The organism is Providencia sp. PROV003, from assembly GCF_045040775.1.
Classification (GTDB): domain Bacteria; phylum Pseudomonadota; class Gammaproteobacteria; order Enterobacterales; family Enterobacteriaceae; genus Providencia; species Providencia huashanensis.
In genome coordinates this window covers 692057-1153429 of the sequence record NZ_CP096369.1, presented here as the reverse complement: position 1 = coordinate 1153429, position 461373 = coordinate 692057, and the positions used below count along the sequence as shown (strand labels likewise).

Genomic DNA, 461373 nt, shown 5'->3' with positions numbered 1-461373 from the left:
GTGTTCAACAAAGCTGTGAGCGTTGTTAGCTACCGTCAGTTTGAATAACGCAACTGCGCTATTCTTATCCCCCAGACTTAGGTAATGCTTACCTAAATAGAAGTTAGTTTCACTGAGATGCTCAGCGAGCGAAGTGTTATCCGTAGACGTTTCTTTCAAACGCTCCATCAATGTTGTTTCATTGATATTGCCAAGATAGAATTCTACGATATTCCAGCCCCATTGCCCTTTCTCCGCTTGGTTGTAACGAGCAGCAAGATTATCTTGTGCCGTACGCGGGTCTATGTCTTTTTCTACAAGATAAAGCCATAAAACACGAAAAGGATCATTTGGATCTATCTGATAATACGCCAGCAGATCATCCTGCGCTAGTTTGTACCGTTCACCGTAATATAAAGCGATGCCACGATTCATCCGCGCGAAATTGTAAGTTGGATCAAGCTCTAAAACAGAATCAAACGCTTCATAGGCAGCATCATAGTTCCCTGCCTGCGTAAAATATATCCCTAAAAAATTAAAAACTTCAGGAATATCAGGACGTATGGCTAACGCAGTTGAAAAATCATTACGCGCCAGCGCCCTTAAACCTAGACTATCATACAACACACCGCGCTCATATAAAAGCTGTGCGTATTCGTCATCGGTTAAAGACCGGCTCGCAAGGATTTGTTCCATACGAGCCAATATCACTTCTTGTTGCAATGAAGGTTGAAGTGGAACGGCAAAAACCTCGTTCTTTCGCCAATCTTTGCTGCTACATCCAATAATAACAAAAAAGATAAGCGCCAAGAGCACACGCGGTAACGTGCGATAATCTCTTACCCGAAGACAGATACTGTTCAACATACTCCGCCCTTACATTACCACGCATTTACAACAAATTATGGTTTCAGCAAATTTAGGCTGATAGCGCTCTAAACAAATAGAGCGCAGCTAGGTCAACTTATTCTGCTGAGTCCTGAGGTTGCGAACTTGGTTCCTCAGTTGCTACCGCTTCTTTCATGCTAAGGCGGATACGGCCTTGACGGTCGATTTCTAATACCTTAACTGGGACTTCTTGACCCATTTGCAGATAATCAGTCACTTTCTCAACACGCTTATCTGCGATTTGAGAAATGTGTACTAGACCTTCTTTACCGCCACCAATAGCAACGAATGCACCAAAGTCAACGATACGAGTCACTTTACCTGGGTAAATACGACCAACTTCAACTTCAGCAGTAATATCTTCAATACGGCGAATGGCTTCTTTCGCCTTAATACCATCAGTTGCAGCAATTTTCACTGTACCATCATCTTCGATTTCAATCGTAGTGCCTGTTTCTTCCGTTAATGCACGGATGACAGAACCACCTTTACCGATGACATCTTTAATTTTGTCTGGATTGATACGAATCGTATAGATACGTGGTGCAAATTCAGAGATTTCTTCGCGAGGACCATTAATAGCTTGTTCCATCGTCCCCAAGATGTGCAAACGTGCGCCTTTCGCTTGGTTCAGAGCAACCTGCATAATTTCGCTGGTAATCCCTTCGATTTTGATATCCATTTGCAGTGCACTGATACCATCACGGCTACCGGCAACTTTAAAGTCCATATCACCTAAGTGGTCTTCATCACCTAAAATGTCAGATAGGACAACAAAATCGTCACCTTCTTTCACCAGCCCCATTGCAATACCAGCAACAGCAGCTTTAATTGGCACACCTGCATCCATTAATGCGAGTGAAGCGCCACAGACAGAAGCCATAGATGATGAACCGTTAGATTCAGTAATTTCAGATACAACACGGACAGTATATGGGAAATCTGCGTGATCTGGCATTACAGCTAACACACCACGTTTCGCTAAACGACCATGACCAATTTCACGACGTTTCGGTGAACCTACCATACCAGTTTCACCAACAGAGTATGGAGGGAAGTTATAATGGAATAAGAAACGGTCAGTGTATTCGCCCATTAACTGGTCGATAACCTGTGCATCACGCTCTGTACCTAAAGTTGCAGTTACCAGTGCCTGAGTTTCACCACGTGTGAACAATGCAGACCCATGAGTACGTGGCAGAACACCGGTACGCACATCAAGTGCACGAACCATGTCTTTTTCACGACCGTCAATACGAGGTTCACCACGGATAACACGGCTACGTACAACTTGTTTTTCTAAGTTACCTAAAATATCAGCAACTTCAGAAACATCAACGTTTTCATCTTCAGCGACTAATGTAGCAATGACTTCATCTTTGATTAAATCAACTTGCGCGTAACGTTCTTGTTTCTCAGTAATGCGGTAAGCATCACCCATACGGCTTTCTGCTAATGCCGCAATGCGGTCATTTAATGCTTGGTTAACTGGCTCTGGCTGCCAATCCCATTTTTCTTTACCTGCTTCTTTGACCAACTCATTGATGTTTTGAATAACAATTTGTTGTTGGTCGTGGCCAAATACGACCGCACCTAACATTTGTTCTTCGCTTAACAAGTCAGCTTCAGATTCAACCATTAAGACCGCGTTATTGGTACCTGCAACCACTAAATCTAAACGGCTGTTTTTCAGCTCATCAGCTGTTGGGTTAAGAACATATTGGTCATTGATAAAACCAACACGAGCAGCACCGATTGGGCCATTAAATGGCGTGCCAGACAGCGCAAGAGCTGCAGATGCACCGATCATCGCAACGATGTCAGGGTTAACTTGTGGGTTAACAGACACAACTGTAGCAATGATTTGAATTTCGTTTAAAAAACCTTCTGGGAACAGAGGGCGCAGTGGACGGTCAATTAAGCGTGCGATTAACGTTTCGCCTTCACCAGGACGACCTTCACGACGGAAGAAACTCCCTGGGATACGGCCTGCTGCGTATGTACGTTCTTGATAGTTAACAGTTAAAGGGAAGAAATCTTGACCTTCTTTAACTTTCTTCTGAGCAACCGCAGTAACAAATACCGCAGTGTCATCCATGTTAACCATAACAGCGGCTGTCGCTTGACGCGCCATCATTCCCGTTTCAATCGTAACGGTATGTTGACCATATTGGAATTTACGAACAATAGGATTTAACACAATATTACCCTTTTTGTAAGGCTATCTGAGCATCTCGGATAGCATTGACTTATTCTTCCTACAGCCTCGCGACTAATGAGAAGATTGATATTCAAGTCATCAATGTTCTCATTAGCCGCGCGAATCGGATGTAGCGAAGAGGCATTATTAAAACAACTAATTACAAACCATAGCTTAACATTTAAGTTAAGAACAATTCGAGTATTACTTCAACTTTCAAAATAACTTTTAGAAGAAAAGGGGCCTGTGGCCCCTTTTCTCTGAAACTGACTCTACTCGTCATACTTCAAGTTGCAACGTTGTTGACTACACTCACTCGTACTAGTCACATACTGATGTACATTCCTAGCCACTCACTCATTGGTCGCCTAGCCGCAACTGGAATTATCTAGAGTAAGATTAGCGGCGCAGACCTAAACGCTCAATCAGAGCAGTGTAGCGTGCGATATCTTTACCTTTCAAGTAAGCTTGTAAGCGACGGCGTTGTGCAACCATACGCAACAGACCACGACGGCTGTGGTGATCTTTTTTGTGCTCTGCAAAGTGGCTTTGCAGATGGTTGATTTGTGCAGTCAGCAGAGCGATTTGTACTTCGCTTGAACCAGTGTCATTTTCACCGCGGCCGAACTCAGCAACGATTTTAGCTTTCGCTTCATTACTTAGAGACATAATAAACTCCAAAATGATTAATGTAAGTGATGAGAGCCAATCTCTAATTTAGCATCTCAAGATTAAGCGCCGCTATTCTACGCTGCTTATAACAGCAAAGCAATAAGCGCCACTATGCGGATTGTTCATTTTCCACAACCAAACGCTTTGGTGCCACACGGCCATCTTCGCTAATCAGAGCAATACCGATAAAACGCTGCTCTTCACCGCAAGTCACTCGGACCATGTCCCCTTCAATGAGACCTTCAACATTCGCCCTAACAGGTTGACCCTGTTTAAAGTAAGCCGCTGTTTCTTCAGTTATATTGATAGCTGGAAAATGAACAACTGCGGTATCCATTGGCAATAACAAGCTATCCAGTAATGATTCAAAAGAACCTTCTCCTGCATCTACTTGTGCCCGCAAAGCGGCTAATTGCTCTAATGTTACCATGCGCTCATATGGGTAATTAGCGACTTGAATACGCCGTAGATAAATCACATGAGCGCCACAGCCTAACATTTCGCCTAAATCATCAACAATAGTACGAATATAAGTCCCTTTCGAGCAATGAATTTCCAGTTCTAACTCATTATTTTCTAAACGAATAAACTGTAGTTCATACACAGTAATTGGACGAGCTTCACGCTCAACCGTAATCCCTTTACGTGCATATTCATACAATGGACGACCTTGGTGTTTTAATGCGGAATACATCGAAGGTACTTGCAGTGTATCGCCTCGGAAAAACGCTAAGGCGTCATCTAACTGTTGCGGCGTAAACTCAACGTTACGCTCGCTGATGATTTCGCCATGAGAATCCGATGTATCAGTACGTTGACCTAAACGAGCTACTACACGATAACGCTTATCTGAATCGAGTAAAAATTGGGAAAACTTCGTTGCTTCACCAAGGCAAACGGGCAACATACCTGTTGCTAACGGATCAAGCGCCCCTGTATGCCCAGCTTTATTAGCATTAAAAAAGCGCCGCACTTTTTGCAGCGCATCATTAGAAGAAATATCCGTAGGTTTATCCAGCAGCACTACACCGTCGATATCACGGCCGCTACGACGACGCCCCATTATTTTTCCTCTTTATCATCTGCATCAGCACGACGTTTTTCATCATCGCGAATGACATTCGAAACGAGGTTAGACATACGCATACCATCAACCAAAGAACTATCATAAGAGAATGTCAGTTCAGGAATAACACGTAAGCGCATGGCTTTACCTAATAAAGAACGAATAAAACCTGAAGCTTCATTCAGCGCTTTAATGCCTTCTTTTACCATATCAGACTCATGTTCTTCATGAGAGATATTTAAAAACGTAACGAATACTTTACCGTATGCCAAGTCCCTAGACAGTTCAACACCAGAAACCGTTGCCATACCAATGCGAGGATCCTTCACTTCACGTTGCAAAATGATTGCAATTTCTTTTTGCATTTCTTGTGCAACGCGCTGAGAACGACTGAATTCTCTTGCCATTGTTCTATCTCCTGACAAATTGGGGGGCTAAGCCCCCCAATGGAAAATAAAGTATGAAGATATTTACCCGATTCGCTTTATAACAAAGTGATATTACGGGTATCTATAAAATTAACCGTCGATCGAACGCTTAACTTCAATAACTTCGAAGACTTCAATCATATCGCCGACACGAACATCGTTGTAGTTCTTAACACCGATACCACATTCCATGCCGTTACGAACTTCAGCAACATCATCTTTAAAGCGACGCAGAGACTCTAACTCACCTTCGTAGATAACCACGTTGTCACGCAGTACACGAATTGGGTTATTACGCTTGATGGTACCTTCTGTAACCATACAACCTGCAACAGCACCAAATTTCGGTGATTTAAATACATCGCGGACTTCTGCAAGACCAATGATTTGTTGTTTGTATTCAGGTGCCAACATACCGCTCATTGCTTGTTTGATTTCATCAATCAAGCTATAGATAACGGAATAGTAACGTAAATCAACGCTTTCACTTTCAATGACACGACGCGCAGATGCATCTGCACGGACGTTAAAGCCAAGAATGATAGCATTTGATGCCGCTGCCAATGTTGCATCTGTCTCAGTGATACCACCAACGCCAGAACCGATGATTTTAATTTTAACTTCATCAGTTGACAGTTTCATCAGAGAGTCAGTGATCGCTTCACAAGTACCTTGAACGTCAGTTTTCAGCACGATATTCAGTTCAGAAACTTTACCTTCTTCCATGTTCGCAAACATATTTTCCAGTTTAGATTTCTGCTGGCGCGCTAATTTAACATCGCGGAATTTACCTTGACGATATAGAGCAACTTCACGGGCTTTTTTCTCATCACGAACTACTGTCGCTTCATCACCAGCAGATGGGACGCTTGATAGCCCCAAAATTTCAACTGGCATAGAAGGGCCTGCAGATTGAACTTCTTTACCTAATTCGTTACGCATTGCACGAATACGGCCATATTCAAACCCACATAAGACGATATCGCCTTTGTTCAGTGTACCTTCTTGAACTAAGATAGTTGCCACTGGGCCACGACCTTTGTCTAAGTAGGATTCAACAACAACACCGCTTGCCATTCCTGCATAAACTGCTTTCAGTTCTAAAACCTCAGCTTGCAGTAAGATAGCATCCAGTAGGTCATCAATACCTGTACCTTTCTTAGCTGATACGCTAATGAACTGAGTATCACCACCCCAATCTTCGGAAATAACACCGTATTGAGATAACTCATTTCTGACGCGGTCTGGATCAGCTTCTGGCTTATCGATTTTGTTGACTGCAACCACAATTGGTACACCCGCTGCTTTCGCATGCTGAATAGCTTCAATTGTTTGTGGCATAACACCATCATCGGCAGCAACAACAAGGATAACGATATCCGTTGCTTGTGCTCCACGAGCACGCATAGAGGTAAACGCGGCGTGACCTGGGGTATCTAAGAAGGTAATCATACCTTTATCGGTCTGTACGTGGTACGCACCGATATGCTGAGTAATACCACCGGCTTCACCTGATGCCACTTTCGTTGAACGAATGTAGTCAAGTAAAGACGTTTTACCATGGTCAACGTGACCCATAATAGTAACAACTGGTGCGCGTGGTTCTTGTAATGCAGAGCCTGTATCACGGTCATTCATTACCGCTTCTTCTAGCTCATTTTCACGACGCAGAATAACTTTGTGACCCATTTCTTCTGCAACAAGCTGTGCAGTTTCTTGGTCAATCACTTGGTTGATAGTCGCCATAGCGCCCATCTTCATCATTGTTTTGATGACTTGAGAGCCTTTAACCGCCATTTTATTAGCAAGTTCGCCTACAGTGATCGTTTCACCAATGATAACATCGCGGTTTACCGCAGCAGCTGGCTTAGTAAAGCTTTGCTGTAAGGAACTGCCTTTACGTTGTTTACCTTTAGTACGACCTGAACGACCTGCTGCACGCTCTTCTTCGCGATCAGCTTTCTCTGAAAGCTTGTTACCTTTTTTCTGGCGAGGTGCTTTAGCGGTACGGTTACGAGAACGACGGCCTTCTTCTTTCGCATCATTTTCATCTTCAGCGGCACGAGCGTGCGTAGAAGTGGTTGTATGATAATCGCTGTCTTCTTCAGTTTTAGTTTCAGCCGTCCATTTTTCGCCATTTTCTTCAGCCATTTTACGGGCTTCTTCAGCAACACGACGCGCTTCTGCTTCAACTTTACGTTGAGTTTCTTCTTCAGCTTTGCGTTTTAGCTCTGCAGCTTCAGCTTCACGGCGTTGTTTGTCGGCATTAGTTTCAGACGATTTGCCTGCTTTTTGATGATTTTCGCTTGGTTTCACTTTTTCTCTTTCCGCTGCTTCGCGCGTAGCTTTATCTGCTGCTTCACGTTTTGCTTTATCTTCGGCATCACGTTTTGCGTTTGCTTCTGCTTCGCGTTTTGCAGCTTCTTCTGCTAATCGCTTAGCTTGTGCTTCACGTTGTGCCAGTTCTTCAGCTTCGCGCTGTGCCTGCTCTTCCGCTTCACGCTGTGCCTGCTCTTCCGCTTTCGCTTCTTCAGCGTCACGGTTCACATAAGTGCGTTTTTTGCGGACTTCAACATTTACCGATTTGCTTTTGCCACCGGTGACCGGAACACTCAACGTACTACGAGTTTTACGTTGTAGTGTTAACTTACTTGGCTGACCCGCCGCCCCGCCTTGTTCGCGGTTTAGGTGGTTCAGTAAAGCTTCTTTTTCTGACTGGCTAACAGAGTCATTCTCACTTTTTTTGATCCCTGCTTCAGCAAATTGCTGTACCAGGCGATCAACTGTGATTTGAATTTCCGTTGCCAATGTTTTTACAGTTTCTGTCATGCCGTTCCTTCCTGCTACAGTGTTTACGCATCGTTACCGAACCAGCAAATATTACGTGCGGCCATGATGAGCGTACCTGCTTTCTCATCATCCAGACCTTCAATATCAATCAGGTCGTCGATGCCCTGCTCAGCAAGATCTTCCAGTGTACAGATTCCACGAGTAGCCAAGTTATAGGCAAGAGTACGATCCATACCGTCAAGATTCAACAAATCTTCTGCTGGCTGATTATCACCTAGGCTCTCTTTTTGAGCCAACTCAATTGTGGTGAGGGCAGCTTTCGCTCTTTCACGTAGAACTTCAACGGTATCTTCATCAAGACCGTCAATTTCCAGAAGTTCATTAATAGGCACGTAAGCCAGTTCTTCTAACGTAGAGAAGCCTTCTTCAACAAGTGCAGTGGCGAACTCTTCATCAATATCAAGATGCTTGGTGAATGTATCAATAGAAGCATGTGCTTCTGCCTGATGTTTTGCATTTAGCTCTTCTGCGGTCATGACATTCAGTTCCCATTTGTCATCACCACGGTGTTTTTTCAGCAACTGAGCAGCTAGACGAACGTTTTGACCGTTACGCCCTATTGCTTGTGCCAAGTTACTGCTTTCTACGGCAACATCCATCGTGCATTTGTCTTCATCGACGACGATAGATGCAACATCAGCCGGAGCCATTGCATTAATAACGAACTGAGCTGGGTTATCATCCCATAACACAATATCGATTCTCTCGCCGCCTAACTCACTAGAAACGGCTTGAACTCGCGCACCACGCATACCAACACAAGCACCAACTGGGTCGATACGTTTATCGTTAGTTTTTACAGCGATTTTTGCACGAGAACCTGGATCACGCGCAGCGGCTTTAATTTCAATAATTTCTTCGCCAATTTCAGGCACTTCAATGCGGAATAATTCAACCAACATTTCCGGGCGAGAACGCGTAACAAAAAGTTGTGCGCCGCGAGCTTCAGGACGGACATCATACAGGACTCCGCGTATGCGGTCACCTGGGCGGAAGTTTTCACGTGGCAACATATCTTCACGCAGAATAACCGCTTCAGCGTTATTACCTAAGTCTAACGTGATGTTTTCACGGTTAACTTTCTTCACTTGAGCAGTGATAATTTCGCCTTGTTGCTCACGGAATTGGTCAACAACCATAGCACGTTCAGCTTCACGAACTTTCTGAACAATAACTTGTTTTGCAGTTTGTGTTGTAATGCGGTCAAACACAACAGATTCGATCTGGTCTTCAACATACTCACCTAGTTGCAGTGCAGGGTCTTCGTATTGCGCTGCTTCTAATGTGATTTCGCGAGTTGGCATTGTCACTTCATCGACAATTAACCAACGACGGAACGTATCAAAATCACCGGATTTACGGTCAATCTCAACACGAACATCGATTTCTTGCTCATATTTCTTTTTGGTTGCCGTCGCTAATGCCGTTTCCAGAGCCTCGAAGATTTTTTCACGAGGGAGGGATTTTTCGTTAGAAACCGCTTCTACAACAGCCAGAATTTCTTTATTCATCCTAGTTGCCTCATTGAACTTTATTAAAAGTGGGGTACCAAGTTAGCTTTCTGGATGTTGCCGAGGGCGAACACCTCATCCTTACCATCTACAGTAACCGTAATCATTTCACCGTCTACGGCTTTGATAATTCCTTGCCATTTACGGCGGTTCTGCATTGCTATACGCAAAGTTAACGCCACCTCTTCACCAACAAAACGCTCGTAATGAGCGACTGTGAATAATGGGCGCTCAAGCCCAGGTGACGATATTTCAAGGTTATAAATAACAGAAATTGGATCTTCGACATCCAATACTGCACTAACCTGATGGCTGACATCAGCACAATCGTCAACAGTGATGCCTTCTTCACTATCAATGAAGACACGCAGTGTCGATGTGCGACCACGGACAAACTCTAAGCCAACAAATTCAAAGCCTAGCGCCTCCACAGGTGCTGAAATCATCTCTGTTAATTGCTGTTCTAATGTGGACAAGCCCACCCCCAGACATAAAAAAAGGGCTATAAAAGCCCAGTTAATTCGATTGTCAAATAACAAAAAACCCCGAAATTCGGGGCTTTATGCAACTGGACCCTGTAGTGCACGGGTTCACCATATTCTTATTATACCTGCAAAGTCTAGAGAAATCGATGAGAAATTTTGGGAGCTATTAGATAACTACACTTGATTGCTACATCTGACAACAACTCTGACTACGATACTGACAAGGTATGTTGAATAAGAAATGGTTGCGGGAGCCGGATTTGAACCGACGACCTTCGGGTTATGAGCCCGACGAGCTACCAAGCTGCTCCATCCCGCGTTCGAAAACGTGACATATTCTACACTGATAACTCGTAAACTACAAGCTATCAAAATAATGGTGCCGAGGACGGGACTTGAACCCGTACGCCCGTTTTGTAGGCACTACCACCTCAAGGTAGCGTGTATACCAATTTCACCACCTCGGCACTGAGGCGAGGTTATCAATTTAAAATCAATAACCTCAAATTTTTAACTTCTTGCTCATTTCTGAGCTTACTACTTAATGATGACAATAACTGCCTTCATTCGGAATCTTTAACACTTAACGAGGAATATCGCTCGTTGGTGTAGCTGGTGCTGCCGGCACGTCTGTTGGTTGCTCGACTTTCGCAGGTTCACTAATGTTTTCCCACTTACTACCACTACCAGTTCCATACTTATTTGCAGTCATATTGCCAAGTATTAAACTGATGATGAAAAACACAGCAGCCAAGATTCCAGTCATACGAGTCATGAAGTTACCTGAACCCGATGAGCCAAACAGTGTTGCAGAAGCACCCGCACCGAATGATGCACCCATGTCAGCACCTTTACCTTGCTGTAACATAATCAGAGCAATAAGCCCGATAGCTGCTAGCAGGAAAATAATTAAAAGAGCTATGTACATTTGAGTTACCTATTCAGTTACGGTGCATAGCCTAATGCTATGACCTTTATCACTGCACACCCGCCCAATTCCCCGCAAAAGGACACTCTTACAGGATTGAGCAGGTGCGAATACTACCCAAAGCTGAGCCGACAAGCAAGTCTATTTTAAACTCTATCGATTATTTGCGGAAAAAAACAACAAATATTCGAAATATTGCTCAGCTTTATTTATTACAATCAACCTGCGGCTTTAACTGCATCCGCAATACGATTCGCCATTGCAGTTACATCCGCTTCATTTTCGCCTTCAACCATGACACGAATTAACGGCTCTGTACCCGATTTTCTGAGTAACACGCGGCCTTTACCTGCCAGTTGCTTTTCAACTTCTTCATTAGCAGCAATAACCCCCTCATTTTGTAGAGGGTCGTGTGTGCCTTTGAACCGAACATTAACCAGCACTTGAGGTAATAATTTCATACCACTACATAAGTCATGCAAACTCATATGGTTACGTACCATAGCGCTCAAAACTTGTAGGCCAGCAACAATACCGTCACCCGTGGTGGTTTTATCCAGTAAAATTACATGGCCTGAGTTTTCCGCGCCCATGCGCCAGCCTTTTTCCTGTAATTTTTCGAGCACATAGCGGTCACCCACTTTAGCTCGTTCAAATGGAATGCCTAACTGTTTCAGGGCTATTTCTAAGCCCATATTGCTCATTAATGTACCGATTACCCCGCCTTTTAATTGACCTTGGCGTAGAGCTTCTCTAGCGACAATAAATAAGATTTGGTCGCCATCCACTTTTTCGCCCATATGGTCAACCATGATAATACGGTCACCATCACCATCAAACGCTAGGCCGACGTCTGCTTTTTCTTCTAATACTTTTTGTTGTAGTTGTCGAACATCAGTAGCGCCGCATTCTTCATTGATGTTGATCCCATTCGGGTCACAACCAATAGTAATGACTTCCGCACCTAACTCACGAAATACATTGGGGGCAATGTGATAAGTCGCACCATTAGCACAGTCAATAACGATTTTTAGGCTGGATAAGCTTTGCTCATTTGGGAACGTCCCTTTACAGAACTCAATATAACGCCCAGCAGCGTCTACAATCCGATTAGCGCGACCCAATTCTGCTGATTCGACACAAGTGATCGGTTTTTCCATTTCAGCTTCAATGGCTTCTTCGACTTCATCAGGTAACTTAGTCCCATCAATTGAAAAGAATTTGATGCCATTATCATAATAAGGGTTATGGGAAGCGGAAATAACGATCCCCGCTTCAGCGCGGAAAGTACGTGTTAAATAAGCCACCGCTGGCGTCGGCATTGGCCCTGTAAAAGATGCTGATAGCCCAGCGGCCGCTAGCCCAGCTTCTAGAGAAGACTCCAGCATATAACCAGAAATACGCGTATCCTTACCGATAATAATTTTACGTGAGCCATGACGCGCAAGGACTTTCCCTGCTGCCCAACCTAATTTTAAAACGAAGTCAGGAGTAATTGGGCTATCACCCACTTTGCCACGGATACCATCGGTACCAAAATATTTACGCTCACTCATACGCTTACTTTTCCTTTTCTGACAGAGTCATCTGTACCACTTGCATCGCTTGCACTGTTTCTTTGACATCATGAACTCGAATGATGTGCGCTCCTTGCATTGCAGCAATAACTGCGCAAGTAAGGCTGCCTGCGAGACGCTCTTGAGGTGGAACATTCAATAATTGCCCAATCATAGATTTACGTGACATACCTGCCAATAGCGGTAGTCCGAAATTATGAAATTGTTCTAAGTTTGCCAATAATTGATAATTATGCGACAAGTTTTTACCAAACCCAAAGCCTGGATCAAGGATAATTTGCTGCCTATCGATTCCAGCATTCACACAACGTGCAATTTCGGCCTCTAGATAGTCTTTAACTTCGCGCACAACATTCTCATAATTTGGGGCGGCTTGCATTGTTCGTGGCTGGCCTTGCATGTGCATAATACACACAGGTAACCCAGTTTGAGCAGCAACATCTAATGCTTCCGGCTCATGAAGTGAGCGAATATCATTAATCATATGCATCCCTGCCTTTGCCGCTTCAGACATCACTTGCGCTTTCGAAGTGTCAACAGAAATCCACACATCAAAACGTTGGGCAATAGCCTCTACTACAGGGATCACCCTATCGAGTTCTTCGCTAACAGAAACTTCAGCTGCCCCAGGACGAGTTGACTCACCACCAATATCGATAATGGTTGCCCCTTCTTGCACCATCCTAGCTACATGCTCTAATGCATCATGATAACGATTATGAGTGCCACCATCTGAGAACGAATCAGGAGTAACATTCAGAATCCCCATCACTTGCGGTGTGGATAAATCAAGGACACTGCCTCTCGCTTTGATTTGCATTGTTATTTTCCTTAACGAAAAAAACCCCAGCGAACTGGGGCTCTCGATTACCTTACTTTTCCGATAACTTATTGTGGCTTGTTATCGTTATTGTCTGATGGGTTTGATTCATCAGTATTGTTGCTTGGCTCTTCAGCATTATTTTTTGGTTCTTCAGTTTGAGGTTTATCAGCAACTTTATCGCCATTTGACGCACCTTTGCCAAATGTTCCAGTCACGTTACTGACTTTTTTGTCCTCATCCCAACCTGCTGGTTCACGTACTGGACGACGATTCATTAAATCATCAATCATTGGCATATCGATAGTTTCGTATTTCAACAATGCGTCTTTCGTTGCATGCAGAATATCAATATTGTCTTCCAATGTTTTATAAGCCAATTGGTAGCAGTGGTCTAAGATTTTCTTAATTTCTTCATCAACAATACGCGCTGTTTCATCAGAAATACCTGAACCATTACCCGCAGAACGACCTAAAAATGCAGGGCCTTCTTCTTTTGAGTATTGCATTGGACCTAAACGGTCTGAGAAGCCCCACTGAGTCACCATGTTACGCGCTGTATTCGTTGCAAACTGAATATCAGAAGAGGCACCCGTGGTGACTTTATCTCGCCCGTAAATCAGTTCTTCTGCGATACGACCCGCATATGCTGTCGCAATCATCCCTTCCAGTTTTAAGCGGCTACGGCTAACTTCATCACCTTCTGGTAAGAAGAATGCCACACCCAGCGCTTGACCACGAGGAACGATTGTGACTTTGTGAACAGGGTCATGCTCTGGCATTAAATGACCGATAATCATATGGCCACCTTCATGGTAAGCCGTTGATTCTTTTTGTTCTTCAGTCATCATCAGAGAACGACGCTCAGCACCCATCCAAATTTTATCACGAGCTTTTTCAAATTCGACCATAGAAACGACACGCATATTTGCGCGAGCTGCGAACAATGCCGCCTCGTTCACTAGGTTGGCTAATTCTGCTCCAGAAAAACCAGGGGTTGCACGAGCAAGGATGAAAGTATCAACACTTGGGTCGATAGGAACACGACGCATATGCACTCTCAGAATTTGCTCACGGCCACGAACATCTGGCAAGCCAACAACAACCTGACGGTCAAAACGACCTGGACGTAATAACGCTGGGTCAAGTACGTCTGCACGGTTAGTTGCGGCAATAACAATAATACCTTCGTTACCTTCGAAACCATCCATTTCAACTAGCATCTGGTTCAGGGTTTGTTCACGTTCATCGTGACCACCACCTAAACCTGCACCACGTTGGCGACCGACAGCATCGATTTCATCAATAAAGATGATACAAGGCGCAGCTTTTTTCGCTTGTTCGAACATATCACGAACACGAGAAGCACCAACCCCCACAAACATTTCCACGAAGTCTGAACCGGAAATAGTAAAGAATGGGACTTTTGCTTCACCCGCAATAGCCTTTGCAAGTAGTGTTTTACCTGTACCAGGAGGCCCTACCATCAGGACGCCTTTAGGAATTTTACCGCCAAGTTTCTGGAAGCGAGCAGGTTCACGTAAAAACTCTACGATTTCACCGACTTCTTCTTTCGCTTCATCACACCCTGCAACGTCTGCAAATGTTGTTTTTATCTGATCTTCCGTCAACATGCGGGCTTTACTTTTGCCGAATGACATTGCCCCCTTGCCGCCGCCACCTTGCATCTGGCGCATAAAGAAAATCCAGACACCAATCAACAGAAGCATTGGGAACCAGGAAATGAAAATAGATGTCAGTAAGCTAGGTTCTTCTGGTGGTTCACCAACGACAGTCACATGCTTATTCAGCATGGTGTCTAACAGCTTCTCATCCTGCATAGGAAGATAAGTTGTATAGCGGCTATTATCAGCCTTTCTGACGTTCAGTTCACGACCTGTGATACGAACTTCACGTACCTGATCCTGGGCTAACTCATTGATAAACGTAGAATAATCAACTCTGCGACTATTCGAATCGCTTGGGCCAAAACTCTGGAACAAGGACATCAGAACAACTGCGATGACTAACCAGAGAATCAGGTTTTTCGCCATGTCACTCAAGGGATTAACCTCATATTACAACTGTGTTAACAAATAACGCTCAGGGTACTATAGTTTTAGCCCTGTCGCTACAATGTATACTTCACGTGACCGTGCCCGCGAAGATTCAGGTTTACGAACTTTTACTTTCGTAAACAGGGAGCGGATATCCCTAAGGTAATCGTCAAAGCCTTCTCCCTGAAACACTTTAACAATGAAACTCCCCCCAGGCGCCAATACAGCACGGCACATATCCAATGCTAATTCAACCAGATACATAGAGCGAGGAATATCGACCGCAGGTGTCCCACTCATATTTGGGGCCATATCTGACATGACCACCTGTACTTTTTTGTCGCCTACTCGTTCTAGCAAAGCGGCGAGCACTGCCTCGTCACGAAAATCCCCTTGAAGGAAATCAACGCCAACGATTGGGTCCATCGGTAATAAGTCACAAGCAATAACACGCCCATTATGACCTATTTGGCTGACAACATATTGTGACCAACCACCAGGGGCTGCTCCTAAATCAACAACGGTCATACCTGGTTTAAATATTTTATCACCTTGCTGGATTTCCTCCAGTTTAAACCATGCACGTGAGCGTAGCCCTTTTTTTTGTGCTTGCTGAACATATTTATCACTAAAATGTTCTTGCAACCAGCGACTTGAGCTTGCCGAACGTTTTTTATTGGCCATTGTGTCTTCCAACTATACTAAAAGATCTACACCTATGTTGCTGCTTCTTTACCATCGAACAGATATAATTGATGGTGATAGATATCAGATGGCGGTAGAATAAGCCATTTTCAATACTAACCAAGCAAAAAATCGATGAATCTTAATAAAAAACAAATTCAGCACCTAAAAAGTCTCGCTCATCACTTAAACCCTGTCGTTATGATTGGCAACAACGGTTTAACCGAAGGTGTCTTAGCTGAGATTGAACTCTCACTAGCGCATCATGAGCTTATCAAAGTCAAAATCGCAGGCGAAGACCGTGATACTAAAAATTTGATCGCTGATGCGATTGTTCGCGAAACTGGTGCAGTAAATGTACAAATCATTGGTAAAATTCTTGTTATTTACCGCCCTTCGGCGGATCGCAAAATCATTTTACCTAAATAATAACCCATCATTTATATAAAAATGCCATTGAAAGCATGTTTTATATGTTGAAAAAGGCCGCCTGCGGCCTTTTTCTTTAAATCCGGGGAAATAATATAACCAATTCAGTAAAATAGGAATCAGATATACTCAACTTTAAGAATTTCGAACTCTACATCCCCACCTGGGGTTTTGATTGAGACGACATCGTCAACCTCTTTACCGACTAAACCACGTGCTATTGGTGAATTGACTGAAATCAGATTAACTTTAATATCAGCCTCATCATCACCAACAATACGATACGTTAGCTCTTCGTCGGTATCAACATTTAATACTGTCACTGTTGCGCCAAAGATCACTCGACCGTTATTAACCATTTTGGTTACATCAATCACTTGTGCGTGAGAAAGTTTACCTTCGATTTCTTGGATACGGCCTTCACAGAAGCCCTGCTGCTCACGAGCCGCATGATATTCTGCATTTTCTTTTAAATCACCGTGCTCCCGCGCATCAGCAATTGCGGCGATAATTTCTGGGCGGCGAACAGATTTCAGGAACTCCAGTTCCTCTCTTAGTTTGTCCGCACCAAGTACTGTCATCGGGATCTGTTTCATTAATAAATACCTCGGTTCAATCCTATCTAAAAATAAGTATCTTCCTGATTTTGTAACAACAGCACACCGAACACCTCTGTATAACAGGGGGGTGTTCTAGGTAAAAAAAACTCAATCAGACTTATGTACTCATTTATCTTATCATAATGTACGCTATTTTAACTGAGACTTAATAGCGGGTCACCGTTTACTTTATTAGGCATTACACTTTAGTATGTGCTGTATGTCCACCCTAATGCGTGAAATATATGTCATTATTAACTTTAACCAGAAAATGGATAATCACTTTAGGGATCACCCTAGCCAGTAGCCAAGCTTTGGCGATCCCAATTGATGAATACAAGCAGTATCTACCTGACGGCACTAACCTTGCTCTGGTCGCGCAAACGGTGGGAAGTAATACCCCATTAATTGATTATAACGCCCAGCAAATGGCTCTTCCAGCGAGCACCCAAAAAGTGGTGACGGCACTTGCAGCATTGTTGCAATTGGGGCCAGATTACCGTTTTGTTACCAATTTTGAAACGAGTGCAAAACTGAGCAACAATACACTGACAGGTGACTTAGTCATCCGCTTCAGTGGTGACCCAACGTTAACTCGCCAGCAAATTCGGAACATGGCAAATGCGTTAAAACAGCTAGGGATCGAAAAAATTGATGGGGATTTGATCGTCGATATTTCCGCATTTACCAGCCACGATAAAGCACCTGGCTGGGTATGGAATGATATGACCCAATGCTTCAGTGCGCCACCTGCCGCCGCTATTATCGACCGCAATTGTTTTTCTGTATCCCTATACCCTGCTGAAAAAGCAGGTGATTTTGCCTTTATCAAAACAGCTAGTTTTTATCCTGTTAACATGTTCAGTGAAGTCAAAACATTGGCAAAAGGCTCTCCCGAAGCCCGTTATTGCGAACTTGACGTCGTACCCGGTGAGTTAAATCGCTATACTTTAACAGGTTGCCTTACTCAACGTAGTGACCCCTTACCTCTCGCTTTTGCGGTGCAAAATGGAGCTAGCTACTCAGGGGCAATTGTCAAAAATGAGCTCACTACCGCAGGCATCGAATTAGTCGGTCATATAAAAAAACGGACTCAGCCAACAGCTCAATCACAAGTGTTAGTCAAAACAGAATCTAAGCCCTTACATGACTTATTGAAAGTAATGTTAAAGAAATCCGATAACATGATTGCCGACACTGTTTTTCGTACCATTGGTCGCGAATATTATGGTGTTCCAGGAACATGGCGCTCAGGGTCTGATGCCGTAAGGCAAGTTTTGAAACAAAAAGCGGGGATCGATCTTGGCAATACTGTCATGGTCGATGGCTCAGGGTTATCACGCCATAATTTAATCACCCCGGCAACGATGATGGAAGTTTTGCAGTTTGTCGCTAAAAACGATCAACAGCTCGATTTTATCTCTATGCTCCCCTTAGCAGGTCATGATGGGACATTACGCTATCGTGGTGGTTTTGATGAGGCGGGCGTTAATGGGAAAGTGTCTGCCAAAACAGGTGCATTACAGGGGGTTTATAACCTAGCCGGCTTTATTACAACAGCCAGTGGGCAACGCGTAGCATTTGTACAGTTTATTTCTGCTTATGCCGTACCACAGAGCCAACAACGCAGTCGTCGTGTACCGTTAGTGCGCTTCGAAAGCCGTTTGTATAAAGATCTGTACCAGAAAAATTGATCAATCAAAATTTGGTAATTAAAAAAGGCGCCTTTGCGCCTTTTTTATGTCTCAACGATAACTATTTCTGGTAAATGATTTCGACGCCTTCGTCGTCATCTTCATCCCAATCGTCATCCCAGTCATCATCAATATCTTCAGCGCCAGAAAGCTGTTCTTTGTGATAATCATCCCACATGAACTCGACTTTTTCTGGTTGCGGAGCATCTTCAGTGGTTGCCATATCGCGTGGCTGAGTATTCATAAATTCCATGATGTCCCAACAAAGTGCTTTTACACCTTCATGGTTAACTGCTGATATCATGTAATATTTATCTTCCCAACCCATTGCTTTAGCAATTTCTGCTGCGCGTTGTACGGATTCTTCTTCACCTAAGATATCGATCTTATTAAAGACTAACCAGCGAGGCTTCGCAGCCAGTTTTTCACTGTATTTTTCTAGTTCACTGATGATGATCTTGGCATTTTCGACAGGATCTGATTCATCAATAGGACAGATGTCGATCAAGTGTAATAAAACACGACAACGTTCTAAGTGTTTCAGGAATTGGATCCCAAGACCTGCTCCTTCTGCAGCGCCTTCGATCAACCCAGGAATATCCGCGACCACAAAACTTTGTTCGTTATCCATACGCACCACACCTAGGCTTGGCACTAAAGTTGTGAATGGATAATCAGCTACTTTTGGCTTAGCGGCTGATACAGAACGTATAAATGTTGATTTACCTGCGTTTGGCATACCCAACATGCCTACGTCAGCTAATAGCATCAGTTCTAACAGTATTTCGCGAGTTTCGCCCTTCGTCCCCATAGTACGTTGACGTGGAGCTCGATTTACTGAAGATTTAAAACGTGTATTCCCAAGGCCATGAAAGCCGCCTTTAGCAACCATATGGCGCTGTTCATGGCGGGTCATGTCACAAAGGATTTCATTAGTGCCTAAGTCGCGTACACGCGTTCCTACAGGGACTTTAACTGTGATATCTTGACCACGCTTACCGGTACACTCACGACTTTGACCATTTTGCCCACGTTCTGCACGAAATGATTTTTCAAAGCGATAGTCGATCAGGGTGTTGAGGTTTTCATCTGCTTGCAAGTAAACATCACCACCATCACCACCATCACCTCCGTCAGGTCCCCCTTTCGGAATGTATTTTTCACGGCGGAAGCTGACACAACCATTGCCACCATCTCCTGCCACGACTAATATTTTGGCTTCATCTACAAATTTCATAATTCTCTCTCCGTTTCTGAGCCATATAACGCTGGATGGCTGTTTTACTCAGAGATGGCGTATTTTTTAATACGAGTGCACTTCATTAGAAACAAAATGCCTGAATATAAAAAGCCCCGCAAAAGTTTTTTGCAGGGCTTTAATTCTGAATTAAAGATCAGAAAACTTATTCAGCTTCGATGCTGATAAATTTACGATTGTTTGGACCTTTAACTTCAAATTTAACTTTACCATCCGCTAATGCGAATAGAGTGTGGTCACGGCCACAACCTACGTTGTTACCTGCGTGGAACTTAGTACCACGTTGACGAACGATGATGCTACCTGCTAATACAGCTTCACCACCAAAACGTTTAACACCTAAACGTTTTGCTTCTGAGTCACGACCGTTACGAGTCGAACCACCAGCCTTTTTGTGTGCCATTAATCTGCTCTCCTAAATCTTAAGCGATGACAGTGATCTTAACATCAGTGAACCACTGACGATGACCCTGTTGTTTACGGCTATGTTTACGACGACGGAACTTGACGATTTTTACTTTTTCGCCACGGCCGTGTGCAACAACTTCCGCTTTCACTTTAACGCCTTCAACGACAGGAGCGCCGATTTGGATCTCATCGCCATTAGCAACCATCAGAACTTGATCAAATTCAACAGTTTCACCTGTTGCGATGTCCAGCTTTTCTAGGCGGACAGTTTGACCTTCGCTAACTCGGTGTTGTTTACCACCACTTTGGAAAACCGCGTACATATTAACTCCGCTTTCCGCGTACCCGTTAAATATCTCAATTCCAGAGCACGCTATAAAATATTCACAATAGGGCGCGAATTCTACGCAAAAAAGCATCAGAACACAAGCCTATAATGCGGTTAGATGACAAAAAATACGACTTTTTTCTCAATAACCGTTTTTGAGCATTGATTTCACGCTTATTGCTTCAATTGTTACTTATTTAAACATTTTTTGCATCACACCTGATAATCTTATTATTAATAATGTTATGCTAATACCATAACTGTTATATCGGTCTCCCAATTTTTTATTCAGGGAATGAACCAAAAACTAATAATATGAATAAATTACGATGAATTTAGAATCTATTATTGAACTAACAACTGAAGATATGTCTGCGGTAAACGAGGCTATTCTCAGTCAATTGAATTCAGATGTTGCGCTAATTAACCAACTTGGTTATTACATTGTCAGTGGTGGTGGCAAAAGGATCCGGCCAATGATCGCTGTGCTTGCAGGGCGAGCACTCGGCTATTCTGGTCATAAGCATACCCAAGTCGCAGCCTTGATCGAGTTCATTCATACCGCAACGTTATTGCATGATGATGTTGTCGATGAATCCGATATGCGTCGTGGAAAACAAACCGCTAATGCCGTTTTTGGTAATGCGGCAAGTGTTCTTGTCGGTGATTTTATTTACACTCGATCCTTCCAGATGATGACAGATCTTGATTCAATGCGGGTGTTAAAGCTGATGTCTGAAGCGACTAATGTGATCGCCGAAGGGGAAGTATTACAGTTGATGAACTGTAACGATCCCAATATTACTGAAGAAAACTACATGCAAGTGATCTACAGTAAAACGGCGCGTTTATTTGAAGCTGCAGCTCATGCTTCTGCTATTTTAGCCAATGCGACGCCAGAGCAAGAAAAAGCCTTGCAAGATTATGGTCGTTATATTGGTACGGCATTTCAACTCATTGATGATCTTTTGGATTACGATGCAGATAATGCGCAATTAGGTAAAAATACAGGTGACGATCTTGATGAGGGTAAACCAACGCTCCCTCTTCTTCACGCCATGCAACATGGTAATGAAGAAGAATCTGCTTTGATCCGCCAAGCGATCGAGCAAGGCAATGGACGCCACTTATTAGATACCGTCCTCGCAACGATGAAACGTTGTGGCTCCCTTGAGTATACCTATGCCCGCGCACAAGAAGAGGCACAAAAAGCCATTGATATGCTAGATGTTATTGATGATTCTATCTATAAAGAAGCATTAATTGGCCTAGCGCACATTGCCATACAACGCCATTCCTAAGATTCACTCATGCGATGCGAGAAAGAGGAGTTATTTTTCCTCTTTCTCTTCTTCACCAATTTGAGCAAGAAGTGATGATAAGCCGTAACGCAAGATATGTTTGACAATTTTATTGCGTTCAGCCTCCGTCAATTGGTAATAGGCTTCTGACCAAATTTGCAGTGCATCTATTCTTTGGCTTTGGTAAGTCACCGATGGCTCACATAAACTGAGTTGCCCTTGAATTTCATCAGGTAAGCTCTCTACATAATATTCAACAGCCTTACCTTGAACGCCCCGTTTGCGACGATGCTTCCAGCCTTCTCGTCTTGCCATTAGGTTTACCCCCTGAGGCGATGTAGGGAGACCTTCTAGCCCTGCTAATTCTTTTGCAGTGAACCACAATTTTTTCATATTTTCACTTTCACGCTTATATTATGAAACCTGCTGTTGCAGCTTTACCAAATCGTCAACTGTTAAAAAAATTTTAGACTCAATATAATATTATTTTTATATACTAATTATTTGCATCTTAAGTATTTGTAAACTATTTATTATTAATTAAATCGATTAGTGCTAAAGCCCCTTCACGCATAATGAATGTCAAAATAATGTCACGCTCCTCGTTAGAAAGCTGGTTATATGCCTCCTGCCAAATAAACGAATTATCATTTCGTTTGACTTGATAAGGTGCAGAAGTTTCATTCACAAACTGGCTTTCAAAAATATCGATAGGCAAAGAACTAATATGATATTCCAACGCTTTTCCTTGAATCCCCCGCCTTTTACGGCTGACCCAATTTTCTCGCCTTGCCATCGCATTTATGCCTTGAGTCGTCATGGGAAGCCCTTGCAACCCGACCAACTCCTTTGCAGTTAGCCATTCCTTGTACATGCTGACCCTCCTAGTCATGATGACAATTTATTTCTAGTTGCTGAAAACTATCTATATTTTCTTAAAAACATTAACTCATTCATTTTATTTATAACTGCAAATAATAATATACAAATAATATTTGTTATTAGTATTCTAATTTCTTTTAATAACAGATAATTAAATGATTTACTCGCTAATAATTTAACTAATTTTATTGAGTAATTTATATATATTACTAATACAAGTAACGGATAACATTAAATACGCCATTTCCACTACTAACTCGAAAGAGTTAGTTTTAATTTCAAAGTTTTATCCTAATTCACAATTATTAACACTGACTTTCTATTTAGTTTCACAAAAACCCCGACAGTTTCATAAAATGAAGTTTTTAGAAAAAACTGGAAATTATTTTGGGAAATTTCTGTTATTTTATTTCCAATAACAGGGAGTTTGTACTGAATGTATCACAGTTTCCCGTTACTCGTACCATTAACTCTACATTATTCTGAGCGAAAAAAGGACTAAAAAATGATTTTACGGAAGTCGGACTGGCATCCAGCAGACATCATCGCCGCTTTACGTAAGCGTGGAACAACTCTGGCCGCTATTTCTAGAGAGGCAGGTCTTAGCTCTTCTACGTTAGCGAATGCACTATCACGCCCTTGGCCTAAAGGGGAATGGATCATTGCCAATTTTTTAGGTATCCATCCTTCTGAAATTTGGCCTAGTCGGTATTATGACCCTATCTCGGGGAACTTATTAGAAAGGAAAGTCAGAGATAAAACACAAGTAGAAAGCTAAAAAAATAATGAATATAAAGCCATTGTTATGAGTTATTATCGGTGGCTTTATATTCTTATACTAACTGATTAATACTAATTGATTAAGTTGAGACAATTTTTATCTAAACCCAAAAACCTTATTGATGGGGCGTTATATTAAGTCATCTATATTTCTTCACTCGATTTGCAATCTCAATATTTCCCCTACAGCCCATTAACTAACAATAAGATGCCCCATATCATTAAGCAGCCAAAAACCACTTGCTTACATCATCGATTATAAATGAGTAAAACAATTAGCCCCTATACAATATTGGCTGGCGTCTATTTTGCATCCATTACTATGGGAAATAAGTACTCATAGATCTTCATTGGAGTCAGTACATGAGGTGAAGAATACCGTGGCGTGGCGTGACAAAAAATAAAAAGGTTGAGTTCTATAGACTTGAACTCAACCTTTTTTTAGTTAGAAAAAATTAATTGGCATTAGCCGTTAATAAATTTTTCGCCTAACTCAATGTCTGCTTTTAATACACTTAACATTTCTTTTAGCGCATTTTCTTCAAACGCACTTAATTTACCCACTGGTAAGTGTTTTTCGATACCATTTTTACCTAAAACAACTGGTTGTGCGAAGAAGCGTGCGTGCTCACCATCACCTTCGGTGTAAACACATTCAACAATATTGCTTTCGCCTTGTAGGCCGCGAATTAAAGATAAGCCTAAGCGTGCTGCTGCTTGGCCCATAGACAGAGTCGCTGACCCGCCACCGGCTTTAGCTTCAACAACTTCTGTACCTGCATTTTGGATACGCTTAGTCAGAGCTGCAACTTCTTCGTCAGTGAAGCTAACACCTTCAATTTGTGATAATAAAGGAAGAATTGTCACTCCTGAGTGACCGCCGATTACAGGAACTTCGATGTCATTGACATTTTTGCCTTTTAATTCAGCAACAAAAGTATTAGAACGAATAATATCCAGTGTTGTCACACCGAATAAACGATTCTTGTCGTAAACACCTGCTTTTTTCAGTACTTCTGCTGCAATTGCAACTGTAGTATTCACAGGGTTAGTAATAATACCAATTAACGCTTTCGGGCAAGTTTCAGCGATTTGTTGGACCAGATTACGAACAATACCCGCGTTAATATTAAACAGGTCAGAGCGATCCATGCCTGGTTTACGCGCAACACCCGCTGAAATAAGAACAATATCAGCACCTTTTAGCGCCGGTTTTGCATCTTCACCAGCAAAACCTGTTACTTTAACATCAGTAGGGATGTGGCTTAAGTCAGCAGCAACACCTGGCGTTACTGGTGCGATGTCGTAGAGGGAGAGTTCTGAACCTGCTGGGAGCTGGTTTTTGAGAAGAAGGGCTAGAGCCTGACCGATACCACCTGCTGCACCTAGGACTGCAACTTTCATTCTGAAACTCCTTAATTTGTACTTTAAAAAGATATCACTTTATTTGTTATACACTTAACACATTACGTATAAAAAACAATTTGTTAACAGATAGAGAGAGAGTTTAACGCTAGAGAACTTGTCTACTAATTGCCAGTATTCTAAACAAATTCCTTATCTGTTAATGAGATAACGGGCACTTTTTTAACAAATAGTTTTTCTTACTATTGATTTTCGCACAATAAGTTGTTTTTACTGTTTATTATTCAAACAAAATCATTTTTATTAACAATAATTTTACAATATTTATTGCGTAAGTTCATTAGCCTATTATGCTGACGCTTAACTATGGGCAAACAAGATAAATTAATGTTTATCATTAACCTCTCCATGGCTCTTTAACTCAAGGGCACATTGAATACTGTTTATAAAATCATCATAACGCAATTTTGTTGCATAAAAATGCACTTTTACGGATAATACAACTCAGTTTAATGCCGAAGAATGGGTTAATTATGCGCACTCCGTCTAAACAAGAAGACTTGGTTAAGGCTTTTAAAGCCCTATTGAAAGAAGAGAAATTCAGCTCACAAGCTGAAATTGTCACAGCTCTCCAAGAAGAAGGCTTCGAAAACATCAATCAATCAAAAATTTCCAGAATGCTGACAAAATTTGGTGCGGTTCGCACCCGTAATGCAAAAATGGAAATGGTGTATTGCCTACCGACAGAGCCCGGTGTTCCTACTGCTACCAGCCCTCTCAAAAATTTGGTGTTGGATATTGACTATAACCCTTCAGTTGTCGTCATTAGAACTAGCCCAGGTGCCGCACAACTTATTGCACGTTTACTAGACTCTTTGGGGAAAGCGGAGGGGATTTTAGGCAGTATCGCGGGAGATGACACGATTTTCTCTACGCCTGCAAATAACTTCACAACGCAAGAACTGTATGAAGCTATCTTAGCGTTGTTTGAACAAGAATTATAATTTTATCGATATTCATTGATATGAAGAGGGAAGTCTTATTTCCCTCTGTTTTTTCTGCCCCCTAACTGCTTTGGGACTTCGCTGTGTTATTCGACATTTTCCGTAACCTCGTACATTATGGTTTCCATTTTTTGATGCCAATTCTATTTGCTTATTTATTTTGGCGAAAAAATTGGAAGATCGCAGCGTTAATCATGATAGCGACTATGGCTATCGATTTAGACCACCTATTAGCAGATCCAATTTTCGACCCTGAGCGTTGCGGTATTGGCTTTCATCCTCTTCATTCCCTTTGGGCTGCTATTGCTTATGTGGTGTTATTATTTATGCCTTCATGGAAGCTCAAGGCTGTCGCTGTAGGTTGCTTATTCCATCTTTTTACAGATTCATTAGATTGTTATATGGGCAGTCTCAAAAAAGAAATGAATGCCCCAATCACGTTGAGCTTAGCTGTCACACAATGCCCTATTTCTGTGCCTTCCTTGAGTGTTAATTAAGCTTTCATTTATACCATAGATATAATTCCAAAGAACGATAGTCATCCATAGCAACAATATTTAATGTTAATGAAACAATTTATCAACAATTGAGGCCGTGGAATGATCAAAAAAACACTATTAGCCGTTGCATTAAGCAGTGCAATATCAAACTTTGCTTACAGCGCCCCCCTTGAAAAACCTAATATTTTAATCATTATCGCCGACGATATGGGGTATTCCGATATCAGTCCTTTTGGCGGTGAGATCCCGACACCTAATTTACAAACAATGGCAGAACAAGGTGTCAGAATGAGCCAGTATTACACCTCACCAATGTCTGCACCTGCACGTTCCATGCTACTCACTGGCGCCACCAATCAGCAAGCTGGTATCGGTGGAATGTGGTGGTACGAAAATACAGTCGGTGAACCAGGCTATGAATTACGGCTAACTGATCGCGTTGTTACCATGGCCGAGCGTTTCCAAGATGCTGGCTATAACACACTGATGTCAGGGAAATGGCACTTAGGCTACAGTTCTGGCTCCAAGCCAACCGATAGGGGTTTTAACCAAGCTTTTGCCTTTATGGGAGGTGGCACTAGCCATTTTGATGATGCAGTTCCTCTTGGTACCGTTGAAAGTTTCCATACCTATTACACGTTAAATGGTAAGAAAACCGCTTTACCTGCGAATTTTTACTCCAGCGAAGCTTATGCACAACAACTTGAAAAATGGATCAAAGAAACACCCAGTGAACAGCCCATTTTTGCTTATTTAGCCTTCACGGCTCCCCATGACCCCCTACAAGCACCAGATGACTGGACCCAGCGTTTTGACGGTCAATATGATGAAGGCTATGGGAAAATTTACCGGCAGAGAATCAACCGATTAAAAAAAATCGGGATTATTACAGATAAAACGCCGATGCCTCACCTTGATTTAGATAAAGAATGGGAACAACTCACCCCCGAAGAAAAACGCTATACCGCTAAAACCATGCAAGTCTACGCCGCCATGATAGCTAATATGGATGAGCAAATTGGCAATGTATTCCAGACGCTAAAAGAAACTGGGCGAGATAAAAACACCATCATTATTTTTGCCACTGATAATGGAGCTAACCCTGCTCAAGGCTTTTATTACGAGGGCGACCCTGCATTTTGGACGCAATTTGATAATAGCTACGAAAACTTAGGCCGTAAAAATTCATTTATTTCAGCAGGCCCTCATTGGGCTAATGTTAGCAATGCTCCGTATGCCAATTACCATAAAACTACTAGCGCACAGGGTGGCATTAATACCAATTTCATTATCAAAGGCCTTGGTATCCATAAAGCGGGTAGTATTGATAATACCCCTATGGCCGTTTATGACATCGCGCCAACCTTATATGAATTTGCCAATATTGACCCCAATAAAAAAATTAAAAATATCAACCCAGTCCCCATTAGAGGAGTTAGCTTTAAACAACATTTTACCCAAGATATCCCCGTTAAAACCCGCTATTCATTTGCCATGGAATTACATAATCAGGCAGCCTTGGTTGAAGGTGATTGGAAACTACGCCGCCTTGTTCCAAACTCGGCAAAAGCAGAAATGGCGCCATGGGAGCTGTTTAATTTAAAAAATGATCCGCTAGAAACGCAAAACGTTGCAACACAACATCCGAAGATCCTTGAGAAACTTCGTCAGCAATATGAACAATTTGCTAAAACTGGCATGGTGATTGAAGCCAAAGGAGAAGCCATTGATTATATTGGTTATGATGAAAAAACAGGTAACTATATTGGTATCGACCCCAAAACGCATAAACGTATTATTCCCTCAGTGAATCAATCAGGGGAATAATATGAAAATCGCCTTTTATGATAGCCTTTCTTCGTTTTCACCGCCCACAAGGGCGGTTGTCCCTTTTCATATTTTGCTTAAACCTGTTGGGGCGGGTTGTAACCTGAAATGTGATTATTGTTATTATCCAGAAGACCAATTACCTAGACCTAAACCCATGATAAAAGAGATGTTAGAACCTTTTATCCGTAATTATATTGCTTCTCAACCAACCTACAGCAAAGAAATTAATTTTGTGTGGCAAGGTGGAGAGCCCCTACTTGCTGGGTTAGATTTTTATAAAAAAGCCATTGATTTGCAGCAAAAATATGCACCAAAGCATGTGAAAATCTCTAATAGTCTACAAACCAATGGTACCTTGCTCACCCCTGCATGGTGCCGCTTTTTAAAGCAGCATAATTTTATTATTGGTGTGAGTTTAGATGGACCAAAAGAAATACATGACCGCTATCGTTTAGACAAAAAAGGCCAGCAAGGTAGTTACAACGCCGTCCTAAAGGGCATAAGGCTTCTACAAGAGTTTGATATTGAATTCAACATCTTGACGGTTGTACATGATGCCGTAGCCAATCAAGCACAAACCATCTATGAGCACTTTATTCAGCTTGGTGTAAAATTTATTCAATTCCAACCATTAATGACCGAAGGTAGTGCGCTTGAACATCAATTTACATTGACGGCTCCTAATTGGGGAAAATTTTTAACTGATATCTATTTACACTGGAAATCTCAACGCCACGTTGGCAATGTACATGTGATGAACATTGAGCACGTTTACAGCCAGTATTTTACCCATGTTAGCCAGACTTGTGTCCACTCAGAACGCTGTGGTACTAACTTGGTCATGGAAGCTCAAGGGCAAATATTTGCCTGCGACCACCAAATAAATAGTAGCCATCACATTGGGAACATCTTAGAACAAACACCTTTGAGTGAACTCGTCCTCAATTCTATAGAGCTACCTTTTGGGCAAAATAAAAGCACCCGCAGAGAATGCCAATCTTGTACGGTAAAAGCGGTTTGCCAAGGCGGATGCCCAGCGCATATCAATTCGATGGGGAAAAACAAGTTATGTGAAGGCTATTTTCAGTTTTTTAATACTGTTATGGCACCGCTAAGGAAATATGAACGTAGTATGCGCGGCGTTCAACAATGGCGGCAAGAAATAGGGTTTTAACGAAGGTTAGTATTAACCAAAAGCCCCTATCTCACAAACTATGATAGGGGGCTTATTTACAGATAAATACGGTTTAAACCATTACTCATCTAATTCTATTTCGGCTTTAGCCTTTAAACCCGCAAGCAATTTGCCATGAATGCCACCAAACCCGCCATTGCTCATCACGAGAATATAGTCGCCAGGTTGAGCCGTCTCAATGACCATATTTGTCAAAGCGTCAATATCAGCGCTCCAACGAGCAGGTTGCACGCATTTCTCTGCAATATCCGTTACCATCCACGGAATATTAGCAGGTTGGAATAAAAAGACTTCATCTGCACGGCCTAAGGCTGGCGCAATATCATTTTTGTTAATCCCCATTTTCATGGTGTTCGAACGAGGTTCGAGTACGGCGATAATGCGTGAAGTCCCCCCCACTTTGCTACGTAATGCTTCTAATGTTGCCAAGATAGCGGTTGGGTGATGAGCAAAATCATCATAAACACTCACACCATTCTCAACACCACGCAGCTCTAACCGCCGACGTGCATTGATAAACTTATCCAAAGCAAGGCAAGCTTCCTTGGCGGGGACGCCGACATGATGTGCTGCGGCTATCGCCATCAATGCATTTTGAATATTGTGATTGCCCACTTGTGACCAAGTGACTTCACCCACTTTCTCTTGTTGATAGTAAACCTCGAAATGGCTACCATCATGATTCAATTTTACTGCCTGCCACTCACCATGCTCACCACCAACAAGCTCCTGTTCACTCCAACAGCCCATACCAATGACTTGTTTTAAGTGATTGTCATTATCTGGTGTGAAAATTTTGCCGCTGGCTGGAACGATACGAACCAGATGGTGGAATTGCTTTTGTATCGCCTCAAGGCTTTCGAAAATATCCGCATGGTCAAATTCAAGGTTATTCAGGACTAACGTTCTCGGGCTGTAATGAACAAATTTAGAACGCTTATCAAAAAATGCACAATCATATTCATCTGCCTCAATAACAAAATATGGGCTTTCCCCTATTTTTGCCGACACATCAAAGTTACCGGGGACACCACCAATTAGGAAACCAGGCTTATAACCACAATCTTCTAACACCCACGCTAACATACCCGCGGTAGTGGTTTTTCCATGCGTCCCTGCCACAGCGAGCACCCAGCGTTCTGGTAATACATGGTCATGTAGCCACTGAGGACCTGAAGTGTAAGGTAAGCCTCTTTCTAATACAGCTTCAACACAAGGGTTACCACGCGTCATGGCGTTACCAATAACCACCATATCCGGTACTGGGTCGAGTTGTGAAGGGTCATAACCTTGAATGAGTTCAATGCCTTGATTTTCAAGCAAAGTGCTCATTGGTGGATACACATTTGCATCAGAGCCCGTGACTTTATGGCCTAGAGAACGAGCCAATATTGCTAAGCTACCCATAAAGGTACCGCATATACCTAAAATATGTATGTGCATTCTTTTTCATCCAATTAGCATGAGGTTTGTCACTATTCTACCCATCAATAGCAGGTTTATAAATGCATTAACCTATTAATCTTTTTTTTATTTAGTTAAACTCTCTGCGCGCGAGGGTACAATACCCCGCAAAACCTTTGTCAATTTTATTCAGGACCTTCGTCATGAAAACATTAGGCGAATTCATCGTCGAAAAGCAACAAGATTTTCCTCATGCAACAGGTGAGCTGACATCATTACTATCAGCAATCAAACTGGGCGCTAAAATTATCCATCGTGATATTAACAAGGCTGGGTTGGTAGATATTCTTGGCACCAATGGTGTTTCGAATATTCAAGGCGAAGTCCAGATGAAGCTAGACCTGTATGCAAACGAAAAACTGAAAGCGGCTTTAAAAGCCCGCGGAGAAGTTGCCGGTATCGCCTCTGAAGAAGAAGACGAAATTGTCATTTTCGAAGGAGATCGTGCTGAAAACGCAAAGTATGTCGTTTTAATGGACCCATTAGATGGTTCTTCAAATATCGATGTAAACGTTTCCGTTGGGACAATTTTCTCAATTTATCACCGTATTACACCAATTGGGCAACCAGTTACTGAAGCGGATTTTCTACAGCCAGGTCATCGCCAAGTTGCTGCCGGTTATGTTGTTTACGGTTCTTCTACTATGTTGGTATACACCACTGGCGTTGGCGTCCATGCATTTACCTACGACCCTTCTTTAGGTGTTTTCTGCCTTTCTCATGAGAAAGTCATGTTCCCATCAGAAGGTAAAATGTACTCTATCAACGAAGGTAACTACATCAAGTTCCCAATGGGTGTTAAAAAGTACATTAAATACTGCCAAGAAGAAGATAAAGCGACAAACCGTCCTTATACCACCCGCTATATTGGCTCTTTAGTCGCAGACTTCCACCGTAACTTGCTTAAAGGGGGGATTTATATTTACCCAAGTACAGCAAGCCATCCAAATGGTAAACTGCGTCTTCTGTATGAGTGCAACCCTATTGCATTCTTAGCTGAACAAGCCGGCGGTAAAGCAAGCGATGGCGCTAACCGCATCCTGGATATTATCCCTAGTGAATTACACCAACGTGCTCCTTTCTTCGTAGGAACAGAGTCAATGGTGGAGAAAGCAGAATCATTCATGCGTGAGTTCCCTGACACCGAATAATTCATATAACTAGCTAATAGGCGGGGCTTCCCGCCTTTTTTGCCCCTTTTTTTCTCCAACTAGTGAGTTTTCCCCCCTTTTACGGCTATAATGTCCCCACGTTATCTACCCTGAGATTTAACTTGCATGGAAATAAGTCATTAATACCGTTTCCACCAGCAGCTTAAAAGTCAGTAGGTAAATTCATTATTCACACAAAGGATACACTTAAATGGGCCTGAACAATGTACCGGCAGGTAAAGATCTGCCAGAAGATATCTACGTTATCATCGAAATTCCAGCTAACGCAGACCCTATCAAATATGAAGTTGATAAAGAATCTGGCGCGCTGTTTGTAGACCGTTTTATGTCAACAGCAATGTTCTATCCATGCAACTACGGTTACATCAACAATACTCTGTCTTTAGATGGCGACCCAGTTGATGTGTTAGTCCCTACTCCATACCCATTACAGCCGGGTTCAGTTATTCGTTGTCGCCCAGTTGGGGTTTTAAAAATGACTGACGAATCAGGTGAAGACGCTAAATTAGTTGCTGTTCCACACACTAAATTAAGCAAAGAATACGACCACATTAAAGATGTGAACGATATCCCTGAACTACTGAAAGCACAAATTACCCATTTCTTTGAACACTACAAAGATTTAGAAAAAGGTAAATGGGTTAAAGTTGACGGTTGGGATAACGTAGAAGCCGCTAAAGCAGAAATTATTTCTTCTTTCGAACGCGCTGCAAAAAAATAATTTTCCCTTAAGGGTCATTGTTAAAAGCTCTGGTAAATACCAGAGCTTTTTTATTTTATTAACAAACTACAAAGCCTAAATGGCTAAACGTTTATTCTTCTTCATTACGTTTAAGCCAGTCACCACTTTTTATGCGGCGCAGACCATCAACAGAATGTTTATATAGATAAATCCAAGCATTGCCATATGGCGTCGAAATTAGCTCCCTCGCATAATCTTGGGAGTTTTTCTTTAGCTCATCTAGCTCTGTTAAGATAGATGGGTTAATGCGATATACCTCGCACTCTATCACCCCATCCCCCTTAACCACCGCAGGATAAAACCCAAGATCATACAGTTCATAGCCTTCTAGCTTATGCTCCCCTAACAGTTGAGCATAAGTCATCCAGTGATGATTACCTTGCTTTTGCCTTAAGCTGCCATAAACAATTACACGCATAATCTAAAACTCAAATTGGTAAAGGAGATCCAAGGCCTGGTTAACACCAGACACCGCTTCTAAATACAGTTTTGGCATCAATCGATAACGTAACGTTAACGTCGCCAATGAGTCAAAGATACCAACACCATACTTCACTTGTAAATCATTAGTGATCTTACCACTCACCACAACTTGGGAGCTATCCCCCACACCTTGGGTATCAACAGCCAAATCAGATACCCCAAATGTTTCACCAATCTTGCCAACTAATTGCCCACTTTGTGCAACACCAAGGCCAATAAGCATTGATGTCATTTGTGAACCATTTGCATCACCACTATCTAACCCTTCCCCTCTTAACAGATAAGAGAGTGCTTCTTGTTGCGTTTTGGCAGGTTCAGAGAATATTTCTACCTTCGGCTTATCTGCAAGCCCTGTTACCTTAACACCCGCAATAACATCATCAGCGGTGTTATCTGGGTTACGGATAGCTTCTAAATTTAAGAATGGCTGATCGGCAGGGCCAGAGAACTGTATTTGGCCTTTGCGGACGATTAAGTCTTGCCCATAAGCGCGGAAACGCCCTGCAGGAATATCAACTTGACCATTCAAACTGAGGCCATGCTTATTTTGAATAACTTTCAACAAGCCAGTCAAACGAGCTTTCAAACCAAACGCATCTAACCGAACATCATTACCAATTTTAATATCTAGATTGGTTTGAATTGGGATTGATGGCGCTTTTTCTTCTATTGGTTTTAAATCACTATCTAGCATAACCACATCAGATGATGCGCTAACCGCAGATTCAGGTAATTCCTGAACAGTAATTCTTGCCCAAGGGATTGTCACAGAACCATTCAAGGTTAATAAGGATGGCGATGCATCAAACACAATATCCGGCTGTACATCAATCTTAATCATTGGTGGCAGAGAAACCCGTAAGTTATTACCACGCGCCATTATTTTAGCTCGCCACGCATCAATGTTACGCCAATCAGCATCACCATCGATATTCAAATAACCTTCCGGTGTATTGATTTGCCCATTCATCACAGAGCTAGTGCCATTAAAATTAATACCTAAATGACCACTTTTAATATCAAATGGGATCATCGCTGAGCGAACTTCTAAGCTAGAAAGCGATAAATTACCATTTAATAATGGGTTATTTGCTGAGCCCCCTAGCCGTAAATTGGCACTCAAGCGGCCATTAGCCACTTCTTTTTGACCAAGCAGCGGTTTAATTAAATCTAAAGTAATCGAATTGATTTCTACATTACCCGCTAACAGACGGCGTTTTTCAATATCTGAAATTTGAATATTGCCGCGCATCTGGCCGTTATTCTGCAAACCAAACAACCAATTAACGTCTGCCTTACCATTTTTGAGCCCTGCACTTAACGTTAAGGTATCAAATGCGATAGGTAAGCGCGTCCCTTCAACAAACTGTGTTGCTTTAACGTCATTGCCACGTAAATCTAACTTCACTTGCGGCATACTGCCATCGTCTTTCCAAATAGCGTTTGCTTTGCCACTAAAGACACCACTAACACGTGTATCTTTAGGCATAAACGGTTTAATCATTGCTAAGTCAAAGCGTTCTAATACAATGTCAGCACTGCCGCTTTTACCTGCTTTAATTGGTTTTGGCACACATAAACGCGCATCTGGATTTACCCAGCAATGACGACCAATTGTCACTTCTTGCGTTTGATTAGCGTAATTAAGTGACATGGCTTGATTCAAGCGCCACTCACCGACAACAGTATCAAATAACGTATTGGTCAGGTTACCTTTCCACACTTCTGTTTGGCGGTCAAAGCTCCCTGCGAGTGATAACTGCCCTGAGACAGGTTCACCTTTAACATTCAGCTTCAGTGTATGCTGCTTTTCACTACCTTTCGCGTCAAGATTCAGGTTACTAATGACCATATCACCTTGCTTTAATTGGCGTAAGACAACGGATAAATCGCCTTTTATCTGCTCACCAGTAGCAACATTACCCTTAATAACCACGTTATCAATAGCGAGATCATTTTGCCATTTCACACCGCGAGCGGTTAAGTCAATTAACGCTTCTGGCGTTTGCAAATTACCCCGTAATTTCACATCACCAACAATCACCCCCCCTAAACCGGGTAGTAGACCATTGAGCCCAGGTGCGTTAATTTTTGCATCAAGATTCCATTTATCAGCAAGCGTCCCTTTTACATCAATATTATTTTTGCCTAGTGCTAAATTAAAATTAGGGATGTCCCACTGACCGGCTGCATTGCCTTTTGCCTGCCCACGCGCTTTCAGTAAGTTATTTTTTACATTACCATCCAGCATAATTTCAGGGACTTGCAATTGCCAGCTCCCACCGTATAGGCTACCGCGCGTAACAATTTTACCATCGACCTTCGCTGGCCACTCGGGATATTGTTTAGCGGTATTGATACCTGACAAGGTTAGCACCGCATTCCAACTGATTGCTTTACTCCAGTCAGCCACCCCTGTGATGTCCGCATTCCCTTGTAAAGCGGATAAGCGTAAACGCGTAAGGTTAATTTGCTCTTCATTACCTTTGGCGTCTAAGAGTAAGGTTGATGGAGGAAGATCTTGCCCAGTAATAGCAGAACGCAAAGACATATCATAAGCGGATGGGCGGCCATTTAAACGTAGGCGTGTGCCATCTAACTGGTACTGTGCATCACCGACTAAAGGCCATGTCAGCTTATCGCTTTTTAGTGTTAATAAAATTGGCAAATCCGCTTGTGATAAGTCAGTTTCTGCATCTAACGTCGCATTAATTGGGCCTTGCAGATTCAATGCCAATTTTAGTTCATCAATTAAGCCGCCCTTTAAAGACAAATCTATTTTTTGCCCATCTAAATCCTCTAAACGGCTCTCTCCCAATATTGATAAAGATACTGGCCACTTATCTTTCAACATTGCTGTTCCAGATAAAGCCACATTACCTTGTGGCGCATCAACTTTTAACTGTTTAACCAGTACCTGCTGCCCCTCATTAGACAAGCTAAGATGTAATTGGTTAATCTTAACGTCAGCCCCACCAGTTAATTGAAAGTTCGATGCATTAATCCCCTCAACATTTAAATTAACAGGTAAAATTATTTCAGGTAATTCAGCCAGTAGCGGTTTTGAGAACAATTCTTTTAGTTCATCTGCTAACGATTTTTGCTCGTTAATCGGCACAGGGTCGGGTTGTTTGTCTTCCGTCGCCTGATCTTGTTGCGTTTCAGGTAAATGAATTGCCAAGTCAATAATATCTGTCGGAATAATTGTGATAGCTTTATCTTCCCACGTTACCCCTGTGGTAAATTTAGCTAAATCAATATCCATACCATCAACATTGACGTGAGTTGAAACTAACGAAAGCTGGTTTAAACGAATGGTTAGCGGTGCTTTGAGTTCAGTTAGTGGCTCTGAAGCAGGTGCTTCTTCTGATGGCGGTAACTGCGCCGTATCAACATTTACCATTACATTATCAGTGCTAAGGTTATCAATACATAATTCACGGCTTTTCAGGCAGCCTAGGCGTAATGCTAAATGTAATTCCCCTGCATTAACATCAATGCCTGGCATTTGATACTTCACGCCAGTCAACGTTAAATTACTGATATCACCATCTATTTTATCAATCGTTAATTCAGGAACAAAGCGAGTCGCTGAATTTAAAGCAAAATGAAGACCGGATTGGGTGCCAATTACCCAACTTAATGCCGCAATAATAAGAACTAGAATTAATAAAATGGAAAGACTTATCCATTTTAGCCATTTCAACCACCTCATAATTCAGTCCCCAAACCGATATAAAATTGTATTTTGTCGTTATTTGAATCACCGATTGGTGTTGCAAGGTCAAATTTAATCGGTCCTACTGGAGAAACCCAGCGAACACCTATACCTGCGCCAGTTTTAAAATCACTCTTTTTAATATCATTTACTGCTTCGCCGCTATCAATAAAAGTGGCGCCCCACCAATTACCCGTGAAATTATATTGATATTCAACAGAGCCAACAGCCAGCTTAGATGCCCCTGTCAGTTTACCTTTACTGTCTTCTGGGGAGATTTTTTGATATCCATATCCACGCACACTACCATCACCACCAGCGAAGAAACGCAAGTCTGGCGGGACTTTGTCAAAATCATTGGTTTCAATCCAACCTATATTACCTCGCACCACAAAACGGTGCCCCTCCCATGGGGTTCTTATCCATACATTTTTAGCTTGCAATACAGCAAAGTCGATATCTGAACCCCAAATTTTATTCGAATAATCAATTGAATAACGTTGGCTATCCCCCCAACTTGGCATCACACCACCACGTTGACGAATGCGACTAACATAAGCCCCTGGATACAATAGCATTGTCGTATTAGTGACATCAGCTTGGGTAAAGTTACTCAGCATCCAACGCATATTCACGCCATATTGCCAACCGGAAGAGTAGTCCCAGTTACGAGATACATTTAAAGTCGTAGTATTTGATTGTGTATCATTTAAATCGGTGCGTTTAAAACCGCCTTGAACGGCATAGTATTGCTCTAAAGGATTGGCTTTTAATGGAATTTTATAACTAGCGTCAATCAATTGCTCTGGTTGAGAAAGGCTGATACTTGATGTAAAACTTTGCCCCCTTGAATTGACCCAAGGTTTATTCCATGTCGCTTTAACGCGCGGGCCGACATCAGTTGCATAACCGCCACCAAGTTCAATAAAGTTTTTGGCGCGGGGGACCATCACACCCTCCATAGGTAACACATCGGAATCCGCCTCACGCGCTTTTGCGATGTCCGGAGTGACAATCGCAGAAGAGAACCAGCCAGTTTCTGCTAACCGACGGTTAAACTCAGCGAGTTGTTCGGAGGTGTAATATTCCCCTTTTTTAAACGGAGCGAGATTATTCAAATAATCTTCACGAATTTGCGACCCTTGATAAGAAATGGCGCCAAAGCGATAACGCTCCCCACTATTAAAATCAAAATCCCAATAAGCAGCATGGTGGTCAAGAGAAATACCTAATTGGCTTTTCTCCATCATTGCATCAAAATAACCTTTACGAATAGCTAGGCTGCTAAAACGACCTTTGAAATCTTCATATTCACCATCATTTTGGATAATACCCAGTTTTGGTGTGTATTTTTTAACCATCTTTTCATAGTCAGGGTCGGTTTTTGCACCACCTTGTAATTCAACTGTCACCCCTCTCAATAAAATGGGTTCTCCAGGAGTTACTTTAGCAGTCAATACAGAACGAGCAGGCGGGGTTTTTTCTTCATAACTAAACTCAACGGAAGGTTGATAATAACCTAAAGGCTTTAAACCTTCTTGAATTGCTTTCTCAACACGGGCTCGAAAACGACCATTGGGTACAACTTCATCTTGAGATATATTAGAAAGTTGTACTCGCACGTTTTGATTAAGTTGGCCTTCAAGCCCTTCAATATTAAGGCGAAGGTTCGCTGCGTGTGCCACTGGTAGTGCCGCAGTTAGGCAGAGAAAACAAGCTAGTGGGTATTTCGACACGCCTACTCCTAAGGTGGTTATTCGATTGACTAAATACTTCATATCAATTTATTTTGAGTAAAATTAGCCGGATACACAAGTTTTTATCCCTATTTTTAGTTTTTTTGTGCGGTCAATATACATAGGAATCATTATGCCATTTAATAAATTTCACTCTGCAAATATTGCACAACCTCTGCCCGGCAGAGCAACCGCTATAACTTACTCACCATATCATGCGGTTAACCATCATTCGATTGAGATTATTCCTAAGAATATGGAAATCGCTTATTTTGCTATGGGGTGCTTCTGGGGTGTAGAGCGTCTATTTTGGCAGCAATCTGGCGTTTATTCCACTTCAGCAGGATATTGTGGTGGGTTAACACCAAACCCAACCTATGAGGAAGTGTGTTCAGGGTTAACAGGGCATGCGGAAGCCGTCCGGGTCGTTTTTGACCCACAAACGATCGATTACACCCAATTATTAACCTTATTTTGGGAAAATCACGACCCTGCTCAGGGGATGCGCCAAGGTGGCGATATTGGCAGCCAATACCGCTCGGCCATCTATACGGTTTCCGATGAACAAGACCAGCAAGCAATGAAGACCTTGCAAGCATACCAAGCAGCAATGAAAGCACAAAATGATGTACGTCAGGTTACAACTGAGATTACGCCATTGGAAACCTTCTATTTCGCAGAGGATTACCACCAGCAGTATTTATACAAAAACCCAAATGGTTATTGTGGCTTAGGGGGTATTGGTGTTTGCTTACCCCCCTCATTAAATAATTAAAACATAAATTATTAGTTTTTAATTTGTTTTTCATTCTAGATAAATCATGTTGTAGATAGATAATAAATTACCTGAGCATAATCGAGTACACGGCTCAGGCAATAAAGTAAACACCGCCCTACAACATGATTTATGATGAATATCTAGCCAGATAAATATACCCGATGCTATACTCATCGAACATATCAATTATTTTGCGCATAGTGCGCTACTGTATATTTACTTATTGAATATATTTTCTACCCGAGATGATACCTACTGAGATCATTAAAAATGAATCAATCTTAGTGTTGAAGGGTGTCAGGAAAACCTATGATTAACAGCTTATTGATCGTTCTTTTATTATGTGCAATTAGCGCATTCTTTTCTTTGTCTGAAATTTCATTGGCGGCTTCCCGCCGTATTAAACTTAAGCTAATGGCAGACGAAGGGAATATTAACGCGGCCCGAGTACTCAAATTACAAGAAATGCCTGGTATGTTTTTTACCGTCGTGCAAATTGGCTTAAATGCCGTTGCCATTCTTGCAGGTATTGTGGGCGAGTCAGCTTTTTCACCTGCATTGTATGATGTATTTATTCAGTTTTTATCCCCTAACTGGGCACAACAAATCGCTTCAATCATTTCTTTTACCATTGTGACTAGTTTATTTATTTTAGTGGCGGATTTAACACCAAAACGTATTGGCATGGTGAAACCCGAAGCAATCGCCATCCGTATTGTCAATCCAATGCGCTTTTGTTTGGTGGTTCTCAGCCCTTTTGTCTGGTTCTTTAATGGCCTTGCCAACCTCATCTTCAAGCTATTCAAGTTACCTATATCGCGCAATGAAGATATCACCTCTGATGATATCTTTGCCGTCGTTGAAGCAGGCGCGGTCGCTGGGGTATTACGTAAGCAAGAACATGAATTAATTGAGAATGTTTTTGAGCTTGAATCTCGTACTGTGCCATCAGCGATGACACCACGTGAAAGTATTATCTATTTTGATAAAGACGAGTCAGAAGAAAGTATTAAACATAAAATCTCAACTCAACCACATTCTAAATTCCTCGTTTGTGCTGGGGGTATTGACCATGTCATTGGTTACGTTGATTCCAAAGAGCTACTTAATCGCGTATTGAATGGGCAAAGTCTAAGTTTAAAAGACGGTGTACATATTCGTAATACGCTAATGATACCGGATACCCTTTCCCTGTCAGATACACTAGAAGCATTTAAAACGAATGCTGTCGATTTCGCCGTTATTCTTAATGAATATGCGCTTGTTATGGGTATCATTACTATCAACGATGTGATGATTACTTTAATGGGCGATTTAGTTGGCTCAGGGCAAGAAGAACAAATTGTGGTACGTGATGAGAACTCTTGGTTAGTTGAAGGGGGAACCCCTATTGAAGATGTCATGCGCATTTTAGATATCGATGATTTCCCTGACTTTAGTAACTATGAAACCATCGCAGGCTTTATGATGTACCGGTTAAGAAGGATGCCAAAGCGTACAGATTACGTTAAATATGCGGGTTATAAGTTTGAAGTTGTCGATATTGATAACTACAAAATCGACCAACTACTGGTAACTCGCCTCACGGCAATACCAGCACCAGTAATTGTACAACCGGGAAAAAACACGACTGAAACGGCTGATGCAAAACGACAAACCAAAGATACTGAACACTAATATTTAGTTGCAAAGCCGTTTCATTTCAATGCGCCACCTTGAGTGGCGCTATTGTTAACCAAACCTAAGTTTGATTAACGCTACCCTAACTCCGCCTGTAATAATAATACCTGTTTGTTAACCTCACTCATCACATTGTAATGGCGCTTATCACTGACTTTAGGTGGTAAAATTTTCCCATAATTAAACTCAAATGCCCCAAAATCCTTAATATAGAGCCTGCCACGGAATAACGTTTTGACGTAAAGAGCAATCTTAAATGGGTTATAACGGTTAAAAATTTTCATTAGAACTTAGCCTCCCCTTTGTTCTTACGATATTCAATAACTCATACCGTACAATAATCATAGACCAGAAATTTCCATTTTGGTTCTAAAATTGCAGTTTTATTCAATTTGCTGACATAACATGACAGTGTCAAATAACTGTTAAATCCTTACAAACCTTGTCTTTATTCTGAATTTTAAAAAAATGTTAAATTCTCTTTTGAAACTCATCCGATGAGCTATGCTATAAGTATCAATTATAGAATTGGTACTTAGGTTCACCTCTCTAACAAGGCTAAAGCAAAATTTAAGGGGTATATATGATTAAAAATCTTTTAGTGTCGATTTTTTTACTCGGAATATCAACCGCCGCCACTGCTGCTAATATTCAATTAAACCAAACAGTTCCTGCCGTTTCTCTATCTGACAAGGGGGAGCTCATTATAAACGATGAAGGGAAACTGGATAATCAGCCATGGAAAAGCCAGCAATTAATTGGCAAGGTACGCACTATCCAACATATTGCGGGCCGCTCTTCAGCGAAAGAACTTAATGCACCGTTAATAGAGGCTATCAAACAAGCCAAACTCCCTCACGATGCCTATCAAACCACGACTATCGTGAATGCGGATGATGCTATTTTCGGTACAGGTGTATTTGTTAAAAATAGTGTTGAAGACAGTAAAAAAGAGTTTCCTTACTCTCAATTTATTGTTGATAGTGACGGTGTCGTCAAAAATGCATGGGGGTTAAAACCTGAAAGCTCCGCAATTATCGTATTGAATAACCAAGGGAAAGTATTATTTTTCAAAGATGGTGAATTAAACCCTCAAGAAATTGAAAAAGTGATGAGTTTACTTGTTTCCAGCTTAAATCAGTAACATGACATACATCTTATGTAGTGTCCCTTAAGTGCACACTACATAAGCCCATTACCAATCATAAAACAGCGAACACAAAAATAGTCAGTTATTCTAAAATTCCTCAATATGCCATATGCATAATTATAACTATTTCATTAATAACTACTCATTATTATATGGTTTATTGATAGTTTTATTAACCAACACATATTGCTTTAAAAACTTCCCAATAAAAACAATTTATAACCAAGGTGGTTGTGTTCTTTGCATTACCCCATTCTACCTAATTAATATTAACGCGTTATATCTTAGCGACGCTGTAACTCACATAAATTTAATAAACCAACCAATATACTTTAACGCAAAAACCGCCTTTATCACTGTTAGCAAAAATAACCTGTAAGTTATGCAATTGAGCAATTCGCTTAACAATAGATAGCCCTAAACCACTCCCTGTTTTTTCTTGCCCCGCAGGCCGATAAAAACGTTCTCCCAAGCGTTGTAAAACTTCTGGGGTCACCCCATCACCATCGTCTTCAATTTCAAGGTGGTCTGCGTACAACGTTAGCGTTACTCGCCCTTTCGCTTTGCCATAGCGTATTGCATTATGAAGTAGGTTTCTGAGCAGTACACTCAATAACAGTGCTTGGCCTTTTAATGTCGGCGGTTCGCCTTTAATCATGCTGATCACCGTGGTTCCTTGAGCCTGCGCCTCCGGCTGAATATCATTGATTGCAGTTTCAATCAGAGATAACCAAGATAATTCAGTAATATCTTCAAGTTGGGATATCGATTCTAACCTCGATAATGTGAGCAATTGGTCAACAAGACGAGATGCACGGTCAATCCCTTCGGATAAGTTTGCTACTGCATGGTGACGAATATCAGTGTCATTCCCTGCAATTTGTACCACCTCCGCTTGCACTTTTAAGGCTGCGAGAGGACTACGCAGCTCGTGGGCAGCATCAGATGTAAACTGCCTTTCACGCGCAAACATATTATTGATTCGCTCAAACAAACCATTCATTGAGTCTATGATTGGCTTTGCTTCGGTTGGAATACGTGATACTTCAATAGGTGTTAATTCATCAGGCTGACGATAGCGTAATTGGTTTGCAACTTCTTTTAAAGGCCGCAAAGCACGGGTTAAAAGCCATAGAAATACGACTAGCATCAACGGCAATGCCACCAACCAAGGCATAAATTGCGCCACCATGATATCCGTTGCCATTTCTTGCCGATATTCCCACTCTTGGCCAACCACGATAACATATTGCCCATCTTGAGATTTTAACCAAACAAAGCGCCACGAGTCATCGCTTCCTGTAACTCTCCCATCAGAAAAGCCTTCCCTTGCAAAGTTAAATACAATCTTTTTCCCATTATCACCATCATTTAAAACCATCTGCCCCTTAAGCGTAAAAATAGCAAAAGCTAATGCATCATCATCTTGATCGCCTCGATTTTTCCGTAATAATTTTTTTGTTTTCTTTAATGAAGGTTTAGACAATTCAAGATCTGAAGGCAATACAGACAAACGTTTAGCAAATGCCATTTGTTGTGTATCAAATAGCTCATTAATGGTTTTATACGTTTGATACCAAGCTAGTGAACTCGCGATACCCCATGTCACCAATGCTAATAACAGCAACATTAAGGTAAGTTTTAGCCGAAGACTAAATGTTTTCATTATTCATCATCACCTAATCGATAACCGACACCATGAACAGTACGAATAAACGTATTACCTAACTTGCGTCTTAAATGGTGAATATGTACCTCAACTGAATTACTCGATACTTCCTCTTCCCAGTTATACAGTTTCTCTTCTATTAAGCCTCGCGATAGAATTTTATTTGGGTTATGCATAAATAGAGATAATAATGCCAATTCTTTCCCTTTAAGTTGAACAGGCTCCCCTTTAACAGTTACCGTCATCCCAGACGGGTCCATTTCCACATCTCCATGAGTCAATTTAGGTGTTAACTGACCACTTCGCCTGCGGATCAATGCCTGCAAACGAGCCATAACTTCCATTAAGGCAAAAGGTTTGCACAGATAATCATCCGCTCCACGTTGTAAGCCTTGTACCCGCTGCTCCAGAGCATCTCTGGCTGTCAAAATTAATACCGGTTCATCACGCCCCTGTTTGCGCCAATGTGCCAAAATGTCCATGCCATCAATATTGGGTAATGAGAGGTCAAGTACCACGGCATCATAGGGAGCATCAAAAAGAGCAAGTTGCCCCAGTTTTCCATCCATAAACCAATCAACAGAAAAACCCAGTTGAGTTAACCCTACTTTTAACCCATCACCAATTAGCCTGTCATCTTCGATTAATAGAATACGCATAACCCCTCCGTATCAGAATATTATTATATTTATCCCATCAGTAATGAAATGACTAGCTATTATTTATTAAATTAAAAATATAATGCATCAATTAAGTTTCTTAAGATCCTGTTAAGATTTACCTGCTTTAATAACTTCCATATAAACAAGTTTACGTCTTATTTGGAGAAACTGATCATGAAAAAATTACCTTTAATTACATTAATTGCCGCTCTTGCAACAGCCCCTGTTTTTGCTGCAAATGGCGGTTTTGACGGTCCGGGTGCTGTCACTAATAATACAACGCAAACCAATCAAAATGGGGGCTTTATTGGCCCTAATAGCGGAGAAACAACCGTCGCAAAAGCACTAGAGATGTCTGATGATAGCTGGGTTATTTTACGTGGTAATATCGTTAAACAACTTGACTATAAACATTATGAATTTACTGATGGCACAGGCACCATCAACCTTGAAATCAGTGAAAAACGTTGGAATGGTGTTAATGTCACACCAAAAGATAAAGTCGAAATCCGCGGTAAAATCGATAAAGATTGGAATTCAAGGGAAGTTGAAGTTAAACAAATTCAGATCATTAAATAACCCATCATATCCCTTCGTTAGCATACTTCAGGGTTGTACCTGAAGTATGCTATTACTTCATCGCCAAAATCCTATTTTATACCAATATTAACAATGCTAGATTAGACATAAATATAATTGTTATTTTGGATCATCCAATGTCACTGAAACACCCCCAACTACGTAATATCAAAGAAAAACTGCTTTCCGATAATTGGTATATCTTAAAAAAATACACCTATGAATTACAAAGAAGAGATGGAAACTGGCAACAACAAGAGCGTGAAGTCTATGATAGAGGCAATGGCGCGGTCATTCTGCTCTATAATAAAATAAAAAACAGCATTATCTTGATACGCCAATTCCGTATGCCTATGTACGTAAATGGTTACCAGCATTTCCTGATTGAAGCTGCCGCAGGCTTGCTTGACGATGCTTCACCGGAAACCCGTATCATTGCCGAAGCAGAGGAAGAAACTGGCTTTAAAGTCGACAAAATAGAAAAAGTCTTCGAAGCATTTATGAGCCCCGGTTCCGTTACCGAGAAGCTATATTTCTATATTGCTGAGTACAACGACAATAACCGCAGCAATGCAGGTGGCGGGTTAGCTGAAGAAGGTGAAGATATTGAAGTCTTAGAATGGCCATTTCCTAAAGCGTTAGAAGCTATCAAAACTGGCGAAATTGTTGATGGTAAGACTATTATGTTAATACAATACCTAGCATTGAATTCAATTCTAAAATATTAATTTTTATAAAGTGCTAAAAGCCTTTATTACTATAGCTATAAGATAAAACGAGTAAAACTTCCAGGGATTAACAAACCGTGGTCACGATAAGCCAAATTAAAATAATTCATTAATGCTTTTTTGAACCCCGTTTCTGTCGAGTATGAAAAAACACCATTATTAGAATCAAACAACTCAAATTGTTGGTTAGATATACGTTGAACCATAATTATGTGCCCTTCAGAAAGAATTGAACCATCTGACTTTCTTATATACGCCCTTATTAGTGCAGTATCACCCGGGTTTAGCTCCATCACATCATCCTCTAATTTTTTGACTAAATCATGGTGCTCTCCCCTATATCTTACAGTCGGTTCTCTATGATATTTCTGGGTTTTAAATAAAGAAGGCTGAGTTTGTTTTCTCTCTATACTATCAAATACCTTCCCTGAGAAAGAAGCAGGCTTTTTTAAATCCTCTTTTAAGCTAGCAACAACAGAAAATAAGTGTTTTTGTGGGTCAACGCTTTCTTCTAACCGTTGCAAGATCTCTAAAGATAACCCATGACATAAGCCATCAGGGTGTTTTTTCTTTAATAGGTTAGGGAAACTAAATTGATCTAATTTAGCATATCGAAATGCGGTTGTTGCTAAATCGTCTCCTCCTCGATTTACCCTAAACTTTGAATATTTAGCTAATGGATTGAATAATCTTTCTGCCGCAATACCTTCTAATGTATTAATTAAATCTAACCATTTGCCGATAACCTGCACCATCAACCTTGGTGCTTTAGCAAGATTAAGTGATAAATATATTTTTCCAACCATCAAATTTTTCTTTGCCTGCTCTATATCGGCACCACGATCTGAGTTTTCAATTAGCTGCATATCTAAATATATGTTTGCTAATTTTAAAGAAATGCCCGCCATAAATTCAGCGGATATAATCCAAGGTGATGATACCCCTGTAGTTGTTAACATCATGATAACTTCAGCAGACTCAATCAACATTTTCTTGACGTCATTACTTAATTTTGCTGTTTTTTCATATGATGTATAAATAACACCGTTTAGATCAGAAAAATTTTTTTCAACTCCACTTTTTAGTAGCAATCGATAAGGGTCAATCTCAGGCTCAGTTTTAAACTGAATATTGGGGCTTCTTTCAATAAAGGTTAACCTATGCTGCCACTTCTGATTTAGTCGGTTATCTATATGTTTAATATTTTCTAAATTATTTTTGCTAAACCCCTCTTGGTCAATTTTAGTTAAATGCTTATGAATAAATTTAGCTAACTTCTTATTTTCGTGGAATGTACTAGAAATAATAAGGTCATTATCTGGAAGTGAAAAAATTAGGTTATGATGTTCACTTCCAAGAGAAAGTAAACCAGGAACAACTTTACCCTCAAATAAAACGACACTAGGCTTGATTAATCCACTAATAAACCCTTCAATAATATGTTGATAGATCTTAGGTTCTTTTGATAATTGTTGAGATGATTTTGATAAAACATGAAAAATTTTACCATGTACACTGAATTTAAAATCATCAATAAAATCAATGTCATCTATTTTTTTAAATGCAGAATTCTCAATTTCTGACATAACTGAGTCCGCAATATTTAATCGGCTTTTTTTATCATTTAATAATTTGAGTAATGTTTCATTCTTCGCATCATTATTTTTACTATTTATTTTTAAAATACTTTGAGAGCCTCCCACATGAATAAAAATAGAACGATCTGCTTCCCCCAATAGAACCTTCCTTAAGCTAAATTCTTTTATTGTATTAGAAAACGAAATACTTCCTTTAAAGTTAGCTCCCTGATAAAAATGAACCTGCCAAACTTTATCGAGATCAGTACAATCAATATTTATGCCATTAACTAATAAACCAGATAATATTAGCTTATCTAACTCTTCTTTAGCATTCTTAACATTATTTTCTAGCTCCAATTCATTTACCTGCGTTACTTTTAATTCAGCAGCTATTCTTTCCATTTGAGTCTCTAGACTAAGTTGCGATTTTAAATCATTTTGAGACATCTCAATACTTGCCGCTGCTTCCATAGAATTAATTTTAGCAGTGAGCAATTTATATTCTTTTCTTGCATTAGCTAGCTTTACTTCTGTGCTATATTTTTCAGAGCTAATATACCTAAAGGCAATTGGGTTACTATTTTTAGGCAATGATTCCAAATGCTGGCTATATTCCTTACATTCTAAATCAATTTTATTTTTTTCTGCATACAAGTAATCTATTTTTTTATAGAAACCCACCCAAGCTGTAGAAAAATTGGGGTTATCAGGGTGAAGTAATAAATTAAGCACAGACAAATTTTCAGTTTCTTTGGTTAACCTTGCTTCCTCCCTAGCGATATGCTGCTTTAATTTTTTTATTTTACCTTCATTGTTTACTAACCTACTATTTTCTCGACCTAAATAGTTTATTGGCTGTCCAAATAATGCTTTAAACCTATGGCTAAAAGCTTTAGCCTCTGCTTCTTTTAACATATTTTTAGACTTATTTATTATTTTTATTCTACGTGACTTGTCCTTTTCAAATCTATTTTTTAATAAGTTAAAATCTAATGGCCAGCCTTTAGCCTCTAACTTAAAAACCAATGAGCCAATATAACTTTTTTTACCTATAAAACCAGTTTCTGTTTCCCTTAAGTGATCTAGGTATGCATTTGTTTTCATATCAAATTTTAGGTTAAGTGATTCGAAAACACTTCGTCTTTTCCTATGAAAATGAATAGTATCATTATAATTTCTTTCACCCCTTTCCATCCCCATCAAATTTGTTGTATTCTCCTCATGACCACTACGATGAATGGCATTATTTTTTTGCAGATCCAATAATAATAAGCTACCAACTATTAACCCCTTGTTACCTTTCAACGATAATTTATGATTAATATTAGGCTGAGTTTGAATTGGAGGTTGAGTTACCTCAATAGCTTCGCGATGGATATGTTTCCCAATATCTAAAATTTCTTTTAATGCCTTATTAGCATCAACCTTCTCGGCTTTTTTTACTATTCTCCCATTTAAGTTTATTCTGTTAGGAAAATGTGTAGTATTAGTTATATTTTTAATTATTAAAGGAAAAGATGAAATTGCATTAGTTATCTTATCAAAAATACTAGTTTCATTACTTCGCAATGAGGGTTTATATGATATTTTATCCATTATCTAACTTTTAAAAATCAGTTAACATTTGGTTTTTACAATACATTATGGATATAAAAATTCTTATATAAAACATCAAAAATATTATATTTTGTATAATCAAACTACAACCCAACCATAGAAAAACCTAAAGTAAATATACTTAAAAATATTTTCTAAGCATAGAAAATCTATCCAAGATATATTTAACGCCATCCTAAAAAGACAATCAAATTAAGATTTAAAAATTAAATTTATTTAATATTAATGGTAAAAAACCAAGTTTCACTGTTGTTATTAAGCTATATTTAGATAATCAGATAATATTTTTGACCTGAAGCCTAAAACACTTTAAATTTAAAACTATATCAAAATTAAATATTATCTTTTTAAGAGCTTTGCTTGTTATATCTAATGAATATCGAATAGTTGTGATACATTTCTGTACGTCATTAAGGAGCTAAACAAAATGATACGCTGTGTTCGTATGTGGACGGGAGAAGATGGAAATTCTCTATTTGAAGAAGGAACTCTAGAGCTTGGTCGTGTTCCTAATGCAGATGGTGATAACCAAACTCTTCCTATAGCTGTTAGTGAACTTTCTTTTCGTGAAACCGTTTCAGGCGGATCTTTCGATTGGCATAAGGACCCCGTTCCTCGTTATGTCATCACTCTTACCGGTACTTTAGAGTTTGAAACTAAAGATGGCTCTAAGTTTGTCATTAACCCAGGTGATATTCTGTTAGCGCAAGATAATACTGGGACGGGTCATAAGTGGCGGCTTATTGGTGATGAACCATGGCGTCGTGCTTATGTTGTCTATCAAGAAGATACTCAGCTTTGCTTCACCCCGACTAAAAATTAGAGGTCATAATGGATAAACCTATTGTAGAGAATGTCGATATAGCCCTCATCGGCGCTGGTATTATGAGCGCAACCCTCGCTACATTTCTCAAAGAGTTAGAGCCTTCGTTAACAATTTCTATTTTTGAAAGATTAAACGATTGTGCTCAGGAAAGCTCTCATCCTTGGAATAACGCAGGAACCGGCCATGCGGCAAACTGCGAAATGAACTATACGCCACCTAACCCTGATGGCACTGTAGATATAAGTAAAGCACTTGAGGTTAACACCGAATTCGATTTATCGCGCCAACTATGGTCATACCTTGTCACAAAAGGCAAAATAAAAAACCCTCGCGATTTTATTCACCCTTGCCCACATATGAGTTTCGTTTGGGGTGAAGACAATGTGAAATTTTTACAGCAACGCTTTCGCCAGATGTCCGCTCACCATTGCTACCATAATATGGAGTACAGTGATGACCCCAAGCAGATCGATGACTGGGCTCCATTATTAATGGAAGGGCGTGAAGGCGATGAAAAAATTGCGGTCACTCGTGTCGCGACAGGAGCCGATGTCGATTACGGCGCTCTCACCCACCTATTAATTGCACAACTTAGCGAACAAACAGGTTTTTCTCTTCACTATAAGCATGAAGTCATTGATGTTAAACAAACAAAAGATGGCCGCTGGAATGTAGAAGTAAAAAATTTAATTACTCATGAAAAACAAGTTACTTCGGCAAAATTTGTTTTTGTAGGAGCCGGTGGGCGTGCTATTGAATTATTACAGAAATCAGGCATCCCCGAAGGTAAAGGGTTTGGTGGTTTCCCTGTCAGTGGTATCTGGCTACGTTGTGATAACGAACAAATTGCAGGGCGCCATCATGCTAAAGTTTATGGGAAAGCGGATAAAGGCTCGCCACCAATGTCAGTACCTCATTTGGATACCCGTATAATTGGGGGTAAACGTTCATTATTATTCGGGCCCTATGCAGGCTTTTCTAGTAAGTTTTTAAAACATGGTTCTTATCTCGATTTATTTGAATCGGTTCATCTCAATAATATCGAACCCATGTTAGCGGTCGCCAAAGATAACTGGTCACTTGCTGAATATTTGGTGGGGCAAGTGCTACAAACTTCTGCTCACCAGTTTGCCATGTTGCAAAAATTCTACCCTGATGCTCAACATGAAGATTGGAAAGAAGTCGTTGCAGGGCAACGAGTGCAAATTATAAAACCAGATCACGATAAGAAAGGGGTTTTAGAATTCGGTACTGAACTAATTACCAGTGCAGATAAATCCTTCTCTGTATTAATGGGGGCTTCTCCGGGGGCGTCAACGGCTGCTTTTATTGCGATAAACGTACTAAAAACCTGTTTCGATGAGCAACTTAAAGCAGAGGGATGGGAAACACGCTTAAAACAAATTATTCCAACTTATGGGGTTGATTTAAAACAAGATGCAAAAGCCTGTTTAGATATCCGGGCAGCAACGGCTAAAGTACTGCAATTAGACAACTAGCACTCCGAATAGTTGGCACTTGAATGTTTAAGCGCCAACTATTGGTTTTAATTATCTAGAATAAAATAACACGAAAACCTGGGTTTAAAAATGATTCCCTTGGCGTGTAATCCAGTACTTTCCCATGCCAATCAACCACTTTCGCACCCGCACCAATAGCCACAGCATGACCTGCCGCAGTATCCCAAATATTGGTTGGCCCAAAGCGTGGATAAAGCTGCGCCTTGCCTTCTGCAACTAAACAAAACTTTAATGAGGAACCAATTTCCACCGTAGTGTGTTCGCCCATTTGGGTTAAATAATCCATCAGTTCGCTATCTTGATGGGAACGGCTGATCACAATGACAGGGGGTTTCATATCCTGAACATGAATACGCTGTTTATGACCACCTTCTTCTTTCCATGCTTGGCTCCCCTCTGCGTAATATAACAGCCCTTTCGCGGGGGCATACACAACCCCCATCACAGGCACTCCATTTTCAATCAATGCAATATTAACGGTAAAGTCCCCATTGCGATTGATAAATTCTTTTGTGCCATCAAGTGGGTCTATTAGCCAATAGCGTTGCCAATGTTGACGAACTGACCAGTCAACAAGGTCTTCTTCCGAAAGTTGTGGAATATCTGGAGCAATACGAGTGAGCCCTGCTGCAATGACTTTATGAGCTGCAATATCCGCTTCTGTTACAGGGGAATTATCACTTTTATGTTCAACCTGCAAAGGCTCTTGTGCATTGTAGGTTTCCATAATGGCATAGCCTGCTTCTTGAGCTAGTTCACAAATTTGTTGTAGCATTTTAATCACCTCTCAATCACCCTTTACAGCAAGATTAGCAAGCGTGAAAAGTTTACGCTATAAAAAAAGCCTCACCGTTGAACCAACAATGAGGCATTTATCTAAAAATTAAGCAAATTTACTTAAATTATAAGATTTCCAATAATTCTACTTCAAACACTAATGTGCTAAATGGAGGGATAGAAGCACCCGCACCGCGCTCACCATATGCTAATTGATGAGGGATATACAACTCCCATTTAGACCCTACAGGCATCAGTGTTAATGCCTCAATCCACCCAGGGATCACGCCACTCACTGGGAATTCTGCTGGCTGACCACGTTGAACTGAACTATCAAATACTGAGCCATCAATTAAACGACCCGTATAGTGAACACGAACACGGTCTGTGCGTGAAGGAATAGCACCATCACCTTGGTTAATTACTGAGAATTGCAAACCAGATTCAGTGGTTGAAACACCCTCACGTTTTTGGTTCTCATCAAGGAACTGTTGGCCTTCTTCTGCTAATGCAGCCTGACGTGCAACACGAACAGCATCGGCGCGTTCATGAACTTCACGCAGTGCTTTATGTAGTGTTTCAACAGGCACTGATGGCATATTGCCTTCTAAAGCATCAACAAGCCCTGCCAAAATCGCATTTGGCACTAAACCTTCTAAGCCTGACTCTAATAATTGCTGCCCAACTTGTAGACCAATGCCATAACTCGCTTGTGCTTCTACTGAATCGAAATTTTGGTTTGCCATGAAAACACCCATATGGTTTTGAGAAAAAAGCAAGGATAGCAGCCTGACACTTATGGGTAAACCCAAACAATCGATCTAAATAATAAAAGCAGCTGATTAGCGATAAATTAACTCAGTGTTCTCTGAAAAATCGAGTCAGGCCCTTAAAATACAATAAAATGGTGTTAATATCGTGGAAATATGAACAAATTTACTCATTGCCTCATCAAGGAGGAGTGATGTTTAAACTTTCAAAATTTCACCGCTATGGTATTGCTACTTTAGTTCTCATTGTCGTGGTAGCCCTACTTTGGCCCGCGGAAGATAAACCGTTAAACACAACTGCACAGAATCAACCTATTGTGGTCCCACCGCCAACCACACCTGATATTACACCTGACCCAGTCATCCCCTCTCCAACCCAAGAACCTGAAACCCAAGGAGAAAGCGCACCACAATCGTTACCCTCAGAGCCCGAAATAGTGCCTGAACCCATTGACCCTGCACCGGTTGATCCACCAACGGCAACCACGCAACCGCCAAGTGAAGAACCTAATACGGTGAGCCCATCAGCCAATAAATGGCAGAATTATCGCGTACAAAAAGGCAAAACACTCGCCCAACTATTTCGTGATAATAACCTGCAAGCCAATGATGCCTTTACCATGGCTCGCGTTGAAGGCGCAGAAAAGCCATTAAGTAATTTGCGCCAAGGGCAAAAAATTCGTTTGAAAGCAAATGCAAAAGGCGAAGTCCAACTATTGGAAATTACCGCATCTGATGGGAAAACTTATAGCTTTGCTAGGTTAAGTGACGGTGGCTATTACCGTACGCCATAGTAAATAACGATGGGCAGCTTAATTCACTGTCATTAAGCTGCCCGATAAGCGACATCCAACCACTATTTCCCTCTAACCTACCTGCTTTTGCTGTATAATTAAAGTTCTTTCAACCTAAAATATACACATTAACAAATTATTATGCTAAAAAATAAATGGGTTAAACTTTTTTTGGGGCTTTTTTTCCTATTGTTAGCCATCATTATTGGTTATATTTCTTGGATTAAACTCAATGCTAATGCACTCTGGAATATCATTAATAGCCAATGCATTCCCCAACAACAAACTCACTCAATCACTCCCCCTTGCCTAAAAGTCGATACGGAAAATCAGTATGTGTTATTTAAAGACAAAAAAGGGCCATTACATAACTTAGTTATCCCTACCAGTAAGGTTAAAGGGATTGAAGCAAAACAATTAATAACGGCAAATGTGCCTAACTATTTCGCTTTAGCTTGGCAAGAACGGGCCAGTTTATTACAACAATCAAAAAAAGAGATCCCTGATGATTTATTAGCTATTGCCGTTAATTCGCAATATGGGCGTTCACAAGACCAATTACATATTCACCTTGCCTGTTTAAAACAAGAAGTCCACCAGAAACTAAACCAATTTTCGTCAACGATAACAACAGACTGGGCTTTTCTACCAACTGAGCTCGTTGGCCATCATTACTTAGCAAAAAAACTTCAATCTGAATTTAACGATGCAAAAAATCCATTCAATCAACTGTATGATTATGTTGTGAAACATCACGACGAGATGGGAAATTATGGTTTAGCAATGGTACAGCTGAAAGATGGCTCAAAGGTGTTGCTAGCAAATCGGTTGGATATCACGGAGTTGAATTTAGGTTCAGCGGGGGAAATACTCGACTACCAATGTTTAGCAAATCAATAAAGTTTAGCGTTTAAATACATTAAAGCTAATTCCAATGAATTACTTAGAATATAGGTTATAGGGAAATAGATCCCCTAGAAAGCAAAAAACACCGGGCTATGCCGGTGTTTTTTATTGCACCACTGATAAATCAACGGTGCATACCATCATTTTTGATTACTCAGCAACGATGATAACGTTCAGCTCTGCGAAAACATCGCTGTGTAACTGGAAGTGAACTTCGTGGTCACCAGTAGTACGCAGAACGCCGTTTGGTAGGCGAACTTCGCTTTTCGCGATTGCAACGCCAGCTGCAGTAACTGCATCAGCGATATCACGAGTACCGATTGAACCGAACAGTTTACCTTCGTCACCAGCTTTAGAAGCTAAAGTTACAGAACCCAGCGCAGTAACTGCTGCTGCACGAGCCTGTGCTGCTGCTAGAACGTCAGCTAATTTAGCTTCCAGTTCAGCGCGGCGAGCTTCGAAGAATTCGATGTTTTTCTTAGTTGCAGGAACAGCTTTGCCCTGTGGAACTAAGAAGTTACGAGCATAGCCCGATTTAACGTTAACCTGATCACCTAGGCTACCTAGGTTAGCTACTTTATCAAGCAGAATAACTTGCATTACCTTATCCTCTTAAGTCGTTAATGGACTGTACCAATTACTGATGACGATCAGTATATGGTAACAGAGACAGGTAGCGAGCGCGCTTGATAGCACGAGCGAGCTGACGCTGATATTTTGCACGAGTACCGGTAATACGGCTTGGTACAATTTTACCACTTTCAGTGATGTAGTTTTTCAGCGTTGCGATATCTTTATAGTCGATCTCTTGAACGCCTTCCGCTGTGAAACGGCAGAACTTGCGACGACGGAAATAACGTGCCATATGGCTAGTCTCCAGAATCTATCAAATCAATCTGCTCGGCATGGAGGACTATCTTGCTAATTCCATTGCGCCCTTGATGAGTGCTAATGAAACCGCTTACTGTAATCCAACTGCCGACCGTTATACTGTGAGTATGGGCTTGTAAGGTTTGTCCGCTGGCGATAATGGGCATTCTGCACCATGCTTGCCTTGACAACCCCGCTTCCTGTTGCTTCGAACGATGTTCTAAAACAAACTGGCAGTGAGGAATGCCTGACGGACTCACTTTTCGAATCAATGCTTTACAGACTATGCCTGTGAGCACTAAACGATTGGTGGTCACCTGCGCAATTACTCTTCAGAATCCCCAGCTTCTTCAGCTTCTTCTTCCTGATATTCATCAGATAGGTCACGGCCACGACGTTCGTCTTTAGCTTTAACCATTGGAGAAGCTTCTGTTACTGCGTGTTTTAAGCGCATAACCATGCTGCGGATAACGGCATCGTTGAAGCGGAAGTTAGTTTCCAGCTCATCAATCGCTTCCTGTGGAGCTTCTACGTTCAGAAGAACATAGTGAGCTTTGTGCAGTTTGTTGATTGGGTAAGCCAGTTGACGACGGCCCCAGTCTTCCAGACGGTGGATCTGACCTTGTGCGTTAGTGATAACAGCACTGTAACGCTCGATCATGCCCGGAACCTGTTCGCTTTGGTCAGGATGGACCATAAAAACGATTTCGTAATGACGCATTAGTAGTTGCTCCTTACGGATTATTAGCCTCCTGTCTGGGTTAACCGCGGCCCGCGGAGGCAAGGAACTTATTGAGTGCGGCTAAAAAATTGACGCGTAACTATACCCATCCCTGAGATAAAACTCAAGTGATGGATGCAGTTATTACCATAATATTTATTTGCTAACACCCGCCAGACGTTGGCGAACGGCTTCAAACAAGCAAACCCCTGTTGCAACGGAGACATTCAGTGACGAAACTGAACCTGCCATCGGGATACTGATTAGCTCATCACAATGTTCCCGAGTTAAACGGCGCATACCTTCGCCCTCTGCTCCCATCACTAGAGCGATAGCCCCCGTTAGCTTGCTTTGATACAAGTTATGGTCAGCTTCTCCCGCTGTCCCCACAATCCAAACATTGTACTCTTGTAACAAGCGCAAGGTTCTTGCCAAATTTGTAACTCGGATAAGCGGTACATTTTCAGCCGCTCCACAAGCAACTTTTTTGGCTATTGCATTCAATTGAGCTGACTTATCTTTCGGAACAATAACTGCATGAACACCAGCCGCATCCGCACTACGCAAACAAGCGCCTAAGTTATGAGGGTCTGTCACGCCATCGAGTACCAATAAGAATGGCGACTCAGTATTGTCGAGTAAGTCAGGCAAGTCACCTTCTTGATACTGCTTACCCGGCAACACTTTCGCAATAATACCTTGGTGAACCGCCCCTTCAGTTTGCCCATCCATCCACTGACGATTGGCAACTTGGACGACAACACCTAAGGCTTCGATTTCACGCACGAGTGGCATTAATCGACGGTCTTCGCGGCCTTTCAGAATATACACTTCTTTAATGCGTTGCGGTGAACGCTCAAGTAAGGCTTTCACAGAGTGAATGCCATAAATCATTTCGCTCATAAATTTCTTATGTATTGATAAAAATGTAAAAGTGGCGCGTTTACGCCACTTTCGTTAATTAACAAAGTATTACAGCTAAGAAAAACCTATCCATCTTGTTTTGGTATTTTCTTTGCAACACGTTTTGCTTTTAATTTAGCCGTAATTTTCTTGGTTTTATCGGAAGGTTTTTTACTCTTTCCTTTACCTTTCACATCTGGCTTAGCATCACCTTTTTTGGCTTTTTTCTCAGAACGACGGAATGCAGAATCAGGCTCGAAGTTTTTCTCTTTGCTTGCATCCCCTTTTTTACGGGTTGAACGCGTCGCATTTTTGACATCTTTCTTCATTCTGTCCCGAGTCGTTTTACCAGGGTTTTTAGCCTTGCGAGTTGTTGAAATCAAAGCAAAATCAATTGTACGCTCATCCATGTGCACGGCTTCAACACGGATTTCCACTTCATCACCAAGACGATAGGTCGTACCCGATGACTCACCAATTAAACGTTGACCAATAGCATCGTAACGATAGTAATCGTTATCCAAGGTAGAAATATGCACTAAGCCATCAATAAATAAATCATTCAGACGAACAAAGAAACCAAAACCGGTCACGCTGGTAATTAACCCTGTGAAAACTTGACCAACTTGATCCTGCATAAAGTCACATTTCAGCCAGTCTGCGACGTCACGAGTTGCTTCATCAGCACGGCGCTCAGTCATTGAACAATGCTCACCTAATTGTAGCATACTGTCCATATCAGAATGCCAGCCACCCGTTTCAGTCCAACGCTTATCCGAATGACCGTGCTCTTTAGCCAGCAAATACTTGATACCACGGTGTAATGTTAAATCCGGGTATCGGCGTATTGGCGACGTAAAGTGGGCGTACGATTTTAAACCTAAACCAAAGTGACCGCGATTTTCTGGGTCATAAATAGCTTGTTTCATTGAACGCAGGATCATAGTTTGCAGCAATTCATGATCAGGGCGCTCTGCCACTTCATTCATGACCTGAGCATAGTCTTTTGGCTCAGGTTTCATTCCGCCGGGTAAAGTTAAACCTAATTCACTGAAAACAGAGCGTAAATTCATCACGCTCTCTTCTTTCGGGCGATCATGCACGCGATATAACGCGGGCTCTTCGTTTTTCTCAACAAACCGAGCTGCCGCAATATTAGCTAAAATCATGCACTCTTCAATCAATTTGTGTGCATCATTACGCTCAACCGGCTCGATACTTTCAATGCGGCGTTCAGCATTAAAAATAAATTTCGCTTCTTCAGATTCAAAAGAAATCGCACCACGCTCAATACGTGCGGAATCTAATGCTTTATATAGTTGGTGCAAATGCTCAATATGTGGCACAAGTGCTTTATAGTGTTCACGTAGCTCTTCATCACCTTCTAAGATTTTCCATACTTTTGTATAAGTTAACCTTGCATGAGAGCTCATAACAGCTTCATAAAATTTGTATGAAGACAGTTTTCCTGATGCAGACACCGTCATTTCGCACACCATACACAAGCGGTCAACACCTGGGTTTAATGAGCACAGACCATTTGATAGCACCTCAGGCAGCATAGGGACTACTTGAGATGGGAAGTATACCGAATTACCGCGGCTACGCGCTTCGGTGTCTAGAGCTGTCTGCGGACGAACATAGTAACTAACATCCGCAATTGCGACCCATAAGCGCCAACCTCCGCCTTTCTTCGGTGCACAATAAACGGCATCATCAAAGTCGCGGGCATCTTCACCATCAATTGTCACTAAAGGCAAGTCGCGTAAATCAACGCGCCCTTTTTTGGCTGACTCAGGGACATGTTCACTGAGGTCAGCAACTTGTTTTTCAACTTGAGGTGGCCAAGAATGTGGAATTTCATGGGTGCGTAATGCGATTTCAACCGCCATTCCGGTTCCCATCGTTTCACCCAGTACTTCAATAATATTACCGACAGCTTGAGAACGGCGTTGTGGACGAGTGACTAACTCAACAACTACAACATTCCCCATACGAGCGCCATTAATTTTGTCTTTAGGGACCAAAATATCAAAGCTAAGGCGGCTATCATCAGGTACAACAAACCCCATGCCTGACTCAATAAAATAACGGCCAACAATTTGGTTATTACGGGGTTCTAACACGCGGACAACACGGACTTCCGTGCGCCCTTTGCGATCTTGCCCATAAGGTTGAGCCAAAATGATATCGCCATGCAAGGCGCGTTTCATTTCATCTTGAGACAAATAATAGTCTTCTTTTTTACCATCAACGCGTAAGAAGCCATAACCATCACGGTGGCCGATTACCTTTCCTTTTAATAAATCTAGGCGTTCTGGCAACGCATAGCACTGGCGGCGTGTAAAGACCAGTTGACCATCACGCTCCATCGCCCTTAACCGGCGACGTAAAGCTTCTAGTTCATCTTCAGTTGATAAGTTCAATAATTGTGCGATTTCTTCGCGTTTGGCAGGAGCTGTACGTTTAGAGATAAGGTCAAGAATATATTCTCGACTTGGAATTGGTGACTCGTATTTTTCTGCTTCTCTTTCCTGAAAAGGATCTTGTGACATCGTTACCTCCGTTGTCATCAGAATTCATAACTACTGCGAATATTAATCAAGCAGTAATTGATAGAGCGGGCTGTTATCTTTTACCATGTCCGCCAGCGTATATTGATCAAGTTCTTGTAAAAACTGCTGTATTGCTTGGTGTAATACACCTTTCAAACGACACGCAGGTGTTATGTGGCAAAATTCACCACTACAATTAACAAGTGTTAGGGGCTCTAATGCCCTAACCACATCCCCTATACGAATAGATTCAGCTGGTTGCCCAAGTGTAATCCCGCCATTTTTACCTCGGGTGGCTTTTATATAACCTAGGTGACTGAGTTGATTAATAATTTTCACCATATGGTTACGAGATACACCATAAACTTCGGTGACCTCTGTAATACTGGTCATCTTCCCCTCACCGAGAGAAGCCAGATAAATCAGAGCTCGTAATCCATAGTCTGTAAAACTCGTTAGTTGCACAATCACCTCAAAATTTTGGCTTTAACGCATTTGGCCACAAAGCGATTAGTCTAAAAAAGCTTTTGGCCTAAAAAATGTGACTTACCTTAAAATGCATATTTTCTATTTTACTCCCAGAAACGTTACTTTCTGCATAAAATAGAGCACGTAAGTAAATTATATAGACTTAAATACAGTTTAGCGTATTACCCAAATCAAATATGCACTTAATTGCACAAAATACATACAGAAGATTCAATTTTATCAATCATTATGCGGATATTATGTGAAATTTGGAATGCTTTATCAAAGAAGATACATCACAAGGCAGGAAATGTGGATAAGGCAGTAAAAAAACAGCGCCTGTATTAGGCGCTGTCAGTGTTATTACTCAACGTCAAATGGGTCACGTAAGATCATTGTTTCTGAACGATCTGGACCGGTTGAAATAATATCAACTGGAATACCGGTTAAGTCTTCAACACGTTTAATGTAATTCAAAGCAGCTTGTGGCAGTAATTCTCTTTGTTTCACACCAAAAGTTGTTTCTTTCCAACCCGGCATTGATTCATAAACTGGCTCTAAACCATCCCACTCGTCTGCCGCCAAAGGCGTAGTTTCAAGTATTTGGCCATCTGGACGACGGTAACCGACACAAAGTTTAACTTCTTCTAAACCGTCTAACACGTCCAGTTTAGTCATACAGAAGCCTGACAATGAGTTGATCTGTACCGCACGGTTAATAGCAACGATATCTAACCAACCTGTACGACGTTTACGACCTGTAGTCGCACCAAATTCTTGGCCTTTCTCACGCAGGAAGTCACCCACTTCATCAAATAGTTCAGTTGGGAATGGACCAGCACCAACACGTGTAGAGTAAGCTTTAATGATACCCAGTACGTAGTTAACATAGCGCGGACCTAAGCCTGAACCTGTCGCAACACCACCAGCCGTTGTATTTGAAGACGTCACATAAGGGTAAGTACCGTGGTCGATATCCAGTAATGTACCTTGCGCACCTTCAAACATCACTAATTCATTCTTCTGATTGGCTTTATAGAGCAGATCAGAAACATCAATTACCATGCCAGTCAAGATGTCAGCAACAGCCATAATATCATCTAACGTTTTCTGGTAATCAACAGCAGGTTCTTTATAGTAATGAACCAGTTGGAAATTATGATATTCAACGATTTCTTTTAATTTTTCTGCAAACGTTGCTTTATCAAACAAATCACCAACACGTAAACCGCGACGTGCAACTTTATCTTCATAAGCAGGACCAATACCACGACCCGTTGTACCGATCGCTTTAGAACCGCGTGCTTTTTCGCGCGCATTATCTAATGCAATATGATAAGGCAGGATCAGTGGGCAGGCTTCAGAAAGACGTAAGCGTTCTCGAACAGGAACACCGCGGTCTTCCAATTCTTTCATTTCTTTCATTAATGCATCTGGCGCTAGAACTACACCATTAGCAATAATACTGATGACATTTTCACGAAGAATACCGGATGGAATTAAGTGGAGAACGGTTTTTTCACCGTTTACAACAAGAGTATGGCCAGCATTATGGCCGCCCTGATAGCGAACTACATATTTAGCACGCTCTGTCAGCAAGTCAACGATCTTGCCCTTCCCTTCGTCACCCCATTGGGTGCCCAGTACGACAACGTTCTTACCCATTTTGAAATACACTCGGTTGCTTAAAAATGAATTCTACCATCAAAAATGAACTGTTCCAGTGATATTTTGGCATTACAAAAATTTTTTTCTGGAAAGCAAGTAAAATGGTATTTTTATTTCTGCCGTAAACTCAAAGTGAATATCATCAGTTGAGCAGCTTAAATTTTCCCTGAAAAATCCTACACTTAAAACGACAGGCGAAAAAAAGCCCACCGAAGCGGGCTTTTCTTTAATAGCTTAACAGTTATTTTGCTAGGTTGCACGCAACTTAGCTTATTTATTAATCTGTCGCGCGAAGCTTAGTAGGTGCTTTCATAAAGCGGAAGAAATCGGTATCAGGACTCATTACCATCACGTCTTCACCACTCTTGAAGCTTTGCTCATAAGCACGCAAGCTACGAATAAATGCATAGAACTCTGGGTCTTGGTTGAATGCATCAGCAAACAGTTTCGTTGCCATTGCATCGCCTTCACCTCGATAAGTCAGAGCAGTACGTTCAGCTTCTGCTAGGGTTTCAGTTACAGTTTTATCTGCAACTGCACGAATTTTAGTCGCTTCTTCCTGGCCTTGTGAACGATGCTGACGAGCTACCGCTTCACGCTCTGCACGCATACGAGCATAGATAGCTTCAGAAACTTCATTTGGCAGTTCAATACGTTTAATACGTACGTCAACGACTTCAATACCTAATGCAGCCATACTATTTGCATTAACAACCAGTGGCTTCAGGTTAGTTTCTTCTTCTACACGTTTTGCTGCATCAGCAATCGCTGCATCCGCATCTTTCGTTGCTTCGTCTGTAGCAGAACCTTTATTCAGTGCATCACGGACATCAATAGTTAAACGACCACGAGAGTCTGTAATGATATCTTTAACGCTTAAACGACCAAACTCAGAACGTAAACGGTCACTAAACTTACGTTTTAATAGTGTTTCTGCTTGATATGGGTTACCGCCACCCGTCGCTACATAGTAACGGCTGAAATCAGTAACGCGCCATTTCAGGTATGAATCCACCATTAAATCTTTGTTTTCACTCGTCAAATAACGGTCAGCTTGAATTTCCAGCGTCTGAATACGTGCGTCTAACATTTTAACCGTTTCAATAAATGGCACTTTAAAATGTAGACCCGGCTCATAAATGATCGGCTTGTTTTCAGAGTCACGCAGAACCTTACCAAAACGCAAAACAATACCGCGATCCGTTTGAGGCACAATAAAGATAGATGCGTATGCAACTGCCAAAATGGCAATAACGATAACAATTAGCGATTTACGCATGATTATTGTCTCCCTACTCTAACTGCATCACCACGGACAGCGTTATTTGGCTGCGTAGAAGTTGCGCCTGAAGATGACGAATTATTACTTGGTGTCGTCATTCTTGCTGATGGAGCCACTTTTGGTGCTTGTGCTGCATTACCATTACGCATAATTTGATCAAGCGGCAGAACTAGCATGCTGTTGCTCTTATCATTCGCGATGATTTTACGTGTATTGCTCAGAACTCGTTCCATCGTATCAATATAGAGACGCTCACGAGTTATCTCTGGCGCAGCACGATATTCAGGTAACATTTTGGCAAAGCTTGCCACCTCACCCTCTGCTTTGAAGACCACACTCGCTTTATAAGCTTCTGCTTCTTCAATCAGCTTTTGAGCATTACCTTTTGCCAATGGAAGAACTTCATTTCGATAAGCATGAGCTTCACGAATTGTTTTTTGTTCTTCTTCCCTTGCTGCAATTACGTCATCAAAGGCTGCTTTAACATCCTCTGGTGGACGCGCGGCTTGGAAGTTGACATCGAGTAATGTGATACCCATTTTGTATGGTGCGATTGTTGCTTCGAGCTCTTTTTGTGTGACATCACGGATAAAAGCACGATTCGTAGTCAGTACTTGCTCCATCGCAGACTGACCAATAACACCACGCACTGCGCTATCTAACGCCTGACGTAAACTGTTGTCTGGGTTCGTTACACTAAATAAATATTGTGCTGGGTCGGTAACACGATACTGAACGTTCATTTCAACGCGGATCACGTTTTCATCTGATGTTAACATCATGCCATTTGTAGCTTGTTCACGAACAGTTTCTACGTTAACAGGTATAACCCTATCAATAAACGTAGGTTTCCAGTTCAAACCAGGCCCAACAATGCCACTATATTCACCAAAACGTAAAACTACACCACGGTCACTTTCTTTAATGGTGTAGAAACCTGAGCCAGCCCATACAACAACGATGGCAGCAAGAGCTAACATACCTAAACGGCCACTAATTGGTGATGATTGTTTGTTATCACCATCACCGCCACCGCTGCCTTTATTTCCACCAAGCTTACTGCCTAGTTTACGAAAGAGATCGTCGAGATCATAAGCCCCACGTTTCCGACCACCTTTGTTCCCGCCAGAGTTGCCGCCTTTATTGCCGCTTCCCCACGGATCGCGGTCTTGTCCGTCATTACCGGGCTGATTCCACGCCATGTTTTAGCTCCATTCTTTATGATTGATTTTCAGGGCTAAGAGCGATAGGGCTCTTAATATCAATTCCATTGCCTAACTATACAATTATATAACGTAGTCAGGTAATTGCTGCTCTTGTTTGCATAGACGTCGCCAATCCACCATTGGCATACGCACCTCAAGGCCGATTGAGCCGTCCTCTTCCAACCACTCACGTTCGATAGATTGGAGTTGATAAAAACGGCTTCGCAAACGACCTTCATTAGGTGGTAAACGCAATTCAACATGTGCGATCTCACCTGAAAGACGTTCCGTCAATGCTTGTAACAGCAACGGGATACCATCACCCGTTTGTGCTGAGACCCAGACACGAACAGGTTTGTTATCCTCATCTCTGTCGATACGCGGGATAAAATCTTCCAGCATATCCACTTTGTTCATCACTAAAAGTACGGGTATTTCATCCGCTTCTATTTCTTCCAACACGCTTTCAACCGCATGGATATTTTCATCCAAACGATTATCTGCTGCATCGATAACGTGCAGCAATAACGTTGCTTCACGTGTTTCTTGCAGGGTTGCTTTAAATGCCGCAACCAAATCATGTGGTAAATGACGGATAAAACCCACAGTATCTGCAAGAACCACGGCGCCAACATCTTCTACATCAATACGGCGAAGCGTTGGGTCAAGTGTTGCAAATAGCTGATCAGCAGCATAAACATCCGCGGCCGTCATACGGTTAAACAGGCTGGATTTACCTGCGTTGGTATAACCCACAAGGGATATAGTTGGAATATCCGCCTTGCTTCTCGCTTGACGCCCTTGTTCACGCTGTTTTTCCACCCGGCTAAGACGAGATAAAATTTGTTTGATTTTGTCCCGTAATAACCGCCGGTCTGTCTCAAGTTGAGTTTCACCGGGACCACGTAAGCCAATCCCGCCTTTTTGTCGCTCAAGATGCGTCCATCCTCTCACTAAACGAGTCGATAAATGCCGTAATTGAGCCAATTCAACTTGAAGTTTACCTTCGTGCGTGCGTGCGCGTTGAGCAAAAATATCTAAAATTACCCCTGTACGGTCAACCACCTTACATTGGCAAATCCTTTCGAGATTACGTTCTTGAGCAGGGCTTAGAGTATGATTAAACAACACCACATCTGCACCACTTTCCTCAACGGCTTGGGCTATTTCTTCTGCTTTTCCTTCACCAACAAAAAACTTTGGATGAGGAGCTTTACGACTGCCCGTAACTATTTGTACTGGCTTTACCCCAGCAGATGTCACAAGTGACTCGAATTCTGCCAGATTATCAACGTCTTTTTCTTGAGAAAAAAAGACATGGACTAATACCGCTAGTTCACCGCCTTCATACCTATCAAACAAGGTGTAACCTCTTAGGCTAAACAATAATTGCAAAGGAAAAACATAGGTATAGTCTCCCTACCCATGCTTTCCTTGTCTTTTAGCGTACAAACTTACTCAGTTACTTCGCCATCTTGCGCTGCCGGAGCACCTGAATGGTAATTACCATTACCAGTACCAGTGCTGCCACCAGTACCGCTATGGTGGGAGACAGGGCGAGCAGGGACAACAGTAGAGATAGCGTGTTTATAAACCATCTGACTAACTGTGTTTTTTAATAAAATGACAAATTGGTCAAAAGATTCAATTTGCCCCTGCAATTTGATGCCATTAACGAGATAAATAGAGACCGGAACCCTTTCACGACGTAATGCGTTCAGGAACGGATCTTGCAAAGATTGCCCCTTAGCCATTCTATGTTTTCCTTATTTTGTTGTTTTTAAAAGAGAATCTTTAAGATTCCAAAATTAACTACTCAAAAATTGCGCTTAACGTTCTAATTGTACACAAACATCAGTCCTATGCACATACAACCTGCATAACTGTGTCAAGCGCTTGCTGAGGTTGTTCACTATCTAACCAGTGAATATTTTCCCAGCCTCTTAACCAGGTAATCTGGCGTTTTGCCAATTGGCGAGTTGCACAGACCCCCCGATAAATCATTTCATCATGGCTAATTTCGCCATCTAAGTATGACCACATTTGCCGGTACCCCACACAACGAATTGAAGGGAGATCGACATGTAAGTCACCTCGTTGATAAAGCGCTCGCACTTCATCTTCAAAGCCCGCGTTTATCATCTGATGAAAACGTTGTTCTATACGCTCATGTAAAATTTTACGATCTTGTGGCGCAATAGCAAACTGAAACACATTATAAGGCAATTCTTCACCGGCTGTTTGTGTCATTTCAGTCAAAGTTTGCCCCGAAATGAGATATACCTCTAAAGCACGGGATAATCTTTGTGGATCATTAGGGTGGATCCTTGCTGCCGCAACCGGGTCCACCTCAGCCAAACGACGGTGAATTTCATCCCACCCTTGTTTTTGTGCAATTTGTTCGATTTCTGAGCGGATAGCAGGATCTGCAGAAGGTAATGGTGAAAGCCCTTCCAACAATGCTTTGAAATACAGCATCGTACCGCCTACTAATAATGGGATTTTACCTTGTGCTGTAATTTCCCCCATTACATTTAATGCGTCACGGCGAAAGTCGGCAGCACTATACGGGAGAGCTGGATCGAGAATATCAATCAAACGGTGGGGAGCTTGGCTGAGTTCTTCTGCCGTTGGTTTTGCTGTACCAATATCCATTCCACGGTAAATTAATGCCGAATCGACACTAATTATTTCCACAGGCAGATGCTTGCGAAGTTCTATCGCTAAAGCGGTTTTACCTGAGGCCGTTGGACCCATTAAGAATATTGCATCAGGTTTTTTCTGAGTTACTAAATCACTCATTTGTTAGTGTAGCTACCACGGATTGTAAATTAATTAATTGTAATAATGTTGATGGAGGATTTCTCACCCACTGCGGACAAACCCGCTCAACATCAGCCAGCAACTGGACAGCCTGAGCTAAACTCCAGCTTTCATCTGGTTTCACCTGTGAAATCGCTTTAGCGAGCCATTGTGCGATATCTTCATCGGTTACGCTTTCTTTTGTCGATAAAAAACCGAGCAAGTCAGAAAAAAGCTGTGATAAATTTTGTGTTCTTAGTGGTAACGATACCGTATGAATTGTTACTTTTCCATGAAATATCGTGGCTTCGATACCAAATATTGTCAATTGTTCCTTGTACCGCTGTAAAACCTCTATTTCATCACTTTTAAGTGACAATTTTAGAGGGATTAACAATGGTTGAGGCTTTAAACCACCTTCCGCAGGTGACAATTGCGCAAGTTTCAATAAATAATTAGCTTCCGTTAAGGATAGCAGGATTAACCCTAATGAAGACTCAATTAATGCAAAGTTTTTTGCGTAAATTGTCAATACTTTGCCAAAAAGGTAGTCATCCGCATTTTTTGCTACAGATTGTGACGTAACTTGCGGGTTATCTATAGTTTGCCTTTCTGGAAATAGCGTTTTTTTATCTTCAGGGGCAACAGGGATCGACATTAAGCTTTGGTAAAGGCTACCTGCTTTTTTGTCGTAGGCCGGTGCGAGGTTTTTTGATTCTGTCTTTATGGCCCCTGAATATGTCGCTTTTGGCTGTGATAGCAAAGGCTCTGCAACTTGCTTTTCCCTGCTCTCCTTTTCGTACGACTCGTACGACGGTTTCAGTGGCTCCCGAGCGTCATGTTCAGTTTCAGCAAGCTTCGTTGAAGAAGATACAGAAGAAAAATAATTATCCCCTGCTGAGGTACGGTTTTCAAATTCTGCATTTGCAGGTTCAATACCAGGCAATTCACCAATTGATGCTGCTTCTAGTAGTACAGTACGAACAGCCTGATAAATAAAATCATGGACTAAGCGAGCCTGATGGAAACGCACTTCATGTTTTGCCGGATGCACATTAACATCAACCTGTTTCGGGTCAATGGTCAAATAAAGGACATAGGCAGGCTGCTGGTTTTCTTCTAAATGCCCTTCATAAGCTTGACGTATTGCATGATTAATCAGCCGGTCACGCATCATTCTACCGTTCACATAACAATATTGTGCTTCACTAACTGGCATATTCGATGGTGAAACCACCCAGCCTTTAATAGCAAGGTCACTATGTTCCCAAGATAAGCTCAATGCGCCTTGCATAAAAGCGGTACCACAGATGGTACCAAGCCGCCTTTCTTGTTGAGTTTCATCATGGGCAGCACGATATTGCTTCACCAATTTGCCATTGTGCGTCAGGTTAATAGCAACATCAGGGCGAGATAACGCAATACGACGAACAACTTCATCGATATGGCCAAATTCCGTTTTTTCTGTACGCATAAATTTGCGCCGTGCTGGCGTGTTATAGAATAAATCTAACACCTCAACGGTTGTGCCATTTGGGTGGGCCGCGGGCTTAACTAACACTTCCATATCCCGACCTTCAGCGTAAGACTGCCATGCTTCTGTTTGATCTGCTGGTTTTGATGTTAAGGTCAAACGTGAAACCGAGCTAATACTGGCAAGAGCCTCCCCTCTGAACCCCATACTCATAATCGCTTCAAGGTCATCTAACGTTGCGATTTTACTGGTTGCATGACGTGCTAAAGCGAGGATCAGCTCATCTTTGCTAATCCCACAGCCATTATCACGGATGCGGATCAGTTTCTCTCCCCCACGTTCAATATCGATATCAACCCGTGTAGCCCCAGCATCAAGGCTATTCTCAACAAGCTCTTTCACTACTGAGGCAGGCCTTTCAACCACTTCACCTGCGGCAATTTGGTTTGCGAGTTGAGGAGAGAGAATGTGTATTGCCATGACCCAAAACCCCTTAGCGTGGTGCCGCTTGTATTGGATTCGCAAGGAAATATTGGCGTAACCCTAAATGAATAGCTTCAGCAACTTTGTCTTGATATTCATTGGATTTCAACAATTGCTCTTCAGCTGTATTACTGATAAACCCTGTCTCAACTAAAATTGATGGAATGTCAGGAGAGCGAAGTACACCAAGGCTTGCATGTTCTGGTGTTTTTTTATGAATATTGCCAACTTTCCGTAGTTGTTCGATAACTTTAACCGCAACATCATAACCAACTCGTTGGGAATGACCAAATTGCAGGTCTAAAACCGCTTGGCTTAAGTAAGGATCAGCACCACTAAGCGCATCACCTGCCCCACCTAATAGTTCCGATTGTTTCTCACGTTGCTCTAACCAGCTACCTAATTCACTGTTTGCACGCCGGTTAGATAATACCCATACAGAAGCCCCACGAGCACGGCTATTCGGCGCAGAATCCGCATGTATAGACACTAACATGTTAGCGCTTTTTTTACGTGCAACCTCAGAGCGACCGCTGACTGAAATAAAGTAGTCGCCATCACGCGTCATTGCGGGCTTGAACATTGGGTCCGCCTCAAGGCGCTGATATAACTTGCGTGCAACACTGAGCGTAACATCTTTCTCTCTGTAACCATTTTTACCAATTGCCCCGGGGTCCTTTCCTCCGTGCCCTGCATCAATCGCAATTACAACTTGTTTAGAGCCTTTTGGCAGTTGCTTATTATTTACGGGAACAGGTGTTGCAACAGGGGCTGGCTTATTCATTTTTAATGGTTTATCCGACGCACTATTTGCCACTGGAGCCGCTGCACTACTCGTCCGATTTAGTGATGCTGAATTTGCTGAATTACCGGTATAAATGGTAAATATTAATTGGTATTGGCCAGAAACTTGCTTAAGTTGCACTTTAGTTTTTGCAGCCCGAGACAACTCCAAGACGACTCTTTTATGTTGATTATCTGACGGTTGGCTCGAGCGCACCAATTTAACTAAATCACCCGCGGGGACTTTAAGGGGGAGCCCAATGATCTCGCCCCGTTGTTTTAGATCAATAACAAGGCGCTCAGGTGAATGCAATGGAAAATACGAGTAATCAGGCTTACCATCGGTAAAGCTTAGGGTCACTTCTGCCTGTGATGGGCTATTACTGACTTGAATATTAGACAACGTCGCTGCCTGTGCTTTCGCAACAAACAACCACACTATCGATAACATAAACAGGAAGAAAACAGTAAAAAAACCCTTTTTTGTTATTTTATGTATTGATGCATTCAACATGAGCAATAGCTTCCTTAAAGTAGGGATAATGCTTCTAACAACGACTCCCCATTTGCAGACAAAGCAATAAAGTGAGCCTGACGCCCTTCACCTTGATAGGTTAGATGGAGCTCAAGATCCGCTTCAGGCAAAAAACCTTTACCTTGCTGCGGCCATTCAACCAAACAGATCGAATTTTCAGAAAAATAATCACGGATCCCCATGAATTCAAGTTCTTCGGGATCGGCTAAGCGATAAAGGTCAAAGTGAAAAACCTGACGACCCGCTAATTCATATGGCTCAACCAATGTATAAGTTGGGCTTTTTACATGACCTTGATGACCAAGAGCCTGCAAGAAACCACGGCTGAAGGTTGTTTTCCCTGCCCCAAGATCTCCAAACAAGTGGATCACGGTATTTTGCTGGCAAGCTTTAGCGATAGTGCAACCTAGCGCAACAGTTTGCTCTTCGTTGGCAAGTTGTATTGTACGTTCTTTCATATTGTTCTTTGATTACGTCATTAGTGAACTATCTAGCCTGTTTAGGCCTAAGATCTTTTGCATTATTGTTCATCGCGCAATAATGGATAACAGATATAACAATTAATATCATTATTACTGCTTATCTTAACCCAAGCCGGGCCATTTTTCTTAATTAACATGACTTGAATGATGAGATCAGAAATATCCTATAATAGTTCTAAATTATTGAGGCATTTTTTTCCTGTATTTTGATGAAAAACACAGGACATGATAGAGTGCCTGCCGTTTTAACCTTTACCATAATAGGATCTATGGCGACATACCTCGATCTCAATCTTCTGGCCCAGAATATCAAACAATGGGGCATTGAAGCGGGCTTCCAACAGGTGGGGATCTGCGATACAGATCTATCTGAAGAAGAACCCAAGCTGCAAGCATGGTTAGACAAACAATACCATGGAGAAATGGAATGGATGAACCGCCACGGTATGATGCGTGCTAGACCTCATGAATTACACCCCGGCACATTACGCGTCATCAGTGTACGCATGAACTACCTTCCAGCCAAAGCCGCATTTGCCAGTACACTGAATAACCCAGAGCTAGGCTATATTAGCCGTTATGCTCTTGGCCGTGACTATCATAAGCTATTGAAAAAACGTTTAAAAGTACTTTCTGACCGTATTTTAGCCTATTGTCGCGAATTTGATGGGATGATGCTAGCAAATGGTATCCATGTTGACGACCTTAACTTTAGGCCTTTTGTCGATTCAGCACCTATCTTAGAGCGTCCCCTTGCCGTTAAAGCAGGCTTAGGCTGGACAGGGAAACATTCTCTCGTATTAAATCGTGAGGCAGGGTCTTGGTTTTTTCTAGGCGAGTTATTGATTAACTTACCAGTGCCTATTGATCAACCTATCGAAGAGGGTTGCGGGCGCTGTGTGGCTTGTATGACGACCTGCCCCACTGGCGCGATTGTCGAACCTTATACCGTAGATGCAAGGCGTTGCATTTCTTACCTTACTATCGAGTTAGATAGCGCTATTCCTGAAGAATTTAGGCCATTAATGGGAAATCGCATCTATGGTTGTGATGACTGCCAATTGATTTGCCCATGGAACCGTTTTTCACAGCTTACCGATGAAGAAGATTTCAGCCCGAGACGAGCGTTGCACACCCCTGAACTTCTTGAGCTTTTTTCATGGACAGAAGATAAATTTTTAACGTTGACAGAAGGATCGGCGATCCGCAGAATTGGTTATATCAAATGGTTACGCAATATTAGCGTAGCATTAGGTAATGCCCCCTACCAAGATAACATTGTACTTGCCTTACAAAACCGTTTAGGGATCAACGGGATGCTGGATGAACACTTCCACTGGGCAATCCAACAGCAGCTCAATCGACGCAACGAAAATCAAGTAACAATTCAAACTTCACAACAAAAGCGTCTTGTACGCGCCATTACTAAAGGTTTGCCTAGAGACGCCTAAAAAAAGCGCGGCTATATATTCAAAAAAAAGAATTGTCAAACAGATGTGAATAAAATAAAAAAAGGCTTAGCTACCAATAGGTAAAGAATTTGCAAGTCGTGCTCAACACATTTTAGAAAAATATATCCCACCACTAAAAATCAATGGGTTACAAAAGAGTAATTAACAAGTCATATCTTGATAATGTAAACAAAAACAACCTATCATTCTGTGGATAACTCTGTGCAATAAGTTATTTCAAACGACAATAATCGTCCATTAAGATTGGCGAGGCTGTGGATAACTTTTCAATGAGGTAATAAGAGAAAAAAACTGATTTTACGTTGATTAATCGATATAAAGTGACTAAAAGACCAAGTTACCATGAAAAAAGAGTAAAACCCGGTAAAAAATAATTTTTTGTCTAATAAGCTAACCTAACCACTTTTAAATAAAACACCAAATAGAACACCCTATTAGCAAGGGGTGGCTATTCTATGGCGACCGGATGATGAATGCAAGTAAAAATCGGAATAAGATCTGGAAAAGATCGTTTAAGCCGCGTCGATCCTAGCTTGTAGAAATTATATGTACCAAAAAGCAGTCGATCGTCAGAATTTATAACGATACGTGATTTCACTTAGATTTAAGTGTGAGTAAATAATACGAAAGAGTAATAAGAGAAAATAATACGATAAGAAAATATTGGAGCGGGAAACGAGACTCGAACTCGCGACCCCGACCTTGGCAAGGTCGTGCTCTACCAACTGAGCTATTCCCGCATTTGGTGGGTATTGCTATCACTAAAACACTAAGAAAGTTTGGAGCGGGAAACGAGACTCGAACTCGCGACCCCGACCTTGGCAAGGTCGTGCTCTACCAACTGAGCTATTCCCGCATCACGAAAATAGTGCTTTAGCTAAAACACCAAGAAAATTTGGAGCGGGAAACGAGACTCGAACTCGCGACCCCGACCTTGGCAAGGTCGTGCTCTACCAACTGAGCTATTCCCGCATCACCATTTCTAGGTATTCCACGTGCCGACTTAACTACAAAAACTTCATCGGTACGGGGAGCGCATTATACGAAAAATTCAGATTCTAGCAAGCCCCTAGACCCAAATTTTTAATTTTTTTATTCGTTTGCCGACAAAATAGTCACAATGGTGATTTTATCAACAAACGTTGTAAAAATCTGATTTCAATACATTAACATTGGTAACTTACTCAACAATAATACTTATACCAGCCTATTGACCGCAGATTTATAAACCTTTTCATCCTTTAATAAATGTCTCTCGATAATAAGCTAGCTCAGCGACTGATTCACGAATATCATCAAGGGCTTGGTGAGTATTTTTCTTAGTGAAACCCGCTAAAATCTCAGGTTTCCAACGGCGAGCAAGCTCTTTTAGCGTACTAACGTCAAGGTAACGATAGTGAAAATAGCGTTCTAATTCAGGCATATAGTTGAACAGAAAACGCCTATCTTGCCCAACACTATTACCACAAATTGGGGATGCCCCCTGAGGAACCCATTTTTCTAAAAACTCAATAGTGGCTAACTCCGCTTCACGCTCACTCACTGTACTTTTACGTACGCGCTCAACTAACCCACTGTTGGTGTGAGTATTCACGTTCCATTCATCCATTAACGCAAGTTGCTCATCAGTCTGATGTACTGCAATTACGGGGCCTTCTGCTAAAATATTAAGATGACTATCTGTTACAATAGTGGCAATTTCAATAATGCGATCACGAACGGGGTCGAGACCAGTCATTTCTAAATCGATCCAAATTAAATTATTCTCATTCTTTTGCATGATATACCCTAACTGCATTCTATGAAGTTAAGGTATGATAGCACTGTTCATGCCTTAAGTGACAGGTATTGCCTTAGCAAGCTCTACTAACAACTTACTGTATAATTGATATTCTAAACGACTACCAATAGCGAAGAGAGGACAGGTGGCTAAACAGAAACTTTCCAAAGGCCAACAGCGCCGCGTTCAGGAAAATCATCAAAAAAGGCTTAAAAAGCAAAAAACAGTTGAGATTGATGATAGCCAATTAGGCGAAGCGCAAGAAGGCCTAGTCATCAGCCGGTTTGGGCAACATGCAGATATTGAGGCTCTCGACGGCACAATACAACGCTGCAACTTGCGTAGGACCATTTCATCTCTGGTGACTGGGGACAAAGTGGTATGGCGCCCTGCCTTAAACACACAAAGTGACATTAAAGTTAATGGTATCGTTGAAGCTGTGCATGACCGCCACTCAGTATTAACTCGTCCAGATTATTATGATGGTTTAAAGCCAATCGCTGCAAATATTGACCAAATCGTGGTGGTTTCAGCGATTTTACCTGAACTGTCTCTCAATATTATCGATCGCTATCTTGTGGCTTGTGAAACCATCGGAATTCAACCCATTATCGTGTTAAACAAAGTCGATTTACTCGATACAGAGAATCGCGAATGGGTAAGCGATTTAATGACTATTTATCGTGATATTGGCTACCAAGTTCTCGAGGTCTCTAGCCATACTAATGAAGGAATGGAAGCACTTACTAACATACTAGCAGGTAAAATGTCGGTATTTGTAGGGCAATCCGGTGTCGGTAAATCTAGTTTACTAAATACGTTACTTCCGCATAATGAAGAGGCGATTCTCGTTAATGACGTTTCAGACAACTCTGGGTTAGGCCAGCACACAACGACAACAGCGCGTTTGTATCATTTTCCGCTAGGTGGTGATGTGATTGACTCCCCCGGAGTTCGTGAATTTGGTTTGTGGCATTTAACCACGGAACAAGTGACGAAAGGATTTGTCGAATTTAAAGAATACCTTGGTGGTTGTAAATTCCGTGATTGCAAACATTTGGATGATCCTGGTTGCTTGCTGCGTGAAGCCGTAGATACAGGGAAAATTGCCGAATCACGCTTTGAAAACTACCATCGCATCTTAGAGAGTATGGAACAGGTCAAACCCCGCGGTAACTTTACAGCGAAAGACAAGTGAAGTTAGTGAGCGCTTACAATCTTGTTGTTTACGGCTCTAAATAGTTCTAAGTAGTGTTCGGCAGTAAAATTGGGTAACCCCAAAGACATGTATTTCCCTGTCACTTAGGTACCCCCTACTACCGTTTGAAATATGGCGAGTAAACTGTGTACAATAGCCGCCCTTTTGCTAACATACCTTTAAAAACCAGAGGTTAACGTGCTAGATAAATTTAAAATTCGCTTGCAATATATGCTTCCAAAACAATGCCTTACTGAATTCGCAGGCTGGTTTGCGAGCCGAAATGCAGGGTTTCTGACACAATGGGCAATTAAGCTGTTTGTAAAAGCCTATAAAGTGGATATGAATGAAGCCCAAAAAAGTGAATTGACCGCTTATTCTACCTTTAATGAGTTTTTTATCCGTCTGCTAAAAGAAGATGCACGCCCAATCGTTGAAAAAGATAATCAACTTGCCCAGCCCGCAGACGGTGCGGTGAGTCAACTTGGTTCAATTAATGATGGCATTATTTTTCAAGCAAAAGGCCACAATTACACCGTTGAAGCATTACTCGCTGGGCAATATCAATTAGCTGAGCATTTCCGCGGTGGCCAATTTATTACGACTTATCTATCGCCAAGTGATTACCATCGTGTCCACATGCCATGTGATGGTTTGCTCAAAGAAATGATTTATGTCCCTGGTGACCTATTTTCTGTGAACCCACTGACGGCACAAAACGTCCCGAATCTGTTTGCGCGTAATGAGCGCTTGATTTGCGTTTTTGACACTCCAGTTGGTTTAATGGTGCAAATTCTTGTTGGTGCAACCATCGTAGGTAGTATAGATACAGTCTGGAGCGGCTGTGTGAATGCGACTCGTGAAGGTGTAATCAAGCGTTGGGTTTACCCTGAATTAGGTTCTGAAGGTGCTATTTTCCTGAGAAAAGGCGAAGAAATGGGGCTTTTTAAACTTGGTTCAACGGTGGTTAACTTATTTGAAGCCAATAAAATCAGTTTTAACCCATCGCTGATCCCTGGTTATGCTACACGTATGGGTGAATTACTCGCTGAAACTGTAGCAGATCAACCAGCAGAAGAACCAACTGAAGTTAAGTAAATCACTCATTCCTTAAAGGAGCTCCTTACTGTGCGTTTGATTATCAGTTTTTTTGTTAGTCTGTTAATCGTTTTTTCTTCCGTTGCGGCGCCTACGGCGGCGCAGGATGAAGCACAGATTAAGCAGGAGCTCAAACAACTTGATTCGAGTAAAAACCCCAAAGATGCAGAAATAGCTCAAGCGTTACAAGGCGCACTCAATTGGATAAACGAAACTCGTGATTCTGAAGCTAAAGCAAAATCTTATCAAAAAGCTATTGATGATTTCCCTAATATTATTAAGGAGCTAAGACAAAAGCTACTTAACGAAAGTGATCAACCTGCCCCTATCCCAGTTGGGATTAGTTTAGGGGAATTAGACCAGCGTATTATTCAACTCAGTAGCCAATTACTGGACCAAAGCCGTCTAACCCAACAGGAGCAAGATAAAGGCCGAGAGATCAGTGAGTCATTAAATGTACTGCCACAACAACTTTCTGAAGCAAGGCGTATACTCACTGAAGCAACATCACGCTTTCAATCCCTTAGTACTCCATCAACGCCTTTGGCTGAAGCCCAGTATACCTTAGCTCAAGCGGAAGTAAGTGCTCGCAAATCAGCCGTTAATGAATTAGAAATGGCGCAGTTGTCCGCCAATAATCGCCAAGAAATTTCACGTATTACTTTAGAGTTATATAAAAAACGTTATCAACGCATGGAGCTTGAGCTTCAAAAATTACGTGACTTTCAAAATACTCAACGCCAACAAAAAGCCATTTTAGCTTTAGAACATACAGAAATGTTGGCTGAACAAGGTGAATTAACGCCCTTTTTGAAAGAACAGCTTGATGTCAACCGTAAAATGTCACAAGAATTAACGGCTCAAGCTCAACGTATGAGTGCGATTACCACCAGCCAATCGGAAATCTCTACCAGTATTCGCGATGCTCGCCAAGCATTAACAACCATTCGCGAGCAAGCTCAATGGATCAGTAGTTCGAGTACTCTAGGGGAAGCATTGAGGACACAGCTTTCTCGTTTGCCAGATATCCCTAAAAGCCAGCAACTTGACCGTGAAATGGCTGATTTACGAGTCCAACGCTTAAATTACGAAGATAGCCTTGATAGACTAACTAAAATTGATACCCGCGAACAAGAAACGGCTAATGAGCTAAATGCAGCCCAAATTCAGGTTTATCAATCTTTAATCAAAACACGTCGGGAGCTATTAACCTCGTTGATTTCAGGCCTTGACGCTGAAATGTTAGAACTGACAAAGTTAAATGTTGCGACAGGGCAATTAACAGATGCATTAAAAGAAGTAAAAGATGCGTCTAACCGCTACCTATTTTGGGTAGCTGATGTCCCGCCAATTAGCATCAGTTATCCCGTATTGCTAGTCACAGATATTACCCAGTTACTGTCACTTGATACCTTGTCCCAGCTTGCTGGCGCACTCAGTGTTATGGTGACAACCCAAGATACTTTTTTATATCTTTTAGGTTCAATAGCACTGGTCATTTTTAGCATCAGTACTCGCAAACATTACCAAGCATTCCTTGATCGCTCCAGTTTACGTATCGGTAAAGTGACGCAAGACCGCTTCTATTTAACCATCCGTACTATTTTCTGGTCTATTATTGTGGCACTGCCATTACCAATGATGTGGTCCGCTATAGGTTATGGGTTACAAAGTGCATGGCAGTATCCGATGGCCGTTGCCATTGGTTTTGGCGTGAGTGCAACCACACCACTTTTATGGCTGTTTATGATCAGTGAGACCTTCTCTCGCCCAACGGGGTTATTTATTTCCCACTTTGGTTGGGACAAAGACGCTGTCAAACGAGCGATGCGTTATTACCGTATGGCTATTTTTGTTATCGTCCCTCTCGTTATGGCCATTATTACCTTTGAACATTATAGTGATAGGGAATTTGCGGCAAGTATTGGCCGTTTCTGCTTCATCTTTTTGTGTATCGCATTAAGCCTAATTACTAATAACCTACGTCGCTCACAAATTCCGCTGTATATAGATAGACATGGGTCTGGGGAAAATATTGTTAATAAAGCACTATGGTGGATGATATTACTCGCCCCCATCATTGCCGCATTTTTCTCTATTTTAGGCTATTTTTCAACATCACAAGCCCTACTCGCCCGCTTAGAAACCTCCGTGGCAATTTGGTTTGTGATCCTCATTATATATCACACCATTCGTCGATGGATGTCGATGCAACGCCGTAAGCTTGCGTTTGAGCGTGCTAAGCAGCGCCGTGCAGAGATTTTGGCACAACGAGCCAAAGGTGAAGATGACAACCAACAAGCAAGTGCCAGTAGCGAAGGGAATATTGATATCGAAGAACAGGTCATTGACCTTGATACTATCAGTACCCAATCTGTTGGGCTGGTACGCTCAATTTTAACCATGATAGCCTTGGTATCACTTATTTGGCTGTGGTCAGAATTACACACTGCATTTTCTTTCTTAGAAAATATTCGCTTATGGGATGTGACTTCCACAGTAAATGGTGTTGATACTATTCAGCCTATCACGATGGGTTCTATCTTTATTGCCATTTTAACGATTATTGTAACGGCTCAATTAGTTCGTAACCTTCCAGCTTTATTGGAACTTGCAGTATTACAGCATTTAGATTTAACGCCAGGTACTGGCTACGCTATCAGTACACTAACCAAGTATGGTATCACCCTTATTGGTACCATTGTCGGCTTCTCTATGTTAGGGATTGACTGGTCAAAACTTCAATGGTTAATCGCGGCAATGGGGGTTGGGCTTGGCTTCGGTTTACAAGAAATTTTTGCCAATATTATTTCTGGTTTGATGATTTTATTTGAAAAACCAATTCGTATCGGGGACACCGTGACTATTCGTAACTTAACGGGTAGCATCACCAAAATCAATACCCGGGCAACGACCCTAACAGATTGGGATAGAAAAGAAATTATTGTGCCGAACAAGGCTTTTATTACCGAGCAATTTATTAACTGGTCACTTTCTGACACTATCACCCGTATCGTTATGACCATCCCCGCACCATCAGATGCCAACAGTGAGTTAGTGACTAACACTATTTTACGTGCAGCGAATCGCTCTACGATGATCTTAGATAACCCAGCGCCAGAAGTGTATTTGGTTGATTTACAGCAAGGGATTCAAATATTTGAGTTACGTGTCTATGCAGCTGAGATGGGGCACCGCTTACCGGCTCGTCATGAGATCCACCAAAATATTTTAGTTTCCTTTGCTGAACAAGGGATTACCTTACCATTCCCACCATTCCAAGCGAGGGTCGATGTGCGCGATAACTCACTGCAGAGTGCAACTAACAACCTCTCTGGGCGTAATCCTGCTCGTAAGTCTGGGGAGTTGTAAACCGATTATGTCGCTAGAGCCACAGCATCAAGATGAGCTAATTAAGCTGAGGATTGCCCAACTTGAACGAGTTGGGTCAATTTTATTCTTTTTGATCCCATTAATTATCTTATTAATCGTTGGTAAAAGTTTCGCATTTAATACACTCTACCTATGGCAAACTTATTGCTTAGTCTACATTGTGATATTTCGCATGATGACGGCGACGCTTTCTTCTAAAGAGGTACAGCTGAGTATCCGACGGGGGTGGGGTTATAACCGCTTTTATCGGTTGAGTTGGAGCTACCTGATATTGTCACTACTTATAATGGCAGGGGCCAGAATTATCTCCGGCCCATCAAACTAACAATCAACTGGCTTTTTTCCCGTAGGATTTAATATAACTTTCAGCCAGTTTCTGCGCTTGTTGTAAGTCTGCGCTCTCTAATTGCTCTTCAATTTTACTTTGCAAACGGCGGCTCTCCGCATTGCCACTATAAACTGCGGTAGATAACCATGCATAAGCTTGCTGTAAGTTTTTCTTAACACCACGCCCTTCTGAATACATCACCCCTAAACGGTCTTGGGATTTGGCATCTTTTTGTTTGGCGGCTTTTCTAAACCAAAAGACAGCTTTTTCATCATCTAAATCAACACCACTGCCAATCGAATACATCTGAGCAATATGGAATTGGGCAATAACATTACCGCCTTGAGCGGCTTTTCTAAACCAAAAAGCGGCCTTTTCTAAATTTTGCGGGACGCCCAAGCCTTGAGCATACATCATTGCCATATTGGTTTCAGCGCGGGTATCACCATTTTCCGCAGCTTGCTCATACCATAACATCGCTTTATCATAGTCACGACGAACACCAAAACCATTCACAAACATGGTGCCAAGCCTAAACTGTGCGTCAGAATTCCCTTGGTTCCCAGCCCGAACAAACCAATCCGCTGCGGCTTTCGAGTCTTGAGAAACCCCGTTACCTTTAAAATAACGTTCTCCAAGTTGGAATTGAGCTTCAGGGTCACCTTTTTGCGCTAATTGTTTAATCTGCTCTATCGTGGGTTCTTGCTCTGTGGTTGCAGCAGTAGGAGCTGCACTCGGTGTTGCAATTAATACTGAGCTATAAAAAACAGAACTCACCAACAATGCTAACGCAATTTTTTTCATCCTAAGAAACCCTCAACAGTGCTATATCCATTAATATCGACCCAAACACCTAGACCCCTAGTGTAAATTTTCTCTTTGTGAGAAAAAATAGGAAAAATGACCTAATTGACTTAAAAAGCACGTTTCGCCGAATTTCAGTCCCAACTGGCTAGCTTTCTAAATTAAGTATAAATAAGTTGGGTAAATACCATACTTACCCAACTTATTACTGAAGGGCTTACCTCAACACTATACGTTACTTAAGTATTTGTTTCTTAAATAACGAGCAACAGCATCATCACTATTTGAACCGATCACTTCCATCGTCGGTAACGCATCCTTCAGTAACTGGTGGGCATTTTGCATAATACAACCCTTTCCAGCCATGGTAAGCATCTCTTTGTCATTCATGCCATCACCAAATGCGATACAATCATTTGTAGCATAGCCATGTAACCCAGCAACTTGCTTCAAGGCCTCACCTTTAGAAACCGCCCCAGCCATAACTTCAAGACAGCTACGCAAAGAAAATGTGACATTCACTTTATCTTTCCAGCGATCCTGAATTCGCTGCTGCAAATCCACTAATAGATCATGATCTTCACTGGTGTAATAAACTTTGCAAACTTCTGAGGTTTTAAAGTTATGTCGATCAAACAGTTGATAATTAAACACCGATTCTTTGAAAAACTCTTTTTGCTCTGGGCTTTCTCGGTTAATAAACCAATCATCACCATGATAATAGTTAGTGACGAGCTCTGGGTTATCAAATTCCATTAGGCAAAGCTCATGGGCGATTTGGGCATCAACATTGTGCTCAAAAATCAAGTCACCCTGTGTGTTATGAATACGAGCACCATTTGAAGTGATCATATAAGCATCGATGCCTAAGCCATCGCGGATTTGTGCAACGTCCACGTGATGGCGCCCAGTAGCAAACACAAAATGAATATCTTGTGTTTCAACTAACTGTTTTAATGTGTCTTTGGTATAAGACGTTAAGTCATGATTGGGAGATAGTAATGTCCCATCTAAATCGGAGGCAACTACTGGATATTTCATATTCAAACCCTAACTAATACTGCTCAAAAAAATCACAGATAGCGTTGAGTGCCATAGCTCTTAACGCATCCACTTCAAATAGGATTTCATGGTGTGCCCCTTCAATGACGAGAGGTAATTTTTCTTCTCTTCCTATTTGCGCTTTTTGCCGACTTTGGCAAAAAGCTTGTAGCTCTTTATTGCTGACCACTTTTTCTTCGCTGGCTTCCAACACCATCAGTGGTACATCAATGTCCCCCGCTTTCGCAATTAGCTCATCGCCCATCGCAAAACTCTCACGCAACCAGTGGTATGTTGGCCCACCTAAACGTAATTCGGGGTAATCCGCATAGTAACGCAAATAACGCCGATAACGCTCTGAGCTGTGTGTTAATACATTGATTAAATAAGGTAAAGGCTGCCACTTACCTGTTGATGCCGCATAATCATTACGCACACTCTCACGCGATTCTGCCCTATCAACAATAAAACTCGCCATCCAACGAGGCATTGGCAGATTGATACCAATCATCGGTGCGCACAGAGTCGCAGCATCAAAGGTGAGGCTATCGCGCAATAAATACCCTGCAAGAATTGCGCTCCCCATAGAATGCGCCAATGCGTAACATTTTGGGTAATGGCGATACTTAACCTCTAATTCGATAAATTTTTCAAAATCATCAATATAGTCAGTGAACTTTTCAACATGCCCTTTTTGAGGGTCTGTCAGCATACGGCCTGAACGCCCTTGACCACGATGATCTATAATAAATACGTCATAGCCTAAATGATAAAAATCATATGCTACTTCAGGATACTTCACATAACTTTCACTTCGACCAGGTGAAATGACGACCGCTTTATGGTGGGTAGGATGAATAAACCGGACATAATGAATAGGGATATCATCAACACCAAGGAAATTAAATTCTTCACGGTGCTGCCAGAAATCTAAAAGGGGGCCATTGGTAAAGGCAGAAAATTGAGTTTCTCGATTCAGCCAGCTTTCTTTTAGGCTTTCAGGCGTCATCCGGTAGTTTCCTTATTTATTCATTCATAACCTTCAAGATGGTCTCGGATAAGCGTCATAAATGCATCCCCAAAACGTTCAAGCTTACGCTCACCAACGCCATTAATTAACAGTAACTCAACCGAAGAGGTTGGTGTATGTTCGGCCATTTCGATAAGTGTCGCATCATTAAATACCACAAATGGTGGGATATTTTCTTCATCTGCTATCGATTTACGTAATTTACGCAATTTCGCAAATAGCTTCTTATCATAATTACCATGATAAATTTTGTTTTGTTGATTACGGCTTTTTGCCACTAAAACACGAGGAACTGCGAGTTGTAATGCACTTTCACCTCGCAATATTGGCCTAGCGGCTTCGGTGAGTTGCAGTGCAGAAAAGTGTGTAATGTTCTGAGTGATCATGCCTAAATGTACCAATTGGCGGATCACACTAACCCAATGCTCATTACTGTGTTCTTTACCGATACCATAAACAGGCAGCTTGTCGTGCCCTAAATCCCGTATCCGTTGATTATTCGCACCACGCAACACCTCAACAATATAGCCGATACCAAAGCGTTGACCAACACGATAAATACAAGAAAGCGCTTTTTGTGCATCAATTAACCCATCATACTGTTTCGGTGGGTCTAAACAAATATCACAATTACCACAAGGCTGCTGTCGATTTTCGCCGAAGTAGTTCAGTAAGACTAAGCGACGACAGGTCTGAGCCTCCGCAAAAGCGGCTATCGCATTCAGTTTATGCCGCTCGATATCCTGCTGCATACCTGCGGGTTTTTCTTCAAGGCAACGACGCAGCCATGCCATATCTGCTGGGTCATAAAATAGAATTGCTTCGGCTTCAACGCCATCACGCCCCGCACGACCCGTTTCCTGATAATATGCTTCAATATTACGAGGAATATCAAAGTGAGCAACAAACCGTACATTGGATTTGTTGATGCCCATTCCAAAAGCCACTGTTGCAACCACAACTTGTAAGTTATCTTTTAAAAAGGCGTCTTGTACCCACTCTCGTTGTGAAGCCTCTAGCCCCGCATGGTAAGCTGCAACACTCAAGCCTCGTTTTTGCAGGCGCTCGGTGGTTTCCTCAACTTTATTACGGCTATTACAATAAACGATCCCCGCCTTCCCTTTTTGGCTTTTAATAAAAAACCAAAGTTGATCCAAAGGCTTATATTTCTCTACTAGGGTATAACGAATATTTGGTCTATCAAAACTGCTCACATGAACCAAAGGATCACGCAGCTCTAATAAGCGAATAATATCTGCTCGAGTTGTTTCATCTGCGGTGGCCGTTAATGCCATAACGGGGATATCAGGCAAAGATTGCCTTAACTGACCTAATGAACGATATTCAGGGCGAAAATCATGCCCCCATTGTGAAATGCAGTGCGCTTCATCAACCGCCAGCAAACTGATATTCCAATTCGATAATTGGCTCAGAAAATAATCAGTCAGTAACCGCTCAGGGGCAACATATAATAATTTAATGTCACCACGGCTACATAATTCCATGATTTGGCGCTGTTCTTGGGAGGTTTGCGATGAATTTAGACAAGCCGCACTGACACCGTGTAACCGCAATTGGTCTACTTGGTCTTTCATCAGTGAAATAAGAGGAGAGACCACCAAGGTAACCCCTTCTTTTACTAAAGCAGGCACTTGGTAACATAAGGACTTGCCGCCCCCTGTTGGCATTAACACTAAGCAATCACGATTATCAAGGATAGCCCCAATAACTGCATCTTGCCCAGAGCGAAATGACTGGTAACCAAATGTACTGTTAAGCACATTTTCAGCCAGCGAAAGTTGGTTAATGACACAAGCAGTTGACACAAACTTCCTCAATCTATAAAACAAGTCGCTGCCCAGTTGAGCAGCGAATTTGTTGATTCATCAAAAGATATTTAGCTCTAACTAACAAAATCAGGTTGAGCTAACCTTAGATTACAACATGTCGTTTAACATAACACCGATACCAAATCGAGTTTGGCGATAGTTGTAGTCTATCATTGACTCGCCATATCCGCTAAACAACTGAGTATAAATTCGCACATGTTTACTAATTGGATAGCTCCAACCTAATTCAGCACCGCCATAACCGGTGTTCCAGTTATAACGACCCGTGGTTGTAAACACACTGTCACCCAGCGCATAACCGACTTTCAGGCGGTAATATCCCATATATTTTGTGATATCTGAGTTATCATCGCTACCTTCGCTTTCATGAATACGGTACCAAGGTTTTAGGTCAACTTGCCAATTGCCATTTTGTGCCATCATCCTTGCATATACCCGATTCCAGCTACGTGAGGTTGGGTCGGAACGACCATTTGATTCATGGTTAAAACCAGTTTCAATTTCACGCAAAGTCCAGCCACCCAGTTGATAATCGGTTAGCCAGCCGACAAAAACCTGCGGCTCATAATTGGTTTCACGAAAAGGAGAAGATTCTTTTTTATTGCTCAGTTGCCACCAAGAACGTTGTGTATACGAGACCGCGAGAATGGAATCATCCCCTGCAATCCCCTCCCATAAAGGAAAGGCTAAACTTAATTGAAATTTAACTTCATCTTTTAATGCATCATCCCCCCAGTTGTAGCTCGAAATCGCATTTTTATTTATCGAGGAAGTATAGGTGTAAATGATGTAATTTGATTCATACGGATACAACACAAAAGGGTTATCATAATTTTGTAATAACCCTGAAATAATGCTCCCTCTGATTGGTGTGTTGCTCGTTATATCCTGATTTGACTGGGAATTAATTTCAGTCGCAGATAGAGAAGCAGACCAAAAACAGAGCACGGCACTCAATAACACTGCTAAAGCACGCATTAGTCATTCCTATTTTCAACATCGTCAAAAAAAAGTTTGTCCTATTTTACACATAAAACCCACAGACTGTTGAAAGATTATTCATACGTTTGTTAGAGACATAATTTATACATAATGTTAACTTATCATTTACATTTTATTCAAAGGATGAACATGATGAATGACCGTATCTATACCTTAGAAGAAGCCAGTGAGCTAATGAGCCATGCATTTATCTACAAAATGCCTTTTAACCAATTACTCGGCATTAAACTGGCCAATATGAATGATGATTTTGTTCAGCTAACAATTGAAAACCGCCAACAACTCATTGGCAACTTCACTCAAAATATTCTACATGGTGGTGTGATTGCCTCTATTTTAGATGTTGCTGGCGGAATGGTGTGTATTAACCGCATATTGCAGCGCATTGACCCGCTATCACATACAGAAATTGTGGATAAAATGTCGCGAATGGGCACAATTGATCTACGCGTGGATTATTTACGTCCTGGACGTGGTGAAGTATTTACCGCGAGTGCCAGTTTATTAAGAGACGGCAATAAAATAGCCGTCACCCGTTGTGAATTACATAATGAAAATAACCAACATATTGCGACCGCGACCGCTACTTATCTCGTTGGTTGAGTTAGTGTTGTAAATAATTAGTCACTTAGTAAACTATTAACTTGTAAAAAAACCTGAGCAATGTCACATTAGTGGCATCAAAAATCGAGCCGCACAAAAAACGGCTCGGTATCTCTGTATAAATTTCTTTTAGTTTTTAATTCAATTTCAGAGCCAACAATGAGCCAGCAAAATACTACCAAAGGCGTATTATGTGCCTTAGGCGCCTATTTTATTTGGGGTGTCGCACCTATTTATTTTAAAAGTATCCAAGAAGTGCCCGCAGAAGAAATCCTGACTCATCGTATTATCTGGTCATTTTTCTTTATGATTTTGTTATTAACCGTTTCACGACATTGGAATTATGTCCGTCAAGTACTCAAGCAACCCAAGAAAATATTACTTCTCGGCGTGACAGCGACAACAATTGCTTGCAACTGGTTAATTTATATTTGGTCTGTTAATAATGGTTATATGTTACAAGCAAGCTTAGGCTACTTTATCAACCCATTAGTTAACGTATTGTTTGGTATGTTATTTTTACAAGAGCGCTTCCGTCCTATGCAATGGTTTGCCGTCGCGCTTGCCTTAACTGGGGTATTAATCCAACTTTGGCAATTCGGTTCAGTCCCCGTTATCGGCTTAAGTCTAGCTGTAACATTTGCAACGTATGGTTTATTACGTAAAAAACTTGGCGTAGATGCTCAAACAGGGATGACATTCGAGACATTATGGCTACTACCTGTTGGCGTTATTTTCTTATTATTTTTTGCAGATAGCCCTACCAGTAACATGGCTGTCAATGATTGGCACTTGAATATTCTATTGATTGCCGCGGGTGTTATTACGACGGTGCCATTATTATTATTCACAGAGGCAGCAAACCATTTACGGTTATCCACCCTTGGGTTTTTCCAATATATGGGGCCAAGTATTATGTTCTTGCTGGCGGTCTTTGTGTATGGCGAAGTCATGACCACTGAATTATTAGTAACTTTTGGCTTTATCTGGATTGCATTAGTTTTGTTTACATTAGATGCTTTATATACTCAACAAAAGCTGAGGAAGAAATAAATTATCGCAATTTATATAAAGCTGCATAGTGGATAAACAGTGCCAATTTCAAACACCGACTTTGTTTTTAATATAAAAAGAAAGTCGGTGTTTCATTATATGGAACAAAAATAATTAATTTAATTAATGCAATGATGATAAAAAAGAATATTAATTTTTTATTATGAATAATACTTAGAGTTAATCAAAACCAGATAGATTAATTCTCACACTCCATAAAGAAATCAAAAATAATCATATAAATCAATTAATTACAACAATCTCATTTGGCTTGATTTTATTCTAAAAATAGCTATCATTTAACCTATCTTAAATTCTCATCAATTAACTGACTCTTCTATAAACAACTTATTGATATAAAAGTAATTCTATATTTTTTTCAATTAATGATTGCTTAATAGGAACTTGGTAATTATATTGTACGCCGCTTGTATTCACCCCAGCGGATGGTGATGGTCCGATTCATCACTGACGTTTCATTAAAGTGCGCACGATGACATTTAATTAAAATGTCCTGGTGCGAGGTTTTCTGAAATTGAATATGACGCGTAAGTATTAAATAAAAACAGTGTAGTACTATAGCCAATGTTATAAAGACCAAGCTATATGGCTGCATTTTAGGTTCACTCTCCCTGAGTATTCAGACAGAGTTAACGTTGTTAAGGGCTTTTGGGAAGGGCTTCAAAATGCAACAGAATACCGTTCAAATGAAACGCGTACTAACCACTCCTGCGTTAGTTTTTTTCGGGCTGGCCTATATGGTACCACTCGGAATTTTCACCACCTATGGGCAAGTTACTGTATTAAGTGAAGGGCATTTGCCTGTCGCTTATTTGATTACATTAGCCGCTGTCTTTTTTACTGCCATGAGCTATTGCAAAATGACTAGCGCACTTCCACTTTCTGGATCTGCCTACTCATATGTACAAAAAACTTTCGGCGGCACACTTGGCTTTTTAGTTGGTTGGGCACAATTGCTCGACTACCTATTCCTACCAATTATCAACTACATCGCGATTGGGATCTTCGTTCATGAAGCTTTCCCTGATATTCCAATGTATGTGATTATTTGTAGCACCATCACAATTGTTAGCATTATGAATATATTGGGGATCAAATTAGTTTCCTCAATGAATATGCTAATCATTTTAATGCAATTTGTGTTTATCGCTGTATTTTTATACCTAAGCTTTAAAACATCATTTGTATTAGATGCAGATGCCTTATTGGCGCCAATTACGGTTATGGCAGATCAAGCCTCTGGGCTGTTTGCAGGTGCCGCAGTGCTGTGCCTAGCCTTCCTTGGCTTTGATGCAATTTCAACCATGGCAGAAGAAACCAAAGATGCACGCAGCGCATTACCTAAAGCAATCCTATACACTGTGTTTATCGCTGGAACGCTATTTGTCGTTATCTCCTACGGCGCACACCTCGTTTATCCAATGTGGCAGGACTTTATTCCTAATACCGATGTTGCTAGCCTTGCTGTGATGAAACAAGTCGGTGGCGCAATGATGGCATCGAGCTTTATCACCGCCTATGTTATTGGTGTATTTGCCTCAGCGATGACCTCACAGGCCAGTATTGTGCGGATTTTCTATGCGATGGGCCGTGAGGGCGTACTGCCGCGTTCTTTATTTGCTTATTTACATCCAAAACTCAATACGCCTGTTTATTCCATTATTTTTGTGGCTATCGCTTCCCTGCTTTCGTTAGTTTTATCCCTAAGCATGGTTGCATCGATGATAAGCTTTGGTGCTTTGATTGCCTTCACTTTCGTGAATTTATCCGTAATCAAACATTTCTATATTGACCGAAAAGCGTCATTAGATAATACAAAAATTGTCACATGCCTGATAATGCCGTCCATTGGTGTTATCTTAACCTTATGGTTATGGACAAGCCTTGATAGCGAAGCCTTTAAAGTCGGTTTATGGTGGTTAGCTGCTGGTGCTGTTTATCTCACCCTGCTCACCCATGGCTTCACTCGTCGTCCTCCTGCAATTTCTGATGACGAAACTGAGATGATTATTAACTAATCATTTCATACTTTATAAATAATTACGGGGGAGCATTTGCCTTCCCCGTTGTTTTTTTAGCTTTGTTGCTTCTAAAGCACTACTGATACAGACGGTTTACTATGAATAATCCATTTGCTGATGTTATTTATTTTAACGGTTATATCTACACCGCAGATAACCAGAATCGCGTAGTTGATGCGATTGCGCTCCGTGACGGCTATATTCTCGCAACAGGCACCTCAGATGAACTTCATCAATATGTTGGTCCTGAAACAGAAAGTATCGATTTAGAAGGCAAAATGATGATGCCTGGCATTATTGATGGCCATATGCACCCATTTTGGGGTGGCATTCAATTGTTCGGCTGCCATTTGAACTATGAATCTTTGACTATCGATCAAATTTTAGAGCGCGTTCAAGACCATTTAGATAAAGACCCTCGTACCGGTGAAAATGATTGGCTAAAAGTAACCGCTTGGCTACGCCAAGGAATGCTCCCTGCAGGGGTTGATATGTACCGTGAAGACATGGATAAACTGAACACTCAGCGCCCTGTCGTCCTGTTTTCCAATGATTGCCATACATTGCTCGCCAATAGCCGTGCACTCGAACTCTTTGGCATTACCAAAGAAACCCCTGAGCCCCCTGATGGTAAAATTGGTAAATATGAAAATGGCGAGTTAAACGGTATTTTAGAAGATGCCCCTGCCATGCGTGCAGCCGACAGCATTCCTTCTATTCGCGATGACCAAGCTATTGAAGTTGCTGAATTAGTTCAAAAAGTATTGAATCAACAAGGCGTGACTATGGTCATGGATGCTCGGGTTTCTGAACAACAACTCGAAGCATTTTCACAATTACAACAACGCGGTGATTTAACGCTCCGTTTCCAAGCGGCTCGTGAAATTACCCCAGATGAAACTCCTGATGTGGCATCCGTTGCTAGCGCGGTGGATAAAGCCGTTGCATTTGCCAAAAAATGGCACCAAGCAGATTGGACACCGGCTCCAGGAATAGGATTGAATAATATTAAGATGTTTGTTGATGGCGTGATGCAGTTTCCAACCATGACCGCGTCATTATTACAACCATATCGTATTAATCAAGGTACTGATGATGCCCCTAATTGGGTCGAAACTAATAACTATGGCGACCTCTACTTCACTGCCGAAATCCTTGATGAACTGATGGAAAAAATAGCAGCGGCAGGTTATGACCCACACTTACACACTGTCGGCGAAGGTGCTGTGTCAATTGTATTAGATGCGATTGAAAAAATGCGAGCGGCACACCCCGAAAAAGATATTCGCCCAGGCTTAGCCCATAACGAACTAGTACATGCAGATGATTATGCACGCTTTGCCCGCTTGAAAACCATCGCTTGCCTATCTTTCCAATGGGCAGCACCAACACCTGAGCTCGCTGCTTTTGAAAAGAAAATGCTAGGTGATGAACGTTTTGAACAATTAGAACCTATCGCTAAATTTGTCGATGCAGGTGCTGTTGTTGCTTTTGGTAGTGACTGGCCAATTGATGATTTTGACGAATGGTATGACTTAAAAGTGGCAGCTACACGACGTGGGCGTGATATTAATGGTCAAAAAGCGCCAAGACTGGATAATGACCGCAACCTTACTGTTATCGAAGTTTTGCGCTCAGCAACTATTGATTCTGCTTATGCGCAACACCGAGAAGATGTACTTGGTTCACTCGAAGCAGGCAAATTTGCCGATATGATAGTGCTAGATCGCAATGTATTTGAAATCCCAGCCGATGATATTGAAAATGTAAAAGTATTGCGCACAATTATCGGTGGAAAAACCGTTCATATCGCTTAATTATACTTTTATATTATTTAAATGAATAAATACCCCAATACTAATAGTAGCGTTGGGGTATTTTAATTAGGTGCTTAAAACCACAAACCTAACTGTCTAGGTTTGGATCGAGCCTCGTTGGTTAATAATAACTAACGGGGCTTTTTCATTTCTGATCCAAAAAATAAGTTTGAACCAGAAAGGCTCAAGCACAGAATCACAGCGTAACAAACTTTTATATTCCTCACACCTGTTATTACGATAATAAAAAGTATATTTTAAAATTAATAATCATATAATATAACAATAAACAATCTCGTTATAAATTATCGAAAAATATTAACGAGAATATATTATTATAAGAAAATGACTAAAAATATTTCTTTGTAAAAATAGCGCTTGCAAAAGAAAAAAGTTATAGCTAGTATTCACAACGTTTTATATTCATCAACTAACTGCAAGGAGGTTTACAATGTCAAAAATTAATCAAACTCTTTGCGGGCACTGTCAAAAATAGCCATTCTTTAAAAAAAGATCCTATTCATATTGGCCCGCTAAATAACCTTATTTTTAATATTTAAATGAGTAAATAGCTTATGGGCAATACCCTTCATTTCGTTAGCGAACACGTTAGTTATATCGCAACGAAAAATACATGGATTGAAAGCAAAGCGATCCAACAATTACAAACAACGGCAAACTTACCAGATATGATATCTGTTGTTGGTATGCCTGATCTTCATCCAGGCCGAGGATATCCAATTGGTGCGGCATTTTTCTCTACTAAACGCTTCTATCCTGCATTAGTTGGTAATGATATCGGCTGCGGTATGAGCCTGTTTAAAACAGATATTAAACAATCAAAAGTTAACCTCGATAAATTAGAAAAACAGCTATCTCAGATGTCAGATCATGCCTCATTAGCATGGCTCGAAGAACATGTGCCAGACACAATGAGAACATGTGAATTTATGGCATCATTAGGCTCTATTGGTGGTGGGAATCATTTTGCAGAGTTCCAAACCATTGACCAAGTATTGCACCCTGAATTATTTGCTACGAGTGGGTTAAATAAGCAACAGCTACTGCTATTAGTTCATAGCGGCTCGCGTGGTTTAGGCCAATCAATTCTTCGACAACACGTTGAAAAATATAACCACAATGGGCTTCTATCAGGCACTCGTGATGCTGATAATTACCTTAAAGCTCATCAAGGTGCTTTACATTTTGCACAGGTAAATCGCCGTCTTATAGGGCTACGCATGCTGCAACAGGTTAAATCAACTGGTGAACTAAGCCTAGATGTTAACCATAATTTAGTCGAGGCATGTCAAATTAATGGCATAACTGGGTGGTTACATCGTAAAGGAGCAACCCCTTCAGACCGAGGGCTGGTAATTATTCCTGGTTCGCGTGGCGATTACAGTTATTTAGTCGCACCACAGGGAAATGACGCTTGCCTGAATTCCCTCGCTCACGGCGCTGGGCGCAAATGGATGCGAGGGGAGTGTAAAGGCCGCCTATCTCATCGCTACACACCTGTTCAATTATCTCGAACAGAACTAGGTAGTCGTGTCATTTGCGCCAATAAACAACTGATTTATGAAGAAGCCCCACAATCGTATAAATCAATTGATACTGTGATTGAAAGCATGGTGAATATTGGAGTAATCCAAGTGGTGGCTAGGCTTAAACCTATCATTACCTACAAAACCAGTGGGGAGTGTTAATCATGTTATTACAATTTTCCTCTGCACAAGGCCCTGAAGAATGCTGTATTGCGGTTGAAAAAGCACTAGCCTGTTTTCTACAAGAAGCGAATAAACACCAAGTTACAGTCAATTTGTTAGAGTCTGTCCCATCGAAACAAGGGTTAAAATCTGCATTAGTTTGCCTGGAAGGTGAAAATACAGAAACATTAGCCAATACTTGGTGTGGCACTGTTCAATGGCAATGTCAAAGCCCCATCAGGCCTCGCCATAAACGGAAAAATTGGTTTCTCAATGTCACGCGTTTTTCAGCGATCAAACCTATTGAAGAAAGTGAGATTGAGTTTGAATTTACTAAAGCCCAAGGCGCGGGTGGGCAGCATGTAAATAAAACGTCTTCTGCAGTTAGAGCAAAACACATTGCCACAGGTATTGCGGTTAAAGTCCAGTCTGAGCGTAGCCAACACGCAAATAAGAGACTCGCAAGGCAATTAATCCAGTGGAAACTCAGTGAGTATTACTCACAACAACTGAGCTCATTAGACAAACAGCGACATCATTCCCATTACCAAATAGAAAGGGGAAATGCTACGATCACTTTTGTTGGAATAGAGTTTAAGCGAACTAACTAACTAACTAATTGGGGCCCACTCTGAAAGGTGGACCCCCAACGTGACCTATTACATACGATATTGATGTGGAATAAAGATCTGGCAGCCGTGAATAGTAAAATCTGCTGACAGGTTGTTATCTAAAGAGTGACTTTCTACTGGCTTTAGTGCCGCCATGTGGTTCGATAATAAAGTTTCTTGTGTACCCTCTCTAAACCCTTCGATAACTGGTGCTAAATTCTGTGGCTCAAGTGCTTTACGATAGGCTTTAGCCTGCTCTTCTATAGTTTGCGGTGGGCTTTGGGGAAGAAACGCGCTACTTTGATTCGCTTTAATCAACGATGAAATCTGTACTTGCTCTTGGGGATTGTAGTCTTTCTTGATGAAATCAACATATTTAATGACTTCACTATTTATTTCTTTAAATAGATATTTCATTTCTATATTATTATTGAAGCTTGATAGAAAAGCATGTTGAATAAGCGGCGGTTTTGAGGCGTAAATTTTAGGTAGAGTGTATGTTATATCCGATATTTTACCTATCCCCTCCTGAAACTTATCAAGCGTACTTATTAGCTTTTTATCTACTGCAACATCATTATATTCACTTAATTCATGAATTAAATTTTTTACGTTATCAAGCGTTCCATAATTAGATTTCATAATAAAACTCCTTTTTAAAGTTAAGCTACTATTAACGTAGTAAAATAAAATATCGTTATTAACGTTAAAATACAAATTTATAGTTTGTATGTTTTAAAAGTTTATTGTTGAAATCTTGATAAGATAGCTTACTATCTAACAGTATCTAGAATATGAAAAAACTAATTAAGATACTGTTTCAGTTAAAAACCAACCGGCTATACTTTCACGTATCAATTTAGTTGGTAAAACCTCATGGGGAAACTCTTCTGACATAAAAAAGACCATACGCCCCGCAATCGGCTCTAATGTAAACAGTTGATTACCTGTTTGGTCGTAAACCACCAATTCACCACCATCACTAGGTTGCCATGATTCATTCATATATAAAACCGTCGTGACCTTACGCCGCCCAACACCCCTAGGGTTATCGACATGTCTCTTATAAAAACCACCCTGTGAATATCGGCAAAAATGCGTTTCAAAACCGCGTAAACCTAGGTAAAGTTGACGGTTGATTTCCTGTCTTATTTGTTCCATTTTCTCCATATAATCACAGATAGGAGCCCCCATTTCAGGTTCTAACCAAACTGTTTGGTCACCTCGAATTGCTTTATTCCCCTGTAACAAATTACGGTGACCAATACGTGCATCTTGCAGTGTTTCTGGAATGCAATCCTTGATAGCTTTTATATTAGGCGGGATCAAGAAACCGTCCCACACATACCAGCCCTGTGTAGAGAGTGAATCAATAAGTTTATTAATTGACATGATAAATACTAGAAAGGTTATTCGGTAAAACTTTATACGCTAAAAAAACAAAAAGATAAAATTAAAAGCTTAAATCTTATTGATTAAACTATCGAATCAATCTTTCTAACTAAAAACCCTTTATTTTTCATTATGTAAGTATTTTTAATCATTTGATTGAATAAGGTACCTATATAAATAAGTACCTTACACTAATAAATTATTTCGATTGATTTATTTTACAGATTAAAAATCAAACAATATTATCAGTGTGTTATTCCACACCATGCCGTCTTTCCAAAACAACTGTGTTTAGCAACAAAAACGAGAGGTTTATGTTGAGTTTCAACCAGTGCCTCTACAGATGAAGTCATTTCCTGAGACGGCTCTAGCGCCGCTGTCATTTCAATAAGTGCATCTGGTTTCGCTGTTCCAATAAGTGCATCTGGTTTCAGCAACGCCTCTAACCAATCACCCTTAATACCCGGATATTTCGTGCTAACTTCGCTCAGTTCAATCTGAAGAGAACTAAGTTCCTTCTCCACTAATTCACTATTCCTATTAACTACTGCAATAAAATCAAAAATCCGACTTTTTAACCCACCCACATTAACGAAGTTGACTGCCTTATATGTACTTGTTGGTTTGATAAATGTCTTTATATTTTTTTCTTTCCTGTTAAAAAACTCGCCTAGTGATTTAAGCTTGTCTCTCTGCTCTTTGTCTCTGACCTTTATTTTCTGTTTAACCTCATCCATAATTTTGTTCATTTTGACTCTATTAGGATGCTCAGACTGCTCTAATTGTATTTTTACTAATTCCATATTATTTGACATTTCATCTATACTGTTTTTATATCTCTTTAATAAGCCATTTATATCTTTAATTTTATTTTTTATATTTATCAATCTTTCATTTAGTGCAGAAATACGTTTACTATCCATATAATTAAGCTCCATTTATTACCATTACGTTAGCCATGAACTACAATTTAATATTAAAAGATAAAAATAAAAAAACAAATTAATAGATCATATAAAAAATCAAAACAAATAAACTAAATAGTTTTAGAGATACATAATATAATTATTATATTATATATAACACCACCTAGAACGGTGGTGTTATATTTGAAATTTATGGTAACTATAAATTCTCTAGCCGTGCATATGAAGCCACTAGCCATTTAATCCCTTGTCCTTGAAAGGCTATCTGTAAACGACAATGTTCACCGCTGCCTTCTAGGTTAATAATAGTCCCCTCACCAAATTTAGGGTGCATTACCCGCTGGCCTAGCGCATAACCTGAATCATTTTGACTGATTGGTGTACCAAGGCGTTGATGGCTAACCGGACGAGAAACTGTGGCTCTTAGGCGAACTTCTTCGACACATTCAGTCGGTAGCTCACCAATAAAGCGTGATGGACGGTGATAGACTTCTTTACCGTATAACCGACGACTTTCTGCATAAGTAATGGTAAGTTTTTCCATTGCTCGGGTAACCCCCACATAAGCGAGCCGACGCTCTTCTTCAAGACGCCCGCTTTCATCCATTGACATTTGGCTGGGAAACATCCCTTCTTCCATTCCGACAATGAATACAACTGGGAATTCCAAACCTTTGGCTGAATGCAAAGTCATCAATTGAACAGCATCTTGGTTGGCATCCGCTTGCCCTTCCCCTGATTCAAGAGCTGCATGTGATAGAAATGCCTGTAATGGCATTAAATCTTGGTCTTCTTCTTGGTAGCTAAAGTCACGCGTTGCATTCACCAACTCTTCCAAGTTTTCGATACGCGCTTGGGCTTTTTCGCCTTTTTCCTGCTCATACATTGCACGCAAACCAGAATCGTGAATAACCCTATCTGCTTGAACATGCAATGGCATATCTTGCGTTTCTTTCGCCAACGCTTCAACTAACTCTAAAAAACGCTCTATTGCTGCCGCAGCTCGCCCTCCAAGTACTTGCTCACGAAGTAAGTACTCACAACTTTCCCATAAAGTTAATTGTTGATCTCGTGCTGTTTGGCGAACGGTATCCAAAGTACGTTCACCTATTCCTCGTGTTGGCGTGTTGACCACGCGTTCAAACGAGGCATCATCATTACGATTTGCTATCAGTCTTAAATAAGAAAGTGCATCTTTGATTTCCTGACGTTCAAAGAACCGTTGGCCGCCATATATGCGATAAGGCATGTTAGTTTGAATTAACGCCTCTTCAAGTACACGCGATTGGGCATTACTACGATATAACATGGCACAATCTTTTAACGCCCCGCCATTTTCTTGCCATTGTTTAATACGCCCAACAATATAGCGGGCTTCATCTAATTCATTAAATGCACAGTAGAGTGAAATGGGTTCACCATCCCCTCCTTCTGTCCATAAATTCTTGCCTAGCCGATCACTGTTATTCGCAATTAAAGCATTCGCCGCTTTTAATATATTATTTGTCGAGCGATAGTTTTGCTCAAGACGAATTGTTTCTGCACCGGGGAAATCATTAAGAAACCGTTGGATATTCTCTACTTGGGCACCACGCCAGCCATAAATTGATTGATCGTCATCACCAACAATCATGACCTTGCCTGTTTCCCCTGCTAATACTCGAATCCATGCATATTGAATATTATTAGTATCTTGGAATTCATCCACTAAAATATTAGTAAAACGTTCACGGTAGTGTTGTAATACATGGGGTTTATTCAACCACAATTCATGAGCTCGAAGTAACAGCTCAGCGAAATCGACCAAACCTGCTCTATCACAAGCCTCTTGATACGCCTGATATACTTTCAACCACGTCGCTTCAACAGGGTTACCATAGCTTTCAATATGTTGGGGCCGTAAACCTTCATCTTTTTTGCCGTTGATGTACCACATACCTTGACGTGGGGGCCATTGTTTTTCATCTAAATTCATTGCTTTAAGCAAACGTCGAATTAAGCGATATTGGTCATCACTATCTAAGATTTGAAAATCCTGCGGTAAATTGGCATCCATATAATGTTGGCGCAACAAGCGGTGTGCTAAACCATGGAATGTGCCAATCCACATCCCACCTTCACTACTGCCAATCAACTGATTGATTCGATGACGCATTTCTGCCGCTGCTTTGTTAGTAAACGTCACTGCCATAATAGAAAATGGTGATGCATTTTCCACCGACATTAACCAGGCAATTCGGTGTACCAATACGCGAGTTTTACCACTGCCCGCCCCCGCGAGCACAAGTAAATTAGTACGCGGTGCGGCAACCGCTTCGCGTTGTTTGTCATTGAGACCTTCAAGCAGATAAGAGACGTCCATAATTACCATCAAAGCAAAGCAGTGGAAAATACCACTGTGAGGTTGTTAACAAAGGGGAATAAAAACGTAATTTCCCACTTTGTGTTATCAATCAAAAACCAATAAATTGATTTTCCTGATTTATTTTAAATGACCTATTCGACTTACTACCAACCTTAATAGGTTTGGTAGCAGCACGACAATAGCAAATACCACTGTGTTTTTATACAGAGAAATGATTATACCAATGATAAAAGAGAAGCCAACTGAGAAATTTCTACATGCGGCAATAAACGCACGTCTTTCTCCCCCATTAGGGTTTTTTGGTCAAGGTTAATCCAGCAGGCTTGCATACCACTATTGATTGCACCTTCAACATCTGTCAGTAGATTATCCCCAACATGAAGAATGAATTTCGGTTCAAGATCAAGGCGCTGTGCAGCTAAACGGTACATATCACAATAAGGTTTTGAACGGCCATCTGGCCCGGCTTTTAAAACAAACTGAAAGTATTGGCCTAACCCACACGCTTCAGGTTCTGCATTACCATTGGTTATCGCAACTAACGGTAATTTTTCAGCTAATTTGGCAAGTGTTGCGTGTGTAGATTCAGGGATATCTATTTTATTACGCCAGTAAGTGAAATGTGCCATGATGTCATCTGCCCCTTTTTGTGCATCTTCTCGCGAATAGCCATAATGGCAAAACATCATTTTTGAAGAAAGCCAGCGCCAACGGGAAATATCATGACAGATCTCAGGCTCTTGTTCTTCCACAAGGCGGCGAAAAGCATAGAGGTCATCATTGCTAAAATGATTGAATCGAGGGTCGTATTCACGAACAAAACGTAAGACTTCCTCTTCCGTTTTATCAATAACTGGGTGGTTATCATAAAGCGTGTCATCCAAATCAAACGTAATCGCCATAATTGGTGACAGTGGGCGGTAAAAATGCATTAAGGTTTCTCCCTCTTTGCCCTCGGATGAGCCACATCATAAACGTTGGCTAAGTGCTGAAAATCAAGGTGCGTATAAATTTGTGTTGTTGATAAGTTCGCATGACCAAGAAGTTCTTGCACCCCACGTAAATTACCACTTGATTCAAGGAGATGTGTCGCAAAGGAGTGGCGTAATTTATGAGGATTAATGTGACTATTAACCCCCTGTTTTATTCCCCATTGTTCAAAACGTTTTTGTACATTTCGATTCGAAATTCGTTTCCCACTTTGGGTTGAGATAAAAACAGCATCATCTTCTGGCTCATATAACTCACGCATTTCTAACCAACGATGTAGCCAGCTCACCGCTGTTTTTCCCATTGGAATTTTTCGCTCTTTACTTCCTTTTCCCATCACCCAAACTTCACCAGTGCTTAAATCGAGGTGACGAACATCAAGACCAACAAGTTCAGATAAACGCAATCCAGCACCATACATCACTTCCAGCATAGTACGGTCGCGCACAACTAGTGGATCACCGCTATCCATATTTAGCAGTTGGGAGACCTCATCTACATCCATATTCTTAGGAAGACGTTTTTTGGATTTGGGTGCTTGAATTGCTTTGGCTGGGTTTGCAGGCAACGCCTCTTGATGCACCATCCAATCCAAAAAACTTCTCAATGACGATAATCGTAAAGCCATACTTGCAGCCTGTAGGCCTGATTTGCGACTTTTAGCCGCGATATTCCGTACGATAGCTGTATCAACTTTTTGCCATTCAGTGATTTTCAATGAGGTTAGCATTTCAACAATAACACTCAATTGACGATGATAATTAGTAATAGTGACAGGGCTTAACCGACGTTCAACTCGCAGATAACGTAAGAAGGCCTCAACTTGCATCATCAGCCCTTTCGGCTGAGACTCTACAGGCGTTCTATCCATTGGCATAATAACCTCGGGAGAATTTGAGCCACTTTTTCCAACATAACCGTCCCCATACCATGTTGATAATGCTCGCGGTCGCGGCTAGTAAAAATAACCATGCCCGATTCACCATGATGACCAAATAATGAGATAGCCACAGAGCCGACATTGAGCGCATCTGGTAAAAGCAATTGGATTTCAGGGCCATTTAAACGACCAAGATAGTTACGTTTATCGCCAAATCGTTGAATTCTGATAGGCTCAAAAACACGACGCGAAATCACCAGTTGATGGGCATCTAAAGGGGCTGATAAATGCCAACTATCACTGAATAAACGAACCGATGCGCCTGATAAACCTAATTTTTTTGCCCAGCGATTTAAAGTAAGTAACATTTCTTGTAAGCTTTTGGCTGATGACATGTCTATCACCAGAACCAATAACTCATCAAAAAGCTCTATATTTTCATGCGCTTGCTCTACCATAAAACGGATATCTTGCTCAAGCTCTTTGATTTTCAAACGTTGGCGATTCATCACTAATTCAGGTAATGAGATAGCACCTTGTACAACATGTGGAACTTTCAACTGCTCCAATAATTGTGCATTACGAAGAAAAAAGTAAGGATTTTCCTTTAGATATTGCACCACATCGAATTCATCAAGTTGATGTTTTCTCTTCAGTGCTTTTTCGGTTTTATCCATATTCCCCTCTTCAACTCGGTAAAATTATCGCTGTGTGACTTTTATAGCTGGATGACCCCATCGTAGACATGAGTTGCTGGGCCTGTCATATACAACGGAGCCCCTGGACCTTCCCAAGTTATATTTAACGACCCGCCGGGTAAATCAACACGTACTCGTTTCGCCAATAACCCTTGAGTGATCCCAACAGCCACTGCGGCACATGCTCCACTACCACATGCTTGAGTTTCACCTGCACCACGCTCATAAACGCGCAAGCGAATATGCTCAGCATTAATAATTTCCATGAAACCAATATTAGCGCGTTCGGGAAAGCGCTCATGGCTCTCTAAAGCTGGTCCTAAAATTTCAACCTCTGCGGTATGAATACTTTCAACCTGAATGACGCAATGTGGGTTACCCATTGAAACAACCCCACATAACACTGTACGTTCTTGAGCTCGAATAATATAGGTTTTTTCTTCTTTAATAGCGCGAAATGGCACCCTTTGAGGCTCAAAATCAGGCTCTCCCATATTAACGCAGACATCATCATTTTCATTTATGGTTAATGTCATCCGGCCTGATTGGGTACTAACTTTAATTTTTTGCTTATTAGTCAGACCTTTAAGCCGAACAAAGCGCGCAAAACAACGCGCCCCATTACCACATTGTGACACCTCACTGCCATCCGCATTAAAAATGCGATAATGAAAGTCAAGGTCAGGGTCATAGGGGGCTTCAACTAATAATAGCTGATCAAAACCGACACCAGTATGCCTATCTGCCAGCCGGCAAATAAGTTCTGGCGAAAAATACACATTTTGTGTGACACCATCGACAACCATGAAGTCATTGCCTAAGCCATGCATTTTAGAGAATTGCATTTCACGCTCCATAGCGGCAACTTACTGGTTATGATTTGTTGTAGCAGGCTCTTCGGTTGAGCTGCTTGGCGCTGTTGGTTGCACATCAGGCGCCTGAGCAGGAGCAACAGTTTCTTCCGGCGGGAAATAAAGAGGGCCTTTCAAGCCACAACCAGATAAGGTAAATAACATAACAAGTGCACTAAGCCCAAATAAACTTTTTTTCATTCTTTTTCGCCTGTGATACTAACTTTTGACATCTGATATTTTACACAATAACAGGAGTGACCTAGCAAATCACGTCTGTTTATCAAGCATGCTTATATTATATACTCTAGGCTAAATTTAATCTGAAATTTTTAGTCAGCGCACTGAGATTGACCCCAATGCTTGATCCCTCCTATAATTTTAATTAACTAATTGTGAGCAAACAGGATTTTAACCGTGAATGACAGTGAATTTCACCAGCTAGCAGAAGCGCTACTGGGCTCTATTGAAGAGCATTTGGACAATTACGATGGTGATGCCGATATCGATTGTGAGATAAATGGCGGTGTTATGACTCTCAGTTTTGAAGATGGCAGCAAAATCATCATCAACAAACAAGAGGCATTTCACCAAATTTGGCTAGCGACCAAACAAGGCGGATACCATTATGATTACAAACAAGGGGAATGGGTCTGTGACCGTTCTGGCAATGAATTTAAAAACCAGTTAGCGGAAGCCATTGCTTTCCAAAGCCAACAGCCATTTTCGTTCTAGTTTTAAACAACTATCACTAAAAGTAATGCGCTTGTGGGTGCCCTGATTGGCTTAAATGCATATCATGCCCCACTTCGTCATCATCCTCTGATGTAAATGGCCACGTTGCGCCCGAAAAGGCAACCACTTGGTTTTTACCGTCATGATTAATAATTTGGTAAAATTGCGGTAAATTGAAGTTGATAAAATTAGCACCATAAGTAAAGCGGTCATGGGAGGAGGAGTAGAACTTACTGACATCACGCACCAAGTCTTCTTTGGAACCTTCACAGTGAGAGTAAATCTCCACACGGTTAGCTTCATCTAATACGTAAATATTAAAACCTGTGTTATCCGCCGTATTTTCGAAGAAAAACTGTACAATCCCTTCACTCGCATAACCATCAACAACAGCTGGCAAATGGTTATCACTTTTTGCCTGAAGTTTGACCGGCCAGCCATGTAACTTGTTATGGGAAATTGCGCCATAGAATTCAACCGCATTTTCTAGTTTTTGTACTGAGACATTCAGGCGTTCAAAAAACAGCCCCCAAGTCTGCCCTGCTATGCGGAGCGCTTTAAAGCGCCCAGGGTCATTACTATTACTTGATAAACGCAGTTCTACGCATTCCGATATCAATTGCTGTACACGAGTACGAATAAGCCCCCGTAAGTGCTCACTATAACAAAAGACCTCAACAGCTTCCGGTGGTGAAGCGTCTTGGTGCATTTTACCTAAAATCGTTTTTAACGCTTCTAGCATACACTGCTCACCGCTGAAATGGAGCGTCCTTACCTCATTCCATGAATTACGATACAACAAATCAATACTACCAATGAGACACTGCTGTGACTCGCCAAAGCTGAAAATATCTAATTTCCTAAAATCGACATGAACCACTTGCTCTGAATAAACTTGAGTCGGGTCTTTTTCTAGGTTAACGATTATTGCAAGGTGGCGAATTTCACAGGGGCTATATAGCGCTTTTGGTGTTGGAGCCGGCAACCTAATTGGGAAATGATTTGAGACGTCATGCATAAGTTCAAGCAGTTTTCTTTCGTCACACTGCGACTGCCCATTATGCATATAAACTTGTGTCGTTTCAGTTAGTAAGCCATTAAAATATGCCCAGGCCACTAATTTATTTAAGTAACGGTTATATTCCAGAGGCTGGTGCCCAATAATCGCATCAATATTCGGGGCTTGGTTGTACAAATACCAACCACTACGATTTGCACGCCCTGCTGGCACATAAATAAAAGTGAGGTGCTCTTCGCTTAAATCCGGTGAAATCTGAGGGTTAACTAACGTCACTTTACCCGGAAGCGCTTCAAAGGCTGCGTATAATTTACGAGTTAATACCCCAATATCTTGTGGGCTTGCACTAACGCTTAAATTATTTCGCCGCGCAAAGCGAATTAAATTACGATAACTTTGCATCATGGTGTCGAGTAGCTCATTATGCGCTTCACGGACACGCTCAATTTTCCATTGGCTGCGTGTATCTAGTACTGTTAAACGTTCTGCTCCCCAGCCCCATGATGCCACCAATTGGGATAAGACATCTCGACGCCAACCAGAAAAAGCATTGCTATCTTCTTCAGAAAGTTTTTCACACACTTTAAGGTAAAAACAACGACGTATAAGGTCAAGACGAGTTAAGTCGTTAATTTCAACAAGATACCTTGTGACGCGTTCAAGCATTAAACAGTAGGAATCCAAGCCATAACACACGATTTCACCGGCATGTAAATGGCGTTTAAACTCCATAGCCAGTAGTTTGCCATTAGGATAATCCCATGAATAAGACTCTAATAAGATACTTTTTAATACTGCTTTATAAGGGGAATCAACACTTTTATAAAGTTGCCACAAGCTTGCACCAAAGTATTCTGCGGCTGAAAGTTCACTCAATCCGCCTAAATCCAACCACTCATTTGGCGTTAATACACCTTGTGCATATAACCCCATAACATATTCATCATAATGTTGTTCTTCTTCAACAGGTACCATCGCCCACAATAAGCGTTTGCCGGCCATTCGAACCGCAGTACGATAAAACTCATCTAACAATAGAATATGTTGCGTTGAACCACAGTTTTCCCCGCCTATATGCCCACTCGCATGATGGCGAAAACGATTCTCATCGATTAGAAAAACGGTTACATCAATGCCTAAAGACGCTGCCCACTGTTCAATTAATGTGCATTTCTTTTGTAAAAAACGTTTTTCTTCGTGATCTAACCAAGAAGGGTGACAAACCCAAACATCGATATCTGAACAATGGCTTTGCCCTACAGAGGAGGTACTGCCCATTGAATAAATCCCAGTTATGGGTAATTCACCATTAGTGGGCTTTTCGATTGGTAGGAAGCGTTCAAATTGCCCCAACCACTTCATTTGTTCTGTATCTGGAGAGAAAAAGCAGACGCCATGGGGTACATTACCTTCAATAAAACCAGGCATCATTGGATGATGATAATGAAACAAGACAGGCAGCAGGTTATAAACCTTCGAAAAGGTTTCACTCATAGATGCTGTTGCGCGCTCTAACCGTAATTGGTTTATCGCATCAAGTCTTTGCTTTAAGGTTTCAATATAGAGATACAAGAGTTACGCCTGACTGAATGTAATACAAATCTGGGAATTTCCCAGCACCCAACAGATAGAGATAGATTTAAAAAAGTTTTCAAATGAATTGTCGGAAACGTGATCAATTTAACACCTTGCAGCAAAAGGGTAAAGTAGATCACATTATTTTACGTGCTTATTTTTGATACTAAATGCTTTTCAACATATTGTATAAAAAGGTTTTTATTTTTTAATGCATCAGAATATCCCTTGTTTTTCAATGGAATAATACTTTTGATGCAAATTGAACAACAAAACCACTATGTAAAATGCCATGTAAGCGTAATACATGCAGCATCTATGCTTGAACGCTTCAACATGAACAGATGAAACCTACAGGTAACCCAACAAAAAAAACAGCACGAAAAGCTAAAATAATTCTTTGGTTAGCACGCATCACCGGAAAATATTTATCAAGAGACCATCGAAAAGTAACATCACGATTTGTCAGTGTATGGGCCGAATTTCATGTTGAGTAAGTGAAGGTGGGTAAAGAATGTAGTGGAATGAACCAAACAACAGCAAACACTAAGATAGCCACGCAGCGGTGGCTTTGAGCTCAGCTGGAAAAAATATCCTTAACATGTTAAAACTAACGTCAATTGTATGGTTAATCTACGGCGTTCTTCGCTAGAGAAAACAGTAAAATGACATCAACAAATATTGTGCGCATTGCTACGCGCAAAAGCCCTTTGGCCTTATGGCAAGCGCATTTTGTCAAAGATAAGCTAGAGCAATTACATCCTAACTTGCAGGTTGAGCTGGTTCCGATGGTGACAAAAGGGGATATCATCCTTGACACTCCGCTCGCAAAGGTGGGGGGGAAAGGCTTGTTTGTCAAAGAACTTGAACTGGCTTTATTAGAAGGGCGTGCAGATATTGCCGTTCATTCAATGAAAGATGTTCCTGTTGAATTTCCTGAAGGCTTGGGCCTAGTCACTATTTGTGAACGCGAAGACCCTCGAGATGCCTTTGTTTCAAACCACTATGACAATCTTGATGCGTTGCCAAAAGGCAGCATCGTTGGGACATCTAGCTTACGTCGCCAATGCCAATTAAGAGAACTTCGTCCGGATTTAGTCATTCGGGATCTCCGCGGTAACGTAGGCACACGGTTATCTAAACTCGATAATGGTGAATATGACGCCATTATCTTAGCGGTAGCAGGGCTAAAACGTTTAGGGTTAGAAGCACGTATACGCACAGCTCTTGCACCGGAACAATGTCTCCCTGCTGTTGGTCAAGGGGCCGTTGGCATTGAGTGTCGATTAAACGATAGTGTTACACGAGAGCTGCTCGCTAAGCTTAATAATGATACGACTTCTATTTGTGTTCTTGCTGAACGCGCAATGAATATGCGTTTAGAAGGGGGCTGCCAAGTCCCTATTGGTAGTTATGCTATTTGGCAAGACGACAAAATATGGCTACGTGCTCTTGTTGGCGCACCTGATGGGAGTATTATTATTCGTGGAGAAAGGCTTGTCGCCCCAAATGAAGCAAGCCAAGCGGGTGTATCACTCGCGGAAGAACTCCTCGAACGCGGTGCAAGGGAAATTTTAGCCGAAGTTTATAACGGGAACCCACCTGCATGAGGGTTCTTGTTACACGCCCTGAACCCACAGGTTCGGAGCTAATAACGGCAATCACCGCTAAAGGGGGAGAAGCCTACTCTTCCCCTTTGATCAGTATTGGACCAGGCGCTGAATTAAACACGCTAGTTTCACGCCTTGATCACCTCAATACAAACGACTTAGTCTTTCTTTTATCTAAAAATGCAGTCGAGTACGCAAATTTAACACTTGAACAAATGGGACGTAACTGGTCAGATAAGCTATCTTACTATGGTATTGGTCGCTCTACCGCCCAGTTTTTCAAGAAAGTAACCGGGAAGCCAGCCCATTGGGCTGAACAAGGGGAAACCAGCGAAGTGCTACTCACGCTTCCTGATCTCCAGTTTCTCGAAGGGAAACACGCCCTTTTATTGCGTGGAAATGGTGGCCGAGAACTTCTTGCTTCAACATTAAGGGCTCGAGGTGCGCAAGTCGACTATTGTGAATGTTATGCAAGGCACCCAATCCCTTACGAAAAAAACGAATTTAATCGCAAATGGTTTCAAGTTGATATCACTGACATTGTGATAACCAGTGGCCAAATGTTAGCTTTACTAGAAGAATTAATCGCTGAAGAGTATCAAAATTGGTGGTTTACCCGCCGCTTACTCGTTGTCAGTGAACGGATTGCAGATCAAGCTCGCCAAGCTGGATGGCAGAGGGTCTGTGTAGCTAATAGTGCAGATAATAATGCTTTATTAGAAGCATTAATTTCAACCGACATGGGATGCTAATTTATGACGGAACACGATAAAACAACCGAGACGGTTACCCCAGAAACAGGTGCAAAACAACAGCACTCCGAAAAAAAAACCTCTTCGGAACAAAAACGTTCTGGTCTCATTGGCGGAGTAATTGCTATCGCTATTATCATCGCCATTGGTGGTGGTCTTTATTATTTCACTCAACAAAACAATGCAACTTTAGTAAATGAAAACAATGAACTAAAACAGCAATTGAGTGATTTAATCGAACAACAAAATTCAGATAGACAACGTTTAGATGCCCTAATTACCGCAAATACTGAGATGAAAAACCAATCTCGCGAGTATGAAGATAGGCTCAATCGTCGCATGCAAGAACTGCAAGCTCACGTGACTGCCCTTTCCAGTAGTGATGTTAAAAGCTGGCTGATTGCACAAGCTGACTTTATGGTAAAAATGGCAGGAAGAAAACTGTGGAACGACCACGACCCTGTCACAGCAGCTGTCCTATTAAAAAGTGCAGACTCTAGTTTGGCTGAAATGAACGACCCAAGTCTGCTCGATATTCGCAAGTCAATTAACAATGACATGGCAAAATTAGCCGCCATCAATCAAGTCGACTATGACGGTATTATCTTACGCCTAAACCAACTCAGTAACGACGTTGATAACTTACGTTTAGCCGACTTAAACAGTGGTGATGCTAAAAATGAAGATAATGCCGAAGTCAGTGATGACATTTCTGATTGGCAACAAAACTTATCTCGTAGTTGGAAAAGCTTCACTAACGATTTCATCACCGTCAGGGCTCGTGACGGTTCTGAAGCACCACTACTAGCCCCAAATCAAGACATTTACCTTCGTGAAAACATTCGTTCACAGTTGCTAATCGCAGCTCAAGCCGTTCCTCGCTTCCAAGAAGAAACATACAAACAGTCGCTTGAGCAGGCTTCAACATGGGTAAGAGCTTATTTTGATACTGAAGCGCCGGAAACGAAAGCGTTCTTATCAACCATTGACGAGCTAATTAATCAACCGATTGATGTTGAAATGCCTGACGCCTTAGAAAGCCAAGAAAAGCTAGAGAAAGTTATGCAAACGCGAGTGCGTAGCTTACTTGCTCAATCCTCTGACAATACTAAGGCAAATGATGGTGCTGTTGATGCAGCAGCAGATGCCGCAGTTCCCGCGACTGAGACACAAAAAGCAGAACCAGCAGATACACCACACCCTTTTGAGTCAACTGAGCCTGCTGGAAATAGGGGGTAACAATGATTAAGGTACTGTTCCTATTTATTGTTCTTATCGCAGGTGTCATCTTAGGGCCACTATTAGCCGGTCACCAAGGCTATGTTTTTATTCGCACCGATAACTACGACATTACAACCAGTGTAACGAGCCTGATATTGGGCTTTATTTTACTCCAATTCGTGTTGCTATTTCTTGGTTGGTGTTACCGCCGCTTTATGAGCACCACATCACGGACTAAAGGTTGGGTAAGTGGTCGTAAATATCATAAAGCACACACCCAAACGCAAAAAGCCCTACTCAAGTTAGCTGAAGGTGATTTTGAGCAGGTTGAAAAATTGATGAGCAAGCATGCTGATTTTTCCCAACAACCTGTAATCAACTATTTAATGGCAGCAGAGGCGGCGCAACAGCGCGGTGATGAATACCGTACCCACCAATACTTAGATAGGGCAGCAGAAGCCGCAGGTAATGATCAACTCCCTGTTGATATTAGTCGCGTTCGCATCCAATTAGCTGAAGGCGAAGTACACGCGGCTCGTAACGGCATTGATAAACTTCTCGATAAAGCACCGAGGCACCCAGAGGTTTTACGCCTAGCCGAACAAGCTTATTTACGTTCAGGGGCTTACCAAGCACTGATCGAATTATTACCTGTAATGGCCAAAGTACAATTACACACTGAAGACGAGTTAGACGCATTAAAACTGAAAGCTTACAAAGGGTTAATGAACCAATGTATGGCTGAAGGTGGGAGTGATGGCTTGAAGGCTTGGTGGAAAGCTCAGCCTCGTCGCGTCCGCCATGAAACTGCATTGCAGGCTTTTTTAGCAGAACACTTAATTGAATGTGGCGACATTAACAGTGCTGAAAAAATGATCATTGACGGCTTAAAGCAGCAATATGATGAGCGCTTGTTATTGTTAGTGCCGAAGCTTAATAGCGAACACCCTGAAATTATTGAAAAAACGCTTTTACATCTGCAAAAGCAAAATGGGGCAACGCCATTACTAAACAGTACATTGGGGGTTTTGTCACTGCAGCATGCTCAATGGGATAAAGCAGAAACTTATTTCAAAGCTGCCTTAGCTCAACGTTTTGATGTACAAGATGCATCATGGTTAGCTGATGCTTTCGACAAATTACATAAACCGAATGAAGCAGCAAAAATTCGCCAAGAGGCCTTAATACACTCATTGAACCAAGAGCGTTCATAAAAGGCTATATTAATTATAATAGCCCCCAAGAAGTTACCTTAGGGGCTATTTTATTTAGTATACAAACCTACCCGTTAGTTTATCGTTAAGTAAAATAACGGGCTAATTCATATTTGTTAGCCCCATATATCCAATTAGATAATAGGACGAAGAACGATAATACCCGTCTTGGAGGATATATATTCTAGGAAGTTTGTATCAACAACCTTCATATTCTTTGAAAGTGATGATGCATTTCGGTACAAAACCTGATTATCCTTTCTAATCACAATACCTGTGTGGGAAACATCTAACCCCTTAATTGGTGAATAAATACCAATATAATCGCCTGTTTTTAAGTTATTAAGAACCATTTCATTAATTGCATGAGTAGGAATATAGGTTACCTTTCTTGAGTGAATACCTAATCCTTTAATAAACTCACTACCATCTGCTTTTTGATTTAATTTTTTTTCAACTGTAACCGACTCAGAGCTAATTAATGCTGTCACATCTGTCGCATTTTGTGGTGATACCGCATACCAGTCAGTAAAAAAGTGTTTTCTTTTATAATAAGCAACATCACTGTCTTTATAACGCGTATTCACAAGGGCGCTTAAAAACGTATTCCTACTGTTTGATTTGCTTAGTGCCGCGACATAATCCAGATAAGTAAAACAGTCAACACCTTCTAAATTAACAACAAGTACTTCACTGACGTTTGGTCCACCAACTAATGTGTTGGCGACATACGGCATCCCCAGAAAAATACTAGAAACTTGATCAATAAGATTGCCATAGGGTAGACCTTGATTTGGTATTATTACTTTATGAATAATCTGATCCAATGCTAATTTAGAATCATCACTCATATCTAATAAATAATTTGGCTGGTTAGTTGATGAAAAAGAGACTGCACAAAAAGAAAGCAATGCAAAAAATAAAAATTTCATTTTAAATACCTTTCCTTGGGAAAATGAATCATCAGTTAAAGATGATTTATTTTTACTGACAAGGTAAAGTAAGAAATTGTTTATTTAAGGTTTAATTTAAATACTAATAATGTGTATTTTTAAGCGAAAAATAACAGCGTTTCACTTTAATTCAAACGAATGTTTTACACTGTCAAAAATAAAGAAACAAAATACAAATATCACGCTAGGTGACATAATCATAAAAAAATAAAACCACTTATGTGCCAAGGTATAAACAAATTTTGTGATTACTATGTCATAAAGGAAATACATAGTGTATAAAGCATAATATACATCTTGGCTTGAATGAATGTGGGATATCTATATGAATGTAATTAAAACTATTTGGCGTTGGGTTATTGCAAGTCCAAACCGTTTACAAATATTTTTTGATCTTCTTCTGCTAGTTTTATCGCCTTTTGTTTTTATCCTATTTATTGGCTTTAATACAGAAGACCTCAGTAAAGACATTTTTATTATTACGTTCATCATCCTCTGCTATACCTACATTACTCGCTGGTTCAGCAAATGGTTTAGTAAAGGCAAAAAATAGTCTCTTATCTTGTTTAACAGCCTCTTTCACGTTTTCAGTAAAGGGGCTAAGTCGCTTGTATTGCAGAAAAAAAAACACCTGCACAAGGCAGGTGTAAAATACAATCAGGTCTACAGACGGATGGTGCCTCACTCAACGTTTCGCCCGTTCGTTGATGGTAAGAGGATGAGCTCTTGATCATCTAAGTTGGACAATAGGCACCGATAATCGGCTTTGCGTCATCTCTGGGTTTATGAAGCTTTGCTGTCATAAGAAGTGAGATGAGCATCTACATCTATAATAATGCAGGATGCGTGCCAACTTTTATAAAAGCTATATTTTTGGGCCTATTTTTTTTATTTCTCTCTACCCCTCGGATTGACTCGCTATTTTTAATCATCAATCCAACCTAGCTAGATAATTTCTCTCTATGAGTGTCCCTTCTCATATTTCGTTACACCTGCTTGTCTCAATTTAGAGACATCATAAATTCATTATTTATTTTTTCTTATAAATCAATGATTAAAATGTCTCCTTTTGGAGACAAGTAAGTAGAGGGTTGTATCAAGATCACGACACTTATCTTCTTCTCAAGAAAAAACAATAAGTTAAATAGCAATTCTCACAGTTCCAAAATATTACCTGTTTTAAAAAAACTTATGTGAAAACACAATCAACAAAAGTGATCCAACTGAAGGGGAAAGAAAAGAAGTTTTGACAAAGAAGCCAATAAAAAGACCAGGCAATAAAAAGCAAAAACCCCGCTATTAAGCGGGGTTCTTTAAATTGGTCGGCGAGAGAGGATTCGAACCTCCGACCCACTGGTCCCAAACCAGTTGCGCTACCAAGCTGCGCTACTCGCCGAAATTTTTGTAGTACTGATTTTTATAGCATTAGTTATCTTTTTTCGTGGTGCGAAAGGGGGGACTTGAACCCCCACGTCCATAGGACACTAACACCTGAAGCTAGCGCGTCTACCAATTCCGCCACCCTCGCAATGTCACAAAAAAATGGGGTGGCTAATGGGACTCGAACCCACGACAACTGGAATCACAATCCAGGGCTCTACCAACTGAGCTATAGCCACCATAACTTCACTTTTTCAAAGCGTTGCTATTCTACTACATACAACGTCATTTTGCCAACCGTAGCGGCGTACTAAAAATGGTGCGCCCGACAGGATTCGAACCTGAGACCTCTGCCTCCGGAGGGCAGCGCTCTATCCAGCTGAGCTACGGGCGCTTAACGCCGTTGCGGGAGAGGATAGTACGGATTTATCCTCTCGCTGTCTAGTCCTTTTTGAAATAAAAATATCGATTGCTTGCCTTTTATCCATTTCGCTGAGAAAGAGAGCATATTCACCCCCTCAGACAACCAATTTCCGCTAAAAATACCCCAAAATACTTTAGCTAGGCCTGTTGATTTTCTCTATTCACCCAGCGAATTAAAAAATAAAGAACCGAAACCACCAATAAAAATATTGCCCCTACGATTAATGACAAGCGTGTATCTGGGTTAATCGCCATTCCAATCAACACACAAGCCAGAAAAAGTAATGTGGCATAATTCACCCATGGAAATAGTATCGACTTGAAAGTGTGCCCCTCAAGCTTTTCTTTATTTTGCTGGCGAAAGCGGATCTGGCTAGTAAGAAGCACTAACCATGGCACCATCCCCGGCAAAACACTAGCACTATATACATACACAAATACCTTCTCAGGGTTTGGAATAATATAGTTGAGACTAGAGCCTGCAACCAGACACAAGATAGTAAAGCCCACACAACGCCCAGGAACGCCATTTTTTGTGAGTTTTAAAAATGAACTTGGTAATTGTTTATTTTGTGCCAATGCGTATAGCATCCGCCCACCGCTATACATACCGCTATTGCAACCTGATAACGCAGCGGTCAACACCACAAAATTGATGACTGCTGCCGCAGAGACAATACCAACTTTTGCAAAGGTCAAAACAAATGGGCTTCCTTGTTGACCCACTTCAGTCCAAGGAAAAAGCGTAACAACGATAAAAATCGCCCCTACATAAAAAATCAAAATACGCCATAAGATATTATTAATGGCTTTTTTCAACGTGACTTTGGGGTTCTTCGCTTCCCCTGCTGTAATCCCTACTAATTCAACACCCTGATATGAAGCTACAACAATGCACAAAGCAAATAGAAAACCTTTCCAGCCGCCAGCAAAAAAGCCCCCATGCTCTGTTAAGTTCCCTAAACCGATAGGTTCAAAGTTATTACCAATACCAAAGAATATTAGCCCTAAACCAATCAAAATCATGACCACAATCGTGGTGACCTTGATCATAGCAAACCAAAACTCTAATTCCCCATACAAACGTACAGCCGCTAAGTTTGCTAAAGCAACTAATACCACTGCAATAATAGCAAAAACCCATTGTGGTACCTCAGGAAACCAGTATTCCGCATAAAAACCGATTGCGGTGATTTCTGAGATCCCAACGGCAACCCACATAAACCAATAACCCCAAGCAGTCAGGCATCCCCAAAATGGGCTAAGGTATTTATAACCAAAAGAAGCAAAAGACCCCGTGACAGGCTCAAGAAATAGCATCTCTCCCATCGAGCGCATGATGAAAAAAACAAAAATACCCGCGATGATATAGGCTAATAGAACAGAAGGCCCTGCCCATTTTAACGTGCTGGCTGAGCCCATAAACAGCCCAACACCAATGGTTCCACCAAGTGCAATAAGCTCGATATGGCGAGCTTCTAGCCCACGCTGAAGTCCCTGTTGTGGATTTTCCATAAATACCCCTGTCAAAAATTACCATGGTTAAATTACAGCGTTAATTAAAGCTTAGTAGTCATCACCACTGTAATCAGTCGAAAAATGTCAGTTAGGCAAATTTTAAAAACATATTGTGAGGAAAATTGAGCACAAACCGACGTTATTGCTTTAATTTTTGAGGGATTATAGAAATATTTGAAGAAAGAGACCAGCAATTACGCAAGTCTCTTTATTGGAAGAGTTACAACTTACCACCGTAATAGTAGCCTAAAAATTTCAGCAGCTTAAATTGACGAGTGATCCGTGATGGCTGAGATAACAAACGATATAACCATTCTAACCCTAAGTTTTGCCATACTTTAGGGGCGCGTTTGACATGACCAGTAAACACGTCATAAGTACCTCCCACGCCCATATACAAAGCTTCAGGATGTACCTGTCGGCAGTCACGCATGAAAATTTCTTGCTTTGGAGAGCCCATTGCAACAGTCACTATTTTCGCACCGCTCGCATGGATACGTTCAAACAACGCATCCCTTTCTTCTGCAGTAAAATAACCGTTTTGAGACCCGACAATATTCACGTTCCACTGAGCGCGAAGCTTACTTTCTGTCTGCTCTAAAATTTCAGGTTTCCCACCGACTAAAAAAACGGGAGTGCCTTCTTTTCCTGCTCTTTCCATCAGGCCTTCCCACAAATCGGCACCTGCAACACGAGAAACGTCCGCTTGTGGGTATTTACGGCGAATAGCACGTACGATACTAATACCATCAGCATACAAGTACTCTGCTTGGCCTAGTAAGGTATTTAACGCGGTATCTTTTTCAGCGATCATCACTTTTTCCGCATTAATCGCAACTAGCGTTCCCGTTTTGGTTTCTCCATCTGCAAACAAATAATCTAAAAAATGGGCCATATTTTTGAAGCCCCAAATATTATGACCACGAATGCAATATTGTGGAACGGATGAAGCCTGAGTTGATAACGGTTCCATGATACTCCTTTAGCGACTTTCACGCTGTTGGCTTCTCAAAAGAGAAGCTGTTTTTATGCGGATAAGCCCCGCAGTTTCAAATAGCCAATACAATAATTTTGCTAAAATCAGACAAAGTCCAAATATTAAGCAGAAGAAAACCACTCGTGAGACGAAAGAATCGACCCCTTCTCGCGCTAAAACAATAATGTTAAAGATGGCGCCGAAGCAAAAGGCCTGCATAATGGCGGCTTTATAACGGTTCGGTTCTTTTAGGCTCATGCCATAAATCCAGTCAAACCATTTTATAATTAAGCCAACGGCTATCGCGCCCAGCGGAATAAAAATCACACCGCCCATCACGACCAAAGAACCGATAAGCGTCGGTGAAATCGCCAGTCCTGAGTGATTATTTAGCACTTCCCACGTAAAATAATTAGCAGAGTTCAAAACGGTATCTGGCCGTTCTGGCCAAACCCAAGATGGGATAAAAACATAGAAGTCACGGATAATTGGCGCAAGGCCTTGGAAATCCATTTCATCATAATGGCTGAGTAGCAGAGCCAAGTTTTCCCACGGTGAGAAAGTATCTCGGGTCAAATATAAAAAAGTGTAATAAGCTTCTGCTCCGTTCACATCAAGGCCATAACGTTTAAGGGCAAGCCAGAACATACCAACAATACTAGCTACCCCTGCTGCAGCTAGCATCCACAAGGTGATCCAACCACGCACGATACCGATGAATAAAAACAAAGCAAAAGCGATGATAATATTCGCTCTTGTTCCACCCACGATAACATACGTTAAAAAGCCAAAGGCAACGGTACTCACAAGGAAGAATACCCAACGCTTTTGGGTTGGCCGTAAGAAATAAACGATCAACATCGCAGGAATAAAGAAATAGAAAAAGCGTTTTAGTGCGACACCGGACACTTGGCTAGAAAAGATTTGGCTATAAGATTTCAACTTAAACAATAAGAAACCATTTTGCATGAAGAAGATACCAACTGTTACTACAGCTATTAATATCAACAGCATACACGTTAGATTGGTTTCAACTTTGTTCATGCTAAACAGAGCACGCCCTGATACCTCTGTACGCTTCGAAATCCGCGTTTTATAGGCAACGTAATAGATTGCATAAAAGCTGGTCGCAGCTAACTGTGCATAAAGCAAATAATCCGCCGGTACCACTGCGACATCAAATTGGAATACCAAAGCGCAAGTTAGCGGAAAGCCAAAATAAAATGTTAATAAATACAACATTGAAAAGAAAATATTGAAATTAAAGCGAACACGCACAAACTCTTTATAAAGCAAAGTACCAATAAAAATAATTGATATCAGGTAGACAAATGCTAAGCCACCTAATTCTGCATGTGTCATGCTCGCTCCTCCGCGGCACTGAGAACATCTTTCCAACCCTCAGTGAAATTAGGAGCAAAGAATTCAATATGTTGTTTATCAAGTAAGCTCATTTGACGTTGAGCCTCATCCACCAGCGAGGTTGTCAGTTCATCACCATAGAAAAATACAGGTACATTCTGCGCAGTTAAATCCTGCCAAAATGTATTTTGCCTGCTTATCACAAATGGAACCCCAAACTGGATAAGTAAACAGACCGTCCCCACACCTTGTTGGCGATTAAAAATAAAATAGCCAAGGTCACAAGACTTCAGCAAATTAAGGTAATCATCAAATTCCATACGGTCTTTTAGAATTTGCACTTGCCCTGCGGTGAACTCACTGTTTGCTGCTTGTTCGACTTGCTGTATATAACCTTGGTTATTCGCTGGGTAGCCCATTGGGACAATAACGTTAACCTTATCGCCAAATTGCTGTTTAATCGCGCTCAGAGCCTCTACATGGCGATTAGAACGATCACCTGAGTTACCGAGTAAGATAGTTAATTGCTCACCTTCACGGGGCTTACGCTCAGTAATCGTCAATGCAGGGTCCATTCGAGTCGGAAAATACAAGACCGATGCAGGCACTTTCGGATTCGATTGATGGAAATAACACAAATCGCCACGTGTTGCCCCAACATGGCCGACTTTTTTCTGAGCCAAACGGCGCAGAATATAAAACAATTTAAACTTTAATGAGTTAGATTCCTCATAAAGATCAGCACCCCAAATATGCCACCAAAACTGATGGGATTTAATTTGGCCAAATAGCAATGCTAGCCAAATTGGTGCGTTAAATTGCCCATGGAAGAAAAACCGGGTCCGGCGCTCAGCTTTTGCCCGCTGGATCACGCAATTAGCAACCGACTTTTTACTACTAAAAACTTCTATTTCGAGCTGTGGATATGCGTCAGCAAGCTGCGCATCATCACTTACGACCATAAAATGCGGTTTTGTTGACGGTGCCATTTCTTGGCAAATTACGTTATTAAAAAACGTCAATACCGTCTGATTATGGTGTGGGAGGTTTGATCCCAGTACATGTATTAAGGTTGTCATGCTCGCCTACGGTAAATCAAAAATACGCAACAACAGAGAGTAAAATATACAATATAGGTGGCCATATATGCCTGCGTGGCCCCAACAGCGCCATGCTCTGGAATAAACCAATGTGCAAAAACCATCAATAGCACAAACTGGCTCACTTCAGTTAAAACATAAAAACGTAATGCGGCTTTGGCAATCACTAGATAGCCGAATACATAAGCCCCTACTTTCAGTACATCTCCAACTAACTGCCAAGCAAAAAGGTCTCTCATTCCTATAAATTTTTCAGAGAATAGCAACCAAATCGCAAAGTCACGCAATAACCAAACTGTGAAACTCACTACGGCCACTGCGGGTAAGACAAACTTCAATGCTTTGATGATCTCTGCTGAGATTTCACTTTTATGCTGCAAACGAGATAATGTTGGCAGCAAATAAACCGAAAATGTGGCGGTAATAAATTGCAAATAGGCATCAGAGATAGTAGTAACCCCTGTCCATAAGCCAACGTCATCCCAACTATAGGTTTGGGCCAGTAAATTTCGCATCATGATATAGGCAACTGGCAAAGTCACCGCAGTTAACATTGCCATGACGGTAAATTTACCCAAATTAGTCGCAATCGCTTTGTCCCATGCAGGTTTTAGCGATGACAACGCAAACTGTTTGCGTTTAATAACCATACCAGCCGCAGGTAATACGACCAATGCTGGCACCAATGCTAACCCTGCGAGTGCCCCTTCGTAGCCACCCACTAAATAGCATAAATAATAGGCAAAAACCCCAATTATGCTACCTAAAATAATCGCTAATGCATTAGCAGATGCGTCCCTATAGCCTTTTAGAATAGCCAAGAAATAATTTGAATAACCTATCCCCATTTGAATCAAGGCAACTACTTGAATAACAGAGCTATATTTCTCACTATCAAATAGCGCTACACTAATTGGCACACTGCAAAGTAAAAAAACAATCGCCAATAAGGTCGAAAAACCAAGGATAATCGTTGATGACGTCCCGAGTACTGCACGCAGTTTCTGTGGGTCTTGATGATGTTCCGCCACATATTTTGTGACACCATTAAAGATCCCTGCACCAGATAGTACCCCTAGTACCGTAATTAACTGACGGAAATTCCCCGCCAGCCCGACGCCACTAGGGCCAAACGAGACAGCAAATAATTTGACAATTAACAGGCCTACCCCAATTTTAATTAGGGTAGAGCCAGCAGTCCAAACCGATGCTTTAGCTAACGACATTAGGCAAAGAACGCTTTGATTCGCTCAATGACGACTTGTTGCTCGTCATCTGTCATATTGTAAAACATCGGTAAGCGTACTAAACGGTCACTTTCAGACGTTGTATATTGGTCTTCACCATGAAAACGACCAAACTCCAAGCCCGCAGGGCTCGTGTGCAATGCCACATAATGGAATACAGTCAAAATACCGTGAGATTTCATATAGTCATTAAACGCCGTACGCTCTTCCACATCCTTAAGCTTAATGTAGAACATATGGGCATTATGTTTCATACCTTCCGGTACTGTGGCTAAAACTAAACGCCCTGCTTCTGCCAGAGGTCGTAGCGCGTCGTAATAACGTTGCCAAAGCAGTAAACGGCGATCATTAATTTTGTCAGCTTCTTCTAATTGAGCCCACAAGTAAGCAGCTTGTAAGTCGGATAACAGATAGCTTGAGCCAATATCACGCCAAGTATATTTGTCGACTTGCCCACGGAAAAATTGGCTACGGTTGGTCCCTTTTTCACGGATCACTTCAGCACGATTGATTAAATCTTTATCATTTATCAATGTTGCCCCACCCTCACCACCCGAAGAGTAGTTTTTGGTTTCATGAAAACTATAGCAACCGATATGGCCAATGGTACCCAGCGCTTTACCTTTGTAGGTTGACATCACACCTTGTGCGGCATCTTCAATAACGAATAAATCATGCTTTTTGGCAATGTCCATGATGGTATCCATTTCACAGGCTACACCTGCGTAATGAACTGGCACGATTGCTCGCGTACGCTCTGTAATCGCCGCTTCAATTTTAGTTTCATCAATATTCATTGTGTCTGGACGGATATCAACAAAAACAATTTTTGCGCCGCGCAGCACAAATGCGTTTGATGTTGATACAAACGTAAAACTAGGCATGATCACTTCATCGCCCGGCTTAATATCGATTAGAATCGCCGCCATCTCTAATGAAGCAGTACAAGAGGGTGTTAATTGAACTTTCGGGCAGTCAAAACGTTTTTCCATCCACTCTTCACAACGTTTAGTAAAACCACCGTCACCACACAGTTTGCCACTTTCCATGGCTTGTTTCATATACTCTAATTCAGTACCTACAATTGGCGGTTTATTAAATGGAATCATGTTGTCCCCTGTATAACCAATATGCAGTGCTTGCAATGGCAGCACCACTACGTGAATAAAGATTTAATGCAGCAACATTACTGATTTGAGTGGCAACATTTAACTGTCTTTTTTGGTGTTGTACACACCAATCAAATGCGGCTGACATCAACTTACGACCCACTCCTTGCCCTGTCGCTTCTGGCACTTTCGCTAACAGCCCAATACGTGCTGTGTCTGCATCAAGATGGCGTAAACTCACAAACCCTAAAATTGTGCCAGATGCGTCTTTAACTAATAAACAAGTGTGATCAAACGTACCAAGTACTGATTTTTCTATCCATAAAGCATAAAACCGCCCGCTATCACCTTCATTATACCAAGGTGCTCGGAAGCGACTTTTGCTAAAGACAGAAGCAGCAGCTTGTTTCAGTGCAGGGATATCATCCACTTGCGCTGTAACAATATTATCTGCCGCTGTTAAACCTGCTTTAAGATAAGCATTTTCTGTGCCAATAGTGAGAGCAAAGTCAATTTCACCTTCAACAAAAGAAAACCCCATACTTGCTAAGTCATCGATTAGCCCCGTTTCAGACGCCGTGACTTTAGCCTGTACGATATCAAACTTATCCATTTGATAAGCAAGAATAATATTGGAGTTTTCCCCCGTGAAATTTAATTTTGCGGTCGAGCGTTGAAAAAAATCGCTCTCCCATTGCAAACTATCAATACTGGCGCGGACGGACACGTAATAAATCCTCTAAGTATTGCCCATAACCGGTTTTTTTCAGTTGCTCTGCTGAAGCCTGAACTTGCTCATCAGTAAGCCAGCCATTACGCCATGCTATTTCTTCTAAACAAGCAACTTTAAAACCTTGACGTTTTTCAACAGTTTGTACAAATGTGCCCGCTTCAATTAAGCTGTCATGCGTACCAGTATCTAACCAAGCAAAACCTCGTCCTAATAGCTCAACATTCAACTCACCGCGTTCTAAATACATTTGGTTAATTGAAGTGATTTCTAATTCACCACGCTCAGAAGGTTTTACTTGCTTAGCAAATTCAACGACTTGTTGGTCGTAGAAGTATAACCCTGTAACAGCCCAATTAGATTTTGGTTTTTTAGGTTTTTCTTCGATGGAGAGCACTTTAAAATCATCAGTAAACTCCACCACACCAAAACGTTCAGGGTCCATGACTTGGTAGCCAAATACGGTTGCCCCCTGCTGCCTTTGCGCGACTGTTTTTAATTTCGGGCTAAATGAATGACCAAAGAAAATATTGTCACCCAGCACTAAGCAACATGAATCCCCATTGATAAATTCTTCACCAATAATAAAGGCTTGTGCTAAACCATCCGGTGATGGCTGCTCCGCATAGCTCAACTCAATACCAAATTCATGTCCATCACCTAATAAGCGTTTGAACATGGGTAAATCGTCAGGTGTCGAGATAATTAAAATCTCACGGATCCCCGCTAGCATCAGTACTGATAGCGGGTAATAAATCATGGGCTTATCGTAGATAGGCAATAACTGTTTAGAAATGCCACGAGTGATTGGGTGCAATCGCGTCCCCGACCCTCCTGCTAATATAATACCTTTCATACTTTCACCTAATTGCCAAGACCTAAGCGCTCGCCGGCATAGGAACCATCTTGCACACGACGCCACCAGGTTTCGTTATTCAAATACCACTGCACGGTTTTGCGAATGCCAGACTCAAATGTTTCTTGGGGCTTCCACCCCAATTCACGCTCAATTTTTTCAGCATCAATCGCATAACGCATATCGTGGCCCGGCCTATCTTTCACATAGGTAATGAGATCACGGTAGTGAGCAACGCCTTGTGGTTTCTGTGGTTGTAGCTCTTCCAATAACTCACAAATCGCTTCTACCACTTCGATATTACGGCGCTCATTATGCCCGCCGATATTGTAAGTGGTGCCCGGTTCAGCTGTTGTTGCCACTAAATGCAATGCACGCGCATGGTCCTCAACAAATAACCAATCACGAATTTGCTCCCCCTTACCGTATACAGGTAATGGCTTGCCCGCTAATGCATTGAGAATAATTAATGGGATCAATTTCTCAGGGAAATGATATGGACCATAATTATTCGAGCAATTAGTGATCATGGTTGGTAAACCATAAGTCCTTTCCCATGCCCTTACCAAATGGTCACTCGATGCTTTAGACGCAGAATATGGGCTACTTGGTGCATAAGGTGTTGTTTCAGTGAAGAACCCTTCTGGGCCTTCTAAATCGCCATACACTTCATCAGTGGAAATATGATGAAAGCGGAATGCAGCTTTTTTTTCTTCATCCAATGCAGACCAGTAGGAACGCGCGGCTTCTAACAGTGTGTAAGTCCCTACTATATTGGTTTCAATAAATGCAGCAGGGCCATCAATGGAGCGATCAACATGGCTTTCAGCAGCCAGATGCATGACTACATCTGGTTGATATTGTTCAAATACTTTGTCTAGTGCCGTTCTATCACAAATGTTCACTTGCTCAAAAGCATAGCGGGGGTGACTGGCAACAGCCGCTAAGGACTCTAAATTGCCAGCATAAGTTAAACAATCAACCACGACCGCACTGTCGCCAGTGTTCTCAATGATGTGACGAACAACCGCAGAACCGATAAACCCTGCGCCCCCAGTAATTAATATGCGTTTCAACGCCACACTCCTTTTGTATCAACAACCCATTTTTGTGGAATAGCTGAACCTTGAATACCTTTAAACATATTGTGATCAACTAACATGAGGATCACATCCGCTTCATTAACGGCTTGTTCAATCGATACTAATTCAGAAATACCTTTTAAAGAGGTTGGTAATTCATGGATATGAGGCTCAACCGCATAGGTTTTACCCGGGTTCCAGTTCGCCACCATTTTAGTAATGTGCATCGCTGGGCTTTCACGTAAGTCATCAATATTCGGTTTAAAAGATAAACCGAAGCACGCAATCGTCACTTCGTTGGCTTTTTTACCCGTTTCCACTAAACAATCTGCAACCGCAGCTTTTACTTGATCAACTACCCAAATAGGCTTGCCATCATTGACCAAGCGCGCCGTATGAATTAAGCGGGATTGTTTTGGATTTTGCGATACGATAAACCATGGGTCAACTGCGATGCAGTGCCCTCCAACACCCGGTCCCGGCTGAAGAATATTAACGCGAGGGTGGCGATTAGCGAGGCTAATTAGTTCCCACACATTGATATCTTGTTCAGCACAAATCAATGATAATTCGTTTGCAAAAGCGATATTAACATCACGGAAGCTATTTTCCGTTAGTTTACACATTTCAGCTGTTCTGGAGTTGGTAATAACACATTCACCTTCAAGGAAAATGTTATACAACTCACTGGCTCGTAGGGAAGATTTTGGCGTCATTCCACCCACGACACGGTCGTTTTTAATCAATTCGACCATGACTTGCCCCGGTAATACACGCTCAGGGCAATATGCAACATCGATATCTGCCTCTTCACCAGCTTGATGAGGGAAAGTTAAATCAGGACGAGCCTCTGCCATCCATTGTGCCATTTGCTCAGTCGTTCCCACTGGGGATGTCGACTCAAGGATCACTAAATCGCCTTTTTTCAGCACTGGAGCGACCGACTCTGCCGCAGCCCTAACATAAGTGAGGTCAGGCTCATGCTCACCTTTAAAACGGTGTTGGCACAGCAATAAGATAAGCATCGGCAGGCTGTGGTGTAGTAAAGGCTTTCAGGTGACCTTCTTCAACGGCTTTTTTCACCACAACATCCAGCTCAGGTTCGACAATGTGGATTTTCCCCTGATTAATGGTGTCAACGGCGTGTTGATTAACATCTACACCAACCACTTGCTTTTTACGTGATGCAAAGGCTGCTGCTGTCGGTAAACCAATATAACCAAGGCCAATAACAGAAATAGTTTCAAAACTCATAATTTCACCTGATTACCTTTTAATGCTGCAAGAATACGCTGACATGCATGACCATCCCCATACGGGTTATGTGCGCGGCTCATTTCATGATATTCCGCGTCATCTGTCAGTAACCGATTAACTTCTTCCACAATTTTTTGTGTATCTGTCCCCACAAGGCGAACTGTACCTGCATCAACTGCTTCAGGGCGTTCTGTGGTGTCTCTCATAACCAAAACCGGCTTACCGAGAGAAGGAGCTTCCTCTTGAATACCGCCAGAATCCGTCAAAATCAAATAGGAATGATTCATCAAGTAAACGAACGGTAAATATTCTTGAGGGCTAATTAAAATAATATTATCAATGTCATGCAATATACGTTTAACTGGTTCACCCACATTAGGGTTCAAGTGAACTGGGTAAACAACTTGGACATCTGGGTGTGCTTGGGCAATCTCTGCTAATGCATGGCAAATACGTTCAAAACCACCACCAAAACTTTCGCGACGATGGCCTGTAACTAAAATCATTTTTTTGTTTGGGTCAATAAATGGATAATTAGCTGCCAATTTTTCCATCATATACTGGTCGCTCATCACTTTATCGCGCACCCACAATAGTGCATCAATAACCGTATTACCCGTGACAAAAATATGGCTATCAGGGATTGACTCTTTTAATAGATTTTGGCGCGAATTTTCAGTTGGAGCAAAATGATACATGGCCAAATGGCCTGCAATTTTACGGTTTGCTTCTTCAGGCCACGGTGAATAAAGATCACCAGTGCGTAACCCAGCTTCAACATGCCCGACTGGGATACGATGATAAAATGCGGCGAGGCTAGTCGCCATCGTTGTTGCTGTATCTCCATGAACCAAGACAACATCAGGTTGGAAATCAGCAAAGACAGCTTTTAACCCCTCGAGAATACGGCATGTAATATCGGTTAAATCTTGCCCAGGTTTCATAATATTGAGATCATAATCGGGAGTGATCTCAAACAGTTTCAGTACTTGATCTAGCATTTCACGATGCTGAGCGGTGACACATACTTTTGCTTCAAAAAATTCATCCGCAGCAAGTGCATGAACCAACGGTGCCATTTTAATAGCTTCAGGCCGTGTGCCGAATACAGTCAATACTTTCACAGTGACTCTCTTATATTTATCTTTCGCAGTGTGCTGCTTTTGTAATCTTAATGACTTCATAATGCCACTGATGAAAACATCAGTGGCATATCCCAAAATCAAGATGGGCGACGGCGAGCAAGTACCACTCCGGCACCAACTAACAACCCTATGGCTCCCCAAAGAACCATCATAAAGGCTCGACGAGGACTATCGCGTTTTACGGGGTCTTCAGGAGTCCGCAGGTAGCGATATGCTTGGAAATTATCTTGGAGAGTTGGTCCTACGCTCAATGTTGATAACATGGCAATATTTTGATCATAATCGGTATCATGATCAGGACCTGTAGCTTTCAATGTTTCAATTTGTGCCTGTAATAATGGGGCACCTAACATGAACATTTTAGAGTCAGGGAGTTCATCCACTGGTGTTGTACTTTGATTACGCACAATACCTTGTTTTTCCGCGACTTTAAGTGCTTGTTCTAAGACATTCAGACGTCTTTCATAAGCCGCGTTGGCAACCATATCTTCACGCTTAACTAAGGCTTTCATGGATTGCATTTTAGTTGCCCAAGTACCTTTAATTTCATCGTTCAGGTTCGTTGTTGCGCGTTGATTCGCAAACTGAGTGTACTGGCGCAATAATTGATTCGCATCTGCTGATGTTTCAGCCACTAACTTAATACTATCTGTTAGGTTTTTGATTTCATCGGCGGGAGTAAATTCAATATTATTGATGAGTTCATCCAATAATGCAGCATCCGCTTTTGGGTCATTTTCCAAGCGTTGCTTATAGTAATCAGTACTCAACCAAAATTGACGGCGTGTATCATAAGAACCAAGTTGTTTTGTAAACTCTTGGTACGCTTCTTTTGCGATCGTCGGTAATTGCCCTTCTTGCCCGGTATTATTTATACGGGAATCGAGGTTGCGCAGAAATTGCTGCTGAGAGTAATAGCTTCCCAGATTATTTACAGTTGGTAAATCCGTGATTGCGGTTGCGCTCCACTTGGGTTGCATAAAATAAGATGCTCCCAATGCAATTGCAGCAAAAATAACTGCAAATGCAATGATCCAAATTTTGCCTTGCCACAATGAGCGGCATAAACCACGGATATCCAATTCCGGCTCTATTGGTGTTTGATGCTGACTCGGTTGTGTTTCTGAGTTATTCACTGCACAGAACCTCTATTTTCGTTTTGTCGTTACCGTACTGCACCTCGACGGACTCTACGTCTAACTCGTTTAATAAAACGGGCGACTTTCCAAGCTCGTTTGATGCAATAACCATACATCATAAATACAAGCAAAAATAATGCCAACATTACCCACTCTGGTACAAATGTTAACCTTTCGCCAATAATTCCGATACATGCCAAGATAGCTGCAGATAAAGTAATCAATACAAATGCACCTTTTGGCGTGAAACCGGAACGCATAATCAAATGATGAATATGTTGGCGGTCTGGTGAGAATGGACTCATACCTTTACGAATTCGGCGATACATAATGGCAACCATATCCATTAATGGGATCGCAATAATCCATAAAGCTGTTACTGGGTTAATAGGGTGAACTTCTTCCTGAGTTGAAGCGACTAAGATCCAAATAATGGTGAAACCGATCAAAGTACTTCCTGCATCCCCCATAAATACTTTAAAACGACGCCCTAACACGCCTAAATTTAACAGAATATAAGGAAGGATAGCTGCAATAAAGGCAAAATACCAAAAGGCTAATGCAAAATTACCATTTTGATAAAGTAAAAAGCCGAGTGCCCCAAAGGAAACCGAAGATACCCCCCCAAGTAACCCATCAATACCATCAACCATGTTAAATGCATTGATTGCAGCCCATACGGCAAAGAGAGTGACAATATAACCAAATGGACCAAGAACGAGTTCCCATGGCCCAAATGCATGGCCTAATGATTCAAGTTTTAGCCCTGCTGCTGTCATCATAACAACCGCAACAATTGCTTGGATCCCTGCCCTTAATTTTACACTAATATCAAACCTATCATCTAGCGCACCGATAAAGACCAATAAACCTGCACAACTGATATACAGCCATTTATGGGGTATATACTCTTCAGTTATATAAAACGCAAAACAGATCCCAAAGAAAACGGAAATTCCCCCAACAAGAGGAACTAATCCTACGTGCTTTTTCCTGAAGTTAGGCTTATCAACTAACCCGATTTTTATCGCAACAACTCGGGCCAGAAAAATAAAGGCTAACGAAAACAAGAAAACGTAGAAGAGGTTGGTTACAAAGTGTATGGTGTCCACTGTTCGACTCTCTTAATCTTTATATTTAACTTTCAAAACTAAATTTTTTTTGGTGAATGCCGATAAGTAAGCAAGCGCCAATGCATTATCATCTTGGCAATAAAATCCGCTATAAGACGAATCTTCATTCGTACAAAGACTCCTATAACATTATCAATATACACACTACACGTGTGTTTTTAATTCGATAACGAAACATTTCCAAGTTTATACTTTATAGCTGCAATATGCATGCCATAAAATCAATACGCTAAAATAGAGTTAATCAATTGACCATTAAATAATCATTTAAAGATTAAATAATAAAACGCCCTAAATAAATTTAATTTCAATCACAAAAATATATAAAACCAATTAATTTCTTTAAATTCAATGAACTAAAAGAAACCCATTGTTTTGTATGTCTTTAATTATTGTAGCGTAGAGAATATACACTTGTTTAACTAATACAGCGTGTAAATAAAGAAATAAAACATAGGGTTAATTTATCTAAACTAACACCATACAACAATAAATATCATTTATAGCTTATTTTATAACTTCATTTTTTGTATTCAGCAAAGATATGGGTGCAAAAAAATAGGTGCCAATAATGGCACCTATTTATAAGATTTGAAAATCTTAGCTGCTATGCTCTTTTCATGAAGTCAAAAAACTCTTCATTTGTTTTAGTCATTGCGAGTTTACTAATGAGGAACTCCATCGCATCGATTTCACCCATAGGATGAATAATCTTACGTAAGATCCACATTTTTTGTAGCTCATCTTGCGACGTCAGCAACTCTTCTTTACGGGTACCAGAGCGGTTGTAATCGATAGCAGGGAATACACGTTTTTCTGCAATCTTACGAGAAAGATGCAATTCCATGTTACCTGTACCTTTAAACTCTTCATAGATAACTTCATCCATTTTAGAGCCGGTATCGACTAACGCAGTCGCAATGATTGTTAGGCTTCCACCTTCCTCAACGTTACGAGCAGCACCAAAAAAGCGTTTTGGGCGATGTAATGCGTTGGCATCAACCCCACCGGTTAATACTTTACCGGATGAAGGAACGACGGTGTTATATGCACGAGCAAGACGCGTAATGGAATCAAGTAAGATAATAACGTCTTTTTTATGTTCAACCAGACGTTTAGCTTTTTCAATCACCATTTCAGCAACTTGAACGTGACGTGCAGCTGGCTCATCAAAAGTCGAAGCAATAACTTCACCTTTAACTAAACGCTGCATCTCTGTCACTTCCTCTGGACGCTCATCAATAAGCAGTACCATCAGAACGCAATCAGGGTGGTTATGTGCAATGTTTGCTGCAATATTTTGCAGTAACATTGTTTTACCTGCTTTAGGTGGAGCCACGATCAAACCACGTTGCCCACGACCGATTGGTGCAGCTAAATCCAGTACACGCGCAGTTAAATCTTCCGTAGAACCGTTACCGCGTTCCATACGCAGACGACTATTGGCATGTAATGGTGTTAAGTTTTCAAAAAGGATTTTACTGCGGGCATTTTCAGGTTTGTCGAAGTTAACTTCGTTGACTTTCAGGAGGGCAAAATAGCGTTCACCTTCTTTAGGAGGACGAATTTTTCCTGAAATTGTGTCACCTGTACGTAGGTTAAAACGGCGGATTTGGCTAGGAGAAACGTAGATATCATCAGGACCTGCGAGGTAAGAACTATCAGCTGAACGGAGGAAACCAAATCCATCCTGCAATATTTCCAGTACGCCGTCGCCGAAAATATCTTCTCCACTTTTTGCATGCTGCTTCAAAATAGAGAAAATAATATCCTGCTTTCTCATACGGGCTAAGTTCTCTAGCCCCATGTTTTCGCCTAACGTAATCAATTCTGATACTGGCGTATTTTTTAATTCGGTAAGATTCATAATGGTGGGTTCTTTAACTCGGGGTAATTCTCGAACTATGAACGTAAATTGACGGCAACTTAATAACTAAGTGCCAGTTTAACTTTATACAGCCCTGTTGGTAACGGATTCATCATACGCTCACAACAATGCATAAAAATTTTTGCTAGTCATTACTAATGATTTTTCTAACATGTGACTACGATTCACCTGAAAGATGTTCGGTATATTATTAGAAACACACACAACATTAGCAATAGTTTTTTGTACATTTAGGACAACATCTATCCCAATATCGCAAATTTAACGCCAGAACCGCATTAAATAACACATTTGAACTGAACGTTAACTTTTCCCAGTTTGTTACTATCCCCTAAGATCTAATAACATTAGATTACATTACTGTAGCTTATGCACTATCTTTAACTAAGATGAAAAACACATTGGAATAAATGATATTGAATGCAGCAGTAGCTTGAACTCAACGTCTAAATTCTCAATTTTCATATTTAAAATCATTGTGTCATCAGTTTTTGATCATTAACAATCATTACGAAACAATTATCACAATACAGAACTAACAAACTAGATATATAAGATAAGAGCAATGGAATACAAAGTAATTCATATGGGTGCTATACGAGGAATAATGATAACTTATCATGCTTAAGTGAAGACGTCTAGCGGCTCTCTAGATAAAATAGATATACCGCTAAACGTTTTGGCTTGTATATAACGATAACTTACAGATTTCCGTCTAGAAATTCTTTCAGTTGCGTTTTTGATAATGCGCCCACTTTGGTTGCAGCAACTTCACCATTTTTGAATAAAAGAAGTGTCGGGATACCACGAATTCCATATTTTGGGGCGGTAGCCGGGTTTTCATCAATATTCAGTTTTGCGATGGTCAATTTGCCTGTATATTCATCAGCAATTTCATCAAGAATAGGCGCGATCATTTTACAAGGACCACACCATGCTGCCCAGAAATCGACGAGAACAGGTGAACTTGCGTTCAAAACTTCAGTTGCAAAACTTGCATCAGTTATATGTATAATTTTATCGCTCATGTTGTACTCCAAAAATTCATCTTTTGCAGACTTAGTGTAACATTATTGGCAGCAGTATGCTTTATTTCAAAAGATACACTTTCGTAAACCAACCGTTAACTGATATTCTAACATACTATGAGTAAAGCACACTTGACAGAAAAGAAGTTTTCCGACTTCGCATTGCACCCTAAAGTCATTGAAGCTCTTAATAAAAAAGGCTTCGATTATTGCACGCCAATTCAGGCGTCCACTTTGCCTTTTACTGTCGAAGGCAAAGACGTAGCGGGTCAAGCGCAAACTGGTACAGGTAAAACGTTAGCATTTTTAACGTCTACATTTCATTATTTATTAACTCATCCCGCTATTGAGGGGAAAAAAACTAACCAGCCTCGCGCGCTAATTATGGCACCAACTCGTGAACTGGCAGTACAGATATACTCAGATGCTAAAGAGCTTGCTGAATATACTGGCCTGAAAATGGGCCTAGCCTATGGTGGTGATGGTTATGATGAACAATTAAAAGTTCTACAAAATGGCGTCGATATTTTAATTGGCACAACGGGTCGTCTTATCGACTATGCCAAACAAAACTACGTCGATTTAAGCGCAATCCAAGTCATTGTTCTCGATGAAGCTGATCGCATGTATGACCTTGGGTTTATTAAAGATATTCGTTGGCTATTTCGCCGTATTCCGGCTGCAACAGAAAGGCTTAACCTGCTGTTCTCCGCAACACTATCTTACCGCGTCAAAGAATTAGCATTTGAACAAATGAATAACCCTGAATATGTTGAGGTAGAACCTTTGCAAAAAACAGGTCATCGTATCAAAGAAGAGTTATTTTACCCTTCTAATGAAGAAAAAATGCGTTTACTCCAAACCTTACTTGAAGAGGAATGGCCGGAACGTTGTATCATTTTCGCTAATACAAAGCATCGTTGTGATGATATTTGGGCTCATTTAGCTGCAGATGGTCACCGAGTGGGGCTACTTACTGGGGATGTCGCACAGAAAAAACGCCTACGTATTTTAGAGCAATTCACACAAGGTAGCCTTGATATTCTCGTCGCAACTGATGTGGCTGCTCGGGGTTTACATATTCCATCTGTAACTCATGTTTTTAACTATGATTTACCTGACGATTGTGAAGATTATGTTCACCGAATTGGTCGTACTGGCCGTGCTGGCGAAAGTGGTTGCTCAATCAGCCTCGCGTGTGAAGAATATGCACTCAACTTACCAGCTATCGAAGAGTATATTCAACACTCAATCCCTGTGAGTAAATATAATAGCGAAGCACTATTGGATGATTTACCGGCACCAAAACGCCGTCATCGTCCTCGCCCTGGGGGCCCTCGCCGCAATTCAAATTCGCCGCGTCGCCACAATGGCCCACGTAATAACCATAAACGTCCAGGCTGAGTAAAAACGATATGCTGAAATCTTCTTCTCTTTATGCTGCCATCGATTTGGGTTCAAACAGTTTTCATATGCTAGTAGTGCGCGAAACTGCTGGCAGCATTCAGGTTATTTCTAGGGTTAAACGCAAAGTTCGGCTTGCGGCTGGGTTAGATAAAAACAACCTTCTTTCTGAACAAGCGATGGAACGAGGCTGGCAGTGTCTGCGCCTATTTTCGGAACACCTACAAGATATTCCGAACACGCAAATTCGAGTCGTCGCCACAGCGACATTACGCTTAGCTAAAAATGCTGACCTATTTATCGAGAAAGCCAGTAATATCCTAGGAAACCCCGTTAAAGTTATTCAAGGAGAAGAAGAAGCTCGCCTAATTTACCAAGGTGTCGCACATACGACAGGCGGCCCTGATCAACGTTTAGTCGTTGATATTGGCGGGGGCAGCACTGAGCTAGTCACAGGGACTGGAGCTAAAGCGGAGCAACTTTATAGCCTTGAAATGGGCTGTGTTACTTGGCTTGAACGCTATTTTAGCGACCGAAGTTTAACAGAAGAAAATTTTTCTGCAGCCCAAACCGCTGCACAAGAAGTCATCGCCCCAATTGCTGACGCCTTAAAAACCCATGGATGGAAAATTTGTGTTGGAGCATCAGGAACAGTCCAAGCAATTCAAGAAATTATGATTGCTCAAGGCATGGATGAATTAATCACCCTCTCAAAGTTACAACAGCTTAAGCGTAAAGCAATTCAATGCCAAAAACTTGAAGAACTTGAAATTGAGGGTTTAACCTTTGAGCGAGCCCTTGTTTTTCCAAGTGGATTATCGATTCTAATCGCAATTTTCGAAGCTTTGGGGATTGATAACATGACACTAGCTGGGGGCGCTCTTCGAGAAGGGCTCGTCTACGGTATGTTGCAATTACCTATCGAGCAAGATATTCGAGCCCGTACTGTTCGTAATATTCAACGCCGCTTCCAAGTTGACATTGAGCAAGCGAGTCGAGTTCGTCAACTTGCGGAGTACTTTTTCCTACAAGTGGCAAAAAATTGGGGGTTAGATACTCGTTGTCGTGATTTATTATCAAGTGCTTGTGCTTTACACGAAATAGGCCTCAGCGTTGATTTCCGTAAAAGCCCTGAACACGCCAGCTATCTAATAACACACCTTGATTTGCCCGGTTTTACCCCTGCGCAAAAACGGTTACTCGCAGCACTATTAAGAAACCAACAAGGCCCTGTCGACTTAGCATCTTTGAGCCAACAAAATGCATTACCCATACAGCAGGCATACTATTTATGCCGTTTACTGCGGCTAGCCATTATTTTTTCTAGCCGTAGACGTGATGATACATTACCAGCTTTGAGACTCAATACGGATGCTAATGGGTTAACAATTATGCTGCCTTATCGTTGGTTAGCAGAGCACCCTTTGCGCGCAGAAAATTTACAGCAAGAAGTCCAATGGCAAGGTTATGTAAATTGGCTATTAGAGCTAGAAGAACGTAATAGTTCAAATTGAGAGTTCTTTCCACACTAGGGGAAACCTAGTGTGGAACCTAATTAATTGTTATTCTCTGTTTTCTTATTTAACCCTAAGCGCGCTTTAATATCTGCTAATGCCGATTGCCCTTTTTGCATACGCTCCTGCGCACTAACCACTTTGCGTTCCTGCTCCCACAATACATCATCCTGAGGTAACTCAAGTAAAAATCGGCTCAGTTCAGGGCGGATTAATTCGCCATATTGCCGACGCTCACGACAATGAGAAAAAAACAGCTCTTTTTGTGCTCGAGTGATCCCTACATAAGCCAAACGGCGCTCTTCATCAATATTATTTTCATCGATACTACTTTGATGTGGCAGTAACCCCTCTTCCATACCAACAAGAAAAACATATGGAAATTCAAGACCTTTAGATGCATGCAATGTCATAAGCTGAACTTGATCGGATTCTTCATCGTCTTCTCCACGCTCCATCATGTCACGTAGCGTAAAACGTGTTACCACTTGGCTCAAAGTCATTGGGTCATTAAGTTCATCGCCTTCAACCATTTCACTCATCCATGTGAACAATTGGTTGACGTTTTTCATTCGCATTTCAGCCGCTTTAGTACTCGTGGATGTTTCATATAACCAGCTTTCGTAATCCATTTCTCGCAATAAATCACGTACAGCAATCAAAGGCTCTCTTTGCGAAGTTTGTACAATTCCATCCATCCAATGTGTAAATCGTTGTAATGCTTCTAAGCCTTTACCTTTTAGTGTTTGCTCTAGCCCCAAATCAAAGCTAGCTTGATATAAGCTTTTACCTCGTTGGTTCGCCCATTCGCCTAGTTTTTGAATTGTCTTGGGGCCAATCTCCCGACGCGGTGTATTCACTATACGTAAAAATGCACTATCATCCTCAGGGTTAGTTAGTACTCGCAAATAAGCTAATAAGTCTTTGATTTCAGGGCGTGAAAAGAATGATGTCCCGCCGGAAATACGATATGGGATGCGGTTTTGCATCAACATTTTTTCGAAAATACGTGATTGGTGATTACCACGATACAAAATAGCGTAATCTTTATATTCTGTTTTATTGATAAAATGATGAGCAATCAGTTCCCCAATAACTTTTTCCGCTTCATGGTCTTCATTATTGGCAGTTAAGACTTTTAATGGTGCGCCATATCCTAATTCAGAGAATAACTTTTTCTCAAACACATGGGGGTTATTCGCAATTAAAATATTCGCAGCTTTCAAAATTCGCTCTGAAGAACGGTAATTTTGCTCAAGTTTAATGACATTCAACTTAGGGAAATCTTGGCTAAGTAAAACAAGGTTTTGTGGGCGAGCACCACGCCATGAGTAGATTGATTGGTCATCATCCCCCACAACGGTAAACCTTGCTCGTTTTCCTACGAGTAATTTAACAAGTTGATATTGACTCGTATTGGTATCTTGATACTCATCCACCAGCAAGTAACGGATTTTTTGCTGCCAGCGTTCACGCACTTCTTCATTATGATATAACAACAAAGTGGGTTTGCTGATAAGGTCATCAAAATCCAGCACATTACAGCTTTTTAAATGTAACTCATAGCGGCGATAACACTCGGCAAAATGATGCTCTTTCTCACTACGAGCCTGCCCCACCACCTTTTCTGGTGAAAGAAGATCATTTTTCCAATTAGAGATCGAAGAGATCAGCTGTTGTAAAAGATCCTTATCTTCTTCAAGCAAATCAAAAGTCAGCTCTTTAAGTAGTGCTAGCTGGTCTTGGTCATCAAACAATGAAAAATTGGCTTTAATACCCAATGCCTTATATTCACGTTTAATAATTTCTAGTCCTAATGTATGAAAGGTAGAAATGATCAAACCACGGGCTTCTTTTTTCCCTAATGTTTGAGCAACACGCTCTTTCATTTCGCGAGCCGCTTTATTGGTAAAAGTCACCGCTGCAATTTGCCGAGGTTGATAGCCACACTGGCGAATTAAATGCGCAATTTTATTCGTAATAACACGTGTTTTGCCTGATCCTGCCCCTGCCAATACAAGGCAAGGGCCATCGACAAATTCAACTGCCTGTTGCTGGCCTGGGTTTAATCGCATGGTTTTTCTACATCACCTAGTTATTCAAAATGGAACTCGCTACAGATTGTAGCAGAAACCCAACCAACTCTTGAGCAACGATCCCGTCTATTTATAAAAAACAAAAAAACCACACTATTCACTAGAACAATGTGGTTATATCAATAATGCATTTTTCTAAACTATTCGTGTTAGAGGAAGGCGGCAAAGGAGGTTAGCCCAAGGAGCATACATTAGTATGTGACTTGGGTAACCGAGTGCTGCCAACGCACCTATCACGCGAAGAGTGACGAAAAATTAGGTTATCCCAAGGAGCATATATTAAGTATGTGACTTGGGTAACCGAGTGAAGCCAACGCGCCTATCACGCGAAGAGTAACGAAAAATGAGTTAGCCGACCGCAATCTTCTTCATATCCGTCATATAACCACGTAATGTCTTACCGATTTTCTCAATAGGATGATTACGGATTGCTTCATTGATATCACGTAACTGCGCGTTATCAGTTCCATTATCAGCAACTGGTTTTGCTAAATCCCCTGCTTGCAATTTAGTCATAAAATCTTTTAGCATTGGAACAACCGCAAATGAGAATAAATAGTTACCGTACTCTGCAGTATCTGAAATAACAACGTTCATTTCATACAGACGCTTACGTGCGATAGTATTGGCAATCAACGGCAACTCATGCAGCGACTCATAATAGGCTGATTCTTCATAGATACCTGCTTCTAACATCGTATCAAATGCTAACTCAACGCCTGCTTTAACCATCGCGACTAACAGAACTCCATGGTCAAAATATTCTTGCTCAGCAATTTTACCTTCATACTCAGGGTAGTTTTCAAATGGTGTTTTGCCGGTCTCTTCACGCCATGTCAGCAAGTTTTTATCATCATTTGCCCAGTCTGCCATCATATCTGATGAGAATTTACCTGAAATAATGTCATCCATATGCTTTTGGAACAATGGCGCCATAATGGTTTTCAATTGCTCAGATAATGCATACGCACGTACTTTTGCTGGATTCGATAAACGGTCCATCATCAACGTGATACCACCTTGCTTCAGCGCTTCAGTGATAGTTTCCCAACCAAATTGAATCAATTTACCTGCATAACCCGGCTCTACGCCATCTGCAACCATTTTGTCATAACTTAATAACGCACCGGCTTGCAACATACCACACAGGATAGTTTGTTCGCCCATCAGGTCAGATTTAACTTCGGCAACAAATGAAGATTCCAGTACCCCTGCACGATGACCACCTGTTGCTGCCGCCCATGCTTTAGCAATGGCCATACCTTCACCTTTAGGGTCATTCTCTGGGTGAACAGCGATCAATGTCGGAACACCGAAACCACGCTTGTATTCTTCGCGAACTTCTGTACCTGGGCATTTTGGAGCAACCATCACAACAGTAATATCTTTACGGATCTCTTCACCTACTTCAACAATGTTAAAGCCGTGAGAGTAGCCCAGAGCCGCACCTTGTTTCATCATAGGCTGAACAGCACGAACAACAGTAGAGTGCTGTTTGTCTGGCGTTAAGTTAATAACTAAATCTGCTGTTGGGATAAGTTCTTCATAAGTCCCAACTTTAAAGCCGTTTTCCGTTGCTTTACGCCATGAAGCACGCTTTTCACTGATCGCTTCAGCGCGCAATGCATAAGCAATATCTAAACCAGAATCACGCATATTCAGGCCTTGGTTCAGACCTTGAGCACCACAACCGACGATGACGATTTTTTTACCTTTCAGATAACCTGCTTCGTCTGCAAATTCTTCGCGCTTCATAAAGCGACACTTGCCTAATTGAGCCAACTGCTCACGCAAATTCAATGTATTAAAATAATTCGCCATTGTCATACTCCATTGTTCTGTTGTGTTCGTTATGTCAGGCAATTATTTGCCTGTCGCTCATTTTGAGCGGTTATGGATTTACTATATGCGATGTTTTGCATTGCTTAAATTGATATATTAACAATACAATGTTGCGATATTTGCAACACCATTAATTACTTCATCGAGGGCAAAATGGATATCCGTGATTTAAAGCTATTTTTACATTTGGCGGAGAGCTTACATTTCGGGCGCACCTCTAAAGCGATGCATGTCAGCCCATCAACTCTCTCTAGGCAAATACAGCGCCTAGAAGAGCAGCTTGGCCATCCATTATTTGTAAGGGATAACCGTTCCGTAAAACTAACTCAGGCTGGTGAGCACCTGAAACAGTTTGCTCAACAAACATTATTGCAATACCAACAACTTCGACATGCCCTTAACCAACAAAGCCCCTCGCTGAGTGGAGAACTACGTCTATTTTGTTCTGTTACCGCGGCTTATAGCCACTTACCTCAAGTGCTCGATAAATTCCGAGCATTGCACCCTCTAGTGGAAATAAAACTCACAACAGGTGATGCCGCTGATGCAGTCGAAAAGGTCGAAACAAATGAAGCCGACCTTGGTATTGCAGGGAAACCAGAGCGCTTACCTGACAACGTCCGATTCACTAAAATTGGTGAAATCCCACTGGTATTGATTGCGCCATCACTGCCATGTGCCGTACGAACGATGGTAACCGAAGCCGAACCTGATTGGTCAACAGTACCGTTTATCTTGCCCGAGCATGGGCCATCTCGTAAACGTATTGAACTCTGGTTTCGTCGCCACAACATAAACAACCCAGTTATTTATGCAACTGTCTCTGGCCATGAAGCAATAGTGTCAATGGTGGCTCTCGGTTGTGGTATCGCCCTAATCCCCAGTGTGGTTGTCGACAACAGCCCTGAACCAGTCCGTAGCCGTATTTCACAGCTCGATAATATCTCGATGGTCGAACCATTCGAGCTCGGCGTCTGTTTATTAAGCAAACGCCTTAGCGAGCCATTGATTAAAGCCTTTTGGGAACTGCTCCCAGACCAATCAATCTAAAACTTTTTGGTTATCTTGTGGCGCTAGGAAAAAGCGGAAAGACGGATTTCCAGTTTCATCATGATATTCATAACCTAGCGCATCAAGGTGCCGGTCAAAGCGCACTTCTGGCCCAGAAAGTTCGAATGCGGCAAGTACACGCCCGTAGTCCGTACCATGGCTACGATAATGAAATAGCGTTATGTTCCAATATGTTCCGAGTGTTTCTAAGAACTTCAATAATGCCCCCGGAGACTCAGGGAACTCAAAACTGTATAAGCGTTCATCTAGTGGCTTAGAAGGACGACCACCAATCATGTAGCGTACGTGTAGTTTTGCCATTTCATCATCAGATAAGTCATCGACTTCATAACCATTATTTCTGAGTTCTTGGATAATCTCACCACGTTCCCCTTCACGGCCGCTTAAACGCACCCCAACGAAGATACAAGCACGTTCTGGGTCGGCATCCGTATAGCGATAATTAAACTCAGTAATTGACCGATGGCCGAGTAACTGACAAAAACGTAAAAAACTGCCTTTTTGCTCAGGGATAGTCACCGCTAACAAGGCTTCGCGTTGCTCACCAATTTCGCAGCGTTCAGAAACATAACGAAGGCCATGGAAATTCATATTCGCGCCAGAAAGAATATGCGCTAATCGCTCACCTTTGATATTGTGCTGCTGAACATACTTTTTCAACCCAGCTAAAGCCAATGCGCCTGAAGGCTCTGCGATTGCGCGGACATCTTCGAAAATATCTTTAAGGGCTGCGCAAATAGAATCACTATCAACAGTTATGACGTCATCAACATATTGTTGGCACAGCCTAAAAGTTTCATCACCAATACGCTTTACTGCAACTCCCTCAGCGAATAACCCAACGCGAGGTAAATCAACAGGATGACCAGCTTCCAATGCCGCTTTTAAGCAAGCAGCATCTTCCGATTCAACACCAATAATTTTAATTTCTGGCATCAACTGTTTGATTAAAACAGCAACACCAGCAATCAAACCACCACCACCGACAGGAATAAAAATACGGTCTAAGTGCGCGTCTTGTTGTAATAATTCCAGAGCAATGGTCGCTTGGCCTGCAATCACAGAAGGGTGGTCAAAAGGCGGGACGAAGGTATAACCCTCTTCTTGCGCCATCGCAATAGCTTTAGCTTTGGCTTCATCAAAATTAGCACCGTGCAAAATAGCCTCACCGCCAAAACTGCGCACTGCATCAACTTTGATATCTGCCGTTGCCACAGGCATAACAATTTTTGCTTTTACACCAACACGGTTTGCTGATAATGCAACACCTTGGGCGTGGTTTCCTGCTGAAGCAGTCACTACCCCTTTAGCTTTTTGTTCTTCTGTTAGGCTAGCGATCATGGCATACGCACCACGTAGCTTAAAGCTATGCACGGGTTGTCTATCTTCACGTTTCACTAAAATTGTATTACCTAAACGCGAAGATATTTTATCCATTTGCTGAAGAGGCGTAACTTGCGCAGCTTCATAAACCGGCGCACTTAGCGCCGCTTTTAAGTAATCCGCTCCAGTTGGAGTTGCGGGTAAGGGTTTTGCTGCAGCCACAATTAGCCTCCCAACTTCGACTTATCACGCACCGCACCTTTATCAGCACTGGTAGCGAGGGAAGCATAAGCACGTAACGCAAAAGAAACTTCACGCTGACGACCACGTGGAGTAAAGGCCTTATCACCACGAGCTAATTCAGCCTCACGACGTTGGTTCAATTCACTTTCGTTAACATCAAGCACCATTGTCCGGTTTGGAATATCAATATCAATAATATCGCCATCATGAACTAATGCTAATAGCCCGCCGCTTGCCGCTTCTGGTGAAATATGACCGATAGAGAGACCGGAGCTCCCCCCCGAAAAACGGCCATCCGTGATTAATGCACAGCTTTTGCCTAATCCCATTGATTTTAAGTAAGAGGTTGGATAAAGCATTTCTTGCATACCCGGACCACCTTTAGGCCCTTCATAGCGAATAACAACCACATCCCCTTCAACGACTTTACCACCCAGAATGGCTTCTACTGCGTCATCTTGGCTTTCAAATACTTTGGCTGGGCCACGGAATGTTAAGCTGCCTTCATCAACCCCTGCTGTTTTCACAATACAACCATCTTCGGCAATATTGCCGGACAAGACGGCTAAGCCACCATCTAAGCTATAGGCGTGTTCAATGCTACGGATACACCCATTTTCACGATCAGTATCCAATGACGGCCAGCGGCAGTTCTGTGAAAACGCTTTTGTCGTGCGGATACCGGCAGGGCCCGCGGAAAACATCGACTTCACACCTTCGTCTTTGGTTAACATCACATCATACTGCGCCAATGTCTCTTGGAAGGTTAACCCTAAAATATTCGTTACATTTTCTTGCAGCAAGCCTGCGCGGCTTAATTCACCTAAAATACCGATAACACCACCAGCACGGTGAACATCTTCCATATGATATTTTTGCGTACTTGGTGCAACCTTACACAAATGAGGAACTTGACGTGATAATCGGTCTATATCGTCCATGGTAAAGTCAATATCGGCTTCCTGTGCTGCTGCTAACAAATGAAGTACCGTATTCGTTGACCCTCCCATAGCAATATCAAGAGTCATCGCGTTTTCAAATGCAGATTTATTAGCGATATTGCGTGGTAACGCACTTTCATCGTCTTGTTCGTAGTAACGTTTAGTTAATTCGACAATACGCTTACCCGCATTAATAAAGAGTGTTTCGCGGTCTGCATGTGTCGCTAATAATGAACCATTACCCGGCTGAGAAAGCCCCAGCGCTTCCGTTAAACAGTTCATTGAGTTTGCTGTAAACATTCCTGAACATGAACCACAGGTTGGGCAAGCAGAGCGTTCGATTTGTTCACTATCTGCATCACTAACATTTGGGTTAGCACCTTGGATCATTGCATCGACTAGATCGAGCTTGATAATTTGGTCTGAAAGCTTGGTTTTTCCAGCTTCCATCGGCCCACCTGAAACGAAAATAACAGGAATATTTAGACGTAATGCCGCCATCAACATACCCGGAGTAATTTTGTCGCAGTTTGAAATACACACCATCGCGTCCGCACAGTGTGCATTCACCATATATTCAACTGAATCAGCAATTAATTCACGGGAAGGTAAGGAATACAACATTCCGCCATGCCCCATGGCAATCCCATCATCAACGGCAATCGTATTAAACTCTTTCGCAACGCCACCCGCATTTTCGATTTGCTCTGCAACTAGTTTGCCTAAGTCACGTAAATGCACATGGCCAGGAACAAACTGTGTGAATGAGTTAACAACTGCAATAATGGGTTTTCCAAAATCAGCATCGGTCATACCTGTCGCGCGCCATAATGCACGAGCGCCAGCCATATTACGACCATGAGTTGTTGTTGCTGAACGGTACTTAGGCATATCTTTAACTCCCGTGTTTAAAACAGGCGGGGAACGTCCGCCTGTAACATCTATTTCAATTTAGTTATTAAGGGTTTACTTGATCTAACCAGCCCCATTTGTCTTCAGTTGCTCCAGTGAACAGGCCAAAGAATGCTTGCTGAATTTTTTTCGTCACAGGGCCACAGCGGCCAATTCCTACTTGAATGCCATCAACACTACGAACAGGGGTGATTTCTGCTGCGGTTCCTGTCATAAAGACTTCATCTGCTAAATACAGTGATTCGCGAGACAGTGTCTGTTCACGTACTTCAATGCCCATATCTTTTGCTAGTGTTAGGATTGCATCACGCGTAATCCCCGGTAAAGCTGAAGAGGTAAATGGTGGGGTGTACAAGATACCGTCTTTCACTTCAAAAATATTTTCACCCGCACCTTCTGACAGATAGCCATGAACATCTAGTGCGATACCTTCTTGATAGCCATGGCGACGTGCTTCGCTACCAACCAACAAAGATGATAAATAGTTACCACCCGCTTTTGCACCTGTAGGAATAGTATTTGGTGCGACACGATTCCAAGAAGACACCATTGCATCAATACCTTGATCAAGTGCTTCTTCACCTAAATAGGCACCCCATGGGAAAGCAGCTAAAATAACATCGGTGTTGTAGCCTTCTGGTGGGTTTACACCCATGCCGACATCACCAATAAATACTAATGGACGAATATACGCACTGACTAAGTTATTTTTACGCAGCGTCTCACGACATGCTTCCATTAATTCTTCAACACTATAGCTGACAGGCATACGGTAAATTTTTGCTGAATCATGCAAACGTTGCATGTGTTCACGATGGCGAAAGACCACAGGACCTTTATGTGAATCATAGCAACGGACGCCTTCAAACACAGATGTACCATAGTGCAGAGCATGAGACATTACATGAACCTTTGCATCAGCCCATGGCGTCATTTCACCGTTAAACCAAATAAAGTCAGCTTTCTTAGTCATTTGTATATTCCTTACATTGCACTTTGTGTGCTTAATAGTCGTGATTCTTGTTGTAGTACTTCAACTTCCGTAATATCTGAGAGCTTAGTTAACTGAGCACAAAGTTGCGTTAACGGCCTCGGACTACTTACGGTCAGTTTAATGTTAACATTATCGCCATCTATTGACTGGCCCATATTCATGGCACTAATACGAAATCCGCGATGGCGGGTGACCCTTAATATACGCTCTAAAACCTCAGGACGGAAACGGGCCGATATTGAGAGTTGATGTTGTATCATAATGGTTTCTCCATCATTTTTTCATTACTAGCCCCAGGTGGAACCAATGGCCAGACATTTTCTAATTCATTAATGGACACTTGTAATAAATAAGCGCCCTCACTATTTAACAGCTCATCAAGGGCAGCATTCACTTCAGATTTGTCAGTAATACGTCGGCCTTTAATGCCAAATGCGCTAGCTAATGCGATAAAATCTGGGTTATCTGTCAAAATAGTTTCACTATAACGCTGCTCAAAAAACAGTTCTTGCCATTGGCGAACCATGCCTAAGCGTTGGTTATCAATTAACAGAATTTTTACGGGAAGCTGTTTACGTTTAATGGTTCCAAGTTCTTGGACATTCATCATAAAAGAACCATCACCAGATACACAGACAACAACATCTTCAGGTCTTGCAACTTGGGCTCCAATTGCCGCTGGGATACCAAACCCCATCGTGCCTAAGCCACTTGATGTTAAAAAATTCTCTGGGCCATCGACGGTGATATGTTGTGCAGACCACATTTGGTGTTGTCCGACATCCGTCGTAATCACCGTATTTGGCTTCATTTTATCTGATAGTTGTTTCAATAAGAGTGGCGCATAGATGAGCTCTCCAGGGTGATCATAACGCCAACCAAATTCTTTCTTCAGTTGCTGAACTTCCTGCTGCCAAGGAGCGATTGATTTTTTAAGTGCCAGTTCAGGTAATAAAGCCTTCGCATCACCATGTAATGCAACGTGAGTTTGCCTTAGCTTATCCAGCTCAACGTGGTCGATGTCAAGGTGAATGACTTTAGCATTCGGAGCAAAAGTATTTAATTTACCTGTGACTCGGTCATCAAAGCGAGCACCAACAGCTATCAGTAAATCACAGCGTTGTACGGAAATATTTGCTGCTTTAGTGCCATGCATACCCAACATCCCCAAATAATTTTCATCAGATGGGTGTGCAGCACCTAAGCCCTTCAATGTTGCAACAGAGGGAATACCTGTAAATTCAATAAATTTTCGTAATTCACTAACAGCTCCAGACATCCCAACACCGCCACCAATGTACAACATCGGTTTTTCGGATTGTTGTAATAATGCTCTTGCTTGCTGGATTTCAGATAATGGAGAGGTCGTCTCTTGTTCAACAGGCATTAGGAATGGAGATAGTTCAGCATGTTGTAGTTGAATATCTTTCGGAATATCAATCAGTACAGGTCCAGGACGTCCACTATTTGCGATTGCGAAAGCTTCAGCAAGGATGCGAGGTAAATCTTCTATCGCTTCAACTAAAAAGCTATGTTTAGTACAGGCCAAAGATAACCCTAAGACATCAATTTCCTGAAAAGCATCTGTTCCGATAAACTCAGAGGCAACTTGACCAGTGATAGCAACAACCGGAACCGAGTCTAACAAAGCATCCGCCAATCCTGTAATAACATTTGTTGCCCCAGGCCCTGATGTCGCGATACACACACCTGTTTTACCTGTTGAGCGCGCATAACCTATTGCTGCTATCACTGCGCCTTGTTCATGCCTACACAGCAGATGTTCCACACCACCGTCATATAACGCATCATAAACTGGCATAATTGCACCACCAGGATAGCCAAATACCGTATCAACACCTTGTGCTCGCAATGCTTGAACTAACCATTGTGCTCCGTTCATGCTTTATCTCCTGTCCGTCCACTTTTTATCTATTTGTATTTATTATGTTTTATCTATTTTATTTGCTTTAACAAACTTTAGTGTCAAAAAAAACCCCGCGCCTTTCGGTGCGGGGTTCTCGTGAGATCTGGCTGTTATTTTAGCCTTCGTCGTCCAAGTGCAGCCCCGCACGGTGGGATAATAATCACCACCACACGAATAATAATTAGGCTAACTGCTTGGATAAATGCGTTCATGAGTTTTAATTTTTCAACATTCTTAATTATCTTTATTAAAGAGGTATCATTTTAAAATCACTTTGACAACTTTTATTTAATTTATTTATTTTCAAAATATTTAACTACTTTAAAATCATAATGTTAAATAAAAATAAGAATAAAAAACCATTAAAAAGGTAATTTCACAGTAATTTTAAATGTAATTGATAGCACAATCAGCTACATCATCCAGACTCCACAAATAAAAGCAGGTAAAAATACACCTACCCATTGATTAGTTTTATTGATGCCTATCCAAGGTATCTCCATTCTTAATTCTTTATTAAATAACGGCAACCTTTGTTATACCAACATTTCGAGCCGTTTTCTAAAAAACTGAAACAGCTATGAAACTAAGTAATTAAATTATCGAACCGCTTCGCAAATACAACAAAACAGCTCTACAAATCAATTTATTCTCAACAGAATATTACTCTGTTAACTCAAATAATATTGGAGGGCTTATGACATTGGCGATTGTTTATACTAGAGCATCGATTGGCATGGAAGCTCCACTTGTCACTGTTGAAGCTCATATTAGTAATGGGCTTCCTGGCCTAACACTTGTTGGTCTCCCTGAAACCGCCGTCAAAGAAGCTAGGGATCGGGTAAGAAGTGCTTTACTAAATAGTGGGTTTGAATATCCCGCTAAAAAAATGACCGTAAATTTAGCGCCTGCAGATTTACCAAAAGAAAGTGGGCGCTACGACCTTGCAATTGCAATTGCTATTCTTGCATCATCTGGACAAATTCCTAATGAAACATTAAATCAACATGAGTTTTTAGGTGAACTGGCATTATCTGGTCTGATACGTTACGTCAACAGTGCCATTCCTGCAGCACAATCAGCATTAGAACAACGTCGAGTATTAATACTTTCAATTGAAAATCAGCACCAATTAAGCTTACTCGCTGACAATAGCGTCCATTTTGCAACATCTTTGTTAGAACTTTGCCACTTCTTACATGGTAAACAGGTCTTAGCCAGTAACCAACAAATCCACGAAGCCCCCTCATCGGCTCGATATGAAGGTGATATCAATGATATTATTGGGCAAGAACAAGGAAAACGTGCATTAGAAATTTGCGCCACAGGTGGTCATAATTTACTTCTACTAGGCCCCCCTGGTACAGGAAAAACAATGCTAGCCAGCAGGTTAATGACTTTATTGCCTCCATTAACGCCTCAGGAGGCACTAGAGGTCGCTTCATTATATAGCCTGACTGAAACCACTCGTGATAAAGTGAATTGGCCTATAAGGCCTTTTAGAACGCCTCATCACAGCACATCAATAGCTGCATTAATCGGCGGGGGTTCTCTTCCAAAACCTGGCGAAATCTCTCTTGCTCATAATGGCATTTTATTTTTAGATGAATTACCTGAATTCAGTCGTTCTGTCCTTGATTCATTAAGAGAACCTCTTGAGTCAAAAAGAGTGAGTATTTCTCGTGCAAAAGCAAAAGTTTGCTACCCTGCAAACTTTCAACTCATTGCTGCACTTAATCCAAGTCCAACAGGTCACTACCAAGGTGAAATGAGCCGCTCATCTCCCGCCCGCATATTGCGCTATCTTTCGCATATATCAGGCCCTTTTCTAGATAGATTTGATATTTCGATTGAAATACCATTATTACCTATCGGCTCATTAAGCAATCAAAATTATCAAGGTGAAACTAGTGAACAAGTCAGGCAAAGAGTGATCACGGCTAGAAATAGGCAACTTGAGCGTGCAGGAAAAATAAATAATTTACTCACGTCGAGAGAAACCACACAATTTTGCCCGCTAAAGGCTAAAGATGCGTTATTCTTAGAGCATGCGTTAAATAAGTTAGGGCTTTCTATTCGGGCTTGGCACAGGGTATTAAGGGTTTCTAGGACCATTGCCGATCTTAATGCATCTGAGCATATAGAACGGGCACATTTATTAGAAGCCCTTGGGTACAGGACAATGGATAAGTTATTGCTTCATTTGCAAAAACAAGTAAGCTGAGCGGGGTAGAGAAGAGAATATTAATTATCGGATAAAAATAAAGGGACCGAAGTCCCTCTTAACATACGATGACAATATTAATCATCTGTATCGGTGTAGTCTTCCGATGGGTCTATCTGAGGTTTGCCGCCTGATAAAGTATGGAAACGTTTTGGACGGTTAATACGACTAGAATATTTTGCCCAAACTTTTTCTTCAGGGGTAGCTGGTTCACGCTCGCCGCGACATACAGCAACGAAAAGTTTTTCTTCTTCTGTCTGTGCCGCACGTTTACCAGTATCTAGCTCATTAAAAGCTTGGCCTAGGCGTTCTAGTAACTGGGCTTCCTTGATGGTGAAATCACCATGACGAGAAAAGCCACGTGGGTAATTTTTGTTATCAAAAAAACGATTAGTCGTGATGAAGCTATCTGCCATCTGACACACTCCTAACTTATTACAGTCAAACTCTATATGGCGCGGAGTATTAGACAGCATAAGCAATCTGTAAAACAAAACATTTAAATCATCACGACAAAAAAAATTGGAGATGAGTGTGGACAGCGAGTTATTGAGAACTTTTTTAGAAGTTAGTAAAACTAGGCACTTCGGTAGAGCCGCAGAATCACTCTATTTGACACAATCAGCAGTCAGCTTTCGTATTCGACAATTAGAAACTCAACTCGGAACAAGTCTCTTTACCCGCCATAGAAATAATATCCGCTTAACCGCAGCAGGTGAAAGACTCGTTCCATATGCTGAATCATTGATGAATACATGGTTACAAGCCAAAAAAGAAATATCCCATGCATCACAACATACAGAGCTTTCAATTGGTGCAACAGCATCTCTTTGGGAAGGCTATTTAGTAGACTGGATAGAAGCTCTTTATAGTCAACACGATGAGTTACGGCTTGAAGCAAGGGTTTCTACACGTCAATCATTAGTCAAACAGCTTCATTCAAGAGAATTAGATTTATTAATTGCCACTGAACCGCCCAAAATGGATGAGTTCGAAAGTACCATTATTGGTACTATTGACTTACAACTGATGGCTTCACAAAAAAATGTTGCATTAACAAAATATAATTATATCAAGCTTGAGTGGGGGGCCGATTTTCAGCCTAAAAGTGAATCCATATTAACGCAAGATGATACGCCAGTAATGATAACCACCTCTGCTCATATTACCCGTCAATTACTTCCTGTATCGCTTTCAGCTGCATTTTTACCTGCACATTGGGTATATCAATACCCAGGCTTAAAAACTCTCTCAGAAACTTCAATAAGTAAACCTCTCTATGCTGTCTGGTTACAAAAAAATGACCAGCAAGCGCTTATTAATCAGTTGATTAAAACACCAATAAAAAACGCTCTATTGACCGAAGAAAACCCAAAAGACGAGTAAGTTTTACTCGTCTCTATACTATTGCTGAGCTGCCCGTATTTACTAATAACGCCTAGCGGGTATCAACTAAAGGGTTAATATGAATAAACGTTGCTTTAATCACTTCTAGTGAATAATACAAATTTATGTCAAAGCTCATCAATGAAAGTTAAGAATAATAGCGCTTGGTCATTAATGGCAAAAGCCAAAAGCAATGTAACCGTCCATTAGCATATGGTTTATAACGTTTTTTTAGTCTATTGATTACTAGTTATCTTAAAACAACAAAAAACCTCATGCATCCCTCTACTTTAGCTAACTTATCCGTCTTATAACTATGATTTTATTCAACTGAAACTTTAACCTTTATCTGTGAGCACAGTATAAAAATTTCAGAGTAAATAATTAGTTAAGCCACTAATAGATTAGCTAACTAAAACAGCAAAAGAGCACAATTATTAAACAATGATATAGGTAAGTAGATAATTTTTGCGTTTAAAAATTAAATAATAAAAATTAAATAAATAGGCAGAAGTATTGAGCTATTCATAGATTAGTAAGGGGATTATTAATATAAATGGAAAGGAGTTATTACGTGGCAACCGGATGGTATATAAAGAAAAACCCGATTAAGGTAATCGGGTTATCAATAGATACTTCTTTTATTATTACTTAATTGGTAACTGGCAGGGGCGGAGAGGCTCGAACTCCCAACACCCGGTTTTGGAGACCGGTGCTCTACCAATTGAACTACGCCCCTAAATTAAGTGGCGGAACGGACGGGACTCGAACCCGCGACCCCCTGCGTGACAGGCAGGTATTCTAACCAACTGAACTACCGCTCCACTTATTCTTTTCGCCTTTCGGCAATTTACTGCTTCTTATAAGCAATAAATTTTTAATTAATGTCTGGCAGTTCCCTACTCTCACATGGGGAGACCCCACACTACCATCGGCGCTACGGCGTTTCACTGCTGAGTTCGGCATGGGGTCAGGTGGGACCACCGCGCTATTGCCGCCAGACAAATTCGGTTTGTTCCCGTTTAGTACATTTCGTCACTAAACCAGAACTGTAATCTTGAACAAGCTGCTGTGTCCCTCGCCTCTCGGCTTCTCACGCTCATTGAATCAACCTCATCTCTCAATCTCTAAAACACCTTCGGTGTTGTCAGGTTAAGCCTCACGGTTCATTAGTATTGGTTAGCTCAACATATCGCTATGCTTACACACCCAACCTATCAACGTCTTAGTCTTAAACGTTCCTTTAGGACCCTTAAAGGGTCAGGGAAGACTCATCTCAAGGCAAGTTTCCCGCTTAGATGCTTTCAGCGGTTATCTCTTCCGCACTTAGCTACCGGGCAATGCCATTGGCATGACAACCCGAACACCAGTGGTGCGTCCACTCCGGTCCTCTCGTACTAGGAGCAGCCCCTTTCAATCTTCCAACGCCCACGGCAGATAGGGACCGAACTGTCTCACGACGTTCTAAACCCAGCTCGCGTACCACTTTAAACGGCGAACAGCCGTACCCTTGGGACCTACTTCAGCCCCAGGATGTGATGAGCCGACATCGAGGTGCCAAACACCGCCGTCGATATGAACTCTTGGGCGGTATCAGCCTGTTATCCCCGGAGTACCTTTTATCCGTTGAGCGATGGCCCTTCCATTCAGAACCACCGGATCACTAAGACCTACTTTCGTACCTGCTCGAGCCGTCACTCTCGCAGTCAAGCTGGCTTATGCCTTTGCACTAACCGCATGATGTCCGACCATGCTTAGCCAACCTTCGTGCTCCTCCGTTACTCTTTGGGAGGAGACCGCCCCAGTCAAACTACCCACCAGACACTGTCCGCACCCCGGATAACGGGGCAACGTTAGAACATCAAACATTAAAGGGTGGTATTTCAAGGTTGGCTCCATGCAGACTGGCGTCCACACTTCAAAGCCTCCCACCTATCCTACACATCAAGGCTCAATGTTCAGTGTCAAGCTATAGTAAAGGTTCACGGGGTCTTTCCGTCTTGCCGCGGGTACACTGCATCTTCACAGCGAGTTCAATTTCACTGAGTCTCGGGTGGAGACAGCCTGGCCATCATTACGCCATTCGTGCAGGTCGGAACTTACCCGACAAGGAATTTCGCTACCTTAGGACCGTTATAGTTACGGCCGCCGTTTACTGGGGCTTCGATCAAGAGCTTCTCCTTACGGATAACCCCATCAATTAACCTTCCAGCACCGGGCAGGCGTCACACCGTATACGTCCACTTTCGTGTTTGCACAGTGCTGTGTTTTTAATAAACAGTTGCAGCCAGCTGGTATCTGCGACTGGCTTCAGCTCCATGGGTAAACCACTTCACCTAGCGCCAGCGTGCCTTCTCCCGAAGTTACGGCACCATTTTGCCTAGTTCCTTCACCCGAGTTCTCTCAAGCGCCTGAGTATTCTCTACCTGACCACCTGTGTCGGTTTGGGGTACGATTAGTGATAATCTAGAGCTTAGAGGCTTTTCCTGGAAGCGGGGCATGAGCTACTTCGCCACCGTAGTGACTCGTCATCAGACCTCAGCATATAGTGAACCGGATTTGCCTAATTCACCTGCCTACATCCTTAAACCGGGACAACCGTCGCCCGGCCAGCCTAGCCTTCTCCGTCCCCCCATCGCAATTATCACCAGTACGGGAATATTAACCCGTTTCCCATCGACTACGCATTTCTGCCTCGCCTTAGGGGTCGACTCACCCTGCCCCGATTAACGTTGGACAGGAACCCTTGGTCTTCCGGCGTGCGGGTTTTTCACCCGCATTATCGTTACTTATGTCAGCATTCGCACTTCTGATACCTCCAGCATACCTCACAGTACACCTTCACAGGCTTACAGAACGCTCCCCTACCCAACAATATTTACATATCGCTGCCGCAGCTTCGGTGCATAGTTTAGCCCCGTTACATCTTCCGCGCAGGCCGACTCGACCAGTGAGCTATTACGCTTTCTTTAAATGATGGCTGCTTCTAAGCCAACATCCTGGCTGTCTGAGCCTTCCCACTTCGTTTCCCACTTAACTATGACTTTGGGACCTTAGCTGGCGGTCTGGGTTGTTTCCCTCTTCACGACGAACGTTAGCACCCGCCGTGTGTCTCCCGTGATAACATTCTTCGGTATTCGTAGTTTGCATCGAGTTGGTAAGTCGGGATGACCCCCTAGTCGAAACAGTGCTCTACCCCCGAAGATGAGTTCACGAGGCGCTACCTAAATAGCTTTCGGGGAGAACCAGCTATCTCCCGGTTTGATTGGCCTTTCACCCCCAGCCACAAGTCATCCGCTAATTTTTCAACATTAGTCGGTTCGGTCCTCCAGTTAGTGTTACCCAACCTTCAACCTGCCCATGGCTAGATCACCGGGTTTCGGGTCTATACCCTGCAACTCATTCGCCCAGTTAAGACTCGGTTTCCCTACGGCTCCCCTATACGGTTAACCTTGCTACAGAATATAAGTCGCTGACCCATTATACAAAAGGTACGCAGTCACCCTGATAAATCAAGGCTCCCACTGCTTGTACGTACACGGTTTCAGGTTCTATTTCACTCCCCTCGCCGGGGTTCTTTTCGCCTTTCCCTCACGGTACTGGTTCACTATCGGTCAATCAGGAGTATTTAGCCTTGGAGGATGGTCCCCCCATATTCAGACAGGATAACACGTGTCCCGCCCTACTCGTCGAGTTCACAACACTAATATCTTCAGATACGGGGCTATCACCCTTTACTGCCGGACTTTCCAGACCGTTCTCCTGATACTAATGCTGATTAAGACTCTGGGCTGCTCCCCGTTCGCTCGCCGCTACTAGGGGAATCTCGGTTGATTTCTTTTCCTCGGGGTACTGAGATGTTTCAGTTCCCCCGGTTCGCTTCGTTTGACTATGTATTCATCAAACGATAGTGCAACGAATTGCACTGGGTTTCCCCATTCGGAAATCGTCGGGTATAACGGTTCATATCACCTTACCGACGCTTATCGCAGATTAGCACGTCCTTCATCGCCTCTGATTGCCTAGGCATCCACCGTGTACGCTTAGTCGCTTAACCTCACAACCCGAAGGTGTCTTCTTATCAGACGACACTTAACGTCATGGCTGTGCGTGGTGAACTTCTTCGTTGGGTAGTGCTCGCAATGCTCACGTACTATTGTACGCTGCGCTTGCTGTGCGCTAGCCGCCTTGAATTTCACACTGCTCGCTCATGCCACTCGTTTGTGTGTTTGAAAAACACTTCAAGTTGAGATTTTTGAGAGACTCTCACATTGTTTAAGCGATAAACAATGTGCGTTGTTTTCAATTTTCAGCTTGTTCCAGATTGTTAAAGAGCATAATTGTTAAACCAACTACAACGTAATTGGCTTAATCATTATTGGGGACATCGTCTTTCACTCGATATCGGCGCAATTGGCGTCCCCTAGGGGATTCGAACCCCTGTTACCGCCGTGAAAGGGCGGTGTCCTAGGCCTCTAGACGAAGGGGACACGAAAATTCAATTGCAAAACACCGTTTTGCTATTTTCGTGTAAGTCTTATCCTTTCGAATAAGTCTCCCACGTAAAGCCATTGCTCTACTTTCTATCAGACAATCTGTGTGAGCACTTCACAAAAACACTTCAATGGTAAGGAGGTGATCCAACCGCAGGTTCCCCTACGGTTACCTTGTTACGACTTCACCCCAGTCATGAATCACAAAGTGGTAAGCGCCCTCCCGAAGGTTAAGCTACCTACTTCTTTTGCAACCCACTCCCATGGTGTGACGGGCGGTGTGTACAAGGCCCGGGAACGTATTCACCGTAGCATTCTGATCTACGATTACTAGCGATTCCGACTTCATGGAGTCGAGTTGCAGACTCCAATCCGGACTACGACGTACTTTATGAGTTCCGCTTGCTCTCGCGAGGTCGCTTCTCTTTGTATACGCCATTGTAGCACGTGTGTAGCCCTACTCGTAAGGGCCATGATGACTTGACGTCATCCCCACCTTCCTCCGGTTTATCACCGGCAGTCTCCTTTGAGTTCCCGACCGAATCGCTGGCAACAAAGGATAAGGGTTGCGCTCGTTGCGGGACTTAACCCAACATTTCACAACACGAGCTGACGACAGCCATGCAGCACCTGTCTCAGAGTTCCCGAAGGCACTAAAGCATCTCTGCTAAATTCTCTGGATGTCAAGAGTAGGTAAGGTTCTTCGCGTTGCATCGAATTAAACCACATGCTCCACCGCTTGTGCGGGCCCCCGTCAATTCATTTGAGTTTTAACCTTGCGGCCGTACTCCCCAGGCGGTCGATTTAACGCGTTAGCTCCGAAAGCCACTCCTCAAGGGAACAACCTTCAAATCGACATCGTTTACAGCGTGGACTACCAGGGTATCTAATCCTGTTTGCTCCCCACGCTTTCGCACCTGAGCGTCAGTCTTTGTCCAGGGGGCCGCCTTCGCCACCGGTATTCCTCCACATCTCTACGCATTTCACCGCTACACATGGAATTCTACCCCCCTCTACAAGACTCTAGCTGACCAGTCTTAGATGCCATTCCCAGGTTAAGCCCGGGGATTTCACATCTAACTTAATCAACCGCCTGCGTGCGCTTTACGCCCAGTAATTCCGATTAACGCTTGCACCCTCCGTATTACCGCGGCTGCTGGCACGGAGTTAGCCGGTGCTTCTTCTGTCGGTAACGTCAATCGTTGATGATATTAGCATCAACGCCTTCCTCCCGACTGAAAGTACTTTACAACCCTAAGGCCTTCTTCATACACGCGGCATGGCTGCATCAGGCTTGCGCCCATTGTGCAATATTCCCCACTGCTGCCTCCCGTAGGAGTCTGGGCCGTGTCTCAGTCCCAGTGTGGCTGATCATCCTCTCAGACCAGCTAGGGATCGTCGCCTAGGTGAGCCATTACCCCACCTACTAGCTAATCCCATATGGGTTCATCCGATAGCGCAAGGACCGAAGTTCCCCTGCTTTGCTCCTAAGAGATTATGCGGTATTAGCCACCGTTTCCAGTGGTTATCCCCCTCTATCGGGCAGATCCCCATACATTACTCACCCGTCCGCCGCTCGTCAGCGAGAAGCAAGCTTCCCCTGTTACCGCTCGACTTGCATGTGTTAGGCCTGCCGCCAGCGTTCAATCTGAGCCATGATCAAACTCTTCAATTAAAAAGCTTGATGCTCAAAGAATGTTTACTGTCGCCTGATTTCCGAAGAAACCAGATTACCTATTAGTTCATATATATGAATTAACGTGTTAGTCACTCTTCAAGACTTAAAATCAAATATTTTTTTGATAGTGTCCTGTGAGTGCCCACACAGATTGTCTGATAAATTGTTAAAGAGCGTTGCGACATTTCTTTTGGAAATTCGACTCAGTTTTTATTAACTTAGGTCGTTGTCGCGAGGTGACGTATATTACGTTTTTTATTTAGAAAGTCAAGCATTTATTTTCAACTTTTTCTTTCTCACCTCTGTTATCACAAGGCTTCGAGGTTTTCTTCGAGCCGGTTTATCGTGACAACGGATGCGCATTATAGGGAGGTATTAGAATTACACAACCTTTTTTTTAAAAAAAAATGCCGTTTGGGGATAAAATCATCACTCTGTGTTTTTTAGCTTCATTATGGTTATAAAAAAAGCTAATTTCTGCCTATAATCCTACTTTAATGAAACTTGTTAGGTACTCCCATTGTTGATGAACTAACTATTTTAGTTTCTAACCTTTATATTGATATTTTTAATGGTCATAGAAATGAACAAACTTTTACGCCCTTATCTAGGAATATCCCCTTCTGTCGAACCAAGTGTCTTTATTGACCCTTCCGCAGTTGTGATTGGAGATGTACGTTTAGCTAATGATGTTAGTATTTGGCCACTTTCAGTTTTACGTGGTGACGTAAATTATATATCTATCGGCGCAAGGACTAACATTCAGGATGGTTGTGTTTTGCATGTTACTCATAAATCAAGTAGCAATCCTACTGGTAACCCGCTAATCATTGGTGAAGATGTCACCGTAGGTCATAAAGTGATGCTACATGGGTGTACTATAGGAAATAGAGTGCTAGTTGGAATGGGCTCAATTATCATTGATGGGGCTATCATCGAAGATGATGTCGTTATTGGTGCTAACAGTTTAGTGACTCAAGGGAAAAGACTCGAATCTGGCTACTTATATACGGGAAGCCCAGCAAAAGCCATCCGAAAATTGACTGATGCTGAGTTAGGCCATTTGCGTTATTCAGCAAACAACTATGTCGAATGGAAAAACAACTATTTAGCCTCTGATAATACGTAAAGCCCATATGCGCCATCGTGGCCTTGTTCAATCAAGGCTTCAAACTCTTCTTCTATATCCCATCGATGCTGCTGAAATAACCTCAGAGGAGTTTCTTCTTTACCATAGCGTTGAAACAATAATGACTGAGGAACTGCACATTCAGCAAGCATTCCGCTAATCAATACAGGAAAACGTACTTGCTTGGATAATTCATCCCACTCTTCTCTATCAGGAAATTGAATTTGCTGGTTCACCCTTTCAACTCCTTATATAAAGCAGATAGAACTGGCGTAATTTCAGGGAGAACACCATGCCATAGCTTAAAAGAAAATGCAGCTTGCCCTACAAGCATACCAAGGCCATCCGCTATTTTTGTCACCTGATGTTCACATGCAAAAGATAAAAATGGCGTCAATGTAGATTGATAAAACATATCGTAACAAGCAACTTGTTTGGTAAATATCAGTGAGTTTATTGTCGGGATATCACCACTTACACCCGATGAAGTTGCATTAATAATTAGATCAAAATCAGGAGAGTTGATCTGTTCGATCTGCATCCCTTTTATGTTACCTAGTGAAGAAAACTCATTAACTAATGTTTCTACTTTGGCATACGTTCTATTCGTTAGAGTAATGTTACATCCATATTCCAAGAGGGGGAGTAGCGCTCCCCGAGTTGCCCCACCAGCTCCGATCATTAGTATCTTGCTATTCGGGTGAATAAATTCTAAGCGTTGGAGGTCTAACAATAGGCCCATGCCATCGGTATTATCACCAAGCAGGCGGTTATCATCTAACTTCATCACAGTATTAACTGCGCCACAGGCTTGGGCTCTTTCCGTTAACTCAGAAACAAGCTGATATGCCCTTTCTTTAAATGGCAAAGTAATGTTTGCACCTTTCCCCCCCTGAGAAAAAAATTCGGCTAAACTGAGCTCAAAGTTATCTACAGGCGCTAAAATTTTTTCGTATTCAAGTAGTATACCTGTTTGCTCCGCAAACATTTTATGTATAGATGGTGATTTACTGTGTTGAATCGGGTTACCAAAAACCGCAAACATTTCCATGAACATTACCCTTTACGATACAATTGACCCGTTTTAGCATCCCTAATTTCAGATGGGTTTTGGCGACCGCCAACCACCCCATCCAAAACAGGAATACTTTTGTTGAATTGAGCAATAACCTCATTTGTTGTTCTACATGGCTCTAGCCCACTTAAATTAGCGCTTGTAGACACCAACGGTTTACCATATTCACGACATAATTTTTTTACTAACTCGTGAGTAGTAACCCTCACCGCTAAAGTATCAAATCGGCCAGTTAACCACTTTGGTGTAGAGGCTTTCGCGGGGATCACCCAGGTTACAGGGCCCGGCCAAGTTGCGAACATCGCTTGCTTTTGTTCTTCCGTGAGTTGTTTATCATCAACATAGTCTTTTAATTGTTCGTAACTATCAGCAATCAGAATTAAACCTTTCTCCCAAGGGCGTTGCTTTAGTTCTAATAACTTGTTGACTGCATTTTCGTTATCAGGGTCGCAACCTAATCCAAAAACAGCTTCCGTTGGATAGGCAATAACTTCCCCTTTTTGTAATGAAACAATAATACTTTCAATTGCAGGTGTAGATTTATTTGGCATAATTTTAACTCGTTATTCTTCTTGTTGCTTACCGCAACGTTTACTGGCACAAAATAATCTTACTCCTTGTCCCCCCTTTTTTTCCATCAATAATGGATATTCACAATACAAACATTTACCAGTCACAGGTTTATTATTTAATATAAACTGACAGTTAGGGTAATTATCACAAGCATAAAAAGTCTTCCCAAAACGGGATTTTCTTTGCAATAAATTTCCTTTTTGGCATTGTGGGCATGGAATTTTAGTTTCATCCGGCTTATCAATTAGCTCAATATGTTCACACTCAGGGTAGTTACTACAACCTATGAACATGCCAAATCGGCCTTGTTTCAGCACTAAATCATGACCACATTTCGGACAAGATTGCCCGTCTAAAACTTTAATGATATGGCTTTCCACCATTGCCCTAAGTGGACGCATATAATTGCACTGAGGATAACTTGAGCAACCTAAAAAAGGGCCGTGTGTACTATTACGGATCACCAATATAGAGTTACATTCTGGGCAATATTCATTTTTTTCTGTATCAAAAGGCAGCTGTTTCGACATATCATTCTCTACTTTCTTTAGCCGATAAAGCTAAGTTAATCTAATATACCCACCAGCACTTGAGCAAATCACTCCATTAATTTCCATTTCAGTTAAAATAGAAATCACTTGAGTGATTGGGACTTGTGTTTGTTCTGCAATCACATCTACTGGTGTAGGTTTGTACCCCACCATACCTAAAATTTTATTTTCTACCACATTAAACTCAAGTGGGTTTTCATTTATAGGTAACTCCGTTTGAATCCAATTTAACCCATCAACTAAATGCTGCAAAACATCATTTGGTTCTATTAATAAATAAGCCCCCTGTTGTAATAACCAATGATTCCCTCCAAACGCAGGGTTACCTAATGGAGCAGGTAATGTAAAAAGATCACGATTTTGTTCAATTGCATATCGCGCTGTTATTAATGAACCACTTTTCATACCTGCCTCTATCACAACAACTGCTTTACTTAACCCGCTAATGATACGATTTCGCTGCGGAAACTGCTTGGGTAATGGGGGAGTGCTAGGCCAGTATTCGGAAATTAGTGCCCCATTCATTTTAATATGCTCAGCTAACCCATAATGTTGTTTTGGATAAATATTTTCTAGACCACTTCCCAGAACTGCGATGGTTTTACCATCATTGTCAAGCGCAGCTTTGTGGCTTATTCCATCAATACCGATTGCAAGCCCACTCGTGATAGTCACCCCATGCTGCACAAAGTCTTTAGTAAATATATTGGTCCATTTTCGACCATATTCGCTAGCTTGCCGGCTACCAATTAAAGCAACCTGTGGCGTTGCTAACAATTCACTTTGCCCCACCACAAAAAGTAATAGGGGAGGACGATAAATTTGCTTTAAGAGATGTGGGTAATTAGGGTCAAGATAAGTAATTAATTGATGATTTTGATTAGCGAGCCATTTTTGTACTTTTTCGATTCGATTCATTGGAACATGAAGAAATTGCAATTGCTGCATCTCATTCAGACCACAGTCTCGTAAGGCTTGATGACTAACCTTATCTAACAGTGTTAACTCATTAACTATTTTTACTGCACGCTGAGGTAATAGCTTTTTTACCTGTGACATTCTCAGCCAGATTTCTTGAGTATTCATTTTGTCATCCTGACTAAATTAGTAAATAGGTTCTTCAGTGAACAAATGATAACCAATACTGTCAATATGACGGAGAAATGTCTAGAATAGTCATTAATTCCCATTCACTTTTTGGAAACTGCTCGAAAAATTTATGTCAGTCTTAAACGTGTTACATTACCCAGACGAACGCTTACGCACAATTGCTAAGCCGGTCGAAAAAGTTGATGCCTCTATTCAGCGCATCATTGATGATATGTTCGATACCATGTATGAAGAAGAAGGTATTGGGCTCGCAGCAACACAAGTCGATATCCACCAGCGTATTATTGTTATTGATGTTTCTGAAACCCGTGATGAACGTCTAGTACTTATTAACCCTGAATTATTAGATAAATCAGGAGAAACTGGTATCGAAGAGGGTTGTCTTTCTATTCCTGAACAGCATGGGTTTGTGCCGCGAGCAGAGCAAGTAAAAGTTAAGGCTTTAGATTACAACGGAGAATCTTTTGAGCTTGAAGCGGATGGTTTATTAGCTATTTGTATCCAACATGAAATGGATCACCTTGTTGGTAAGCTGTTTGTTGATTATTTATCCCCTTTAAAACGTCAACGCATCCGCCAAAAAGTTGAAAAACTGGATAGACAAAGAGCAAAAGAGGCTAAAAAATAGCTAGTTTGGTAACTATAAACAGGGAAATTAACGTGTCAGAACCATTAAAAATTATCTTTGCGGGTACTCCGGATTTTGCTGCTAAACATTTAGCCGCGCTTTTAGAAACGAATCACCAAATTGTTGGTGTACTTACTCGCCACGATAAACCTGCGGGTAGAGGGAAAAAACTAACACCAAGTCCGGTTAAAGTTCTAGCTGAAGAGCACCAACTTCCTGTTTTTCAACCTGTATCGCTTCGAGATGCTGAAAATCAACAATGGATCAAAGAAAGAAATGCAGACCTAATGATCGTCGTTGCCTATGGGTTAATTCTGCCACAAGCTGTTTTAGATATTCCTCGTTTAGGCTGCCTAAATGTTCACGGCTCTTTACTACCTCGTTGGCGAGGAGCTGCTCCTATTCAACGTTCTATTTGGGCTGGCGATGCTGAAACGGGCGTCACTATTATGCAAATGGATGCAGGTTTAGACACAGGTGATATGCTTTATAAGGCAATTTGCCCGATTACCCCCCACGATACAAGTGCTACATTGTATGAAAAGCTAGCGATAACTGGTCCACAAGCATTGATCCATACCGTAGATATGTTGTCGTTAGGCCAATGTGTCCCAGAAAAGCAGGATGATTCGCTGGCTAATTATGCCGAAAAATTATCTAAGGAAGAAGCGCGTATTGATTGGCAACAAGATGCCAGCCACATCGAACGCTGTATCCGCGCATTTAACCCTTGGCCTATGAGTCATTTTACGGTTGAAGAGCAGCTAATCAAAGTATGGCAAGCTGAAGTAATCTCTGGGACTCACAATAAACAGCCAGGAACAATCATTAGCGCCGATAAAAAAGGGATAAGCATTGCCACGGGTAATGGCATACTGAATATCACTCAGTTACAACCACCAGGCAAAAAAGCAATGAGTGCGCAAGATATACTAAACTCCCGTCGTGAATGGTTTACTCCAGAGCAAATTCTAGATTAATAAATCTGTAAACTGCCTGATATCATCAGGCAGTTTTATTTTAGCAACTACAAAGTTCATCTTCTTTTATGAAAAATACATATAATTTGCGAAGTATCGCAGCAACAGCAATCAGTCAAGTTCTTGATAATGGACAATCCTTAAATACTGTGTTGCCCGATTTACAACGCAATATCAATGATAAAGATAAAGCACTATTACAAGAGATTTGTTTTGGTGTCTTACGTTACTTACCTAAACTAGAATGGTTCATTGGCCAGCTTATGGAAAAACCATTAACAGGTAAGCAAAGAGCGCTTCACTACCTCATCATGGTGGGTATTTATCAACTTCTTTATACTCGAATTCCGGCGCATGCCGCATTGGCGGAAACAGTCAATGGCGCTGTTGCCTTAAAACGCCCACAACTAAAAGGGCTGGTTAATGGGGTTTTGCGTTCATTCCAGCGCCAACAAACACAATTAGAAGAACGCATTGCTAACAACAATAGCCAGTATTTACATCCGAGTTGGTTATTGAAACGCATACAAAATGCCTATCCTGATGAATGGCAATCAATCACAGATGCAAATAACCAACGCCCACCTATGTGGTTAAGGGTCAACTCTCAGCACCATACCGCAACTCAATATCTTGATTTACTCAAACAGGCTGACATAGCTGCGGATGTACATGCCACGCATACCAGTGCTATTCGTTTGCATGAACCAACCGCAGTTTCTAAACTACCGGGCTTTGAAGAAGGTTGGTGTACAGTGCAAGATGTGTCCGCTCAAGGTTGTGCTGAACTATTACAACCCCAAGATGGTGAAAGCATCCTAGATTTATGTGCAGCACCTGGTGGGAAAACAACACATATTTTAGAGTTAGCGCCAAAAGCGAAAGTACTCGCGGTCGATATTGATGATGCTCGCCTTAAAAGGGTAAAAGAAAATCTAACACGGCTACAACAACATGCAACAGTTGTTCAAGGTGATGGTACTCAACCAGAAAAATGGGCGAAAGAACAGCAATTTGACCGCATTTTACTAGATGCACCTTGCTCTGCAACCGGTGTAATAAGGCGCCATCCTGATATTAAATGGCTACGCCGTGATACTGATATCAATGAACTTGCACAGCTACAGGCTCAAATACTTGAAGCTATTTGGCCTTATTTAAAACCAGGCGGGACTTTGCTATATGCGACTTGTTCAATTATGCCTGAAGAAAACAGCCAGCAAATAGAAAATTTCCTAACTAAGCATACTGATGCATGCCTAAATGATGGAACCAAATTAGGGTTACAAATATTGCCAACTACCGATGGTGGTGATGGCTTTTTTTATGCACGCTTAATAAAAAAAGTACAATAATAAGTCGTTAATTACCTGATATAGGAATATGCAATGAAGATCATTATTCTAGGCGCTGGGCAAGTTGGTGGGACTCTTGCTGAAAATTTAGTTGATGAGAACAATGATATTACAGTAGTTGATACAGACGGAGATCGCCTACGTCAGCTACAAGATCAGTTTGATCTGCGTGTCGTTAATGGCCATGGTTCTCATCCTAGAGTCCTTCGTGATGCTGGAGCCGAAGACGCAGACATGCTAGTTGCCGTCACTAACTCTGACGAAACAAATATGATTGCTTGCCAAATTGCATATAGCCTATTTAATACACCTAATAAAATTGCTCGTATTAGGGCAACCGAATATATTCGTGAAGCGGATAAGCTCTTTCTACCTGAACAGATCCCTATTGATTATTTGATATCGCCAGAGCAGTTAGTGATAGATTACATTTATAAATTAATCCAATATCCAGGTGCGCTCCAGGTCGTTAATTTTGCGGAAGGTAAAGTCAGCATTGTGGCAGTAAAAGCCTATTATGGGGGATCACTTGTAGGCAACGCCTTATCCAGTTTACGTGAACACATGCCTCATATCGATACTCGTGTCGTGGCAATATTTCGTCAAGACAGACCAATCCGCCCACAAGGCTCAACTATTATTGAAGCGGGTGATGAGGTATTTTTCGTCGCTTCAACACAACATATCAGAGCAGTCATGAGTGAACTACAAAGACTGGAAAAACCTTATAAACGTTTAATGATTGTTGGCGGTGGTAATGTTGGTGCAGGTTTAGCTAGAAGGCTTGAAAAAGACTACAGTGTAAAATTAATTGAGCGAAACCAACAACGTGCAACAGAACTTGCTGAGTTATTGCATGATACTATCGTTTTTTATGGTGATGCATCTGATCAAGAGTTACTAACGGAAGAACACATTGAACAGATGGATGTATTTATTGCTCTTACAAATGACGATGAAGCTAATATTATGTCTGCCATGCTAGCAAAAAAGATGGGCGCTAAAAAAGCAATGGTACTTATTCAACGCTCAGCTTATGTTGAACTTGTGCAAGGTGGGGTTATTGATATTGCAATTTCACCACAGCAAGCGACAATTTCAGCTTTATTAAGTCATGTGAGAAAAGCCGATATTGTGAATGTTTCATCATTAAGAAGAGGTGTTGCTGAAGCAATCGAAGCAATTGCACACGGCGATGAGAATACATCTAAAGTTGTTGGTAAAAAAATATCAGAGATTAAACTTCCGCCAGGTACAATTATTGGGGCAATAGTTCGCGAAGAAGAAGTAATTATTGCTAGCGATTACCATATTATTGAACAAGGCGACCATGTCATCATGTTTATTACAGATAAAAAACATGTCCCTGATGTTGAAAAACTATTCCAGCCAAGTCCATTCTTTTTATAAAAAATAAAAATGTATAAATATTTGTAGCTTATTAATTCTAGCGACTATAATTTATTAACCTAATACACATTTTGTTTCAATTAAGGTATTTATTAAGGGGTCGTCGAATGAGCTTTTTAAAAGATTTCCGTGAATTTGCCATGAAAGGCAATGTAGTAGATATGGCTGTCGGTATTATTATTGGTGCTGCTTTCGGTAAAATTGTATCTTCTCTAGTTGCTGATGTCATCATGCCTCCACTAGGTTTAATCATCGGAGGTGTTGATTTCAAATCATTTAGTATTGTTCTAAAAGAAGCGCAAGGTGACTTACCAGCCGTAGTACTTAATTATGGGATGTTTTTACAAACTGTATTTGACTTTATTATTGTCGCCTTTGCTATTTTTATGGCAATTAAAGCAATGAATAAAGTTCGCCGTGCAAAAGAAGCTGCTCCAGCTGAGCCTGCACCACCATCAACTGAAGAAGTCTTATTATCAGAAATTCGTGATTTATTAAAAGAACAGAATAAAAAATAACTAAAAGGCCAGTGGTAATAAGTAAATAAACCTATTACCACTGGCCTCCCAGTTACCTGCCTTATTATTTTTCCCTTTTCTTGTATAACTTCCTTTACCTTTTTTATTTTTCTCAACTCTTTGACGAAATAATGGGTCATGAAGTAATGCTACAATTGCATTATCTTTAATCTCACCACGCTTATGTTGATATTTACTCATGATATACCTTCATATAATTAGTGGGTTTTATATCCTTAATAAACTTTAGAAGCACCTTTTTCTAAAATCTCCATAATTGAACAATAGGTTGTTGCATGTTCCTCACCACAACATGCTGAGCTAAGCATCTTCAGTGAATCGCGCATAATAATAAGCTCTTGTATTTTTTTTTCAACTTCTAGTAACCTAACATCAACAATTTGCTTGGATTCTTGGCATGTATGATGTTCCGGATCAACTCTTATTGAAAGTAACTCTGCAATAGCATCCAAAGTAAACCCTAACTGTTTTGCATAGCGAATAAAGCGTAATCGCTGCAAATCCTGTTCTGTAAATAGTCGATAGCCACCTTCAGTTCTTATTTTATGTCCCATCAAACCTTGTTTCTCATAAAAACGGATGGTGTCTGGAGTGACATCAGCTAATTTAGCTATTTCGCCAATCTTATACATACTCATGAACGCTTACCTATAAATAAGGGTTAACAACAAAAAATTCAAGAGCACAAAATCTGCTTTGGAAAAGTAAGAATAGCAGGTACAAAAAAACCGGGCAATATACCCGGTTTTCTTGAAAGCGACGACAGATTACTCTGCTGCTGCTTCTTGAGACTCAACAGCACGGTCAACAAGCTCGATGTAAGCCATCGGAGCATTGTCACCTGTGCGGTAGCCACACTTAAGAATACGAGTGTAACCACCTGCACGAGCTGCGAAACGAGGTCCCAGTTCATTAAATAATTTTGCAACGATCTCGTTATCACGAGTACGTGCGAATGCCAGACGACGATTAGCTACGCTGTCGGTCTTGGCAAGAGTAATCAGCGGCTCAACGACGCGACGCAGTTCTTTCGCTTTAGGCAGAGTCGTCTTGATGATCTCATGACGAACTAAAGAACCAGCCATGTTACGGAACATAGCTTGGCGGTGGCTGCTGTTGCGGTTCAATTGACGACCACTCTTACGATGGCGCATGACCTTATCCTTCTCAGTAAAACCTTAACCTGTGATCTTAATCATCAGCAATACTTGCTGGTGGCCAATTTTCTAAGCGCATGCCCAGAGAAAGACCACGAGATGCCAAGACGTCCTTAATTTCAGTAAGAGATTTCTTACCGAGGTTAGGCGTTTTAAGCAACTCAACTTCTGTACGCTGTACCAGATCACCGATGTAGTGGATAGCTTCTGCTTTGAGGCAGTTAGCAGAGCGGACAGTCAATTCCAGATCGTCAACTGGGCGCAGTAAGATAGGATCGAATTCTGGCTTCTCTTCTTTAACTTCCGGTTGACGTACATCACGTAAATCAACGAATGCTTCAAGTTGTTCAGCTAGAATGGTCGCTGCACGGCGAATCGCCTCTTCAGGATCGATTGTACCGTTAGTTTCCATTTCAATAACTAACTTATCCAAGTCCGTACGTTGCTCAACACGAGCTGCTTCAACATTATAGGCAATACGCTCTACTGGGCTGTAGCAAGCATCGACTAACAAACGACCGATTGGGCGCTCATCTTCTTCCGAATGAACTCGGGCAGAAGCCGGCACATAACCACGACCACGCTGTACTTTAATTCGCATATTAATAGATGCGCTTTCGTCAGTCAGGTGGCAGATGATGTGCTGTGGCTTGACGATTTCGACATCACCATCATGGATGATGTCGGCTGCAGTCACAGGGCCAATGCCAGATTTATTCAAGGTTAAAATAACTTCATCTTTCCCCTGAACTTTTACCGCCAGCCCTTTCAGGTTGAGGAGAATCTCCAGGATATCTTCCTGTACACCTTCTTTGGTGCTGTACTCATGCAGTACACCATCAATCTCAACCTCTGTCACCGCACAACCCGGCATAGACGAAAGCAGAATACGGCGCAGTGCGTTACCAAGAGTATGGCCAAAGCCACGCTCTAAAGGCTCAAGGGTCACCTTAGCGTGCGTCGAACTCACTTGCTCGATATCTACCAGGCGCGGTTTTAGAAACTCTGTCACAGAACCCTGCATTGTGTCCTCTCTTTGGTGCTAAGCTTTACTTGGAGTAAAGCTCGACGATCAGGTGTTCGTTAATGTCCGCAGACAAGTCAGTACGTTCAGGAATACGTTTGAACACACCTTCCATTTTAGCAGCATCAACTTCCAGCCAAGTTGGCTTCTCACGCTGTTCAGCCAGCTCTAAAGCAGCCTTAATACGAGACTGTTTTTTAGCTTTCTCACGAACGCTGATAACGTCATTCGGGGAAACCTGATAAGAAGCGATATTAACTACGCGACCATTTACCATGATAGCCTTATGGCTAACCATTTGACGTGCTTCTGCGCGAGTTGCGCCAAAGCCCATACGGTAAACTACGTTATCAAGACGGCCTTCCAGCAAAGTCAGCAGGTTTTCACCTGTGTTGCCTTTCAGACGTGTTGCTTCTTTATAATAGTTACGGAATTGACGCTCCAGAACACCGTAGATACGACGAACTTTTTGTTTTTCACGTAACTGAACACCATAGTCAGACAGACGCGGTTTACGCGCTCCGTGCTGGCCTGGTGCCTGTTCTAATTTACACTTGGTGTCAATCGCGCGAACACCAGACTTCAGAAAGAGGTCTGTTCCTTCGCGACGGCTCAGCTTGAGCTTAGGACCCAAATATCTAGCCATTTTCTTTCTCCAACAGTCCTAAAAAACGATACGTATTAAACGCGACGTTTTTTCGGTGGGCGACAACCGTTATGAGGGATAGGAGTCACATCAGTAATATTAGTGATGCGAAAACCTGCGGCGTTCAGAGCACGAATTGTTGATTCGCGACCCGGACCCGGTCCCTTAACCATAACTTCCAAGTTTTTAATTCCGTATTCTTTCACAGCTTCTGCGCAACGCTCTGCTGCAACCTGAGCTGCAAACGGAGTGGATTTGCGAGAACCACGGAAACCGGAACCACCGGCAGTTGCCCAACCTAATGCGTTACCTTGACGATCAGTAATAGTAACGATTGTGTTGTTGAAAGAAGCATGGATATGAGCCACACCGTCTGAGACTTGTTTTCTTACACGCTTACGTGCACGAATTGGTGCCTTTGCCATTATTCAGTACCCCGACTTATTTCTTGATCGGCTTACGCGGACCCTTGCGGGTACGAGCGTTAGTCTTAGTACGCTGTCCGCGCACAGGAAGACCACGACGATGACGTAAACCACGGTAACAACCAAGGTCCATTAGACGCTTGATGCTCAGGGTAATTTCACGACGTAGGTCACCTTCTACAACATACTTGGCAACTTCGTCACGCAGCTTGTCGATTTGTTCTTCAGACAGTTCACTGATCTTAACATTTTCAGCAATACCAGTTGCTTCACAGATAGCCTGTGAACGTGTTTTGCCGATTCCGAAAATCGATGTTAAAGCGATTACGGTATGTTTATGATCAGGAATGTTAATGCCTGCTATACGGGCCACTATGCACTCCTAAGTTAAAATATACATTACTGTGCTGAAAAGCCCGTTTTCAGGATACTCAAACAATAATGTATCTTAGATAAAAAAGATTGGCTGGCTAATTTAGCCAGCTCAACCCAACTTTGCAAGAAAAAAATGCTTTTTCTTAGCCTTGACGTTGTTTATGTCTTGGCTCAACACTGCAAATTACACGAACGCTACCATTGCGACGGATAACTTTGCAGTTACGGCATAATTTCTTGACGGAAGCACGAACTTTCATTTTTACTCTCCGTAACTTCTAAGCAAACCATAATCACACAGAGTGATTATTTACCTTTCAGGTTTGCTTTCTTCAATGCAGACTCATACTGACTTGACATCATCAGAGTTTGCACTTGAGCCATAAAGTCCATGATAACAACAACCACGATTAAGAGGGAAGTACCACCAAAGTAAAAAGGTACTTTCATTGCGTCACGCATGAACTCCGGGATTAGGCAGATGAAGGTAATATATAATGCGCCAACTAATGTCAAGCGAGTCATTACCTTATCAATGTACTTGGCCGTTTGCTCTCCCGGACGAATTCCTGGTACAAATGCACCGGACTTCTTCAGGTTATCTGCTGTTTCTCTTGGGTTGAAAACCAACGCCGTATAGAAGAAACAGAAGAAGATGATCGCAGATGCATAAAGCAACACATATAACGGTTGACCAGGCTGCAAATACATAGAAATAGTCGTCAGCCAGTCCCAGCCAGTTCCATCACCAAACCAAGAAGCTATTGTACCCGGGAATAGTATGATACTGGAAGCAAAAATTGCAGGAATTACACCCGCCATATTCACTTTTAACGGTAAATGTGTACTTTGTGCTGCATAAACACGGCGCCCCTGCTGACGTTTAGCGTAATTAACGACAATACGACGTTGACCACGTTCCATAAACACAACAAAGAAAGTAACCGCGAATACTAATACTGCAACCAACAGCAACAGGAGGAAGTGCAGGTCGCCTTGCCGAGCTTGCTCGATGGTATGGCCAATAGCCGGCGGTAACCCCGCAACAATACCAGCGAAGATAATGATAGAGATACCGTTACCAATACCTCTTTCAGTTATCTGTTCACCTAACCACATTAAGAACATTGTCCCTGTGACTAAGCTAACAACAGCCGTAAAGTAGAATGGAAGACCCGGATCAATAACCAATCCTTGCATCCCTGGCATATTCGGTAGACCCATTGCAATACCAATAGATTGGAATATTGCTAATACCAGAGTACCCCAACGAGTATATTGGCTTATCTTCCGACGACCTGCTTCTCCTTCCTTCTTAATCTCTGCTAATCGTGGATTAACCACAGATAATAATTGGATGATGATCGACGCCGAGATATACGGCATGATCCCCAAAGCAAAGATAGAAGCACGGCTAAGAGCACCACCAGAGAACATGTTAAACATTTCAATGATGGTGCCTTGTTGCTGTTCGAGCAATTTGGCAAGCACAGTGGCATCAATACCAGGGATTGGAATAAAAGAACCAATTCGGAATACAATTAGCGCACCAATTACAAACAAAAGTCTGCGTTTAAGTTCGCCAGTTCCACCCTTGGCACTTTGAAAATCTAATCCTGGTTGTTTAGCCATCTGTCACTTATTCCTCAATTTTACCGCCGGCAGCTTCGATTGCAGCGCGAGCACCTTTAGTAACACGAAGGCCACGTACAGTAACTGCACGGTTCACTTCGCCAGACAGAATAACTTTCGCATATTCAATCTGGATGCCAACAACGTTCGCGGCTTTCAGTGCGTTCAGATCAATAACATCGCCTTCAACAGCAGCAAAATCAGACAGACGAATCTCTGCAGTGATCATTGCTTTACGTGAAGTGAAGCCGAATTTCGGCAGACGACGATATAAAGGCATCTGGCCGCCTTCGAAACCACGACGTACGCCACCGCCAGAACGAGATTTCTGACCTTTGTGACCACGGCCGCCGGTTTTACCCAGACCAGAACCGATACCACGACCTACGCGTTTAGGCGCGTGCTTGGCACCTTCAGCCGGAGACAGAGTATTTAAACGCATCTCTTACTCCTCAACTTTAACCATGTAGGAAACCAAGTTGACCATACCACGTACAGCAGGAGTATCCTCGCGCTCTACTGTATGACCAATGCGACGCAGACCTAAACCGACCAGTGTTGCCTTATGCTTAGGCAGACGACCGATTGAACTGCGAACTTGTGTAATTTTAATAGTCTTAGCCATGGCCGATTACCCCAGAATTTCTTCGACGGATTTTCCACGCTTAGCTGCGACCATTTCTGGAGACTTCATGCTGTCTAAAGCATCCAGTGTTGCACGAACCACGTTGATTGGGTTTGTGGAACCGTAGGTTTTAGCCAGTACGTTGCGAACTCCAGCTACTTCTAAAACAGCACGCATTGCACCGCCGGCAATGATACCGGTACCTTCGTGAGCAGGTTGCATAAACACACGAGAACCAGTGTGTGTACCTTTCACAGGGTGGAACAATGTGCCGTTGTTTAGAGCAACGGTTTTCATACTGCGACGGGCTTTTTCCATCGCTTTCTGGATTGCTGCCGGAACTTCGCGCGCTTTGCCGTAGCCAAAACCAACGCGACCGTTACCATCACCAACTACAGTTAGTGCGGTAAAGCTGAAAATACGGCCACCTTTAACGGTTTTTGCTACGCGGTTTACCGCGATCAGCTTTTCCTGCAGTTCGCCAGCTTGTTTCTCGATGTGAGCCATCTTACACCTCTACCTTAGAACTGAAGGCCAGCTTCACGGGCAGCATCTGCCAGTGCCTGGACTCTACCATGATATTGGAAACCAGAACGGTCAAAAGCAACAACTTTGATGCCTTTTTCCAGTGCGCGTTCTGCAACTAATTTACCAACAATTGCTGCTGCGTCTTTGTTTCCAGTAAACTTAACTTGTTCATTGATAGCTTTTTCTGTAGTAGAAGCTGCAACCAATGTTTCAGAACCGTTCGGTGCGATAACCTGCGCATAAATATGGCGTGGAGTACGATGTACCACCAGGCGAGTCGCACCCAACTCTTGGATCTTACGGCGTGCGCGGGTCGCACGACGGATACGAGCTGCTTTCTTATCCATAGTGTTACCTTACTTCTTCTTAGCCTCTTTGGTACGCACGATTTCATCGGCGTAACGAACACCTTTACCTTTATAAGGTTCAGGACGACGGTAAGCACGCAGTTCTGCTGCAACTTGGCCAATCACTTGCTTATCCGCACCTTTCAGTACGATTTCAGTTTGTGTTGGACATTCAGCAGTAATGCCTGCTGGCAGTGCGTGTTCAACCGGATGCGAGAAACCTAAAGACAAGCTTACAGCATTGCCTTTGATTGCTGCACGGTAACCAACACCGACCAGTTGAAGCTTTTTAGTGAAGCCATCGGTAACACCAACAACCATTGCATTACACAGTGAACGAGTAGTACCCGCTTGTGCCCATGCATCCGCGAAACCTTCGCGTGGTGCGAAAGTCAGCTGATTGTCTTCGTTTTTAACTTCAACTGCATTATGGATAGTACGACTAAGCTCGCCGTTTTTACCCTTAATCGAAATAACCTGACCGTTGAGTTTTACCTCTACGCCGGCAGGAATGACGACGGGTGCTTTTGCCACACGAGACATTCTTTCCTCCCGAATTAAGCTACGTAGCAGAGAATCTCGCCACCAAGACCAGCTTGGCGAGCTGCACGATCAGTCATGACACCTTTAGAGGTAGAAATAACAGCGATACCTAACCCAGCCATAACTTGTGGTAGCTCATCTTTTTTCTTATAGATGCGCAGGCTTGGGCGGCTTACACGCTGAATGCTTTCTACGACAGCCTTACCTTGGAAATAACGTAAAGTCAGTTCCAATTCTGGCTTGATGTCGCCTTCAATTTTAAAATCTTCGATATAACCTTCTTCCTTCAGCACTTTGGCAATTGCCACTTTCAGCTTGGAGGAAGGCATGGTGACCGCAACTTTGTTCGCGGCCTGACCGTTACGGATACGGGTCAGCATATCCGCGATGGGATCTTGCATGCTCATCTGTCTTTACTCCCGTGATTCAAATGGAATTACCAACTTGCCTTTTTAAGGCCCGGGATTTCACCGCGCATTGCGGCTTCACGGACTTTAATACGGCTCAGACCAAACTTCCGCAGGAAACCATGCGGACGCCCTGTTTGACGGCAGCGGTTACGCTGACGAGAAGGACTTGAATCACGTGGCAGTGTTTGCAGCTTGAGAACAGCGTCCCAGCGATCTTCATCGGATGCTTTAACATCAGAGATGATAGCTTTCAATTCTACGCGTTTTGCGAAGAACTTCTCAGCTAATTTAGCACGTTTAACATCACGCGCTTTCATAGATTTCTTAGCCATGAGTACCCTGCCTTACTTGCGGAACGGGAAGTTGAACGCTGCTAACAGTGCGCGACCTTCGTCATCTGATTTCGCAGTAGTGGTGATAGTAATATCTAAACCACGTACGCGATCCACTTTATCGTAATCGATTTCAGGGAAGATGATTTGTTCACGAACACCCATGCTGTAGTTACCGCGACCATCGAAAGACTTAGCGGGCAAGCCACGGAAGTCACGAATACGTGGTACAGCAATAGAAATCAGACGCTCAAGGAACTCCCACATGCGTTCGCCACGCAGGGTTACTTTACAGCCGATTGGATAGCCCTGACGGATTTTGAAGCCTGCAACAGATTTGCGTGCTTTGGTGATCAAAGGTTTTTGACCTGAGATCGCTGTTAAATCAGCTGCTGCGTTATCCAGCAGTTTTTTATCAGCAATCGCTTCACCAACACCCATATTCAGGGTGATCTTCTCGACCCGAGGGACTTGCATGACAGAAGTGTAGTTAAACTCAGTCATGAGTTTATTAACTACTTCGTCTTTATAGTAATCATGCAGTTTCGCCATCGTATACTCCAAAAATTACTTGATAGTTTCACTGTTAGATTTGAAGAAACGGACTTTTTTGCCGTCTTCGAATCTAAAGCCTACACGGTCAGCCTTACCGGTTGCCGCGTTAAAGATTGCAACGTTAGAAACTTGAATAGCCGCTTCTTTTTCAACGATGCCACCTGGTTGGTTCAGAGCCGGTACAGGCTTCTGATGTTTTTTAACCAGATTGATACCTTCAACGATAACTTTACCAGAAGAAATAACCTGCTTTACTTTACCGCGCTTACCTTTGTCTTTCCCAGTTAGCACGATAACTTCGTCATCACGACGGATTTTCGCTGCCATAGTTCGCTCCTTAGAGTACTTCAGGTGCCAGAGAGATAATTTTCATAAACTTCTCGTTACGAAGTTCACGAGTTACCGGCCCAAAAATACGCGTACCGATTACTTGCTCGCTGTTGTTATTTAATAACACACAAGCATTACCATCGAAGCGAATGACAGAACCGTCAGGGCGACGTACACCCTTCTTGGTGCGCACCACTACCGCTTTCAGGACATCACCCTTTTTAACTTTACCGCGTGGAATTGCTTCTTTAACGGTAATTTTAATGATGTCGCCGACATGTGCATAGCGACGGTGCGAGCCACCTAGAACCTTGATACACATTACGCGACGTGCACCGGAGTTGTCGGCCACGTTCAGCATAGTCTGTTCTTGGATCATTTTAGTGCTCCGCTAAATGTCAACTACTACTGAGCCACCTCATTATGAAGAGGCCGTTCAAATATACCCATACTACGAGGGCGCGGCATTATAACACCACATCATCGAGTTGGACAGAAAAAAATAAACGGCTCAATCAAATAAGAGCCGTTTATTCATCAGAAAAGTCTATTCTATTACAGAACAGCTTTTTCTACAACGCGAACTAAGGCCCAAGACTTAGTCTTAGACAGTGGACGAGTTTCGCGGATTTCTACCACGTCACCGATTCCACATTCATTGTTCTCGTCATGTACGTGCAATTTAGTCGTACGACGGATGAATTTACCATACAGAGGGTGTTTCACCATACGCTCGATAGCAACAACAATAGATTTCTCCATTTTATCGCTAACTACACGACCTTGCAGAGTACGGATTTTATCGCTCATTACGCACCTGCCTTCTCAGTCAGTAAAGTCTTCACACGTGCGATATCACGACGCACTTGTTTCAACAGATGAGACTGTTGTAGCTGACCACTTGCAGCCTGCATACGTAAATTAAATTGTTCACGTAACAAGTTCAAAAGTTCAGCATTCAGCTCTTCAACGCTTTTTTCGCGCAGCTCTTGTGCTTTCATTACATCACCGTCTTAGTTACAAAGGTGGTTTTGATAGGCAGTTTCGCTGCTGCCAGAGAGAATGCCTCACGAGCCAGCTCTTCAGGCACACCGTCCATTTCGTATAAAACTTTACCAGGCTGGATTAAGGCAACCCAATATTCTACGTTACCTTTACCTTTACCCATACGAACTTCGAGTGGTTTCTCAGTGATTGGTTTGTCTGGGAACACACGGATCCAGATTTTACCTTGACGCTTAATAGCACGGGTCATAGCACGACGTGCCGCTTCGATCTGACGTGCAGTCAGACGACCACGGCCAACAGCTTTAAGACCGAAAGTGCCGAAGCTAACATCCGTACCTTGCGCTAGACCACGGTTGCGGCCTTTGTGCACCTTACGGAATTTTGTACGCTTTGGTTGTAACATCAGCGACTCTCCTTACTTGCGGCCTTTACGCTGCTGCTTTTTAGGTTGAGCAGCTGGTTTCTCAGCTTGTTCAACAGCAGCCATACCACCCAGAATCTCACCTTTGAAGATCCATACCTTAACGCCGAGAACACCGTAAGTGGTGTGCGCTTCTGAAGTGTTGTAATCGATATCAGCACGTAATGTGTGCAGTGGCACACGGCCTTCACGATACCACTCGGTACGAGCGATTTCAGCACCGCCTAAACGGCCACTGACTTCAACTTTAATACCTTTAGCGCCCAGACGCATTGCGTTCTGTACTGCACGCTTCATAGCACGACGGAACATAACACGACGTTCCAGCTGTGAAGAAATGCTGTCAGCAACTAATTTTGCGTCCAGTTCTGGTTTACGAACTTCGGCGATATTGATTTGCGCAGGAACACCAGCGATATCCGCTACTGTTTTACGCAGTTTTTCAACGTCTTCACCTTTCTTACCGATAACGATACCTGGGCGAGCAGTGTGAATAGTCACACGGATGCTTTTCGCAGGACGTTCGATAACGATGCGAGAGATTGACGCTTTTGCCAATTCTTTATTTAAGTACTGGCGTACTTTAAAATCGCTGTCTAGGTTGTCAGCGAATTCATTGGTATTCGCATACCAAGTAGAGTTCCAAGGTTTGACAATACCCAGGCGAATACCATTAGGATGTACTTTCTGACCCATTGCTAGTCTCCAGAGTCTCAGCGATCGGACACAACCACTGTAATGTGGCTGGTGCGCTTAAGAATACGATCTGCACGGCCTTTCGCACGCGGCATGATGCGTTTCATAGTTGGACCTTCGTCTACGAATATTTTCGCAACTTTCAGGTCATCAATGTCAGCGCCATCGTTTTGCTCTGCGTTAGCAATTGCAGATTCAAGTACTTTCTTCACTAAACCAGCAGCTTTCTTGTTGGTGTAGGTCAGAATTTCCAGAGCTTGCGACACTTTCTTACCGCGAATCAGGTCGGCAACTAAGCGAACCTTCTGGGCAGAAGAACGAGCGTGGCGATGCATAGCTAAAGTTTCCATCTCTTCCTCCTATCCTTAACGTTTCTTAGCTTTCTTATCTGCCGCGTGGCCGCGATAAGTGCGAGTCGGTGCGAATTCACCCAGTTTGTGACCAACCATTTCGTCGGTTACGAAAACTGGAACATGCTGACGACCATTATGGACAGCGATGGTCAATCCGATCATATTAGGAAAGATCGTTGAACGACGGGACCAAGTCTTGAGAGGCTTCTTGTCTCCGCTTTCCACCGCTTTCTCTACCTTCTTCAGCAAGTGCAGGTCAATAAAAGGACCTTTCTTGAGAGAACGTGGCATGGCTTATCCTCTAATTATTTTTTAGAACGATGACGTACGATGAATTGATCAGTACGCTTGTTGCTACGAGTTTTCTTACCTTTGGTTTGAACGCCCCAAGGTGTTACAGGGTGTTTACCAAAGTTACGGCCTTCACCACCACCATGTGGATGGTCTACTGGGTTCATCGCAGTACCGCGAACGGTAGGACGAATACCACGCCAGCGACTAGCACCAGCTTTACCGAGAACACGTAACATATGTTCAGCGTTACCAACTTCACCTAAGGTTGCACGGCAATCAGCTAAAACTTTACGCATTTCACCAGAACGCAGACGTAAGGTGACATAAGCACCATCACGAGCAACGATTTGAGCGTAAGTACCTGCTGAACGCGCTAACTGTCCACCTTTACCTGGTTTCAGTTCGATATTATGAACTGTAGAACCAACAGGGATGTTGCGCATAGGCAGTGCGTTACCAGCTTTGATTGCTGAATCAACACCAGATTGAATCTGGTCGCCAGCTTTCAGGCCTTTTGGTGCAAGAATATAACGACGTTCACCGTCTTTATATAGTACCAGTGCAATGTTCGCAGAACGATTTGGATCATATTCCAAACGCTCAACAACCGCAGGGATACCGTCTTTGTTGCGTTTAAAATCAACTAAACGATAATGCTGCTTATGGCCACCACCGATATGACGGGTAGTGATACGGCCATTGTTGTTACGACCACCGGATTTGCTGTTTTTTTCTAACAGCGGAGCATAAGGTTTTCCCTTATGCAGCTCAGGGTTAACCACTTTAACAACGTGGCGACGGCCCGGAGACGTAGGTTTACATTTAACAACTGCCATTGTTCTTTACTCCTCCGACTTACTCTGCGCCGCTAACGAAGTCCAGATTCTGGCCTTCTTTCAGCGTAACGTAAGCTTTTTTCCAGTCACTGCGGCGACCGGAACGCTGACCGTGGCGTTTAGTTTTGCCTTTAACCAGCAAAGTGTTAACACCTTCAACTTCGACTTCAAACAGTTTCTGTACAGCAGCTTTGATTTCTGCTTTAGTCGCGTCTTTCGCAACTTTGAGAACGATGGTATTGCTTTTTTCCATCGCTGTAGAAGCTTTTTCAGATACATGCGGCGCGCGCAGTACTTTTAGCAGACGTTCTTCACGGATCATGCCAGCATCTCCTCAACTTGCTTCACAGCATCAGCAGTCATAACCACTTTGTCGAAGGCGATCAGGCTTACTGGGTCGATACCAGCTGCATCACGAACGTCAACCTTGTACAGGTTGCGCGCTGCTAAAAACAGATTTTCATCTAATTCAGCAGTGATGATCAGCACATCTTCCAGAGCCATATCTTTCAGTTTCTGTGCCAGCAGCTTAGTTTTAGGCGCTTCTACAGAGAACTTCTCGACAACGATCAGACGATCTTGACGTACCAATTCAGACAGGATGCTTTTTAAAGCACCACGGTACATCTTCTTATTAACTTTTTGACTGTGGTCCTGTGGTTTAGCTGCAAAGCTAACACCACCAGAGCGCCAAATCGGGCTCTTTACTGAACCAGCACGTGCACGACCAGTGCCTTTTTGACGCCATGGTTTTTTACCTGAACCAGAAACTTCAGCACGAGTTTTCTGAGCACGAGTACCTTGACGAGCACCAGCTGCATATGCAACAACTACTTGGTGAACAAGCGCTTCATTGAAATCACGCCCGAAGGTAGTTTCGGAAACAGTCAGCGCGCTTTGCGCGTCTTTCATTACCAATTCCATTCCTATCTCCTCGACGTTAAGCCTTGACAGCCGGTTTTACGATCAGGTTGCTACCAGTTGCTCCTGGAACAGCACCTTTGACCAGCAGCAGGTTGCGCTCAGCGTCAACACGTACTACATCTAAGCTTTGAACAGTTACACGTTCATTACCTAGTTGGCCTGCCATTTTCTTGCCTTTAAACACTTTGCCCGGAGTCTGGTTCTGACCGATAGAACCCGGAACACGGTGAGACAAGGAGTTACCGTGAGTAGCATCTTGAGTACGGAAATTCCAGCGCTTAACTGTGCCGGCAAAACCTTTACCTTTAGATGTACCAGTAACGTCGACTTTTTTAACGTCAGCGAAAATTTCAACGCTAATGCTTTGACCTGCTGCAAACTCAGTACCTTCTTCAGTACGGAATTCACGCAGAATACGGCCAGCTTCAACGCCAGCTTTAGCGAAATGACCTGCTTCAGGTTTAGTTACACGGTTAGCTTTTTTGCTACCAGTAGTAACCTGAATTGCATTATAACCGTCAGTTTCTGCAGTTTTAACCTGAGTAACACGGTTATTTTCAATTTCGATAACAGTTACAGGGATAGAAACACCATCTTCAGTGAAGATACGCGTCATTCCCACTTTCTTACCGACTAAACCAATCATTGTTTCAACCTCTCAATCGTTCGACGACCTGATTAACCCAGGCTGATCTGCACGTCAACGCCGGCAGCCAGGTCCAGACGCATCAGAGCATCAACGGTCTTTTCGGTTGGCTCAACGATGTCAACCAGACGCTTGTGAGTGCGAATTTCGTACTGATCACGCGCATCTTTGTTAACGTGCGGAGAGATCAGAACGGTAAAACGCTCTTTACGTGTCGGCAGCGGGATAGGACCACGTACTTGCGCACCAGTGCGCTTAGCAGTCTCTACGATTTCCGCAGTTGATTGATCGATTAAACGATGATCAAAAGCTTTCAGGCGGATACGGATTCTTTGGTTCTGCATGAGACCAGAGCTCCAACTATTTATAAACGTAAAATGATTACTCCTCGTACCCATTTCGATTGATGGGAGAGTGTAATCGTTCTTGATGTAACTCCCAAATCGGGAGTATTGTCTAAATGAGTAACAAATCGTTAACTCAATACTGAGATTTCAGTCCTAAAATATAGGGCTTACTCATCAGTAAGCCCGCGCATTATACGTAAATTATCGCTAAACGCAAGCAATCGGGGAAAATATGTGCGAATTTTTTTAAGGTGGTCACTGAGCGCTGGTATTAAAAAAGCCCTCAATGTTGAAAACTCAATTATTGAGGGCTTTTATTAACTATAATTTTTTAGTTAAACAATGTTATTGAGCATTACTCTTCTTTGATTTGTGCTTGAAGGTAGTTCTGTAGTCCTATACGAGTGATCAACTCAAGTTGCGTTTCAATCCAATCAATATGGTTTTCTTCGTCTGCTAAAATTTCAATCATTAAATCTCGACTGACGTAATCATGAACAGAGTCCGCATATTTGATAGCTTCTTTTAGATTTTTTGCACCGTCTATCTCAAGTTGTAGGTCTGATTTCAGCATCTCTTCAACATCTTCACCAATATTTAACTTGCCAAGATCTTGTAAATTAGGGATACCTTCGAGGAAAAGAATACGCTCGATGTATTTATCGGCATGTTTCATTTCATCAATTGATTCATGGTATTCCATCTCATTGAGACGAGTTAGCCCCCAATTTTTGAACATACGGGCATGTAAAAAATATTGGTTAATCGCAACTAGTTCATTGCCCAATAATTTATTTAAATGGGCTATCATTTTTTTATCGCCTTTCATGTGTACCCTCCATCGCTTCCAGTATTTTAAGTGTAGTACTGAAATAGATAGCTGGGTAATATTTATACGACGATTTAAATGAAAAGTTAGTAATTTAATTCTTACGAGTGACTAGATTACAACCTAAGCAACTTCGACAGCGCAGATTTCTTCAAGTAAAACCTGTTCTTCATGCAAGATTACCTTCGTCTGCCTAATACATTTTCCGCATTCGAGGCCTACAGGTAAAATTTGGCGTAACCCTTTAAGGGAGGTGACCTGATATTTTCTTACTACATTTCTGATCTGTTTATCAGTAATTGCTTCACAGAGGCATACGTACATGATGCTTAACCTGTATAAATCACATACGAATATTTTAAATGAAAATGATTTGTATTTCAATTATCATTGCTGATTATTTACACAATATACTTTAGTGCCGTATTTAGAATTGACTTGTGGGGTCACTAGGCATTTCTTTCAGCCTAACGAGTGCTAAAACTAAAAAGGCACCTGAACGGTGCCTTTTCATTAAAACCTTTAGTGGTTAGGTATTATGCAATGATTTTTGCAACAACACCCGCACCTACAGTACGGCCACCTTCACGGATTGCGAAACGTAAACCGTCGTCCATCGCGATTGGGTGGATCAGGGTAACGATCATGTTGATGTTATCACCTGGCATTACCATTTCTACGCCTTCTGGCAGTTCGATAGTACCTGTTACGTCAGTTGTACGGAAGTAGAACTGTGGACGGTAACCTTTGAAGAATGGAGTATGACGACCACCTTCATCTTTGCTCAGAATATAAACTTCTGATTCGAACTGAGTATGTGGCTTGATTGAACCTGGTTTAGCCAATACTTGACCACGTTGAATTTCTTCACGTTTTGTACCACGTAACAGAACACCAACGTTCTCACCTGCACGACCTTCGTCAAGCAGTTTACGGAACATTTCAACACCAGTACAGGTAGTTTTTACAGTGTCTTGGATACCAACGATTTCAACTTCTTCACCAACTTTGATGATACCACGCTCAACACGGCCTGTTACTACTGTACCACGACCTGAGATTGAGAATACGTCTTCGATTGGCAGCAGGAATGGCTTGTCAATTGCACGCTCTGGCTCTGGAATGTAAGAATCCAAGTGCTCTGCTAATTCAACAATTTTCGCTTCCCACTCTGGGTTGCCTTCCAGCGCTTTCAGAGCTGAACCACGAACAACTGGAGTGTCGTCGCCTGGGAAATCGTATTGAGACAGAAGTTCACGAACTTCCATTTCAACTAATTCTAACAGTTCTTCGTCGTCTACCATGTCACATTTGTTCAGGAAAACGATGATGTATGGAACACCAACCTGACGACCTAACAGGATGTGCTCACGAGTTTGTGGCATTGGGCCATCTGTCGCAGCAACAACCAGAATTGCACCGTCCATCTGAGCAGCACCAGTGATCATGTTTTTAACATAGTCGGCGTGTCCTGGGCAGTCTACGTGTGCGTAGTGGCGAGTTGGAGTATCGTACTCTACGTGAGAAGTAGAGATGGTGATACCACGCGCTTTTTCTTCTGGTGCGTTATCGATTTGATCGAATGCACGCGCTGCGCCGCCGTAAGTTTTAGCCAGAACAGTAGTGATAGCTGCTGTCAGAGTAGTTTTACCGTGGTCAACGTGGCCGATAGTACCAACGTTAACGTGCGGTTTTGAACGTTCAAATTTTTCTTTAGACATTAGATTGTCCCTCTAAGACACGGAATCGGTGGTTAAACCACATCAACCAAGCAAGAATTTCGCTTGTTATTTCAGGAGACAAAACAGGGAGATAATTGAGAACATAAGGGAAGTGGTGCTGATAGGCAGATTCGAACTGCCGACCTCACCCTTACCAAGGGTGCGCTCTACCAACTGAGCTATATCAGCACATCTTGGAGCGGGCAGCGGGAATCGAACCCGCATCATCAGCTTGGAAGGCTGAGGTAATAGCCATTATACGATGCCCGCAATGAACTCGGCTACCTGAGTTATCAGCTGTTAAACTGTTCCTCAAAATTTTCTTTGGAAAAAAAACTTCTTGGAGATGGTGGTGGGAGAAGGATTCGAACCTTCGAAGTCTGTGACGGCAGATTTACAGTCTGCTCCCTTTGGCCGCTTGGGTATCCCACCTATCCAAATTTTTAATGGTGCCGGCACCAAGAGTCGAACTCGGGACCTACTGATTACAAGTCAGTTGCTCTACCAACTGAGCTATGCCGGCATCAAGTGCTGCGCATTCTAGGAAGAGTGAGCGCATGTTGCAACAAAAAAATTAAGTTTTTTGTTCATTTGCTTATATTTTGTTCGCTTTTTGCATTTTTGCTGTTTTTTTAGCTCTTTTAAGATTAAAACATCAACAGCAGGCATTAACTATAATCCATTATTATTTGTTCAGCAAAGGGGGAAAAAAACTTAAAAAGTTTCAAAGGGCTATTTTTTATTCAAAATCACAGTTTTATCCCAGCAAATAGCAGATCGTTTTTTAATCATTCAGTATCATTTTTTCTGCACACTTCAAAAAAAACTCATAAAAAATACAAAAAAACCTACGCCTCACCTTTATCACTCGCTATGATGCTAGCAAATTTTATGGATACGGGTGTTTAGGCAACCTGTCCAACCTGCATAAAATAGGCAGATGTTGGTTTATGAAAAAGAATGAAAATTTTATTACTACGCCATACTTAGAGTTTGATAGAGAACACTGGGCAACTTTACGTGATTCAGTTCCTTTGACACTGACATCAAGCGAGCTTTTTGAATTAAAGGGGATTAATGAAGAGCTCTCTATGGAAGATGTTATCGAAATTTATCTACCTTTATCGCGTCTATTGAATTTTTATATCAGTTCAAATTTACGACGCCAAGCAGTTTTAGAGCAGTTTCTAGGAACAAACGGAGCAAAAGTTCCATACATTATTGGTATTGCTGGCAGTGTTGCCGTAGGTAAGAGTACAACGGCTCGTCTATTGCAAGCATTGCTGACGCGCTGGCCAGAACACCGTAAGGTTGATTTGATCACCACTGATGGTTTTCTACACCCTAACCAAGTTTTGAAAGATAGAAATATCATGAAGAAAAAAGGGTTTCCTCAGTCTTATGATATGCGAAAACTGGTTAACTTTGTGTCGCAAATAAAATCAGGTGCGCGCAATGTTAAGGCACCTGTGTACTCCCATCTGACTTATGATATCGTTCCTGATCAAGAACAACTAATTGACCAACCCGATATTTTAATTCTTGAAGGGTTAAATGTTTTACAAAGTGATATGGATTATCCACAAGATCCACACCACGTATTTGTCTCCGATTTTGTTGATTTTTCAATCTATGTTGATGCAGCACCGGAGCTATTAAAACAATGGTATATCGGTAGGTTCTTGAAATTTAGACAAGGTGCATTCTCTGATCCAGATTCTTATTTCCATAGCTACTCTAAATTAACAGAAGATGAAGCTATTAATATTGCTGGGTCAATTTGGGATGAAATTAATGGGTTAAATCTTAAAGAAAATATTTTACCCACCAAAGAAAGAGCAAGCCTAATAATGACTAAGGGCGAAAACCATTCTATTCAAAATGTCCGCCTAAGAAAATAGTTAATAATATATTGGCCGGTTTGTTACCGGCCAATATATTACTCATTGGGCCTCAATGATATTTCACCACCAATATAAGGAATGATTTCACCATTATTTTTTTGTAATAATAATGCGCCTTGCTCATTAATCCCACGTTCAACACCCGTAATTATATCATTACCAATCAGTAACTTAACGTCCCTATTCAAAAAATTATCTAATTTAAACCACCTATCTAAAAATGGTTTTAACCCTTCGTTTTCAAATATAACCAAAGACTCTCTTAATGCCTTAATTATATTTACAGATAATTCATTACGCTCTATATCTTCAACTTCATCTCTTAATGAAGACCATTCTTGTGTTATTGTATTTGAACTTTCAATATTGTTTTTATTCATACCAATATTAATTCCAATACCAATAATAATATGAGCAGCATCCCCTGTTTTACCTGTTAATTCAACTAAAATCCCAGCCAGTTTTTTATCATTCATGTACAGATCATTAGGCCACTTCACTTTTACTTTTTCTTGGCTAATTTTATTTAATGTTTCTGCAATTACGATACCCACAACTAGGCTTAGCCCTATTGCCGCAGCAGGACCTTGGTCCAACTTCCAATACATTGATAAATAAAGGTTACAGCCAAATGGCGATACCCATTGCCGCCCTCTTCTACCGCGCCCAGCACTTTGATACTCCGCTAAGCAAGTATCTCCCGATTTTAGGCTTGGAATGCGCTCTAACATATATTGGTTTGTTGAATTAATAACAGGCTCAACAATAATGTTAACATCACTAATTTGCTGCTTAATGACTGCTCGGTTTAATAAATTAATTTGGTGAGGTAGTTTATAACCTTTTCCTGTAACAGTTTCGATGTTTAAGCCCCAAGAGCGCAACGTTTTAATATGCTTATTGATAGCAGCCCTCGTCATTCCAAGTTTATCACCGAGTTGTTCACCAGAGTGTATTTGAGCATCTGCTAAGATATCTATCAGCTGTAAGGGGATTGATGCCTCTTTCATTGAATATAATCCATTGCGTTAACCTCGCCATGACGACCAATAAATCGAACTTCCGGTTCTAAGATAATACCAAAACGCTTAGCAACACTTTGACTCACGTATTTTGCGAGGTTAACAACATCCATCCCGGTGGCTTGATGTTTATTAATTAAAACAAGTGCCTGCTGAGTATGAACTGCTGCTCCTCCTATCTCATGCCCTTTTAAGCCACACTGGTCAATAAGCCAGCCAGCTGCCAATTTTACACTACCATCATCTTGAATATATTGAGGACAACTTGGGTTTTGTTGCTTAATTTTTGCAGCTTGTTCAGCAGAAACAACAGGGTTTTTAAAGAAACTACCTGCATTGCCGGTAATTTTAGGGTCAGGTAATTTATTTCTACGAGTTTGGCACACGGCATCAAAGACTTGCTTAGGTGTTACCGTTTCGGGGTTAAACTGTGCCAAGTCACCGTAAGTCAACTTAGGTTCCCACATTTTCGCGAATTTCAGCCCAATACTGACAATAGCATAGCCATATTGATACTTATGTTTAAAGATACTATCACGGTAGCCAAATTGGCACTCACTGGCTGTAATGCGCGTTTCTTGATTTGTCTCAAGCGATAAGATATCTACGTAATCACAAATATCTTTTAACTCAACGCCATAAGCACCGATGTTTTGTATTGGGGCGGAACCTGCACACCCAGGAATTAAAGCAAGGTTCTCTGCACCGTAAACCCCTTTTTGCAACAATGTTTCCAATAGCTGATGCCAATTTTCACCCGCTTGGACATGTACGTGCCAATAATCGCCACACTCTGCGATCTCAATGCCTTTTAATTGATTAATAATGACAATACCGTCAAAATTCTCTACAAATAAGACATTGCTCCCCCCTCCAAGTAATAGTACAGGCAAATTATCACTTTTCGCTTTGAGCCATTGCTGATGGAGCGATTGTTTATTTTCTACTATAAAAACGGATAATGCTTTTGCATCAATACCAAAGCTATTGTATGGCTTGAGTTTAGAAGTTGGATTCATTACTACCTTCAGGGAAAATATAACGATAATAAAGTAAGTCTATCAGTCAGACTTAATCGTGGGTAGCTAGAATAATAAAATAAGATAATTTGAGATATTTTATATAGAGGCCGCTATTTTTTAGCAAAATTTAAATAGCAAAAAGCCACCCAATGGGTGGCTTCTTTATATTTAAAACCTAGCAGTTCCCTACTCTCACATGGGGAGACCCCACACTACCATCGGCGCTACGGCGTTTCACTACTGAGTTCGGCATGGGGTCAGGTGGGACCACCGCGCTATTGCCGCTAGGTAAATTCTTTTTAAATGCCGATTATATGGTGCTGATACCCAGATTCGAACTGGGGACCTCACCCTTACCAAGGGTGTGCTCTACCAACTGAGCCATATCAGCAATATGGTGCGGTCAGTCAGTACTGACACAACCTTAAATTTAGTGTCTGGCAGTTCCCTACTCTCACATGGGGAGACCCCACACTACCATCGGCGCTACGGCGTTTCACTGCTGAGTTCGGCATGGGGTCAGGTGGGACCACCGCGCTATTGCCGCCAGACAAATTCGGTTTGTTCCCGTTTAGTACATTTCGTCACTAAACCAGAACTGTAATCTTGAACAAGCTGCTGTGTCCCTCGCCTCTCGGCTTCTCACGCTCATTGAATCAACCTCATCTCTCAATCTCTAAAACACCTTCGGTGTTGTCAGGTTAAGCCTCACGGTTCATTAGTATTGGTTAGCTCAACATATCGCTATGCTTACACACCCAACCTATCAACGTCTTAGTCTTAAACGTTCCTTTAGGACCCTTAAAGGGTCAGGGAAGACTCATCTCAAGGCAAGTTTCCCGCTTAGATGCTTTCAGCGGTTATCTCTTCCGCACTTAGCTACCGGGCAATGCCATTGGCATGACAACCCGAACACCAGTGGTGCGTCCACTCCGGTCCTCTCGTACTAGGAGCAGCCCCTTTCAATCTTCCAACGCCCACGGCAGATAGGGACCGAACTGTCTCACGACGTTCTAAACCCAGCTCGCGTACCACTTTAAACGGCGAACAGCCGTACCCTTGGGACCTACTTCAGCCCCAGGATGTGATGAGCCGACATCGAGGTGCCAAACACCGCCGTCGATATGAACTCTTGGGCGGTATCAGCCTGTTATCCCCGGAGTACCTTTTATCCGTTGAGCGATGGCCCTTCCATTCAGAACCACCGGATCACTAAGACCTACTTTCGTACCTGCTCGAGCCGTCACTCTCGCAGTCAAGCTGGCTTATGCCTTTGCACTAACCGCATGATGTCCGACCATGCTTAGCCAACCTTCGTGCTCCTCCGTTACTCTTTGGGAGGAGACCGCCCCAGTCAAACTACCCACCAGACACTGTCCGCACCCCGGATAACGGGGCAACGTTAGAACATCAAACATTAAAGGGTGGTATTTCAAGGTTGGCTCCATGCAGACTGGCGTCCACACTTCAAAGCCTCCCACCTATCCTACACATCAAGGCTCAATGTTCAGTGTCAAGCTATAGTAAAGGTTCACGGGGTCTTTCCGTCTTGCCGCGGGTACACTGCATCTTCACAGCGAGTTCAATTTCACTGAGTCTCGGGTGGAGACAGCCTGGCCATCATTACGCCATTCGTGCAGGTCGGAACTTACCCGACAAGGAATTTCGCTACCTTAGGACCGTTATAGTTACGGCCGCCGTTTACTGGGGCTTCGATCAAGAGCTTCTCCTTACGGATAACCCCATCAATTAACCTTCCAGCACCGGGCAGGCGTCACACCGTATACGTCCACTTTCGTGTTTGCACAGTGCTGTGTTTTTAATAAACAGTTGCAGCCAGCTGGTATCTGCGACTGGCTTCAGCTCCATGGGTAAACCACTTCACCTAGCGCCAGCGTGCCTTCTCCCGAAGTTACGGCACCATTTTGCCTAGTTCCTTCACCCGAGTTCTCTCAAGCGCCTGAGTATTCTCTACCTGACCACCTGTGTCGGTTTGGGGTACGATTAGTGATAATCTAGAGCTTAGAGGCTTTTCCTGGAAGCGGGGCATGAGCTACTTCGCCACCGTAGTGACTCGTCATCAGACCTCAGCATATAGTGAACCGGATTTGCCTAATTCACCTGCCTACATCCTTAAACCGGGACAACCGTCGCCCGGCCAGCCTAGCCTTCTCCGTCCCCCCATCGCAATTATCACCAGTACGGGAATATTAACCCGTTTCCCATCGACTACGCATTTCTGCCTCGCCTTAGGGGTCGACTCACCCTGCCCCGATTAACGTTGGACAGGAACCCTTGGTCTTCCGGCGTGCGGGTTTTTCACCCGCATTATCGTTACTTATGTCAGCATTCGCACTTCTGATACCTCCAGCATACCTCACAGTACACCTTCACAGGCTTACAGAACGCTCCCCTACCCAACAATATTTACATATCGCTGCCGCAGCTTCGGTGCATAGTTTAGCCCCGTTACATCTTCCGCGCAGGCCGACTCGACCAGTGAGCTATTACGCTTTCTTTAAATGATGGCTGCTTCTAAGCCAACATCCTGGCTGTCTGAGCCTTCCCACTTCGTTTCCCACTTAACTATGACTTTGGGACCTTAGCTGGCGGTCTGGGTTGTTTCCCTCTTCACGACGAACGTTAGCACCCGCCGTGTGTCTCCCGTGATAACATTCTTCGGTATTCGTAGTTTGCATCGAGTTGGTAAGTCGGGATGACCCCCTAGTCGAAACAGTGCTCTACCCCCGAAGATGAGTTCACGAGGCGCTACCTAAATAGCTTTCGGGGAGAACCAGCTATCTCCCGGTTTGATTGGCCTTTCACCCCCAGCCACAAGTCATCCGCTAATTTTTCAACATTAGTCGGTTCGGTCCTCCAGTTAGTGTTACCCAACCTTCAACCTGCCCATGGCTAGATCACCGGGTTTCGGGTCTATACCCTGCAACTCATTCGCCCAGTTAAGACTCGGTTTCCCTACGGCTCCCCTATTCGGTTAACCTTGCTACAGAATATAAGTCGCTGACCCATTATACAAAAGGTACGCAGTCACCCTGATAAATCAAGGCTCCCACTGCTTGTACGTACACGGTTTCAGGTTCTATTTCACTCCCCTCGCCGGGGTTCTTTTCGCCTTTCCCTCACGGTACTGGTTCACTATCGGTCAATCAGGAGTATTTAGCCTTGGAGGATGGTCCCCCCATATTCAGACAGGATAACACGTGTCCCGCCCTACTCGTCGAGTTCACAACACTAATATCTTCAGATACGGGGCTATCACCCTTTACTGCCGGACTTTCCAGACCGTTCTCCTGATACTAATGCTGATTAAGACTCTGGGCTGCTCCCCGTTCGCTCGCCGCTACTAGGGGAATCTCGGTTGATTTCTTTTCCTCGGGGTACTGAGATGTTTCAGTTCCCCCGGTTCGCTTCGTTTGACTATGTATTCATCAAACGATAGTGCAACGAATTGCACTGGGTTTCCCCATTCGGAAATCGTCGGGTATAACGGTTCATATCACCTTACCGACGCTTATCGCAGATTAGCACGTCCTTCATCGCCTCTGATTGCCTAGGCATCCACCGTGTACGCTTAGTCGCTTAACCTCACAACCCGAAGGTGTCTTCTTATCAGACGACACTTAACGTCATGGCTGTGCGTGGTGAACTTCTTCGTTGGGTAGTGCTCGCAATGCTCACGTACTATTGTACGCTGCGCTTGCTGTGCGCTAGCCGCCTTGAATTTCACACTGCTCGCTCATGCCACTCGTTTGTGTGTTTGAAAAACACTTCAAGTTGAGATTTTTGAGAGACTCTCACATTGTTTAAGCGATAAACAATGTGCGTTGTTTTCAATTTTCAGCTTGTTCCAGATTGTTAAAGAGCATAATTGTTAAACCAACTACAACGTAATTGGCTTAATCATTATTGGGGACATCGTCTTTCACTCGATATCGGCGCAATTGGCGTCCCCTAGGGGATTCGAACCCCTGTTACCGCCGTGAAAGGGCGGTGTCCTAGGCCTCTAGACGAAGGGGACACGAAAATTCAATTGCAAAACACCGTTTTGCTATTTTCGTGTAAGTCTTATCCTTTCGAATAAGTCTCCCACGTAAAGCCATTGCTCTACTTTCTATCAGACAATCTGTGTGAGCACTTCACAAAAACACTTCAATGGTAAGGAGGTGATCCAACCGCAGGTTCCCCTACGGTTACCTTGTTACGACTTCACCCCAGTCATGAATCACAAAGTGGTAAGCGCCCTCCCGAAGGTTAAGCTACCTACTTCTTTTGCAACCCACTCCCATGGTGTGACGGGCGGTGTGTACAAGGCCCGGGAACGTATTCACCGTAGCATTCTGATCTACGATTACTAGCGATTCCGACTTCATGGAGTCGAGTTGCAGACTCCAATCCGGACTACGACGTACTTTATGAGTTCCGCTTGCTCTCGCGAGGTCGCTTCTCTTTGTATACGCCATTGTAGCACGTGTGTAGCCCTACTCGTAAGGGCCATGATGACTTGACGTCATCCCCACCTTCCTCCGGTTTATCACCGGCAGTCTCCTTTGAGTTCCCGACCGAATCGCTGGCAACAAAGGATAAGGGTTGCGCTCGTTGCGGGACTTAACCCAACATTTCACAACACGAGCTGACGACAGCCATGCAGCACCTGTCTCAGAGTTCCCGAAGGCACTAAAGCATCTCTGCTAAATTCTCTGGATGTCAAGAGTAGGTAAGGTTCTTCGCGTTGCATCGAATTAAACCACATGCTCCACCGCTTGTGCGGGCCCCCGTCAATTCATTTGAGTTTTAACCTTGCGGCCGTACTCCCCAGGCGGTCGATTTAACGCGTTAGCTCCGAAAGCCACTCCTCAAGGGAACAACCTTCAAATCGACATCGTTTACAGCGTGGACTACCAGGGTATCTAATCCTGTTTGCTCCCCACGCTTTCGCACCTGAGCGTCAGTCTTTGTCCAGGGGGCCGCCTTCGCCACCGGTATTCCTCCACATCTCTACGCATTTCACCGCTACACATGGAATTCTACCCCCCTCTACAAGACTCTAGCTGACCAGTCTTAGATGCCATTCCCAGGTTAAGCCCGGGGATTTCACATCTAACTTAATCAACCGCCTGCGTGCGCTTTACGCCCAGTAATTCCGATTAACGCTTGCACCCTCCGTATTACCGCGGCTGCTGGCACGGAGTTAGCCGGTGCTTCTTCTGTCGGTAACGTCAATCGTTGATGATATTAGCATCAACGCCTTCCTCCCGACTGAAAGTACTTTACAACCCTAAGGCCTTCTTCATACACGCGGCATGGCTGCATCAGGCTTGCGCCCATTGTGCAATATTCCCCACTGCTGCCTCCCGTAGGAGTCTGGGCCGTGTCTCAGTCCCAGTGTGGCTGATCATCCTCTCAGACCAGCTAGGGATCGTCGCCTAGGTGAGCCATTACCTCACCTACTAGCTAATCCCATATGGGTTCATCCGATAGCGCAAGGACCGAAGTTCCCCTGCTTTGCTCCTAAGAGATTATGCGGTATTAGCCACCGTTTCCAGTGGTTATCCCCCTCTATCGGGCAGATCCCCATACATTACTCACCCGTCCGCCGCTCGTCAGCGAGAAGCAAGCTTCCCCTGTTACCGCTCGACTTGCATGTGTTAGGCCTGCCGCCAGCGTTCAATCTGAGCCATGATCAAACTCTTCAATTAAAAGTAGCTTGATGCTCAAAGAATGTCTTACTGACCGTAACGTTCTTTTGTTCGGCTAACGTTGTCGGCTTCACATCGCTTCCCCTCGCCGTACCTAAGTACTGTCTCGGGTTATCTCTGCTTGCCTTCGCGTTATCCTTCCAAAATAAGCGTTACTACCTTATTTCATATATATGAATTAACGTGTTAGTCACTCTTCAAGACTTAAAATCAAATATTTTTTTGATAGTGTCCTGTGAGTGCCCACACAGATTGTCTGATAAATTGTTAAAGAGCGTTGCGACATTTCTTTTGGAAATTTGACTCAGTTTTTATTAACTTAGGTCGTTGTCGCGAGGTGGCGTATATTACGCTTTCCTCTGTGAGAGTCAAGCATTTTTTTGCTTTTTCTTTTCAGAATCTCTCGCTGCCGTTTCAGTGTTCATCGCGCTTTGCGTTGTCTTGTTCCCGGTCAGTGGTGGCGCATTATAGGGAGTCAGAAAAATCTGGCAACCCTTTTTTTGCATTTTTTTTTCGTTCGCTCAGCTTTCCATCAAATTTAACTTAAATAGCTAGTTTTTGCAGCGTTTTGAACCCTTCAAGCTCAAGAATAGGCTGTAAGTCTTTTACGTTGGCATCCATTAATAAACAATATGCGAAATCATCTTCATCAGAATTCATCGTCTCAGCTTGGTTGTTAATTAGCCAAGCCGTTCTTCTTGCTATTGCAGAACCTGAATCAATAAACCTTGTGCCATCGGGAAGTACCTTTTCTAGTTCCTCTATTAATAGAGGGAAATGAGTACAGCCCAAAATAACGGTGTCTGGGGGTTCTGGCATTCTGAGCCATGGCCTGACAGTTTGAGCAACTTCGTCTAATGGTAATGTTTCCCCATGCAGCTTTCTTTCTGCTAGTTGGACCAATTCCGCAGACCCTAAGGAAATCACTTTGCAGTCTGTTGCGAAACGATCGATCAGCTCTTTAGTGTATTCACGGTTTACGGTGCCTTTCGTTGCCAATAAACCAACCACACCATTACGTGTTAGTTTGGTAGCAGGCTTAATTGCGGGAACCACGCCTACAACAGGAAAGGAGAAATGGGCCCTTAAATTAGGAAGGCTGACTGTACTTGCCGTATTACAAGCAATAATTGCGATCGTTAAAGGATGCTTTGCAGCTATCGAATTTACGATTTGATAGACCCTATCAATAATAAACTCTTCACTTTTTTCACCATAAGGGAAGGCTTCATTATCGAATGCATATATATAGTGGGCATGCGGGATCATTTTTTTGACTTCACGATAGACAGATAACCCGCCCACTCCAGAGTCAAACACTAGAATGGTCGGGCGAACAGATAGGGTGTTATCAGAAGTTGTAGCTTCCAGTGAGGAAATATTCTCTTCCAGCGGTGCGATAACCATACGCGGTCTCATAGTCTTTATCGAACATATTAGCTATTTTACCACGAATTGTGAGATGTGAAGTGATTGGATATGCAGCAGTGATATCCCAAAGGCTAACACCACCCTGTTTTAATCTTTTATAATCCTTAGTACTCAAATCATATTGACTGAAATCTTTATCATATCTAGAACCAATATATTGATATGTAAGTCCCCAATCTACATTGGCAACATTCCAATCTAATTGATACTTGATTTGCTGTTTAGCCCGTCTCTCCAGAATCTTATCCGTCTTTTTGTTACGTGGATCAATATATTGATAGGTTACTTGGTGATGAAGAACACCTGTTTCGAACTCACCAACCCATTCAATACCTTTAATTTCAGCCTCACCAATATTCTCGTAAGAGCTAATTGGATTACCTGCTTTATATGCAATCAGGTTATCAATATCATTATGGTATGCATTGACCTGCCAAAAGAGTGGTCCTGTCGTTCCTTCAACCCCTATCTCCCACTGCTTACTTTCTTCAGGTTTTAAGTTCGGATTACCTAGCGTTGTTCCGTATGCCGATGAAGAATACGCATATAATTGGGTTAGATTAGGTGCTTTATAGGCAGTTGCATATGAACCAATAAGTTTATAACCCTCATAAAACTCCCAACTAAGACCCGATTGCCATGTTGTGTGCCAATTAAATTCAGAGTGATGGTCAGAACGTATAGCGGCTTCTGCTGTTACAGAATCAATAATCGCATATTGCCCTGTGAGGTATATCCCGGTGTTATTTAACGTCTGTTTTTCACTGATCATCGCATAACTGCTAGGCTCAATACTTTGACGTTGATAATCAACCCCCGCACTAATATTACCTTTATCTAATAGGTAACTATTACCCCATTGAATATTGTACTGTTTGGACTCATCAAGATTTGCAGATTCACTATATTGTCCTTTTCTAGGATCAAAGTTGTAATCTTTTGAATAACCATAACTCCCCATCAATGATGACGAATATTTACCCTGATGATATTTCAAACCGGTTTCATAAGTACGGCTATAAAGCTTGCGGGTATCCACACTTAATCCTGCATACTCGGATACGTCATAATTTGTACGGTTGTCATAACCATACGCTCTTGCATACGCTAATATTTCTGAAGAAAATTGATGTTCAATGCCTAACCATAATGACTTACTCAGGAAGCCATCTTTATCATATTGTCTTGGGCTAACATCTTTTGGCGCTAAATCAAACCCTTTGGTATGAGTATAAGCTCCGGCAGCTGTTACGGTTGTATTTTCACCAATCTTTTGCTGAGTCGAACCGTTATAGTTTTGGTAACTGTGTGAGCCAATACCTGCATTTAAAGTTGTGCCATCGTTATCACGGCGAGTAATAATATTCACTACACCACCAACAGCATCAGAACCATAAACCGCTGAGCGTGCTCCGCGTATATATTCAATGCGCTGTACCAGAGAAATTGGAATTTGGCTCATATCAGATGAGCCTGAAATACCCGCTTGATTCAAACGAACACCATCAATTAAGACCAAAACATGGCGAGATTCAGTTCCACGAATAAATAGTGAGCTTTGTTGACCCATTCCCCCACTTTGCGCAATATCCACACCTGGCAAACGTCTTAATACATCAATCACGGTATTAGATTGCCAATGGTCAATATCTTCACGGGTCACGACCGTGACAGGAGCTAATATAGAAGAGATTGGTTGCTCAAAACGGTTTGCTGACACAACTAGCTGATCAGATTGACTATTTCCACTTGCCAAAGAAGGAATACTACATAGCACTGCCAGAGCAGCGGCCGATAACGGCAGCAACTTTTTATTATTCATTATGATTACACTCGGAAAATCAATTAAATTAAGATTCCGCGAGGTTGAATATAAGATCCGCGCGAATATTCAACGAAGCGATTAGATGTGTGGCAGGTATCGGACTTTTACCGTTGCGCGTCAGTTTTGGATTCCAACCAAATTCCCTGCTCACTCAAGGCATTATCCTAAGAGGAATAACAATCAGTGTCTACGGATGAATAATGAAAACTGGACATCTTCGCTGCTTGCCCTACAATTTCGCCCCTGATACGAATTTTTTACTGTTTTATGGGGCCAAACATGCCAAACACGTTGCATACAGAAGACTACGAACTGCAACTCGCAGAGAAAACTGACCGCTTAAAAGCTATGATGGCTCCTTTTAATGCTCCCGAACCTGAAATTTTTTCATCACCGACGTCCCATTACCGGATGCGTGCAGAATTTAGAATTTGGCACGAAGGCGATGACCTGTTTCATATTATGTTTGATAAAGAGACGAAAGAACGCATTCGTATCGAACAATTTCCGGTCGCAAGTCAGCTAATTAATGACATGATGGCAACGCTGTTACCATTAATTCAGCCCAATGAGTTGCTACGCCACAAGTTATTCCAAATCGATTATTTATCCACACTGAGTAATAAGCTGATTGTTTCACTGCTATATCATAAAAAATTAGGTGAAGAGTGGGTCATTGAAGCTAAGGCGTTAAAAGAAACGCTGACTAAAAAAGGATTTGATGTACAGCTTATCGGTAGAGCATCAAAGACAAAAATCATGTTAGATAATGATTATGTTGATGAAGTTTTACCTGTAAATGGTAAAAATATGGTTTATCGCCAAGTAGAAAATAGCTTCACTCAACCGAATGCACAGGTCAATATAAAAATGTTGGAATGGGCTATTGGTGCAACAAAAAATTCAACAGGTGATTTATTAGAGCTTTATTGTGGTAATGGGAACTTTTCATTGGCTTTAGCGCAAAATTTTAAACAGGTATTAGCGACTGAAATTGCCAAACCGTCGGTTGCTGCTGCTCAATATAATATAGAAGCAAATAATATTGAAAATGTGCAGATTATCCGAATGTCCGCTGAAGATTTTACTCAAGCAATGCAAGGTGTGCGTGAATTTAAACGCCTTGAAGGAATTTCACTTGCAGATTATCAATGCAATACCATTTTTGTTGACCCGCCACGTAGTGGGTTAGATAAAGAAACTGTAAAACTAGTTCAAGGTTATGACCACATTGTCTATATCTCATGTAACCCTGAAACCTTATGCGATAATCTCAATGAACTGACCCAAACCCATAAAATTGAAAAACTAGCGTTATTTGACCAATTCCCCTATACCCACCATATGGAAAGCGGTGTGTTATTAACCCGCCGTTAGAAAATAGCAGCGACAAAAAACGCCGTATAATACGGCGTTTTTTAGTTTATTAATTCACTTTAATTTTCAATTTCTTGTTCTAACGCTAATTCTTGTTGTTCTTTTTTACGAGCTTTCCAACTGACATACATCCATAAAGCTAAAATCACAATGATAGTCGAGGGAATAAAATTTGAGCCAACCTCTGGATTTTGAACACGTAAAATCGCGGCATAGCCAAATATCCCAACAAAGAAACTACCAGCAACAAATTTTGGTAACCCCATCGGCATAGCTTGGTGTAAATAACGTTGGTGCAAACAATAAACAGCGAGTACTAATGTTAAAATGGGAAAGAAAGAAAAATCGACTAATGAGTTAAACAACGTAGAGAAAGTCCCATGAGTCGCAAGCCCAATTACAAGTGCCAGCAGTAATGTACTTCTTTCGTAACTTTTTTGATCCGTCATTGATTCTCCTTATTATTTGGTTAGGTCTGGGTCAGTTTGATTCTGTCGTTCTTGTTCACGGCGGTACCAATAGTAGGCGCCTTTAGCGATCATTCTTAGTTGCAATACCAACCGTTCTTCAAGCTTTCTTCGTTTTTCTTCATCTATATCAAGCGCTTCAGCACCAGCACTGAATACAATTGTCACCATTGCTTCTGATTGCATCTCAGTAAAATGACGCGGCATATGGCTTTCTAATTCAAGGTAATCCGCTAATTCAGCAATAAAATGTTGAATTTCCCTTGCCACTGCAGCACGAAACTCAGCCGAGGTACCGGAACGCTCTCGCAATAATAACCGAAAGGCGTTTGGGTTATTACCAATAAACTCCATAAAAGTTGAGACTGATGTGCGGATCACACTCCCACCTTTCGCAATACGCTGCCGTGCTTGACGCATCAGCTGGCGCAACATCAGACCGCTCTCATCTACCATTGTCAGACCAAGTTCATCAACGTCTTTGAAATGGCGATAAAATGAAGTTGGCGCAATACCCGCTTCCCGAGCGACTTCCCGTAAACTAAGGCTAGTAAAGCTCCGTTCAGCACTTAATTGGCTAAAAGCAGCTTCGACGAGTGAACGACGTGTTTTTTCTTTTTGTTTTGCCCTAACGCCAATAGTGTTGCTCACGGTGATCCTAATTTCTATGTCATTAAACGTTAATAATTACATCAAAGATGTAAATAAGGAGTGCTATTCACCCCCTAGCATACCTGAAATTTCTTCATCTGGTTGAGAGAAAAATCGACTCTTTATTACAATTTAGCCATTTTCAGAATTTCGCTTACTATCTTTGCTGTTTTCTTATATAGAAACCATCATCTTCACCACTACACCCTACCCGAACAAGAAAAAATAGTTTTACCAAAAATGCACTCGATATTGTTCCCCCAGAATTTCTAATTTATCGCAAAACGGCAAACGAATGGGTTTAAATAAACAGACATAAATCCGTGTTTTGAATATGCAAAAGAAGGCGATGGAAAAAGAGAAATTAGGTTAAGGAAGCAACTGATGTTACTATAATGTAGTCACTTCGTATTAAAAACAGGTCTTACCTTATGCAACTTACCCATTTTGATGCAATAGTCATTGGTTCCGGCCCTGGTGGTGAAGGCGCTGCCATGGGACTGGTAAAACAAGGAAAAAACGTTGCTGTTATTGAACGTTATAATAATGTCGGCGGAGGCTGTACCCACTGGGGAACCATTCCCTCAAAAGCCCTCCGCCATGCAGTTAGCCGTATTATCGAATTCAACCAGAACCCCCTTTATAGTGATAATTCCCGTAACTTAAGCTCCTCTTTTTCTGAAATCCTCAGGCATGCCGAAACAGTTATTAGCCAACAAACGCGTATGCGACAAGGGTTTTATGAGCGTAATGGTTGCCAAATGTTTTCTGGTGAAGCAACTTTTATTGATGAGCAACATGTGAGTGTCCGCTATGCAGATGGAAGCTGCGATGTTTTAAGTGCAGATAAAATTGTGATAGCAACAGGGTCTCGCCCATACTGCCCTTCTGACGTAGATTTTAACCATTCCCGAATTTATAACAGCGATACCATTCTCAACCTAACCCATGAACCTCGCCATGTCATTATTTATGGTGCGGGGGTTATCGGCTGCGAATACGCATCTATTTTCCGTGGATTGGGAGTCAAAGTTGATTTAATTAACACTCGCGATCACCTACTGGCTTTTCTTGACCAAGAAATGTCTGATGCCTTGTCGTATCATTTTTGGAATAGTGGCATTGTGATCCGCCATAATGAAGAATATGAAAAGATAGAGGGTTTAGATGACGGGGTCATTGTTCACCTTAAATCAGGTAAAAAAGTCAAAGCTGACTGTTTACTGTACGCGAACGGAAGAACAGGTAACACTGACGGTTTAGGTCTCGCCAATGTAGGAATCGAAGCGGATGGCCGTGGTTTAGTTAAAGTCAACAAAGCCTACCGAACAACGAATGAACACATTTATGCTGTTGGTGATGTGATTGGCTACCCAAGTCTAGCGTCTGCTGCCTATGACCAAGGGCGAATTGCAGCTCGTGCAATCGGCGGTAGTTTAGGTAATGCACATTTAGTTGAGGATATTCCAACGGGGATTTATACCATTCCTGAAATTAGTTCTGTTGGTAAAACAGAACAAGAGCTGACGGCAATGAAAGTACCTTACGAAGTTGGCCGAGCGCAATTTAAACATTTAGCTCGAGCTCAAATTGCTGGGATGAATGTCGGCAGTTTAAAAATACTATTTCATAGAGAAACGCTACAAATATTAGGTATTCACTGTTTCGGTGAAAGGGCGGCTGAGATTATTCATATCGGCCAAGCTATTATGGAACAAAAAGGTGAAGGTAATACCATTGAATATTTCGTTAATACCACATTCAATTACCCTACTATGGCAGAAGCTTTCCGTGTCGCTGCATTAAATGGCTTAAACCGCTTATTTTAGTGATGTGCAATTATGGTTGCCTGTTTTTCTGGCAACCATCATATCTTTTTGAGATGTAAACAATTAGCGAGCTTTATTCCTAAACTCGATTCTTATAATAGTGATCCATCGAGTTATAAATAGTTTCTGCTAATTGCTCATAGCGACCTCTTAATGGAGACCCCGGACGATAAACTAAAACAATCGTACGTTTCGGTTCTGGCTCAATACAATTCAAATAGCAAACGCCATCACGGCAAACTTCATTTGGTACCGCTAAATCAGGTAATAGTGTAATCCCACTTCCTGCCGCGACCATGTTGCGTAACGTTTCTAAACTAGTCGCCCTAAAATGCGTATCCTCTTTAGCGCCCGCTTGGAAACAAAAGCCCATAGCTTGGTCACGCAAACAATGGCCATCTTCTAGCATTAATAGCTTTTCACCTGATAATTCACCCATTTCAATGGTGTCACGCCCATGCCATGGATGGCTTTCATAGATAGCTAATTTCATGGGTTCTTCAAATAAAGGGACAACAATAAAAGGATCTGTTTCTTTCACTTCCGCTAAAATTGCACAGTCTAATTTACCACTATCTAACTGAGCCAGTAATTGCTGAGTTTGTGCTTCATGTAAGTAAATTTCTAATTTAGGGTGTGCTTGGTGCAATTGAGGAATGATATGTGGTAATAAGTACGGTGCCACTGTAGGTATCAAACCGATATGCAATGGGCCAGACATACTCTCGCCTTGCAACGCGGCCATTTCTTGCAGTACTTTTATTTCTCGCAAAATAGTTCGAGCCTGTTCAACGAGTAATAAACCTTGTTGAGTAAAAAGAACTTTACGACTAGTTCTTTCTAGTAGCATAACACCAAGCTCTTCTTCTAGCTTACGAATTTGTCCACTCAATGTTGGTTGGCTAACATGACAAGAATCCGCGGCACGTCTAAAGTGTTTATGTTCAGCTAGTGCAACAAGGTACTCCAAATCTCGAATATTCATATTCCTATTTCCTTTCGTGAATTCTTTGCCAAACCAAAGATAGATAATACCAATCACTATATCGATATTAGTTTGTTATATCTATTGATATATTAAAAAACACCGTGTTTCATCCCATTTCAGCATAAATAACCCACTCATTGAAATAAATAGTAACATTTAGAAATAAAATGACTCAATTCTGTTCCCTCCATTTTTCACAAAAAAAAATAGGAATCAAACAATTATAAATTGTATTTATGACATCAAATTAAAGTAAACCTTTCTTCAATTTTATATGAGTACATAAACAAACCTCCCCCAAATAATAGTTTATATCCAGTCTAGTCGCTTCTAAAAAGCTTTCATCCGTGATAATGACACGAGGAGCTAAAATACTATGGATGCTACTATTACCACACTTTATCCCCTCACAAGTTAAAAATACCTCATTAAATAATTAAAGAATGTCGCCATACTGTCGATACCCTATACCGCATGTTAATGATAACAAAACTGAGTATTGAAGAGAGCTGAAACGGCCAAGTAAGCAAATGAAGCTGCTGAAAACAAATAACAACAAAAGGCGTAATAGAGATCAGCAATGTAATTTAGTAAAGAGCCCCCCCATTTAGCCTTCTCTTTTTGTAAGTACAAAAAAGAATTGCGCCTTAACATGAGCAACAACTAATAGGGCAAGCAAGCAAAAATAAAGACGTCAAACATCAATTTGGGGAGTTCCAATATAATTGGATGTAATATTGAAACATTTATATTAATCACAATGTAGTTTTAAGCGAAATAACTCGAAAAACAAGGTAGCTTTACTCTCCAAAAGTTTAAAAATGGGCTTGGTTAGCCTTTTTTTAGAAACATTTTGTTATATTTGTTTTCATTTATTATTAATCTTTGTAAGTTTCTGTTTGAAAGTTAATTCAAAATCTCAATGTAACCTGACTACTTTATATATAAATAGAGCTCTACTCGCTGTCACTATCAAAAAAACCACAGCAGATTAAACCATCAAAAAGAGAGATAAAACCACAAACTCAGAACATTAAAAACCCAAAAAGGCAAATTAATAGATGATGATAAAAATTCCACTATAGAACATTAAACTGAATAGATTCTATACATCCCCTATTTCTATTATATTTTCACACATTTGAATTTTCACATTTACACCTTTAACGCGTTTTTCGTTTTATAATTCTTCCATAGCAAGACATGAGCAAATTAAAATCAACCAAACTATATAGACTTTAAATTAGGAGTTAATATCATGACTATTAAAAATATCTCTTCAGTATTAGCGTTAACTTTAGTCGCTACTTCATTATTCACAGCAAATGTATAAACTAAAGAGAATCAAACAACAATTAATTTTAAAGCTGCTATTTTTGCTTCACCCTGTACTTATGACATCAATAATAAAACAAATTTAAATTATTTTAATAATGAAAAAATAAAACAGAAACAAGCAAAATTAATTTCTCTAAAGAGCAAAAATCCACAGAGTAGAAAAAATTAGATAATAACCATAGCACTTACCAATTTAAATGGACTAATGAAGATAAAGGCCATGCACTATTATCAGTACAACATGCATAATCATTAAACGACTTTTTTATTAAATAACCAAGATAATATAACAAACTGATTTTAAACAAAATTAAATTATAGGATTCTATTATGAAAAATTCAATGGCGAAAAAAGTATTTCATTGTTCAATAACAGCTTTATTATTAATGACAGCCTCTAGTATATTTAGTGCTTATGCCGCTCAGAATCAAGATTCTGGCACCATTAATTTCTATGGCGCAATTGTCCATCCGAATTGTACAAATGATATCAGTGAGACACAGATTAAATTACATTGTATGAATAATAATACAGAATTAACCACCGAGAGTATTGAGCTAAATAATATTACTCAAAAAAGTGGCTGGAAGGTTATTAATGATGGCAGAAATGAATATTCATACAATTGGGTTAACGAAGAGAAACAACTAGGCATGCTAACCGTTAAATATATTTAATAGAACTGTGTTATGGGAATTGGGGTAGTCATGCTACCCCCCATTTTCTGGTGACAATGACCGATTAAAGCCCCAACCTTGTTTTTGCCTCCACAATCGCACTCGCCACCTGCTTCTGAGATACCCCACCTTTTGCTAACCGCTTATCTAAGCATGATTGCAGCGATAAAATTTCATACACATCCAATTGAATAGTATCACTGAATTTTTGCAGATCACTTAATGCCATTTCTTCCAATGCTTTACCTTGAGCAATAGCAGTAACAACCGCTTCACCCACAATATGGTGCGCTTCACGGAATGGAACGCCTTTCGCTACTAAATAATCCGCCAGCTCAGTCGCATTTGCATAGCCTTGTTTTGCTGCATCTTCACAACGTGGGCGACGAATTTGAATACCATCAAGGACTAACACTGCCATATGCATACAATCTAACCATGTGTCTAATGCATCAAATAAGCCTTCTTTATCCTCTTGCATGTCTTTGTTATAAGCAAGCGGTAACCCTTTTAACGTCATCATCATACCCGTTAATGCGCCTTGAACTCGCCCACATTTACCGCGGATCAATTCGAGTGCATCTGGGTTTTTCTTTTGTGGCATTAATGAAGAGCCCGAGGTTACTTTGTCAGATAACTCAACGAAGCCTGCCTCACCACTATTGAAGAAAATTAAATCTTCAGCAAAACGCGATAAATGCACCATGCCAATGCTGGCATCAGATAATAATTCGAGTACGTGATCTCTGTCTGAAACGGTGTCTAAACTATTGCGTGTCGCAGATGCGAAACCAAGCCAAGAGGCAAGTTGCTCTCGGTCAATATCATACGCTGTCCCCGCCAATGCACCACACCCTAATGGGCTAACGTCTAGACGCTTTAGTGTGTCTTTTAAGCGGCTTTCATCACGCGCTAACATTTCACTATAAGCTAAACACCAGTGGGCAAATGTCACGGGCTGAGCGCGTTGTAAATGAGTATAGCCTGGCATCACTGCGTCTTGGTTATTTTCGGCTGTGATGACTAATGCTTTTTGTAGCTCAGTGACCGCTTCTAATAATAATGCGACTTGGTCTTTACACCATAATTTTAAATCTGTCGCCACTTGGTCATTACGACTACGACCTGTGTGTAATTTTTTACCTAAATCACCAACTTTATCAATCAGTTTACCTTCAACCCAGCTGTGAATATCTTCTGCATCACTTTGCAGTATAATTTCAGGGTTATCTTGCACTTCTTTTAACAATGCATTTAGCGCTTGTTCTAAAGATTGTTGTTCGCTCTCAGTCAGTACACCAACGGTGACTAATGATTTTGACCATGCGACTGAGCCAATAATATCTTGTTGCGCCAAGCGATAATCAAAACGCAGTGAATCATTAAACTGTTTAAACCGTTGATCCGCTTGCTGGCTAAAACGCCCACCCCATAGTGCCATAACTAATCCCTACCTGATTGATAAAATAAGTTTTGCTCCCGACAGCATTAAACGCTGCCGGGGATCTAGCCTGTTATATTCCCAATAATTCGAGGTGCAGCTAAGCGACAAGTCAATGTGTACAATCAACGCCAGTGCAACTTGAAGTATGACGAGTATAGGTTACTTAGCTTTATTCTGTTCTTTCAACGCACGGATACGTGAAGACAGGGAATAAAGACGGATAAACCCGCCTGCGTGGCTATGGTCATATACCTCATCTTCACCAAATGTGGCGAATTCTTCAGAATATAGGCTCTTGTCCGCTTTCTTCTGAATTGCCGTGACTTGCCCTTTATATAATTTCAGAACAACTTCACCGGTGACATCTTGTGCTAATGATTCTGCCGCAGCTTGTAGCGAATGGCGTAATGGCGCAAACCAACGCCCATCATAAACCACATAAGACATTTCTAAGCCTAATTGCTCACGCCATTTGTAGCTATCGCGGTCCAGAACTAATTGCTCAACACCACGCAGAGCCGCCATCATAATGGTGCCCCCTGGGGTTTCATAGCAACCGCGAGATTTCATGCCGACTAAACGGTTTTCAACGATATCGATACGGCCAACACCGTGTTTTGCCCCTAGCGTATTCAGTGTTTCTAGGCAACCTAGTGCAGATAATGTTTTACCATTAACTGAAACTACCTCGCCGTGTTTCACGCCCACGGTCACCAGTTCAGCTTCATCTGGCGCATCTTGTGGGTCAACTGTCCATACCCAGCAGTCTTGGTTTGCTGCATTCCATGTGCTTTCTAATACACCACCTTCTGTAGAGATATGCCACGCATTTTCATCACGGCTATAAATTTTTTCAAGGCTAGCAGTCGTTGGGATATTGCGCTCTTTTAAATAATCGAGCAGCGCCTCACGTGAGCGAAGATCCCACTCACGCCATGGAGCAACCACCTGTAATTGCGGCGCAAGCGCAGTATAGGTGCTTTCGAAGCGTACTTGGTCATTCCCTTTACCTGTTGCGCCATGGGCAACCGCATCAGCCCCTACTTTTAAGGCAATTTCCACTTGGGCTTTTGCAATAATAGGACGAGCCATTGAGGTACCTAATAAATAACTACCTTCGTATAACGCACCTGTTTTAAGAACTGGGTAAATATATTCCTTAACGAATTCTTCGCGCAGGTCAACAACGTAACACTCAGATGCGCCTGATTGCAGAGCCTTTTTCTCAACACCGACTAAGTCTTCTCTGTCTTGCCCTACGTCAGCAACGAAAGCAACCACTTCGCAGTCATCATAGTTTTCTTTCAACCATGGAATAATTGCCGATGTATCGAGACCACCTGAGTATGCTAATACGATTTTTTTAATGCCCTTTTTCATAACGTACCTATTCCGCTCAATTAATATTTATTTCCATGGCTCATTTATGATGCCAAGATCCGAGTTCCGATAGCTGTCCCATTAAACAGCTCAGGAAGTTGTTCTGCATGACGCCAACTTGCGATATCAACCGAGCGCTGTAAGGCCGTTGCGGCATCAAGTGCAGCATTCACCTTAACAATCATTCCATCAGTGATGATGCCTTGCTCAATTAATTTTTGGGCTTTTTGTGTCGTCATTTCATCAATTTTCTGGCCTTTACCATCCAAAATACCGCTCACATCAGACAGTAAAACCAGATCTGCATTTAATGCTTGCGCGATAGCGGTGGCTGCTTGGTCAGCATTCACATTCATCAATTCACCCTCTGGGGTGATCCCTATCGAGCTAACAATTGGTAAATAACCTGAATTCAAAAGTAATTTCAATAAATTAGAGTTACCTGGCTTTGCGTTTCCAACATGCCCTAGCTCTTCATTTAATTGAGTCACTATGGCACTTTGACCGTCACCCAGCGACAAACCTACCGCAGGTAACTGATATTTTATCGCCCACGCTAGCAAGGTTTTATTAGCTGTTCCCGCTAAGGCACCCGTAATAATATCGATTTGGTCTGCAGGCGTGACACGCAACCCTTGTTTTTTCACGACAGGTAATTGTAGTTTTTGCATTAGTTCATCTACTAAGCACCCACCACCATGAACAATCACTAGCTCACGTTGATGTCGCTGGCGATAGCTTTGGATTGCCGTAAACAACTTTTCAAGTGCCTCGGTGCTATCAAGTAACACTCCGCCCAATTTAATCACTAAGGGTTGCATGGGTTTGATCCTTATTAAAATAATGACTGAGTTTCATTAAAACCAAAACGAATATTCATGCACTGAACGGCTTGTGCAGCAGCACCTTTAAGCAGGTTATCTTCTGTACCGACTAAAATCAGGTGTTCCCCTTTCAATACATAGCCGATATCACAAAATGGCGTACCAACAACTGATTTCAATGCTGGAACACCTTTTTCATACAAACGGACTAACGGTTTGCCTTGATATGCCTCTTTAAAAGTTTTACCAACCTGCTCTGCGGTCACACCGGCTTTTACTTTGCAGGTGATAGTCGCCAATATTCCTCGTGAAAAATTGCCCAGATGAGGAGTGAAAATGACATCCCGACCTAAATGAGTCGCAATTTCTGGCTGATGACGATGCGTAAAGATGCCATATGGCTGTAAGCTAACTTCACAAAAACTGTTGGTCATCGATGCCTTACGGCCCGCACCTGAAACACCGCTAGTTGCATTAATTACTGGCCACATTGCGTCATCCAGTAATTGCGCATCAATTAATGGCTTCAGCGCTAACTGAGACACCGTCGGATAACACCCCGGAACAGCAATTAACTGAGCTTGTCGAATTTTATCCGTCTGCCATTCAGCTAAACCGTAAACTGCTTGCATTAACCATTCGGTATTTGTATGTTCAAAGCCATAGTACTGCGTATAAAACGCAGGGTCTTGAACGCGATAAGCACCGGATAAGTCAAACACCACACAACCCGCCTCAAGAAATTGAGGCGCGATGTCATGGCTCACTTCATGTGCAGTAGCGAGAAAAACAACATCAATACCTTTCGCAGCCTCTGCAACATCAGTTAATGGCTGTACCGGAAGGTCAATAATACCCTTATACTGAGGATGCAAATCAGAAAAACGTTTATTTGCATCTGCGCTTTGCGCGGAAACCATTAATCCCTGAAGATTTATTTCAGGGTGACGCTGCAAATAAGCGGCTAATTCTGCTCCAGTATAGCCACTGGCCCCGATAATGAGTGTGTTCAACATATGCTTTCTACCTTGTACTCGTGACCCAAACAGTTTAATGTGTATTTTTATTCAAATAAAGTGCATGAATATTGATACTATTATGGATAAAGGCTGTCAACAGTGAATATTAAATTACCTGCATTTATTGAGATTTATCGTCAATTAATTGCCACTCCATCGATTAGTGCGACTGATTCTCATTTGGATCAAAGCAATAAAGCCCTTGTGGAACTTTTAGGTGGTTGGTTAGAAACTCTCGGTTTTTCGGTTAACATCCAACCTGTGCCGGAAACACGTGATAAATACAACTTACTCGCTTCTATCGGTGAGGGTAACGGTGGGCTCATGTTATGTGGCCATACCGACACAGTACCATTCGATGAGGGCCGTTGGAGTAAAAACCCATTCGAGCTGACTGAGCACGATGGTAAGTTATATGGGCTTGGTACCGCAGATATGAAAGGTTTTTTCGCCTTTATTGTTGATGCGTTAAGAGATATGGATTTAACAAAACTCCAACGCCCACTGCATATCTTAGCAACTGCTGATGAAGAAACGTCAATGGCAGGTGCACGTTATTTTGCGGCTAACACAGCACTACGCCCTGATTTTGCTATTATTGGTGAACCTACGTCTTTACAACCTATACGAGCACATAAAGGGCATATATCGAACGCCATTCGCATTACTGGGCAATCAGGGCATTCCAGTGACCCAGAGCGTGGTGTTAATGCGATTGAATTAATGCATGAATCGATTTCTCATTTGATGACGCTCAGAAATACATTGAAAGAGCGTTTTAATAACCCTGCTTTTGTTATTCCATACCCAACTATGAACTTTGGGCACATTCATGGAGGGGACGCGGCAAACCGTATCTGCGGCTGTTGTGAGTTGCATATGGATATTCGCCCACTACCAGGGCTGACATTGCAAGATCTGGATGAAATGTTAAATCATGCCCTTGAGCCTGTCAGCACCAAATGGCCAGGCCGTATAGCAATAGAATCAATGCATCCACCAATTCCTGGCTATGAATGCCCAACAGATCACAAAATGGTTGCTGTGATTGAACAGTTACTAGGGCAAAAAGCAGATACCGTAAATTACTGTACTGAAGCGCCATTCATTCAAGAACTGTGCCCGACCTTAGTACTTGGCCCAGGTTCGATTGAGCAAGCACACCAACCTGATGAGTTTATTGATATGCGTTTTATAGAACCGACTCGTCAGCTAATTAGCCAAATGATAGAACACTTCTGTTTTACTAAACAAAATCAATGATTGCCTTAAAAACGCATGGCTATATTTAGCGCCATGCGTTTTTATCATGAATTTTTTTCCTGTTACCTTTGAAAAAACCTCAGCGTCTATATTTAATTTAAGGGTTGACTATCGACCAATATCCGGTAATCTCTATTTAGCCGTCTAAACGTATAGACGCGTACATGGATGTGATTATTTATAAAGATCATAACTCACAAAGATAATAATGAGTCTGCAAATTGCGAGGTTACAGGGTATGAGTTTTTTTCACGCAAACCAGCGCGAAGCGCTAAATCAAAACTTAGCTGAATTAGATGGCCAAATTAATGTTTCATTTGAGTTTTTCCCACCTCGCAGTGAAGAGATGGAGCAAACACTTTGGAAATCTATCGATAGACTCAAAACCTTAAAACCTAAATTTGTATCAGTGACCTATGGTGCTAACTCAGGTGAACGCGATCGAACCCATAGCATTATTAAAGATATCAAAGATAAAACAGGTTTAATTGCAGCCCCTCATTTAACCTGTATCGATGCGAGCCGTGATGAATTAAAAGGCATTGCACGTGACTACTGGAATAATGGTATACGCCATATCGTAGCTCTACGTGGCGACCTACCCGATAACAGCAATAAACCCGATATGTATGCAACTGATTTGGTTGAACTATTAAAAGGTGAAGCCGACTTTGATATTTCAGTCGCTGCTTATCCAGAGGTTCACCCTGAAGCGAAAAGTGCCCAAGCAGATTTAATTAGCCTTAAAAAGAAAATTGATGCAGGTGCTAGCCGTGCAATCACCCAATTTTTCTTTGATGTTGAAAGCTACCTCCGTTTTCGCGATCGCTGCGTTGCAACAGGTATCGACGTTGAAATCGTCCCAGGTATTTTACCCGTTTCTAATTTCCGTCAGTTAGAGCGTTTTGCCAAATTAACCAATGTACGCATTCCCGCATGGATGAGCAAAATGTATGAAGGGTTAGACAACGACCCTGAAAGCCGTAACCTTGTTGGTGCCTCAATCGCCATGGATATGGTCAAAATTTTGAGCAGAGAAGGCGTGAAAGATTTCCATTTTTATACCCTTAACCGCTCTGAACTTACTTATGCAATCTGTCATACGTTAGGAGTTAGGCCTTAAAGGGCGAGTTTACAGCACATAAGTTCATTAAAGGGGCTAGTTGCCCCTCACCCTATAAATAGACTAAACCAAGGCTGGGTTAGGAACATTAACGTGAATGAATACGGGTTGTTGCTCATTCTCAAATTGTTCTATCGTAAATTTTTGATAATTTAAATTGTTATACCCTCTAAATAAGAGTATCCCCCGCTGCAAATCAGTCAATACTGTCCAAACTGAAAACTCGGTTAGGTAAAGCTTGAAGATATCATCTTCCCCTAATAATGGATCAACAGAGGCATTTTTAGGCCGGTCAAATTTATTCATGACGTGCCCTAATTCTACGAGCTGAACATTGGGGTCTGATACTTTATGATAGTAAGTTGAATAATAAACTGCCCGAACAAACCGCCCAACAGAGGTGTCAGCATTTGGCACTGCAGCAAGAGCGATACCACTATCAGGCTGGGAGAGTTTCATATTACCTAACGTGCTTGATGACACATCAACATTTGAGAGTTGGGTATAGTTATTAAGGTTAGTGAGATGCCAAGGAAATTCAGGGCCATTCGTCATACAGCGAGTTGGGTTGTCATAAACGTGCAAAACCCCCTTTGATACTTCAACCACGATACACGCCCCCGTTCTGTCATAAAAAGCATAATGAAAAGGGCTTGGCATATTACGCAGCAGTAATAATTTTTGTGACCAAAATGCCGTTTTAGGGATCGCTTTTTTCAACTCAGCGACTGTGGCGTATTGAGATAATGCCCACTCACCAATTGATGCAATCGGTACTGCTTTAGTATATTTTTTGGGGTTAAGGGGGGCTAATTCAGAATCTGTGATCATATTTAAACTAAAAGCTAACCCTCCGGAGTTAACGCCCTCAAGCACATCCCTTTCCCCTAAAATACTCACTGGTGCAGTAATTGCGATAAAAGGATACTTCACTTTATACTTTAGTCCTAAAGAGCCATCAGGGGCTTTACGCTGAAAAATATGGTTCTTCGGGTAATAAGTTAAAATTGACTCAGGTTCATCTGAAGAGAACTCTAATGTTCTACCGTGATAAACGTAATTATTTTTATCTGTGATTGCCAGAGATGTACAAGCAAACGCGCGAGGATTTGTGTTTTTTTCTAACATGTTAGCAGCCTTATCAAATAATATATTTGCCTATTACCATAATTACGATGAATAAAACCCATGATATTTAATAAATTAACCTGACTTATTTAAGGTATAATACATTCTGGCGTTTATATCCAACAAAATGAATATAAAAATAAAGCAGAAAGGGGGAATTTAGCGTTAAATCTTTTTTAGAGCATCACATTAAATTTAAATTTAATGAAAACTAAATTTGAATTATTCGTTAATAATCATCACAATTATGAAATATGTAATCCATTTAATATGTTATAAAAACCCAACACTAATTAGCATCATCAGATAACGACAAACTAACTCATAAAGAATAAATTTACAGAAGTTAACCCCAAAATTTTCACTCATGATGAGTTAAGCAGCTAAAATTTCAGAGTATACATGACTTAAAAAGACACCTAACCAATATTAAATATATTACTTCCCCCCATCTGCCATAGTTATAACCTTAATTTCATTCTAATTAAGATAATGGCTATTCAATTAATTTTTTTTAGTTTAAATCTTTGGATATTTAAAGAAGAGCGCGTATATTTAATATTGCTCTCAATATTAAATATCACATAATTACCACTTGGTTATTGAGGAAATTAAAATATGAGTAATCGTTCATTGAATCCAAAATATAATGGGATGGATGACGTTTATGCGTCATTAGAGTTATCAAAATCATTACCAAAAACTAAATTTCCATCAAAAGAACAAGAACCTCGCAATGTATTTAGTGCAGTGCGAGATGAATTAATGTTAGATGGTAATTCACGTCAAAATTTAGCAACATTCTGCCAAACTTGGGTAGATGATGAAATTCGTGACTTAATGGACTTATCTATCGATAAAAATATGATCGATAAAGATGAATATCCACAAACTGCCGAAATTGAAAACCGTTGTGTACATATGCTAGCGGATCTTTGGCATTCGCCAGATGCAGAAAATACCCTCGGCTGCTCGACCATCGGTTCTTCTGAAGCAGCAATGCTTGGAGGGCTAGCCTTAAAGTGGCAATGGCGTAAAAAACGTGCAGCAGCAGGAAAGCCAACAGACAAACCAAACATGATCTGTGGCCCTGTTCAAGTATGTTGGCATAAATTTGCCCGCTACTTTGATGTTGAACTCAGGGAGATCCCACTTGAAGGCGACCGCCTGATTATGAACCCTGAGGAAGTGCTTAAACGTGTAGATGAAAATACGATTGGTGTAGTACCAACGTTAGGCGTGACATTTACTTGCCAATATGAACCTGTTAAAGCAGTTCATGATGCATTAGATAAGTTACAAAAAGAAACGGGCTTAGATATTCCTATCCATGTCGATGGTGCAAGCGGTGGGTTCCTAGCACCATTTTGTGCGCCAGATTTAGAATGGGACTTCCGTTTACCTCGCGTAAAATCGATTAACTCTTCCGGACATAAATTTGGTTTAGCCCCATTAGGCGCAGGCTGGGTAGTCTGGCGTGAAGCGCAAGACTTACCTGAAGAATTAATTTTCAATGTAAACTATTTAGGTGGCAATATGCCAACCTTCGCGCTTAACTTCTCTCGCCCAGGTGGCCAAATTATCGCTCAGTACTATAACTTCCTGAGGCTCGGTCGTGAAGGCTATGCAAAAATTCATAATTCTTGCTACGCAACTGCGCAATTCCTAGCCCGCGAAATCGAAAAGTTAGGTCCATTTGAAATGATTTTCGATGGTGATAGCCAAAAAGGTATCCCAGCGTTGGCTTGGAAGTTGAAAAAAGGCGAGACCACCAGCAATTATTCCCTCTATGACATAGCAGATAAACTACGTAGTCGTGGATGGCAAGTCCCTGCATATTCAATGCCAGCAAACCGTGAAGACCTCGTTGTTCAACGTATCTTAGTTCGTCACGGAGTAAGTTTAGACTTAGCCGCATTGTTAATTGAAGATTTTAAACGCACGCTAGATTATTTCGAAAAACACCCAGTCAATAAACCGCTAACAGAAGATGAAGGCGGCGGTTTTAACCACAGTTAATTAGCTAGTCATTAGCTCTATTATTTATTAGCCAAAGAATGTCATGTTCTTTGGCTTCTATTGGGATCAGTCCTGTAAGACTGATTGTTTATAGACTTTAGGAGAACTCGTATGGCGACAACAACGACAGCTCCAGCCGCAAAACAGCTCACATTACTGGGTTTTTTTGCCATTACAGCCTCAATGGTAATGGCTGTATATGAATACCCAACGTTTGCAACATCTGGTTTTAGTTTAGTTTTTTTCCTATTGTTAGGCGGATTGTTATGGTTCATTCCTGTCGCATTATGTGCCGCAGAAATGGCGACAGTGGAAGGTTGGGAAGAAGGCGGTGTGTTCGCATGGGTTTCTAATACACTAGGTGAGCGCTGGGGATTTGCTGCAATTTCATTTGGTTACCTACAGATTGCTATTGGCTTTATCCCAATGCTGTACTTTGTGCTAGGGGCCCTATCTTATATTCTAAATTGGCCAGAATTGAATACGGACCCTATAACCAAAACTATCGGGGCATTAGTCATTTTATGGGTGCTAGCTTTCACTCAATTTGGCGGGACCAAATATACTGCGACCATCGCTAAAGTAGGTTTCTTTTTAGGTATTTTACTTCCTGCACTCATTTTAGTGTTTTTAGCCATTAGTTATTTATCCAGCGGTGCCCCTTTAGCCATTGAAATCAGTGAAAAAACCTTTATTCCTGATTTTACCCAAATAGGGACATTGGTCGTTTTTGTTGCGTTTATTTTGAGTTATATGGGAGTTGAGGCTTCCGCAACCCACGTTAACGAAATGAAAAACCCAGGTAGAGACTACCCAGCAGCCATGTTTTTACTGATGATAGCAGCCATTTGTTTAAGCTCTATTGGCGGGTTATCTGTTGCTGTTGCTATCCCAAATAGTGAAATTAACCTGTCTGCCGGTGTAGTTCAGACATTCAACGTACTTGTTACACACTTTAATTCTTCCCTTGAATGGGCAGTGCGAATTATTGCAGCTTTATTATTGCTTGGTGTCTTAGCGGAAATAGCCTCATGGATTGTAGGGCCTTCGCGAGGAATGTACGTTGCGGCACAGAAAGGAATTTTGCCGCAAAGTTTCGCCAAAGTGAATAAAAATGGCGTCCCAGTCACACTGGTTGTCTCTCAATTATTAATTACAACTGTCGCGATTATCGTCCTCACCAATACTGGCGGCGGCGGGAATATGTCATTCCTTATTGCATTGGCACTGACGGTCGTTATTTATCTCTGTAGCTACTTTATGTTATTCCTTGGTTATATGCATTTAGTCTGCAAGCAACCTGAGAAGAAACGAGCGTTTAATATCCCTGGTGGCAAAGGTGTTAAATTACTTGTTGCCTCCGCTGGGTTTATTATTTCTATCTTAGCGTTTATTGTTTCATTCTTCCCACCAAGCTCATTACCCGGCGGAGCAAGTGATAATACTTACGTCACGCTACTTGCCGTCAGCTTTATAATTATCTTCTTACTGCCATTTGTAATTTATGCATTCCATAGCAAGCAAGGTAAGAAAACCAATGTGGCGATGGTACATATCAAAACGCATAATGCACCAGTTAACCACTTCTTTATTCACCCTAGAGCGCGTTCTACCTATCATCTAGTGCATGATGATAAGCAAGATAGTGACTCCCCTAAGTAAGATGAAATAAAGATAAAAAAAAGCTGCCGAATGAATTGGCAGCTTTTTTCTTAAATACGGCTGTAATACCCCTAGCCCGTATTACGCATCCCAGCAGCAACCCCTGCAATAGTGACCATCAGCGCTTGTTCTACGCGTGGGTCTGGGTGTTCTTGTTGGCGAGACCGGTGTAATAGTTCGGCTTGTAAAACGTTTAACGGGTCAGTGTAGACATTACGTAGTGCAATAGATTCAGCAATCCACGGTAAATCCGCCATTAACGCTTCGTCTTTCGAAACCGCTAGCACACTTTTTATATCCTCCGACAGCTGATCACGTAGTTTTTGCCCCAACGGCCATAAACGTTCTTCCACTAAACGATGATCATAGTACTCCGCCAGCCATAGGTCTGCTTTCGCATAAACCATCTCTAACATAGCTATACGTGTATTAAAGAATGGCCATTGCTGCCACATTTCATCAAGAATGTTTTGTTTGCCTTCTTGTTCAATGACATGTTTCAGTGCTGCGCCCGCACCCAACCAAGCAGGAAGCATCAAGCGGTTTTGTGTCCATGCAAAAATCCAAGGAATAGCACGTAATGTTTCAACACCACCAGTAGGTCGACGTTTCGCTGGCCTTGACCCTAGTGGCAACTTGCCTAGTTCTAATTCAGGCGTAGCAGCACGAAAGTACGGAACAAAATCAGGCTGTTCACGTACATAGTCACGGTACATTGCACAAGAAACATCCGATAATGAATCCATCACCGATTTCCACTCGTTTTTCGGTTCTGGTGGCGGTAAGAGATTAGCTTCTAGGATTGCGCTTGTATACATTGCTAAACTACTGATAGTGACTTGTGGTAACCCGAATTTAAAGCGGATCATTTCCCCTTGTTCTGTAACACGCAAGCCACCTTTTAAACTCCCCGGAGGCTGAGACAGCAATGCAGAATGAGCCGGAGCCCCCCCACGACCGATAGTGCCACCACGTCCGTGGAACAGGGTCAGTGTCACGCCTTCTTTTTCACACAGTTTAATTAACGCATCTTGTGCCCTGTATTGTGCCCACGATGCTGCCATTACCCCTGCATCTTTAGCTGAATCTGAATACCCAATCATCACCATTTGGCGGTCATCGATCAGCTCGCGGTACCATTCAATACTGAGCAGTTTTTGCATTACGCTTTCGGCATTATTTAAGTCTTCTAAGGTCTCAAATAATGGTGCGACCGGTAAACGAACTGAAGCGCCAGTTTCATTAAGCAATAATTTAACTGCTAAAACATCTGAAGGTACTTTAGCCATTGAAATTACATAAGCCGCAATCGAATCATTCTTCGCATTCGCAATAACACGGCAGGTTTCAAATACCTCTTGTGTTTCTGGGCTAGGCTGCCAATCTTGTGGAATTAATGGGCGGCGTGATTGCAGCTCGGACAGTAAAAATTGCTGTTTTTCTTCTTCCGACCACTGTGAGTAATCCCCCAGCCCTAAATATTGTGTGAGTTCTGCAATAGCCTCTGTATGGCGAGTACTTTCTTGGCGGACATCAATACGTACCAACTGTAAGCCAAAACTACGAATACGACGTAAGGTATCCAGCAGTTGCCCATTGGCAATAATTTTCATATTGCAGGCAATTAACGATTGATAACAGGCATATAACGGGTCCCATAACTGGGCATTATCTGTCAATAAATCGGCGGGAGGCAAGGCTTGCTCACCTTTTACACGGCGCTCTAAATATTCTAATGTTGAGAATAATTGGCTACGCAAATTTTTAGCAATTTGGCGATACGGTTCATCCACATCATCGCCTCCAGCTAATGCACGTAACTCTGGGGTTGCCTCCGTCATGGACAGTTCAGAAACTAAAACCTGAATGTCTTTTAGGAATAAATCTGCTGCTTTCCAGCGACTTAGCAGTAAAACTTGACGAGTAACATCCGCCGTCACATTTGGGTTACCGTCACGGTCACCGCCCATCCATGACGTGAAACGGATTGGATTGGCTTCAACAGGTAAAACAGCGCCAATCGAGTCTTCGAGTTGTTCGTTAAATTCACGTAAAAATGCAGGAACCCCTTCCCACAGTGAATTTTCGACCACTGCGAAACCCCACTTCGCTTCATCAATTGGCGTTGGACGAATTTTACGAATTTCATCGGTATGCCATGATTGAGCGACTAATTGGCGTAGGCGCCGCATAATATTATTGCGCTCATAGTCCGCAATATCATCATGATCAAGCTGAGATAAACAGGTGTTTACTTCAACCAGTTTGTGGATCAACGTCCGACGTGCGATCTCAGTGGGGTGAGCGGTTAAAACTAATTCGATAGAAAGCTGTTCAACTGCTTTTTGAATGTCTGTATCAGTAAAGCTTTTTTCTTTTAAGCGGCCAAACAGATTTTTCAATGCGACGGGGTTACTTGCCGCTTCACCATGAGGTGAAATACTGTGGTATTGCTCAGCGACGTTTGTTAGGTTTAAGAATTGGTTAAATGCCCTTGCGACGGGTAGCAACTCATCATTAGAGAGGTTTTGTAATGTCATCAGCAGTTTTTGGCGCTGAACTTCATTACCTGCACGGGAAGATTTAGAAAGCTTACGAATGGACTCTACTTTATCGAGTATGTCTTCGCCTAAAGCTTCCTTGATGGTATCGCCGAGTAACTTACCTAGCATACTGACATTACTGCGCATTGCGGAATATTGCTGATTCATGAGACTCCTGACCTTGTGCTTCTGGCAGAATGCATCCCGCATGACTCACGGTTAACAGACTGCTACCTGTTTCCTGTAACAAAATTTCAGTCGGCTGCGTTAGAATTATCATTTTGTGATGCAGACCGCTAAATTTACCCTTCAATGTATATTCATATCAGAAAAAAATGACTTTGGGGGATTTTTCTGAAATTTAATTACAGATTCATTTTTATTAATTTTTCTTATTTAAGTATTGTTTCAGCGCAATATATCGTCGATTCAGCACTTTTAAGACATGAATAATGCTTAAGAATTAAATCATCAGAATAAAAAGACAGAAAAGAAGGCTGTAGATTAAAAATTTTCATGATGTATTGGTGCCAAATTTACATTTAAAGCACCAATACATTTAAACAATGATTACAACAATTGAGAAAGGCGGTTTAAATCAGATTGAATAGCCCCAGCAGTCACATCTCGCCCTGCCCCAGGACCTCTTATTACTAATGGGTTATCTCGATACCAGCGACTTTCTATCGCAAATACATTGTCACCCGGTAATAATGAAGCCAATGGGTGATTCGGTTGTACTGCCTCAACACCCACTTTAGCTTTACCTTTTACTGCATCAAACCGCGCAACATAACGAAGTACTAACCCCATTTCCTGTGCCGCTTCTAAGCGCTGTTGCATCTGTTCATTGATCACAGCACTATTTTCAAAAAACTCATCTAATGAGCCGGTTTGAGCTTGTTTAGGGACTAATGACTCAACACGTACGTCATTAGGTTCTATATCGTAACCAGCTTCACGGGCTAAAATAATTAACTTGCGCATCACATCTTGCCCAGAAAGGTCAATACGTGGATCAGGTTCTGTTAAACCTTGTTGCCACGCTTGCTCAACTAACTCACTGAACGGAACCGAGCCATCGAATTGCAAAAATAGCCATGATAATGTCCCTGAAAAAATACCGCTAATCGTCAGGATGGCATCACCACTTTCTTTTAAATCTCGCACCGTATAGTTAATCGGCAACCCAGCTCCAACTGTCGCATTATAAAGCCAGTGACGACCTGTTTTTGAAAATGCATCTCGAATTTGGCGATACTGAGCTGTTTGTGCGGCCCCTGCAATTTTGTTAGCACTAATAACATGAAAACCATAGCTGGCAAAATCAACATAGCTATCAGCCAAAGTTTCACTGGCGGTAACATCTAAGACAACTAAATCATCATAAGGGTGAGAACGCATCCATAAAAACAAGTTGTCATCTTCATGTTCCACCGCCTCGTCATCAAAAAATGCCAAAGCGCGACTAGGGTCGATCCCCTGATAATTTAATAAACTACGGCGGCTATCCACCACACCAGCCAACACGAAGTCAAAGTCACTACGAGCAGAAATATTAGGTTGCTCCGCTGCAAAAAGTTCCAACCAACGCGCGCCAATATTCCCTTTACCAAAGAGTACTAACCCTATACGTTTTTCCGCACGGAACAAGCTTTGGTGCATACCTTGGATTAAATGTTCAGTTTGGTTTGTACGCAATACGGCAACCAAGCTAATCGCATCTTCAGAATGCCAAATAAATTCAACAGGCTGCCCCTTCAACTCCTCATAAAAACGGTGGCTATGCAGGGGTTTTTTGCCAACACCCGCCCCCACTAAAGCAACCAAAGAAAAACCTTCACGCAGTGATAATGACCCCGGTAACCCGGCTTCCTCTAAGACATTCAACGCACTTTCAACAAGTTCTGAGGTGTAACATAATTGAAGCAATGCACGGTCATGGTGAATACCAAGAGCTAATGGACGTAATTGGACCCGTTTTAATAGTAAGTCCACATCCTTACAGATTTGTTTGAAATCCCGCCCTGCAGCAATACGTAGTTCAATTAAGCAAACATCATCGTGACTTGTGACAATTTTAGCCCCAGCTCCTGATGCTAATACACGCTCTATCTTGGTTGAGCCTTGCTCTGGTTGGTAACTACACCTTAATTGCAAATCAATGTTACTGACAGAAACGGGCTGCAAGGTACGAGTATGTAAAACTGGCGCCGCTAAACGCGCCAATTCGCTAGCTTCATCAAGACGTAATAAAGGCAATAAACACGCATCTTTAACCTTACGAGGGTCTGCACTGTACACCCCTGCAACATCACTCCAAATGGTGACTTTATCAACATCGGCGAGCGCACCAACCTGTGTGGCTGAATAGTCGCTACCATTGCGCCCGAGTAATACGGTTTCGCCTTGCTGGTTACGGGAGATAAAGCCAGTAACAACAATACGTCGATTAGGTAATTGAGTTAATTGTTGTTGTAATAAATACCGTGATTGTATTTCATCTACCTGAGGCTGTGCAGCGCGTTCAGCACGTAAAAATAAACGCGCGTCTAACCAAGAACTTGCCATATCAGCTTGAGATAATACTTCAGACATAAGGCGCGCAGACCAAATTTCACCATGACCGACGACTTCTGCGTAAGTGACATCACTATTCGGCTTATCCAGTAAAACACTGAGTCGTTCTAAATCCTGAATGAATAATTGGCTTAATTCTTTTGCTTTTGGTTCTGGCAAAAGAGATTCAATTAAATCCAGTTGATAGCGGCGTAATATTTGCTGAGCTTGATGAGCCGAAATACGGTCAATCTGACTTAATTTCAACCAATTGATTAGTTGATTGGTTGTACTACCCGCAGCGGAAACCACCATTAAATCACCGGGTTGGCTATAGTTAGCCATAATAGCCGCAACTCGTTGATAACACTTCGCGTCCGCTAAACTACTACCTCCAAACTTATGTAACTGGCGGTGGCAAGGTGCCACCTCAACCGCTGTTAGTACACTCATCAAAAAACTCCGCTAACGTTGTGCCGCAACCTGAAATGCTTGCTCTAAATCTGTAATTAAATCCTGAGGGTCTTCAATCCCGACCGAAATTCTCAGCAAGCTATCCGTAATACCGGCTTGTGCTCGAGCTTCAGCGGACATCCCCGCGTGGGTCATTGTTGCCGTATGAGAAATCAGGGTTTCTACACCACCTAATGATTCTGCCAATGTAAATAAAGACAAGGCGCTCAGAAAACGACGTAGTTGTAATTCATCACCAGCAAATTCAAAACTTAACATTGCCCCAAAACCTTTTTGCTGCTTAAGTGCAATTTGATGCCCTGGATGGTCTTCCAATTCAGGATAATACAATTTTTTCACTAAAGTCTGTGATTTAAGATACTTTACGATTTCTTGTGTATTTCTCTGCTGTTGTAAGATACGTGGCGATAAGGTTCGAATCCCTCGCAATAGTAAATAGCTATCAAAAGCCCCTCCAGTAACACCAATATTATTTGCCCACCACGCTAATTCTATTGCCCATTTTTCATCTTTGGCAATAACAACTCCAGCCACAATATCTGAGTGGCCATTAAGATATTTAGTGCATGAGTGGACAACGAAATCCGCCCCTAATGAAAGCGGTTGCTGTAAAATCGGGCTTAGAAATGTATTGTCAACAACGACTAATGCCCCTGCCTCATGAGCCAAATGAGCAATATGCTGTATATCAAAAATTCTTAATAGTGGGTTGCTCGGTGTTTCGATTAACACCAATTTAGGCTTTTTATCTAATGCCTTTTGCAATGCACTTTCGTCACTTTGGTCGACAAACTGTACTTGATAAGCCCCACGCTGGCTTTGGCTATTAAATAACCGGTAACTTCCCCCATAACAATCGTGGGGAGCTACAAGTAAATCACCCGGTTGTAAAAATACCGTACATAACAGATGAAGCGCAGACATACCGCTATTCGTCATTACAGCCCCACTTCCCCCTTCGAGCTGCGCTAATGTTTTTTGTACTATATCCCGCCCTGGGTTTCCTCGACGTGAATAATCATGAACTCGCGGCTGGTTAAAGTCAGTAAAATTATAGGTACTGGACAAATAAATGGGAGGCACAACGCAACCAAATTGTTGATCTTCATTTAATCCATTATGAATTGCGATAGTTGACGGTTTGTAGGCCATAAACGCTTCTCCTGATTTGTGATTGCTCAAATCATACCCATGAGATGTTTAGACGTCAACATATCTAGACGTCTAAACCTCTTTACGTTTATATCAAGTAATGGAATAATCAGCCTTAATGATTATGTGCTCATTGATAATCAATAGCACAAATAGACTTAGCTGGTTAATTTCACAGGAAAAATTGTGGTAAACTAGGACAAGTTTCTTCTTACTTATATGCAGACACGCCCTATTTGAAGCTTAGAATAAGTTTCTCTTAAAAAGAATATGCATATTATTTTTAATTATTACTGAAAATATCCAAGGTAACTCATGGCTGAATGGAATGGTGAATATGTCAGTCCGTATGCTGAACATGGCAAAAAGAGTGAGCAAGTAAAAAAAATTACAGTATCTATCCCGTTGAAGGTACTAAAAATTTTAACTGATGAGCGTACACGCCGCCAGATTAATAACTTACGTCACGCTACAAATAGTGAATTACTGTGCGAAGCATTTTTGCACGCATTCACGGGGCAACCGCTGCCGAATGACGAAGATTTACGCAAAGAACGTAATGACGAAATCCCTGAAGCGGCAAAAGAAATCATGCGTGAATTAGGTATCGACCCAGAAACGTGGGAGTACTAACTCAATTTTTGCCTCAGTAATGCAATACGTTTTTCACTACGTCGCAAACAGGTATTCCCTGCCAGTGGCGTAGCGCTCTTCTTATCTTATCTAAAGGTGATTACACTTAATCGCTCATCCCAAGCCACGCTAACATTTCTTTGGTCTCACACCTAACACCAAGATTTCTCTGAATTAGTTCACTTTCAGAATTGCCCGCAGGCTTATTTCCCCAACTTCTCTACACTTCATCACACCAATCTATAACCACACCCAATAATTAGAATTATTAAGGATAGTGTAATGAATAAATATAATCAGGTCTTAATCGGCTTACTCGGTGGAGCACTACTCATCACCGCAGGATGCACAAACCACTCAACTAGTTATACCAAAGAATATAAAGAAACTGCTAATAGCGATTTATCAGCGAAAAAATTAGGGACAAAATGGGGGGAAGATGTTAATTCTGCTGTACAAACGGTCAAAGCCTCACGTTTAACCAACACACCTTTTGACACCGCCATTATCTTTTACCGTGGTGAACGTGTCCCAAGCCATGTTCAAACCATCAATTATATTCCGTTGTCCCCCATAGAGATCAAAATCACTGATGGAAATGACCGTAAAATGCCAATTTACCGTAATAACCAAGGACAATATATTTTGCCCGCCCAAGAGGGACAGCGTTATCAATTGACTATCGCCAATACCGATAGAAATAGAACCTACGAAGTGGTCACAACCGTTGATAGTATTGACGTACTAAATGGCCGTGCAGGTTCATACCAAAATAATGGATATTTGATCCGTCCCAAACATGAGGTCACCATTGAAGGCTTCCGCAAGAATCAGGACCAAGTCGCCGCTTTTCGCTTCTCAGCACCAGAAGATTCTTATGTAAATCAAAATGTTCAAGGTGACGAACGGAATATTGGCGTAATTGGTTTTGCGATTTTTGAAGTTCGGGAAGAATTAGCCGACTGCGAAGCAAACCCTTTCCCCGCAGAGACACAATATGCTCCAGCCCCGTGTAAAAAACGCTAAATACGCTTAAAACGCACCCCATAAAGAGTGCGTTCTTAAATATTGGCCGCGTTTAAACAAAATAAAATACTAACAACCACCATAAACCCACCATGAAACCGTTAATTATCAACTATTAACAAAAAATAACGATAATCATATCGTTTTTCACCCAATTTTAACTTATCTTAAATCAAACGCTTAATTTGACTTATAATAAAACCTTATTTCCAATAAACTAACTAAACGGTATTTTTAATGAAAAAGATAATTGCAGTATCTCTTTTAAGCGTCGTTTCTAGCGTAGCGATGGCATCGAATAGTGGTTTTTATGTTTCTGGTAAAATGGGAACATCAATCTTAAAACTTTCCGACCAAAAATGGGAAAGTATTGATGACCTTGGTGAGTATGATCGTGCCAGTGGTGGAAGCAAAACCAAAGGCGTGTTCGGTGGCGGCCTTGCTGTTGGTTATGACTTATATGATATGACCTCTTTACCTCTTCGTACTGAGCTCGATATAACCCTTAGAGGGAAAGCATCTTCCAAATATAATCTAGCGAGTAGCTCTTGGGACAATGGCAATGGTTCTTTCTATTCAGATAGTGATGATGCAAAAAATGATATCACGCTAAATACTTTCATGGTCAATGCCTACTATGACTTCAAAAATGAAACTAATTTCACACCTTATGTATCTGTGGGCTTAGGGTTAGCGAGCATTAAGCATAAAGCACAGTATTCCTACTCTGAAACGAATTCCGGTGGTAGCGAATATAGTTCATCGTCTAAATCAAAAACTAATAGTAATTTTGCTTGGAGTTTAGGATTGGGTTCACAGTATGCAATCAATGACAATCTATCATTAGATTTAAGCTACCGCTTCTTAGATGCAGGTAAATCTGAGGTGAGCTCTTACACTGACGGTGCCAAAGATAAATCAAAAGTGAAAGTCAGAAGCAATGACATTATGCTTGGTGTGGTTTACCGCTTCTAACGGTTTATTCTACCCATAAAAAAAGGGAAAATATATTTTCCCTTTTTTTTGCATTTCACAAGTTCGATTATTTTTTAGAACCTGGGATGCTGAAACGTTGGTTAAAGCGATCAACACGACCACCAGTCGCAACATCACGCTGTTTACCAGTATAGAACGGGTGGCAATTACCACAAACGTCCAGGTTCAGCGAGTGACCAGCAGTTGAATTAATTTTCATAACATTACCGCAAGAACAAGTTGCAGTAACTTCTTCGTATTTAGGATGAATACCTTTTTTCATGGGAGAACCTCTATTAAGGCCGTGTCGCCATTCCAGCCCTAACGCCGGACACCACACGTCGTGTTGATTGAATTTAATATTATTGGCAAAAATAACTACCAAAGGCGGCGGATCATACAGAAATTCTGTTTATCACGCAATGAAAACCGAGTAAATTTTGTGTTACTCTAGTCCGCTCTTATTATTATCATCGCATAAAAAACAGACGGAAATCCAGCTATGATCGTCGTTCAGGTGGCATTACCTGTTCCTTTAAATCGCACATTTGATTATCGCCTCCCTGATAACATGGCGCTTCCCGTCATTGGGAGCCGTGTCATGGTGCCGTTTGGCAAGCGCCAAGCACTGGGGGTTGTGGTTAAACATAGCGATAAAAGTGAATTTGCTGAAGACAAGCTCAAAGCTATCGAACTGGTTCTTGACCAGCAAACTCTATTTCCTGACGATGTTTGGCAATTATTATTATGGTCTGCCCAATATTACCATTACCCAATTGGTGAGGTTCTTTTCCACGCCCTACCGACATTACTGCGCCAAGGTAAAGCCGCAGAATTCACCCCTATTTGGCAATGGCAAGTTACTGAGTTAGGCCTTGCGGTTGACCTTAATGAGCTAAAACGTTCACCTAAGCAGCAGCAAGCACTCGCCCTTTTACGTCGCCGGTCTGTGTATCGCCATCAGGTCAATGAACTTGAAATCAGCGAAAGTGCCTTACAAGCCTTAAAAAAGAAAAGCTATATAGAACTACACCCTGTTCAGCCTACTGCGGAAAAATGGCAACCTAACTTTACAATATGTGGCGAAAGGCTACGTCTTAACAGCGAACAGGCCACCGCGGTCGGAGCGATCCGTGCACAAGATGACGAGTTCTCACCATGGCTGCTTGCTGGGATCACAGGTTCCGGTAAAACAGAGGTCTATTTAAGCGTATTAGAAAATGTGCTTTCCCAAGGTAAACAGGCTTTAGTTCTCGTTCCCGAAATTGGCTTAACCCCACAAACCATTAGCCGTTTTCGTGAGCGTTTCAATGCCCCTGTAGATGTTCTACATTCGGGGTTAAATGACAGTGAACGTTTAGCCGTTTGGCTACGAGCTAAACAAGGGCAAAATGCAATTATTATTGGCACTCGTTCTGCCCTATTTACCCCATTTGCCCACTTAGGCATCATCATTATCGATGAAGAGCATGATAGCTCTTATAAGCAACAGGATGGCTGGCGTTACCATGCTCGAGACCTCGCGGTCTTTCGCGCCAAAAAAAATAATATTCCGATTGTGATGGGGACCGCAACACCGTCACTGGAAACCCTTTTTAATGTTCAACAAAATAAGTATCGTCAATTAAACCTCACTATTCGGGCTGGGAATGCTCACCCTGCAGTACAACATCTAATTGACTTAAAAGGCCAACCCTTAAAATATGGCCTATCACACTTGCTAATCCAACATATTAAAGAACATTTAGCGAAAAATAATCAGGTGATTTTATTTTTAAATCGTCGGGGCTATTCCCCGGCACTGATTTGCCATGAATGTGGCTGGATTGCCGAGTGCCAACGCTGTGATCATTACTACACCTTACATCAGAATTTTCACCAATTACGTTGTCATCACTGCGACAGCCAACGCCCGATCCCTCGCCAATGCCCACAATGTGGGTCAACCCACTTGGTGCCCGTAGGTATGGGAACAGAGCAACTTGAAGAGGGGATATCGGAGCTTTTCCCTGACACGCCAGTGACCCGTATTGACCGTGATACTACTAGTCGTAAAGGCGAACTTGAGCAACATTTAAACCAAGTTCACGAAGGTGGGGCAAGGGTCCTTATCGGCACGCAAATGTTAGCTAAGGGCCACCATTTTCCAGATGTTACCTTAGTCGCGCTATTAGACGTTGACGGCGCACTATTTTCGAGTGACTTTCGTGCAGCTGAGCGTTTTGCCCAATTATATGTACAAGTTTCAGGCCGTGCGGGTCGAGCTGGTAAGCAAGGGGACGTTTTTTTACAGACTCACCACCCAGAGCACCCTCTGCTACTCAATTTACTTGAAAACGGCTATGACGCTTTCACAAAAGAGGCAATGGAAGAGCGCCGTATCGCCATGTTACCACCTTACACTAACCATATTTTGATCCGCTCCGAAGATCACAATAACCAAGATTCACGCCTTTTTTTGCAAAATGTACGGCAATATATCGCAGAGCACCCGCAAAGTGACGCTAAACTGTGGATTTTAGGGCCATCGCCGTCGATTCAAGCCAAACGAGGTGGACGATTCCGCTGGCAATTATTGCTCCAACACCCTTCACGGTTATATTTGCAGCAATTTATGGCAAAACTACTGCCTGAAATCCTTCAGCAGCCAGAAAGCCGTAAAGTAAAATGGAATGTGGACGTCGACCCGACTGATTGCTAACCTCATTCCTTAAATTAATAATTTGAATACCCATGAACAAAGTATCTCTAGATATCTCTGTGTTTCAACAGCCGATTTTTAGGAATTTCCTCTCAAATTTTTTTTAAATTTGCGAAGCAGCTCTAAAAAATGACGTAAGTCACACTTTTTATGCAAACTAGGTAACAGATATTATTGTGAAACCAATTAGAATAACTTCTAATCATAAATAATGACGTGCTTTCGCCATTCAAAAAAAAGCAAACGATTAAATCAATCTAAGGAAGGCGTTGTGGAAAGTAAAAAACACAATAATACGGCAACAATGAAAGACGTTGCCAGTGCTGCGGGCGTTTCGACAGCGACAGTCTCTAGAACCTTGATGAACCCAGAAAAGGTTTCTTTGCAGACAAGGCAAAAGGTCGAGCAAGCCGTGATGGATGTTGGCTATTACCCCCACAACCTTGCTAGAAGTTATAAGCGCAATGAATCAAAAACTATTCTTGTACTCGTTCCGAATATCCGTGACCCTTTCTTTAGCGACGTGGTTTGTGGTATCGAAGAAATTGCAGCACAAGAAGGCTATTTTGTGCTAATTGGTGATTGCAAACATCAACAAAAACAAGAAAATGCCTTTATTAACCTGATTATTACCAAACAAATCGATGGTATGGTACTACTCGGCTCTAATATCCCCTTTGATGTCTCCACTGAAGAACAAAAAAACCTACCGCCAATTGTTATGGCGAATGAGTTTGCCCCTGAATTAAAGCTCCCTACCGTTCATATTGATAACCTTACGGCAGCATTTAACGCGACCCATTACCTACAAAAGCAAGGCCACCGGCTGATTGCTTGTATCGCAGGTCCCTCTCATATGCCGTTGAGTGAGTATCGGTTAGAAGGTTATAAAAAGGCGATGTTGCGTACTGGCGAAAAGTTACGCGAAAACTATATTATTCGCGGCGATTTTACGCACGAAGGTGGCGCAGAAGCCATGAAAACGTTACTTTCACTTCCTGAACCCCCAACTGCCGTTTTTTGTCACAGTGATATCATGGCCATAGGGGCTATGTGGCAAGCGAAGAAAATGGGGTTACAACTCCCAGATGACCTTTCTTTCGTTGGTTTCGATAACTTAGAACAAGCAAAATACACTTTACCCGCATTAACGACTATCGACCAACCGCGTACTGAAATCGGCCATCATGCTATGCAACTGTTACTAGAACAGATCCACGGTAACAATGTCACCCCAGGGTCTCGTCTCCTAGATTCTGATTTAATCATTAGAGAGAGTACAAAAGCGCCTAAAAGCTAGGGGTTATTGAACTTTAATGGTACATTTTTATTCGTATTAAATGTATTTTGCTCAAGGCGAGCGATTCACCGTCTAGTCACAGTCACCTAGGCAAGAAGTGCTTAACACAGAGAAAAATTACATTTAATCGAACCCGAAGGTCTATTTTTCTGAATTATGTAGCTTACCGAGCATGGTTGTACTAAACCTAACCATGTAGCTGGTTTTAACACCAAAACGCGCTGTAAAAATCATCAGCAAAGATGAACAGCCCCTAGTCAAAGCCACTCAGGTTAAGTAACATGTTAAGCCAAATGACGACAACAATTAATAATTAGTGAATTAATAGCGTGGCACAAAAAGATTATGTAGCTCGAGGGCGCTCATCCGCTCGTAAAAAAGGCAAAGGTAAATCGAAAAAAGCACAGGGACTGCCAATGACTACTTTGGTCGTTGCTGTGGTGATTGTCGTGCTATTCGTTGGTGGCCTGTTTTATATCACCCAAAATAAAAAGGATACCCTACCACCACAATCTGTCGTACCAACTGCACCTACGGGCAGCACACTTCCGCCCAAACCTGAAGAGCGCTGGCGCTATATTAAAGAACTCGAGCGCCGCGGTGTTGATATACCAAGCTCTCAGCAGCCTAATACCGGTACTAATATTCTGCGTCCATCAGATTTAACACCTGAACAACGTCAATTATTAGAGCAAATCGATTCTGACCGGCGCCAACCGGTAACTAACTTACAAGAAATCCCTGCTAACGGTAAACCAGTGCCGCGGTCTCAGGTCATTATCAATGAACCGGCTCAACCTATAGAGCCAGTTCAACGTAAGCCTGTTGTGAATAACGAACCGAAAGTAGAATCTCGACCAGCGGCACCGCCCTCATCGTCACAAAATGTACCGGATAAAAAACCAGCGAATAATCTGCAAAATATGTTAGTTCAATGCGGGTCATTCCGTACAGCAGAACAAGCAGAGTCGGTACAAGCAACACTCGCCTTTTCAGGTATTGAAAGCCGTATCTCTAGTGGCGGTGGCTGGCACCGTATCGTATTAGGCCCTTATTCCAAGTCAACCGCAGAGAAAATGCGTGACCGAGCAGCAGGTGTCGGTGTATCAGGTTGCATTCTTCGTGCTTCAGGGGGTTGAAAATCCTAACCTCCCACCCCATGTACTGTTTTAATGTACTCATGAGCGGTTGTTTTTATCTTCAACACAATTCAAGTGCTAGCTAATTAAACAGCTACCACTTGAATTTTATCTTTTGGAAATTAAAACCAGCTGCATTCTTTTTGTAATAAAACCAGGGGCTAACTCATGACAACAATCGTAAGTGTTCGCCGTAATGGCCAGGTCGTAATTGGTGGTGATGGACAGGCGACGATGGGTAATACCGTCATGAAAGGCAATGTCCGCAAAGTTCGCCGCTTATACAATGACAAAGTCATTGCCGGATTTGCCGGTGGCACCGCAGATGCATTCACACTTTTTGAACTGTTTGAGCGTAAACTCGAACTGCACCAAGGCCATTTAACTAAAGCGGCCGTTGAGCTTGCAAAAGATTGGCGTACAGACCGTATGCTACGCAAGCTAGAAGCGTTGCTCGCTGTCGCAGATGAACACACCTCGCTTATCATTACGGGTAATGGTGACGTGGTACAACCTGAAAATGACTTAATTGCCATAGGTTCCGGTGGTCCATACGCGCAATCAGCAGCACGTGCACTGTTAGAAAATACAGACTTGAGCGCAAAAGAAATTGCCGAAAAAGCACTCGCCATTGCTGGCGACATCTGTATTTACACCAACCACAATGTCAACTTTGAAGAAATTTCTTCAAAATCATAAGGATTGCTAGCATGTCCGAAATGACTCCACGCGAAATTGTCAGCGAACTCGACAATCATATTATTGGCCAAAACAAAGCCAAACGCTCTGTAGCAATTGCTCTGCGTAACCGCTGGCGCCGTATGCAGTTAAATGAAGTGTTACGCCATGAAGTTACCCCAAAAAATATTCTGATGATTGGCCCAACAGGGGTAGGTAAAACTGAAATTGCTCGCCGCTTAGCAAAATTAGCGAATGCACCGTTTATCAAAGTTGAAGCGACAAAATTTACAGAAGTCGGTTATGTGGGTAAAGAAGTTGACTCTATTATTCGTGATTTGACTGATTCTGCCGTCAAAATGGTGCGTTTACAATCTATCGAAAAAAACCGCTATCGTGCAGAAGAAATGGCCGAAGAGCGTATTTTAGATGTGTTGATCCCACCGGCAAAAAACAATTGGGGTCAATCTGAACCCACTGATGAACAATCACCTGCGCGTCAAACATTCCGTAAAAAATTACGTGAAGGCCAGTTAGACGATAAAGAAATTGAGATTGAAGTTGCGGCCACCCCAATGGGGGTTGAGATCATGGCACCTCCGGGCATGGAAGAAATGACTAACCAGTTACAATCCATGTTCCAAAATTTAGCGGGTCAAAAACAAAAGCCTCGTAAGATGAAAATCAAAGAGGCGTTTAAACTATTAGTGGAAGAAGAAGCCGCTAAATTAGTTAACCCAGAAGAGCTAAAAGAACAAGCTATTGAAGCCGTAGAGCAAAACGGTATCGTGTTTATCGATGAATTCGACAAAATCTGTAAACGTGGCGGTCAAAGCTCAGGTCCAGACGTATCCCGTGAAGGGGTTCAGCGTGACTTATTACCATTAATCGAAGGCTGTACCATTTCGACTAAGCACGGTATGGTAAAAACCGACCACATTCTCTTTATTGCATCAGGTGCATTCCAAGTATCTAGCCCATCAGATCTAATCCCTGAACTGCAAGGTCGTCTACCTATTCGCGTTGAACTGCAAGCACTGACCACTGAAGATTTTGTCCGCATTTTGACAGAACCAAATGCCTCCTTAACTGAGCAATATAAAGCGCTAATGGCAACTGAAGGCGTCAATATTGAATTTACAGCAGACGGTATCCGTAAAATTGCAGAATCAGCATGGCAAGTGAATGAGTCAACTGAAAACATTGGTGCTCGTCGTCTGCACACGGTACTTGAACGTTTAATGGAAGATATTTCTTTCGATGCAAGCGACCGTAATGGCCAAACAATCCAAATCGATGCTGAGTACGTCAAACAACACTTAGACGAACTGGTTGCTGACGAAGACCTGAGTAGATTTATTTTATAATCTTATTAATTATCAGGTTTTCATGTATCCTTAATATACATCGACTAAAGTGCAGCTTTTATCGCTGCACTTTTTTCTATGAAATATTAATCCTACTGCTTTGAAATTCAACAATATTTATCATTGCGATAGGCTAGTTAAATTTTTAAGAACACGACTTTAAATAATTCAGATTGTAGAAAACCAAAATAACATCAGCCCGATGTGACTAAAGTAGCTGGAATATAGCAAGTAACCTATACGAGTATGTGACTAGAGCAATAAAGTACAGCCAAGATCACTACAATTTGAAATATGACAAGTATGAACCTGTGAAGTAATTAAATGAACTCACCAAATACAATAAGCCGTAAACAAGCTTGGATTGAAAGCCTACGCCCCAAAACCCTCCCTCTCGGGGTGATTGCGATTGTCACAGGCTCCGCTCTAACCTATTTAACAGGCAACTTTAAATGGCCTGTGGCGCTTTTAGCCCTTATTACCGCTGGACTATTACAGATTTTATCTAACCTTGCCAATGATTATGGTGATGCTGTAAAAGGTTCCGATACCGAAGAGCGTATTGGCCCACTACGTGGTATGCAAAAAGGCGTTATCACGCAAGCTGACATGAAAAAAGCGTTAAAAATCAATATTACGGCGGCCTGTATTTCTGGGTTACTGTTAATTATTGTCGCGTGTGAAAAACCCGAAGATGCTATCGGTTTCGTAGCCCTAGGGTTAATTGCCATTGTTGCGGCCATTACCTACACTGTTGGTAAAAAACCCTATGGCTATTTAGGGCTGGGGGATATATCGGTACTCATCTTCTTTGGCTGGCTAAGCGTGATTGGGACTTACTACTTACAGGCAAATAGTTTCAATATCATCACCCTGTTACCCGCCACAGCTTGCGGGTTGCTATCAGTTGCCGTATTAAACATTAATAATATGCGTGATATCGAAAATGATATCAAAGCAGGTAAAAATACATTAGCTGTGCGTTTAGGGCCGCAGGGTGCACGCATTTACCACGCAATTATTATTATCGTTGCCATTTTATGTTTAGTGTTTTTCAACCTGATTTACTTACAAGGTTGGAGTGGCTGGCTATTCTTACTTGCGGTGCCAGTATTGATGAACCATTTACGCCGTGTTCTTAGCGACCCCACACCAGAAGGTATGCGCCCTTTACTTGAAAATATGGTAAAAGCGGCACTGATCACCAACGTGTTATTCTCTATTGGCGTGGTGATGAGCAAGTAATCATCATTATTTGCCTATTTTTTGACTTTTCCCGCCTATTTTTAGGCGGGTAACTTTGCCAAGTACTGTTCAAAAGGGATATACTGGCTACCTCTTGCAGCAAAAAAAGACCTAAATCCTATGAATTATGATACTTCCGAACTCTGCGATATATACCAAGAAAGCGTTAATGTGGTAGAACCTCTTTTCTCCAACTTTGGTGGGCGTACTTCATTTGGCGGTCAAATCATTACAGTTAAGTGCTTTGAAGATAACGGCCTACTGTATGATTTGCTGGAAGAAGACGGTACCGGCCGTATTCTGCTAGTTGATGGCGGTGGCTCTGTCCGTAAAGCGCTTATTGACGCCAATGTAGCAAGGCTTGCTGTTGACAACCATTGGGAAGGCATCGTGATTTATGGCGCGGTTCGCCAAGTCGATGCACTAATGGAACTTGACCTTGGCATCCAAGCTATTGCCGCTATGCCAGCAGGTTGCCCTGATGAGGGCATTGGTGAAAGTGATGTCCGCGTCAATTTTGGTGGCGTCACCTTCTTCTCTGGTGATTATCTGTATGCGGATAATACCGGCATTATTCTTTCTGAAGAGCCATTAACCTCGTCTGAGAACGACGGTTTTATCGAAGATGACAATATCGACGCATAATCCGTTAAAAATTCTAAAAATAAGGGCTGCAAATTATTGCAGCCCTTATTTTTATACTCTACAACGCAAGGTATGACGAAAGTTTCTCTAAATAATTCGTGTTGTAGGCAGGCGGCAAAGTCGATAAGACTCTAAGAGCATACATAAATATGTGACTAGGGCGAAGAGACGAAGCCAACCCCCTACAACGCAAAGTATGACGAAAGTTTCTCTAAATAATTCGTGTTGTAGGCAGGCGGCAAAGTCGATAAGACCCTAGGAGCATACATAAGTATGTGACTAGGGCGAAGAAACGAAGCCAACACCCTACAACGCAAAGTATGACGAACGTTTCTCTAAATAATTCGTGTTGTAGGTAGGCGGCAAAGTCGATAAGACTCTAAGAGCATATATAAGTATGTGACTAGAGCAAAGAGACGAAGCCAACCCCCTACAACGCAAGGTATGACGAACGTTTCTCTAAATAATTCGTGTTGTAGGTAGGCGGCAAAGTCGATAAGACCCTAGGAGCATACATAAGTATGTGACTAGGGCGAAGAAACGAAGCCAACACCCTACAACGCAAAGTATGACGAAAGTTTCTCTAAATAATTCGTGTTGTAGGTAGGCGGCAAAGTCGATAAGACCCTAGGAGCATACATAAGTATGTGACTAGGGCGAAGAGACGAAGCCAACACCCCTACAACGCGAAGTATGACGAGAAATTACACTTCTTCCATCTTCCCTAACAAAGTACGCAACCTTTCCTGCCATGCTTGCTGCTCTTGTTTGAGTTGTTCATTTTCTCTCACTAAAGACTCAGTACCTGACTTTGTCGTTTCTAGTTCTTGGCTTAGTGCACCATTTTTATCTTTTAATTCATCAATTTCCATTTGTAACAACGTGATTGTATCAATCGCTTGTTGAACTTTGGACTCGAGTTTCTCAAATACTTCAAATGACATTTGTTAGGTCTCCCTTATCTGCTTTTACACGATTGTAAGTAGCATGATCCCCTGTGTCCAGTTCCTTCCATCTGAATACTAATAACCATTGATAAAAAATACTGGTCAGATCACACCATAAAGGTCGAACTCGTCACTATTTTTGGTTGTTTTCTTTCGCTTTAGTGATGTAACACACATTTTTCAATTTCGATATTTCTCGTTTATGTTCTTTAACGATAAATTTACAGCTAATGATTTTCGATTAGAAAGTCTTAACTAAAAAAACATTACAATAATTTTCATTTTCGTAGGATAGAAACATATGAGCCAAATGACGACTACATCACTCACTGGTCAGTGTATCTCAGAGTTTTTAGGCACTGCACTGCTAGTATTTTTCGGTTTAGGCTGTGTTGCCGCAGTTAGGATTGCAGGGGCGCAACTTGGTCTCTGGGAAATCAGTATTATCTGGGGCTTCGGTGTTGCCTTAGCCGTTTATCTTACAGCGGGAACCTCAGGTGCTCACTTAAACCCTGCGGTGACCCTTGCACTATGGCTATTCGCTTGTTTTGATAAGCGCAAAGTGATCCCTTATATCATCGCACAAATGCTAGGTGGCTTCTTTGCAGCGGCATTAGTCTACTCTATGTATTCCCCCGTTTTTTTCGATTACGACCAAGTTCACCATATTATTAGGGGTACACAAGAAAGCTTATTTACCGCAGGGGTATTCTCTACCTACCCTGCACCACAAATCAGCGTTCCTCATGCCTTCTTCATTGAAGTGGTTATTGCTGCCATCTTAGTGTGTTTAATTATGGCGCTAACTGATGATGGTAATGGCGTACCTCGTGGCCCACTTGCTCCACTATTAATTGGTATTTTAATCGCAGTTATCGGCGGTTCATTTGGTGCTCTAACAGGGTTCGCCCTCAACCCTGCTCGCGATTTTGGGCCGAAAGTTGTGGCTTATCTTGCAGGCTGGGGTGACATCGCGCTCACAGGTGGCCGTGATATACCGTATTTCCTTGTACCATTGACAGCACCTATTGTTGGTGGTCTGCTAGGGGCATTCGCCTATCGTAAACTTATTGGTCGCCACCTACCGTGCATGGTATGTGAAGAAGAGACCAAAACAGAAAAGTTATCCGTTAAAAACACCAAATCTTCGGAACAGGCTTAAATTATGACGACAGAAACCACTATTGCGAAAAAATATATTGTCGCACTTGACCAAGGCACAACCAGTTCACGAGCGGTTGTACTCGACCACGATGCAAATATTATTAGTATTTCACAACGTGAATTCACACAAATTTATCCTAAGCCAGGCTGGGTAGAACATGACCCTATGGAAATTTGGGCATCACAAAGTTCGACCTTAGTTGAAGTTCTTGCCAAAGCAGATATCCGAACTGATGAAGTCGCTGGAATTGGCATTACTAATCAACGAGAAACGACTATTGTATGGGAGAAAGCAACAGGTAAGCCTGTTTATAATGCGATTGTATGGCAATGCCGCCGCACAGCTGACTTTTGTACTCATCTCAAACAAAATGACCGTGATCTAGAAGAATATATTCGCCAAAACACAGGCCTTGTCGTTGACCCTTACTTTTCCGGCACAAAAGTTAAATGGATTTTAGACAACGTAGAAGGGGCTCGTGAGCGCGCAGAAAAAGGGGAATTACTGTTTGGAACCGTTGACACATGGCTAGTTTGGAAAATGACACAAGGCCGTGTCCACGTCACCGACTATACCAACGCATCCCGTACTATGATGTTTAATATCCGCAACCTAGAATGGGATGATAAAATTCTTAAAGCCCTAAATATTCCACGCGCCATGCTCCCAGAGGTTCGTCCATCATCAGAGGTTTATGGCCAAACCAATATTGGGGGGAAAGGTGGAACGCGTATCCCAATTTCAGGAATGGCGGGTGACCAACAGGCGGCGCTGTACGGCCAACTGTGCGTCAAGCCTGGCATGGCGAAAAATACCTATGGAACAGGCTGTTTCTTGCTGTTAAATACCGGAGAAACCGCGGTACGCTCTAATCACGGCTTACTAACGACCATAGGATGTGGTCCGAAAGGTGAAGTGAACTATGCACTTGAAGGTGCGGTTTTCGTCGGGGGCGCTTCCATTCAATGGCTACGCGACGAGCTAAAATTAATCGATGAAGCGACTGACTCCGAATATTTTGCCACTAAAGTGAAAGACAGTAATGGTGTCTATGTCGTTCCTGCTTTTACAGGGTTAGGAGCCCCTTATTGGGACCCTTATGCGCGAGGAGCAATTTTTGGCTTAACCCGTGGTGCTAACCGTAATCACATTATTCGCGCAACGCTAGAATCTATCGCCTACCAGACTCGTGACGTACTTGACGCAATGCAAGCAGACTCTGGCGAACGTTTAAAAGCACTACGTGTTGACGGTGGTGCTGTCGCCAATAACTTCCTAATGCAATTTCAAGCGGATATTCTCGGGACCCCTGTTGAACGCCCAGAGGTTCGTGAAAGTACAGCACTAGGTGCTGCTTATCTTGCAGGGTTAGCCGTTGGTTTCTGGAATGACCTTGATGAACTACAAAGTAAAGCGACTATTGAGCGTGTCTTTAAGCCTGGTATTGAAACGACAGAACGTAATTTCAAATATGAAGGGTGGAAAAAAGCAGTAGCACGAGCTCAAGAGTGGGAAGACCGTGGTTAATTATTGCCACTAACACTTTATTGTTTTTTAAGGCGGTGCTTCGGCACTGCCTTAAACGATTAACTGATATATTGTGTTTGGCAGTAAACTGAATAGTTTTTGAAAATAAACAAGGAAAATCAATTTATTGACTTTCGAATGGTGAGACAAGGCAGGGAAAACCAATTAGCTAATAAATAGAAAGCCAATAATCAGACTAATAATAAATTAGAAAGCCCATATGAGTTTATCTAAAATCACCTTGAACTACATGTATTATTACTTATTCTTTCAAGGAAAATGGGTATGGAACACCTCAAGAAACCTACAAATTATTTATATAAACTAACCACATCTACGCTTGTTTCAGAACAAATACAGCAAAAAAAACTACAGTTTGGCTATTATAAACAAAACAGCCGAGTAGCAATAATAAAAAACGATTCTGACTTAATTCGTGGATTAAAAGAAAACCCGCGCCAATCTACCACCAGCCAAGCTACTTTTACTTTTTTCAATTGGTTAATGAATTCGCCGCGTTTATCCGGTGGAAACAAGCCCAATTATGTACTGAGCACCGTTGAACAGTTTCAATTTTCAGGCTCTGAATTCCACCCCAGCCATAATTTATTTGTTGATAGTTCTAATTCACCAACTAAATGGCAAGAGGGGGATGCACGTGCCGCAGACCAAATCGCAGACCTCTTATTACCCAGTGGGCAATGGCACCGCCACTATGATACGGTCGTTGTTTCATCTAGCAGTAATGATAAACAAGTCGAGCTACTACGCCATTACCTCGAATTGACTGGCGGTAGCTTACTCATCATTGAAAATGACGATGTTCCCCCCTCTCCATCAATGCAAAAATTTATCAATGAGCTTTCATTAATTGATGTTAATGATAAAAACAGTGCAAAAACTGAAAAAGAAAATAATGCGCCACAAGGAATATTAGTTAGCACTTACCAAATTAAAGGTAAAAATGATATTGAAAAAAATACCCATATCATTTCCAATTTTTCGCAGCAGCACTCAGTGTTTACCAAACAGACTTACCGAACTGGTTGGAATTATAGCGGGGAAATAACGTTTACCGATTCAGGTGACTGGACCTTATACCTAGATACTTCATTATTACAGGAGTGCGCGACATTAAGCATAGGCCCAAGAGACATTCATATTATACCTTCGAATGAACATCAGGCTATCTCCCTTGGGCATATAGATAAAAATGGCACAATAAATTTTAGCATTAAGACAATTACAGAAACATCACCACCTAAATTTGACTTATTATATCGTTCAGGGCAATCACCAATAGAGCGTATTCCAGAAAGTGCCTTTAGCTATATCCAATCTAAGACTGACATAGCCAAAACAAACAAAAATACACCATCATTTAACCCACATGGCTTCCAACAAGTGGTTTCCTTACCTCATTCAGCGATCAACTCAATACTGTTAACAGATGAAACCCTTCAACAATCAGAATATTTTTCAATTGTCCTTAGCAGTGAACATCAAAATATAATTCTAAAATTAGATGACATCGCATTAATATCACGGTCTTCTTGGCCTGAATTAGCCCAAGAAATTGAAAATAAGATCAACCATCAACTGAGTCTATTATCCCACCCATTAGTAAAAGTCAGCTATAAAAATAACCAAATAATAATTGTTGGAGAAGGTATTTGCATTTCCCAATTTCAATTAAAAAGAAACGTGCCTGTTCCCTATGTTGATGTTCCCAATACCGTTTATAAAAAAATAGAAGATAATGCAATTATTCAATCCATTAGCATTGATAAAGACCAAATTAATAACTGGACACACCTTTCACTAAAACTCACGGATAAAGATAGCCATATTACTGAGATTTATCGTGAAGAGTTTAAACTGACAGAAACCCAATTCACCTCCCCTGAACAATTTGCACAATACCTGCAAGACTATATCCACCGGCACATTGATGATAGTGACATTCGTGTCAACTGGAATAAAAAGACATATCAGTTAAATATTACTGATTTACAAAACCGGAAGCTCGACCTCCTCCAATTTGGTTATCAAGAACAAATCCTCCCTATTGTTATTGTTGAAAACCCAACATCATCATTAGACCCTTTCATCGTAGGTGCCGTCACAGGCGATCTCCCTACAGATGAAAACATTGTGGAGTATCAGTTAATTGAAAAACCACAATTTGGCGACGTTTTGCTAGATGAGAGAACCGGGAAATGGCAATACCAGCCAGATAATCACTTTAATCACCACGGAGTAGAGCAATTTGATTTTGTTGCCGTAATGAAAAATGGGGATACCTCTGCCCCAATATCCGTTCAATTACAAATGGAAGCCCCTCCACTGGTTTCCATCCCTGGGAAAAAAACCTTTACCATCCAAGACCCTATCTATAATGAGCCCAGCCCCAAAAAACACCCTAACCCCCATGACATGCAAGTACATAATATTCAACTCGCACAGACTCACCTGCAGGCACCAGATACCCCCTATTTCTGTTTATCCGCCAACCGTTGGGCATTGGTTAAAGTCGATGTGACTAGTCAATCTTCCGCGAAATCACCTGATTTTGTCGCGATAGTCAGCACAAAGGAGGGAAAAGAACTAGGCCGAGTAAGGTTAGTGGGCCCCGAAAGGCTACCGCAAACGTTATTACCAATTCCCATAAAAATGAGTGTTCCTGCTAATGATTTGCATCATCAAAGCTATACCGCCCCATTAAAAAGCGAGTGGGTACAACCGGGGGTTAGAATTCGCATTTTAGCCGATAATACCCCGATTCTTATGCCTTATACCGAGGAAAATGGTAATTTCCAATTAAACGTAAAACCCAATCACTCAATAACCTCACATATCCATACTACTAGCCTTTATCAACAAGGGCATGGCACTTACACCTACTCCCCCCTAAGTTGGGGGATAGAAGCCGCCGCTAGGCTACCAATCAAACACTTTACTCTCTATAGTTACCCAGCTGTTTCGCAGTCCCCAGCACTAAACCCTTATATTAATGGCTACCTTACCACCCGTATTCTGTCAAACCCTAAATATGATAACCCCAAAGTAATTCCGCAATTTACCGCTTCACAGATTCATTGGGCATATATGAATAGCTTCAAATTAGCAAAATTAACCCCATTCAATTTTGAATTTCATTACTCCGCTATCGAGCCTTTAATACCTGATGGTGCTTTTTTCTGGTTGTTGGGGATAGCTTCACCCAATTATGGCGGGGGATTGGCAGATTCGGGGATTTTATGGCATGAAATATATGGCCATGGCTTAGGCTTACCACATACTAATAATAAAGAAGTATACCCATTTAAGGAGCATAGCAATGGGGTAAACATTGCCTATGACCAACAACAGCAACGATATATTACCTATAAACGGCTATCGGTTAACGGTGATGTTACTGAGGTCAAGCCAGCAATGTACCCCACCTCGTCTATGGAACTCTTAGCCAATAACGATGCTTTTCTTCCTCACTCTGATTATTTCGTAGCAAAAATCCAAGATTTTCTCATCCAAAAAGCTCATCAAAACAAGTACTCTAAACACTATATTCAGCGTGATACCCCAATATATTGGCTACATAGGCAATTTACGCGAATGACGGATGGTACCCTTCATCCTTATAGTCGGCTGAATATCATCAAAACGATCGCTAGCACCATAAATGCCCCTCATGATGAATTCATCACAAAATCTCTTGATGATGACTACCCGGACTATTCATTCAAAGTTACTTACGCAACACATCACGGCTTACTCTCTGAAACAAAAGATATTTTTATATTTGATAACCAATTGAACTTAAAAATTGCTGACAAGGGGGAATTGGTTAAACTGGAAGTTAAAGAAGCGGGCAACAAAGATGCAGCAAAAATCATTTTTCAATATAAAAACCCTGAATCACTGGCAAATCGTTTGTTTTCTAACAGTAATGGGCAAACGCTACCAGAAAAATTACAGCTAGATGATTATTGGCGTGGCACTAAGCTGTTTTGGTCTGCAACCGAACATGATTTGGTTAATGCTAAGACTGGTCAGGTAAATTTATCGCGTATTGATAAACATAGTAAACTACGCGCTAGCTGGGTCGAAAACGGCCAATTACACCAACAGGATTTTTCATTAAGTGACCCATTTGGTGAGGATGAAATACAACTGGCCATACACGAATTTAAGCCGATTAACCACCTTGATATTCAAGTAGATAAACGTTTTATTTCTAATCGCCAACTTAATGTCCCCTCAGAAAGAAACTTACTATCTGATGTACATATTCATCAACTGGTTAACATTAAACAACTTGGCCTAACTAATAGCGAACATACATATTGGGTAACACTACAGCTTTATAATGAGCAGGGTAGAATTGAAGAATATACACCAAAAGAACGCTGGTATCTTTCTGTAGACCAAGACATATTGACTCTCAACGGAACCATCGACAGTACCCCGGGCTTAGAATTAGTTGGAATCAAAGTGTATATCGACCAACACTTGCAGGATAACGTGGCACCTAGCTCAATTTGGCTCTACCAAAACAGCATAGACCAATTGGCAGAAAATACCGCGTTTGTAAATTATGACCGCCCAGTCGAATTTAACTCAATAGCAGAACAACCGGCGCTGCTATCAACAATTGATCAAAAGGATAACTTATCGCTTTTTCCTGAAGCAATACTGCCACAACCTACGCAGATTGTTCCGCCTTTAATCGCCTAATCACCCAATAAACCTAACGGCACTGCCGCCTAATATTGCAAATAAAGTGGGACAACCTATCGTTTCCCACTTTATTTTATCCATTAAACAGTTCGTTCTGTATGACCCATCCGTTTAGCTAATGGCAGCCAACACAATAAAACCAGTATGGATGTTAAAAACATTAAAAGCCCAAGGCTAAACTGCCCATCCTGTGGTAACAATGCAGAGATCCATGTTGCAACCCCTGAACCTACATTTTGCAATCCCCCTACCAGCGCTCCGGCAGCACCCGCTAAATAAGGGAATGGCTCCATTGCCCCCGTTGTTGCTAAAGGAAATAGCATCCCAGCACCAAAGAAAAAGACGGCGGCTGGCACCAACAATGTCCATGTATTCATAATACCAAACCAACTTGGTAGCCACATCATGATACCTGCCAGCAGGCAAATTAATACGGCGTGCCACATCAGGTGATAAAAGGTTTTTCCTTCACGCCCTGCATACCAAGCACCAAAAAAAGCGGCAGGGATCGGCAGAATAAATAAAATGCTCACGGTGATACTACTTAACCCCAAAACTCCCCCCATTAATACACCGCTACTCGACTCAAACACGGCTATCCCTGCTAACGCGCCTATCAGCATTGCTAAATACGATAAAAATGAGCCGTTTGATAATAGCGCTCGGTATGAATCAACCATTCTGTGTTTTTCAGGCGAAACTGGGCGGGTTTCAGGTAGCCAACGGTACATACTTAATAACACTGATGCACCTAAGATAAACAGGAAAATATAACAGGCATGCCACCCCCAAAAATGGGCTAATATACCACCAAACATGGGTGCCAATAATGGGCTAACTAATACCCCCATATTTAATAAACTATTTGCATAGCGCAACGCAGTGCCTTTATATAAATCACGCGGCATGGTCCTCGCCATCACACCAGCTACGCCAGTACCTAGCCCCTGTAAACCGCTGGCAACTGTTAATGTCGTCAAGGTTGGAGCAAAAATCGCCAAGATGGTGGAAAATAAGAAAATTGTCAAACCGAACAAAATAACAGGTCGGCGGCCAATTTGGTCGGACAACGGACCATACAATAACTGTGAAAAACCATAAGAAAATAAATAAGCGGCCATTACCTGCTGAACAGCCCCGGAAGGCTCATTAAAATACACCGCTATTTCAGCTATCACAGGGACATAAATAGTTTGTGTCATTTGGCCGACAGCCGCTAATGCAATTAACATTAATAACAGATTGAAATGTTCCAGCTTTCTCATTTTTCTCTCAAATATATCAAAACCCCGGATAGACAATCCGGACACACAATAACGCTGTATTATTTAAAAATAATACAGCGACTATTTAGACATTAAATTATCAATATTTAATTGTTGTTCTGCGCTTTAAACCTGCTTCAGGTAAATAACAAACAACAGATTTTGTCCTACTGTGATTAAGATAACAAAAATTACCCTTTATTCGTAGTAGCAGTACATTTTAGTTTATTTAACAATGGCAGTAATATTCGCCAACACTGTCAAGATAACTGTACATTGAAATTGAAAATAAGCCATATTTAAGAATAAATCACTGGGACACATTATCGATAAGCATAAATAGTGAACTGATTTAGTATTAAATCCTAATGATCCATTCCCTAGCTAATTCATGTAATCAATATGTCGTTTTAGTTAGTTTATTTTGAAATACTAAGAGGTGGAATTTATGGCAAATTGGGTAACTGGGAAAGTCATTGAAGCCAAATTTTGGACTGATGCATTATTTAGCCTTGTCATTGAGGCGCCAATTAAACCTTTTACAGCCGGACAATACGCTAAATTAGCACTGGAAATCGAGGGAGAAAGAGTTCAACGAGCCTATTCCTACGTTAACGCACCGAGCGATAACCGGCTTGAATTTTACTTTGTGATTGTTCCTGGAGGGAAATTAAGCCCACAACTTGCAAAATTAAAGCCTAACGATACCTTACAAATCACGGATGAAGCTGCCGGATTTTTTGTCTTGGATGAAATACCAGAATGCAAAAATTTATGGATGCTTTCAACCGGAACTGCCATCGGGCCGTTTTTATCCATCTTACAAGAAGGTAAAGACTTAGCGCGTTTTGATAATATCATCTTGCTACATGCAGTACGTTTTGCAAAAGATTTAAGCTATTTGCCTCTCATGAAAGCTTTAGAACAACAATTTCATGGGAAAGTTAAGGTTGTCACTGTCGTGAGCCGTGAACAGTGCTCAAACTCTCTCCATGGGCGTGTCCCCGCTCTCATTGAAAGCCATGCGCTAGAGAATGCAGTGGGTGTAACCCTTTCTCCTGATACCTGCCATGTCATGTTATGTGGTAACCCTGAGATGGTAAGAGATACGCGCGAAATGCTGAAAAATAGCCACGGGATGGTTAAGCACCTACGCCGAAAACCCGGCCATATTTCTAGTGAACAATACTGGTAAACAGGCCCAATAGACCCGCAACGTTAGCAATCATGTAAAAGTACTACCCTGAGAGATGCTCAGGGTAGTTTTGGCTCCATAGCCTCACGCTATAGATACTCAACGGGTTCTGTTTTCTCACCATACTGATTCGCACTTTCCATTCCCAAAAAAGCGCCGCAATCTAAAACCATGATCATGGTAATTAGCAAAGGTAAAAAACGGCCTATTCCCCATTGCCATATCGGCTCAAATTGGCTGACATCTATCGAAAACAGGGCAAATGCGAGTACGATTAACCCGAACCAGCCCCCTGACTTACCTCGGTCATGTAAACGCTTCACAAAAATCGCTGCTAGGGGATAAAGTAATACAATAAAGAAAACTAAAGAGAATATTTCAGGCAATAAAAATACATTTTGTAATAGTGCAACAGCCGTTATTAAAATAAAAGTGGCGGCAATACCTACCCAAAATGGCCGGCGACCGATACGACCTTTGAAGGAAAAAGCCCATTGTTGTAATGTCATTACCTATAATCCTGATACAATATGAAAACCCAAAGAATGAGTGTCAAAAAAATGCCCCAAACCTTATTTCGTTCTATATACGCCATCATAACCATTTTTGCGCTTAGTGTGCCACAATTGGTCTTGGCTCAGAAAGTGCCAACAATGCCAGATACCGACGTTGAAGTCGCCTATTTAGCTCCTGATGCCCCTTCTTTTGACCTCACCATTCCTAAATTGCGCAATCAATTTAACCAAACTTATAAAGATTTATATCTTCACGAATATAAAGTGATTGCCAGCCAAGACATTTCCGCACCTTATATTCGGGCAGCTTCTCGTATAAACCAATACATATACTCATCCGCGGTTTTAGAGCGTGGAAGCGAAAAAATTAAGAGCTTACAAATTACGCTACTCCCCGCAGAAAATAGCCAAGAAGCACAAGCAAACCAACAGTTAATGGAACGCTATACCATCGCAATTATCCACCAATTTGCCCCCGATGTCCCACTTGATAAAGCTCCTGAACTCACTGAGGCATTAAATAAAATTATGGCAGACAAAAACACAAACCGGGCTGAAGAAGCTCGCTTCGGGGTATTGAGGTATATTTTAGTAAAAAGTGACAATAATGTGCTTACTTTTGCTGTTGAACCGATTAAGCTAGAACAACAAACGCCCTAAACGGGTAGTGATCACGCTCTCAGAATAAGCATGATAAAAAGCAAAGCTATTATCATCTATTGTTCTTATAATACGAAAGGTGAATGGCGACAAAACTGTCACGTTGCGCGTACAACATCAGCGCGTAATGAATAACTTATTGATTAATCATTCAAACTCTCTGGTTGGAGGAAACAACATGCGACATCCATTGGTAATGGGTAACTGGAAACTAAACGGCAGCACCCATATGGTCAATGACCTGATCGCAGGTCTGCGTAATGAACTTAGCAGCGTTGATGGCTGCGATGTAGCAATTGCGCCACCAGCAATCTACCTGACTCAAGCTAAACATGCATTGGCAGGTAGCCGTATTGCATTAGGTGCACAGAACGTTGACGTTAACCTGTCTGGCGCATTCACAGGCGAAACATCTGCTGAAATGCTGAAAGATGTCGGTGCCAAGTACATTATTATTGGTCACTCAGAGCGCCGTACCTATCACAATGAAAGTGATGAATTTGTTGCTAAAAAATTCGCTGTATTAAAAGAACAAGGTTTAATCCCAGTTCTGTGCATTGGTGAAACAGAAGCAGAAAATGAAGCAGGTAAAACTGAAGAAGTCTGTGCTCGCCAAATCGATGCTGTACTGAATTCATTAGGCGCAGAAGCATTCGAAGGTGCAGTAATTGCTTATGAACCAATTTGGGCTATCGGTACTGGTAAATCCGCAACTCCAGCCCAAGCACAAGCAATTCATAAGTTTATCCGTACTCATATTGCGAAAAAAGATGCTGCAATTGCTGAGCAAGTGATCATCCAATACGGTGGTTCTGTGAATGCAAGTAATGCTGCTGAGTTATTTACTCAACCAGATATTGACGGCGCTTTAGTTGGTGGTGCATCACTAAAAGCTGACGCATTTGCAGTCATTGTAAAAGCAGCAGCTGAAGCGAAAAAAACTAAATAACCTTATTAGGTTATTCATGTTTATTCTTAACCGCCATTTATTGGCGGTTTTTTATTAGATAATAGTTATATTTAATGGAATATATTAAATACTTTCTAATACTTTTTATTCACATAATAAAATATAGCTTTAGATTTAAAATCTGAAGTTATTTAAATTTAAAATAATTAAAATTAATCTTCAAATTAATTAATAAACAAATGATTAAGAAAAACCAGAGAGCATAATTAAGACAACATTCAAATATAAAAAAAGTAAAAATAAAACCATTAAAATCAATTGGCTATATAGATTTACTCTTTTCCATTACAAATATCATTCCTCATAAATCAAATAATAACAGTAGACTAAAAATAAAATATAATTCAGATTTATCCAACTTAAAAAATCAACAATGATTATTCATCTCATCATAAAGGATAAATATGAAATATATAGTTAGTCTAATTTATAGCATCATAATTATATTCCCGACTATTTGCTTTTCTGAAAAAAACCAGGATGCTTGGCATATAAAAACCAATGTTTATCTAGAAATAGAAGAATATCGCGGTCAACGTGATGCATTCAACAATAAAGTCTACGACAAAATCAGCACTGTTGGGAAATTAAAGCTAACCAACCCCGCATCAGACTGGCATTTTGCTCTAGAACACAGGGAATCATTAAGAAACCATGGGCGTAATTTTAGCCCATCTCGGGACGCTTATATTCGCAACCGAACCCAATTTGATATCACAAAGAAATTGGTTAAATCAAAACAATCTGATCTCGACCTTAGCTTCCGCTATCGTAAAGAATCCAATGACTCTGCTCCAGGCACCAAAGCTCGCTCATCAAATCGCTTATATGCATTAACGCCATCAGGTAACTATTATTTTAACGATAATTTGTCATTTAATTTTTGGCTTTCTTATCTTTACTATAGTAACTATTTTAATTCTAATAGTTATGAAGCAGAAACAGAATATGGTATCACTTATCAACATTCCGATGCATTGAAAGCCAAACTAACCGTTTATATAGATAAACTATGGGATAACAGTTTCAGTGACCGGTTTATGCAGTCACAGCTTCGGGCATATTTTCCCATTACTCTTAATGACAATTGGCAGTTTACACCTTACTTTCGCTACTATTTAAGCGAACACACTTATGATGAAAACCATTACTTAACGCAAAAAGCTAAAAATGGTTTCCGAATTGGTGCTGATGTAGAATACCATGTTACTCCCTCATTAACTTTATGGGGAGGTGCCGCTTACGAACCCACTACATGGCAATATTCTAAAAAGAATGACATCACCTCTGGCGATAATAATAAACAAGTACTCTATCTTGGAAAAATTGGGGTAAAATATACTTGGTAACCCTTAATTCATAGGGCTTAGTTATTTTTTACAGAAAAATAAGCCACGTTGCTTTTATATGTGGCTTTAATATTTTTGCTCGCCATTTACTAATTTTATAAAATTAAATCAAATAAAAACCAAATTGCCCGATGAAACAATAAAGCATAAACAAGATACAAAGATATATATACTATTTAACCATATTTAAGGCTTAGGTCACACAACGAAATAATACCAAAATGAAATTATTCCAGGTAATAATAAACTATTCCGGGATAATTATTGTTTAATATCATACAAATGAATCTACTATATCTAAGTCACTATTTCCTCGCTATTCCCATTACCTTAAAATGAAGAATAGTATCAACTGTGATTTTTCTCACATCATAAATAAATTTTGGCACTTATTATTCCTCGAAAAATAACCTAGAGAAAATAATATGAAAAAGCTTACCTTACTGGCTGCATGCCTTTTCAGTACATGGTCAATCGCCGACCCAATGACACAAGCCCAGCTCAATGATTTATGGAAAAATAAACAAAAATCAGCTGAAGAAATCGTTAATAACATGTCTGAAGCAGAAAAAATCGGCCAGTTATTTATGTTGGATTTCAGATATTGGAATAACGATAGCAATGGTGACCCAGCCCCATTCCTTGCTATGAATGATGAAGTCTCTAAAGTGATCAACCAATACCATTTAGGGTCTGTTATTTTATTCCGTGAAAACTTAATAGATACACCACAAACCGTTGAACTTATTAATCAATTACAATCATCTCGTAGTAATTTACCCTTATTTATCGGTACCGACCAAGAAGGCGGATATGTAACACGCTTGAGAGTTGGGACTGAAATGCCGGGAAATATGGCCTTAGGCGCGACTCGTAACCCCGCACTTACTGAACTGACAGGGATGATCCACGGATATGAGTTATCTAGCCTTGGGTTTAACATCAACTTTGGCCCTGTCGTTGATATTAATAACAACCAAAATAACCCTGTGATTGGTGTCCGCTCATATTCTGATGATAAAAACCTAGTTGAAACATTGTCCACCAGCTATATAAAAGGGATACATAAATATAACCTACTGACTTCTATTAAACATTTCCCAGGACATGGTAATGTTTCCGCCGATTCCCACGTTGATTTACCTGTGGTGAATTCTGATACAAAAACGTGGCATTCTACTGAACTCGCCCCATTTAAATATGCTTTAGCACATGGCGCAGATGCGGTCATGACCGCTCATATTATTGTCCCTGCCCTTGATGACCATAAAATCACAACGTTGGCGGGGAAAAAAGTTGGCACCCCAGCAACCTTATCCAAACCTATTTTACACGGTATCTTACGCGATGAGCTAAAGTATGATGGGCTAATTATCACTGATGCAATGGACATGGGGGCAATAGCTGACAACTTTGACATTAATTGGGCCGTCGAAACATCACTGTTAGCGGGTTCCGATATTGTATTAATGCCAATAAAGATGTGGGATACAGAAGCAATTACACGCCTAGATAACATGTATCGTTACTTAGAAACACAAGCGGCGAAAAACCCTGAGTTAAAAAAACGTATTGATGAGTCGGCAAAACGAGTCGTCTTGAAAAAACTTCAACAAGAAATTACGGCGCAGCCTATTAACCTCACTGAGGCTAAACAAATTGTAGCGTCTAAAAGCCATAAAGACCTAGAAAATATGGTTTCTGAACAAGCAATTACATTAATTAAGAATGATAATATCTTGCCCTACCAGCTAAAACCTCAAAACCGTATCTTAGTTATTTCTGATGAAAAACCACGTAATGCGTTAATCCAGAAACAGTTAAGTGATATTGCGGAAGAAACAGACGTAATCATTAATAGCAGCGACAATGTAATAAAACTAAATGAAAATACGCTATCAAAAAGCGAGGCTAGAGATATCGTTAAAAAACAAGATTTAATTTTACTGACAACCTATAACCTGAAAGATACCCCAACAAATGCTCAGCTAATTATTGATGCTGCTAATAACGCAAATATACCGCTTGTTGTTATTTCTTCACGTAATCCATATGACATTGCCTATTTAAATGATGTTAAAGCTAACATTGCTATTTATGGGATCACTGGCTTCGATGTGACTAATAATAACCGCAATTCGTTGGAAACTAATATCCGTAGCGGGCTACGTACGCTGTTTGCTAACCGCGCTGCACAACCTCTAAACCCACCTCAAGGGTTGCTCCCCGTCAATATCAAAAACCCACAAGGGGACAAAATCCTATTCCCTTATGGTCATGGTGAAAACTACCACACCACATATTAATTCTTATTAACAAATTAGCCTTTATACCTCCACGGTATAAAGGCTAGATACTGACGTCCGTCATAACGGCACTAAAAATAAAAAACACATAAAAAAATAAAGGGTTAAAATGAAAACTTCACTGAATGGTTTATTTCTTACCGCACTATCTGGGCTAACAGCATCTGCTTTTGCGGCAGAGCCAGTAAACAATGATTATTGGCGAATATCTTCTAACGTATATATGGAACTCGAAAAATTTGAAGGCCACCATAATACTAATGATCGCAAAGTTTTTGATAAAACCAGCATGATAGGCCAGCTATTTTTAGTTAACCCAGAGTCAAAATGGAGCTTTTTCCTTGAGCACAAGGAATCATTACGTAGCTATAACCACGACTTTTCAACTTCAAAAGATTCGTTTATTCGTAACCGTACACAAATTGGTGCAACGCGAAAAATGTATTCAAGTGATATTGGGCAGTTCAACTTAAATGTAACTTACCGAAAAGAATCAAATGATTCTGCACCAGGTACACAAGCACGCCCATCGAATACCATGTTTTGGTTAATGCCTAGTGGAACCTATAATTTTAACGACAAATGGGCATTTAACTTCTGGGATGCGATATACCACTACGATAATTTCCATGCAGCGAATAGTTATGAGTGGGAGTCTGAACACGGTTTAGTCTATAAAATCAATGATTCTGCAACCGCAAAAGTCTATATGTATACCGACTGGACATGGGATAAAGACTTCAATAAGACGTGGGAACAAAACCAAATTCGCGGCTACTTCCCAATAACACTCAACCAAGATTGGAGCGTTATGCCTTATTTTCGCTATTATTTAAATGAACATAACTATGATAGTAACAAACGTACAACGCAAAAAGTGAAGGATGGCTATCGCGTCGGGACTCAAGTTTTCTATAACTTAACACCAAAACTCACTCTTTGGGGTGGCTTCGCCGTTGAGCCAAGCACTTGGGAAAACCCTAAAAATGCTGGGATCACCTCTGGAAGCAACAACCGCCAAACCTTCTATCTTGGCCAATTAGGTGTGAAATATCAGTGGCAATAAATTAACCTCATTCCTAGTCTGCCCCTCACAGGCTAGGAATGATATCCCACTGATTATTAGTTAGACTCAAAATAGTTCGCGCTAAGCTCCCCTAGATGCATACACCAGTGGTTAATCAACGTAGCCAACAGCACTACAGTGTGAAATATAAAACGTATTAACGCTGAATAATTTCATCAAACACCCCACCATTGGCAAAATGCGTGCTTTGTGCCGCCTGCCATCCGCCAAAGCTTTCATCGACGGTCAGCAATTTAAGCTCAGGAAACTGCTGACGATATTTTTTAGCAACTTCACTATTTCGTGGGCGATAATAGTTTTTCGCAGCGATTTCCTGCCCTTGTAAGGAATATAAATGGGCTAAATAAGCTTCAGCAACAACTCTGCGGTCTCGTTTATCAACGGTTTTATCCACCACAGCAACTGTTGGTTCAGCTAAAATAGAAATGCTGGGTGTCACTATTTCAAACTGGCCATTTTCCCCTAATTCATTGATAGCGAGTAACGCTTCATTTTCCCAAGCTATCAATACATCACCGATCCCACGCTCAACAAAGCTATTCGTTGCACCACGAGCGCCGGAGTCTAATACTTCAACATTTTGATAGAGCCGCTTTACAAATTGCTTTGCTTTTTCAGAGTCTTGTTGGTTTTTATCTAAGGCATAGCCCCATGCGGCTAAATAATTCCAACGAGCCCCCCCAGATGTTTTCGGGTTAGGCGTCACCACAGAAACATCCGGACGAATTAAATCATCCCAATCTTGGATATTTTTGGGGTTATCTTTGCGGACTAAAAAAACAATAGTCGATGTATAAGGAGCTGAGTTATCAGGAAGTTTTTTGGCCCAGTCTTTATCAATACGGCCACTTTGCGCGATAGCATCCACATCATAAGCTAATGCCAATGTCACCACATCTGCTTCTAAGCCATTCATCACCGATATCGCTTGCTTACCTGACCCACCATGAGATTGGCGAACAGTCACACTATCGCCGGTTTTATTTTTCCAATAATCGCTAAACTCCTGATTATATTGTTGATAAAACTCTCGGGTTGGATCATAAGATACATTCAACAACTGAATATTTTTCGCCCAAGTGCCTGTAGTTAATACTAATAGCAACGCTGCTGCCAATCGAGACTTTGTCACCTGCCATGAATGCGTCATCTTTTACCCCATCAAGTTTTAGATAAGGAAGAGGCTGACAGATAGAATCAATTACGAGAAATAATTAAAAAGAAAAACTTATGCGTATGGGGAATATGTAGAATAAAAAACAAGCGGGTCGCAACAAGACTACAAAACGAATATTAACTCAACAACCTAGCTGTCTAGGGCGTAAAATAGCATCAAACCTGCACAGTAGAAACCAACCATGCAGGAGAGATTTGCAATTACAGAGGGATTAATACAATTTTTTCGCTGTATCGAACCAGTCTTTCTTGAAGACCCTTTTCATATTCATTACAGCATCAATAATATCATGGTGTACTAATTTCTCATTTTGGATACCAACACAACGCCCGCCATAGCCTTCAAGCAGCAACTGTATTGAATAAGCCCCCATGCGAGAAGCTAAAATACGGTCATAAGCCACTGGGGAGCCACCGCGCTGAATATGGCCAAGAACCGTCGCACGTGTTTCGTGATGCGTCTCTTGTTCAATATATTTTGCTAATTCACCAACATCACAAACGTGCTCAGTGATAGCTACAATTGCATGGCGTTTGCCTTTTTCGATGCCGCGTTTAATCTCTGATAACAGCTCTTCACGGTCAAATGCCATTTCCTGTTCTGGTAATACCAAAAACTCACAACCGCCGGCAATGGCTGCGGATAGCGTTAAGTCACCACAATAGCGCCCCATCACTTCAACAATAGAAATACGTTTATGGGATGTTGAGGTATCACGTAGGCGGTCAATCGCTTCAACAACGGTTTCAAGCGCAGTAAAATAACCGATAGTGTAATCCGTACCCGCGACATCATTGTCGATTGTCCCCGGCAGGCCAATACATGGGAAACCAGCTTCTGTCAGTGACTTAGCCCCTAAATATGAACCATCACCACCGATAACCACTAATGCATCTATATGGTTTTTCTTCAGATTTTCAAACGCAACAGCGCGCACTTTTTCATCACGGAATTGTGGGAAACGTGCTGAACCTAAAAAAGTACCACCACGGTTAATCATATCCGACACACTGTATCGGTCTAATTGTTTCATTCGGTTTTCATACAACCCGAGGTACCCATCAAAGATACCCATGACCTCTAAGCCTTCGCCTAGCGCTGCGCGTACCACGCCGCGGATCGCTGCATTCATGCCCGGTGCGTCACCACCACTCGTTAAAACCCCAATTCTTTTAATCTGCTTGACCATGATGACCTCTGATTAATGAATATAAAATTGCAAATCTATAAACTCATTGAGTTACTTAATTTTTTCGTGCTAACTGCGTTTAACTACAAAGCTGAATTGATTCACCTAGCGAATAATACGGCAAATAGGTGATTATGCCTCTGCTTTCCATCAAGCTTTTATGCTTTATTGTGATCTAGTTTACATAATTCTAGCTGATGACCCCAATAGGTAAATATTTCAGCACTAAATAAATGTAATGCCCTAGACTAACCAGCTATAGCCCTAGATCGCATCTTAGTTTGAAATAAAAATTAAGTATTGATGATAACACTTAAATTCATCCTATGCTGTATCTGTCAAACAAAAGAAAAGCACCTTACGGTGCTTTTGAATAAACGAACAAAAACGAAAACGAAATACCTTTATGTATAGTAATATCGCGTTAAATGGAAAAAAATTGGAGCAGCAAAACACAGTGAGTCAATTCTATCTAACATCCCCCCATGCCCCTCAATAATAGCGCCGAAATCTTTAATTCCGCTATCCCGCTTAATCGCTGACATGCATAAACCACCAACAAACCCCATAATCGTGATCGCTAATGACATCAGCCCGGCAACCCACCAGCTAAAAGGTGTCACCCAATAAAGGGATATCCCGATCAACACAGAAGATAAAATGCCACCGACAAAGCCTTCTATCGTCTTATTTGGGCTAAGTTTTGGCACAATAGGGTGCTTACCCATCAGTTTGCCAAATACATATTGAAGCACGTCTGAAATCTGCGTCACGATGATCAAGAAAAGTAATAATTTTGCATTTTCCCCTTCATAACCTTCAATATTTAACATCAACAAAGCAGGAACATGGCTTAAACAGAAAACAGCGACTAGCATTCCCCATTGAATTTTAGCGGTACGTTCAAGAAAATGAAAAGTATCCCCAGCTAAGGCAATTCGGGTCGGTAAAAACAAAAAGACAAAAACAGGAATAAAAATCGAAAATAACCCATACCATTCAATACCAACAAGCAAGTATTGCAACGGAATGAACACGAAGAAGCACCAAAATAGGGCTTCATGGTCACTTCTACGTGTTGGCGTTAACGTAATAAACTCTCTTAGTGCGAAGAATGATATCAAGGCAAATAAGATCACCACACCAATATTACCTAACACAACGGCAAGCACACAGATAATGCACATAACCCACCATGCACGTATACGCGCATTTAAGTTATCAATGGTTGGGTTACTTTTCTCACCAGAATAGCGATAAGCTAAAATGCCGCCGATCACACTCGCAAACACTAATATACCAAATACACCAGATAATAATAAAACGAGCTCACTGTCCCAAATACTCATGGCATCAACTCCTCAAGTGCTGCTTTTGCGCGTTGCAAAAACACCGTTTTATTTTCATTTTCCATTAGAGGTGCCAATGGCTGACCCACCATTGCAGAACAAATTATTGGAACAACAAGTTTGGTGCCTTTAGGTAATACCCGATTTAAGTTTTCCAAATACACGGGAACCACTTCAACGTCAGGATATTTTTTCGCAAGGTGATAAAGGCCGCTTTTAAATTGGCTCAACGTTTCGCCATCACCCCTTGTCCCTTCAGGAAATAAAATCAAAGAATGCTTAGCATCCAATACCGACTCAAGCGGTTGCAAAATAGCATTTTGTGCAGGTTTGCCCCCTTTTCTTTCCACCAATACTGCACGAAATACTTTATTAACAAGATAGCGGCGAAAAGGTGTTTTATCCCAATAGTCCTTCGCCGCTACAGGGTGAACAAAATGGCGCATAAGAGGGGGTAAACCAGACCAAATAACTAGGCCATCAAGGTGGCTTGAGTGGTTTGCATAATAAATACGGGGGGTCATTGATGGCTGGCAGCCCACCCAACGAGTGCGAACGCCTGTTAATAAACGACAAGTTCCCGATAACAACATGCCCATTCCCTTCGCGAGAAGAGAAATTTTCTGCACTTTTTCCATCTTTTTTCCTTGCTAGCGTTTTATCACAAGTAAAACTGCAAAATTACGAAAAAAACTGAATATCGTTAATTGGTTAAGATAGAGAGTCAATAACAAGAGTACAACGGGGTAAGTTCTGATTTATATCATCAAATAATATAAGGACAGCGATACTAAGACAAACAGCAGGGAATAACAAAGGTGTAGCGGCATGTATTTACGCCGCTACACTGAGTAGACAAAATTAATAATTATTTTTTGTCGGCCGCAATACGGTCACGAATATTTTGCGCACGTTCGCTTGATGGTGGGTGAGAGTCAAACATACTTGTCTCTTGGCTACCCATTTTGGCTAGTTTTTCAAAACCAGTCACTAAACCTTCCGTCTTAATGCCACGTTTTTTCAGCAGGTCATAAGAGAAGTTATCTGCTTGGCTTTCTTGGTGTTGAGAGAACTGAGAATTAACCAGTTTTTCACCTAGAGCAGCCAATTGAGATGCACTTAATTGTTCTGCAACGCCACCCACTGATGCAGCTGCTGTACGTGCTGCTACGGCACCGTATGCAACTTGCATAGCTTTACGTGTATGACCTAATGCAACGTGGCCCATTTCATGGCCTAAAACGCCTTCGACTTCGTTATCATTCATAACATCCATCAAGCCGCTATATACACGGACACAGCCATTTGCCATCGCCCACGCATTCACATCGCTAGTCAGATAAACTTTATAATTTACTGGAGTACCGTCAACTTCATTACCTAGTGCTTTTGCGATTTTATCTAAACGTTTAGCGTATTTGCTAGAAGCGGGAGCAATTTTGTTTTGTGCATCCATCTCTTTACAAGATTGATCGCTTAGCTGTTTAACATCTGAATCACTCAATGTTGCTGCTTGGAATAACTGCATACCAGAGTTAGTCAGCATCCCTTGGTCTAAGTTTTTACAGCCCGTTAAGATGACAGCAGAAACAGCGACCGCCACAAGTGCCTTCATTTTCATAGAACATTTTTCCTTTAGAATATATAAGTATTATATTTTTTAGTAATGCTAAAGCCTATAAATTCTGCGGAAAATAACAATAGGAATAAAGCCATAATTATTCAATATATGAATTTGATAATGTTTTTATTAAAATTGCAAATTTGTCAGAACATTGTTCTGACAAATAACACTTTAAACATTTAATTCACAGAAAATATGCGAATATAGAGTCATCATAAATTGCAACTACCTAATAAATAACTCAATTATACAAAAATCACTTTCCTTATTTTGTTCAAGACTAAAATTCAAGACCCGCTCATTCCCTTTAACCAATAAGGTTTCAGATTGATTTAAATAAACGTTTTCTAAATTGATTTCCATATTTAAACTATGGCTATTATTAAATATTAAAATTTCGTTGGCATCACTATGCCAAGAATTAGCTGACGTTGAATTAACCCATTGTAACCGAGCGGCATATTTTTCAGGGTTATAAATCAAGTTAAAATCACGAATGGGGCCGTTAATTAGTTCGGCATGTACGTCACTTTCACCATAAAAAGCAAAGAATGATTTAGATTTTAGTGCAACTGGCGCATTATTATCGACATGTAAAATAAGCCCATCCCCCTCTAGTACACCAATGATACGCTGCCGCCCCATAAAATGAGAAAATGGCCCCGCCGTTTTTACATCAGCAATCGACACTCGCCAATCAAAGTCATCTAAACCCTCACCATGACTACGAGCCACTTCAAGGGTTGAACCTTGGCCATTTTTCCAAGGCATATTGCGATAATCTTGTGTTGTTAATATCTGAATCATAAGGTGAACCCTGCTTTTGATGGATACGTTATTTTATCATAGCGACCCTGATTGAATTGCTAACTATAGCTAACAACTATAAATCAAAAGCGAGTGTTGCGATAAAAAAAAAGCCCCTAACAGGGGCTATAAAAGACAGGGATGGTGTTCATTATTAAAGCGTAACTGATTGTTATATAATTATTTATGATTCACGCCGTCCATGTTACGTCCACATCGACCATTATTGACCACAAAATGTAAAGCCTCAGATATTTTTCTGGGGCTTTACATTATCTATTCATATGAGTTCAATAGAGAGTATTGCTTAAGGTAAACTTATAAAACTTCACATCAAAAATGGAACCCAACAATATGAATTTCACTCTAAAAATCGGATGTATATTACTACCCTTTATATCCATGCCTATTATGGCGGGTGAATGGTATGCCTCATACCATGAAGATGAAATGAGAGGTACAGCAAGAAAAATTCTTACACTTTCCTCCCAAAATAAGCATGAATTTAGTTTCCCGTATGCAGGTGGTACATCAATGACATTAGTCCTAAGGTCTGCAAAAACAACATTAAAAAAAGAACAAAAACCGAGTGACCTAAAAGTATCTGAAGCTATAGTTTATATCGATAAAGGTCAATTTATCTGTCAAGCTTATGACCAATGCTATGTATCCGTGAAATTCGATAATAACCCAGTGGAAAAATACAGCGTATTGAAACCACAAGATCACAGCTCTGATTCATTGCTTATTAAAAATAGTAAAAAGTTTATAGAACAAGTAACTGATAGCCAGAAAGTAATCATCGAAGCCAATTTTTACCATGAAAGTAATAAGCAGTTTAAGTTTGATTTAACTAATATGGATAAAGCTAAAGTGTCAGATTAAAATATGTAATGCCCCTCAAATTGAGGGGCATTACATTCATATCAGCAACGAAAGTTGATTCTCGCCATAATGGCTTTTCGGAAACGCATCACCTGGTAATTTAAAATCAGCCGGTAACGGTTGAGGATTGGGAATCGTTAAATATCGCTCGACACTTTGTAATGTCGTAAACGTACAACCACATAAAACATTTTGACACTGATGATAACTGCGTTTTGTTTCTTCGGTTACTGGTTCACTCGTGCGAGTGTAAGATGCGGCGCCGCATTTTGGACAATTAAACGCCATTGTAAAGCCTTGGTTCTTGGGTTTGCCTAACCTAATTATAACACGTTATATCAATTGGTTGAATTATCACCATCGACCATATTGTCATTATCAATTTTTAATTCTAACTCCAACTGCGTTTGAAACCCGTTATCACTGATTTGATGCACTACGCGAGAAATGATCCACCGGTGGCTATCAATAACCGTTTTAAAACCAACCACCGCCGCCGGCATTTCAGGGTATAAATCGGCTCGCCCTCTTGCTAGGGTAATGTTAAATTCTGCTGCTCCTCTTTGCAGCTTTAACCACTTCGCCGCTGCTGCGCGCTTTGCGGTTTCTTCGGTCTTATATGTCTGACGTAACACATAAACATTACCCTCAGCCCCTTCTAAATACTCGCCCTCTTTGCTGCTAGACTTCGCCTTTTTCTCTTTTTTCGGCGTGGTCGTTTTTTTCTTTTTTCGCTTAACGCTTGTTGCGGGCTTTTTACCAAAATTCAAATCTAACCAATTGGCTTTAACGCCAGTGTAGGCGTCACGGTCTGCGACTCTAAAGCTGTGCTTGTCACCCACATCACGTTTAATTACCACCTCGGGTATGGGCGTTCCGCTTTGTGTTAAACCACGATTGGGAATAATAAACAGTAAGTTACCGTTTTTAATCGTCGCAATGGCTCCGAGCATTTCAGCCATACGGGATAAGAAACTAATATCGCTCTCGTTTGTTTGATCTGCGTGGTCAATTTCAATATCAATTAACTGTTTACTGACTGCAGGGGTTAAATTGTAGCGCCCTGCTATCGCACTCACGACCTTACCGACCTTGATATCGTGCCAACTGTACTCACGCTTAACGTTAAACTCTTGGCGAAAATCGGCAGACCTGGCAGTAATGATCACTTGGTCAGGCGCCCCGCTATGGCTGATTTCATCAACGGTAAAAATACCTTTGTGTACTAGCGGCTCTCTCAGCCAGCCAATCGCCACACTCACTTCAACACCACGCGGTGGTAACTCTATTTTTCCGTCCGTATCGTCAATGGTAATTTCCAGAGTATCAGCTTCAAAGCCGCGATTATCGGTTATCGTCAATCCAATTAACCGATCATTCAAACTCAGAATTTGCTTACCCCCTATCGTGATATCAAACGCCGGTTGTTTTACGAGATCAGAATCAAAATATTGTTCAAACATAGCCCCTCCCTGTATGCCGACACTTTCCCACATCGCGCGCGCGAGTTGGTATAGCTTTTCCTTGTCGTGTTGATGCAACAAGTCAAACCGCATGATTTTACAGGTTTTTATTACGACAATATCTGGACTGATATTATTCTAGTGAGGTTCAATCATGACTTATCATCACGGCATGGAAGTCAACGAGACAACAAAACTCACCACATTAATTCGTGACTTAAACACCTCAACCATTGGTGTTGTCTGTACGGGTGATGATGCGGATGAAAGTTTGTTTCCTCTCGATACGCCCGTCTTAATTACACGTATTGATAACGTGTTAGGCAAAGCCGGCAAAACCGGCACATTGTATAAAACGCTCAAAGCTATTTCTGACCAGTGTAGCCCAAAAGTTGTTGTTATCCGCGTGGCTGACGCTGCCAATATTAAGCCCGATGAAGGCGAAACCAAAACGCAGGACCAACTTGTAATTGGTGGGAATGGTGCCGATGGTCGTTATACCGGTATGTATGCCTGGTTAACCGCTAAAGCAAAAGTGGATGAAAAGCCGCGCATTCTGATCGCACCTTGGCTAGACACTAAGCCAGTTGCACTTCAAATGGCGATTTTTGCAGAGAAACTCAAAGCATTTGCCTATGTATCATCAAATGGCTGCACCACTATTTCGGAAGCAAAAGAATATCGCAAAGACTTTAGTCAGCGTGAAGTCATGGTGATTTATCCTGATTGGATAGGGTACAACACTGAAACAGCTAAAAATGAAATTGTTGCCTCACCGGCTATTGCTGCTGGCTTACGTGCTCGTATTGATGATGAGCAAGGTTGGCATAAATCACTATCAAACGTGCCGGTTAATGGTGTACTGGGTATTTCTGCAGACGTGTACTGGTCATTACAAGACAAAGATACCGACTCAAACGACTTGAACGAAAAAGGCATCACAACCTTAATCAAACATCAAGGTTATCGTTTTTGGGGCAACCGTACTTGCGATGAAGAAACCTATGTATTTGAAGTGTATACCCGCACCGCTCAAATCTTATCTGAAATGATCGCAGAAGCTCACTTTTCCTATATTGATAAGCAGCTTACCCCATCATTAATAAAAGATGTGATTGACGGCATTCAAAAGAAAGGTGACGAGCTAGTTACACAAGGTCGTCTACTTGGCTTTAATTGCTGGTATGACCCATCAGCAAACCCAACCACACAATTACGTGATGGTCATGCCGTTATCAAATATAAATACACGCCAGTACCACCGCTTGAGCGTCTAAGTTTAGAGCAGACCTTCACCGACGAGTATTTTGCCGTATTCAACCAATTAGGCTCAGGAGCGTAACACATGGGAATGCCTAAAAAACTCTATATGTTTGACCTTTTTATTAACGGTCAAACCTACCTTGGACAAGTAGAAGAGGTAACGCCCCCAAAACTAACGTTAAAAACGGAAGACTACCAAGGTGGGGGAATGCTCGGCTCTGTCGCACCACAATTCGGCTTTGAGGCTGGCGCGTTAGATATGGATATCACAATGGGCGGTCTAAACATTGAACTTATCAAAGATTGGGGCGGCACAATTGACGGTACACAGTTCCGTTTCGCTGGCTCTTACTACGATGATTCAACGGGTGAAACCACTGCCTATGAACTTCAAACTCGCGGACGTTTTAACGAACTTGACCAGGGAACCGCTAAAGCCGGTGACAACACTCAGCATAAGTACACGTTAAAAAATACGTACTGCAAGATCACGGCAAACGGTGAAACGCTCATTGAAATTGATTTACTCAACATGAAATGGATTGTGGGTGGTGTAGACCGCCTTGCCGAGCACCGCGCCAATATTGGTCACTAATTTCTAATAGCGTCACAGCGTGGCGCTAATACCCTCTTTTGATGGAGAATAAATAATGTCTATTGTTAAATTTAATACCCCTGTAAAAATCCAAGGTGGTCGTGAAATTACAGAAGTCACAATCACAGATACGATGCGACAAGCTGGCGCATTACGCGGTTTAAAATTGTGGGAAGTGGCAACCGGTGATGTGAACTCGCTGATCACATTATTACCACGCGTTACGCAACCACGACTCACCGAACAAGATATTGCCTCAATGCCGATTGATTGTTTTGCTCAACTCGCTAATGAGGTCGCGACTTTTTTAGCGCCGAGTGCCCCACTCGAAGAGATGGACGCACAGGAAAACTAATCCCCGAAATACCCGCAATCGATATTGATGACATCATCGCAGATATTGCGATGGTGTTTCACTGGTCACCGGCTTCTTTTTCCGAAATGACAATTTCAGAATTGATAAAGTGGCATAGGCTCGCGGCGGCTCGCATAGGACAAAACGAATGACAGATCGTAATCTTAACATTCGGGTATCTCTCAGCGCCGTAAACCGCCTAACATCACCGGTTAGTGCTGCACAACGCAGCGCTGCCGGTTTTGCTTCTCAAATCAGGGCAACTCAAAACAGTATTCGAAACCTGGCAAGCCAAGCCGGCACATTTGACAGACTCTCACAGTCCGTCAAACGCAATAATACGGCTTATGAAGAAGCGAAAACGAAAGTTAAGGCACTACGTGATAGTTACCCCGCATTAAATCAACGTACTGAAGAACAAAAGCGCGCACTTGAACAAGCGAGGCTTGCCCGTGACCATCTTGGTCGTTCACTGGATAGTGAAAAACGAAAATTACAAGCGTCTGCAGCACAGCTATATCGACACGGTGTTTCTGTTCGCAACAGTGATAATGCTACCGCTCAAATTACCAGGCGCACCGAAGCATATAATCGGCAACTTGACATGCAGCGGCAGCGACTCGCCGCAGTGACCCGCGCACAAACTCAATACGAAAAAGCAAAAGAAACCCGTAATAAATTAGCAATGGGTGGTGCTGCCGCAGCTGCAGCCGGGGGGGGTGCTCTTTATGCTGCCTCTCGCATTATGACGCCTGGACTGGATTTTGATGAGGGCATGTCTGGCGTACAGGCATTAACTCGGCTAGATAAAAATGACCCACGTTTAAAAATTCTACGGGATCAAGCTCGCGAACTTGGCGCAAGTACCGCTTACACCGCCACGGATGCAGCATCCGGTCAAAAATTCTTAGCAATGGCAGGCTTTACCCCCGAAGCCATTAAAGCCGCGTTACCTGGCGTCTTAAACATGGGCTTAGCCGGTGATATGGATCTCGGCGAAGCCTCTGATATCGGCTCTAACGTCTTAACTCAATTTAAACTTGATGCAGACCAGATGAACCGTGTTTCAGACGTACTCACTGCAACATTCACACGAAGCAACACAGATTTACGTATGCTTGGTGAAACAATGACGTATGCAGGACCCGTAGCCGCACAACTTGGCATTAGCCTCGAAAGTATGGCAGCTATGGCGGGTACAATGGCAGATAACGGTATTCGTGGCTCTATGGCGGGTACATCGTTACGAGCGGGTTTATCTCGACTGGTTGCGCCAGTTGGCAAAGGTCAAGCCGCTATGAGCGCCCTAGGCGTTTCTATCAAAGATGCCAACGGGCAACTGCGCGATAGTGGCGAGATTTTAAAGGACGTTGGTAAGGCATTACGGAAATATGACCAGGCTAGTCAAATCCGCATCAAAAAAGATATTTTTGGTGAAGAGGCGATGGTCGGGATGGGTGCAGTTATCGATGCAAGCCTGAACGGTCGATACGATGAACTTCTAAAATCAAACCAAGGCGCCGAAGGCGAAGCGGACAAAAACGCCAAAGTCAAAATTGATAACTTAAAAGGGGATTTCAAACAACTGCAGTCTGCCTGGGAAGATCTCGGCATTCAGATGCAAGAAAGCGTTGATTCCCCATTGCGTAATTTAACGCAAGGCTTGACCGGTGTTGTCACGAGCATTGGCAAATGGATGCAGGCTCACCCGCAGTTAGCCTCCATGTTAATTAAAACAGGGTTAATTGTTGCTAGCCTTACTGCAGTTCTAGGCATACTAGCTGTCAGTGCTGCCGCTGTTATGATCCCTTTTGCGGCTATGCGTCTTAGTCTAAATTTACTCACTGGTGGTCAAGGCTTACTTGGCGCCCAAGGCGCATTTTCGAATTTCTTCAATGTAATAAAAGTCGGTAGTGGCGTGGCGCGATTTGCTTTATCAACCATGTTTGGACCTATTGGCTTGGTTGTTACTGCCCTGGTGATTGCAGCATTAACCATTTACAAATATTGGGATTATATCAGCGCATTCTTTAGTGGTTTCTTTGAAGGTCTAATGATAGGTCTTGCACCTATTCGAGAAGCCTTTAGCGGGGCATTTTCTGTTGTTGCTCCTATTTTTGATGCGATATGGACCGCTGTTAAAAAAGTGTGGGAATGGTTATCTGAACTATTTGCCCCTATTAAAGCCTCCGACGAAGCATTAAAAGATTGTACCGATGCAGGGAAAACATTTGGTGAAGTGGTTGGCTTTGCCATTTCCGCATTAATGACACCGATCACAATGGTTGCCAAAGGGATTAACTGGATACTTGAAGCGCTAGGTATGGCGCCACAAGTTGCGAGTGATACGGTAAACCAGATTAATAAAATGAAACCTGTTGAACTAACAGCAGAAACCAAAGCTGTTATGGATTCATTTAATTCACCGTTACAAAGTATTGCTGCAGTTATTCAAGCCGGAAACCAAGAACAAGCTAAAACCAACAAGGAGACAGAGAAACATAATGATGATGTAGCCAAGGGCAACATTACCCCGCCAAAAGTCAAAACGCCTGATTTTGGTACGGCGGTTTATGATCCTGGTGAAGCGAAATCAAAATCTAAAAGTTCTAGTGGCGGCGGTTTATCGACACCGGAAAAAGAAACACGCGACCCGAATAAACTCGGTGAAATTGTGTTTAAAAACTTCCCTGCCATTAAAGCCGTTGATGGACTTTACCAAGACCCAACCCTGCGAGGTGTCTCTGTTCCTAACGTGGTTGCCACTTCCGATATCACGCCAGCAAAAATGGAAATGCAACGTCCAGTTAAACAAGATATCAAACAAGAGGGAGATAAATACGAATTGCATTTTCACGGTGTCGATATGCGTGATGCAAAAAATATCGCGTCCATTGTTCGCCAAGAACTGGAAAAGATTAAACGTGAAACAGACACACGCCGGCGTTCTCTGTTAACCGATATAGGATAATCACTATGATGATGATTTTTGGTATGTTTGTTTTCATGCTGGAAACCATACCGTATCAAAACTTACAACGCTCAATGAGTTGGCGTTATGCTAAAAATGACCTTATCGGTCGTTCCGCATCTTACCAATACATTGGTGCCGGTGAAGATAAGATCACATTAACCGGAGTGTTGGTTCCCGAAGTAACTGGCGGCGATCTCTCCTTGGAATTATTACGTACATCGGCTTATCGTGGGCGTCCTTATCCACTGATAGAAGGCACTGGCTTAATTTATGGTATGTATGTCATGGATAGCATGAGCGAAGGCAGAACGTTATTTTTTGGGGATGGTAAAGCTAAACGAATCGAATTTACGATTACATTGACCAGGGTAAATGAAGATTTGCGCGAGCGGCTAGCCGGTATGGAATTCAACGATTTAATTTCTTTTTAAAATTCAAGGGGCTTAACGCCCCTTTTCTTATTCTGGTTTTGCTGGAAAATTAATATCAGGCGCTAGTGATGTATCAACACGGTTTAGCAAAACACGATATTCTTTCCATACTTGCAGTGATACTTTTTCTTTATCAGTAGCCATACCTAAATCTACTGCATCTTGCAACGGTGCAATAGCTTCACTGGCTTCAAATAACAGATGAGATCTCTTCTCAATTGCTTCTTCAATTTCTTGCTCTTTAGTTTTAGGTTTGTCTCTAATCGTGAATAGCTTAGAACTTTTATCAAAAAAATTTGCATTGAGTGAAACGGCATCTAACCAAATATCATCAGATACTTGCATTGCAGATGCTGGAATATCTTCAATCAAATGAACTTCGTCACTATACCATCCAAGCAAAAAACCTTCTTTATCTATATCTGCATAATACATACTGTCACCTTAGTACCCCGTAGCGAACCACATCATATCGTTATTAGAACCCAATTTACCGATAAAGCTAGTGTTTGTTTTTTTAGTAATACTTATTGTGCGCGTATCAACTGCTCCGGGTCCGTATATCACTGTCACGTAAGTACAAGCGTTAGGGAATGCAACAGGAAAAGCTTTTTCAACACCATTTGATGCTGTCCCCCATTGAAAAATCACACCTGTAACACCACATTTCCACCATCCGTTGGCAGCTTTTAGTGCTGAATTATTTGCGCCTGCACCGACATCAGCGGCTGTCAATGTAATATCAGCAGTTAAAGGTTTTCCATTTACTTTCCTGCTGCTTGGGACTCGACCATTCGCATTATTATTGGCATTAGTTGCAGCGGTATTGGCAGCATTCGCTGTTGCTTGTGCGTCTGTTCCCGCTTTTTTAGCGTCTGCAACGCGAGTATCAGTTTCTGCTTTGGTGTATGCTCCTACATCGCCCGCACCCAAAGTAATATCGCCACTCAGTGGTTTACCGTTGACCTTACGAGTGCTAGGCACCCGACCATTCGCATTATTATTTGCGTTGCTTGCCGCTGTATTTGCATTAGCCGCAGCTGTATTAGCGGCGTTTGCTGTTGCTTGCGCATCTGTTCCCGCTTTCTTGGCATCAGCAACACGAGTATCGGTTTCTGCCTTGGTGTATGACCCAACATCACCCGCACCCAATGAGATATCTTCACTCAGCGGCTTGCCATTGACTTTCCGTGTACTTGGTACTCGGCTATTTGCATTGGTATTTGCTGCATTCGCTGTCGATTGCGCATCCGTTCCCGCTTTTTTAGCATCAGCAACGCGAGTATCAGTTTCTGCTTTGGAATACGAACCCACATCACTTGAATTTAACGTGATATCTGTGCTTAATGGCTTACCATTCACTTTACGGGTGACTGGCACCGCTCCAACGTCACTAGCTGTCAAATCAGAAATTCGCTTATCTAATACTTGAATAGCATCATCAACATATTTTCTTGTTGCTAATACGACTGTTGGATCAATTTTAAGCGTGACCGTTTCAGTATGACTCACAATTAAAATCATGCGGATAGTCTGAGTTCTCCCAGAACCTTCTGCCATAGTTGGTTTATAAGTCTCAGGCGCGTTCGCTACAGCAACCAGCATCCCCGATTTATCAAACAACCCAATTTCACGAATCCACCAACCACCCTCATTTTCAGGAATAACCTGTTCCGCAATGATTTGATTCGGATTTAATGGATCAATGAACAAGGTATTAATCGCAGCTTTTCGGCGCTCATTGATTAGCTTCGTTTGTTTAGTGTCTGGTGCAGGCAATGAACCGCCTCCATCGCCAACTGACATATGTGTTAATTCAATTTTTGTGCCGAGAGCTGTCGCCTCTGCGAGCACCTTTTCACCATAGGTGGTGAGCAATGCAAAATATTTCATTGGAGAGTAACCCTCATTTCATCAATAACATGAACTGCAGCACCAGAGGAAACACCACCACCGATACTGATCACATCTGGTGAGTATGGATAAACTGTAAGTTCATCCCCGCCATAGCTCGCAGCAGCACAAAAAATATTGCCTTTAGTTTCCAGTTGAATAGTTAGCCCGACGAGATGCCGACTGGCTGGCTTCGCATCAAAAATAAGCGCCTCCAACTCACGGTACATTTCTTCTGTAATACCCGTTTCTAGCACGCCAATATCAAGCCTAAACGTTCCTGGTGTTTCGTTAGTTTTCCACCACTCAATAACTCGAATTAAATAGCCCAATGGCTCAACAACACGACGCAATGCGCCTATTGTTCCTTTATGCTTATGAATAAACATCGCGGACTTAATCGCGTCACGTTTTGCTTTTTCTGTCCAGTTTTTATCCCAACGGTCAACACTGAACGCCCAGGCTAAATAAGGTAATAAATGCACAGGGCATAAATCAGGGTTCCATAGCTCGCGAATAGGTACGGGGACTTTTTCAATTTGAGCGCAAGCCTCTGCCGCTGCAATCTCCAACTTTGAAGATCCAACGGGTAATAATCGGCTACTCATCGGAACCACCTAGCGTCACGTTAATATTGGTACAGTAGCTGGCTTGTGTTTTATCCAATTTAATATCGGCGGTAGGTTTCTTGATTTCGACCCGCTGAACCCCCTGCACATGCAAAGCGGCATAAATAGCGCTTAACACAATGTCACGCCCTAACCGGTGTTGTTGTGTTGTATATCGTTTTAGCTGCGCCTCTGCAGCTTCGGTGATTGGCTCGTACTCGGGTGCTGGGTAGCAATAAATCACGGCTTCAATTTCGTAATTCACTATTTTTGCTGATTGCACCGTGACGCGGTCTGCCACTGGTCGCACATCCTCATCGTTTAAAGCAATATTCACTTTTTCAATCAAATCAACCGGCGCAGTGCCATTTCCCTCACGGGATAACACCGTAACCGTGACATACGCCGGTTTTGGACTAATTACGGATGCATCAGCAACGCGACCATCTGCAGAACGCGCATGATATTCATAGCTACCAATAGGACCCGCCACGCTCAATGCTTCAAATGCGCCAGGTATGCGAACCCGTAGATCAGAATCGGATTCATACTCTGGAGGTATAGGCGGGATCGCGTTTTCATCACCGGCAAACAGTACCAGGCGCTTAACACCATTATTTGCAGCCAATTGGTCAAGGTCTGAGCCTGTAGCAAATGCAACCATTGAGGCTCTTGCCGCCTCATTCACACGTTGTCGTAAAAGTAACTCACGATAGCAGTTAACTTGTAATAGCTTAGTTAGCGGCTCAGACTCTAACTCTAACGTTCGCGCAATTGCTGCCCGCTGTTCTTTTGGCGTGGCTTCAATTAATGCGGCTTTGTATTCTGCAAATAAAACTTCAAAATCAAGCGACTCAACAACATCCGGCGGTGGTAATAAACTTAAATCAATCGTTGGCATGATTTACCTCACAGGGATCATTGTTGTTAAAGGTTGACCGTCATTTTTCATACACTGCAGGTAAAGCGTTGTAATCCCCTCATCATTTTGTTTCACTTCAATTTTTTGCAAACTGATACGAGGCTCCCAACGTAATAACGCCATATAACAGGCACTCATTATTTTTAAACGCAGTGGCTTGTTATCCGCTTGGTCAATCAATTCCATCAATAGTGAACCATATTCACGGCGCATCACTCGCGAACCAATCGGCGTGATGAGAATGTCATTAATGCTCTGGCAAATGTGCGCATCATCATTAATTTGTCGCCCTGTATTTCTGTCAAATCCGCTATACATCATTGAGGACCATCCGTTTGACTACCACCTCGCTCGACACCACCATGTTTATGAGTATGCAAAGTGATGCCATTCGATTTAATGCTGCCGTTTTTATGATTAAAGTTACCGGTCATTTCACCGCCTTTTTCAACATTCAACGTGGCACACGTCAGATTGTCTGAGCACACAACTTTTGGCGTATTGAAATTAATTTGACTACTAGCATTAACCGTGACTGTTGGCGCCGTTGCATCGATTTCAGCACTGGCATTAATCACGGCTTTTTTAATACCGGTCACAGATAATTGCCCCGTTTTTGGTTCGTACTCAATCACAGCACCATCACTAAACGTCTTATGCATCGCCTCTGCTGAATGACTTGGTGCATCATGATCAAAGCTATACAACGAGCACAAAATAAACGCGGTAGTCAATTCGCCACCAATAGCGCCGATTAATACTTGCTCACCCACACTTGGCGCCCACCAAGAGCGACCCGCGCCCGCGCGGTCAACCCCCCACGTAATCCAGTCAGTGAGGTTTTCGCCCGTTTTTACACGACAAACTTTTCCCTCTAAGTCGATTTCGGTAACGATACCAACTCGCAAAATATTAGAAATTAGGCGCTCAATCTCAGTAATACTCATTTTGCACTCATTAAATCCTGGTAAATAATTTCCAATAATCTGATTCGCTCATTAGGCGATAAACCTAATAACTCACGTTGTGGGTACTGCGTTTTTGCCAGTTCGTTAATCGTTCCGTTAAGTCCATATTGGTGCTGTCTTGCAATCGCTGCAGCCCGCCCTTGAAAGCCTACAACGGCAGCATCTGATGTTGATTGCATCCGTAAAAATTTAGCGGTTCTAAGTCGCTGAAACATAGGATCGGGGCGCTTAGTGCTTCGACGGGTTTCCGATAAATTGATGGCTAAAAATTTATCAATATCACTACGGTAAAATGACCTTAACGCACCGCGTTCCTCATCAAATCCTGTGATCATTCGACCATTGCGCCCTTTCGTACTTCGCCAACTCCGTAACCGGCGAACCTCACCTTTATAAAGAAATTCAACGCTTTGTTTTGAGCGAAGCACTTTTGTTTTTCGTGCCTGGTAGGCTGACCCATCCGAGTTTTTCTGGCTGCGAATACGTTTTTGTTGGTCTGTTCTAATCGCTTTTGCCAATCTGGCAGATAACCGGCGCCGATAAGCGGGGCTTGTTGTTGAAAGCAACCGTGATAATTCATCATCTAACTGTGTAAACAGTGAATTTTCATTACTCACGATTTACCCCACTTTATTTAGGCTGAAATTTAGGCTCAGGTAGATGTGTGATCACATCTTTACCACTAGAGCTATCAACAATGACCCGCTCAGTCACTTGTAAAACAATCAAAATATCGGCGGTGTCGTTATCTAAAATATCCGCATCAAAACGAATACCCGCTTCGCGTTTATCAGGGTTGAATATCAAATCTGGTTGCTGGTCACGCACCCAATTCATTACTGGTAGCGTTAAATTATCGAGCGGATTGGGGTAATCCATTGCTAGTACATTCAGTTTGTAGCGATATAAAAATGAATTACTCACCGTTCCAGTTGCAATGACTTGCCCCTCAGTCACATAGACTTCAAGTGCCTCCGCGCTTTGCTGAAAAAACGGATCACTATCCGCAATAAACTCTCTTAATAATTTCGGCTTTAACATCATTGCCCCCCGGTAATACTCAATTGCACGAACACAGCGTTTTTCAAGACTGGTTTTATCCACTTTGCAACTGTTATCTATTGAGATATAAAAACTAAAACCCCAAAAAACAAACAGATAAAAAACAATTGCGATTAAACAAAATGCCTTTTTCATGGCGCTAACCTGCATTGTTTTTCAAGCTTTACCGCTCTATCTTGCCAATAATCCAATTTTATTTGGTCACTGATAATTCCGGCTCGGATATCGTGAATAAGCTGTCCAGCTTCTGCAGAGAATCGGATTTCGGTTCCATTGCCCACGCTGGCGCTGCTGGTATTTCGACTTGCTGACAACTCACAGGTAGCAAGGTCGGCTTTGGCGAACTGCAACCGCTTATCACCATTAGCCAGGGAGTGACGAAGGCGATCATTTTCATCAAGTGCATTTTTAAGTTTTCCTGAATGTTCAGCATCTAATTCAGCCGCAGTACGTTGCGCTGATTTCATACGATCAATCACTGCGTCACTGTGCAATTTCGCTTCAAGTGCTATCGCGGAAATGGTCGTTTCATGCATCACCGTTTGCAGCGCTATTTTTTTGTCGTAATGCCACTTACCCATAACGACCAATAACGACAACCCGATAATGAGATAAACGGAAACAGCACTTTTATTCATCATCAAGCCCCCAACACGCTAGCGCTGACTCTTGATCTCGCCGTTGCACTTGCCCATAACAGCCGTCTTTCTTACCTTTTGTTTGACGGCAATCTTTGCCACCATCAAAAATCCAACGCTTAATTTCTTGGCAGGCACCTTTTTTATCGCCACTATTCAGCTTTTTATAAAATGTTGATGTGAAACATTTATTAGGACCAATATTGTAGGGGCAGAAGCTGGCAATACCGGCGACTTGGGCATCGGTTAACGGTACTTTGACATTACGCAGTACCCAGTTGACGGCTTTTTCCGCTTCAATACGATTCACCTTAGCGCACTGCTCATCAGTCAGTGTCATACCTTTTTTTACTGGCTTGCCGTCAATCTGTGTCACACCTCTGCAGATTGTCCAAACACCGCCGGCATCTTGATAAGAAGTCAGTAAATTCCCTTCTTTTTCATCAAGAAATTGGTCAAGGATAGCGGTTGCACCGGCGCCACCTAATAACAAACCTATCATTGCTTTGCTGAATAAATTCAATTGATTCTGTTGCATCACAAGTCCTGTTTAGGTGCGGTGATAAAGTCTTTAACCGATTCTGTCGAATCACCTGATTCACTCTGTTTTTTTAAGGTGTTCACATAATCAGCCCATATTTCCGTCCGTTTTTGCTGCGAACGGCGATTAAGCAAGTAGTTCAAAATCCCCAATACAACACTGACAATAAGCCCAAATAGAAAGCCAACTTCATAAAGTGTGAAACCAGAAAAGAACGCGCCAACGGTGGCAAAAAAGTAAGTCAGTTTGCTGTGAAGTTCGCTGTAAAATTCGTCCATCCCTAATCCCACAATTGAATAATGTCTTTCTGTTTAGGCTCGGTAATATCCGGCATATCAACCCATTGACCGGCGTTTAATTCGGTTGTCAGGCACAAGTTGGGATTAGTTTCTAAAACCTGTTCAACAACACCTTGTGTTCTCCCGTAATAACGAAAACACAATAAATCAACGGTATCGCCTTGATGTGCCTGAACTTTCATTACGCTAACTCCGCAATCATTCGCTTCTCGCCGGTCAAGTCGCGGATAGCATTTTGTACATCTCGCTTTAAATCATCGATTTGAGTGCTCAATGCCTCAGCGTGTTTTTCTCCATCGCGAGTCGTGTCGATATCACGATAGTTTTCAATCAAATACGCTTTGGTATAGCTATACACCGCATGACGGTATAAAAATGTATGCTTGGTTTCATTATTCACTGGCGGTGACGGTATTTTTTCTAATGCATCAACAACTTGCTTACTTTGCCACGAATGTAATAAGTCATTGACGTAGATAACCGAATTCGTGGTGGCATGTTTTAGCCTGGCTGTTGTTACGGTTCCATTAATGCGCATCGCCCACCGGAGATCCGAAAGCTTAATCTCAGGGTAAAAAGGGATGGTTTTTACAGTTTCGCCCTGGTCATTGATATCAATGGTTTCATCTGTTGGCGCAATGGTTTTCTTCGCAACTAGCCCGTTCATTTGGTCACCTCAATAAAAAACGGCGGTGGACGATGAAACAACGTTATTTACCCTGTTTCATCGTGCCGCCGTGGCACACGGGGGTGCATTCGGTTAAGACGCGGCTTTTTTCCGTGTCGTTGTTGTCTTTTTCGTGGTGGTTTTCTTCGCCGCCGCCTTTTTAGGCTCTGGTTTTTCTGAACTTGTAGGCTCTAGCGGTGGTGTTTCGTCTTGTTTTCCTGCTGCTTTTTTAATTTCCCGCTGCAGTAGTTCAATATCACGCTTAACACCCACTTTTTCATGCAGTAACAATGCGCTTTGCATTAATTCAACGGCTCGCGCCTTGTCGTTTAAGTCATCATTTAAACGCAATGTATAAGCCAATGATTTATAGAGTTTTGCACGAACTTCATTAGGTACATCGTATGATTTAGTCAGGTCATTTAAACGCTCTAACACATTGATAGGAATTAATTTCTCCTTATCAACGCCGGCTGCAAATAATGTCAGTGCTTTATCACAGATTTCATCAATCACCATTATTGCCGGTGTGCGGTTATAACGTTCCGGTAATGGCAAGTTATAAGCGAGAACGTAATCAGCCATATCAAGCGCACGATCATAATTTTCACAATCAATTTGCCAGACCAAAATGGTTGTAAAGACTTCATCTGATTGACCGGTATTGGCAGATAACACACCGTCAATCCAAGGTTCATACTGTTCAAGTATTGTTTTTTTGTAATCAACCTTAAATTCCGTACCTTGAATATGGCTAAGTCGGGTTTGGTCATGCCGCAAACGGTGTAAAATTTGCTCGTATGCCGTCATATTTTCGGTTGTTTGTTCATCGCCTCGGCGTTCTGCCATAACTTGACGCCAATGTTTTTGCGCCGGTGTGAGTTGTTCCATTGCATGTTCCCCGTGAAAATACCGGTGCCACAATGACACCGGTGGTTTTACTGCTACTCGCCGCTCTCTGCACTAGCAAAGGTAATGCCTTCAATCAGGCAACCTAAACCGTAATCTTCCACGGCATAACCATCATTACTTTGTGCATAAGTCGCGATGCGGTTATATTCCGGTTCATTTTTGATAAAGCGGGTTAACTTGCCTTTTTGCCAGTACAGTGACAGGTTTTTCATGGTGGTAATAAACACGGCACCATCCGGCATATAAGGCACTTGAACCGTAGGAATGCCACCTAAAGCACTTAGTTTTAACAATTCATTACCGGCGAGCAGCTCCATGTTTGGATTTTGCTGGCTGTGCTGATTGATAACCTTGAAGTTTTTCTGTGTGACCAATTTGCGACCAACAATGGCAACTAGACCCGCAGCCTGTTGATGCCACGGATCAAGTAAGCTACCCACTGCATCCATCACTAGCGCGTCGATGTTGGCATACAATCCTTTTTTAATGATTTTCCCTTCTTCATCACGGGATGTTAGTGTGACTCCCTTCATCACGCGCTGCGGAGCACGTTCACGCATTAATTGCAGCCAACCGATATTGACATCTTGTAACAATGGGTAGGTGTCACGGTCAGATTTCAACGCGCATTTCTCACCGTTAAAACCAATCATCAAACGGTCTAAAGCTTCACGCTGTAAAATTTGCTGGTTAATCAAATTCTGAAACTCAGGATGACCCGCCCAGGCATCTAACTGCGTATAAGAAATCATGGTGTCAAAGTTGGTTTGCTCACATGAATATCGATTTGCAGCCAAGTCATGCACCGCTTGCGGCTCACGGCGTTCTGTCGTTGAGGTATTACGACCCGCAATAGGCTTGTTCACTGAGATTAAAATCGTTTCGCCTTTTTGCTCTGTAACACCAAACGAGTTAATTTCTTTTAGAAATGGGTGATTCTCCATCACTGCCTTTTCAATTTTTTGCTGCACTGACGGATCAACCGAAAACTGCAGACTGTCACCGGCACGGACGGTGTGATTTAAGCGCGCTTGATTATCTAAGTAAGATAAATACGCCTTTTGTACTTCTGGTGTGTATGACATGTTGGTCATTCCTTAATAGTCGGGTTTAATTAATACTCAGACTGAACAAACCCGCCGTTACCGGTGGAAAGTTGGCGTTGTTCACCGCCTGCATCCGAATTACTCAGTTGCGTTTTCAGCGCTTCAAGCTCTTGCGTAAGCTTGCTAATATCACCTGCTTGAGTTTCATTTTTCGCTTTGAGCGCCTCCACTTCTTTTAACGCGTTGGCACACGTTGTTGCCGTGAGGTTAATCCCCTCTCTTAGCGCGGAAATTTCTTGTGATGCCGTATCACGCTGCATGCCTAATACTTTCTTCAGTCCATCCAAGAATTGCTCTGATAATGATTGTTTATCATTCTTATCTTTCACCGCTGCAGCCGTCAGTTTCACAACAGTTTCCAGTGATGCCGTATAGGTGTTATTTGCATCATCTGGTAATCCACGTTCGCGGTTACTCAGTTTGATAACTTGCGTACCAAATGCCGCTGGCGTGTCTGTTAACGCAACACCGGTCAGATAAGCCCCTTTTGCAGCATCATTCGGGCAATCCGGTAAAAATTCGATACTGGAAAAGATTTTTTGACCGCTTTGATTAAGCGCTAATAACCCCGCATCTTTTACTGGATCAATGGTGGCGGTAATTTCTAAGGCTAATTTTCCCTTTAATGGACCATCTTCCAATTCAATCGCACGAACGGAATCCACCATTGAAAAGTGACGCCATTGGCTATCAGGAAAAATACTGGTGATGTGTTCAAGGTTTAAACGGGCTGCATACAGCTGCGGGCTGTAGTTGTCCGCCATCTGTTGGATTTGGTCACGCGTTACAGCAAAACCGTTCAGCGTTCCACCCTCGGTACAGACGATGGCTTGTAGTGTTTTATTGTCCTTTGACATTGGGTTTTCACTCCGAAGATAGCGACAATTCTGTGTGCTTATATCTTCGCAAGTGCTTGTTTCCGATTCAAAACCTTTGCCTTGTTATGTCGATGTGACAAGTTAAAACCGTGGAGGACTACGCGCGCGATGTGGGAAAGTTGACACATGATGACAGATTCTCAACGCGATCCGAGACAGGAAGCGAAAAGCCTCTATTGGCAGGCTTACAGCATTTCACAAATTGCCACTCACTTAAATGTGAGCGCTAACACTATTTATTCGTGGCGCCGGCGGGATAAATGGGATGAAACCGAGGTGATGCAACGCCTTAGTGGTGAAACCCATGTTCGTATATTGCGTTTAATGTCTAAAGAGAATTTGACCGCCCATGACTTTAAAGTCATTGATTTTTTAGGTCGTCAGCTCGAACGCTTTAACAAATCGAATGAGCACCACGAAAAAGAAAACAAACCCAAAACACCTAAAAATCATTTCACCGATGAGCAAATAGACCAACTGCGCGAACTCGTACTTGATTCGCTCTATGAGCATCAAAAGAAATGGTACAAGCAGAAACACCGCCGTAACCGGATGATTTTAAAATCACGGCAAATCGGGGCGACTTGGTATTTTGCCAGGGAAGCATTAATTCATGCGTTGGAAACTGGCAATAACCAAATATTCTTGTCAGCAAGTCGTGCCCAGGCATTGCAATTTAAAGTGTTTATCCAAGCACTTGCGAGGCTTGTCGGTGTTGAATTAAAAGGCGGCGACAAAATTATTTTAGCTAACGGTGCTACGCTGTTTTTCCTTGGCACATCCGCAGCGACCGCGCAGTCATATACCGGCGATCTTCATTTTGATGAATTCTTTTGGACGGCTAATTTTATGGAATTACGTAAAGTTGCCGCAGCAATGGCAACGCAAATTGGTTTGCGCCGCACTTACTTTTCGACGCCATCATCAGAAGAACATGAAGCCTATCCATTCTGGACGGGGGATTTTTTCAATAATGCACGAGCGGAAAGTAAAAAAATTCTCATTGATACCAGCCATAAGGCATTAAAAAATGGGCAATTAGGCGGTGATAACATCTGGCGGCAAATCGTCACTATTCATGATGCACTTAACTCTGGTTTTGACCTCGTTTCCCTGGAAGAAATTGAAAGTGAAAACACGCCGGATGATTTTGAAAACTTATACAACTGTCAGTTTGTTAAAGCCGGTGAACGCGCGTTTGATTACAACGCACTCATCGCTCGTGGTGTTGACGGCTATAACCGAGATGTTTGGTCGGATTGGAAACCTTATACCAACCGTCCGCTAGGTAATAAACCAGTGCATATCGGTGCTGACCCAACTGGCACCGGCGGTAATGGTGACGGCTTAGGTATTGCCGTTCTTTCCCCGCCTGCTGTTCCTGGCGGTAAATGGCGAGTCGTTGAAGCATTACGTTTTCGTGGTATGGCATTTGAAAAACAAGCCGAAGAAATCAAAAAATTAACTCTGCGTTATAACGTTATCGGGATCACGATTGACGGAACTGGCGGTACAGGTGAAGCCGTCTATGAATTGGTTAAAAAATTCTACCCTGCAGCAAACATGATTGGTTACTCCGCGCCGGTTAAACGTTTGATGGTACTTAAAACACAAATGTTAATTCGTAACGGTCGCCTTGAATATGATGCCGGCGCACAACACATACCATCATCATTTATGACAATCAAAAAAGTGATCACGCCTGGCGGTATTGTGACTTATGTGTCAGAGAGAACACGCGGTGTTGATCACGGTGATATTGCCTGGTCAATCATGAATGTTTTATATGGCGAGCCAATTGGCAGCGAAACAGTGAACGAAGGTTCCTGCATATCGGAGTTTTAATAATGGAAACTGAATTACCCGTTGTAACGAATACAACAAACTTCCCCCCTGAAAATCAATGTGCAGCGTTTACCTTTGATAACCCTATTCCCATTATGGGCGCCTATGATCTGCTTGATTGTATGGAGTGCGCCAAAAACGGCAGATGGTACGAAACACCGCTTGATTTTTATGGTATTGCTCGCGCATTCCATTCTGCAGTGCACCACCAATCACCTTTGTTTTTTAAACGTAACGTGATCATGAGTTGCTTTATTCCGCATAAGGCACTGACTTATAAAGAAATGAGCGCCTATGTTCTTGATTATTTGGTGTTTGGAAATGCGTATTTTGAGAAACGAGTTAATCGCCTTGGCGGTTTACTGCAGCTTAAGCGCTCACCGGCTAAATATACTCGCCGTGGTGTTGACCTGGATAACTATTTTTTCGTCCAAAACTTTCGTGACGCTCACGAATTTAAACGCGGTAATGTCTTTCACTTAATCAATCCTGACATTAACCAGGAAGTGTACGGACTGCCTGAATATCTTGCCGGTTTAATTTCCGCTACACTCAACCGTTCAGCGACAACCTTTCGTGTTAACTATTATGAAAACGGTTCACACGCCGGTGTGATTGTTTATCTCAATGACACCCTAGCCGATCCCAATGGCGTCAATGACTTAAAAGAATCGTTACAGAAATCACGACAAGGCGGGGCATTTAAAAACTTATTTGTTTATGCGGCAGGAGGAAAGAAAGACGGGATTCAAATATTACCGTTCAGCCAAATAGCGGCAAAAGATGAATTCATGAGCGTGAAAGATACAACGCGCGATGATTTACTCGCCATGCATCGCGTACCGCCACAACTCATGGGTATCGTGCCAAGTGGTTCGAGTAACTTTGGTGATATAGAAAAAGCCGCTAAAGTCTTTTCTATCAATGAATTATCACCAATCATTGAAAGTTTAAAATCAATCAATGAGTGGCTAGGTGAAGAAGTTGTACGCTTCAATACATACGCTTTGTTAGATGCCTTGGGTAGCAAGTGATGACGGAATAAAAATACTCATCCTCTGTATCAAGCTGTACGCTATCACATAGCTTTCAATTATTACCTATAGCTAGCCTCGTTTTAATTTAAAACGCTTCAACCTACCCCATACAGGCGCAAAATGCGCCTTTTTTTATGTCTCAAACGTGCGAAAAAACAACTCCACCTACAACCCATTGCGCGCGATTGCTCCCCCGCCTCGCCCGCACACAAAAGGGGTGGCTTTTTGTGCAATTGTGCCAACCACCACAACCCGCACCAGTACAGGCACTGAGCATAAAATAAGTCAAGGCTAAATTTGTGCAACTTGATGCGAAATTGTGACCTGATTTTAGGCAATAAAAAACCGCCAAGGTTGGCGGTAAAATTAAAAAATTGAAGTGATAACTCATAAGCTAACTATTATTCACTTCCAGAACTCATAAAGCATATGAAATCAAGATTCAAACGATGAGTCAGATACTCATCCTTCTTAGTAAACTCATCAGCTGAAAGTACAAAATCCATAAGTGCCCCTTCATGGATAACTTCATCTAAGGCGCCCTCTCCTAGCTGTAGTAGATTTAGCTTACTAGACTCTCTCGACATTTCTTCCAGTATGGCTTTAAATTCATCCGCTAAACTTTCCTTTGTTTCATCATCACACTTATATGATACTAATGCAGTGAATGTAACATCGTACCTTTCAGCATCTTCATCATCTAAAGGAGTACAGAAAACGAATATATCAATAATATTTTCACGATTGTGAATCAAAAACAAATGAACTGGATGCTCTTTGTCTCTGCAATCATCAATAAATGCCTTATTAAATCCGTCAGGTAACGCTGCTCTAGTGTATGATTTTATTAACCACTCCAATAACATTGCGCGGTTATCTTTTAAAAAACTAAATTTCCCAGAATCACCAACCCTTACCAATTCATGAATAAGTAAGGCTTTATCTAGAAAGAAACGTTTATCTTTCTTTATAAGAAACCACCTATCATCACCAGAAACAGGTTCATTAATAAGGATTTTTTGGTAATTTCTAGTGTGTTTTATACGTTCACCGTCCTTTACCTGCTTAGATTTAGCTTTTGTGAAAATAAAACCTTCAATATAAGAAACACCATTATTTGAGATGTCACATGTTTGGCTCACTATAACTAAAAACATCTTGTCAGTTACAGGAACCTCTCTTTCATTTTTTAGTGTCATTCCTTGTTGGCAATGCTCAAGAAAGTCCTGACTGAACATATCACAAGGAAAACACGTAAATTGTTGAACATCCCAATCAGAAACTAAATTCATTACAATACTCAGCTATAGCTTGTGTTGGATAACAAATATCTTTCTTCTTCAATTGAAAGTTGTTTCGCCAACTTAACTTTAGTCAACTTTTCAGCAACTTGATCAATATAAGAGATCAGTATATCAGTCTCTAAATTTTTATTTTTTAGATGACTAAGCAATGTTTTTCCATCGACTAAGACAGATTTCAAACCATTTTTTATAGTTAAATTGTTTTTTTCTAAGTAAATTGCGATATCAAAAATTCTTTGATACTGACTTTCAAATGATGTTACATCATTTGACAGAGACATATGATTATAGAGTGTAGCCCTTGACACTCCAGCCATTTCAGCAATTACTAATGTAGGCAAACCTAATTTACTTTTTAAAGTAGAAACCGCATCATTGATGCTAATAACCTGTTGCTCTGCCTTAATATCACTAGTTGTAACAGTATTAGTTTCAGGAGATTGAGTAACAAGAACGTAGGCATTATCTTCCTTTAATAGCGTGCAGTGACTGCTTTTACCATTAAAAGCTCTTATTAACCTATTCTCATTATTTTTAGCTAAACCTGCTCCATTATTGATTTTATTAGCTAAACGCCCATAAAAATCAAGTTGTTCTGCTTGACTATTAGAAATAGAAACATCGTTAGAATCTATGTAATACATAATCAGCCCCTTTACTAATCTTCAATGTAACCCCAAACTCTATCACAAACATTTTTATTTATGATTTTGTTAAACTCTTTCCTACATGTTTCATGTGATTGTGAAAAGAATTCTCTAATAGATTTTCCTGATAGATTACCATCATCTTGTCTATTGATTTCTTCTCCATGTAGCTCATAGCCTATTGTAGAAACGAGAACATATTTATCTTTAAGGTGCGGGTCTAGCTTGTATGGTATATCTATCGGCATATGAAACCGTGGTTCTAATTCTGCCATATCTTTAGGTACATATTGATTAGCCATTTGAGGTAATTCTTCTAAGCAAATCTCCACTCTATGGTTCTGCCTTAAAACCTTGTTTACCTCTTTTTTACCAAAGGAGATTAAGCAGTCTTCATCATCAAGAAAGTTCAAAGGTAATATATTACTACCATGGCGAAAAAAATCACTCAATTGATGAACACCATCACTCACAATGACATCAACGTACGCTAAAGCAACTTCTTCTATTTTCAATGAATTATAGACCTTTATCTGAGTTATAACCTCCATAACCTTTTGGAATGATTCACACAGATCATCAAAACGTCTATATTTTGTGGTTCTAAACTCAATCCCATCATCATCAAACAGGACCGCTTCTCGCCTATCACTAGTTAAAAAGCAAGTGCGTATTAGCTCTTCAGATACCACTTTCTGTGAGTCAGAATTTAAATTGAATTCTATTTTACTTCCTGTAACTGTTTCCCTATAAATAAAACCTATTAATTTCATTTCTTGGATAAGAAACTTGTTTTGGTCTGAAAACAACTGGGTTAATTCCTTTATCACCAACCTCGCAGTAACATAGGATAAAGGAGCCTGTTCATATCTCCCTCTCATTGGTGTTCCTCTCAATTTTATGCATTTAGACATTTTCTTAGACAGATTATAGCTGATTAATTCAACAAACAAAACAACTCTGTTCACATTATTTCTAATATATCTCTTAGCTTTTTCATATAGATATAAACTATATATAGTAAAAAAATGATTAATAAAACACTATATGCTGTATCTGCTATATTAATACCGCTATAACATAAAAAATAATCAATTTTATATTCATTAAACAAAAACTAAACATAACCAAAATTAACTTTTGGTGATACCTATCCTAACCAACACATCAGCGCACCGTTGTTTATACTTCCGAATCCTAGCCTCATTTTGTGCTACTATTTCTTGTTTCCTTTGCTCTTTTCCATCCTCTGTCAGCTCTAACCTCAGCCGTTCCCCATCTAATTTCAGATAATAGTTACCATCACTAACCCCCATGCCTTTCGTAAACATGGCTTCAACGTGGGGAATATCAAAATCAATACCGACCTCATTGGCAAAAGTGACTATTTCAGACTGAATTTCTTTATCACTCTCGCTTAGTTCAATTTTTGATACCTGTCTTTGCTGATTACCCTGTGATATTTCGCTGCCTGCGGCGTTATTAGCGTCTGTTTCTATAAACGCGAAACCGTATTCCTTAATGTTGCATACTTCACCTGAACCCTGTTCAGGCTCATAAAATTGCACATCTGATAGATTAGATGTGATCCGCGATCTACAGTTATTGACAGGACTCCGAGGCGCTCCGCTGTCGCTTCTTAAAAGATTAAGGTCAACATCAACGGCGCTTTTCTTGACGATTTGATACTTTCTGTCGCGCGTTTTAATGACTGGGGCGCCGGCTTTTAATTGGTTGTAGATACCAACAACCTTCTGAACATCTTCACCGTAGACATTTACATCACTGACTTCACGGGCAACACGTATTGTTTCTTCGCGCCGGCGAATACATGGGCCACCCTGTGACATAACATATTCAAAGAAATCACCGCTATCTGCTGCTGCGCGCACTCGCTCTGCAACTTCACCAAGCTGATCAGCAATAGAAACGCCACGCAAACAAGAACGACGGCACTCTCGATAAGCGCCTTTTGATGGGAGTTTATAGAAATGAAATTGTGGTATACGCCAAGTTGAAGCCCACGCAGTAACAGCCGCCGCCATACTTTTTAAATCTTTACCGGTTTCGTGGTCTATCTCACCATCAAGGGCGTAACCGTCGATATTTTTAGCGATATATTTTGCGATATAGCCTACTGCGCCGCCGCGGTTCATGTGTTTACATTCAAAACGGTATTTATGTGCGCCGGCCTCGTCACCATCTTCTTTTAATGCACGTTTGCGCATAATCTCAATAGCTTTTGCCCGGCTTGCTTTATCAACAAATAACAACATGTGCCAGTGTGGTGTGCCGTCATGATGCGGTTCGACAACACGAACACCATAAACATCAATGTTATTGTCATTAAATGCTGAACGAATACGCGACCAAACTTTGACTAAGTACTGCTGCCCGTCCTTTGGTGTGTATGCCTCATTTTTCCATTTGCTGTTAAGTACTGCGATCACGTCTTTTTTGCGTTTACGTAGCTTTGTTGGGTGGTATTTTGACGGGCAAGTCATGGTAATAAACATACCAATATCACCACGTTCTTTCGCTACGCGTTCAATCCCCGCCATTTGAGCCATAAGTTCCATGCGGCGAATTTCAGGATTTGAAACACTCGCCATCACTTTATCGAACAGATCAAAGCGTTCACCGGTTTCAACATCCTGAATATCCATACCTTGTAGGTATTGCATATTAGACAAACGCTGCGCTTGCACTGCGCGAATAGCCTGTTTACTCGCATATGGGTTGCGATTCTGGCAAACATCCATATTGGCAATCATTAAGGCTTCTAGCCATTGAGTGCGATGGGCTTTTAACTTCCGACACCAAAAGTCCGCATTAACCAAGCGCTGTACAGCCGCTATCACTTTTCTAACTTCTAGATTTTGTTTACCTTTGCCTTTTTTGCGATTTTTCAAAACTCGGCAGTAGGCTTTATAATGAAGCGGTGCAACATGTAGCCCTTTCACCAACTCAGCCAAACGTGCATAAATTTCTGTTTGTACTGAATCTTGATAGATAACTTCACGATCACCGTTATTCTGTTCTGTAAACTTATCGCAATAGATTTCATACAAATTAGAGAAACCGACAGCAATAATTTCAGCCAACTTTTTCACCGATTTATCATTCAAATCAAACAATCGGTTATATTGGCTAACATCAGGCGATAAACGAGTTGATATTGTTAATAATGCTTTTGTTTCAATTTCATAACGTGCATTGATAACAAGCAATCTTTGCCATATCTGCTCATGAAAACGGTAATATAAAAAGTCGTAGGCTTTACGTAGCCCACTTTCTTTTAATAAGTTGTCATAGTGTTTTTGATAGCGATAGCGCAGAACACGCGGCAAGGTTTGAATATCACTTAAAATCGCTTGCCCCTGAACAATTTGTTCACGGGTAAGCGGTCTTTCTATATCAGATTTATAGTGATCATTATCTTTTGGCTTATTCCACGGATAAGGAAATGCCATATCCGCGGTATAAGTCAGCGGTAACGTGGTGAAATCTAATACCTTAGACATTAAGTGCTCCGCCTAATGTTTCAGGTCTTAAAAGATTAATCGCAGTTTCACACCGGCGAGAAATGACATCTACCGCCTCACGATAAACATCTAATGTTTTAATGCCTCGCCCTTTAACGTTTTGAACATGATAAGAAACTAAATCAATTGCCAGCATCCACGGATCGGAATGACAGCAAACGAGGCTATAACAACGAGTACGACGGTTATATGACAGCAACCGCCAGATAATTTTATTGTTTTCAGTATCAACATGGCGCTGAATAGCAAAACGTGTGCCGCTAATGTAAACACCATTGATAGGATCAAGCATCATTACTTAACCCCCTCTAAAACCGCGATAATTTCTTTTGCTGGCTTACGGCAACCGCTAGCCGCTATCGTGCGTGGTGCTTCTATTTCATGAATAGTGAAACCAAGGTCAGCGTAAAGTATTTTAGCTTGCGGGGAATTAGAAACGGTGATCGGATTGCCTTGATTGTCATTAATATCTTTTAATGCAATCGCTAACGCTTCATGTTCAGCATCGGTAAAGCCAGCAGTATGATATTGAGTGAAGCTATCACGCCCGCCCATGTATGGCGGATCACAATAGATACCGTCACTATATTCAACCAATGAAAGTGTGTCTTGCCATTCAAGACAAACGATATCTGCATTTTTAGCCCTATCAATAAACGAAATAATTTCTTTTTCTGGAAAGTACGGGTTTTTATATTTCCCATATGGAACATTAAATTCCCCTTTTTTGTTATAACGACATAACCCGTTATAACAAAGGCGATTTAAGTACAAGAAAAACCAAGCTTGGTCACACTTACTCTTATGTCGCTTATTAAAAGCATCCCTAGTGCCATAATAGGTTTTTGAGTCGTTTTGAACTGACAAAATTAACTTTTCAAAGCCAATGGAATATATCGTGTCAGGGTCTCTAGCAATTACTAGATACATATCAATTAAATCTTGATTTACATCAGCAATTAAATACTGCTCATAGTCAGTATTCATCATCACAGCACATGAGCCAGCGAATGGCTCAACTAACCGTTTTGCTTTAGGTAAATGAGGGCGTAATTGGTCCATAATTCGAACTTTAGAGCCAGCCCATTTAAGTATTGTTTTATTAGCCACTTCACACACTCCGATAATGTTTACTTTTAAGTTCTGATAGCGTTTGGCAGTCAATGCATAAAGTGCAACCAATGGACGCAATGCGGCGGTTTTCAGGGATTGGCTTTCCACAACATTCACAAAAGAAAGCCGACACACCACGCGGGCGGTCAGTAATCGCTTTTATTTGTTGTTCTCGGATTAACATTTCGTGGTCGCTAGCACGGTCAATTTCTTTAGACATGATTTAGCTCCGCGGCTTGGTTTTCTAAATAGTCTGCTTCACTCATCAATAACTGATGTATTTCTCCATAACTCAGTTTTTCACTTAAAACCTTGTAAGCTAGTGAACGCTGGCGATCAGCAAACCCGCCAATAAGTGATTTGCGCTCATCTTCTCGGTTAGCTTTTATGTTTTCTGCTACAGGGGTAAATATTGGATCAGGAAATGTTCTCATGTTCATTACCTATATTTTGATTGTAAAAAGCCCTGACGAATAAACGTCATTATTTTTAAAAACTAAATTTAAATTAGATTGGCATTACTATATGTGTTGGTAACAATGCATTTAATGCCTTTATTTGATTAAGTGCATTAATAAACTGTTTTTGTTCGCTAATAATTAAATCGTCAAATCTCATTTCTTTTTTATCACTTAGATTTGCAAGATAAAAAATCATATCTAATATTCTTTTATCTTGTTTACGTAAGTAATCAATGAAACCTGATAATTGTTGATTTGTTGGTTCTTCATTACGGCATTGTAGTAATTGAGTTCTCAGCTCTGCTGCTTTATTCAGTGCTACGGTGCGCTCTGTGAGTGTTCCACCATCATTATAGTACCGATCATAAGACTTTCTTTTTATACTAGGGGCATCTACCAGCTTTGATTGAAAACTAATAATCTCGGCTGTATTTACTTTCTTGCCTATATTATCTATTTCTTTCATCGCCGTGTTACCCATATTAAACCCCGTAAAGTTTATCTATATATTTTGTTGCTTCCGCCATTGCATCAAATAACCCAAATGATTGTTCATTCTGTGAAACTTGATAGCGCGTTATTTGGCGTAATTTATTCCGTGGTATTTTATTTATCGTGAAACCACGATAAATAAAGCAATGAGATTTAAGCTGCAATATTTGCATATTACAGCCCTACCCATAATAACCATGCGTCACGTTGTTCTTTTGGTCTATTAAGAAATGCATCACGCATTGCGCGGTTGAATTCAGGGATATAAACCCAGTTTTCACCACGGACTTTAACATCACCCTCATGATCTGGATTCTGCCAAACAATCAGCGGTAACTTATTTCTCTCAACCATATTTTTTACTGCTGATTCACTTTTACCAATCAGATCAGCGAATTTCTTATAAGGAACCGCGTCCACTGGATAGTGAACTTGTAAATACTTTGCTGATTCTTTATCGCTCATGTTGCATAATCCTCTTTGTGTGAATGCTTATAAAAGCTTATATAGGCAATTTTAAGACTCGCATATAAGTTAGCCACATATGACCAACTAAAGAGGATATTAGACACATATGACCAACACGTCAAGCCTTGGTGAAAAAATTCGCTTAATACGTGAAGCGGAAGGACTAAACAGAAAAGAGCTATCTGAGTTGCTAGATATCTCATATGGCTCACTAAACAACTATGAAACTAAAGGGATTCAACTTACAGAGTCATCAATAGTTAAATTCACAAACCACCCTAGATTTGAGAAGTACACATTATGGTTACTAACGGGTAAAACAAACGAATCAATAGGACAAATTAGCCCTACTCTCTCCCCTAATGGACAAGAAGACAAAACGTCATCCCAATCCGAAAGGAAAATTGGTTAGATCTACATTATGAGTTTATAGACTGGATTGATAGCCAGTCGCTTTGCCACATCGGAGGGCTGCAATATGCCAATTAAAAAAACCGATGATGGTCGATATATGGTGGACATTAGACCTCTTGGACGGAACGGAAACCGGATCAGGAAAACATTCGATAAAAAATCAGAAGCGATTGCCTTTGAACGTTACACAATGGCGGATGCTAAAAGAGCGGGAACGAAAGCAGATAGGCGGCTTTTAAGTGACCTATTAGAACTTTGGTGGCTTTATTATGGCCAAACAACTGAAAATGGTTCAATAGAGAAAAGACAACTTAAAAAAACAATTAAGTTTCTTGGTGACCCCGCAATTAACAGATTGAATAAACAAGTATTACTTGAGCATCGTAGTGATAGGTTACTAAGTGGAACAAGTGCAGCGACTATTAATCGCGATATGTATCGTTTATCAGGCATGATTTCTACACTCAAAAAGCTTGAGGTGTTTAATGCAGATAATCCACTTAACGGCTTGCCACCTCTCAAAGAAACACCGCCTGAAATGACATTCTTAACTCATGATGAAATTAGTTTATTGCTATCTCAGCTATCATCAGAAGAAAAGAAAATCGCAATATTTTGTATGAGCACAGGCGCAAGGTGGGGAGAGGCAGCAACACTACAGAGTAAACAAGTAAAAAATGGGCGAGTTACTTTTCTGAAAACTAAAAATGGGAAATCACGCATAGTTCCTATTTCTGAGGAATTAGAAAAGGAGATAAAAACTAAGCAAACCGGCTTATTGTTTGATGTTGATTACGAAAGTTTCAGGCTGAAACTAAAAGCTGTGAAACCTGATTTGCCAGACGGTCAAGCTACGCACGTTCTTAGGCATACTTTCGCAAGTCACTTCATGATGAATGGTGGCAATATTGTTGCGCTGCAACAAATATTAGGTCACGCCAATATTCAACAGACAATGGCTTATGCTCACTTAGCCCCTGATTATTTGCAATTTGCTATTACCTTAAATCCATTAAATGGGGGTATTAGTATTTAAGCATTAATAGGCGTTCAAAGTGTCCACGGACTGTCCACACTTATGATTTTTCGTGACTTTTATGGACGCCTAATAAAAAATTATCACATTGATAAATAAAGGATTTATTTATTTTCGAGGTAAAAAAAAGCCCCTAACAGGGGCTATAAAAGACAGGGATGGTGTCTATGGCAAGGAAAAACTTCACTTATTGCTACTTCACTACTTACATAAAAACTCAAAATATAAAACTAACTAACTTGCATTACTACGATACTTACTGAAACTGCATCGCTTGGTATTCAGCCATCTTGTGTTGGTGAATTTGCTCAAGTTCTGCTTTCTGTTCTGGCGTTAACAACTGGTATAATTCATGATGAATTCGTGCCATTTCAACACGTTGTTCCAGTTCTCTTTGCATTCGTTTTTCAAGTTGCTCGCGAACCGCTTTGCCATCAAAGCTATCCGCTATAATTAATTTGTGCAGTGCTTCACGTTCACGAATGGAAGCCGTGTTATCAACATGATAATGACGCTGCGTTGCCATTAAATCACGTAATTGCTGACGTTGTTTCTCATTTAACGTGATACCATTAAACATAAAGGTGCTGGCGCGTTCTTCACTGTTAAACATTTCATGATGCTGAAATGGCACAACGGCATGCCCTGTTGATGAAGTTTGCTCAGATTGCATTTGTAGCATCAAAGGTGCCGAACTTTCATTTGCCGCACTTTGCGAAACTTCTGCAAAAGCAACTGTTGGGCCAAACACAAATGCAGAAGCTAAAACTAACATTGCGGTTTTATGTACTGTATTATGTACTTTGCTATGTGTTGTTCTCAGCATTTGGTTCCTTGTCTATGAACTGTGCTCGTGATTCAATGTGAATGAATATACACCTGTGGCTGCAAACTAGCGTCAGAGCATGTAAAAGAACGTAAAGTGATGGAATCGTAAAGATTGTTATCGTATTTTGGCAGTTGGAGGACATATAAAATGCATAAAATCCTATTAGTTGATGACGACCGTGAACTCACGTCGCTATTAAAAGAACTGCTAGAAATGGAAGGCTTCAATGTTGTCATCGCTTATGATGGTGAACAAGCATTACAACAAATTGACTCATCCATTGATCTACTCTTACTTGATGTCATGATGCCGAAAAAAAATGGTATTGAGACATTAAAAGAACTGCGTCAAATACACCAAACGCCGGTGATCATGTTAACTGCCCGCGGCAGTGAACTAGATAAAGTACTGGGCTTAGAATTAGGTGCAGACGATTACTTACCAAAACCATTCAATGACCGCGAACTGGTTGCCCGCATTCGTGCTTTATTACGTCGCTCAAACTGGAGCGAACAAACGCAAGGCGACAACAGCAATACCCCTGTCTTGCAAGTTGATAAGCTGCAGCTTAACCCTGGTCGCCAAGAAGCTAGCTTTGATAACGAAATTTTGGACTTAACAGGGACTGAATTTACTTTGTTATATCTGCTTGCACAGCATTTAGGCCAAGTGGTGTCTCGTGAGCATCTTAGCCAAGAAGTTCTCGGGAAACGCTTAACACCGTTTGACCGTGCAATCGATATGCATATTTCAAACCTACGTCGTAAACTTCCTGAACGTACTGATGGCCAGCCATGGTTTAAAACCTTGCGCGGTCGAGGGTACTTAATGGTTTCTGCCACATGATCAACAGCTTAACCGCCAGGATCTTTGCGATTTTCTGGTTCACCCTCGCACTAGTATTAATGCTAGTGCTGATGGTGCCCAAGCTCGATTCTCGGCAAATCACCGTCCTTATGGAAAGTGAACAACGCCAAGGGGAAATGCTTGAGCAGCATATAGAAGCAGAACTTGCGCAAGCTCCAATGAATGACTTACTTTGGTGGCGTCGTATCTCTAATGCCATCAAAAAATGGGCACCGCCTGGGCAACGGTTGATTATCGTCACCAGCGAAGGTCGTGTTATCGGTGCAATGCCAAGTGAAATGCAAGTTATTCGTAACTTCATTGGGCAATCAGATAACGCCGATCACCCCAAAAAGAAAAAATACGGTCGCGCTGAAATTTTAGGGCCTTTTTCTATCCGTGATGGAGAAGACCACTATCAACTGTACTTAGTTCGCCCATCTAGCAGCCCGCAATCTGACTTTATTAACTTATTATTTGATAGGCCATTCTTATTACTGATTGCCACAATGCTAATCAGTGCTCCGCTCTTATTATGGCTATCTTGGAGCCTCGCACGCCCTGCCCGTAAATTAAAAATGGCGGCAGATGACGTTGCCAAAGGGAACTTGCGGCCCCACCCTGAACTGGAAGCCGGTCCACAAGAGTTCCTTTCTGCGGGGAACAGCTTTAACCAGATGATCAGCGCTCTTGATGGCATGGTTAGTGCTCAACAACGTTTAATTTCTGATATCTCCCATGAATTACGCACTCCGCTGACACGGTTACAATTGGCAACCGCATTACTGCGTCGTCGCCATGGTGAAAGTAAAGAACTTGAACGCATCGAAACAGAAACTCACCGTTTGGACAGCATGATCAATGACTTGCTTGTTCTGTCCCGTAGCCAGCACAAAAACGAAATCCTCCGTGAAAACATCAAGGCAGATGAACTTTGGGGTGATATTTTAGATGACGCAAGTTTCGAAGCGGAACAAATGAACAAAACGCTTGATGTAACTTCTCATCCAGGCCCTTGGCCGTTGTACTGTAACCCTTCCGCGGTGGGTAGTGCATTTGAAAATATCGTGCGTAATGCTTTGCGTTACTCAAACACCCATATTGCTGTTGATTTTAAAGAAGAAAACAACGGTATTCTGATCACTGTAGATGATGACGGCCCCGGTGTTAGCCCTGCTGACCGTGAACATATTTTCCGCCCGTTCTACCGCACGGATGAAGCTAGAGACAGGGAAACTGGTGGTACTGGGTTAGGCCTTGCTATTGTTGAAACAGCCATAACACAACACAAAGGTTGGGTGAAAGCCGATGATAGCCCACTTGGTGGTTTAAGGTTACAAATTTGGTTACCTGAACACGGCCGTTAACCTAACGCTTAGTTTGAACCTTAAAGCCTTCTATTTTAAATAGAGGGCTTTTTTATTTCTACTCACAAAACATGTACTCAAAAACTATTATGGAATATTCTTATATTGGATGCAAAAGCAACAATCCCTAAACACGCCACCAATATAAAATGCTTTTTATCTAAAAAAACACAGAAATGAAAGAATATTATTGAGAAATAAGGAAGATTTTAGAGATATAAAATCGCAGTAATGTATATCGCTATATATCTTAATGTGTTATTACTTCCTATGCCTAATATATTAATCTGATATTCTATTTTACGTAATTTACGCGTGGTGTTTAATAGAGCGGCAAGAAGGCACAGAAGCCCAACTCGCTTCAAATTAAGATACTTATAATATGTGCTGATACTAATCACGTTTTAAATCGATTTAATTTATTGGTTCTTATTTATTAACCTGTTCAATATTAGGCGAACTCAACTTCAAATGGATTTATCAATGAAAAAATTCAAGCTCACCAAGCTGGCTATGCTTGCTGTACTGAGTGCCATAAGTACACACAGCATTGCGGGGGGATTAGTACTACCGGATAACAATTTACGTAGTGATTTGGCTTGGCTTTCAGAGCGTAACGTTATTCAGATTAGTTTATCAACTTGGCCACTATCCCAAGAAGAAATTACACGTTCTTTAAATAATGCGAATATTACTAACAGCGAACAAGAAGCGATTATTCAACGTATTAAAAAGAACCTAAACCGCACTAAAAACAGTGTTCAGTTGGAAACGCACTTTGCATCTAGCCACAATTCTATGCCGCAAGGCTTTGCACAAAGCGAATATAGCGACATCCGTTATACCGTTTCCGGCAACTATAGCACTGACGATGTAGATTTAAACCTCACCGCCAACGGTGAACGCGCTCTACGTGTTGAAAACGGTTCAGACTATAACCTGAATGGCTCTTATGGTGGAGTAAAAATTTGGAACCAGTGGGTCACCTTTGGTGAGATCCCTCAATGGTGGGGGCCGGGTCATGATGGTAGCTTAATTCGTACCGATGCCGCTCGCCCTGTCACGGGCTTTTTGCTGCAACGTGCTGACCAAAGCCCATTTGAAACCCCATGGCTTTCTTGGATTGGTTCATGGCAATATCAATTAACCGCTGGGCAAATTAAGCAATACTCTTCCCAACCCAATACCAAACTGATTGGTTTGCGTATGACCATGAACCCTACTGATTTCTTTGAACTCGGCGGTTCACGCGTCGTGATGTGGGGAGGCGATGGCCGCCCTAACAACTGGAACTCGTTCTGGAACGCTATGGGTGGTAGGGATAATACCGGCGACTATAATGATGACCCCGGTAACCAATTAGCGGGTTTAGACTTTAAACTAAAACTTTACCCATTAATTGACCTCCCTGTCAGCGTTTACGGGCAAATGGTCGGTGAAGATGAAGCTAACCTTTTCCCATCGAAAAACGCCTTTATGGGCGGTATTGAGGGCTACCACACCCTATGGGGCCAACCATTAAATTGGTACATTGAAGGCGCCAATACCCATACAGAGTGGGATAAAGACGGCGTAATGTATCAACACTTTATTTATGGTAATGGTTATTACCAACAAGGTGCATCACTAGGCCACGCGATGGGCGGTGACGGCCGTATGCTCACCACCAAAGTAGAATATACCCTTGATGATGATAACCGTGTTAGCACCCGCCTAATGTATGCGAAGGTGAATAAATCTAATTTCGATGGTAACAAACTGTTCCCTAAATCAGAAACTATCAAAGGTGCAGACTTAGGTTGGTGGCATAACTTTGAGAATGATATCAGCACAGATGCCAAAGTGTGGGTTTCTAAAACAGATTATGAAACTCGTAATGACCTAGGTGCCGCTGTTACGGTAAACGTGCCGTTTAAATGGTAAAATACACCTATTTCGCGTAACTTTCTTTTAAACGGGTTATGTTTTATACATAACCCGTTTTTTTATATGTTGAATATTTCTATTTTCAAACAAATATACATTAACTTCTTAGATGTTATCTAACCATTCAGTTAATTAATATAATCAATTACCCATACTATTCATCTGTTAACACTCTTAATTTGGATAATTTTAGATATATTTCCATTGTAAATTAATTTGTTACATATCGAAAGCAATGATATATAAGGAGTAACCTAACTAAAATATTTAATCATGCTCAAAATGTGATAATGGAATTATAACCTAATAATTTAAAATAACTTATTCAATAGATACACCTGTTAGGACTATTCTCTAAGGCTATCACAGTGATAGTCACTATATATATTTAGTGGTATTATTAGGCGCTTTTACTTGACCGGACAGGGCTCGAAGCATACCCTTGGTCGGTCAAAAAACGATAAGCAGTGCTTATCAATTGAACAGGTTAGCAAAAAATGTAACGTTTTCAATTGATAAGTATGCATTTACAATTTCAATGGTGCTCTGGGACCCGATAACCCAGTGCGGTAGCTATGGGTTTTTATATTAATAATGTTCATTTCTGGCATTTTAAATGCAGTAAATGCACTGAACTAACTAGTATTTAGTTTAGTGCATAAGATTCCAAACACAGAATCAACATTTAGTTATTAATACAGATTATTGTTGTAATTTTAGAAATATACCTAATAACCTAACGATTAAATTTAAATTGAGTTTCCACTCTTTATGTCCAATAAAAAAATTCTAAAAAATACCGTAGCTCTTTATTTACGCCAGATCATTATTATTTTAATTACGCTATATTCCATGCGGGTAATTTTGAATGAATTAGGTTTAGAAAATTATGGTATTTATAGTGTTGTTGCTGGTTTTGTTACTTTACTGGCATTTTTACCTGGAAGTATGGCAAGTGCAACACAACGTTTTTTCTCCTTTGCTCTAGGGGAAAATGATTCATCAAAATTAAAAAAAACATTTAGTGTTAATTTAATTATGTATGCTGCTATTGCTTTACTTGCATACATGCTATTACAAACAATAGGCTTGTGGTATATAAAAGAATATATGAAAATACCCGATTCGCGCTTTAGTGCTGCGTTAGAACTTTATCATTACACCTCACTTTCATTTATTTTTTCTATTTTTACTGCACCTTTTATAGCTATTCTGATCGCCCATGAAGATATGCAGATTTATGCTTTTATTTCAGTTATTGATGCAATTTTAAAATTAGCTATCGCCATTTCTTTAGCTTATATTAATTATGATTTACTTGTTTATTATGGGTTAGCTCTTTTACTTATATCCATTTTCGTAGCTTGCACCTATATTTTTATTTGTATGAAAAAGTATACTGAATGCCAGTTAAAAAAACTTTATTGGAGCAGTTCCATGCTCAAAGAAATTTTAGGCTTTACGACATGGACTTTATTAGGGCAACTCAGTACTGTTTTTAGAAATCAAGCCGTAACTGTTTTAGTTAACCAGATGTTTAACCCTGGGATAGTTGCCGCCCGTGCAATCGCATTAAATGTAGCAAGCCAAGTAGCTGTTTTTTCAAACAGTTTAAATACTGGCCTATACCCTCCCATCATTAAGTCCTATGCTGCAAACCAGAAAAATGAAATGATGGGATTAATATTTAATGGTTCCAAGCTAACTTTTTTTCTGATGTGGGTATTCGCATTGCCAATAATGCTTGAAATGGAAACAATTCTAACGCTTTGGCTAAAAACTCCTCCACCTGAAGCTATTCTATTTACTCAGTTAGCTATCATTGAGTCTTTAATTGTAGCCATCAGTATGCCACTAACCACAGCAGCAAGAGCACCAGGGAAAATGGCATTATATGAAATAACATTAGGCAGTATTCAAATAGCTATATTTTTTATTTCATGGCTATTTTTAAGTTTAGGCTACTCTGCTGAATGGGTTTTCTATGTAGCAATAGCAGCTAATATTCTTATGTTTCAAATACGATTATTGTTAGTTAAATTGCTAATAAAAATGCCTATTTTACCTTATTATAAAAAAGTCGTTGGGCCTATAACAATCATACTCATTATTTCAGCCTCTCTCAGTACACTATTAGCAAATAACCTTCCAAATAACTTATATTATTCTTTAGTAGTTATTATATTTTCAGTCATAACTTCGACTATTACTATGTATTATTTAGGACTAGATCAGCACTGGCGCAAAAAAATAATCAATATCCTAGCTAGTAAGTTTTTAAAATTTAGAGAGGCAAAATGAGGGTTTTAGTTCTAGGTGGAACAGGTGCTATGGGGATTCATCTTGTGAAACTGTTAGCTGAAAAAAATAACCAAATTTATGTAACTTCGCGTAGTAAATCTGGTATCAGCAACAATATTAGCTACATTCAAGGAAATGCACATAATCCAGAATTTCTGAGCTCGTTGTTAAGCCAAAGCTGGGATGCCATCGTTGATTTTATGGTGTACTCAACACCAATTTTTCAACAGCGTTATAGCCAATTTTTAAAATCAACAAAACAATATATCTTTATCAGCTCAGCTCGTGTTTACGCAAATTCAAAACTACCAATAAAAGAAAATTCACCACGTTTACTAGACATCGTAGATGATCAAGACTACTTAAACACGGATGAATATGCTTTGACAAAAGCAAGGCAAGAAAACCTCTTATTTAACAGCACAACTAATAATTGGACGATTATCCGCCCATATATCACATACGATGATGAAAGGTTGCAACTTGGCGTACTCGAAAAAGAAGACTGGTTATATCGGGCTTTACATGGTCGAAGTATCGTTACAGCAAAAGATATTCAAACTAAATTAACAACACTTACTGCAGGCAAAGATGTTGCTAGGGGTATTTGTGCATTAATAGGAAATGAGCTTGCTCTGGGTGAAGCATTTCATATAACAAACAACCAAAGTTTTAGCTGGCAACAAATATCAGAAACTTATCTTCGTGTATTAACAAACCATGGATTCAAAGTTAACTTAGTTGAGCAGAATTTAGAGAGCTTTTTAGCTTGGCGACAAGGAAAATATCAGGTTGTTTATGATAGGCTCTTTAACCGAATTTTCAACAATAAAAAGATTAATCAGTTTATAGATACCTCCACTTTTACACCACCACAAATTGGTTTGGATGAATGTCTCCAAAACTTTCTCAATAACAGGCCTTACTCTTTTAAAACAATAAACTGGCAAGAAGAAGCCCTTAAAGATAGGATTTTAAAGGAGCGAACCCCCTCCTGTGAATTGCCTCGTCTAAAACAAAAAATTAAATATCACTTATTCAAATCCCTACCTAGTGTAGGAAGGTTACTAACACGATGAAATTCTACTCAACATCAGAAAAAAACGCACTGATAGTCATCTCATTGCTTAAAGCTCATGGTATTCGCTATGTAATAGCATCTCCAGGCAATACAAACACTGCTTTCATAGGTAGTATACAGAAAGATCCGTTTTTCACTATTTACTCTTCTGTTGATGAACGTTCCGCTGCCTATATGGCCTGTGGTTTAGCAGCGGAGACTGGCGAGCCTGTCGTAATCAGTTGTACGGGGGCTACAGCCTCAAGAAACTATGCCCCTGGCATGACAGAAGCTTATTATCGTAAATTACCTGTGTTAGCAATCACGTCCACTCAACCAGTTAGTCGCATTGGCCACCATGTTGCGCAAGTAATTGACCGTAGTGTTATTTCAAATGATATTGCAAACTTAAGTGTGAATTTACCTGTTATTAAGGATGAAGAAGACTTCTGGGATTGTGAAATCAAGGTTAACCAAGCTATTCTAGAGCTAACACGACGTGGTGGTGGGCCAGTACACATTAATTTACCAACGACATATAGTTTACCGTTTACAGAAAAAGAAAGTATCCATTGTAGAGTAATTAATCGCTTTACGCTTAACAATGAACTTCCTGACCTTAACCAAAATAAACGTATCTCTGTTATTATTGGCTCACATAACACTTGGAGCGAAGAAGACACGATTGCATTAGAAAGCTTTTGTGACCGATATAATGCAGCTGTTTTCTGTGATCACACTAGTGGCTATAAAGGTAAAAATCGTGTGCCAATCTCCCTTGCCGCTGCACAAGAAATTCATTCAAAATCAGAACTTAAATCAGATATAACCCTACATATCGGCGAGGTAACTGGTGATTATCCTTTATTAGGAATGGCCGCAAATGAAGTATGGCGCATCAGCCCTGATGGCGAAATACGAGATACATTTCGCAAACTTCGTTACGTATTTGAAATGCCCGAAACACCATTCTTCCAATACTACACAGAAGAAACTTCCGAGCCATCAACAAACGAGTTTTTTGAGCAATGTACAAATTTTCTGAAAACAGTACAAAGTAAAATACCAGAAGTACCTTTTTCTAATGTTTGGCTAGCCTCTAAGTTAGCGTCAAAAATACCAGCAGGTTCAGCAATTCATTTTGGTATTTTAAATAGTTTAAGGACTTGGAATTTCTATGATCTTCCTGATACTGTCACTTCATTCTCGAATGTTGGGGGTTTTGGAATCGATGGTGGTGTATCATCCTTACTTGGGGCATCATTGGCAAACCCTGAAAAACTTTATTACGGTGTAATTGGTGATCTTGCATTCTTCTATGACCTTAATGCAATTGGTAACCGCCACACAGCAAAAAATTTACGAATTCTTCTCGTTAATAACGGTAAAGGAACAGAATTCCGACTTTATAACCACCACGCCTCACATTTCGGCATGGATGGTGATGAGTTTGTCGCGGCAGCTGGGCATTATGGAAATAAATCAAGCACTCTTATAAAGAATTATGCTGAGAACTTGGGTTTTGAATATTTTTCAGCAAATAATAAAGAAGAATTTGAGAATGTTTACCAGCGGTTCCTTGAACTTTCTATTACAGAAAAACCAATGATCTTTGAAGTATTTACTGACAGTGAAGATGAAAGTAAAGCACTGCAAATAATGCATAGATTGGAAGTTAGCACGGAAACGAAAGCAAAACAAACACTTAAAAAGGTTCTTGGGCCCAAAGGCATTGATGCCATGAAAAAAATAATAAAAAGGTAAGATATGAGAATTGGAATTTTAACTCAGCCATTACATAATAACTATGGCGGGCTATTACAAGCATATGCACTACAACATTTTTTAAAAACTTTAGGCCACTCTCCCATTACTGTCGATTTCTCATCTAAAAGAAAACCTAAACTTTGGGGAATTAAGAGAATTGCTATAAATTCAATAAAAAAATATATTTTAAAGCATGATATTAAATTTATCATGCCTATTAACAGCAAAAATACTGAAGAATTTATTACTGAGTATATTGATAAAACGGCAAAAATAGCAACTTTAGATGAACTATCCCTTCTTTCACAATACAACTTTGATGCTTATATAGTCGGAAGCGATCAAGTGTGGAGACCGAGCTATTCCCCAGGAATGTCCGCTTTCTTTCTTGAGTTTTTAGGGGGGGATACCTCAATTAAACGCATATCTTATGCGGCTTCTTTTGGCATTGATAACTGTGATGAATTTTCGCCAGAAGACCTTATCCGATATTCAGCTCTTCTAAAAAAATTTGATGCAGTCGGCGTCAGAGAAGATTCAGCTGTAAATTTATGTGATACTCACTTTGGCGCCCCTTCACAACAAGTTTTAGATCCAACTCTTCTACTGGATAAAGAAGATTACGATAATATTATTCAAAAAAAACCGTCTCCTCCAATCGTTGGGGACATAATGGTCTATGTTTTAGACCAATCAGATGTTAAAAATAAAATAATAACTACAGCTTCTGAAAAACTAGGTCTCATACCACATAATTTCTTAACGGATACATCTAATAATATTTATCCTTCTGTTTCTCAATGGTTAAGCGGATTCTCAAAATCTAAATTTGTTATAACTGACTCATTTCATGGTGTTGTATTTTCAATTATATTTAACAAACCTTTTATTGTTATTGGAAATGAGTCTCGAGGATTAACCCGATTCACCTCTTTATTAAAAACATTTAATTTAGAAAATAGACTCATATCATCACCAAATGAAGTAAATATAATAGATACACCGATAGATTTTTTTGAAGTCAATAAAATAAAAAAAGGAAAGAAAGCAGAATCTATAGATTTTATAATCCGTTCATTAGGTAATACCTAACTATGATAAAAGTATCTGTGATTGTACCTGTATATAATGCAGAAGAATATATTGAACGTTCATTGTTAAGTTTAATAAACCAAACACTAGATGATATTGAAATTATTATTATTGATGATGGCTCTACAGATAACTCATTATCTATGATAGAAAATACAATAAAGAAAAACCCCAAAGTTAATAAAAAAATAAACCTAGTTTCTCGTAATAATAAGGGAGTAGCAGCTACACGATCGGAAGGTGTTTTTATTGCTAAAGGTGAATATATTATTCATCTTGATAGCGATGATTGGGCTGACTATGATTGGCTAAGAATAATGTATGAAACTGCATGTAGTAATAATTCAGATATTGTAATATGTGACTACACTGAAGTATATAATAATAAGCAACTACATAAAACCCAAGAGTGTTATTCATCAAACATAAAAAATATAGACTCTTTACTTCGTGGTAAAATCAGTAATGCAAACTGGAATAAACTAATCAAGAAAGATTTTTTAGTAAAAAATAACATTAACTTTATTGAAAATATTAATATGGGAGAAGATTTTTTATTTTCATTAAAAGCTCTTTACTACACTAATAAAGTGACATACATTTCAAGACCTCTTTATTATTATAATAAAATGAACCAAAGCTCTCTAACACAAAATTACTCTTATAAAGCGTTACTTGATATCACTGAAGTGGTTAAAATTACTGAGTGTTTTTTAAAAGAAAAAAATCAACTATATGATGTTGAAAAAAGTTTAAACTTATTCAAATTAAACATTAGATTACTATATATTATTAGCGCTAGCAATGACCCAAGATATATTAAAAAGGCAATTTCTTTATACCCTGAAACTAATTACTTAATAAAAACAAAAGACAGTCCAAAAATTCTTAATATCATATTTTCTATTCATGAACTTAAATTAGGTTATATAAATAACTTAGTTTGCAAGTTATATTTATTCTACCGTGAACTTAAAAGCAAAGTTAATCGTTAATTTTTTATTAGTGATTAACTTTCAAATTCAGATTAATAAAATCACGTGTTTCAATCAAATTATAGGCTTCTAATGAAAATTAGTATTGTAGCAAATAATGATAGTAAAGGCGGGGCAGCTAGAGCCGCATTTAGATTATTACAGGCGATGCAAGAAAACCATACTGATATTAAGATGTATGTCAGAATGAAGCATTCTGATTATAGCTCAGTAATCGGTCCAAAGACTAACCTTAAAAGATTAGTCAATATGTTTAGAAACCCAGCAAATACTATATTCAACAAAATAAGTAAAAGAGAAAATCTGAATCTTCATTCCAATAATATTTTGCCTTCTAAGTTACATAAATTATTAAATAATAATGATTCAGATATTATTAATTTACACTGGGTAGGCTCCGAAACAATGTCAATACGTGATATCAGCGCTATCTCTAAACCTGTCGTATGGACTTTGCATGATATGTGGGCATTTTGTGGTGCTGAGCACGTTACTCACTACAATGAAGATGCACGCTGGCGAACGGGATATACAAAAAAAAATAGAAACCCCAGCGATCGAGGTTTTGACTTAGACCGATATGTATGGGAAAAGAAATTAAAACTTTGGAAAACACCGATGCATATTGTAACGCCAAGTGAGTGGCTAGCCAATTGTGCAAAAGAAAGCTATCTATTTCAAGATTGGCCGATATCTGTAATTCCAAACCCTATAGACACTAATGTCTATAAACCGCTAAATAAATCCTACTGCCGCAATATTTTAAATTTACCTGAAGATAAAAAAATCATTCTTTTTGGTGCGATCGGCGGGGCAAAAAATCCGAATAAAGGCTTTGATTTATTAGAGAGCACCTTAAAACATCTGCATGCAGATAAAGATATAGACCCTAAAAAAGTAGTATGTGTTATTTTTGGACAAAGTAGACCTGCAAATTTTGACTTAATTCCTTTTGAAACAATTTGGCTCGGTCATATTTATGACGATATCAGTTTATCCTTAATTTATAATTCCGCAGATATTATGGTTGTACCATCACGCATTGAAAACTTTCCTCAATCAGCAACAGAAGCCCAGGCTTGTGGTGTGCCTGTGGCAGGCTTTGATACATCGGGGGTATCTAATGCAATTATTCACAATGAAACTGGCTATCTAGCTGAACCATTTAATACAGTAAGCCTCAGTGAAGGGATAAAAAGCATCTTATTAGATAGTGATTTACTAGTCAAACTAGGAAGTAAATCCGAACAAAGAGCATCTATGCAATGGAACTATCATTCCGTTTCAAGTCAATATAATGACTTATTTAATGAGATAATGTCCAAATGAAGTATAATTCTATTAAAATAGAAAATACAAATATTGTTTGTTTTTTGTTGTTTTTAATAATTTTCATTTTCCCATCCCCTATAATAAATCACTTCCTTTTTCCGGGTTCATATTTATCAATTTTAGCTGCTACTATATGTGTAATTTTATTAGCAAGATCAAATTACCATATTGGTTTTTTTACTACAATAATAAGCTTAGCTTTACTAATTTATTGTATATTCTTAGCTGTTATTATTCAAAATACCATTGTAATATCCTTAATGCTCGGATTACCTCTAACTCTGATAATTTACTCATTATTAGGTGATAAAATAAATCATATTCTAAATGGATTAATTGATGCTGCAACAATATTTTTCACTCTTGGGACAATATGTATTATTTTATCTCTGATATATGCTTATTTCGGAGGTAAAGAATTATTTATTATTGAAAATCCTGATGGTCGATTTGCAAGTTTCTATTTATCTTCACTATCAAATAGCAAACTAGGTGATATAATAAGGCCTTCTTTTATATATGATGAACCTGGTGCCTATTCTTTTTACTTATCATTTATTGCTTTATCTAGAGTTTACTTAAATAAAAACAAATGGGTAACATTAATATTATTGTATGGTTCATTAGTTACATTTAGCTTAACTCACTTAATAATTTGCATTTTATTCACAATTAAACTATTAAACAAAAAACAGTTACTAGTTCTATTAGGCCCTCTTATATTCATTTTTGTTTCATTACTAGCTAGCTTTCAGGATGAACTTGGTTTTTTCATTAATAGACTTAATACGGATTCTGTGCATGAAAACAATAGAACAGTACAACTAGAAAACTTCAAGAGATCCATTGATAGAAATGAAAACATACTATTATATGGAAACTTAGACTGCTTAAATAGGGTTAATAGCCGATGTATAGAAGATGGCGATATAAGTTCATCTCCAGCTACGCCAATATATAGATTAGGAGCACTTGGGCTAATAATACAGCTATCTTTTTTCATGTTCTCAATATGGAATTTCAGACAAAAAAATTGTCTTTTTATTGCTATTATACTAAATTTATTATTATTACAAAGACCTTTTTATACATCTATCTATTACTCTTTTAGTATATTTATACTTATATATTGCTTATTTAATAGTAAGTTAAACTTAACTTCAAAAAATAAAAACCCAGAAAAAAATGAATAAAATAACATACTCTATTATAACTATAAATTATAATAATCATGATGGATTAATTAAAACAACTCAATCAGTTATACCATTACTAAATTCTGGTATAGAGTGGATCATTATTGATGGACTATCATCTGATAACTCTCCTGACTTTATTAGAAACTGCTCATTTGCTAACAAGTATTTGATAGAAAAAGATAATGGAATTTATGATGCAATGAATAAAGGAATTGATATTGCATCAGGTGACTTTATTATTTTCATGAATTCTGGAGATGAATTTCACCCACATTTTTCTTTTGAAAAAATAGATAGTATTTTAGAAAATAAAGATATATCTCAATGTATTATCTACGGTAATACATTGAGAAAACTAAACCATTTATTTTACCTTGATGAAGTTAATGACTCATATGACTCATGGTGGGAAAAAGTGATTCCATGTCATCAGTCTATAATTATTCCTCGTAATTATATGGTACAGAATAAATTTGACATAAATTACAAAATATTCGCGGATCGAATAAATGTGCAATCAGCTTTTTATTCACTCAAAACACACATCAACATAAATGAAACCATCAGTATTTATGAAGTAGGTGGAGTATCGAGTATTGGGGCAAAGACATTCTCTAAACTAAGAGTTTTTATTAATGAGTTCATTGATGTTAACTCTAGAAACCTCAATACTCTATCCAAGGTAAAATTAAAAACAAAACTTTATTTTAAATATACAATCATTAGGTTAATTGGTTATAGATTGTACTACGGATTAGTTTACGCTATAAAGTCAGCAAAAAAGAAATAAAATGAATAAAAAATATAATTTTGCATTTGAGGTCTCAGACAACATTGCTCAACATGGACATATGCTACCTCTATTACGTGAATGTTGTAACGACCCTTCTATTTCAGTCACTCTTTACACAAATAAAGAAGAAAACATTTTGTTTTTAAAAAAACAATACTTAGAGCATTATCAATGTGAGCAAATTGATAATGTCAGTATTCATATTTTCAAAGACAACAAACTCAATAGAATAAAAAGAACAACTTTATCTTTAATTAATTCATTACATATTCATAAAATAACACCTATTATTAGAAAACTTTTTCTAAAAGTAAAATCGGCTAAGACCACTGAAGATTACTCTTTATTCTATAAAAAAAACTCCAGTTTTTTTCTTTCTCAAGATATCGTATTAACAACTGAACTAAAAGGTAGTTCATGGCTATTAAATTCACCTGTAAAACTAGTTTGGTTACTTCATGGAATAATATCTAATGATAATCCATACTTTAAAAACTGGCTGTGCGACATTGTTGTGTCACCACAAGTAAACTTAGAATAAAAACTGAAAGAAAGAACAACAGTAGCCCCAAATACTATATTTTACAAAAATGCATACCTTAAAAAAGAAATTATTAATGATTATAAAAATACAAAAAAATTGTTTAATAATGATAATCCTGTAGTCGTTTACAATCCTCATTGGGATAATGGTTTAAACCAGTCATCATGGTTTAATTATGGATTAGACATTCTTGAATTTTTTAAAAAAAACAGCCAATTCAATTTAATTTTTGCCCCTCATTTACTATTAGATAAATTTTATAAAATTAAGGTACCTCAAGATTATATAAATGCCCCCAATATCATTATTGATTTAAACTCACCTAATTTAACTAATGGCGCATATATTGGTCATGCAGATTTTTATCTTGGCGATGTTAGCAGTCAATTTTTTGAATTCGCATTGTGTAATAGAGCAATAAAACCAATTTTTATTAATTGTTCTAAAATGGATTGGGAAAAAAAACCTATTTACTCATACTGGGGCACAGGCTCCGTTATCAATGATATTGATAAATTGTGCTCTGCAATAGAGAACGCCACGCCCAAAGATGATGGTTTTATTGAATTTTTCCATCATATTCCAGATAACCAATCTAAGATTTTATTAGATTTTTTAAAAAGTAGTTTATAATTATTTATAGGAATTATATTGTGAAAACAGCTTTAATTACAGGTATAACAGGCCAAGACGGCTCTTATCTCGCAGAATTTCTTTTAGAAAAAGGCTATGAAGTTCACGGTTTAATTCGTAGGGCCTCCTCTTTTAATACGGAAAGAATTGACGCTGTCGTTAATAATAGTGATAAAATTAAATTACACTATGGTGATTTAACTGATACCTCAAACTTAATCCGTTTAGTAAAGGAAATCCAACCAGATGAGATTTATAATTTAGGCGCCATGTCACATGTGGCTGTATCTTTTGAATCTCCTGAATATACCGCTGATGTTGATGCTATCGGAACATTACGTTTATTAGAAGCTATTCGTATTAACGGTCTAGAAAAGAAAACTCGTTTTTATCAAGCATCCACATCGGAACTTTATGGTGAAGTTCAAGAAATTCCACAAAAAGAAACCACACCTTTCCACCCTCGTTCACCGTACGCTGTGGCGAAAATGTACGCTTATTGGATTACTGTGAACTACCGTGAGTCATACGGAATGTATGCTTGTAATGGTACCTTATTTAATCATGAGTCCCCGCGTCGTGGTGAAACGTTCGTTACACGTAAAATCACGCGTACTATTGCCAATATTTCACAAGGCTTAGAGCAGTGTCTATATTTAGGTAATATGGATGCTTTACGTGATTGGGGGCATGCAAAAGATTACGTTCGTATGCAATGGATGATGTTACAACAAGATCACGCTGATGATTTCGTTATTGCTACAGGCAAACAAATTTCCGTACGTGAATTTGTACGTATGTCTGCTAAAGAGGCAGGAATTGAGCTCTCATTTAGCGGAGCTGGTGTAGAGGAAATTGCAACCGTTACTAGCGTAAATAATACACTGGCACCAAATGTAAATGTCGGTGATATCATAGTTCGTGTTAGTCCAAAATTCTTCCGCCCAGCAGAAGTTGAAACCCTTCTAGGTGATCCTTCTAAAGCAAAAGAAAAATTAGGTTGGGTACCGGAAATCACTGTGGAAGAAATGTGCTCAGAAATGGTTGCATCTGATATAGAAAAAGCAAAACAACATGCTTTACTTAAAGCAAATGGATTTGATGTTGCTATTTCTTTAGAGAATTAAGGATCACTCCGTGAAAAAAAGAGTTTTTGTTGCTGGCCATAATGGCATGGTTGGCTCAGCAATAATTAGACAATTACAAAATCGTAACGACATTGAATTAATAACAAAATCGCGCCACGAGTTGGATCTCACAAGCCAAATGGCTGTTGATAGTTTCTTCGAACAAAGCAAAATTGACGAAGTCTATTTAGCAGCTGCCAAAGTTGGTGGCATCCACGCAAATAATACCTATCCAGCAGATTTCATTTATGAAAATTTAATAATGGAATGCAACATTATCCATTCTGCTCATAAACATAATGTTCAACATTTACTGTTTTTAGGTTCATCTTGTATTTATCCAAAGTTAGCAGCACAACCAATGTCTGAAGATGCACTATTAACGGGTATTCTTGAATCAACCAATGAACCTTATGCAATTGCAAAAATTGCTGGTATCAAACTTTGTGAATCATATAACCGACAATACGGGCGTGATTATCGTAGCGTTATGCCAACAAACCTATATGGTGAAAACGATAATTTCCACCCAGAGAACTCACATGTTATTCCTGCGTTAATGCGCCGCTTCCATGAAGCTAAATTGAATAATGACGAAGAAGTCGTTGTTTGGGGTACAGGAACACCTATGCGAGAGTTTCTTTATGTCGATGACATGGCTGCGGCCTCTGTCTATGTTATGGAGTTAAATACAGAAACATACCAAGCAAACACCCAACCAATGTTATCCCATATTAATGTAGGCACAGGTGTCGACTGCACAATTCGTGAAATGGCTGAAACCATGGCTAAAGTTGTTGGCTTTAAGGGAAGAGTGACATTTGATAGCACTAAACCTGATGGAACCCCAAGAAAATTAATGGATGTATCTCGTTTAAAAAATCTAGGCTGGACATACTCAGTCGAGCTTGGAAATGGGTTGAGTAAAACTTATCAGTGGTTCCTGCAAAATCAACATAATTTTCGTAAATAACGGACCAAATAAATATGGCGCAGCGATTAGCATTAGATACATTTAAAACTATCGTTGCATCTACCCCTTTAGTTTCTATTGATCTGGTCATTTGTAATTCAAAAAACCAAGCATTGTTAGGGCTACGAAACAATCGTCCCGCTCAAGGTTATTGGTTTGTGCCAGGTGGGCGTATTTGCAAGGATGAAACATTTGATATTGCGTTTCAGCGTTTAACGTTTGGTGAACTTGGTATCGACTATAATATCAATAACGCAAAGTTTATTGGCCATTACCAACATCTTTATCAGGATAATTTTTCTGATGATAATTTCTCAACCCATTATATCGTTTTAGGATATTTAATAAAAGAAGATCTTGACCTAAATAAATTACCTTTGGAACAACATAGAAATTATCGATGGTGGAATATCGATGAGCTTCTTAATTCCTTCGAGGTCCACGATAACACAAAAGCCTATTTTATCAATAATCATCTAAATCTACGGTAAATTATCATGTTATTGCCTGTTATTATGGCGGGAGGCTCAGGTAGCCGTTTATGGCCACTTTCTCGTAGTCTATACCCAAAGCAGTTTATCAGCCTAACTAGCAAAAAAACAATGTTGCAAGAAACTGCGGCGCGGCTGAAAACATTACAACATCAGCCTCCAGTATTTATCTGTAATGAAGAACATCGTTTTATTGTTGCTGAGCAATTACGACAAGAAAATGTAAAACACAGTGGCATCATCTTAGAACCTATAGGCCGTAATACAGCTCCTGCCATAGCACTAGCAGCTATTAGGGCAATACAAAATGGAAACGACCCTTTATTATTGGTTTTAGCTGCAGATCATGTCATACAAAACCAAACAGAATTTACTCATTCTATTGAAAAAGCCATTGAGGCAGCTGAAAAAGGTGCTTTAATTACTTTTGGTATCGTTCCAATAGCACCTGAAACTGGGTATGGTTATATTAAAAAAGGCCCCCCAGTTGGTAGTGCAACTTATCACGTCGAACGCTTCGTTGAAAAACCAAATTTAGCGACCGCTGAAAGCTACCTTTCAAGCGGTGAATATCTATGGAATAGCGGTATGTTTCTCTTTAAAGCATCCTGCTATCTGAATGAATTAAAAAAACACTGCCCAGAAATTTTAAATATATGCGAGCAAGCAATCAATAATTCACAAATTGATTTAGATTTTATTCGTATACAGCCTAATATTTTTAATTCATGCCCTGATAATTCAATAGATTATGCTGTCATGGAAAAAGCAGACAACGTCCAAGTCGTTCCAATGGATGTAGGCTGGAGTGATGTTGGTTCCTTCAGCTCACTTTGGGAGGTTTCCCCTAAAGATGTTCAATCTAATGTAATTATTGGTGATGTTCTAACTGAAAGTACAACAAATAGCTATATTTATTCTCAAAATAAACTCGTATCTACTGTAGGTATTGATAATTTAGTCATAATTGAAACTAAAGATGCCGTGCTAGTTGCCAATAAAAACAATGTTCAAGATGTAAAAAGTATTGTTACTCAGTTGAAAAATGCTGGTCGCTCCGAATGTGAGCAGCATCGAGAAGCCTACCGTCCATGGGGAACTCACGACGATATTGCTGAGGGACAACGCTTTCATGTTAAACACCTAAAAGTAAAACCGGGTGAAAAGACAGCACTACAAATGCATTATCATCGCGCTGAGCACTGGGTTGTTGTACAAGGTACTGCACAAGTCACTAATGGTGATAAAATATTCATACTGAGTGAAAATGAATCAACTTATATTCCTATTGGCTCACCGCACCGAATAGAAAACCCCGGTAAAATTGACTTGCATTTAATCGAGGTTCGCTCTGGTAATTATCTACATGAAGATGACATTATTAGATTAGAAGAATATGGAAAAAGTTGTTAATCAACTTAATTAGATGGCTCTATATTATGATGAATTGTTCTAACACAATAAAAACCTCTGGTATACAATTTGGTACTAGTGGCGCACGTGGTTTAGTCTCTCAATTTACTGAGGAGTCCTGTGCTGCATTTACCCATGCATTTATTAATAGCATCAAAAGCAAATTTAGTTTTGGCCAAATAGCCATCGCCATAGATAATCGCCCAAGTAGTGAATTTATTGCGATTGCTTGTATAGAGGCAATAAAGCAACAAGGAATAGAGCCTCTATATTACGGGGTAATTCCAACACCTGCCCTTGCATATACTGCTATGAAAAATAATATTCCATGCATCATGGTAACGGGCAGTCATATTCCTTTTGATAGAAATGGCCTCAAATTTTATCGTCCTGATGGTGAAATCACTAAAGTTGATGAAGTCGCTATTTTAAATAACAACTCTCAATTTGAAATTCCTAATGTAACCTTACAGCACTTATCAATAGGTACCTTAGCAACTGAAGAATATCTAACCCGTTACTTATCTATTTTTAATGAGAATTTATTAACTGGTAAGCGAATTGGTATTTATGAGCATTCTAGTGCAGGACGTGATATATACCCGACTCTATTTAAAAAACTCGGTGCTGAAGTTATTTCTCTAGAGCGTAGTGATCAATTTGTCCCTATTGATACTGAGGCTGTATCCGAAGGAGATAAAGTAAAAGCAAAAAACTGGGCAAAATTGTACAATCTTGATGCTATTTTTTCTACTGATGGGGATGGAGATCGCCCACTTGTTGCTGATGAAAATGGTGAATGGTTACGAGGGGATATATTGGGTTTGTTATGTGCATTAGAGATGAACATAGAAGCACTAGCAGTCCCTGTTAGTTGCAATACGATCATTGCATCTCATAAATCTTTTAAGTGTGTAAAACAAACTAAAATTGGCTCACCTTATGTCATTGAAGCATTTACTGATTTAACTAAAGACTATAAGAACATCGCAGGGTTTGAAGCTAACGGTGGTTTTCTTTTAGGATCTGATATTGAAATAAATGGCAAACAATTGTCCGCACTACCAACTCGAGATGCCGTTTTACCCTTCTTAATGTTGTTATCAGCCGCCAAAAAAAAAGGCATCGCTCAATTAGTTAATTCATTGCCACAACGCGTAACCTATAGTGATAGAATACAAAATTTCGCAACGGAAAAAAGTAAAGCTATCATAGGAAAAGCGAAAGAAAACCCAACGTATTTATTGCAACATTTAGGTTTTGGTAATGACTCATTGTTGGACCTAAATACAATTGATGGACTCAGAATGACATTGTCAAATGGCAATATTATTCATCTAAGACCGTCAGGTAATGCTCCTGAATTAAGGTGTTATGCCGAAGCTGATGATCACCAAACCGCGCATTCCATCGTGCAGAAATCATTAAAGAACATTAAAACTTTCTCTGAAATTTAATCTATTGGTTCACTTACGCTAATTTATTTAGCACTTCTCATTGCGATAAATTATCTTATAATAATCGCGATTTTTGCCAAATTTCGGCCATCAATATAAACTACTTTCATTTGTAGTAATTATGTATAAGTGGGAATAATGATACCCATCATCACTTATATCTTATCTAATCATTTTTTATCATAGGATGGTACCGTGTTTAGGAAGCCTTTCCCACTTACACTATTAACAATCAGCATATTACTTACAGGCTGCACCATCACCCCCGGTGCCTATATGTCAACCTCAGGCAAAAATGTGGTTGATACCGGTGACCGTGATATTACTAAATTGGTGGATATCTACCCCATTTCACCAAAACTCTTGGACGATATGTACACCGCTCCGATTATTGCTAAACCAAATTCTCAGTTAGAAAAACAGCTCACTAACTATGAGTACCGTGTAGGTGCAGGTGATGTATTAACCATTACGGTATGGGACCACCCTGAACTGACCATCCCTGCTGGTTCTTATCGTAGTGCACAAGACTCGGGTAACTGGGTACATTCAGATGGCACCATCTACTACCCGTATATTGGTAAAGTCAAGGTCATAGGTAAAACGGTAACAGAAATCCGTACCCTGATCAGCAACCGCTTAGCCACCTATATTGAATCCCCACAAGTGGATGTCAGCATTGCCGCCTTCCGCTCGCAGAAAATGTATGTATCAGGTGAAGTGGCAAAACCGGGTACTTTGCCAATTACTAACGTGCCGCTAACTATTTTAGAAGCCTTTAATAATGCGGGCGGTTTAACCGAAAAAGCCGATTGGGATAATGTAGTTTTAACACGTAATGGCAAGGAAATTAAAATTTCACTGCAATCCCTTGTGCAATATGGGGATTTAACCCAAAACCATTTAATGTTATCAGGTGATGTACTGTATGTGCCGCGTAATGATAACCAGAAAGTGTTTGTGATGGGTGAAGTCGGCCAACCAACTACCCTTACCATCGACCGTGCAGGCATGAGCATCACCGAGGCACTTAGCAAGGCAAATGGAATTAAGCAAGAAACAGCCCAAGCTACAGGTGTATTTGTTATTCGCCCAATTAAGAGCCAGCCAGCAGAAGATAAAGAACTCGAAGCACTATTACCGAAAAAAATGGCCGCGGTATATCAGTTAGACCTATCAGATGCGACATCGCTTGTAATGGGTACTGAATTTAAACTACAGCCTTATGACTTAGTGTATGTTACCGCTGCTCCTGTAGTACGTTGGAACCGCTTGATTACCCAACTGTTACCAACTATCGCAACTTATAATCAGTTAACCGAAGGTACCAAGCGTATTCACGACTGGTAATCGATATGTTTAATAATATTCTCGTTGTTTGTATGGGAAATATCTGCCGCTCTCCTACGGGGGAGCGTTTATTACAACAGTATTTTCCCGAAAAAACCGTCCATTCCGCGGGCATTATTGCTAAAAATGATAGACCCGCGTATGACAGTGCCATCCGCATTGCACAGCAACATAGCCTTTCTTTGGAAAACCATCAGTCCCGTCGTTTAACTAGCGAATTATGTAAAAAAACCGACTTAATCCTAGTGATGGAAAATGACCATATTGCTAAAATCCACCAATTGTTTCCTGAAACCCGTGGCAAAGTGATGTTGTTTGGCCAGTGGATTAATAAAACCGAGATCCCTGACCCCCATAAACGCAGTGATGAAATGTTTGAACATGTTTATCAGTTAATGGAAAAAGCCGCGATTGCTTGGCAAGGAAAAATTTAATTTTATTTATTGGATGACTAAACATTTAACCTATTATGAACACAACAAAAAATAGCTCCCCTGCCTCAGATGAAATCGATCTGCTCGCTCTGTTTAAAGTTTTGAAATCCAATACCATTAAAATTGGGTTTTTTACTGTTATTTTTGCAGCCATTGCCATAGCCTATAGCCTACTCGCAACACCAATTTACCAAGCTAATGCTACATTACAATACGATAAATTAGGTCAGGTATCATTACTTGACCAAATGAGCGATGTAATGCCATTTGGAAATAGCAATAACCAAGTGGATTCAGAGATTGAAGTGATTAAATCCCGCATGGTGTTGGGTAAAACGGTTGCAGACTTGAACTTAGATACGCAAGCCGCTCCTGAGGGCTTCCTCAATAAGTTGCTGGGTAAAGTTGCGCCTATTGATATTGCCCTATTTCAGCTACCTGAAAGCCTGATTGGTCAGCCATTTACATTAACCTATTTGGGGGATGGCCAATACTCCTTAAATATTGATGGACAAGTATTGCAAGGCAAAGTGGGGGAAGTGCTACAACAAGGTGAGATTAGCTTATTGATCTCAAGCTTTACTGCAGAAACTGGCGAGGAATTTACTTTAGTTAAAAATGCCCGCTACTCGACGATTGAAGACTTACGTAATACCTTAACCATTGCTGAAGTGGGCAAAGGGACAGGGATTATCAGCTTAGCGATTAAAGGGGCAGATAAAACCGAAAATGTTAAAATCCTCAATAGTGTTATCCAAAACTATGTCGACCAGAACACTGAACGTAAAAAAGAAGTCACTAATAACACCTTAGTGTTCTTAGAAGGCTACTTACCGACCATTAAAAAGAAATTAGATAACTACGAAAACCAACTTAATACGTTTCGCAAAAAGAATGAGTCTATTGACCTCTCCTTAGAGGCTAAATCTGCCCTTGATAGCGCATTACAAGTGGAAGAAAAACTCAATGAGCTGACATTTAAAGAAGTGGAAATCCAGCAACTGTATACCCGTAACCACCCGGCTTATCAGTCATTACTCGATAAACGCCAACAACTGTTACGGGAAAAAGAAAAGATCAGCAAAAATATTCAAAAATTGCCGAATACCCAACAAGAAATAGTGCGTTTAACCCGTGATGTTGAGTCTGAGCAAGCTATTTACACTCAGTTGGTGGCTAAACAACAAGAACTCAGCGTATTAAACTCCGGTATCACTGCGGATGTGCGTATTATCGACTCCGCTGAATCACAACCAAAACCTATAGCTCCGAAAAAATCACTAATTGTTGCCCTAGCCACTATCCTTGGCTTTATTATCGGTTGTGCGTATGTGATAGCCCGCGAGTTCTTTAATAATAAGATTAAAAGTACTGAAGATATCGATGCGCTCGGGATTAATGTCTATGCCACTATCCCTTTCTCTACCCATGAGAAAAAACTGATTGAAGCAGGCAATAAAAGCCCATTGGCAATAGAAAACCCAGCGGATACTGCAGTAGAAGCAATTCGTTCCTTACGCACCAGTGTGTATTTTTCGGTGATGAACCAAGGTAACAACCTAGTTATGGTCACCAGTGCCTCACCCGGTGTCGGGAAAAGTTTTGTTACCTCCAATATGGCGGTGGTACTGGCTAACGCAGGTAAGAAAGTGTTATTAATCGATACCGACTTACGCAAAGGCCGTTTGCACAAAGCTTTCGGGTTAAATAATAAAGCTGGGTTATCTGAGTATTTATCTCAGTCTAACCTAGAGTCACCCACCATTCACTCTAATGTAATTGAAAATTTAGATGTGATTTGCCGTGGTAAAAATGTCACTCACTCCTCTGAGTTACTAATGAGCGAGCGCTTTAAACAGTTGCTTGATAAAGTCAAAAACCAATACGATATTGTGGTGATCGATACCGCCCCAATCTTGGCGATTACGGACTCAGCCATTATTGGTAAATATGTTGGCACCTCGTTATTGATTGCTTTCTATGGTGTGAATACCGTGAAAGATGTGGATTTATCACTGAAACGCTTTAAGCAAAATGATATAGAAATCACCGGTGTGATACTCAACGGTATTGATGCAAGGTCTGACGACTATAACTACCACTACGAATATTAATTAACATCCAGGGATAACAAAATGCAGAGACAACAAGTTTTAGTCACTGGTGGTCTTGGCTATATTGGTAGCCATACCTGTGTACAAATGATCCAGCAGGGAATGCAGCCGATTATTTTAGATAATTTGCATAATGCTAACCTTGAAGTGCTAAATCGCATTGAAGCTATCACAGGTGTTAAGCCGGTCTTTTACCAAGGTGATATGCGCGATAGCCAAGTATTAGATACCATTTTTGCCAATCATCAAATTCACTCAGTGATCCACTTTGCTGGGTTAAAAGCGGTTGGTGAGTCAGTACAGAAACCGATTGAATACTATGATGTTAACGTCAATGGCACATTGGTATTAGTGGAAAGCATGAAAAAAGCCGGTGTTAAAAGCCTGATTTTTAGTTCATCTGCAACCGTATATGGTGACCCTGAAGAAGTGCCATTAACAGAAAATTCCAAAGTCGGTGGCACCACCAACCCATATGGAACCAGTAAGTATATGGTTGAGCGTATCCTTTCGGATTTATATACTGCGGAAGATGATTGGTCACTGACACTACTGCGCTACTTTAACCCAGTAGGCGCACACCCATCAGGAACAATGGGTGAAGACCCGCAAGGCATTCCAAATAACTTAGCACCGTTTGTTTCCCAAGTCGCTGTAGGTCGCCGCCCACAAGTCATGGTATTTGGTAATGATTACCCAACACCAGATGGTACTGGTGTGCGTGACTATATTCATGTAATGGATTTGGCTGATGGCCATATTGCTGCACTGAATAAAGTTAGCCAGCAAGCAGGCTTACATGTCTACAATCTTGGTACAGGAACTGGCACAAGTGTGCTGGAGATTATTACTGCTTTTGAAAAAGCGGCTGGTAAACCCATTAAATATGAGATTGTAGCAAGGCGCCCCGGTGATATTGCGGAATGTTGGTCTAGCCCAGAAAAAGCATTCAAAGATTTAGGCTGGAAAGCACAATATTCTATTCAAGATATGGTGAATGATAGCTGGCGTTGGCAATCTATGAACCCTAACGGTTATAACTGCTAACCTCAACGAGTTAATTCAGAAACGAGCCTTTATGGCTCGTTTTTTGTTTTTAGAGTGCAAATAATTTTTAGCCCGCAAATAAAAGTTCCACATGAAAACAAACCCATTTGCGCGTAAACTCTACCCATCATTTATTTCATCATTACAAATATCAGCCTAACGTTATGCCACACATCGTCTTATTCGAACCAGAAATACCACCAAATACCGGCAATATCATTCGCCTTTGCGCTAATACTGGCTTTGATTTACACCTTATTCACCCATTAGGCTTTACTTGGGATGATAAGCGCCTACGCCGTGCAGGGTTGGATTACAGCGAGTTTGCTGATATCAAACATCACCATGATTATTACGCATTCTTAAAAAGTGAGGGGCTAAACCCCGATAATAACCAGTCAGAAAGTGGTGCTCGCGTCTTCGCCTTAACCACCAAAGGTAAACCCAGCCACAGTAATGTCAGTTACCAACAAAATGACTATTTGATGTTTGGCCCGGAAACACGCGGGTTGCCACCCTATGTTCTCGATAACATGCCAATGGAGCAAAAAATTCGTATTCCAATGCTAGCCGATAGCCGCAGTATGAATTTATCCAACTCCGTGGCGGTTGTGGTGTTTGAAGCATGGAGACAGCTGGGGTATGCAGGGGCGTTGCTAAAAGACTAGGCTCCCCTAGCCATACTTCAAGCAGTATGGGTGTTGGCTTGACACCAATACCCAAGCAATGTGCAGCTCGAATTATTTGGAGGGGTAGGTGACTTTTCTGAACATAAGCGAGATATTTTAATAAAAGAGCCTTTTACTAAACAAACTGAGCAATCCACGAATACCCCATTGGGTCGTATCAATGAAACCACTTATTTATTACGTTCACCCGCTAATGCCGAACATTTAAATAAATCGATTACTCAGTTTAAAAAGGGAAATGTGTTTAAAAAACACACTATTGAAAAATAACAACGATAGTGAGCAACTCACTACCTATTACGCCTTCCCGCAACTCAAATCCCATCACCATCTTCAAAACCATAAATACTGCCGTTAAAGTTTTGGTCCATTTCTAAGGACGGCATTTCGCTACTTGGCTTACCAACAACCTTCGCAGGGACCCCTGCAACGGTAGTATGTGGCGGAACAGGATGAAGAACAACCGAACCCGCACCAATTTTTGCACCGCGACCAATTTCAATATTACCTAAAATTTTTGCCCCCGCGCCAATCATCACCCCTTCTCTGACTTTAGGATGACGGTCGCCACAGGTTTTCCCAGTACCACCGAGGGTAACCGATTGCAAGATAGATACATCGTTTTCCACAATAGCCGTTTCACCAATTACAATGCCTGTTGCGTGGTCAAGCATAATACCGCAACCAATACGAGCTGCGGGGTGAATATCGACACCAAATGAAACAGAAATTTGATTTTGCAGGTAAACCGCCAGCGCTTGGCGGCCTTCTTTCCACAACCAATTCCCGATGCGATAGGCTTGCAAGGCGTGGAAGCCTTTCAGGTACAATAATGGAGTGGAATATTTATCAACGGCAGGGTCACGTAGGCGAACCGCAGCTAAGTCCATTGCTGCGGAGAAAATCATGCCTTCGTCATTGCGATATGCTTCTTCAACGATTTCGCGGACTTCAAGAGCAGGCATGATAGGTGAACTGAGTTTATTCGCTAACATATAGCTAAGTGCGCTACCCAAGTTATCATGCTTTAATAATGTCGCGTTAAAAAAACTAGCTAGGAGTGGTTCGCAGTCAGCAAGCGACTTCGCTTCTTCTTTAATGAAGCCCCAAATTCTATCCAATTCTTCACGCGACATAATCACTCACCTATCTATTTTTATAATTACCCTATTATGTAACTTCTTAATGCGGTTAATTTTTATTAATCATGCAGTTTTGGCATATCAGCAATTTCATCTTTGGTCGCTCGCCCCAGTAATGCTTGCGCCGCCTCTAGTACATTTTTATGGCAATAGAGGATTTGATAGATTTGCTCTGTAATTGGCATTTCCACCCCAGCACGTTCAGCAAGAGCACGGACTTCTTTGGTATTCCGATAACCTTCAACCACTTGGCCAATCTCTTTTTCTGCCTGTTCAACCGTTATGCCATCGCCTAACATCATACCAAAACGGCGGTTACGAGACTGGTTATCAGTACAAGTTAACACTAAATCGCCAAGCCCTGCCATCCCCATAAAGGTTGAAGGGTCAGCACCGAGTGCTGCACCTAAGCGGCTCATTTCAGCAAGGCCGCGGGTGATCAAAGCAGTCCGTGCATTGGCACCAAAGCCCATGCCATCCGAAATACCCGCCCCGATAGCAATCACATTTTTGACTGCGCCACCAAGTTGCACCCCAACCATATCTGGGTTTTTATAAACCCGAAAGCTTTTACCACAATGGAAAAGTTGTTGTAGGTCATCACCAAATTGGCTATCACTTGCCGCCACCGATATTGCTGTTGGCAAGCCTGCTGCTAGCTCTTTTGCAAAGGTAGGCCCAGACAAAACTGCTAGAGGAATTTCATTGCCTAATACCTCACGTGCCACATCTTGTAACAAACGACCGGTATCCCTCTCTAAGCCTTTCGTCGCCCAAATAATGCGCGAATCTGCTCGTAAATAAGGTTGGATTTGTTTTAGTACATCACCAAAAACATGGCTAGGGACGACTATCAAGATATTCGAGCTCGCCTCAACGGCACGTTTTAAGTCCGTTTCGAGAGATAAACTATCAGGGAAAGAAACGCCAGGCAAAAAAGCCTGATTACTACGATCTTGTTCTAATTGACGAATGTGTTTTGGGTCATGACCCCATAACACGACCTGATGTGCATTACGCGCCAACGTAATGGCTAAAGCGGTGCCGTACGAGCCGGCACCGATCACTGTCATTGAAGCAGTATCCATTAAGCGTCCTGTTGAGCTTCTGAGTTCTGCGCTTGTTCACCTTGTTGCTGCTGTAAGTAGTTCATGAACAGTGCATCAAAGTTAACTGGCGCTAAGTTCAATTGTGGGAATGTACCACGACCCACTAAGCTAGTAATCGCTTCACGTGCATATGGGAACAGGATATTCGGGCAGTATGCACCTAAGCAATGCGCCATTTGAGTCCCATCAATACCTTCGATAGAGAAAACGCCTGCTTGTTGAACTTCACACAGGAATGCGGTTTCTTCGCCTAACGTTGCCGTGGTCGTGACACGTAAAACAACTTCATAAACGCCTTCTGACAGCTGATTTGAAGATGTATCTAAATCCAATTTAATTTCTGGCTGCCACTCTTGTTGAAAAATATGAGGCGCGTTAGGTGCTTCAAATGAAACGTCTTTTGCATAAATACGTTGAATTTGAAATACCATTTCTGAGTTGTTTTGTTCTGACATAGTTTAGTACCTTTTAACTTCCATATGAGTTTTCCCTGTTATTCTTCGAGTTACAGGGGTGTTCGCTGCATTGCGCTACCCAAGTCACATACTGATGTAGGCTCCTTGGATACCTTCATTTGCTGCCTGCCTGTAGCCCAAATAACCCAAGGAAAGCCTTGTTTCTTAAGCCACAGAAGGTGTTCGCTGCATCGCGCTACCCAAGTCACATACTGATGTAGGCTCCTTGGATACCTTCACTTGCGCCTAGCTGTAACCCAAATAATTTCATTTTGAGTTACAGAAGACTCTCTGCATTGCACTACCCAAGTTACATATTAATACATGCAACTCAAGATTAACTATTATATATGGTAACTACTTCTTACCACGAGCTAATGGAAGGTTTTCACCTGCCCAGCCAGCAATCCCTTCTTTTAGGACAAAAACTTTTTCAAAACCGTATTGCGCAAGTTGCTCAGCAGGTTTAGCTGATTCCATACCACTCGCAGAAACAATAATGACGGGTTTCTGTTTATGTTTTTCTAATTCGCCTAAATTGTTATCTTTAATTTCAGACGGTGTTAAGTTAATAGAATCAATTATATGCCCTTTGCGGAAATCGTCACGAGTACGCAAATCCACAACAACTGCCTCTTCTTTATTAATCAGTGTAATCGCCTGTGAACGAGCAATCACTTTCGTTTTAGAGAAAAGACCTTTAAAGGTCATTACGACCACAGCAACTAATAACGCTATCCAAACCAGACTCAATAACATGTTCCGGCTTACAAATTGCATGATTTCTTGGATCATGGGGGGCAATCACTCCCGTTAGTTAAAAACGAATATCAAAGGGTTCAGAGTATACCTTTGTGTTGAGCTAATTACAGCCAATTCACACAAACTACGGTGTTTTTTTTGCGGTAAAGCACGCAAAATGAATACCGAACCACTGGAAAATAACATTTGTATCGCGAAACTGTACGCAGACATTTTAACATAAACATGGCTAAACGGGTCAAGTGATGGATTAAATAGGGGTTCAATAATAAAAAAATGATTGAATACTAGCTATACAAAATAAATCAGTGATAATAAAACTATATAATTTAACTTAATTAACCTTTATCTCAGGGCAAAAATCCGAATTTGTAAATGTTTTCAATACTATTTGTTAGAGAGTGCTGGAAACCATAACTTGCAGATGAAATAATCAGTTATCGTACTTAATTGAGGTGAACTATCACAATGGCCAATATACATCATCGAATGAAAGCATCATTTCTTCGTCAGGCTATTACTGCTCTATTGGGTTTAGGGCTGTTTACTCTCATCCCTACCCACACCGTATTTGCCAATCAGATCACCGAAAATAAAGGGCAATTACACGATTTACTGAAAAATATTGCCGAAAAAGAAAAAAGTGTTAAAGAACAGCAAGCTAAGCGCTCGGCACTCCTTAATCAACTCAAGCAGCAAGAACAAAGTATTTCGGCTGCTGGCCGTAGTTTGCATGAAACACAAAACCAATTAAAACAATTAGATAAAGAAATAGTTTCATTAAATAATAATATAAAACAACTCCAAATAAAGAAACAACAGCAAGAAAAACTGCTGGCGGACCAACTTGATGCAGCCTTTCGCTTAGGGAAGCATCAAGGGCTTACCTTAATGTTTAAAGGTGAAGAAGGTCAGCGTGAAGAGCGCATTTTAGCCTATTACAGTTATTTAAATCAGGCTCGTGAAAAAAACATTGCCGCACTGGAAGAAACAACTCAAACGCTACAAGAACAAAAGCAACTGGAACAGAAAAAACAAGCGGAACAAAAAACAACTCTTGCGCGTCAACAGCAAGAAAAGCGCAAACTCGATAATGCCCGAGCTTCGCGCCAAAAAACATTAAATGCGCTCGAAAGCACATTAAAAGAGGACCAAAAGAACCTTGCGGTTCTAAAACAAAACGAAGCAAGGCTACGAGACAAAATTGCACGTGCTGAGCGGGAAGCAAAAGCAAGAGCTGAACGAGAAGCCCGTGAAGCTGCTCGTATCCGTGCACAAGTAGCAGAAAAAGAACGCCAAGCAAAACAAAAAGGTTCAACTTATAAACCGTCAGAAAGTGAACGCTCACTTATGTCTCGAACAGGTGGATTAGGGCGCCCTGCTGGGCAAGCAATTTGGCCAGTTCGCGGTTCATTACTGCATAACTATGGTGATGTTATCTCTAGTGAATTACGCTGGAAAGGTATGGTTATTGCGGCAAATGAAGGCACGCAAGTAAAAGCCATTGCAGATGGCAGAGTGTTACTGGCCGACTGGCTACAAGGTTATGGGCTGGTTGTGGTCGTTGAACATGGTAAAGGTGATATGAGCCTTTATGGATATAACCAAAGCGCATTAGTGAATGTTGGCCAAGAAGTTCGAGCGGGTCAGCCTATTGCCTTAGTCGGTAGTAGTGGTGGTCAAGAACGCCCTGCTTTGTACTTTGAAATCCGTAGACAAGGTAAAACCGTAAACCCTCGACCTTGGTTGGGCCGATAGCAAAACGTTAAATTTAAAAGATTAGGATAAAATTATGTTGAAGTACTTACCCTTTAGATTACTCATTGGATGTTCTTTGTTAATGGTGTGTCTACAGGTGAGTGCAGCAAAACTGGCTATCGTTATTGATGACTTTGGTTACCGAGTCAAAGAAGATAACCAAATTTTAGCGTTACCAGCCGCGGTCACTATTGCTATCTTACCAAGCTCTCCACACGGTCGTGAAGTGGCAGAAAAGGCCCATCAGCAAGGGCGGGATATTTTAATCCACATGCCAATGAAGCCATTGAGTAACCAGCCCTTAGAAAAAGATACATTATCCCCCTCAATGAGTGCAGAGGATATTGACCAACTCATTAAGAATGCGATTAAACGGGTACCCTATGCAAAAGGTATGAATAATCATATGGGTAGCGAGATGACATCGAGCTTACCGGGGATGCGTAATGTCATGCACAGCCTGTCACAATCGAATTTATTTTTCTTAGATAGTGTCACCATTGGTAATACACAAGTGAAAAATGCGGCGAAAGAATACGGTGTGCCAACCTTACGCCGCCATATTTTTATCGATAACCACCAATCGGAAGAAGAAACCCGCAGTCAACTTAACAAAGCCGTTGCCTATGCACGTAAACATGGCAGTGCCGTTGCGATTGGCCACCCTCACCCATCCACAGTACGTGCTTTGCAAAAGTACCTTCCACAGCTCCCTGCGGATATTGAACTTGTTGCGGTTAGTTCGCTGCTTAGCCCACAACCAGCCGATAAACAACCTGCAAAATCACTCAGAATGCTATCGGAAGAAGCGAAGCAACCACAAAATAGTGGATCTTCCACTCCGCCATCCGTAACACCGGAAGAAGAAGTACAGGTACAACCCGAGCCCGAACAAGAGGTGACAACGGTTGAAGCTCCCCCCGCAGAATTAGGTCTTTGCGAGTTTGAAACACCAAAGAATAAACTACAAGGAATTGATTTTATTATGTTTGTAGTTGAAGGGATTTATCACGACAAGGCCTTACAACCTCTTTTATTAAAAGACTAAACAACCCAAGTCATAAGCTATTCAACAGGTGGTAGTCCCCTTCTGGCGTGGAAATAATGCAGAAGGGGGAAAAGGGACATTACGTTATAAAAGTTAATCCCAATTTAATATAACTTTACCAGACTGCCCTGAGCACATGATATCAAAGCCTTTTTGGAACTCATCAATCGGAAATTGGTGAGTAATAATCGGTGATAAGTCTAACCCTGATTGTACTAGGGTCGCCATTTTGTACCATGTTTCGAACATTTCCCGGCCATAGATCCCTTTAATAAACAGCCCCTTGAATATGACTTGGCTCCAATCCGTCGCCATCGAAGCTGGGGGGATCCCTAATAATGCAATTCGTCCACCGTGGTTCATGGTATCTAACATGGTTTGAAAAGCGGCTGGGGCGCCTGAAACCTCTAATGCGACATCAAAGCCTTCTTTCATACCAAGTTCGTTCATTACATCTTTTAAATTTTCACGACTGACATTGACCGCTCGTGACACCCCCATTTTTTTCGCTAATTCAAGACGATAGTCATTAACATCTGTGATCACAACGTGGCGGGCACCAACGTGTCGGCAAACTGCGGCAGCCATAATACCGATAGGGCCTGCGCCTGAAACCAGAACATCTTCCCCAACCAAATCAAAGGATAGTGCGGTATGAACTGCATTGCCAAAAGGGTCAAAAATAGCGGCAATTTCATCAGGGATATTATCGGGAATTTTAAAGGCATTGAATGCGGGGATGACTAGGTATTCAGCAAAGCAGCCAGTACGGTTGACCCCCACGCCTATAGTATTACGGCAAAGATGGGTACGGCCACCACGACAGTTTCGGCAATGACCACAGGTAATATGCCCCTCACCAGAGACCCGGTCACCAATATTAAAACCTTTCACTTCCTGCCCAATGGAAACAATTTCCCCTATATATTCATGACCGACTACCATAGGGACAGGGATCGTTTTTTGCGACCATTCATCCCAGTTATAGATATGGACATCCGTACCACAAATAGCGGTTTTACGAATTTTTATCATCACATCATTGTGCCCGAGTTCCGGTTTAGGAACATCTGTCATCCATATACCTGGCTCTGCTTTTAATTTGGACAGTGCTTTCATAGACGGCCTTATTATTTGATTATGTTTAGTTTTTTACCTATGCGGGTGAATGCTTCAACGGCGTGTAAAATATCCTCCTTACTATGTGCTGCAGACATTTGGGTACGTATCCTAGCTTGGCCTTGCGGCACAACAGGATAGAAAAAGCCGGTAACATAAATACCTTCATTAAGAAGCTCTTTGGCGAATACTTGGGCTAACTTCGCATCCCCTAACATAACGGGGATAATTGCGTGATCAGCCCCCGCGAGCGTAAAACCAGCCAATGTCATTTTCTCCCTAAATAACATGGCGTTATTCCATAACTTCTCACGTAAATGTTGCCCTTCACTCATCATATCGATGACTTTAATGGATGCAGCAACAATGGCTGGCGCAAGGGAATTGGAAAATAAATACGGGCGAGAACGCTGACGTAACCATTCAACGACCTCTTTTCTCGCAGCAGTATACCCACCAGAGGCTCCCCCCAGTGCTTTTCCTAATGTTCCTGTAATAATATCGACGCGCCCCATGACATTGCAGTACTCATGGCTACCACGGCCATTTTCCCCCACAAAGCCGACTGCGTGAGAATCATCAACCATGACTAAAGCTTGATATTCATCAGCAAGGTCGCAAATTGACTGAAGGTCGGCGATGACACCGTCCATCGAAAATACGCCATCTGTGGCAATTAGAATATGCCGAGCCCCCGCGCTTTTCGCTTCTTCAAGACGTGTTTTTAACTCGGCCATGTTGTTATTACTATAACGGTAACGTTTTGCTTTACTTAGCCTGACACCATCAATAATTGAAGCATGATTTAATGCATCTGAAATAATTGCATCTTCAGGCCCTAGTAATGTTTCAAATAACCCACCGTTTGCGTCAAAACAAGAAGAATACAAAATAGCATCTTCCATACCAAGAAAGTCAGCGAGCTTGTGTTCGAGAACCTTATGGCTGTCTTGGGTACCACAAATAAACCGTACAGAAGCCATTCCAAAACCATGGCTATCCATTCCTTGCTTTGCCGCCTCAATCAATGCAGGATGGTTCGCCAGCCCAAGGTAGTTATTTGCGCAAAAGTTAATCACTCGCTGGCCGCCGATAATTTCAATGTCAGCATCTTGTGAAGTGGTAATGATGCGTTCATTTTTAAATAACCCATCCGCTTCAATTTGCACCAATTGGTCTTGGATCTGCTGGTAAAATTTATCTGACATGATTTGTTCCTGTATAATGACTATTAATAGAGTTTAATAATAGTCTCTGTTGGTAGCGACATTCACAGCACAAATAAGTGAAGTTTGTAGGCAAGATCACGATAATGGCCTTGTTCTGATTAACACACTAGTTCAAATCTCTATTAACAATACTGCTGTCGATGGAAAGAGGTGTTATTATAGTCACCCATTGTTATTCTATTTTTTTAACCCATTTGAGGTATATCCAATGATCATAGTCACTGGTGGAGCTGGCTTTATTGGCAGCAATATTATTAGAGCTCTAAACGCAATTGGCCGCACAGATATCCTAGTAGTCGATAATCTGAAAGATGGCACTAAATTTGCCAACCTTGTTGACCTTGATATTGCCGATTACGCAGACAAAGAAGATTTTATTGTTAGTATCATTGCCGGTGATGATTTCGGTGATGTGGACGCGGTATTCCATGAAGGTGCTTGCTCATCAACCACTGAGTGGGATGGCAAATATATGATGGATAATAACTATCAATATTCTAAAGAGTTACTACACTACTGTTTAGAGCGGGAAATTCCCTTCTTATACGCCTCATCAGCGGCGACATATGGCGGCCGTAGCGATAATTTTATCGAAGAGCGCCAATTTGAAAAACCGTTGAATGTATATGGCTATTCAAAATTCCAGTTTGACCAATACGTTCGCGAAATTTTGCCTGAAGCGGGTTCGCAAGTCTGTGGCTTCCGTTATTTCAACGTCTATGGGCCAAATGAAAACCATAAAGGCAGCATGGCAAGCGTTGCTTATCACCTAAATAAGCAAATTAATGAAGGGCAAAGTCCAAAACTGTTCGAAGGTAGCGATGGTTTCCGTCGTGACTTTATTTATGTCGGTGATGTAGCCGCGGTTAACTTGTGGTTCTGGGAAAATAATGTTTCAGGTATTTTTAACTGCGGTACAGGGCGAGCGGAATCTTTCCAAGCCGTTGCTGATGCAGTCACTGAATTCCACAAAGATAAAAATGTCGCTATCGAATATATTGAATTCCCTGAAAAATTAAAAGGCCACTACCAAAGCTTCACACAAGCTGACCTCACTAAGCTACGTGCCGCCGGCTATACTGCACCATTTAAGACGGTTGCAGAAGGTGTTGCTGAATATATGCAATGGCTAAATAAAGACGCGTAATTATTATTTATGAAAATATTGGTGATCGGCCCTTCTTGGGTAGGGGATATGATGATGTCACAGAGCCTTTATCGCACAATAAAGGCGTTACAGCCCCATGCGCAGATTGATGTGATGGCGCCACAATGGTGTCGCCCTTTACTTGCCAAAATGCCCGAAGTCAGTAACGCAATTCCTATGCCGCTAGGCCATGGGGCACTTGAAATTGGTGAACGTCGTCGATTAGGCAAAAGTTTGCAAGCAAATGGCTATGATCAAGCTATTGTGTTACCCAATTCTTTGAAGTCTGCATGTGTGCCTTTCTTTGCAAAAATCCCCAAAAGAACCGGGTGGCGGGGAGAAATGCGCTATGGCCTACTCAATGATATTCGCCCACTAAATAAAGACGCTTTTCCTTTAATGGTGCAGCGATATGTTGCTCTAGCTTATGATAAGCAAACTATTCAATCAGCTTCCGATATTCCGACACCAATTTTACCGCCTAAACTGGTGACAGTGCCGCAAGAAGTCACTGAAACCCTGCAAACTTTTGGGGTTGATGGTTCTCGCCCTATTGTTGGTTTTTGCCCTGGTGCAGAGTTCGGGCCAGCCAAACGTTGGCCACACTATCACTACGCTTCTCTCGCTCAAACATTAATTAGCGAAAAAGGCTATCAGGTGCTGCTATTTGGTTCACAAAAAGACCACGAAGCCGGTGAAGCCATTCGTTTAGAGCTGACTGATGATGCGAAATTACATTGCCATAATTTTTCAGGAAAAACATCTTTAGAACAAGCTGTGAATCTGATCGATGCCTGTACTGCCGTTGTCAGTAATGACTCTGGTTTGATGCATGTCGCAGCAGCGCTAGGTAAACCTCTTGTCGCCTTATATGGTCCAAGTAGCCCTGATTTCACCCCGCCATTATCAGATAAAGCAGAAGTGATCCGCCTAATTACGGGGTATCACAAAGTGCGTAAAGGTGACGGTGAAAGTGGTTATCACCAAAGTTTGATTGATATCCAACCTCAATTAGTTATCGATGCGTTAGCTCGGTTAAATATAGGTATTGAATAATGAGAGTATTATTAGTCAAGACATCTTCAATGGGAGATGTTTTACACTCATTACCAGCACTGACCGATGCACAACAAGCCATACCCGGTATCCAATTTGATTGGGTCGTTGAGGAAGGCTTCGCGCAAATTCCGACATGGCACAGTGCCGTTAACCAAGTGATCCCTGTGGCCATTCGCCGCTGGCGAAAAAATTGGTTTTCTGCACCGATTAGGGCCGAACGTGCAGAATTTCGCAAGAAATTACAAGCAACACAGTATGACGCCATCATTGATGCTCAAGGGTTATTAAAGAGCGCTTTTCTTGTCACCCGTTTAGCAAAGGGTGACAAACATGGGTACGACCGCCATAGTATTCGCGAGCCGTTAGCCAGTTGGTTCTATGACCACCGTTATGCAATTAGTAAACAACAACATGCTGTCGAACGCATCCGCCAACTGTTTGCCAAAAGCCTTAGCTATGATTGCCCAACACAGCAAGGGGATTACGCCATTGCACGCCATTTTTTGCAATCATCTGAAGATGGGCAAAGCCCTTACGTCGTCTTTTTGCATTCAACAACCCGCGATGATAAACACTGGCCAGAAGAAAACTGGCGAGAACTCATTAGATTAATGGCGAATAGTGGTATTCAAATTAAACTGCCGTGGGGTGCGCCTCATGAGCAACAACGTGCAGAGCGGTTAGCGAAAGGCTTTGATTTTGTCGAGGTATTGCCAAAACTGACTTTAGCTGAGGTTGCACAACAAATTGCTAATGCTAAAGCAGTGGTTTCTGTCGATACTGGGCTTAGCCATTTGACTGCTGCGCTTGATAAACCCAATTTCACCCTGTTTGGGCCCACTGACCCAGGGTTGATAGGGGGATATGGGCAAGGGCAGAATACCATTAAGCCTCCTGAAAATACGATGGCGAGTATTCAAGCTCTTGATGTTTATCGGCAACTAGCCCGATATCTCTAATCAAAGTCATAACTAAATTGATAAAAAGCGGTCAACCGACCGCTTAATGACATAAATTTAAACCCTTTTATTTCTTTTGTTCCGGCGCAATAAACCCAAAGCACATAGTTTCAGGTGCGGCATCCGGTTCAGAACGGTAAATCACATCTTCTTTTTCTATCGTAAATTGCGGCCAAAACTTACGTACTTTAGCAAAGTTCTCATGGGCACAATCATCATATTTTTTGCCGAGTAGCAATGCACCATGCTGGCGAATTTCCGCTTCGGTAATATCACGATTATATACATTTGGTGGCATATGTTTTTCCATCGACCAAGGTTGGATCACATGCGGTCTATCTTTTGCGTAAATGATAAACCATTGATACTGGTTATCTTCCCCACCAACATATTTAACTGGCGTACCATATCGCTGATACCAACGTTGCTCACCTTCTGCAATCAGGTCTTTGACACCAATAAATTTTTGCCCTGCTCCACGGATGTTTGCCGCTTGCACCGTGATATACCCGACTAACACTAAAGCACCAAAAACGGCAAAGCCCACTAATGATTTTTTAAAGATTTTTTTCGGCAGCACCGTGATCGAACCAACAAATAACGGTGCGCAAACGGCCATAAATGGTTGTAACCATTCGGTGATCCGACCGCCATCATGGAATGAAAACCAGCCATAAATCACAATAAGTGGAAATAAGATAATAAAATTAGCCATTCTATTGGCAATAGGTTTCGGCCAGCCTAACTTACCGCCACCACGATAAACGATCACAGCAGCAATGATTAGTGGGTAAAAAACACTAAGCGCAGCTTGAGTTGTATGCAAATTGAAACCAGGGTCAATTTGCGAATCAACCCATTTAAACGCAGAAAAATCACTCGCCATTAACCAAAAGAAATTCGGTAATACCAGCCCAAACCAAAGGGCAATTGCGAGATAAAACACGGGGTGGCGATAACTTTGGCGAACCTGCTTTACAAATAGTGTTAACAAGAAAACAGAGCCAACTAAAGCTAAAGTTGAGTATTTCCCCATCGTGGCCAACCCTGCAAACAAGGCAAAAGGTAGCCACCATGCAGGGTTGTCATCTACAGCGCGTAGAAAGAAGTAAATAGTCCATGGCCATAAAGTCACTAAAATATAGTTATCATTATATGGGATGATATCGAAATTAATTACACCTGATAAATTTAACATCAGCATCGCAAACCAAGCTAGGTCACGACGCCCTGTTAAATGAAAAGCGAGTTTCCACACACCAAGCAAACCAAATGCAATACCCGCAAAATGGATAAAATACCAATAGAAGCTATATGATATCCCTAAATAAATTGCAGGCCACATCAATACCCCAACAAACCATGGGTTTTTAGGGGAGCCCCATTCGCCATTCATTCCCCAATTCACTGCTTCTACAGTGTCATAAGGTACCGTTGGGTCAAAATAGAAACTCGCTAAGATCCAAGCGATAGCGTAGCCTATAACCCATAGATAGACATATTTATTTGATATTGATTGATTGATAGCAGGCATATAGTCTTAAAAGATAAGAAAAAATTTCAACATTCCATTTGGGCGCGACTTCAAGTGCAATAAACCAAACTAGAACGGCTCAATAATAAACGGTGCAGTCTACTATAGTTTAGGAATAATACTAAGGTATGCCATGAAATATTCACAGTTTATTGCTGTAATGTTCAAGTTTCTACTCAAGAAAAGACTTTATTGACGACTATTGTTCTTTCGGAGGCAAATAAGGTTGCAGTAATTTCAAGAGGCGCTGTAAGGCCCCTTGATTTTCATGCAGCACTTCTGCAGCATGTCGACCATAATATAACCGGTAATCTTCATCAGAAAGCAAACTGGTCACGGCTTGAACCATCGATTCACTATCTGTTACCGTAATTAAACCATCTGCTTGTTTTAATTTCCCACAGATATCTTTGAAATTGAACGTATGAGGCCCCATTAAAACAGGTAAAGCATGAGCAGCGGCTTCAAGAGGGTTATGCCCCCCTGTTTCAACTAAACTTCCCCCAACAAATGCAATATCCGCAATACCGTATAGCAGCATTAACTCCCCCATCGTATCGCCAATAACCACTTGTATATCAGATGTTGGGACAGTATTGGCACTACGGCGAATAAATGTTAAACCTGCTTTTTGAGTGAGTTCCTCTGCTTTGGCAAAACGTTCAGGATGACGAGGAACCAAAATTAATAGTAAGTCAGGAAAGCGTGCTAACAATTTTTGATGTGTTTCTAATACAATTGCTTCTTCACCTTCGTGTGTACTCGTAGCAATCCAAACAGGGCGGTGAGCAGCCCATTGCCTACGCAATGTTATTGCCCTAACAGCCAATTCAGGTGTCACAGAAATATCGAACTTTAAGCTCCCCGTCACATTCAATTGCATTCGCCTTAACCCAAGTTGAACAAAGCGCTCGCCATCCTCCTGGTGCTGGGCAGCAACTATCGTGACATTACGCAGCATCCGTTTTACAAAATTGCCGAGCTTTTGATACCCCCGAGCGGAACGCTCAGATAACCGTGCATTAGCAATAACCAAAGGAATTTTACGTTTATGGAGCTGATTTATCATGTTTGGCCATAACTCAGTTTCCATGATAATCACAAGTTTAGGGTCTACTTGTTTAAGAAAACGGCGCATTGATCCGGGAAGGTCATAAGGCAAGTAAACGTGGTCAACATCATCACCAAAAGCAGAAAGTACACGCTCAGAGCCAGTTGGCGTCATCGTCGTCACAGTAATTGGTAATGAGGGATAGTGATGGCGAAGTGCGCGAACAAGAGGAACCGCCGCGAGAGTCTCCCCAACAGAGACTGAATGGAGCAAAATACCTTGAGGCCTTACTTTCCCCGCGCAAAAACCATAGCGCTCGCCCCACCGTTTACGATACGCAGGCGCTTTACGGCTGCGCAGCAATAGGCGAACCCATATAAATGGCTGGATAAGATAAAGAAGTACCTGATATAAACGCAGCAATAACATTCGTTCTGATTCACTTACCAAAATTGGCGCTATCTTAGCATAAAGCTCAAATAAAAGTGTGCAGAATATGCACCTAAAAATGATAACAGACCACTATCTACAGTTGCAACCATGCCAGATAGCCGATAATGTTAATTACTATCAACGCTTATTCATGCTGTTTTTTCGAATAAGTAATAGCAAACAAAGAGATACTATCGCCATGAAACACAAGGCTATTTACCCTGGTACGTTTGACCCGGTTACATCTGGACATGTTGATATTGTTACTCGTGCAGCAGCAATGTTTGACCATGTCCTACTCGCTATTGCTAATAGCCAACGAAAGAACCCGATGTTCTCCCTTGATGAACGTGTTGCTCTTGCTAAAGAAGTCACTTCTCATCTTAATAATGTAGAAGTCGTTGGTTTTTCTGAACTAATGGCAAATTTTGCACAAAAGAATGGGGCCAATATTCTCATTCGGGGTGTTCGCTCGGTCGCCGATTTTGAGTATGAGTGGCAACTGGCAAATATGAACCGCCACTTTGTGCCGGATTTAGAAACCGTATTTTTATTACCATCACAAAGTTTATCCTTTGTTTCTTCATCTTTAATAAAGGATGTTGCACTTCATGATGGTGATATTTCTTCTTTCTTGCCCCCAGTCGTTGCTGAGGCAATGTTAAAGAAGCTCAATAAAAAATAGTAAGTACCTACTACTTTTGGCATTGCGGGCAAAAAAAGGTGCTACGTTGGCCCTGTTTAATACTTTCAATTGGTGTTCCACACATTGAACAGGGTTCGCCTTTTTTGCCATACACGAACAGCTCTTGAGCAAAGTAGCCCGGCTTACCATCCGACTGCAAAAAATCTTTCAACGTTGTGCCACCTTGTTCGATAGAGCGCTGTAAAACTTTTTTAATTTGTTGAACTAATTCAGTAACCTCTTCCAAAGTTAGTGTATTGGTAATTTTTTCGGGTGAGATTTTTGCCGCAAATAAGGCTTCATTAGCATAAATATTACCAACACCAACTACAACTTTGTTATCCATTAACCAAGGCTTGATAGCGACTTTCTTTTTTTGAGCTAATTCATAAAGATAGTGAGGATTAAAAGCATCAGATAGCGGTTCAGGACCTAAATGCGCAAGTATAGAGCTGGTTTCTAAGTCATCACACCAAAGCCAAGCACCGAAACGACGAGGGTCGGTATAGCGAAGTACTTTGCCATCACGCATAATGAGGTCTACATGGTCATGTTTTTCTTCAGGTAATTCTTCCGTTAAAATTCGGACACTACCAGACATACCAAGATGTACAATAATCCACCCTGTTTGCAATTCAATCAGCAAATACTTAGCGCGACGTTGAACACTCAAAACCGCTTCATCTGATAAACTTTTAATTTGTTCACTAACTGGCCAACGTAAACGACCGTTACGTACAATGGCATAAGAGATTGTATTACCAACCAAATGGGGTTCGATACCACGACGGCTTGTTTCGACTTCTGGTAGTTCTGGCATAACACCCTCATAGTTTTCTGAATATCTAAATTAATTTCTTGCTTTTCTGTTTATATAACATAGGTTATCCTAATACAGTAGCCTAGCTTATATAATAATTATAGAGTCAATATTTTTATGAAAAAATTTTTTTTGGAAAGCAAAAAGATACAGCAATCAATACATAAATATTCACCTACTATAATATTTATTCTTTGCATTATATCTATAATATTACTTCCCTATAAGCCAAATATCACTAGTAAAATATTTAATCTAACAGGAATTATATCAATAATTATAGCATTGATATATCCGAAATATTATTTACGTAGTAATATTTTAATAATATCAGTCCCATTATTCCTAATAGGACTGTCTAATTTAGCTTGGGTTGAGTTATATAAAACAGATGATTCCATCTACAAAAATGTATATTACGGTTATTTCCAAATGGGCAAAATAGCTATTTTTTGTAGTTTTATTCTTTTGTTTACAAATAAACAAAAAAAATCAATTATTATAAATAAGCTATATGTTTTTTCTGCTTTTATTATCCAAATAGGCATTTTTTCTTATGCCATTTATCAAGCTTTCTACCTACACTATCCACGCGTTGAATTATCTTTTAGTAATGCATCTAATGCAACTGGTGCAGCATATTCTATTATATTTTTATCAATCTATACGCAAGCCGTATTTCTACAATCAAAATTAAAGTTTAATTATAGTTTTTACTTTTTATCACTAGTATTGACTTACCTGATTATTATTTTAACCGAAACTAGAGCGGGCATACTCCTATATCCTTTTGTCTCAATTTTAATCTTTATTCTTTATAGTAATAAAGTTAAAACTGTCAATAAAAAGAAATTTGTGCTCCCTTTTTTGATAATCTTATCCTGTATTCTGGTTTTTAAAGATACTATTTCCAGTAGAATGACTCAAGCTAGTCATGAAATTGTGCTATATATAGAAGAAGGTAAAAAATCTTCAGTCGGTGATCGACTAGCAATGATCAAAGCAGGCATTTATTCTTCAAGTGATAATTTATTTTGGCAATCCGCAGAGGAACGTAATAGTAAAATAATTACACTTGCTAAAGCCGATAAAAGCCTGCAAGGAGCCAGAAATCATTTTCATGCACATTTGCATAATGACCTAATTGAAACATTATCAACAAAAGGCTGGGTTAATGGCATACTATTAACTTTGGCATTCTATTTTGCTATCATTTTCTATGCGCTTAAGTATAGTAAAAATCCTTTTTTATTAGGTTTTTCAATTAGCTTAATCATTTTAGGCTTTAGTGATACATTAATTATATCGACTCAGGTTTCTTTATCTTGGTGCCTAGCACTTATTCTAATTTTGAGTTATCAATATAATCAACAGACTGCTATAAATGAGACCTAACTTTTTTAAAGTTAAACAATCTAATTATTTTCCAAAGAGTGATGTTATTTAACTTGAATACCATCATTCTTTTTTTGTATTTAACTGGTAGTTCCTCTGCTTGGATATATTCCTGTGAATCCAAAAAATTTGCATCACATAGCTCTTTCAATAAGCTGTATTTTTTACTTAAAAACAACTTCCATAAGTATCTAATTTTTCTATTAGTAACCATATTACTCAGCTTATTAAAAACTTCGTCTTTGTCTTCACCTTCATAAATTTTTTTTATTTCTTTGCTAAGGGTCTGCATAGCGTAGATATCATGAAGATAATCATCATTGTCCCATATTGAAGTCGTTAATGAATCTTTCCTGTAATTATGGTGATATAAATAGTCTAGGCTCATTTTGCATTCCGCTAATGCTAGCAATTGACAAATAAATAAAATATCCTCGCCAAAGAATAGTTTTTCATTGAAGAATATATTATTTTCATCAAGAAATGATTTCTTTATTAACATTGAACCTATATGAAAAGAGATATCTTCAGATAAATATCTGAGTAACAATTGAGTATCATAATACGATTTAGGTTGTTTATCTATATTGTTCACATAATGCTTATAATACCCACAAAGCTGTACATCAACCTTGTTTTCCTTCATTTCCTTAATCAGAATAGATAAAAAACTAGGTTCAAACTGGTCATCACTATCTAAAAAACAAATAAATTCACCTTGAGCATTCTGAATACCGATATTTCTTGCTTTTGAAACACCACCATTTGGAACTGAGATAATTTTAATCACTTGATTAATACCAAAATAGTGATTAATAATTCTCACGGTATCATCCGTTGAGCCATCATCAACAATGATAATTTCCACATGACAATCATCAGGAATGATAATAGAATTAATAGTATCTAAGATAAAATCACTGGAATTGTATACAGGTATAATGATAGTTACTAAAGGTTCACTTCTAGCTGCGTCATTTTTCATAAGAAAAGATTGATTATTCATTAAGTTTCCCAGTAAAATACCATGAGTGTTCCAAAAAAATACTACTTGTACTTTCTACCATCTTCTCAATTATAGCCACTAAAATATACTAAATTAGTATAAATAAAGCCATAATATTAAATAATTTTAGTCGTTATCTTAAAACCTTAGACATACAGCCATGATAAACAAATTTGATATAAAAAAAATATTTTTTAGTATATTTGCACTAATAATCTTAATCATTTTTTCTAAAATGATGTTAAAAGGCTCAGGGATTTCACACCCAAGTATTAGAGATATAACGTTAATATGTCTATTTTTTATTATATTAAGCTCATCAAAAAAAGCATACTGGGTCGTCGGTTCTATCATTATAACTGTATATGCTTTATATACCCCTATAGGACTCACATTTGGCTCTCCTACCTATCAATATCTCGCTTCTATAGTCGCTACCGATGCTTTAGAAACATTCGAATTCTTCACTCAAATACCATTAAAGAACTACTTATCAAGTCTAGTTATTCTTATAGGCTTCATTATATTTAAAAAAATAATTAGTGCTAAAGATATTAAATTTTATAAAAATAAGTCGCTAATTATATGTCTAGTTATGATTTCGTTAATTGACCAAGCTCCTTTTAAAATATTTAACAATGGTTATCAATCAATTAATAGCTTACAAAAAGAGCTCGAAACCTTAAGCCCATACACTAAAAAAAGCAACTGGAGTACACCTATTCTCAATAATGATACAACATCTTATGATGACTATGTATTGATTATCGGTGAGAGTGTCAGAAGGGACTACATGGGAATTTATGGTTACCCAATCAATAATACACCGTTTTTATCTCGTGTAAACGCAACTATTATTGATGGTTTAACAGCCCCAGGAGTCAATACAATATCATCTCTACGGCTCATGCTAACATACCCTTATAAGGATAACTGGACACCGAATTACGGATTAAATTTCATTGACCTAGCAAAGTCTGCAGGTTTTAAAACATTCTGGCTTTCAAATCAGGGTTTTATCGGTGAATACGACACACCAATTAGCTTTATTGCTGCTAGAAGTGATGTTAAAAAATTCATTAAAATTGGTGCTTATAATTCTGATAATTCAAGTGATTTTAAGCTAGTAGATTATTTTAAGACAGAACTACATTTAAAAACTGATAAAAAGCAAAAACGGTTATTTATCATTCATCTATATGGCTCACATCCCGATACCTGTGCCAGAATTGAAGATTATGAAAATAAATATATTACAAAAGATGAAAAATATAAAAATATTTCTTGTTATGTTGCAAGTATCGAAAAAACAGATAAGTTAATTAATGAAATATATGATACCTTGCGTACCCAAGAAAGAAAAAATGGACGTACATTTTCTATTTTATATTTCTCTGACCATGGTTTATCTCATAGTATAGTTGATAATAAATTCAAGATGAGCTTAAGCCATTCATCAACTAAAATATTAGATATTCCATTAATAAGAATATCTTCTGATGATATGCTAAAAAAATATATTAAAGTACAAAAGTCAGGTTTATCCTTTACTGAAGGCCTAGCTAACTGGTTAGGAATCAACACCCCCCAATTAGATAAAAACTATAGCTTATTTTCATCAAAAAATGATGAGAACTATAATCCAAGAGAAAAATATAAACAATTACGGCAAGACAATGATGAGGTTATTAATATTCAGGGTAAATAACTTAAACTAAAAAAAGGGAGCCGCTAATTAATACTGTGCTCCCTGTCATTTTTATTTAAATAATTTGTATTTAACTAAGCTAGTTATACCCGTAATGAATTTACTCTGATGAAATTCATGCTTATACCTTTCTTGATATTCAGCTTTTTTCTTAGCTTGAATTAATTGACAATTTTTCCAAGGGGAACTATCAAAGGCGATCTTAAATGTCTCACTCGAAGGATATCCTACCCCCCAATAATGCCAAGGTTTAGTTGCTCCAGTATAGTGAATTAACTTAGTAGAGTCTGTAATATAGTCTCTATAATTGATTCCTTCCAATTCATTTTTTAGCGTATAGATGCAATTATAATCTCTTGATAGGTAAATATTGTTGCCATTAAACAAAATATTTAGCGCATCTTGGTCTAAATATTTCAATGGTTTTCCTGTATGATTTTCTGTAATTAACTTAAACGCGACCTCAGTAAAATTTTTACTCTTCCATTTTTTTAAATTTAGAAAAATAACACCTGCATTGAAATATTTATCTTTCAGCATCGGAATTTCTAATCGTGATTCACATGAGCTCTGCATATTCGGAACATCAGGAATCACTGCGGCATACGTATCTTGAAACGCGATTTCTGTGTAGTGATATAAGCTTCCCTTGCAAAAAACATCAGCATCTAAATAAAGAATTGATGGAAGCGTATTACATAAATGATCAAAAATAAAAAACCTAAAATAAGTCGCATATGACCATACATGTGATGTAGGCAATTTTTTAAGTTTATCCGCATTTAAAATATACACATCAATATTAACATTATCATTAGATGCGAGTTCTTTAAGTTTAATTAAAAAATTATCATCTATGAAATCTGTAAACAAATTAAATTTCAGCTTAAGATCTCTATTATTGATAATAATAGAATTCATTGATATTCCAGAACCAAATAGGAAGCCTTTATCCACGCCATACGCAATGTTCAAATCGGCTTCAAAGCCTTTCGTCCCTAGCTCTATCTTTTCTTTTATTAAATCCACTTAAGCACCTATTATCGTTTTATTTTACTCACAAAGTATTGAATATAAAAAATAAGCCCTTGTAAGTATTTTTTCTGTTTTATCTTATGTTTAGCACAATAGCGCAGATAATTGCTACTACTTGGCTCCATCAACGGAATATCTCGCCATGGTGATGCCATTCTAGCTTTAAGAAATGGCTCTGCTGAAGGGTAACAAGCCCATTCATGCCAAGGCTTTGTCGGCCCAACATAGTGAATAAAAACAGTCTGTTCATTAACAGGATATTCAAATTTATCTTTAAGCTCATAATTCAAACTAAACTGAGTATTAAAAATACTTTTAATGTAAACAACCTTACCCATTAATAATATATTGAGTACATCCTGATCTGGGTAACTCAGCTTAGCAGAAATAGAATGATTCATCAGTAAATCAACTGCATTTTTAGTCACATGCTGCTCGTGCCAAACGACCAAGTTGATATACATCACTCCACTATTAAAGTAGCCAGCAGAAATCTCTGGGAAGCCTAAATTGTTAGCTCTATTTTTCCACCAACTTGCATCACGCTCAGCAACAACAGCAGCAACCTTACCATCTAACATTTCATGGATTAAGTCATCGATTTTTCTGTGACAAATAATATCCGCATCAAGATATAGCAAATAGTTAATTTTATTTTTAAAGTATTCTGCAATAATAAATCTAAAATAGATAGCATGAGTCCAATTTTTTGTTGTAGGTAAGTTACTTAGGCTTGTTGCATCGATAAAATACAAAATAACTCTTGTATTATACTGAGAGCAAATTTCACGGAACTTTTTAATATCCGCATCTTTCATTAAATTATCAATAAATACGTGAAAAATAAATTTTTTATCTAAGTTATTAATTAATAGAGAAACTATAGAAACACCACAGCCATATAAAAAATTATTATCTATGCCATAAGCAACGTGGATAGCATTATATTCATCTTCATCTATATACCCAATAGATATTTTATTTTTTATCATTCTATCAAATTCAATATTCATTATATCTATCCACTTATATTTCTAATTTCTACAAACCACGTTTCTGTGTTCTTATTCTGATCTTTTCCGCTTTACTAACGACTTTACTTATTAACACTCTTTCCCGCTGCAAAATTGTTCTTAGCGGCAACTCAAAGTATACCTTCATAAACCGAAAAATATCACGCTGAGTTAGCCCAATGTTCAATGAAGAATAATATAACCCAATTAAATCTTTATTGCGCCAACGAATGGGAACCGAATTTCTAAGTTGTGCACGATGTAAGTCAATAACGGATATTTTTAAATCGTCTTCATTGCCCGTAAAAGGTAAATGAAGTAAAAAATGGCAAATATAGCAATCTCGGTGGTTAATACCTGTCGCGTGCATCTTACGTACCATGTCCGCAACCCGACGAATAATCATTTGCTTGGTACGAAATGCCGGAGGCTCATCTAGCCAATTTGCACAATAATCCTCTAAACTCACCGTCGGGGTCAAATCTTCAGTGATAATAAATGAATGTCGGCGAAGAGGGTTAAGCCCTTTTTGCCCGAATGCCCGCCCATTCATAGTATCAACGCCCACTTTAGTAAGTTGATGGATAGCATTCCATTCTCTATCAGCCCCTAAAACAGGTAAACGGAAAGAAAATAGATTTTTTAAAACTTCTTTTAGTGTTGTGCCATAGTGGATCTTTATAAAATAGCTTCGCCCTTCAATTTCAAAACGTAATGTTTTACGCGACTCTAATGCACGGAAGACTTCACCATGTAATTTATCGCTTTCAACAAATGGATCTTTATTTTTCCATAATTCACTGAAAGGCGTTTTCAATTCAATCATTTGAGCACCCTAAAATAATATCCGCAGCCTTTTCTGGTAGGCTATACAAATCTTCTGTATCTGCAAAATACTGTGCATTTCGAGCCCATTGTACAAGCTGAACAGAATTTTTTAGGCTATTTTCTAATGCTAAATTTAAAGCTGATTGCTCAAATGGTTCTTTGATAACCATACCGCATTGGGCTTGCTCAATAAATGAAGCGTAACCACATACTTCCGTCACTATAATAGGTAATCCTGCAGTAATAGCTTCTAATAACACAATACCTGCTGCTTCTTGATAAGCTGGATGCATTAATATATCGGCAGCTGCCATTAATTCGGCAATATCATTACGACCACTAAAGAAAGAAACTTGCTGCCCAATCCCAAGTGTTTCAGCTAAACGTTGGTATTTTGCTGGTTTATCTTGCCCAACCACCATCAGCAGCGTATTTTTTTTAATATCTTCAGGGAGCGCAGCAACCGCTTTTAATGTTCTATCAACACCTTTACGCCTAAAATCAGAACCCACTTGCAACAATAAAAATGCAGATTCTGGTATTTGATTTTTTTGGCGATAGACCTGTTTCGCATTCGGTATTTGCTGGTCGTATTTTATACTTTTAGCAATACCTGGAGGAAGCATATGGAAACGTTGGTTCTCTGTCCCATAATGCGTTTTAAAATGGCTAATTTGATGTGGCGTTAACATCAATAATTGGGTGGGCTTACCCACTGCAAAAACAGCTTTTTCAAATGCTGCGTAATGCTTATAACGCGGGGTTAGCTTATAAAAGAAACCTTTTTCTTCCTCAACTTTTTGGGCATAGCACACATCAGCAGCATAATAGATATCTAAGCCCGGCATTTTATTAAAACCGACAATACGGTCTACTGGGTGATGCTGCAAATGGTCTAAAACCCAATGGCAATATTGAGTATTACGGCCATGATTCGTGTTTGATGTCACCGGTACAATGATAATTTCAAAGCCATCAGGCTGATCACCGTCCCATGATTGGGTATACACTCGAACATGGTGACCACGTGACTGGCATTCAGTAGCAATACGCAGAAAATCCCGCTGTAGACCACCATACGGGAAATATTTATATAAGCAGAATGCCACATTCATATTAATACCTTTTCATCATGGAGCGGATATTCATGGGTAACATTTTTTCTGTTGCGTTAATTACATCTAACGCTGGAATAATGGATAAATACTTTTTATTGCGGTCTAGCTCATCTCTGGGTGGCATCGATTCATAGTCACCGGCCCAGAATTGAACAACATTATCACTCCAAGGGCGCCAAAAAATATGATTTGTCGCGCCAAAAAGGCACACGATAGGTGTGTTTACCGCTGCAGCAATATGCATTGGCGCAGAATCCACACCAATAAATAAAGCGGCATGAGCAATAAGAGCCCCTAACTCAGGGAACGTTGTTTTCCCCGCAAGCTCAGTAACAGGTTTTGTATTACAGCCATCTGCAATCTGATTAATACATTCAAGGTCTTCTTTACTCGGCCCTGAAGTCAAAACAACTTGGTAACCACGAGACTGCAGTGCATCAATGACCGCTGAGAACTTTTCATTATCCCAACACTTAAAAAGTTGACGGGCTGTTGGTTGGATAACCACATAGCTACTATGGACGCCTAAGCTTAATAACTTTTCGTCAATATTTTTCCAATCTTGCGCCGAGTATAACATCGTTAGATGCGTTTTTAATTCTTTTATTTCTAACGGCTTAAGTACGGATAAATTATTTACAACAACATGTTCCCCTTCAGGTGGGGTCAAATGAGTAAAACTGTTACGCCAATATTGAGAATCTCGATGAGTAAATTGATGAGAGATTTTCATTTCAGCAGGGATAGCCCTAACCAATAAGCTAACCAACCACTGATCAGCTAAATTAACAACTAAATCGTATTTATTTTTACGTAGCTTTAGCATTAGCTTGATAAAATTACAGGCTTTACTCAATCCAGAACTTTTTTTACTCGCCATGCCATATAAGGCATTGATTTCAGAGTTTTCAGAGAGGATGGGAATGGTCTCCTGATAAAGCAAAACATCAATTTCTGCATCAGGATATTGGTGTTTTAATGAGCTGATAACAGGTGTAGTCAGCAGCATGTCCCCATGAAACCTCATCTTGATCACAAGAATTTTTTTAAACTGTTTTTTCACCAGGCACTCTTAATCAGGTCTATATTATGTGTAAAAGACGATAGATATTTGACAACGAATATCATTATTAATTCAATAATTACTAGCTATGTTACTACTTTCAGAATAATGGTCATAGCCTCGAATGCGCATATCCGTAACTAACCAATTTTTAAGCAAAAAAAAACTCAGCCGAAGCTGAGTTTTTAACGCAGATAGCAAAATTACTTGATTTTTGCTTCTTTGTAGATCACATGCTTACGAACAACTGGATCGAATTTTTTCATTTCCAGTTTTTCTGGCATTGTGCGCTTGTTCTTCGTAGTGGTATAGAAATGACCTGTACCTTCAGAAGAGACCAGCTTGATTTTCTCGCGAATACCTTTAGCCATTTTTTAGCTCCTTAGTACTTCTCACCACGGGCACGCAGTTCAGCAAGAACCGCATCAATTCCCTTTTTATCGATCACACGCATACCTTTAGCAGATACACGCAGTGTTACGAAACGTTTCTCAGACTCAACCCAGAAACGGTGAGAGTGCAGGTTTGGCAAAAAACGACGTTTGGTCGCGTTTAATGCGTGTGAACGGTTGTTACCGCTCATTGGACGCTTGCCAGTAACTTGGCAGACTCGTGACATGTCTATTCTCCAAAAATCTAATCAGCTCGAGCTTTTTTGTTCTGGGTATGGCCGCCTCGTCAGGCTTAGGAGCCCATCTCAGCAAACTTTCATTGACTGAAAAAACCGTTTATACCTGAGTAAAAAATTTACTGAGATAGGCCCTTCTCGCCAAACCCAAGATCCTTAAAGGTGGCGTAGTATACGCTTTCAATCGATTTCACTCAAGCCCAACACAACGAAAGTTGTCATTTTTTAGGCAAAAAAATAATTTTATAGCCATCCCCGCTCTACAAATGAGACGCATTGTTTGTGCCCGACTACAAAATGGTCAAGTAATTTCACGCCCATAAGAGAGCAAGCTTGTTGAATTTGTTCAGTAACTTGTTTATCAGCCATACTCGGTTCAGGATTACCCGAAGGATGGTTATGAGCCAGTATAATTGCGCTAGCATTCATTTTAATAGCAAAGCGAATAATTTCCCTCGGATGTACCTCAACTCTATTTAATGTGCCTTTAAACATTTCTTCATGGCAAATAATTTGATTTTGATTATTTAAAAACAAAACAATAAAAACCTCACGCTCCCGGCCCGCAAACAAATCTAACAACTTTGACTTCAATAATTCAGGCCCGCTCATTACATCTTCATGTAAAAATTGCTCAGAAAAAAAACGACGAGCCAATTCACTTATGGCTTGTAACTGTGTAAATTTACAGTTCCCCATACCTTTACACTGCATCAACTTTTCGTAATCAGCTTGGATGAGTAAATATAAGGAACCAAATTCTTTGATCATACGTTTGGCTAACTGTAAAACGGGTTCCCCTTGGCTTCCTGTTCGCAAGAAAATCGCTAATAGTTCCGCATCCGATAATGAGGCGGCCCCGTATGCAAGTAGTTTTTCCCTCGGTGGTAACTCCTGATGTTCTCTCATCCCTTTATTCCTTCGCCCCAAAACCCTTTTCGAACCTTTTTATATAGCTTAGAAAACGTTAACAAGCCTGCCTATCCGTGTTTGAGTAACGCTTCGCAAAAATAACAATCTGATGTCAAATCGAGCGCGCCACCTAAACTGATGATGTGGTAATATGCCTTCCACATTGAGCGAATCGGATAAAAATAATGAATCAGCTATCACTATTAGGTAAGCAGGTAGTTATTGGGATCAGCGGGGGCATCGCTGCCTATAAAATCCCTGAGCTGACACGTCGCTTGCGTGATCAAGGTGCAGTAGTGCGAGTCGTCATGACTCAGGGCGCAAAAGCCTTTATTACCCCTTTAACTTTGCAAGCTGTTTCAGGGCATCCTGTTTCTGATGACCTGTTAGACCCAGCAGCAGAGGCCGCAATGGGTCACATTGAATTGGCTAAATGGGCTGATATAATTATTTTAGCACCAGCAACTGCGGATTTAATTGCTAAACTTAGTGCTGGAATGGCAAATGACTTACTAACGACGGTCTGTCTCGCCTCTTCAGCTCCTATTGCCGTTGTGCCAGCCATGAATCAACAAATGTATCGGGCGAGCGCCACACAAGACAATTTAATCAGATTGCAACAACGCCAATGTATGATTTGGGGGCCGGATGACGGTAACCAAGCTTGTGGTGATATTGGCCCAGGCCGTATGCTTGACCCATTAGCAATCGTTCGTCTCGCAGCTGAACATTTCAACCCTAAGCTTGACTTACAAGGCATTAAATTGATGATTACCGCGGGCCCAACACGTGAAGCATTGGACCCTGTTCGTTTTATCAGTAATCACAGTTCAGGGAAAATGGGGTTTGCTATTGCACAAGCAGCTAGTCAACGTGGTGCCGAAGTGACATTAATTGCAGGCCCTGTAAACCTTGAAACTCCAACAGGGGTTAATCGAATCGACGTCATTAGTGGTTTAGATATGTATGATAAAGTGCATCAAACCATTGCTGAACAAAATATTTTTATTGGGTGTGCTGCCGTTGCAGATTATCGCGCCAAAACGATCGCCGAAAATAAAATAAAAAAACAAGGCGATGAAGTTATGATTACACTGGTCAAAAACCCAGATATCGTAGCGAGTGTGGGCAACCTGAAACAAAACAGGCCCTATGTTGTTGGGTTTGCAGCAGAAACCCAAAATGTGGAAGAATATGCACGCCAAAAACGGCAACAAAAACAATTAGATTTAATTTGTGCCAATGATGTATCCCTTGCGGATAACGGGTTTAATAGCGATAACAATGCATTACACCTTTTTGATAGCAATGGTGATACTCGTTTGCCTCATTGCAGTAAAACTGAATTAAGCCACTACTTACTTGACGAGATACTTCAACGTTATGAAAAAAATTGACCTAAAAATTCTTGATAGCCGTATCGGTACTGAATTTCCTCTGCCGACCTATGCAACTACAGGCTCTGCCGGTTTAGATTTACGTGCATGCCTTGACGCACCGATCGACTTAGCACCGGGTCAAACAGAATTGATTCCAACAGGTTTAGCTATTCATATAGCAGATGAAAACCTTGCTGCTGTGATTTTACCTCGTTCAGGCTTAGGCCATAAACACGGGGTAGTACTTGGTAATCTAGTTGGGTTGATTGACTCCGATTACCAAGGGCAGCTTATGGTCTCTGTATGGAACCGTAGCGATAAATCTTTTACAGTTGAACCTGGTGAGCGTATGGCACAAATGGTGTTTGTTCCCGTTGTTCAAGCTGAATTTAATATTGTTGATGATTTTGATGCAACTGAGCGCGGTGCAGGTGGCTTTGGTCATTCTGGCCGTCAATAAATAAAACCCCCTGATGTTTAATATGCTATATAGAACCGGCACTAGGTTCTATATTTATCAATAAAAACAATCAGTCATATAATCAACAACAGGGAAAAGCTCAAAATTGCTTATAAACTCTACATTTTTAAAACCTATTTTGCTGCGTAAGTCTCTTTACTAAAAGCAAAATTTTGGATAGTTTGTTTTGCTGTTTTAGCAGGGGTCTTATTAGACATGGCAGAAAAAGCGACAACAAAAAAACGTAACAGGCGTGATGAGATCTTACAAGCTCTTGCGTTAATGTTAGAAAGTAGTGATGGTAGCCAGCGTATTACAACGGCAAAACTTGCGGCCACCGTTGGTGTGTCAGAAGCTGCGCTATATCGTCATTTTCCAAGTAAAATGAAAATGTTCGATAGCCTCATTGGGTTTATAGAAGACTCACTGGTTTCGCGCATCAATCTGATTTTAAATGATGAAAAAGATACTATTATCAGAATCAAGTTAATATTAGCGCTAGTTCTAGGCTTTTCAGAGAAAAACCCAGGGCTAACGCGTATAATGACTGGTCATGCGTTAATGTTTGAGCAAGATAGGCTACAAGACCGTATTAACCAATTGTTTGAACGTATTGAATCGCAATTACGGCAGGTGTTGAAAGAGAAAAAAATACGTGATGGCCATGGGTTTATCCATGATGAGTCATTACTTGCCTCTCAACTATTAGCCTTTTGTGAAGGTATGCTCTCACGTTTTGTACGCTCTGAATTTCGTTATCGGCCAACGGTGGAGTTCGAAGCACGCTGGCCTTTAATTCTAGCTCAGTTACAATAACCAATTATTTATACTACTCACCCCGCCCGTTATTGGGCGCGGGGATTTTTTTATTCAATTCCGTATTGTTCTCGGTAAGCCTTCATTGCCACTAAATGTTCCTGCATCCCCTCTTTTTCAGAAAGATAGGTAATTAAATCACTCATCGTAATGATTGAATAAACCTTGCAGTGATAATCGCGTTCAACTTCCTGTACCGCTGAAATTTCACTTTTGCCTTTTTCTTGACGGTCAAGGGACAATAAAACACCATTCAACGTCGCTTTATGCTGTTTAATAATTTCCATAGACTCACGGATAGCGGTCCCCGCGGTAATCACATCATCAACGACCACGACTTTTCCCTGTAATGGGCTCCCCACGAGTATGCCCCCTTCTCCATGATCTTTTGCTTCTTTACGATTAAAGCAATATGGCATATCAATATCATGGTGTTCTGCTAGTGCGACTGCGGTTGTCGTTGCGATTGGGATACCTTTATACGCTGGCCCAAAAATGACATCACATTCTATTGCGCTATCTTGTAGCGCTTGCGCATAAAAACGACCGACAAGTGCCAAATCACGTCCCGTATTAAATAGCCCTGCATTAAAAAAATAAGGGCTTTTGCGACCTGATTTCAGCGTAAACTCACCAAATTTAAGCACCTGTTTTTTCATGGCAAGTTCAATAAAATCGCGCTGATAGGCTTTCATTGGTCATTCTCCTCATGGATTACTGTTTAATATCTGACAAAACGAATTAGAGACTATTTGTTATAAGTACCGTACTTAAAAACAAGGGTCGATCTCTAAGCATAAAAAAGGCGACTATTTAGCCGCCTAACGAATCATTAACTTATTTCAGCGCTTCTCGCTGAGCTTCAAAAATCGTTTCTAAGCCCGTTTTAGCAAGTGCTAATAATGCGAGTAACTCCTCATGGCTGAACGGTTCACCTTCTGCGGTGCCTTGTACTTCAATCATACGGCCGTCATCCATCATAACAACATTCATATCGGTTTCTGCGGCGGAGTCTTCAACATATTCAAGATCACACAGTGCTTCTTGATTAACAATTCCAACAGAAACTGCTGCAACCATCGATTTTAATGGGCTCTTAGCTAGCTTACCTTGCTCTACCATTTTGTTCAGAGCATCAACTAAAGCAACGCAAGCGCCTGAAATCGCAGCGGTACGAGTACCCCCATCGGCTTGGATCACATCACAATCTAGCGTTATGGTGTATTCGCCTAATTTTTTCAAGTCAACCGCAGCTCGTAAAGAGCGGGCAATTAACCGCTGAATTTCCATCGTGCGGCCTGTTTGTTTTCCTCTCGCCGCTTCTCGTTGATTACGTGAATTAGTTGCTCGCGGTAACATGCCATATTCAGCGGTTACCCAGCCTTGCCCCTGCCCTTTTAAAAAGCGTGGAACGCCTTCTTCAACAGTTGCATTACATAACACCTTAGTGTCGCCAAACTCAATAAGAACAGAGCCTTCTGCATGCTTGGTATAGTTGCGCGTGATATTAATCGGGCGCATTTGGTCTGCTTGTCTATCTGCTGGGCGCATGGTGTTATCTCCATTATCAACTCAAATTGGGACGCATTATACGTCCTTAAAGCGATAATGCCTATCCTGTCATCCCTCATAGCGTTATAATCCCCCTAATTTGATGATGATAGGAACGAATTATGATCCGAAGTATGACCGCTTTTGCCCGCCGTGATATCAAGGGTGAATGGGGGAGTGCGGCCTGGGAGCTGCGTTCCGTAAACCAACGCTATTTAGAAACCTATATTCGCTTACCTGAGCAATTTAGAAGCCTTGAACCGGTTATACGTGAGCGTTTACGTTCTCGCCTAACTCGAGGAAAAGTGGAATGTAACCTGCGTTTTGAGCTAGATGGGGCAAATCGTGGTGAATTAATTCTTAATGAGGGGCTTGCTCGCCAATTAATTAGTGCCGCTAATTGGGTAAAAAATTATAGCCATGAAGGTGAAATTAACCCATTGGAAATTTTACGTTGGCCTGGGGTGATGTCAGCAGGTGAGCAAGATTTAGACGCCATTAGCGAACAATTAATGGCAGGCTTAGATGAAACCATTGATGCTTTCATTCAAAGCCGTGAAGCTGAAGGCGCGTCACTGCATGCATTAATCGAACAACGCCTCGATGGTGTACTGGTTGAAGTAGCTAAAGTCCGCCAACATATGCCTGAAATTTTACAATGGCAACGTGACCGCTTGCACAGCAAGCTTGAAGAAGCGGAAATCCAAGTGGATAACAACCGTTTAGAGCAAGAGCTTATTTTGTTAGCCCAGCGTATTGATGTTTCTGAAGAATTAGATCGCCTAGAAGCACATGTTAAAGAAACACGTAATATTCTGAAGAAAAAAGAGGCAACAGGTCGTCGCCTTGATTTTATGATGCAAGAATTTAACCGTGAATCAAATACATTAGCGTCGAAGTCAATCAATAGCGAAGTCACTAACTCTGCCGTCGAGCTAAAAGTATTGATTGAGCAAATGAGAGAACAAATTCAGAATATTGAATAACCCTCTTCAATAACTAAAAAATTAAGCCAATTGGTACTTGTATTGATTGGCTTAATTTTAACAGCTTATCCGGGTATCCCCGCTCGTATTGAACGGGGTTTACGCCACTTTTGACTAATTGGCTTTGGCTTCTTTCAAGCCAGTGTTTTTATCGTGATGATAATGGAACGTAAATTGGAATATTATCGCTAATACTACGGTATAAGATGCAAAGACCAACCAAATCATTTGCCAATCTTTAACCCCATCTACCGTATAATAATCGACAACTAACCCACTTAAAATAGCGCCAAAATACGCACCAACGCCATTCACCATCGTCATAAATAAACCTTGAGCACTTGCCCGCATTCTTGTGTCGACTTCTCTTTCGATAAAGATAGACCCTGAAATATTGAAGAAATCAAACGCACAGCCATAAACAATCATTGACATGATTAAGAACATTAAGCCAATCGCAGATGGGTCACCAAACGCAAAGAAACCAAACCTTAATGTCCAAGCAAACATACTCAATAACATGACTGTTTTAATGCCATAGCGTTTTAAGAAGAAGGGAATTGCTAAGATAAAACACACTTCAGCCATCTGAGAAATCGACAATAATATCGATGGGTACTGAACAACTAAGCTATCTTGGTATAGCGGGTTCAGGCCGAAATCATGCAAGAATGGGTTACCAAACGTATTGGTGATTTGTAAAACAGCACCAAGTAACATAGCGAATAAGAAAAACACCGCCATAATCGGTTTTTTAAATAAAACGAGCGCATCTAAACCTAGCTTACTGATCCAGCTACTTGAAATGGCTTTTTTATTGACATCAATTTTTGGCAAGGTTAGTGAATAAAGCGCTAAAAGTAATGAACAACCACCTGCAATATAAAGTTGCATACTACTTAGCTCAAATTTCAATAAGCTAATACTCCACATCGCCACAATAAAACCAATGGTACCAAATACACGAATAGGCGGGAAATTACTGACCGAGTCTAACTGATATTGGCTTAATGATGAGTAGCTAATACTGTTCGAAAGCGCAATGGTTGGCATGAAAGCCATCGCATTAATCAGCATCACCCAAAACATCACTGTCGAGTTGGTTACTGTAGCTGCATAAAATAAAGCCGCAGCGCCAATCAAATGACAAATCATATATAGCCGATTTGCTGGAATATATTTATCTGCAATTATCCCGATAATACCGGGCATTAAAATAGCGGCTACACCTTTCGAACTATAAACCATACCGACTTCTGCACCTGAGAAACTCAATGTTTTCATCATGTAAGAGCCGAGTGTAATCAACCAACTTCCCCAGACAAAATATTGTAGAAAAAGCATGATTTTTAAGCGGGATTTAATATTCATACGAAGCTCCGTTTGGAGTTACATTTATTCGTTTTTATTTTCAACTCAGCAATGGCGACACCCATAAGAATGACGACAACACCAACAAACTGAATGAATTCAAGAGGTAAATGCAATACCGTTACAGACAATAAAATAGTAACGGGAAGTTGCATTGAGCTAACAATGGTCGCTAGGCTGGTGCCAATAAGTGGAGTGCCCTTGGCAAACATCCACATACCAAAAAAGGAACCAAAAAAAGCGAGAGGTAATCCATAAGAGAAAAATAACGATTGAAACGTTGAAGCACTTAGCAAAAAGGTGGGTGGTACAACGATTGATGTCAAAATAGCTCCGCCTGTTACCATAATTGCAGAACGCATCATTGGGTCAGTTTTTATTGCTAAGGCCCCACTGACATACACGCGGATAGCATTTGATAATGCGGCTAATAGCCCTAATAACACACCAAGCCAATGAAACACCACCGTTTCACTATTCAGTAACCCTGTCGCCAGTACTGTTCCGATTAATATGACGACAACAGAAATTACCGTCATGAAAGGCGGTATTTGGCGCGTCACTACCGTATTAATTACTACCCCCATCCAGGTAAATTGCAAAAATAACACAACACCAAGAGCAGGCGATAAATACTGTAGCGATGCATAATACAGTAGCCCCGTTAAGCCTGTTGTTGTCCCCGTGAGTAACATCAACAACCCCTGCTGACCCGTTGGCCAGACTAAACGAACTCTTTTTACCCATGCGCCAACGACGACAAAAAACCAAAGTAATATCGCACCAAGTACCGTTTGGCTACCGATGACATCATTAAGGGAATACCCAGCACGATAAGCTAGAATGACTAACGTCGAAAGAATGCCATAACTACAAGCGCCTAAAGAAACTAGAATTAAACCTTTGAGTTTCATTTCAATATTCATCCTGCCTATACTTACAACATTCTTTATATTATTTTGAGAAAAAGAAGCTTAAAAAATTAGAAGCGTTCAATCACACCTGTCACTAACTTCAAGAAAGTTGCTTTGACTTTTTCTGCCGTTTCAATCACTTCGTCATGGCTGAGAGGTTGTTCTAAAATACCGCACGCCATATTGGTTAAGCAGGAAATCCCGACTGTTTTAATTTGTGAATGGTGAGCAACCAAGGCTTCAGGTACAGTAGACATCCCAACGGCGTCAGCGCCTAACGTTCTGATCATGCGAATTTCGGCAGGTGTTTCATAAGTTGGCCCTGTCCACCATGCATATACGCCCTCACGCACACTGACCCCTTGCTCTGTGGCAACATCTTTAATCGTTTGACGTAACTCTTTGTTATAGACTTCGCTAACATCCAAGAAGCGCACACCTAATTCAGGGTTATTTGGCCCAATTAATGGGTTGTTCGCCGTCAAATTAATATGGTCTGTGATAATCATCAGATCGCCTGGGTTAAACTCAGTATTCACTGCACCGCAAGCATTAGTAATAATCAGTTTTTCGACACCCAGAGCTTTCATTAAACGCACAGGGAAAGTGACTTGATCAAGGGAAAAGCCTTCGTAATAATGAAAACGCCCTTTCATAGCAACAACATTTTTGCCTGCGATAGTCCCTATGACTAACTCGTTGGCATGACCAACCGCCTCTGATTTCGCAAAATGGGGAATTTCACTATAAGGAATATGTACCGCATTTTCTAATGTGTCGGCGAATGGCCCTAATCCTGACCCTAAAATAATGCCAACAGTAGGTTTCATATCTGTGCGAGACTGAATAAAACTCAAGCTTTCTAAAATATCTTTTGTATGATGCATGGCGGTCTCCAAATTGACATCGACTAAAAATTGTTAAAATCGATCATAAAGCAATTTAAAAACAGAACAGCGATCTTAATCTCATTTTAAGAAAAAGTATTTCGGTATGATGTGTCGGACGAAACAGTATTTTATGCGTAGATTTGCTAATCTCTAGCGCAAGAGTTGGCAATAGAAAGGAGCGGGGCGCTTGTTACATACACTATTAAATGAATTTCGCACCTCAAAAAATTCAAAAACACAAAAACTCAAAGTCCTCTATCGGTTGATTCTTAACCATGGTCCAATTAGAGCTGAAACCTTGGCATCATTGGCCAGTATGAAGCCTGCCACCTGTGCAAGGCTGCTCGATGAGCTGAGTAAATGCCAATTAATTTCGACCTCAGAACTCGGAGAATCAACTGGTGGGCGTAAACCCATTCTGTATAGCATCAACCCTGCTGATGGTTATTTAGTTGGGATTGAAATGAGTGATATCTACTCGACCATTGTTTTACAAAACCTAAAGCTGGATATTTTAGGCATAGTCAAAGTGAAATATGAACACTTAGAAACAGCAGAAAACATGCTAGATCATCTGCTAAATAAGGTTAACACCCTGCTTGAGGAACACCATCTCAAGCTTGAAAGCTTGCTTGGCATAGGGATTGCTATCGACCATATTTTAGAGCGCGATAAACTACCTTATCACCAATATAGCGCCCGGATACAAGAGCTATATCGTTATATTACTGACAAAGTACCTTGCTTTGTATTACTCGGGAGTGGGATCAGCTTTGCGGCTTTTGCTGAATATCGCTTACGCTATACCTCTGATAGCCAAAGGTTTTTATTCACTACTTGTGATACTGACATCCGCAGCTGCACCATAATTAATAATCACTACGCCCCTGCGCCTATCAGTACCGCCCAAGCATTTGGTCACACCACGATTGATATCAATGGCCAACGCTGTGAATGTGGGTCATTTGGCTGTTTAAAGCAGTATAGCTCACTATCTGCGATTAAAACCCGAATAATAAAACAACTTCGCTTAGGAAAGCCCTCAGTTATCAATGAATTAGTTAATCATGAATCTGAGATTAATTACCATATTATTTTCAAAGCGTTAACCTTGAATGATGCATTGTGTCTTGAGGCACTTGAAGAAGCTGCCTATTATTATGGTATTGCGATTGCTAATGCCGTTTTGATCACGCAAGCGGATGTCGTTGTATGCGGGGGCACATTAACACCTAAAAACCACTTTTTTGCGGTGACTAAAAAATCCATTGAAGACAAACTGTCTATTTTCCCGCATATTAAAACACGTATTTACCCAGCAAATGACTCTTATGAAATTGTCGCTCAAGGGGCTGGGGGGATGGTGATACAAAACTATCTTTCTGATTATTAAGCTATTTCATTAATGATTATAACCTGTAAACTGCATGAGTTATTCTACAGTTTCTATTATGCGAGAGGGGCACATGGCTGAATTTGAAAGTATCGACAACGTAACAAAATCAAATATATTACAGCAACTTAAGTCTGCCTCTCCCCTTGTCCACTGCATGACCAATGATGTCGTTCAAACCTTTACAGCCAATGTACTTCTTGCCTTGGGTTGTTCCCCCGCCATGGTCATTGAGCCCGAAGAAGCGGAGCAATTTGCTGCCATAGCCAGTGGGTTATTAATCAATGTAGGCACGCTAACTGCACCGCGGCAGCATGCTATGCGTTTAGCGGTACAGAGTGCTAATGCTGCCAATAAGCCGTGGGTGTTAGACCCTGTTGCCGTGGGGGCGCTGAGTTTTCGGACACAATTTTGTCAAGAGCTACTCACACTAAAACCCGCCGCTATTCGTGGCAATGCATCCGAAATCATGGCATTAGCCGGTGAAAGCCTTGGTGGGAGGGGGGTTGATTCCCTGAATACCACGAGTGATGCTCTACCGGCAGCTCAGTTATTAGCGCGAAAAACGGCTACAATCGTGGCAATTAGCGGCGAAGTTGACTACATCACCGATGGGGCGCGAACGATTGCCGTCATAGGGGGTCATCCATTAATGACTCGAGTGGTTGGCACTGGGTGTGCGCTTTCTGCTGTTGTTGGCGCATTTTGTACCTTAACTGGCGACCGTTTACAGCATGTTGCAACAGCATGCGCATTAATGAAACAAGCAGGAGAAACAGCGACACGACGGTGCCACGGTACAGGCAGTTTTATCCCTGAATTTTTAGATGCCATTTACCAGCTAAATTAATCACTTATTGATAAAGAAAATAAAGTCGCTAAGTTATAACCGCGTTTTCTTTCCTCTAAGTTTTCTCGACCAATGGCGAAAGTTATCCCTGAAACGAATAAATCGATAGATAAGGTTTTTGTGATCAGGTTCGATACCGTAAAAACGTTGTAAAGCAATTAAGTCATTAGCTTTGCAAATAGACAAATTACCATAATCTGATAAATCAATGACTTTCAATCCATTGTCCGTTAAAACAAAATTCCCCGTATGGACATCATTAGAAGATAACCCGTATTGATGTAACTGATGAATGACCGATTTCATCTCCTCATAGTAAGGCGTGATATCGTCAAGCTCAGAGAGTACTGTCCCTTCTACATACTCAGCAATAATCCACGTTTCGATTGATTCACGGCATTTTATTTTTTCAGCCACAAAGTAAATATCATTTGTGACAGTACAGCCTTTATTTTGAGCGACAACTAAGCGTTTTAATAAGGTTGAATAAAAAGGCCCAGAGATAATGCGCATTATTCTCTTTTCAAGGCGTTTATCACGCTCTTTTTCACACTTAATAATAAAATTCCGACCATCAATATTAATACGTGCAACACTTCTATCGATATTGCCACTTCCTAAATTTTTGCCATCAATTTTCCCTTGAATAAAATCATTAATAACCTGCCAAAAATCGATTGTTCCCTCTTTTTGATAAGTCGTAAAACTATCCATTTGTTTTTTAATTATTTTTTGCATGACAAAAAGCCAGTTTATTTAAGTAGATCAGCTGATGCTAGCAAAGGGGAAAAGGCATTTCTTAGCGATTCTTGCAAAATCAGCGAATAAAATGAGTAATTGTGGCATTTAGCACAAAATAGATAGGGTTTTAGCGACAATACGGGGACTTGACGCATAGATTGGCCAATTCGATGACCAATCTATTTCAGGTTGATAAGCTTAATCGTTACCAAACAAGTCACGGGTATAGACTTTACTCGCTACGTCTTCCAACTCAGGCACCATGCGGTTGGCTAAAATAATGTCACATTGAGCCTTAAATTCCGCTAAGTCATTGACCACTTTTGAACGGAAAAACTCAGGTTCATTTAAAACAGGTTCATACACCACCACTTCAATGCCCTTGGCTTTGATGCGTTTCATCACACCTTGTACCGCTGAAGCACGGAAGTTATCAGAGCCCGCTTTCATCACTAAGCGATAAACCCCCACTTTGTGTGGTGCTTTAGCAATAATGGCATCAGAAATAAAGTCTTTACGGGTACGGTTGGATTCGACAATGGCGTTAATCAAGTTATTTGGCACGTCATCGTAATTAGCCAGTAGCTGTTTGGTATCTTTCGGTAAACAATAACCGCCGTAACCGAATGATGGGTTGTTATAATGGCTGCCAATACGTGGGTCTAAAGAGACACCTTCAATGATTTGGCGTGCATTTAAGCCACGGCTTTCTGCATAAGTGTCGAGTTCATTAAAGTACGCCACTCGCATCGCCAAATAGGTATTGGCAAACAGTTTAATGGCTTCGGCTTCGGTTCCATCGGTAAATAACACCGGAACGTCTTTTTTAATTGCACCTTCTAGCAGTAAATCAGCAAAAACCTTTGCACGCTCAGAACGCTCCCCGACCACAATGCGGGAAGGGTGTAAGTTATCCCACAGAGCACGGCCTTCACGTAAAAATTCAGGGGAGAAAATCACGTTGGTGTAACCAAACTCTTCACGTAAACGCTCAGTAAAGCCCACAGGAATGGTGGATTTCACAATAATCGTCGCTGCGGGGTTAATGTTATTCACGTCATGAATAACAGATTCAACCGATTGAGTATTGAAGTAATTGGTTTTTGGGTCGTAGTCTGTTGGCGTCGCCACTATCACATACTGCGCGCCCGTATAGGCTTCGTTTTTATCTTCTGTGGCACGGAAATTGAGCGTTTTCTCCGTTAAGAATTGCTCAATTTCAGCGTCAACAATCGGTGATTGATGATTGTTTAGCATTGCCACTTTTTCAGGGATGATATCGACTGCAACCACTTCGTGATTTTGTGACAGTAACATGGCGTTAGATAGGCCGACGTAGCCGGTCCCTGCGATTGCTATTTTCAAACTTGCCTCTCAATTTCTGCTACGGATGTATTATTTTATTGATGGTAATAAGAACGATACCAATCAACAAAGGCCTGAACACCCTGCTCAATAGACACTTGTGGACGATAACCTGTCACATTAAATAGGTCTTCAGTGTCTGCCCAAGTTGTGTAGACGTCCCCTGCTTGCATAGGTAAGAAGTTTTTAATGGCCTCTTTACCGAGCGCTTTTTCCAACGCTGAAATAAACTCAATCAATTTAACGGGCTGCCCATTACCAATATTATAAATACGGTATGGCGCACTACTTTCTGCCGGTGAGGCACCGTTATTGTGCGGGTCTGCTTGTGGAATTATATCCGAAATACGGATCACACCTTCGACAATATCATCAACAAAAGTGAAATCACGGCTGAGATTGCCGTTATTATAGACATCAATGGGCTCCCCCGCCAAAATAGCTTTAGTAAATTTAAATAAGGCCATATCTGGCCGGCCCCAAGGGCCATAAACGGTAAAGAAGCGCAGCCCTGTTGTAGGCAACTGGTATAGATGTGAGTAGGAGTGCGCCATCAATTCATTGGCTTTCTTCGTTGCTGCATATAATGAGATTGGATGATCGGTTGGCATATCGGTAGTAAATGGGACCTTATCTGTCACGCCATACACGGAGCTAGAAGAAGCATACACAAGGTGTTTTACTTTGGCTTGGCGGCAACCTTCTAAAATAGCTAGGTGACCCGTTAAATTGCTATCTGCATAAGCAAATGGGTTTTCCAACGAATAACGAACCCCCGCTTGTGCCGCAAGGTGAATAACCCTATCGAATTGCTCTTGGGTACACAATACCCTGATGGTTTCGCGATCGGTTAGGTCAAGGTGAAGAAAACGAAATAGCGGAAATTGTTCTAATAAATGTAAGCGGGATTGTTTAAGGCCCTGATCATAGTAAGCATTAAGGTTATCAATACCGACGACCTCATGCCCACTTTCTAATAAACGCTGACATAGCCTAAAACCAATAAAGCCTGCACTTCCCGTGACCAAGTATTTCATATTCACCATCTTCTAGCATTAAACCATTTCCAAGCTCTAATTGAGCGTTTTGGTCATTTAAATAAACTGACCTGAATATAAGACACAAAAAGTCAAAAATGGTTTTATCGCTAACCGAATAATAAATAAAAAATTTTCCTTTTAAAGAAACGTTAAGGTTAGATAGGAAGAAAGGTAGACGATATAAAGATAAAATCAGTAGCAGGTATGGTTAGATACCTGCCACAACTTACTGATATTTAGTTGTTATCTACTTTATCTGCGGATTTTAAAGTGCGGTAAATATAATTACGATAGCTATCTAGTAGCTTCTGGTCTTCGCAATCATTCAATTTACCCTCACAAAGATGGCGCATCTTAATATTAGCCTCATAGAATGGCGAAACCTTTAAATTTGCGCGCTCCAATAGGATACCCCCTAAGAAGGAAATATCGGTTAATGGGCCTATTTCAATGTGTGTCCCTGATTTCAAATTATCACGTAACGTAAATTGAGTCAGGTAAGCTGGTGACGACAGAGGGGAATTATATTGATTTAAACTAATACCCGGCTGGTGATCACCAAAATACAAGAACATTAGTGGGCGGTCTCGCTTTTCAATAAAGCTAGCAAAGTCACGGATTGATGCATCTGAGGCAATAATTTTCTCCATATAGTGGCTAAATTCACCGGCAGCATCTGCCTGTTTAATTTTGTCTTTTATCCCGTAATCATCACTGTGGCTCTCTTTATAAGGCCCATGCTCATACATTGTTAAAGAGAAAATAAAAACAGGTTTGTCCGTTTCTTTTGCTAAAATTTCTTTGACATATTTCAGCATATCTTCCGTGCTGATTGTCCATAGATTATCTTGTAATTTACCTGGATAACCGAGTTCTTGTGGCTGGATAATTCTATCGACACCGAGGGTTTCATAAGCATGACCTGAATGGTAAGCCCCTTTATTAAACGGTGTTAAGACAACTGTATAATAGCCATTGGCTTTCATTTCTTTGAATAGGCTATTTTTTAAGTTATCGACAATAAAATAAAAAACACCGCTTTTTTGTGCACCAAAATCATCACTATTTAAACCTGTGAGCGCTGAGAACTCTGATAACCAAGTACCACCGCCAAAAGTCTGAACCCGCATTTGGCTAGATGCAGCAACACCCTCATCTCGCTGGAACATGAATAATTCAGGAAGTTTTGTCCCAGCAGGTAAATCATAAATATTTGGGTTAACCGTTGATTCTTGAAGTAATAAAACAATATCTGGCTTTTCTGAAGGCGTTGTATTTTCTAACGTTACCGTTGCCGCTTTCTCGATGAAATAATCCGCAGAACCTGCAAATTGCGGTGATTGATAACTCGAGTTTTTTGCAGACATGATAATATTTGTGACTGTCCCACGGCCCTTAGGTAAAGTTTGAGACCATCGATCATAATAATGGTCGCTTGTAAAACTCGCCCCAAAATAACCCGCAACAACTAAGATCAGCCCAACAATACGTGAAGTTAATGATTTAGATGATGACACTAGGCGCCAACTGATAACACCATTAACCACTAGCAAAATAACCAAGGCGACCAAGGCAACACCCGCTAACCAATAATGGCCCAAGGTGCCCATATTGGAGGTATCGGTCATGATGTTAATATCGGTGAAGAAAAGTTGTTCTTTGTAGTAATGAACTTTTAACTGGTTTAAAAATTTAATGATAATAAACAAGGTACTGGTAATAACCACTGAAAATAACCAGCGAGCTGTAAGCACCATTAAAACACCAAATAAGGCAGCATATACACTGATTGAAATCAGCGCAGGATAAATCACACTCCCTTTTTCAAACACTAAAAAAAGTGAGCCAATAAAAATTAATGCCAGATAAAAGCCTGCAAATAACTTTTTCTTCATCGGTTTTACCACAAGGTTAATATTGAAGGTTTGCTATGAAGCACTACTATAACGGACTAAAACACTCAGTTTATTCAACGAAAATCCCTTTATCACGCAAATAGTGCCCATCGCCTTTACGACGAGTAAAACCGCTTTTATCAAAAAACTCAAGAATTTGAATCGCAAGTTTTCGACCAATGCCCAATTGATTACGAAAATCCGCCGCAAAAATCACTTCATTTTCTAAGCAATAACGATGGATCTTCGCAGCAAAATAGCTAATTTGCTCATTGCTGTAATAACGGTCACGCACAATCGCGATAACTAACCCCATTTGTGCGGCTTTTTTAAGTACGCGCCGCATTGTCTCTTCCTCATAGCCACTTTCTAATGCGAGATCACGTACCCACCAAGCCTCATTACGAGAAAATAACGGGTAAATCTGCTGCCAAATTAATTGTTGCTCAGCGTCGAAAACCAACCCATGCTGAGGCATATGTAACCAACCGCGCGTTTGCTTAATGACCTTTTCATCAATAAGGTCATTAATCAGCTTAAACACTAACGCTTCACTCATAGAAGGGAGCGCCATGCGTTTTAATCGGGCTTTCCCAACCCCGATTTGGTCACTATGGACTTGGTTAAATTTCTCAAGGGTCTGTACTAAACGCTCTTTAGCCACTTGGGCTTTAAATGCTGACAGTACATTGTTACCGACACGCTCTGCATCTGTTTGCACCAATAAGCTTTCTACCGCTTCATGGGTTAATTGCCGCGCCCAGCTGTATTCCTGTAAATTAAGCTCCCCCTGAGGAAGTTGTAACTTAAAATGCGCAAGCTCATCGTGCTCTTTACACAGCTTTGATAACCAATCTAAAAACTCGGGAAGCCTTTTGCCACGACGCGGGGAGACTAAACGGATCACACGTGCCCCGCCTAATGTCTGGCGAGCACTTATATCACGGATAATCAGCCGGTCATTATCCACTAACCATAATGGAGTATCTAAAATTAACTCGGCAAGAATGGGGGTTTCCCCTTGCTCCACTAATAAAGATACGCGTCCGGTAATGTGACTTGCTCCATGATAAAGATGTACAGGTTGCCAATGCTTAATTAATGCGTCACATTCCAGCTCAACAATCACACGGTTTGCAATAAAGGCCGGTTGCTGAGACAACAGCCAATCACCTCGAGTGATGTCTTCTTTCGCAATATCACCGGATAGGTTCAATGCCACACGGTCACCCGCTTGCGCACAGTCTGAGGATTGATTTTGCCGATGGACCCCTCTGACTCTAACCGGTTTATCTGCACCAGTAACCCATAGTGAGTCCCCGACTTGTATTTTCCCTGCTAACGCAGTTCCCGTCACCACAATCCCAGCCCCTTTTACATGGAAAACTCGGTCAATGGCTAAACGAAAACGGCGCTGCAAATTTTCATGAGCGCCATTGAGTTGATGTAACTGTTGTAGATATAAACGTAGTGATTCAACACCACGCCCATCTTCGCTAGAGGTGATAAATAATTTAGCGTCAGGCCAACCTTGCCGTGCTAGCTCTGATTTAGCTTGTTGTATCACTTGTTCAATACGTGAATGGTCAACTCGGTCAGCCTTGGTAAGGATTAACGTGATATCTTGGCAGCCAGCGAGCCTTAAAATGGATAGATGCTCAAGTGTTTGAGCCATTACACCATCATCACATGCCACAACCAGTAGAGCATGGTTAATGCCGCCAACCCCAGCTAGCATGTTCGCTAAGAATTTTTCATGCCCTGGCACATCAATAAAGCCAATTGCACTACCATCCTGTTGCGGCCAATAGGCATAACCGAGGTCAATCGTCATCCCGCGTTTTTTTTCTTCGGGAAGGTGAGATGTATTTATACCTGTAATCAATTGAATTAATGATGTTTTACCATGGTCAACATGGCCAGCTGTCGCAAAAATCATGAAAGTAAAACCTGTAATAAAGCATGTTCATCATCAAGACAACGCAGGTCAAGCCACAGCTTGCCTTCTTTCATACGACCAATAACGGGTTGAGGTAGCCGCCGCCATTGGGAGGCAAGTTGTTCCAGCGTACTGCCTTTTCCATCTAATGGTGCAAAAGTCACCGCAAAACTCGGTAACCGGTCAATAGGTAGCGAGCCGCTTCCTATTTGCGATAAGCAAGACTCAACTTCCACAATAAACTTGTCACCGTAAAAAGCTTGCAGTGCTACTAAGATATTTTCTGCGCTCCTTTGGATCACTTCTGGCTCACGGGTTAGCCATCGCAAGGTCGGTAACTCAGTAACTAGTTTTTCAGGGGTTAAATAGAGTTTTAGGGTAGCTTCAAGCGCAGCTAACACCATTTTATCAACGCGCAGTGCGCGTTTTAACGGGTGCTTTTGGATTGCCTCAATCCATTTTTTCTTCCCTAAGATAATCCCTGCTTGTGGCCCACCAAGAAGCTTATCACCGGAAATAGAAACTAAATCAACACCTTGAGCAAGATAGGTTTGAGGCATTGGCTCAGCGGGTAACCCCAAGGTTGTCATATCAATCATGGAGCCACTGCCTAAGTCAATCGCCGTCGGTAACTGGTATTTTTTGCCCAGTTCCGCTAATTCATCTCCCTCTACCTCAGCAGTAAACCCTTCGATGCTATAGTTACTGGTATGCACCTTCATTAACAATGCAGTTTGCTCATTAATTGCATTTTCATAATCACGTAAGTGAGTACGGTTTGTTGTGCCCACCTCAACCAGTTGGCAACCGGCCTGTGCCATCACATCTGGTACGCGAAAAGCCCCGCCAATCTCGACGAGTTCACCACGAGAAACAATGACTTGCTGACCATTCGCGACTGTTGCCAATAATAACAAAACTGCCGCTGCGTTATTATTAACAATGCATGCATCCTCTGCCCCTGTTAATTCACAGAGTAAATCCGCAATCGCGCGGTCTCTGTGACCACGCATGGCGCCATCAAGAGAATATTCTAATGTAACTGGCGAATTCATCACTTGGCTAACTGCATTAATCGCCGAGGTTGGCATTACTGCTCGACCTAAATTGGTATGCAGTACCGTCCCCGTTAGATTAAAGACGCTTTTTAACGCACTTTGCCCTAATGTTTGGTGGCGGACGGATAGTTCTTTTAGCCAATCATCGTGCCAAGCAGGTAATTTTCCAAACTGTGAAATACAAGTTCGGGCTTGTTCTTGCATTTCACGTAAGCATGCTGTTACCCAATGCAATCCTGATTGCTCGACCAATACTTGTACTTCATCAAGCTGCAATAATTTATCGATTGCAGGAAGTTGGCGATATAAAACAGAATTTGATTCAGCCATAGTTACGATTCTCTGTTTGTTACCGCTTATTTTTCACCAGGGAATAAGAACGGGTTAATACTGCTACGTGCAAAACCTTCTTCTTCCATACGTGCATCCAAAATAATTGATGCTAAATCATCAGCAACTGCTTCGACTTTAGCTTCTTTCTCTTGGTAAAGGATCTTCAGATAACTTCCACAATCACCACAACTTTCCGCTTTAATGGCTGCGTTTTCGTCATCCAGTGACCAATAATTCAGTTGGCCTGTTTGCTCACAATTGCTGCATTTCACACGCACCATGTGCCATTCGGTTTCACATAAATTACAGTGTAAATAACGCAGCCCCTGCGAAGTCCCAATTTGTACAATGCTTGATACAGGCATGCTATTGCATACTGGGCAGAAATGACGGTGGTCACCATGTTCCGCACGCGCTTTACCGGGGATATTTGCAGCCATTTGCGCCCAATACACAGATAGAGCAGCCCAAATAAACATGGATTTTTCCGCAGGGACTTTCTCAAACTCCTCATTTAATAACGCGGTCGCCATTGCCTCTAATTCAGTTTCGGATGCTTTATCTAAGTTTTCTAATGCTGGGCGAACTGATTCAGGGACAATTGGCATTAACTCAGCGATAATAGCGGTCAATAATTTGTGCCAATGTGTTGTACGTGGGAAGGTTTTTGCATCTAAGGGGGAGTTGTTTGTATTAATTGAACGCTCAAGAATAGGCGCCATATCCACGTCTAATGGATTATCATGTTGTGCATTATGTTGTGCAGTAGCAACTTCAGCTGCAAAATTCAGATAATCTGCAAAGGGATGCTCACCAATACCGAGTTCTTTCAACCGCTCAGCACGGCGTTGATATAAACTTTTTAGGTTAGGAAATAGAACCGGAGGAATAAAACCAATTCCTTTTTCTTTCAATCTTTCTTGCCCTAACTCTTCTTTAGGAACGATACGAATACCCATTGCGTTCTCTCTTTTCTATTTTTTTATAACGACAATCCCCGAGAAATGGCTGACCATTTTCCCGAAGCGTCTTTGCTCATCATATTTTATATCCGCGAAAGCGGTGCTCTAATACTCAGGATAAAACAAAAGTAGCGTTGAGGCTACTCTGGCCCTCGAATTATCTATGATATAACCCCGTAGTAGATCAAGGTAAATGTAAATCAGGATGATGGTTGTTTTATTTGATATAAATAAATTGTTATCTCTAGGATAAAAATTCTGGAGTTGTGGTTTGGAGTGTTTATAACTGCAAGCTTATGATGTAAACAGCCTTCTATTTGCAACAGAAATTGGTATTTTGTCCTTATTTCAAGATGTTTTTTTATTGCTGTTGTTCAATCAGAACGAAATAAAAACATAAATATAATTAATATCTATTGTATCTTTTAGATAAAGATAAATATAAAAAGCACTTATGGTCAATAAATACGCGACCAAATACTATTCGGTCGCGTATTAATAAAATAACAATTTTGCTTCCTTAGAGGTATAACAGCCCCTTTGGTACAATCAAAATACCAAATAAAAAGCAAATATCATTAATAACCAGTTAGTCTTTAGATTTTCAGTAACTCAGGGTAATACATACGTTTAATTGCTAGCTCTAAACCTCTAACCTCCGCTAGACCTTTTAGACGCCCTATGGCGGAATAACCCGGGTTAGTCACTTTCTTCAAATCATCCAAAATTTGGTGACCATGATCTGGTCTCATTGGAATTGGTGCAAGCCCCGCAGCATGGCGTTTTTGTTCAACCGCTAAAATGGCTTTGACCACTTCAAACATATCGACATCGCCTGCAATATGATTTCCTTCATGGAAAGTATTTGGGTTGTTTTCTCTCACCGTTGAACGTAAATGTGTGAAATGAATACGATCACCAAATTCATTAATCATTTTTACTAGGTCGTTATCGGCTCGCACACCATAAGAACCTGTGCACATAGTAAACCCATTATGAATGCTATCGCAGCTTTGCTTAATAAACCGCATATCTTCAATGGTAGAAACAATACGTGGTAGGCCTAAAATTGGGCGTGGAGGGTCATCAGGGTGAATAGCTAAAACCACATTTTCTTCTTCACACACAGGAACGATTTTCTGCAAGAAATAACGTAAGTTCTCACGTAACTGATTTTCATCAATATTATTATACAGCGCCAAGCGCTCACGGAATTGGTCTAATGTATAACCTTCTTCTGCGCCCGGTAACCCTGCAATGATGGTTTTAATCAGGTTTTCGATATCATCAGATGACATATTGGCATAATACTCAGCCGCTTCTTTAACTTCTTGTTCTGAATAACTCGCCGCCGCATTTTTACGTTTTAAAATATGAATTTCAAACGCAGCAAAGGCAATATTGTCGAACCGTAACGCTTTGGAGCCATCAGGTAGCGTATAAGCAAGGTCAGTACGCGTCCAATCTAGAATTGGCATAAAATTATAGCAAATGGTCTTAATACCACAGGATGCTAAATTACGGATACTTTGCTGGTAATTTTGAATATAGAAATCAAAATTACCTTGTTGAGTTTTAATATCTTCGTGAATAGGAATACTTTCCACGACAGACCAAACTAACCCAGCATCTTCAATGATAGATTTACGCTTTAAAATCTCCTCAACACTCCAAACTTCACCGTTAGGAATATGATGGAGCGCAGAGACGATTCCCGTCACCTCTGCTTGCCTAGCATCACTTAAAGAAACAGGGTCATTAGGACCGTACCAACGCCACGTATGCTCCATGAGTACTTCTCCTGCGATTATTCAAAAATAGTCTGATAAGGAATTGTTTCAAATAAGTAACCATCAAAATTGGGGTCATCAAAATCAGAAAGCTGCATTAGCGTATTTTTGACATTTTCTAAATGCTGCCACATCTCTTTTTTAGCCAATTCAGGATCACGTTTTTGTAGTGCATTTAAAATATTTTCATGATCAATCAACCACTTCTTCCGGTAAGTCGTATTGTCGATATGCTCATGTAGCTTATCCCACATAGGGCTTTGTAACCGCACAGCCCAGATATCATCAATAATCTTCGCCATCATGTCATTCTTGCTTGCGCGAGCAATTAACACGTGGAACTTATGATCATTAGCATCGTCACTTTCATTATTTGCGACTTTGATTCGCTCATCTTCTAATAATGCGCGGATCTCTTGAATATCGGCTTTTGTTGCTGATAAAGCAGCACATGCTGCTATCGCACTTTCAATCACTTGGCGCGCTTGCAGTATTTCAAAAGGGCCATGGTCTAAGCTTTTGACTTCATCAATTAATAGGTCTGGGTGATTGATGACATAAACACCAGAACCTTTCTTGATAGAAACCAATTTTTCAATTTCCAACATGATGAGTGCTTCACGTACCAATGAGCGACTAACATCATATTTTTTAGCGATCTCACGCTCTGGCATTAAACGACTTCCTATCGGATATTCACCAGATGCAATGAGCTCTTTTAACTGCTGACCTAGGTATTGGTACGAGCGGTATTGAGTTTTCATATATATGTACAACGCGTTGTCGAATTAAATTTAGTTCTTCCATTGTAGATTATCGTCCCTCACCACAATGGTCAACCAATTTATCCACTATTTCTGCAAAATTAGTTAACCAATTTGTGATCAGATTCACTTATTGTCGTCTTTTTAGTCATTGTTTTTTAATTTATCGATTGATAGAGTGAAAAAAAGAAAATTTGGTTAACCAATAAATAAACCAGTTTGAGTGTGAAGGGGTAATTTGGTTGATCAGTTGGTTAATAAGTAATAGGGATTTAGGCCAAAATGAAAATCATAAAAGCAGAAGTCTTTGTATGTAGCCCCGGTCGTAATTTTGTCACATTAAAAATTACTACTGATGAAGGCATATATGGACTCGGTGATGCCACCCTTAACGGGAGAGAACTCTCAGTGGCATCCTATCTTCAAGATCACCTCTGTCCTCAGTTGATAGGCCGTGACCCACATAAAATCGAAGATATTTATCAATTCTTCTATAAGGGAGCCTATTGGCGCAGAGGCCCAGTTACGATGTCCGCCATTTCTGCGATTGATATGGCACTGTGGGATATTAAAGGCAAAATTGCCAACCTTCCAGTTTATCAATTACTCGGTGGAGCTTCTCGTGAAGGGGTGATGGTTTATTGCCACACAACAGGCACCGATATTGCCGAAACACTAGATAACTACGCGAAATATAAAGAAAAAGGTTTTAAAGCGATCCGTGTGCAGTGCGGCATACCAGGAATGGCAACCACCTATGGGCAGAGCAAAGGAAAAAACCTTGCTTATGAACCTGCCACAAAAGGCCATCACCCTGAAGAGCAATTTTGGTCAACCGAAAAATACCTCGATTTTATGCCCAAACTGTTTGAAGCCGTACGCGACAAATATGGCTTCAATGAACACCTTTTACACGATATGCACCATCGCTTGACCCCTATTGAAGCAGCTCGCTTCGGTAAAAGTATTGAAGATTATCGATTATTTTGGATGGAAGACCCAACACCAGCGGAAAACCAAGCTTGTTTTAGATTAATTCGTCAACATACCGTCACCCCAATCGCTGTAGGTGAAGTTTTTAATAGCATTTGGGATTGTAAACAATTGATTGAAGAGCAACTCATCGATTATATCCGCACCACAATCACGCATGCTGGAGGGATCACGGGTATGCGCCGGATTGCAGATTTCGCTTCTCTTTACCAAGTCAGAACAGGTTCTCATGGTCCATCTGACCTATCCCCAATTTGCCATGCTGCCGCCTTACACTTTGATCTATGGGTACCAAATTTCGGCGTTCAAGAGTTTATGGGCTACTCCGAAGAAATGTTATCCGTATTTACGACCAACTGGACGTTCAATGATGGTTATATGCACCCAAGTGATAAGCCCGGTTTAGGTATCGATTTTGATGAAAAACTGGCAGCGAAATACCCGTACAACCCAGCTTATCTTCCAGTTGCTCGTCTCGAAGACGGCACGTTGTGGAACTGGTAATTTTTATTTTATTCGGAGTCAAATATGAAAGCTGTAAAATCGGTAGTAATTAAAGAACCTAATACATTATTGATTGAAGAGCGTTCAGTTCCTGAGCCAACTGAAAATCAAGTACAAATAAAAGTTCGCTTAGCCGGTATTTGTGGTTCTGACAGCCATATCTACCGTGGCCATAACCCATTTGCAAAATATCCACGCGTGATTGGCCATGAATTTTTCGGTGTCATTGAAAAAGTCGGTTCCAGCGTAGACAGTAAACGCATTGGTGAACGAGTCTCTATCGACCCTGTTCTCAGTTGTGGTCATTGCTACCCATGTTCAATTGGTAAACCAAATGTTTGCGAGACACTAGAAGTATTAGGCGTTCATACTGATGGCGGGTTCACTGAATATGTTAATGTCCCTGCGGCAAACGCTTATACCATTCCCGATTCAATCAGCGATGAATGTGCCGTTACCGTTGAACCATACTCTATTGCCGCCAACGTGACTTCGCATGTTCACCCAACTCAAGATGATGTCGCATTAGTCTATGGTGCGGGTACGATTGGGTTAACCTGCGCACAGGTTCTTAAAGGAGTTTATCAGGTCAAAACCTTAATTGTGGTTGACCGCGTGACTGAACGTTTAGCAAGAGCAAAAGATTGTGGTGCTGATATTATCATTGATAATTCACAAACCCCACTGCCGGAGCAACTCAAAGCACTGGGGCTCCGTCCAACGTTAGTACTTGATGCAGCTTGCCATCCCGCTATCTTACAAGAAGCCATCTTGATTGCTTCCCCCGCGGCAAGAGTTTCTATTATGGGCTTTTCAAGTGAAGCAAGTGCCGTTACACAGCAAAGTATTACCAGCAAAGAGATTTCATTATTTTCTTCGCGTCTGAATGCCAAAAAATTCCAAGAAGTAATTAGCTGGATAGAATCTAAAAAAATTGACCCAACAAAAATCTTAACCCATCAGTTCCCATTCACTGAGGCGCAAGAGGCAATATTAACCTTTGAAAAAGACCAGAAGACCTGCTGTAAAATTCTTTTAACCTTTTAATTTAATTAAAAAAACTAAATCCGATTTTGGATACTACTCTACGTGATTAATAGGATAATAATATGAATACTCAGTCAATTGACCCATCAGGGAAAGTGGAACGCAGCTCTGGCGATCTGACCAAAGCTGCAGTTTCAGGCTGGCTAGGAACCGCTCTGGAGTTTATGGATTTCCAGCTTTACTCGTTAGGCGCAGCACTTGTTTTCCATGAAATATTTTTCCCTGAACAATCCGCTTCAATGGCATTAATTCTTGCTATGGGAACTTACGGTGCCGGATATGTCGCACGTATTGTTGGTGCGATTTTCTTTGGTCAAATGGGCGACCGAATCGGCCGTAAAAAAGTACTCTTTATCACCATCACCATGATGGGGGTGTGTACTACATTAATCGGGGTATTACCAACCTACGCACAGGTAGGTATCCTCGCACCGCTGTTATTAGTTCTCTTGCGAATTATTCAAGGCTTAGGGGCAGGCGCTGAAATTTCGGGTGCAGGCACCATGCTGGCAGAATATGCACCAAAAGGCCGTCGTGGTATTGTGGCCTCATTAGTAGGTCTGGGAACAAACTGTGGCACATTAAGCGCAACTGCTATTTGGGCTGTTATGTTCTTCTGGTTAGATAAGTCAGACTTACTGGCTTGGGGCTGGCGTGTACCTTTCTTGGCAAGCTTCGTGGTAATGCTGTTTGCAGTATGGTTACGACTGAATCTGAAAGAAAGCCCTGTATTTGAGAAAGTGCAAAATACGGAAGAACAAGAAGCCAAAGTCGCAGTACAAGCACCACCGAAAGAAAGTTTCTTTGCCATGTTTAAATCTAAAGCATTTTGGTTAGCGACTGGCATTCGTTTTGGCCAAGCAGGTAACTCTGGGTTAATTCAAACTTTCTTAGCAGGATATTTAGTTCAAAGCCTATTGTTTGATAAGAGTATTCCAACTGATGCAATCATGATCAGCTCCGTTGTCGGTTTCCTAACTATTCCTGTAATTGGTCTGATATCAGATAAATTTGGTCGTCGTATTCCTTATATTATTCTTAGCTTATCTGCCATGTTGCTCGCCTATCCGATGTTATCTGTCATCGTCGATGGCGCGAACAGCGTTAGCTTAATTACCATCTGTATTATTATCGTTCATAACTGTTCAGTACTCGGATTATTTGCCTTAGAAAATATTACGATGGCTGAAATGTTCAACTCACGTAACCGTTTTACTGGTATGGCTGTAGCCAAAGAAATTGGTGGCTTAATTGCCTCTGGCTTAGGCCCAGTTCTAGCAGGCATTTTCTGTAGCATCACAGGAAGCTGGTGGCCAATTGCAATCATGATCATCATTTACTCTGCCATTTCATTAATCAGTGCCATTATCATGCCTGAAGTGAAAGATCGTGATTTAACCAGCACGTTGGATGCGGTTGAAGAGGCTGAACAACAAAAAGGTAAAGTGAAATATGCAACTGTCAACCAATAACCTAAACCAATTACCCGCCACAATCAAAGTACCAAGCTATGATAGGGAGCAGGTAAAGGTAAAAATGCTTCACTTAGGTTTCGGCGCGTTCCATCGCGCCCACCAAGCCATCTTTGCGGATATTTTAGCTACGGAGCAGCAGAGTGATTGGGGTTTTTGTGAGGTCAATTTAGTCGGTGGGGAACAACAAATTGAAGATTTACTCGCTCAAGACTGCCTTTATAACGTAGTTGAAATGCAAGGTGATAATTGGCAAACCCGTACTGTCGGTGTGGTAAGAGAAGCATTACACCCAACCATTCACGGAATTGATGCCGTTATCAATCGCATGTTAGACCCTAATATTGCCATCGTTTCCATGACGGTTACTGAAAAAGGTTATTGTTATGTGCCCGCGACAAGCTCGATTGATTTTGCGAACCCCGCTATTGCGCATGATTTAGCCTCACCAAACACCCCTAAATCACTGCCGGGTCTGATTGTTGAAGCCTTAAAACGCCGCAAGGCACTGGGTATTGCACCATTTACAGTCATGTCCTGTGACAATATGCCTGAAAATGGCCATATTACGAAAAATGTCATTTTAGCGATGGCTGCAAAACAGGATATTGCATTGGCCAATTGGATTGAAGCCAATGTCACCTTTCCATCCACCATGGTGGATAGAATTGTGCCTGCCATGACACCAGACACCGCAGAAAAAATTCAATCCCAACTAGGCCCTGTCGTTGACAAAGTCGCCATTGCCTGTGAGCCATTTCGCCAGTGGGTGATTGAAGACAATTTTGTCGCGGGTCGCCCTGAGTGGGAAAAAGCGGGCGCTCAGTTAGTCACAGATGTCGTTCCATTTGAAGAAATGAAGCTGCGCATGTTAAATGGTAGCCACTCATTCCTTGCTTATTTAGGTTATTTGGCTGGTTACCAATATATTAATGAATGCATGCAGGATAGTGCTTATGAAAAAGCAGCTTATCACCTGATGGTCAATGAGCAAGCACCAACGTTATCCATCAAAAATGTGGATTTACCCGCCTATGCTAATGCCCTGATTGAACGTTTTAAAAATACGGGGTTGAAACATCGTACTTGGCAAATCGCTATGGATGGAACATTGAAATTATCTCAACGTTTACTCGATTCTATCCAAATTCATCTGAAAAACGGCCAATCATTTGATTATTTAGCCTTAGCTGTTGCGGGATGGATGCGTTATGTCAGCGGAAAAGATGATCATGACGTAGAAATTCAAGTCAGCGACCCACAGGCTGTAAAGTTGGCAGAGCTCGTTGCAAACAGTACTGATGATGAAAGCCGTGTTCGCACACTACTTTCTCTTAACAGTTTGTTTACCGAAGAACTGGTTAATAATTCGTTATTTACTGAAAAGGTGACTGCATTCTACCTTTCACTACGTGATAACGGTGCCAAGAAAACTGTTGAAGCTCTCAACCACCAGCACGACTTATAATAACATTTTAGTAGGCGGGACTTCCCCCGCCTCTTTCACCCACATCAATCCGAATCTATTGGTAGCTGTTTATTTTCTTTCGAAAACTGGCGACCAGAGAAAAATATCAAACATAACGGGATTAATGTAGCAAACAATGCATATTCCCTTGCATAATCAGCGAGTAATACCATGAGAAATGCCCCACCAGCAAAACCCAAGAGCGTCAGAAAATAACAATAACTTTTATACAATGCGTTTTTTCTGGCTTTACCTTTAAATGCGATAGACTCTGCTAAAGAACTAAAACCTAGCTGTACATTTAAGGTGACTGCAATATTCCCGTATAACATGCCATTAATTTTGTGGAATGCATTACCCTGCATACCTGCAATAAAAGACAAAGCCCAAACGGCATGAAACCCCTTAGATTGGATATTGAATAAAAAAATATACGCGATCAGCAGCAATAAAAGGGCTATTTCAAGTGACAGTAAAGTGAATGTCCATGTTTTCTCATCGGTATTATAGCGATAACGGATCAATGCCAGTAACATAGCTCCCGCACCAAATGAGAAAATAGAAATAACATAAGGCGTCACCGCAGCCAGACCGTTTTCAGCAAATTGATAACCTAGCATGATGATATTGCCCGACTGAAACGTCGCAAATGATTTCGTTGTGAAAAAGGCATAGCCATCCAACATCCCTGAGGCAATCGCTAATAAAAATGCAATAGTGGGTAATTGCATAAACGGCACTTGTGGTGAAGAGGTTGTCATATTTTATTTCCCTGTATTGAACTCTCTATTTTTGAGCAGCTCGGCCGACTCATAATCGAAGTGATATGTACCGTAAAAATCGTCTTAAATAAATTTGTTTTTTTGCCAATTTAGTCGATACATAATCCAAAATAACCAAAATAATGAATAGAGGGCGGAACAATAATTGAGTATTTCTTAATAAACCGTTTTTTATTTTTAGAGCTAAATAAAAATAAAAAAACCAACTGTAAAATAAATGCAAATTCAGAATTGAAATTCAAAATAAACCGTGATTAAAAACTTCACTAGAAATACTCGCAATTAAAACCAACAAGGCAACAACACCAAAAAAGTGAAGTGTTTTAACTCTCCTTTGCCGGCTTTTAATTGCTAATGAGTAATATTTTTCATATTAATAACTTAGTATTCCTGTTGTAACCAAATGAATTACAACAGGAAAACAAAAATAACTACCGAGTTAGCGGCGTAAACCAAATGGCTTGCTGCCCACTAATTAAACGCTCTTGATTAATCCAAGTAAAAGGAGCAGGAACCTGTGTTTGTAATCTAACATCTTCAGCCCCTCTCTGTGCTGTTAATGTTGGCGTCAGTACGACGGGTTCAGGCCCGTATATGGCGGCCGACGTTGAATCTCGTTCATTGCGGCCTCCACATATCACCCATAGTTGGTTTAATGTTGCGATAGCATAAGGGATAAAATCCGCTCGCCCAGTCGGTGGGTTTTCCACAGAATAAAGATGGCTATCAATTTCAACTTTCAAATCACTCGGTATGCCCGCTGGCGCCGCCAAAATATCAGCGCGTAATGCACTATATAACCCCGCGAGTTCTGGGACTTCTAATTCATGTGCCGCAGCCAAAGCAATGCGCCCAATAGGAGTTGCCGTGACACTGACTGCATGGCCTGCCATTGCCCAGCCACTATCACGCTCATTAAGGTGTGTCACTCGATAACGGGCGAGTATATCCCCCGCGGGGCCCGCTAGCACCACCGTGTGGTACAGTTTATCGGTATCAATTTCAGGGTAACTACCTACAATATACCCTTTCCCTTCATAAGCTGCTTTGCAAAGGGTTTGTTCAAATACCCCTCCTCGTGTTTCGGCATGGGACAAAATAATATTCGGGTCATCGGTATAAGGAAGTGCCGAAAGCTCAGGTAAAACTAAGAGTTCATTCTCACCCACCTGAATAGAGTCTAACTTAGAGACTGATTTTTCCCACTGGGCTGCAATAAAAGTGGTTTGCACTATCGTCGAAGTTGCATTGATATCCGTAGGGCTACGATGAAATGCAAGTGTTGGGGAATATAAGTCAGGACGACGCTTAGCAAGCAAAGTATTACGCTGTTTATCGGCTTCATCTAAATCAATCATTGCGCTATATATGCCATTCAACCCGGGTTCCAATTCTAAAGGGCTTAACACCGGGGACTGCGCCACCTTATGACCGGACGGGGACCACACACTCGACCCCCCATTATAATACAGCTGTCCCTTGGTAATTGGATTCGTTTCAATACCGCTGCGTGTCGCACAAACTACCCATACGCCATTCAGTGCACTCATATGTTGAACATGGGCCACTGTTGAGTGGTCACCTAGCATTTCTGCCGCTGTTGCATCAGGCATCATACGGTCCGAAACTGAATGCCAACCAATAATTTGAGCCCCCTCAAGTGCCGCTAAACGAACATATTGCCAATAGGTATCGTCATAACAAATTAATAATGCGATGCGGCCTATCGGGGTATCAAACGTTTTCACACCAGTATTACCCGGAGCAAATACTTTTTGGTCTTGGGAGTTCAACCCTATTTTTCGATATTTACCAATGATACCTTCAGGCCCCATTAGGACCGCTGAATTATAAGCTAAGCCTGTTTCACTATCTCGCTCAGCAATACCAACGCTCATATACATGCCAGTCTGTGCGAGGACAGGCAAAATTGCCGCCGTCGTTTTACCCGGAATAGTATCTAAATAAGGTGCTAACTCAGCCGTGTCCGAAAATAAATAACCGCTAACCGCTGTTTCAGGAAAAACGGCATAGTCGACACCCTGAGCAGCAACTTTCTCTGCAGCTGCAACTAGGCGTTGAATATTCCCATTTAAATCACCCCATGCAGGAACAAAATCAACGGCAGCAACCTTACTACTTTTTTTAATTTCAGAAATACGCATATGACAATCCTTATTCAACGAATAGAGTAGTAAAAAGCCCCCACTATTAATGAATAATTAATCGTGGATAGAATAGAAAAATAATTTATGGGTTTAAAAAGTGAATTAAGCCATTCAAATTCTGTGCATTATTGTTATATTTGAATATATTAATATCCAAATATAACAATTTAATATTGACTATCTATTTAAGCTCACCAATTATTAGGTGTTTAAAGTATTATTAATTAAATAACACTTTTATTTTTCATCTCAATAATTTGTTCATCGCTATAACCAAGCTCTTTCAATATTTCGTGATTATGTTCTCCCAGTAATGGAGCACTCTTAATTTCTGGAATAAAACTAGAAAACTTCACTGGGCACCCTACCGTTAAATAAGAACCCCGTATGGGTTGCTTAACTTCAACAATAGAACCACTACCACGCAAAGATTTATCTTCCATAATCTCTTTCATACTCAGCACTGCGGAACAAGGCACGCCAAACTTATCGAAATAATCGGTTATTTCATGTTTATCTTTGTCTTTCGCAATATCTTCAATCGCATCCCATACATCCTGAATATGGCTTACCCGAGCTTCGGTCGTTGCGAAATTAGGGTCGGTTTTCCATTCCGGTCGACCAATCGCATCACAGGTGTTTTCCCAATTATGATCCTGATTAATAAAGTAAATATAAGCATTAGGATCAGTATCACTGCCCTTACATTTAAGCATGGTGCCGGGCTGACCTCCCCCGCTGGAATTTCCGCCTCGGGGAACCGCATCACCAAACTTTCCATTTGGATATTGCGGATACTCTTCTAAATAACCTATTTTTTCTAAGCGCTGTTGGTCGCGTAATTTTACACGGCATAAATTCAGCACAGCATCTTGCATTGACATCGTCACGCGTTGACCTTTACCGGTTTTTTCGCGGTGTAACAATGCGGTTAACAAGCCAATCAGTAAATGCATTCCCGTATTACTGTCCCCAAGGGCTGCTGCACTTACAACAGGGGGGCCATCAGGGAACCCTGTTGTTGAGGCTGCACCTCCTGCTGATTGGGCAACATTTTCGTACGCTTTCACATCTGCGTAAGGCGAGTTTTGATTAAACCCTTTGATGGAACCAAAAATTAAACGAGGATTTAATTGTTGAATGTACTCCCATGTGAATCCCATATGGTCAATCGCCCCCGGATGGAAATTTTCAACTAACACGTCCGCTTGGCGTATCAGCTTTTCCATGACTTCTTTACCCTCTGGGGTTTTAGTATCCAGCTCTAAAGAACGCTTATTACTATTAAGCATGGTAAAATATAATGCATCCACATCAGGAATATCACGCAATTGATGACGAGTTACATCTCCAACTCTTGGTCGTTCTATCTTTATCACATCAGCCCCAAACCACGCTAACATTTGGGTACAAGATGGCCCAGACTGAACCCCTGTAAAATCTAGAACACGTATTCCATCTAAAGGCTTTGTAGCTGTCATCATTTACCTCTTTTTGCCGAAAGACCATGATGCCAATCCCACCATGGTCGAGACTTTTATCAAACGGACATTTCTAAGCGACGACTCGAGCGATATAGATCCACACGGGTGCTGCAATAATAAAACCAAGTACACTTACCGCCAGTGATGCGGTTCCAGTACGGGTATAAATATTAAAGCGACTTGCAATAATAATCCCTGAGAACGCAGGTGGTAATGCCCCCGCTAATACCATCATTTGCAATTGCTCAGATTCCATATTAAACGTCATTCCCGCAAGTAACATTAAGCCTGGCATTAACACGAGTTTTAATAATGTGTTGTAAACAATTTCACCATCAAACTCGAATTTATTCGCTGCTAATGTCAAGCCTGCGGCAAATACCGCTACACCTGAATTCGCTTTAGCAATTAATTCAAAAGTCGGGTCTAAAATAGGGGGGATTTTAATACCAATAAGAACCAATACCGTTGCTAATACCGGGGCCCATACCACTGGCTCTTTGAAAGCAGAGACCAAAGCGTCCATTCCTCCTCCCCCTTTCTTTCCTTCTGCATCAGATGGGTTAAGTAAAAATAGACCAATAGGAATAGTAATGGCATTAACAATAATTGAGATAATTGCCACAACGAGACCTGTAGAAACGGTCGCGCCATAAATAGGGTCGAGTATTGCAAACCCAAGAAAACCGATGGTCGGAGAACCTGCAATCAATGCACATACCGCCGCTTCACCACGGCTATGTTTAAAAATATATTTACAACTAAAGAAAGAGAAAAAGAAACAAATTAATAAAGTTACAAACGAAATAATGGTCAGTTTAGTGTCAGCAAATATCATTTCACGATTAGCGCGTGCAATTGAAACAAATAATGCCGCGGGTAATGCATAATTTAAAACTAATTTATTGAATGCCTTTGCTTGGTCTTCCGTAAATACATTACGCTTACCACTCGCATAACCAAGGACCATAATAATAATGATAGGCAATAGGTCACTCATAAAAATCTTCAACATAAAGTCAGCCATAAGACCCACCTATTTTTTGACGATAAAGTACCTTACGCCACTTATATCAAGTAAGTGGCGCTATGAAATTTCAACTTTTTAAATTGATGTTGGGTTAATTTTTTACTACTGATTTAGGATTCAAGCTGCCTATATGGCCACTTTCAGTCCCCACATCAGGGTCTATCACCACATTAATTAACGTTGGGTTACCTGATGTTAACCCTGCTTTCAATGCCTGTTGTATTTCTGCTGGTGTCGTTGCGTTATAGCCGATACCACCAAAAGCCTCTATCATCTTGTCGTAACGGGCAGTTCCCATTAATACCGTTGGAGAAGGGTCGCTATCACCATGCAAATTCACACCATCGCCACGGTATATTCCGCCATTATTAAAAATTAGAATGGTCACTGGCAGTTTATAACGGCAAATAGTTTCTATCTCCATACCACTAAAACCGAATGCACTGTCACCTTCAATAGCCACCACGGGTTTACCACTGGTTACTGCCGCACCAACAGCGTAACCCATCCCCACCCCCATAACGCCCCATGTTCCACAATCTAAACGCTTACGTGGTTGGTACATATCAATAATATTTCGTCCATTATCAAGCGTGTTAGCGCCTTCATTAACGACATAAACATCTTGGTGATCGACCAGCACATCACGGATTGCACGTAATGCATTGAAATAGTTCATCGGAGAAGTGTCAGTATTTAACTTAGCAGCCATTTTCTCGACATTGATTTTCTTATGCTCATCAATACTGGCAATCCATTCTGTTGGGGATTTAACAGGGATTGATTTAAGACCAGCCAGTAAAGACTCAATACTTGAGTAAATATCACCAACAACAGGTGCGGTTATTGGGCGGTTACTATCAATCTCAGATGGCTCAATATCCAATTGAATAAATTGAGTGTCTGGCGACCAATGCTTACCTTTTCCATGATCAAGCAACCAATTAAGGCGTGCGCCCATTAACACCACAACATCCGCACTGGATAAGGCATATGAGCGAGCTGATGCCGCTGACAGTGGGTGGGTATCAGGTAGCAAACCTTTTGCCATTGACATCGGTAAATAAGGAATACCCGTCGTTTCAATAAATTGACGAATATTGTCATCCGCTTGTGCATATGCGGCGCCTTTACCCAAAATAATTAATGGCCGCTTAGCTGATGCAAGTAACTTAAGCGCTTTATTCACTGAATCAGGTGATGGAATTTGTCTTGGTGCAGGGTCTTCTACCTTAAAAATCGTTTTGTCTGCTTCGTCTTTATCCATCACCGCCGCTAACACCTCAGTGGTAAGGTCAAGATATACACCGCCAGGGCGACCCGATACCGAAGCTCGTATGGCTCTTGCTAATGCAATCCCTAAATCTTCTGGTTTATTAACTCGGTAGGAAGCTTTGACAAATGGCTTTGCAGTATTCATCTGGTCCAGCTCTTCATAGTCCCCTTGTTGCAGGTCTATGATCGCCCTATCGCTTGAGCCACTTATTTGGATCATCGGAAAGCCATTGGTTGTCGCATTGGCTAGTGCCACCATACCATTTAAAAAGCCCGGTGCAGAAACCGTCAAACAAATACCAGGTTTTTGGGTAATAAAACCACTAATGGCAGCCGCATTACCCGCAGACTGTTCATGGCGAAAGCCAATATAACGTATTCCCTCGGCTTGAGCATGCCTCGCCATATCCGTAACAGGGATACCAACAACGCCATAGATTGTGTCAATGCCATTCTTTTTCAGTGCATCAACAATAATATGCATACCATCCGTTAAATTTTGATTTTGGTCAGCAGACATGTCCACCTCATCGATAGCAGAATGATGGGGAAGGTATTCTCCCCCAATTACAATTTAGATAGCTTTATTGGTTCGCATAGATGCAATTTCATCTGCACTGTAACCTAGCTCAGTCAGTACTTCTTCTGTGTGCTCACCCAACAATGGGGCACTCTTTATATCTGGTGTGAACGAAGAGAATTTCATTGGGCAGCCTACAGTTAAGTAAGTGCCTCTTTTAGGTTGTTCTACTTCAACAACGCTTCCGCTATCACGAAGTGATTGGTCTCTGGCAATTTCACGCATGCTCAGTACTGGCGCACATGGCACCCCATACTTACTGAGGTATTCAACGGCTTCATGTTTGTCTTTATCTGCCAAGAACTTTTCGATTTCAGCAAAGATATCAAAAATATGTGGCTGTCGAGCTTGTGGGGTACTATAAGCTGGGTCACTCGCCCATTCCGGCTTACCAATGGCAATGCAAGTCTGTTCCCAATCTTGTTCCTGAATAGTGAAATAGATATAAGCATTCGGGTCTGTTTCCCAGCCTTTACATTTCAAGATCCAACCGGGCTGCCCACCGCCTCCTGCATTTCCGCCACGGGGAACGGCATCACCAAATTTACCATTTGGATACTGAGGGTATTCTTCTAAATAGCCGATTTTTTCTAAACGCTGCTGATCGCGTAGTTTTACACGACATAAGTTGAGTACGGCATCTTGCATCGACATCGTCACGCGTTGCCCTTTACCCGTTTTCTCTCGATGTAACAGTGCTGCCAATAAGCCGATTAATAAATGCATCCCTGTATTACTGTCACCTAATGCAGCGGCGCTGACAAGTGGAGGACCATCCCAAAAACCGGTAGTTGATGCAGCTCCACCAGCGGCTTGAGCCACATTTTCATAAGCTTTAACATTGGCATAAGGTGAGTTTTCATCGAAACCTTTAATGGAGCCGAAAATCAGACGAGGATTTAATTCTTGAATATGTTCCCAAGTAAAACCCATATGGTCGATGGCACCTGGATGGAAGTTTTCAACAAGGACATCGGCTTGTTTGATCAGCCGCTCCATAACTTCTTTCCCTTCTGGCGTTTTAGTATTTAATTCAACGGAACGTTTATTACTATTGAGCATGGTAAAATAAAGCGCATCAACATCGGGAATATCTCTAAGTTGATTACGAGTTACATCACCAACGCCGGGGCGTTCAATTTTTATCACATCAGCCCCAAACCACGCTAACATTTGGGTACAAGATGGCCCTGACTGTACACCGGTGAAGTCGAGTACTTTGATACCTTGTAAAGGAAGATCCATGCATTACCTCTTTATTTAGCTATCGTAAATGGAATGAATGATATTTATTTCACTGTATTAAAATAATATATTTAAATATGAGGGTTTTATTTTGTTGAGGTAATATATTCCGCAACCGTTAACTATTTGTATTAAATATTATGGTATAAGTCCAGTGATTCGCCGCTTTAATTATTTTTTAATATCAATAGGCTAAAATAATATTAAATATAGTAATTAATTTCACTATTGCTCTATTATTGAATAATAAATCAACATCATCTAAATGTATTATTTAGTTACTCTAAATATGACCATCTTTATTAAATAAAGCATAAAATTAAGATAATAAATCTAATATCGACATTCTAATATCGATAAATTAAAATATATTTTTATATAAATAATTAAACACAGTTAAAATAAAACCCATCTGAATATGATAATTAAATAATATAAAAAAACCCACAAATATAATTTGTGGGTTTTAAAAATACTATCAAGATACTTAGTTTTTCTCTTGCTGCTGCTTTTCTTTTTCGATGATTTCACGGTACCAGCGTGGGTGATGCTTTCTTGCCCAACCACGAGTTACCCAACCTTCAACCATCGCACGTACAGAGCCTTTCACCCAAATTGCAGCGTATGCATGCACCACTATCATGATGATCAATGCGATAGCTGAAAGTGAGTGCACTAAGATAGCCGCACGATAAACAGGAATAGGGAAATAATCCGCAAAATAAGGGCGCCACATAATCACACCTGTGATAACCAATGCTAGTAAGCAAATGGTGACTACCCAATATACCCCTTTTTGACCGAGGTTATATTGCCCTACATCGCCTGCCTCTTCGTTTTTCAGTACCTTACCAATATTCTTAGCCCACTTAATATCTTCTTTATTAATGAAGTTATGGTGGAAATAACGGAAGAACATAAACACGAACAGCAAGAACATCGCTGTGCCCACGAATGGATGTAAAATTCGAGACAGTTGTGGCGTACCTAAAATGTTCATAAACCAGTTTAATGATGGGAAAAAGAACCCTAGACCACTGATCGCGGTGAACAAAAAGCAAATCACAACCGCCCAGTGATTGATCCTTTCAATCGGCTTATGGCGGATAATTTTATCGTTATCATCTGGCATCATTTCTGATCCTCCCCTTCTTTTGATTTCGAAGTGTCAGATGACATTGCATTATGCAAATCTTCTAAAGCCTCTTCTTCATCTTTTTTGGAGACGCGGTTCGGACCAATACCCACATAGTGGAAGATGGCCGCCGCAAATGTTGCAGCAAAACCAACCGCTGCCAACGGCTTCCAGATACCTTTCCAGAAAGTGACGGTTGGGCTGATTGTCGGGTTTTCCGGCAGCCCGTGGTACAACTGAGGTTTATCTGCGTGGTGTAAGACGTACATAACATGCGTACCGCCAACACCTTCAGGGTCATATAAACCTGCATTTGCATAACCACGTGTTTTCAGCTCTTCAACACGCTCACCTGCCATGTTAATCATGTCTTCTTTGCTACCGAAATGAATAGCCCCTGTCGGACAAGTTTTCACACACGCAGGCTCTTGACCGACTTCAACACGGTCAACACACAACGTACATTTGTATGCACGGTTATCTTCTGGGTTGATACGTGGCACATCAAACGGGCAACCCGCAATACAGTAACCGCAACCAATACAATGTTCTGATTGGAAATCAACGATACCGTTTTTGTACTGAACAATAGCACCTTCTGAAGGGCATGCCTTTAAGCACCCCGGGTCAGCACAGTGCATACAGCCATCTTTACGGATCAGCCATTCAAACTTATCGTTTTCTTCGACTTCAGAAAAACGCATTACTGTCCATGACTTAGCTGTTAAATCTGTTGGGTTATCATATACCCCAACGTTAGTCCCTATTTTGTCACGGATATCATTCCATTCGGAACATGCGACCTGACAAGCTTTGCAGCCGATACAGGTCGTAACGTCGATAAGCTTTGCAACCTCTTCCTTATAGTCCCGCACCTGAGGTGCGGGAGTCAGGGAATTGGTGGCAGAACGACGAATAATGTCCTGAGATTGCATTGACATAATTTATCTCCTTACACCTTTTCCACATTGACAAGGAATGATTTAAATTCCGGTGTCTGAGTATTCGCATCACCCACAAACGGCGTTAACGTATTAGCGATAAAGCCTTTCACTGCCAAACCTTCAAATCCCCAGTGAATTGGAATACCGATAGTATCGATATCTTTTCCAGCCACCTTCAGGGTATGAATACGTTTGGTAACGACTGCTTTCGCTTTGATGTAACCACGTTTAGAGCTAACTTTCACCGTATCGCCTTGCTTGATACCTTTTTCATTCGCTAAACGTTCACCAATCTCGATGAATTGTTGCGGCTGAATAATGGCATTTAACAGAGCATGTTTTGTCCAATAGTGGAAGTGTTCCGTTAAGCGATAAGTGGTTCCCACATAAGGGAATTCAGTCGCTTTACCCATTTGAGCCCAGTCATCTTTAAAGACACGAGCCGCAGGGTTAGACACCACATTTGGATGCAATGGGTTAGTATCAAGCGGGGTCTCGATAGGCTCGTAATGCTCTGGGAATGGGCCTTCCGCCATTTTATCCAGTGCGAATAAACGCCCCATACCTTCCGGTTGCATGATAAACGGACCAACACCACTACCCGGAGCAGCATTGCTATAGTCAGGAATATCCATTCCTGTCCATTTGCTGCCATCCCACTCGAGAATCTGACGTTTTGGGTCCCACGGTTTACCCATTGGGTCAGCTGATGCGCGGTTATAAATCACGCGACGGTTCAAAGGCCATGCCCATGCCCAACCTAATGTGTTACCCAGACCTGTTGGGTCAGAGTTATCACGGTTAGCCATCTGGTTACCTTTTGGTGTCCAGCTACCCGTAAAGATCCAGCAACCACTTGATGTCGTACCGTCATCACGTAATTGAGCAAAGGAGCTAAGTAATTCGCCTTTTTTAACAATCACGTTGCCATCTGCATCTTTCAAGTCAACTAAAGCATAGCCATTGTTTTCTTGAGCGACTTCTTCCGGAGTTGGATTATCACGGTCAAAGTAGTTCCAAGTCATACTCAGAACCTGCTCTGGCACAGCACCACCTTCGGCAGCATATAACTGACGCATGCGATGGAAAATCCCCGAAAGAATTTCACCATCACTAATGGCTTCGCCCGGAGCATCCGCACCTTTCCAGTGCCATTGTAACCAACGAGCTGAGTTAACAATCGAGCCATTTTCTTCAGCAAAACAGCAAGAAGGTAGACGGAATACCGTAGTTTGGATTTCTTCCGGTTTCACATCGTTCATTTCGCCGTGGTTTTGCCAGAAATTGGATGTTTCCGTATTCAGCGGGTCAACAGTAATTAAATACTTCAACTTAGAAAGTGATTTAATGACTTTGTTTTTATTCGGGAATGAAGCAACCGGGTTAAAGCCTTGGCAGATATAACCGTTAACTTCCCCCTTATCCATCATTTCGAAATAACGCAACACATCGTAGCCTTGATCCCATTTCGGTAATAAATCAAAGCCCCAGTCATTTTCTTTCTGCGCTTTATCACCATAAAAAGTTTTCATCATACTGACGAAAAATTTCGGATAGTTGCTCCAATAGTTAACTTGGCCTGCAACCGTCGCTTTCGGTGTATTGGCAGTTAAATAACTGTCTAATGTCGTTTGTTTTTCGGATGGTAAGGTCAAATAACCCGGCAAGCTTTGAGATAGCAAGCCTAAGTCAGTTAACCCTTGGATATTGGAGTGCCCGCGCAGTGCGTTTACACCACCGCCTAGCATCCCCATATTACCCAGAAGTAACTGGATCATCGCCATAGTACGAATGTTTTGGGCACCAACAGTATGTTGTGTCCAACCTAATGCGTACAAGAACGAAGCGGTTTTATCTTTAGCACTCGTTTCTGCAAGGTATTCACAGACTTGCAAGAAGTCTTTAATTGGCGTACCACAGATGTTATTCACCACTTCAGGTGTATAACGGCTGACGTGCTCTTTTAATAGATTTAGCACACAACGTGGGTGTTTCAGAGTCGGATCGCGCAGCGCAAGGCCGTTTTCATCCATCTCATAGTTCCACGTGGTTTTGTCGTATTGACGTTTTTCTTCGTCATAACCTGTAAACAGGCCGTCATCAAAACCATAATCTTCACGAATAACTAAACTGGCGTTGGTATACGCTTCCACGTATTCACGCTGAATTTTTTCATTATCCAATAAGTATTTGATAACACCAGACAAGAACGCAATATCAGTACCTGAGCGAATAGGCGTGTAAAAATCCGCCACTGCCGCAGTACGGGTAAAGCGAGGGTCAATAACGATTAGTTTGGCTTTATTATGGATTTTAGCTTCCATCGCCCAGCGGAAACCGACTGGATGCGCTTCTGCCGCATTACCACCCATAACGACAACTAGGTTTGCATTTTTAATGTCAACCCAGTGGTTGGTCATCGCACCGCGACCAAATGTTGGAGCAAGACTTGCTACCGTTGGTCCGTGTCAGACACGCGCTTGGTTATCTACGGCAAGCATGCCGAGAGCGCGGGTAAATTTTTGGGTTACAAAGCCGCTTTCATTGCTTCCTGCGGATGCACATAGCATACCGGTGGTTAGCCAACGGTTAACAGTGACACCCTCTTTATTTTTTTCAATAAAGTTCGCATCGCGGTCTTCTTTCATTAACTTAGCGATACGATCAAAGGCTTCATTCCAAGTGATACGTTTCCACTCATTTGTCCCTGGCTCACGCACTTCAGGGTACTTAAGGCGGCTTTCACTGTGGATAAAATCGATAAGTCCAGCACCTTTAGGACAAAGTGCACCACGGTTTACCGGATGATCCGGGTCCCCTTCAATATGGAAAATGCTTTCTTTCGCATTTTTCGCGCCATCACCAAGGCTGTACATTAACAGCCCACAGCCGACAGAACAGTAGGTACAGGTATTTCTGGTTTCCTTCGCACGCAGTAATTTATACTGGCGCGTTGACGCTAACGCAGTGGCGGGTGCAAACCCTAATGCTGCTGCCGTCGTACCTGCCATACCGCCAGCGCAGATCTTAAAGAACTGCCTTCTGCTGACTTGCATGGGGATCTCCTCATTATACATTGCTCATGTTTACCTAACGCCAATCGCGATAATCAGGTAAACTGTTCTTATTCAACGTCTTCCCTATCGTATCCAGGTACATTGCCTGGCAAATGGTGTAAATTCTTTTTACCCATAATTAATATTATGTATCATTAATGCTAGGAATTCATCTAATGTATGAAACAAATACTACAAATGACTCCAAATTAACTAAAATGATTGGCTTAAATCACACAAGTGTGCAACAAAAAGGCAACCTTAACTCACCCGTTAATGATTATGTTGCAGAAGAATATCCTGTCGCTCTAGTGTTCAATGGCATATCACATGTTGTTATGATGGCAACGCCAAAAGATTTAGCGGATTTTGCCGTCGGGTTTGCACTTTCAGAAGGGATAATACAGTCAGGTGATGAAATACGTGGAATTGATATCGTTGAAGGCTGTAACCGAGGAATTGAAGTACAGGTTGAATTATCTAGCCGCCGATTTATGGAGCTAAAAGAACGCCGCCGTAATTTAGCAGGGCGTACAGGCTGTGGTATTTGTGGTACCGAACAACTCGATGAAATTTTTAAACCCATCGCTCCCCTACCTTTTACACAAACATTTTCCTTGTCTTACTTAGATAACGCGCTACATGAATTGAAAAAGGTACAAGAAATAGGTGCCCTAACGGGCTGTACCCACGCCGCCGCATGGATATCACCAGAAGGTTTATTAGTGGGGGGATGCGAAGATGTCGGTCGCCATGTCGCACTTGATAAACTACTCGGAATGAAGCATCGTAACCAATGGCAACAAGGTGCTGTATTGGTTTCTAGCCGCGCAAGTTATGAAATGGTACAAAAAGCCGCCAGTTGCGGTGCGGAAATTTTATTTGCCGTTTCTGCTGCCACGGCACTCGCTATCGAAGTGGCGGAAAAAGCCAATTTAACCTTAGTCGGTTTTTGCCGTCAGGGGAAAGCCACCGTGTTTACCCATCCGAGTCGGGTAAAGGATTAATCCCAACCTTTTTTTAATCGTGCGGCTTTATGATGTAACCCTGATAAAATTGAGTCTGCAATGTGCTTAGGGAAATTGGTTGGAAGCTGTTCCCTAACCTTTGTAATAACACTTTCCATTTGCTCATCAAACTCAATTAAGATTTTTTCCATTTCAGTGCGGTCAAAACCAACCTCCTTGGCCGTTGCAAAAAAATGCCTTGGAAAAATTTGCTCTATATTGTATTTCATCTCCCTTGTTCCCTTCAGCCCCATAGCCAATTTGGCATCTCTAGGGTTAATTCCCCTCCCCCCATAACTAGGATACATGGACAAAATATCGTAAAAAGGTGTTAACTGATAACGGCCTTCAGGTTCAATAAATAATGAAAAATTTTTAGCATGGCCATCCGTCGCTGCAAGTAACCAAAACAAAACCTGGCTCTTCATAAACTGATATCTATCTTTCTCTGCATTTATTGAACCTAATAAGTAATTCATAATTTCAGAAATACCCGGTCCACCATGATTTTGATATTTTCTTGCCGGTGAAATATTCAATGTTTGACAAAAATCTTCTTGTGGTAAACGCATAATCCACGAGGAATCAGAAGAATATTTACGATCAAAACGTTCAACCGCTAACGCCTTTATTTCACCTACATTTAAAATAAAACTATGGGGCACATCATTTAAACTGATGAGCCCCAGTACTTGTGCGAATAAAGTCACCTACCCAATAACCATTCATATACATGCAAAATCGCCATCACCACTCCTCCTTCCATCCAGAGTTTGAGTTTGATGAGCCACTTTCATTTCGCGGTTTAATATCGAGTTCTAAATTTAGGGCAGATAAAATCTTAAAGAAGGTTTCTAATTTGGTAGAGTCAGGAGAGAGTTCAAAACTGGAGACGGTATCTTGCCGAATACCCACTTTACTTGCGACTTTACTTTGAGATAATTTTTTCGTCTCTCTGACATCTTTCATGTAAGCACTAAGTTGTCGGGTATTGGTCACTTTCATTTTAACACCTACCTTGTTTGGCACTAATGATATTTACCTGCTATAACCGGTAAAATATAAATAACACGCTATAGAGTGTAGAAATATATCGATAAGTATCATTCAAAGATAGACACAATACTGAGCCTTAAAACGAGTGCATCATCCACAAATTAGGCTCAATATATTCAACTTGTTGGCGCTGAATATCAACAGTAACTGGCACCAAAGCGTTGGGTACAATATATTGCCCTGATTGCGGGAAATACATGCCTGTCCATGATTGCCAATCAGCAATTGAGCCTGTAATGACCATTGAACGATGAACGGGCTGTAGTACCGTGGCACCCAACCGCCAATGCGTTCTGATCCACGGGTCAAAAGGCTCTCCTCGCTCATTTTGCCAGCCGCAATACGCCTCAAAATCCTGTAATGGATAACAATGTTTTAATGTTGGGCGAACAGGCACAATCACCGCTTTTGCCGCATATTCTTTTGCTGCGTGTTTTAATGCATTAATCAATAAAGCAGGGATTTGACACCCACGATATTGCGGGTCAACCGTCACAGAAAGTGCCGAAATATAAGGCTCTCCGCCTTGTTGATTTTCCATCGCGAAGTTAAAAATCGCATCCCAGCCCATTTCCGCTAATTTGCTAAAATCACCATAAGGCCATAAAAAAGGCACAGAGCGAATAATACCAATGACCCGCTCCTCTTCTTTCTCATTTACAGTGGCAATAAATTGAAAATAAGAATTGGGCTCTTCATCAAGCCTGTTCCAATATTCATCACATACCGATGATTGGCTCATAAACTGAGGCCATAACTTATCAAGAAATAACTCGCACTCTTCTATTAAGTCAGGGCGTTGAGCGTAACTTTGAGTGTTAACTTGCAATAACTTATCCATGCTTTTATCTGTTAGTTGGTTTAATCGACCATTTTAGAAAAATAAAAACACTAAATGCTTAATATTGGATTAAGACGACAAAAAAGAAAGGAAACCTACACAACGCCGTGTAGGTTAATACGATACCGTATTACTTCCCAATACAAAAACTTGAGAAAATACGGCCTAATAAATCATCAGAGGTAAACTCCCCCGTGATTTCGCTGAGTTCTAATTGGGCTAGACGCAACTCTTCAGCCAAAAGCTCACCGGAGCGGGCATTCACTAACTGGTCATAGCCCTGTTCTAGGTGAACTGCGGCCGCATTCAATGCTTGTAAATGGCGGCTACGTGCCAAAAAACCACCCTCTGTATTACTATTAAAGCCAACCGCTTCTTTTAGATGATCCCGCAATAAATCAATACCATTTTCTTCACGAGCAGATAAACGGATTAATGGGTAACGAGTGTTATCAATAAACTCAACCGGCTCCCCGGTCATGTCTGCTTTATTACGGATCACAGTTACGGGTAGCTCATCGGGTAGGCGTGCCATAAATTCGGGCCAAATCTCTTGTGGCTCAGTGGCATCAGTCGTGGTGCTATCCACCATAAACAGCACATGGTCAGCCTGTTCAATCTCCTTCCATGCACGCTCGATACCTATACGCTCAACTTCATCACTGGCTTCCCGTAGGCCTGCTGTATCAATGATATGTAATGGCATTCCATCAATATGTATATGTTCACGCAACACATCACGGGTTGTACCCGCTATATCCGTGACAATCGCTGCCTCTCGCCCTGCTAACGCATTCAGTAAGCTAGATTTACCAGCGTTTGGACGCCCAGCAATCACCACTTTCATCCCTTCTCGCAACAAACTACCTTGGCGAGCTTGGGAGCGAACCTGTTCTAAATCGGCAACCACTTCATTAAGCTTGGCTTCAATTTTACCATCAGATAGAAAATCAATTTCTTCATCGGGAAAATCAATCGCTGCTTCCACATAGATGCGCAAGTGAGTGAGTGCTTCCACTAATTGGTGAATATGGGAAGAAAAAGCCCCCTGTAAGGAGTTCATTGCAGAACGCGCCGCTTGCTCTGAACTCGCATCGATTAAATCGGCAATCGCCTCAGCTTGGGCTAAATCAAGCTTATCATTCAAAAATGCACGCTCAGAAAACTCACCCGGATTTGCTATACGAATACCATCAATAGTGAGTATTCTTCTTAGCAATAAATCAAGAATGACCGGACCACCGTGTCCTTGTAGTTCAAGGACATCTTCCCCTGTAAAGGAATTTGGCCCAGGGAAGTAAAGCGCAATACCTTGGTCAAGGACAGAACCTTCTACATCACGAAAAGGGAGATAATCCGCATAACGTGGCTTAGGGAGTTTACCCAACACGGTTTCAGCCACTAATGCAGCTTTTGGGCCAGATATACGTAAAATACCGACACCACCACGACCGGGAGGTGTTGCCTGTGCGACGATAGTATCGTTGATTTGCATGAGGTTTCTCTGTCTTTGACTTGAAAACTGTTTTTTGAAAATAATTAAGGCGACCATAATTGGTCGCCTTAATACTACTATAGAATCTCGCTTTGTGAAGCCATTCTCAATTTACTGAGAAGCGAAATTATTTTTTCTCTTTTTTATCGCGACTGTGTAGACCACGTTTTTCCAGACCACGGTAAATCACTTGTTGCTGGATAATGGTGACTAAGTTACTCACGATATAATACAGAACCAGACCTGATGGGAACCACAGGAAGAAAATAGTAAACACGACAGGCATGTACGTCATGATCTTCTGCTGCATTGGGTCAGTCACAGCGGTCGGTGACATTTTCTGGATAACAAACATCGTCACACCCATCAATACTGGCAGGATGTAATACGGGTCTTGCGCAGACAAGTCTTGGATCCAACCAAAGAATGGGGCGTGACGCAGTTCAACAGAACCCATCAACATATAATAAAGTGCAAGGAATATTGGCATTTGGATCAGCAGAGGTAAACATCCACCCAGTGGGTTTACTTTTTCTGCTTTATACATCGCCATCATTTCTTGGCTCATACGCTGTTTGTCATCACCAATACGCTCACGCATCGCAGCCAATTTTGGTTGCAGTAAACGCATTTTCGCCATTGAGGTATATTGCGCTTTAGTCAGTGGGTACATAATACCACGGACGATAAAGGTAATAACAATGATGGCAATACCCCAGTTACCCACGAAACCGTGAATAAATTTCAACAGTTTGAACAGAGGCTGAGAGATAAACCATAACCAACCGTAATCTACGGTCAAATCTAAATGAGGAGCAACTGCCGCCATTTCAGATTGAATTTCTGGACCAACCCATAACGTTGATGAATAAGTACCTGCACCATTTGCAGCAATGGTCATTGGTTCACTCTTATAACCAATAATGGCAGATTTTTTATCAAGGTCGATGGTATAGAAGGTGCTCTTTTCAGAACTTGCAGGGATCCATGCGGTTGCAAAATATTGTTGCAACATCGCGACCCAGCCACCTTTAGTGGTCAAATCAAGGCTTTTATCTTCGATGTCACCAAAGCTATATTTTTTATAGTTGTTTTCATCTGAAGAGTAAGCTGCACCACGGTAAGTATGCAAAGCAAAATTACTGCTACCTGTATCACGCTCTTTTGGTAACTCGATAGTTTGTTTCAACTGACCGAAGAAAGCGAGACTTAAAGGTTGAGCTGTCGGGTTTTGAATACTGTATTCAACTTCAACAGTGTATTGGCCACGTTTCACAATATACGTTTTCTGATAAACAACACCGTTGCTATCTGTAAATGTCATTGGAACACGTAACACATCCTGACCGTTCTCTAAAACGAAAGTTGCAGAGTCTGTAGAGTACAGTGGACGTTCGCCATTATTATTTGCGGGGTTGTCTGGGCCATGAAGGCCAATCAAACCACTTTGTGCCTGGTAGACAAAGCCTGGGTTAGTTTCCAGTAAACGGAAAGGGTCTTCCGAATGAAGGGTCGCAGGATAGGCTAACAGGTCAGCCTCATCGATATCACCACCACGAGTATTGATACGAATATCCAATACATCTGTTTTGACTGTGATGAGCTTACCTTGCCCGCTGCCAGTTACGGCTTGAGCATCACTGCTTGGCATATCCGCTTGTTGCGTAGTTTGAACAGTTTTAACTTCCTGAGCAACTTTATCGCTCTCCCAGGCCTGCCAAACTAAGAACGACACGAACAACAAAGCGATGAGTAGAAGATTGCGTTGCGAATCCATCGTTATAATTCTCTATTATCATCAGTTTTTCTAGGTGGGACAGGATCATCTCCACCAGCGTGTAAAGGGTGGCATTTTAATATGCGTTTCGCCGTTAACCAACTCCCTTTTAGCATACCAAACCTGCGCAATGCCTCAATTCCGTAATTTGAACATGTGGGATTGAAGCGACAACGAGGCCCTAACAACGGGCTAATCACCAGTTGGTAGCCTCTGATCAGCATGATCAGGAATTTTGAGCCAAGCGACGGTGACGACGCCATAACTTATCCAACGATTCCGTAATCTGTTGATTGTCGAGATTAGCGACCCCTTTCCTTACCAATACCACAAAATCCATTGAAGGCAACTCATGTTGATGCAAACGAAAGTATTCACGGGCTAACCGTTTGATACGATTTCGCTCATGAGCTCGTTTAACATTTTTTTTGGCGATGGTAAGACCGATGCGGGGATGCCCCAGCTCGTTTAGGCGACCAAGGATAGTTATCTCTGGGGAACTCGCCCTCTGCGGCTGCTTAAAGACATTATCGAAATGCCTGGGAGTTAACAAACGTAACTCCCGGGTAAAAGCGAGCGTAACCACTGGAATAGAGGGCTAGCTTTATTACTTAGATGAAACGGTCAGACTAGAGCGGCCTTTCGCACGACGGCGAGCCAGAACTTGACGACCATTTTTTGTAGCCATACGAGCACGGAAACCGTGTGAACGGTTGCGCTTCAGTACGGACGGTTGAAAAGTGCGTTTCATAACGATTTCTACCTAACTTTAAAATTTATTACTGATTCAGTAAACGCGTTGGCAACCAGTGAAAACTGATTTACACCTGTGCCTCTATCGCAACAATATAGAAAGAGGCAGGATTGTAATAAAACATAGGGGGTCACGTCAATGAAATGACGCAATCAAACCACTTTTATTTATAGCCTGGCTGACAGGTTTGCCGACATATGTTGTGACAGCCAACTGATTATTTTACTTTCATACTGGCTGACCACCTGCTTTTAACCCCCTCTCTCTTTAACGTCAGCGTTAAAATAGAGTAGCGGTACCCAGCAAGTTTACCTCAGTTTTGTGTAAAAATCACATCAGTACTGTACACAGGGAGGAAGATTATACGGACTCCGCCCCAAAGCGCAAGGATCTTGAAGTGATCTGAAAATATTTTTTGATCAAGCAGAATATTTTCGAGAAATCGTCTAAAGTTATCCCCAGCCATGTGGAAAAATAGCGGGTAATGACGATCATCCTGTCTGTTTCTTTATCATAAGAGATGCCTTATCACATTTACCTGTGGATAAAAAGCATAAAAACTGTGTAAAAGAATGAAGATCTCTGGCTAATTTTGCGGTATGATCTCGGGTCTATTTCTGATCCACTGATCAGCAATATGCGGTAAGTAAAAATTAATCTAAAACCTCTTTGGGCCATTAATAAAAAGTGATCCTGAGAAAATTCTTTGTTTGAATCCGTAATTCTTGTTCCATTGACCTTGTTTAGGGGAGTCCAACGTGTCACTTTCGCTTTGGCAGCAATGTCTTGCCCGATTGCAGGATGAACTACCTGCCACAGAATTCAGTATGTGGATACGCCCCCTTCAAGCTGAATTAAACGACAACACACTGGCACTGTATGCCCCAAATCGTTTTGTTCTCGACTGGGTTAGAGACAAGTACATCAATAATATTAATGAATTATTGAATGACTTTTGTGGAACTGACGCGCCTGCTCTACACTTTGAAGTGGGCAATAAACCGATTGCCGTCGCACCGGCAGCAACGCAAGCACGTACAACAAACCAAGTACCTGCATTTGCCGCGCCGTCAGCTCCGATTAAACCAAGTTGGGATAACTCAGCCAAAGTACAACCGGAAGTCGCTTACCGTTCTAATGTGAACCCTAAGCACACTTTTGATAACTTTGTTGAAGGTAAATCGAACCAATTGGCTCGTGCCGCCGCGAGGCAAGTGGCTGAAAATCCGGGTGGGGCCTATAATCCACTATTCCTTTATGGTGGAACAGGTTTAGGTAAAACTCACTTATTACATGCTGTAGGCAATAGTATTATGGAGCATAAAGCCAACGCACGCGTGGTTTATATGCACTCTGAACGTTTTGTTCAAGATATGGTCAAAGCTCTACAGAATAACGCAATTGAAGAATTTAAACGTTATTACCGTTCTGTAGATGCATTACTTATTGATGATATTCAATTTTTTGCTAACAAAGAGCGTTCACAAGAAGAGTTTTTCCATACTTTTAACGCGTTACTTGAAGGCAATCAGCAAATTATTTTAACATCCGACCGTTATCCAAAAGAGATTAACGGGGTTGAAGATCGCTTAAAGTCACGCTTTGGTTGGGGTTTAACGGTAGCAATCGAACCACCAGAACTCGAAACCCGTGTCGCGATATTAATGAAAAAAGCAGATGAAAATGAAATCCAACTGCCAGGTGAAGTGGCTTTTTTCATCGCAAAACGGCTTCGCTCTAATGTTCGTGAGTTAGAAGGCGCATTAAATCGTGTGATCGCCAACGCAAACTTTACAGGTCGCGCAATTACTATCGATTTTGTACGCGAAGCATTACGTGACCTATTAGCACTACAAGAAAAACTGGTAACTATTGATAATATTCAAAAAACTGTTGCTGAATATTATAAAATTAAAGTGGCAGATTTACTGTCGAAACGCCGTTCTCGTTCTGTCGCTCGTCCGCGTCAGATGGCAATGGCCTTGGCAAAAGAGCTGACCAACCATAGTTTACCTGAAATCGGGGATGCCTTTGGCGGCCGTGACCATACCACGGTATTACACGCTTGTCGTAAAATTGAACAGTTACGGGAAGAGAGCCATGACATCAAAGAAGATTTTTCTAATTTAATCAGAACATTATCATCTTAATTGCTATGAAATTTATTATAGAACGCGAGCAGTTATTAAAACCGTTACAACAGGTTAGTGGTCCTTTAGGTGGGCGTCCAACTCTGCCTATTTTAGGTAACCTTTTATTACAGGTAAAAGAAGGCACCCTCCAACTCACTGGAACCGACCTTGAAATGGAGATGATGGCCAACGTTCCTCTAACGCAGGAACATGAAGTTGGTGCAACAACGGTGCCTGCACGCAAGTTTTTTGATATCTGGCGTGGTTTACCTGAAGGTTCTGAAATTCTAGTAGAACTCAATGATGATAGACTGCTCGTCCGTTCTGGTCGTAGCCGCTTTTCATTATCTACTTTGCCAGCAGCAGACTTTCCAAACCTAGATGATTGGCAAAGTGAAGTTGAATTTTCTCTTCCTCAGTCAATACTGAAACGTTTAATTGAAGCAACTCAGTTTTCCATGGCACACCAAGATGTGCGTTATTATCTCAACGGAATGCTATTTGAAACTGAAGACTCAATGCTGAGAACCGTTTCAACCGATGGGCACAGGCTAGCAGTTTGTGCGATGGACATCGGTCAATCTTTACCTTCTCATTCAGTAATTGTTCCTCGTAAAGGGGTGATTGAGTTAATGCGCTTGTTAGATGGTGGCGATTCACCATTACAACTGCAAATCGGTAGCAATAACATACGCGCCCACGTAGGGGATTTTATTTTTACCTCTAAATTGGTTGATGGTCGCTTCCCTGATTATCGCCGTGTGTTACCGAAAAACCCAAATAAAACATTAGAAGCTCGTTGTGACTTACTAAAACAGGCATTTTCCCGTGCGGCGATTTTATCCAATGAAAAATTCCGCGGAGTACGCTTATATTTTAGTGAAAACCAATTACGCATCACAGCAAATAACCCTGAGCAAGAAGAAGCTGAAGAAATTGTTGATGTTAGCTATCAGGGAACTGAGATGGAAATTGGTTTTAACGTCAGCTACATCTTAGATGTCTTAAATGCACTGAAAAGTGAAAACGTGCAGCTATTATTAACCGATGCAGTTTCCAGTGTGCAAATTGAAGACGCTGAAAGCAAAGCGGCGGTATATGTTGTCATGCCAATGCGTTTATAATCGGTATTTATGATCCTTTCGCGTTTATTAATCCGCGATTTTCGAAATATTGAAAATGCGGATCTCGCCCTTGCTAATGGGTTCAATTTTTTAATTGGCCCAAACGGGAGTGGCAAAACTAGTATACTGGAAGCAGTGTACACCTTAGGTCATGGCCGCGCATTTCGCAGTATTCAAGCGAATCGTGTTATTCGTCATGAGCAAGAACAATTTATTCTTCATGGTAAACTTAGCCATCTAGATAAAAATCGTAATGACCTTTCATTGGGGTTAAGCAAAAATCGCGAGGGTGACAGTAAAGTTCGCATAGACGGCACCGACGGCCATAAAATTGCAGAGCTTGCAAAACTGTTGCCGATGCAATTAATTACCCCAGAAGGTTTTACACTACTCAATGGCGGCCCGAAATATCGTCGAGCCTTCATTGATTGGGGCTGTTTTCACAATGATCCGTTGTTTTTTTCAGTATGGTCTGATTTAAAACGGTTATTAAAGCAGCGAAATGCGGCTTTACGCCAAGTTACCCGTTACGAACAAATACGTCACTGGGATAAACAACTGGCGCCAATTTCAGAGCAAATTAGCCAATGGCGTCATGACTACATCGCAGGTATTGCCGAAAATATAGAGCAAACCTGTCAGCAGTTTTTACCCGAATTTTCACTCTCGGTATCCTTTCAGCGCGGTTGGGATAAAGAAATTGATTATTCAGAACAATTAGAGCGCCAATTTGAGCGTGATAGAGCACTAACCTATACCGCTTCAGGGCCACATAAAGCAGATTTGCGTATTCGTGCAAATGGTACCCCTGTAGAAGATATGCTTTCTCGGGGCCAACTAAAGCTATTAATGTGTGCATTAAGGTTAGCGCAGGGTGAGTTTTTCACTCGTCAGAGCGGGCAAAGGTGCCTGTATCTGCTGGATGATTTTGCCTCCGAGCTTGATGCGGGTCGCCGCCAATTGTTAGCGACACGTCTCAAAGCTACGCAAGCACAAGTGTTTGTCAGTGCCATTACAGCTGAACAAGTTAATGATATGATAGACGCAAACAGTAAGATGTTTAGTGTAGAACATGGCAAAATAGAAGTTCAACCTCAGGAATAGAAAGAGCAGGAAACGTTGATGTCGAATACATATGACTCCTCAAGTATCAAGGTATTAAAAGGACTGGATGCGGTGCGTAAGCGCCCGGGCATGTATATCGGTGATACAGACGATGGAACAGGTCTTCATCACATGGTTTTCGAGGTTGTCGACAACGCTATCGACGAAGCCCTCGCAGGCTTCTGTGACGATATCGTGATCACTATCCATGCCGATAACTCTATCTCCGTACAGGATGATGGACGTGGGATACCAACAGGTATACACGAAGAAGAAGGTGTCTCTGCTGCAGAAGTTATCATGACTGTCCTGCACGCAGGGGGGAAATTTGATGACAACTCCTATAAAGTCTCCGGTGGTTTACACGGAGTTGGGGTTTCTGTTGTTAACGCCTTATCTGAAAAACTTGAACTGGTCATTCGTCGTGACGGTAAAGTTCATGAGCAAATTTATAAACACGGTGAACCACAAGGTCCTCTGACTGTTGTTGGGGAAACAGACATAACAGGTACTCTCGTACGTTTTTGGCCAAGTATGGATACCTTTAAAGGTGTCACAGAATTCGAGTATGATATTTTAGCTAAACGTCTTCGTGAGCTATCATTCTTAAACTCTGGGGTATCAATCAGGCTTATTGATAAACGTGATGGGAAAGAAGACCATTTCCATTACGAAGGTGGTATCAAAGCCTTTGTTGAATATTTAAGTCGCAATAAAACGCCAATTCATCCGTCAGTATTTTATTTCTCTACAGAAAAAGACGGTATTGGTGTTGAAGTTTCAATGCAATGGAATGATGGCTTCCAAGAAAACGTATACTGCTACACCAATAACATCCCACAACGTGATGGTGGTACTCACTTAGCTGGTTTCCGTGCAGCGATGACCCGCACATTAAATAACTACATGGAAAAAGAAGGCTATCAGAAGAAAAGCAAAGTCAACGCTACAGGTGATGATGCGCGTGAAGGCCTAATTGCTGTTATTTCCGTGAAAGTTCCAGACCCTAAATTCTCATCACAAACCAAAGAAAAACTAGTTTCTTCTGAGGTAAAAACTGCCGTTGAAACTATCATGAACGAGCGGTTGGTTGAGTATTTACTGGAAAACCCGAATGACGCTAAAATTGTTGTCGGTAAAATTATCGATGCCGCTCGTGCTCGTGAAGCCGCACGTAAAGCACGTGAAATGACACGCCGTAAAGGTGCGTTAGACTTAGCCGGCCTACCGGGTAAATTAGCAGACTGCCAAGAACGTGACCCAGCATTATCTGAACTCTACTTAGTGGAAGGGGACTCTGCGGGCGGCTCAGCAAAACAAGGCCGTAACCGTAAAAACCAAGCTATTTTGCCACTAAAAGGTAAAATTCTTAATGTTGAAAAAGCGCGTTTCGATAAAATGCTTTCTTCACAAGAAGTTGCCACTCTTATCACAGCATTAGGTTGTGGCATCGGACGTGATGAGTACAACCCAGACAAACTGCGTTATCATAGCATTATTATCATGACGGATGCGGACGTCGATGGTTCACACATTCGTACACTGCTATTAACCTTCTTCTATCGTCAAATGCCTGAAATTGTTGAACGCGGTCATATCTTTATCGCTCAGCCGCCACTGTATAAAGTAAAACGTGGCAAACAAGAGCAATACATAAAAGATGACGATGCGATGGACGATTATCTTATTTCTATCGCCCTTGATGGTGCAGAGTTACATCTCAGTGCCGACGCTCCAGCAATGAAAGGTGAAGAATTAGAAAAGCTGGTTGTCGAATATAATGCGGCTCACCGTATTATTCGTCGCCTTGAGCGCTTATACCCACAAGCCTTACTCAACAGCTTAGTTTATCAGTCTACGCTGACTGAGGAAGACTTAAAAGAAAACGCAAAAGTTGAAGAATGGGCTCAAACATTAGTTAAGCGCTTAGAAGACAATGAGCAATTCGGCAGCACATATAGCTACATAATTAAAGAAAATCGTGAGCGCCAATTATTTGAGCCAACAATCCGTATTCGCACTCACGGTGTTGATACTGATTACAACCTCGACTTCGATTTTGTTCACGGTAGCGAGTATCGCCGTATCACTCATTTAGGCGACTTAATCAGTGGCTTAATTGAAGAAGGGGCGTATATCCAACGTGGTGAGCGTCGTCAGAATATTGATAACTTTGAAGAAGCTCTCGCTTGGCTATCTCGTGAATCGCGTCGTGGTCTGTATGTACAGCGTTATAAAGGTCTTGGTGAAATGAACCCAGAACAGCTTTGGGAAACCACCATGAACCCTGAAACTCGCCGTATGATGCGCGTAACCGTAAAAGATGCTATCGCAACAGATTTACTCTTTACTACATTGATGGGTGATGCTGTTGAACCTCGTCGTGCATTTATTGAAGAGAATGCGCTAAAAGCAGCAAATATTGATATTTAATTATTATATTTACTGACTAATATTAAATAACTCCACTCGAAAGTGTGGGGTTATTTTTTTCTTTATTTCCCCTACTTATTTGCTCACTGAACATGACATTCAGCAGCCCTCTTATTTTAAAATAAGCAATAACTCATTAATTTATTAGCCGATTATGGTAAGCCTTTATCTAAAAGCGACCATCACAGTGATATTGAGAGCCAAATTGCTCTCTCTTTTAACAAAGTTTCTTCGCTGCCATTTTCTTGGTAGGGAAAAGCTCATGACTTAACCTCACGAGATTTTACAGTTTTTTACGCCACTATTTTGATTATCTTATCTTTTTATGTGCTATAAACGGTTAATACCCTAAGTTAATTAGATGTTAATGGTTAAATCCATATGTTCAATAACCCAACACACTCAAGGTAAAAGCAAAATACGTAATAAGAAAACAATGATACGACAACTGATTATCCCTATTTATTTTTTGTTGCTCTCATCCATCCCTGTTTTTTTCAGTGGTGATGCGAATGTGATGGCAGACACTGCGATTATCATTTCTGGCACACTCATTATGCTTCTGTGTGCTGGCGTATATCGGTTCCTTATCGGAAAAATATTCACGGTTTTCGTCTCATTGCTTTGGGCGTTAAATCTTTCAGTCTCATTTTTCTTTTACAAAAAACACGATATTCGGTTTTCCTCTTCAATTGCCGAAACCTTTATTAATACCAATAGTAGCGAAACGGTGGGGATGCTCTCCTACAATATTGGTTATGTGATCTTTTATTTGTTTGTTTTTTCAGTGTATTTATTAAGCATCCATAAATGTGCTAAATATATAAACCGCCGTACGACAATGATTAGTATCGCGATGTTATGTGGTTACCTCTTAGCAATCCCTGCTTATTACGCGTCATTACTCAATAAACCAGATAGCTCATTGTTAATAACCGAAAAATATTTGCTCAACACGCCATTTTACAATGCAGCTGCTCTCGTCAAAAACTTGTATGAAAACCGCGGCATAAAAAAAATCTCATCCCAAATCGTTTCATTTGACTATGAGAAAAAAGATACTGAAGCACAAATCTATGTTCTCGTCATTGGCGAATCCCTACGTCGTGACCATATGGGTTTATATGGCTATCAATATGATACAACCCCTAATCTAGATAATCGTCAGTCACAGCTTTTGGTATTCCAACAAGCTTATTCTCCTGCTCCGGTCACCATATTGTCAGTGCCAATCTCACTGTCTAATATTCGCTTTGACCAAATGCAGGATAAATCACACTATGCTGACAATATTATTTCATTAGCCAATCATGCGGGTTTTAAAACCTATTGGATAAGTAACCAAGGAAAAACCAATAAACGAACCAGTGTCATCTCTGCGATAGCTAACATGGCTCAAAAGAAAAAATGGAATGAATTCGTGGGTTATGATGAGGAAATTCAAGACCATTTTAATGATGCGATTAACGACCCAACAGACAAGAAAAAACTGATCATCCTACATACTTATGGGAGCCATGAGCCTGCGTGTAACCGTTTTCCAGAAAAAGAGTTAAAAAAATTCAGTGAACAAGAAGATGATAATTGTTATGACAGCTCTATCGCTTATACCGATAAATTTATCGAAAACTTACTCCAACAGCTAGACGGGAAGCCCGCTTCGTTGATGTACTTTTCAGACCATGCATTACAACGATTAGACAGTGATAACAATATTCACTACCACCATGGCGTAAATAACCCAAGAAAAGAAGCTTATGAGATACCCTTATTAATCTGGTACAGCCAAACCATACCAAAACCGGCATTAAACCCACGAGCTTTGGGTCAACCCTATTCAACTGCTAATAATTATTGGTTAATTAGTGACTGGTTAGGAATACAACAGCATGCATCACAAGCTTGTTTATCTCCCATGCGTGAATGCTATCAACCCAATAACAACATTCAGGTGATTGATGGCAACCGTAACATATTACCGGTTAATCAATTACCATCGGAAACAAAAGACCCTCAATAAAAGCTAAAAATATTTGGCATTATCTAAAGAAAAATAGTGGCATCATGGAAGTCGCCAATACTGTTCGCCCTAGTATTGCCAATAATACAGTGGGTCATAATATAAAACTGCTTGAGGAAACGTGAATATACTTCCCCCTAATGATGTTTCAATACCTAAAAAAACCGTATTTTCTATCCAGTGAAGTATATTGAATTAAAGGTTATTCATCACCAAAATACATAATGGCGTCATATCAAGACGCCATTATTCGTGTACAACAAGAATATCCCCTTGGGTAAAGCCAACATATTTTTATATGCAGGCCTATATAACCCACCGACATTCATTAAGGAATTATAATAAAATCCTTAACATACGGCGAAGAGGCTCAGCGGCTCCCCACAGTAATTGGTCACCAACAGTAAAGGCTGATAAATACTCAGGCCCCATATTCAATTTGCGTAAGCGGCCAACTGGCGTACTTAATGTACCAGTCACTGCAGCAGGTGTCAGTTCACGCATTGTGATTTCTCTATCATTTGGAACGACTTTTACCCACTCATTATGAGAAGCCAGTAATTGTTCAACCTCTTTTAACGGCACATCTTTTTTCAATTTCAATGTAAAGGCTTGGCTATGGCAACGAAGTGCGCCAATACGAACACACAAACCATCAACAGGGATAATATTTTTACCTGTTGCCAATATTTTGTTAGATTCCGCTTGGCCTTTCCACTCTTCACGGCTTTGGCCATTTTCTAGCGCTTTATCAATCCATGGGATTAAGCTTCCTGCTAGTGGGACACCAAACGCATCTGTTGGCATCGCGCCACTGCGTGTAAAATCAGTGACTTTCTTCTCAATATCTAAAATAGCAGAGGCTGGGTCTTGCAGTTCTTTGACCACTTGTGTGTGCAAAGACCCCATTTGTGCCAGTAGCTCACGCATATTACGTGCACCTGCACCTGATGCGGCTTGATAAGTTGCAACTGACGCCCATTCCACTAAATTATTCGTGAACAAACCACCTAAAGACATCAACATCAAACTAACTGTACAGTTACCACCAACAAAGGTCTTAATACCTTTATTCAAACCATCTTGAATGTGTTGGTTATTCACTGGGTCAAGAATGATAATCGCATCATCATTCATACGTAATGAAGATGCTGCGTCAATCCAGTAGCCATCCCAGCCTGCGGCTCTGAGCTTCGGATAGACATCATTAGTATAATCACCACCTTGGCAGCTAATAATAACATCTAGCGCTTTCAATGCATCGATATCAAAGGCATCTTGTAAAACACTTCGATGACCACCATAAGTTGGTGCTTCTGCACCTTGTTGTGACGTCGTAAAAAATACAGGGCGGATCGCATCAAAATCACGTTCTTCTACCATTCTCTGCATCAATACTGAACCGACCATACCGCGCCAACCAACAAACCCTACATTTTTCATTTTTATTCACCCTGTTTGTTTAAAGTTTTACCAAAAAATTTCCTGTTCCAACTTAATAAGAAGCAATACCGCATTTTTGTCATTTATAAGAGGCTCATGAAAGCTGGAGCTAGAAATTTTTCGGATATATTAAACCTGACAAAATATGCATCAGTGTGCAAGTGAATTTCATCACTAATAGTAAGAAGATTAGTAATAAAGCTAATACTCCTCCTAAAACACATGAATATCTTATTTCCATTTTGGAAAATGCTGTTTTCTAATTAATCCATTCGTTATATCATTCACTCAGCTTAAAATTAGAATAATCCCTCTCACAGTACAGCTTATCTCATGACCAAATATGTTCTTTTTAGCTTTTGGATAGTCCTTATCTATCCCCTTGGTGTCGACCTTCACTTAACGGGTATTCCTTATATAGCCGCTGACTTAAGCGCTAGTGAAAGCCAACTTCATGTCGCATTTTCTATTTACCTTGCAGGCATGGCATCCACAATGCTCATTGGGGGATGGTTCGCCGACCATGTTGGCCGTAAACCCGTGGTCTTAGTGGGGACGGCAATATTTGCCATTTCCTCTGTCATGGCAGGAAACTCGACATCGATTGACCTATTTTTGATGGCTCGCTTCCTACAAGGCATCGGCGCTGGTTTCTGTTATGTGGTGACTTTCGCTATTTTACGAGATGTACTTAGTCCACAAAGGCGGACTAAAGTCTTAGCGGCAATGAATGGCGTGACTTGTATTGCCCCCGTACTTGCCCCTGTCATTGGGTTTGCCATTTTACTGGTCTACCATTGGTCAATGATGTTTTACTTTATGGCTGCTTATGCGGTACTGAGTATGGTTTTCTGCTTAGTGTCGATAAAAGAAACTAAACCTGCGGCTCGCCAAGAAACCAAACACACCACATCATCGCCAGACACCACAGAAAAAATCTTCAATTTATTCTTTGTCACTCGTTTGATTATTTCTTGCTTTGGAATGGCGGTGATCCTGACCTATGTGAATGTCGCACCGATTATCCTGATGGGTAATCTAGGTTTTACCACGGGTCAATATTCCACAGCTATGACTGTTCTAGCAATGGTGAGTATGGGGACTTCGTTCTTAATGCCAAAATTGCTATCAACATTTAATAGCCAATCACTGCTCAATACTGCCCTTGGGTTATTTTTATTCAATGCCGTTGTTTTATCTGTGTATCTCTTTACGTTTAACAACCTGATTTTGCTATTTATTGTTTTTGCTTGTAGCGGAATGGGTTTTTCAATGCAATTTGGGATTATTATGAGCCAAGCGCTATCCCCATTTGCCAGAAAAGCCGGTATTGCAAGCTCCATTTTAGCCATTTCGCAACTCAGCTTCGCCTCTTTGTATATTTGGCTAATGGGGGCAATTGGCATACCATCAATCAGTATGTTGCTAATTATCCTATTAGCAGCAGGTACTATGGGCATAATCTTGCTCAGAGTTCCCGCCACACAAGTCAATGAAAAGGTAATAGCATGTGAATAAACAATTGCATCGTTTAGACTTAAATTTACTGGTTATTTTGCAATATTTAATGGAAGAGCGGAGTGTTAGCCTCGTAGCTCAACGCCTTGCTATCACGCCATCTTCTGTCAGTAAATCATTGTCTAAACTACGCCAATGGTTTGATGACCCGCTATTTATTCGCAGCCCGCAAGGGCTTCTTCCTACACCATTGATGTATCATATAGAAAAATCACTTCCTGAGTTTTTGAATTTATCCAGCTATATCACTGAAATCCGTGATACTGAAAAACCACGGGGAATGACATTCCGGTTAATGATGGAAGCTCCATTAAATCTGATCATGCTCCATGATTTATCCTTGAATATCCTCAATCAATATCCTGAATCAGACGTCATTATGCGGGATTGGGACTATAATTCACTTGCGGCATTAGTGGCAGGTGATGCCGATATTGGGTTAGTAGGTAGGGAAAGTTTTCACAGCTCAAAAGAGTCAATAAACCACTTACCAAATATCCTTAATTTCGACGTGTTGTTTACTGACCGACCTCTGGCCTTTATTCGCCGAGATCACCCCATTCTAAAAGAAGAATGGAGTTTAGCCAATTTCCTAAAATACCCTCATATTAGCACTGAATTTGGTAATCGTATTCCATGGGCCCTAGATGACTTATTGTCTACAATGGGGCTTAATCGCCAAATTAGCCTTTCATTTTCAACATTTGAACAATCACTGCTGATGGCATCACGACCTGAACACAATCTCATTACCTGTACTCCCGGATACTGCCAACATTATGTGAATAACTTCAAACTTGATCTCGTCTGTCTACCACTCCCCATTGATGACATTCTTTACCAGCAACTCGAAATCCCCTTTTTAGTGTTGTGGCATAAACGCAACTCGTATAATTCCAAAACATTATGGCTAAGAGAACAAATTAAAAATAGCATTCTCAATTTTGTAAATGCATAAAAAATGCCATGGCAAGGAGCATGAATTGCCATGGCAAAAGCAAGAAACACCAGAAAAAATTAACAAGGAGTTAGCCTTGTACAGCTTTAAAACGTGGGTTTGTTTTGCATATCACATACACACGACCACGACGGCGAACAACTTGGCAATCTGGATGACGCGTTTTTGCCGTTTTTAACGAACTCAACACTTTCACGTTTATTTCCCCTCTGTTTGTAAAAAATGCCCGAAACGTTTTTGGAATTGTGCTGTTTTCCCTTCTTGAGAAATCACTTTTTGTTTGCCGGTATAGAATGGGTGCGATTGAGAAGACACATCAAGGGTGACATAAGGGAAAATCTCCCCTTCAAATTCAATCGTTTTTGCCGTTTTTATCGTCGAGCCCACTTTAAAATAAGCATCAACACTTGTGTCATGGAAAACCACTGTACGGTACTGTGGATGTATCCCCTGTTTCATAATAGCCACCTAAATGTTATGTTATAATATAACAATATATTATTTAAAATAACGACGCAACTATTTTATGGACCAACACTATTTCACAAACAACAAAATAAACATAACAAACTGAATTAAAACACTTTATAAGAGAATAAATACTAGAAAAACCAAAAATCTGTTATCACTATTTGATATTTGAATAAAAAATTACCTGATAACTTTATAAGTACTTAATTAATTATTTGGGTAAAAAAACAATGCCTATAGAAACAATACGCACTTTCCCTCGTCATACTGATCAAGTAAATAATTGTCGACCTGAAAATACCTCTTCCTCATTCACTCGTAAAATCAAAATGTTATTTAATTCCCGTTTTCAGTTAGGAGGCGTACCTATTTTTAATGTGTCTAACCCATCAACTAATAGTATTAATACCGATGAGACTGACTCTTCACAGTCTAAAGAACTATTTTCATTAGCTATTAGTATGTATAGCCAGCCAAAAGATAAAATTAATAATTTTGAAAGAGTTATTGTGGTTGGAGACAGCCTGTCAGATTCAGAAGGAAGAATGCTGAAAAAGACACTAGGGCTGCTACCTTCTGCACCACAATACTATAAAGGACGCTTTACTAACGGCTTCACATGGGTAGACTTCCTAACTTCACCAACAGTGATGAGCTACAAAGACAAAAATTCAAATAATACATATCGACCTGTTGAAGTTATCAATAAGGCCGAAGGGGGCGCTGTCTGCGCAACTTACAACCAAAAAAACCCTAAATTTAGATTTATTTCCAATATAAAAAGGCAAATACAAGGTATTAAATTCAATAAGTCAGACCTTGCTATTATCTCTATTGGCTCTAATGATTACATGACATTCAATAAAACAAATACCTATAAAGTCATTTCCAGTCAGCTCAAAGCAATCAATAAAATGATAAAGCATGGTGCACAGAATATCTTAATAATGGGGATACCTGACCCTAGTAAAACCCCCTTTAAGAACGAAAAACCGATGGAATATGAAAATAAAATGAAAATGCTAACTCTTATGCATAATCAAGCATTGGAAAATAGCATAAAAAAATTAAATGCTCTGCATAGTACTAATATCGTCTTTTTTGATATTGATAAAACGATGACAGAGATTTATCAGCAAGCCAAAACCCTTAACTATGAAACAAACCTACCATTTGCTAACGGTTATATTGGTGGAAAAGAACAACTAGATACGGCCCCACCTTATCTATTTAATGATAATGTCCATCCAACACAAGAAGTTCATGCCATTGTGGCACTTAAACTCAATGAATTTATTGCAAAAAATTTTAAATCTCCTGTAGCTCCTACAACAACTGATTAACCCTCACCGAGAGGCGAGTCGTTACACACTGGCCTCTTTTAATCTGTTATTGTTCAATGCAAATCAACCTAAAAACACCTAAAGAAAAATAAAATCTAAAACAATAATTTATCCTCTAGTGATCTTTTGTATAATTAACCTATTACGCACTATCATTTATTATTTATCAAAGAGATACATTAGCTTTTTAATAAATAAACCATTAGGGGAAGGTGAAAATGTATTACGGCTTTGACATGGGCGGAACAAAAATTGAACTTGCTGTCTTTGACAAAGAGTTAAATCAAGTCTGGCAAAAACGTGTTCCTACGCCTAAAAATGACTACCAATCACTGTTAAACGCGTTTCTCACACTCACACAAGAAGCCGATGAAAAATTTAACTGTCTAGGCAAAATAGGAGTTGGTGTGCCAGGTATCGTCAACCATGCTGAAGGCACTGTATTCACAACAAACGTCCCAACTGCGCAATATAAACCTTTAATTCATGACTTGGCTAATATTTTACAGCGCCCAGTCAAAGTGGAAAATGATGCTAATTGTTTTGCTTTATCAGAAGCTTGGGACCCTGAATTCAAACGTTATCCAACCGTCTTAGGCTTAATTCTAGGAACAGGGGTTGGTGGTGGTTTCGTCATAAACGGCAAAGTGCTACCTGGAAAAAATGGGATTGCCGGAGAAATTGGCCACATGAATTTAAGCGTTCGCGGCGCTAAGCTTTTGGGTGATAGAGTCCCTGAAATCATTTGCGGTTGTGGGCAAACCGCTTGCTTTGAAACTTATTTATCTGGCCCCGGCTTTGAACGTATCTATGCTTCGTTTACTGGTAGAAAACATTCAGCAATCGAAATCATTGAACAATATAAGCAAGGTGATATCCAAGCAAAACAGCATGTCGACCGTTATATATCATTGCTTGCAATGTTTATGGGGCAAATCGTCACCGTTTTCGACCCTGATTTAGTCGTTATTGGTGGGGGGCTCTCACAATTTGAAGAAATCTATCAACGACTACCTGAAGTCCTACCACAATATCTTTATGGCATCGCAACATTACCTGCGATTGAAAAAGCACGTTATGGTGACTCTGGTGGGGCTCGAGGGGCAGCATTCCTAAACTTAATTGACTAACTTTGTACTTTTTTGCGCTTCATTAAGCTTTTAGCCAATGAAGCGCAAATTTATCACTTTAATCATTTCTATTTTCCCCATTTTATCCTTTAAATACCACCTCTTTGGTTGAGAATGATTATCATCAACTTAGCTATTAATGATAAAATCATGCTCTGTCAGTAGCTTCTTATTATAAAAAGTACTTTAGGAATAACTTCAGAGGATCACACTGGATATCAATCCAGTATTGTACGAAACTCAAAAATTAAAAGTGCTTATAGACTAGTCTGATACTGTAATTAATTAAAAAATATATTATTACGTTATATTTTTTAATGGTGATAAATTAAACAAGCTGTTCCTGTTTTTGCATACTATGTATACATACTTAGAATAAAGAGAAAATCCTATGAGTTTGTTTTTCCATAACAGCTTGATGTTTCCAACAGTTATCTTTAGCGGCTTACTAATTATTGTGTTGTTTTACTGGCTATGCGCTGCTTTTGGTCTGTTAGATATTGATTTATTCAATGTTGATACTGAATTTGATAGCGGTATTGACGCAACAGGTTTTGCTGGGTGGTTAACAAAACTTGGGTTAGCAGGGGTCCCTGTCACCATTATTCTGACATTATTTACACTGTTTGGTTGGGTGATCACCTACTTTAGTGTTTATGGTTTTATTCGCTTTATTGATTTAAGTCTATTGCGTTATCTTGTTGGTTTTGCTGTATTTGTTATCACGATATTTATCTCACTTCACTTAACCGCCCTTTGCTTAAAACCTGTACGGAATAAACTTATTAGCCTCAATAAACCCAAAACAGTACGCCAACTCATCGGGAAATATGCCACAGTCCGCTCAGGTACCGTCAATGAAAAAAACGGTGAAGCCATACTCGAAGATGGTGGTGCCGGGCTAATTTTGCAAATACGAGCGCCATTTACAGAAGGTATAAAACGGGGTGATCGCGTTGTTATTATTAGCTATGACGCAGACTCACACAGTTACCAAGTTGTCACTGAAAAAGAATTCCGCAACTAAAGCTATTGGTTGTTATATAAAATAATACTTGCTTGAATCATCGAAATGACGACATCGTCAGAACCTATGGAGAAAAAATATGGATTTGGCTGCATTAATGCCCTTTTTAACCATTGTCGGAGGGATAATCCTAGTTATTTTAGGGTTTTTTGGGTTATTCAAAGCCTTCTATATCAAAGTCCCACAAGGTACTGCTTTGATTGTCAACGATATGTCGTCTCAACCAAAAGTACATTTTACTGGGGCATTAGTTTATCCCGTTATCTACAAAAAAGAGTTCATGCGTATTTCATTGCTGACTCTGGAAGTTGACCGTCGCGGTAAAGATGGCCTTATTTGTCATGATAACCTACGCGCAGATATCACGGTTGCATTCTACTTGCGCGTAAATGAAACCACTGAAGATGTACTGAAAGTGGCTAAAGCTATCGGGGTTGACCGCGCATCAGACCACCAAGCCGTCAGCACCTTATTTAGTGCTAAATTCTCAGAAGCATTAAAAACTGTCGGTAAACAATTAGATTTAGCAACATTATTTGAAAATAGACAAGATTTCCGTGACCGCATTGTGGATGTAATAGGTAAAGACCTCAACGGTTACGCTCTGGAAGATGTCGCTATCGACTACCTAGAACAGACACCAAAATCAGCCCTCGACCCAAATAATATTTTTGACTCCGAAGGTATTCGTAAAATTACTGAAATTACGGCTATTCACAATATAGAAACCAACCAGAAAGAACGAGACCAAGAACTGGCGATTCAAAAGAAAAATGTGGAAACGCGTGAAGCTAGCTTAGCACTTGAGCGTCAACAAGCTGATGCAGAAGCCCGTCAAAAACGTGAAATCGATAATATCCGAGCGCGTGAACAGGCTGAAACTTTACGTGTTCAAGAAGAAGAACGTTTAAAATCAGAACAAGCGCGTATCCAAACTCAGCAAGAAATTGAAATTCGCGAAGAAAACCGCATGCGTGAAGTTGAAGTGGCTCAACAGAACCGCACTCGCGCTGTTGCTATTGAAGAAGAACGCGTTAGCCGTGCTCGTGAACTTGAAGTCGTTGCTCGTGAACGAGAAGTTGAATTACAACGTATTGAAAAAGAAAAAGCGCTGGAAGAAGAACGTAAGAATATCTCTAATGTAATCCGTGAGCGTGTAGCAGTGGAAAAAACGGTTGCACAAGAAGAGGAACGCATTAAAGAAGTTCGCGAAGTTTCTGAAGCTGAGCGTATGAAAAAAGTCACTGTCATTAATGCCGAAGCAGAAGCGGAAGAGTCTTTAGTCCGCCAAGTGAAAAAAGCTGCCGCAGATGAAGCTAGCGCTAAACACCGTGCAGAAGAAATCAGTACGATGGCACAAGCTGAATTAGAAGCATCAGCAAAACAAGCTGAATCGAAAAAACGTTTAGCTGAAGGTATTGAAGCTGAGCATGCCGCATTAGGTTTAGCAGAAGCTCGTGTTCGCCAAGCAACTGCGGAAGCCGAAGAAAAAGAAGGTTTAGTACTTGCTAATATCACGGCTGAGAAACTGCTAGCCGAAGCACGTGGCTTGAAAGAAAAAGGCTTAACTGAAGCCCAAGTTATGGAAGCTAAAGCAAAAGCTGAGCAACAACAAGGGTTTGCTGAAGCAAAAATTCTTGAAGAAAAATTAGCAGCGCAAGCTCGTGGTGAAGAACAACAAGCTAACGCTAAAGAAAAATTAGGCTTAGCCGATGCCAAAGTCCTTGAAGAAAAACTGGCAGCACAAGCTCGCGGTGAAGGTCAATTAGGTTCAGCACAAGCAGAAGTTATCCGCCAACGCCTGAAAGCCGAAGCTGATGGTTTAACAGATAAATTTAAATCAATGGATCACCTCAGCGATACTGCTCGTTCTCATGAAGAGTTCCGTATGCGTCTTGAGAAAGAATTTGAACAAGCCATGGCCTCTATTGATGCGAATAAAGAAATTGCTCGTGAACAAGCCGATGTATTGGCTGCTGCACTGAGCAAAACCAATATCGAAATTGTAGGTGGTGATGGCAGCTTCTTTAATACTTTCTCAAAAGCACTTAGCTTAGGCAAAGCTGTTGATGGTTTTATGGATAAAAGCAGCTTCGCTAAAGAGAATGTTGAAAAACTAATTAATCGCAGCAAAGAAGATAAGAAAGTTGATATTGCCGCTTTACTAAAAAACCCTGAAGTTCAAGACCTAATCAATGGCTTTATGGCAGCGAAAGGGGCAGGGCAACTGGCAAAAACAGTCACTGCAAAACCTATTCCACCGACAGATGACCAACTTTAAGTAATCAGCACATATAGGGGTAATTCTACCCCTAATCGCTTTTCATTTTTATTGTCTTAGTTAAGGGAATTTGCTGCACCATGTCAGATATTCAGGATACGGATCGCGAACAAGAAATACTCGATAGCGCTGTCGCAGAAGGGGGGGCGTATGAAATATTGCGTAAGCGCCTAACCGAGCAAGGTCAGCAACTTCATCAAAAAGCTTCGTTACTGAATGAAAAACGGCTAGAAGAATTTGGCCAAAGCCAAATGGATATTATTGGCCGCATTCGTATTCGTACTGAAAATAATTGCCAAGCAAGGGACATTGTTCGTGTTGGTGAATGGCTTTTATTTGGTTATAACGTTTTCCTCGGGCTTAAAAAAGAAACTCACCTTGAAGATGTTTTTTCATTATATCGACTCGTCGAAGTTGAGGACGAATTTGATGTTGAAGCCGTCCCTTACGAAGAAACCTTTTTAAGCGATAATCGCTTTGTTCAAGATTTTACTGAACTGTACACTTACTATAAAAACACCCAACTCCTTCAGCTTGTTGAAAGGGATGGGAAACTTCTCGCCAGTTTCCAAATTGGTGACCGCATCACTGATGTCCGTGTTTTCCGTTGGTCTATATCAAGTGATAAACGCCGTATCGAATATATAGATAATCGAGGTGAGCGGGACATAGCTCTTCCTCCCGCGTATGACTTTGAATGGCATAAAACCACACGCGAAAACACGGTTAATGGTCGTTACCCTCATCTAAATATTCTTGATACTGTATTTATTGAAACTATCGGTGGCGACTTAACAATTAAGTGTGAAAATAATACTGAAGATGGTTTAGGGATTTATCGGGAAGCTGTTCTGGATAAAAACCAGTCTCTTGATGATGCACAAATTGAATACGCTCAAACAGGCAGCTTAATTATATTAAAGGTTCTGCCTTACCGAGAAGAAAGTTGGCGTTATCTGGTTTACAACACATTATCCCAATCAGTACAACGCATCGATGCCATTGGGCAAGCTTGTGTTCAGCTACCTGAAGATCACGGCATTATTTTCCCTGGTGGCTACTATTTACAAAATGGCGATTACAAAACCTTTGATCAGCCCATGGAGGGAATGCGTTTTCGTCGTTTACGTCGTTCTCCAAATGGTGAAGATGTCTTATATGTTTTCTATTCCCCAAACCAAGGTCGCCTTGCCCTATTTAACTATAATTTAATCGAACGTACATTATCCGTTCCGCTTATTGGGCATGGCTACGCCATGTTTGAAGATGGCAAAATGGTACTGTTTGAAGGTGAAGGGGAGGAAGCCACCCGAGTGCATCCTATGCAGGTTTGGCAAACACCTTTTTACTCAGAAGAGTTTGCAGATCAGCAACCAACACGGAGTGGTTTTTTTGGGCGTATAGGAAATGCTGATTTAGTAAGGGGTATTTCAGAAATTTTGCATGTTGCAAAAGAGATAGAAGGTAACCAAGTTTCTATTGCGCGCTATGAACAACTTAGCCAACAACCCAAAAATTTATTAGATCTCTATTATTGGCTCAGCGATGAACAGTGCCTAAGTATTGGTAAATTACTGAAAGAGATTACTCAGACTAGTGAATTAGTTCTTGATGAGTATGAAAAAGTTGAGAGTATTAGGCAACAATCCGCCAAATCAATGAATGAGGCGGTCAGTCGTCAAAAATCACTACTTTCTTTGACACTGCCTGATGGTTGGACTGATATTCAACAGTTTGTTGATGGTTTAAATTCTCTCAATGCACATCGAGGGCATTTAATTTCATTACGTGAATTTCGCTATATGGATTTAGAACAACTCAGCGAAATGGAAAATGAAATAATTGAAGCTCAGCAATCTGTTTCACAAGCAACCGCAGCGTTCCTTGCAAGCGATAAAGCATTACTACCTTTTAAATCACAGCTTGCTATTTTTGAAGAACAAATAGAAAAATCACAAAACAGTGCTCAGTTAGACGTCCCCATGAATGACATGGAAAAAATGTCTGCTGATTTAGATATGTTATCCAATTTAATGGCATCATTGTCTTTTAACGATGTCACTCAACAAACAAGTATTATTGATGCTATCTCACAAATATATGCACAATTAAACCAGTCTCGTGCTCGCTTACAACAAAAACGAAAATCTCAAAGTAGCGTGGAAACTGTCGCGCAATTTGGGGCTCAATTTCGCTTGTTTAGCCAAGGGATCACCAATGCACTTTCCCTTGCCTCTGACCCTGAAAGTTGTGATGATCAGCTATCAAGATTACTGGTTCAATTAGAAGAACTGGAAAGCCAGTTTAGTAGCCATGATGAATTTCTCGATGATATTCTTGCTAAACGTGAAGAATTACTCGAAACCTTTGAGTCCCATAAACAAGTTCTAATTGACGACCGCCAACGTCGTGCTCAAAACTTATTAACCGCAGCAGATCGCCTACTCGATAGCTTGCAACGTAGAACCGCCCGTTTACAATCTCAAGATGAACTTAACGCTTTCTTCGCATCTGATCCCCTCGCATTAAAAACTCGCGAAATTATTGAAAAACTAAGGGAAATTAACGATAACGTTAAGGCAGATGATATCGATGCTCGTTTAAAAGCCTCTCGCGACCAAGCTATCCGCGTCCTAAGGGATAAAACAGATATTTTTGAAGATGGCGGCAATATCATTAAATTGGGTCGTCACCGTTTTAGTGTGAATACCCAAGAACTAGACCTAACGATTTTACCTAAGAATGATCAACTGTGGGTTTATCTAACAGGGACTGATTTCCAAGAACCTATTGAGAATGCAGAGTTATCACAGTTACGACCTTATTGGAGTGCATCACTAGAATCTGAGTCTGATACCGTTTATCGTTCAGAATACCTTGCTTATTCTATTATTTATGCGGCAACCAAGCGCCAAGACGGGCTGGATTTTAGTCTTCTAAAAAGTGCGTTAACTTCCCCAGAAAAACTTGAGAAAATTGTCCGTGATTTTGCTAGCCCACGTTACAAAGAAGGCTATGAAAAAGGTATTCATGACCATGATGCCGTTGCACTACTGAAAAAATTACTGCCAATCGGTGAAAATGCAGACCTTCTACGTTATAACCCAACAGCCCGTGCCATTGCTGCAATCTATTGGGAACAAGTACAAAACGAAGATTACCCTGCTCAATGGCCGGAACGCGCAAGAACGGCAATGAATATTCACCAATTATTCCATAATGATAATGCCCTACTTGACCTACAAGCCGAAATTGAAGCTGGTATCAGCTTATTTTTACAAGATAACCCAATTCAATGCCAAGGGTATGTACAGACTCAGGCTGCTGAATATCTAAGTTTTGCCTTAGCGAGAACACCCATAGAATTGGTTTATAGTAAATATGCTAGGGAATTAGTGCTCGCATTACAAAGCCGATTGGAAGACGCGCATATGTGGCTCGATTTCAATCGTTCACAACAAAACTTAGGTACTCGCTATGCTCAACGCTGGTCATTAATTCAAAACTGGCTACAAGGGCTATGTTCTGTACCTGAATTTTCTCATCTAGAACCTTATATACCAGGTGCAATCGCGATTATCATATTAGATAAAGTCGCCTCTGCCCGTTATAGTGAAGCTGACCTTTACTTTAAAGTTAGCGGTTTGCTAGGTGAGCATCCAACGATTGAAAACCAGACTTTATCCTTAAGTTTAGATAATTACTTTGGTCGTATGCGTGGGCAAAGGAAACGTTTTATTCCTGAATTTCGCCAGTATCAAGCATTACGACAACGCATTATTGCCACAGAACGTAGTCGCTTAAAACTTCATGAGTTCAAAGCCAAACCACTGAGTTCATTTGTTCGTAATAAATTGATAAATGATGTTTATTTGCCAATTATTGGTGACAATATGGCGAAACAAATAGGGGCTCTTGGGGAAGGGAAACGCACCGACCTAATGGGGCTACTATTAATGATATCCCCACCAGGTTATGGTAAAACTACCTTAATGGAATACGCGGCAGATCGCTTAGGGTTAATTTTTATGAAAGTTAATGGCCCTGCTCTTGGGCATGATGTGCTTTCCCTTGACCCCGAACAAGCACCTAATGCCACGGCAAGGCAAGAACTTGAAAAGCTGAATTTAGCCCTCGAAATGGGGAATAATGTGATGCTATATGTCGATGATATACAACATACACACCCTGAGTTTTTACAGAAATTTATTTCCTTATGTGATGGAACAAGGCGCATTGAAGGGGTTTGGAAAGGAAAAACCAAAACTTATGATATGCGAGGCAAAAAATTCTGTGTCGTCATGGCCGGTAACCCTTATACCGAGTCAGGAGAAGTGTTCCGTATTCCAGATATGCTAGCAAACCGTGCTGATATCTATAACCTCGGGGAAGTATTAGGTGGGATGGATGATGCTTTTGCATTGAGTTATATCGAAAATAGCCTCACATCTAACCCTGTATTAGCCCCTCTAGCGTTACGGGACCTTAATGACCTCTACTTATTTGTCGACAAAGCTATGGGGAAATCAATCTCAACTAACTCACTCAGCTACCCATATTCAGATGCTGAAATAAATGAAATTACTTCAGTAATCAAAAAAATGATTAAGTTACGAGATATTGTATTGAAGGTGAACCAACAGTATATCGCAAGTGCAGCCCAATCAGATAAATACCGTACAGAGCCGGCTTTCCGTCTACAAGGTAGCTATCGAAACATGAATAAATTGAGTGAAAAGGTTTCTTCAGTTATGAATGACGATGAGCTAGAAAGGTTACTTGATGACCACTACCTTGGGGAAGCTCAACTTTTAACCACTGGTGCAGAAGAAAACTTACTTAAACTGGCTGAAATACGTGGCACTCTTTCTCAGAAAGATGCTAAACGCTGGCAGCAAATTAAGAAAGACTTCATGCGTAATAAAGCACTTGGTGGCGATAATGCCGATATTGGTGATCGGGTCGTGGGCCAGCTAGCTTCATTAGTAGAAAGCGTCCAAGCCCTTGGTAACCCCTGATGAACTTTTTGCAAGGTTACCCGCGTATTAGGCTATTAATTTTTCTGGTAGCAATTTTTATTATTGTTCAGTTAATTAATAGTCTAACAGTGGGTGGGTTAACCCCCTTTGGGGTTGTCCCTCGAACCATGACCGGGTTACTAGGCATTTTTTTTGCCCCCTTTATCCACGGTAGTTGGGGGCATCTATTCAGCAATTTACCGCCATTTATCATTTTAAGTGCCTTGCTACTTCATCGCACAGTTAAAGCTTATCTACTGGCATCATTGTTTATTATCAGTGTTGGTGGTTTAGCTGTTTGGTTACTAGGCCGTAATGCTATCCATATCGGTGCTAGTGGCTGGGTTTTTGGTCTATGGGGCTTACTCATTGCCCAAGGCTTTTTACGGCGAAAATGGGTTGATATTGCCATTGCATTATTCGTGTTATTTTATTTTGGTACGATGGCTAGCGGCTTGCTCCCCATTAACCTGTATATTTCTACTGAATCCCATATTGCTGGTGCCCTAGCTGGTATTACCTACGCATGGTTGGCTAATCGTTACGACAAAAAAATGCGTTGATCTTCGCTCAAATAACCCCACCATTTGACTCATTTTTTATCTTTTTTCCCATTTTACGTATCCCTTTTTGTGAGCTTGATTCACATATTAATAATTAACTTAAAATTAACCAATAATTAACAATGTAATAATGCTAGTCTCAAAAAACAATAACGACAATGGAGACACAACCGATGAAAAAAAAAGTCATACCTATCGCAATGGTTTTCGGGTTAACCACCTTGTCATTCACCTCACTTGCCGCACACACTACACAAGTGAAAATTGAACGAGACAGCTATGGTGTTCCTCATATTTATGCCGATGATACTTATAGCCTTTTTTATGGGTATGGTTATGCTGTCGCACAAGACAGGCTGTTCCAAATGGAAATGGCGAAACGCAGCACACAGGGCACGGTTTCAGAAGTGTTAGGTAAAGATTACATCGCTTTTGACAAAGATATTAGAACTAACTATTGGCCAGATTCTATTCATCAACAAATAACTCATTTACCGACAGAACAGAAAGATATTCTAAAAGGTTATGCTGATGGAATGAATGCATGGATAAAACAAGTTAATGAAAAACCAAATGAATTAATGCCTAAGCAGTTTATCGATTATGGTTTTTTACCTTCACAATGGGATAGCTTTGATGTTGCCATGATCATGGTTGGTACAATGGCAAATCGTTTTTCTGATATGAACAGTGAAATTGATAACCTTGCATTACTTACTGCACTGAAAGATAAGTATGGTGAACAAATGGGAGTAAAAGTCTTTGACCAAATTAATTGGCTTAATAACCCCAATGCACCAACAACCATCTCACCGCAAGAATTTACCTATTCAGATTCAAAAAATAACAAAATAACAACACAATTGAATCAAATTAATGATTACCGTTTAACGGCTCCCATGTTTGATCGACCCGCTAAAAATAACTCAGGTAAACTTATTGCTCTTTCCCCTAAACAAAACAATGCGTTAATTTCCCAACAGTACGAACAAGGTGGAGCTAATGGGATTGCGGGCTACCCCACCACCAGCAATATTTGGTTAGTGGGGAAAAATAAAGCTTCTGGCGCAAACGCTATTTTACTCAACGGCCCTCAGTTCGGTTGGTTTAACCCCGCATATACCTATGGTATTGGTTTGCATGGTGCAGGGTTTAACATTGTTGGAAATACTCCTTTTGCCTACCCAGCTATTTTATTCGGTCATAATGGCCATATTTCTTGGGGGTCAACGGCAGGGTTTGGCGATGGTGTTGATATCTTTGCTGAAGAAGTTTCACCTGAAAACCCCAATAATTATTTACATCAAGGCCAATGGAAAAAAATGCTAACACGCCAAGAAACAATCAACGTAAAAGGCGAAAAACCGGTTACCTTTGCTGTTTACCGTACAGTTCATGGCAATATTATTAAGCGCGACGACTCTACTCACACCGCTTACAGTAAATCTCGCGCGTGGGATGGGAAAGAAGTATCATCATTAATGGCATGGGTTAAACAAGGGCAAGCACAAAATTGGCAGCAATGGCTAAACCAAGCAAAGGACCAAGCCCTCACAATTAACTGGTACTACGCCGATAAAGACGGAAACATCGGCTATGTTCACACCGGTCATTACCCAGATCGCCAAGCTAACCATGATCCGCGTTTACCTGTTCCAGGAACAGGTGATTGGGATTGGAAAGGTATGCAACCCTTCGAAAACAACCCTAAAGTGTATAACCCTAAATCAGGTTATATCGCTAACTGGAATAATTCCCCCGCAAAAAATTACCCTGCGAGCGACCTTTTTGCTTTTCTCTGGGGCAGTGCGGATAGAGTGACAGAGATAGATAACCTCATAGATTCTTATGATAAATTAACATCAGATGATATGTGGAATATTTTACAACAGACTAGCCGTGTTGACCTCAACCGGCGTTTATTTATGCCTTATTTAAGCCAAGCTACTGAAACCTTACCAGCTAGTGATAACGCAGCCAAATTAGTCTCAATACTCAAACAATGGGATGGTATAAACCAATTATCCAGTGATGGTAAACACTATATTCACCCAGGTTCAGCCATCCTTGATATTTGGTTAAAAGAAATGCTCAAAGCTACATTAGGCCAAACGATCCCAGCCCCATTTGATAAATGGTATCTTGCAAGTGGCTATGAAACCACACAAGAAGGGCCTACAGGGTCATTAAATATTAGCACGGGTGCCAAGTTACTTTATGAATCACTACTGGGTAATGACTCCGCTATTCCTCAAACAGTGGATATTTTTTCAGGTCAATCCAAGAATACTATCATCCGAAAAGCACTGGATACCACCTACCAAAAAATGAAAGATAAATACGGCGACGACCCTGCAAACTGGCAAACCAATGCTACTGCATTAACTTTCCGTGAAAATAATTTCTTTGGGGTTCCACAGGCTCTAGCAAAAGAAAATTTCCATCAAAATGAATACCATAATAGAGGTACAGAAAATAACCTTGTGGTATTTACTGAAAATGGTGTTCAAGCGTGGGATGTTGTTGCTCCTGGTCAAAGTGGTTTTATTTCGCCCCAAGGCAAACGCTCACCCCATTACCAAGACCAGCTTTCACTGTACAACCAGTTCGGTAAAAAACCATTATGGTTAGATAAACAAGAACTGGCGCCACATATAGAATCAACGGAAACACTCACTGTTTATCAATAAGCTTATTTTGATAACTAAATACCAAGACTTCTTGGTATTTAGTTTTTAACTGTGACTCGATATACACAACGTGCCGCACCATTTAGCAAGTATTGCTCACGCACAACACTCCCCTCGTCACCGACTACCTCGCTAAATAAAGTTAATTCCGAACGGCAAAAGTTTTGGCAAACCGTCGCGGCAGCACAAATTGGGCAATGATTTTCAATAAATAACCAACTGTCATTATCTTGCTCAACTTTCGCCATATAGCCTTCCTCGCTCCGGACTTCTGCTAATGCTGCTAAACGTTCCGGCAATGCCAAACCTTTACAACGTGCAAAATATTTATCTCGGCTTTCCTCTTCTCTTTGGCTTATCAGGCGCTCTAAACCCTCATCACCAAAAATAGTACGAACAGAATCAATTAATTGCAGAGCTAATTGCGCATGGGTATCAGGAAAACGCTGGTGCCCTAATTCAGTGAGAACCCAATTTTGCCGAGGCCTTCCTGCTCCGGTTTGTGACATACACTGAGCACCTTCCACTAACCCTAAAGTAACTAACTTTTGAAGGTGTTGCCGTGCAGCCTCCCCCGTCAGATTTAAATCTTTAGCGATTACTGCTGTAGATATTGGCCCTTTCGTTTTAATACAAAAAAGGACTTTATCTACGGCTTGAGTGAGATTTAAATTATCAAAGTAATTACTTGCTTTAATCATTATACGACTCTATTATCCAATACATTACTTGGATAATACCTCTTTTCTGACTATTCCGTCTAGCGGGTCTCTCTATGAGCAATAAAACACCAACAACAGCACAGGGTAAATGGGCTGATTTACTCAGTGGTTCCAATGCATTACTCACAATAGCGCTCACTGGAGGCGTTGCCTTACACGCTATTAATATTTATATCGTAACAACCATATTACCCAGTGTGGTTAACGATATTGGTGGTCTTGAATATTATGCATGGAATACCACGTTGTTTGTGGCAACTTCAATTGTCGGTTCAGCGCTTTCCAGCAAAATTTTAGATAGCTTTGGGCCTAAATTTGCCTATTTAATAGCATTAATATTATTTTCCCTTGGGTCTATCTGGTGTGCGGCTTCCCCATCTATGTTGATATTACTTGGAGGGAGAGCGCTACAAGGACTTGGTGGGGGGATTTTATTCGCACTAAGTTATGCTTTGATCCGAATTGTTTTCACAGAAAATTTATGGTCACGGGCGATGGGCGTCGTTTCTGGTATGTGGGGAATAGCGACCTTATGTGGCCCAGCCATTGGTGGTATTTTTGCAGAGGGAGGTCATTGGCGCTGGGCATTTTGGGCCCTACTCCCTGTAGCCGTTTTTTTATCCTTAATTGTCATCGGACAACTACCAAAAAGGCAAAACCAGCCACCTCAAACGGCTAAAATTCCTTTCTTAGCAATATCATTACTTGTTATCTCAGTTCTTGCTATTTCAATTGGTAGCTTATCGGAAAAATTACTAGTAAACCTGATTGGCTTATTCATTGGCCTCGCCACACTTATTATTATTGTGTTGTTAGATGGGAAAAACGGAAAACGTTTATTACCAACCGGCTCCTATTCGTTAAAAAATCAGCTTGGTGTGATTTTTTTAACTATGTGCTTACTTGTTGGTGGCATGACAACAGAAATTTATGTACCTTATTTTCTTCAAACCATTCATCACTTTTCACCATTATATGCAGGGTACTTAACTGCGATCATGGCTGCTGGCTGGACAATAGGGGCACTATTTAGTGCAAATAAAACAGGTAAGGTAGTCATTCAGATTATAAGAGTCGGGCCGGTCATCATATTTATATCTCTGATTGTTCTAGCAGTATTGACGCATAACCAGAAACTGACCGAATCTTTACCTTTATTTATTATTTACTTAATTGCTATGGCGGGCGTTGGGCTAGGTATTGGCATTTGTTGGCCTCACCTCGTTCTACGTGTATTTAATAATGCGCCAAAAGGGGAAGAAAACCTTGCATCTTCTTCAATAATTACTATTCAGCTATATGCCACGGCCTTATCAGCAGCTCTTGTTGGTGTCGTTGTTAACAATAGTGGGCTAATCAGCCCCGGCGGAATGTTGGGGGCACAACAGGCATCTATCTGGCTATTTGCGTTATTTGCCCTTAGCCCGTTGATGGCTATCATCATGATCCGTAAAGTGAAATAATTAAATCCAACTAAAATGGGAGCAACCTAGCTCCCATTTTTAATCAATTCAGTGTTTTTTAGTACGCATAAAGTACGGTAGAGCCAATATGCTAACAAGCAAGACAACAATCGTCGCTATCATGACCACTAAAAAGGCATGATCAAAAGCAATATTAGCCTGATTAATTAATCTGTTAGCACTGTCTAATGGTAGCTTTTCAGAAACCAGCAACGCTTCATCAATGCTATCATAGACCTTATTACTGACCGCTAAATCATCTGGAAGGGATAGCTTTAACGTATAAACAGCACTCATCAACCCCCCCATAAAAGTCACGCCAAGTACACTACCAATTTCATAAGCAACCTCTTCAAGAGAAGCTGCCATACCTGCTTTTTCTTCGGATGCACTTAACATTACCGTTGTAGAAGCCGTAGTAAAAATAGCCCCTAACCCAAAGCCAATCAAAAATAAGAATGAAAGTAATAATAAACCTGTTGATGTTTTAAATACCCACGCTAAACCAACAACACCAATTAAGGTACATGTAAACCCTAAAACAGCTAATTTTGTTTCACCTAACTTATGCAAATACACCCCCGCTAAAGGGGCTGAGATCAACGAGGCAATAGGAATAGGCATGATATAAAGCGCCGCGTCAAATGGCGTATAACCTAGTACCAACTGCAACCGCTGACTAAGCAGCAGTTCGACCCCAACAATAACCACAAGGGATATAATTGCCATCAAGATACCAGCACTAAATTTAGGATTTCTCAATAAGGCAAAATCAATCATTGGCGATTCCGATGTGATTTGCCGATGCCTAAAGACCGCCAAAAAGACCACACCAATAACCCCAGAAGCCATTACAGCAGTCCAATCTGTATAAGCTTTACCTATTTCTTTTAATGTATAAATAGAACTGATAAGCCCGCTCAAAACTAAAATAGCACCCAGTACATCGATTTTTTTGTTGTTATTTCCACCGCATTTAGGAACCAAACAATAAGCAAATGGTAAAACTAATAACACAACAGGAACATTAATTAAAAAAACAGAACCCCACCAAAAATGGTTAAGTAAGATGCCGCCAATTAAAGGGCCAATAGCGGCACCACCTGATGCCACAGCAGACCAAATACCGATTGCGAGCGCCCTTTCTTTTGGGTTTAAAAAAACATTCCTAACAATCGCTAATGTCGCTGGCATACTTACAGCAGCACCAACCGCGAGGAAGCCTCGAGATAAAATTAAACTCATCGCCGTTGGCGAAAAAGCCGCACATAATGACGCTATGCCAAATAATGGTAGCCCCAATAAAAACATCTGCTTATGACCCACTTTATCGCTTAACATTCCCGCAGCAGGCAATAAACCTGCAACCACTAATGGGTAAGCATTCATAATCCATAGTTTTTCAGATGCGGTCGCACCTAAATCATGAGTCAACTTGGGCAGTGCGGTATAAAGCACAGTAACATCAATAACTATAAGAAATAACACACTTGATACTAACAGAAGTACTATCCAGCGTTTATAATCGGCTAACATAAAATTCTCCCAATGAGTTTAGTTGATCACGCTTTATTGATGATCGTGCTATAATATAAATCCATACGTATGTATTGAAAAGAGGTTTTTCTAAATGGGACGTCAACGAACGATTGATCGCGATAAGGTACTGGATACCGCTGAAGAAATCGTCATTACACAAGGGGCCGCAGCCCTGACTATTGATGCTGTTGCAAAAGCAATGGGGATTTCTAAAGGTGGAGTTCAGTACTGCTTTGGCAATAAAGAGGCCCTTATCGATGCGATGTTTGAACGTTGGGGCCGATCCTATGATGAAGTATTCAACCGAGTTATTGAGCAAGATAATAGCCCAGAAAGGAAAATTTTAGCCCATCTACAAGCAACCCATGAGCACGATAAAGTCTCAATGGCCAAAGGTGCGGCCTTAATGGCGTCATTATTACAAACGCCGGAATACCTTAAAAGTACACGTATTTGGTATCGTGAACGTATTGAAAACCTGGATACATCCACAGAAAAAGGCAAACAGGCAAGAATTATTTTTCTAGCAACTGAAGGCGCTTTTATGCTGCGCTATATGGGATTAATGGAAATCGATGATAATGAATGGCAATCTATATTTAGTGATATGATTAACTTATTGAAAAACGACTCATAACATCCTTTTTTAAAATAAATAATCTCTTAATTTTAATATCATTATACAACATATTTAAATGGAGATTATTATGAGACCAATTATTATCAATGTTGATTATAAACATAACCCAAATAAAATATATAACATTTCCAACAAGGTCACACTAAAAAACAAGATAGTAAATATAGCAAACAAAAACATAGAACTAAATTATAAAAAAGAAATTATATCAAACAAAATAAAAAGCGATAAAAAAAACATAGAAAGTATAGGTAATATAGATTTATTTTCTGAAATAATTAGGGAGAAAAATGTAATTTACACTCAATCACAAAATAAAATACTACCCTCACAATATATTAATTTAATTAAAAACCACCGAAAAACATTCATTCCAACAGGGAATAATGATCATACTATAGTCCTATGTTCCGGCGATCTCATCGGAAAAGGGGTATATGGAGCCGCCTATAGGATAGGTAACTTTGTTATCAAAATACCCAATGATGACAATATACAGAAAAGTAATAAAAACACCGAGTACTCTCGCTGTTCAAATGTATTAAATGAAATAAATAGGGATAATGATTTTTCTCGAGGAATCACATTAAAAAATGGTAAACAAGTACTAATTACCAAATATGTCGATGGTAAGTCTATAACTGGAAAAAATGCATTTGACTTTGTAAAAGAGAAAGGGCGTATTTTATTTGATTATGGTTCTGAAGGAAATGTTAAAATAGATAATAATGGAAAAAAATATGTTATTGATGTCGACTTTGTAGCACAAGCTACTGGGTTAAAAAAATATCCCTCATTAGGAACCCTAACAATACATGAAATTTATAAGGATATATTTACTATAAACCCACTTAAAACGAATAATGAAAAGCCTTTTTATTATTCTGAAATAGAAGATCTTTTACCAAAATTGAAAGGAAAGTGAAATAACATCCTTACTAACGATACTATTCCACAACACAGGGTCATTTTTCTTACAAGGAAAATGCCCCTGATGCAGGAAAATGAGTGACTAAACCAGCGGTATAAAGCTGTTCTATAATTAACAGATCAAAATTATAATTCGGTGTTAATTTTTCATACCTCCGATTATCAAGGCTATCTAAATACATTAGGTTTTCATCAGCACAACACCGTATAAGTGCAAGTAAAAAAACACTATTTTCAAAAGAAAGATCATTGATACTTAACGCATTTTCTTTTTTTATAAAGAAGAGGTTATCAATATATTCAACTTTTTCTTGCCTTTCTTTTTTATTTTTTATACGTATACAATCAACACAAATATGTTCAAGATTGCTTAAATTTGAAAAAAAAGGCTCATTACGGTTAAATAATGAGCCCTTTTGTGGGCGGACAAAATAGTTGGGAACTGGGAGGGGTGGAAATGGAGTTTTTAAGGATTATTTAGGGAAGAGTGACAAAATAGATGGGAACTGGGTGTAGCGTCGTAAGCTAATACGAAAATTAAAAATGACAAAATAGTTTGGAACTAGATTTCACTTATCTGGTTAACTAATCTAGCTAACCTGCCGCTCAGCTTAGTACGATCCTATATCCAACTGATCATAATCCTTTCATCAGTATCCCAAATTAAATCCCCCTCCTAGACTGCCTCACCAACACTTTACAGTGATCCCGTATTTCCGGACAGGTGATTGATTTTTTTCGCTTGTACAGGTGTTAAGCCACAGTTATCTTGATGTGGACATTATGCATTGTAATAGCCCATTAACATGCGCTAAGAGCATAAATTAATATACAGTAACAAGCATTACGAGGTGCTAATGTTTGGAAAGCAGCCTCTTCCAACTACAATAATAAGTTAACTATCCTCCACCCACAAATAATTACAAATGACCCCTTTCCGCTATAACTCCGATCTCACCAGCGGCTCGCTACAAACCCGAGAGTGTCGCATTATTACTGGCTTGTTACTCCAAGAGCTTGATGAAGCTGCCTGGGATAAAGCCATGTATAAGGAAAATGTGCTTCAGAAACGCACGCAATCTACGGTAAGACGTATTTCTTCAGCGCTTAGAAAACGCCTAGAACACCTAAGCTCTGACTTTTGGGCTTTTGCGTTTTTATGTTAGGCATTGTCTGGCAACTGGAGGAAGTGTAATGACCATGAATGGTCACTGTGATTGACAGTATCTTGCTTAAACTTATCTGAACAATGGTAGAACTGGCTCATATTTATCCCCTCTATGATTGTTTATCTTTTTCACCATAAAAAGTATCAGGGGCTACTCAGGGCTACATAAAGATATTTATCTACTTTTACTGATTGATAAGTAGCATCAGTCCATCCGCAGGACTGGTGGTGCCGGCAAAATGCTGACCCAACACATGCGTATAGATTTGCGTGGTCTTAACATCGTTATGCCCTAAGAGTTCTTGCACAGTGCGAATATCACGCCCCGCTTGTAATAGATGCGTAGCAAACGAGTGACGAAATGTATGACAAGTGACACGCTTGCTAACGATGCCTGCTTTTTGTACGGCTGCCTTCAATGCCTTTCGCGCAACGGAGTCATGCAGATGATGGCGGCATAATTTGCCGTTATACGGGTGGTTGCAGAGCGTGCTGGAGGGAAAGACAAACATCCACGCCGCTTGTCGATAAGCAGAAGGGTATTTGTGATCTAAAGCAAAAGGCAGCGATGGCCCTACGCCTTGTAAGTTGTCGTCTTGCTGAATAAGCCGCGCTTGCTCAATGAGTTATTTTATTGCTGGGATTAGGCGCGTGGGCAGTAGGCTGTTTCTGCTTTTCCCACCCTTACCGTCATGCACAGTGATGCAGCCATTATCAAAATCAAAATCTTTAACCCGCAAACGCAAGCATTCATTAATGCGCAAACCTGCACCATACAGCAGCGTAAAAATAACTTGGTTGCGAGTATCCATAACCTGCAAAATGCGTTGCACTTCATTTGCAGAGATAACAGAGGGTAGCCGTCTAGGCTTGCTTGCAGGGATATAATCAATATCGCCCAACGGCTGTTGTAAAAACCTGTTGTACAAAAAAGCTAGGGCATTTAAAGCGATTTTCTGCGTGTTTATGGCTACATGTCTGCTGTTTGCTAAGCTGGATAAAAACAGCCTGACCTCTTCACTGCCCATGGTCTGAGGATGACGTTTTTTGTGAAACAGAATAAAACGCTTAATCCAGTGCAGGTAAGTTTTTTCAGTTTTCAGCGCATAACCTTTTTGTCGCATATCCGTGCGTATAGAATTTAAAAATGGACTGTTAGACATAAAACGCTCCTTGTCTTGCAACTGTCTGCCTATACAGCCTATTCTAGCTGGGATTTAAAAAAGTGCCTGTTTTTTACGCCTAGAGATGCTTGTTTACCGGTAGAGTTTTAATTTAATGCTAAATAAATTAAAATGTTATGAGTTCTTTGGGTGAGATAATGTGCATCGTGCAAGCAGGATAGACGGCATGCACGATTTGTAATAACAGAGTGTCTTGTATTTTTAAAGAAAGTCTATTTAATACAAGTGATTATATTAATTAACGGTAAGCATCAGCGGGTGACAAAACGAGCATGCTTACTAATAAAATGTTAACCTCTGAGGAAGAATTGTGAAACTATCACTAATGGTAGCTATATCGAAGAATGGAGTTATCGGGAATGGCCCTGATATTCCATGGAGTGCCAAAGGTGAACAGCTCCTGTTTAAAGCTATTACCTATAACCAATGGCTGTTGGTTGGACGCAAGACTTTTGAATCAATGGGAGCATTACCCAACCGAAAGTATGCGGTCGTAACACGTTCAAGTTTTACATCTGACAATGAGAACGTATTGATCTTTCCATCAATTAAAGATGCTTTAACCAACCTAAAGAAAATAACGGATCATGTCATTGTTTCAGGTGGTGGGGAGATATACAAAAGCCTGATCGATCAAGTAGATACACTACATATATCTACAATAGACATCGAGCCGGAAGGTGATGTTTACTTTCCTGAAATCCCCAGCAATTTTAGGCCAGTTTTTACCCAAGACTTCGCCTCTAACATAAATTATAGTTACCAAATCTGGCAAAAGGGTTAACAAGTGGCAGCAACGGATTCGCAAACCTGTCACGCCTTTTGTACCAAAAGCCGCGCCAGGTTTGCGATCCGCTGTGCCAGGCGTTAGGCGTCATATGAAGATTTCGGTGATCCCTGAGCAGGTGGCGGAAACATTGGATGCTGAGAACCATTTCATTGTTCGTGAAGTGTTCGATGTGCACCTATCCGACCAAGGCTTTGAACTATCTACCAGAAGTGTGAGCCCCTACCGGAAGGATTACATCTCGGATGATGACTCTGATGAAGACTCTGCTTGCTATGGCGCATTCATCGACCAAGAGCTTGTCGGGAAGATTGAACTCAACTCAACATGGAACGATCTAGCCTCTATCGAACACATTGTTGTGTCGCACACGCACCGAGGCAAAGGAGTCGCGCACAGTCTCATCGAATTTGCGAAAAAGTGGGCACTAAGCAGACAGCTCCTTGGCATACGATTAGAGACACAAACGAACAATGTACCTGCCTGCAATTTGTACGCAAAATGTGGCTTTACTCTCGGCGGCATTGACCTGTTCACGTATAAAACTAGACCTCAAGTCTCGAACGAAACAGCGATGTACTGGTACTGGTTCTCGGGAGCACAGGATGACGCCTAACAATTCATTCAAGCCGACACCGCTTCGCGGCGCGGCTTAATTCAGGAGTTAAACATCATGAGGGAAGCGGTGATCGCCGAAGTATCGACTCAACTATCAGAGGTAGTTGGCGTCATCGAGCGCCATCTCGAACCGACGTTGCTGGCCGTACATTTGTACGGCTCCGCAGTGGATGGCGGCCTGAAGCCACACAGTGATATTGATTTGCTGGTTACGGTGACCGTAAGGCTTGATGAAACAACGCGGCGAGCTTTGATCAACGACCTTTTGGAAACTTCGGCTTCCCCTGGAGAGAGCGAGATTCTCCGCGCTGTAGAAGTCACCATTGTTGTGCACGACGACATCATTCCGTGGCGTTATCCAGCTAAGCGCGAACTGCAATTTGGAGAATGGCAGCGCAATGACATTCTTGCAGGTATCTTCGAGCCAGCCACGATCGACATTGATCTGGCTATCTTGCTGACAAAAGCAAGAGAACATAGCGTTGCCTTGGTAGGTCCAGCGGCGGAGGAACTCTTTGATCCGGTTCCTGAACAGGATCTATTTGAGGCGCTAAATGAAACCTTAACGCTATGGAACTCGCCGCCCGACTGGGCTGGCGATGAGCGAAATGTAGTGCTTACGTTGTCCCGCATTTGGTACAGCGCAGTAACCGGCAAAATCGCGCCGAAGGATGTCGCTGCCGACTGGGCAATGGAGCGCCTGCCGGCCCAGTATCAGCCCGTCATACTTGAAGCTAGGCAGGCTTATCTTGGACAAGAAGATCGCTTGGCCTCGCGCGCAGATCAGTTGGAAGAATTTGTTCACTACGTGAAAGGCGAGATCACCAAGGTAGTCGGCAAATAATGTCTAACAATTCGTTCAAGCCGACGCCGCTTCGCGGCGCGGCTTAACTCAAGCGTTAGAGAGCTGGGGAAGACTATGCGCGATCTGTTGAAGGTGGTTCTAAGCCTCGTACTTGCGATGGCATCGGGGCAGGCACTTGCTGACCTGCCAATTGTTTTAGTGGATGAAGCTCGTCTTCCCTATGACTACTCCCCATCCAACTACGACATTTCTCCAAGCAACTACGACAACTCCATAAGCAATTACGACAATAGTCCATCAAATTACGACAACTCTGAGAGCAACTACGATAATAGTTCATCCAATTACGACAATAGTCGCAACGGAAATCGTAGGCTTATATATAGCGCAAATGGGTCTCGCACTTTCGCCGGCTACTACGTCATTGCCAACAATGGGACAACGAACTTCTTTTCCACATCTGGCAAAAGGATGTTCTACACCCCAAAAGGGGGGCGCGGCGTCTATGGCGGCAAAGATGGGAGCTTCTGCGGGGCATTGGTCGTCATAAATGGCCAATTTTCGCTTGCCCTGACAGATAACGGCCTGAAGATCATGTATCTAAGCAACTAGCCTGCTCTCTAATAAAATGTTAGGCCTCAACATCTAGTCGCAAGCTGAGGGGAACCACTAGTGTCATACGAACCTCCAAGAGACGGTTACACAAACGGGTACATTGTTGATGTCATGTATGACAATCGCCCAAGTAAGTATCCAGCTGTGTTCAGAACGTACGTCCGAATTCCAGACTATGTCGAACTAGATAACGCGGAGGAGCTGGCCGACGCAATCATTCGAGAGGTTGAGTTAAAGGAGGCATGGCTCACAAGGGTCTTGGGGAACTCAGCCGATCCTGACGCTTCTGTGGGCAAGTGGGACCGGCGCCTAGCGCAGTGCGGTGGTATTGATGAGATGTCAAGTGGGGTGCAGGCAACATACTTCAGTCCAAACGGTCAGCTGGTCGGCTTAGTGGCATACATTGATGCCGAATGGATGGATGAATAGCTCTGACGTTACGATTCAGGTGAGACAACCAGATGGGCATTGCGTACAAGCTCAGTTGCCACCGATGTGGCTACGAGTCTGATCTTCTTTACCTAGGCCAAGGTATGGCGATGCTTCCTGAGCAAATAGTCGGAACGTGCACATGCTGCGACAATCTAACGACGATTTCTATAAATGAAAGCTACGGAGTATGCTCACTTTGTGGGGCTAAGGATCGTGTGATATTTACAAGCTATCAGCATGAGGCAAGGCCAAGAAATCCCTGCTATCTAGAGAGAAGTTTCAAATATCAATGCCCAAGATGCCATGCCTTCAGTATGGAGCCTCCGGATCTACCGGAGATGCTTTGGGACTAATGCTCCGCTTTGCCTCGGGTATCCGTTCGACCTATGTTTAAGAGGAAACGCACGTGTCTGCCGCCAAAGCTCTTGCCTATGCACTTTGTGACAAGTTGGAAAGCAAAAAAGTTGATGAAGTCGTACGAAATCTTGTTTCTAGCGGCTGGAATATTAGGGAAGTGGCCTGGGAAGCTTCGTCCTTTGATCATGAAATGCCCTACTTTGACACGGGGCGGGACTTCGATATTGGATTTCCTGACACGCTGTCATCCAAGATTGAGTTTTTGACCGCGAATGGATCAATCGTCCAAGCACGTGCTCGCCTGCACTTCAAGCAGGCTCTAATTTTTGCCAAGGCGTCCAAACATGTCGCCGCGCTCAAGAACTCATTGGATTACTACTATGGATCGTCTGTAATCCCCCCTCAAAACCACGGAGGCTATTTGTAGAAAATTCCATTAATATGAACTCAAGGTGTTCCCTACGGACGAATCAGCGATGAAGGTGGTGTACCTGGCTATCCAGGCGGCGACCAAGAAATGGACGATGCCGATCCGCAACTGGAAGCCGGCCATGAACCGTTTTATGATCGAATTTGGTGACCGTTTAAATGGCCACCTTTAACTGACCGGCAAAAGCACTTACACAAAAGGGTTTACAGGCTCTTTCAGTCATTCCTTTAATGCGTAAATTGCTCTCTAACCACTCTCTCAGCCCACCCTTCCATATCCTCTCTCGATACTTGCAGCTCCCCCAACCCCTTTGGATGATTCACCCCTCTATGCCCGTCTTGTCCATATAATTGATCAAACAAACTATTTGGCCAATTCAATGAGCTCTTCACCACTCCACGCCGTATCTTTTCAAAATCATTCCGCCATGTTTCGCTATCAACGCCACTCAACACTTTGGTAGAAAGCATTTTCACCCCATCCGATGCATCCACCTCTAGCAATACAAATTCACTGCCATTACGTTGCACCCCAACGGCTTTAATCACTCTTGGTGAGCCATCTTTACACAGATGTAATCGGCTACGCCCAACTTTTGGCAAAACCAAGGTTTCTTCAAAAAGCACCCGACATGCAAATTTAGTTTTTAGAATTGAAAGTAGCTCATCAAAAGCAGCAAATCGATTAGCAAAAATAGAGTTGTAATTGGTTGCATCCTGCTTCCCACCCACATCTGCCGCTGCTAGGACACCACCTAAGTGTGGCTCATCAGTACTAACCAAATTACTATTTTCACTTGTTGTTGCTTCTTCTTTTTCTAAAATAGTTTGGCTACTTTTTCTTGCCCTGCGAGATTTTTCAATTCGACTAGGTCTACTAAAACTTATCCATGTCGGCTCAGCCTCTATGACTCGTGTGTCTGTGTCTATATTGGCTGTTTCCTCATCGTCCAACTGTAGATGCTCATCATCAACAACTGACTCTGTTGAAACCGCTATGTGCTGCGTACTACCATCACCTGCCTCCTTTTCCTGAAAAGAGGCATGGCTAATAGCTGTTGTGCTAGGAAGCATAGCGTTGATTTCTAAACCTACTATTTCCTCAACTAAATAATCCTTATCCTCGTTAGAAGAACGTCCTTTTACATGTAATTTCCAACCCTGCATGGGCGGAGGGTCAAAGCTAAAGCACCAGCTTTCAACGCCGTTCTTAATTTCTCTATTTTGTTGATAGTGCCTAAAAATACTTTCATACGAATCCATAACATCTTGATCCGAAAACAACCAAACCAAAAGCTGCACTACGGCCGACTGCTCTAACGCCCCTTTAGGAAACGATGAACTGGGTAAGATCCTTATCTCTAAATGATCTCGCTCAACCTCATACTGAACGTCGAACTCTTGCTGTAAAGCGGTACTGCTCAAACAGCTTCGACAGAAATAGGAGTTAATTAAAAATAATGACCGAGCTAGCTCTAACTGTGGGATGTGATAACGAGTCTTGCTATATGGTGTTTCAGCTTCGTAAATAAATGAACTCTGCGCTCCATCCTTGTTGCGTACGGAAGCAAAGGACGAGAGATTAGGAAAATCGATTATTTTGGCTCGTTGAAGATCCGATGCTTCAAACTCAATCACACGATCCGCCTTATTTATTTGCTTTGTTGTACTGTTAACCACCTTAGCTCGACTTAATAAAGGCAAATGAGTAAATCGAGTCCATTTCCGTTCTTGCATTGGATTAAACCAAACAAAAATACGCCACTCCTTATGACCCGAGTTACGGAATAAATGACCAATATGTACAACCTGCACATTGTCATTAAATGTAGCTAGCCTAACCACTCACTCTTCCCCATAAACCATTTCCAAGAATCTTTGTGCTTCCTCAGTTATCCGCTCTTTAGATAACGTTGCACTTCTTAATAATCGCCAGCGCCTAAGCTCAACATCTTCCTGTTTAAGCTTAATAAAAGCTTGGCTAATCCGTCTAATTTGATAATCTTCCACACTCTCTGAGTAACGCTTTAAGCAAAGCGCTACCAAAGGCAGTTTCTGTAGATTTTTTGCAAGAGAGGTTCCGTTAGGAGTTTGCTTTAACAGCCAGCTCGATGTCGCTCTTGGGTGATCAAGGCTACTATCTAGACGCTTTATGATTCTTAATAGTTGTCGTACAGCAATTCGATCTCTTTGGTTCCAATCAACTCTAGGGGCGGGTGCCAGACGCTCTTGTTGATGCTGTTGATTCCAGTGAACTAGCCAATCCCTGTCATGTCGGTAAAGCCAAGCGTATAGCACCCCACCCTCTAAAGACTGTCTTGCCGCCTTAATTCCTTGGTATTTATGCACTAGTTGCTGCCAGTCTTTATGCTTAACAGATAAATCTTCAGAGTTAGGTTGCACAGACTGGCTAACAGGTCTTGTCGTTATAGAGTGCTCAGTAAGAGCACTTGCCTGCTGTAGCGCTTCTATAACCGTTAGTTTTGGCAATAAGGCTTGCCACACAATACTATGCTGTAAATAACTAAAGGCTTTTCTATGCTTACGGAATATACTTTTCAGCCAACACGTGTCCTTGTTCTCTGCCAACTTTAAATCCAGTTTCTCTAGTGCCTCATCACTAAAAGTCTGCCTCACTCTCTCCGCCACCAAGTCATGACGAATGTGCTTGCTTTTGGTTAGCCCTAGATCCTGCGCTAAGCGCTGATAAAACAGCGTCCACTGCTCAAGGCTTGGGGAAAGCTCTTGCGCTCGTGGAGCATCTAACAGAGGGGCTATATAAGCAGCTAGTGCTGTTAATTGAGATAGGGAGTCTTTGGGGTAGTCTGAAAGCAGCTCAGTATGACCCAAAGCCCAAAATTGATGTCGGTGATCATCTACAGCTCTATCAAAGAAGACTAAAGCACCGTGTTTTGGACAATATGGCAAAGCGGGCAAATACCAATCTCGTTGCCAAAAGGCTTCCCCATACCTATTTAGCTGAAGAGCAACGCAATCAGGGCAGTATCTAAAGCGGTTATCGCTCTTAACTCTAGAAGCAGCGACTCCTAGCATTAAATGCACCGCACCTTGCGCTTGGTACTCCATTAACCGAATAGCTTCGTCTCGGCGCTCCTTGCCTACAAACGGAGCATATAAAGGGAATAAGGTATGCTCATAAATAAGCTGCTGAACAGCGTAACGTCCTGTTTGATGTAGATGTCTTGCTATCACACCTAAATGCGAGGGCAGACCTAAGGTAGCGACCACCTTGCGGTTGCCATACACCTCATCCAACAGCTGCTTAGGACTAACAATCCCTTGATAAACGCCTGCCCGTGCAATAGTGCTATAAATCAGCTCATTCGAGTACGGAACAGGAAAGTTTCTCATGGCTAACCTGCTTGTTTAAATAAGCTCGCCATATCCACTATTACCCCTTTCCCTTTTAACCGTTCATGCATGGTTTTTTCAGGTTGGCGTTGTGAATAGATATAACGTAAATCCGTATCAGGCAAGCTATCCCAGTCGCTGGGCTTGACTACCTTTATAGCCGAAACCTTTTTACTCTTGGAGGGCTTTTCTAGTTCTGACACTACCGTTTCGCCTTCCATCAACCACTGCAAAACAAGAGGCAGTAACTTTTGTCTTGTCATCGTTGGATTCTGGCTAAACGCTTTTTTAATAGTGGGAATTAACAGGCTTGAATCGTAATCCTCTTTCAGCATCAGATATAAATGACGCTGATCTTCGGTATCTAACTCTTGAAGGGCTTTTTCTTCTGGTGTTTGTTCTTGTATCGCTGCGATATCTAGCTGAAGTTGGATTAACCGTTTATCAATCTCGGGAACGACTAGATCAGAATAACGAGCAATGCGTTCTGGGATACCCGAGCGTAATGCCTCTAGCATGGGGTGCACAGGCTTTAACTCATCTTGATACACTTGCCGCAATAAACCAGCGGTAATACGCTCATTGCCTAAAGCTAGCGCACGGAGCTGAGCGAGTACAAAAAGTTTTACTACAATGTCCATCACTCCTTGGCTTAGCTCATACCACACATCACGGACCTCATCCGATAACAGCGCATCTTTGCGTTGTAAAAGCTGTAATTGCCAAAGATTATCCGTAAAAGCGATCCACTCTTGATTGGGCTTTCCACGTTGCGTTTGTTGTATAGGATCCCAGAATATAGCTCCAAACCCTGCCCCTCTACGTGCAGACCGCAAATCAGCCTCAAAAATCTCTCGTGCTTTAGGGGTACCAATCAACATCACTGGTACGCCAATAATATTCACCATCGTCACAAAAAAGTTCAGCATCTCTTGAGATCCACCCGAACGAGAGCGGCTTAAATGCTGAATTTCATCAATAACCAACAACCCTAAAGCATGTGCATTGGCTATTTGCGACATCAAAGCCAACATGGTTTCTATACCATGACGTTTTAAGCCATAACGACGCTCATAGTTCGAGCCCAAGGCTCGATCCAACGCTCTGAAAAAATTCAAGCAGATTTCTTTTAGCGAACCATTATGCGAGCAGTCTATTTTCAAATACACCACCTGCTCTACATTGAGTTCACGATGGTAAATCACCTGAGGATACGTGGCTAGAATACGATGAAGAGAGGTCGTCTTCCCACTACCAGAACAACCAATTAACAATAAGCTTTGTGCCGTAGATCGTGCCTCCTCAAAGCGAAATGTCTCCAACTCTCCCGTTTGAACACGCTCATAACCATTTTGTAAATGCTTTTGTAAATCTCCTGTTTTAGGATTTCTGCCTACGTAGCCACCTCGAATCATGACCGAAATACGCTCACTTAGTAGCAAATGCGTACCTAATGGCTGAAAATAGTCATCTGGAATACGACAAATGGTATGAGCTCTGATAACACGGGACTTTTGCAAGTCAGAGGAAGTAAGCTGTAAAGAGGATTTCAGTGATGCAGCACTATTCACTGACTCTTGTAATGGTGGTAAGGCCTCGATAAAAGGATTATCACGATAAGCCTCTACCCCCGTATCACGATAAACTGCTTGAATCCGGGTAGCACTCATGACTCATCCTTTTCTGGTGGATCCTGAAATAATTCAGGCACGTATGTGGGTAGGCTGTAATCTTCTTGATCATCCGCTTCCACTGCGTTGAAAGGAATAACTTTAGCCTCATCACCTGAAGAGCTTGGCTTCAAATGCTCCGCACGTTTTTTACGCTCCGAGGTCACGGCTTCTTTTTTATTAGTTTTAATCTGCTTAATGCGTGTTGATTTGGGCTCAGTAGTACTGGGCGTTAACTTATTCGCTTTCTGAATGGTTTGCTGAATAAACGCCTCAAGCTCCCTGCGTTTAGTTAACTCATCCTGCTTCGCATTGGCTTTATTGTGTTTTTCTTGTGCTTGTATATCCCAAACCTCCCAAAATGAGAGACCTTTAAACTGCCGACTACGTTCCGTCAGATTACAGCGCCAAAATACACGGCTGCCAACTTGCGGAAACAAATAAATCGTATCAACCAGCACTGGGTCATAAGCCGCTTCTAAATGTTGAGGTCTAGCTATATCAGTGCTCCGCTGCAACCAACCCTCACGCAGAATCTCTGACCCCGAGTAATACAAACCCCACAAATTAACGCCAAATGAAGAAATAGAGACCTTTCGGCGAGGCAGTAACGCTACTCGCAACTGCTCTTGCTCCACAGCCCTTAAACTACCTGTACGATGCTGCATACCCCATTGCCATAGCTGGACAGGAATAGACGGTAAATCTGTAGGAAAATCAGCATCTCGATCGTATTTATCCATCACCAGATGGTTATTTCTGAATAAGATCGTACGCAAAATAATTTGTGTGAACTCAAATACCGACAGAGATGCATCTAACCTATAGTCTGTTTCACCATGGCTTTTGATCCGACTGCCCTCTACAATGCCAGGTGCAAAGGACTTAAACTCGGCTTGTAGTGTTCTAAAAGTGCTTTCCACTATGCCTTTAGCATCGCCACGTCTAGGTGGAGCACTTTCCACTCGCACATTAAAACTAGAAACTAAGGCTTCGACCTGATGACTCATTAATTCGCCACGGTCCGCTAGCAACACATCTGGCAAACCTACACACGGCCAGTCTGAGCTACTAATCTCAATATCATGCTGGGCACAAATGGCCGTTTTGTCAGAGCAAGCATTTACAAAAGCCTGCATCGCCACCACATAAGACGGATTTTCAAAGCCGATATAAAAGCCCGTGATCATCCGACTAAACACATCAATCACAATGTAAAGCGTTGGTCTTCCTATGATTTTTTGGCGATCATGATGATCCACTAAATAAATATCAGCAATCGTGGCATCAATCTCATAACGACTCCCAGGGCCTAACGCCTGAGAAGTGGCTGTACTACTTAAGGGTCGTACGTCTTTTTTATATACCCCTGCTTTAACTCTAGACTTTAAGCGCTGAGCTTTAGGGTATTCTCGATCATAAAAATAACGAAACTGACGTAGTGTTGGGTAATCCTCTTGGGGAATGCGAGGAAAATACTGAGCAAACAAGTCCACAAATCGTCTATAGGCAACGGTGGTCTTTGTACCTTTTTGATTTAACAGGTGCTTTTCTATGGTCAACCTAAAAAGGCGTTCAATCTCGGGCGTTACCTTGGTTCCTTCACCCTTACCATATTCTCTGGCTCGGCCAATCTTTGCTGTTCCTGTCGCTGAACGTCTTTCCCCTGGTGCACCGCTGTTTTTGTAGTCAGGAATTAATGCATTAGGCGTTTGACCACGCTGCCAGTAACGGCGTAACAACTTATAAACTGTAGCCTTAGTAACCTTATGTTCTTGGACCACATGCTCAACGAGTTCGCTTCTGACTTTAGGGTCGAAACGATCCTTACTATTAATAATAGGAAGAATTTTTCGATAATCCTCCTCGCGCTTCTGGAAGCTGACAGAATCTACAGACGGCTCTTCTAAATCAAGATGTACATAAGGGTCATCAGTTCTAACTAAGCGGCCTTCATCTAAATACTGCATTAGCAACAACTCAGCCCTAGCTTGTGGAACTCCTTTATCAGCGCTTATTTGCATCCAGACAACTTGGCCATCCTCTATAGCCAAAATGCGATACGGATCATTATCAAATAGCACAACCTCATTAATTTGCCACATAGCGCAACTCCTCCATATTCACTACTTGGCTAATACAGAGATCTGCACACTTATTTGCCCTGAAAGACTTATAAATATTGAACTTAATAAAACCATTTGCGGTTAAGGCTCGTATCTCACTCAATGTTTTGCCTAACTCCAAATCATAAGCAATATCAACCTGCTTACAGACATTGATAATGTTTTCATCTCCTTTTTCTTGCAGGATATGGGCCAATGGGGATAGTTGTGCTAAAAGCTCCGCAGAAACTTCTTCTGTTTTCACTGAATAAAGCCATTCAATATTTTCTTTTACTACGGGATTTATTTCTTTATCAGTAAAAATGAACCAAGGAATTTGCTTTTGCTGCCAATAGCGACGCTCTAGTTCTAGTTTTTCTAAGGTACGCTCGTCTTGTAAGGCTGCTGCAGGTTTGACTTGAATAGCAAACTGCTCAAAAGGACCATCTTTGCAGTCCACTAAAAAATCAGTAGACATAACCTGATCTACACCACGAATAACAGGATGCTTAATACCACTATCTATTGCAATCTGCCTGGTATCACTAGGTAATAAGGGGAACTGCTCGCGTATATCTAGCACGCTGCTCTCCCACTCAAGACTGAGAAAAACAGCAAGCTCTAAGTCAGATAGCAAATGATGGACTCGTCCCGTCTTATGAGAATAAATACGGTGGGAACGACCTGAAGAAGGAACTTCTTGTACTGTTAGCCATGGAATATAGTCTTTACCATGCCCTTGGCCACGCCCCTCTTTAATACGACGGGCAATTTGCACTTCAGAAAATGAAGAGTTTGCTTTAGCCATAACAAAAGTCCAGTATGCTTTTTCACAGCATAACTGGACTGATTTCAGTTTACAACTATTCTGTCTAGTTTAAGACTTTATTGTCATAGTTTAGATCTATTTTGTTCAGTTTAAGACTTTATTGTCCGCCCACACCTTTATTAATCAATTTATTAATTACTCAACCGTAACAGATTTCGCTAAGTTACGAGGCTGATCTACATCAGTACCTTTAATTAATGCGACGTGATAAGACAGTAATTGTAATGGGACAGTATAAAAAATTGGTGCAATCAGTTCTTCAACATGAGGTAAAGAAACGATTTTCATATTTTCACTGGCTTCAAATCCCGCGTCTTTATCAGCAAACACATACAATAAACCGCCGCGAGCACGCACTTCTTCAATATTTGATTTAAGCTTTTCAAGTAACTCATTATTAGGAGCAATAATAATGACAGGCATATCTGCATCGATTAACGCTAATGGACCATGTTTCAATTCACCCGCAGCGTAAGCTTCCGCATGAATATATGAAATTTCTTTCAATTTCAATGCCCCTTCAACTGCTATAGGGAATTGATCACCACGACCTAAGAATAATGCATGGTGCTTATCAGAAAAATCTTCCGCTAATGCTTCGATGACTTTATCTTGAGACAACATGCTTTCAATACGGGAAGGGAGCGCATGTAATGCATGGGAAATATTTTCTTCCAGCTCAGGGTTTGCGCCTTTTAAACGCCCCATATACGCCACTAACATCAGTAAAACAGTTAATTGTGTAGTAAATGCCTTGGTTGATGCCACGCCAATTTCTGCACCCGCTTTTGTCATCAACGCAAATTCTGATTCACGTACCAATGAAGAGCCTGCAACATTACAAACAGCTAAAGAAGTCAGATAACCTAATTCTTTAGATAAACGCAATGCCGCTAATGTATCCGCCGTTTCACCTGACTGAGACAACGTGATCATTAAACTATTTTTACGATGTGCTGGATTGCGATAACGATACTCTGAAGCGATTTCCACATCACATGGAATACCTGCTAAGGATTCAAACCAATAGCGCGCAACCATGCCTGCATTGTAAGATGTTCCACAAGCAACAATTTGAATATGCTCAACTTGAGATAAAATATCACCGGCTTTAGGGCCTAATTCGCTCAAATCGATGCCATTGTCTTTGTCAAAACGCCCTTCAAGGGTGTTTTTAATTGCCATTGGCTGTTCGTAAATTTCTTTTTGCATGTAATGACGATAAACGCCTTTATCACCTGCATCATATTGAACATTTGATTCGATTTGCTCGCGTTCAACAGGGGCACCGTTATTATCAAAAATACGAACAGTACGGCGAGTAACTTCCGCGACATCACCTTCTTCAAGGTAAATAAAACGACGAGTCACAGGCAGTAGTGCTAATTGGTCCGATGCTAAGAAGTTTTCACCCACACCTAAGCCAATAACTAATGGGCTACCAGAGCGTGCGGCGACTAATAATTCAGGAATACGGCTATCCATAATTACCGTACCGTACGCACCGCGTAATTGTGGAATAACACGTTGAACCACTTCCACCAGTGACCCACCTTTTTGTTGTTCATGGTGAACAAGGTGAGCAATCACTTCAGTGTCAGTCTCTGAACTAAAGACATAACCGAGTTTTTTCAGTTCTTCTTTCAGTTCTAAGTAGTTTTCAATAATACCATTATGAACAACTGCAATATAACCTGACGTATGCGGGTGAGCATTACGTTCACTTGGAATACCATGAGTCGCCCAACGAGTATGCGCAATCCCCGTTCCACCTGATACAGGGTTCTTTTCCGCTTCTTCCGCCAGCATTTGCACCTTGCCCACTTCACGTAAGCGTTGTAGATGACCTTCGTGATCAACAACAGCCATACCAGCTGAGTCGTAACCACGATATTCAAGACGACGAAGACCCTCTAACAAAATTTCTGCGATATCACGTTGTGCAACAGCACCTACAATTCCACACATATTTTATTGATTCCTAGACAAAAGGCTCTTTCTATAGAGACCCTTATTTTGTCGTAACCTAATTGTTGTACAGTTTTCACTGTTCCCCAGCCTTGTAGAAAATGGGGATATTTATTTTTATATTGCTACCTTAGGTAGCTATTTTAATCTTTGCTATTTATTAGCGTTTTTATCATAGGAGAGATATCGCTATCACTCCTTAATATTTACTTATTTTTTCTTAACTGGACGTTGCCAGTTTTTTATATGCATTTGCTTTACACGGCTAACAACAAGCTCATCTTCATTCACATCACGAGTCACTGTCGTACCAGCACCAATGGTTGCACCTTTTGCCACTGAAACTGGCGCGACTAATTGGGTATCAGAGCCTACAAATACATCATCACCGATAATGGTTTTATGTTTATTAGCGCCATCATAGTTACAAGTGATAGTTCCAGCACCAATATTCACGTTATCACCAATTTGTGCATCACCGAGGTAACTCAAATGGCCAGCTTTAGAACCTAACCCTAAAGACGCATTTTTCATTTCAACGAAATTACCTACGTGCGCTTTGGCCGCTAATTTAGCACCTGGGCGTAAACGCGCAAAAGGGCCAACCGTGCATTCTGATGATAAATCAGAGTTTTCTATTACTGAATATGGGCTAATAACTGAGTTATCCCCAATTACACAGTTTTTCAAAATACAGCCAGATTGAATATGGACGTTATTGCCTAATGTCACATCGCCTTCAATGATCACATTAGTATCAATAATAATGTCACGACCATGAGTCAATGTTCCGCGCAGGTCAAAACGTGCAGGGTCGATTAGCATCACCCCCGCTAATAACAGTTTTTCAGCTTGTTCTTTCTGATAAACCCTTTCTAACGCAGCCAATTGCAGACGGTTATTCACGCCTTCCATTTCACTTAAATGTTTAGGATGAACAGTTGCAATTTTGTTCCCTTCTTTATGCGCTAATGCGATGACATCTGTAATGTAATATTCGCCTTGTGCATTATCGTTGTTTAGCTGAGCCAACCAACGTTTAAAATCTTTACCACTAGCAACCATAATACCAGTATTGATTTCTTGGATCTTACGTTGCTCTTCAGTCGCATCTTTCTGTTCAATAATACCGACAACTTCATTATTTTCACGAATGATACGTCCATAACCACTTGGATTATCTAAGATAACGGTCAGTAAACCAATTCCACCATCAGGTTTCACTTCAATTAAGCGATCTAAGGTATCTTTGGCAATCAATGGGACATCACCATATAACATGACAATGTCTTCATCATCTTGGAAGTTTGGTGCAGCTTGTTGCATCGCATGGCCCGTTCCAAGTTGTTCGGCCTGCAATACCCAATTTAGGTTTTGCTCACCCAGTTTTTCCTTCAGTAAATCACCGCCATGTCCGTATACCAGATGAATATCTGATGCACCAATGGATTTTGCTGTATCTATAACATGCTGCACCATCGGTTTGCCCGCAAGTAAATGCAAAACTTTAGGTAGATTTGAATACATCCGTGTGCCTTTACCGGCAGCTAAAATCACGACACTTTTTCTTTGCACAGTCATTTTTCCTGAAACTCCAACTTAGGGATGAAAGTAAACCTATTTCCTTTATAAATTACTACATATTTCGTTCAAATAAAAAAGCCAGTTAGGGTTAACCAACTGGCTTTTTTCTATACTGCTATCATTACATTAGCTTTTTAGTCAATTCGATCACTCGAAGTTTGGCTATTGCTTTTGCAAGTTCTGCCGATGCCTGAGCATAATCAACATCACCGTGTGCTTTACGGACGTGTTCTTCCGCTTTACGTTTAGATTCCACTGCTCGAGCTTCGTCTAAATCTTTACCACGGATCGCTGTATCAGCGAGTACGATAACACCGTTTGGTTGTACTTCTAAAATACCGCCGGAGAGGTAAATTAGTTCTTCTTCACCAAACTGCTTGGTAATACGTACCATGCCCGGTTTTATGGCAGTCAGCAGCGGGGTATGCTGCGGGTAAATCCCCAGCTCACCTTCACTACCTGTCACCTGAATTTTCTGTACTAGGCCTTCAAACATTTGTTTTTCAGCACTAACAACAGTCAGGTGGTATGTCATTGCAGCTACCATATCAACCTCCTGTCAGCTGGATTAAAGCTTTTTAGCTTTTTCCACAGCTTCTTCAATGGTACCAACCATATAGAACGCTTGTTCTGGCAGGTGGTCGTAATCACCGTTCAGGATACCACTGAAACCACGGATAGTGTCTTTCAGGGAAACGAACTTACCTGGTGAACCGGTAAATACTTCAGCAACGAAGAATGGTTGAGACAGGAAGCGCTGGATCTTACGAGCACGAGCAACAACCAGTTTGTCTTCTTCAGACAACTCATCCATACCCAGAATTGCGATAATATCTTTCAGTTCTTGGTAACGTTGCAGAATAGACTGAACGCCACGCGCAACATCATAGTGCTCTTGACCAACTACGAGTGGGTCTAGCTGACGGCTAGTAGAATCGAGAGGGTCAACCGCTGGGTAGATACCCAAAGATGCGATTTGACGGCTCAGTACTACCGTTGCGTCCAAGTGAGCAAAGGTGGTTGCTGGTGATGGGTCAGTCAAGTCATCCGCAGGAACGTAAACCGCTTGAACGGAAGTGATAGAACCTGTTTGAGTTGAGGTAATACGTTCTTGCAGAACACCCATCTCTTCCGCCAGCGTTGGCTGATAACCTACCGCTGATGGCATACGACCTAACAGTGCTGATACTTCAGTACCCGCCAGTGTATAACGATAGATGTTATCTACGAACAGCAGTACGTCACGACCTTCGTCACGGAATTTTTCAGCCATAGTCAGACCAGTCAGCGCAACACGCAGACGGTTTCCTGGTGGCTCGTTCATCTGGCCATAAACCAGTGATACTTTATCCAAAACGTTAGAGTCGGTCATTTCATGATAGAAGTCGTTCCCTTCACGAGTACGCTCACCAACACCTGCGAATACTGAGTAACCTGAGTGCTCAATCGCGATGTTACGGATAAGTTCCATCATGTTTACTGTTTTACCAACACCCGCACCACCAAACAGACCAACTTTACCACCTTTCGCGAATGGACAGATTAAGTCCATTACTTTGATACCGGTTTCCAGTAGTTCTGTTGAGTTTGATAACTCTTCATAGCTAGGTGCTGCACGGTGAATTGACCAGCGTTCTTCTTCGCCAATATCACCTTTCATATCAATAGGCTCACCCAGAACGTTCATGATACGTCCTAGAGTTGCTTTACCTACTGGTACTTCGATTGGGTGATCTAAGTTAACAACACTTAAACCACGGCTTAGGCCATCTGATGTCCCCATTGCGATACAACGGACAACACCACCGCCTAACTGTTGCTGAACTTCAAGCACCAGTTTTTCTTTACCGTTCATAACCTCAAGAGCGTCATACACTTTTGGTACGCTATCTTGAGGGAACTCGACGTCCACAACGGCGCCGATTACCTGGATAATCTTTCCAGTAGCCATCTTGAATCCTCTACGTAATTCGTAAACCTAGCTGTTAAACCGCGGAAGCACCCGAAACAATTTCGGTAAGCTCCTGAGTAATGCTGGCCTGACGAGCTTTGTTGTAAACCAACTGCAACTCTTTGATCAGGTTACCACCATTATCAGTAGCGGCTTTCATCGCTACCATTCGTGCGGCCTGCTCACTAGCCAGGTTTTCAACGACGCCCTGATAAACCTGCGACTCGATATAACGACGTAGCAGGGTATCCAGCAACGCCTTAGGATCGGGTTCGTATATATAATCCCAAGATTTCTTCTTCAATGTTTCATCATTGCTTGCAGGCAATGGCAATAATTGAAGAATAGTTGGCTCCTGAGACATTGTATTGATGAACTTGTTAGTCACCACATACAGTTTATCCAAACGCCCTTCATCATAGGCTTGTAGCATAGAGTTAACTGGACCAATCAAATCTGAAAGCGTTGGGTTATCCCCCATTCCGGTTACTTGTGTAACGACATTGCCGCCAACAGAACCAAAGAATGAAACCGCTTTAGAGCCGATTAAAGCCAAATCAACCTGAACATTTTTCTCAGACCATGATTTCATATCTGCAAGGAGTTTTTTGAACAGGTTAATGTTCAAACCACCACACAGACCACGGTCTGTTGAAACAACCAAATACCCTACGCGCTTAACTTCACGCTCTTCGAGATATGGATGTTTATATTCCAGATTACCTAACGCTAGGTGACCAATAACACTGCGCATGGTCTCCGCATAAGGACGGCTAGCCGCCATGCGTTCTTGCGATTTACGCATTTTGGACGCAGCGACCATTTCCATCGCTTTAGTGATCTTCTGCGTGTTTTGCACGCTGGCAATCTTGGAACGTATCTCTTTTGCGCCGGCCATTACTGCTTCTCCTTATTAACCAGACGGCCCATAAAAACTCACGGGCCGAATAGTATTACCAGGACTGAGTTGCTTTAAATGATTCGAGCAGTTTTTTCAACTTACCTTCGATATCATCGTTATAGTTACCAGCCTGGCCGATTTCATTCATAAGGTCAGCATGCTCACGCAGTGCATATGAAACTAATGCTGTTTCGAATGCACCAATTTTCGCTAACTCAACATCATCCAAGAATCCACGTTCTGCCGCAAACAGAGACAATGACTGCTCTGCTACTGACATCGGTGCATATTGTTTCTGTTTCAGCAATTCAGTTACTTTCTGACCATGACTTAACTGTTTACGAGTCGCATCATCAAGGTCGGAAGCAAACTGAGCAAACGCTGCCAGTTCACGATACTGAGCCAGTGCTGTACGAATACCACCAGACAATTTCTTGATAATTTTAGTCTGAGCAGCACCACCAACACGAGATACTGAAATACCTGGGTTAACCGCTGGACGAATACCAGAGTTAAACAGGTTAGATTCCAGGAAGATCTGACCATCTGTAATCGAAATTACGTTAGTCGGTACGAATGCAGAAACGTCACCGCCTTGAGTTTCAATGATAGGCAGAGCCGTCAATGAACCTGTTTTGCCTTTAACTTCACCTTTAGTAAAGTTTTCAACGTATTCAGCGTTAACACGAGCTGCACGCTCAAGTAAACGTGAATGCAGATAGAAAACATCACCTGGGTATGCTTCACGTCCTGGTGGACGACGCAGCAACAGTGAAATTTGACGGTATGCGACAGCCTGTTTAGACAGGTCATCGTAAACGATCAGTGCATCTTCACCACGGTCACGGAAGTATTCACCCATTGCGCATCCAGAGTATGCGGAAAGGTATTGCAGAGCTGCTGATTCAGATGCAGTCGCAACAACAACAATGGTGTTTTCCAGAGCGCCGTGTTCTTCGAGTTTACGTACTACGTTAGAAATTGTAGATGCTTTCTGACCGATAGCGACATAAACACATTTGATGCCAGAATCACGCTGGTTAATGATTGCGTCGATCGCTAGAGCAGTTTTACCTGTCTGGCGGTCACCGATGATAAGCTCACGCTGACCACGGCCGATTGGAATCATCGCATCGACTGATTTATAACCAGTTTGTACAGGCTGATCAACGGATTGACGTTCGATAACACCTGGAGCAATAACTTCAATTGGAGAGAAGCCATCATTCTCAACAGGGCCTTTACCATCAATTGGTTGACCCAGTGTATTCACGACACGTCCAAGTAAGCCACGGCCTACTGGAACTTCAAGAATACGACCAGTACATTTTACTTTCATGCCTTCTGCCAAGTCGGCATAAGGACCCATAACAACCGCACCAACAGAGTCACGCTCTAAGTTCAATGCGATAGCGTAACGGTTGCCTGGCAGCGCGATCATTTCACCCTGCATGACTTCGGCTAAACCGTGAATACGAATGATACCGTCATTAACGGATACAATCGTACCTTCATTGTGAGCTTCACTCACAACATCGAACTGAGCAATACGCTGTTTGATCAGTTCGCTGATTTCGGTGGAATTCAGTTGCATATGCTCCAGTCCCCTTAAGACTGCAAGACGTCAGTTAAACGCTCTAAGCGACCGCGGATACTACCGTCAATGACGAGGTCTCCAGCACGAATGATCACTCCAGCAATAACAGACTTATCAATTTTGCAATTCAGCTTAACTTTGCGTGACAGACGTTTTTCCATCGCTGCAGAAATTTTAGCTGACTGCTGTTCACTCAACTCGTTTGCAGAAAGTACATCAACTTCAATCGTTGATTCCAGAGCATCACGTAATTGAATAAATTGCGTTAATACTTCTGGTAGCGTAGTTAAACGCCCATTATCTGCCATAACACGAATCAAGTTTTGAACATGCTCGTCAATTTCATCTCCACAAACAGAGATAAACGTTTTAGCTAATGTTTCTGGTGCAATAGAACCAGAAAGCAGCTCACCAACCTGTTCATTACGCGACACCATTGAGATGAAGCCCAGCATATTCTGCCATTTTTCAACAGATTGGTTTTCCACAGCAAAGTCAAAAGCTGCTTTGGCGTAGGGGCGAGCTACAGTAGCAATTTCAGACATGCCCCTCCCTCCTTACAGTTCAGCGACTAGTTTATCAACGATGTCGCTGTTAGCAGCTTCATCCACGGAACGTTCAATGATCTTCTCGGCACCTGCGATAGCAAGCATCGCAACCTGTTTACGTAACTCTTCACGTGCACGTTTACGCTCAGCATCAATTTCAGCTTGCGCTTGTGCGACGATTTTTGCACGTTCTGCTTCTGCTTCTGCTTTTGCTTCATCAATCATTTGAGTGCGTTGTTTATTCGCTTGCTCAATGATGACTTGTGCTTCAGCTTTCGCTTTTTTCAGTCGGTCGGTTGCGTCGGTTTGCGCCAGTTCCAGGTTCTTTTTAGCACGTTCTGCGGAAGATAAACCGTCAGCAATTTCTTTTTGACGTTTTTCAATGGCCGCCATAATCGGTGGCCATACATACTTCATACAGAACCAAACAAACAGGACAAACGCGATAGCCTGGCCGAGGATTGTTGCATTTAGATTCACAGACAATACCTCTTATTCATTAGTGAATTAATGTTCTTAAAGTGTTCCGTAACGTTAATTAAGCAACAGCGAACATTACATACAAGCCCAGACCAACAGCAATCATCGGAATAGCATCGACCAGACCCATTACGATAAAGAACTGTGTACGCAGCAGAGGAATTAAATCTGGCTGACGAGCAGCACCTTCTAAAAATTTACCACCTAGGATGCCGATACCGATCGCAGCACCGATCGCCGCTAAGCCCATCATCACAGCGGCAGCCATGTACAGCAGATCCATACTCAGGTTTTCCATGACAGTCTCCAGTTTGTTTCAGTTAATACAATTATTGATAATTAAATTAGTGCTCTTCAGATGCCATCGACAGATAGACAACAGTCAGAACCATAAAAATAAAGGCTTGTAGCGTAATAATCAGTATGTGGAAGATAGCCCAAGGTAGGCTTAACAACCACTGTGACCACCACGGAAGCAGAGCCGCGATAAGAATAAAGATCAATTCACCTGCATACATGTTACCAAACAGTCGCAGACCGAGTGATACAGGTTTTGACAGCAGGCTTACCCCTTCAAGAATCAAGTTAACAGGAATAAAAACAGGATGGTTGAAAGGCTGCATAGTGAGCTCTTTCGTAAATCCGCCAATTCCTTTCATCTTAATACTGTAAAAGAGGATTAGGATAAACACACCAATAGCCATCGATAAGGTGACACTAACATCAGCGGTTGGTACTGCACGTAATGCAGGTAACCCGAGATAATGCTCAGCAATATACGGAAGGAAATCAATTGGGAGTAAATCCATCAGGTTCATTAAGAATACCCAGACGAACACAGTTAATGCTAAAGGAGCAATAACTTTGCTCTTCCCGTGATACATATCACGGACTGAGTTATCAACGAAACCAATGATCAGTTCTATTGCAGTCTGTAACTTACCGGGTACGCCACTAGTCGCATTGGCTGCAACTCTTCTAAATAGCCACAGGAACAAAGCCCCGAGAACTACTGAGAAAAAAAGCGAGTCAATGTTCAACGTCCAAAATGTTGGACTAGCGTGGGGATCGACCAACTTAAAGGTACTCAGGTCCAACTGAAGGTTTCTCAGATGGTGGCCTATGTAATCCTCTGTAGTCATCACTTCTCCTGATGCAGACATGATGCCTCTTACCCTTTTGTAGTTTAAAAATACTTACCGTTTAAAAACGGCTGGTGCAACAATCTGAACAATTAGCACCGCTAAATAGGTCAAACCCAGTGGTGTTAATGACGCTTTGAACACACCGAAAGCAACAACTAAAACAACGATAGTTGTAACAACCTTTAGCCCTGCTCCTAATGCTAAGAACCAGGCAATGCGGACAGGTTCATCCTCTTCCTTTGCTTTCTGAAATTGTGCTAGCAGCATAAATACGATATTTGGTAACCAGCATGCTAACCCACCAGCAAGAGCAGAGGCCCCCCATTCTATACTATTTGCACAGAAAGCCCCACTGAGGATCACTAAAGTTATAAACTGAACAGACAACTGCTTTGCAGCATGCTTGTTGTCATAAAGGGATACAGACATAACTTTTTTGATACTCCCAGCTCTTCTCAGCCTCAGAAACGCTAAGTGTTGTATAAAACTGCCTTTGCTTAAATGTGTCAAGAGACAAAAACGAGCAAATTATACGGGCAGGCGAAATGAATTCAATCAGTAAGTAGCGAAAAGGTGAATAAATATTTAATTTTTTCGAGTTAGCGCAGAATTGTCGCAGTAATAATTAATAAATAGTTAATGATTTGCTACATACTTACAGTTAAACGTGATCAATATCACACTTCGTATTATTCGCTTTATTTATTCATTCAATTTTCTTCGTAAGAAAAAATAGAATTAATCTGTAAATCAAATAATTAAAGAATTCAATTTTTGAACAAAAAACTGCTGCTATAAAGCAAATATTTCAATATTAACTAACTATCAAGCTAAATCGATTAAGTAAAAATTGGCAATTAACCCTATATTTACTTTCAAAACGCTGTTTTGGAAACTTATTCGTTATTGCCGTGTAAACAGTACGTAAAATTCGAGTGTTAACTACCCCGTTAAAAATAATAATAGCCGTCAGTTTTTTAAACCTTCGGCTATCGCTCTAAATGATAAATTTTTTTGACGAGAAGCAACTTTATTTTATAGATATTTTAACTAAATGGCGTTGTTCATCAAGTTCAGGAACTTCCAGTTCAATGATTGATTCAACCTTAAACTGCTCAGGTAATGAGGTGATTTCGTCATTATGGATCATACCTTTGAGCGCATAAAAATGCCCTGTCGGGGAGGGTAAATGGTGACACCAGCTCAACATATCATCCAATGACGCGAAAGCTCGACTGATAACTCCATCAAAACCAGACCCAACTGGGTATTCTTCAACACGAGATTGAATAGGTTCGATATTCGTCAAACCAAGTTCGTGTTGAACCTGTTTTAAAAAGCGTATGCGCTTCCCTAAGCTGTCTAATAAAACAAAGTGGGACTCAGGTCGAACAATAGCTAAAGGAACCCCTGGTAAGCCAGGGCCTGTTCCTACATCGATAAACGTGGTCCCGTTGAGTTGACCGTTCACCACTATGCTATCCATAATATGGCGAATCAGCATCTGTTGCGGGTCACGTACAGAAGTTAGATTATAGGCTTTGTTCCATTTAACTAATAACTCAACGTAACCAATTAATTGCTGTTTTTGTTTATCTGTTAGGTTGATATCCGCTTTTGCTAACAATTGGTTAAGTTTTGATAATAAATCCATTTTTATGCGCTCCGGCGTAACATGCCTTGTTTTTTAAGCCAAACAAGTAAAATAGAGATTGCAGCCGGGGTAATACCTGAAATACGTGAAGCTTGGCCTATGGATGTTGGTTTATGGTCGTTCAGTTTAGCCATTACTTCGTTAGATAACCCTTTGACTTGTTTGTAATCAAGGTCAATAGGTAATATCGTGTTTTCATTCCGTAGCTGTCTTTCGATCTCTTCTTTTTGACGAGCGATATAACCTTCATATTTAACCTGTATTTCAACCTGATCGGCAGCTTGAGGATCATCAATACCTGGAGCAAAAAGGTTAAGTGAGGTTAACATTTTATAGGTCATTTCAGGGCGACGTAGTAAATCTTCCCCGTTAGCTTCTTTTGATATTGGTACCGTTAAAATTGCGTCGATTTCTGCATGGTTATCAGATTTTGGATGAACCCAAATATCTTTTAAGCGTTGACGCTCTTTTTCAATCAATTCAACTTTGTTATTAAAATGAGCCCAGCGAACGTCATCAACTAACCCTAGTTCACGCCCTTTTTCAGTTAAACGTAAATCTGCATTGTCTTCACGCAGCATCAAACGGTATTCTGCACGTGAAGTGAACATGCGGTAAGGTTCTTTAGTCCCCAAAGTACACAGGTCATCGACTAAAACCCCAATATAGGCTTGGTCACGACGAGGGAACCAACCTTCTAACCCAAAGGCATATTGTGCAGCATTAAGGCCTGCTAGTAGCCCTTGAGCACCAGCTTCTTCATAACCTGTTGTGCCATTAATTTGACCAGCAAAGAACAGGCCATTAATAAATTTACTTTCTAGAGTTTGTTTGAGATCTCTAGGGTCAAAGAAATCATACTCAATAGCATAACCAGGGCGAATGATCCTTGCATTTTCCATTCCTTTCATGGAATGAACTATTTGCATTTGGACATCAAATGGTAAGCTGGTGGATATACCATTTGGATAGATTTCGTTGCTGGTTAAGCCTTCGGGTTCTAAGAAGATCTGATGTGAGTCTTTGTCTGCAAAGCGCATCACTTTATCTTCGATCGATGGGCAATAACGCGGGCCTATACCTTCGATGATCCCTGCGTACATTGGGCTACGATCAAGGTTATTTCTGATCACATCATGGGTTTTTTCATTGGTGTAAGTGATGTAACAAGGCATCTGTTGTGGATGTTGATCCTGTGAGCCTAGGAATGAAAAAACAGGCATAGGATTATCACCTAGTTGTTGTGCTAACTGGGTGAAATCGATGGTTCTTGCATCAATACGTGGTGGAGTTCCCGTTTTTAAGCGGTTAACTCGTAATGGCAATTCCCTTAAACGTTGAGAAAGGGAAACTGATGGCGGGTCACCAGCACGACCACCACTGTAGTTTTCTAAACCTATATGAATTTTTCCATCAAGAAAAGTCCCTACCGTTAATACCACTGCTTTTGCTTTAAATTTTAAGCCCATGCGGGTAACAGCGCCTGTGACTTGATTATTTTCAACAATTAAGTCTTCAACAGGTTGTTGGAAAATCATTAAGTTTGGTTGATTTTCTAAAGCGGTTCTAACTGCTTGTCGATAAAGAACGCGGTCTGCTTGTGCACGAGTTGCACGTACTGCCGGCCCTTTACTGGCATTTAATGTTCTAAATTGAATGCCGGCTTTGTCAGTTGCAGTTGCCATTAAACCACCAAGGGCATCAATTTCTCTAACCAGATGTCCCTTACCGATCCCACCAATGGCTGGGTTGCAAGACATCTGGCCCAATGTATCAATATTGTGAGTCAGTAATAGGGTTTGACGCCCCATACGTGCAGCTGCCATTGCTGCTTCAGTACCGGCATGACCACCACCAATTACGATGACGTCAAATTGCTCTGGATAAAACATGTGTGAACCTTAAACGTTAGAAAATGCTGACTGTGCATTTGAGGAGAGGATTCTACTCAAGTTTTAGGAAGACACCAAGTTTTAGGTATCTCCCTTATATAGTATTAAGATCTTTTTATTTAAAGATCTCTTTATTAGATCTATTATTAGGATCGCTCGTTTCTGTGGATAAGTGGATTTTCACTTTAAAGATCATAAAAGTGTAAAGGATCATATACTGTGAATGATCCGTGATCCTATTGCGTATAAGCTGGGATCAAAAAGGTGACTTATACACAGGCAGTGGTCGACCTAAAACTTATACTATGGATAACTACCGGTTAATACCGTGATCTTCCCTGAGTTATCCACAGCTGACTGCTGGTTTAATAACCAAATCATAGTTCGTTTGCCCAAATTTTAACCCATTCCCCCGCGGGATCTTCAGGTATTTCGTGTTGCTGGACATCAATTTCAAAACATTCACCGATCCTTTTTGCCCCTTTTTCGCTTAATAACGAATCAAGTTTGTGGATCGCACCACAAAAAATGTCATACTCGGAACTACCGATCCCGACTGCACCAAATTTAACTTTACTTAGATCTGGGGATTCTTTTTGTATGCTTTCAAATAAAGGCTGAATGTTTTCTGGTAAATCACCTGCACCATGTGTAGAGCTAACCACCAGCCATAACCCTTCAAGTGTTAAGTCATCAAGACTAGGACCATGTTGAATTTCTGTTTCATAACCTAATTCGTCCAAAATCTCAGCCATATGCTCTGCAACATATTCCGCACTGCCCATTGTACTGCCACTTATTAAGGTTACTTTTGTCATGGTGATTCTCTTTCACGATAATTGCTGGCTATTGTACGCTGTGAATGAGCTGGGATCTACCTGTGGATAATGTGGTTATATAATTTTTTTTTCTAAGGGCTAATTGTTCGCAAGATTGGGTTCTGTAAGGAGATCAACGTTTCGGTGGATTGTATTTCATCAATCGTTTGAATTTTGTTGATAAGTACGTCTTGTAACGCATCAATTGACTTGCACATGACTTTGATAAAAATGCTGTATTGCCCAGTTGTGTAATAAACCTCAACCACTTCTTCTAAGGCATCCAGTTTTTTTAGTGCTGTTGGGTAATCTTTAGCACTTTTTAAAATGATGCCAATAAAACAGCAGACATCAAAACCTAACCGTTTTGGGCTGATATCGATACGAGTTCCTTGAATGATTCCAGCTTGCTTCATTTTCTCTACGCGAACATGAATTGTACCTGGGCTAACAGAGAATTTTTTTGCTAATTCCGCATATGGTGTACGTGCATTTCCCATTAATTCGTGAAGTATGTCACGATCGAGATTATCGATTTGATAATTTTCAGGCATTATTTCACCTCCATTTTAACGATTATTCATTTTTATACCCTTTTTTTTGATTAAAATAAACGCCAATGGCTTTTTTTAATGAAGTATATTGAATTTATACCTCGTTTTGTTGCTTAATCTATACATCAGCTAATACAGCAATCAAATTATGGGTACAAAATTATGGACAAGTCATTCATCGAACATCAGCAACAAATTAGTTTTGTTAAATCATATTTCTCACGTTTACTCGAAAAGGAATTAGGCTTAATTGAGGTTCAAGGCCCAATCCTGAGCCGTTTAGGTGATGGTACACAAGATAACTTATCCGGTAGTGAAAAAGCCGTTCAAGTAAAAGTGAAATCAATTCCAGGTGCAACCTTCGAAGTCGTTCACTCATTGGCTAAATGGAAACGTAAAACGCTCGGTCGTTTTGGTTTTAGTAAAGGCCAAGGTTTATATACACATATGAAAGCGTTGCGTCCGGACGAGGATCGCTTAACCCCTATCCACTCTGTCTATGTTGATCAGTGGGATTGGGAAAAAGTGATGGCAGATGAGGAGCGTACTCTTCCTTATCTGAAACAGACAGTGGGTAAAATCTATAAGGCAATAAAAGAAACAGAAGCTGCCGTAAGTAAAGAATTTGGTTTGGCACCGTTCCTGCCAGACCAAATTCACTTTATCCACAGTGAAGAGTTACTACAGCGTTACCCTGACTTAGACGCTAAAGGTCGTGAGCGCGCTATCGCGAAAGAACTGGGTGCTGTATTCTTGATTGGTATTGGCGGTAAGTTATCGAGCGGTGAATCACATGATGTACGTGCACCAGACTATGATGACTGGACGACAAAAAATGAAGATGGTTTTTGTGGTTTAAACGGTGACATCATTGTATGGAACCCAGTATTACAAGATGCTTTTGAGCTGTCCTCTATGGGTATTCGTGTAAGTCCTGAGTGCTTGACATACCAATTAGGCCTGACAAATGATGAAAAGCGTATGGAATTAGAGTGGCATCAAGCGTTAGTGAAAGGTGAAATGCCGCAAACTATTGGGGGTGGCATTGGTCAATCACGTTTAGTGATGTTGCTTCTGCAACGTCAACACATTGGCCAAGTACAATGTGGCGTGTGGGGCGAAGAAATGCAAGAGTCAGTTGAAGGTATGCTGTAATTAGCGATTAAAGCGGCGTAGTAGCCTGCTTTTTAACCCAGTATCAAAGCGCCAAATATGGTCAAAAATTTTCATGATGCTGGGTTTCCCATAATTTGATACGGATACCGCATGGAAGCGGTATTTCCCCATCTTCTGCATTGATTTAATCTTCTGAATTAATTCATCGGGCAAACGTTGAGCCACAAAATCAGAAATTACCACTGCATCTGCATCAGCCCACTGTTTTGACTCCAATTTTATTGCTGTTTCTTGCAAACAAGCGGCGAGATCGGTCCCACCTTTAAAGGTCTGATGTAAAAAACGAATACATTGATCTAAGCCATCGGCAGATAATAAATCGTAGTGCACTATTTCTGTGGAGAATAACATGACATGGCATGACCGGTTATCTGCCAGCGCAATTTTCATCAGGGCAAGGCAAAAGGCTTTGGCACATCGTTCATTTAACCCCCCCATTGAACCAGAGGTATCGATACATACAACGAATGGTCCTCTTGGTTGCTCTTCGTTATGATGATGTGTGATTGGCCGAAGTATTTTTCTTTCTTGCCAACTCTCACCTTGTAAACGATAAGTCAAAAGTTGTTTTTCAAGCAATTTGCGATAAAACTCAAACTCTATATCTTCAAGTCCTAACATGGCTAATTCCGCGGGTAATAACCGTAAAATATCATCGCTTTGATTTAAACCATTAACTTGTTCGGGGACAGTTTCAGGGACTTTTTCCATGATAGTCATTGGTTCAAGTATGACGCTATCATCTGGAATGGCTTGGGCTGTTTGGCTGCGCCCTAACAATTGGGCTATTTTTTCCAGTTCAGGTTGTTGGCGTAAAAACTCACTATAACGATTTAACAATTGGTCATTATAAGCTGAGGTCATATTGGCACCTTTGCTTAGATCCCATAAGCGGCCTGCTGCACGCTCATTTTCACCGAGTATATCTTCTAAATTTCCACTTAACGCTAGCCGACGCTGTAATTCCGCCAGCAACTGTTCTTTTTCTTGCTCCAACAGTTCTTTATGAAGAGTCGTAACTTGAAAAATTAAGCTAATACGCCATCTTTGGACAAACAGTGATTGTCTTGCACCACGGTTTTCTATTTTGCCACTCTGTAACTGATAAGCTTCACGATAAAAAGGGGAATCAAGTTGATGAAGCTTTTCAATTACAGTAGGGAGTTGGGTAAAAAAAGCATCAGTGGAAATTCCTAATGACTGGCGATACAACTCAAACTCTTCAGAAAGCTGTAAAGGGACGAGTGCATCTTTCATCCTTTGTTTGAGATCTTTTTTCCAACTGGATAAATCTTTTAGTAAGACTTTTTTCAAACGTGGGTGTTTTTCGAAAAATACGGCCAATTGTGGGGTAGCGAGAAGAGAAATAATGATCTCTTCAATTAATTGACCTTCATTAACCGAAAGTAGCATTTCGAGTGTGGCTAAACTCATCATAATTATTCAGCCACTTTACCCGTGATTTGGTTGCGTAGTTGGATGAGTCTCTCGGATACGTTAATAAAGCTTTGTTCTATATCTGCTATCCAATGGGGCTCGATAAATAAATTTGGTTGCTGTTTTTCAAATTGATAGCGAGCTGTTTGGATATCATTTTGAATTTTATCCAACTTATCTAACCATTCTTGGTTATTTATCGTAGGTATGTTACTTGCTGTTTTATCCTGTAGATATAAAGTCGATGATTGGTGACTCACATCTAATAATTGAATTTGGTTTAAATTATTAATCTCTGCGGCCAATTCTTGGGCAAAACCAATTCCGTTGAGGTGAGCTGATAACGTTGTTCCTTTATTTAAAAAGTTTATCAGGGATTTTTTATCCGTTGTCACAAAGGTGACTTTCATATTATGTAACTGCAATGGGCGATGTAAAAATAGCGTAATACGCCCTTCAGCAATATTCTCTGGGAGTACATATGAGGCTTTGCGAGCAAACATTGCATTGTTTTTATTTACTTTAAATGCGTCTTGGTTGTTTTGATCTTGGGTTGATGACATCCATTGTTGGTAAGTTAGCTCTATTTCGTGCATTAATTTACGTTGTTGCCAGCCATCCTCTTGCAGTAGAGATTGCAATAATTTAGGCAAGGTGTTAATGGATTGCATATCGTGCCATAGGCAATCTTTTAGTAGCACAATATCAAGGGGGGATACACTACTTCTACCATTGAAAAATGCACTTGCTTGCAGTAGATAAACCGCTTTTTTCCATCGCCTGTCAGAAACATAAACTTGCTTATCTGTTGCATCTAATTGTTGACGTAGTTGATAAATAAGCTCAAAACAGTGATCGGGTAGCGTAATTTTCGGTATTTCTTGTTGCCACTGTTGGTATTCTTCATCACTGATTTTTAAATGTTCAGGTACTTGTGCTTCATCTAAGGATGATTTTCCAGTTAGAAGTGCGCGGAAATTTTGTTTTTCTTGTAGTTTATCTAACCAAATACGCACTAACATACGGTCAAATAGTGCTTCTAGGCTACTATCTGCATCAGGAAGTTCATTAGAAGCGGTAACTAATAGCCGCATCGGAATACGTTTTTCTTCGTCACCATTACGAAACTTGCGTTCATTTACTGCCGTTAGCAAAGTATTTAAAATAGCGGGGCCGGCTTTCCAAATCTCATCAAGAAAGACAACTTCAGCATCAGGTAAATAGCCTTTAGTTAGCCGTTGGTAGCGCCCTTCATCTTTTAGTGCCTGTATTGATAGTGGGCCAAATATTTCTTCGGGAGTCGAAAAACGTGTCATTAAGTATTCAAACGCATTTGCATGGCGAAAAGCAAATTTCATTCGTCTCGCTATCAAGCTTTTTGCAATACCTGGAGGGCCTAAGAGAAAAACACTTTCCCCACTTAATGTGGCTAATAAACATAAACGAATAGCCTGCTGGCGTTCATATAAACCGCTTTCAAGGTAATTGCTAAGTTGAGCTATCCGTTCAGATAATTGCATCGATATTCCTTTCATTGAATAACAAAATTCAATAATGTTGTAGTTACGCTTAATTCTTAGGTTATCCGTCCTTTTATAAACAGTGCAATCAAATTTGTCATTTTTCTTTTGTGTTATTTGATTTAAATCGTGTGTAGCTGTATTAAGGCGAGAAAATCTTAATCGAAAGAGAGCTGATTTGAACTGGGTGGGCTCATGAGTATAAAACTATGAGCCCGCGCTGAGGATTAATAATTATTAATAAGGTGCATCTGGCGTGGTAACTCGAATTAATTTTTCATTCACAAACTCACGAATGCCCGCAAGTGATTGTTCTCGACCATAACCAGAAAGCTTAGTTCCACCGAAGGGGAGCTCAGGGGCAATTCCTGTCGTATGATTGATATAAACCATCCCTGTGACTATTTGGCGAGCCACTTTTATTGCTTCCGCTTCATTCTTACCAAAGACAGTTCCACCTAAACCGAATTCAGTCGCGTTAGCTAATTGAATGGCTTCATCTATATTTTTTACAGCATAAATACAAAGTACTGGGCCGAATATTTCTTCATGATAAGCTTTCATATTCGGTTTTATATCTGTCAATATTGTGGGTTGCATAAACGCCCCTTCACGATCTAATCGCTTACCGCCAAATACCAGTGTTGCTCCCTCTTTTACAGCCACTTCAACTTGATTAATAACGTCGTTTACTGCTCCTTCGCTACTTAATGGGGCGAGTTGCGTAGCTGGGTCCATTGGGTCACCCACAATAATTTTTTCATAGATTGCTTTTGCTTTTGCGATAAATTCTTTCGCAACGTTTTCTAATACAATAATACGTTTTGGTGAAACACAAACTTGCCCTGCATTCCATAGACGGCCAGCAGTCGCTGTCGCAACCGCACTATCAATATCTGCATCAGCTAGCACAATAAAAGCATCACTCCCTCCTAGCTCAAGTGTTGATTTTTTTATTACTTTGCTTGCTTCAGAGGCAAAATTGGAACCAGCAGGTTTACTTCCTGTTAAAGATACGGCTTTGACTCGTTCATCTGAAACAAGAGCTGAAACTTTTGAGCCAGGAATGAATAAATTGTTGTAAACGCCATCCGGTAGGCCTGCTTCAATAAATATTTTTTCCATTATTTCAGCGCATTGGGGAATATTTGAAGCATGCTTTAAAACAATGGTATTCCCTGCCATTAGATTAGCAGCAGCTGTTCGAGTTATTTGATAAAATGGAAAATTCCATGGTTGAACAGTCAGGAGTACCCCGATAGGTTCATAAGTTAAGAAGGCTTTTCCGTGTTTAACATCAATTTCTTTATCCGCTAATAAACGGCTTCCTTCATTCGCATAGTAGTCAAAAATATTTGCGCATAATTCGACTTCGCTTATCGATTCACTTAATAGTTTTCCCATTTCTGTTGTACAGATTTTTCCGAGAAGCTCTTTTTTATCTCGCATAGTTTTTGCTATGTTATGTAAAATTACTGCTCGCTCTGTAAATGAGCTTTTTTTCCAAGTCAGGTAGGCGTTATCTGCTTTGCTGAGTATTGTATCGACTTCCTCCGCACTCATTTCTTGATAAATCTTTTCTACTTTATTTGTTGCTGGATTAACTGATTTTATTGATGATGTCATATTCATTTTTTATTCCTTATCGCAACGGTTAAAGATAAATAATTCAACCTATCTTAAATTACATTTGATATGTCACCATAAAATGAGCTTAAAATGAATTTAAATGGCATTTTTTATCAAAAAATCTTTGTAAACAATTTTTAATTGTTTTTGAATGTTTTTTTTTATGTTTATTTATGAATCAATAGAAACGATTCAGCTTAAGCTATTCAATTAGTTATCATTTTTTATTTTTTTAACGCTAACGAAACGTTTCGATGTTGATCACAAATATTAACCATCAATATTGAGTTGTAACTCATCTTTACTATGATTACATGAGCGAAACGTTTCGCTTACTAGAATGGCGGTGAAAAATGAAAAAGGGTGTTTTACTTAATGCCAACGTGACCTCTGTAATTGCCAAGTTAGGTCATACGGACCAAATAACGCTTGCTGATGCTGGTTTGCCTATTTCTCAAGGAACTGAGCGCATTGATTTAGCCATTACTCAAGGCTTACCCGATTTCATGTCAGTTTTAAGTGTTATTACTCAAGAGATGCAAGTCGAAAAAGTCATTCTAGCTGAGGAAATTAGTACCAATAACCCACAAATGGAAGATGCTATTTTAGCTCACTTACAACAGCTAGAAGTCACTCAAAATAATACGATTGAAATTATCTATTGCAGCCATGAACGTTTTAAACAACTGACTCATGACAGTAAAGCGGTGATCCGCACCGGAGAATGTTCACCGTTCGCTAACATTATTCTTTGTTCTGGTGTGACTTTCTGAGGTGATTATGCAACCTTTATTAGAACTTATCGGGATCGATAAATCATTTCCAGGGGTAAAAGCCCTTAATGGGGCGACATTAAATGTCTATCCTGGAAAAGTCATGGCGCTGGTGGGGGAAAATGGGGCTGGCAAATCAACCATGATGAAAGTACTAACCGGTATCTATAGTAAAGATGCAGGTAAAATCCGCTATCTAGGCAAAGAAGTAAAATTTAATGGCCCTAAAAACTCCCAAGAAGCAGGCATTGGTATTATTCACCAAGAGCTAAATCTTATTCCTGAATTAACTATCGCGGAGAATATTTTTCTTGGTCGAGAATTTGTTAATGTATTTGGCAAAATCGACTGGAAAAAGATGTTTGGTGAATCAGACAAACTTCTTCAACGTCTTAATCTTGATTATAACAGCCACCAAACTATTGCTGAGCTCTCTATTGGTGAGCAGCAAATGGTCGAAATAGCTAAGGTTCTGAGTTATCAATCCCAAGTTATCATCATGGATGAGCCAACCGATGCTTTAACTGATACAGAAACAGCTTCTTTATTTAGAGTTATTGAAGACTTAAAAGCGCAAGGCTGTGGCATTGTGTACATTTCTCATCGGCTAAAAGAAATTTTTGAAATTTGCGATGATGTAACTGTTTTTCGTGACGGCCAATTTATAGGTGAAAAACCTGTTAGCGAATTAGAAGAAGAAAAGCTAATTGAAATGATGGTAGGACGAAAACTAGAAGATCAGTATCCGAGAGTTGATGTTCCTACTGGTAGTGTGCGCTTACAGTTGCAAAATATATCCGGTCCCGGAGTCACTAATGCCAGTTTTAGTCTAAAAAGTGGTGAAATTTTAGGGGTTTCAGGGTTGATGGGGGCAGGTCGCACGGAATTGATGAAAATTATTTATGGCGCGGCAGCGAAGAAAACAGGGACTATTACTCTTGAAGGTAAGGAAGTCACATTAAGAACTCCTCAAGATGGCCTAAATAACGGCATTGTCTATATTTCTGAAGACCGCAAACGTGATGGTTTAGTACTTGGCATGTCAGTGAAAGAAAATATGTCATTGACGGCACTACGTTATTTTAGCCGCGTAGGTGGTAGTTTAAAACATAAAGAAGAACAACAAACTGTCAGTGATTTCATTCGATTATTCAATATTAAAACGCCATCAATGGACCAAATTATTGGCAACCTTTCTGGTGGTAATCAGCAAAAAGTGGCAATTGCTCGGGGGTTAATGACGCGACCTAAAGTCCTGATCCTTGATGAACCAACTCGCGGGGTTGATGTTGGAGCCAAAAAAGAAATTTATCAATTAATTAACCAATTTAAGAAAGAAGGACTGAGTATCATTTTAGTTTCTTCAGAAATGCCAGAAGTGATTGGAATGAGTGACCGTATTTTGGTTATGCATGAAGGTCATATCAGTGGGGAGTTTTCCGCCAAAGACGCAACTCAGGAAGCCTTAATGGCTGCTGCAGTGGGTAAACATTATGGCTCAGTTCAGGAGTTATCAGCATGAGTTCAACTACCGCATCATCAAAACGCTGGTTCAGCAAAGCATGGCTGATGGAGCAAAAATCATTAATAGCACTATTAATTTTAATTGCGATCGTATCGACATTAAGCCCTAATTTTTTTACGGTTAATAACTTTTTCAATATCTTACAACAAACCTCTGTGAATGCCATTATGGCTGTTGGAATGACATTGGTCATTTTAACCTCAGGAATTGACCTGTCTGTCGGCTCATTATTAGCATTAACTGGGGCTGTGGCAGCTTCTATGGTGAGTACTGATGTAAATGCTTTAGTCGCTGTTGCTGGTGCATTAGCATTGGGGGCTGCAATTGGCGCATGTACCGGTGTTATTGTCGCAAAAGGTAAAGTTCAAGCTTTTATTGCAACTCTAGTCATGATGTTATTACTACGTGGGGTTACTCGCGTGTACACCGACGGAAGCCCTATTAATACAGGGTTTAGTGATAACGCAGATTTATTTGGTTGGTTTGGTATTGGGCGTCCATTTGGCATTCCGACCCCTGTTTGGTTAATGATCATTGTTTTTGCGGCTGCATGGTACATGTTGCATCACACACGTCTAGGTCGTTATATCTATGCATTAGGGGGGAATGAATCAGCAACTCGCCTATCTGGTATTAACGTCGACCGCATTAAAATTATCGTTTATGCCTTATGTGGCTTGTTAGCTGCATTGGCGAGTGTAATCGAAGTTGCGCGTTTATCATCAGCACAACCAATGGCGGGTAATGGATATGAATTGGATGCCATTGCTGCGGTTGTTCTTGGTGGTACCAGCCTTGCTGGTGGTAAAGGCCGCATTGTCGGAACCTTGATTGGTGCCTTGATCCTTGGTTTTCTAAATAATGGCTTAAACTTATTAGGTATTTCGTCAAACTATCAGATGATTGTAAAAGCTGTCGTCATCTTACTTGCGGTACTTGTTGATAATAAAAAATAACCCTACAGGAAAATTATTATGAAGATGAATAAATTAGCAACACTATTATCTGCGGTTGCACTGAGTGCAACGGTCAGTGTTAATGCGATGGCGAAAGATAGCATTGCATTAGTTATTTCTACACTTAACAATCCATTCTTTGTGACGATGAAAGACAGCGCACAAAAAGAAGCTGATAAACTGGGGTATGAATTGATCGTCTTAGATTCTCAAGATAACCCAGCTAAAGAGTTGGCAAACGTACAAGATCTAACTGTGCGTGGCACAAAACTTATGTTAATCAATCCAACTGATTCAGATGCGGTCGGGAATTCTATTTTAATGGCTAACAAAGCTAACATTCCTGTGATCACATTAGATAGAGCAGCAAATAAAGGTGAAGTTGTCAGCCATGTGGCATCAGATAACCGCATGGGTGGGAAAATGGCGGCTGACTATATCGCAAAAAAAACGGGTAATGAAGCAAAAGTCATTCAATTAGAAGGGATTTCCGGTACTTCAGCAGCGCGTGAGCGTGGTGAAGGTTTTAATACTGGAGCAAAAGAGCATAAATTTAATTTACTGGCGAGTCAACCTGCTGATTTTGATAGAACAAAAGGCTTGAACGTCATGC

The 461373-nt window shown here is 41.2% G+C and carries 412 protein-coding genes, 18 tRNA genes, 7 rRNA genes, 4 pseudogenes and 1 riboswitch (2 of these 442 only partly in view); of the genes and pseudogenes, 157 read left to right on the top strand and 284 right to left on the bottom strand.

Going from position 1 to position 461373, the window contains the following annotated elements:
- The 15 genes from nlpI to rlmE form a co-directional block, all read right to left on the bottom strand.
- Positions 1–846, bottom strand: the 5' portion of a protein-coding gene (gene nlpI, locus M1F14_RS05225; RefSeq protein ID WP_225833090.1) for a lipoprotein NlpI. Its footprint begins 72 nt before the window's first position; 846 of the gene's 918 nt are visible here — the first part of the coding sequence; the start codon lies at positions 844–846; the stop codon falls past the left edge of the window.
- Between the two features lie 97 nt (positions 847–943).
- Complete coding sequence (pnp, locus tag M1F14_RS05220) at positions 944–3067, bottom strand: polyribonucleotide nucleotidyltransferase (protein ID WP_048605846.1); 2124 nt, start codon at positions 3065–3067, stop codon at positions 944–946.
- A gap of 399 nt (positions 3068–3466) precedes the next feature.
- Entirely contained in the window at positions 3467–3736 is a 270-nt protein-coding gene (gene rpsO, locus M1F14_RS05215; protein ID WP_004905890.1) for a 30S ribosomal protein S15, read from the bottom strand.
- Positions 3737–3848: 112 nt separating this feature from the next.
- The gene (gene truB, locus M1F14_RS05210) at positions 3849–4802 is read right to left on the bottom strand and encodes a tRNA pseudouridine(55) synthase TruB (protein ID WP_042845737.1); all 954 of its coding nucleotides are present in this window, start codon (positions 4800–4802) and stop codon (positions 3849–3851) included.
- Positions 4802–5212, bottom strand: coding sequence for a 30S ribosome-binding factor RbfA (gene rbfA, locus M1F14_RS05205; protein ID WP_042845738.1), 411 nt, complete (start codon positions 5210–5212; stop codon positions 4802–4804). Before rbfA ends, truB begins: the two co-directional genes overlap by 1 nt.
- A gap of 111 nt (positions 5213–5323) precedes the next feature.
- Positions 5324–8062: a translation initiation factor IF-2 gene (infB, locus tag M1F14_RS05200; RefSeq protein ID WP_042845740.1), complete on the bottom strand. Its 2739-nt coding sequence runs from the start codon at positions 8060–8062 to the stop codon at positions 5324–5326.
- A 23-nt stretch (positions 8063–8085) separates the two neighbouring features.
- A complete protein-coding gene (gene nusA / locus M1F14_RS05195) occupies positions 8086–9594 on the bottom strand; it encodes a transcription termination factor NusA (RefSeq protein WP_042845741.1) in 1509 nt (502 codons plus the stop codon).
- Between the two features lie 23 nt (positions 9595–9617).
- Positions 9618–10070 carry a ribosome maturation factor RimP gene (gene rimP, locus M1F14_RS05190; protein ID WP_042845961.1) on the bottom strand — a complete coding sequence of 151 codons (453 nt, stop codon included), beginning with the start codon at positions 10068–10070 and terminating at the stop codon, positions 9618–9620.
- Positions 10071–10321: 251 nt separating this feature from the next.
- Positions 10322–10398, bottom strand: a tRNA-Met gene (locus tag M1F14_RS05185).
- Positions 10399–10456: 58 nt separating this feature from the next.
- Positions 10457–10546, bottom strand: a tRNA-Leu gene (locus tag M1F14_RS05180).
- A gap of 116 nt (positions 10547–10662) precedes the next feature.
- Positions 10663–11007: a preprotein translocase subunit SecG gene (secG, locus tag M1F14_RS05175; RefSeq protein ID WP_042845742.1), complete on the bottom strand. Its 345-nt coding sequence runs from the start codon at positions 11005–11007 to the stop codon at positions 10663–10665.
- A 218-nt stretch (positions 11008–11225) separates the two neighbouring features.
- Positions 11226–12563: a phosphoglucosamine mutase gene (gene glmM / locus M1F14_RS05170; RefSeq protein WP_048605844.1), complete on the bottom strand. Its 1338-nt coding sequence runs from the start codon at positions 12561–12563 to the stop codon at positions 11226–11228.
- 4 nt (positions 12564–12567) lie between these two features.
- Positions 12568–13404, bottom strand: coding sequence for a dihydropteroate synthase (gene folP / locus M1F14_RS05165; RefSeq protein ID WP_071548692.1), 837 nt, complete (start codon positions 13402–13404; stop codon positions 12568–12570).
- A 68-nt stretch (positions 13405–13472) separates the two neighbouring features.
- The gene (gene ftsH / locus M1F14_RS05160; protein WP_042845747.1) at positions 13473–15458 is read right to left on the bottom strand and encodes an ATP-dependent zinc metalloprotease FtsH; all 1986 of its coding nucleotides are present in this window, start codon (positions 15456–15458) and stop codon (positions 13473–13475) included.
- 57 nt (positions 15459–15515) lie between these two features.
- The gene (gene rlmE / locus M1F14_RS05155) at positions 15516–16145 is read right to left on the bottom strand and encodes a 23S rRNA (uridine(2552)-2'-O)-methyltransferase RlmE (protein WP_004905912.1); all 630 of its coding nucleotides are present in this window, start codon (positions 16143–16145) and stop codon (positions 15516–15518) included.
- Positions 16146–16280: 135 nt separating this feature from the next.
- Between rlmE and yhbY the strand changes: the two genes are divergently transcribed.
- Entirely contained in the window at positions 16281–16574 is a 294-nt protein-coding gene (yhbY, locus tag M1F14_RS05150; protein WP_004905914.1) for a ribosome assembly RNA-binding protein YhbY, read from the top strand.
- 119 nt (positions 16575–16693) lie between these two features.
- Here yhbY and greA read toward each other — a convergent pair whose 3' ends face one another.
- Positions 16694–17170, bottom strand: a complete 477-nt coding sequence (gene greA, locus M1F14_RS05145) for a transcription elongation factor GreA (protein WP_042845748.1) — start codon at positions 17168–17170, stop codon at positions 16694–16696.
- Positions 17171–17418: 248 nt separating this feature from the next.
- On the opposite strand from greA, the gene dacB reads away from it, so the two are divergent.
- Positions 17419–18867, top strand: coding sequence for a serine-type D-Ala-D-Ala carboxypeptidase (gene dacB / locus M1F14_RS05140; RefSeq protein WP_042845749.1), 1449 nt, complete (start codon positions 17419–17421; stop codon positions 18865–18867).
- 61 nt (positions 18868–18928) lie between these two features.
- On the opposite strand, the gene cgtA is transcribed toward dacB, so the two are convergent.
- The 3 genes from cgtA to rplU form a co-directional block, all read right to left on the bottom strand.
- Positions 18929–20104, bottom strand: a complete 1176-nt coding sequence (gene cgtA / locus M1F14_RS05135) for an Obg family GTPase CgtA (protein WP_181468822.1) — start codon at positions 20102–20104, stop codon at positions 18929–18931.
- 166 nt (positions 20105–20270) lie between these two features.
- Positions 20271–20528 carry a 50S ribosomal protein L27 gene (gene rpmA, locus M1F14_RS05130; protein ID WP_004905922.1) on the bottom strand — a complete coding sequence of 86 codons (258 nt, stop codon included), beginning with the start codon at positions 20526–20528 and terminating at the stop codon, positions 20271–20273.
- Positions 20529–20547: 19 nt separating this feature from the next.
- Complete coding sequence (gene rplU / locus M1F14_RS05125; protein ID WP_004905925.1) at positions 20548–20856, bottom strand: 50S ribosomal protein L21; 309 nt, start codon at positions 20854–20856, stop codon at positions 20548–20550.
- 334 nt (positions 20857–21190) lie between these two features.
- Between rplU and ispB the strand changes: the two genes are divergently transcribed.
- The gene (ispB, locus tag M1F14_RS05120) at positions 21191–22162 is read left to right on the top strand and encodes an octaprenyl diphosphate synthase (RefSeq protein ID WP_042845751.1); all 972 of its coding nucleotides are present in this window, start codon (positions 21191–21193) and stop codon (positions 22160–22162) included.
- 30 nt (positions 22163–22192) lie between these two features.
- Here ispB and M1F14_RS05115 read toward each other — a convergent pair whose 3' ends face one another.
- Positions 22193–22555 carry a DNA-binding protein gene (locus M1F14_RS05115; RefSeq protein ID WP_042845752.1) on the bottom strand — a complete coding sequence of 121 codons (363 nt, stop codon included), beginning with the start codon at positions 22553–22555 and terminating at the stop codon, positions 22193–22195.
- A gap of 133 nt (positions 22556–22688) precedes the next feature.
- Entirely contained in the window at positions 22689–23036 is a 348-nt protein-coding gene (locus M1F14_RS05110) for a DNA-binding protein (RefSeq protein WP_042845753.1), read from the bottom strand.
- A gap of 513 nt (positions 23037–23549) precedes the next feature.
- Here M1F14_RS05110 and M1F14_RS05105 point away from each other — a divergent pair.
- The gene (locus tag M1F14_RS05105; protein WP_042845755.1) at positions 23550–23822 is read left to right on the top strand and encodes a helix-turn-helix transcriptional regulator; all 273 of its coding nucleotides are present in this window, start codon (positions 23550–23552) and stop codon (positions 23820–23822) included.
- Between the two features lie 467 nt (positions 23823–24289).
- On the opposite strand, the gene mdh is transcribed toward M1F14_RS05105, so the two are convergent.
- Positions 24290–25228: a malate dehydrogenase gene (mdh, locus tag M1F14_RS05100; protein WP_042845761.1), complete on the bottom strand. Its 939-nt coding sequence runs from the start codon at positions 25226–25228 to the stop codon at positions 24290–24292.
- 494 nt (positions 25229–25722) lie between these two features.
- Between mdh and argR the strand changes: the two genes are divergently transcribed.
- The 4 genes from argR to M1F14_RS05080 all read left to right on the top strand — a co-directional run bounded on the left by argR (position 25723) and on the right by M1F14_RS05080 (position 29697).
- Positions 25723–26193, top strand: a complete 471-nt coding sequence (gene argR / locus M1F14_RS05095; protein WP_042845763.1) for a transcriptional regulator ArgR — start codon at positions 25723–25725, stop codon at positions 26191–26193.
- A gap of 83 nt (positions 26194–26276) precedes the next feature.
- A complete protein-coding gene (locus M1F14_RS05090; RefSeq protein WP_052219328.1) occupies positions 26277–26690 on the top strand; it encodes a DUF6122 family protein in 414 nt (137 codons plus the stop codon).
- Positions 26691–26795: 105 nt separating this feature from the next.
- A complete protein-coding gene (locus M1F14_RS05085) occupies positions 26796–28520 on the top strand; it encodes an arylsulfatase (RefSeq protein ID WP_181469354.1) in 1725 nt (574 codons plus the stop codon).
- 1 nt (position 28521) lies between these two features.
- Positions 28522–29697: an anaerobic sulfatase maturase gene (locus M1F14_RS05080; protein ID WP_048605828.1), complete on the top strand. Its 1176-nt coding sequence runs from the start codon at positions 28522–28524 to the stop codon at positions 29695–29697.
- Positions 29698–29778: 81 nt separating this feature from the next.
- On the opposite strand, the gene mpl is transcribed toward M1F14_RS05080, so the two are convergent.
- The gene (gene mpl / locus M1F14_RS05075; protein WP_181468823.1) at positions 29779–31161 is read right to left on the bottom strand and encodes a UDP-N-acetylmuramate:L-alanyl-gamma-D-glutamyl-meso-diaminopimelate ligase; all 1383 of its coding nucleotides are present in this window, start codon (positions 31159–31161) and stop codon (positions 29779–29781) included.
- Positions 31162–31325: 164 nt separating this feature from the next.
- Here mpl and fbp point away from each other — a divergent pair, with 164 nt between their 5' ends.
- Positions 31326–32333 (top strand): class 1 fructose-bisphosphatase, encoded by a 1008-nt coding sequence (gene fbp / locus M1F14_RS05070; protein WP_042845769.1) that lies wholly within the window; start codon positions 31326–31328, stop codon positions 32331–32333.
- Between the two features lie 211 nt (positions 32334–32544).
- On the top strand, positions 32545–33075 hold the full coding sequence (ppa, locus tag M1F14_RS05065) for an inorganic diphosphatase (protein ID WP_042845770.1): 531 nt from the start codon (positions 32545–32547) through the stop codon (positions 33073–33075).
- A gap of 91 nt (positions 33076–33166) precedes the next feature.
- On the opposite strand, the gene M1F14_RS05060 is transcribed toward ppa, so the two are convergent.
- The 3 genes from M1F14_RS05060 to M1F14_RS05050 are packed head-to-tail and all read right to left on the bottom strand — an operon-like array spanning position 33167 to position 39033.
- Entirely contained in the window at positions 33167–33514 is a 348-nt protein-coding gene (locus tag M1F14_RS05060) for a gamma-glutamylcyclotransferase (RefSeq protein ID WP_042845772.1), read from the bottom strand.
- A gap of 3 nt (positions 33515–33517) precedes the next feature.
- A complete protein-coding gene (locus M1F14_RS05055) occupies positions 33518–37294 on the bottom strand; it encodes a translocation/assembly module TamB domain-containing protein (RefSeq protein WP_181468824.1) in 3777 nt (1258 codons plus the stop codon).
- The gene (locus M1F14_RS05050) at positions 37291–39033 is read right to left on the bottom strand and encodes an autotransporter assembly complex family protein (RefSeq protein WP_071548697.1); all 1743 of its coding nucleotides are present in this window, start codon (positions 39031–39033) and stop codon (positions 37291–37293) included. Before M1F14_RS05050 ends, M1F14_RS05055 begins: the two co-directional genes overlap by 4 nt.
- A 133-nt stretch (positions 39034–39166) precedes the next feature.
- On the opposite strand from M1F14_RS05050, the gene msrA reads away from it, so the two are divergent.
- Both msrA and M1F14_RS05040 read left to right on the top strand, forming a co-directional pair.
- Positions 39167–39808, top strand: coding sequence for a peptide-methionine (S)-S-oxide reductase MsrA (gene msrA / locus M1F14_RS05045; RefSeq protein WP_181468825.1), 642 nt, complete (start codon positions 39167–39169; stop codon positions 39806–39808).
- Between the two features lie 312 nt (positions 39809–40120).
- Positions 40121–41488, top strand: coding sequence for a hemolysin family protein (locus tag M1F14_RS05040; protein WP_042845776.1), 1368 nt, complete (start codon positions 40121–40123; stop codon positions 41486–41488).
- 80 nt (positions 41489–41568) lie between these two features.
- On the opposite strand, the gene M1F14_RS05035 is transcribed toward M1F14_RS05040, so the two are convergent.
- On the bottom strand, positions 41569–41775 hold the full coding sequence (locus M1F14_RS05035) for a DUF1107 domain-containing protein (RefSeq protein WP_042845777.1): 207 nt from the start codon (positions 41773–41775) through the stop codon (positions 41569–41571).
- 299 nt (positions 41776–42074) lie between these two features.
- Here M1F14_RS05035 and M1F14_RS05030 point away from each other — a divergent pair, with 299 nt between their 5' ends.
- Positions 42075–42635, top strand: a complete 561-nt coding sequence (locus M1F14_RS05030; RefSeq protein ID WP_181468826.1) for a YtfJ family protein — start codon at positions 42075–42077, stop codon at positions 42633–42635.
- A 316-nt stretch (positions 42636–42951) separates the two neighbouring features.
- On the opposite strand, the gene qseC is transcribed toward M1F14_RS05030, so the two are convergent.
- Together qseC and qseB are read right to left on the bottom strand one after the other, a co-directional pair.
- The gene (gene qseC / locus M1F14_RS05025) at positions 42952–44307 is read right to left on the bottom strand and encodes a quorum sensing histidine kinase QseC (RefSeq protein WP_071548699.1); all 1356 of its coding nucleotides are present in this window, start codon (positions 44305–44307) and stop codon (positions 42952–42954) included.
- Positions 44307–44969, bottom strand: coding sequence for a quorum sensing response regulator transcription factor QseB (qseB, locus tag M1F14_RS05020; protein WP_042845780.1), 663 nt, complete (start codon positions 44967–44969; stop codon positions 44307–44309). Before qseB ends, qseC begins: the two co-directional genes overlap by 1 nt.
- 177 nt (positions 44970–45146) lie before the next feature.
- Here qseB and M1F14_RS05015 point away from each other — a divergent pair, with 177 nt between their 5' ends.
- Together M1F14_RS05015 and nudK are read left to right on the top strand one after the other, a co-directional pair.
- Positions 45147–45551, top strand: a complete 405-nt coding sequence (locus M1F14_RS05015) for a YgiW/YdeI family stress tolerance OB fold protein (protein WP_042845781.1) — start codon at positions 45147–45149, stop codon at positions 45549–45551.
- A 137-nt stretch (positions 45552–45688) separates the two neighbouring features.
- Complete coding sequence (gene nudK / locus M1F14_RS05010) at positions 45689–46279, top strand: GDP-mannose pyrophosphatase NudK (protein WP_181468827.1); 591 nt, start codon at positions 45689–45691, stop codon at positions 46277–46279.
- Between the two features lie 35 nt (positions 46280–46314).
- On the opposite strand, the gene M1F14_RS05005 is transcribed toward nudK, so the two are convergent.
- Positions 46315–49455, bottom strand: a complete 3141-nt coding sequence (locus M1F14_RS05005) for a hypothetical protein (RefSeq protein WP_181468828.1) — start codon at positions 49453–49455, stop codon at positions 46315–46317.
- Positions 49456–49903: 448 nt separating this feature from the next.
- Here M1F14_RS05005 and M1F14_RS05000 point away from each other — a divergent pair, with 448 nt between their 5' ends.
- Both M1F14_RS05000 and mqo read left to right on the top strand, forming a co-directional pair.
- The gene (locus tag M1F14_RS05000) at positions 49904–50299 is read left to right on the top strand and encodes a cupin domain-containing protein (RefSeq protein ID WP_042845785.1); all 396 of its coding nucleotides are present in this window, start codon (positions 49904–49906) and stop codon (positions 50297–50299) included.
- Positions 50300–50307: 8 nt separating this feature from the next.
- Entirely contained in the window at positions 50308–51801 is a 1494-nt protein-coding gene (gene mqo, locus M1F14_RS04995; protein WP_042845787.1) for a malate dehydrogenase (quinone), read from the top strand.
- Between the two features lie 55 nt (positions 51802–51856).
- Here mqo and cysQ read toward each other — a convergent pair whose 3' ends face one another.
- The gene (cysQ, locus tag M1F14_RS04990; protein WP_042845789.1) at positions 51857–52597 is read right to left on the bottom strand and encodes a 3'(2'),5'-bisphosphate nucleotidase CysQ; all 741 of its coding nucleotides are present in this window, start codon (positions 52595–52597) and stop codon (positions 51857–51859) included.
- Between the two features lie 127 nt (positions 52598–52724).
- The gene (locus tag M1F14_RS04985) at positions 52725–53345 is read right to left on the bottom strand and encodes a peptidylprolyl isomerase (protein WP_042845791.1); all 621 of its coding nucleotides are present in this window, start codon (positions 53343–53345) and stop codon (positions 52725–52727) included.
- A 218-nt stretch (positions 53346–53563) separates the two neighbouring features.
- On the opposite strand from M1F14_RS04985, the gene M1F14_RS04980 reads away from it, so the two are divergent.
- Both M1F14_RS04980 and M1F14_RS04975 read left to right on the top strand, forming a co-directional pair.
- Entirely contained in the window at positions 53564–54163 is a 600-nt protein-coding gene (locus M1F14_RS04980) for a LysM-like peptidoglycan-binding domain-containing protein (protein WP_042845792.1), read from the top strand.
- 141 nt (positions 54164–54304) lie between these two features.
- A complete protein-coding gene (locus M1F14_RS04975; protein WP_042845795.1) occupies positions 54305–55063 on the top strand; it encodes a CDP-diacylglycerol diphosphatase in 759 nt (252 codons plus the stop codon).
- Positions 55064–55219: 156 nt separating this feature from the next.
- Here M1F14_RS04975 and rplI read toward each other — a convergent pair whose 3' ends face one another.
- The 16 genes from rplI to tsaE form a co-directional block, all read right to left on the bottom strand.
- Positions 55220–55669, bottom strand: coding sequence for a 50S ribosomal protein L9 (rplI, locus tag M1F14_RS04970; protein WP_042845797.1), 450 nt, complete (start codon positions 55667–55669; stop codon positions 55220–55222).
- Between the two features lie 37 nt (positions 55670–55706).
- Entirely contained in the window at positions 55707–55934 is a 228-nt protein-coding gene (gene rpsR, locus M1F14_RS04965; protein WP_000135199.1) for a 30S ribosomal protein S18, read from the bottom strand.
- A 4-nt stretch (positions 55935–55938) separates the two neighbouring features.
- A complete protein-coding gene (gene priB, locus M1F14_RS04960; protein WP_042845802.1) occupies positions 55939–56256 on the bottom strand; it encodes a primosomal replication protein N in 318 nt (105 codons plus the stop codon).
- Between the two features lie 8 nt (positions 56257–56264).
- A complete protein-coding gene (rpsF, locus tag M1F14_RS04955; RefSeq protein ID WP_042845804.1) occupies positions 56265–56660 on the bottom strand; it encodes a 30S ribosomal protein S6 in 396 nt (131 codons plus the stop codon).
- 156 nt (positions 56661–56816) lie between these two features.
- Positions 56817–57563: a 23S rRNA (guanosine(2251)-2'-O)-methyltransferase RlmB gene (gene rlmB, locus M1F14_RS04950; RefSeq protein ID WP_048605806.1), complete on the bottom strand. Its 747-nt coding sequence runs from the start codon at positions 57561–57563 to the stop codon at positions 56817–56819.
- Between the two features lie 86 nt (positions 57564–57649).
- A complete protein-coding gene (rnr, locus tag M1F14_RS04945) occupies positions 57650–60118 on the bottom strand; it encodes a ribonuclease R (RefSeq protein ID WP_042845806.1) in 2469 nt (822 codons plus the stop codon).
- Positions 60119–60160: 42 nt separating this feature from the next.
- On the bottom strand, positions 60161–60583 hold the full coding sequence (gene nsrR, locus M1F14_RS04940; RefSeq protein ID WP_004907407.1) for a nitric oxide-sensing transcriptional repressor NsrR: 423 nt from the start codon (positions 60581–60583) through the stop codon (positions 60161–60163).
- Positions 60584–60949: 366 nt separating this feature from the next.
- Complete coding sequence (locus tag M1F14_RS04935; protein ID WP_042845810.1) at positions 60950–62251, bottom strand: adenylosuccinate synthase; 1302 nt, start codon at positions 62249–62251, stop codon at positions 60950–60952.
- Between the two features lie 280 nt (positions 62252–62531).
- Positions 62532–63533, bottom strand: coding sequence for a protease modulator HflC (gene hflC, locus M1F14_RS04930; protein ID WP_042845811.1), 1002 nt, complete (start codon positions 63531–63533; stop codon positions 62532–62534).
- A 2-nt stretch (positions 63534–63535) separates the two neighbouring features.
- The gene (hflK, locus tag M1F14_RS04925; RefSeq protein WP_042845813.1) at positions 63536–64738 is read right to left on the bottom strand and encodes an FtsH protease activity modulator HflK; all 1203 of its coding nucleotides are present in this window, start codon (positions 64736–64738) and stop codon (positions 63536–63538) included.
- Between the two features lie 84 nt (positions 64739–64822).
- Positions 64823–66103, bottom strand: coding sequence for a ribosome rescue GTPase HflX (gene hflX / locus M1F14_RS04920; RefSeq protein WP_042845815.1), 1281 nt, complete (start codon positions 66101–66103; stop codon positions 64823–64825).
- Between the two features lie 92 nt (positions 66104–66195).
- Entirely contained in the window at positions 66196–66495 is a 300-nt protein-coding gene (gene hfq, locus M1F14_RS04915; protein WP_042845817.1) for an RNA chaperone Hfq, read from the bottom strand.
- A 106-nt stretch (positions 66496–66601) separates the two neighbouring features.
- Positions 66602–67543 (bottom strand): tRNA (adenosine(37)-N6)-dimethylallyltransferase MiaA, encoded by a 942-nt coding sequence (miaA, locus tag M1F14_RS04910; RefSeq protein ID WP_042845818.1) that lies wholly within the window; start codon positions 67541–67543, stop codon positions 66602–66604.
- Positions 67536–69497, bottom strand: a complete 1962-nt coding sequence (gene mutL, locus M1F14_RS04905; RefSeq protein ID WP_181468829.1) for a DNA mismatch repair endonuclease MutL — start codon at positions 69495–69497, stop codon at positions 67536–67538. The genes miaA and mutL overlap by 8 nt, the downstream gene beginning before the upstream one ends.
- A gap of 13 nt (positions 69498–69510) precedes the next feature.
- Complete coding sequence (amiB, locus tag M1F14_RS04900) at positions 69511–70797, bottom strand: N-acetylmuramoyl-L-alanine amidase AmiB (RefSeq protein WP_042845820.1); 1287 nt, start codon at positions 70795–70797, stop codon at positions 69511–69513.
- Positions 70798–70811: 14 nt separating this feature from the next.
- A complete protein-coding gene (gene tsaE, locus M1F14_RS04895; RefSeq protein WP_042845821.1) occupies positions 70812–71276 on the bottom strand; it encodes a tRNA (adenosine(37)-N6)-threonylcarbamoyltransferase complex ATPase subunit type 1 TsaE in 465 nt (154 codons plus the stop codon).
- Positions 71277–71569: 293 nt separating this feature from the next.
- Between tsaE and queG the strand changes: the two genes are divergently transcribed.
- Positions 71570–72751, top strand: a complete 1182-nt coding sequence (gene queG, locus M1F14_RS04890) for a tRNA epoxyqueuosine(34) reductase QueG (RefSeq protein ID WP_042845822.1) — start codon at positions 71570–71572, stop codon at positions 72749–72751.
- Positions 72752–73436: 685 nt separating this feature from the next.
- On the opposite strand, the gene M1F14_RS04885 is transcribed toward queG, so the two are convergent.
- From M1F14_RS04885 to orn, 4 genes are all read right to left on the bottom strand, one after another.
- Positions 73437–73512 (bottom strand) — tRNA-Gly (locus tag M1F14_RS04885).
- A 40-nt stretch (positions 73513–73552) separates the two neighbouring features.
- Positions 73553–73628, bottom strand: a tRNA-Gly gene (locus M1F14_RS04880).
- A gap of 40 nt (positions 73629–73668) precedes the next feature.
- A tRNA-Gly gene (locus M1F14_RS04875) sits at positions 73669–73744 on the bottom strand.
- A gap of 262 nt (positions 73745–74006) precedes the next feature.
- A complete protein-coding gene (gene orn, locus M1F14_RS04870) occupies positions 74007–74552 on the bottom strand; it encodes an oligoribonuclease (protein ID WP_042845823.1) in 546 nt (181 codons plus the stop codon).
- Positions 74553–74697: 145 nt separating this feature from the next.
- Between orn and rsgA the strand changes: the two genes are divergently transcribed.
- From rsgA to M1F14_RS04850, 4 genes are all read left to right on the top strand, one after another.
- The gene (rsgA, locus tag M1F14_RS04865; protein WP_042845824.1) at positions 74698–75750 is read left to right on the top strand and encodes a small ribosomal subunit biogenesis GTPase RsgA; all 1053 of its coding nucleotides are present in this window, start codon (positions 74698–74700) and stop codon (positions 75748–75750) included.
- 198 nt (positions 75751–75948) lie between these two features.
- Complete coding sequence (asd, locus tag M1F14_RS04860) at positions 75949–76848, top strand: archaetidylserine decarboxylase (RefSeq protein ID WP_042845825.1); 900 nt, start codon at positions 75949–75951, stop codon at positions 76846–76848.
- Between the two features lie 30 nt (positions 76849–76878).
- Positions 76879–80220, top strand: a complete 3342-nt coding sequence (gene mscM / locus M1F14_RS04855) for a miniconductance mechanosensitive channel MscM (protein WP_042845826.1) — start codon at positions 76879–76881, stop codon at positions 80218–80220.
- A gap of 7 nt (positions 80221–80227) precedes the next feature.
- A complete protein-coding gene (locus M1F14_RS04850) occupies positions 80228–80566 on the top strand; it encodes a hypothetical protein (RefSeq protein ID WP_181468830.1) in 339 nt (112 codons plus the stop codon).
- Positions 80567–80569: 3 nt separating this feature from the next.
- Here the strand turns inward: M1F14_RS04850 and M1F14_RS04845 are convergent, their stop codons facing one another.
- The 5 genes from M1F14_RS04845 to pldA all read right to left on the bottom strand — a co-directional run bounded on the left by M1F14_RS04845 (position 80570) and on the right by pldA (position 86272).
- A complete protein-coding gene (locus M1F14_RS04845) occupies positions 80570–81373 on the bottom strand; it encodes a tetratricopeptide repeat protein (protein WP_042845828.1) in 804 nt (267 codons plus the stop codon).
- A 228-nt stretch (positions 81374–81601) separates the two neighbouring features.
- Entirely contained in the window at positions 81602–82414 is an 813-nt protein-coding gene (gene yigL, locus M1F14_RS04840) for a sugar/pyridoxal phosphate phosphatase YigL (RefSeq protein ID WP_042845830.1), read from the bottom strand.
- Positions 82415–82427: 13 nt separating this feature from the next.
- Entirely contained in the window at positions 82428–83423 is a 996-nt protein-coding gene (gene pldB, locus M1F14_RS04835; protein WP_042845831.1) for a lysophospholipase L2, read from the bottom strand.
- A gap of 20 nt (positions 83424–83443) precedes the next feature.
- Complete coding sequence (recQ, locus tag M1F14_RS04830; protein ID WP_048605799.1) at positions 83444–85270, bottom strand: ATP-dependent DNA helicase RecQ; 1827 nt, start codon at positions 85268–85270, stop codon at positions 83444–83446.
- Positions 85271–85381: 111 nt separating this feature from the next.
- The gene (gene pldA, locus M1F14_RS04825; protein ID WP_042845834.1) at positions 85382–86272 is read right to left on the bottom strand and encodes a phospholipase A; all 891 of its coding nucleotides are present in this window, start codon (positions 86270–86272) and stop codon (positions 85382–85384) included.
- 156 nt (positions 86273–86428) lie between these two features.
- Here pldA and M1F14_RS04820 point away from each other — a divergent pair, with 156 nt between their 5' ends.
- From M1F14_RS04820 to prfH, 6 genes are all read left to right on the top strand, one after another.
- The gene (locus M1F14_RS04820) at positions 86429–86899 is read left to right on the top strand and encodes a thioesterase family protein (protein ID WP_042845835.1); all 471 of its coding nucleotides are present in this window, start codon (positions 86429–86431) and stop codon (positions 86897–86899) included.
- A gap of 159 nt (positions 86900–87058) precedes the next feature.
- Entirely contained in the window at positions 87059–87952 is an 894-nt protein-coding gene (rarD, locus tag M1F14_RS04815) for an EamA family transporter RarD (protein WP_042845837.1), read from the top strand.
- A gap of 686 nt (positions 87953–88638) precedes the next feature.
- Positions 88639–89991: an APC family permease gene (locus M1F14_RS04810; protein WP_042845838.1), complete on the top strand. Its 1353-nt coding sequence runs from the start codon at positions 88639–88641 to the stop codon at positions 89989–89991.
- Between the two features lie 101 nt (positions 89992–90092).
- Positions 90093–91811, top strand: coding sequence for an amidohydrolase (locus M1F14_RS04805; protein WP_042845840.1), 1719 nt, complete (start codon positions 90093–90095; stop codon positions 91809–91811).
- A gap of 575 nt (positions 91812–92386) precedes the next feature.
- Entirely contained in the window at positions 92387–93520 is a 1134-nt protein-coding gene (locus M1F14_RS04800) for an RNA ligase RtcB family protein (RefSeq protein WP_042845842.1), read from the top strand.
- A complete protein-coding gene (gene prfH / locus M1F14_RS04795) occupies positions 93520–94131 on the top strand; it encodes a peptide chain release factor H (RefSeq protein WP_173424813.1) in 612 nt (203 codons plus the stop codon). The genes M1F14_RS04800 and prfH overlap by 1 nt, the downstream gene beginning before the upstream one ends.
- A 48-nt stretch (positions 94132–94179) precedes the next feature.
- Here the strand turns inward: prfH and M1F14_RS04790 are convergent, their stop codons facing one another.
- The 9 genes from M1F14_RS04790 to M1F14_RS04750 all read right to left on the bottom strand — a co-directional run bounded on the left by M1F14_RS04790 (position 94180) and on the right by M1F14_RS04750 (position 102434).
- Positions 94180–94773, bottom strand: coding sequence for a hypothetical protein (locus M1F14_RS04790; RefSeq protein ID WP_042845845.1), 594 nt, complete (start codon positions 94771–94773; stop codon positions 94180–94182).
- Between the two features lie 165 nt (positions 94774–94938).
- Positions 94939–95523 carry a 2OG-Fe(II) oxygenase gene (locus M1F14_RS04785; RefSeq protein ID WP_042845847.1) on the bottom strand — a complete coding sequence of 195 codons (585 nt, stop codon included), beginning with the start codon at positions 95521–95523 and terminating at the stop codon, positions 94939–94941.
- Between the two features lie 245 nt (positions 95524–95768).
- On the bottom strand, positions 95769–96446 hold the full coding sequence (locus tag M1F14_RS04780; RefSeq protein ID WP_048605794.1) for a hypothetical protein: 678 nt from the start codon (positions 96444–96446) through the stop codon (positions 95769–95771).
- A gap of 202 nt (positions 96447–96648) precedes the next feature.
- Complete coding sequence (gene uvrD, locus M1F14_RS04775; RefSeq protein ID WP_048605792.1) at positions 96649–98811, bottom strand: DNA helicase II; 2163 nt, start codon at positions 98809–98811, stop codon at positions 96649–96651.
- Positions 98812–99029: 218 nt separating this feature from the next.
- Entirely contained in the window at positions 99030–99746 is a 717-nt protein-coding gene (yigB, locus tag M1F14_RS04770; RefSeq protein WP_042845853.1) for a 5-amino-6-(5-phospho-D-ribitylamino)uracil phosphatase YigB, read from the bottom strand.
- Positions 99746–100675 (bottom strand): tyrosine recombinase XerC, encoded by a 930-nt coding sequence (gene xerC, locus M1F14_RS04765; RefSeq protein WP_042845855.1) that lies wholly within the window; start codon positions 100673–100675, stop codon positions 99746–99748. The genes yigB and xerC overlap by 1 nt, the downstream gene beginning before the upstream one ends.
- Positions 100657–101361: a DUF484 domain-containing protein gene (locus M1F14_RS04760; RefSeq protein ID WP_042845857.1), complete on the bottom strand. Its 705-nt coding sequence runs from the start codon at positions 101359–101361 to the stop codon at positions 100657–100659. Before M1F14_RS04760 ends, xerC begins: the two co-directional genes overlap by 19 nt.
- A 41-nt stretch (positions 101362–101402) precedes the next feature.
- Entirely contained in the window at positions 101403–102227 is an 825-nt protein-coding gene (dapF, locus tag M1F14_RS04755; protein WP_042845859.1) for a diaminopimelate epimerase, read from the bottom strand.
- Positions 102228–102248: 21 nt separating this feature from the next.
- Entirely contained in the window at positions 102249–102434 is a 186-nt protein-coding gene (locus M1F14_RS04750; RefSeq protein WP_042845861.1) for a lipoprotein, read from the bottom strand.
- A gap of 216 nt (positions 102435–102650) precedes the next feature.
- Between M1F14_RS04750 and cyaY the strand changes: the two genes are divergently transcribed.
- Positions 102651–102968 (top strand): iron donor protein CyaY, encoded by a 318-nt coding sequence (gene cyaY / locus M1F14_RS04745; protein WP_042845862.1) that lies wholly within the window; start codon positions 102651–102653, stop codon positions 102966–102968.
- Positions 102969–102984: 16 nt separating this feature from the next.
- On the opposite strand, the gene M1F14_RS04740 is transcribed toward cyaY, so the two are convergent.
- Positions 102985–105558: a class I adenylate cyclase gene (locus M1F14_RS04740; protein WP_042845864.1), complete on the bottom strand. Its 2574-nt coding sequence runs from the start codon at positions 105556–105558 to the stop codon at positions 102985–102987.
- Between the two features lie 668 nt (positions 105559–106226).
- Here M1F14_RS04740 and hemC point away from each other — a divergent pair.
- From hemC to hemY, 4 genes are read left to right on the top strand one after another with little or no spacing between them, the layout of a single operon-like run.
- Positions 106227–107171 (top strand): hydroxymethylbilane synthase, encoded by a 945-nt coding sequence (gene hemC / locus M1F14_RS04735; protein ID WP_042845867.1) that lies wholly within the window; start codon positions 106227–106229, stop codon positions 107169–107171.
- Positions 107168–107923, top strand: a complete 756-nt coding sequence (locus M1F14_RS04730) for a uroporphyrinogen-III synthase (RefSeq protein WP_042845868.1) — start codon at positions 107168–107170, stop codon at positions 107921–107923. Before hemC ends, M1F14_RS04730 begins: the two co-directional genes overlap by 4 nt.
- A 3-nt stretch (positions 107924–107926) precedes the next feature.
- Positions 107927–109162, top strand: a complete 1236-nt coding sequence (hemX, locus tag M1F14_RS04725) for a uroporphyrinogen-III C-methyltransferase (protein ID WP_048605790.1) — start codon at positions 107927–107929, stop codon at positions 109160–109162.
- Positions 109163–109164: 2 nt separating this feature from the next.
- The gene (gene hemY / locus M1F14_RS04720) at positions 109165–110358 is read left to right on the top strand and encodes a protoheme IX biogenesis protein HemY (RefSeq protein WP_042845871.1); all 1194 of its coding nucleotides are present in this window, start codon (positions 109165–109167) and stop codon (positions 110356–110358) included.
- 134 nt (positions 110359–110492) lie between these two features.
- Here the strand turns inward: hemY and M1F14_RS04715 are convergent, their stop codons facing one another.
- Entirely contained in the window at positions 110493–111290 is a 798-nt protein-coding gene (locus M1F14_RS04715) for a DUF1460 domain-containing protein (RefSeq protein ID WP_042845872.1), read from the bottom strand.
- A 346-nt stretch (positions 111291–111636) separates the two neighbouring features.
- On the opposite strand from M1F14_RS04715, the gene M1F14_RS04710 reads away from it, so the two are divergent.
- Entirely contained in the window at positions 111637–111864 is a 228-nt protein-coding gene (locus M1F14_RS04710) for a hypothetical protein (protein ID WP_042845873.1), read from the top strand.
- 766 nt (positions 111865–112630) lie between these two features.
- On the opposite strand, the gene M1F14_RS04705 is transcribed toward M1F14_RS04710, so the two are convergent.
- The 19 genes and pseudogenes from M1F14_RS04705 to trxA all read right to left on the bottom strand — a co-directional run bounded on the left by M1F14_RS04705 (position 112631) and on the right by trxA (position 130684).
- A tRNA-Pro gene (locus M1F14_RS04705) sits at positions 112631–112707 on the bottom strand.
- A 46-nt stretch (positions 112708–112753) separates the two neighbouring features.
- A tRNA-Leu gene (locus M1F14_RS04700) sits at positions 112754–112839 on the bottom strand.
- A 15-nt stretch (positions 112840–112854) separates the two neighbouring features.
- Positions 112855–112930: transfer RNA gene (locus M1F14_RS04695), tRNA-His, on the bottom strand.
- 78 nt (positions 112931–113008) lie between these two features.
- Positions 113009–113085: transfer RNA gene (locus tag M1F14_RS04690), tRNA-Arg, on the bottom strand.
- Positions 113086–113252: 167 nt separating this feature from the next.
- Positions 113253–114629 carry an amino acid permease gene (locus tag M1F14_RS04685; protein WP_042845874.1) on the bottom strand — a complete coding sequence of 459 codons (1377 nt, stop codon included), beginning with the start codon at positions 114627–114629 and terminating at the stop codon, positions 113253–113255.
- 223 nt (positions 114630–114852) lie between these two features.
- The gene (wecG, locus tag M1F14_RS04680; protein WP_042845875.1) at positions 114853–115605 is read right to left on the bottom strand and encodes a lipopolysaccharide N-acetylmannosaminouronosyltransferase; all 753 of its coding nucleotides are present in this window, start codon (positions 115603–115605) and stop codon (positions 114853–114855) included.
- 9 nt (positions 115606–115614) lie between these two features.
- Positions 115615–116970 carry an ECA oligosaccharide polymerase gene (gene wzyE, locus M1F14_RS04675; RefSeq protein ID WP_042845876.1) on the bottom strand — a complete coding sequence of 452 codons (1356 nt, stop codon included), beginning with the start codon at positions 116968–116970 and terminating at the stop codon, positions 115615–115617.
- Complete coding sequence (locus tag M1F14_RS04670) at positions 116967–118049, bottom strand: TDP-N-acetylfucosamine:lipid II N-acetylfucosaminyltransferase (protein ID WP_042845878.1); 1083 nt, start codon at positions 118047–118049, stop codon at positions 116967–116969. Before M1F14_RS04670 ends, wzyE begins: the two co-directional genes overlap by 4 nt.
- Complete coding sequence (gene wzxE / locus M1F14_RS04665; RefSeq protein ID WP_181468831.1) at positions 118046–119296, bottom strand: lipid III flippase WzxE; 1251 nt, start codon at positions 119294–119296, stop codon at positions 118046–118048. Before wzxE ends, M1F14_RS04670 begins: the two co-directional genes overlap by 4 nt.
- Positions 119296–120426 (bottom strand): dTDP-4-amino-4,6-dideoxygalactose transaminase, encoded by a 1131-nt coding sequence (gene rffA, locus M1F14_RS04660; protein WP_042845881.1) that lies wholly within the window; start codon positions 120424–120426, stop codon positions 119296–119298. Before rffA ends, wzxE begins: the two co-directional genes overlap by 1 nt.
- Complete coding sequence (gene rffC, locus M1F14_RS04655; RefSeq protein WP_166687219.1) at positions 120413–121153, bottom strand: dTDP-4-amino-4,6-dideoxy-D-galactose acyltransferase; 741 nt, start codon at positions 121151–121153, stop codon at positions 120413–120415. The genes rffA and rffC overlap by 14 nt, the downstream gene beginning before the upstream one ends.
- A complete protein-coding gene (rfbA, locus tag M1F14_RS04650; protein ID WP_048605787.1) occupies positions 121131–122012 on the bottom strand; it encodes a glucose-1-phosphate thymidylyltransferase RfbA in 882 nt (293 codons plus the stop codon). Before rfbA ends, rffC begins: the two co-directional genes overlap by 23 nt.
- Positions 122013–122020: 8 nt before the next feature.
- Positions 122021–123088 (bottom strand): dTDP-glucose 4,6-dehydratase, encoded by a 1068-nt coding sequence (rffG, locus tag M1F14_RS04645; protein ID WP_042845886.1) that lies wholly within the window; start codon positions 123086–123088, stop codon positions 122021–122023.
- Positions 123085–124348: pseudogene (gene wecC / locus M1F14_RS04640) on the bottom strand (UDP-N-acetyl-D-mannosamine dehydrogenase). Before wecC ends, rffG begins: the two are co-directional and overlap by 4 nt.
- The gene (gene wecB / locus M1F14_RS04635; protein WP_048605856.1) at positions 124345–125475 is read right to left on the bottom strand and encodes a non-hydrolyzing UDP-N-acetylglucosamine 2-epimerase; all 1131 of its coding nucleotides are present in this window, start codon (positions 125473–125475) and stop codon (positions 124345–124347) included. The pseudogene wecC and the gene wecB overlap by 4 nt, the downstream one beginning before the upstream one ends.
- Before the next feature lie 98 nt (positions 125476–125573).
- Positions 125574–126632: an ECA polysaccharide chain length modulation protein gene (gene wzzE, locus M1F14_RS04630; RefSeq protein WP_042845890.1), complete on the bottom strand. Its 1059-nt coding sequence runs from the start codon at positions 126630–126632 to the stop codon at positions 125574–125576.
- Between the two features lie 29 nt (positions 126633–126661).
- The gene (gene wecA / locus M1F14_RS04625; protein WP_181468832.1) at positions 126662–127747 is read right to left on the bottom strand and encodes a UDP-N-acetylglucosamine--undecaprenyl-phosphate N-acetylglucosaminephosphotransferase; all 1086 of its coding nucleotides are present in this window, start codon (positions 127745–127747) and stop codon (positions 126662–126664) included.
- A 628-nt stretch (positions 127748–128375) separates the two neighbouring features.
- Positions 128376–129635 carry a transcription termination factor Rho gene (rho, locus tag M1F14_RS04620; protein ID WP_042845893.1) on the bottom strand — a complete coding sequence of 420 codons (1260 nt, stop codon included), beginning with the start codon at positions 129633–129635 and terminating at the stop codon, positions 128376–128378.
- Positions 129636–130357: 722 nt separating this feature from the next.
- Positions 130358–130684, bottom strand: coding sequence for a thioredoxin TrxA (trxA, locus tag M1F14_RS04615; RefSeq protein WP_042845895.1), 327 nt, complete (start codon positions 130682–130684; stop codon positions 130358–130360).
- Between the two features lie 117 nt (positions 130685–130801).
- On the opposite strand from trxA, the gene rhlB reads away from it, so the two are divergent.
- Both rhlB and gppA read left to right on the top strand, forming a co-directional pair.
- On the top strand, positions 130802–132088 hold the full coding sequence (gene rhlB / locus M1F14_RS04610; protein WP_042845897.1) for an ATP-dependent RNA helicase RhlB: 1287 nt from the start codon (positions 130802–130804) through the stop codon (positions 132086–132088).
- An 11-nt stretch (positions 132089–132099) separates the two neighbouring features.
- Positions 132100–133602: a guanosine-5'-triphosphate,3'-diphosphate diphosphatase gene (gene gppA / locus M1F14_RS04605; RefSeq protein ID WP_129466658.1), complete on the top strand. Its 1503-nt coding sequence runs from the start codon at positions 132100–132102 to the stop codon at positions 133600–133602.
- Between the two features lie 41 nt (positions 133603–133643).
- Here gppA and rep read toward each other — a convergent pair whose 3' ends face one another.
- Both rep and ilvC read right to left on the bottom strand, forming a co-directional pair.
- The gene (rep, locus tag M1F14_RS04600; RefSeq protein WP_042845901.1) at positions 133644–135677 is read right to left on the bottom strand and encodes a DNA helicase Rep; all 2034 of its coding nucleotides are present in this window, start codon (positions 135675–135677) and stop codon (positions 133644–133646) included.
- 369 nt (positions 135678–136046) lie between these two features.
- The gene (gene ilvC / locus M1F14_RS04595; protein WP_129466659.1) at positions 136047–137519 is read right to left on the bottom strand and encodes a ketol-acid reductoisomerase; all 1473 of its coding nucleotides are present in this window, start codon (positions 137517–137519) and stop codon (positions 136047–136049) included.
- Positions 137520–137693: 174 nt separating this feature from the next.
- On the opposite strand from ilvC, the gene ilvY reads away from it, so the two are divergent.
- Positions 137694–138590 carry an HTH-type transcriptional activator IlvY gene (gene ilvY, locus M1F14_RS04590; protein WP_042845904.1) on the top strand — a complete coding sequence of 299 codons (897 nt, stop codon included), beginning with the start codon at positions 137694–137696 and terminating at the stop codon, positions 138588–138590.
- Here the strand turns inward: ilvY and ilvA are convergent.
- The 6 genes from ilvA to M1F14_RS04560 all read right to left on the bottom strand — a co-directional run bounded on the left by ilvA (position 138582) and on the right by M1F14_RS04560 (position 145163).
- Positions 138582–140156 (bottom strand): threonine ammonia-lyase, biosynthetic, encoded by a 1575-nt coding sequence (ilvA, locus tag M1F14_RS04585; RefSeq protein WP_042845906.1) that lies wholly within the window; start codon positions 140154–140156, stop codon positions 138582–138584. The two genes, ilvY and ilvA, sit on opposite strands and share 9 nt — an antisense overlap.
- A gap of 2 nt (positions 140157–140158) precedes the next feature.
- Positions 140159–142009, bottom strand: coding sequence for a dihydroxy-acid dehydratase (ilvD, locus tag M1F14_RS04580; protein WP_042845907.1), 1851 nt, complete (start codon positions 142007–142009; stop codon positions 140159–140161).
- Between the two features lie 67 nt (positions 142010–142076).
- A complete protein-coding gene (locus M1F14_RS04575; RefSeq protein WP_042845908.1) occupies positions 142077–143003 on the bottom strand; it encodes a branched-chain amino acid transaminase in 927 nt (308 codons plus the stop codon).
- Between the two features lie 11 nt (positions 143004–143014).
- Positions 143015–143284 (bottom strand): acetolactate synthase 2 small subunit, encoded by a 270-nt coding sequence (gene ilvM / locus M1F14_RS04570; RefSeq protein WP_042845909.1) that lies wholly within the window; start codon positions 143282–143284, stop codon positions 143015–143017.
- Complete coding sequence (gene ilvG / locus M1F14_RS04565) at positions 143281–144927, bottom strand: acetolactate synthase 2 catalytic subunit (RefSeq protein ID WP_048605782.1); 1647 nt, start codon at positions 144925–144927, stop codon at positions 143281–143283. The genes ilvM and ilvG overlap by 4 nt, the downstream gene beginning before the upstream one ends.
- A 134-nt stretch (positions 144928–145061) precedes the next feature.
- Positions 145062–145163: an IlvGEDA operon leader peptide gene (locus M1F14_RS04560; protein ID WP_071548712.1), complete on the bottom strand. Its 102-nt coding sequence runs from the start codon at positions 145161–145163 to the stop codon at positions 145062–145064.
- Between the two features lie 485 nt (positions 145164–145648).
- Between M1F14_RS04560 and M1F14_RS04555 the strand changes: the two genes are divergently transcribed.
- Positions 145649–147175 carry a YifB family Mg chelatase-like AAA ATPase gene (locus M1F14_RS04555; RefSeq protein WP_129466660.1) on the top strand — a complete coding sequence of 509 codons (1527 nt, stop codon included), beginning with the start codon at positions 145649–145651 and terminating at the stop codon, positions 147173–147175.
- 77 nt (positions 147176–147252) lie between these two features.
- On the opposite strand, the gene M1F14_RS04550 is transcribed toward M1F14_RS04555, so the two are convergent.
- Positions 147253–147591 (bottom strand): DUF413 domain-containing protein, encoded by a 339-nt coding sequence (locus tag M1F14_RS04550; RefSeq protein WP_042845913.1) that lies wholly within the window; start codon positions 147589–147591, stop codon positions 147253–147255.
- Between the two features lie 112 nt (positions 147592–147703).
- On the opposite strand from M1F14_RS04550, the gene hdfR reads away from it, so the two are divergent.
- A complete protein-coding gene (gene hdfR, locus M1F14_RS04545) occupies positions 147704–148561 on the top strand; it encodes an HTH-type transcriptional regulator HdfR (RefSeq protein ID WP_042845915.1) in 858 nt (285 codons plus the stop codon).
- Between the two features lie 663 nt (positions 148562–149224).
- On the opposite strand, the gene M1F14_RS04540 is transcribed toward hdfR, so the two are convergent.
- The 6 genes from M1F14_RS04540 to M1F14_RS04515 all read right to left on the bottom strand — a co-directional run bounded on the left by M1F14_RS04540 (position 149225) and on the right by M1F14_RS04515 (position 154729).
- A tRNA-Trp gene (locus tag M1F14_RS04540) sits at positions 149225–149300 on the bottom strand.
- Positions 149301–149308: 8 nt separating this feature from the next.
- Positions 149309–149385 (bottom strand) — tRNA-Asp (locus M1F14_RS04535).
- Between the two features lie 62 nt (positions 149386–149447).
- A 5S ribosomal RNA gene (gene rrf / locus M1F14_RS04530) occupies positions 149448–149563 on the bottom strand.
- A gap of 146 nt (positions 149564–149709) precedes the next feature.
- A 23S ribosomal RNA gene (locus tag M1F14_RS04525) occupies positions 149710–152618 on the bottom strand.
- 357 nt (positions 152619–152975) lie between these two features.
- Positions 152976–153051 (bottom strand) — tRNA-Glu (locus tag M1F14_RS04520).
- Between the two features lie 138 nt (positions 153052–153189).
- A 16S ribosomal RNA gene (locus tag M1F14_RS04515) occupies positions 153190–154729 on the bottom strand.
- The 16S, 23S and 5S rRNA genes sit together here with 3 tRNA genes alongside, the layout of an rRNA operon.
- A gap of 586 nt (positions 154730–155315) precedes the next feature.
- On the opposite strand from M1F14_RS04515, the gene M1F14_RS04510 reads away from it, so the two are divergent.
- Positions 155316–155861, top strand: coding sequence for a gamma carbonic anhydrase family protein (locus M1F14_RS04510; protein ID WP_042847528.1), 546 nt, complete (start codon positions 155316–155318; stop codon positions 155859–155861).
- Here the strand turns inward: M1F14_RS04510 and M1F14_RS04505 are convergent.
- Genes M1F14_RS04505 through dprA form a run of 5 tightly spaced genes read right to left on the bottom strand, consistent with a single transcriptional unit; the run spans position 155837 to position 159146 of the window.
- Positions 155837–156097 (bottom strand): DUF1488 domain-containing protein, encoded by a 261-nt coding sequence (locus tag M1F14_RS04505; RefSeq protein ID WP_181468833.1) that lies wholly within the window; start codon positions 156095–156097, stop codon positions 155837–155839. The two genes, M1F14_RS04510 and M1F14_RS04505, sit on opposite strands and share 25 nt — an antisense overlap.
- Entirely contained in the window at positions 156094–156912 is an 819-nt protein-coding gene (gene aroE, locus M1F14_RS04500; RefSeq protein WP_048605776.1) for a shikimate dehydrogenase, read from the bottom strand. Before aroE ends, M1F14_RS04505 begins: the two co-directional genes overlap by 4 nt.
- 5 nt (positions 156913–156917) lie before the next feature.
- Entirely contained in the window at positions 156918–157487 is a 570-nt protein-coding gene (tsaC, locus tag M1F14_RS04495) for an L-threonylcarbamoyladenylate synthase type 1 TsaC (RefSeq protein ID WP_042847531.1), read from the bottom strand.
- Positions 157488–157499: 12 nt separating this feature from the next.
- Entirely contained in the window at positions 157500–158039 is a 540-nt protein-coding gene (locus tag M1F14_RS04490) for a type I DNA topoisomerase (protein WP_042847532.1), read from the bottom strand.
- 30 nt (positions 158040–158069) lie between these two features.
- Positions 158070–159146, bottom strand: coding sequence for a DNA-processing protein DprA (gene dprA, locus M1F14_RS04485; RefSeq protein WP_042847533.1), 1077 nt, complete (start codon positions 159144–159146; stop codon positions 158070–158072).
- A gap of 133 nt (positions 159147–159279) precedes the next feature.
- Between dprA and def the strand changes: the two genes are divergently transcribed.
- The 5 genes from def (at position 159280) to mscL (ending at position 164061) form a co-directional block, all read left to right on the top strand.
- Positions 159280–159798, top strand: coding sequence for a peptide deformylase (gene def / locus M1F14_RS04480; RefSeq protein WP_042847534.1), 519 nt, complete (start codon positions 159280–159282; stop codon positions 159796–159798).
- A gap of 32 nt (positions 159799–159830) precedes the next feature.
- The gene (fmt, locus tag M1F14_RS04475) at positions 159831–160778 is read left to right on the top strand and encodes a methionyl-tRNA formyltransferase (RefSeq protein ID WP_129467308.1); all 948 of its coding nucleotides are present in this window, start codon (positions 159831–159833) and stop codon (positions 160776–160778) included.
- A 68-nt stretch (positions 160779–160846) separates the two neighbouring features.
- Positions 160847–162133 (top strand): 16S rRNA (cytosine(967)-C(5))-methyltransferase RsmB, encoded by a 1287-nt coding sequence (gene rsmB / locus M1F14_RS04470; RefSeq protein ID WP_048605773.1) that lies wholly within the window; start codon positions 160847–160849, stop codon positions 162131–162133.
- Positions 162134–162166: 33 nt separating this feature from the next.
- Entirely contained in the window at positions 162167–163543 is a 1377-nt protein-coding gene (trkA, locus tag M1F14_RS04465; RefSeq protein ID WP_042847541.1) for a Trk system potassium transporter TrkA, read from the top strand.
- 107 nt (positions 163544–163650) lie between these two features.
- Entirely contained in the window at positions 163651–164061 is a 411-nt protein-coding gene (gene mscL, locus M1F14_RS04460; RefSeq protein WP_042847544.1) for a large-conductance mechanosensitive channel protein MscL, read from the top strand.
- Here mscL and M1F14_RS04455 read toward each other — a convergent pair whose 3' ends face one another.
- The 37 genes from M1F14_RS04455 to M1F14_RS04275 all read right to left on the bottom strand — a co-directional run bounded on the left by M1F14_RS04455 (position 164062) and on the right by M1F14_RS04275 (position 181609).
- A complete protein-coding gene (locus M1F14_RS04455) occupies positions 164062–164262 on the bottom strand; it encodes an alternative ribosome-rescue factor A (RefSeq protein ID WP_042847548.1) in 201 nt (66 codons plus the stop codon). It lies immediately after the preceding gene.
- Positions 164263–164297: 35 nt separating this feature from the next.
- Positions 164298–164714 (bottom strand): Zn(2+)-responsive transcriptional regulator, encoded by a 417-nt coding sequence (gene zntR / locus M1F14_RS04450; protein WP_042847794.1) that lies wholly within the window; start codon positions 164712–164714, stop codon positions 164298–164300.
- Between the two features lie 135 nt (positions 164715–164849).
- Positions 164850–165236, bottom strand: coding sequence for a 50S ribosomal protein L17 (gene rplQ / locus M1F14_RS04445; RefSeq protein WP_004907152.1), 387 nt, complete (start codon positions 165234–165236; stop codon positions 164850–164852).
- Between the two features lie 37 nt (positions 165237–165273).
- The gene (locus M1F14_RS04440) at positions 165274–166263 is read right to left on the bottom strand and encodes a DNA-directed RNA polymerase subunit alpha (RefSeq protein WP_004265491.1); all 990 of its coding nucleotides are present in this window, start codon (positions 166261–166263) and stop codon (positions 165274–165276) included.
- A 25-nt stretch (positions 166264–166288) separates the two neighbouring features.
- Entirely contained in the window at positions 166289–166909 is a 621-nt protein-coding gene (rpsD, locus tag M1F14_RS04435) for a 30S ribosomal protein S4 (RefSeq protein ID WP_004265487.1), read from the bottom strand.
- 35 nt (positions 166910–166944) lie between these two features.
- Complete coding sequence (gene rpsK, locus M1F14_RS04430; RefSeq protein WP_002919257.1) at positions 166945–167334, bottom strand: 30S ribosomal protein S11; 390 nt, start codon at positions 167332–167334, stop codon at positions 166945–166947.
- Positions 167335–167350: 16 nt separating this feature from the next.
- Positions 167351–167707, bottom strand: a complete 357-nt coding sequence (rpsM, locus tag M1F14_RS04425; RefSeq protein ID WP_004907144.1) for a 30S ribosomal protein S13 — start codon at positions 167705–167707, stop codon at positions 167351–167353.
- Positions 167708–167852: 145 nt separating this feature from the next.
- Positions 167853–167969: a 50S ribosomal protein L36 gene (gene rpmJ, locus M1F14_RS04420; protein WP_071548716.1), complete on the bottom strand. Its 117-nt coding sequence runs from the start codon at positions 167967–167969 to the stop codon at positions 167853–167855.
- A gap of 46 nt (positions 167970–168015) precedes the next feature.
- Positions 168016–169341, bottom strand: coding sequence for a preprotein translocase subunit SecY (gene secY, locus M1F14_RS04415; RefSeq protein WP_042847554.1), 1326 nt, complete (start codon positions 169339–169341; stop codon positions 168016–168018).
- A gap of 7 nt (positions 169342–169348) precedes the next feature.
- Positions 169349–169783 (bottom strand): 50S ribosomal protein L15, encoded by a 435-nt coding sequence (gene rplO, locus M1F14_RS04410; RefSeq protein WP_004265478.1) that lies wholly within the window; start codon positions 169781–169783, stop codon positions 169349–169351.
- A 3-nt stretch (positions 169784–169786) separates the two neighbouring features.
- The gene (rpmD, locus tag M1F14_RS04405) at positions 169787–169966 is read right to left on the bottom strand and encodes a 50S ribosomal protein L30 (protein WP_004265475.1); all 180 of its coding nucleotides are present in this window, start codon (positions 169964–169966) and stop codon (positions 169787–169789) included.
- Between the two features lie 6 nt (positions 169967–169972).
- Positions 169973–170473: a 30S ribosomal protein S5 gene (rpsE, locus tag M1F14_RS04400; protein ID WP_004265471.1), complete on the bottom strand. Its 501-nt coding sequence runs from the start codon at positions 170471–170473 to the stop codon at positions 169973–169975.
- Positions 170474–170487: 14 nt separating this feature from the next.
- Entirely contained in the window at positions 170488–170841 is a 354-nt protein-coding gene (gene rplR, locus M1F14_RS04395) for a 50S ribosomal protein L18 (protein WP_042847557.1), read from the bottom strand.
- Between the two features lie 9 nt (positions 170842–170850).
- On the bottom strand, positions 170851–171384 hold the full coding sequence (gene rplF, locus M1F14_RS04390; protein ID WP_042847560.1) for a 50S ribosomal protein L6: 534 nt from the start codon (positions 171382–171384) through the stop codon (positions 170851–170853).
- Positions 171385–171398: 14 nt separating this feature from the next.
- Positions 171399–171791, bottom strand: a complete 393-nt coding sequence (gene rpsH, locus M1F14_RS04385) for a 30S ribosomal protein S8 (protein ID WP_042847562.1) — start codon at positions 171789–171791, stop codon at positions 171399–171401.
- Positions 171792–171820: 29 nt separating this feature from the next.
- The gene (rpsN, locus tag M1F14_RS04380) at positions 171821–172126 is read right to left on the bottom strand and encodes a 30S ribosomal protein S14 (RefSeq protein WP_004265458.1); all 306 of its coding nucleotides are present in this window, start codon (positions 172124–172126) and stop codon (positions 171821–171823) included.
- A 12-nt stretch (positions 172127–172138) separates the two neighbouring features.
- Positions 172139–172678 carry a 50S ribosomal protein L5 gene (rplE, locus tag M1F14_RS04375; protein WP_006816328.1) on the bottom strand — a complete coding sequence of 180 codons (540 nt, stop codon included), beginning with the start codon at positions 172676–172678 and terminating at the stop codon, positions 172139–172141.
- 15 nt (positions 172679–172693) lie between these two features.
- Entirely contained in the window at positions 172694–173008 is a 315-nt protein-coding gene (gene rplX / locus M1F14_RS04370) for a 50S ribosomal protein L24 (protein ID WP_042847564.1), read from the bottom strand.
- A gap of 10 nt (positions 173009–173018) precedes the next feature.
- Complete coding sequence (gene rplN / locus M1F14_RS04365) at positions 173019–173390, bottom strand: 50S ribosomal protein L14 (RefSeq protein WP_004265449.1); 372 nt, start codon at positions 173388–173390, stop codon at positions 173019–173021.
- Between the two features lie 176 nt (positions 173391–173566).
- The gene (gene rpsQ, locus M1F14_RS04360; RefSeq protein WP_042847566.1) at positions 173567–173821 is read right to left on the bottom strand and encodes a 30S ribosomal protein S17; all 255 of its coding nucleotides are present in this window, start codon (positions 173819–173821) and stop codon (positions 173567–173569) included.
- Complete coding sequence (rpmC, locus tag M1F14_RS04355) at positions 173821–174012, bottom strand: 50S ribosomal protein L29 (protein ID WP_004265442.1); 192 nt, start codon at positions 174010–174012, stop codon at positions 173821–173823. The genes rpsQ and rpmC overlap by 1 nt, the downstream gene beginning before the upstream one ends.
- Positions 174012–174422: a 50S ribosomal protein L16 gene (rplP, locus tag M1F14_RS04350; protein WP_004265436.1), complete on the bottom strand. Its 411-nt coding sequence runs from the start codon at positions 174420–174422 to the stop codon at positions 174012–174014. Before rplP ends, rpmC begins: the two co-directional genes overlap by 1 nt.
- Before the next feature lie 12 nt (positions 174423–174434).
- Complete coding sequence (rpsC, locus tag M1F14_RS04345) at positions 174435–175136, bottom strand: 30S ribosomal protein S3 (protein ID WP_004907131.1); 702 nt, start codon at positions 175134–175136, stop codon at positions 174435–174437.
- 17 nt (positions 175137–175153) lie between these two features.
- Complete coding sequence (rplV, locus tag M1F14_RS04340; RefSeq protein WP_004265430.1) at positions 175154–175486, bottom strand: 50S ribosomal protein L22; 333 nt, start codon at positions 175484–175486, stop codon at positions 175154–175156.
- 15 nt (positions 175487–175501) lie between these two features.
- The gene (rpsS, locus tag M1F14_RS04335) at positions 175502–175780 is read right to left on the bottom strand and encodes a 30S ribosomal protein S19 (protein WP_004265426.1); all 279 of its coding nucleotides are present in this window, start codon (positions 175778–175780) and stop codon (positions 175502–175504) included.
- 14 nt (positions 175781–175794) lie between these two features.
- On the bottom strand, positions 175795–176619 hold the full coding sequence (gene rplB, locus M1F14_RS04330; protein ID WP_006657016.1) for a 50S ribosomal protein L2: 825 nt from the start codon (positions 176617–176619) through the stop codon (positions 175795–175797).
- A 19-nt stretch (positions 176620–176638) separates the two neighbouring features.
- Entirely contained in the window at positions 176639–176941 is a 303-nt protein-coding gene (gene rplW / locus M1F14_RS04325) for a 50S ribosomal protein L23 (RefSeq protein ID WP_042847569.1), read from the bottom strand.
- Positions 176938–177543 carry a 50S ribosomal protein L4 gene (rplD, locus tag M1F14_RS04320; protein ID WP_042847571.1) on the bottom strand — a complete coding sequence of 202 codons (606 nt, stop codon included), beginning with the start codon at positions 177541–177543 and terminating at the stop codon, positions 176938–176940. Before rplD ends, rplW begins: the two co-directional genes overlap by 4 nt.
- Positions 177544–177559: 16 nt before the next feature.
- A complete protein-coding gene (gene rplC / locus M1F14_RS04315; RefSeq protein ID WP_042847572.1) occupies positions 177560–178189 on the bottom strand; it encodes a 50S ribosomal protein L3 in 630 nt (209 codons plus the stop codon).
- Between the two features lie 32 nt (positions 178190–178221).
- Positions 178222–178533, bottom strand: a complete 312-nt coding sequence (rpsJ, locus tag M1F14_RS04310) for a 30S ribosomal protein S10 (RefSeq protein WP_001181005.1) — start codon at positions 178531–178533, stop codon at positions 178222–178224.
- A gap of 358 nt (positions 178534–178891) precedes the next feature.
- On the bottom strand, positions 178892–179365 hold the full coding sequence (gene bfr, locus M1F14_RS04305) for a bacterioferritin (RefSeq protein WP_042847575.1): 474 nt from the start codon (positions 179363–179365) through the stop codon (positions 178892–178894).
- A gap of 123 nt (positions 179366–179488) precedes the next feature.
- A complete protein-coding gene (bfd, locus tag M1F14_RS04300) occupies positions 179489–179689 on the bottom strand; it encodes a bacterioferritin-associated ferredoxin (protein WP_042847577.1) in 201 nt (66 codons plus the stop codon).
- A 212-nt stretch (positions 179690–179901) separates the two neighbouring features.
- Positions 179902–181086 carry an elongation factor Tu gene (gene tuf, locus M1F14_RS04295; protein ID WP_042847578.1) on the bottom strand — a complete coding sequence of 395 codons (1185 nt, stop codon included), beginning with the start codon at positions 181084–181086 and terminating at the stop codon, positions 179902–179904.
- A gap of 113 nt (positions 181087–181199) precedes the next feature.
- Positions 181200–181275, bottom strand: a tRNA-Thr gene (locus M1F14_RS04290).
- Between the two features lie 6 nt (positions 181276–181281).
- Positions 181282–181356: transfer RNA gene (locus M1F14_RS04285), tRNA-Gly, on the bottom strand.
- A 77-nt stretch (positions 181357–181433) separates the two neighbouring features.
- A tRNA-Tyr gene (locus M1F14_RS04280) sits at positions 181434–181518 on the bottom strand.
- Between the two features lie 15 nt (positions 181519–181533).
- Positions 181534–181609: transfer RNA gene (locus M1F14_RS04275), tRNA-Thr, on the bottom strand.
- A 427-nt stretch (positions 181610–182036) separates the two neighbouring features.
- Between M1F14_RS04275 and coaA the strand changes: the two genes are divergently transcribed.
- Complete coding sequence (gene coaA, locus M1F14_RS04270) at positions 182037–182987, top strand: type I pantothenate kinase (protein ID WP_042849049.1); 951 nt, start codon at positions 182037–182039, stop codon at positions 182985–182987.
- 38 nt (positions 182988–183025) lie between these two features.
- Here coaA and birA read toward each other — a convergent pair whose 3' ends face one another.
- The 10 genes from birA to btuB form a co-directional block, all read right to left on the bottom strand.
- Entirely contained in the window at positions 183026–184000 is a 975-nt protein-coding gene (birA, locus tag M1F14_RS04265; RefSeq protein ID WP_042849050.1) for a bifunctional biotin--[acetyl-CoA-carboxylase] ligase/biotin operon repressor BirA, read from the bottom strand.
- Positions 183997–185031: a UDP-N-acetylmuramate dehydrogenase gene (murB, locus tag M1F14_RS04260; RefSeq protein WP_181468834.1), complete on the bottom strand. Its 1035-nt coding sequence runs from the start codon at positions 185029–185031 to the stop codon at positions 183997–183999. Before murB ends, birA begins: the two co-directional genes overlap by 4 nt.
- A 176-nt stretch (positions 185032–185207) precedes the next feature.
- Positions 185208–185323: ribosomal RNA gene (gene rrf / locus M1F14_RS04255) — 5S ribosomal RNA — on the bottom strand.
- 26 nt (positions 185324–185349) lie between these two features.
- Positions 185350–185425, bottom strand: a tRNA-Thr gene (locus M1F14_RS04250).
- Between the two features lie 44 nt (positions 185426–185469).
- Positions 185470–185585, bottom strand: a 5S ribosomal RNA gene (gene rrf / locus M1F14_RS04245).
- Between the two features lie 146 nt (positions 185586–185731).
- A 23S ribosomal RNA gene (locus tag M1F14_RS04240) occupies positions 185732–188640 on the bottom strand.
- A 357-nt stretch (positions 188641–188997) separates the two neighbouring features.
- A tRNA-Glu gene (locus tag M1F14_RS04235) sits at positions 188998–189073 on the bottom strand.
- A gap of 138 nt (positions 189074–189211) precedes the next feature.
- Positions 189212–190751 (bottom strand): 16S ribosomal RNA (locus M1F14_RS04230).
- A 543-nt stretch (positions 190752–191294) separates the two neighbouring features.
- Entirely contained in the window at positions 191295–192158 is an 864-nt protein-coding gene (gene murI, locus M1F14_RS04225) for a glutamate racemase (RefSeq protein ID WP_181468835.1), read from the bottom strand.
- A complete protein-coding gene (btuB, locus tag M1F14_RS04220) occupies positions 192103–194004 on the bottom strand; it encodes a TonB-dependent vitamin B12 receptor BtuB (protein WP_166685520.1) in 1902 nt (633 codons plus the stop codon). The genes murI and btuB overlap by 56 nt, the downstream gene beginning before the upstream one ends.
- Positions 194005–194077: 73 nt before the next feature.
- Positions 194078–194201: riboswitch (cobalamin riboswitch) on the bottom strand.
- Between the two features lie 85 nt (positions 194202–194286).
- Between btuB and trmA the strand changes: the two genes are divergently transcribed.
- Entirely contained in the window at positions 194287–195384 is a 1098-nt protein-coding gene (gene trmA, locus M1F14_RS04215; protein ID WP_071548717.1) for a tRNA (uridine(54)-C5)-methyltransferase TrmA, read from the top strand.
- A 59-nt stretch (positions 195385–195443) separates the two neighbouring features.
- Here trmA and M1F14_RS04210 read toward each other — a convergent pair whose 3' ends face one another.
- A complete protein-coding gene (locus tag M1F14_RS04210) occupies positions 195444–195833 on the bottom strand; it encodes a YijD family membrane protein (RefSeq protein ID WP_042846651.1) in 390 nt (129 codons plus the stop codon).
- A 12-nt stretch (positions 195834–195845) separates the two neighbouring features.
- Positions 195846–196502 (bottom strand): HTH-type transcriptional repressor FabR, encoded by a 657-nt coding sequence (gene fabR, locus M1F14_RS04205; protein WP_042846652.1) that lies wholly within the window; start codon positions 196500–196502, stop codon positions 195846–195848.
- A 431-nt stretch (positions 196503–196933) separates the two neighbouring features.
- On the opposite strand from fabR, the gene sthA reads away from it, so the two are divergent.
- Positions 196934–198331, top strand: a complete 1398-nt coding sequence (gene sthA / locus M1F14_RS04200) for a Si-specific NAD(P)(+) transhydrogenase (protein ID WP_042846653.1) — start codon at positions 196934–196936, stop codon at positions 198329–198331.
- 79 nt (positions 198332–198410) lie between these two features.
- Here sthA and oxyR read toward each other — a convergent pair whose 3' ends face one another.
- On the bottom strand, positions 198411–199316 hold the full coding sequence (gene oxyR, locus M1F14_RS04195; RefSeq protein WP_042846654.1) for a DNA-binding transcriptional regulator OxyR: 906 nt from the start codon (positions 199314–199316) through the stop codon (positions 198411–198413).
- A gap of 1671 nt (positions 199317–200987) precedes the next feature.
- Here oxyR and M1F14_RS04190 point away from each other — a divergent pair.
- A complete protein-coding gene (locus M1F14_RS04190) occupies positions 200988–201335 on the top strand; it encodes a hypothetical protein (protein WP_042846655.1) in 348 nt (115 codons plus the stop codon).
- A gap of 64 nt (positions 201336–201399) precedes the next feature.
- Here the strand turns inward: M1F14_RS04190 and argH are convergent, their stop codons facing one another.
- The 4 genes from argH to argC form a co-directional block, all read right to left on the bottom strand.
- A complete protein-coding gene (gene argH, locus M1F14_RS04185; protein ID WP_071548718.1) occupies positions 201400–202776 on the bottom strand; it encodes an argininosuccinate lyase in 1377 nt (458 codons plus the stop codon).
- Positions 202777–202938: 162 nt separating this feature from the next.
- Positions 202939–204159, bottom strand: a complete 1221-nt coding sequence (locus tag M1F14_RS04180) for an argininosuccinate synthase (RefSeq protein ID WP_042846657.1) — start codon at positions 204157–204159, stop codon at positions 202939–202941.
- 44 nt (positions 204160–204203) lie between these two features.
- The gene (gene argB, locus M1F14_RS04175; protein WP_042846658.1) at positions 204204–204980 is read right to left on the bottom strand and encodes an acetylglutamate kinase; all 777 of its coding nucleotides are present in this window, start codon (positions 204978–204980) and stop codon (positions 204204–204206) included.
- Between the two features lie 14 nt (positions 204981–204994).
- Positions 204995–205999, bottom strand: a complete 1005-nt coding sequence (gene argC / locus M1F14_RS04170) for an N-acetyl-gamma-glutamyl-phosphate reductase (protein WP_071548719.1) — start codon at positions 205997–205999, stop codon at positions 204995–204997.
- Positions 206000–206101: 102 nt separating this feature from the next.
- On the opposite strand from argC, the gene argE reads away from it, so the two are divergent.
- Together argE and metF are read left to right on the top strand one after the other, a co-directional pair.
- On the top strand, positions 206102–207265 hold the full coding sequence (gene argE, locus M1F14_RS04165) for an acetylornithine deacetylase (protein WP_042846660.1): 1164 nt from the start codon (positions 206102–206104) through the stop codon (positions 207263–207265).
- Between the two features lie 238 nt (positions 207266–207503).
- Positions 207504–208388, top strand: coding sequence for a methylenetetrahydrofolate reductase (metF, locus tag M1F14_RS04160; protein ID WP_042846661.1), 885 nt, complete (start codon positions 207504–207506; stop codon positions 208386–208388).
- A gap of 63 nt (positions 208389–208451) precedes the next feature.
- Here metF and M1F14_RS04155 read toward each other — a convergent pair whose 3' ends face one another.
- Positions 208452–209516, bottom strand: coding sequence for a linear amide C-N hydrolase (locus M1F14_RS04155; protein ID WP_042846662.1), 1065 nt, complete (start codon positions 209514–209516; stop codon positions 208452–208454).
- A gap of 618 nt (positions 209517–210134) precedes the next feature.
- Between M1F14_RS04155 and M1F14_RS04150 the strand changes: the two genes are divergently transcribed.
- Both M1F14_RS04150 and gadC read left to right on the top strand, forming a co-directional pair.
- Positions 210135–211535, top strand: coding sequence for a glutamate decarboxylase (locus tag M1F14_RS04150; RefSeq protein ID WP_042846663.1), 1401 nt, complete (start codon positions 210135–210137; stop codon positions 211533–211535).
- 111 nt (positions 211536–211646) lie between these two features.
- Entirely contained in the window at positions 211647–213197 is a 1551-nt protein-coding gene (gene gadC / locus M1F14_RS04145) for a glutamate:gamma-aminobutyrate antiporter (protein ID WP_181468836.1), read from the top strand.
- Positions 213198–213268: 71 nt separating this feature from the next.
- On the opposite strand, the gene ppc is transcribed toward gadC, so the two are convergent.
- The 3 genes from ppc to metB form a co-directional block, all read right to left on the bottom strand.
- Complete coding sequence (gene ppc, locus M1F14_RS04140; protein ID WP_042846665.1) at positions 213269–215908, bottom strand: phosphoenolpyruvate carboxylase; 2640 nt, start codon at positions 215906–215908, stop codon at positions 213269–213271.
- A 402-nt stretch (positions 215909–216310) separates the two neighbouring features.
- A complete protein-coding gene (locus M1F14_RS04135) occupies positions 216311–218752 on the bottom strand; it encodes a bifunctional aspartate kinase/homoserine dehydrogenase II (RefSeq protein WP_042846666.1) in 2442 nt (813 codons plus the stop codon).
- 12 nt (positions 218753–218764) lie between these two features.
- Positions 218765–219925, bottom strand: coding sequence for a cystathionine gamma-synthase (metB, locus tag M1F14_RS04130; RefSeq protein ID WP_042846667.1), 1161 nt, complete (start codon positions 219923–219925; stop codon positions 218765–218767).
- A 315-nt stretch (positions 219926–220240) separates the two neighbouring features.
- Here metB and metJ point away from each other — a divergent pair, with 315 nt between their 5' ends.
- The 3 genes from metJ to M1F14_RS04115 all read left to right on the top strand — a co-directional run bounded on the left by metJ (position 220241) and on the right by M1F14_RS04115 (position 222559).
- The gene (gene metJ, locus M1F14_RS04125; protein WP_004265315.1) at positions 220241–220558 is read left to right on the top strand and encodes a met regulon transcriptional regulator MetJ; all 318 of its coding nucleotides are present in this window, start codon (positions 220241–220243) and stop codon (positions 220556–220558) included.
- Positions 220559–220840: 282 nt separating this feature from the next.
- A complete protein-coding gene (locus M1F14_RS04120) occupies positions 220841–221584 on the top strand; it encodes a hypothetical protein (protein WP_181468837.1) in 744 nt (247 codons plus the stop codon).
- Positions 221585–221821: 237 nt separating this feature from the next.
- Complete coding sequence (locus tag M1F14_RS04115) at positions 221822–222559, top strand: outer membrane protein (protein WP_048605758.1); 738 nt, start codon at positions 221822–221824, stop codon at positions 222557–222559.
- A gap of 67 nt (positions 222560–222626) precedes the next feature.
- On the opposite strand, the gene rpmE is transcribed toward M1F14_RS04115, so the two are convergent.
- Entirely contained in the window at positions 222627–222842 is a 216-nt protein-coding gene (gene rpmE / locus M1F14_RS04110; protein ID WP_004265313.1) for a 50S ribosomal protein L31, read from the bottom strand.
- Positions 222843–223061: 219 nt separating this feature from the next.
- Here rpmE and priA point away from each other — a divergent pair, with 219 nt between their 5' ends.
- From priA to rraA, 7 genes are all read left to right on the top strand, one after another.
- Entirely contained in the window at positions 223062–225260 is a 2199-nt protein-coding gene (priA, locus tag M1F14_RS04105) for a primosomal protein N' (protein ID WP_042846670.1), read from the top strand.
- Positions 225261–225531: 271 nt separating this feature from the next.
- Positions 225532–226560 (top strand): DNA-binding transcriptional regulator CytR, encoded by a 1029-nt coding sequence (gene cytR / locus M1F14_RS04100; RefSeq protein WP_042846671.1) that lies wholly within the window; start codon positions 225532–225534, stop codon positions 226558–226560.
- Positions 226561–226889: 329 nt separating this feature from the next.
- On the top strand, positions 226890–227699 hold the full coding sequence (ftsN, locus tag M1F14_RS04095) for a cell division protein FtsN (protein WP_042846672.1): 810 nt from the start codon (positions 226890–226892) through the stop codon (positions 227697–227699).
- A gap of 168 nt (positions 227700–227867) precedes the next feature.
- The gene (gene hslV, locus M1F14_RS04090) at positions 227868–228398 is read left to right on the top strand and encodes an ATP-dependent protease subunit HslV (RefSeq protein WP_004265304.1); all 531 of its coding nucleotides are present in this window, start codon (positions 227868–227870) and stop codon (positions 228396–228398) included.
- Between the two features lie 11 nt (positions 228399–228409).
- On the top strand, positions 228410–229744 hold the full coding sequence (gene hslU / locus M1F14_RS04085) for an HslU--HslV peptidase ATPase subunit (RefSeq protein ID WP_042846673.1): 1335 nt from the start codon (positions 228410–228412) through the stop codon (positions 229742–229744).
- Between the two features lie 324 nt (positions 229745–230068).
- A complete protein-coding gene (locus M1F14_RS04080) occupies positions 230069–230989 on the top strand; it encodes a 1,4-dihydroxy-2-naphthoate polyprenyltransferase (RefSeq protein WP_042846674.1) in 921 nt (306 codons plus the stop codon).
- Positions 230990–231109: 120 nt separating this feature from the next.
- On the top strand, positions 231110–231634 hold the full coding sequence (gene rraA, locus M1F14_RS04075) for a ribonuclease E activity regulator RraA (RefSeq protein ID WP_131680229.1): 525 nt from the start codon (positions 231110–231112) through the stop codon (positions 231632–231634).
- Between the two features lie 704 nt (positions 231635–232338).
- Here the strand turns inward: rraA and zapB are convergent.
- Positions 232339–232578 carry a cell division protein ZapB gene (gene zapB / locus M1F14_RS04070; RefSeq protein ID WP_042846676.1) on the bottom strand — a complete coding sequence of 80 codons (240 nt, stop codon included), beginning with the start codon at positions 232576–232578 and terminating at the stop codon, positions 232339–232341.
- Between the two features lie 304 nt (positions 232579–232882).
- Between zapB and M1F14_RS04065 the strand changes: the two genes are divergently transcribed.
- The 3 genes from M1F14_RS04065 (at position 232883) to M1F14_RS04055 (ending at position 240010) form a co-directional block, all read left to right on the top strand.
- Positions 232883–233743: an MIP/aquaporin family protein gene (locus M1F14_RS04065; RefSeq protein WP_042846677.1), complete on the top strand. Its 861-nt coding sequence runs from the start codon at positions 232883–232885 to the stop codon at positions 233741–233743.
- A gap of 3 nt (positions 233744–233746) precedes the next feature.
- Complete coding sequence (gene glpK / locus M1F14_RS04060) at positions 233747–235273, top strand: glycerol kinase GlpK (RefSeq protein WP_042846678.1); 1527 nt, start codon at positions 233747–233749, stop codon at positions 235271–235273.
- A 285-nt stretch (positions 235274–235558) separates the two neighbouring features.
- Complete coding sequence (locus M1F14_RS04055) at positions 235559–240010, top strand: hypothetical protein (RefSeq protein WP_181468838.1); 4452 nt, start codon at positions 235559–235561, stop codon at positions 240008–240010.
- A gap of 83 nt (positions 240011–240093) precedes the next feature.
- On the opposite strand, the gene emrD is transcribed toward M1F14_RS04055, so the two are convergent.
- A complete protein-coding gene (gene emrD / locus M1F14_RS04050) occupies positions 240094–241278 on the bottom strand; it encodes a multidrug efflux MFS transporter EmrD (RefSeq protein WP_048605741.1) in 1185 nt (394 codons plus the stop codon).
- A 448-nt stretch (positions 241279–241726) separates the two neighbouring features.
- On the opposite strand from emrD, the gene fpr reads away from it, so the two are divergent.
- The gene (fpr, locus tag M1F14_RS04045) at positions 241727–242473 is read left to right on the top strand and encodes a ferredoxin--NADP(+) reductase (protein ID WP_042846681.1); all 747 of its coding nucleotides are present in this window, start codon (positions 241727–241729) and stop codon (positions 242471–242473) included.
- Positions 242474–242562: 89 nt separating this feature from the next.
- Here fpr and M1F14_RS04040 read toward each other — a convergent pair whose 3' ends face one another.
- Positions 242563–242982 carry a DUF805 domain-containing protein gene (locus M1F14_RS04040; RefSeq protein ID WP_042846682.1) on the bottom strand — a complete coding sequence of 140 codons (420 nt, stop codon included), beginning with the start codon at positions 242980–242982 and terminating at the stop codon, positions 242563–242565.
- 36 nt (positions 242983–243018) lie between these two features.
- Here M1F14_RS04040 and M1F14_RS04035 point away from each other — a divergent pair, with 36 nt between their 5' ends.
- The 5 genes from M1F14_RS04035 (at position 243019) to M1F14_RS04015 (ending at position 249339) form a co-directional block, all read left to right on the top strand.
- On the top strand, positions 243019–243648 hold the full coding sequence (locus tag M1F14_RS04035) for a DUF1454 family protein (protein WP_181468839.1): 630 nt from the start codon (positions 243019–243021) through the stop codon (positions 243646–243648).
- A gap of 178 nt (positions 243649–243826) precedes the next feature.
- Positions 243827–244597 (top strand): triose-phosphate isomerase, encoded by a 771-nt coding sequence (tpiA, locus tag M1F14_RS04030; RefSeq protein WP_042846683.1) that lies wholly within the window; start codon positions 243827–243829, stop codon positions 244595–244597.
- 425 nt (positions 244598–245022) lie between these two features.
- A complete protein-coding gene (locus M1F14_RS04025) occupies positions 245023–245967 on the top strand; it encodes an OmpG family monomeric porin (RefSeq protein WP_181468840.1) in 945 nt (314 codons plus the stop codon).
- 425 nt (positions 245968–246392) lie between these two features.
- A complete protein-coding gene (locus M1F14_RS04020) occupies positions 246393–248273 on the top strand; it encodes a glycoside hydrolase family 3 protein (RefSeq protein WP_181468841.1) in 1881 nt (626 codons plus the stop codon).
- Between the two features lie 109 nt (positions 248274–248382).
- A complete protein-coding gene (locus M1F14_RS04015) occupies positions 248383–249339 on the top strand; it encodes an OmpG family monomeric porin (RefSeq protein WP_042846686.1) in 957 nt (318 codons plus the stop codon).
- A gap of 157 nt (positions 249340–249496) precedes the next feature.
- On the opposite strand, the gene M1F14_RS04010 is transcribed toward M1F14_RS04015, so the two are convergent.
- From M1F14_RS04010 to M1F14_RS03985, 6 genes are all read right to left on the bottom strand, one after another.
- Positions 249497–250510 (bottom strand): sulfate ABC transporter substrate-binding protein, encoded by a 1014-nt coding sequence (locus tag M1F14_RS04010; protein WP_042846687.1) that lies wholly within the window; start codon positions 250508–250510, stop codon positions 249497–249499.
- 238 nt (positions 250511–250748) lie between these two features.
- Positions 250749–251726 carry a 6-phosphofructokinase gene (gene pfkA / locus M1F14_RS04005; protein ID WP_042846688.1) on the bottom strand — a complete coding sequence of 326 codons (978 nt, stop codon included), beginning with the start codon at positions 251724–251726 and terminating at the stop codon, positions 250749–250751.
- Between the two features lie 404 nt (positions 251727–252130).
- A complete protein-coding gene (locus M1F14_RS04000) occupies positions 252131–253075 on the bottom strand; it encodes a phosphatidate cytidylyltransferase (RefSeq protein ID WP_042846689.1) in 945 nt (314 codons plus the stop codon).
- Positions 253072–253713, bottom strand: a complete 642-nt coding sequence (locus M1F14_RS03995; protein WP_181468842.1) for a 1-acyl-sn-glycerol-3-phosphate acyltransferase — start codon at positions 253711–253713, stop codon at positions 253072–253074. The genes M1F14_RS04000 and M1F14_RS03995 overlap by 4 nt, the downstream gene beginning before the upstream one ends.
- 230 nt (positions 253714–253943) lie before the next feature.
- Entirely contained in the window at positions 253944–254696 is a 753-nt protein-coding gene (locus tag M1F14_RS03990) for a M48 family metallopeptidase (protein WP_048605737.1), read from the bottom strand.
- A gap of 228 nt (positions 254697–254924) precedes the next feature.
- A complete protein-coding gene (locus M1F14_RS03985) occupies positions 254925–255506 on the bottom strand; it encodes a HutD family protein (RefSeq protein ID WP_042846692.1) in 582 nt (193 codons plus the stop codon).
- A gap of 354 nt (positions 255507–255860) precedes the next feature.
- Here M1F14_RS03985 and M1F14_RS03980 point away from each other — a divergent pair, with 354 nt between their 5' ends.
- Positions 255861–256391 carry a hypothetical protein gene (locus M1F14_RS03980; RefSeq protein ID WP_181468843.1) on the top strand — a complete coding sequence of 177 codons (531 nt, stop codon included), beginning with the start codon at positions 255861–255863 and terminating at the stop codon, positions 256389–256391.
- A 36-nt stretch (positions 256392–256427) separates the two neighbouring features.
- Here M1F14_RS03980 and M1F14_RS03975 read toward each other — a convergent pair whose 3' ends face one another.
- Positions 256428–256679, bottom strand: coding sequence for an ogr/Delta-like zinc finger family protein (locus tag M1F14_RS03975; protein WP_112860265.1), 252 nt, complete (start codon positions 256677–256679; stop codon positions 256428–256430).
- Positions 256680–256729: 50 nt separating this feature from the next.
- The gene (locus M1F14_RS03970) at positions 256730–257854 is read right to left on the bottom strand and encodes a phage late control D family protein (RefSeq protein WP_181468844.1); all 1125 of its coding nucleotides are present in this window, start codon (positions 257852–257854) and stop codon (positions 256730–256732) included.
- Between the two features lie 154 nt (positions 257855–258008).
- Here M1F14_RS03970 and M1F14_RS03965 point away from each other — a divergent pair, with 154 nt between their 5' ends.
- Genes M1F14_RS03965 through M1F14_RS03940 form a run of 6 tightly spaced genes read left to right on the top strand, consistent with a single transcriptional unit; the run spans position 258009 to position 263472 of the window.
- A complete protein-coding gene (locus M1F14_RS03965; protein WP_181468845.1) occupies positions 258009–259196 on the top strand; it encodes a phage tail sheath subtilisin-like domain-containing protein in 1188 nt (395 codons plus the stop codon).
- 3 nt (positions 259197–259199) lie between these two features.
- Entirely contained in the window at positions 259200–259712 is a 513-nt protein-coding gene (locus tag M1F14_RS03960) for a phage major tail tube protein (RefSeq protein ID WP_181468846.1), read from the top strand.
- Between the two features lie 55 nt (positions 259713–259767).
- Positions 259768–260067 carry a phage tail assembly protein gene (locus tag M1F14_RS03955; RefSeq protein WP_181468847.1) on the top strand — a complete coding sequence of 100 codons (300 nt, stop codon included), beginning with the start codon at positions 259768–259770 and terminating at the stop codon, positions 260065–260067.
- Between the two features lie 50 nt (positions 260068–260117).
- A complete protein-coding gene (locus M1F14_RS03950; protein WP_154633621.1) occupies positions 260118–260219 on the top strand; it encodes a GpE family phage tail protein in 102 nt (33 codons plus the stop codon).
- On the top strand, positions 260216–263038 hold the full coding sequence (locus M1F14_RS03945; RefSeq protein WP_181468848.1) for a phage tail tape measure protein: 2823 nt from the start codon (positions 260216–260218) through the stop codon (positions 263036–263038). Before M1F14_RS03950 ends, M1F14_RS03945 begins: the two co-directional genes overlap by 4 nt.
- A 23-nt stretch (positions 263039–263061) precedes the next feature.
- Positions 263062–263472: a phage tail protein gene (locus M1F14_RS03940; RefSeq protein ID WP_322957851.1), complete on the top strand. Its 411-nt coding sequence runs from the start codon at positions 263062–263064 to the stop codon at positions 263470–263472.
- A gap of 27 nt (positions 263473–263499) precedes the next feature.
- On the opposite strand, the gene M1F14_RS03935 is transcribed toward M1F14_RS03940, so the two are convergent.
- The 16 genes from M1F14_RS03935 to M1F14_RS03860 form a co-directional block, all read right to left on the bottom strand.
- Positions 263500–263817, bottom strand: a complete 318-nt coding sequence (locus tag M1F14_RS03935; RefSeq protein WP_232370543.1) for a tail fiber assembly protein — start codon at positions 263815–263817, stop codon at positions 263500–263502.
- A 99-nt stretch (positions 263818–263916) separates the two neighbouring features.
- Positions 263917–265365, bottom strand: coding sequence for a phage tail protein (locus tag M1F14_RS03930; RefSeq protein WP_232370500.1), 1449 nt, complete (start codon positions 265363–265365; stop codon positions 263917–263919).
- Complete coding sequence (locus tag M1F14_RS03925; RefSeq protein ID WP_181468851.1) at positions 265362–265973, bottom strand: phage tail protein I; 612 nt, start codon at positions 265971–265973, stop codon at positions 265362–265364. The genes M1F14_RS03930 and M1F14_RS03925 overlap by 4 nt, the downstream gene beginning before the upstream one ends.
- Positions 265966–266874, bottom strand: coding sequence for a baseplate J/gp47 family protein (locus tag M1F14_RS03920; RefSeq protein WP_181468852.1), 909 nt, complete (start codon positions 266872–266874; stop codon positions 265966–265968). The genes M1F14_RS03925 and M1F14_RS03920 overlap by 8 nt, the downstream gene beginning before the upstream one ends.
- 3 nt (positions 266875–266877) lie before the next feature.
- Positions 266878–267216 (bottom strand): GPW/gp25 family protein, encoded by a 339-nt coding sequence (locus M1F14_RS03915; RefSeq protein WP_181468853.1) that lies wholly within the window; start codon positions 267214–267216, stop codon positions 266878–266880.
- Complete coding sequence (locus tag M1F14_RS03910) at positions 267213–267842, bottom strand: phage baseplate assembly protein V (protein ID WP_181468854.1); 630 nt, start codon at positions 267840–267842, stop codon at positions 267213–267215. Before M1F14_RS03910 ends, M1F14_RS03915 begins: the two co-directional genes overlap by 4 nt.
- Complete coding sequence (locus tag M1F14_RS03905; RefSeq protein WP_181468855.1) at positions 267839–268480, bottom strand: phage virion morphogenesis protein; 642 nt, start codon at positions 268478–268480, stop codon at positions 267839–267841. Before M1F14_RS03905 ends, M1F14_RS03910 begins: the two co-directional genes overlap by 4 nt.
- A gap of 13 nt (positions 268481–268493) precedes the next feature.
- Positions 268494–269060, bottom strand: coding sequence for a phage tail protein (locus M1F14_RS03900; RefSeq protein WP_232370501.1), 567 nt, complete (start codon positions 269058–269060; stop codon positions 268494–268496).
- Positions 269057–269566, bottom strand: coding sequence for a lysis system i-spanin subunit Rz (locus tag M1F14_RS03895; protein WP_181468856.1), 510 nt, complete (start codon positions 269564–269566; stop codon positions 269057–269059). Before M1F14_RS03895 ends, M1F14_RS03900 begins: the two co-directional genes overlap by 4 nt.
- Entirely contained in the window at positions 269556–270101 is a 546-nt protein-coding gene (locus M1F14_RS03890) for a lysozyme (protein WP_154632854.1), read from the bottom strand. Before M1F14_RS03890 ends, M1F14_RS03895 begins: the two co-directional genes overlap by 11 nt.
- Complete coding sequence (locus M1F14_RS03885; RefSeq protein WP_154632855.1) at positions 270101–270382, bottom strand: hypothetical protein; 282 nt, start codon at positions 270380–270382, stop codon at positions 270101–270103. Before M1F14_RS03885 ends, M1F14_RS03890 begins: the two co-directional genes overlap by 1 nt.
- A 2-nt stretch (positions 270383–270384) precedes the next feature.
- Positions 270385–270585 carry a tail protein X gene (locus M1F14_RS03880; RefSeq protein WP_112860284.1) on the bottom strand — a complete coding sequence of 67 codons (201 nt, stop codon included), beginning with the start codon at positions 270583–270585 and terminating at the stop codon, positions 270385–270387.
- Positions 270585–271070, bottom strand: coding sequence for a head completion/stabilization protein (locus tag M1F14_RS03875; protein ID WP_154632856.1), 486 nt, complete (start codon positions 271068–271070; stop codon positions 270585–270587). The genes M1F14_RS03880 and M1F14_RS03875 overlap by 1 nt, the downstream gene beginning before the upstream one ends.
- 93 nt (positions 271071–271163) lie before the next feature.
- A complete protein-coding gene (gpM, locus tag M1F14_RS03870; protein WP_181468857.1) occupies positions 271164–271961 on the bottom strand; it encodes a phage terminase small subunit in 798 nt (265 codons plus the stop codon).
- A gap of 53 nt (positions 271962–272014) precedes the next feature.
- A complete protein-coding gene (locus M1F14_RS03865; protein WP_181468858.1) occupies positions 272015–273067 on the bottom strand; it encodes a phage major capsid protein, P2 family in 1053 nt (350 codons plus the stop codon).
- A gap of 29 nt (positions 273068–273096) precedes the next feature.
- Positions 273097–273945, bottom strand: coding sequence for a GPO family capsid scaffolding protein (locus M1F14_RS03860; protein WP_181468859.1), 849 nt, complete (start codon positions 273943–273945; stop codon positions 273097–273099).
- 150 nt (positions 273946–274095) lie between these two features.
- Between M1F14_RS03860 and M1F14_RS03855 the strand changes: the two genes are divergently transcribed.
- Both M1F14_RS03855 and M1F14_RS03850 read left to right on the top strand, forming a co-directional pair.
- The gene (locus M1F14_RS03855) at positions 274096–275811 is read left to right on the top strand and encodes a terminase large subunit domain-containing protein (RefSeq protein ID WP_405127782.1); all 1716 of its coding nucleotides are present in this window, start codon (positions 274096–274098) and stop codon (positions 275809–275811) included.
- A gap of 2 nt (positions 275812–275813) precedes the next feature.
- Positions 275814–276845, top strand: coding sequence for a phage portal protein (locus M1F14_RS03850; RefSeq protein WP_181468861.1), 1032 nt, complete (start codon positions 275814–275816; stop codon positions 276843–276845).
- A 404-nt stretch (positions 276846–277249) separates the two neighbouring features.
- On the opposite strand, the gene M1F14_RS03845 is transcribed toward M1F14_RS03850, so the two are convergent.
- From M1F14_RS03845 to M1F14_RS03795, 11 genes are all read right to left on the bottom strand, one after another.
- A complete protein-coding gene (locus M1F14_RS03845; protein ID WP_181468862.1) occupies positions 277250–278140 on the bottom strand; it encodes a hypothetical protein in 891 nt (296 codons plus the stop codon).
- A gap of 8 nt (positions 278141–278148) precedes the next feature.
- Positions 278149–278796 (bottom strand): hypothetical protein, encoded by a 648-nt coding sequence (locus M1F14_RS03840; protein ID WP_181468863.1) that lies wholly within the window; start codon positions 278794–278796, stop codon positions 278149–278151.
- A gap of 14 nt (positions 278797–278810) precedes the next feature.
- The gene (locus tag M1F14_RS03835) at positions 278811–279680 is read right to left on the bottom strand and encodes a TIGR04255 family protein (protein ID WP_181468864.1); all 870 of its coding nucleotides are present in this window, start codon (positions 279678–279680) and stop codon (positions 278811–278813) included.
- A 252-nt stretch (positions 279681–279932) separates the two neighbouring features.
- Positions 279933–282323 carry a replication endonuclease gene (locus M1F14_RS03830; RefSeq protein ID WP_181468865.1) on the bottom strand — a complete coding sequence of 797 codons (2391 nt, stop codon included), beginning with the start codon at positions 282321–282323 and terminating at the stop codon, positions 279933–279935.
- Positions 282316–282639 carry a DUF5405 family protein gene (locus tag M1F14_RS03825; RefSeq protein ID WP_144396023.1) on the bottom strand — a complete coding sequence of 108 codons (324 nt, stop codon included), beginning with the start codon at positions 282637–282639 and terminating at the stop codon, positions 282316–282318. The genes M1F14_RS03830 and M1F14_RS03825 overlap by 8 nt, the downstream gene beginning before the upstream one ends.
- A complete protein-coding gene (locus tag M1F14_RS03820; protein WP_181468866.1) occupies positions 282639–283454 on the bottom strand; it encodes a Dam family site-specific DNA-(adenine-N6)-methyltransferase in 816 nt (271 codons plus the stop codon). Before M1F14_RS03820 ends, M1F14_RS03825 begins: the two co-directional genes overlap by 1 nt.
- 1 nt (position 283455) lies before the next feature.
- Entirely contained in the window at positions 283456–283677 is a 222-nt protein-coding gene (locus M1F14_RS03815) for a TraR/DksA C4-type zinc finger protein (RefSeq protein WP_165880733.1), read from the bottom strand.
- The gene (locus M1F14_RS03810; protein ID WP_165880734.1) at positions 283670–283891 is read right to left on the bottom strand and encodes a DUF2732 family protein; all 222 of its coding nucleotides are present in this window, start codon (positions 283889–283891) and stop codon (positions 283670–283672) included. The genes M1F14_RS03815 and M1F14_RS03810 overlap by 8 nt, the downstream gene beginning before the upstream one ends.
- Positions 283892–283964: 73 nt before the next feature.
- A complete protein-coding gene (locus M1F14_RS03805) occupies positions 283965–284399 on the bottom strand; it encodes a DUF5347 family protein (protein ID WP_181468867.1) in 435 nt (144 codons plus the stop codon).
- A 1-nt stretch (position 284400) separates the two neighbouring features.
- Positions 284401–284583: a hypothetical protein gene (locus M1F14_RS03800; protein WP_181468868.1), complete on the bottom strand. Its 183-nt coding sequence runs from the start codon at positions 284581–284583 to the stop codon at positions 284401–284403.
- Between the two features lies 1 nt (position 284584).
- Complete coding sequence (locus tag M1F14_RS03795; protein ID WP_129467180.1) at positions 284585–284875, bottom strand: Cox family DNA-binding protein; 291 nt, start codon at positions 284873–284875, stop codon at positions 284585–284587.
- Between the two features lie 109 nt (positions 284876–284984).
- Between M1F14_RS03795 and M1F14_RS03790 the strand changes: the two genes are divergently transcribed.
- On the top strand, positions 284985–285290 hold the full coding sequence (locus M1F14_RS03790; protein ID WP_129467179.1) for a DNA-binding transcriptional regulator: 306 nt from the start codon (positions 284985–284987) through the stop codon (positions 285288–285290).
- A gap of 66 nt (positions 285291–285356) precedes the next feature.
- On the top strand, positions 285357–286328 hold the full coding sequence (locus M1F14_RS03785) for a tyrosine-type recombinase/integrase (protein ID WP_181468869.1): 972 nt from the start codon (positions 285357–285359) through the stop codon (positions 286326–286328).
- A 256-nt stretch (positions 286329–286584) separates the two neighbouring features.
- On the opposite strand, the gene M1F14_RS03780 is transcribed toward M1F14_RS03785, so the two are convergent.
- Positions 286585–287154 carry a Spy/CpxP family protein refolding chaperone gene (locus tag M1F14_RS03780; protein WP_181468870.1) on the bottom strand — a complete coding sequence of 190 codons (570 nt, stop codon included), beginning with the start codon at positions 287152–287154 and terminating at the stop codon, positions 286585–286587.
- 150 nt (positions 287155–287304) lie between these two features.
- On the opposite strand from M1F14_RS03780, the gene cpxR reads away from it, so the two are divergent.
- The 23 genes from cpxR to trmL all read left to right on the top strand — a co-directional run bounded on the left by cpxR (position 287305) and on the right by trmL (position 314086).
- Complete coding sequence (gene cpxR, locus M1F14_RS03775; protein ID WP_042846693.1) at positions 287305–288003, top strand: envelope stress response regulator transcription factor CpxR; 699 nt, start codon at positions 287305–287307, stop codon at positions 288001–288003.
- Positions 288000–289370, top strand: coding sequence for an envelope stress sensor histidine kinase CpxA (gene cpxA, locus M1F14_RS03770; RefSeq protein ID WP_042846694.1), 1371 nt, complete (start codon positions 288000–288002; stop codon positions 289368–289370). Before cpxR ends, cpxA begins: the two co-directional genes overlap by 4 nt.
- Before the next feature lie 483 nt (positions 289371–289853).
- Positions 289854–291293, top strand: a complete 1440-nt coding sequence (locus M1F14_RS03765) for a capsule assembly Wzi family protein (RefSeq protein WP_048605733.1) — start codon at positions 289854–289856, stop codon at positions 291291–291293.
- A gap of 774 nt (positions 291294–292067) precedes the next feature.
- Complete coding sequence (locus M1F14_RS03760; protein WP_181468871.1) at positions 292068–293597, top strand: lipopolysaccharide biosynthesis protein; 1530 nt, start codon at positions 292068–292070, stop codon at positions 293595–293597.
- Positions 293594–294676 carry an NAD(P)H-binding protein gene (locus tag M1F14_RS03755; RefSeq protein WP_181468872.1) on the top strand — a complete coding sequence of 361 codons (1083 nt, stop codon included), beginning with the start codon at positions 293594–293596 and terminating at the stop codon, positions 294674–294676. Before M1F14_RS03760 ends, M1F14_RS03755 begins: the two co-directional genes overlap by 4 nt.
- Entirely contained in the window at positions 294673–296421 is a 1749-nt protein-coding gene (locus tag M1F14_RS03750; protein WP_181468873.1) for a thiamine pyrophosphate-binding protein, read from the top strand. The genes M1F14_RS03755 and M1F14_RS03750 overlap by 4 nt, the downstream gene beginning before the upstream one ends.
- 3 nt (positions 296422–296424) lie before the next feature.
- Positions 296425–297516, top strand: coding sequence for a polysaccharide pyruvyl transferase family protein (locus M1F14_RS03745; protein WP_181468874.1), 1092 nt, complete (start codon positions 296425–296427; stop codon positions 297514–297516).
- Positions 297517–297518: 2 nt separating this feature from the next.
- Positions 297519–298511, top strand: a complete 993-nt coding sequence (locus tag M1F14_RS03740; RefSeq protein WP_181468875.1) for a glycosyltransferase family 2 protein — start codon at positions 297519–297521, stop codon at positions 298509–298511.
- Between the two features lie 72 nt (positions 298512–298583).
- The gene (locus tag M1F14_RS03735) at positions 298584–299840 is read left to right on the top strand and encodes a glycosyltransferase (protein ID WP_181468876.1); all 1257 of its coding nucleotides are present in this window, start codon (positions 298584–298586) and stop codon (positions 299838–299840) included.
- Positions 299837–301036 (top strand): hypothetical protein, encoded by a 1200-nt coding sequence (locus M1F14_RS03730; RefSeq protein ID WP_181468877.1) that lies wholly within the window; start codon positions 299837–299839, stop codon positions 301034–301036. The genes M1F14_RS03735 and M1F14_RS03730 overlap by 4 nt, the downstream gene beginning before the upstream one ends.
- The gene (locus M1F14_RS03725; RefSeq protein ID WP_181468878.1) at positions 301029–301832 is read left to right on the top strand and encodes a glycosyltransferase; all 804 of its coding nucleotides are present in this window, start codon (positions 301029–301031) and stop codon (positions 301830–301832) included. Before M1F14_RS03730 ends, M1F14_RS03725 begins: the two co-directional genes overlap by 8 nt.
- A 1-nt stretch (position 301833) precedes the next feature.
- Positions 301834–302376 (top strand): hypothetical protein, encoded by a 543-nt coding sequence (locus tag M1F14_RS03720; RefSeq protein ID WP_181468879.1) that lies wholly within the window; start codon positions 301834–301836, stop codon positions 302374–302376.
- Between the two features lie 99 nt (positions 302377–302475).
- Positions 302476–303012: a hypothetical protein gene (locus M1F14_RS03715; RefSeq protein WP_181468880.1), complete on the top strand. Its 537-nt coding sequence runs from the start codon at positions 302476–302478 to the stop codon at positions 303010–303012.
- Between the two features lie 20 nt (positions 303013–303032).
- On the top strand, positions 303033–304139 hold the full coding sequence (gmd, locus tag M1F14_RS03710; protein WP_181468881.1) for a GDP-mannose 4,6-dehydratase: 1107 nt from the start codon (positions 303033–303035) through the stop codon (positions 304137–304139).
- 46 nt (positions 304140–304185) lie between these two features.
- The gene (locus M1F14_RS03705; RefSeq protein WP_232370544.1) at positions 304186–305112 is read left to right on the top strand and encodes a GDP-L-fucose synthase; all 927 of its coding nucleotides are present in this window, start codon (positions 304186–304188) and stop codon (positions 305110–305112) included.
- Positions 305113–305126: 14 nt separating this feature from the next.
- Positions 305127–305603, top strand: coding sequence for a GDP-mannose mannosyl hydrolase (locus M1F14_RS03700; RefSeq protein ID WP_181468883.1), 477 nt, complete (start codon positions 305127–305129; stop codon positions 305601–305603).
- Positions 305604–305609: 6 nt separating this feature from the next.
- A complete protein-coding gene (locus M1F14_RS03695; protein ID WP_181468884.1) occupies positions 305610–307016 on the top strand; it encodes a mannose-1-phosphate guanylyltransferase/mannose-6-phosphate isomerase in 1407 nt (468 codons plus the stop codon).
- Between the two features lie 26 nt (positions 307017–307042).
- Complete coding sequence (locus M1F14_RS03690) at positions 307043–308473, top strand: phosphomannomutase (protein ID WP_181468885.1); 1431 nt, start codon at positions 307043–307045, stop codon at positions 308471–308473.
- 195 nt (positions 308474–308668) lie between these two features.
- Positions 308669–309823, top strand: a complete 1155-nt coding sequence (locus M1F14_RS03685; protein ID WP_181468886.1) for a polysaccharide export protein — start codon at positions 308669–308671, stop codon at positions 309821–309823.
- 5 nt (positions 309824–309828) lie between these two features.
- Positions 309829–310257: a protein tyrosine phosphatase gene (locus M1F14_RS03680; protein ID WP_181468887.1), complete on the top strand. Its 429-nt coding sequence runs from the start codon at positions 309829–309831 to the stop codon at positions 310255–310257.
- Positions 310258–310292: 35 nt separating this feature from the next.
- Entirely contained in the window at positions 310293–312371 is a 2079-nt protein-coding gene (locus M1F14_RS03675) for a polysaccharide biosynthesis tyrosine autokinase (RefSeq protein ID WP_181468888.1), read from the top strand.
- Positions 312372–312392: 21 nt separating this feature from the next.
- On the top strand, positions 312393–313418 hold the full coding sequence (gene galE, locus M1F14_RS03670) for a UDP-glucose 4-epimerase GalE (RefSeq protein ID WP_181468889.1): 1026 nt from the start codon (positions 312393–312395) through the stop codon (positions 313416–313418).
- Positions 313419–313582: 164 nt separating this feature from the next.
- Positions 313583–314086 carry a tRNA (uridine(34)/cytosine(34)/5-carboxymethylaminomethyluridine(34)-2'-O)-methyltransferase TrmL gene (gene trmL / locus M1F14_RS03665; RefSeq protein ID WP_042846710.1) on the top strand — a complete coding sequence of 168 codons (504 nt, stop codon included), beginning with the start codon at positions 313583–313585 and terminating at the stop codon, positions 314084–314086.
- A gap of 335 nt (positions 314087–314421) precedes the next feature.
- Here trmL and cysE read toward each other — a convergent pair whose 3' ends face one another.
- The 4 genes from cysE to M1F14_RS03645 form a co-directional block, all read right to left on the bottom strand.
- Complete coding sequence (gene cysE, locus M1F14_RS03660; RefSeq protein ID WP_042846713.1) at positions 314422–315243, bottom strand: serine O-acetyltransferase; 822 nt, start codon at positions 315241–315243, stop codon at positions 314422–314424.
- A gap of 65 nt (positions 315244–315308) precedes the next feature.
- On the bottom strand, positions 315309–316337 hold the full coding sequence (gene gpsA / locus M1F14_RS03655; protein WP_042846714.1) for an NAD(P)H-dependent glycerol-3-phosphate dehydrogenase: 1029 nt from the start codon (positions 316335–316337) through the stop codon (positions 315309–315311).
- The gene (gene secB, locus M1F14_RS03650) at positions 316337–316813 is read right to left on the bottom strand and encodes a protein-export chaperone SecB (RefSeq protein ID WP_042846715.1); all 477 of its coding nucleotides are present in this window, start codon (positions 316811–316813) and stop codon (positions 316337–316339) included. Before secB ends, gpsA begins: the two co-directional genes overlap by 1 nt.
- A 357-nt stretch (positions 316814–317170) precedes the next feature.
- Complete coding sequence (locus M1F14_RS03645) at positions 317171–317608, bottom strand: rhodanese-like domain-containing protein (RefSeq protein WP_042846716.1); 438 nt, start codon at positions 317606–317608, stop codon at positions 317171–317173.
- 435 nt (positions 317609–318043) lie between these two features.
- Here M1F14_RS03645 and envC point away from each other — a divergent pair, with 435 nt between their 5' ends.
- Both envC and M1F14_RS03635 read left to right on the top strand, forming a co-directional pair.
- Entirely contained in the window at positions 318044–319333 is a 1290-nt protein-coding gene (envC, locus tag M1F14_RS03640; protein WP_042846717.1) for a murein hydrolase activator EnvC, read from the top strand.
- Positions 319334–319367: 34 nt separating this feature from the next.
- Positions 319368–320381 (top strand): divergent polysaccharide deacetylase family protein, encoded by a 1014-nt coding sequence (locus M1F14_RS03635; protein WP_181468890.1) that lies wholly within the window; start codon positions 319368–319370, stop codon positions 320379–320381.
- A 93-nt stretch (positions 320382–320474) separates the two neighbouring features.
- On the opposite strand, the gene tdh is transcribed toward M1F14_RS03635, so the two are convergent.
- Together tdh and M1F14_RS03625 are read right to left on the bottom strand one after the other, a co-directional pair.
- Positions 320475–321500 carry an L-threonine 3-dehydrogenase gene (tdh, locus tag M1F14_RS03630; RefSeq protein WP_181468891.1) on the bottom strand — a complete coding sequence of 342 codons (1026 nt, stop codon included), beginning with the start codon at positions 321498–321500 and terminating at the stop codon, positions 320475–320477.
- 11 nt (positions 321501–321511) lie between these two features.
- A complete protein-coding gene (locus M1F14_RS03625; protein ID WP_042846721.1) occupies positions 321512–322708 on the bottom strand; it encodes a glycine C-acetyltransferase in 1197 nt (398 codons plus the stop codon).
- Positions 322709–322937: 229 nt separating this feature from the next.
- Between M1F14_RS03625 and rfaD the strand changes: the two genes are divergently transcribed.
- Genes rfaD through rfaC form a run of 3 tightly spaced genes read left to right on the top strand, consistent with a single transcriptional unit; the run spans position 322938 to position 325894 of the window.
- Positions 322938–323876 carry an ADP-glyceromanno-heptose 6-epimerase gene (rfaD, locus tag M1F14_RS03620; RefSeq protein ID WP_181468892.1) on the top strand — a complete coding sequence of 313 codons (939 nt, stop codon included), beginning with the start codon at positions 322938–322940 and terminating at the stop codon, positions 323874–323876.
- 9 nt (positions 323877–323885) lie between these two features.
- Positions 323886–324932 carry an ADP-heptose--LPS heptosyltransferase RfaF gene (gene rfaF, locus M1F14_RS03615; RefSeq protein WP_181468893.1) on the top strand — a complete coding sequence of 349 codons (1047 nt, stop codon included), beginning with the start codon at positions 323886–323888 and terminating at the stop codon, positions 324930–324932.
- The gene (rfaC, locus tag M1F14_RS03610; RefSeq protein ID WP_181468894.1) at positions 324932–325894 is read left to right on the top strand and encodes a lipopolysaccharide heptosyltransferase RfaC; all 963 of its coding nucleotides are present in this window, start codon (positions 324932–324934) and stop codon (positions 325892–325894) included. The genes rfaF and rfaC overlap by 1 nt, the downstream gene beginning before the upstream one ends.
- 67 nt (positions 325895–325961) lie before the next feature.
- Here rfaC and M1F14_RS03605 read toward each other — a convergent pair whose 3' ends face one another.
- Both M1F14_RS03605 and waaA read right to left on the bottom strand, forming a co-directional pair.
- On the bottom strand, positions 325962–327428 hold the full coding sequence (locus tag M1F14_RS03605; RefSeq protein WP_166696402.1) for a glycosyltransferase family 39 protein: 1467 nt from the start codon (positions 327426–327428) through the stop codon (positions 325962–325964).
- A gap of 199 nt (positions 327429–327627) precedes the next feature.
- A complete protein-coding gene (gene waaA / locus M1F14_RS03600) occupies positions 327628–328908 on the bottom strand; it encodes a lipid IV(A) 3-deoxy-D-manno-octulosonic acid transferase (RefSeq protein WP_042846726.1) in 1281 nt (426 codons plus the stop codon).
- A 202-nt stretch (positions 328909–329110) separates the two neighbouring features.
- Here waaA and coaD point away from each other — a divergent pair, with 202 nt between their 5' ends.
- Entirely contained in the window at positions 329111–329596 is a 486-nt protein-coding gene (gene coaD / locus M1F14_RS03595; RefSeq protein ID WP_042846826.1) for a pantetheine-phosphate adenylyltransferase, read from the top strand.
- A gap of 10 nt (positions 329597–329606) precedes the next feature.
- On the opposite strand, the gene mutM is transcribed toward coaD, so the two are convergent.
- The gene (gene mutM / locus M1F14_RS03590) at positions 329607–330416 is read right to left on the bottom strand and encodes a bifunctional DNA-formamidopyrimidine glycosylase/DNA-(apurinic or apyrimidinic site) lyase (protein WP_181468895.1); all 810 of its coding nucleotides are present in this window, start codon (positions 330414–330416) and stop codon (positions 329607–329609) included.
- Positions 330417–330533: 117 nt separating this feature from the next.
- On the opposite strand from mutM, the gene M1F14_RS03585 reads away from it, so the two are divergent.
- Positions 330534–331811 carry an O-antigen ligase gene (locus M1F14_RS03585; RefSeq protein WP_232370502.1) on the top strand — a complete coding sequence of 426 codons (1278 nt, stop codon included), beginning with the start codon at positions 330534–330536 and terminating at the stop codon, positions 331809–331811.
- Here M1F14_RS03585 and M1F14_RS03580 read toward each other — a convergent pair.
- Positions 331795–332817: a glycosyltransferase family 2 protein gene (locus M1F14_RS03580; protein ID WP_181468896.1), complete on the bottom strand. Its 1023-nt coding sequence runs from the start codon at positions 332815–332817 to the stop codon at positions 331795–331797. The two genes, M1F14_RS03585 and M1F14_RS03580, sit on opposite strands and share 17 nt — an antisense overlap.
- A gap of 160 nt (positions 332818–332977) precedes the next feature.
- Here M1F14_RS03580 and M1F14_RS03575 point away from each other — a divergent pair, with 160 nt between their 5' ends.
- Positions 332978–334525, top strand: coding sequence for a phosphoethanolamine transferase (locus tag M1F14_RS03575; protein WP_181468897.1), 1548 nt, complete (start codon positions 332978–332980; stop codon positions 334523–334525).
- Positions 334526–334576: 51 nt separating this feature from the next.
- Here the strand turns inward: M1F14_RS03575 and M1F14_RS03570 are convergent, their stop codons facing one another.
- The 8 genes from M1F14_RS03570 to radC all read right to left on the bottom strand — a co-directional run bounded on the left by M1F14_RS03570 (position 334577) and on the right by radC (position 341119).
- Entirely contained in the window at positions 334577–335554 is a 978-nt protein-coding gene (locus M1F14_RS03570; protein ID WP_166697037.1) for a glycosyltransferase, read from the bottom strand.
- A gap of 11 nt (positions 335555–335565) precedes the next feature.
- Entirely contained in the window at positions 335566–336573 is a 1008-nt protein-coding gene (locus M1F14_RS03565) for a glycosyltransferase (protein ID WP_181468898.1), read from the bottom strand.
- Positions 336574–336601: 28 nt separating this feature from the next.
- On the bottom strand, positions 336602–337399 hold the full coding sequence (gene rfaP / locus M1F14_RS03560) for a lipopolysaccharide core heptose(I) kinase RfaP (RefSeq protein WP_166697038.1): 798 nt from the start codon (positions 337397–337399) through the stop codon (positions 336602–336604).
- Positions 337392–338516, bottom strand: a complete 1125-nt coding sequence (locus M1F14_RS03555; RefSeq protein WP_181468899.1) for a glycosyltransferase family 4 protein — start codon at positions 338514–338516, stop codon at positions 337392–337394. Before M1F14_RS03555 ends, rfaP begins: the two co-directional genes overlap by 8 nt.
- A gap of 1 nt (position 338517) precedes the next feature.
- The gene (rfaQ, locus tag M1F14_RS03550) at positions 338518–339582 is read right to left on the bottom strand and encodes a lipopolysaccharide core heptosyltransferase RfaQ (protein WP_181468900.1); all 1065 of its coding nucleotides are present in this window, start codon (positions 339580–339582) and stop codon (positions 338518–338520) included.
- A gap of 203 nt (positions 339583–339785) precedes the next feature.
- Positions 339786–339953, bottom strand: coding sequence for a 50S ribosomal protein L33 (gene rpmG, locus M1F14_RS03545; protein WP_004924244.1), 168 nt, complete (start codon positions 339951–339953; stop codon positions 339786–339788).
- Between the two features lie 11 nt (positions 339954–339964).
- A complete protein-coding gene (rpmB, locus tag M1F14_RS03540; protein WP_042846738.1) occupies positions 339965–340201 on the bottom strand; it encodes a 50S ribosomal protein L28 in 237 nt (78 codons plus the stop codon).
- 252 nt (positions 340202–340453) lie between these two features.
- Entirely contained in the window at positions 340454–341119 is a 666-nt protein-coding gene (gene radC, locus M1F14_RS03535) for a DNA repair protein RadC (RefSeq protein ID WP_042846739.1), read from the bottom strand.
- 188 nt (positions 341120–341307) lie between these two features.
- On the opposite strand from radC, the gene coaBC reads away from it, so the two are divergent.
- The 3 genes from coaBC to slmA all read left to right on the top strand — a co-directional run bounded on the left by coaBC (position 341308) and on the right by slmA (position 343777).
- On the top strand, positions 341308–342519 hold the full coding sequence (gene coaBC / locus M1F14_RS03530) for a bifunctional phosphopantothenoylcysteine decarboxylase/phosphopantothenate--cysteine ligase CoaBC (protein ID WP_048605688.1): 1212 nt from the start codon (positions 341308–341310) through the stop codon (positions 342517–342519).
- Positions 342506–342961, top strand: coding sequence for a dUTP diphosphatase (gene dut, locus M1F14_RS03525; protein WP_042846741.1), 456 nt, complete (start codon positions 342506–342508; stop codon positions 342959–342961). The genes coaBC and dut overlap by 14 nt, the downstream gene beginning before the upstream one ends.
- A gap of 216 nt (positions 342962–343177) precedes the next feature.
- Positions 343178–343777, top strand: a complete 600-nt coding sequence (gene slmA, locus M1F14_RS03520; RefSeq protein WP_042846742.1) for a nucleoid occlusion factor SlmA — start codon at positions 343178–343180, stop codon at positions 343775–343777.
- Between the two features lie 50 nt (positions 343778–343827).
- Here the strand turns inward: slmA and pyrE are convergent, their stop codons facing one another.
- On the bottom strand, positions 343828–344472 hold the full coding sequence (gene pyrE, locus M1F14_RS03515; protein ID WP_042846743.1) for an orotate phosphoribosyltransferase: 645 nt from the start codon (positions 344470–344472) through the stop codon (positions 343828–343830).
- A gap of 142 nt (positions 344473–344614) precedes the next feature.
- A complete protein-coding gene (gene rph / locus M1F14_RS03510; protein ID WP_042846744.1) occupies positions 344615–345328 on the bottom strand; it encodes a ribonuclease PH in 714 nt (237 codons plus the stop codon).
- A 122-nt stretch (positions 345329–345450) separates the two neighbouring features.
- Here rph and M1F14_RS03505 point away from each other — a divergent pair, with 122 nt between their 5' ends.
- Positions 345451–346314, top strand: a complete 864-nt coding sequence (locus M1F14_RS03505) for a YicC/YloC family endoribonuclease (RefSeq protein WP_042846745.1) — start codon at positions 345451–345453, stop codon at positions 346312–346314.
- A gap of 114 nt (positions 346315–346428) precedes the next feature.
- On the opposite strand, the gene M1F14_RS03500 is transcribed toward M1F14_RS03505, so the two are convergent.
- The 3 genes from M1F14_RS03500 to M1F14_RS03490 form a co-directional block, all read right to left on the bottom strand.
- Positions 346429–347685 carry a nucleoside permease gene (locus tag M1F14_RS03500; protein ID WP_042846746.1) on the bottom strand — a complete coding sequence of 419 codons (1257 nt, stop codon included), beginning with the start codon at positions 347683–347685 and terminating at the stop codon, positions 346429–346431.
- Positions 347682–348599 carry a DMT family transporter gene (locus M1F14_RS03495; RefSeq protein WP_042846827.1) on the bottom strand — a complete coding sequence of 306 codons (918 nt, stop codon included), beginning with the start codon at positions 348597–348599 and terminating at the stop codon, positions 347682–347684. Before M1F14_RS03495 ends, M1F14_RS03500 begins: the two co-directional genes overlap by 4 nt.
- A gap of 68 nt (positions 348600–348667) precedes the next feature.
- On the bottom strand, positions 348668–349486 hold the full coding sequence (locus tag M1F14_RS03490) for a purine-nucleoside phosphorylase (protein WP_048605686.1): 819 nt from the start codon (positions 349484–349486) through the stop codon (positions 348668–348670).
- A 190-nt stretch (positions 349487–349676) separates the two neighbouring features.
- On the opposite strand from M1F14_RS03490, the gene M1F14_RS03485 reads away from it, so the two are divergent.
- Together M1F14_RS03485 and thiM are read left to right on the top strand one after the other, a co-directional pair.
- On the top strand, positions 349677–350882 hold the full coding sequence (locus M1F14_RS03485; RefSeq protein WP_071548791.1) for an ROK family protein: 1206 nt from the start codon (positions 349677–349679) through the stop codon (positions 350880–350882).
- A 73-nt stretch (positions 350883–350955) separates the two neighbouring features.
- On the top strand, positions 350956–351732 hold the full coding sequence (gene thiM / locus M1F14_RS03480) for a hydroxyethylthiazole kinase (protein WP_080972684.1): 777 nt from the start codon (positions 350956–350958) through the stop codon (positions 351730–351732).
- A gap of 33 nt (positions 351733–351765) precedes the next feature.
- Here thiM and M1F14_RS03475 read toward each other — a convergent pair whose 3' ends face one another.
- From M1F14_RS03475 to M1F14_RS03435, 9 genes are all read right to left on the bottom strand, one after another.
- Complete coding sequence (locus M1F14_RS03475) at positions 351766–352470, bottom strand: lipopolysaccharide core heptose(II) kinase RfaY (RefSeq protein ID WP_048605683.1); 705 nt, start codon at positions 352468–352470, stop codon at positions 351766–351768.
- A 201-nt stretch (positions 352471–352671) separates the two neighbouring features.
- Positions 352672–353838, bottom strand: a complete 1167-nt coding sequence (locus M1F14_RS03470) for a nucleotide sugar dehydrogenase (protein ID WP_048605682.1) — start codon at positions 353836–353838, stop codon at positions 352672–352674.
- Positions 353839–353873: 35 nt separating this feature from the next.
- Positions 353874–354875 (bottom strand): NAD-dependent epimerase, encoded by a 1002-nt coding sequence (locus M1F14_RS03465; protein WP_181468901.1) that lies wholly within the window; start codon positions 354873–354875, stop codon positions 353874–353876.
- 239 nt (positions 354876–355114) lie between these two features.
- Complete coding sequence (locus M1F14_RS03460) at positions 355115–356773, bottom strand: LTA synthase family protein (RefSeq protein WP_129467246.1); 1659 nt, start codon at positions 356771–356773, stop codon at positions 355115–355117.
- A gap of 70 nt (positions 356774–356843) precedes the next feature.
- Positions 356844–358712: a selenocysteine-specific translation elongation factor gene (gene selB / locus M1F14_RS03455; RefSeq protein WP_048605678.1), complete on the bottom strand. Its 1869-nt coding sequence runs from the start codon at positions 358710–358712 to the stop codon at positions 356844–356846.
- The gene (gene selA / locus M1F14_RS03450) at positions 358709–360100 is read right to left on the bottom strand and encodes an L-seryl-tRNA(Sec) selenium transferase (protein ID WP_042846755.1); all 1392 of its coding nucleotides are present in this window, start codon (positions 360098–360100) and stop codon (positions 358709–358711) included. Before selA ends, selB begins: the two co-directional genes overlap by 4 nt.
- Before the next feature lie 26 nt (positions 360101–360126).
- Complete coding sequence (gene fdhE, locus M1F14_RS03445; RefSeq protein ID WP_048605675.1) at positions 360127–361062, bottom strand: formate dehydrogenase accessory protein FdhE; 936 nt, start codon at positions 361060–361062, stop codon at positions 360127–360129.
- Positions 361063–361661: 599 nt separating this feature from the next.
- The gene (gene uxuA, locus M1F14_RS03440) at positions 361662–362855 is read right to left on the bottom strand and encodes a mannonate dehydratase (protein ID WP_042846757.1); all 1194 of its coding nucleotides are present in this window, start codon (positions 362853–362855) and stop codon (positions 361662–361664) included.
- 17 nt (positions 362856–362872) lie between these two features.
- A complete protein-coding gene (locus tag M1F14_RS03435) occupies positions 362873–363619 on the bottom strand; it encodes an FCD domain-containing protein (protein ID WP_004906196.1) in 747 nt (248 codons plus the stop codon).
- Positions 363620–363901: 282 nt separating this feature from the next.
- On the opposite strand from M1F14_RS03435, the gene manD reads away from it, so the two are divergent.
- From manD to M1F14_RS03415, 4 genes are all read left to right on the top strand, one after another.
- Positions 363902–365116 (top strand): D-mannonate dehydratase ManD, encoded by a 1215-nt coding sequence (gene manD, locus M1F14_RS03430; protein ID WP_004906197.1) that lies wholly within the window; start codon positions 363902–363904, stop codon positions 365114–365116.
- 24 nt (positions 365117–365140) lie between these two features.
- The gene (locus M1F14_RS03425) at positions 365141–366163 is read left to right on the top strand and encodes a Zn-dependent oxidoreductase (RefSeq protein WP_181468902.1); all 1023 of its coding nucleotides are present in this window, start codon (positions 365141–365143) and stop codon (positions 366161–366163) included.
- Between the two features lie 62 nt (positions 366164–366225).
- The gene (locus tag M1F14_RS03420) at positions 366226–367635 is read left to right on the top strand and encodes an MFS transporter (RefSeq protein WP_042846759.1); all 1410 of its coding nucleotides are present in this window, start codon (positions 366226–366228) and stop codon (positions 367633–367635) included.
- On the top strand, positions 367616–369103 hold the full coding sequence (locus tag M1F14_RS03415; protein WP_166686679.1) for a mannitol dehydrogenase family protein: 1488 nt from the start codon (positions 367616–367618) through the stop codon (positions 369101–369103). Before M1F14_RS03420 ends, M1F14_RS03415 begins: the two co-directional genes overlap by 20 nt.
- 44 nt (positions 369104–369147) lie before the next feature.
- Here M1F14_RS03415 and M1F14_RS03410 read toward each other — a convergent pair whose 3' ends face one another.
- The 9 genes from M1F14_RS03410 to fdnG all read right to left on the bottom strand — a co-directional run bounded on the left by M1F14_RS03410 (position 369148) and on the right by fdnG (position 382802).
- The gene (locus M1F14_RS03410) at positions 369148–369864 is read right to left on the bottom strand and encodes a YoaK family protein (RefSeq protein WP_042846762.1); all 717 of its coding nucleotides are present in this window, start codon (positions 369862–369864) and stop codon (positions 369148–369150) included.
- Between the two features lie 452 nt (positions 369865–370316).
- On the bottom strand, positions 370317–372050 hold the full coding sequence (locus tag M1F14_RS03405; protein ID WP_048605665.1) for a nitrilase-related carbon-nitrogen hydrolase: 1734 nt from the start codon (positions 372048–372050) through the stop codon (positions 370317–370319).
- Between the two features lie 227 nt (positions 372051–372277).
- Complete coding sequence (gene frc, locus M1F14_RS03400; RefSeq protein WP_042846764.1) at positions 372278–373534, bottom strand: formyl-CoA transferase; 1257 nt, start codon at positions 373532–373534, stop codon at positions 372278–372280.
- 73 nt (positions 373535–373607) lie between these two features.
- Positions 373608–374552, bottom strand: a complete 945-nt coding sequence (yfdV, locus tag M1F14_RS03395; protein ID WP_094301242.1) for a transporter YfdV — start codon at positions 374550–374552, stop codon at positions 373608–373610.
- A 106-nt stretch (positions 374553–374658) separates the two neighbouring features.
- The gene (gene oxc / locus M1F14_RS03390) at positions 374659–376362 is read right to left on the bottom strand and encodes an oxalyl-CoA decarboxylase (protein ID WP_042846766.1); all 1704 of its coding nucleotides are present in this window, start codon (positions 376360–376362) and stop codon (positions 374659–374661) included.
- A 54-nt stretch (positions 376363–376416) separates the two neighbouring features.
- Complete coding sequence (gene frc / locus M1F14_RS03385) at positions 376417–377667, bottom strand: formyl-CoA transferase (RefSeq protein WP_042846767.1); 1251 nt, start codon at positions 377665–377667, stop codon at positions 376417–376419.
- 487 nt (positions 377668–378154) lie between these two features.
- Positions 378155–378802 (bottom strand): formate dehydrogenase cytochrome b556 subunit, encoded by a 648-nt coding sequence (gene fdoI / locus M1F14_RS03380; protein ID WP_042846768.1) that lies wholly within the window; start codon positions 378800–378802, stop codon positions 378155–378157.
- The gene (gene fdxH, locus M1F14_RS03375) at positions 378799–379743 is read right to left on the bottom strand and encodes a formate dehydrogenase subunit beta (protein ID WP_004906826.1); all 945 of its coding nucleotides are present in this window, start codon (positions 379741–379743) and stop codon (positions 378799–378801) included. Before fdxH ends, fdoI begins: the two co-directional genes overlap by 4 nt.
- Before the next feature lie 11 nt (positions 379744–379754).
- Positions 379755–382802 carry a formate dehydrogenase-N subunit alpha gene (fdnG, locus tag M1F14_RS03370; RefSeq protein ID WP_080750904.1) on the bottom strand — a complete coding sequence of 1016 codons (3048 nt, stop codon included), beginning with the start codon at positions 382800–382802 and terminating at the stop codon, positions 379755–379757.
- Between the two features lie 176 nt (positions 382803–382978).
- Here fdnG and fdhD point away from each other — a divergent pair, with 176 nt between their 5' ends.
- Positions 382979–383809, top strand: coding sequence for a formate dehydrogenase accessory sulfurtransferase FdhD (gene fdhD, locus M1F14_RS03365; RefSeq protein ID WP_042846771.1), 831 nt, complete (start codon positions 382979–382981; stop codon positions 383807–383809).
- Here the strand turns inward: fdhD and M1F14_RS03360 are convergent.
- The 9 genes from M1F14_RS03360 to M1F14_RS03320 all read right to left on the bottom strand — a co-directional run bounded on the left by M1F14_RS03360 (position 383806) and on the right by M1F14_RS03320 (position 389977).
- On the bottom strand, positions 383806–384519 hold the full coding sequence (locus tag M1F14_RS03360) for a HipA domain-containing protein (RefSeq protein WP_232370503.1): 714 nt from the start codon (positions 384517–384519) through the stop codon (positions 383806–383808). The genes fdhD and M1F14_RS03360 overlap by 4 nt on opposite strands.
- 37 nt (positions 384520–384556) lie before the next feature.
- Positions 384557–384814: a helix-turn-helix domain-containing protein gene (locus M1F14_RS03355; protein WP_181468903.1), complete on the bottom strand. Its 258-nt coding sequence runs from the start codon at positions 384812–384814 to the stop codon at positions 384557–384559.
- A 127-nt stretch (positions 384815–384941) separates the two neighbouring features.
- On the bottom strand, positions 384942–385706 hold the full coding sequence (locus M1F14_RS03350; RefSeq protein WP_181468904.1) for a transferase: 765 nt from the start codon (positions 385704–385706) through the stop codon (positions 384942–384944).
- A 130-nt stretch (positions 385707–385836) separates the two neighbouring features.
- Positions 385837–387201: a tRNA uridine-5-carboxymethylaminomethyl(34) synthesis GTPase MnmE gene (gene mnmE / locus M1F14_RS03345; protein ID WP_042846829.1), complete on the bottom strand. Its 1365-nt coding sequence runs from the start codon at positions 387199–387201 to the stop codon at positions 385837–385839.
- A gap of 127 nt (positions 387202–387328) precedes the next feature.
- Positions 387329–388978: a membrane protein insertase YidC gene (gene yidC, locus M1F14_RS03340; protein WP_042846774.1), complete on the bottom strand. Its 1650-nt coding sequence runs from the start codon at positions 388976–388978 to the stop codon at positions 387329–387331.
- 2 nt (positions 388979–388980) lie between these two features.
- Positions 388981–389241 (bottom strand): membrane protein insertion efficiency factor YidD, encoded by a 261-nt coding sequence (gene yidD / locus M1F14_RS03335; protein WP_042846775.1) that lies wholly within the window; start codon positions 389239–389241, stop codon positions 388981–388983.
- Entirely contained in the window at positions 389205–389564 is a 360-nt protein-coding gene (gene rnpA, locus M1F14_RS03330) for a ribonuclease P protein component (protein WP_072035181.1), read from the bottom strand. Before rnpA ends, yidD begins: the two co-directional genes overlap by 37 nt.
- Before the next feature lie 21 nt (positions 389565–389585).
- Positions 389586–389729: a 50S ribosomal protein L34 gene (gene rpmH, locus M1F14_RS03325; protein ID WP_042846776.1), complete on the bottom strand. Its 144-nt coding sequence runs from the start codon at positions 389727–389729 to the stop codon at positions 389586–389588.
- Positions 389730–389899: 170 nt separating this feature from the next.
- Positions 389900–389977 (bottom strand): hypothetical protein, encoded by a 78-nt coding sequence (locus M1F14_RS03320; protein WP_367575689.1) that lies wholly within the window; start codon positions 389975–389977, stop codon positions 389900–389902.
- Between the two features lie 513 nt (positions 389978–390490).
- On the opposite strand from M1F14_RS03320, the gene dnaA reads away from it, so the two are divergent.
- From dnaA to M1F14_RS03295, 5 genes are all read left to right on the top strand, one after another.
- Positions 390491–391882, top strand: coding sequence for a chromosomal replication initiator protein DnaA (gene dnaA / locus M1F14_RS03315; protein WP_042846777.1), 1392 nt, complete (start codon positions 390491–390493; stop codon positions 391880–391882).
- Between the two features lie 5 nt (positions 391883–391887).
- Positions 391888–392988 carry a DNA polymerase III subunit beta gene (gene dnaN, locus M1F14_RS03310; protein ID WP_042846778.1) on the top strand — a complete coding sequence of 367 codons (1101 nt, stop codon included), beginning with the start codon at positions 391888–391890 and terminating at the stop codon, positions 392986–392988.
- A 9-nt stretch (positions 392989–392997) separates the two neighbouring features.
- Complete coding sequence (gene recF, locus M1F14_RS03305; RefSeq protein ID WP_042846779.1) at positions 392998–394092, top strand: DNA replication/repair protein RecF; 1095 nt, start codon at positions 392998–393000, stop codon at positions 394090–394092.
- Positions 394093–394110: 18 nt separating this feature from the next.
- The gene (gyrB, locus tag M1F14_RS03300) at positions 394111–396525 is read left to right on the top strand and encodes a DNA topoisomerase (ATP-hydrolyzing) subunit B (protein ID WP_042846780.1); all 2415 of its coding nucleotides are present in this window, start codon (positions 394111–394113) and stop codon (positions 396523–396525) included.
- A gap of 436 nt (positions 396526–396961) precedes the next feature.
- Complete coding sequence (locus M1F14_RS03295) at positions 396962–398545, top strand: phosphoethanolamine transferase (RefSeq protein ID WP_155405703.1); 1584 nt, start codon at positions 396962–396964, stop codon at positions 398543–398545.
- A 336-nt stretch (positions 398546–398881) separates the two neighbouring features.
- Here the strand turns inward: M1F14_RS03295 and asd (M1F14_RS03290) are convergent, their stop codons facing one another.
- Positions 398882–399988 carry an aspartate-semialdehyde dehydrogenase gene (gene asd / locus M1F14_RS03290; RefSeq protein WP_042846781.1) on the bottom strand — a complete coding sequence of 369 codons (1107 nt, stop codon included), beginning with the start codon at positions 399986–399988 and terminating at the stop codon, positions 398882–398884.
- 333 nt (positions 399989–400321) lie between these two features.
- Between asd (M1F14_RS03290) and M1F14_RS03285 the strand changes: the two genes are divergently transcribed.
- Positions 400322–401506, top strand: coding sequence for an MdtL family multidrug efflux MFS transporter (locus tag M1F14_RS03285; protein ID WP_129467256.1), 1185 nt, complete (start codon positions 400322–400324; stop codon positions 401504–401506).
- Complete coding sequence (gene yidZ / locus M1F14_RS03280; RefSeq protein WP_129467257.1) at positions 401499–402464, top strand: HTH-type transcriptional regulator YidZ; 966 nt, start codon at positions 401499–401501, stop codon at positions 402462–402464. Before M1F14_RS03285 ends, yidZ begins: the two co-directional genes overlap by 8 nt.
- Before the next feature lie 70 nt (positions 402465–402534).
- Here the strand turns inward: yidZ and ykgO are convergent, their stop codons facing one another.
- On the bottom strand, positions 402535–402660 hold the full coding sequence (ykgO, locus tag M1F14_RS03275; RefSeq protein WP_042846784.1) for a type B 50S ribosomal protein L36: 126 nt from the start codon (positions 402658–402660) through the stop codon (positions 402535–402537).
- 2 nt (positions 402661–402662) lie between these two features.
- A complete protein-coding gene (locus M1F14_RS03270) occupies positions 402663–402923 on the bottom strand; it encodes a type B 50S ribosomal protein L31 (protein WP_048605656.1) in 261 nt (86 codons plus the stop codon).
- Between the two features lie 242 nt (positions 402924–403165).
- On the opposite strand from M1F14_RS03270, the gene M1F14_RS03265 reads away from it, so the two are divergent.
- The 7 genes from M1F14_RS03265 (at position 403166) to M1F14_RS03235 (ending at position 416987) form a co-directional block, all read left to right on the top strand.
- A complete protein-coding gene (locus M1F14_RS03265) occupies positions 403166–404278 on the top strand; it encodes an SGNH/GDSL hydrolase family protein (RefSeq protein WP_053083838.1) in 1113 nt (370 codons plus the stop codon).
- A gap of 218 nt (positions 404279–404496) precedes the next feature.
- On the top strand, positions 404497–405408 hold the full coding sequence (gene nagK / locus M1F14_RS03260; protein WP_129467258.1) for an N-acetylglucosamine kinase: 912 nt from the start codon (positions 404497–404499) through the stop codon (positions 405406–405408).
- 391 nt (positions 405409–405799) lie between these two features.
- Positions 405800–406435: an OB-fold-containig protein gene (locus tag M1F14_RS03255; protein WP_181468905.1), complete on the top strand. Its 636-nt coding sequence runs from the start codon at positions 405800–405802 to the stop codon at positions 406433–406435.
- Positions 406436–406514: 79 nt separating this feature from the next.
- The gene (locus M1F14_RS03250) at positions 406515–408716 is read left to right on the top strand and encodes a flotillin family protein (RefSeq protein ID WP_042846788.1); all 2202 of its coding nucleotides are present in this window, start codon (positions 406515–406517) and stop codon (positions 408714–408716) included.
- An 80-nt stretch (positions 408717–408796) separates the two neighbouring features.
- Positions 408797–413734 (top strand): DNA repair ATPase, encoded by a 4938-nt coding sequence (locus tag M1F14_RS03245; protein WP_181468906.1) that lies wholly within the window; start codon positions 408797–408799, stop codon positions 413732–413734.
- A complete protein-coding gene (locus M1F14_RS03240) occupies positions 413734–414297 on the top strand; it encodes a rhomboid family intramembrane serine protease (protein WP_181468907.1) in 564 nt (187 codons plus the stop codon). The genes M1F14_RS03245 and M1F14_RS03240 overlap by 1 nt, the downstream gene beginning before the upstream one ends.
- 200 nt (positions 414298–414497) lie before the next feature.
- The gene (locus tag M1F14_RS03235; RefSeq protein WP_232370545.1) at positions 414498–416987 is read left to right on the top strand and encodes a penicillin G acylase; all 2490 of its coding nucleotides are present in this window, start codon (positions 414498–414500) and stop codon (positions 416985–416987) included.
- 38 nt (positions 416988–417025) lie between these two features.
- Here M1F14_RS03235 and M1F14_RS03230 read toward each other — a convergent pair whose 3' ends face one another.
- Positions 417026–417688, bottom strand: coding sequence for a metalloregulator ArsR/SmtB family transcription factor (locus tag M1F14_RS03230; protein WP_048605648.1), 663 nt, complete (start codon positions 417686–417688; stop codon positions 417026–417028).
- A gap of 74 nt (positions 417689–417762) precedes the next feature.
- Here M1F14_RS03230 and M1F14_RS03225 point away from each other — a divergent pair, with 74 nt between their 5' ends.
- Positions 417763–419172, top strand: a complete 1410-nt coding sequence (locus M1F14_RS03225; protein ID WP_181468909.1) for an MFS transporter — start codon at positions 417763–417765, stop codon at positions 419170–419172.
- A gap of 48 nt (positions 419173–419220) precedes the next feature.
- On the opposite strand, the gene M1F14_RS03220 is transcribed toward M1F14_RS03225, so the two are convergent.
- Complete coding sequence (locus tag M1F14_RS03220; protein WP_181468910.1) at positions 419221–420708, bottom strand: MFS transporter; 1488 nt, start codon at positions 420706–420708, stop codon at positions 419221–419223.
- 94 nt (positions 420709–420802) lie between these two features.
- Between M1F14_RS03220 and M1F14_RS03215 the strand changes: the two genes are divergently transcribed.
- The 3 genes from M1F14_RS03215 to M1F14_RS03205 all read left to right on the top strand — a co-directional run bounded on the left by M1F14_RS03215 (position 420803) and on the right by M1F14_RS03205 (position 423447).
- A complete protein-coding gene (locus M1F14_RS03215) occupies positions 420803–421348 on the top strand; it encodes a TetR/AcrR family transcriptional regulator (RefSeq protein ID WP_048605644.1) in 546 nt (181 codons plus the stop codon).
- A gap of 70 nt (positions 421349–421418) precedes the next feature.
- Positions 421419–422276 (top strand): hypothetical protein, encoded by an 858-nt coding sequence (locus M1F14_RS03210; protein ID WP_052219355.1) that lies wholly within the window; start codon positions 421419–421421, stop codon positions 422274–422276.
- A gap of 931 nt (positions 422277–423207) precedes the next feature.
- Complete coding sequence (locus M1F14_RS03205) at positions 423208–423447, top strand: BrxA family protein (protein ID WP_001353740.1); 240 nt, start codon at positions 423208–423210, stop codon at positions 423445–423447.
- Positions 423448–423634: 187 nt separating this feature from the next.
- Here the strand turns inward: M1F14_RS03205 and intI2 are convergent.
- Positions 423635–424612 (bottom strand): annotated as a pseudogene (gene intI2, locus M1F14_RS03200) (class 2 integron integrase IntI2).
- A 331-nt stretch (positions 424613–424943) separates the two neighbouring features.
- Between intI2 and dfrA1 the strand changes: the two are divergent.
- The 7 genes and pseudogenes from dfrA1 to M1F14_RS03165 form a co-directional block, all read left to right on the top strand.
- On the top strand, positions 424944–425417 hold the full coding sequence (gene dfrA1 / locus M1F14_RS03195) for a trimethoprim-resistant dihydrofolate reductase DfrA1 (protein WP_000777554.1): 474 nt from the start codon (positions 424944–424946) through the stop codon (positions 425415–425417).
- Between the two features lie 94 nt (positions 425418–425511).
- Positions 425512–426036 (top strand): streptothricin N-acetyltransferase Sat2, encoded by a 525-nt coding sequence (sat2, locus tag M1F14_RS03190; protein ID WP_000704156.1) that lies wholly within the window; start codon positions 425512–425514, stop codon positions 426034–426036.
- A gap of 57 nt (positions 426037–426093) precedes the next feature.
- Positions 426094–426929, top strand: a pseudogene (aadA1, locus tag M1F14_RS03185) (ANT(3'')-Ia family aminoglycoside nucleotidyltransferase AadA1).
- A gap of 28 nt (positions 426930–426957) precedes the next feature.
- Positions 426958–427455: a hypothetical protein gene (locus M1F14_RS03180; RefSeq protein WP_001444089.1), complete on the top strand. Its 498-nt coding sequence runs from the start codon at positions 426958–426960 to the stop codon at positions 427453–427455.
- 60 nt (positions 427456–427515) lie between these two features.
- Positions 427516–427887: a hypothetical protein gene (locus M1F14_RS03175; RefSeq protein ID WP_000119696.1), complete on the top strand. Its 372-nt coding sequence runs from the start codon at positions 427516–427518 to the stop codon at positions 427885–427887.
- Positions 427888–428296: 409 nt separating this feature from the next.
- Positions 428297–428674: a hypothetical protein gene (locus M1F14_RS03170; protein ID WP_001271300.1), complete on the top strand. Its 378-nt coding sequence runs from the start codon at positions 428297–428299 to the stop codon at positions 428672–428674.
- Positions 428675–428696: 22 nt separating this feature from the next.
- Positions 428697–428849: pseudogene (locus tag M1F14_RS03165) on the top strand (IS256 family transposase); the annotation flags it as partial.
- A 55-nt stretch (positions 428850–428904) separates the two neighbouring features.
- On the opposite strand, the gene M1F14_RS03160 reads toward M1F14_RS03165, so the two are convergent.
- The 20 genes from M1F14_RS03160 to asnC form a co-directional block, all read right to left on the bottom strand.
- Positions 428905–430521 (bottom strand): Tn7-like element transposition protein TnsE, encoded by a 1617-nt coding sequence (locus M1F14_RS03160; protein ID WP_000251879.1) that lies wholly within the window; start codon positions 430519–430521, stop codon positions 428905–428907.
- Complete coding sequence (locus tag M1F14_RS03155; RefSeq protein WP_001243518.1) at positions 430522–432048, bottom strand: TnsD family Tn7-like transposition protein; 1527 nt, start codon at positions 432046–432048, stop codon at positions 430522–430524.
- A gap of 2 nt (positions 432049–432050) precedes the next feature.
- Positions 432051–433718 carry an AAA family ATPase gene (locus M1F14_RS03150; RefSeq protein WP_001276994.1) on the bottom strand — a complete coding sequence of 556 codons (1668 nt, stop codon included), beginning with the start codon at positions 433716–433718 and terminating at the stop codon, positions 432051–432053.
- Positions 433715–435823 (bottom strand): DDE-type integrase/transposase/recombinase, encoded by a 2109-nt coding sequence (locus M1F14_RS03145; protein ID WP_000267723.1) that lies wholly within the window; start codon positions 435821–435823, stop codon positions 433715–433717. Before M1F14_RS03145 ends, M1F14_RS03150 begins: the two co-directional genes overlap by 4 nt.
- Positions 435810–436631 carry a TnsA endonuclease N-terminal domain-containing protein gene (locus M1F14_RS03140; RefSeq protein ID WP_001029679.1) on the bottom strand — a complete coding sequence of 274 codons (822 nt, stop codon included), beginning with the start codon at positions 436629–436631 and terminating at the stop codon, positions 435810–435812. Before M1F14_RS03140 ends, M1F14_RS03145 begins: the two co-directional genes overlap by 14 nt.
- A gap of 156 nt (positions 436632–436787) precedes the next feature.
- A complete protein-coding gene (glmS, locus tag M1F14_RS03135; protein ID WP_042846795.1) occupies positions 436788–438620 on the bottom strand; it encodes a glutamine--fructose-6-phosphate transaminase (isomerizing) in 1833 nt (610 codons plus the stop codon).
- 210 nt (positions 438621–438830) lie between these two features.
- Positions 438831–440201 carry a bifunctional UDP-N-acetylglucosamine diphosphorylase/glucosamine-1-phosphate N-acetyltransferase GlmU gene (gene glmU, locus M1F14_RS03130; protein WP_071547555.1) on the bottom strand — a complete coding sequence of 457 codons (1371 nt, stop codon included), beginning with the start codon at positions 440199–440201 and terminating at the stop codon, positions 438831–438833.
- 124 nt (positions 440202–440325) lie between these two features.
- Complete coding sequence (locus M1F14_RS03125) at positions 440326–440751, bottom strand: F0F1 ATP synthase subunit epsilon (RefSeq protein WP_042846797.1); 426 nt, start codon at positions 440749–440751, stop codon at positions 440326–440328.
- A gap of 21 nt (positions 440752–440772) precedes the next feature.
- Positions 440773–442155: a F0F1 ATP synthase subunit beta gene (gene atpD / locus M1F14_RS03120; RefSeq protein ID WP_042846798.1), complete on the bottom strand. Its 1383-nt coding sequence runs from the start codon at positions 442153–442155 to the stop codon at positions 440773–440775.
- Positions 442156–442189: 34 nt separating this feature from the next.
- Positions 442190–443053 carry a F0F1 ATP synthase subunit gamma gene (gene atpG, locus M1F14_RS03115; protein WP_042846799.1) on the bottom strand — a complete coding sequence of 288 codons (864 nt, stop codon included), beginning with the start codon at positions 443051–443053 and terminating at the stop codon, positions 442190–442192.
- Between the two features lie 55 nt (positions 443054–443108).
- On the bottom strand, positions 443109–444650 hold the full coding sequence (gene atpA / locus M1F14_RS03110) for a F0F1 ATP synthase subunit alpha (protein ID WP_042846800.1): 1542 nt from the start codon (positions 444648–444650) through the stop codon (positions 443109–443111).
- Positions 444651–444664: 14 nt separating this feature from the next.
- On the bottom strand, positions 444665–445198 hold the full coding sequence (gene atpH / locus M1F14_RS03105) for a F0F1 ATP synthase subunit delta (protein ID WP_042846801.1): 534 nt from the start codon (positions 445196–445198) through the stop codon (positions 444665–444667).
- 12 nt (positions 445199–445210) lie between these two features.
- Positions 445211–445681: a F0F1 ATP synthase subunit B gene (atpF, locus tag M1F14_RS03100; RefSeq protein ID WP_042846802.1), complete on the bottom strand. Its 471-nt coding sequence runs from the start codon at positions 445679–445681 to the stop codon at positions 445211–445213.
- A 58-nt stretch (positions 445682–445739) separates the two neighbouring features.
- Positions 445740–445979 (bottom strand): F0F1 ATP synthase subunit C, encoded by a 240-nt coding sequence (atpE, locus tag M1F14_RS03095; RefSeq protein WP_004093904.1) that lies wholly within the window; start codon positions 445977–445979, stop codon positions 445740–445742.
- 46 nt (positions 445980–446025) lie between these two features.
- Positions 446026–446844, bottom strand: coding sequence for a F0F1 ATP synthase subunit A (gene atpB / locus M1F14_RS03090; protein ID WP_042846803.1), 819 nt, complete (start codon positions 446842–446844; stop codon positions 446026–446028).
- 33 nt (positions 446845–446877) lie between these two features.
- Positions 446878–447255 carry a F0F1 ATP synthase subunit I gene (gene atpI / locus M1F14_RS03085; RefSeq protein WP_042846804.1) on the bottom strand — a complete coding sequence of 126 codons (378 nt, stop codon included), beginning with the start codon at positions 447253–447255 and terminating at the stop codon, positions 446878–446880.
- 601 nt (positions 447256–447856) lie between these two features.
- Positions 447857–448480 (bottom strand): 16S rRNA (guanine(527)-N(7))-methyltransferase RsmG, encoded by a 624-nt coding sequence (gene rsmG, locus M1F14_RS03080; protein ID WP_042846805.1) that lies wholly within the window; start codon positions 448478–448480, stop codon positions 447857–447859.
- Between the two features lie 2 nt (positions 448481–448482).
- A complete protein-coding gene (gene mnmG, locus M1F14_RS03075) occupies positions 448483–450372 on the bottom strand; it encodes a tRNA uridine-5-carboxymethylaminomethyl(34) synthesis enzyme MnmG (protein WP_042846806.1) in 1890 nt (629 codons plus the stop codon).
- Between the two features lie 377 nt (positions 450373–450749).
- Positions 450750–451190, bottom strand: coding sequence for an FMN-binding protein MioC (gene mioC / locus M1F14_RS03070; protein ID WP_042846807.1), 441 nt, complete (start codon positions 451188–451190; stop codon positions 450750–450752).
- A 92-nt stretch (positions 451191–451282) separates the two neighbouring features.
- Positions 451283–451744 carry a transcriptional regulator AsnC gene (gene asnC / locus M1F14_RS03065; protein ID WP_042846808.1) on the bottom strand — a complete coding sequence of 154 codons (462 nt, stop codon included), beginning with the start codon at positions 451742–451744 and terminating at the stop codon, positions 451283–451285.
- Positions 451745–451906: 162 nt separating this feature from the next.
- On the opposite strand from asnC, the gene asnA reads away from it, so the two are divergent.
- Complete coding sequence (gene asnA, locus M1F14_RS03060) at positions 451907–452899, top strand: aspartate--ammonia ligase (protein ID WP_042846809.1); 993 nt, start codon at positions 451907–451909, stop codon at positions 452897–452899.
- Here asnA and viaA read toward each other — a convergent pair whose 3' ends face one another.
- The 3 genes from viaA to M1F14_RS03045 all read right to left on the bottom strand — a co-directional run bounded on the left by viaA (position 452900) and on the right by M1F14_RS03045 (position 457509).
- The gene (viaA, locus tag M1F14_RS03055; protein ID WP_181468911.1) at positions 452900–454357 is read right to left on the bottom strand and encodes an ATPase RavA stimulator ViaA; all 1458 of its coding nucleotides are present in this window, start codon (positions 454355–454357) and stop codon (positions 452900–452902) included.
- Positions 454358–454359: 2 nt separating this feature from the next.
- Positions 454360–455877 (bottom strand): ATPase RavA, encoded by a 1518-nt coding sequence (gene ravA / locus M1F14_RS03050; RefSeq protein WP_181468912.1) that lies wholly within the window; start codon positions 455875–455877, stop codon positions 454360–454362.
- Positions 455878–456114: 237 nt separating this feature from the next.
- Positions 456115–457509, bottom strand: coding sequence for an NAD-dependent succinate-semialdehyde dehydrogenase (locus tag M1F14_RS03045; protein ID WP_048605632.1), 1395 nt, complete (start codon positions 457507–457509; stop codon positions 456115–456117).
- 350 nt (positions 457510–457859) lie between these two features.
- Here M1F14_RS03045 and rbsD point away from each other — a divergent pair, with 350 nt between their 5' ends.
- The 4 genes in view from rbsD to rbsB are tightly spaced (at most 18 nt apart) and all read left to right on the top strand, a layout consistent with a single transcriptional unit that may run on beyond the window.
- Positions 457860–458279: a D-ribose pyranase gene (gene rbsD / locus M1F14_RS03040; RefSeq protein WP_181468913.1), complete on the top strand. Its 420-nt coding sequence runs from the start codon at positions 457860–457862 to the stop codon at positions 458277–458279.
- A gap of 7 nt (positions 458280–458286) precedes the next feature.
- On the top strand, positions 458287–459801 hold the full coding sequence (gene rbsA / locus M1F14_RS03035; protein ID WP_048605630.1) for a ribose ABC transporter ATP-binding protein RbsA: 1515 nt from the start codon (positions 458287–458289) through the stop codon (positions 459799–459801).
- Complete coding sequence (gene rbsC / locus M1F14_RS03030) at positions 459798–460760, top strand: ribose ABC transporter permease (RefSeq protein WP_042846815.1); 963 nt, start codon at positions 459798–459800, stop codon at positions 460758–460760. Before rbsA ends, rbsC begins: the two co-directional genes overlap by 4 nt.
- An 18-nt stretch (positions 460761–460778) precedes the next feature.
- Positions 460779–461373, top strand: the 5' portion of a protein-coding gene (rbsB, locus tag M1F14_RS03025; protein WP_042846816.1) for a ribose ABC transporter substrate-binding protein RbsB. 296 nt of this gene lie beyond the right edge of the window; the window shows 595 of its 891 coding nt (coding positions 1–595); its start codon is at positions 460779–460781; its stop codon lies off the right edge, out of view.

Excerpts from the sequence above, each read along its gene's own strand:
- pfkA (WP_042846688.1), bottom strand. The coding sequence starts at position 251,726 with ATGGTCAAGCAGATTAAAAGAATTGGGGTTTTAACGAGTGGTGGTGAC.
- M1F14_RS03845 (WP_181468862.1), bottom strand. The coding sequence starts at position 278,140 with ATGAATTTAGTTTCTGATTGGGATGTTCAACAATTTACGTGTTTTCCT.
- M1F14_RS03755 (WP_181468872.1), top strand. The coding sequence starts at position 293,594 with ATGAGGGTTTTAGTTCTAGGTGGAACAGGTGCTATGGGGATTCATCTT.
- M1F14_RS03415 (WP_166686679.1), top strand. The coding sequence starts at position 367,616 with ATGCAACTGTCAACCAATAACCTAAACCAATTACCCGCCACAATCAAA.
- M1F14_RS03915 (WP_181468853.1), bottom strand. The coding sequence starts at position 267,216 with ATGATGTATAGCGGATTTGACAGAAATACAGGGCGACAAATTAATGAT.
- ispB (WP_042845751.1), top strand. The coding sequence starts at position 21,191 with ATGAATTTAGAATCTATTATTGAACTAACAACTGAAGATATGTCTGCG.
- trmL (WP_042846710.1), top strand. The coding sequence starts at position 313,583 with ATGCCACACATCGTCTTATTCGAACCAGAAATACCACCAAATACCGGC.
- radC (WP_042846739.1), bottom strand. The coding sequence starts at position 341,119 with ATGAGAGAACATCAGGAGTTACCACCGAGGGAAAAACTACTTGCATAC.
- mnmE (WP_042846829.1), bottom strand. The coding sequence starts at position 387,201 with ATGCAAATCAACGATACTATCGTCGCACAGGCAACACCTCCCGGTCGT.
- viaA (WP_181468911.1), bottom strand. The coding sequence starts at position 454,357 with ATGATGAGTTTAGCCACACTCGAAATGCTACTTTCGGTTAATGAAGGT.
- argR (WP_042845763.1), top strand. The coding sequence starts at position 25,723 with ATGCGCACTCCGTCTAAACAAGAAGACTTGGTTAAGGCTTTTAAAGCC.
- M1F14_RS03350 (WP_181468904.1), bottom strand. The coding sequence starts at position 385,706 with ATGGATAAGTTATTGCAAGTTAACACTCAAAGTTACGCTCAACGCCCT.
- tuf (WP_042847578.1), bottom strand. The coding sequence starts at position 181,086 with ATGTCTAAAGAAAAATTTGAACGTTCAAAACCGCACGTTAACGTTGGT.
- fbp (WP_042845769.1), top strand. The coding sequence starts at position 31,326 with ATGAAAACATTAGGCGAATTCATCGTCGAAAAGCAACAAGATTTTCCT.
- rplU (WP_004905925.1), bottom strand. The coding sequence starts at position 20,856 with ATGTACGCGGTTTTCCAAAGTGGTGGTAAACAACACCGAGTTAGCGAA.
- M1F14_RS03795 (WP_129467180.1), bottom strand. The coding sequence starts at position 284,875 with ATGAGCGATAAAGAATCAGCAAAGTATTTACAAGTTCACTATCCAGTG.
- M1F14_RS04750 (WP_042845861.1), bottom strand. The coding sequence starts at position 102,434 with ATGAAAAAAAGTTTATTTGGGCTTAGTGCACTTGTTATGTTATTTACC.
- M1F14_RS04010 (WP_042846687.1), bottom strand. The coding sequence starts at position 250,510 with ATGACGCATTCATGGCAGGTGACAAAGTCTCGATTGGCAGCAGCGTTG.
- M1F14_RS03220 (WP_181468910.1), bottom strand. The coding sequence starts at position 420,708 with ATGTTAGCCGATTATAAACGCTGGATAGTACTTCTGTTAGTATCAAGT.
- M1F14_RS03840 (WP_181468863.1), bottom strand. The coding sequence starts at position 278,796 with ATGTATTACATAGATTCTAACGATGTTTCTATTTCTAATAGTCAAGCA.
- pldB (WP_042845831.1), bottom strand. The coding sequence starts at position 83,423 with ATGACGCCTGAAAGCCTAAAAGAAAGCTGGCTGAATCGAGAAACTCAA.
- M1F14_RS04490 (WP_042847532.1), bottom strand. The coding sequence starts at position 158,039 with ATGTCGAAACAGCTGCCTTTTGATACAGAAAAAAATGAATATTGCCCA.
- zntR (WP_042847794.1), bottom strand. The coding sequence starts at position 164,714 with ATGTATAAGATTGGCGAAATAGCTAAATTAGCTGATGTCACTCCAGAC.
- M1F14_RS03245 (WP_181468906.1), top strand. The coding sequence starts at position 408,797 with ATGTCAGATATTCAGGATACGGATCGCGAACAAGAAATACTCGATAGC.
- asnA (WP_042846809.1), top strand. The coding sequence starts at position 451,907 with ATGGACAAGTCATTCATCGAACATCAGCAACAAATTAGTTTTGTTAAA.
- M1F14_RS04155 (WP_042846662.1), bottom strand. The coding sequence starts at position 209,516 with ATGTTAGAAAAAAACACAAATCCTCGCGCGTTTGCTTGTACATCTCTG.
- rpsQ (WP_042847566.1), bottom strand. The coding sequence starts at position 173,821 with ATGAGCGATAAAATCCGTACTCTGCAAGGTCGTGTAGTTAGCGATAAA.
- M1F14_RS04550 (WP_042845913.1), bottom strand. The coding sequence starts at position 147,591 with ATGGCAGATAGCTTCATCACGACTAATCGTTTTTTTGATAACAAAAAT.
- M1F14_RS03955 (WP_181468847.1), top strand. The coding sequence starts at position 259,768 with ATGTCTATTGTTAAATTTAATACCCCTGTAAAAATCCAAGGTGGTCGT.
- rraA (WP_131680229.1), top strand. The coding sequence starts at position 231,110 with ATGAATTATGATACTTCCGAACTCTGCGATATATACCAAGAAAGCGTT.
- M1F14_RS05040 (WP_042845776.1), top strand. The coding sequence starts at position 40,121 with ATGATTAACAGCTTATTGATCGTTCTTTTATTATGTGCAATTAGCGCA.
- ftsH (WP_042845747.1), bottom strand. The coding sequence starts at position 15,458 with ATGGCGAAAAACCTGATTCTCTGGTTAGTCATCGCAGTTGTTCTGATG.
- M1F14_RS04115 (WP_048605758.1), top strand. The coding sequence starts at position 221,822 with ATGAAAAAGATAATTGCAGTATCTCTTTTAAGCGTCGTTTCTAGCGTA.
- M1F14_RS04820 (WP_042845835.1), top strand. The coding sequence starts at position 86,429 with ATGAATGACCGTATCTATACCTTAGAAGAAGCCAGTGAGCTAATGAGC.
- M1F14_RS03790 (WP_129467179.1), top strand. The coding sequence starts at position 284,985 with ATGACCAACACGTCAAGCCTTGGTGAAAAAATTCGCTTAATACGTGAA.
- argC (WP_071548719.1), bottom strand. The coding sequence starts at position 205,999 with ATGTTGAACACACTCATTATCGGGGCCAGTGGCTATACTGGAGCAGAA.
- tsaE (WP_042845821.1), bottom strand. The coding sequence starts at position 71,276 with ATGAAAGAACGTACAATACAACTTGCCAACGAAGAGCAAACTGTTGCG.
- atpA (WP_042846800.1), bottom strand. The coding sequence starts at position 444,650 with ATGCAACTGAATTCCACCGAAATCAGCGAACTGATCAAACAGCGTATT.
- sthA (WP_042846653.1), top strand. The coding sequence starts at position 196,934 with ATGCAACTTACCCATTTTGATGCAATAGTCATTGGTTCCGGCCCTGGT.
- queG (WP_042845822.1), top strand. The coding sequence starts at position 71,570 with ATGGCGACATACCTCGATCTCAATCTTCTGGCCCAGAATATCAAACAA.
- rho (WP_042845893.1), bottom strand. The coding sequence starts at position 129,635 with ATGAATCTTACCGAATTAAAAAATACGCCAGTATCAGAATTGATTACG.
- rpsC (WP_004907131.1), bottom strand. The coding sequence starts at position 175,136 with ATGGGTCAGAAAGTACATCCTAATGGTATTCGCCTGGGTATTGTCAAA.
- yigB (WP_042845853.1), bottom strand. The coding sequence starts at position 99,746 with ATGCATTTTTACCGCCCACTGTCACCAATTATGGCGATTACGTTTGAT.
- M1F14_RS03145 (WP_000267723.1), bottom strand. The coding sequence starts at position 435,823 with ATGTGGCAAATTAATGAGGTTGTGCTATTTGATAATGATCCGTATCGC.
- M1F14_RS03140 (WP_001029679.1), bottom strand. The coding sequence starts at position 436,631 with ATGGCTAAAGCAAACTCTTCATTTTCTGAAGTGCAAATTGCCCGTCGT.
- M1F14_RS03125 (WP_042846797.1), bottom strand. The coding sequence starts at position 440,751 with ATGGTAGCTGCAATGACATACCACCTGACTGTTGTTAGTGCTGAAAAA.
- nudK (WP_181468827.1), top strand. The coding sequence starts at position 45,689 with ATGTCACTGAAACACCCCCAACTACGTAATATCAAAGAAAAACTGCTT.
- wzxE (WP_181468831.1), bottom strand. The coding sequence starts at position 119,296 with ATGTCGTTAGCTAAAGCATCGGTTTGGACTGCTGGCTCTACCCTAATT.
- M1F14_RS03730 (WP_181468877.1), top strand. The coding sequence starts at position 299,837 with ATGAAGTATAATTCTATTAAAATAGAAAATACAAATATTGTTTGTTTT.
- M1F14_RS03990 (WP_048605737.1), bottom strand. The coding sequence starts at position 254,696 with ATGAAAATGAAGGCACTTGTGGCGGTCGCTGTTTCTGCTGTCATCTTA.
- rpsF (WP_042845804.1), bottom strand. The coding sequence starts at position 56,660 with ATGCGTCATTACGAAATCGTTTTTATGGTCCATCCTGACCAAAGCGAA.
- trmA (WP_071548717.1), top strand. The coding sequence starts at position 194,287 with ATGCCAAACACGTTGCATACAGAAGACTACGAACTGCAACTCGCAGAG.
- M1F14_RS03995 (WP_181468842.1), bottom strand. The coding sequence starts at position 253,713 with ATGGAAAAAGTGCAGAAAATTTCTCTTCTCGCGAAGGGAATGGGCATG.
- rpmD (WP_004265475.1), bottom strand. The coding sequence starts at position 169,966 with ATGGCTAAGACTATTAAAATTACACAAGTTCGCAGTTCAATCGGTCGT.
- argB (WP_042846658.1), bottom strand. The coding sequence starts at position 204,980 with ATGCAACCCTTAGTGATTAAATTGGGCGGAGTGTTACTTGATAGCACC.
- M1F14_RS05115 (WP_042845752.1), bottom strand. The coding sequence starts at position 22,555 with ATGAAAAAATTGTGGTTCACTGCAAAAGAATTAGCAGGGCTAGAAGGT.
- yidC (WP_042846774.1), bottom strand. The coding sequence starts at position 388,978 with ATGGATTCGCAACGCAATCTTCTACTCATCGCTTTGTTGTTCGTGTCG.
- M1F14_RS03695 (WP_181468884.1), top strand. The coding sequence starts at position 305,610 with ATGTTATTGCCTGTTATTATGGCGGGAGGCTCAGGTAGCCGTTTATGG.
- ilvD (WP_042845907.1), bottom strand. The coding sequence starts at position 142,009 with ATGCCTAAGTACCGTTCAGCAACAACAACTCATGGTCGTAATATGGCT.
- M1F14_RS03355 (WP_181468903.1), bottom strand. The coding sequence starts at position 384,814 with ATGAAAGTGACCAATACCCGACAACTTAGTGCTTACATGAAAGATGTC.
- ilvC (WP_129466659.1), bottom strand. The coding sequence starts at position 137,519 with ATGGCGAATTATTTTAATACATTGAATTTGCGTGAGCAGTTGGCTCAA.
- M1F14_RS03880 (WP_112860284.1), bottom strand. The coding sequence starts at position 270,585 with ATGAAAGTTCAGGCACATCAAGGCGATACCGTTGATTTATTGTGTTTT.
- hflK (WP_042845813.1), bottom strand. The coding sequence starts at position 64,738 with ATGGCGTGGAATCAGCCCGGTAATGACGGACAAGACCGCGATCCGTGG.
- M1F14_RS03645 (WP_042846716.1), bottom strand. The coding sequence starts at position 317,608 with ATGATCCAAGAAATCATGCAATTTGTAAGCCGGAACATGTTATTGAGT.
- aroE (WP_048605776.1), bottom strand. The coding sequence starts at position 156,912 with ATGGAAATGTTTGCGGTTTTTGGTAACCCGATTCAACACAGTAAATCA.
- xerC (WP_042845855.1), bottom strand. The coding sequence starts at position 100,675 with ATGGATAGAACGCCTGTAGAGTCTCAGCCGAAAGGGCTGATGATGCAA.
- M1F14_RS03690 (WP_181468885.1), top strand. The coding sequence starts at position 307,043 with ATGATGAATTGTTCTAACACAATAAAAACCTCTGGTATACAATTTGGT.
- M1F14_RS03575 (WP_181468897.1), top strand. The coding sequence starts at position 332,978 with ATGATAAACAAATTTGATATAAAAAAAATATTTTTTAGTATATTTGCA.
- M1F14_RS03900 (WP_232370501.1), bottom strand. The coding sequence starts at position 269,060 with ATGAAAAAGGCATTTTGTTTAATCGCAATTGTTTTTTATCTGTTTGTT.
- M1F14_RS03945 (WP_181468848.1), top strand. The coding sequence starts at position 260,216 with ATGACAGATCGTAATCTTAACATTCGGGTATCTCTCAGCGCCGTAAAC.
- M1F14_RS04935 (WP_042845810.1), bottom strand. The coding sequence starts at position 62,251 with ATGGGTAAGAACGTTGTCGTACTGGGCACCCAATGGGGTGACGAAGGG.
- M1F14_RS03410 (WP_042846762.1), bottom strand. The coding sequence starts at position 369,864 with ATGACAACCTCTTCACCACAAGTGCCGTTTATGCAATTACCCACTATT.
- wzyE (WP_042845876.1), bottom strand. The coding sequence starts at position 116,970 with ATGACACATGCAGAATTAGGTGGCTTAGCATTTGTCTACCTGATATCA.
- secG (WP_042845742.1), bottom strand. The coding sequence starts at position 11,007 with ATGTACATAGCTCTTTTAATTATTTTCCTGCTAGCAGCTATCGGGCTT.
- thiM (WP_080972684.1), top strand. The coding sequence starts at position 350,956 with ATGGCTGAATTTGAAAGTATCGACAACGTAACAAAATCAAATATATTA.
- M1F14_RS03810 (WP_165880734.1), bottom strand. The coding sequence starts at position 283,891 with ATGAGAACATTTCCTGATCCAATATTTACCCCTGTAGCAGAAAACATA.
- M1F14_RS04055 (WP_181468838.1), top strand. The coding sequence starts at position 235,559 with ATGGAACACCTCAAGAAACCTACAAATTATTTATATAAACTAACCACA.
- mutL (WP_181468829.1), bottom strand. The coding sequence starts at position 69,497 with ATGGCAATACACATTCTCTCTCCTCAACTCGCAAACCAAATTGCCGCA.
- M1F14_RS04190 (WP_042846655.1), top strand. The coding sequence starts at position 200,988 with ATGAAAAATTCAATGGCGAAAAAAGTATTTCATTGTTCAATAACAGCT.
- atpB (WP_042846803.1), bottom strand. The coding sequence starts at position 446,844 with ATGTCTGCATCAGGAGAAGTGATGACTACAGAGGATTACATAGGCCAC.
- M1F14_RS05030 (WP_181468826.1), top strand. The coding sequence starts at position 42,075 with ATGATTAAAAATCTTTTAGTGTCGATTTTTTTACTCGGAATATCAACC.
- asnC (WP_042846808.1), bottom strand. The coding sequence starts at position 451,744 with ATGCCTGAAAATTATCAAATCGATAATCTCGATCGTGACATACTTCAC.
- rbsC (WP_042846815.1), top strand. The coding sequence starts at position 459,798 with ATGAGTTCAACTACCGCATCATCAAAACGCTGGTTCAGCAAAGCATGG.
- dprA (WP_042847533.1), bottom strand. The coding sequence starts at position 159,146 with ATGAATACTCAAGAAATCTGGCTGAGAATGTCACAGGTAAAAAAGCTA.
- M1F14_RS04180 (WP_042846657.1), bottom strand. The coding sequence starts at position 204,159 with ATGAAAAAGGGCATTAAAAAAATCGTATTAGCATACTCAGGTGGTCTC.
- M1F14_RS05000 (WP_042845785.1), top strand. The coding sequence starts at position 49,904 with ATGATACGCTGTGTTCGTATGTGGACGGGAGAAGATGGAAATTCTCTA.
- rfaD (WP_181468892.1), top strand. The coding sequence starts at position 322,938 with ATGATCATAGTCACTGGTGGAGCTGGCTTTATTGGCAGCAATATTATT.
- waaA (WP_042846726.1), bottom strand. The coding sequence starts at position 328,908 with ATGTTATTGCTGCGTTTATATCAGGTACTTCTTTATCTTATCCAGCCA.
- metB (WP_042846667.1), bottom strand. The coding sequence starts at position 219,925 with ATGGCCTACAAACCGTCAACTATCGCAATTCATAATGGATTAAATGAA.
- M1F14_RS03785 (WP_181468869.1), top strand. The coding sequence starts at position 285,357 with ATGCCAATTAAAAAAACCGATGATGGTCGATATATGGTGGACATTAGA.
- M1F14_RS03505 (WP_042846745.1), top strand. The coding sequence starts at position 345,451 with ATGATCCGAAGTATGACCGCTTTTGCCCGCCGTGATATCAAGGGTGAA.
- atpI (WP_042846804.1), bottom strand. The coding sequence starts at position 447,255 with ATGTCTGTATCCCTTTATGACAACAAGCATGCTGCAAAGCAGTTGTCT.
- M1F14_RS04980 (WP_042845792.1), top strand. The coding sequence starts at position 53,564 with ATGTTTAAACTTTCAAAATTTCACCGCTATGGTATTGCTACTTTAGTT.
- M1F14_RS03825 (WP_144396023.1), bottom strand. The coding sequence starts at position 282,639 with ATGATGCTTGATCCTATCAATGGTGTTTACATTAGCGGCACACGTTTT.
- rnr (WP_042845806.1), bottom strand. The coding sequence starts at position 60,118 with ATGTCACAAGATCCTTTTCAGGAAAGAGAAGCAGAAAAATACGAGTCA.
- M1F14_RS04020 (WP_181468841.1), top strand. The coding sequence starts at position 246,393 with ATGAAAAAGCTTACCTTACTGGCTGCATGCCTTTTCAGTACATGGTCA.
- M1F14_RS03970 (WP_181468844.1), bottom strand. The coding sequence starts at position 257,854 with ATGTTTGAACAATATTTTGATTCTGATCTCGTAAAACAACCGGCGTTT.
- M1F14_RS04985 (WP_042845791.1), bottom strand. The coding sequence starts at position 53,345 with ATGGCAAACCAAAATTTCGATTCAGTAGAAGCACAAGCGAGTTATGGC.
- hemX (WP_048605790.1), top strand. The coding sequence starts at position 107,927 with ATGACGGAACACGATAAAACAACCGAGACGGTTACCCCAGAAACAGGT.
- mscL (WP_042847544.1), top strand. The coding sequence starts at position 163,651 with ATGAGCTTTTTAAAAGATTTCCGTGAATTTGCCATGAAAGGCAATGTA.
- rplD (WP_042847571.1), bottom strand. The coding sequence starts at position 177,543 with ATGGAATTGGTAATGAAAGACGCGCAAAGCGCGCTGACTGTTTCCGAA.
- mdh (WP_042845761.1), bottom strand. The coding sequence starts at position 25,228 with ATGAAAGTTGCAGTCCTAGGTGCAGCAGGTGGTATCGGTCAGGCTCTA.
- nusA (WP_042845741.1), bottom strand. The coding sequence starts at position 9,594 with ATGAATAAAGAAATTCTGGCTGTTGTAGAAGCGGTTTCTAACGAAAAA.
- M1F14_RS04015 (WP_042846686.1), top strand. The coding sequence starts at position 248,383 with ATGAAAACTTCACTGAATGGTTTATTTCTTACCGCACTATCTGGGCTA.
- slmA (WP_042846742.1), top strand. The coding sequence starts at position 343,178 with ATGGCAGAAAAAGCGACAACAAAAAAACGTAACAGGCGTGATGAGATC.
- M1F14_RS03720 (WP_181468879.1), top strand. The coding sequence starts at position 301,834 with ATGAATAAAAAATATAATTTTGCATTTGAGGTCTCAGACAACATTGCT.
- M1F14_RS04780 (WP_048605794.1), bottom strand. The coding sequence starts at position 96,446 with ATGGATAGTAAACGTATTTCTGCACTAAATGAAAGATTGATAAATATA.
- M1F14_RS03565 (WP_181468898.1), bottom strand. The coding sequence starts at position 336,573 with ATGAATATTGAATTTGATAGAATGATAAAAAATAAAATATCTATTGGG.
- birA (WP_042849050.1), bottom strand. The coding sequence starts at position 184,000 with ATGAAAGAGGCATCAATCCCCTTACAGCTGATAGATATCTTAGCAGAT.
- orn (WP_042845823.1), bottom strand. The coding sequence starts at position 74,552 with ATGCAAAAGAATGAGAATAATTTAATTTGGATCGATTTAGAAATGACT.
- M1F14_RS03930 (WP_232370500.1), bottom strand. The coding sequence starts at position 265,365 with ATGAAATATTTTGCATTGCTCACCACCTATGGTGAAAAGGTGCTCGCA.
- M1F14_RS03210 (WP_052219355.1), top strand. The coding sequence starts at position 421,419 with ATGAGACCAATTATTATCAATGTTGATTATAAACATAACCCAAATAAA.
- hemC (WP_042845867.1), top strand. The coding sequence starts at position 106,227 with ATGACATCAACAAATATTGTGCGCATTGCTACGCGCAAAAGCCCTTTG.
- hflC (WP_042845811.1), bottom strand. The coding sequence starts at position 63,533 with ATGCGTAAATCGCTAATTGTTATCGTTATTGCCATTTTGGCAGTTGCA.
- sat2 (WP_000704156.1), top strand. The coding sequence starts at position 425,512 with ATGAAGATTTCGGTGATCCCTGAGCAGGTGGCGGAAACATTGGATGCT.
- rpsS (WP_004265426.1), bottom strand. The coding sequence starts at position 175,780 with ATGCCACGTTCTCTCAAGAAAGGTCCTTTTATTGACCTGCACTTGCTG.
- M1F14_RS04065 (WP_042846677.1), top strand. The coding sequence starts at position 232,883 with ATGAGCCAAATGACGACTACATCACTCACTGGTCAGTGTATCTCAGAG.
- oxc (WP_042846766.1), bottom strand. The coding sequence starts at position 376,362 with ATGTCTGCTGACCAAAATCAAAATTTAACGGATGGTATGCATATTATT.
- M1F14_RS03155 (WP_001243518.1), bottom strand. The coding sequence starts at position 432,048 with ATGAGAAACTTTCCTGTTCCGTACTCGAATGAGCTGATTTATAGCACT.
- uxuA (WP_042846757.1), bottom strand. The coding sequence starts at position 362,855 with ATGGAGCATACGTGGCGTTGGTACGGTCCTAATGACCCTGTTTCTTTA.
- M1F14_RS03800 (WP_181468868.1), bottom strand. The coding sequence starts at position 284,583 with ATGCAAATATTGCAGCTTAAATCTCATTGCTTTATTTATCGTGGTTTC.
- rpsO (WP_004905890.1), bottom strand. The coding sequence starts at position 3,736 with ATGTCTCTAAGTAATGAAGCGAAAGCTAAAATCGTTGCTGAGTTCGGC.
- M1F14_RS04800 (WP_042845842.1), top strand. The coding sequence starts at position 92,387 with ATGGGCAATACCCTTCATTTCGTTAGCGAACACGTTAGTTATATCGCA.
- M1F14_RS05105 (WP_042845755.1), top strand. The coding sequence starts at position 23,550 with ATGATTTTACGGAAGTCGGACTGGCATCCAGCAGACATCATCGCCGCT.
- rep (WP_042845901.1), bottom strand. The coding sequence starts at position 135,677 with ATGCGATTAAACCCAGGCCAGCAACAGGCAGTTGAATTTGTCGATGGC.
- cysQ (WP_042845789.1), bottom strand. The coding sequence starts at position 52,597 with ATGCTACAACAAATTTGTGAACTAGCTCAAGAAGCAGGCTATGCCATT.
- M1F14_RS04845 (WP_042845828.1), bottom strand. The coding sequence starts at position 81,373 with ATGAAAAAAATTGCGTTAGCATTGTTGGTGAGTTCTGTTTTTTATAGC.
- rpmJ (WP_071548716.1), bottom strand. The coding sequence starts at position 167,969 with ATGAAAGTTCGTGCTTCCGTCAAGAAATTATGCCGTAACTGCAAAGTT.
- def (WP_042847534.1), top strand. The coding sequence starts at position 159,280 with ATGTCAGTCTTAAACGTGTTACATTACCCAGACGAACGCTTACGCACA.
- gadC (WP_181468836.1), top strand. The coding sequence starts at position 211,647 with ATGGCGACAACAACGACAGCTCCAGCCGCAAAACAGCTCACATTACTG.
- M1F14_RS03805 (WP_181468867.1), bottom strand. The coding sequence starts at position 284,399 with ATGGGTAACACGGCGATGAAAGAAATAGATAATATAGGCAAGAAAGTA.
- cgtA (WP_181468822.1), bottom strand. The coding sequence starts at position 20,104 with ATGAAATTTGTAGATGAAGCCAAAATATTAGTCGTGGCAGGAGATGGT.
- rplE (WP_006816328.1), bottom strand. The coding sequence starts at position 172,678 with ATGGCGAAACTGCATGATTACTATAAAGACGAAGTAGTTAATAAACTC.
- M1F14_RS03890 (WP_154632854.1), bottom strand. The coding sequence starts at position 270,101 with ATGCAACAGAATCAATTGAATTTATTCAGCAAAGCAATGATAGGTTTG.
- M1F14_RS03460 (WP_129467246.1), bottom strand. The coding sequence starts at position 356,773 with ATGAAGAAAAAGTTATTTGCAGGCTTTTATCTGGCATTAATTTTTATT.
- M1F14_RS03975 (WP_112860265.1), bottom strand. The coding sequence starts at position 256,679 with ATGGCGTTTAATTGTCCAAAATGCGGCGCCGCATCTTACACTCGCACG.
- M1F14_RS03860 (WP_181468859.1), bottom strand. The coding sequence starts at position 273,945 with ATGTCAAAGGACAATAAAACACTACAAGCCATCGTCTGTACCGAGGGT.
- M1F14_RS04730 (WP_042845868.1), top strand. The coding sequence starts at position 107,168 with ATGAGGGTTCTTGTTACACGCCCTGAACCCACAGGTTCGGAGCTAATA.
- M1F14_RS04975 (WP_042845795.1), top strand. The coding sequence starts at position 54,305 with ATGCTAAAAAATAAATGGGTTAAACTTTTTTTGGGGCTTTTTTTCCTA.
- M1F14_RS03270 (WP_048605656.1), bottom strand. The coding sequence starts at position 402,923 with ATGAAACAGGGGATACATCCACAGTACCGTACAGTGGTTTTCCATGAC.
- M1F14_RS05035 (WP_042845777.1), bottom strand. The coding sequence starts at position 41,775 with ATGAAAATTTTTAACCGTTATAACCCATTTAAGATTGCTCTTTACGTC.
- rpmC (WP_004265442.1), bottom strand. The coding sequence starts at position 174,012 with ATGAAAGCACAAGAGCTGCGCGAAAAAAGCGTTGAAGAGCTGAATGCT.
- fdhD (WP_042846771.1), top strand. The coding sequence starts at position 382,979 with ATGTATGAAACAAATACTACAAATGACTCCAAATTAACTAAAATGATT.
- M1F14_RS05080 (WP_048605828.1), top strand. The coding sequence starts at position 28,522 with ATGAAAATCGCCTTTTATGATAGCCTTTCTTCGTTTTCACCGCCCACA.
- gpM (WP_181468857.1), bottom strand. The coding sequence starts at position 271,961 with ATGGAACAACTCACACCGGCGCAAAAACATTGGCGTCAAGTTATGGCA.
- M1F14_RS03920 (WP_181468852.1), bottom strand. The coding sequence starts at position 266,874 with ATGCCAACGATTGATTTAAGTTTATTACCACCGCCGGATGTTGTTGAG.
- ravA (WP_181468912.1), bottom strand. The coding sequence starts at position 455,877 with ATGCAATTATCTGAACGGATAGCTCAACTTAGCAATTACCTTGAAAGC.
- ilvY (WP_042845904.1), top strand. The coding sequence starts at position 137,694 with ATGGATATCCGTGATTTAAAGCTATTTTTACATTTGGCGGAGAGCTTA.
- M1F14_RS04555 (WP_129466660.1), top strand. The coding sequence starts at position 145,649 with ATGACATTGGCGATTGTTTATACTAGAGCATCGATTGGCATGGAAGCT.
- wecG (WP_042845875.1), bottom strand. The coding sequence starts at position 115,605 with ATGGAACCGTTATCAACTCAGGCTTCATCCGTTCCACAATATTGCATT.
- envC (WP_042846717.1), top strand. The coding sequence starts at position 318,044 with ATGGCCAATATACATCATCGAATGAAAGCATCATTTCTTCGTCAGGCT.
- msrA (WP_181468825.1), top strand. The coding sequence starts at position 39,167 with ATGCCATTTAATAAATTTCACTCTGCAAATATTGCACAACCTCTGCCC.
- coaD (WP_042846826.1), top strand. The coding sequence starts at position 329,111 with ATGAAACACAAGGCTATTTACCCTGGTACGTTTGACCCGGTTACATCT.
- M1F14_RS03465 (WP_181468901.1), bottom strand. The coding sequence starts at position 354,875 with ATGAAATACTTGGTCACGGGAAGTGCAGGCTTTATTGGTTTTAGGCTA.
- M1F14_RS03435 (WP_004906196.1), bottom strand. The coding sequence starts at position 363,619 with ATGAAAACTCAATACCGCTCGTACCAATACCTAGGTCAGCAGTTAAAA.
- M1F14_RS03960 (WP_181468846.1), top strand. The coding sequence starts at position 259,200 with ATGGGAATGCCTAAAAAACTCTATATGTTTGACCTTTTTATTAACGGT.
- glpK (WP_042846678.1), top strand. The coding sequence starts at position 233,747 with ATGACGACAGAAACCACTATTGCGAAAAAATATATTGTCGCACTTGAC.
- M1F14_RS04575 (WP_042845908.1), bottom strand. The coding sequence starts at position 143,003 with ATGACTAAGAAAGCTGACTTTATTTGGTTTAACGGTGAAATGACGCCA.
- M1F14_RS03875 (WP_154632856.1), bottom strand. The coding sequence starts at position 271,070 with ATGAACGGGCTAGTTGCGAAGAAAACCATTGCGCCAACAGATGAAACC.
- M1F14_RS04080 (WP_042846674.1), top strand. The coding sequence starts at position 230,069 with ATGAACTCACCAAATACAATAAGCCGTAAACAAGCTTGGATTGAAAGC.
- murB (WP_181468834.1), bottom strand. The coding sequence starts at position 185,031 with ATGAATCCAACTTCTAAACTCAAGCCATACAATAGCTTTGGTATTGAT.
- mutM (WP_181468895.1), bottom strand. The coding sequence starts at position 330,416 with ATGCCAGAACTACCAGAAGTCGAAACAAGCCGTCGTGGTATCGAACCC.
- selA (WP_042846755.1), bottom strand. The coding sequence starts at position 360,100 with ATGGCTGAATCAAATTCTGTTTTATATCGCCAACTTCCTGCAATCGAT.
- zapB (WP_042846676.1), bottom strand. The coding sequence starts at position 232,578 with ATGTCATTTGAAGTATTTGAGAAACTCGAGTCCAAAGTTCAACAAGCG.
- M1F14_RS03230 (WP_048605648.1), bottom strand. The coding sequence starts at position 417,688 with ATGATTAAAGCAAGTAATTACTTTGATAATTTAAATCTCACTCAAGCC.
- pyrE (WP_042846743.1), bottom strand. The coding sequence starts at position 344,472 with ATGAAAGCCTATCAGCGCGATTTTATTGAACTTGCCATGAAAAAACAG.
- M1F14_RS03985 (WP_042846692.1), bottom strand. The coding sequence starts at position 255,506 with ATGATTCAGATATTAACAACACAAGATTATCGCAATATGCCTTGGAAA.
- bfd (WP_042847577.1), bottom strand. The coding sequence starts at position 179,689 with ATGTACGTATGCCTCTGTGAAGCAATTACTGATAAACAGATCAGAAAT.
- hslU (WP_042846673.1), top strand. The coding sequence starts at position 228,410 with ATGTCCGAAATGACTCCACGCGAAATTGTCAGCGAACTCGACAATCAT.
- rarD (WP_042845837.1), top strand. The coding sequence starts at position 87,059 with ATGAGCCAGCAAAATACTACCAAAGGCGTATTATGTGCCTTAGGCGCC.
- rpmG (WP_004924244.1), bottom strand. The coding sequence starts at position 339,953 with ATGGCTAAAGGTATTCGCGAGAAAATCAAGCTGGTCTCTTCTGAAGGT.
- cysE (WP_042846713.1), bottom strand. The coding sequence starts at position 315,243 with ATGTCGCGTGAAGAATTGGATAGAATTTGGGGCTTCATTAAAGAAGAA.
- uvrD (WP_048605792.1), bottom strand. The coding sequence starts at position 98,811 with ATGGACGTCTCTTATCTGCTTGAAGGTCTCAATGACAAACAACGCGAA.
- M1F14_RS03895 (WP_181468856.1), bottom strand. The coding sequence starts at position 269,566 with ATGATGAATAAAAGTGCTGTTTCCGTTTATCTCATTATCGGGTTGTCG.
- M1F14_RS04785 (WP_042845847.1), bottom strand. The coding sequence starts at position 95,523 with ATGTCAATTAATAAACTTATTGATTCACTCTCTACACAGGGCTGGTAT.
- hslV (WP_004265304.1), top strand. The coding sequence starts at position 227,868 with ATGACAACAATCGTAAGTGTTCGCCGTAATGGCCAGGTCGTAATTGGT.
- M1F14_RS04455 (WP_042847548.1), bottom strand. The coding sequence starts at position 164,262 with ATGAGTAAATATCAACATAAGCGTGGTGAGATTAAAGATAATGCAATT.
- rsmG (WP_042846805.1), bottom strand. The coding sequence starts at position 448,480 with ATGGATTTATTATCAAAACTTAACCAATTGTTAGCAAAAGCGGATATC.
- rpsH (WP_042847562.1), bottom strand. The coding sequence starts at position 171,791 with ATGAGCATGCAAGATCCCATCGCGGATATGCTGACCCGTATCCGTAAC.
- rplV (WP_004265430.1), bottom strand. The coding sequence starts at position 175,486 with ATGGAAACTTTAGCTATGCATCGCCACGCTCGTTCTTCTGCCCAGAAG.
- M1F14_RS04440 (WP_004265491.1), bottom strand. The coding sequence starts at position 166,263 with ATGCAGGGTTCTGTGACAGAGTTTCTAAAACCGCGCCTGGTAGATATC.
- frc (WP_042846764.1), bottom strand. The coding sequence starts at position 373,534 with ATGACAGCTACAAAGCCTTTAGATGGAATACGTGTTCTAGATTTTACA.
- truB (WP_042845737.1), bottom strand. The coding sequence starts at position 4,802 with ATGGGGCGTCGTCGTAGCGGCCGTGATATCGACGGTGTAGTGCTGCTG.
- M1F14_RS03580 (WP_181468896.1), bottom strand. The coding sequence starts at position 332,817 with ATGAATAATCAATCTTTTCTTATGAAAAATGACGCAGCTAGAAGTGAA.
- bfr (WP_042847575.1), bottom strand. The coding sequence starts at position 179,365 with ATGAAAGGCGATAAAAAAATGATAGCCCATTTAAATAAATTATTGGGC.
- M1F14_RS04510 (WP_042847528.1), top strand. The coding sequence starts at position 155,316 with ATGAACAAACTTTTACGCCCTTATCTAGGAATATCCCCTTCTGTCGAA.
- M1F14_RS04805 (WP_042845840.1), top strand. The coding sequence starts at position 90,093 with ATGAATAATCCATTTGCTGATGTTATTTATTTTAACGGTTATATCTAC.
- M1F14_RS03215 (WP_048605644.1), top strand. The coding sequence starts at position 420,803 with ATGGGACGTCAACGAACGATTGATCGCGATAAGGTACTGGATACCGCT.
- mpl (WP_181468823.1), bottom strand. The coding sequence starts at position 31,161 with ATGCACATACATATTTTAGGTATATGCGGTACCTTTATGGGTAGCTTA.
- atpH (WP_042846801.1), bottom strand. The coding sequence starts at position 445,198 with ATGTCTGAAATTGCTACTGTAGCTCGCCCCTACGCCAAAGCAGCTTTT.
- M1F14_RS03405 (WP_048605665.1), bottom strand. The coding sequence starts at position 372,050 with ATGCGTATTTCTGAAATTAAAAAAAGTAGTAAGGTTGCTGCCGTTGAT.
- M1F14_RS04000 (WP_042846689.1), bottom strand. The coding sequence starts at position 253,075 with ATGAGTATTTGGGACAGTGAGCTCGTTTTATTATTATCTGGTGTATTT.
- rbsA (WP_048605630.1), top strand. The coding sequence starts at position 458,287 with ATGCAACCTTTATTAGAACTTATCGGGATCGATAAATCATTTCCAGGG.
- M1F14_RS03250 (WP_042846788.1), top strand. The coding sequence starts at position 406,515 with ATGGATTTGGCTGCATTAATGCCCTTTTTAACCATTGTCGGAGGGATA.
- rhlB (WP_042845897.1), top strand. The coding sequence starts at position 130,802 with ATGAGTAAAGCACACTTGACAGAAAAGAAGTTTTCCGACTTCGCATTG.
- fdoI (WP_042846768.1), bottom strand. The coding sequence starts at position 378,802 with ATGATGCCAGATGATAACGATAAAATTATCCGCCATAAGCCGATTGAA.
- glmU (WP_071547555.1), bottom strand. The coding sequence starts at position 440,201 with ATGACTGTGCAAAGAAAAAGTGTCGTGATTTTAGCTGCCGGTAAAGGC.
- rpmH (WP_042846776.1), bottom strand. The coding sequence starts at position 389,729 with ATGAAACGCACTTTTCAACCGTCCGTACTGAAGCGCAACCGTTCACAC.
- dapF (WP_042845859.1), bottom strand. The coding sequence starts at position 102,227 with ATGCAATTCTCTAAAATGCATGGCTTAGGCAATGACTTCATGGTTGTC.
- glmS (WP_042846795.1), bottom strand. The coding sequence starts at position 438,620 with ATGTGTGGAATTGTAGGTGCTGTTGCACAACGTGATATCGCAGAAATT.
- qseB (WP_042845780.1), bottom strand. The coding sequence starts at position 44,969 with ATGCGTATTCTATTAATCGAAGATGACAGGCTAATTGGTGATGGGTTA.
- frc (WP_042846767.1), bottom strand. The coding sequence starts at position 377,667 with ATGGATCTTCCTTTACAAGGTATCAAAGTACTCGACTTCACCGGTGTA.
- cpxA (WP_042846694.1), top strand. The coding sequence starts at position 288,000 with ATGATCAACAGCTTAACCGCCAGGATCTTTGCGATTTTCTGGTTCACC.
- yidD (WP_042846775.1), bottom strand. The coding sequence starts at position 389,241 with ATGGCGTCGTCACCGTCGCTTGGCTCAAAATTCCTGATCATGCTGATC.
- M1F14_RS04790 (WP_042845845.1), bottom strand. The coding sequence starts at position 94,773 with ATGAAATCTAATTATGGAACGCTTGATAACGTAAAAAATTTAATTCAT.
- rpsJ (WP_001181005.1), bottom strand. The coding sequence starts at position 178,533 with ATGCAGAACCAAAGAATCCGTATCCGCCTGAAAGCTTTTGATCATCGT.
- M1F14_RS03965 (WP_181468845.1), top strand. The coding sequence starts at position 258,009 with ATGACTTATCATCACGGCATGGAAGTCAACGAGACAACAAAACTCACC.
- mioC (WP_042846807.1), bottom strand. The coding sequence starts at position 451,190 with ATGACAAAAGTAACCTTAATAAGTGGCAGTACAATGGGCAGTGCGGAA.
- atpE (WP_004093904.1), bottom strand. The coding sequence starts at position 445,979 with ATGGAAAACCTGAGTATGGATCTGCTGTACATGGCTGCCGCTGTGATG.
- ppc (WP_042846665.1), bottom strand. The coding sequence starts at position 215,908 with ATGAATCAGCAATATTCCGCAATGCGCAGTAATGTCAGTATGCTAGGT.
- selB (WP_048605678.1), bottom strand. The coding sequence starts at position 358,712 with ATGATTTTTGCGACAGCTGGCCATGTTGACCATGGTAAAACATCATTA.
- yhbY (WP_004905914.1), top strand. The coding sequence starts at position 16,281 with ATGAATCTTAATAAAAAACAAATTCAGCACCTAAAAAGTCTCGCTCAT.
- M1F14_RS05005 (WP_181468828.1), bottom strand. The coding sequence starts at position 49,455 with ATGGATAAAATATCATATAAACCCTCATTGCGAAGTAATGAAACTAGT.
- M1F14_RS03765 (WP_048605733.1), top strand. The coding sequence starts at position 289,854 with ATGAAAAAATTCAAGCTCACCAAGCTGGCTATGCTTGCTGTACTGAGT.
- M1F14_RS03555 (WP_181468899.1), bottom strand. The coding sequence starts at position 338,516 with ATGAATGTGGCATTCTGCTTATATAAATATTTCCCGTATGGTGGTCTA.
- M1F14_RS03420 (WP_042846759.1), top strand. The coding sequence starts at position 366,226 with ATGAATACTCAGTCAATTGACCCATCAGGGAAAGTGGAACGCAGCTCT.
- M1F14_RS04670 (WP_042845878.1), bottom strand. The coding sequence starts at position 118,049 with ATGACAACCTTAATACATGTACTGGGATCAAACCTCCCACACCATAAT.
- M1F14_RS04710 (WP_042845873.1), top strand. The coding sequence starts at position 111,637 with ATGAATGTAATTAAAACTATTTGGCGTTGGGTTATTGCAAGTCCAAAC.
- M1F14_RS03700 (WP_181468883.1), top strand. The coding sequence starts at position 305,127 with ATGGCGCAGCGATTAGCATTAGATACATTTAAAACTATCGTTGCATCT.
- M1F14_RS03255 (WP_181468905.1), top strand. The coding sequence starts at position 405,800 with ATGAGTTTGTTTTTCCATAACAGCTTGATGTTTCCAACAGTTATCTTT.
- rbfA (WP_042845738.1), bottom strand. The coding sequence starts at position 5,212 with ATGGCAAGAGAATTCAGTCGTTCTCAGCGCGTTGCACAAGAAATGCAA.
- rplO (WP_004265478.1), bottom strand. The coding sequence starts at position 169,783 with ATGCGTTTAAATACTCTGTCTCCGGCTGAAGGTGCCAAGCACGCGCCT.
- secY (WP_042847554.1), bottom strand. The coding sequence starts at position 169,341 with ATGGCTAAACAACCAGGATTAGATTTTCAAAGTGCCAAGGGTGGAACT.
- gpsA (WP_042846714.1), bottom strand. The coding sequence starts at position 316,337 with ATGGATACTGCTTCAATGACAGTGATCGGTGCCGGCTCGTACGGCACC.
- M1F14_RS04760 (WP_042845857.1), bottom strand. The coding sequence starts at position 101,361 with ATGGATAAAACCGAAAAAGCACTGAAGAGAAAACATCAACTTGATGAA.
- gppA (WP_129466658.1), top strand. The coding sequence starts at position 132,100 with ATGCTGAAATCTTCTTCTCTTTATGCTGCCATCGATTTGGGTTCAAAC.
- M1F14_RS03850 (WP_181468861.1), top strand. The coding sequence starts at position 275,814 with ATGGAAACTGAATTACCCGTTGTAACGAATACAACAAACTTCCCCCCT.
- rfaF (WP_181468893.1), top strand. The coding sequence starts at position 323,886 with ATGAAAATATTGGTGATCGGCCCTTCTTGGGTAGGGGATATGATGATG.
- rpsD (WP_004265487.1), bottom strand. The coding sequence starts at position 166,909 with ATGGCTAGATATTTGGGTCCTAAGCTCAAGCTGAGCCGTCGCGAAGGA.
- M1F14_RS03180 (WP_001444089.1), top strand. The coding sequence starts at position 426,958 with ATGCGCGATCTGTTGAAGGTGGTTCTAAGCCTCGTACTTGCGATGGCA.
- M1F14_RS03425 (WP_181468902.1), top strand. The coding sequence starts at position 365,141 with ATGAAAGCTGTAAAATCGGTAGTAATTAAAGAACCTAATACATTATTG.
- rpsK (WP_002919257.1), bottom strand. The coding sequence starts at position 167,334 with ATGGCAAAGGCACCAATTCGTGCACGTAAGCGTGTAAGAAAACAAGTC.
- M1F14_RS03150 (WP_001276994.1), bottom strand. The coding sequence starts at position 433,718 with ATGAGTGCTACCCGGATTCAAGCAGTTTATCGTGATACGGGGGTAGAG.
- rplW (WP_042847569.1), bottom strand. The coding sequence starts at position 176,941 with ATGATCCGTGAAGAACGTCTGCTAAAAGTACTGCGCGCGCCGCATGTA.
- M1F14_RS04135 (WP_042846666.1), bottom strand. The coding sequence starts at position 218,752 with ATGAGTGTACTAACAGCGGTTGAGGTGGCACCTTGCCACCGCCAGTTA.
- priA (WP_042846670.1), top strand. The coding sequence starts at position 223,062 with ATGATCGTCGTTCAGGTGGCATTACCTGTTCCTTTAAATCGCACATTT.
- M1F14_RS03295 (WP_155405703.1), top strand. The coding sequence starts at position 396,962 with ATGATACGACAACTGATTATCCCTATTTATTTTTTGTTGCTCTCATCC.
- galE (WP_181468889.1), top strand. The coding sequence starts at position 312,393 with ATGCAGAGACAACAAGTTTTAGTCACTGGTGGTCTTGGCTATATTGGT.
- M1F14_RS03745 (WP_181468874.1), top strand. The coding sequence starts at position 296,425 with ATGAGAATTGGAATTTTAACTCAGCCATTACATAATAACTATGGCGGG.
- coaBC (WP_048605688.1), top strand. The coding sequence starts at position 341,308 with ATGAATCAGCTATCACTATTAGGTAAGCAGGTAGTTATTGGGATCAGC.
- tsaC (WP_042847531.1), bottom strand. The coding sequence starts at position 157,487 with ATGCCAAATAAATCTACACCTGCAATTGAAAGTATTATTGTTTCATTA.
- rpmA (WP_004905922.1), bottom strand. The coding sequence starts at position 20,528 with ATGGCACACAAAAAGGCTGGTGGTTCGACTCGTAACGGTCGTGACTCA.
- M1F14_RS03925 (WP_181468851.1), bottom strand. The coding sequence starts at position 265,973 with ATGAGTAGCCGATTATTACCCGTTGGATCTTCAAAGTTGGAGATTGCA.
- secB (WP_042846715.1), bottom strand. The coding sequence starts at position 316,813 with ATGTCAGAACAAAACAACTCAGAAATGGTATTTCAAATTCAACGTATT.
- M1F14_RS03490 (WP_048605686.1), bottom strand. The coding sequence starts at position 349,486 with ATGCATCATACAAAAGATATTTTAGAAAGCTTGAGTTTTATTCAGTCT.
- M1F14_RS04810 (WP_042845838.1), top strand. The coding sequence starts at position 88,639 with ATGCAACAGAATACCGTTCAAATGAAACGCGTACTAACCACTCCTGCG.
- rfaP (WP_166697038.1), bottom strand. The coding sequence starts at position 337,399 with ATGATTGAATTGAAAACGCCTTTCAGTGAATTATGGAAAAATAAAGAT.
- M1F14_RS03680 (WP_181468887.1), top strand. The coding sequence starts at position 309,829 with ATGTTTAATAATATTCTCGTTGTTTGTATGGGAAATATCTGCCGCTCT.
- rplF (WP_042847560.1), bottom strand. The coding sequence starts at position 171,384 with ATGTCTCGTGTGGCAAAAGCACCCGTCGTCATTCCTGCCGGCGTAGAG.
- M1F14_RS03735 (WP_181468876.1), top strand. The coding sequence starts at position 298,584 with ATGAAAATTAGTATTGTAGCAAATAATGATAGTAAAGGCGGGGCAGCT.
- M1F14_RS03285 (WP_129467256.1), top strand. The coding sequence starts at position 400,322 with ATGACCAAATATGTTCTTTTTAGCTTTTGGATAGTCCTTATCTATCCC.
- glmM (WP_048605844.1), bottom strand. The coding sequence starts at position 12,563 with ATGAGTGAGCGTAAATATTTTGGTACCGATGGTATCCGTGGCAAAGTG.
- M1F14_RS04685 (WP_042845874.1), bottom strand. The coding sequence starts at position 114,629 with ATGGAAAATCCACAACAGGGACTTCAGCGTGGGCTAGAAGCTCGCCAT.
- M1F14_RS04025 (WP_181468840.1), top strand. The coding sequence starts at position 245,023 with ATGAAATATATAGTTAGTCTAATTTATAGCATCATAATTATATTCCCG.
- emrD (WP_048605741.1), bottom strand. The coding sequence starts at position 241,278 with ATGAGAAAGCTGGAACATTTCAATCTGTTATTAATGTTAATTGCATTA.
- murI (WP_181468835.1), bottom strand. The coding sequence starts at position 192,158 with ATGGTTATCGCACCGCTGGAAGAGAATATTTCCTCACTGGAAGCTACA.
- atpG (WP_042846799.1), bottom strand. The coding sequence starts at position 443,053 with ATGGCCGGCGCAAAAGAGATACGTTCCAAGATTGCCAGCGTGCAAAAC.
- trxA (WP_042845895.1), bottom strand. The coding sequence starts at position 130,684 with ATGAGCGATAAAATTATACATATAACTGATGCAAGTTTTGCAACTGAA.
- rpsN (WP_004265458.1), bottom strand. The coding sequence starts at position 172,126 with ATGGCTAAGAAATCTATGAAAGCGCGTGATGTTAAACGTGCTAAATTA.
- trkA (WP_042847541.1), top strand. The coding sequence starts at position 162,167 with ATGAAGATCATTATTCTAGGCGCTGGGCAAGTTGGTGGGACTCTTGCT.
- mqo (WP_042845787.1), top strand. The coding sequence starts at position 50,308 with ATGGATAAACCTATTGTAGAGAATGTCGATATAGCCCTCATCGGCGCT.
- asd (WP_042846781.1), bottom strand. The coding sequence starts at position 399,988 with ATGAAAAATGTAGGGTTTGTTGGTTGGCGCGGTATGGTCGGTTCAGTA.
- M1F14_RS03885 (WP_154632855.1), bottom strand. The coding sequence starts at position 270,382 with ATGGACGAATTTTACAGCGAACTTCACAGCAAACTGACTTACTTTTTT.
- M1F14_RS03705 (WP_232370544.1), top strand. The coding sequence starts at position 304,186 with ATGGTTGGCTCAGCAATAATTAGACAATTACAAAATCGTAACGACATT.
- rffA (WP_042845881.1), bottom strand. The coding sequence starts at position 120,426 with ATGATTCCATTTAATAAACCGCCAATTGTAGGTACTGAATTAGAGTAT.
- coaA (WP_042849049.1), top strand. The coding sequence starts at position 182,037 with ATGAAAAAGAATGAAAATTTTATTACTACGCCATACTTAGAGTTTGAT.
- rfbA (WP_048605787.1), bottom strand. The coding sequence starts at position 122,012 with ATGAAAGGTATTATATTAGCAGGAGGGTCGGGGACGCGATTGCACCCA.
- oxyR (WP_042846654.1), bottom strand. The coding sequence starts at position 199,316 with ATGAATATTCGAGATTTGGAGTACCTTGTTGCACTAGCTGAACATAAA.
- manD (WP_004906197.1), top strand. The coding sequence starts at position 363,902 with ATGAAAATCATAAAAGCAGAAGTCTTTGTATGTAGCCCCGGTCGTAAT.
- M1F14_RS03675 (WP_181468888.1), top strand. The coding sequence starts at position 310,293 with ATGAACACAACAAAAAATAGCTCCCCTGCCTCAGATGAAATCGATCTG.
- M1F14_RS04715 (WP_042845872.1), bottom strand. The coding sequence starts at position 111,290 with ATGAAATTTTTATTTTTTGCATTGCTTTCTTTTTGTGCAGTCTCTTTT.
- M1F14_RS03475 (WP_048605683.1), bottom strand. The coding sequence starts at position 352,470 with ATGCAAAAAATAATTAAAAAACAAATGGATAGTTTTACGACTTATCAA.
- M1F14_RS03865 (WP_181468858.1), bottom strand. The coding sequence starts at position 273,067 with ATGTCATACACACCAGAAGTACAAAAGGCGTATTTATCTTACTTAGAT.
- M1F14_RS03495 (WP_042846827.1), bottom strand. The coding sequence starts at position 348,599 with ATGAAACTCAAAGGTTTAATTCTAGTTTCTTTAGGCGCTTGTAGTTAT.
- atpD (WP_042846798.1), bottom strand. The coding sequence starts at position 442,155 with ATGGCTACTGGAAAGATTATCCAGGTAATCGGCGCCGTTGTGGACGTC.
- M1F14_RS03940 (WP_322957851.1), top strand. The coding sequence starts at position 263,062 with ATGTTTGTTTTCATGCTGGAAACCATACCGTATCAAAACTTACAACGC.
- M1F14_RS03585 (WP_232370502.1), top strand. The coding sequence starts at position 330,534 with ATGAAAAAATTTTTTTTGGAAAGCAAAAAGATACAGCAATCAATACAT.
- cpxR (WP_042846693.1), top strand. The coding sequence starts at position 287,305 with ATGCATAAAATCCTATTAGTTGATGACGACCGTGAACTCACGTCGCTA.
- M1F14_RS03855 (WP_405127782.1), top strand. The coding sequence starts at position 274,096 with ATGACAGATTCTCAACGCGATCCGAGACAGGAAGCGAAAAGCCTCTAT.
- M1F14_RS03225 (WP_181468909.1), top strand. The coding sequence starts at position 417,763 with ATGAGCAATAAAACACCAACAACAGCACAGGGTAAATGGGCTGATTTA.
- infB (WP_042845740.1), bottom strand. The coding sequence starts at position 8,062 with ATGACAGAAACTGTAAAAACATTGGCAACGGAAATTCAAATCACAGTT.
- M1F14_RS03830 (WP_181468865.1), bottom strand. The coding sequence starts at position 282,323 with ATGTCTAAGGTATTAGATTTCACCACGTTACCGCTGACTTATACCGCG.
- miaA (WP_042845818.1), bottom strand. The coding sequence starts at position 67,543 with ATGAGTGATTTAGTAACTCAGAAAAAACCTGATGCAATATTCTTAATG.
- M1F14_RS04210 (WP_042846651.1), bottom strand. The coding sequence starts at position 195,833 with ATGACGGATCAAAAAAGTTACGAAAGAAGTACATTACTGCTGGCACTT.
- M1F14_RS03625 (WP_042846721.1), bottom strand. The coding sequence starts at position 322,708 with ATGTCAGATAAATTTTACCAGCAGATCCAAGACCAATTGGTGCAAATT.
- rbsD (WP_181468913.1), top strand. The coding sequence starts at position 457,860 with ATGAAAAAGGGTGTTTTACTTAATGCCAACGTGACCTCTGTAATTGCC.
- argH (WP_071548718.1), bottom strand. The coding sequence starts at position 202,776 with ATGGCACTATGGGGTGGGCGTTTTAGCCAGCAAGCGGATCAACGGTTT.
- M1F14_RS03265 (WP_053083838.1), top strand. The coding sequence starts at position 403,166 with ATGCCTATAGAAACAATACGCACTTTCCCTCGTCATACTGATCAAGTA.
- M1F14_RS03980 (WP_181468843.1), top strand. The coding sequence starts at position 255,861 with ATGAATTTCACTCTAAAAATCGGATGTATATTACTACCCTTTATATCC.
- M1F14_RS05110 (WP_042845753.1), bottom strand. The coding sequence starts at position 23,036 with ATGTACAAGGAATGGCTAACTGCAAAGGAGTTGGTCGGGTTGCAAGGG.
- metF (WP_042846661.1), top strand. The coding sequence starts at position 207,504 with ATGAGTTTTTTTCACGCAAACCAGCGCGAAGCGCTAAATCAAAACTTA.
- rlmE (WP_004905912.1), bottom strand. The coding sequence starts at position 16,145 with ATGGCCAATAAAAAACGTTCGGCAAGCTCAAGTCGCTGGTTGCAAGAA.
- M1F14_RS03950 (WP_154633621.1), top strand. The coding sequence starts at position 260,118 with ATGGTGTTTCACTGGTCACCGGCTTCTTTTTCCGAAATGACAATTTCA.
- rpsR (WP_000135199.1), bottom strand. The coding sequence starts at position 55,934 with ATGGCACGTTATTTCCGTCGTCGCAAGTTCTGCCGTTTCACAGCGGAA.
- M1F14_RS03780 (WP_181468870.1), bottom strand. The coding sequence starts at position 287,154 with ATGCTGAGAACAACACATAGCAAAGTACATAATACAGTACATAAAACC.
- dut (WP_042846741.1), top strand. The coding sequence starts at position 342,506 with ATGAAAAAAATTGACCTAAAAATTCTTGATAGCCGTATCGGTACTGAA.
- tdh (WP_181468891.1), bottom strand. The coding sequence starts at position 321,500 with ATGAAAGCACTGTCCAAATTAAAAGCAGAGCCAGGTATATGGATGACA.
- dacB (WP_042845749.1), top strand. The coding sequence starts at position 17,419 with ATGTCATTATTAACTTTAACCAGAAAATGGATAATCACTTTAGGGATC.
- rplR (WP_042847557.1), bottom strand. The coding sequence starts at position 170,841 with ATGGATAAGAAAGCAGCTCGTATCCGTCGTGCGACCCGCGCACGCCGT.
- rlmB (WP_048605806.1), bottom strand. The coding sequence starts at position 57,563 with ATGAGCGAAATGATTTATGGCATTCACTCTGTGAAAGCCTTACTTGAG.
- M1F14_RS03910 (WP_181468854.1), bottom strand. The coding sequence starts at position 267,842 with ATGAGTATTACTGAGATTGAGCGCCTAATTTCTAATATTTTGCGAGTT.
- mnmG (WP_042846806.1), bottom strand. The coding sequence starts at position 450,372 with ATGTTTTATCCAGAGCAATTTGACGTCATCGTAATTGGTGGTGGTCAT.
- M1F14_RS04850 (WP_181468830.1), top strand. The coding sequence starts at position 80,228 with ATGTCGCTAGAGCCACAGCATCAAGATGAGCTAATTAAGCTGAGGATT.
- M1F14_RS03750 (WP_181468873.1), top strand. The coding sequence starts at position 294,673 with ATGAAATTCTACTCAACATCAGAAAAAAACGCACTGATAGTCATCTCA.
- rplI (WP_042845797.1), bottom strand. The coding sequence starts at position 55,669 with ATGCAAGTTATTCTGCTTGATAAAGTAGCTAACCTAGGTAGCCTAGGT.
- M1F14_RS04040 (WP_042846682.1), bottom strand. The coding sequence starts at position 242,982 with ATGACATTACAACAATGGGCTTTTTCCTTCAAAGGTCGTATCGGTCGC.
- M1F14_RS03760 (WP_181468871.1), top strand. The coding sequence starts at position 292,068 with ATGTCCAATAAAAAAATTCTAAAAAATACCGTAGCTCTTTATTTACGC.
- rfaC (WP_181468894.1), top strand. The coding sequence starts at position 324,932 with ATGAGAGTATTATTAGTCAAGACATCTTCAATGGGAGATGTTTTACAC.
- yfdV (WP_094301242.1), bottom strand. The coding sequence starts at position 374,552 with ATGTTGAAGATTTTTATGAGTGACCTATTGCCTATCATTATTATTATG.
- gyrB (WP_042846780.1), top strand. The coding sequence starts at position 394,111 with ATGTCGAATACATATGACTCCTCAAGTATCAAGGTATTAAAAGGACTG.
- rph (WP_042846744.1), bottom strand. The coding sequence starts at position 345,328 with ATGCGCCCAGCAGATAGACAAGCAGACCAAATGCGCCCGATTAATATC.
- M1F14_RS04560 (WP_071548712.1), bottom strand. The coding sequence starts at position 145,163 with ATGAACGCATTTATCCAAGCAGTTAGCCTAATTATTATTCGTGTGGTG.
- M1F14_RS05055 (WP_181468824.1), bottom strand. The coding sequence starts at position 37,294 with ATGAGGTGGTTGAAATGGCTAAAATGGATAAGTCTTTCCATTTTATTA.
- greA (WP_042845748.1), bottom strand. The coding sequence starts at position 17,170 with ATGAAACAGATCCCGATGACAGTACTTGGTGCGGACAAACTAAGAGAG.
- M1F14_RS03635 (WP_181468890.1), top strand. The coding sequence starts at position 319,368 with ATGTTGAAGTACTTACCCTTTAGATTACTCATTGGATGTTCTTTGTTA.
- ilvG (WP_048605782.1), bottom strand. The coding sequence starts at position 144,927 with ATGAACGGAGCACAATGGTTAGTTCAAGCATTGCGAGCACAAGGTGTT.
- fpr (WP_042846681.1), top strand. The coding sequence starts at position 241,727 with ATGGCAAATTGGGTAACTGGGAAAGTCATTGAAGCCAAATTTTGGACT.
- folP (WP_071548692.1), bottom strand. The coding sequence starts at position 13,404 with ATGCAAATCAAAGCGAGAGGCAGTGTCCTTGATTTATCCACACCGCAA.
- rpmE (WP_004265313.1), bottom strand. The coding sequence starts at position 222,842 with ATGAAAAAAGGTATTCATCCTAAATACGAAGAAGTTACTGCAACTTGT.
- hemY (WP_042845871.1), top strand. The coding sequence starts at position 109,165 with ATGATTAAGGTACTGTTCCTATTTATTGTTCTTATCGCAGGTGTCATC.
- M1F14_RS03045 (WP_048605632.1), bottom strand. The coding sequence starts at position 457,509 with ATGAATATGACATCATCAATAAAATCAGTTAATCCAGCAACAAATAAA.
- M1F14_RS05060 (WP_042845772.1), bottom strand. The coding sequence starts at position 33,514 with ATGCGTGTAATTGTTTATGGCAGCTTAAGGCAAAAGCAAGGTAATCAT.
- fdhE (WP_048605675.1), bottom strand. The coding sequence starts at position 361,062 with ATGGGTATTCGTATCGTTCCTAAAGAAGAGTTAGGGCAAGAAAGATTG.
- M1F14_RS03235 (WP_232370545.1), top strand. The coding sequence starts at position 414,498 with ATGGTTTTCGGGTTAACCACCTTGTCATTCACCTCACTTGCCGCACAC.
- ppa (WP_042845770.1), top strand. The coding sequence starts at position 32,545 with ATGGGCCTGAACAATGTACCGGCAGGTAAAGATCTGCCAGAAGATATC.
- rplX (WP_042847564.1), bottom strand. The coding sequence starts at position 173,008 with ATGGCAGCGAAAATCCGTCGTGATGACGAAGTTATCGTGCTAACTGGG.
- pldA (WP_042845834.1), bottom strand. The coding sequence starts at position 86,272 with ATGCGTGCTTTAGCAGTGTTATTGAGTGCCGTGCTCTGTTTTTGGTCT.
- M1F14_RS03240 (WP_181468907.1), top strand. The coding sequence starts at position 413,734 with ATGAACTTTTTGCAAGGTTACCCGCGTATTAGGCTATTAATTTTTCTG.
- hdfR (WP_042845915.1), top strand. The coding sequence starts at position 147,704 with ATGAGTGTGGACAGCGAGTTATTGAGAACTTTTTTAGAAGTTAGTAAA.
- M1F14_RS04035 (WP_181468839.1), top strand. The coding sequence starts at position 243,019 with ATGAGTGTCAAAAAAATGCCCCAAACCTTATTTCGTTCTATATACGCC.
- dnaN (WP_042846778.1), top strand. The coding sequence starts at position 391,888 with ATGAAATTTATTATAGAACGCGAGCAGTTATTAAAACCGTTACAACAG.
- M1F14_RS03725 (WP_181468878.1), top strand. The coding sequence starts at position 301,029 with ATGAATAAAATAACATACTCTATTATAACTATAAATTATAATAATCAT.
- recF (WP_042846779.1), top strand. The coding sequence starts at position 392,998 with ATGATCCTTTCGCGTTTATTAATCCGCGATTTTCGAAATATTGAAAAT.
- yigL (WP_042845830.1), bottom strand. The coding sequence starts at position 82,414 with ATGAAATATCCAGTAGTTGCCTCCGATTTAGATGGGACATTACTATCT.
- rplB (WP_006657016.1), bottom strand. The coding sequence starts at position 176,619 with ATGGCAGTTGTTAAATGTAAACCTACGTCTCCGGGCCGTCGCCACGTT.
- rpsE (WP_004265471.1), bottom strand. The coding sequence starts at position 170,473 with ATGGCTCACATCGAGAAACAAGCTGGCGAACTGCAGGAAAAGCTGATC.
- M1F14_RS04120 (WP_181468837.1), top strand. The coding sequence starts at position 220,841 with ATGAATAAATATAATCAGGTCTTAATCGGCTTACTCGGTGGAGCACTA.
- M1F14_RS05015 (WP_042845781.1), top strand. The coding sequence starts at position 45,147 with ATGAAAAAATTACCTTTAATTACATTAATTGCCGCTCTTGCAACAGCC.
- nagK (WP_129467258.1), top strand. The coding sequence starts at position 404,497 with ATGTATTACGGCTTTGACATGGGCGGAACAAAAATTGAACTTGCTGTC.
- M1F14_RS04150 (WP_042846663.1), top strand. The coding sequence starts at position 210,135 with ATGAGTAATCGTTCATTGAATCCAAAATATAATGGGATGGATGACGTT.
- M1F14_RS03835 (WP_181468864.1), bottom strand. The coding sequence starts at position 279,680 with ATGAGAGGGAGATATGAACAGGCTCCTTTATCCTATGTTACTGCGAGG.
- btuB (WP_166685520.1), bottom strand. The coding sequence starts at position 194,004 with ATGAATAATAAAAAGTTGCTGCCGTTATCGGCCGCTGCTCTGGCAGTG.
- hfq (WP_042845817.1), bottom strand. The coding sequence starts at position 66,495 with ATGGCTAAGGGGCAATCTTTGCAAGATCCGTTCCTGAACGCATTACGT.
- rplC (WP_042847572.1), bottom strand. The coding sequence starts at position 178,189 with ATGATTGGTTTAGTCGGTAAGAAAGTGGGAATGACGCGTATCTTCACT.
- M1F14_RS03500 (WP_042846746.1), bottom strand. The coding sequence starts at position 347,685 with ATGAATATTAAATCCCGCTTAAAAATCATGCTTTTTCTACAATATTTT.
- tpiA (WP_042846683.1), top strand. The coding sequence starts at position 243,827 with ATGCGACATCCATTGGTAATGGGTAACTGGAAACTAAACGGCAGCACC.
- rplP (WP_004265436.1), bottom strand. The coding sequence starts at position 174,422 with ATGTTACAACCAAAGCGTACAAAATTCCGTAAGGTGCACAAAGGCCGC.
- M1F14_RS03815 (WP_165880733.1), bottom strand. The coding sequence starts at position 283,677 with ATGTCTAAAGAAATTGACCGTGCTAGCGACCACGAAATGTTAATCCGA.
- M1F14_RS03935 (WP_232370543.1), bottom strand. The coding sequence starts at position 263,817 with ATGCAAGTATCTGATGATATTTGGTTAGATGCCGTTTCACTCAATGCA.
- rplQ (WP_004907152.1), bottom strand. The coding sequence starts at position 165,236 with ATGCGCCATCGTAAGAGTGGTCGTCAATTGAACCGCAACAGCAGCCAC.
- M1F14_RS03740 (WP_181468875.1), top strand. The coding sequence starts at position 297,519 with ATGATAAAAGTATCTGTGATTGTACCTGTATATAATGCAGAAGAATAT.
- qseC (WP_071548699.1), bottom strand. The coding sequence starts at position 44,307 with ATGAAAACATTTAGTCTTCGGCTAAAACTTACCTTAATGTTGCTGTTA.
- M1F14_RS03205 (WP_001353740.1), top strand. The coding sequence starts at position 423,208 with ATGACCCCTTTCCGCTATAACTCCGATCTCACCAGCGGCTCGCTACAA.
- metJ (WP_004265315.1), top strand. The coding sequence starts at position 220,241 with ATGGCTGAATGGAATGGTGAATATGTCAGTCCGTATGCTGAACATGGC.
- M1F14_RS03605 (WP_166696402.1), bottom strand. The coding sequence starts at position 327,428 with ATGCCTGCTATCAATCAATCAATATCAAATAAATATGTCTATCTATGG.
- amiB (WP_042845820.1), bottom strand. The coding sequence starts at position 70,797 with ATGTTGAATGCATCAATACATAAAATAACAAAAAAGGGTTTTTTTACT.
- rsmB (WP_048605773.1), top strand. The coding sequence starts at position 160,847 with ATGAAAAATACATATAATTTGCGAAGTATCGCAGCAACAGCAATCAGT.
- rplN (WP_004265449.1), bottom strand. The coding sequence starts at position 173,390 with ATGATCCAAGAACAGACTATGCTGAACGTGGCCGACAACTCCGGTGCA.
- fdxH (WP_004906826.1), bottom strand. The coding sequence starts at position 379,743 with ATGTCAATGCAATCTCAGGACATTATTCGTCGTTCTGCCACCAATTCC.
- ilvM (WP_042845909.1), bottom strand. The coding sequence starts at position 143,284 with ATGATACAACATCAACTCTCAATATCGGCCCGTTTCCGTCCTGAGGTT.
- rpmB (WP_042846738.1), bottom strand. The coding sequence starts at position 340,201 with ATGTCACGAGTCTGCCAAGTTACTGGCAAGCGTCCAATGAGCGGTAAC.